This is a genomic window from Kaistia adipata DSM 17808 (assembly GCF_000423225.1).
Lineage (GTDB): Bacteria > Pseudomonadota > Alphaproteobacteria > Rhizobiales > Kaistiaceae > Kaistia > Kaistia adipata.
Genome location: NZ_KE383991.1, coordinates 815,602 through 1,271,325 on the forward strand (window position 1 = coordinate 815,602; position 455,724 = coordinate 1,271,325).

Sequence of the window (455,724 nt, forward strand, 5' to 3'; positions counted from 1 at the left end):
CCGGTTTTCGACGATCGGGGCGACGAAATCCTGTTCTTCGTCGCGAGCCGCGGCCACCACGCCGATGTCGGCGGCACGGCGCCCGGCTCGATGACGCCGCGCGCCACGACGGTCGACGAGGAAGGCGTGCTGATCGACAATTTCAAGCTCGTCGACCAGGGCCGTTTTCGCGAAGCCGAGCTGGTCGAGCTCCTGACCGACCACCCATACCCCGTCCGCAACCTCGCCCAGAACATCGCCGACCTGAAGGCGCAGATCGCCGCCAACGAGAAGGGCGTGCAGGAACTCCGCAAGATGGTCGAGCATTTCGGGCTCGGCGTCGTCACCGCCTATATGGGCCACGTGCAGGACAACGCCGCCGAGAGCGTCCGCCGCGTGCTCGGCCGGCTCCGCGACAGCGACTTCGCGGTCGAGACCGACCAGGGCGCGGTCATCCGGGTGAAGATCACCGTCGACCGCGACAGGCGCGAGGCCGTCGTCGACTTCACCGGAACCTCGCCGCAGCAGCCGACCAATTTCAACGCGCCGGAACCCGTCACCCGCGCGGCCGTGCTCTACGCCTTCCGCGTCATGGTCGAGGGCGACATCCCGATGAATGCCGGCTGCCTGCGACCGATCCGCATCGTCATTCCCGAGGGCTCGATGCTGGCGCCGCGCTATCCGGCCGCCGTCGTCGCCGGCAATGTCGAGACCAGCCAACAGGTGACCAACGCGCTGTTCGGCGTCTTCGGCGCGCTCGCCGCGTCTGAGGGCACGATGAACAACCTGACCTTCGGCAACCAGACCTACCAGTATTACGAGACGCTCTGCTCCGGCGCGCCGGCCGGCATCCTCAATGACGGCACCGGCTTCGACGGCGCCGACGGCGTGCATGTGCACATGACCAATTCGCGCCTGACCGATCCGGAAGTGCTGGAGTTCCGCTTCCCCGTGCTGCTGGAGGATTTCCACATCCGCCAAGGATCGGGCGGGCGTGGAAAATGGTCGGCCGGCGGCGGCACCAAGCGGACGATCCGGTTTCTCGAAGCGATGGAATGCGCCATCCTCGCCTCGCATCGAAGCATCGCGCCGCACGGCCTCGACGGCGGCGAGCCCGGCCAGCTCGGCCGGACCGAGGTGCGCCGCAACGACGGCACGATCGAGACGCTAAGGGGCTGCGACCAGACCGTGCTCGCCGCCGGCGAGGCCGTGATCGTCACGACACCCACCGGCGGCGGATTCGGGAGGGCGGGCTGAGACCTTCACCTCTCCCATCGGGAGAGGTCGACGGCCGAAGGCCGGCGGGTGAGGGGTTCAGGCCTCACTGGAGAGATCCCATCCCCTCACCCGGAGCTTCGCTCCGACCTCTCCCTCTGGGAGAGGTGAAGGAGTGCCCCCCCTACCAGCCCTCGACCACCGTCTTGCCGATCGAGCGGCCGCTTTCGACGAGCTGATGCACGTCGCGCAGCGTCGCCGCGTTGATCGGCCTGACGCGGTTGGTCAGCGTCGTGCGGATCTTGCCCGCCTCGACGAGCCCCGCCACCTCGTTCAGCAGCTTGTGCTGCTCGATCATGTCGGCCGTCTGGTGCACGGGCCGGGTGAACATCGATTCCCAATGGATGCCGACGGCCTTGCCCTTGAACGGCACGATGTCGAGCGCCGGCATGTCGTCGATGACGCCGACACGGCCCTGCGGCGCGACCAGCTTCTGGATCGCCGGCCAGTGGTGAATGGTCTGGGTCAGCGCCAGCACGATGTCGACGGCCGGGACGCCGATCCGCGCCACCTCCTCGGCGAGCGGCTTCCTGTGGTCGACGACGTGATGCGCGCCGAGGCCCTTCACCCAGTCGACCGTCTCCGGCCGCGAGGCGGTGGCGATGACCGTCAGGTCGGTCAGGGCGCGGGCGAGCTGGATCGCCATCGAACCGACGCCGCCGGCGCCGCCGACGACGAGCAGCGAGCGCTGGTCCGCGCCCTTGCCCTTCCGCACGCCGATCCGGTCGAACAGCAGCTCGTAGGCCGTGATGGTGGTGAGCGGCAGCGCGGCTGCCTCGGCGAAATCGAGCGTCGCCGGCATGCGGCCGACGATGCGCTCGTCGACCAGATGGTATTCGGCATTGGTGCCGGGCCGGTCGATGGTGCCGGCGTAGTAGACGCGGTCACCCGGCTTGAACAGGGTCACCGCCGTGCCGACGGCGTCGACGATGCCGGCGGCGTCGTAGCCGAGCACGCGCGGCGTGTCGGATCCGGCTCGGGCGCGGACCTTGGTATCGACCGGATTGACCGACACCGCCTCGACGCGGACGCGCAGGTCGCGCGGCCCGGGCTCCGGCAGGGGTAGCGTCAGGTCGACGAGCGCATTGGGGTCGGTGGCGGGAAGCGAGGCGGTGAAGGCGATGGCGCGCATGGCGGGCTCCGTTTTCTGGACCCGCGCGTGGCGGGCTGAAACATCGCATTTCGGCCATATTGACGCCCGGCGCAAGAATGCACAATTTGGGCCCATAGTGACCGTTTGGATACTATTGGAGAGAGCCATGAGCCCGGAGACGCCGGCGGACTACGAGAAATGCGCCGTCGAGACGACGCTGGAGCTGATCGACGGCAAGTGGAAGGGCGTGGTGCTGTTCCATCTGCTCGACGCCACGCTGCGCTTCAACGAGCTGCGCCGTCGCGCGCCCGGCGCCACCCAGCGCGTGCTGACCAAGCAATTGCGCGAGCTCGAGGCCGACGGGCTGGTCATCCGCACCGTCTATGCCGAGGTGCCGCCGCGCGTGGAATATCGCCTGTCGCCGCTCGGCGAGACGCTCCGGCCGATCATCGTGGCGCTGAAGAGCTGGGGCACCGCCTACAAGGAGCGCCAGCTCGGCGAGCGCGCGGCGGCCTGAGCCGCCGCGACGTCTTCCCACGCGCCGGTTCTCGACGCGCGCCAGGAGTTCGGCCCCCCTCACCGCCCAACATCCTGAGGAGGCTTTCGAAGAAAGCCGTCTCGAAGGACGCACGGCGTGAGGGCCGCTGACCGGCGCCCCTCTGCGTGCTTCGAGACGGCCCTCCGGGCCTCCTCAGCATGTTGAGGATCGTGGTGGCGCCGAGCCTCCTCGGAGGGTTCGACGCCTTTCAGCCCCGCCCTACGCCGCGACGGCGAGCGCGCGCTCGAGGGCCTGCCAGTCGGCGGGCGTCAGCACGGGCTTGACGCCCATGTCGACGATCGCCGCGAACACCGGCACCGGCATCGCCGCCTTCATGCCGCCGAGCATGCCGAGGCGCTCGGCCGGGTTCATCGCCGGGATCATGATGCGGATGAATTCCATCATCATGTCGGGCTCGACCGAGCCGACGATGTTGCCCTCGATGGTGGCGAGCTCGGCATCGCTGAACAGGCGGTGCAGCAGCGACAGCGTCTCCGTCTCCTCCTCGATCATGTGCTCGAAATCATGCGCCAGGAAGGCCGTGTAGCGCAGATAGAGCGCGCGCAGCAGCGGTGAGCGCGCGGCCGGCGCGGTCGCCTCGATCCGGGCGAGCATCGCCTCGATCGCCTGGAACTCGCGCTCGTGCTCGTCATGGTCATCCGCCAGGCGGGACGACGAGCCGACGCTGCGCTTCTCGATCTCGGTGTGGATGTAGGTGTTCTCGTGGGCGAGGTGCTTGCGGCCCATCGAGATCATCAGCCGCAGGTCCTTGATCAGCTGCGCGACATCCTCGGCGCTCAGTGGATCGATGGCGCCGAGCCGGGTCATCAATTGCCCCTGCGCGCGCCGCAGTCCCTTGTGAATGGATGCATAGAGATTGTAGCGCGTCTCATCGACGTAAACGGCTGTGTGGGCAGTCATCATTGTCTCCTCGAAACCCCAAGAGGGACGGCGGATACAACATGACGTTAGCGGAAGCTGTGACGCAAGTCATAGGCACGGGTCCGCGCCGTCGCGACTAGGGCGCGTAGGAAAGCGGAATGCTGGCCGGCGGCGTATAGGGCCCGGAAGGCGGCACGGCCGGCACTTGGCCGGAGAGGACCGGGTCGCCCGGCTGCGTGCCCATGCCATCGGGTTGGCCGGCATTCTCGTCCAGGCGATAGGTGAAGGTCCGCGGCTCCAGGCTTTCCGGCCCGGGTGCCTGGGGCGCCTGCGGCAGCGAGGCCATCGGCATGTTGGCATAGGGATCGAGCGGCGTCGGCGCCGGCATGTCGAGCTTCGGCCGGCAGTAATGCGAGCCGCCCTTCTTGCCGTGTCGGGCGAGGTCGATGTGGATGTGGTCCTCGTGCTGGCGGTTCGCGCCCGGCCCCAGCACAGTGGTGAAATAGGTGCAGGCGGTGATCAGCGTCTCGCGCAGGAAGGCCTGCGCCGCCGGATCACCACGGCGCCAGTCGCTCTTCACGCGGATCGTGCGGCCATCCGCGAGCCGAAAGCCGGCGACGTCGAAGGCGTTCGCATAGGCGTGTTCGGACATCTTGGCACGATGCTGGTTGTTGCGGGTCCGGCAGGCATAGGTGCCCATGGTCAGGACCTCGGTGACCGGCATGCCGAAGCGCGCCTGGGCGGCCGGCTGCACGCCCTCGCGCATCCAGCGTTCCATCGCCTGGGTCATCATGCAGCCGAGCAGAACGTCGCCGCCCGTCACCGCCACGATGCCCTGCGCGAAGGCGTTGACCTTCAGAGGCTTCTCGATGCCGCAGGTTCCCTTTCCTTCCACTTCCCTAGCCGGGCGCTGGAAATAGGAGGGAACGACGAGCTTTTGCGCAAGACAGGCTCGCTCCGTCGCATCTCGCCAGGTCTCCCTTTCCTCCCCAAGGAAGTTCAGGGCGCACCCGGCGAGCGAGACGAGAGCGAGCACAGACGCGGTACGCAACGCTACGCAACAGAACATGCCGCGAGCATGCGCCCGAAGCTCTTAAGGAAAGGTCAACCATGATTTCGCGGGGACGTTGCACGCATCCGCTGCAGCGCAGCTCCGGTTGCCGAAAGCCGGTAGCCGGTCGCCAGGCTCTCCGTCAGCCCCATCGCCTTCAGTCGACGAACCCGCGCCTTGAAGTCCAGCGTCTCGAAGCCCGCCAGCCCGGCGAGGTCCGCCGCCCGCCTTCCGGGCTGCTCGCCGATCAGTTCCAGGAAACGCCAGGCCCACGGCGCGCTCCTGGCCGCCGCATCCATGGCGTCCAGGCGACCGCCGAGGCGCTGGAGGCCGTCCTCGGCAAGCGACGCCGGATCGCGCAGGGCCAGACGCTCGTCCTCGCCGGCGAAGCGCAGATCGATCCGATAGAGCGTTCCGTCCGGCGCGAGATCCGCGACAAGTGCCGCGCGCGACGAGAAGCCGGCGGCGGCGGCATCGGCGTCGCCAATATCCGCCTCCTCGACCGGAGTGACCGAGAGGATGCTGACGACGCCGGCGGCCGTATGCAGCGATCCGCCCGCCTTGACCGTCGGGCGACGCCAGCGCCGGAACGCCACGGAGACACGCCCTTCGGCGATCCCGGCCAGGAACGGCGCGCGAAACAGCATCGCCTATTCTCCCATCGTCTCGACGGTGGCGAAGCCCTCGACCGGCCCGGCCGCCTCGAAGGGCGTCGTCACCTCGACGAAGGTGTCCGGATAGAAGCCGTTGAAATGGGTGCGTAGCGACAGCGAATAGGCGCCGATATGGCCGATCTCGATCCAGTCGCCGACGCCGATATTCTCCGGCAGGTAGAACGGTCGCGACAGGATGTCGACGGAATCGCAGGTCGCGCCGCAGACCCGGAACGGCACCACCGCGTCGCCATTGACGCCGCGCCGGCGCCGCGCCGGATCCGGCAGGTGACGCGCCGGCAGCGTGATCTTGCCTGTCCAGGAGTCGGAGAGCGACGACCAGATGCCGTCATTGATGTAGAGCCGCCTTCCCTTCTTCAGGAGCACACGGACGACGACCGACAGGCAGCGCGCGACGATCACCCGGCCGGGCTCCGCCACCAGCGGCAGGTCGCCGAAACCCCATTCCTCGGCATCGCGGACGATGTCGGCAACCAGCGCCGCAGTTTCCGGGCGCACGATAGGCTTGCGCTTGGGATCGCCGCCATAGGGCGCGGGAAAGCCGCCGCCGATGTCGAGCGCCGCCAGCTCCGCATTGGCGCGCGACCGCACCCAGGCCGCCGAGGCGAGCGCGCGCTCATAGGTGCCCGTGTCCTCGACCTGGCTGCCGACATGGAAACAGAGCCCGACCTTGAAGCCGAGCGCGGCGATCCGCTCCACCAGCTCCACGGCATGGCCGGGCGCCGCGCCGAACTTCTTGGAGAGCTCGTAGGCGGCATGGCCGCGCGTGGCGAGGCGGACGAACAGCGTGATCTCTTCGGGATCGAGATCCAGCGCCCGCACGATGCGGACGATCTTGGCGATCTCGTCCTCGTGGTCCACGGCGATGACGCGGATGCCGTAGGTCTCGAGCGCAAGGCGGATGTCGGACTGCGCCTTGACCGGGTGCATGTAGAGCAGCTCGGCATCGGGCGCGACGGCGCGGGCGGCGGCGAACTCGGCCGGCGAGGCGACGTCGAAGCAGTCGACGCCGGCCTCGGCGAGGGTCCTGAGCACCAGCGGCTCGCCATTCGTCTTCACGGCATAGGCCATGCGGCCGGGAAAGGCCTCTTTGAACGCCAGCGCGTCGGCCCGGAGCACCTCGGGCCGGAAGCAGTAGAGCGGCTGGTCCGGACGGAGCTTGTAGGCTGCGTCGCGGGCGGTCTCGAAGCGATCCATCGTCCTGACCCGTCTGACCGTGGCAAGGCGAGGCTATCAGCGCCGCGCCATCGCGAAAACCCCGCCGACCCAATGCGAGCGGAGCCGGCCGGTTGCAGACGTCAGCCGGTCGGTTCCTGCGACACGGGGAGGTTGGCGAGGAAGGCGGCGCCGTGCCGGGCGCGCAGGAAGCGCAGCGTGCGGGCGACGTCCTCGGCCGTCAGCGCCTCATAGGCCCGCACCAGCGTCTCGACCGTCTCGCTCCCCTGCCCGTGCCGGCGGCCACGGATGGCGGCGATGGCGGCGAAGGTCTCGACCGAGACACCGGCCGCCTTGCAGAGCACCGCGAGCGGCATGGTGTCGGGCTTGGCGATCATCCGGCGGACCATGTCGACCGGCAGGCCGGCGAAGGCGGCGAGCAGGCCCGCGACCTCGAGCATGCGATCGCCCGAGGCGACGGTGGCGATGACGGTGGCGACCGGGCTGGCGCCGGCGGCGGCGGCGTCCGGCTCCTGCGGCGGGCATGTGGCTGCCGGCAGCGGAATGATGGCGCCGGCGCCCGCCGACGCCGCCAGCGCGCGGCGGGCCGCGCCGCGCGTCGCCTGCGCCGGGAAGGCGATGATCTGCCCGCGCACGCCGTCATCGGCGCCGGTCCGGGCCTCCGCCCGGCGCTGGGCCAGCATCTGCTCCGCCTCGCTGACGAGGATGGCGAGGCCGTGCTGCGAGAAGCGGGCACCGGGATTGTGGGCAAGCAGGCGGAGCACGGCGCGGTCGCCACGATCGAGCAGCGCGTCGGACACCGATTCCGAAACCCAGGCCCGGCCGGCCATGGCGCAGAGACGGTCATGCGGCAGCGTCGCCGCGAGCGCGACGAGGCTCCCGTCGTCGAAGGCGACCGAGTGGCGCAGCACCGGCTCGGCCGTGTCACTCGAATGGGTCGCGAAATGACGGAGGATCGCCGCCGGCGCGTTGGGCAAAAGCGCGACCCGGTCGGCGAGCGCCGCCTGCTCGCTCCCGGTCAGCGCGTCAAAAACGCCGAGCACGATCTCGCTGTAGAGCGCGGCGGTCTGCGGCGTCACGGCATGGCCGGCATGGCCGTAGAGATCGGTGATCGACGCGAGCAGCGCGGCGCGTCGTCCCGACGGCACCGCGACATCGGTTCCGATCCGGTGGTCATCCATGCGCGTCGTCCGGCGTGGTTGTCATCCGGGAACGGTCGCAGCCAAACCATAAGAAACGATTGAGGCGCGGGGTTTCCGGAACGTTACCACGAGGGTAACAAACCGACCGTTCGGCGGCGGAATCATGGTGAACGCGCGTTGACGATTGCGGCAGCGGGCGCGCGGAATAATGACGCTGCGATGGCGGATTTTCACAGGAGGATTTGGGAGATTATTCCACGGCTTACCGAAAAAACGGCGCGATTCCGCGCTCCATGCGACCGAACCGGCAATTTCTCCCCTTGCCGCCGGCGCCGATCCCGTTAGTATTTGCGGTGGAAGTTGGGCGTGAAGAGAGACCCGGGAGATGTCCATGAGCCTCGCTAAACCGTTCCATCTGCTGGCCGTCAGTGCCGCTTTTGTGTTCGTCGCGGCAATCGTATTCGGAGCGATCTGATTCCTCCGCCGGCCTTTTAGGAGCACGCGTTCCCGACAGCGTATCTGGCAGACCCGACCGGATTTTTCCGGCGGGAGTAGTCTTCGCAGGCAGCTCCGGACGGACGAGCCAGGCGAGGCCTGGACTGCAAGATCAGGCTGCGGCCGGCCAAGGGCCGGGATCGCCTCTCACATACCCACGCCGGCGCGCCAGGCCGCCACCACCGCCATGCCAGCGAAAGCCGCCACAATGTCGTTGCGCCGCCAGTAATAGACGGCGATCGTCGCCGCGAACCCCGCAAATTCGGCCAGCCCGCCATGCGCCACGATCGGCCCCAGGATCGCGCCCATGATGGCGAGCGGCAGCGCCTTCAGCCAGGTCTCGACGCGCGGCGTCACCGCGACGAAGCGCATCAGGAAGAAGCCGGCGATCCGCGTCAGATAGGCCGCCACCGTCATGACGGCGATGACGATCGCGAAGCCGGCCGTCGTGTTGGGATCAATACCCATCGCGCGCGCCTCCGTCCGCGGAAGCCGTCGCGCGCGGCATGAAGGCGGCCGTCAGGCTGCCGGCGAGCCCGCCCGCGAGCACATGCATCGAGCCGCCGACATAGCGCTCGAACACGATCGCCACGCCGCCGCCGATGACCAGCGGCAGCACGTCCGCCCTGCCCTTCCAGAAGCCGCAGGCGAGCGATAGGAAGAAGGCCGGCAGGAAGAAATCGAGGCCGAAGCGGCGCGTGTCGCCCAGCATCTGGCCGAAGCCGGCGCCGGCGATGGTGCCGGCGACCCAGCCGACCATGCAGCCGAGCCCCATGCCGACGAAGACACCGACGTCGCGCCGGCCCTGGTCGCGCTCCTGCATCGCCGTCGCCCAGTTGGCGTCGACGAGGACATACATGGACGCATAGGCGATCCAGGGCGGCAGACCGCGCATCCAGGGCTGCATCGCGGCGCCGAACAGCACGTAGCGGGCATTCATCGCCACAACGGCGACGAAGACGGCGAAGAGCAGATCGGGCGCGTTCCAGGCATGCAGCGCCAGCAGCTGCGCCGTGCCGGCATAGACGATGACGCTCATCGCGGTGGCGCCGAGGACCGAGATACCGACCTGCGCCGCCAGCACGCCGAACACCATGCCGAACGCGATCATGCCGGGCAGAAGCGCCAGGCCTTCGAGAAAGCCCCGACGAAATCCGGCGGCGGTGAATGAAGCCGACATGTGGGGCTTTTCTGACGTAATCGGGGGACCTGTGAAACTTCGCTGTCCCTAGCGGATTCCGCTTCGGCCTGCCAGAGCCAATCGGCCGGAGCCGCCTCCTGCCACACAAGGGCGGCAGGAGGCGCGCAAAATCACTCCGCCGCTTCGACGCGGATCGGGTCGTAGTTCAGGACCGGCGCCAGCCAGCGCTCGGCCTCCTGCACCGTCCAGCCCTTGCGGGCGGCATAGTCCGCGACCTGGTCGGCCTCGATCCGGCCGACGCCGAAATAGTAGCTCTCGGGATGGCCGATATAGAGGCCCGACACCGACGAACCAGGCCACATGGCGAAGCTTTCGGTCAGCTTGATGCCGGCCTGATCCTCGGCGTCGAGCAGATCGAACAGCGTCCGCTTCTCGGTGTGGTCGGGCTGGGCCGGATAGCCGGGCGCCGGGCGGATGCCGGCATAGGTCTCGCGGATCAGCTCCTCGTTCGAGAGCGTCTCGTCGGCGGCGTAGCCCCAGAACTCCTGACGAACGCGCTGGTGCATGCGCTCGGCAAAGGCTTCCGCCAGGCGATCGGTCAGCGCCTGGCTCAGGATCTTCGAATAGTCGTCATTGGCGCGGTTGAAGCGCTCGGCAACCGCCTCTTCGCCGATGCCGGCCGTCACGGCGAAGCCACCGACATAGTCGCCGACCCCGGTCTCCCTCGGCGCGACGAAATCGGAGAGCGCGACATGGCGGCGCTTGTCGGTCGAGCGGGCGATCTGCTGGCGCAGCGTAAAGAACGTCGCCTTTTCCGTATCGCGCGCCTCGTCCTCGTAGAGCGCGATGTCGTCGCCGACGGCGTTGGCCGGCCAGAAGCCGATCACGGCATTGGCCGAGATCCACTTCTCCTCGACCATCTGCTTCAGCATCGCCTGCGCATCGTTGAAGAGCGAGCGGGCGGCGGCGCCGACCTTCTCGTCCTCGAACAGCAGCGGATAGGTGCCCTTGATCTCCCAGGTCGCGAAGAACGGCGTCCAGTCGATATAGGGAACCAGCTCGGCGATCGGATAGTCGCGGAACACCTTGGTGCCGAGGAAGCTCGGCTTGACCGGCCGATAGCTCGACCAGTCGAGCTTCAGCCCGTCGGCGCGCGCATCGGCCAGCGTGATGCGGCGCTTGTTTTCCTGCGCGCGGGCATGCGCGTCGGCGATCTTCACATAGTCCGCCTGGACGTCGGCGACGTAGTTCGCCTTGTCGCGGCCGAGCAAGCTCGACGCGACACCGACCGCGCGGCTGGCGTCGAGCACGTAAACGGCCTGTCCCTTGGCATAGTTCGGGTGGATCTTGACGGCAGTGTGCACCTTCGACGTCGTCGCGCCGCCGATCAAGAGCGGCACGTTGAAGTCCTCACGCTCCATCTCCGCCGCGACATGGCACATCTCGTCGAGCGACGGCGTGATCAGGCCGGAGAGCCCGATGATGTCGACATTCTCGGCCTTGGCGGTGGCCAGGATCTTCGAGGCCGGCACCATGACGCCGAGGTCGATCACCTCGAAATTATTGCACTGGAGCACGACGCCGACGATGTTCTTGCCGATGTCGTGCACGTCGCCCTTGACGGTCGCGAGCAGGATCTTGCCGGCCGAGGACGAGCCCGTCGTGCCGAGCAGGCGCTTCTCCTCCTCCATGAACGGCATCAGATAGGCGACCGCCTGCTTCATGACGCGGGCGGACTTCACCACCTGCGGCAGGAACATCTTGCCGGCGCCGAACAGGTCGCCGACGACGTTCATGCCGGCCATCAGCGGCCCCTCGATCACGTCGAGGGGGCGCGTGGCCTTGGCGCGCGCCTCTTCGGTGTCGAGTTCGATGAAATCGGTCAGTCCGGAGACAAGCGCATGCTCGAGCCGCTTCTCGACCGGCCACTCGCGCCAGGTGAGGTCGGCTTCCTTCTTGGTGCTGACGCCGCCCTTGAACCGCTCGGCGATCTCGAGCAGGCGCTCGGTACCGTCCTCGACACGGTTGAGGATCACGTCCTCGCAGAGGTCGCGCAGTTCCGGGTCGATGTCGTCATAGACCGGCAGGGCGCCGGCATTGACGATGCCCATGTCCATGCCGGCGGCGATCGCGTGGTAGAGGAACACGGAGTGCATCGCCGCGCGCACCGTCTCGTTGCCGCGGAACGAGAAGGACAGGTTCGAGATGCCGCCGGAGACATGCGCATGCGGCAGGTTCTGGCGGATCCAGCGCGTCGCCTCGATGAAGTCGACGCCGTAATTGTTGTGCTCCTCGATGCCGGTCGCGATCGCGAAGACGTTCGGGTCGAAGATGATGTCTTCCGGCGGATAGCCGATCTCGTCGACGAGGATCCTGTAGGCACGCGCGCAGATCTCGGTCTTGCGCTCGAAGGTGTCCGCCTGGCCCTTCTCGTCGAAGGCCATGACGACGACGGCGGCGCCATAGCGGCGCAGCTTGCGGGCGTGGTCGCGGAACTGATCCTCGCCCTCCTTCATCGAGATCGAGTTGACGATCGGCTTGCCCTGGACGCACTTCAGGCCCGCCTCGATCACCGACCACTTCGAACTGTCGATCATCACCGGCACGCGGGCGATGTCGGGCTCCGCCGCCATCAGGTTCAGGAACGTAACCATCGCCGCTTCGGAATCGAGCAGGCCCTCGTCCATGTTGACGTCGAGCACCTGCGCGCCGTTGGCGACCTGCTCGCGCGCGACGTCGAGCGCCGCCGAATAGTCGCCGGCGGTGATCAGCTTGCGGAATTTGGCGGAGCCGGTGACGTTGGTCCGCTCACCGATGTTGACGAAAATGGCGGTGGCGTTGGTCATGAGGCGATTTCAAACGGTTCGAGGCCGGAAAGGCGCATTTTCGGAGCGATGGCAGGCAGGGCGCGCGGAGTAACGCCCTCGACCACCTCGGCGATGGCACGGATGTGGTCCGGCGTGGTGCCGCAGCAGCCGCCGACGACGTTGACGAGGCCGGACTTGGCGAATTCGCCGACCAGCACGGCCATCGCCTCGGGGCTCTCGTCATACTCGCCGAATTCGTTCGGCAGGCCGGCGTTCGGATAGGCGCAGACAAGCGTATCGGCGATGCGGGAGATCTCGTCGATATGGGCGCGCATCTCGCGGGCGCCGAGCGCGCAGTTCAGTCCGATCGAGAATGGCTGCGCATGGCGCAGCGAATACCAGAACGCCGTCGGCGTCTGGCCGGAGAGCGTCCGGCCCGAGAGATCGGTAATCGTGCCGGAGATCATCACCGGTAGCGTGACGCCCTTCTCGTCGAACACATCCTCGACGGCAGCGACCGCCGCCTTGGCGTTCAGCGTGTCGAAGATCGTCTCGATCAGGATGATGTCCGAACCGCCGTCGATCAGGCCACGCGTGGCATCCGCGTAGGCGTCGCGCAGCTCGTCGAAGGTGACGGCGCGAAAACCCGGATTGTTGACATCAGGCGAGATCGAGGCGGTGCGGTTGGTCGGTCCGATGGCGCCGGCGACGAAACGCGGCCGGCCCGTCGCGGCGGCGACCGTGTCCGCCGCCCGCTTGGCCACGCGCGCGCCTTCGAGGTTGAGCTCGTAAGCAAGCGCTTCCATGCCGTAATCAGCCTGGGCGATGGTCGTCGAGGAGAATGTGTTGGTCTCGACGATGTCGGCGCCGGCCTCGAAATACTGGCGGTGGATCGCCTCGATCGCATCCGGCTTCGTGATGACGAGCAGGTCGTTGTTGCCCTTGAGGTCGCGATGCCAGTCTTTGAAGCGCTCGCCGCGGAAATCCGCTTCGGAGAGTTTCAGGCGCTGGATCATCGTGCCCATGGCGCCGTCGAGCACGAGGATGCGCTGCGCCGCGGCGCGCTTCAGATCGGTGGTGGAGGCTGAGATCGTCATGATGTGCTCTTTCGCCATTCGATTCCGATGAGCAAGGCCCTCACCCGACCTTCTCCCCGAGGGAGAGCGCTTCCGTCGTCGCGGCCTGCGCCGGCCGCATGCCGAGCAGGTGGCAGATCGCATAGACCAGATCGGCGCGGTTCATCGTGTAGAAATGGAACTCGTTGACGCCCCGGTCGACCAGGTCGAACACCTGTTCGGCGCAGACGGCGGCGGCGACCAGCTGCCGCGTCGTCGCGTCTTCCTCAAGGCCCTCGAAGCGGGCCGCGAACCAGGATGGAATGCTGGCGCCGGCCTTTTCGGCGAACTTCGCCGTCTGCGTGAAATTCTGTACCGGCACGATGCCGGGCACGATCGGGATGTCGATGCCCGCCGCGGCGACGCGGTCGAGGAAGGCCGAATAGAGATCGTTGTCGAAGAAGAACTGGGTGATCGCCCGCGTCGCGCCGGCATCGACCTTGCGCTTCAGATTGTCCAGCTCGGTCTGCCAATCGCGGCTTTCGGGATGGCGCTCGGCATAGGCCGACACGGAGACCTCGATCTCCGGGTGACGGCTGCGGATGGCGCTGACGAGATCGGACGCCTGCGCATAACCCTCCGGATGCGGCCGGTAGACCGCGCCGATGCCTTCGACCGGATCGCCCCGCAAGCCGACGATGTGGCGCACGCCGAGCTCCGCGTAGCCGTCGACCACGGCGTCGATCTCCGCCTTGCTGGCGCCGACACAGGTCAGGTGCGCCGCCGGCTTCAGCGCCGTTTCGGTCAGGATGCGCGACACAGTGGCGTGGGTGCGCTCGCGGGTGGATCCGCCCGCGCCATAGGTGACCGACACGAAGGACGGCGCGAGCGGCGCCAGCCGCTCGATCGAGGCCCAGAGCGTCTCCTCCATCGCGGGTGTCTTCGGCGGGAAGAACTCGAACGACACCTTCAGTGCCGAAGCCCCTGCCCCGTTGCGGCTCGCCCGATCGATCGTCTCACGCATCACGCGGTCTCCAACCCCTTCGCAGCCCCGGCGACGATGAAGCGCGGATCCCGCGCCAGCCAGAGCGTGACTGTCAATTGTTCCGTGGCGGACGCGGCCGCCAGATCGATCGCCTCGTCCAGCACGAGGCCGGCCTGGTCGATCCAGGCCCGCATCGTCTCGTGCGAGAAGCCGAGCCGGCGATGCGCATGGCGCTCGCGCAGGAATTCGAGGCCATGCGGCGCGAAATCCACCACCAGCAGCCGGCCGTCCGGCCGCAGCACGCGCGCGGCCTCCGCCAGCGCTACCGCCGGATCGTCGAGATAGTGCAGCACCTGATGGATGGCCACGAGATCGAAACTGTCGCGCGGCATCGGCAACTTCATGATGTCGCCGTGCCGGACCTGCGCATGCGCGATGCCGGCCTTGTCGAGATTGGCGCGCGCCACCGCCAGCATGGCCGTCGAGGCGTCGATGCCGACCGCCTTCTGGTAGAGCGGCGCGAACAGCTCCAGCATCCGGCCGGTGCCGGTGCCGATATCGAGGAAGGCGCCGATCGGCCGCGTGCCGACGATCTTGAGCATCGCGGCCTCGACGGCGGCGTCGGGCACGTGCAGCGAACGAATGGTGTCCCACTCGGCGGCGTTTTCCGTGAAATAGCGCGCCGCGACCTGCGCATGCTCGCGCTTGACGCCGGCGAGCCATTCGCGGTCCCGCGCCAGCGTCGCGTCGTCGGTGGCGGCGAGCCCGACCAGGTCCTGGACGAGGCGTCGCTCGGCGGCCGATTCGGAGAGCCGGTAGTAGACCCACGCCCCTTCCGGATAGCGCTCGATCAGCCCCGCCTCGGTGAGCAGCTTCAGATGGCGCGAGATGCGCGGCTGCGACTGGCCGAGGATCGAGGTCAGGTCCTTGACCGACAGCTCGCCGGCCGCGAGCAGCGCCAGAATGCGGTAGCGCGTCGCCTCGCCGGCCGCCTTGAGCGCCGCGATGATCGCATCCGTCGAAAGAGCTGCCTGACCCGCCATCGTGAAACTCCAGCCTCGCGGCGCGCCATCGACGCCTTCGAGTTCGGAGTAGATATAAAGATATCTTTATATCTGTAAAGAGCCTTCAGGCGATGGTCACAACCGGCGCGGCGCTGCTGGCAACAGCGACCCGGGCGCTGCCGCCCGTGAAGCGCTCGATCAGCTGCAGCAGATCGGCGATCGCGGCGTCGAGGTCCCCCACGCCATTCGCCTGCAGCGTGACGATCGCGCGGCGGCTCTCCGGCGTCACCAGCGAGCGCCCGTCCTGACGCCAGTTCCAGCGCCGGCACAGCACCTTCTCATCATCCGCATAGACGACCTCGCCGTCCTTCGGCGGGTCTTCGGCCGGACCGGCCGAACCGTCCTCACCACTGGCCATGTCGAAGAAGCTGTCGCCCGGCCGCGCATAGCGGAAGGCGAGATCGCCGGAAACGCGGTCGAGATCGTCGGCGCCGAGCGGCAGCACATGCGTCAGCGAAACGGAGTTGTAGGCGTCGACAAAGCTGTTGATGACGGGCAGCGGCCGGTCGGCGAGCACGTTCCTCACCAGCCGCTCGACGGAGGAGCGGTAGCTCGTCTTCCTGATACCGAAGGCGCGATAGGCCTTCCGCCAGGCGGCGACACCCGGAATCTCCGAAAGCTCGGTGCCGTTCCAGACCCGTCGCGTCTCCGCCTCGCGGGCCTCGATCAGCGCGGCAAGCTCGTCCGGGCGCTCCGGCCGGACCGCAAGGCCCTCAACGACGACGGCGGCGACGCGAAAATCGGGAAAGGCGGCGGCGAGTTCGGAAATGTCGAGGCGCATCGGATGGTCCTGCGGATGTCGGTTCTCTCTGCCCGATGCCGGCTGAGCCTGGAAGGCATCGACTTGCGCGATCGGGACCGGAATCGAAAAGGCGGCGCCCGGGGCGCCGCCTTTCTGTCTGTCTCCAGGCCTTACTCCGCCGCGGCGGCGAGGCCCTCGGTCGGCAGGCCGAGCTTGGTGGCGACGCCGATGCCGTATTGCGGATCGGCGCGGTAGAAGTGCACCAGCTGGCGGTTGATGATCTCGACCGGCACGCCCTGCATGGCGGCGGCGAGGTTGCTGAACAGGCGATCCTTCTGCTCGGCGTTGAACAGGCGGAACAGATTGCCGGCCTGGGTGTAGTCGTCATTGCCGAGGCGATGATCGTAGCGGTCGGCGTCGCCCTTGATCTTCAGCGGCGGCTCCTTGACCGACGGATCCTGCTTCGGGCCGTTGAAGGAGTTCGGCTCGTAATAGGCGTCGTTGTTGGTCGCCGGCGGGAAGAAGCGCATGGCTCCGTCCTTGTGATAGTTGTGCACCGGCACCTTCGGCGCGTTGACCGGCAGCGCCTCGTAATGCGTGCCGAGACGGTAACGATGCGCGTCGGCATAGGAGAAGATGCGCGCCTGCAGCATCTTGTCCGGCGAAAAGCCGATGCCGGGGACGATGTTCGACGGCGAGAAGGCGACCTGCTCGATCTCGGCGAAATAGTTCTCCGGATTGCGGTTCAGTTCGAGGATGCCGACGTCGATCGGCGGATACTCGGCATGCGGCCACACCTTGGTCAGGTCGAACGGGTTGTACGACGTCTTGTCGGCGTCCGTCTCCGGCATGACCTGGACCTGCACCTTCCACTTCGGGAACTCGTTGCGCTCAATGGCGCCGAACAGGTCTTCCTGCGTCGACTCACGCGTCTTGCCGACGACGTCGGCGGCTTCCGCGTTGGTCCAGTGCTCGTGGCCCTGCAGAGTCTTGAAGTGGAACTTGACCCAGAAACGCTCGTTCGCGGCGTTGATGAACGAGTAGGTGTGCGAGCCGTAGCCGTTCATCTTGCGCACCGACGTCGGCAGGCCGCGGTCGGAGAACAGGATCGTGACCTGGTGCAGGCTTTCCGGCGACAGCGACCAGAAATCCCACATCGCCGTCGGCGAGCGAAGATTGGTCTTCGGATGGCGCTTCTGCGTATGGATGAAGTCCGGGAACTTCAGCGGATCGCGGACGAAGAACACCGGCGTGTTGTTGCCGACGAGATCCCAGTTGCCGTCTTCCGTGTAGAACTTCAGCGCGAAGCCGCGCACGTCGCGCTCGGCATCGGCCGCGCCGAGTTCGCCGGCGACCGTCGAGAAGCGGGCGATCATCGGCGTCTTGGCGCCGGGCTGCAGCGCCTTGGCCTTGGTGTATTTCGAGATGTCGCCGGTAACCGTCAGCGTGCCGTAGGCGCCCCAGCCCTTGGCGTGGACGACGCGCTCCGGAATGCGCTCGCGATTCTGATGGGCGAGCTTCTCGACAAGCTGCCAGTCCTGCAGCAGGACGGGGCCGCGCTCGCCGGCGGTCTGGGAGTTCTGGTTGTCGGCGACCGGCGCGCCGGCCGTCGTCGTGAGTTTGTCTGTCATGGCGCCCTCCATGTTGTTGCGTGGCGACATGCGAGCCGCCCTTCGACATGGCGCTAAGATGCCACGCGTTTAGATCAGTTCCAATCATATTGATTACGACGTTCGATAAGAATAACTTATCGACCATGATCCAGACCCGTTCCAAACGGCAAACGCCGTGATCACGCTCCGCCAGCTCCGCTATTTCGAGGCCGTGACGCGGCACCTGCATTTTGGTCGCGCCGCCGACGAATGCGCCGTGACGCAGCCGGCGCTCTCGCAGCAGATCCAGGATCTCGAGGCGACGCTCGGCGTCGCGCTGCTGGAGCGCGGCACACGCAAAATCACGGTGACGCCGAAGGGCGAGGAGATCGCCCGCCGCGCCGTGCGCATTCTGGGCGAGGTGCGCGACCTGACCGACTATGCGCTGCATGGCGGCGACACGCTGACCGGCCCGTTGCGCCTCGGCGTGATTCCCTCGATCGCGCCCTACCTGCTGCCGAAGGCCCTGCCGCTGGTGCAGAGCACCTATCCCCGCCTCGAGCTCAACCTGCGCGAGACGCAGACCAACGCGCTCGTCGACGAACTCGCCCAGGGCAAGCTCGATGTCGTGCTGATGGCGCTGCCGATGCGCGACCCGAATTTCGACAGCATGCCGCTGTTCGTCGACCGCTTCCTGCTGGCGACCAAGGCCGGCGCCGGTGCCGAGGCTCCCGCCTTCGCCAGCCCCGAGATGATCCCGCCGGACCGACTGCTGCTGCTGGAGGAAGGCCACTGCCTGCGCGACCAGGCGCTGACCTATTGCCGGATCCCGCGCTCGGAGAAGATGAGCGGCTTCGGCGCGGCCAGCCTCTCCACCATCATGCAGATGGTGGCGAACGGCTATGGCGTGACGCTGCTGCCGGAAATGTGCGTGTCGATCGAGGCGCGCGACGAGCGCATCGCGCTGTCGCGCTTCAGCGCGCCGGAGCCGGAGCGCGAGATCGGTCTGGTCTGGCGCCGCTCGTCGCCACGCCGCGCCGATTTCGAGGCGCTCGGCCACCTGCTGCTGACGGCGTCAACTGAGACGCCGGTCGCGCAACCGCAGCCGGCCTGATCAAGACGGAACCCGTCCGGGACATCCTGCGTCGCGTCAGGCCTTGACCGCGACGAGGAAGAGCCGCGGGAAGCGGAGCAGCACGCGCCCATCGGCGAGCGGCGGATAGAGCGCGGTGATCCGCTCGAGATAGGCCTCGAGGAAGGCTTCGCGAAGCTCCGGATCGATCACTTCGAGATAGCGCCGGAGCCCGGTCCCCTTCACCCATTCGACGATCGCCGCCGCATCGGCCAAGGGGTGATTGTAGATCGTGTGCCAGACGTCCAGGCGGGCCGATTTCGGGCCGAGCGTCTCGAAATAGGTCGTCGGCTCCGGCAAGAGCTGCCGCCGGGTGTTGCGGTTGGCGAAGGCGGACGCCCAGGGGCCGGCATGGGCCACCTCTTCCATCAGCATATGCGTCGGCTCGCCCAGATTGTCGGGCATCTGCACGGCCAGCACGCCGCCCGGCCGCAGGCAGTCCATCAGCCGCGCGAGCACGGCGAGATGATCCGGGATCCACTGGAAGAGCGCGTTGGCGAACAAAAGATCGACGGGCTCCGCCGGCGCCCAGCTGGCGACGTCGGCCTCGATGAAGGTCAGGTTCGGCAGGCGCTTGCGAGCGGCGACCAGCATGTCCGGCGCCGTATCGATACCGAGGATCTCGGCCTTCGGATAGCGCTCCGCCAGCAGCTCGGTCGAATTGCCGGGCCCGCAACCGAGATCGATGATGCTGCGGGCCTCCGCCAGCGGCACCTGCGCCAGCAGATCGCGGGCCGGCCGCGTGCGCTCGTCCTCGAACTTCACATATTGGCTCGCCGACCACGCCAGCTGATCCATCTGCCCCTCATTCTGCTTGCGATCCCTCTTCCCACCGCCGCTGAGGAGATAGGTTCGCCTGCCTCCCAGCATAGACCCGACCGCCGACATTTCGATGACCGCGACGAACGCGCTGGGCACCCTGACCGTGTGATCCCCTTCACAGACACTTGCCGCCCCGCATGGCATCGTCAACCCAAGTCAGGCAGCCCAATCGACCGGCAGCCAAGAGCAAGGGCCAGCCAAGGGAGGAGATGGCCATGACCAGCGAGCCTCCATCGAACTTCCGGCACGGCCCGCGCGAGGCAATCCATCGCGCGCCGCCACGCGGACGCGTCGCCAACCGCATCCCGAGACCCTCGTCCCTTCGGGGTTGAGGAAGGGCGAGTGGTCCTGCCCCTGCCCCCCAAGACCCAGGCAGGGCCGCTCGCCGAATATTCGCCCGGTCATCGCGGATCGGGTCAATCGCCAAACCGGCGGGGCCGGTGGGGCGGCGGACGGTTCCAGCTCGCTGCGCCGCAGAGCGCGGGCTGGACCGTCCGTTGTTGTCTGGCGTGACCGTTGAATGCGCCTGGCATGGCCGGCGCGATTCATTTGATCGACTTTCCCGCCAGACTTGCTACGACCGTAGCGATGAGCGCACGAATCCAGCCCCTGCCGCCGGTCCTGGTCGACTATCTCGACGCCGTCGAGCCGGGTCGGACGACGCTGTTCCAGCATGACGGGCTCGACGGATCGCCCTTCGCAAGCTGCTCGGCCTATCCTGCCGCCAAGATCGCCTATTATCAGGATCCGGACACGTCCGTCCTCTACGAGATCCATTTCGACCAGCAATCCAGCTCGACCGTGCGGATCGACCTCAACCATTTCGAGGTTCACAAGAAGCTCGGCCGCTTCAGCGAGCATGGCATCGAGGCGCGCGAAATCCGCTGGCTCGGGGCGATGGAGAGCTCGAGGCTCGTGCCGCGCCTGCTCGGCCACACGCCGGGCCTGCTGCGCATGAACTATGTCGGCGAGCCGACGCGGCACTACAATCTGCCGGCCGACTGGCGCGACCAGGCGGAAGCCATCCTCGCCGCGCTGGCGGTCGTCGGCTGCTGCCACAACGACATCAAGTGCGACAATCTGATGGTGCGCGACGGCAGGATCACGCTGGTCGATTTCGGCTGGGCGACGGCCAGGGGCGACGCGATTCCGACTCACTGGCCGCAGGGAATCGGCCGCCAGCACCGGCTCGGCATCCACCGATTCGACGATCGCCACGCCATCCACGCGGCCCTCGCCTCGGCCGAGCGCGACGAGGTCGACCGCTCGATCATCCTGCCGGCGTGAAGGACGCTCAATCGGCGCGGAGCGCCCGCTCGACCGCCGCCTCGGCATGGATCGTCGTCGTGTCGTAGAGCGGCACCGCGCTGTCCTCGGGGCGGACCAGCAGCATGATCTCGGTGCAGCCCAGGATGATCGCCTCGGCGCCGCGCTCGACGAGCCGCGCCATCACGCCCCGATAGATCTCGCGCGACGACGGCTCGACACGGCCCTGCACCAGCTCGTCATAGATGATCCGGTGCACGTCGGCGCGGTCGGCGTCGTCCGGCACGAGGACCTCGAGGCCGTGCTCGCGCGCGAGCCGGCCCTTGTAGAAATCCTGTTCCATGGTGAAGGCGGTGCCGAGCAGGCCGACGCGGGTGACGCCCGCCGCCTTGATCCGCTCCGCCGTCGGGTCGGCGATGTGGACGAGCTGGATGCCGGTCGCCGCCTGCACGTCTTCGGCCATCCGGTGCATGGTGTTCGAGCCGATGAGGATGAAATCGGCGCCGCCGCGCTCGAGCCGTCGCGCCGCGTCGATCATGAGCTCCGTCGCCTCGTCCCAGCGGCCGCTCGCCTGCAGCGCCTCGATCTCGGCGAAGTCGAACGACCACATCAGCACGCGCGCCGAGGCGAGCCCGCCGAGCCGGGCGCGGACCGCCTCGTTGAGGATCCGATAATATTCGGCCGAGCTTTCCCAGCTCAGCCCGCCGATCAGCCCGATCACCTTCTGCGTCATGCAGCCCCTCCGCATTCTCCAGCCCCAAACGAAACGGGCGGACCCGCCTCCCATCAAGGGAAAGCTGGTCCGCCCGCGCAAGCCTGAAGGCGAGACGCTTAGCGCATCAGCTTCTTGTACTTGATCCGGTGCGGCATCACCGCGTCCGGGCCGAGGCGACGCTTCTTGTCTTCCTCGTAGTCGGCGAAGTTGCCCTCGAACCACTCGACATGGCTGTCACCCTCGAAGGCGAGGATGTGCGTCGCGAGACGATCGAGGAACATGCGGTCGTGGCTGATGATCACGGCGCAGCCGGCGAAATCCTCCAGCGCCTCTTCGAGCGCCGCCAGCGTCTCGGTGTCGAGGTCGTTGGTCGGCTCGTCGAGAAGGATGACGTTGTTGGCATCCTTCAGCAGCTTGGCGAGGTGCACGCGGTTGCGCTGGCCGCCCGAGAGCGAGCCGACCTTCTGCTGCTGGTCGCCGCCCTTGAAGTTGAAGGCGCCGACATAGGCCCGCGTGTTGACCTCCTTCTTGCCGAGATAGAACACCTCGGCGCCGCCGGAGATTTCCTCCCAGACGGTCTTGTTCGAGCCGAGATCGTCGCGGCCCTGGTTGACGTAGCCGAGCTTCACCGTCTCGCCGAGCGTGACCGTGCCCGAATCCGGCTTCTCCTCGCCGGTGATCATCTTGAACAGCGTCGACTTGCCGGCGCCGTTCGGGCCGATGACGCCGACGATGCCGCCCGGCGGCAGCTTGAACGAGAGATTGTCGATCAGCAGGCGGTCGCCATAGCTCTTCGACAGACCCTCGACCTCGATGACCTTGTCGCCAAGACGCTCGCCGACCGGGATGACGATCTGCGCCGTCTGCAGCGTCTTGCCCTCGGCGCGCTCGACCAGTTCGTCATAGGCCTTGATACGGGCCTTCGACTTGGACTGACGGGCCTTCGGCGACTGGGCCATCCACTGGCGCTCGCGCTCGATCGCCTTCATGTGGGTCATCTCCTCGCGACCCTCCTGCTCCATGCGCTTGGCCTTCTTCTCCAGATAGGCGGAGTAGTTGCCTTCGTACGGGATGGAGCGGCCGCGATCGAGCTCAAGGATCCAGCCCGTCACGTTGTCGAGGAAGTAGCGATCGTGGGTGACGATCAGGATGGCGCCCGGATAGTCGCGCAGATGGCCTTCGAGCCAGTTGATCGATTCGGCGTCGAGATGGTTGGTCGGCTCGTCGAGGAGCAGCAGGTCGGGCTGCTCGAGCAGCAGGCGGCAGAGCGCGATGCGGCGCTTCTCACCGCCGGAGAGGTTGACCACCGAGGCGTCGCTCGGCGGGCAGCGCAGCGCGTCCATCGCCATCTCGACCTGGCTCTCCAGGTCCCAGAGGTTCTGGCTGTCGATGATGTCCTGGAGCTTGGCGCCCTCCTCCGCCGTCTCGTCGGAGTAGTTCATCATCAGTTCGTTGTAGCGGTCGAGGATCGCCTTCTTCTTGGCGACGCCCTCCATCACGTTCTCGAACACGTTCTTGTCGGGATCGAGCTGCGGCTCCTGCGGCAGGTAGCCGACGGTCGCGCCCTGCGCGACCCAGGCCTCGCCGGTGAAGTCCTTGTCGAGGCCGGCCATGATCTTGAGCAACGTCGACTTACCCGAACCGTTCGGGCCGAGAACGCCGATCTTGGCGTCGGGGTAGAAGGAGAGATGGACGTTCTCCAGCACCTTCTTGCCGCCGACATAGGTCTTGGTCAGACCCTGCATGAAGTAGATGAATTGCCGCGCCATGAATTCGCTCCGAAAGCCCTCTTCGTCGAAAGGGCTGGATGATGGGAATTGGGTTGCCGCTCTTCTAGTCGAAGCATCGGCCAGGGGCAACGCGGCGCGACGGCGCCGGGCGGAGACGGCGGGTTCCCCGCCCCGAAAGCCGGCGCCGCGATGCGCCGGCCAGCTTGACCGGAACTGCCCGACCGGGACTCAGCCCGCCCGCAGGTGGATTTCGGCACCGCCGGACGCAGCTGCGCCGCCGCGCTGGCCGGTCGGCGTCGATTGGGCACCATTCGCGACGGGCGCGCCGGATGACGCCTGCATCAGGCTCAGCAGTCGGGTGGCGAAGGCCATTTCGGACGTCGGGCGATAGCGGGCGGCGATCGTCGCGCGCAGGAGGGCAAGCCACGCGTCGTCGGTCGACGCGCGCTCGACGGCGGCACACCAGCCGTCGAAATCGTCGGCCGGGGTCACCGGCATCAGGCGCTGCGTCGCCTCGGCCAGCGCCTCGGCGTCCGAGATCAGCACCGGCAGGCCGAAATCAAGGCATTCGGCGGCGCCGAGCCCCCAGCCCTCGACATGCGACGGAAACACCCCGAAGCGCGCATTGCCATAGAGCCAGGCAAGCTGCGCATCGCTGATCCCGGTCAGGAACACCACCTTCTGGCCGATCTCGGGATGCGCCGCGAGGAACTGCCGGACCTCGCCAACCTTCCAGCCCCAGCGGCCGCACAGGACCAGCATGGGCAACCGGCCGCCGAGGATCGGCATCAGTTTTTGCCAGACCCGCAGCAGCATAATGTGGTTCTTGCGGGCCTCGATGGTCGAGCAATAGACCGCGAACGGCTTGTCAACGAGACCGTCGAGCGGCTCGTCGCCCTGCTCCGCGATGCCCTCGCGCAGGAAGGAACCGAGCGGATTGACACAGATCGTCGCCTGGTTGTCGATCTCCGCAGCGTCGATATAGGCCCGCGCACGACACGCCGTCCACTCCGAGACGCCAACGACTTTGCGGCAGTTCAAGAACATCCAATCGAGATCGCGCCTGAACTTGTCGACATGACTGGCCTCGAAATAGTCGGGCTGATCGACGGGAATGATGTCGTGCAGGATCGCCGTAACCGAGGCGGCAATGGCATCGGATCGATTCGCCGCGATCCGATGCATGCTGAGTTTCGACAGGAAACAATAGACGTCGGGATCGCTGAGCGGGTCCGCCGATACTGGGGCGCGGCCGCGCGCTCCCCACGAGGTCAACCTCGCCGCGCGAACGAGAGCCTTGGTCAACTCGAAGCGCGTACCGTTCCGCTCGGATCTTGCGACATAGGCCGCCACGGCGCGATCGAACTCGCGACCCGACATATGCCCTCCAGACCGGATGACGTTCAACACCCGAGCGAGTCTCCGCCAATAGCTCGCCTCGCCATCCCCCTCAATGATCGGCAGACGGTTCTCGAGCATGTCGCTCAAGTAACGACGCTCGCTGGAGCTCAGCAGTCGCCCCCGGCCGCTGCGTTCAACCAGGAATAGCGTAACCGGAACCTGGTCCTGACGCATCGCCTGCCGAACTATTGCGTTCTCCACCCTTGGAATACCAACGGGCGGCAGCGGACCCCACTGTAGTGGCTGCGTAACGTCAACGTAGATTGCGGTCATTCAGCACGCACACCTGGGGGATGGTACGAGTTTCAAAGTAGAATTCAGCATGACCGACCAAGTGGGCAAAAATTAGGCTGGCGTAGACTGGATCCAATTGGAATACGACTCACGCCTTGCATGCCTGTAGGATCGCGAAATACACAACCTAGAATCCAAAAATCGGATAGCGTCCGACAACGACAAATCGCGGCGCCCCCTGCGGAATGAGCGCTGGACAGTTCGCATCCAATGCATATATGTATCTGCATACATTGTACGGAGCGACCGATATGGTAACCCACGACAATCGCCCAAAGACGTTTCTGGGACGCCTGTCTCAGGTGAGCCGTGCCGTCCGCACCCATTTCGACGCCGAACTGAAGCAGGTCGACCTGACGCTGGCGCGCGGCCGGCTGATGCTGCATCTGATCCGCGCCGAGCACACCGTCACCCAGGCAGAGCTCTCCGACGTGCTCGAGGTAGAACACCCGACGGTCGTCCGCCTGCTCGACGGCCTCGAACAGTCGAACCATGTCGAGCGCCAGCCCCTGCCCGGCGACCGGCGGGCCAAGGCGGTGGTGCTGACCGAGGAGGGACGCGTCATCGGCCGGCGCGTGCTGCGCCTCACGGACACGATCAGCAACACGCTGCTTCAAGGCGTCAACCCGGACGACCTGGCCGTCACCGAGCGCGTGCTGCAGACGCTTTCGGACAATCTGTGCCGCCTGGCGGCCGAACGCGCGGAACAAGCGTCGACATCATGAGCACGGCTCTCGCCCTTACCAAGGAGCCCGACGCGCCAGCACCGGATGCGGCGGCGACCGCCCCGGCCCCGGTCGTCGCCGCCCCGCCCGCCCCTGCCGTGCCGACGCCCCCGGCCTTCGTGCCCATGCCACCATTGCGCGCCGCGATCTATGCAGGATCTTCGTTGCTGCTCGGCCTGACCCAGGGCCTCGGCCTCAATCTGGTCTCCGCCAACCTGACCGGCCTGCAGGGCGCGCTGCACGCGACCCAGATCGAGATCAACTGGCTGACCGCCGCCTATATGGCGACCAACATCACCGGCACGCTCTTCCTCTACAAGGTGCGCACCCAGTTCGGCCTGCGCCGCTTCGCCGAAATCGGCCTCGTCATCTATGCGCTGGTCACGCTGGCCCATCTCTTCAGCAACGATCTGCGCTCGGCCATCGCCGTCCGCGCCGTGATGGGCATCGCTGCCGCCCCGCTGTCGACGCTCGCCTTCTACTACATGCTCGAATGGCTGCCGCCGGCCCGAAGGCTGACGATCGGCATCGCCTTCGGCGTGCTCGGCGCCCAGCTGGCCTCCCCCCTCGCCCGAGTGATCTCGCCCGACCTGCTGCAGATCGGCGACTGGCACGGCCTCTACTGGCTGGAAGCCGGGCTGGCGATGCTGAGCCTCGCCGTCATCTTCGTCCTGCCGATCACCCATCCGCCGCGCGTCAAGATCTTCGACCTCGAGGACTTCATCAGCTTCCCGCTGATCGCGGTCGGCTTCGGGTCGATCGCCATCGTTCTTTCCGTCGGGCGGCTCTACTGGTGGCTCGATACCGACTGGATCGGCTGGCTCACCGTCGTCGGCATCGCGGCGATCACGCTGCTCGTGGTCATCGAGCTGCATCGCAGCCATCCGATCATCAACCTGCGCTGGTTCCTGTCCTATGACATGCTCACCATCACCGGTTCGCTGCTCCTGTTCCGCTTCCTGCTTTCCGAGCAGACCCTCAGCGTCGGCCTCTTCAATGTGCTCGGCCTGCAGAACGACCAAATGATCCCGCTCTTCACGGTCATCCTGGTCGCCACCCTGCTCGGCTACATCTTCACCGCGTCGGTGATGACGATGGAAAACGGCGCCAAGCTGCATCTCGCCGCGCTGGTCCTGATCGCGGCCGGCGCCTGGATGGATTCGCGCGTCACCAATCTGACGCGGCCCGAGCAGTTCTTTGTCAGCCAGGCCATGATCGCCTTTGCCGGCGCCATGTTCCTGCCGCCCGCGCTCGCCTCCGGCTTCCTGAAGGCGATCAAGGGCGGACCGTCCTTCATCTTGAGCTTCCTCGTCGTCTTCCTCGGGACGCAGAGCATGGGCGGCGTTCTGGCATCGGCGATCCTGGGAACCTTCCAGACCATCCGGGAGAAGTTCCATTCCAGTTTGCTGACGGAACACCTGTCGCTGCTCGACCCGCTCGTCGCGCAGCGCGTCAAGGCCTACGGCGCCGCCTACGCCAAGGTCCTGCCGGACGGAGCGCTGCAGAACGCCGAGGGTGTCGTCACGCTCGGCAGGCTCGCCACGCAGGAAGCCAATGTTCTCGCCTACCAGGACACGTTCCTGGTCATTTTCTACACCGCCCTCGCCGCCCTCGTCCTGCTCGGGCTGCACACCCTCTATGTCCGCGCGCGCGCCGCCCGACCGGCGATCGCCGCCGCGGCCTGAACAGTACCTTTGATCCGAGACGCGCCATCATGCAGATCAGACAGCACCTCAAATCCGGCATCACGCTCACCGCGCTCGCGGTCGGCATTGCCGGTATCTTCGTCGTCCTCTACGCGTGGCAGCTGCCGCCGTTCCGCACCTCGGTCGAAACGACCAACAACGCCTATGTGAAAGGCCAGGTCACGCTGCTCAGCCCGCAGATTCCCGGCTATGTCGTTGCCGTCCCGGTGCAGGACTACATGACCGTCAAGAAGGGCGACCTGCTCGTCCAGATCGACGATCGCATCTATCGCCAGCAATTGGCTCAGGCGCAGGCGACGCTGCAGCAGCAGCAATCGACGCTGTCGAACTTCGCCGAGAACCGTCTCGCCAAGCAGGCGAGCCTCGATCTCGCCAAGGCGCAGCTGTCGAGCGCCGAGGCGGGCCTCGAAAAGGCCGAGCTCGACGACAAGCGCACGGGCACCCTGGTCGATCGTGGCTTCTCGACCCAGTCCTCGGGCGACCAGACCCGCATCGCGCTCGAACAGGCGCGGTCGACCGTCGCGCAGGGCGAGGCGAATGTGACGATCGCCGAACAGAACCTTGCCCTGGTCGACGCCGGCAAGCCCGCGCTCGAGGCTGCGGTCGCCAGCGCCGAGGCCTCGGTCAAGCTCGCCGAGATCAATCTCGACAACACCCGCATCGTCGCGCCGGTCGACGGCCGGCTCGGCGAGGTGGCGGCCCATGTCGGTCAGTATGCGGCGGCCGGCACGCAACTGACCTCGATCACGCCCGCGACCGTCTGGGTCATCGCCAACTTCAAGGAGACGCAGCTTACCCACGTCAGGGCCGGCCTGCCTGTCACCTTCCGGGTCGACGGCCTCGGCGACGTCGAACTGACCGGCCGGGTCAGCCGCATTTCGCCGGCCGCGGGTTCGGAGTTCAGCGTGCTGAAGCCCGACAATGCGACCGGCAACTTCACCAAGATCGCGCAGCGCATCCCGCTCCGGATCGAGATCGATCCCGGCCAGCCCGAGGCGACGGAACTGCGGCCCGGCATGTCGGTGGTCGTGCGGATCGATACGGCCGACAGGCCGGCGCCGGCCGTCGCGGCGCTCTAGGGGCGCGATCGTCCTCAGCACACGGTGACCGGGACCACCTGCACCATGTTGTTGCCGACGCCGATCCAGTTCCAGTTCTGCTCGAGCGGCTGGGCCTGGCCGCTGGCGTCGGTCGCGCGACAGGAGAGGATGTGCTCGCCCGGCTTCGCCTCCCAGCCGCAGGACCAGCGCCGCCAGGCATAAGGCCCCTGCGGCGAATCGAGATCGGCCTCGATCCAGTCGCCATCCACGCCGAGCACAACGCGCTCGATCGGCGCCTCGCCGGACCAGGCCCGTCCCTCGATCCGGCAGGGTCCGGCAGGGACACTCCGCTTCCGCGTCAGGAAATCGGGGAAGCCCGGCGGCACCATCAGGGCGCGCGGACGGATGCGGCGGACCGGTTGGCCCGGATCATCCGGCCCGGAGCGGTAGTGATAATTGCCAAGCTGGTAGTAGCCGTCGAAGGGTTTCGTCACGGCCTCGATCCGCGTCAGCCATTTGACGCTCGCCATGCCGTACCAGCCCGGCACCAGCAGGCGCAGCGGATGGCCATGCTGCGGCAATAGCGGCTGGCCGTTCATCTCATAGGCGAGCAGCACCTCCTCCCGGCGCGCGTCGGCGATCGACAGGCTGCGCGCATAATCTAGCTCCAGCCCCTTCTCCAGACCGTGGTCCGCCCCGGTGAAGACGATCTCGACGGCATCCGGATCGAGCCCCGCCTCGTCGAGCAGCCCGACCAGCGGCGTCCCGGTCCAGAGCCCGGTGCCGACCGCTTCCGTCACCCAGGGTTGGCTGACAGGCCGAGGAAAGAGCCGCGAGCGACCGTTGCCGGCGCATTCGAGCGTAACCGGCATGGTCACGCGCGGCCGAGCGCGGATCGCCTCCAGCGTCAGCTCACGCGGGCGTGCGACGTCGCCGCCGATCGCAAGCCGCCAGTCGACGGTCTCGATCATCGGAATATCGAAATGGATCAGCAGATAATGCAGGCCGAGCGGCGTGACGTCGTAGCGCAGCGCCTCGAGCGGCATCGAATGGTTGCGGGCCGAGAGCTGCAACTCCTCGGGTGTGAGCGGCCCTTCGGTCGGCCCGCGCAGGGGCAGTTTGCCGGCCGGCGGCGCGGCGGTCCTTCTCGATACCTCGATCTCGGACATGCGGAACCCCATGCGTCGGAACGAAGCGCCTGGACAAGGCCCAAGGCACAAAGCCTAGCATGGAAGCGGCGCGGCGTCAGGCGCCGCGCCTTCGGAAACGCCAGTCTCAGCCGGCGGCGGTGAGGAGCTTCTTCAGGTCCGCGCCCTCATCCGCGACCACCGCCTTGTCCGGCGAGATCCCCATGCCGAGCAGCCGGCGGCCGAGCATGTGGTCGGCGGCGCGGTTGACCGAGTCGATCGCCACCAGCTGATCGCCGCGATAGTGGAACACGGAGAAGGAGCCATCCTCCGGCCGGCCGCGCAGCACGCTCGAATCGGCGTCGTTGGAGAGGCCGACCATCTGCAGCTTGGCGTCGCCCTGGTCCGACCAGAACCACGGCACGGCGCGATAGGGCTCGACCTTGCCGAGCAGGGTCGCGACGCCGGTCTTGGCCTGGTCGACGGCGTTCTGCACGCTTTCGAGCCGCACGGGACGGCCGAGCGCCCAATGGTGGAACGACACGGCGTCGCCGGCCGCGACGATGTTGGGATCCGACGTCCGCATCGCCTCGTCGACGACGATGCCGTTCGAGATGGCGAGCCCGGCGGCCTCGGCGAGCTCGACATTCGGAACCACGCCGACCCCGATGATCACCGTGTCGGCAGGGATCCGCTCGCCCGAGAGCGTCTCGACCGCGACGGCGCGGCCGTTCTCCCCGAGGATGCCCTGCACCGGCGTCTCCAGCCGCACGGTCGTGCCCATGGCGCGGTGCAGGTCGAGGAAATGGCTCGAGATCGCCGGTGCGACGACACGGCCCATCAGCCGCGGCGCGGCTTCGAGCACGGTGACGGTCTTGCCGAGAACCCGCGCAGTCGCGGCGAGTTCGAGGCCGATGAAGCCACCACCGACGACGACGACGTCCCTGGCGAGCGCAAAGCGCTGCTTCAGCCGGCGCGCATCCTGGGCGGTGCGCAGCAGGAAGACGTTTTCGAGATCGACGCCCGGAACGGGCGGCACGCGGACGCGGGCTCCAGTCGCCAGGATCAGCCCGTCATAGGGCAGCGAATCTCCGCCGATCCGGATCCGCGACGCGTCACGATCGATGGCCGTCACCTCGGCGCCGAGCACCAGTTCGACGGCGTTCTTCTCGTAGAAGGCGGCCGGGCGCAGTTCCTGCAGCTCGTCGAGTTCGGCCTTGATGAAGCCCTTCGACAGCGGCGGCCGGTGATAGGGAATCTCGCGTTCGGCCGAGACGAGCGTGACCTTGCCGTCGAAGCCGTCCGAGCGCAGGCTCGCCGCTGCCTGCGCGCCGGCGTGGCCGCCACCGATAATGATGATGTTCTTGCTCATGTCGCCCGCCTGTCCAAATGCGGCGCGACACTCGCACCCGCGACGGGCCTCATGCAAGGGCCGATCGAGCCCAAGTCAGGACGATCAGATCGCCCGGCCGTCCGCGTCGAAACGATGGATGTGCTGGACGTCGGCCTCGAGGCCCACCGTCGAGCCGACCTCGAAATCCGCCTGCCCGACGATGCGCACGGTGATCGGCTCGGCCCCCTCCATCGCGACATAGACGAAGGTGTCGGAGCCGAGCTGCTCCAGATGGCTGATCTTGCCCTGCCACTCCCCGACGGCCGGCACGACACGGATATGCTCCGGCCGGATGCCGATTGTCGTCGCGCCCAGCTTCTCCGCGGACGCGCCCTTGAGGAAGTTCATCTTGGGCGAGCCGATGAAGCCGGCGACGAAGAGATTGGCGGGCTTGTTGTAGAGGTCGATCGGCCGCCCGACCTGCTCGATCTTTCCGGCGCTCAGCACCACGATCTTGTCGGCGAGCGTCATCGCCTCGACCTGGTCGTGCGTGACGTAGATCATCGTCGCGCCGAGCACGCGGTGCAGGTTGGCGATCTCGATGCGCGTGTTGACGCGCAGCGCCGCGTCGAGGTTGGAGAGCGGCTCGTCGAACAGGAAGAGCTTGGGCTGGCGCACGATGGCGCGGCCGATGGCAACGCGCTGGCGCTGGCCGCCGGAGAGCTCGGACGGCCGCCGCTCCAGCAGCGCTTCCAGATGCAGCATCTTGGCCGCCGCCGCGATGCGCCGCTCGATCTCGCCCTTGTCGACGCCCTCCTGCTTCAGCGCCAGCCCCATGTTCCCCTTCACCGTCAGATGCGGGTAGAGCGCATAGGATTGGAACACCATGGCGATGCCGCGCTTCGCCGGCGGCGTCACGTCGACATTCCGCCCCGCGATCGTCACATGGCCGGAAGTCTGGTCCTCGAGCCCGGCAATGATCCTGAGCAGCGTCGACTTTCCGCAGCCGGACGGTCCGACGAAGACGACGAACTCGCCCTCGGCCACGTCGAGATCGACCCCGCGGATCACGTCCGTCGAGCCGAAGCGCTTGGTGATGTTCTGAAGGGTCAGTGCGCTCACGGGCTTTATCCTTCGTGATCTTGGGGAGGCGTCTTCCCGGGCGAGGCGAAGCGGAACCCCGGGATGACGGCTGAGCGTTGGCCCAGGAGGATGGTGGCGGAACGAGCGGTCAAAGCTTCACCACCCTGCCCTCGCGCATGCTCGTCTCGGCGGCGAGCGCGATCTCGAGGGAGGTGATGGCGTCCTGCATGTGGCGCGTGAGGTCGACATCCTCGCGGATCGCCTTCAGCAGATAGGCCTGCTCGCGATCGCAGAGCGCCTGGTGGCCCGGCTCGTCCTCGGTCGAGAACCAGCTGTCGGCCTTGGCGAAGCTGCCATCGGCCTTGAGCGCGGCATGGTGGACGCGAATGCGCGCCGTCTTGGTGTGGGTGTCGACGTCGTCGGACTTCGCGGCCTCGTCCATGACGATCGAGACGGCGCCGTTCGGGCTCATCACGTCCTTCACGAAGAAGGCGGCCTCGGAGATCATCGGTCCCCAGCCGGCCTCGTACCAGCCGACCGAGCCGTCCTCGAAAATCACCTGCAGATGGCCGTAATTGACCTGGGTCGGCGCGATCTCGTCGGAAAGCCGCACGCCCATGCCGCGCACCTCGACCGGCCTGGCGTCGGTGATCTGGCACATGACGTCGACATAGTGGACGCCGCAATCGACCAGCGGCGAGGTCGTCTGCATCAACTGCTTGTGGATGTTCCAGCTCGCGCCGGACGACTGCTGATTGAGGTTCATCCGCATGACGAAGGGCGGGCCCAGCTCGCGCGCCTTGGCGATGAACTCGATCCAGGACGGGTGGTGGCGCAGGATGTAGCCGATGACGAGCTTCCTACTCGTGCGCTTCGCCGCCTCGACCACCGAGCGTGCGTCCGCGGCATTGGCGGCGAGCGGCTTCTCGACGAAGACATGCGCGCCCGCCTCCATCGCCGCGATGGCGAAGGGCGCGTGGCTGTCGGTGTAGGTGTTGATCGAGACGACGTCCGGCTTCAGCGCCAGCCCCGCCTCGAAGCTGTCGACGCGCGGATAGGCCTTCAGCTCGTCCGGCAGGTCGACCTCGGAGCGGTTGAACAGGCCGACGATCTCGAAGCCGGGATTGGCGTGATAGGCGAGCGCATGGCTGCGCCCCATCTGGCCAAGGCCGGCGACGAAGACACGGAGGGGACTAGTCATGGATCAGCAACCTGCAATCGTAGATGACGGACCGGGCTTCGGCGCGAAAATCACTTCACCGCGCCCGCGGTGATGCCGCGGATCAGCTGGCGCGAGAAGATCAGGTAGAGGACGAGCACCGGCATGATCGCCAGCGACAGGGTCGAGAGCACGGCGTTCCAGTTGGTGACGTACTGGCCGATGAACATCTGCGCGCCCAGCGTCACCGTCTTGGTCGCCTCGCCCGGCGCCAGGATCAGCGGGAACCAGAGGTCGTTCCAGATCGGGATCATGGTGAAGACCGCGACCGTCGCCATCGCCGGCCGGACGAGCGGCAGCACCAGGCGGAAGAAGATCGTGTATTCCGACAGCCCGTCGACGCGGCCGGCATTCTTCAGATCGTCCGAGACCTGCCGCATGAACTCCGACAGGATGAAGACCGCGAGCGGCAGCCCCTGCGCCGTATAGACGAGGATCAGCGCCATCAGCGTGTTGACGAGGCCGGTCGCCACCATGCCCTGCAGGATCGCCACGGTGCCGAGGCGGATCGGGATCATGATGCCGAGCGCCAGGTAGAGCGCCATCATCGTGTTGCCGCGGAAGCGATATTCGGAGAGCGCGAAGGCCGCCATGGCGCCGAACAGCAGCACGAAGAAGATCGACGCGACGGTGACGATCAGGCTGTTCTGGAAATAGACGAGGAAATCGCCCTGCTTCAACACCGTCTCGTAGCCGATCAGGCTGAACGTCTTGGCGCTGGGAAGCTGGAGCGGCGTCGAGAAGATGCCGGCGCGTGTCTTGAACGAATTGACCAGCACCAGGAAGATCGGGAACAGCGCCAGCAGCGTATAGGCGCCGAGCGCCAGATGGACGAGGCCGGTGCGGGCGACGGACGAGCGTGCTTTCGACATGGCCTGCCTCAGAACTGGTAGCGGCGGATGCGCCGCTGGATGACGAAGAGATAGAGGCAGACGCCGGCGAGGATGATGAAGAACATCGCCGTCGCGATCGCCGCGCCCATATTGGGATCTCCGAGCTGCAGCTGGAAACCGAAGAAGGTGCGGTAGAGCAGCGTGCCCAGGATGTCGGTCGAGTAGTTGGGCCCGGCGATGGCGCCCTGCATGGTGTAGATCAGGTCGAAGGCGTTGAAATTGCCGACGAAAGTCAGGATCGACACGATGCCGATCGTCGGCAGGATCAGCGGCAGCTTGATCTTGAAGAACTGGCTCCAGCCGGTGACGCCGTCGCATTCGGCCGCCTCGAGCACCTCGTCCGGAATGGAGAGCAGCGCGGCATAGATCAGCATCATCGGGATGCCGATGTTCTGCCAGACCGAGACCAGCGAAACCGTGATCAGCGCGCTGCCGGGCCGGCCGAGCCAGGGCGCGAAGAACGCCTTCATGCCGACGATGTCGAGCAGGAAGGGCGCGATGCCCCAGATCGGCGACAGGATCAGCTTCCAGACGAAGCCGACGATGACGAAGGACAGGATGGTCGGCAGGAAGATCGCCGTCCGGTAGAAGCTGCGGAACCGCAGCACCGGCAGCGACAGCAGCGCCGCGAGCGCGATGCCGATCGGGTTCTGCACGACCATGTGGATCAGGAAGAAAACGAGGTTGTTGCGCAGCGCGTTCCAGAAGCTGGCCGCCCAGAGCGGGTCGCCGAACACGGTGCGGAAATTGTCGAGCCCGACGAACACCGACTGGCCGTCGACGATGCGGAACAGCGACAGCCGCAGCGTATCGAACAGCGGGATGATCATCACCGCCGTGTAGACCAGAACCGCCGGCAGCAGGAAGATGGCGATGTGCCAGCGGATGGGCCGCTTCGCGACGACGTCCCGTTCAGCAGTGTCGAGCGTGGTCATCCGGAACCTGTCTTCGTCGTTGAAAGAGCGCCACGATCATCCGTGCCGCCACGCGAGATCCTAGCTTGCCCGGGACCATGGCCGCGGGCGGAGAATGCCGCCGTCACCCGGGAACCGAGCCCTCCGGACTGAAGGACCGTCTCCTGGGCGGAACGAAGACCTCTCCCCGCGAGGGGAGAGGCTTTTTCGTCATCGGCTACTGCGCGGCCGGCTTGTACCAGCTGTCGAGGCCCTTCTGCAGGCGCTCGCCGGCCTGCTGCGGGGTTTCAGTGCCGTTGATCACGTTGGCCGAGGAGATCCAGGTTTCCGTGTCGAGGTTCGGCGTGCCGCGCGACAGGATCTGGTTGTTCGAGCGGATCGTCGACTTGCACTTGGCTCGCCAGCTCAGGAACTCCTGGGCGACCGGATCCTGCAGGGTGATCGGCGCGGAAGACAGGCTGAAGAAGCCCGGCAGCGCGTTCGAGTAGAGATCCGCGAACTCCGGCGAGGCGACCCATTCGAGGAACTTCTTGGTCTCCTCGGGATGCTTCGACTTGGCGTTGGCGCCGAGGCCGATATCCGTGTGGTCGGAGATGAAGCACTCATCACCGGCCTTGCGGACCGGCGGCGGGAACGCGCCCATCTCGAAGGTCGCCTGCGCGCGGAACGGCGCGATTTCCCACGAGCCGGCCGGGTAGATGGCGGCGCGGCCGAGCGTGAACAGGTTCTGGCTGTCGGGGTAGGTCTGCGCCTCGAAGCCGTCACCCATATAAGGGCCCCACTTGGCGAGCGTCGCGAACGGCTCGACCCACTCCGGATCGGTCAGCTTCTGCTTGCCGGCGATCAGCGCCAGGCGGCCCTCTTCGCCCCTCCAGTAGGTTGGACCGATGTTCTGGTAGCCCATGGTCGAGGCTTCCCACTGGTCCTTCGTGCCCATGGCGAGCGGAACATAGGTGCCGTCGGCCTTGATCTTCTCGAGCGCCGCGAAGAACTCGTCCTCGGTCGTCGGGACGGCGATGCCGAGCTTCTCGAAGGCTTCCTTGTTGTAGATGAAGCCGTGGATCACCGAGGCCATCGGCACGCAGAAGGTCGTCTTGCCGTCGTCGGTCTGCCAGGCCGACTTGGCGACCGGGCTGAAGTTCTCCATGCCGGCGAGGCCGTCGACCGCGGTCAGCTGGCCCTTCTGGTACATGGCGAGCGAGAGGTCGAATGGACGGCAGGTGATGAGGTCACCGGCCGAGCCCGCGTCGAGCTTGGCGTTGATCGCGGCGTTATACTCGGTCGGCGCCAGCGGCGAGAACACGACCTTGATGCCGGGATTCTTCGCTTCGAAGGCCGGGATCAGCTTCTCCTGCCAGATCGACAGGTCGTCGTTGCGCCAGCTCTCGATGGTGAGCGTCACGTCCTCGGCGAATGCCGGGGCAATTCCAGACGAGAGTGCAGCGACGGCCGTCGCCAGCATCATCCGCTTCATGGTGGTGTTCATGTCAGGCTCCTCTCTGAACCGTGCGACCGCACCGCCGCGGCCGCATCGGCATTATCGAACGCCGGCCCCGGCGATCGCCGCCAGCGCCTTGCGCACGTTCCCATTGTTCTGGTTGAGCATTTCGCCCGCCGCGGCCAGGTCCTTCGCCCCGGCTGCGATCAGGATCGCGGGCTTCACGTGACCGCCCGCCGTTTCGAGCGCCGTCCGGGCGCTGGCCTCGTCGACGCCGGCGACATTGGCGATGATGCGGGCGGCCCGCGCGCGCAGCTTGCCGTTATCGGCCCGGACGTTGACCATCAGCCCGTCATAGACGTGGCCGAGATGGATCGCCGTCATCGTCGAGAGCATGTTGAGCGCGGCCTTCTGCGCGGTGCCGGCGCCCATCCGCGTCGATCCGGCGATGACTTCCGGCCCGGAATCGAGATGAACGGTCACGTCGGCGCCCTCGAAGAGCGGCGCGTTGGCGTTGCTGGCGATGGCGACGCTGGCGGCGCCGGCGGCGATCGCTGCCTGCAACCCAGCCACCGTAAAGGGCGTCGAGCCGCTCGCCGAGATCGCGACGACGCAATCCTGCGGTCCAACGCCGTAGGCCGCGACGTCGAGGCGCGCCTGCACGGGATCATCTTCCTGCAGGCCCGAGAAATTGTGGATCAGGTCGAGCCCGCCGGCCAGGATGGTGACGATGCGATCATCGGGAACGCCATAGGTCTGCGGGATCTCGAGCGCGTCGCTGAGCGCGAGCAGCGCCGGGCTGCCCGAGGCGAGATAGACGAGGCGGCCACCCGCCGCGAGCTTGTCAGCCGCGAGCCGAGCCGCCTTCGCCAGCGCGGGGATCGCCGCCTCGACCGAGGCGACGGCGCGCGCATGGCCGGCCTGCAGCGCGGAGAGGACATCCTCGTCGCGCCAGGTATCGAGCCCGCGATAGCGCGGATCGGCGATTTCGGTCGACGGCGAAGACTTGGTCACGGTCATGCTCTCTTCTCGATGTCTGCGGCCTCGCCGGCGAGCGTCGCGGCAAGGGTTGCGGCCGTTTGCACGAGCCGTTCGGCCGAGCCGGGCGCGAAGGCCCCGGGCATGCCGTAGTAGCGATGCGCCTCGTCGACCTCGTAGCCGCCGAAGCGGTATTCCTCGGCCGGCGGGATATAGCCCGGCACGCCGTCGGCGAAGCAGAAGACGAAGGAGCGGCCGCCGACGGGCATGCCGTCGATGGCCTGGCGGATCTGCCGCGCCGTCGCGGCGAAGATCTCGCCCGGCAGCGCCACGAGGCGAACCCCGCCCCAGTCGAACACCGTGACGCGAAGCGGACATGGCGCGAGCGGTTCGCGCGCGGCGGTGTCGGCCCAATCGGCCCAGCTTTCATAGAGCGCCGCCCAGGCCGGCGCGGCGGTCTGGCTGTCCACGCGCCATTGCGCGCCAAGCGCGTCGAGCTGGTCCTGCTCCGGCCGCACCAGATCCAGTGCGATCGGCGCCGACGCGGCCCGGAAATCGCCGGAAATGGACGCCTGCGGAGCGGCGAGCGCGGCCGCGGCGATGCGCTGGCCGAGGCGCTCGGCATTGGCGAAGCTGCGAAAATCGGAAGGGGCCGTGCTGATCGAGCCATGCGGCGTGTCGCCGATGCCGGCGTCGCCGGCACAGCCGGTCAGGAACAGGGCGACCGCGCCGGGGTGAACCGCCTCGATCGCCGAACGGACGGCGCCGGGATAGTCGGCCGTCCAGAGCGTGTTGTCCGCGCCGAGCACGACCGGGTGGCAGGCATAGGACAGCACCACGGCGATCCAGCCGCCCTCCTCGCCGCGAATACGCAGTACCGGCAATTGCGGATCGGTGACGCCGCCTTCGTGACGACGGTTCCGCGCCACTTCCGGATCGGCGCCGTTGCCGAACGTGATCCGCGCGGGCCGCCGATTGGCGAGCGCGGCCTCGATCGCCGCGACGCAGGCGTCTTCGAGACGGGCCAGATAGCCGGCGTCCGGCGCACCGCCGACGCGGCCCGGCACGGCGCGCGGACCGCCATGCGTATGCAGCGCGGTGATGACGACATGATCGTCGGCGAGCGGAACCCGGGCGCGGATCCGCCGGCAGGTATCCTCATGCAAGCCGATGACGTCGACGGAGACCAGGACCGTATCGCCGACGACGACGGCGCGGACGGTCAGGGGATCATGCGTACCGGTCGCAGGCGAAAGACGCGCAGCGTAACCCGCCATCGCCAGGCCGGACGGCGGCGTGATGTCGACAATGGCAGCCCCGGCGAGGACGACAGCGCCCGCACCCACTCCGCCCGGCTCTCCCGCCCTTGCGTCAATGCTGGTTTCCGGCATCGAGCAACTCTTCCCTGCTTGATTGGGAAGGACGATACCAACGAAATACCAGTCCGTCCAGACACCTAAATCAGAGGATCGAAAATATACCGGCCGCCTTGGGGACAAGACCCCATAACTGTTTTAGATCAGCACCTTAATGAAGCAGATCTCACAAAAGACTACGAGCCAAGACCGAACAGGCCGCGCTCGCCGCATATTTCCTTCCCAATTGGATTTCGTTTGGTATTATCCCCTCACAGATTGCCGGCGGCACCCGATCCGGCCATCCAGCAATACGGCAGACGGTGAAGGACGACATGACGGGCAGCTCTGATGGTCTTCGGACGCATGCGCGGGACATCATCCTGGTCGGGATCGACGGTGGCGGCACACGCTGCCGGGCCCGCGCCCGCTACGCGGATGGTAGCCCGATCGGCGAATGCATCACGGGCACCGCCAACATCCTCGCCGGCATCCCCGAGGCGCGCGACAACATCGTCGCCGCCGTCGAGGGCGCACTGGTCGCCGGCGGCCTGACGACGGCCGATCTCGGCCGCTGCCATATCGGCCTCGGCCTTGCCGGCGCCAACATCCCGGATCTCGCCGAGCGCTTCCTCGCCTCCGGCCTCCCCTTCGCCAGGATCGCGCTGGAGATGGATGCCTGGATCGCCTGCCGCGGCGCCCATCCCGAAGGCAATGGCGCGATCGCGATCCTCGGCACCGGCACCGCCTATGTCGTGCAGGCGGGCGGCGGCTTCACGACCGTCGGCGGCTGGGGCTTCCTGCTCGGCGACCAGGGCAGCGGCGCGTGGCTCGGGCATCAGGCGATGCGGCGCTCCGTGCTGGCCCATGACGGCATCCTGCCCGCCACGACCTTCTCGCGCGCGATAATGGCGCGCTTCGACGACAAGCCGGACCAGATGGTCACCTTCTGCAAGACGGCGCTGCCGCGCGACTACGGCGAACTGGCGCCGCTCGTCTTCGACGCGGCCGCCGCCGGCGACCCGCTCGCCGAAGCCATCCTGGCCGAGGCGACCGCCGACATCGAGGCGGCGCTCGGCCGCCTCGTCGAACTCGGCGCCGAACGGATCAGCCTGCTCGGCGGCCTGGCGCCGCTCTATCAGGCGCGCCTGGCGCCCGCCATCGCCGCCCGCATCGTGACGCCGGCCGGCGATCCGCTCGAGGGCGCGCTGGCGCTGGCCGCCACGCTCGCCCCGGCCGAGTTCGCGCGATGACCGAGCTTTTCCTGACGCCGGAGCGGCTGACGGACGAGGAAGGCGGACCGCTCTATGTCCGCCTCCAGGGCCTGATCCGCGACGCCATCGGCGACGGCCGGCTGCGCCCGAATGACGCCCTCCCCGCCGAGCGCGAAATGGCGGCTTCCCTCGGCGTCTCGCGCGTCACCGTTCGCAAGGCGATCCAGGGCCTCGTCGCCGAAGGCGTGCTGCGCCAGCGCCATGGCTCCGGCACGTTCGTGTCGCGCGGCGGCGGACGCGTCGAGCAGCCGCTGTCCCGGCTGACCTCCTTCACCGAGGACATGCGCAGTCGCGGCCTGGTGCCGACGGCGAACTGGATCGAACGTTCGGTTGGCATGCCGACCTCGGCCGAGGCGATGATCCTCGGGCTTTCGCCGACCGATCGCGTTTCCCGCCTGCATCGCCTGCGGCTCGCCAACAACGAGCCGATGGCAATCGAGCGCGCGGTCGTGCCGGCCCGCATCCTGCCCGATCCGTCGATCGTCGACGTTTCGCTCTACGACGCGCTGACCGCGATCGGCATGCGACCGGTGCGCGCCGTGCAACGGCTGAATGCCGAGAATGTCAGCAGCGCCGACGCCGCCCTGCTCGGCATCGCGCCCGGCTCCGCCGCGCTCGCCATCGAGCGCATCTCCTATTTGCCGGATGGCCGCGTCGTCGAGTTCACGCGCTCGCACTATCGCGGCGATGCCTATGATTTCGTTGCTGAATTGAACCTGACGGAAGCGTCTCCCCGCTAGAGCGTTTTCGAGCGAAGTGGATACCGGTTCGCGTGAAGAAACGCGATCAAACAAAGAGCTGGAGCGCTTCATCGCCTCGCGGGAACGATGAAACGCTTCGGCGTCGGAATGGAGGATTGAGACCATGACCACCACGTTGATGCGCGCCGAGATCGACGAAGCGCCGGCCGCCGTCCGTCGCCTGCTCGACCAGTCGCGCGACGCCATCACCGAGGCTGGCGCACGGCTGCGCGCCGTCGATCCGAATGTGATCGTGACGGTCGCGCGCGGCTCGTCCGACCATGCCAGCGCCTTCTTCAAATATGCCTGCGAGATCACGACCGGCGTCCCTGTCGCCTCGCTCGGCCCTTCGATCGCCTCCATCTTCGGCGCGCCGCTGCATCTTCGCGGCGCCGCCGCGCTCGCTATCTCGCAGTCGGGCAAGAGCCCCGACCTGCTCGCCATGATCGAGGCCGCCAAGAAGGGCGGTGCCGCCACCCTGGCGCTCGTCAATGTCGAGGATGCGCCGCTCGCCGGTCTCGCCGACGTCTTCGTGCCGCTGCGCGCGGGCCCGGAGAAGAGCGTCGCCTCGACCAAGTCCTACATCACCTCCGTCGTCGCCGGCCTCGCCATCATCGCCGCGTGGCGGGAGGACAAGGCGCTTCAGGCGGCGATCGCCGCCCTGCCGGACAAGCTCGACGCTGCGCTCGAATGCGACTGGAGCGAGGCACGCGACACCGTCGTCGGCGCCGCCTCGCTCTACACGCTCGGCCGAGGCCCCGGCTTCGCCATCGCCCAGGAAGCGGCGCTGAAGCTCAAGGAAACCTCGATCCTGCACGCCGAAGCCTATTCGGGCGCGGAGCTGCAGCACGGCCCGGTCTCGCTGGTCGACGAGCACTTCCCGCTGCTCGCCTTCATCCCCAACGACGCGGCGGCGCCGAGCATGGTCGCGACCGTCTCGGCGCTGCATGCGCGCGGCGCCAAAGTCTTCACCGCGACGGCGGCGGACATTCCCGGCCCCCGCCTGCCCGTCGCCCCGACGGGCCACGCCCTGACGGATCCGATCTCGATCGCGCTCTCCTTCTACCGCTTCGCCGAAGCGGTCGCGGTCGCGCGCGGCTACAATCCCGACAAGCCGCGCGGCCTCAACAAGGTGACGCAGACCGTCTAGTCGCGTTTCTGTGCTTCGCCTCTCCGCGGGAGAGGACAAGCCTTTCAAGCCTGGCGCGGGCCCATCGGAAGCGCTCGCGCCAGGCCACAGCCACTCCGTTCCAGGGATGAGCCCCTATGTCGAAGCTGACAGCCTATCTGGTCGCCGACCTGTTCGACGGCGCCACGCGCCGCCGCGATGTCGCCGTTCTGGTCGATGGCGACACCATTCGCGGCGTGGTCGAGCCCGGCGGCCTGCCCGAGGGCGTCGCGACCATCGAGCTAGCGACCGGGCTGCTCGCACCGGGCTTCATCGACCTCCAGGTGAACGGCGGCGGTGGCGCGCTGCTGAACAGCGCCGCCACGCTCGACGGCATCCGTGCCATCTGCACGGCGCATGCCCGCTATGGCACGACGGCTCTGCTGCCGACGCTGATCACCGACACGCCGGAGGTCACGACGGCGGCGATCACGGCCGTCCGTGACGCCATCGCGGCCGGCGTCCCCGGCTGCCTCGGCATCCATATCGAGGGTCCGCACCTGTCGGTCGCCCGCAAGGGCGCGCACAATCCCGGCTACATCCGGCCGATGGACGAAGCCGACTTCCAGCGCCTTGTCTCGACCGGCATCGACCACGTGATCACGACCGTCGCCGCCGAGACGGTGCCGCCGGAGCAGATCGCGCGTCTCACCGCCGCCGGCGTCACGGTTGCGATCGGCCACTCCGATGCGCCCTACGAGATGGCGATGGCGGCGTTCAACGCCGGCGCGCGCGGCGTCACCCATCTCTTCAACGCGATGAGCCAGCTCGGCCATCGCAGCCCCGGTGTCGTCGGCGCAGCGCTCGACAGCCCCGACGCCTGGTGCGGCATCATCCCAGACGGCCTGCACGTCCACCCCGCCGCGATCGCCAACGCGCTGCGCGCCAAGCGCGCGCCGGGGCGCATCTACATCGTGACCGATGCCATGTCGACGATCGGCACGACGATGACAGAGTTCGAGCTGAACGGCCGCGTCATCCAGCGCGCCGGCGGCAAGCTCACCCTCGACGACGGAACGCTGGCCGGCTCCGACCTCGACATGATCGGCGCAGTCCGCTTCATGACAGGGACGGTCGGCATCGGGCTCGAGGAAACGCTGCGCATGGCCTCGCTGTATCCGGCGCAATTCCTGGGCATCGACCGCACGCATGGCCGCATCGCGCCGGGCGCCCGCGCCGACTTCGTGCATCTTTCCGACGCGCTCGACGTCGAAGGCGTCTATATCGGCGGCGAGCGCCAGCATTTCGCGCCGCTCGGCTGAACGGACAAACGACCATGGCGACGCCCGGAACGGCGGCCTTCGACATCGGCGGCTCGAAGATGGAGTTCGCCCGCGTGGCGCGCGACGGCACGGTGACCAACCGCGCCACCCTGCCGACGCCGCACACGAACTGGGATGACTTCATCACGGCGCTCGGCCGCCTGGTCGAGACCGATGGCGGCGCGACGCGCATCGGCATCTCGATCGCCGGCACCACCGACCGCGCCACCGGCATAGCCCTAGCCGCCAACGTCCCGGTCGTCACCGGCCACCGCATCGAGAGTGAAATCGCCGAAGCACTCGGCATCCCCGTCCGGGTCGGCAACGACGCGGACTGCTTCGCCTTGGCCGAGGCGATGGTTGGAGCCGGCAAGGGCCAGCCGATCGTCTTCGGCGCCATTCTCGGCACCGGCGTCGGCGGCGGGCTGGTGATCGATGGCCGCATGGTGCGCGGCGCCAACGGCGTGACCGGCGAATGGGGCCACGGCCCCCTCCTCGCCGAAGCCGTCGCGGCGCGCGGCATCCCTGTGGTGCGCTGCGGATGCGGCCAGGTCGGTTGCCTCGACAGCTACGGTTCGGCGCGCGGGCTGGAACGCATCCATACGGCCCTCTCCAGCGAGGCGCGGACGAGCCAGGCGATCACCGCCGCCTGGCATGCCGGCGACGAGACGGCAACGCGCAGCATCGAGACCTTCGTCGAGCTGATCGCCGGGCCGCTCTCGATGATCGTCAACACGATCGGTCCCTCGGTCATCCCGGTCGGCGGCGGACTGTCCGCCGATGCGGCGCTCCTGGCGCAAATCGACCGAGCCGTGCGCGGCCGCGTGCTCGGCCGCTACGAGGCGCCGCTGGTCGTGCCGGGCCTGACGCGCGGCGCGAGTGGCCTGATCGGCGCAGCCATGCTGGCGGAACAGGCGCCGGCGTGATCATACTGCGCCCATGAACCAGCGCACGCCCGGCCGAATCAAGCTTGAGATCTGCGTCGACACCGCCGACGGGCTGGAGGCGGCGATCCGCGGCGGCGCCGACCGCATCGAGCTCTGCAGCGCCCTCTCCCTCGGCGGGCTGACGCCGACCTTTGGTCTGATGAAGCTCGCAGCGAAGACGGGCGTGCCGATCTACGCCATGATCCGGCCGCGCGAGGGCGACTTCGTCTTCACGCCGGGCGAGCTCGACCAGATGCGCCGCGACATCGACGCCGCCCGGTCCGCCGGCCTCGCCGGGGTCGTGCTCGGCGCTTCCGAGCCGCGCGGCAGGCTCGACGCGGAGGCGCTCTTCCGCCTGCGCGGCCATGCCGGCCCCTTGGGCGCCGCGCTGCACCGCGCCTTCGACCTCGTGCCCGACCGCGCCGACGCGCTGGAGACGGCGATCGCGCTCGGCTTCGAGCGCATCCTGACCTCCGGCGGCGCCAAGCACGCCGTCGACGGGCTGGACGCGCTCGCCGCCCTGGTGACGCGCGCCGGCGACCGCATCGCCGTGATGCCCGGTTCCGGCATCCGTCCCGACAACGCCCCCGCGATCCTCGCTGCCACCGGCGCGCAGGAGATCCACGCGTCCTGCCGCAGCGGCCGGCAGACCGTGGCGCCGGAGGCCGTGGCGCTCGGCTTCGCGTCGGATTCGCTGCGCGACGTCACCTCCGCCGAGACCGTCGCGGAGCTCGTCCGCGCGATCCGCGTCTTCGAGGACCCAACCGCCTGAGGCCGTCCGGACAGCGAGCAGAAACCGCGCCGAAACGGTTGAATTTCCAGCCATCTTCCGCTTTGACAGCCGCTCCCTGGGCATGGCACGCTGCAGTGTTCCAACGAGGAAATGGCCATGGCCGAAATCGTCTTTGAGCGGGTGACGAAACGCTACGATGATGGCCACCTGGCCGTCGACGCACTCGATCTCCGGATCGAGGATGGCGAGTTCCTGGTGCTGGTCGGCCCCTCGGGCTGCGGCAAGTCGACGGCGCTGCGGATGATCGCCGGACTGGAGGAAATCTCGGACGGCGCGCTCGTCATCGACGGCTCGGTGGCGAACGACCTGTCGCCGCGCGATCGCAACATCGCCATGGTGTTCCAGTCCTACGCGCTCTACCCCCATCTCTCCGTCGCCGACAACATCGGCTTCGGCCTCAAGGTGCGCGGCTCCGACAAGGCCGCGATCCGCGCCAAGGTCGAGGAGACGGCGCGGCTGCTGGAACTCTCCGAGCTGCTCGACCGCAAGCCGGGTCGCCTCTCCGGCGGCCAGCGCCAGCGCGTCGCCATGGGGCGCGCCCTGGTGCGCTCGCCCAAGGCCTTCCTGATGGACGAACCGCTCTCCAATCTCGACGCGCGGCTGCGCGGGCAGATGCGCGCCGAAATCGCGCATCTGCAAAAGATGACGGGCGTCACCACCGTCTATGTGACGCATGACCAGGTCGAGGCGATGACCATGGGCGACCGCGTCGCGGTGATGAACAAGGGCGTGCTGCAGCAGCTCGACGCGCCGCGCATGCTCTATGACGCGCCGGCCAATCTCTTCGTCGCCGGCTTCATCGGCTCGCCGCCGATGAACCTCCTCACGGGTACCGTCACCGGCGTGGGCGAGAGCTTGGCGCTCCAGCTCGGCGCGCTCTCCATCCCACTCGATGCGGCCGCGCTCGACGCTCGCCCCGGCGTGGCCCGCTATGTCGGCAAGGAGATCATCGCCGGCATCCGGCCCGAGGCGCTCGTCCTGGCGCCGAATGCCACCCCTGCCCCTGGCCGGCTCGACGGCAAGGTCGCCTTCGTCGAGGATCTCGGCGCCAATCTGCTCGTGCATGTCGACCTTGCCGGCGCGGCGGTCGTCGCGGCCGGCGTGTCCGAGGATGGCGAGGAGCTGCAATCAGCGCGGACGCGGTTGCGCGCCGTGCTCGACGGCACACTGCCGGTCCGGAAGAGCGATCCAATCTGCCTGACCGTCGACCCGGCCCGCATCCATCTGTTCGATGCTCGCACCGAGCAGGCCGTCCTGGCCTGATCAAGCGGCCGCGCATCATCGGCATCCTGTTTGATCCGGATCAAGGCGGCGGCTGCGGATTCGCCGGAAAGTGGGCTCGTCAGCAAACGGAGTCCATCATGTCCGCCGCCGCCGTCATCGCCATCACCGCCATCGTTGCTGCCTTCGCGCTGTTCATGCTCAGCCTTGCCTATGCCGAGCGCCAGACGCGCAACCTGACGCCGCAGGCCGCGCCGGTTCGTGCCGCCGTGCGCGCCGCCCGGCCATAGGGCTTCAGAGACAGAGGCGATTGCGCCCCGACGAAAACGGCGGGGCGCCCTTTCCATCAGAACAAGGCGCGGCGGGTGGTGCCCTTTCGGGGGAGAGCGCGCCGAACGACCTCCACCGGCATCCCGCTGGAATGCCCGTGTCCGAGGTGACCCGTCGCGTCTTGCCCACCTGCCGACGTCCCGGCGATCGCTACTGCACGCCCCGCGTCAAGCCCTGGACGAAATAGCGGTTCAGGAACAGCGCCATCAGCACGATCGGCACGGTCGAGAAATGCGCCAGCGCGCCGAGCGTGCCCCAGGTGATGTCCTTGGTGCCGAAGGCCGCCAGCAGCGCCACGGAGAGCGGCTTGGTGTCCGGCCCTGTCAGGAACATCGGCGTCAGGAAGTCGTTCCACGAGAACATGATGCAGAACAGCGCGCTGGCGATGATGCCGGGAACGACCATGGGCAACGCCACGCGATAGAACGCGCCCCAGAGCGTGCAGCCGTCGGTCAGCGCCGCCTCCTCCATGTCGCGCGGCAGGGCGCGGAAATAGGAGAACATCATCCAGGTGACGAAGGCGCAGTTCAACGTCGTGTTGATCAGCACGACGGCCCACCAGGTGCCGAGCAGGCCGATATCGCGCATCATCAGGTAGAACGGGATCAGCGTCGCGATGATCGGCACGGTGCGGATCGCCAGGAAGAAATAGGCGACCGCGATGGCATAGCGCCATTTCGCCCGCGCCAGCGCATAGCCGGCCGGCACGCCGAACAGGAGCGACAGCACCGTCGTGCCAAGGCTGATGATGAGGCTCGACTTCAGCAGCGCCCAGACGTCGAACATCTCGAAGATGCGCTGGAAATTGAACAGCGTCGGCGTGAAGGCGAAGGTCGGCGGCGAGGAGAAGATCTCGCGCGGCGGCTTGTAGGCCGTCGTCACCAGCCACAGCACCGGCAGCAGCCAGACGACGAGGATGGCGAGGAGCGCCGTGCGCTCGAGGGTGACCTGGCGGGGACGGGCTCTCATCGTTCGTTGGCCCTCACATCGGCCCGGCGGATCAGCAGCGTGAACACGGCGCACATCAGCGCGATGCAGAGGATGGCGAGATTACCGATCGCCGACGCGAAGCCGATGTTGAAGAATTCGAGGCCCTGCTTCACGCCGTAGAGCATCAGAGATGTCGTCGCGTCGGCCGGGCCGCCTCCCGTCGTCACGAAAATGATGTCGAAGACGCGGAACGCGTCCATCACGCGCAGCACCAGCGCCAGGAACACGGTCGGCAGCAGGAGCGGCAGCACCACCATGCGGAAGCGCTGCCAGGCCGTTGCGCCGTCGGCGGCGGCCGCCTCCAGAATGTCGGTCGGCAGCGACTTCAGGCCGGCGAGCAGGATCAACGCCACCAGCGGCGTCCATTCCCAGACGTCGATCAGGATGATGACGGGAAGCGCGGTCGACGTGTTGGCGAGAAAACCGCGCGGGCCGGAGATCCCCCATTCGGCGAGAAAGTAGCCGAGGAAGCCATAGTCGACAGCGAGCAGCGCGCGGAAGATCAGGCCGACGACGATCGGCGTAATGGTGACGGGGATGAGCAGGAAGGCGAGGCAGATGCGGTTGAAGCGGCCGTCGCGCCAGAGCAGCAATGCCAGGCCCAGGCCGACCAGGAACTCCAGCGCCACCGCGGCGAAGGTGAAGATGAACGTGTTGACCACCGCACGCCGCGCCGTCGCGTCGGTCCATAGTGCGACGTAGTTGTCGAATCCGGCGAAGGTCCGCCGCCCGCCGCCACGCAGCAGGTTGTAGTCGAAGAACGAGTACCAGATGCCCTGCGCCAGCGGCCACACGGCGACCAGCACGACATAGACGATGGCCGGCAGGGCGAGGCAGAGCAGGAAGAGCTTGCGTCGGTCCGAGAAACGGAGGGACGACGACTGGCGGCGAGGCGACGCGATCGAACCGGCGGAGGTGATGGTCAAGAACATGTCCTCGATCGAGGCGGATGGCCCGCGGGGGCATCGGCCTGTCCCCTCCCCACACAGGGAGGGCCAGGGAGGGGCAGCGGCTGGATCTTATCCGGAATCGGACAGCAGCCCAACGCCAACCTCCCGGCGTCCGCGCTGACACCCCCTCCCCAACCCTCCCCGCAAGGGGGAGGGAGAAGAGCGGGTGCCATTGTCGGCTATCGGCTCAGAACAGCTTCTCGGCCTTGGTCTGGACTTCGTCGAGCGCTGCCTTCGGGTCGACGTCGCCGACCAGCACGGCGTTGACCGCGGTGCCGAGCAGATCCTGGATTTCCGGATACTGCGGAATGCGCGGGCGATAATCACCATCGGCATTCTCGAACGACTTGGCGAGCACCGGCAGGTAGGGGAACTTCTTGTTCAGGTCCGGATCGGCCACCGTCGACTTGCGGATATAGCTACCGGCACCCTCGAGGTTCATCTCCTTCTGGATCTCGGGGCTGGTCAGCCACTTGATGAACTGCCAGGCGGCCTCCTGCTGGGCCGGGTCGATGTCGGCATTGATGCCCATGCCCCAGCCGCCGAGGCCATACTTGACCGGCAGGCCCTTGGCGACCGGCGTCGTCGTGATGGCGACGCCGTCGACGATCTTCGACATGGACGGGTCGTAGTAGCCCGGTGCACCGACCGACCAGGTCTCCATCATGGCGACCAGACCCTGGCGGAAGCTCTCCTCGCGGCCGCCCCAGTCATAGTCGACAGCGCCCGGAGGGGCCGCCTTGTCGAAGAGCTGCTTGTAGATCTTCAGGCTGTTGACGTTGGCGTCCGAGTTGATGGCGGGCTTGCCGTCCGGCCCGAGCACCGAACCGCCGAGCTGGGCGTTGTACTGCAGCCAGTCCTGCGCCACGGCAGGTCCCTTCTGGCCGTTGGCGACGAAGCCATAGGTCTTCTTGTCGGGATTGGTCAGCTTGATCGCCGTCTCGACGAACTCCTCGGCCGTCTCGGGCGCCTTCAGGCCGGCCGCATCGAGCAGATCCTTGCGATAGGCAAGCACCGCCGCATAGCCGGCGAACGGAAAGGCGACCTGCTTACCGTCATACTGGCCGATATATTGGATCATCGCCGGATAGATGTCGTCGAGCTGGATCTCGGCCGCGTCGCGCTTGATCCAGTCGGTCAGATCGACCGTGTATTTGTTGTCGGCGTATTGGCCGGCCCAGACGATGTCCATCGTCACGAGGTCGTAGCTCTTGGTGTCGCCGACGAAATCGGCCTGGGTCTTGGTCAGCAGCGAGCCGTAGTCGAGGATGTCGACCTTGACCTTGGCGCCCGTCGCCTCCTCGAACTTGGGCGCGAGCTTGGCGATCACCGGCGCGAACTGGTCGTTCTGCGAGGCGACCGTCAGCGTGATGCCGTCGAGCGGCTTGCCGGCGGCAAACGCGGCAGCCGCGAGGCTCACATAGACCAGCCCGGCCGCGCCGAGCTTCCAGAAAGACGTCTTAATCATCGTTAGGACTCTCTTCCGTTGTGATAAATGCGCGAACTAGAGTATATCTCAAACAACATGACACTCAATAAGCTCGCATTCCTTCGCGGTACGTACAAATAACCCGAAGAAGCGAGCACCGAATGGAACAGCATTGGCCGAAAACGGCCGATTTCGAAGACTTCGCATGTTAAACGCGTGACACCAACTATGTTCGATTGCGCAAAACCGGCTCAGATCCCCACGACTGAAGGGCACGACGGCGCGCCGACCCTTCGTCGGCATGATGACAGAGCCGCCGGTGATTGGGGAGCGTGCAATTGCGGCAGACTGGGTGAAAACGCGCCGGTGGCAGTCGGGATGCGGGCCCATGCCGTGGCACCGCCGATGCGCCGTCGCCATATTGAAGAGGACCGCATCTCCGTTCGAGGGCGGCGGGCCTTTCCATCGATGATGCGGATCTGCACTATGCGGGATGGATCCGTACTGGCACGCTTGAGATCGCACTAGCGGAGGAACGTCATGGCCCTTGCGCCACGGACAGAGCCGGATACCGTCGACGAGTTGCTCGTCGAAGGACGGCTCTACAGCGCCGAGTTTCCAGTCCTGCTCGCCAACCACCTGCCGATGATGATGGTCGCGCTCGACCAACTCGGCGCGTCGAGCGAGCGGCTGCGTCAGTACTTCGACAATTATCGTACCACGAGCGGCCTGGTTCCGACGCCACCGCCCGTGGCGCCGATCCAGCGCGAGCACTGGACCGATGCCCTCGGCGACCGCTCGCGGGAATATGATTATCGTGCCTTCTTCGAGGGCGAGGTCCGTCGGCTTGGCATCGATGCGACGGTGCAGACCTACCTGCCCACCCTGATTCCCGGCATCGGCGCCAGCGCGCTGCACGGCATGATGCGGACGGCCTATGGCCTCCTGCGCATGGATCCGGCCGAGGTCGGCACCGCGATCGGCTACTGGGCCGCCACCTATCTGCCGATGCCGCCATCGACCGGCGCCGCGCCGATCACCGAGGATCCCGGCGAGGTCCTGGCCCGCGCCTGCGCCCTCCCCGGGCTGCACGGACTCGTCCCCGAGACCGACCTGCTCTGGCACAACATCCGCGTGGCCGGGGCGGCGCCGGATTTCGCGCCGGTCGTCGACTGGCTCGCCATCGGCCCCGATACCGGCCGCCGCATCGCGGCGACGTCGCTCGCCCTCTTCGCCGCGACGATGGATTTCTCCTCGCTGCACGCGCTGACCGGATCGCACTGGATCCGGCTGATCGGGCCGCATCTCGCCGAGGCCGACCGGCCGGCGCTGCAACGCCATTTCTGGCAGATCATCGCCTCGCTGGTGCCGAAGATCGGCTTCCCCGAATTGCCAAGCGCCGAGACGCTCGATGCCTGGCGCCATCTGCCGGCGCCGGGCTGGCCGGAGATCGCGGCGGCGGCGGTGCAGTCCGAGGACGAGCACGACATCAGTCTCGTCTTCTCGGCCCGCGAGGAGGAGAAGATCTATGGCGACCGGCTCTACCGCGTCGTCGCGGCGCGCCGCATGGCCCTGATGGACTAACGGAGCCACACGTGACGGAAGACATGCAGCCGAGCCTCGTCGTCGCCGGCGCCAGGACGGCGGGAGGCCATACGGTCGACATCGTCATCGCCGGCGAGACGATCGCCGCCATCCTGCCGGCCGGCGAAGGCCCGGACGATTGCGACCGCATCGATGCGACCGACCGGATCGTCGCGCCCTCCTTCGTCGAGGGTCACATCCATCTCGACAAGACGCTGCTGGGCCTACCCTTCATCCCGCATTTGCCGGGCGACACGGTGGCGCTTCGGATCGAGGCCGAGAAGGCACTGCGCCGAACCTTAGCGCTGCCCATCGAGGAGCGCGGCGGCCGGCTGATCGAGCAGGTCGCGGCCTTCGGCACCGGCAGCCTCCGGAGCCATGTCGACATCGACACGGAAGTCGGCCTCGACGGGCTGCACGCCCTGCTCCGCCTCAAGGAGCGCTACTGGGACCTGGTCGACATCCAGTTCGTCGCCTTCCCGCAGAGCGGCGTCATCACCGATCCCGGCACGGCGGACCTGCTCGACGCGGCGATCCGCGAGGGGGCCGACCTCGTCGGCGGGCTCGACCCGGCCGGCATCGACCAGGACGTCACCGGCCATCTCGACACGATCTTCGCCATCGCCGAGCGGCACGGCGTCGGCCTCGATATCCATCTGCATGATTCCGGCCCGCTCGGCGCGTTCGAACTGCGCCAGATCGCCGCCCGGACCATCGCGCTCGGCCTCGAGGGCAAGGTCGCCGTCAGCCACGCCTTCGCGCTCGGCCAGGTCGACGCGTTCGAGTTCGGCCGCACGGCCGAGGCGCTCGCCAGCGCGCGCGTCGCCATCATGACCAACGGCCCCGGCCCGGTCGCCATGCCGCCGGTGCGCCGGCTGAGCGAGGCCGGCGTCACCGTCTTCGCCGGCTCGGACAACATCCGCGACGCCTGGTCGCCCTATGGCGATGGCGACCTGCTGCGGCGCGCCATGATCATCGGCTACCGGCAGGATTTCCTCGCCGACGCCGACCTCGCCCATGCCTTCGCGATGGTGACCGAGATCCCGGCCGCGGTGCTCGGCATCGACCATTACGGCCTGGCGCCGGGCAAGCGGGCGGACCTCGTCCTGCTCGCCGCCGACTCGCTGCCGGAGGCGGTCGCCGGCGCGCCGCAGGACCGCACGGTGCTGAAGCGGGGCCGGCTGGTGGCGCGCAGCGGCGTGCTGACGCCGCGCGACTGACGATCGGCGGGGCTCGCCGGCGCGCATGATGGAGAGGGGCGCTCGCGGCCGGCGGTTGGCTTTGTCGCCGAAAGCGGGCATGTGTGCCGCCCCTCCCCCTTCGCCGCCGATCGGCCCGTGTGCTTCATGCGACCTCCTCATTCCAAGGGTAACGGCCCGGCGCCGCTGCCCGTGACCATCACCACGCCGCTGACGATCCTGATGGCCGCCGCCTGCGGCGCGATCGCCGCGAACCTCTATTACGCCCAGCCCCTGATCGCGCTGATCGGCCCGGATATCGGCCTGTCGCCCACGCTCGCCAGCCTGGTCGTCACCCTGACGCAGCTCGGCTACGGCCTCGGCCTGATCCTGCTGGTGCCGCTCGCCGACATTCTCGAGAACCGCATGCTCGTGCTGGCCGCCGTCGCGGTCACCGCCTTCGCGCTGCTTCTGGCGGCGATCGCGCCGAGCGCGCTGCCATTCCTCGGTGCGGTGCTGTTCGTCGGCGCCTGCGCCAGCGTCGCGCAGATCCTGGTGCCGATGGCGGCCCACATGGCCGACGACGCCACGCGTGGCCGCACCGTCGGCAATGTGATGGGCGGCCTGATGATCGGCATCATGTTCTCCCGCCCGCTCGCCGGCCTGCTGGCCGATCTGTTCGGCTGGCGCGGCGTCTTCATCGCCTCGTCGGGGCTGATGCTGGCGCTGACGCTGCTTCTGGCGCGCTTCCTGCCGCGCCGGACGCCGAATTCCGGCTATTCCTACGGCGCGGTGCTCGCCTCGCTCTGGCCGATCCTGCGCGATACGCCGGAGCTGCAGCGGCGCGCATTCTACCAATTCTGCCTGTTCGCCTGCTTCAGCCTGTTCTGGACCAGCGTGCCGCTGGAGCTCGCCGGCGCGCCGTTTCACCTGTCGCAGTCGCAGATCGCGCTGTTCGCCGTCGTCGGCGCGGCCGGCGCGCTGTCTGCGCCGCTCGCGGGACGCCTCGCCGACCGGGGCTATGTGCGGGTGGGAACCGGCGTGGTGATCGTCGGCACGTTCCTGGCCTTCGCCCTGTCGGGCCTGGCGGCGATCGGCTCGATCGCGGCGCTGCTGATCGCGGCGATCACGATCGATTTCTTCGTGCAGGGCAACACGGTGTTCGGGCAGCGCGTGCTCTACATGCTGGCGCCGGCGATCCGCGGCCGGCTGAGCGGCCTCTATGTCGCGATCTTCTTCATGGGCGGCGCGTTCGGCTCCGCCATCGCCAGCCCGCTCTACGAGAATTTCGGCTGGAACGGCGTGCTGGTGGCGGGGCTCACCTTCCCGCTGCTGGCCTTCTGCGCCTATGTGACGGAATTCACCGCGCCCGGCCGGCCGCGGTGAATTCGACTTTCTTCCATCCGGACCGGTCCCGGATCGCGTGACGCTCGCGCGATCCGGCGCCGGCATCAGTCCATGCGGACGCCGCCGGTGACGTTGATGCCCTGACCGGTCATGAAGCGCGCCGCCTCGGAGGCGAGGAACACCACGACGTCGGCGACATCCTCCGGCTCCTCGATGCGGCCGAGCGGCGTCAGCGAGACATATTCGGCGCGGACCGCCTCGGGGGTCATGCCGCGCAGTTCGGCCTCCCACAGGATCTCGCGCTCCTGCATCGACGTCTTGACGAAGCCCGGGCAGACGCAGTTGACGCGGATGCCCTTCGGCGCCATCTCGCGCGCCAGCGCCTGGGTCCAGCCGAACACGGCGAACTTCGAGGCGGAATAGTGCGCGAGCAGCGGCGCGCCGACCTTGGCGGCGAGCGAGGCCGTGTTGACGATCACGCCCTTGGTGTCCGAGGCCAGGAAGCGCCGGCAGGCGATCTGGTTGGCGAGGAAGACGCCGCGCGCGTTGACGTCGAAGTTGAAGTCCCACTCCTCGTCGGTGATGTCGACCGCCGGCCGCATGGTCGAGACGCCGGCATTGGCGCAGAGCAGGTCGAAGCCGCCGATGCTCTCGGTCGCCTTGTCGATCGCCCGCTCGACCGAATCGCGCTTGGTCACATCGACCTCGACCGCGAAACCGCCATTCTCCAGTCCCGCCACGACGGCCTGCGCGGCCATCACGTCGAGATCGGCGATCGCGACCGTCGCGCCGGCCTTGTCGAGGGCCCGCGCGATTGCCGCGCCGATGCCCTTCGAGCCACCGGTGACGATCGCCTTGCGTCCGGAAAGGTCGAAAATGCCCGCCATTCGTTTGTCCTCAGTTGTTTGATACCCGCCACCAAATCGCAAAACCGAACACTTTACAACGTCGACCAGCCGGATAATGTTTGGTTATGTTCGAAATTCTCGTTGCCGCGTCCGGAAGGAGCCTGTGATGCCAGCCGACCAGATGCCGGTCCACGAATTCGCTCCCCCGTCGCCGGACCCTTCCGAATGGAATGGCCGCGATTTCGCCCGCATGCCGGCCGGCGCGCGGCAGGCGCTGATTCTCGACGTCATCGCCACCAACGGCTTCGTCTCCGTCTCGAAATTCGCGGGCGATCTCGGCGTCTCCGAAATGACGATCCGGCGTGATCTGGTCATGCTGTCGGATCGCGGCCTGCTCGCCCGGACCCATGGCGGCGCCGTCTCCTCCGCCATCGATCCGCGCGAGATCTTCGTCGCCGAGGAGCCTGCCTTCAAGAGCCGGCGCCATCGCAACGCCCGCGAGAAATCGGCGATCGCCATCACCGCGGCGACGCTGATCGGCCCCGGCGAGACGATCGGCATCGACGTCGGCACCTCGACGCTGACGCTTGCGGAAGCCGTCGTCGAGCGTTCGGATCTCCGCGTCTTCACCAACAGCCTGCGCGCCGCCATGACGCTGTCGGCCTCGAAGAGCCCCGTCTATGTGCTCGGCGGCGAAGTGCGCAATCCCGAACAATCGGTGGTCGGCTCCCGCGCCGTCGGTGAACTGCAGAACTACAATATCGACCGGGTATTCATCGGCGTCTCCGGCCTGATCGAGGCCGGCTTCTTCGACTATTCGGTCGAGGACACGGAGGTGAAGCGCGCCTTCATCGCCCGCGCCGACCAGGTCGTCATCCTCTGCGATTCCTCCAAGTTCGATCATCGCTCGCTGGCGCGTGTCTGCGAGCTCTCCGGGGCCGATATCCTCGTCACCGACGCCCCGCCACCTCCGCATCTCGCCCGCGCGCTCGCCGCCGCCGAGATCGAAGTCGTCATCGCCGGCCGGGAAAGCGACCGCAGCCTCGAGTAGGCGACGCCGCTGCCACCGTCCCTCCCGCCCTTCCAACAAGCTGGAACATCCTGGATGCCTGCCCCCAAGACGACCGCGCCGAAGACGACCGTCATCGGCCTCGATATCGGCACGACGTCGACCATCGCCATCGCCGTGCGCGTTCCCGACGAGATCCTGCACATGGCCTCGCGGCCCGTCGCCCTCTCGTCGCCGAAGCCGGGCTGGGCGGAAGAGGATCCGGCCGAATGGTGGGCCAACACCTGCGCCGTCCTGCGCGAGACGATTGCGGCGCTGCCGGACGGGCTGGACTCCCTCGCCGGCATCTGTGTGACCGGCATGCTGCCGGCCATCGTGCTGCTCGACGCCGAGGGTACGGTACTACGCCCCAGCATCCAGCAGAGCGACGGCCGCTGCGGCGCCGAGGTCGAAGGGCTGAAGCGCGAGCTCGACGAGGCCGCCTTCCTGAAGCGCACCGGCAATGGCGTGAACCAGCAGCTGGTCGCCGCCAAGCTGCGCTGGATCGCGAAGCACGAGCCGGACGTCTTCGGCCGCATCGCCACCGTGTTCGGATCCTACGATTATGTGAACTGGCGCCTGACGGGCCGGCGCGCCGTGGAGCAGAACTGGGCGCTGGAAGCCGGCTTCACCGAAGTCGCGACCGACCGGATCGCCGACGACCTGGTGGCACTCGCCGGAATCCCTCGAAGCGCCGTGCCGGACCGCACCGTCACGCATGAGGAAATGGGCCGCGTTTCGGCCGAGGCGGCTGCCGCGACCGGTCTCCCCGAGGGCCTGCCGGTCTTCGGCGGCGCGGCCGACCACATCGCCTCGGCGCTCGCCGCCGGCATCGCCTCATCCGGCGACGTGCTGCTCAAGTTCGGCGGCGCCGGCGATATCGTCGTGGCAGCCGACCGCGCCATGCCGGATGCGCGCCTCTATCTCGACTATCACCTCGTGCCCGGGCTCTACGCGCCGAACGGCTGCATGGCGGCGTCGGGGTCCGCGCTCAACTGGCTGGCCGGGCTGCTCGGCGACGCAAACGGCGAGGAAAGGCCGCATGTCGCGCTCGACAGGCTGGCGGGTTCCGTCGCCGCCGGCAGCGACGGCGTGCTGTGCCTGCCCTATTTCCTCGGCGAGAAGACCCCGATCCACGATCCGCTGGCGCGCGGCACCTTCATCGGCCTCACCCTCGGCAACGGCAAGGGTCACATCTGGCGCGCGCTGCTCGAGGGCATCGCCTACGGCTTCCGCCACCATATCGACGTGCTCGCCGACATGGGCCATGCCCCGAGCCGCTTCTTCGCCTCGGACGGCGGCACCAAGAGCCGGGTCTGGATGCAGATCATGGCCGACGTGATCGGAGCGCCGGTGCAGCTGCTCGACAATCCCTACGGCTCGTCGGTCGGCGCCGCCTGGGTGGCGGCGATCGGCACCGGCCTCGCCTCCGACTGGAACGGCATTTCGAGCCTCGCGACCCGCGGCGCGTTGATCGAGCCGAACCCGGAGAACCGCACCGTCTACGACAATGGCTATGCGCGATATCGCGCCACCTACGAGGCGCTGAAGCCCGTCTTCGCCATGCCGGTGTAGGGGAGCCGATACCCGAAAAATGCCCCCGCGACACAGATCGCGGGGGCCAGATAGCGCGCTTGTCGCGCCCGGGAGGTCTCTGAATGGGACCACGTCCGAACCGGTGCGCCATCCCGGACGGAGATCAAGCCCCGACCGCTAGTGGACCCGCTTGGCCTTCTCCTTCGCGAGCTGCGAGGGAGACAATTGCGACGGCCGGACCTCGGCGCCGGTGATGCCGGAACCCGGCTGAACCATGCCCGGCGGATCGCTGGTCGGGAATGTTTCCTTCAGTTCCTTGTCGAGGCGCTTGTTCGCCTCCTTGCGGGCATGCCGCGCGGCATGGCCCGGCACCATCGATCTCAGCAGCTCCTTGACAGCCATGGATACCCTCCTGCCATCCGTCTACTCCGAATAGACAAGGCACGACGGCTGTTTTCGTTCCTGACGGCGTTCTAGACTTGCGCGGGACGGAGGGTCGTCTCCGCAACGTGTCGCGACGCCCGCCTCGAGCGGAACCGCCGCGGGAAAGGCAGGATGACGTGATGGCCTATGATCTGAGCCGCATGCCCGTCCTCAGGCGCTGGCGACCGGAGCTTCTGTCGCTGCTGCGCATCGTCACGGCGCTCGTCTATCTCCAGTACGGCACGGCGAAGCTGCTCGGTTTCCCCCATTCCGAGGCGCTTTCTTCCCTGCCGCCCTTCTCGATCTTCTGGATTGCCGGCTGGTTCGAGCTGATCGGCGCGCCGCTGCTGCTGATCGGCTTTCTCACCGGCCCCGTCGCCTTCCTGCTCTCCGGCGAGATGGCGATCGCCTATTTCTGGATCCACCTGCCGGAGAATTTCTTCCCGCTGCTGAACGGCGGCATCGAGGCGATCCTGTTCTGCTTCATCTTCCTCTACATCGCCGCCGCCGGCCCGGGCGCATGGAGCGTCGATGGCTGGCTGGCGCGCCGACGCCAGCCCGTCCCGACAAAGCCTGGTTAGGAGAAGGCGAGAAGCGCGACGCAGACGCTGCGCGGCGGCAACCGAAGTTGCCCCGCATGGCTCGGCGGGCCGCCACGCTCGGCGCTATTCGCCGTCGCTCGTCAGCGCCATCACGCCGATGAACCTGCCCTTCGCATCGAACTGGCATTCGAAGGCCTTGATACCCTCGCTGCCCTTGTCGACGGTGCCCCGGATCGTCGTGCTGCCGTCCTTGGCCCGCTTCGGCTTCGCCGTCTTCACATACATCGGCTTGGTACCGTACTGGCCGGAAACCTCGCCACGGCAATAGGCCGGCATGTTGCCACGACTCACCGCCATGACGTCGAGCGGCAGCATCAGCATGCAACTGGCGGACAGAGAGAGAATTGCAGAAGACAGAAGACCGGACTTCATGATGAAGGATCCCTGCTCATCCGAGGCCGAGACACCTGCGTCCCAGCCCCGGAATTAGAGCATATCGGCGACACCATGGCTATTCGGGCCAGCAGGGCCGCGAAGAGCGACACGGGCTCCATGAACGGCGAACCGGCCGGGCGACCGGTTCAAGCCGCTCCCGGTCTCAGGCCTGGACGCTCGGATAGCCGGCTTCGTCCAGCGCCGCGACGATCGCCGCATTGTCCACCGAGCCGTCGACATGGACGGTCTTCGCCGCCAGGTTGATCTCGATCCGCGCGCCGGCGTCGACGTCCTTCACGGTCTTCTCGATCGTCGCCGCGCAATGGCCGCAGGACATGTCCTTCACCTTCAGAACCAGCATTTCGCTTTCTCCTTCAAGAGGTTGATCGGAACGATGAGCCCCGCCCCACGGCGGCAGTCTCATGCGATGAAGCGAATATGGAGTTTCCAATCATGGTAAGGTCAAGGCCCAGAATGCCCCTTGACCTTCCAATGATTGGAAGCTTTACCTATATCGTCATCACGCCGAACGAAGGGCTTTTTCGATGACCAGCATGCCATCCCCTCAGACCATCGCGCCGGACCGCGAACTCGACCTCGCGATCGAGGGCATGACCTGCGCGTCGTGCGTCTCGCGAGTCGAGAAGGCGCTGAAGAAGGTGCCGGGCGTCTCGAATGCCAGCGTCAACCTCGCCACCGAGCGAGCGACCATCTGGGCGCCGGCCGGCCTCGTGCCGGCAGAGGCGCTGGAAGCCGCCGTGCGCACCGCCGGCTATGAAGCGCACACCGTCACGGCGACCGACGAGACCGAGGACATTTCCGAGAAGCGTGACGCCGAGGCGAGCGCGCTGGCGCGCTCGCTCGCCATCGCGGCGCTACTGACGCTGCCGGTCTTCGCGCTCGAGATGGGCTCGCACCTGATCCCGGCGCTGCATCACTGGGTGCAGATGACACTGGGCCCCTGGAACGCCTATCTCCAGTTCGCGCTGACGTCGCTGGTGCTGCTCGGCCCGGGTCTCGTCTTCTTCCGCAAGGGACTGCCGGCCCTGTTCCGCCTTGCGCCCGACATGAACGCGCTCGTCGCGATCGGCGCCGGCGCGGCCTATCTCTATTCCACGGTCGCCACCTTCCTGCCCGGCCTGCTGCCGGCAGGCACCGGCTTCGTCTATTTCGAGGCGGCGGCGGTGATCGTCACCCTCGTGCTGTTCGGTCGCATGCTGGAGGCCCGCGCCAAGGGCCGTACCGGCGCGGCCATCCGCAAGCTGGTCAAGCTTCGCCCCAAGACCGCGCGCATCCTGCGTGACGGTCAGCCCGTCGAGGTCGAACTCGACACGGTCAAGGTCGGTGACATCCTGCTCGTCCGCCCCGGCGACCAGATCGCCGTCGACGGCGTCGTCACCGAAGGCGCCTCCTTTGTCGACGAGGCGATGATCACCGGCGAGCCGGTGCCGGTCGAAAAGGGCGTCGGCGCCGCCGTCGTCGGCGGCACCATCAACAAGACCGGCAGCTTCTCCTTCCGGGCCGAGAAGGTCGGCGCCGACACGGTGCTGGCCCAGATCATCCGCATGGTCGAGAGCGCCCAGGGCGCCAAGCTGCCGATCCAGGCGCTCGTCGACAAGGTGACCGCCTGGTTCGTGCCGGCGGTGATGCTGGCGGCCGCCGCCACCTTCCTCGTCTGGCTGATCTTTGGCCCCGAGCCCGCCCTCTCCTTCGCGCTCGTCAACGCCGTTGCGGTGCTGATCATCGCCTGCCCGTGTGCCATGGGCCTCGCCACGCCGACCTCGATCATGGTGGCGACCGGCCGCGCCGCCGAGTTCGGCGTGCTGTTCCGCAAGGGCGACGCGCTGCAGACGCTCCGCGACGCCAGCGTCGTCGCCTTCGACAAGACCGGGACGCTAACAGAAGGGCGTCCGACGTTAACGGACCTCGTCGCTGTTAACCCCGCCGAACGCGACACCGTCCTGCGCCTCGCCGCCGCCGTCGAGAGCCGCTCCGAGCATCCGATCGGCCTCGCCCTCGCCACCGCCGCGCGCGAAGCCGGCCTCGACCTTCCTGCCATCACCGGCTTCGAGGCGGTCCCCGGCCACGGCGTCCGCGCCACGGCCGACGGCCATGCGATCGCGGTCGGCGCCGCGCGCTTCATGACGAAGCTCGGCATCGACATCGCCCGCTTCGCCGACGAGGCCGCCCGCCTCGGTGCCGAAGGCCGCTCGCCGCTCTATGTGGCGATCGACGGCGAACTCGCCGCCATTCTCGCCGTCGCCGATCCCGTCAAGCCGGGCTCGGCCGCCGCGATCGCGGCGCTGCGCAAGCTCGGGCGCCGGGTCGTCATGGTGACGGGCGACAACCGCGCGACCGCCGAGGCGATCGCCGCCAAGCTCGGCATCGACGAGGTCCGCGCCGAAGTCCTGCCCGACGGCAAGGTCGCGGTCGTGGAAGCGCTCCGGCGGGACGGCGCCAAGACCGCCTTCGTCGGCGACGGCATCAACGACGCGCCGGCGCTCGCCGCCGCCGATGTCGGCATCGCCATCGGCACGGGCACCGACGTCGCGATCGAGAGCGCCGACGTGGTGCTGATGTCCGGCGATGTCGGCGGCGTGGTCAAGGCGATCGGCCTGTCCGAGGCGACGATCCGCAACATCAAGGAAAACCTGTTCTGGGCGTTCGCCTACAACACGGCCCTGATCCCGATCGCCGCCGGCGCGCTCTATCCGGCCTTCGGCCTGCTGCTCTCGCCGATGCTGGCGGCCGGCGCGATGGCGATGTCCAGTGTCTTCGTTATCGGCAATGCGCTTCGGCTGAAGCGCTACCGGCCCGCCGCGTGAAGGAGGTCAGTATGAACATCGGAGAAGCTTCCACCGCGTCCGGCGTCTCGTCCAAGATGATCCGCTACTACGAGCAGATCGGCCTGATCCGCGCCGCGGCCCGGACCGAGTCGGGCTATCGGGTCTATTCGCCGACGGATGTCGAGACGCTCCGCTTCATCCGCCGCGCCCGCGACCTCGGCTTCTCGGTCGAGGAGATGGGCACGCTGCTGGCGCTCTGGCAGGACAAGGGCCGCGAGAGCGCCGACGTGAAGCGCGTCGCCCTCCAGCATGTCGCCGAGATCGAGAAGCGGATCCACGAGCTGGAAGGGATGGCGCGCACACTGCGCCACCTCGCCGGCCATTGCCACGGCGACGACCGGCCGGACTGCCCCATCCTAGACGATCTCGCGGCGGTTCCGGAGCCGAGCGCCAAAAAGCGCCCCGCCCGGCGCCCGGCCCTGCAGAACGGGCCCTGACCGCTCAGCGACAGACGCCGAGCAAGCCGTTGAGCTGGTAAGCGATCCGCTCGATGACGTGCTCGGCGCCCAGCTCGAAACCATGGAATATGGCGATCAGGACGACCGGTCCCGCGAACAGCCAGATCCAGCGCAGCCGGACCGGCCCGACGAACAGGTCCCGCCGGCTCAGCAGGACGAGCGGCGCGATCAGGCCGATGAGCGTGCCGAGGATCGTCTCCGGCACGGTGTGGGCGCCGATCACCACGCGGGTCACCGCGATCGCCAGTGCCAGCAGAACCCCGGAACCGACCACCAGCAGGCGCAGAGGCGGGCTCGCGGCCAATCGCGCCATCAGGACACCCAATCCACCATAGACTGCCATCGCCGCGCCGGCGTGGCCGCTCGGGCTGCGCAGGCCGGACACGGGCAGGTAATCGCCACAGGGAATGAAGGCGATCTTGGCGACGAGCAGGAGCCCCAGCACCAGCGCCACGGAGAACGCCCACCAGAACGCCGCCCGCCTCTGCCCGGCGACAAGCAGCGTCAGGGTCACCAGCACGAGGATCGGCAGGATCACGGCCTGGCCGCCGAAGCTCGTGACGAGGATCGTGAAGGGGCGAAGCGACATCAAGGTTCCGGTCCAATGAAGGGGGCGCCCGCCTCCGGAGAAACGACGCAGCGCGACGAGCCGATTCGTCGCCGCCCGCACGCGCACGCCACCATGAAGGCCCAGATACGGCCTGTCCATGCGCGGGCCGGGCCCTGTCTTGCACGGGACCTCGCCTGCCGCCAAGGTGCCGCCGAACTCCAACCGGAATCACTTCTTCGCATGACCGACATCCAGCGTTTCGCCATAGACGGCCTCGCCCTCCTCCGCCCGAAGGTGCATGGCGACGATCGCGGCTATTTCTTCGAGGCCTTCCGGCAGGACGTCTTCGAACGCGAAGTCGCCCCCGGCGTCGTCTTCGTGCAGGACAACCAGTCGCTCTCGCGCCAGGTCGGCACGGTGCGCGGCCTGCATTTCCAGCTCGCCCCGCGCGCCCAGGCCAAGCTGGTGCGCGTGCTGCGCGGCGCCATCCTCGACGTCGCCGTCGACATCCGTCCCGACTCGCCCAGCTTCGGCCAGCACATCGCAGTCCGACTCTCGGCCGAGGACAAGAATCAGCTCTACGTGCCCGCCGGCTTCGCGCACGGCTTCTGCACGCTCGAGCCGGACAGCGAGATCCACTACAAGACCTCGGACTTCTACAGCCCCGAGCATGACCGCGGCCTCGCCTGGGACGATCCGGCGCTCGGCATCGAATGGGGGGTCTCGCCGGCCGATGCGATCCTGTCGGAACGCGACCGCCGGCATCCTCGCCTCACGGACCTGTCGCTCTGACCCTCAGCGCTCCGCCATCACCACCTCGAGCAGGTAGCGGCCATAGCCGCTCCTGCCGAGCGCGGCGCCGAGCCGCTCGAGCTCTGCGGCGTCGATGAACCCCATCAGATAGGCGATCTCTTCCGGACAGCAGATCTTCAGGCCCTGCCGCTTCTCGAAGGTGCGCACGAACTCCGACGCCTCGATCAGGCTGTCAGGCGTACCGGTGTCGAGCCAAGCATAGCCGCGCCCCATCTTCTCGACATGAAGCGCGCCGCGCTCGAGATAGACGCTGTTGACGTCGGTGATCTCCAGTTCGCCCCGCGCCGAGGGCTTGAGGTCGGCCGCGATATCGACCACCGCCTCGTCGTAGAAATAGAGGCCGGTCACCGCCCAGTTCGAGCGCGGCGCCTTCGGCTTCTCCTCGATGGAGACGGCGCGGCGATCGCCGTCGAAGGCGACGACGCCGTAGCGCTCCGGATCCTGCACGTGATAGGCGAATACGGTCGCGCCCTCGGTCCGAGCCCGAGCCTCGGCGAGCAGCGCCGTCAGGCCGTGACCGAAGAAGATGTTATCACCGAGGATCAGCGCCGAGCGCTGGCCGGCGACGAAATCGGCGCCGATGCGATAGGCCTGCGCCAATCCCTCGGGCTTCGGCTGCTCGGCATAGGAGAGCGCGATGCCCCATTGCGAGCCGTCGCCGAGCAGGGCCTGGAACTGCAGCAGGTCCTGCGGCGTCGAGATGACAAGGATGTCGCGGATCCCCGCCAGCATCAGCGTCGACAGCGGATAGTAGATCATCGGCTTGTCGTAGACCGGCAGCAGCTGCTTGCTCGTCACGAGCGTCATCGGATGCAGCCGCGTGCCGGCGCCGCCGGCAAGCACGATGCCCTTCATCGGGTAGTCTCCTGCTGTTCCAGAATGGCGGAAACGGCGACACCGGCGCTCGCGCGCCACCCCGGCAGTCGCACGCCAAAGGTCTGTGCCGCCAGCGAGCAATCGAGCCGGGAATCGCGCGGCCGCGCGGCGGCCGCGACATAGGCGTCGCCCGAGATCGGCGAAAGCTCCGGCACGCGGCGCCCCGCTGCGGCGAGGCTCCCCATCACGCCGCCGGCGAGATCGTGCCACGAGGCCTCTTCCGAGCCAGCGAGATGGAAGATGCCACCACCGCGATGCTCCGCCGCCTGCCTTGCGATCGCCAGCAGGCCATCGGCGAGATCGGCGGCATGGGTCGGGTTGCCGAAGCGGTCGGCGACGATGTCGAGCCGGTCACGCTCCGCCGCGAGCTCGACCATGGTGCGGACGAAGTTGCGGCCGTCGGCGCCATAGACCCAGCCCGTCCGGAACACGAGCGCGTCGGGATGGGCCGCAAGCACCGCCGCCTCGCCTTCCCGCTTCGAGCGGCCATAGACGCCGAGCGGCGCGGTGGCGTCGGCTTCCACGTAGGGCGCGCCCTTCCCGCCATCGAAGACGTAGTCGGTCGAGACATGCAGGAGCGGCAGGCCAAGGCGCCGCACGGCCGCCGCCAGGCGCGCCGCGCCGTCCCGGTTCACGGCAAAGGCTTGCTCCGGCTCGGCCTCGGCTTTGTCGACCGCCGTATAGGCGGCGGCGTTGATCACGATATCGGCGGCGAAGCCGGCGATCGCCGGCGCGGGATCGGCGGAAGACGCCAGGTCGAGCGCGGGACGGCCGAAGGTCTCGGCCACATGACCCGCCGCCCCCGCGCGCGCCTTCAGCGCGCGCGCCAGCTGGCCGCTGGCGCCAGCAACGAAGATCCGCATCAGGAGGCGCCCGCGACGAGGCCGAGGCGCTGGCCGCGATAGACGCCTCGACGGATCGGCTCCCACCAGTCGCGACGATCCAGATACCAGCGAACCGTCTTCTCGATGCCGCTGTCGAAATCTTCCGCCGCGCGCCAGCCGAGATCGGCCTCCGCCTTGGTCGGGTCGATGGCGTAGCGGTGGTCATGGCCCGGTCGATCGGTCACGAAGCGGATCAGCCGCTCATGCGGTCCGGCGTCGGCGCGATGGCCGTCGAGGATGCCGCAGATGCGCCGGACGACGTCGAGATTGGTGCGCTCGTTGCGGCCGCCGATATTGTATTTCTCGCCGGGACGGCCGCGCGTCAGCGCCAGGAACAGCGCGCGGGCATGGTCCTCGACATAGAGCCAGTCGCGCACGTTGCGGCCGTCGCCATAGACGTCGATCGGCGCGCTTTCCAGCGCGTTCAGGATGGTGAGCGGGATCAGCTTCTCGGGGAAGTGATAGGGCCCGTAATTGTTCGAGCAGTTGGAGATCAGCGCCGGCACGCCATAGGTGCGGTGCCAGGCACGGACCAGATGGTCGGACGCCGCCTTGCTGGCCGAATAGGGCGAGGACGGATCATAGGCGGTCTCCTCGTCGAACAAGCCGTCATCACCAAGCGCGCCATAGACCTCGTCGGTCGAGACATGCAGGAAGCGGAACGCCTCCCGCGTCGCCGCCGAGGCCCGGTCGAGATAGGCCCGGCACGCCTCGAGCAGCACGGCGGTGCCCATGATGTTGGTCTGCAGGAACTCGCCCGGGCTGCCGATCGAGCGGTCGACATGGCTCTCGGCGGCGAGATGAATGACGCCGTCCGGCTCGTAGCGACGGAAGACATCCGCCATCGCCGCCACGTCGCAGACATCCGCCTCGACGAAAGCATAGAGCGGGTTGTCGGCGATCGGTGCCAGCGAGGCCAGATTCGCCGCATAGGTCAGCTTGTCGACATTGACGACCCCAACCCCGAGATCCCCGACCAGATGCCGGCAGAGAGCCGACCCGATAAAGCCGGCACCGCCGGTAACAAGAATTCGCATAGGAGATGGCTCAGCGGATTTCATTCGGCGAACCTAGCGCCCAGACCCAGCATAGCAAGCGCGTCGAAGGATACGGAAGGAGAAATCCGACCACCATTTACAGTTATCTCACAAGTAATTAACCGAAATTTCGTTCGCCAGCCTTGCAAATCATGCGAGAACCAGTTCAACACAAGCGAAATTCTAGAAGGGTAGGGTCCGAGCCGCCTCGCAATCAGCCCCGCCGACCGTAGCGCCCGGCAGCGACCACAACCAGCCCCACTCGAACGAGCGGTCCAGCGAACGATTGATCTGCCAGGCATTAGCATGTCCCGCTCCATCAGCGCCGTCACGGTGACCTACAACAGCGCGGGAATCGTTCGCGAGGCATTGGCATGCTTGCCCGACGGCCCAGAAATCATCTGTGTTGACAATGCCAGCACGGATGACCTCGGCAGTGTTCTGCAGGGGCTACCAGTCCGTCGGATCGACAATGGCCGCAATCTCGGCTTCGGCTGCGCGTGCAATATTGGCGCGGCTGCAGCTTCCGGCGAATTCATACTTTTCATCAATCCAGACGTGCGCGTCACACCTCGGTCAATCGATGCCCTCCTCGAGGCCGTCGAACGCTATCCTGACTGCAACGTTTTCTCACCGCGCACAACAACACCGAAAGGGCGACTCTGGTTTCGCGACCAAACAGAGGTCGACCGGCTGTCCGGCACTCCTCCTCCAATGCGCGTTCGCGAGATCGCGGGCGATTGCTGCGTCCGCTTCGTAGACGGCGGCATATTCCTGATAAGACGATCGCTGTTTCTGGAGATGGGTGGATTCGATGAGGGGATATTCCTCTACTTCGAGGATGACGATCTGTCGCACCGCTTGAGGCAGCGAAACGAACAGATGATACTCGTCAGTGACGCGCACGCTATCCATGACGTTGGCAATTCCGTCGAACGCAGCGCCCTGGCGCGGATACATCGTCATCGTGCGAAGGCGCAATCGGAAGTATACCTCCGCCGCAAGTACAAGATTCCGTTCAAGCCCGGACGAGCCTTCGTACAATCCTTAGCCAAGGCCAGCTTCTATTGCCTGACGCTCAACCGCGACCGGCTTCTGAACACGCTCGGCCGCTTGCTCGGCCTTTCCGAGGCGATCCGCAATCCGACCGCCTCCGGCTACGCACTCAAGTCGGACAGGGATCGCCCCGTCCGATGATCAAGCCTCGCCCTATCCAGACCGCGACACCGACGCCCAAAGTGCGTTTCTCGAGCCTCACACGAGAACCGAATTGCCAGCAGCACCACCGGCTTCTGCTCATATGACTCTATTCACCGTCAGGAAGGACACCGGCCGGCCCGAAATCCTGATCCACGCGCCGGGTCGCTACATCATCGAACTCCAGCGCCGGGACCGCGCCATACCGTTCGTCAGACTGGCCGTCCAACTACGCCCCCATCCGGATCGCGTGATCTATCTGCCTGCGACCGAGCAGACCCGCTACCTGCTCGAGACAACGGAGAGCGGCCTGGTCCTGCAATTCGATGATCATTCGGTCGTCGCCTGCAGCGTTCGCCTCCTCAGCATCCGCGACCTCGGCTCGCTGCTCCGGCAACGACGGCGCCAGAAGCGATGGATGCAGCCCCTCATCCATCTTCCGATGGGCGGCGAAGTCGTGCTTCGCCCCCTCCTCCACGCCGGCGGCCCGAAGGAGCGCGAACTGGCCCTTGCCCTCAGAGGGCTCTCAGGCTGGGGTCTAGGACCGGCCACCGCCAGTCTTCAGCAGGTGCTCGCACGCCACTTCGAAGGACCGCCTCCAGCCGAGGCCGCGCGCCCGCCGCTTGCACCTTTGAGGGTCGGCATCGTCATCCATCTCTACTACCAGGAGCTTTGGTCGGAGTTCGAGGCGCTGCTCAGCCGCCTGGAGAGGCCGTTTCGCCTCATCCTCACGCTAACAGGGCCCGCCCGGGACCTACACGGCCACATCAGGCGGACATATCCCGATGCCGAGACGATCATCTACGAAAACCGTGGGCGCGACATCGGACCGTTCATCCAGCTGCTAATGGACGGCCGCCTCGACGACTTCGACCTGATCTGCAAGCTGCACGGCAAGAAGTCCGCGCTGGACGGCCCCCGCGCGGCGCTGGGGGAGATCTGGAGACTGGCGAGCCTCTACGACCTGATCGGCAACCGCGATGCGGTCGATCGAATTATCGATGTCTTTGCGCGGTCACCCGGCGTCGGGATGATTGGATCCGACCGCTTCAGACTTCCCAATGAATGGAAGGGCGAGAAGGCCGCATGGGGCACTAACGAGACCAAGACCCGCGATCTGCTCACGATGATGGGCATCACTCCCATCCCCCCGATCGACTTCTTCGCCGGCACGATGTTCTGGGTTCGCCGAGAAGCGCTGGAACCCTTGAAGAAACTCGACCTCGCCCTTGATTCATTTCCCGACGAGGCCGGCCAAGAAGACGGAACGCTCCAGCATGCACTCGAACGCGCTATGGCGATGATGATCCCAAACAAGATCGGGGTTTGAGGTCCGGCCCCACTCCATTTTGGCTGGCTCTACGAAATCTCCACAGCCACCGCCCGCTTCTCCTTGACCGATCGCAGCGCGGCGTCGGCCAGGATCAAGGCTTTCAGGCCGTCGTCGCCGGAGGGCGTCGGCGGCTCGCCGTTTTCGAGCGCGGTGATGAAGGCCGCGATCTCGTTGCGATAGGCCTCGGTGTAGCGGGTCATGAAGAAGTTCAGGAGCGGCTCGCGGCGGTAGCCGTCGCCATTCGCCACCTCGACATTGGTGGCGCGCAGGTTCTCGGCGCTGACCAGACCCTTCGAGCCGTGCACCTCCATGCGCTGGTCATAGCCGTAGCTGGCGCGGCGCGAATTGGAGATCTGCGCGATGCGGCCGGATTTCGTCGTGAGCACGATCGAGGCGCTGTCGAAATCGCCGAGCTTGCCGATCTCGGGATCGACGAGGACGGACGCGGAGGCGAAGACGCTGACCGGCTCCTCGCCGAGCAGGAAGCGCGCCATGTCGAAATCATGGATGGTCATGTCGCGGAACAGCCCGCCGGAGCGGCGGATGTAGTCGGCCGGCGGCGGGCCGGGATCGCGCGAGGTGATCGACACCATCTCGACCTTGCCGATGGCGCCCGCGTCGATCTGGCGGCGGACTTCCATGAAATTTGGATCGAAGCGGCGGTTGAAGCCGACCATCAGCGGCGCCCCGGTCTCGGCGACGACCGCGAGGCACGCCCTGACCCGCTCGACGTCGAGATCGACCGGCTTCTCGCAGAAGATCGCCTTGCCGGCCCGCGCCGCCTGCTCGATCATCGTCGCGTGCAGGTCCGTCGGCGTCGTGATCAGCACGGCGTCGATGTCGGCCGCGTTCATGATGGCGTCGGCGTCGCGCACTTCCGAGCCCGTCGTCTCGGCCAGCGCCCGCGCCGCGTCCGGAAACGCATCGGCGACGGCCACCAGCCTCGCGCCCTTGTTCGCGGCGATCGCGCCGGCATGCACCTTGCCGATCCGCCCGGCGCCCAGAAGTCCCAGTCTCACTGTCATGTTCATGCCTCAAGCAGAGTGTCACCGGCGGCCGTCGCGGCCGTTGTCAGTCGTCGATGTCGGTCCAGCCGCCCGTCTCGAAGGCCCGCGCCATGGCGTGCACGGTGCGTTCGATCCGGAAGCCGGTCTCGAATTCGATCAGATGCGCGGGCTCGCCACCGATCCGGCGGATCAGTTCGCGCGCCTCGATCACCTTCAGATCGTTGAAGCCGAGCCCGTGCCCGGGCGCCGGGATGAAGCGCTCATAAGGCGGATGCGCAGTGCCGGTCAGGATGGTGCGAAAGCCCTGCTCCGCCGCCGATCCCTTCGCCTGATAGAGCTGCAATTCGTTCATCCGTTCCTGGTCGTAGACCAGCGCACCCTCGGAGCCGAAGATCTGGAGCGCGATGCGGCCCTTGCGTCCCCAGGCCGAGCGGTTGACGAGCAGGCTGCCAGAGGCGCCACTTGCAAGGCGGAACAGCACATTGGCGATGTCATGCGTCTCGACATCACGGCTGCCGCCATCCGCCAGCGGGCGCGTGGCAAAGGGTTTCGCCATGTCGGTGACGACGCGCGCCGGCGGGCCGACCAGCACGGCGAGCAGCGATAGCGGATGGACCGCGAAATCGTCGAGCGCGCCATAGCCCGATCCGGCATCGCTCTTCCAGCCGAACGGCGCCGCCCCGTCCGCCATGAAGTCCTCGTCCATCTCGACGCGGACATGGTTGACCGCGCCGATTGCCCCCTCCTCCAGCAGCCGCTTCAGATGGCGGATGGCAGGGTTCTGGATGTAGTTGTAGCCGAGCACGGCGACCTTGCCGGACGCACGCGCCGCTTCCAGCATGGCGGCCGCGTCCGCCTCGGACGTCGCCATCGGCTTCTCGCACCAGACATGCTTGCCGGCCTCGAGCGCCGCGATCGCCATCTCGGCGTGGAACTGGTTGGGCGTCGCGACCGAGACGACGTCGACCTCGGGATCGGCGACGACGGCCCGCCAGTCGCCCGATCCGCGCGCGAAGCCGAGCTCGGCCGCCTTGGCCCGCGCGAGCGTCTCGTTCGTCTCGCCGAGATGAACGAGACGCGGCCGCGCCACGTCGCCGAAGGTTGGCGCCACCGCGTTCCAGGCAAGCGCATGGCACTTGCCCATATAGCCCGTGCCGATGAGCCCGATGCCGAGAGGTTTCATTGCCCTGACATTCCTGATTGGAGAGTTTCAGACCGTACCGCCAAGCTCGGCCGAGAGATCGGCGAGCTCCTTGCCGCCGGCCATGAGGTTCTGCAGTTCGTCCGCGCTGATCTCGCCGCGCGCCGCCGTGCCGAGCGTGCGGCCGCGGTTCAGCACCGTGAAACGGTCGCCGACGGCCATCGCGTGGCGGACATTGTGGGTGATGAAGACGACGCCGAGCCCGCGCTTGCGCACCATGTCGATATATTTGAGCACCATCGAGGTCTGGCGAACGCCGAGCGCCGAGGTCGGTTCGTCGAGGATCAGCACCTTGGCGCCGAAATAGACGGCGCGCGAAATCGCCACGCATTGCCGCTCGCCGCCCGACAGCGTGCCGACCGCCTGGCCGGGATCGCGCACGTCGATGCCGATGCGCTGCATCTCCTCGCGGGTGACGCGATCGCAGAAACCCATGTCCATGAAGCGGAGCGGCCAGATCCCCTTCACCGGCTCGCGGCCCATGAAGAAGTTTCGCGTCACCGACATCAGCGGGATCATGGCGAGATCCTGATAGACGGTCGCGATGCCGGCATCGAGCGCCTGGCGCGGACTGGTGAAATGCACGGGCTGGCCGTTCAGGAACATCTGCCCCTTGGTCAGCCTGTGCACGCCCGCCATGGTCTTGATGAAGGTGGACTTTCCGGCACCATTGTCGCCGAGCAGGCAATGCACCTCGCCGGCATGGATCTCGATCGAGACGCCGGCCAGCGCGACGACGGAGCCGAAATGCTTCTCGATGTCCCGCATCTCCAGGATTGGCGTCGCCATCACCGCTCTCCCGTCACGCGCTTGCGGATGATGTTGTTGAAGAACACCGCCATCAGCAGCATGCCGCCGAGGAAGACCAGGTACCAGTCCTGGTCGATGGTCGTGTAGGTGAGCCCGATCAGCACCATGCCGAAGATGACGGCGCCGACCGCCGCGCCGACGACCGAGCCATAGCCGCCGGTGAGCAAGCAGCCGCCGATCACCGCGGCGATGATCGCCTCGAACTCCTTCTGGAAGCCGCGTCGCGCATCGGTCGAGCCGGCGTCGAGCACGGTGAGCACCGCGACCAGCGCCGCGCAGCAGGCCGTCAGCACGAAGAGCGAGGTCTTCACCCGACGCGTCGGCACGCCGGAATTGCGCGCGGCGTTCGGGTCGCCACCGGCGGCGAAGATCCAGTTGCCGTAGCGGGTGCGCGCCAGCAGGATCGCGCCGACAATGGCAAGCCCGACGAACCAGACGATCTCGACCGGCACACCCGTTACCTTGGGCAGGCCGTTCGGGAACTTGGCGATCCAGTCATGCGCCGCGAGCCAGGCGAACAGGCCTTCGAAGGCATCACCGGCGAAGAGCTTGTAGAAGAAGGCGTCGAGCGGCGTATCGGTCGCCGCCTCGCGCACTCCGCGCAGCTGCGTCGCCCCGCCGGTCGCCCATTTGAGCCCGACCAGAGAGAGGCCGCGCAGCACGAACAGGAAGGCGAGCGTGACGATGAAGCTCGGCAAGCCGGTATGGATGACGAGCTGGCCGTTCAGGAAACCGATCGCGGCGGCGCAGGCGAAAGCGACCAGGATCGCCACCGGCAGCGGCATGTTGAAGGTGACGACGCAGGCGGCGAAGATCAGGCCGGCGAAGGCTACCATCGAGCCGACCGAGAGATCGAACTCCCCGCCGACCATCAAGAGCGAGGCGCCGATCGCCAGGATGCCGAGCTGCGCCGCCGGCGCCATGAAGTTCATGATGCCGGAGAGCTCGAACATCACCGGGTTGGCGATGGCGAGGAAGAAGCTCGTGACGATGACGAGGCCGAGAATGGCGCCGAGTTCCGGCCGGCGCAGGAGCCGCGTCAGGGTCGAGGCGTGCTTCAGCCGCTCGTCGGCCGCCTCGTGGATCAGCTTGCTGTTGTCGGTCATCATTCCACCAGTTGCCCGCGCGGACCGGCCGGCCGCGGCGCGCCACCAAGATGGTCTGGATGCCTTCCAAACCATCGTCATCAGGAAAGATGCGCGCGCGGCGCATCGCGGCCGCGCGCGCCGATTGGCAGGCGCCTAGCGGATGCCCTTGGCCGACAGCTCGACGACCTTGGAGGCCGCGTCCTTGGTCACCAGGTTGGGACCGGACGGCACATCGCCGCCGGGCATCAGGCCGTATTTGCTGTGCAGCGCCAGGAAGGCGACCGGCAGATAGCCCTGCAGGAACTGCTGCTGGTCGATGGCGAAGGCGGCCTTGCCGTCCGCGACTGCCTGCAGGAAACCAGCCGAGAGATCGAAGGTCGCGACGTTGACCTTGCCGTCCTTGCCCGATTCCGAGACGGCGGCGATCGACGGCTCGCCGGCGAGCGACGCGTTCAGCGTCAGGACGGAATCGATCGCCGCGTCCGAGGCCAGCGCCGCGTTGACCTTGGCCTTGACGTCGGCCGGATCGGCCGAGGTCGGCAGCACGGTCACGGCACCGAAGCCGTCGCCAAAGCCCTTGCAACGCAGGTCGAGCGCGACGTTGCCGACTTCCTGGTTGACGCAGAGCCCCTTCTTGCCGCCCATCTCCTTCAGCTTCTCGCCCGCCGCCTTGCCGGCGTCATATTCGCTCTGGCCGACATGCAGGCGCGCGCCGAGCTTCTTCGAGACGTCGGAGCCGGAGTTCATCGAGATGACCGGAATGCCGGCGGCGACCGCCTTCTGGATCGAGGGCCCGAGCGCGTCGCCATCGGGGATCGAGACGACGATACCCTCGGGCTTCTGGTTGACGGCGGCGTCGATCAGCTGCGCCATCGCGACCATGTCGAAGGTTTCGGGCGCGCGGTAGTCGACTTTTACGCCGAGGTCCTTGCCGGCTTCGGCGACGCCGTTCTTGACGACGGACCAGAACGGGTCCGAGGCCTGACCATGGGTGACGACGATGATGTCGGCATGCGCGGCAGCCGCCGAGACGGCGAGAGCCGTCGCCGCGAGCATTGCCCTGAGCTTCCACTTCATGACATTCCTCCCAGAATGAACGATTGGTGCGAGATCCGGCGTGTTTTTGTTCCGTAAGCTTACGTTTTCGGGATCTGGACGCATCAAAACACGGAACAAAACGAATTCTGAAACAGATGCCGGAACATTCATTCCACCGTGACCCAATTGCGTCAAGTGTTGATTTTCCGCCCGGACTGGGAGAAAGCTGCGCGAAATGCGCAGGAAAGGCCCGCGATGATGACCCTTGACGACAACGACGCCTTGCCGCCCCGCGACTTCTGGAGCCTGCGCAACCTGATGGTGAGCCGCAAGGACACGCTGCCGAAGCGCCTGGCGCAGGTGGCGATCTACGCCGTCGCCAATCCGGACGATGTCGCCTTCGGCACGGCGGCCAGCATCGCCGAAAAGGCGGAAGTCCAGCCTTCGACCCTCGTTCGCTTCGCGCAAGCCTTTGGCTACCAAGGTTTTTCCGACCTGCAGGCGGTCTTCCAGGACCGCCTCAGGGATCGCACCTCGAACTATTCGGAGCGACTGTCGTCGCTGCGCTCGCATGTCGCCGGCGACAGCAAGTCGGCAACCCTGTTCGCCGGCTTCTGCAAGGCGGCCGAGCGCTCGGTCGGCTCGCTGCGCGAGCGCGTGCAGGTGGCCCAGATCGACGAGGCGGCCGAACTCCTCGCCAAGGCCGAGACGATCTACCTGATCGGCCAGCGCCGTTCCTACCCCGTCACGTCCTATATGAGCTATGCCTTCGGCAAGCTCGGCGTGAAGTCGGTCCTGGTCGGCTCGGCGCAGGGCAACGACCCGGAGACACTCTCCTTCGCCACCTCGCGCGACGCCGCCATCGCCATCTCCTTCACCCCCTACGCCTCGGCGACGCTCAATTATGCGCGCCAGATCAACGAGGGCGGCACGCCGCTGGTCGTCATCACCGACAGCCCGTTCAGCCCGCTGATCCCCAAGCTCGGCGTCTGGTTCGAGGTGGTCGAGGCCGATTACGAGGGCTTCCGCTCGCTCTCGGCCTCCATGGCGCTCGCCATGACGCTGACCGTCGCGGTGGCCGAAGCGCGCCGTGGATAATGATCCACATATTCCATATTGACGAAATCGCAGAATTTTTGTTTCACTCAGGCCTGAGGACGATGGCGCCGCCGCGCGTTAGCGGCCCGTCACCCCTTCGTTAACCTGAGACGGAGCATGCGATGACCGAAGTCCCGCGCGCCGGCACTGCGGCCCGGACGCTCGACGTGATCACCATCGGACGGTCATCCGTCGACCTCTACGGCCAGCAGATTTTTTCCCGGCTCGAGGACATCACCTCCTTCGCCAAGTCGGTCGGCGGCTGCCCCTCCAACATCGCCATCGGAACGGCGCGGCTCGGCCTGAAATCGGCCGTGATCACCCGCGTCGGCGACGAGCAGATGGGCCGCTTCATCCGCGAGCAGATGCAGCGCGAGGGCGTCGACACGCGAGGCATCGCCACCGACCCCGACCGGCTGACCGCGCTGGTCCTGCTGGCGGTCGAGGACGAGGGCGTCTCGCCGATGATCTTCTACCGCACCGACTGCGCCGACATGGCGCTGTCGGAAGCCGACATCGACGAGGACTTCATCGCCTCGGCGGCGTCGATCGTCGTCACCGGCACGCATTTCTCGCGCGAGAACAGCGACGCGGCGCAGCGCAAGGCGATCCGCCTCGCCAAGGCGGCCGGCGGCAAGGTCGTGTTCGACATCGACTATCGCCCCAACCTCTGGGGCCTCGCCGGCCATGGCGACGGCTTCGCCCGTTATGTGAAGTCGGACCACGTCTCGGAGCGGCTGAAATCCATCCTTGGAGATTGCGACCTGATCGTCGGCACCGAGGAGGAAATCCGGATCGCATCCGGCGCCGACGACGTGCTCGGCGCGCTGAAGGCGATCCGCGCGGTTTCCGCCGCCACCATCGTGCTGAAGCGCGGCGCCATGGGCTGCATCGTCTATGACGGTGCGATCTCTAGCGATCTCGAGGCCGGCATCGTCGGCGAGGGCTTCCCGATCGAGATCTACAATGTGCTCGGCGCCGGCGACGCCTTCATGTCCGGCTTCCTGCGCGGCTGGCTCAAGGGCGAGCCGCTCGCCACCTGCGCCACCTGGGCGAACGCCTGCGGCGCCTTCGCCGTCTCCCGCCTGCTCTGCGCGCCGGAATATCCGAGCTGGACCGAGCTTTCCTGGTTCCTCGCGCATGGCAGCCCGCACAAGGCACTGCGCAAGGACGCGGCGCTCAACCATCTGCACTGGGCGACGACGCGCCGGGCCCAGCCGGCGCAGCTGATGGCGCTGGCGATCGACCATCGCGCCCAGCTCGAGGCGGTTGCCGACAAGCTCCAGGCGCCGCGTGAAAAGATCGCTAGCCTGAAGGCGCTTGCCGTCGAAGCCGCCGCCCGCGTCGCGAAGGGGCGGCCCGGCTTCGGCATGCTGCTCGACACGACCTATGGCCAGAAGGCGTTCCCGCGCGCCGCCGAGCAGGGTTTCTGGATCGGCCGGCCGGTCGAGAAGCCGGGCTCGCGCCCGCTCGATTTCGACCATCTGCCCGATCTCGGCAGCCATCTCGCCGAATGGCCGATCGGCCATACCGTCAAGTGCCTCTGCTTCTACCACCCCGACGACAGCGACGAGCTGAAGGCGCGGCAGGAGCGCGAGCTGCTCCGCGTCGCCGATGCGGCGCGCACGGCCGGCCGCGAATTGCTGATCGAGATCATCGCCGGCAAGCACGGCCCGCTCGCCGACGACACGGTCGCCTCGATCCTCGCCCGCCTCTACGCCCTCGGCATCAAGCCCGACTGGTGGAAGCTGGAGCCGCAGACGAGCGTCGCCGCCTGGCGCGCCATAGAAAAGGTGATCACGGAGAACGACCCGCTCTGCCGCGGCATCGTGCTGCTCGGCCTCGAGGCGCCGGAGGCGGAACTCGTCACCGCTTTCCGTGCCGCCGCCGCGACGCCACTGGTCAAGGGTTTTGCCGTTGGCCGCACCATCTTCGCGGACGCCGCGGAGAACTGGCTCGCGGGCCGGATCGACGACGAGGCGGCGGTGACCGACATGGCGAACCGCTTCGCCGCCCTCGTCGCCGCCTGGGAGACGGCGCGGCGCACGGAGGCGGCGTGAGATTCTTGGGTACGCGGTTGCTGCGACAGGCGCGGCCGTCCTTCCGGCGAAAGCAGGGATCCATCCATCCGCGCCACGGAACGTTCAGAGCGAGGACCAACCCGCTGACATGGATCCCTGCTTTCGCAGGGATGACGGCGAGGGTTGAATGACGAGGGGAATTTTCCGGTGAGGCCGTAAACCCTCACCCGGACCTTCGGTCCGACCTCTCCCTCAGGGAGAGGTGAAGAAAGAAACCACGGAGCCACACCCTCCGCCGTCATCCCGGCGAAAGCCGGGATCCATCCATCCGCCTGCCGCCGGCGGCTGCATGGACGGAGGATCACCTCTCCCCACGGGAAAGGTGAAGCACAAGCCCCCTCCTCCTGGGAGGGATGAAGGGTTAGCCTCCCACATCGGGGGCGCGAACAGGGAGGCTTCCCGGCCCATGGCCGAGGAAGGGGGAGCGAGACAATGACCGAGGGAACGCCGCGATGACCACCATCCGTCTCACCATGGCGCAGGCGCTGGCGCGTTTCCTGGCCAGTCAAAAGACGATCGTCGGCGGCCAGACCGTGCCGATCTTCGGCGGCGTATGGGCGATCTTCGGCCATGGCAACGTCGCCGGAATCGGCGAGGCGCTCTACCAGCACCGCGACGAGCTGCCGACCTTCCGCGCCCATAACGAGCAGGGCATGGGCCACGCGGCAGTCGCCTATGCCAAGGCGAGCTTCCGCCGCCGCATGATGGCGGTGACCAGCTCGATCGGCCCCGGCGCCACCAACATGGTGACGGCCTGCGCGCTGGCGCATGTGAACCGACTGCCGGTGCTGTTCCTGCCCGGCGACGTCTTCGCCAACCGGCGGCCCGATCCCGTCCTGCAGCAGGTCGAGGATTTTGGCGACGGCACGGTCTCGGCCAATGACGTGTTCCGGCCTGTCTCGCGCTATTTCGACCGCATCACCCGCCCCGAGCAGATCATCCCTGCGCTGCAGCGCGCGATGGCGGTGCTGACCGACCCGGCCGATTGCGGCCCGGTGACGCTGTCGCTCTGCCAGGACGTGCAGGCCGAGGCCTATGACTATCCGGAGGCCTTCTTCGACGAGACGATCTGGACACCGCGCCGCGTCCGCCCGTCCGAGGACGAGCTGAAGGTCGCGCTTGCCGCGCTGTCCGACGCCAAGAAGCCGCTGATCATCGCCGGCGGCGGCGTGCTCTATTCCGGCGCGACCGAGACGCTGCGCGCGCTTGCCGAGGCGCACCGCATCCCCGTCGCCGAGACGCAGGCCGGCAAGTCGTCCCTCCCCGCCAGCCACCCGCTCAACATGGGCTCGATTGGCGTCACCGGTACCTCGGCCGCCAACCAGCTCGCCGAGGAGGCCGACGTGATCCTCGCCGTCGGCACGCGGCTGCAGGACTTCACCACCGGCTCGTGGGCGCTGTTCCAGAACGACCGCAAGACCATCATCGGCCTCAACACGCAGGTCTTCGACGCCACCAAGCACCGCGCCCTGCCGCTCGTTGCCGATGCGCTCGCCGGGCTAAAGGAAATCGCGCTCGAACTCGGCGCTCATGCCGCGCCGGCGGCCTGGCTGAAGAAGGCCGAGGACGGCCGAAAGGCCTGGTTCACCGCCGCCGACAAGGCGACAGCAGCCACCAACGCCGCCCTGCCCTCGGACGGACAGGTGATCGGCGCCGTGCAGCGCGCGCTTGGCGAACACGCCACAGTGGTCTGCGCCGCCGGCGGCCTGCCGGGCGAGTTGCACAAGCTCTGGCAGGCGGGCGCCCCCGGCTCCTACCATCTCGAATATGGCTATTCGACCATGGGGTACGAGATCGCCGGCGGCGTCGGCGTCAAGATGGCGAAGCCGGCAGAGGAAGTCGTCGTCATGGTCGGCGACGGCTCCTATCTGATGATGAATTCGGAGATCGTCACCTCGGTGATGCTCGGGCTCCGCCTCACCATCGTCGTGCTCGACAATGCCGGCTATGGCTGCATCAACCGGCTGCAGATGGCGACCGGTGGCGCCAACTTCAACAATCTGCTCAAGGACGCCAAGCACGCCGTGCTGCCGGCGATCGACTTCGCCGCCCACGCGGCGAGCCTCGGCGCGATCGCGACCAAGGTGGCCTCGATCGCCGAGCTCGAGGCTGGCCTCGCGGCCGCCGTGAAGAACGACCGCACGACGGTCCTCGTCATCGACACCGACCCGCTCGTCACCACGGAAGCCGGCGGCCACTGGTGGGACGTCGCCGTGCCGGAGGTGAGCCCACGGCCGCAGGTCAACGCCGCGCGCAAGGCATACGAGAAGGCGATCCAGGCACAGCGAGTGCTGGATTGAGGATGGCGAGGCGGCAGGCCTCCTTCACCTCTCCCTGAGGGAGAGGTCGACAGCCGAAGGCTGGCGGGTGAGGGTTTAGGGAACCCTCCGGTGAGGCCGTAAACCCTCGCCCGGAGCTTCGCTCCGACCTCTCCCTCAGGGAGAGGTGAAGTGGCAGCCTTGCGGGATGAACCGAGACCATGCGCCGATGTTGCAGGAACAACGAACAAACACCCTCTACCGTCATCCCGGCGAAAGCCGGGATCCATCCCGCCACCTGCCGCCGACGGCTGAATGGATCCCGGGTCGCGCTTCGCTTGCCCGGGATGACGGCGAGCGAGACCAACCAAGAACAGGCCAATCCAGTCACATAACGAGGAACCATTCATGATCCGCATCGGCGCCAATCCGATCTGCTGGTCCAATGACGATAAGCAGGAGATCGGCGGCGACATCCCGCTCGAGCAATGCCTGTCGGAAGCGAAGGCGATCGGCATCGAGGGCATGGAGCTCGGCCACAAGTTCCCGCGCGACGCCGAGAGCCTGCGCCCGATCCTCGACGCGCACGGGCTCGATCTCGTCGCCGGCTGGTATTCGACCTTCCTGCTCGAGCGCGACGCCGAGCACGAGTTCAAGGCGGCGCGCGCCCATATCGACCTCTTGAAGGCGTTCGGATCGAAGGTGTTCATCGTCGCCGAATGCACCCGCACCGTGCACGGCACCGAGGGCATGCCCTTGTCGAAGCGGCCGGTGATGGACGAGGTCGAATGGGGCCGTTTCGCCAGCGGCCTGACGCGCTTCGCCGACTACCTCGACCGCGAGGGGCTGGAACTCGCCTATCACCACCATATGGGCACGGTGATCCAGACCGAGGACGAGGTCGACCGCATGATGGCGACCACCGGCGCGGCCGTGAGCCTCCTGCTCGACACCGGCCACATCACCTGGGCCGGCGGCGACCCGGCCCGACTGGCGCGGAAACATCGCGACCGCATCGTGCATGTGCACACCAAGGACGTGCGCCCCGACGTGGCGAAGCAGGCGGAGGCCGGCGACTGGTCGTTCCTCGAAAGCGTGCTGGCCGGCGTCTACACGGTGCCGGGCGACGGCGCGATCGACTATGTCTCGGTCTTCCGCGAGATCCCGGATTATTCCGGCTGGATCGTCATCGAGGCGGAGCAGGACCCGGTCAAGGCGCCGCCGGCGCGCTATGTGAAGATGGGCTTCGACAATCTCAACCGCTTCATCGACGAAGCCGGGCTGAAGCGCTGAGGAAGGCTACCGCGCCCGAACGGTCAGGGCTCGGCGCCCCCACCTCTCCCACAGGGAGAGGTGAAGAAAACGCAAGGCAGGCGCGGCCTGCAGTTGGGAGACCTTGATGGCAGATCTTCTCGTCAAGCCGGATGCGGGGCATGGCCGCGTCATCCACGTCACGCCGCAATCCGCCGGCTGGACCCATGTCGGCTTCGATCTCCACCATCTGAAGCCGGGCCAGGCGGCCGAGGGCAATACGGGTGATCGCGAGGTCTGCCTGGTGCTCGTCTCCGGCAAGGCCCGCGTCCGCGGCGAGGAAGTCGATTTCGACGTGATCGGCGAGCGCATGTCGCCGTTCGAGGGCAAGCCCTATTCCGTCTACCTGCCGGCCGACCACGACTGGAGCGTCACGGCGACGACCGAGGTGACGCTCGCCGTCTGTTCGGCGCCGTCCTCCGGCGGCGGCCTGCCGCCCCGCCTGATCGGGCCGGACCATGTCAGCCAGGAAACGCGCGGCACCGGCACCAATCAGCGCCACGTCACCAACATCCTGCCCGAGGGCGACCCGGCGGATTCGCTGCTGGTGGTCGAGGTGATCACGCCCGGCGGCCACACTTCGAGCTATCCGCCACACAAGCACGACACCGACAACCTGCCGGCGGAATCGCAGCTCGAGGAGACCTATTACCACCGCCTCAACCCGCCGCAGGGCTTCGCCTTCCAGCGCGTCTATACCGACGACCGCTCGCTCGACGAGACCATGCTGATCGAGGACGGCGTGGTGACCCTGGTGCCAAGGGGCTACCACCCCTGCGCCACATCGCACGGCTACGACCTCTATTACCTCAACGTCATGGCCGGGCCGAAGCGGACCTGGAAGTTCCACAACGATCCCGAGCATGAGTGGCTGCTGAAGCGCTGAGGCATGCGCCTTGCCGTCACCGGCTCGTCGCCCCAGCGGTGGAACGGCCCAACGGCCGGCCGCCATCCCGTCATCGGCGCCACGTCCCCATGCCGTTGCCGTCGAGATAGCCGACGGTGAAGGATACTGCCTTGCCGTCCTTCACCGTGAACTTGACGGAGGACAGCGAACCAAAGGGCTGGTTCTCGCCCCGCGGGGCAACGGAGAATTCGTCGTCCGTCCGGTGGGAGAGCTTCAATCTGGCGGCCTTCGGCCCGGCCGAGAAGTAAAGATCCTGTCCGTCGAGATCGATGCTTGCCGGGCCGAAATAGTCATTGCGATACGTGCCCACATAGGCGGTGGGCGCGCTGGCGGGGATGGGGTCGGTCGGGGGCTTGGCGTCGACGAGATCGCCGGCCGGCTCGTAATAATTCAGCAGCAGCGGGTGATACAGCTTGAACCAGTCGCGCGTCGAGGCGCCATACTGGGCGAAATCCATGAACTGGGTGGCGACGGTCTCCGCGGCCCCGACCGGGCCGGCATTGGTCAGCACGACGATGGCGACACCGGCCGAGGGGATCATCTGCATGTTGGTGGCTCCCCCCAACACGAAGGCCCCGGAATGGCTCATCCTCGGCCGCCCATCGGCATCGACGCCGACGTTGAAGCCATAGCCGTAGAAGCCCGATCGGGCGTCCGGCGCCGGCGCCGGCGCGCTGAAGGCCTGGGCGCGCAGCATTGGCGCCAGGGCTTCGGGGCTGATCCGCGCGCCGCGGAACTCTCCGCCGGAGAGCAGGAGCTTCAGCCATTCGGCGAGGTCGACCACATTCGACGAGACACCGCCGGCCGGAGACTGGGCATCGGCATTTCGGTCATAGAGCGGCTGAAAGCGCCCGTTCTCGAGCGCGTGGAGCACGGTGCGGTTCTTGCGACCGAGGAAATCCGCATGCCGCGAACTGGTGGACGCCATCCCCAGCGGCACGAACAGCGCCGTGGCGGCGAGATCTTCCCATGCCAGGCCGGAGGCGGCGGCAACCGCCTCGGCGCCGAGGGTGATGCCGAAATTGGTATAGTGATACGAAATGCGGAACCGATCGAGCGGCAGCAGGCGCAGCCGCTCCAGGATGGTCTTGCGGTCGAAGCCGAGATCCTCCAGGTCATCGCCGGCCGCGAGCGGCAGGCCCGAACGATGCGCATAGAAATCGCCGATCGTGGCATTCGCGGTGAGATAGGGCTCGGCGAGCGCAAAGGAGGGCAGGAAGCGCGCCACCTTGTCGTCCCAGCTGACCGTGCCGCGCGTGACCGCTATGGCGGCGACGGTTCCGGCGATCGGCTTGGACAGCGAAGCGATCTGGAACACGGTCTGCGGATCGACAAGGGCGTCCTTGCCGAGTTCCCGCACGCCGAAGCCCTGCGCAAACACCGTCTTGCCGCCATGCACGACGGCGACCGCCATGCCGGGGACGCCACTGCGCTTCATCGTGTCCCCGACGATCGCGGGAAGCGCGGCAATCCCCTTCTCGATGCCGTCGGGCGCCAGCGCGATCATGTCCTTGGGCGGGATGGCGCCGAGCTCGAGCGGGATCGCCAGGGGAGCGGGCGCGGTCTCCGCATCGACCGGCGAGGTCGCGGCGATGGCGACGCAGCCGACGAACAGCGCACGAACGAGGGGGCCGTGAAAGCTGGCGGCGCCATCGCCTCGCGACACCGCCAAGACCGTCCTTTCCATCTTCATGCCGCCCCTCCCCTTGCACAGGCGCCGATGTCCGGCGCGGCGTTTCAACCGGATGTTATGCGCCGGCTTGACGTAGCGCCAGCATGGCAAGTCTGGGGGATCTTGCATCGGCTGGCCACCGATACGACACGGTGCGTCAGACGTTCTCGGCCACGTAGAGGTGGAAGGGCAGCAGAACGCGTGCCTCGCCCTCGCCCGCCGCCGGCGTGACGGCGCGCGTCATGATCGCGACGGCCTGTTCGGCGAGCGCCACAACCGGCGTCGAGATGACCGCGTCGACGACGCCGTCGACCAGCGCGGCGCGGGTCTCCGGCACCAGTTCGTTGCAGACGGCGATAACGCGGCGATCGGGGTCGGCCTCGCGCAGCGCCGAGACCAGCCCGGCCATGCCGCCGCCGGCGACATAGATGCCGACGAGGTCCGGATTGCGCTTCAGAAGCTCCAGCGTGCCCTCATGCGCAAGATGCGGATCCTCGAGATTGGCGAGCGGCTCGAGCAGCCGGAATTCCGGCGCATGCTCGCGGAAATAGGCGCGAAAGCTCATTTCGGAGAGTTCGTGCCCGACATAGCGGTGGCTGCCGACGAAGATGCCGACGCTGCCCGGCCGCTTCGCCAGTCGCGCAATCGCCCAGGCAGCGGTGCGGCCCGCCTTGCGGTGCTCGATGCCGACATGACCGATCGACGGCGCCGAGAGCTCGGACAGCAGCGTCAGCACGCCGACGCCGCGCGCCCGCAGCGTCTCGACCGCCTCCGTCACCTTCGGATGGTCGGCCGCGACCACCGCCAGCGCATCGACGCGGGCGCCGAGCGCCAGCAGCTTGTCCGCGACGGTGGCGGCCGAGATGTCCTCGACGAACTCGACGACCGGCCGCCCGCGCACGGCCTTGACGGCCCGGGTGGCGCCGGCGAGCGCCGCCGCCATCTCCTGGTAGAACGCATCGGCGCGGCGCTGCAGCAGGAAGCCGAACGTCTTCGGAACCGCCGTCTCCTCGAGCCGCCGCTTCAACAGGCCGGTGCCGTGATAGCCGATCGCCTCGGCCGCGGCGAGCACGCGCTCGGCCGTCTCGCGCCGGACCGGGGCGCGCTGGTTGAGCACGCGGTCGACCGTGGCGACACCGACCTTCGCCGCCGCCGCGAGGTCGCGGATCGTCGGCCGGTTCACGCCATCCATGCCCTATCCTCCATGATAGAAACTATCATCAGCGCCCGCAGCATCGTTGAGTTAGCTCGATAGATTCTATCATGCCTCGATTGAGCCGGGAACGGGGCCAGACTAGACTCGCTCCAAACATGAAAAGCGCCGCCTTCCTGCCCGGATGGCCGAGGCGCACCGGCTCCGGAGGAACACATGACGGTCGGGTTCACCCCGCGCGACTATTCGCTGATCGGACGCGACACGCGGCTCGCCGAGGAGAACGGCCTGGCGGCGGCGCAATGGTACCAGTGCCCGATCCCGCGCAAGGAGCTGAAGGAGCTGATGAAGCGCTCCGACGGCCCGGCGCTGCGCGACACGGCGATCTGGTTCGCGGCCCTCTTCCTGTCCGGCCTCGGCGGTTACTACTTTTGGGGCAGCTGGTGGGCCGTCCCCTTCTTCGCCGTCTACGGCATCCTCTACGGCTCGGCCTCGGATTCGCGCTGGCATGAATGCGGCCACGGCACCGCCTTCAAGACGCGCTGGATGAACGATTTCGTCTACCAGATCGCCTGCTTCATGATCCTGCGCGAGCCAACCGTCTGGCGCTGGAGCCACACCCGCCACCACACCGACACGATCATCGTCGGCCGCGATCCCGAGATCGCCGCGCCGCGGCCGCCCGACATCCTCGGCATCCTGCTGAACCTGTTCGCGCTGAAGAGCAGCTACCTCACGATGAAGAAGCTCTTCATCCACGCGGCGGGCCGGCTGACCGAGGAGGAAAAGACCTACATTCCGGAGATGGAGCGCAACAAGGTCTACTGGATCGCCCGCGCCTATCTCGCCATCTTCGCCGCCGTCGCCCTCTGGTGCGTCGCCATCGGCTCGATCCTGCCGGCGATGTTCATCGGCCTGCCGACGCTCTACGGCGCGCCCTTTGTCGTCATCTTCGGCCTGACGCAGCATGCCGGCCTCGACGAGGACGTGCTCGACCACCGGCTCAACAGCCGCACGGTCTACATGAACCCGCTGTATCGCTTCCTCTACATGAACATGAACTACCACGTGGAGCACCACATGTTCCCGATGGTGCCCTATCACGCGCTGCCGAAGCTGCATGCGGCGATCAAGGCGGACTGCCCCACGCCCTATGACGGCCTCTGGGAAGCCTATGCCGAAATCATCCCGACGCTGCTGCGCCAGGTCCGCGAGCCCACCTATTTCGTCCAGCGGCAGCTGCCGAACCCGGACAAGGCGGTGCCGTACAACCACGGCACGCAGTTCGTCCAGGCCGCCCCGGCCGAGTGAGGAACGCCCTCGCGCGCTGGCACGGAAACGAAATGCCGGCAGCCGCATCCAACAGGCCGAGGCGCACGACGCCTCCGCCATGCGCAGCGTTGCGCGATCCGACCCAAGAAGAACGCAGAGCGAGGAAACCATGACCACCACGACCGCCACGCAATGGATCGAGGCCTGCGACGCCGACGACGTCGACGCGGAAGATGTCATCCGCTTCGACCATGGCGGCCAGACCTATGCCATCTACCGCTCGCCGGACGACGAGTATTTCGCGACGGACGGGCTCTGCACGCATGAGCAGATCCACCTCGCCGACGGCCTCGTCATGGATCACATCATCGAATGCCCGAAGCACAATGGCCGCTTCGACTATCGCACCGGCCAAGCGAAGGGCGCGCCGGTCTGCGTCAATCTGAAGACCTATCCGGTCCGGATCGACGGCGGCAAGATCCTGATCGGTCTGGCCTGAGGCCATGGCCACGCGGGACAGCTTCATCGTCATCGGCGCCGGCGAGGCCGGCGCGCGCGCCGCGACGGCGCTGCGCGAAGAGGGCTTCACCGGCGCGGTGACGATCATCGGCGACGAGCCGCACGCACCCTATGAGCGACCGCCCCTCTCCAAGACGGCGCTCACCGACGACGCCGAGCCGCAGGCGGCGACGATCCTGTCGCCGGAGCGCCGCGCCGAGCACGGCATCACGCTGCGCACGGATACCCGCGTGCTTTCGATCGATCGCGGCGCGCACCGGATCGCGCTCTCCGGCGGCGAGGAGCTCGCCTATGACCGCCTGCTGCTCGCGACCGGCGCCCGGGCGCGACAGGTCTCGGTCGACGGCCTCGCGCGCGACGCCGTGCTGACGCTCAGGACCTTCGACGAGGCCCGCGCGTTGCGATCACGGCTGCGCCCCGGCCTCCGCCTCGCCATCCTCGGCGGCGGCTTCATCGGCCTGGAGCTGGCCGCGGCGGCACGCGCCCGCGGTGCCGAGGTGACCGTGATCGAGCTGGCGCCGCGCCTGCTCGCGCGCGCCGTGCCGGCCGATCTCGCCGCGATCGTCGCCGCGCGGCATGCGGCCGAGGGCGTCACGCTGCGGACCGGAACCGGCATCGACCGGATCGAGACCGCCGAAGGCGGCCGCACCCTCGTTCTCTCGAACGGCGAGCGGATTGCCTGCGACGCGATCGTCGCCGGCATCGGCGCCCTGCCCGAGACGGATCTCGCGGCGCGCGCCGGCCTCGCGCTCGACAATGGCGTCGCCGTCGACGCCCACCTCGCCACGACCGATCCCGACATCTTCGCCGCCGGCGACTGCTGCTCGTTTCCGCACGCGCTCTATGACGGCCGACGCCTGCGGCTCGAAGCCTGGCGCAACGCGCAGGACCAGGGCAGCGCGGCGGCGCGCGGCATGCTCGGCGCGCGCGAGCCCTATGCCGCCGTGCCGTGGTTCTGGTCGGACCAGTACGACATCACGCTGCAGATCGCCGGCCTGCCGGACGAAGGCGCCGAGACGATCACGCGCGACCTCGGCGACGGCGCGCGGCTCGACTTCCACCTGGCGGAGGACGGCCGGCTGGTCGCGGCGAGCGCGGTCGGCCCCAACGGCAGGATCGCCCGGGACGTCCGCCTCGGCGAAATGCTGATCGCCAAACGCGCCCACCCCGACCGCGCGGCGCTCGCCGACCCGGCCGTAAAGCTGAAGGGGTTGCTGGCGGGGTGATCTTGATCCACGTCGAAGGGTGCCGCCGCTATCGGACTTCCAAAGCCGTCATTCCTGCGAAAGCAGGAATCCATAGAGCCGAAGCCCCGACGTCCGGGTAGGCCTCCGAAGCCTCCCGATGCTACGGCTGAATGGATCCCGGCTCGGGGGCCGGGATGACGGCGAGCTTGGAGTGACGGCCGGCGTCCCGCGAAAAGACGCCAAGGCCCCCCTTCCGCCGTCCTTCCTGCGAAAGCAGGAATCGGCACCGACATCCGCCCAGAGCGAGAAGCCATCCGACGCGCCATGGAGCGCGGCCCTGTCATCCCCCATCGACCGCCGGCGCGGCCGGCGCTAAAACCGGCGCACCATCTCAAGGAACAGCCCATGCAACGTCTGCTCGTCTTTCAATCGCTCTGGGGTATGCAGCGCCTGAAGGGGCGCACCGCCGATGCCGCGCTGCCCGACATGGTGGCGGAAGCCGCCGCCGCCGGCTTCGACGGCGTGACGAACCTGTTCTTCACCAAGGAGCTCGCCAAGCCGCTGGCCGATGCCGCCGGCGCCAACGGCATCGAGATCGAGGGCCAGTGCTTCCCGACGACGGTCGAGGAACTGAAGCCGGCGCTGGAGCTCGCCAACCACTATGGCATCCACCACCTGACCATCCAGCCGGACGTCCGCCCGCGCGCGCTCGCCGAGAGCCTGCGCATCCTCGAGGGCTGGAACCGCATGGCCGAGGAGTCGGACGTGCCGGTCTATGTCGAGACGCATCGCGGCCGCATCACCAACGACCTCCTGGTGACGCTCGATATTCTCGACGCCATGCCGGAACTGAAGCTGCTCGCCGATCTCTCGCATTTCATGGTCGGGCGCGAATTTCCCGAGCCGCCGGTGCCGAAGGAGATGGACGACCAGATCCGGCAGATCCTCGACCGCTCCTGGGCGGCGCATGGCCGCGTCGCCAGCCCCGAGCAGGTGCAGGTCGAGATCTCGTTCCCGCACAACAAGCCCTATCTCGACCAGTTCCTCGGCTGGTGGGGCTATCTGTTCGAAAGCTGGCGCCACCGCGCCGGCGCGAACGCCACGCTCTCCTTCACCTGCGAGCTCGGCCCGAAGCCCTATGCGATCAGCGGCCCGGACGGCTTCGACCAGTCCGATCGCTGGCAGGAGGCGCTGATGCTGAAGGACCTCGTCCGCGAGCTCTGGGAAAAGAACCCGGCCCGGCGCTGAACCGGGCGGGGCTCAGCCGGCGCGGATGGTGTCGCTCTCGGCGCCACGACGATTCCGCCGCAAGTCCACGTGCCGGCAGCGGTCGCGATCGTCGTGGCGCGAGACGACTGCCGGCGCGAACTCCGGGATTGCGTTTCCCGATCGAGGCCAGCCCGGAGAAACGGGCGCGGCATCGAGAATGTGTGCTAGTTTCGTTTCGCGCTTCGACCGAACCATCCGAAAGCCGACCCCGATGCCTCCGACGCGACAGACCGCCATCCTCGAGATCGCCAAGCAGCGCGGCCGCGTTCTGGTCGATGAGCTCGCCGCCCAGTTCGGCGTGACGCCGCAGACGATCCGCAAGGACCTGAACGATCTCTGCGACCGCAAGCTGATGGCCCGCACGCATGGCGGCGCCATCCTCGCCTCCGGCGTCGAGAATGTCGGCTACGAGGCGCGCTCGCAGATCGCCGCGCGCGAAAAGGCGGCGATCGGCCAGGCGGTGGCGGCGATCGTGCCGAACGAGGCGTCGCTGTTCATCAACATCGGCACCACCACCGAGGCGGTGGCGCAGGCGCTGCTGCAGCATCAGGGCCTGATGGTGATCACCAACAACATCAACGTCGCCCACATCATGCGGCCCTATCCGCAGATCGAGGTGGTGATCGTCGGCGGCGTCGTGCGCAGCTCCGATGGCGGCATCGTCGGCGAGGCGGCGATCGACTTCATCCGCCAGTTCAAGGTTGACTACGCCATCGTCGGCACCTCGGCGATCGACGAGGACGGCTCGCTGCTCGACTACGACTTCCGCGAGGTGAAGGTGGCGCAGGCGATCATCGCCAATGCCCGCCACGTCATCCTCGCCTCGGACTCGACCAAGTTCGACCGCACCGCCCCCGTCCGCATCGGCAGCCTGAAGCAGATCCGCACCTTCGTCACCGACCATTGCCCGAGCGAGCGGATCCGCGCCATCTGCGCCGAAAACGACGTCGAGCTGGTCGAGGCGCAGCCGCAGATGGCGCGCCAGGGCGACTGACCACCCCATCCTCGCTGCGGCGCACGCGCCCGCCCCGAACCCTGCCCTGCCGTCGCCGCCCGCCCCGCGCCACCGGACGGTGGCGCGCGCCGCCATGCCGATCGCGCGATATCGCTGACATTGCAACGGCCTGGATGATGGCCGGGCGCGCGCCCGGCGCCGCCGCCCACTTTCGCTTGACGCGCGTTCAGCTTCGTTTATTCTCGGTTTCGAGTTTCGGAATGAACCATTTATGCTGCGCCGCACAGGAGAGCGCCGCGTCGTGACCATGTTCGACATCTTCATCATCGGCGGAGGCGTGAATGGCTGCGGGATCGCGCGCGACGCGATCGGCCGCGGCTATTCGGTCGGCCTCGCCGAGATGGACGATCTCGCCAGCGGCACCTCCTCCCGCTCGACCAAGCTGGTGCATGGCGGGCTGCGCTATCTCGAGCATTACGAGTTCCGCCTGGTGCGCGAGGCGCTGATGGAGCGCGAGGTGCTGTGGTCGAACGCGCCGCACATCATCTGGCCGCTGCGCTTCGTGCTACCGCACCACAAGGGCCTGCGCCCGGCCTGGCTGCTGCGCCTCGGCCTGTTCCTCTACGACCATCTCGGCGGCCGCAAGCTGCTGCCGGCGACGAAGGCGCTTGACCTGACGAAGGACGCCACCGGCGCGCCGCTCAAGGGCGATTTCCGGCTCGGCTTCGAATATTCCGACTGCTGGGTCGACGACGCCCGCCTGGTCGTGCTGAACGCCCGCGACGCGCTCGACCGCGGCGCCGAAATCCTGACCCGCACCCGCGTCGTGAAGGCGGAGCGGATCGGCGACCACTGGCGGATCACCCTCGCCGACACGGTGAGCGGCGAGACGCGGCAGGTCGAGGCGCGCCTGCTGATCAACGCCGCCGGCCCCTGGGCCGACCGCGTGCTGCGAGAGCTGCCCGGCGCCGATGCCGGCCATCATGTGCGCCTGGTCCAGGGCAGCCACATCGTCGTGCCGAGGATGTTCGACCACGACCGCTGCTACATCTTCCAGAACGCCGACGGCCGCATCATCTTCGCCATTCCCTACGAGGATGATTTCACCCTCATCGGCACCACCGACCGCGACTACCAGGGCGAGCTGAAGGACATCGCGATCTCGTCGGAGGAGACGGATTATCTCTGCGCGGCGGCGAGCGAGTATTTCAAGAAGCCGGTGCGGCGCGAGGACATCGTCTGGAGCTATTCCGGCGTCCGCCCGCTCTATGACGACGGCGCCACCAGCGCCCAGGAGGCGACGCGCGAATATGTGCTGAAGGTCGACGGCGCCGCCAGCGCGCCGAAGATCATCAACGTGTTCGGCGGCAAGATCACCACCTCGCGGCGGCTGGCCGAGCATGTGATGCAGCATGTCGAGACCGTGCTCGGCAAGCGCGGCGACGCCTGGACGATGAAGGCGCCGCTGCCCGGCGGCGATTTCCCCGTCCAGGGTTTCGACGCGCTCGTCGCCGGCCTCGCCGCCGACTATCCCGCGCTCGATCGCGCCCTCGTCCAGCGGCTCGCCCGCCATTACGGCACGCGCGCCCGGCACATCCTCGGCCCGGCCAGGACGGAGGCCGATCTCGGCCATGCGTTCGGCGCCGGGCTCACGGAAGCGGAAGTTCACTATCTCATCGACCAGGAATGGGCGCGGAGCGCCGCCGACATCGTCTGGCGGCGCACCAAGCTCGGTCTTCGGATGACGGCGACGGAGATCGCCGCGCTCGACGACTTCATGCGCAATGCCATGCAGGAGAGACTACCGACAGCGGCCCAATAGAGAGCGCCGTATCGGGCACGGGAGGAGCCATGCTCGAACTGAGGCAAGTGACCAAGAAGGTCGGAGCGGCAACGCATATCGAGGACGTCTCGCTCGTCCTCGAAAGCGGCTCGCTCAACGTGCTGCTGGGCCCGACGCTCTCCGGCAAGACGACGCTGATGCGGCTGATGGCCGGGCTCGACACGCCGACCAGCGGCGATGTGTTCATGAACGGCGCCAAGGTGACCGGCGTGCCGGTCCAGAAGCGCAACATCGCCATGGTCTACCAGCAGTTCATCAACTACCCGACGCTGACCGTCTACGAGAACATCGCCTCGCCGCTCCGCGTCGCCGGCGTAAACCACGCCGAGATCGACCGGCGCGTGCGCCAGGCGGCGGAGCTGATGCGGCTGACGCCGATGCTGGAACGCACGCCGCTGGAGCTTTCCGGCGGCCAGCAGCAGCGCACCGCGCTCGCCCGCGCCGTGGTCAAGCGTGCCGATCTCGTCCTGCTCGACGAGCCGCTCGCCAATCTCGACTACAAGCTGCGCGAGGAACTGCGCGCCGAGCTGCCGCGCCTCTTCGCCGAGACCGGCGCCATCTTCGTCTACGCCACCACCGAGCCGACCGAGGCGCTGCTTCTCGGCGGCAACACGGCGACGCTCTCCAAGGGCCGTGTCACCCAGTTCGGACCGACGACCGAGGTCTATCGCCGCCCGGCCGATCTGATCACCGCGACCACCTTCTCCGACCCGCCGATGAACACGCTGCGCGCGACGAAATCGGGCGGCGCCATCGCGCTCGCCGACGGCGCCACGCTGCCGGCGACCGGCCGCCTCGCCCGCCTCGGCGACGGCGCCTACCTCTTCGGCTTCCGTCCGCACGACCTGCATCTCGAGCCGGGCGCGGGCGACACCATCGCCGTGCCGGCGACGGTCGCGATCACCGAGATCACCGGGTCGGAAAGCTTCGTCCATCTCGACGCGCCGGATGGCCGCTGGGTCGGACTGATGCACGGCATCAAGCCGATCGAGATCGGCGCCCGCGTCGAGGTCCGGCTCGATCCGGAACGCTTCTTCGTGTTTTCCGCCGACAGCGGCCGCGCCGTCGTGACGCCACCGGCGGCCGCCGCCTGAAGGGAGGATGAGATGGCCAGGATCGATCTTCGCAATCTCGCCCACGCCTACGGACCGAACCCGAGGGAGCCGCGCGCCTATGCGCTGAAGCCGCTCAACCACACCTGGGAAGATGGCGGCGCCTATGCGCTGCTGGGGCCGTCCGGCTGCGGCAAGACCACGCTCTTGAACATCATTTCCGGCCTGATCACGCCGAGCCAGGGCCAGGTGCTGTTCGACGGCGTCGACGTCACGGCCATGCCGACCGAGGCGCGCAACATCGCGCAGGTGTTCCAGTTCCCGGTCATCTACGACACGATGACGGTCTACGACAATCTCGCCTTCCCGCTCAGAAACCGCCGCGTTCCGGCGCCGGCCGTCGATGCGCGGGTGCGCGAGATCGCCGCCATGCTGGAAATGACGGACGTGCTCCGGAAGCGAGCCCGCGGGCTGACCGCCGACGCGAAGCAGAAGATCTCGCTCGGCCGCGGCCTCGTCCGCTCCGATGTCGCCGCCATCCTGTTCGACGAGCCGCTGACCGTCATCGACCCGCTGCTCAAATGGCAGCTCCGCTCGCAGTTGAAGCAGCTGCACAAGAAGTCCGGCTACACCATGGTCTATGTCACGCATGACCAGACCGAGGCGCTGACCTTCGCCGACAAGGTGGTGGTGATGTTCGACGGCGAGGTGGTGCAGATGGGCACGCCGGCGGAACTGTTCGAGCGGCCGGCGCACACCTTTGTCGGCTATTTCATCGGCTCGCCCGGCATGAACGTGCTCGCCGCCGAGGTCGACGGCACGGTCGCGACCGTCGACGGCCGGGAGATCCGCCTGCCGCGCGCCTATGGCAAGTCGACGCCCGACCGCAAAGTCGAGCTCGGCATCCGGCCGGAATTCGTGCGGGTCGCCCGCGGCCAGGGCCTGCCGGTGACGATCCGCAAGGTCGAGGATGTCGGCAGCTACAAGATCGCCCGCCTGGCGCTCGGCCAGCGCGAGATCGCCGCGGTCGCGCCGGAGGGAACCGAGTTCCCCGCCGACGACGTCGGCGCCGTGTTTGATCCCGCGCATCTGAACGTCTATGTCGACGGCCACCTCGTCGACGGCACGCCGGTCCGGGGAGCCTGAGCATGGACAGACCCACCAACCAGAAGGCCTGGTTCCTCGTCCTGCCGGTGCTGCTGCTGGTCGCCTTCTCGGCGGTCATCCCGCTGATGACGGTAGTGAACTATTCGGTCCAGGACACCTTCGGCAACAACGAGTTCTTCTGGGCCGGAACGGCCTGGTTCGAGGAGATCCTGCATTCCCAACGCTTCCACGAGGCCTTAGCGCGCAACCTGATTTTCTCTGCCATCATCCTCGCCATCCAGATCCCGCTCGGCATCGTCGTCGCGCTCTCGATGCCGAGAAAGGGCATCGGCGTCTCGATCTGTCTGGTGCTGATGGCGCTGCCGCTGCTCATTCCGTGGAACGTCGTCGGCACGATCTGGCAGGTGTTCGGCCGCGTCGACATCGGCCTGCTCGGCCACACGCTGGAAGCGATCGGCATCGACTACAATTATGTCCGCGACCCGCTCGACGCCTGGTTCACCATCATCCTGATGGATGTCTGGCACTGGACCAGCCTGGTGGCGCTGCTCTGCTATGCCGGCCTCGTCTCGATCCCCGAGGCCTATTACCAGGCCGCCCGCATCGACGGCGCGTCGCGCTGGGCCGTCTTCCGCTACATCCAGCTGCCGAAGATGAACCGCGTACTGCTGATCGCCGTGCTGCTGCGCTTCATGGACAGCTTCATGATCTACACCGAGCCCTTCGTCGTCACCGGCGGCGGCCCCGGCAACTCGACCACCTTCCTGTCGATCGACCTGGTCAAGATGGCGGTCGGCCAGTTCGACCTCGGCCCGGCGGCCGCGATGTCGATCGTCTACTTCCTGGTCGTGCTGCTGTTCTCGTGGATCTTCTACACCGTCATGACGAACTTCGAGCGGGGTGGACAGTGAGCACCGGCGCGACCAAGAGCATCGACACGGGCCGCCAGCCCGGCACGCCCACGGCCGCCAGCGCCAAGGCGCGCGGCTTCGTCGCCCCGCCGAAGCTGCGCCGGCCGCGCCATCTCGGCTGGCTGGTGATGACGCTCTACCTGATCTTCCTGCTGCTGCCGATCTACTGGCTCGTCAACATGAGCTTCAAGACCAATGTCGAGATCACCAACACGTTCTCGCTCTGGCCGAACGATCCGACGCTGCGCAACTACCGCGTCATCTTCACCGACCCGTCCTGGTATGGCGGCTACATCAACTCGATCACCTATGTGGTGATGAACACGGTGATCTCGATCGCCGTGGCGCTGCCGGCGGCCTACGCCTTCTCGCGCTACCGCTTCCTCGGCGACAAGCACCTGTTCTTCTGGCTGCTGACCAACCGCATGGCGCCGCCGGCCGTGTTCGCCCTGCCCTTCTTCCAGCTCTATTCGGCCTTCGGGCTGATCGACACCCACATCGCCGTGGCGCTGGCGCACTGCCTGTTCAACGTGCCGCTGGCGGTGTGGATCCTGGAAGGCTTCATGTCCGGCGTGCCGCGCGAGATCGACGAGACCGCCTATATCGACGGCTATTCCTTCCCGCGCTTCTTCGTGAAGATCTTCATGCCGCTGATCGCGTCAGGCATCGGCGTCACCGCCTTCTTCTGCTTCATGTTCTCCTGGGTCGAGCTGCTGCTCGCCCGCACGCTGACGACGACGGCGGCCAAACCGATCGCGGCGATCATGACCCGCACCGTCTCGGCCTCCGGGCTCGACTGGGGCGTGCTGGCGGCGGCCGGCGTGCTCACCATCATCCCCGGCGCGCTCGTGATCTGGTTCGTCCGCAACTACATCGCCAAGGGCTTCGCCCTGGGGAGGGTCTGATGAACTTCGCCTGGATGGCCTGGACGGCGCCGACCGCGATCTTCTTCGCGACGATCTTCCTGATCCTCGTCGGCATGGGCGTCTGGGAATATGCCCGCCCCGGCGGCGCGCCCCGTGTCGGCATCCTGCGCTTCGAGACGACGCGCGGCGACCGGCTGTTCGTTTCGCTGCTCGGCAGCGCCTTCATCTGCCTCGCCTGGCTCGGGCTGGTCGGCCCGAACCTGTGGTGGGCGCTCGGTCTCTCTCTCGTCTATGCGGTCCTGGTGTTCCGCTGGGTGTGAGAAGGAAGGATGGCGCGGCCATTTCGTAGATGGCCGCGCCGTGTCGCTAGAAAACCCTTGGGAGGATTCCACATGCGACGCAGTCTCTTAGCATCCACGGCGACCGTGGTCGTCATGACATTCGCCTCGCCTGCCTTCGCGGACATGGACGCCGCGAAGAAGTTCCTCGACGCCGAGATCGGCGACCTGTCGTCGCTGTCGCGCGCCGAGCAGGAAGCCGAGATGCAGTGGTTCATCGATGCCGCCAAGCCCTTCGCCGGCATGGACATCAAGGTCGTCTCGGAGACGATCACCACGCACGAATATGAATCGAAGACGCTCGCCAAGGCGTTCTCCGACATCACCGGCATCAAGATCACGCACGACCTGATCGGCGAAGGCGACGTGATCGAGAAGCTGCAGACGCAGATGCAGTCGGGCGAGAACATCTACGACGCCTATGTCAACGACAGCGACCTGATCGGCACGCATTGGCGCTATCAGCAGGCGCGCAGCCTGACCGACTGGATGGCGAACGAGGGCAAGGCCGTCACCAATCCGAACCTCGACCTCGCCGACTTCATCGGCACGTCCTTCACCACCGCCCCGGACGGCAAGCTCTACCAGCTGCCCGACCAGCAGTTCGCCAACGTCTACTGGTTCCGCTACGACTGGTTCAACGATCCGAAGAACAAGGAGGACTTCAAGGCCAAGTACGGCTACGACCTCGGCGTTCCCGTCAACTGGTCGGCCTATGAGGACATCGCCGAATTCTTCACCGGCCGCGAGATCGACGGGAAGAAGGTCTATGGCCACATGGACTACGGCAAGAAGGACCCGTCGCTCGGCTGGCGCTTCACCGACGCCTGGCTCTCCATGGCCGGCAACGGCGACCGGGGCATTCCGAACGGCAAGCCGGTCGACGAATGGGGCATCAAGGTCGACGAGAACTCGCGCCCCGTCGGTTCCTGCGTCGCGCGCGGCGGCGATACCAACGGCCCGGCCTCGGTCTATTCGATCGAGAAATACCTCGAGTGGCTGAAGGCCTACGCGCCGGCCGCCGCCCAGGGCATGACCTTCTCCGAATCCGGCCCGGTCCCCGGCCAGGGCGAGGTCGCCCAGCAGATCTTTACCTACACGGCCTTTACCGCCGACTTCGTGAAGCCGGGCCTGCCCGTCGTCAACGAGGACGGCACGCCGAAATGGCGCTTCGCCCCGTCGCCGCACGGCGTCTACTGGAAGGACGGGATGAAGCTCGGCTACCAGGACGTGGGTTCCTGGACGATCCTGAAGTCGACGCCGGAGGACCGCGCCAAGGCGGCCTGGCTCTATGCCCAGTTCGTCACCTCCAAGACGGTCGACGTCAAGAAGAGCCATGTCGGCCTGACGCTGATCCGCGAAAGCTCGATCCGCCATCCGAGCTTCACCGAACGCGCGCCGAAGCTCGGCGGCCTGATCGAGTTCTACCGTTCGCCGGCCCGCGTGCAGTGGTCGCCGACCGGCACGAACATCCCGGACTATCCGAAGCTGGCGCAGCTCTGGTGGCAGGCGATCGGTGACGCCTCCTCCGGCGCCAAGACGGCGCAGGAAGCGATGGACTCGCTCTGCGCCGAGCAGGAGAAGGTGCTGCAGCGTCTCGAGCGGGCCGGTGTCCAGGGCGACATCGGGCCGAAGCTCGCCGAGGAGCATGACCTTGCCTACTGGAACGCCGACGCGGTCAAGAAGGGCAATCTCGCGCCGCAGCTGAAGATCGAGAACGAGAAGGAAAAGCCGATCACCGTCAATTACGACGAGCTGGTGAAGAGCTGGGCCGACGCCAAGCCGAACTAGCCTCGCCTCCTCTCCGTCATCGGGCCGGACCGCGCGAGCGGCCCGGCCTTTTGCCGGCGAAACGCCATGCTGGCACTCTAAAAAACGCAACCATGGGAGGAGAAACCATGCGCAGGACCTATGAAAGGCCGAGCCTCGCCAAGGCCACGCAGCTGCAGAAGATCGTCGCCGTGTCATCCCCGGCCGGCGGCGGCGGCCGCGGCTAGCCATCGGCGGTGCCCTTCGGGGCACCGCTTCCCAAGCCGGCATCGCGACCCGCGCGACCAGCGCCACGCTGGGCGCCGACGCGTTCTTGCGGTCCTGGCTGGCGTCCGGGGCTCAGCCCTGCAACGCCGCATCGATCATGGCTGAAAAGACCCGTCCCGGCTTCTTCCCGTCCAGAGGCGCATCGCCGACGAGACCGCCCCGGAAGATCATTTCCTCGCTCGGTTGTCGCATGGCTGCGATCGCCGCGCGGGCATGTGGCTCGAAAGCTCGCCAGCCCCGCATCTCGTCGGGCGCGGGGCGGGCCGGATCGTCACGCTCGGCCTCATAGATCGCCATGGCGACGCGCTGGACCATTTGATTGCTCATGACGGGCTCCTTTCTGCCCTTATGAGATGGCGAGCCGGGCCAGCAAAGACAATCGGCTGGCTGATCAAATCCGTCCGAAAAGCGCGGGCCGGCCGCCCGCGCGGGCGATCCCGCCGCCTCGCCGCCGCGGCTCCGGCGATCCCGCGCCGGCCCTCTCGCGTCGCGGCGCGGATCAACCCTCCCGCGCGGCCCGCATCATCGCTTCTTCCTATTGACGTAACGACAAGCCCGTACCACGTTCCTCTCGCAACACGAACTCGCAAACACCTACGCCGAGTGCACGTTGCGGCCCGCCGGTGCCTGCCAAGATCACCGGCGGGCACCCATCACGGCCCTGCCGCGACCGAGACACGCGCGCGGCGATTTCTCCACTCCGACCTGACGCAGCGTTCCGACCGAACCGGGCCGATTCGATAGGGCATACATGCCAACAGGGATCGGATTGCCGTAGGGCAAGCCCTGTCGAACCGACGGAATCGCGATTTTGCAACCTGTTGCAATCAAGTCACACGCCGAATTGACGGGCCATATGGACAACCGGGATTCCAAAAAATCGAAATAAGTCAGAAGGATTCTGCAGAATCGATAAGGTGTCCAGAATTGACATTCGCGAACCAATTGAAAACGCTACGTCACCTGAATGCAGCCTGATGCAACCGCGCCACAGCCAGAAGGCAGCCGATCGATTAAGTCTCGAGACATAGACGAGGCGGACGCAACGTCAGCCTGAATGGCTCAAGGGGCTCAACATGAAGTTTCTGGTACGCAGCATCACCGCCGCTTCGGTTCTCGCGCTCGGCATCGGCGCCGCCCAGGCCGCGGACCTGACCTACGAACCGGCGCCCGTCGCCGCGCCGGAAGTGTTCAACTGGACCGGCTTCTATATCGGCGTGCATGGCGGCGTCGCCGCCGGCGACTTCAAGTATCCGTTCAGCGCCAACTTCTTCGATGATTTCGGCTTCAACGGTGAACTTGAGCAGGACGCCAGCGGCGGCTTCGGCGGCGCACAGATCGGCTACAACTGGCAGTTCAACACCAACTGGGTGATCGGCGTCGAGGCCGACATCGCCGCCTCGTCCTACGAGGGCAAGGTCTCCGGCAACGTCAATTCCGGTGGCGACTTCATCAACGCCGAAGCTGGCTCGGAAGTCGAGTGGTTCGGCACGGTCCGCGGCCGCCTCGGCTACGCGATCGACAATTTGCTGCTCTACGGCACGGGCGGTCTCGCCTATGGCGACGTCAAGTCGTCGATCGACGTCAGCAGCTCCGAGTTCGCGCCCTTCGGCGCCTCCGTCTCGGATACCGAGTACGGCTGGACGATCGGCGCCGGCTTCGAATACGGCATCACCAAGAACATCACGCTCAAGACCGAATATCTCTATGTCGATCTCGGTAGCCAGGATCTGTTCAACTACAACGACGAAGGCATCAACGTGAACCTCGAATCCGAGACGAAGTTCCACACGCTCAAGGCCGGCCTGAACTACAAGTTCTGATCGCAGCCAGAGACTGCCATCGCAGGGCGGCCCACGGGCCGCCCTCATTTTTTTGGTGCGCGTCCCGGACGCCGGCCGGGCGGCGGCGCCCGGCCCGATTCGGTTGAGGAGGGGCCCCGGCGCGGGCGGTCTTGACCGCCGGACCGGGCCTCGCCCTCAGGCGGCGCCTCGCCTGCGACGCGCCGGCGCGCTTCCCCCGTTTGACAATGCCGGCCATTTGGCCGAGATAACGGGGATGCTCACGATTTCCTTTGCGCGCTTCAAGATTTGCAAGGGCAGCCTGCAAACAGGCTGACGACCTGGTGCTGCGACCTGCGAAGGCAAGCGCGGCGCCAGGACAATCGAACTCACGATCTCAACATCGACATCAAGGCGGACCGGCCGGGCGTTTTGCTGCGCATATTTTGCGCGCCGCGCGGTCTGGATGCCGCTTGCCTTGGAAAGACGCACATGACCTTCCGCTATACCTGCACGCTCCCGATCAGCGGCTCGAACAAGCTGCCCCGCTTCCGCCAGTGGGCGATGGAAAACGCCGCCGACATCCCCGTCAGCCTGCCGCCGCAGGTGCCGGCCAAGACCGAGACGCTGACGATCCGCCTGAAGTCCCTCGACGACCGCCAGACGCTGCTCGGCCGCTTCGAAGGCGTCCAGCTGTAAGGCTCCGGCTGCCGGCTTCGTCCGCCGGATCCGGGCGACGGCTTGGCCGCAAGGCATCCGTCGCCCGTGGTCGGGCGCAGCCTCCGCCCAGGCCGCGCCCGACCGAACCGGCAAGCGGGCCCAACCGCCGGTGATGACCACGCTTCTGTGCTTGCCGATCGCCGCCGATCGTCTATACGAGGGGACGGCATGGCCGGCTGCCATGCGACGGGCCTATAGCTCAATGGTTAGAGCCGACCGCTCATAACGGTCTGGTTCCAGGTTCGAGTCCTGGTGGGCCCACCAATCTTCTCAACGGCTTGACCGACTTCTTCCGGGGTCTCCCTGGGCATTCGAACCGGGAGGCGGCGAAGGGCCGAGCCGGATCCGCGATCCGCCGCCCTCGGCCCAGACTCCTTGGCCTCACGCGTCGAGCAGCAGGGCGGCCCGAAGACCGCCCTGTCCGTGCTTATTTGAAGACGGCCTCTACGGCGCTGGCCAGCGTGGCGTCGGCGTTGCTCTTGCAATAGCCGGCGATCTTCTCGGCATTGGCGTGGGCCTTCTCGCTGTCCACCATGGTATTGCCAGCCTTGCCATGGATATAGCCGCTCATCCACATGGCGACGCCGACAATCTTGGCGGGCGACATCGCCTCGACTTGCTTGCAGGTCAGCTTCGAGACGTCGACTTCCTTGGCCATTGCTGGGCCGGCCAATACAACACACAAAACTGCAAATGTACTTAGAAGATAGCGTGTCATGATCAGAGCACCCTTTCCTGGGAGCCCCCCGCCGGCCAAAATAGAGCGGCCGCGGTTCACGGTCCGATAACAAAATCGATGGTCACGCCAAATTTACCCATCACGCGGACGGAACTATATCTTAGAAATTATACCATAGAAACAATACCGCACGTAACGCATTGACTTCCCGGATCTGCGCACGCCGGCCCGATCGAGGCTTCGGTGGAAAGCCCTCCCCGCCCGGGCGGCGCCATCCGGTCGCCGCAGTGCCGTCGCATTGCCTGCCTAAGCAGGACGCGTCCGACACGCCATGCGAGCAGAGAACGGAGACTTCAATGATCCGCGCGCAGTTCATCCGCACGACCATCCTCGCCTCGACGATGATCGCAGCCCTCGCCGCGCCGGCGCTGGCGCAGCAGGCGCCGCAGCCGCCGACCCTCACCGTGTTCGGCGACGGCATCGCGACCGCCGCGCCCGACATCGCCGTCGTCACGCTCGGCGTCGTCTCGGAGGCGGCCTCCGCCAAGGAGGCGCTCGCCGCCAACGCCACCGACATGACCGCCGTCATCGCCGCGATCACCGATGCCGGCATCGCCAACAAGGACATCGCCACCAGCGGCCTCTCGGTCAATCCGGTCTATTCCGATCCCTCGAAGGACCCGAACGGCCGCTCGCAGGTCACCGGCTACCGGGTGCAGAACCAGGTGACGGTCAAGATCCGCGATCTCGCCCAGTCCGGCCCGCTGCTCGACAAGGTCGTCACCGCCGGCGCCAACCGCGTCACCGGCATTGATTTCGACATCGACAAGGCCAGCGCCCTGCGCGACGAGGCGATGAAGGCGGCGATCGCCGAGGCCCGCCGCAAGGCCGAGCTGATGGCGGAGGCCGCCGGCGTCAAGCTCGGACCGATCCAGTCGGTGCAGACCAGCGAAGGCGGCGGCGTGCCGATCTTCCGCACCCAGATGGCGATGAAGGCCGACATGGCCACGCCGGTGATGGGCGGCGAGCAGCAGATCACCGCCAACGCGACGCTCGTCTACATCATCGAGCCGCTCAAGAAGTAAGCGGCTCCGGCGCGGGGCCGCCCGGCCCCGCCGCCATCTCCCCTGCCCTCCTCCCGGCGCCGATCGCCGGCGCGAGGACGGAAAGCGCCGCCGGCAGGCTTTCGAGCACCAGCGGCGTCGGCAATCGCGACAACTCGCCATCGACCGACAGCCAGAGGCGCGGCCGATGGCTGGTGATCGTGGCGCGCGTCACCGCGAGCGACTCGATTTCCGGGTTGTCGCGCCAGCGCCCGGCCAGGAGGTCGAGCCCGGCCTGCATGCGGCTGGCGAGCGCCGCCCCTTCCGCGAAATGGATCTCGATCACCCCCTCGTCGAGGCGTGGCCGCTCCAGCCCGCTCGGCGACAGGCGATTGTTGCTGGCGAGCAGCGCATAGGCCTCGATCTCGCGCCGGCCACCTTCCGTCTCCAGCGTCAGCTGCAGCACGCCGGCGCGGCTGAAGGCGCGCAGCGACGAGCGCGCCACCGCGATGAAGCGCCCGAAGGGCAGGCCGCCGCCGCGATATTGCGCCCGGCCGCGCGCGACTTCCGCGAAATAGCCGAGCCCGGCCAGCGTATGGAAGACGCGCCCATTGACACTGGCGAGATCGATCCGGCGGGGCGTCGCGGCGGCGAGCGCGGCCAGCGCCGCGTCGAGCTCGGCCGGCATGCCGAGCGACTTGGCGAAGAGGTTCATCGTGCCGAGCGGCAGCACGCCGAGGGTTCGCTCCGAGCGGCCGCGCGCCTCGACCAGCTTGCGGATCGCGTGGCCGACCGAGCCGTCGCCACCGCCGACCACGACCGTTTGCGGCCCGGATTGGGCGGCGCGGTCGATCGCCTGCAGGAAGGCGTTGCCCTCGGCGAGGATCACCTCGGCCGAGTGCCCCCGGTCGCTGAAGGCGCGCTCGACGGTCGCGCGGATCTCGGCCGGGTCGCGATCCTGGATCGTCCCGGCATGTTCGTTGAGGATGACGACGGTATCGGCCACGATCTTTCCCCGGCTGCGCCGCCTCCTAGGTGGCGCCCGCTCCCCGCCAACGCAAGCGCCGGCGCTTCGATCCACGCACGCTCGCGCAAAAGAAAATCCCGCCCGTTTGACGGGGCGGGATTCTCAGAATTCAGGGATCGAAGCGATCAGGCGGCGGCCTCGGGAGCCGGCTGCTCCGGCAGCGGCGCCTGGCCCTTGCGGGCGCGCATCAGATTGATGAAGCGCGTGAACAGGTAGTGGCTGTCCTCGGGGCCGGGCGAGGCCTCGGGATGGTACTGCACCGAGAAGATCGGCTTGTCCTTGACGCGCAGGCCGCAGTTCGAGCCATCGAACAGCGAGACATGCGTCTCCTCGACGGTGTCGGGCAGCGTGGCGGAATCGACGGCGAAGCCGTGATTCATCGAGGTGATCTCGACCTTGCCGGTGGTGCGGTCCTGCACCGGATGATTGGCGCCGTGATGGCCCTGGTGCATCTTCTTGGTCTCGCCGCCGAGCGCGATGCCAAGCATCTGGTGGCCGAGGCAGATACCAAACAGCGGCACGTCGGCAGCGATCACTTCCTTGATCGCCGGCACGGCATATTCGCCGGTCGCGGCCGGATCGCCGGGGCCGTTCGACAGGAAGACGCCGTCGGGCTTGTACGCGAGGATGTCGGCGCCGGTCGCGCTCGCCGGCAACACGGTCACGTCGCAGCCGGCGTCGGCCAGCAGGCGCAGGATGTTGCGCTTGATGCCGTAGTCGACGGCGACGACCTTGTGCATCGGGCTTTCCTGGCGGCCATAGCCCTTGTTCCAGACCCAGCTGGTCTCGTCCCAGCGGAAGGTCTGGCCGGCGGTCACTTCCTTGGCGAGGTCCATGCCCTCGAGGCCCGGCCAGGCGGCGGCCTCCTTGGCGAGCGCGGCCCGATCGAAGGCACCGTCCGGCGCATGGGCGATCACCGCGTTCGGCATGCCCTTGGCGCGGATCAGCGCCGTCAGGGCGCGCGTGTCGACGCCGGCGATGCCGATGATGCCGCGCGCCTTCAGCCAGGCGTCGAAATCCTTCAGCGCCCGGTAATTGGACGGGTCGGTGATGTCGGTCTTCAGCACGCAGCCGCGCACGCCCGAGGCGGCGGCGGCGTTGACCGTCTCGCTGTCCTCGTCATTGGCGCCGACATTGCCGATATGCGGGAAGGTGAAGGTGATGATCTGCCCGGCATAGGACGGATCGGTCAGGATTTCCTGGTAGCCCGTCATCGCCGTGTTGAAGCAGACTTCGCCGGTCGCCTGACCGACGGCGCCGATGCCTCGGCCCTCGATCACGGTTCCATCGGCGAGGATCAGAAGCGCGGTCGGCTTCGGCTCCGCCCAGACAGTGTCATCCGTGATTGCGTCGGTCAGCATTGTGTCGGCCATGGTCAATCCGCTGGTCTCGATGGTGGTCGGGCGCCGTGCTCATGCCACACAAAAACGCAGCGGACCTCCAAGATCCACCGCCACGCGCCCATTTGGCGGGAAACTAGGTCAAGCAAGCGCCCCCGTCAACCCGCCAGTCGAAATGCAAAAGTTATATATTTCAATGCGTTAGAGTTGGTGCGCTTGAAGGCCGCGCCGAGTTTCTCTATGGTGCAACCCCTTCAAGGAGAATGACGATGCGCGACACGATCAATGCAGCCCTCAAAGCAGCGACGCTCGCCAAGGACAAGGGCCGTACCGGAACGCTGCGCCTGATCGCCGCCGCGATCAAGGATCGCGACATCGCGGCCCGTGGCGCGGGCACCGGCGAGGCGACCGATTCCGAACTGATCGACCTGCTCGCCAAGATGGTGAAACAGCGCCTCGAGTCGGCGAAGATCTACGACGACAACGGCCGCCCCGAGCTCGCCGCGCAGGAGCGCGCCGAGATCGCCGTCATCGAGGAATACCTGCCGAAGCAGCTCGGCGAGTCGGAAGCCAAGGCCGCGATCGAGAAGATCATCGCCGAGACCGGCGCCTCCGGCATCCGCGACATGGGCAAGGTGATGGCCGAGCTGAAGGCCCGCCACGCCGGCCAGATGGACTTCTCCAAGGCGAGTGCCGCCGTCAAGGCAGCGCTCGCCGGCTAGGACGCGACCATGGAACTGCCGCCGGCGCTTCGCGATGCCGTCGATGCCGCGCTCGAAGGATCCTCGGTGGCGGCGCTGGCGGAAGCGTCGGCGCGGCTCACCGAGCGCTATCGCGGCGAGGTCCGCGACGGTCGCTTCCACGTCTCCGAGGACGACGCGGCGCGCGCCTATCTGGCGGCGCGGCTGCCGGCGACCTTCGCCGCCGTGCGCGCGGCGATGGCCGCCGTCGAGGAACGGATGCCGGACTTCGCGCCGAGAAGCCTGCTCGACCTCGGCGCCGGCCCCGGCACGGCGCTGTGGGCGGCGCACGACACCTGGGCGAGCCTCGACGACGCGCTGATGATCGAGGGCAGCGCCGCCATGCGGCGCTGGGGCGAACGCCTCGCGGCGGCGGCGCCGCCTTTCGCCCGTGCCTGGCGCGACCTCGATTTCGCCCGCGGGCTCGGCGCACAGGACAAGCGCGACCTCGTCACCATCGCCTATGTGCTGGACGAACTGGAGGATGCCGCCCGCGCCGCGCTCGTCGAGACGGCATGGGCCGCGACCGGATCGCTGCTCCTGATCGTCGAGCCGGGAACGCCGGCCGGCTGGCAACGCATCCTCGACGCCAGGGCCCGGCTCCTCGACGCCGGCGCGCATGTGATCGCGCCCTGCGCGCACGAAGCCCCCTGCCCGATCGTCCCGCCCGACTGGTGCCATTTCTCCCGCCGCGTGGCGCGCACGAAGATCCATCTGCGCAGCAAGGGAGCCGTGGTGCCGTTCGAGGACGAGAAGTTCATCTATCTCGCCGCCGCGCGCGAGCCCGCCCCCCGTGCAGCCCGCGTGCTGGCGCCGCCCAGGGCCTCCAGCGGCAAGGTCGGCCTGAAACTCTGCCTGCCCTCGGGCGCGGTCGAGAACCGGCTCGTCACCAAGCGCGAGGGGGAACTTTTCAAGACGGCCCGCCGCCTCGACTGGGGCGACGCGCTGGAACTCTGACGAAAGCTGCCTGCGCCAACAGGCCGCCCTGCATAGCGGGCATAAATCCCTCTCCGCCTTTGCCCTTCGACCTGGCGGGCCCTACATTGGTGGGTCAGCATCACACCGGGGTCCAATGCGCTTCTCGCCTTCCTTTCTCGACGAAATCCGCGCCAGGCTGCCGATCTCCTCGATCGTCGGCCGGCGTGTGACGTGGGATCGGCGCAAGTCGCAGCCGCAAAAGGGTGATTTCTGGGCCTGCTGCCCGTTCCATGGCGAGAAATCGCCCTCGTTCCACGCCGAGGACCGCAAGGGCCGCTACCACTGCTTCGGCTGCGGCGAGTCCGGCGACCACTTCACCTTCCTGACCAAGCTGGAAGGGCTCTCCTTCCCGGAAGCCGTCGAGCGCCTGGCGATCGAGGCCGGCGTGCCGATGCCGGCGCGCGACGTCCGCGCCGAGGAGGAGGAGCGCAAGCGCGCCTCGCTGCACGAGGTGATGGAGCTCGCCTGCCGCTTCTTCCAGGACGGGCTGCAATCGCGCGACGGCGCCGGGGCGCGCGGCTACCTGAACGGGCGCGCGCTCGGCCCCGACATCCAGCAGCGCTTCCGCCTCGGCTATGCCCGGCAGAGCCGCAACGCGCTGAAGGAATTCCTCGCCTCGAAGGGGGTGCCGCACGAGGACATGGTCGCCACCGGCCTGCTGATCGCGGGCGACGACATCCCCGTCTCCTATGATCGCTTCCGCGACCGCGTGATGTTCCCGATCACCGATTTCCGCGGCCGCATCGTCGCCTTCGGCGGCCGCGCGCTCTCGCCCGACGCGCAGGCGAAATATCTGAACTCGCCGGAGACGGTGCTCTTCCGCAAGGGCGACCTGCTCTACAACGGCTTCGAGGCGCGCAAGGCCGCGCAGAGCGCCGGCACGCTGATCACCGTCGAGGGCTATGTCGACGTCATCGCCATGGCGACGGCGGGCTTTGGCCATACGGTGGCGCCGCTCGGCACGGCGCTGACGGAGCGACAGCTCGAGCTGCTCTGGCGCATGACGCCGGAGCCGATCCTCTGCTTCGACGGCGACAAGGCCGGCCTGCGCGCCGCCTATCGCGCCGCCGACCTGGCGCTCGCCGCGCTGAAGCCCGGCAAGACGGTGCGCTTCGCCCTGCTACCGGAGGGCCAGGACCCGGACGACCTGATCCGCTCGGCCGGGCGCGAGGCCATGATGCAGGTGCTCGCTTCCGCCCGGCCGCTCTTCGACATGGTCTGGACGCGCGAGACCAGCGGCGGCGATTTCGAGACGCCGGAGCGACGCGCGGCGCTGGAGGCGCGGCTGCGCGAGATCGCCAAGACCGTCACCGACGAGAGCATTCGCCATCACTACGAGCAGGCCTTCGCCGAGCGGGCGCGCGATTTCTTCGGCTATGGCCAGAAGGGCGGCGGTCGCCAGCCGCGCGGCGGCGGTCAGCGTCGCGAGGGCGGACGCGGCGGCATGGGCGCGGGAGCCGGGGCTGGACGGCCGGTCCGGCAGCCGCCGCCGGTCATTTCCGAGAGCCTGAAGCGCGCGACGACCCTGGCCGGGCGGGTGCAGCCGCCGCTGCGCGAGGTGGTGCTGGTGATGACCATGGCCAACCATCCGAACCTGGTGCCGGACCACCTGGAGGAATTCGCGCAGATCGAGTTGACGAATCGCGAACTTGACTCTCTTCGCACGCAAATCCTAGAGATTGCCGCCGATGATCCGCATGTCGACAGCGGGGGGCTGCGCGGCCGCCTGATGTCGACGCGGTTCGGCGACCTGATCGAAAAGCTCGACCTGCAGCTCGAGCGTTGCGGCAATTGGCAGGCAAAGGCGGATGCGGCGGAGCGTGACGCAGCGGATGGTTGGATGCAGGCGCTAACCTTGCACAGGAAGGCGCGAACGTTACATAAGGAACTCAGGGATGCCGAGGCAGCGCTAGCGACCGATCCCAGCGACGCCAACTTGGCGAAGATGATCGACATCCAGAACCAGATGGCCAACAGCGATGGAACCGAGGCTCTGATCGAAGGCTTCGGACTGAGTTCGGGCCGACGGATGCAATCGATGTAGGAACCGCTCACCCTGTGGGCGGCGTAAGGTTAAGCGGGCCTTAAGACTAGAAAGCCTATGAGTCGGACGACCGACGGCGCGAGAAAAATCTCCTGCTGTCTCTAGGATTTACCGGCAAAGGCCAGCGCGACGGACGTGCACCGTCTGGCGCGAGGCGTTTGCCAAGACGGAGAACAGAATGGCGACCAAGGTTCAGGAAAACGAAGAGGCCCAGGACGCTCAGGCCGAGCCGCAGGACGGTCCGCTTCTGGACCTCTCCGATGCCGCCGTCAAGCGGATGATCAAGGTCGCGAAAAAGCGCGGCTTCGTCACCTATGAAGAGCTGAATTCGGTCCTTCCTTCCGAGCAGGTCGGTTCCGAGCAGATCGAGGACATCCTCTCGATGCTCTCGGAAATGGGCATCAACGTCATCGAGGCCGACGAGGTCGAGGAGGCCGAGGAGCCGGGCTCCGACGACGAGGAAGCGGGCGAGCTCGCCGAATCGACCGGCACCGCCGTCGCCCGCTCGACGACGACCAAGGAGCCGACCGACCGCACCGACGACCCCGTCCGCATGTATCTGCGCGAGATGGGCTCGGTCGAACTGCTGTCGCGCGAGGGCGAAATCGCCATCGCCAAGCGTATCGAGGCCGGCCGCGAGACCATGATCGCCGGGCTCTGCGAGAGCCCCCTCACCTTCCAGGCCATCATCATCTGGAAGGACGAGCTCGCCGAAGGCAAGATCCTGCTGCGCGACATCATCGACCTCGAGGCGACCTATGCCGGTCCCGAGGCGAAGAATGCGCCGATGGCGGGCCCGGGCGGCGTGCCGTTCGAGGAAGGCGCCGAGGACGAGGAAGCCGAGGCTCCGATGCCGCCGCAGCCCGACGGCGACGCCGACGACGAAGACGACATGGAAAACAACATGTCGCTCGCCGCCATGGAGGCCGAGCTGAAGCCGAAGGTCGTCGAGACCTTCGAGAACGTCGCCGAGAACTACAAGAAGCTGCGCCGCCTGCAGGACCAGCTGGTCGAGGGCCGTCTCAAGAACGAGACGCTGTCGCCCTCGCAGGAGCGCCGCTACAAGAAGCTGAAGGACGACCTGATCCTCGAGGTCAAGTCGCTCTCGCTGAACCAGAACCGCATCGATTCGCTGGTCGAGCAGCTCTACGCCATCAACAAGAGCCTCGTCAGCTCCGAGGGCAAGCTGCTGCGCCTGGCCGAGAGCTATCGCGTCAGCCGCGAAGAGTTCCTGCGCGAGTACCAGGGCTCCGAGCTCGATCCGAACTGGCTGCGTCGCGTCGCCAATCTCGGCGGTCGCGGCTGGAAGGACTTCGTCACCAACGGCAAGGACCGGATCCGCGAGCTGCGCGGCGAAATCCAGAGCCTCGCCACCGAGACGGGCCTGGAGATCACCGAATATCGCCGCATCGTGCACATGGTGCAGAAGGGCGAGAAGGAAGCCCGCCAGGCCAAGAAGGAAATGGTCGAGGCGAACCTCCGCCTCGTCATCTCGATCGCCAAGAAGTATACGAACCGCGGCCTGCAGTTCCTCGACCTGATCCAGGAAGGCAATATCGGCCTGATGAAGGCGGTCGATAAGTTCGAATACCGCCGCGGCTACAAGTTCTCGACCTACGCCACCTGGTGGATCCGCCAGGCGATCACCCGTTCGATCGCCGACCAGGCCCGCACGATCCGCATCCCGGTGCACATGATCGAGACGATCAACAAGATCGTCCGCACCTCGCGCCAGATGCTACACGAGATCGGCCGCGAGCCGACCCCGGAAGAGCTGGCCGAGAAGCTGGCCATGCCGCTGGAAAAGGTGCGCAAGGTCCTGAAGATTGCCAAGGAGCCGATCTCGCTCGAGACGCCGATCGGCGACGAGGAGGATTCGCATCTCGGCGATTTCATCGAGGACAAGATGGCGATCCTGCCGATCGACGCCGCGATCCAGAGCAATCTTCGCGAAACAACGACGCGCGTTCTCGCGTCGTTGACCCCGCGCGAGGAAAGAGTGCTGCGCATGCGCTTCGGCATCGGCATGAACACCGACCACACGCTGGAAGAAGTCGGCCAGCAGTTCTCGGTGACGCGCGAGCGCATCCGCCAGATCGAGGCGAAGGCGCTCCGCAAGCTCAAGCACCCGAGCCGCTCGCGCAAGCTGCGCTCGTTCCTCGACAACTGATCGTCCGAGACCGGACTTCCGCTCATCCAAAGGGGCCGCTCGCGAGAGCGGCCCTTTTATCTTAGGATGCCGACATGAACGTGCGCGCGATCCTCGAAAACGCCGATCTCCCCCGCCGTGGCTTCACGGTGAAGGAGGTCGAGCGCATGAGCGAGGTCGGCCTGCTCCGCGCGGAAGAACGGGTCGAGCTGATCGGGGGGGAGCTCATTCCGATGAATCCCAAGGGCAGCCGGCACGAGGTGCTGAAGGCGCGACTGCTCCGGCAGTGGTATCGCGTGGCACCCGACTCGATCGAACTCATTCCCGAGACAACGTTCCGTCTCGCGATCGACACCTATCTCGAGCCCGATGTCGTGATCTTCGACCGCGCCGTCGGGATCCAGCGGCTCGACGGCGGCAACGCCCTGCTGGCGGTCGAACTATCGGACTCGTCGCTCGGCTTCGATCTCGGCCCGAAAGCCCTCGTCTACGCCCATTTCGGCATTCGCGAGCTCTGGGTGATCGACGCGGTCGCCAACGTCATCCACGTCCATCGCGATCCCGCCGACGGACGCTATCAATCGATCACGCCCTGGAGCGCCGACGATCTCGTCGTGCCGGCCTTCGCGCCCACCGCCTTCGCGCTGCGGCTCGCCGACCTCGACCTCGGCGAGGGATCGCGCTAAGCCTCGGTCAAGGACATCAGCAAGAAGGTCAAGCCATGTCGTTCCTGAAGAAGCTGTTTGGCGGTGGCGGCGGCTCCAGCGCCGCCGAGGCCAAGAGCGAGGCGACCGAGTACAAGGGCTACAACATCCGCCCCGCGCCCTTCTCCGAGGGCGGCCAGTACAAGACCGCCGGCTTCATCGAGAAGACGATCGACGGCGTGGAGAAGTCCTACCGCTTCGTGCGCGTCGATTCGCACACGAGCCGCGACGCCGCCGCCGACTTCGCCATCGTCAAGGGCAAGCAGATCATCGACGAGCAGGGCGACCGGATCTTCGACGCCAACTGAGGCATCGATGCCGGCGGAACGGGTCGCCGGCCTCCCCATACGCGACCATCATCCTGAGTGTCTGGCCCGAAATGCGGGGGACACTCTACTTTCACCTCTCCCTGAGGGAGAGGTGAAGGGAAGGCGGCGTGGCGGGCCTTGTCCAATTACGGGCCAGACACTGAGGTGCCAGGCACAGCCGGGCCTCGAAGGAGGGTCCAGGTAATACCCTGATCGGGCGGCCTCCGCGGGGCGTCCGAACCTTCTTTTCAGCCCGCCACTCCGCTGGATCCTCCTTCGAGGCTTCGCTCGCGCGAAGCACCTCAGGATGATGGCGGAGCGGAAGGAGTGAGCCGCCCCAAAGACGCCTCCATGAAAAAAGCCGGCCGCGAGATCGCGGCCGGCTTTTCTGTCATTTCGCCCCTTACTGGGCGCAGCTTCCGTCCGGCTGCTGGGCGCCGTCCGGGCAATCCGGACCACCACGCTCCTGGCGCTGGCGCCGCTCGGGGCGGCCCTGCTCCGGCTGCTCCGGCTCGCCGCGCTGCATTTCCTGCGGCTGCTCCCCACGCTGTTCCTGGCGCTGCCGGCGCTGCGGCTGCGCTTCCTCGCGCGGCTGCTGCTCCTCGGCCTGGGGCGCCCGCTCGCGCCGCTGGCGCGGGCGCTCCTCCTGCTGCTGCGGCTGTTCCTGCTGCATCTCCTGCGCATTGTCGCGCTGGCGCTCGGGCCGCTGGCGGCGCGGCTGCGCTTCCTCGGCCGGGGCCGGCTCGGCAGGCTGTTCGGCCTGCGGACGGCGACGACGCGGCGGCTCGGGCTCCGCCGGCTGATCGGGACGGGCCTCGGGCCGCGGCTCGGCCTGCGGCTGCTCCTGACGCGGGGCCGGCGCTTCCTCGGCGGGACGGGCTGGACGCTCCCGACGCGGCCGCTCCGGCTTGGCCTCGGGCTCCGTGGCCTCGGGCTGAGGCTTGGCCTCGGGCTCCGGCTTGGCTTCCGGCGCGGGCTTGGCCTCCGGCGCCGGCTGCTCGGCGGCCGGTGCCTCCTCGGCCGGCTGGGCCGGACGCTCGCGGCGCGGCTTCTCGGGCTTGGCGGGCTGTTCCGGCTTCGGCTCGGCAGGCTTCGCCTCCGGAGCCGGCTCGGCGGGCTTCGGCTCAGGCTTGGACTCCGGCTCGGGCCGCGGCACGGCCGGTGTCTCGACAGCCGGCGCTTCACCGGCAGGCGTCTCGGCAGCAGGCGTTTCGGCGGCAGGCTTGGCCGGCCGCTCACGACGCGGCCGCTCGCCCTGCTGGCCGTCCGGCTGCTGGCCGGAGGCATCGGGACGCTGCGGACGCGCGGGACGCTCGCCACCCTGGTCGGGCGCGGGCTGCTGGTCGGCCGGCGGCACGGCTTCCGCCGGCGCCGGATTGCCCGGCGCCGGCTGCTGCGGCTCGGCCGGCTGCGGATTGGCCTCGACCTTCTTCAGCACCTCGTCGGCCCTGGCGGCGCGCTCCTGGCGGATGCGCTCCTGCTCGGCCTGGCGCTCGGCCGCCGCCTTCTTGTTGGCGGCGTCGATCTCGGCGGCGCGGGCCTCGGCCTGCTTGCGCCGTTCCTCGACCAGCGCGGCCTTCTCGGCCTTCAGCTTGTCGATCTCCGCCTGCATTCGCTCGCGCTGCTGCGGCTGCTCGCGGTCGCGATCACGGCGCAGATCCCGCCGCTCGCCGGGATCGAGCACGGAGAGCAGCGCCGCCGAGACAACGCCGGCGATCGCCGCATTGGGATCGGGCTCGACATACTGGTCGATCATCGTGCGGTCGCCGCGCGGCACGTCACGGTCGAAGCGGTCCGGCCGGCGGTCGAAGCGCTGGTCCTCGATGCGCGGGCGGAACACGCCGATGCGGCCGCCGCGATCATCGTCGAAGATGTCGCTCTGGTCGTCGACATAGACGATCTCGCGGCCGGGGCGGTCGCGACGGCGGATCGGCTCGTTGTAGAAGCGGCCATCCTCGTAGCGCGGCCGGCGCACGTCGCGCGCCTCGCCGAGATAGCGGCCGACATCGCGCACCGGCGCGGCACGGCGACCGATGTCGTCATCATCGAAATAACGCTCGTCGACGAACACCCAGCTCTCGGAAACCGGCGGGTCGTAGCGGCGCGGCGCGCCATACTGGTAGCCGGAGCGGTCCGGCGCGATCGGCGCCCAGCCGACGCGGCCACCGCCGACGCGGAACGTCGCCCAGGCCGGCGACCAGGTGTCGCCGGGAACCCAGTACCAGCCATAGTCGGGATCATAGTCCCAGCGGCCATAGTGATAGGTCGCCCAGCCGAACGGCTCGCTCGACTCCCAGTACCAGCCGTAATCGTCGGTCCAGGTCCAGCGCCCCTCCTGGAACGGCCGCCAGCCGGCGCCGCGGCGCTTCGGCACGAAGACATAGCCGTAATCGTCGTTCTCGACCCAGCGGCCATAGGGCGCAAGCTCGTCGAAGAAATAGTCGACATTGCCGGAAGGCCGGCTGGCGCGCGGGCGGTTCGAGACCGGCTGCGGCCGGGGCTTCGACGTGGACTGCGCCGTGTAGACGGGGCGCGAGCGCGGCAGCGGCGGCAGCGCCTCCGCGACGGGCTCGGGCGCCACGGCCTCGCCGGCGTCGCTCCCGCCCTGCTCGGCAGCCTGGTCGTATTCGTCCATGTCGGTGGAATCGGCGGGCGGCGCGACGCCCTCGTCGACGACGGCCGGCGCCTTCGGGCGCAGCTCGAGCGTATAGGGCATCTCGACGACGCCGGTCACGGCGGCCGCGCCGGCGACCACCACGCCGCCGGCAAGAGCCGCTCCGATCAGTCCCAGATACTTCATTTCGTCCTTCCCGTCGTTTCCGGCCCCTCGTGGCCGGCCGAACCGAATCATGCGAAGCGCGCTTCGCCTACCCCGCATATCCACGCCGAAAGCGGCATGGGCGAGGCTCAATCAAGGCACTGGGCGGACCCGGCCTGCCCCATTTTCCTCCCTTCAATCGATCCGGCCGCCTGAACGTTCCCTGAATGCGGTCCGGCGCGGATTGGCGGCACGGCGCGAAGATGCCATCCTGCCGCCGCATCAGGACGGGAGACGCAAGGCGCATGACGGGACGAGCTGCGAGCCGTGACGAGAACAGCAAGGGGCCCGCGCGCGGCCGGATCCTCGGCGCCCTCGCCGCGGCGCTCCTGCTGCCGGCGCTGCTGGTCGCCGGGCCGGCCAACGCCGCCGGACCGCAGCTCGCTCCCTACAAGGACGATTTGTTCCGCTACGGCACCATCCTGGAGACAAAGGCCGATGGCGCCTTCCGCGTCGTCGACTATGACGAGATGCGCGACATCAACGGCCGCGACGAGGTGCCGGAGCGCAAGGCGCAGCGCAAATATGTCTCGCTGAAGACGAAGCGGAGCGAGGACCACCTGACCTACAAGGCGGGCGGACGGACGCTCAAATATGTCGGCGCCGGAGCCACCAAGGGCCGCGCCAGCCTGATCGTCATCTATCTGCACGGCCAGAACGGCACCCGCTTCCAGGGCGCCGACGACTGGACCTTCGGCGGCAATTTCAACCGCGTGAAGAACCTGACCGTCGCCGCCGGCGGCGCCTATCTGTCGCCCGACTTCTCGGATTTCGAGGCGACCGGCACGGCCGAGATCAAGGCGTTGATGCAGGACTATGCCGCGCGCTCGCCCGGCGCGCCGATCGTCGTCGCCTGCGGCTCCTATGGCGGCAAGCTCTGCTGGTCGCTGGCGCGCGACCACGAGGCGGCCTCGATGATCTCCGGCCTGATCCTGCTCGGCTCGCTGAACGATCCCGGCTTCCTGAAGACGGCGGCGCTGAAGAAGGGCGGCCGACAGATCCCGATCTTCATCGGCCATGGCAGCCGAGACCCGATCATCGACTGGAAGACGCAGCAGGCCTTCTTCGATTCCGTCCGCAAGAAGTCGCCCGGCTACCCGATCCAGTTCGTGCTGTTCCAGAACGGCAATCACGGCACGCCGATCCGCATGACCGACTGGCGCGAAACGCTGAACTGGATCCTGGCGAACGGCGGCTGAGGCCGCCGCCTCAACCGAGCAATTCGCCCCCTCATGCCTGCCTGGGGGCGTTGCGCAGCGTCGACCGTCTCCGCCGTCATCCCGGCGGAAGCCGGGATCCATACGCGCCGATCTGTGGCCAGAAGGCTGGAGCCCTGACTTCTTGGCCCGTGTTTATGGGCCCCGGCCTCCGCCGGGGCGACGCGCTCCTGCCAGCGCACCATAGACTGCGTGGCCGCCCTGCGTGATTGGACGGCCCTTCGGACCTCCTCAGCATCTTGCGGGCGGTGCGTCGCACGGACGAATTGTCAGGCAGGAACAAACCCGGACAGGCGCGGGCCCCTACCCCTTCAGCTCGCCCTGCCGCTCGGCCTCGTCGCGCGCCATGTGGTCGGCCAGCAGGATCTCGATCCGCTCGAGGATGATGCGCAGTTCGCCATTGCGCATCAGCTCGACCTTGTCGTGCAGCGCCGTGATCTCGATCTCGGCCTTCAGGTTGACCTCATAGTCATGCTGCGCCGCCAGCCGGTCCTTATCGGCCTGGCGGTTCTGCGACATCATGATGACGGGCGCCTGCAGGGCGGCGACCATCGAGAGAACGAGGTTGAGGAAGACATAGGGATAGGGATCGAAGCCAGCGCCGCCCCAGCGGGTCAGGACGAAGGTGTTCAGCCCGGTCCAGCCGAGGATCACGATCGCGAAGGCGATGATGAAGGCCCAGGACCCGCCGATCGCGGCGACCCGGTCGGCCAGGCGCTCGCCGAAGGAGAGCTGCCGATCGAACTCGACATTGATGTCGCGCGCGACATGCGTGCGGGTCGCGACCTTCTCCAGCAGCCGGCGATCCCCCGCCGACAGCACCGAGGGGCCGTCGGCAAGGAGACGTTCACACAGCTCGCGGATCGCCGCGTCCGACATCGGGTCAGATCGCACCCTGGAAGGTATTGCACTGGTTCAGGTCGCCGGTCTTGTAGCCGCGATCGAACCAGGTCCGGCGCTGCGCCGAGGTGCCGTGCGTGAAGCTCTCGGGCACGACTACGCCCTGGGTCCGCTTCTGGATGGCGTCGTCGCCGATCTGCGTCGCGGCGTTCAGCGCCTCCTCGATGTCGCCGGCCTCGAGCATGCCCTTCTGGTCGGTGCGGTTGGCCCAGACGCCGGCATAGCAGTCGGCCTGCAGCTCGACGCGCACCGACATCGCGTTGGCCTCCTCGCGGCTCATCGAGCGCCGCATCTCGTTGAACTTCGGCAGGACGCCGGTCAGGTCCTGGATGTGATGGCCGACCTCGTGCGCGATCACATAGGCCTGGGCCATGTCGCCCGGCGCGCCGAAGCGGCGCTTCAGCTCGTCATAGAAGGCGAGGTCGATATAGACCTTCTTGTCGAGCGGGCAATAGAACGGGCCGGAGGCGGAGCTGGCGCTGCCGCAGGCCGAGCGCGTCATGCCGGTGAACAGCACCAGCGGCGTCGGCTGGTAGGTCTCGCCCGCCGACTTGAAGATGTCGTCCCAGACGTCCTCGGTGCTGCCGAGCACCTTGGCGACGAAGGCCTTGCCCTCGTCGTCGATGCCGCCGCCCCTCTGCTGCGGCGCGGATTGCTGGTAGCTGGTATCGTAGCCGCCGCCACCGCCCGTCACCATCGAGAGCATCTGTAGCGGGTTGATGCCGAACACCAGCCAGCCGATGCCGACGATGACGGCGACGGTGACGAGGGAGCCGCCCTTGAGCGGAATGCCGCGCCCGCCCATGCCGGCCGGCCGGAAGCCGCCATCGAGGCCTCCGGAACTGCCGCGTCGATCCTCGACATTGTTGCTTTCGCGCTGATCACCGAGCCGCATCCAACCTACTCCATGACCGCCCGGCTTGCTGACGCCCGGCGCATTGCTGTGAAACTAGTCCCGGCGCGGTCCGCCCGCCAGTGACTGTAGAACCCTCGGTGACCGGCAGGGGTTCCCCCGTCCGGCCTTTTCCCCTATAAGCCCGCTCTAGCCTTACAACGAGCCTTACACGCCCCCTGCTTGACGGCCCGCGCGGACTGCCGCGCCGGGCTTTTTGCTACGCGCGAGACGAAATTGCCGAAACGTACAGATATCCAATCGATCCTCATCATCGGCGCCGGCCCCATCATCATCGGCCAGGCCTGCGAGTTCGACTATTCCGGCACCCAGGCCTGCAAGGCCCTGAAGGACGAAGGGTATCGAATCATCCTCGTGAACTCCAATCCGGCGACGATCATGACCGATCCGGATCTGGCCCACGCGACCTACATCGAGCCGATCACGCCGGAGATCGTCGCCAAGATCATCGAGAAGGAGCGCCCCGACGCGCTGCTCCCGACGATGGGCGGCCAGACGGCGCTGAACTGCGCGCTGTCGCTGAAGAAGATGGGCGTGCTCGACAAGTTCAACGTCGAGATGATCGGCGCCACGGCGGAAGCGATCGACAAGGCCGAGGACCGCGAGCTGTTCCGCGACGCGATGACGAAGATCGGGCTGGAGACGCCACGTTCGCGGCTCGCCCATTCGCTCGCCGAGGCCCTGCCCGCGCTGGAAGAGATCGGCCTGCCCGTCATCATCCGCCCGTCCTTCACGCTGGGCGGCACCGGCGGCGGCATCGCCTACACCCGCGAGGAATTCATCGAGATCGTCGAAAGCGGTGTCGACGCCTCTCCGACCGATGAAGTGCTGATCGAGGAATCGGTGCTCGGCTGGAAGGAGTATGAGATGGAGGTTGTCCGCGACAAGAAGGACAACTGCATCATCATCTGCTCGATCGAGAACATCGATCCGATGGGCGTCCACACGGGCGATTCGATTACCGTCGCGCCGGCGCTGACGCTGACCGACAAGGAATACCAGATCATGCGCGACGCCTCGCTGGCGGTGCTGCGCGAGATCGGCGTCGAGACGGGCGGCTCGAACGTGCAGTTCGCCGTCAACCCGGCCGACGGCCGGCTGATCGTCATCGAGATGAACCCGCGCGTGTCGCGCTCATCCGCCCTGGCATCGAAGGCGACCGGCTTCCCGATCGCCAAGGTCGCGGCCAAGCTCGCCGTCGGCTACACGCTCGACGAGCTCGAGAACGACATCACCGGCGGCGCCACCCCGGCTTCGTTCGAGCCGACGATCGACTATGTCGTCACCAAGATCCCGCGCTTCGCCTTCGAGAAGTTCCCGGGCGCCTCGCCGGTGCTGACCACCGCGATGAAGTCGGTCGGCGAGGTCATGGCGATCGGCCGCACCTTCCAGGAATCGCTGCAGAAGGCGCTGCGCGGCCTGGAGACCGGCCTGTCCGGCCTCGACGAGATCGAGATCCCCGGCCTCGGTCAGGGCGACGACGCGAACGCCATCCGCGCCGCGATCGGCACGCCCACGCCGGACCGCCTGCTCAAGGCCGCCCAGGCGCTGCGCCTCGGCATCTCCGTCGAGCAGGTGCATGAGACCTGCAAGATCGACCCGTGGTTCCTCAAGGAAATCAAGGGCATCATCGACACCGAGCTGAAGATCCGGACGCATGGCCTGCCGAAGACGGCCGGCGCCCTGCGCCGCCTGAAGGCGATGGGCTTCTCCGACCAGCGGCTCGCCAACCTCGCCGGCAAGAGCGACACCGAGGTGAAGGCGCTGCGCCTCGAGCTCGGCGTGCACCCGGTCTACAAGCGCATCGATACCTGCGCGGCCGAGTTCGCCTCGCCGACGCCCTACATGTACTCGACCTACGAGGCGCCGTTCAGCGGCGCGCCGGTCAGCGAGGCCGAGCCTTCCGACGCCAAGAAGGTGATCATCCTCGGCGGCGGACCGAACCGCATCGGCCAGGGCATCGAGTTCGACTATTGCTGCTGCCATGCCGCCTTCGCGCTGAAGGATGCCGGCTATGAAGCGATCATGATCAACTGCAACCCGGAGACGGTGTCGACCGACTACGACACCTCGGACCGGCTCTATTTCGAGCCGCTGACCGCCGAGGACGTGCTGGAGATCATCCGCGTCGAGCAGTCGAACGGCACGCTGCACGGCGTCATCGTCCAGTTCGGCGGCCAGACGCCGCTGAAGCTCGCCGCGGCGCTCGAGGAGGCCGGCGTGCCGATCCTCGGCACCTCGCCCGACGCGATCGACCTCGCAGAGGACCGCGACCGCTTCTCCAAGCTCCTGAACAAGATCGGCATCCGCCAGCCCAAGAACGGCATCGCCTATTCGGTCGAGCAGGCGCGTCTGGTCGTGGCCGATCTCGGCTACCCGCTCGTGGTGCGCCCGTCCTACGTGCTCGGCGGCCGCGCCATGCAGATCATCCGCGACGACGACACGCTGTCCGACTACCTGCTCGGCACGCTGCCGGAGCTGGTGCCGTCCGAGGTCAAGGCGCGCTACCCGAACGACAAGACAGGCCAGATCAACACGCTGCTCGGCAAGAACCCGCTGCTGTTCGACCGCTATCTCTCGGACGCGACCGAGGTCGACGTCGACGCGCTGTCGGACGGCAAGACCGTGTTCATCGCGGGCATCATGGAGCACATCGAGGAGGCGGGCATCCATTCGGGCGACAGCGCCTGCTCGCTGCCGCCGCATTCGCTCTCGGCCGAGACTATCGCGACGCTCGAGGAGCACACGCGCAAGCTGGCGCTGGCGCTCGAAGTCGGCGGCCTGATGAACGTGCAGTACGCGATCAAGGACGGCGACATCTACGTGCTCGAAGTGAACCCGCGCGCCTCGCGCACGGTGCCCTTCGTCGCCAAGACGATCGGCAAGCCAATCGCCAAGATCGCTGCCCGCGTCATGGCCGGCGAGAAGCTCGAGGGCTTCGATCTTACCGCGGCGCGCCGCGATCACATCGCCGTCAAGGAAGCCGTGTTCCCGTTCGCCCGCTTCCCCGGCGTCGACACGCTGCTCGGCCCGGAGATGCGCTCGACCGGCGAGGTCATGGGCCTCGACTTCGACTATGCGATCGCCTTCGCCAAGGCGCAGCTCGGCGCCGGCAGCGCACTGCCGACCGGTGGCACCGTGTTCGTCTCGATGCGCGACGCCGACAAGGCGGGGATCGTCGAATCGATGCGCCGCCTCGAGGCGCTCGGATTCAAGATCATCGCCACCACCGGCACCCAGCGCTTCCTGGCGGAACAGGGCATCGCCTGCGCCAAGATCAACAAGGTCGCGGAAGGCCGGCCGCACATCGTCGACGCGATCAAGAACGGCGAAGTGCAGCTCGTGTTCAACACGACCGAGGGCGCCCGCGCGCTCGGCGACAGCCGTTCGATGCGCCGCGCCGCGCTTCTCCAGAAGGTGCCCTACTACACGACGCTCGCCGGCGCCGTGGCCGCCTCGCTCGGCATCGAGGCCTACAAGACCGGCACACTGGAAGTGCGGCCGCTGCAGGCCTATTTTGAGCCGGCCTGATCTCGTTTGTGATCCCTTGCGGGCCGATTTTCAGGCCCGCAAGCGTCCCTCTTGCGCTCGCCGCATTCGTGGACGACACTTGAAGGCTCATTTTGCCGGATAAGGCATGCGGACGGGGCCGACGGCCGATATGACGGCCGGCGCCCCACCGGAACTGGAAATCAGGAGCTGGTGCTTTCGGGCGCCGGCGCCTGAATTATTGTGCCCCGCCGGTTTCGGATCGGGGTCAAGAAGGAAGAAAAGGCCAGAAAGACCATGGAAAAGGTTCCGATGACCGTGGCCGGTCATGCCGCTCTCGAAGTGGAGCTGAAGCGTCTGACCTCGGAAGAGCGCCCGCGCATCATCGCGGCGATCTCGGAAGCGCGCGCGCATGGCGATCTCTCGGAGAACGCCGAATATCATTCGGCCAAGGAAGCGCAGAGCCACAATGAGGGCCGCATCGCGGAACTCGAGGACAAGCTGTCGCGCGCCGAGATCATCGACGTCACCAAGCTTTCCGGCGACACGATCAAGTTCGGCGCCACGGTGAAGCTGGTCGACGAGGACACCGAGGAAGAGCGGATCTACCAGATCGTCGGCGATCTCGAGGCGGATGTGCGCTCCGGTCGCATCTCGATCTCGTCGCCGATCGCGCGCGCCCTGATCGGCAAGGGCCCCGGCGACACCGTCGCCGTCACCGCCCCCGGCGGCGAGCGCTCCTACGAAGTGCTCGAGGTCGCCTTCCGCTGAGCTCGAGGCCGCGGCGGAGCCGCGCCATTCGACAATCTCCGAGCACCGGCGCGCAAGCACCGGTGCTCTTTTGCTTTTAACGCCGATAGCAGGCGGGCCAGCGCAAGCGGCTTCTGCCAATCTGTCGAAGGATTTCTGCAGGCGATGTCGCGCCAGGGGCCTTCAGTGCCCCTACTCGATCGGGACCAGCGGTTCGTCCTTGACGCGGCGGATGGTGAGCGTGGTGCGGACGCTGGCGACGTTGGCGGCGGCGGTCAGCTCCTCGACGAAGGCCTGGAACGCCTTCAGCGTCGGGGCGACGCATTTCAGGATGAAATCCGCCTCGCCCGACAGCATGTAGCATTCGCGCACGATCGACCAGTTGCGGACCCGGGCGCCGAAGGCGGCGAGGTCGGCCTCGGCCTGGCTCGAAAGGCCGATCATCGCGAAGGCGGTCACGTCGTAGCCGAGCGCCCCCTCGTCGACGAGGGCGCGGTAGCCCTGGATGATGCCGGCCTCCTCCAGCGCACGCATGCGCCGCAGGCAGGGCGGTGCCGAGATGCCGGCCCGACGCGCCAGCTCCACATTGGTGATGCGACCGTCGGCCTGCAGTTCCTTCAGGATCTTCCAGTCGATCGCGTCTAGACGGGCTTTCACTCGGGCCTCGCGGTTGGGTCTGAACTTCAATGTGAACCAGGGCAGCGCCGGTTGGGAACCGGATCAGATCCTCTAACACGAAAGAAAGCCGGGGACGCCGGTCGGCAATCGGATATAGGAGTCTGGCCGATATGCCATGATTCGGAAACAATTGTTGGCGAGAACGCACAGGACCGCATAGCTCCGATGATTGCATGCGCTCCGCTCATCCCTCCAGAGTCGCAGCCCTTCAAAAGCATGCGCCTCGACCTTATGTCTGGTGCCACCATGCAGCACGCCAAGCTCATCATCGTCGGATCCGGCCCCGCCGGCTACACCGCCGCCATCTATGCCGCGCGCGCCATGCTCGAGCCGATGCTGATCGCCGGCGTCCAGCCGGGCGGCCAGCTCACCATCACCACCGATGTCGAGAACTATCCGGGCTTCGCCGACGTCATTCAGGGCCCCTGGCTGATGGAGCAGATGCGCGCCCAAGCCGAGCATGTCGGCACCAAGATGGTCTCCGACCACATCGTCGAGGCCGACCTGTCGCAGCGCCCCTTCATCCTGAAGGGCGATTCCGGCGAGGTCTACGCGACCGACGCGCTGGTGATCGCCACCGGCGCGCAGGCGAAGTGGCTCGGCATCGACAGCGAACAGAAATTCAAGGGCTTTGGCGTCTCCGCCTGCGCCACCTGCGACGGCTTCTTCTATCGCGACAAGGACGTCGTGGTGGTCGGCGGCGGCAACACGGCGGTCGAGGAAGCGCTCTATCTGGCGCATATCGCCAAGAAGGTGACGCTCGTCCATCGCCGCGACCATTTCCGCGCCGAGCGCATCCTGCAGAACCGCCTGATGAACATGGACAATGTCGAGGTGGTCTGGGACACGGTCGTCGACGAGGTGCTCGGCAAGACCGGCTTCCCACCTTCCGTGACCGGCGTGCGGCTGCGCAACGTCGTCACCGGCGAGGTCAGCGAGCGCGAGACGCATGGCGTGTTCGTGGCGATCGGCCACGCGCCGGCCGTCGAGATCGTCAAGGGCCAGCTCGACCTGAAGCCCTCGGGCTATATCTGGACGGCGCCGGATTCGACGGCGACGAGCGTGCCGGGCGTCTTCGCCGCCGGCGACGTCACCGACGAGACCTTCCGGCAGGCCGTGACCGCGGCCGGCCAGGGCTGCATGGCAGCGCTCGAGGCCGAGCGCTGGCTGGCGATCAACCCGGTTGCTGTGGCCGAGACCGCGGCCGCCGCCGAATAATCCTCAGGCTGGTGGTGCGGAAGGGGCCGTCCGACGATGGACTGGGACAAGCTGAGAATCTTTCATGCCGCCGCGCAGGCGGGCTCCTTCACCCATGCCGGCGAGGCGCTGGGGATGAGCCAGTCGGCCGTCAGCCGCCAGGTCGGCGCGCTGGAACATGACCTCGGCGTTCCCCTCTTCCACCGCCATGCGCGCGGCCTGATCCTCTCCGAACAGGGCGAACTGCTCTACCGCACGTCGCAGGACGTGATGCAGAAGCTCGAGGGCGTGCGCATCCGCCTGACGGATTCGCGCGAGAAGCCGACCGGCACGCTGCGGATCACGACGACGGTGGCGCTCGGCTCGACCTGGCTGACCCAGCGCATCAACGAGTTCGTCGACCTGCATCCGGATCTGAACCTGCATCTGATCCTCGACGACCAGGAACTCGACCTGACCATGCGCCAGGCCGACGTGGCGATCCGCCTGCGCCAGCCGGTGCAGCCGGACCTGATCCAGCGCCGCCTGTTCACCGCGCACTATCACGTCTACGCGGCGCCCTCCTATGTCGAGCGCTTTGGCAAGCCCGAGACGCTGGACGACCTCGACAACCACCGCATCGTCACCTTCGGCGTGCCCGTGCCCCCGAACATCCGCGACGTCAACTGGCTCGAGATCGCCGGCCGCTCGACCGACAATCCGCGCGAGCCGATCGTCCGCATCAACAACATCTACGCCATCAAGGCGGCGGTCGAGCGCGGCACCGGCATCGCCATCCTGCCGGACTACATGCTGGAAGAAGGCTCGACGCTGGTGAAGCTGATGCCGGAAGCCCAGGTGCCGAGCTTCCCGACCTATTTCTGCTATCCGTCCGAGCTCAAGAATTCGGCCCGCGTGACCGCGTTCCGCGATTTCATGCTCGCCAAGGCGCAGAACTGGCAATTCTGACCGGGGCCTGCCGCAACGAAAGGCACAGGATTGTGACAAGGCGCGATCCGAGGCGGCGGCCCGTCCGCTCCCGATCGGCCTCCATTCCTGATTTACCCAATAGCGCGGAATTTCATTCCGAATCGCCTGCAAATTCACCCGAATTTGCAGGCGATTTTGAATCACACGATATCAAAATTGCGTCATTACAAAATTGCATAGCAGAAATGCACCTCTGCCGGTTGATTAGGCAGCCTGACCAATCCATATAGGTAATCAGTTGATGCGTTGGGCCTCTCGCTCCCTCCTCCCTGCGACGGGTTCGACCTCAGCTGTTCCCCTCTGGAAGGTGTTTGCTGCGCATTTCCCTGCCGCAGCAACAAAGACTTAGCCGGGCCTCGCAAGAGTGCCCGGCCTTTTCTTTTGTAAAGCATTTTACCGACGGCCGGCCGCCGACCTGCTCAATAGGCAGTCATGCCTACATGAAGAGCGGCTCGCTCTCCATGCCCTTGTAGAGCCCAGCCACGAACTCGCCATAGCCATTGTAGATCCGAGTCGGAATGCGCTCGTTGCTGCCGATCACGGTCTCCGACGCCTGGCTCCAGCGCGGATGCGGCACGTCGGGGTTCACGTTCGCCCAGAAGCCGTATTCCGACGATTGCAGCTGCTGCCAGAAATTGACCGGGCGCTCCTCGACGAAGCTCACCTTGACGATCGATTTGACCGACTTGAAGCCGTATTTCCACGGCGTGTGCAGGCGGATCGGCGCGCCCATCTGCTTCAACAGCGGCTTGCCGTAGACGCCGGTCACCATGAAGGCGAGCTCGTTGTTCGCTTCCGCCATGGAGAGGCCCTCGACATAGGGCCACGGATAGAAGGGCTGGTTCTGGCCGGGCGCCATCGCCGGATCCAGGAACGTCTCCATGCGGATGTATTTCGCGCCGGAGAGCGGCTTCGCATAGGCGACGAGATCGGCGAGCGGAAAGCCGGTCCAGGGCACGGTCATCGACCAGGCCTCCACGCAGCGATGGCGATAGACGCGCTCCTCGAGCTTCATCCCCTTCAGGAGGTCGTCGATGTCGACGGACTTCTCCTTCTCGACCAGGCCGCCGAACTGGATCGTCCACGGCCGGATCTTCAGCGCCTGGGCCGCGTCGGCGAGATCCTTGTCGGTGCTGTATTCGTAGAAGTTGTTGTAGTGCGCGTTGATCTTTTCCGGCGTGACGTCGCGCTCGATCGTGTAGCGGGGATTGCGCCTGGCCGGATAGAGCCCGGCGCTTGGATCGGCGTCGCCGGCAGCGCGCGCGAGCCCAGGCAGGGCGGCGGCGGCGAGGCCGAAGCCGCCGGCGGCGAGAATCTCGCGACGATTGAGAAAGATGGATTCGGGGGTGGCGCGGCTTTCGGGAATTTCCCAGCCCCGTGTGCGGCGAATGAGCATGTTCGACTCCAATCCGGTAGGCGGCCTGCGCGCAAGATACGTAAGCAGGCGCCGAAAAGGCTTCAAATCAATTCGCCGCGCCTGCCATTGCCGCCGGGAACGGGTCGCCGATCGATCGGGACGCTTGCCATCATGCGCCTCGCGGACTAGGTTCCGCGCCGCATAAATCCCTTATGTTTTCCACTCTCGGAGCCCCAAATGGCCTTCCTCGCCGATAGCCTCGCCCGCATCAAGCCGTCCGCGACCATCGCGGTCACGAACAAAGCGCGCGAGCTGAAAGCGGCGGGCCGGGACGTGATCGGCCTCGGCGCCGGCGAGCCCGACTTCGACACGCCGGAAAACATCAAGGAAGCCGCGATCCAGGCGATCCGCGAGGGCAAGACCAAGTACACCGCCGTCGACGGCATTCCCGAGCTGAAGGCCGCCATCGCCGCCAAGTTCAAGCGCGAGAACAACCTGACCTACGCCCCGAACCAGATCACGGTCGGCACGGGCGGCAAGCAGGTGCTCTACAACGCGCTGATGGCGACGCTGAACCCCGGCGACGAAGTCATCATCCCGGCCCCCTACTGGGTGTCCTATCCGGAGATGGTGGCGCTCGGCGGCGGCACGCCGGTCGAGATCGTCGGCCCGCAGTCGCAGGGCTTCAAGATCGGCCCCGAGGCGCTGGAAGCCGCGATCACGCCGAAGACCAAGTGGCTGCTGCTGAACTCGCCGTCGAACCCGTCCGGCGCCGGCTACACCCGCGCCGAGCTCCGCGCGCTCGCCGACGTGCTGCTCAAGCACCCCCATGTCTGGATCATGACCGACGACATGTACGAGCACCTCGTCTTCGACGACTTCGAATTCGCGACAATCGCCGAGGTCGAGCCGAAGCTCTACGACCGCACGCTGACCGTGAACGGCGTCTCCAAGGCCTATGCCATGACCGGCTGGCGCATCGGCTATGCCGGCGGCCCGGTCGAGCTGATCAAGGCCATGGGCACGATCCAGTCGCAGTCGACCTCGAACCCCTCCTCCATCTCGCAGTGGGCGGCGGTCGAGGCGCTGAACGGCACGCAGGACTACATCCCGAAGAATGCCGAGATCTTCAAGAAGCGCCGCGACCTCGTCGTCTCGATGCTGAACCAGGCGAAGGGCATCGTCTGCCCGAACCCGGAAGGCGCGTTCTACGTGTTCCCGTCCTGCGCCGGCACGCTCGGCAAGACGACGGCCGGCGGCAAGCTGCTGAAGACCGACGAGGACTTCGTCACCGCGCTGCTGGAAGAGGAAGGCGTCGCCGTGGTCCAGGGCTCGGCCTTCGGCCTGGCGCCCTATTTCCGCATCTCCTACGCGACCTCGACCGAGGCGCTGGAAGAGGCCTGCAAGCGCATCCAGCGCTTCTGCGGCAACCTGCGCTGAGTTCGACGCGGCGCGATCGCGCCGCGTTGCCATGATCGGCGGCCGCTTCCGGGCGGCCGCCGCCTGCACATATCGCCGCCCCCTCCTGCTGCTGGGATGATGCCATGCTGTCGCTCGACCATGTCTCGATCGTCGTGACCGATCTCGATCGCTCGACCCGCTTCTACGAGGAGATGTTCGGGCTCGAGCGCGTGCCGCGTCCGGCCTTCAGCATTCCCGGCACATGGCTCGCCTGCGGGCCGCTGCAGATCCATCTGGTGCTGAACGCCGAGGGCACCTTCCGCACCCGCCCCGGCATCGACAATGGCGATGTCCATTTCGCCTTCCGCACCGACGACTTCGACGGCGTGCTGGCGCGGCTGACCGGGCGCGGCTTCGACGAGCACGCCCCGGCCGACGCCGCCAACCACCTCTACGTGCTGCGCAACGGCCGCGCCGGCTTCCCGCAGCTCTATCTGCTCGATCCCGACCGCAACATCATCGAGATCAACGGCGCCCCGCGCCGCGCCTGAACCGGCGCAGCTTTGATCCACGTCTGACTTCGTCTATGCACGAGGGGGAAACGCGGACGGGGCAATGACGACCAACAGCCTGGCACTTCTCTTCTCGCTGCTGCACATCGCGCTTGCGGGCGCGGTCACGGTGCATGCCCTGCTGACGCGCCTCAATCCGCAATCGACCATCGCCTGGATCGGCCTGGCCTGGCTGTCGCCCTATATCGGGCCGCTGCTCTACGTCATGCTCGGCGTCAACCGCGTGCGCCGCAAGGCGATCAAGCTGTCGGACCCGGGCGACGATGTCGACGCGCCCTCCTCCCGTTTCGCGCTGGCGCCCGAGGACGTCGCGCATGGCGCCGACGAGCATCTGGAACCGCTGGCGAAATTCGGGCTCCGGATCACCGGCCGGCCGCTGCTCGCCGGCAACACCATCACGCCGCTCGTCGACGGCGACGCCGCCTATCCCGAGATGATCCGCGCCATCGACGCCGCCGAACGGAGCGTCGGCATATCCGGATACATCTTCCATGACGACCGCGGCGGCGCGCCAATCATCGACGCGCTGATCGCGGCGCATGGGCGTGGCATCGCGGTGCGCGTGCTGCTCGACGGCATCGGCGGCGGCTATCTCAAGAACCCGGCCTATGAGCGGCTGCTCGCCGCCGGCGTCCCGGTCGCGCGCTTCCTGCACGAGGTTGCGCCCTGGAAGATGTCCTTCATCAATCTCCGGAACCACAAGAAGGTCATGGTGACCGATGGTCGCTATGGCTTCACCGGCGGCATGAACATCAGCGCCGGCAACCTGTTCCGGATCATCGACATTCCGGCCCTGCACGCCGTGCAGGACGTGCATTTCCGGGTCGAGGGCCCGGTCGTCGCCCATCTGATGGAGACCTTCGCCGAGGATTGGGCGTTCACGGTCGACGAGATCCTCGACGGGCCGCCATGGTTCCCCGAGCTCGGCGCAATCGGCTCGATCCCGGCGCGCGGCATCGCCAGCGGCCCGGACGAGGACAACGAGAAGCTGATGTGGACCATGGCCGCCGCGATCGCGCGCGCCGAACGCCGCATCCGCATCGTGACGCCCTATTTCCTGCCCGACGAGCGGATCAACTCGCAGCTGGCGCTCGCGGCGCTGCGCGGCGTCTCGGTTGAGCTCCTCATCCCCGGCCGATCGGACCAGCGCTACATGGACTGGGCGATGAACGGCTCGCTGTCGCCGCTGATCCGCGCCGGCGTGCTCGTCAGCCGGGCCAATCCGCCCTTCGACCACTCCAAGCTGATGACGGTCGACGGCGCCTGGGCGCTGTTCGGCAGCGCCAACTGGGATGCGCGCAGCCTGCGGCTCAATTTCGAGTTCAACGTCGAGGCCTATGACGTGCATTTCGCCGACAAGATCGACGCGCTGATCGATTCGAAGCTCGCGCGGTCGACGCCCGTTACCATCGGGGCCCTGCGCAAGCGCCGCATTCTGGTGCGCCTGCGCGACGCCGCCACCCGCCTGCTGACGCCCTATCTCTGAGCCGGGATCGGGCCTCAGAGCCAGCCGCGCCGCCTGAAATAGAGGAAGGGCACGATCGCCGAGACCACCATGATCAGCAGCGCCAGCGGATAGCCATAGCCCCAGCCGAGCTCCGGCATGTCCTTGAAGTTCATGCCGTAGATCGTGCCGATCAGCGTCGGCGGCATCAGGATGGTGGAAGCGACGGTCAGCACGCTGACCACCTGGTTCTGCTGGTTGGCGACGAGGCCGAGCGTCGCGTCGAGCAGGAAGGTGATCTTGTTCAGGACGAAGTTGACATGGTCCTCGAGCGAGCGCACGTCGCGCAGCGCCAGCTTGAGCCGGGCGCTGTTGCCGTTCTTCAGGGCCTGGTCCGGCAGCATCGCGGCGGCGTATTGGGCGAGGCGCTCCAGCGAGGACAGGCTCTCTCGCGCCTTCGAGGCAAGATCGCCCTGGGTGCCGATGGCGCCGATCAGAACCGCCAGGCGCTTGGCGCGCAGCCTTTCACTGGGCTTGCGCGTGAAGATCTCGCTGTTGATGCGATCGACGGATTGCGCGACGCGCTCCAGCACGTCGGCGGTGCGACCAATGAACGCCTCCAGCAGCCCGTTGAAGATGCCGACCGGCGTGCCGCAGCCGCTGTCCGGCTTCGGCGCCACGGCGAGGAACTGGCGGAACGCCTTCATGTCGTCATAGCGCAGCGTGACGATCTTCGACGCGCCCACGGCGAAGGTGAAGGGCGTCAGCACGGGATGGCCGGCATCCAGTCCCGCCAGCACGCTCGCCGTCATGAAAACCGTGCCATTCTCGACGTAGAAACGGCTGGAGAACTCGATTTCCTGCGTTTCCTCCCGCGTCGGCACCAGCGCTCCGAGAAACGCCTCGGCGGCGTGCTCCTCGGCCTGGCTGGGCGAATGGAGGTCGAGCCAGTGCGCCGCCTCGAGCGACTGCCCCTCCTGGAGCGGCTCCGGACCCGCGGCGGAAATCGAATAGGCAGTCAGCATGTCAAGCTCCAGGCGTTAACCGAATCTCAAGACAGCTCGCTGCTGTCCCTTGCGCCGCCTCGCATCCTTTGCGATGACGGGCTTCAGAAGCGCTTCGATGGATCGAATGTCCGGTCGAGTCGTTATCATGGCCGATACCGGGTCGCCAAAGACTTGGCCGCAGGGTCGGTCTATGCCACGCCCGGCGGCGGTGACGGTGCTGGGGCGTAACACGAAAGGAACTATTCATTATGGCCAAGTTTATTTCCCTTAAGTCCGTCGCGACCGCGGTTGCCATGACCGTCGCCGGCCTCGGCGTCGCCAAGGCTGCCGATCTCACCGCCCCGGTCTTCGAGGATGGCCGCAACGGCATCCGCATCGGCATGCTCACCTGCGACGTCAATTCCGGCCTCGGCTACGTCATCGCCTCGGCCAAGGAAGTCGCCTGCACCTTCAAGCCGAATGGCGGCGCCGCGGAAGATTACGTCGGCAACATCAAGAAGCTCGGCGTCGACCTCGGCTACACCAGCCAGGGCCGCCTGATCTGGGCCGTGTTCGCCCCGACCGCCGGCTACCACCGCGGCTCGCTCGGCGGCCTGTATCTCGGCGCGGGCGCCGAGGCGACGGTCGGCGCCGGCATCGGCACCAACATTCTCTTCGGCGGCACGCGCGGCTCGATCGCCCTCCAGCCGATCAGCGCCACCGGCCAGATCGGCCTGAACGTCGCCGCCGGCGGCGCCGCGCTGGTGCTCGACCCCGTCAACTAAGGCCGTTCCGGTCGGCCGGCGCCACGCCGGCCACCGACGCACGCCAGGCTTGCAAGGCCCGCGCCGTCACCCGCGCGGGCCTTTTCTTTTCCGCGCCTCTCCTTGCCACGTCCGGCTTTCCCTGAGACGATCCCCGGGCGGGCCGGATCTCTGGCTCCGGTTCACGCATCCAAGACATGAGAATGACCCTAGAACATTTCATGAACGGAGGAAGCGATGACGGACAGGAACGGAGGTGGCGTCGGCAGAAGTGCCGGCCCCAAGGCAATTGCCCTGATCGGCCCGTTCGGCAGCGGCAAGACCACGCTGATGGAGGCGATCCTGGCCCGCACCGGCGCCATCGCCAAGCCGGGTTCCGTCAGCGACGGCACGTCGATCGGCGACCATGCCCCCGAGGCCCGCGCCCATGCCATGAGCGTCGAGCTCAACGTCGCCGAGACCAGCTTCATGGACGAGCGCATCACCCTGCTCGACTGTCCCGGCTCGGTCGAGTTCGGGCATGAATCCGAAGCCGTCCTCGACGCCGTCGATTGCGCGATCGTCGTCGCCGAGCCGGACGAGCGGAAGGTGAGCGCGCTGCAGCTCATCCTGAAGCGGCTGGAAGAGCGCGGCATCCCGCGCATCCTGTTCCTGAACAAGATCGACAAGAGCGACCAGAACGTCCGCGAGACGCTGGCCCTGCTGCAGACGGCAAGCACCACGCCGCTGCTGCTCCGCCACATCCCGATCCGCCAGCATGACGTCGTCACCGGCTTCGTCGACCTCGCCCTGGAGCGCGCCTTCGTCTATCGCGAATATGCCCCGAGCGAGCTGATCGACATGACCGACGAGGTCCGCGTCGCCGAGGCGCGCGAACGCTACGCGCTGCTCGAGAAGCTCGCCGACTATGACGACGCGCTGATGGAGGAACTGCTCGAGGACGTCGAGCCGTCGCGCGAACGCGTGCTGGCCGACCTCGTCGCCGACATGCGCGCCGGGCTCGTCTGCCCGGTCCTGATCGGCTCCGCCCTGCACGGACACGGCGTCGGCCGCCTCCTGAAGGCGATCCGGCACGAGGTGCCCGACATTGCCGCGACGACGGCGCGCCTCGGCCTTGCCGATGGCAACGAGACGGTGCTGCAGGTGATGAAGACGCTGCAGACCGGCCATGCCGGCAAGCTGTCGATCGCCCGCGTTCTGCGCGGCTCCATCGCCGACGGAACGGAGCTGGTCGGCCCCTTGGGCCCGGTCGGCCGCGTCTCCGGCCTGCTGCGCGTGCTCGGCCAGCAGACCGCCAAGCGCGAGCCGGCGACGGCCGGCGAGGTCGTCGGCCTCGGCAAGCTCGATGGCGCGGCGACGGGGATGACGCTGGCGACTGGCAAGACGCCGCCGCCGCAGCTCGCGCCGCTCGCGGTCCCCGATCCGGTGATCGCCCTCGCCATCGCGCCGGGCGAACGCAAGGACGAGGCCAAGCTCGCCACCGCGCTCGGCCGGCTCGCCGAGGAGAGCCCCTCCCTGGTCATCGCCCAGGACGAGGAGACGGGCGAGATCCGCCTTGGCGGCCAAGGCGAGATGCATCTGCGCGTCGCCATCGAGCGCCTCGCCGCGCGCTACGGGCTGAAGGCGGAGACGCGCCCCCCCTCGGTGCCCTACCGCGAAACCATCCGCGGCTCGGCTACGGTGCGCGGCCGGCACAAGAAGCAGTCCGGCGGCCACGGCCAGTTCGGCGATTGCGTGCTCGAGGTGCGGCCGCAGCGGCGCGGCGAAGGCTTCCTGTTCGAGGATGCGATCACCGGCGGCGTCGTGCCGCGCAACTACATTCCGGCGATCGAGGCCGGCGTGCAGGACGTTCTGAAGCGCGGCCCCCTCGGCTTCCCGGTCGTCGACGTCGCCGTCAAGCTCGTCGACGGCTCCTATCACAGCGTCGACTCCTCCGATCAGGCATTCCGCACCGCGGCGCAGATCGGCATGCGCGAGGCCCTAGAGGCCTGCACGCCCGTCCTGCTCGAGCCGATCCTGCGTGTGTCCGTCTCGGTCCCCTCCGAGGCGAGCTCGCGCGTCAACATGATGGTCACGCAGAGGCGCGGCCAGCTGCTCGGCTTCGACGCCAAGCGCGACTGGCCCGGATGGGACGTCGTCGAGGCGGAGATCCCGGAATCGGAAATGCCGGGCCTGATCGTCGAGCTGCGCTCGGCGACGGCCGGGGTCGGCACCTATGAGAGCCGCTTCGACCATCTTTCGGAGTTGAGCGGGCGCCTCGCCGAGCAGGTCTCGATCCGGAAGGGACCGCGCGCGGCCTGACGGACGGGCGTCGCCGGGTGCCACTCCGAGCCCCGGCGACGCCATTCCGGCCGGCCCGGGCGCCTCGCGGTCGCGGGCGTCGGCAGAAACCGAATTTTTTGTCTCTTCTTCAATACATTCCTGCAATAAGGTTCGGCAGACGAACTGAAATTCAGGCCAGAGCGCGTGCTTCGACTTCCCCTTCCGCTCGTCTCGTTTCTCTCCGGCGGACTGATCTATGCCGTGGCGGGAGCGATCGGCCTTTGGATGATGGGCATCGCCGAAGGCGTGCCGGCCTTCTGGCCGGCGAACGGCCTGCTGGTGGCGGCGGTCCTCACCTTCGGCATCCGCCAGATCGCCTGGGTCCTGGCCGGAGCCCTGGTCGGCAGCTTCTTCATCCAGCTCGCCATCGATGCCGGCGCGATGGGCGTGGCCATCACCCTTTCCGATCTCGCCGAGGTCGCGCTCGTCGCCTATGCGGCGCATCGCCTGCGCGTTGCCGGTTCGGGGCTGGAGAGCATCTTCAGCGTCGTGGCTCTGGTCGCGGTGATCTCGTTCGGCGCCGCGCTGAGCGCGACGGGAGCGGCCGTCGCGCTCAACGTCTTCCGCGACATCCCGCTCGGCAACTCGCTGTCCATGCTCTGGCGTCTCAACGCCACCAGCGCGCTCATCATTCTCGCGCCCTATTTCGCGATCGTGAAGCCGGGCCGCATGACGCAGTTGCGCGACCTTGGCCGACGGGGCGAGCGTGGCGGCGGCCGGGACCTCGAGTTCGCGGCGCTGCTGCTCCTCGTCGTCATCGCCATCCTGCTGATGCAGTGGACCGGCATCTCGATGATCGCCTTCTTCACCGCCCCGCTTCTGTGGTGCGCGATCCGCTTCGGCCCCGCGCCGACGGCGCTCATCGGCTCCCTGCTGTCGCTCGCCATCATCCTGCTGATCGTCAACGGCGCCTGGCCAACCACCTATGCGAACACGTCGATCGCCTGGCAGTTGCAGCGAACCGAACTGGGGCTGAGCTTCAACACGCTGCCGCCGCTCTTCGTCGCCGCCGCCATGGCGCATATCCAGGCTTCGGCCCGCGCGCTGAAGCTGAGCCAGGAGCGGCTGCGCTATGCACTCGCCGGCTCGGGCGAAGGCGTCTGGGACTGGAACATCCGGACCAACGAGACCTATTTCAGCGACAGCTGGTACGCGATCCTGGGCTATGAGCGCGGCGAGCTGCCGGAGACGACCGAGACATGGGAACAGCTCCGCCATCCCGATGACCGGACGGAGAACCGCCGTCGCATCGGCGACCACCTCGAAGGGCGGACGCCGCGCTACAGCATCGAGCAGCGCTTCCGCCACAAGGACGGGCGCTGGATCTGGGTTCTCGACCGAGGCAGCATCGTCGAACGCGATGCCGACGGTTCGCCATTGCGGGCGGTCGGCACGCTGCTCGACATTTCCCGCCGGCGCGCACGACAGGATGAGCTCAACCGCCGCGCCCACCACGATTCCCTGACCGGCCTCGCCAATCGCGTCGCGCTGCGCGAATCCTTCCAGGCCTGGTGCGAGGCCCGGCGGTCGTTCTGCTTCGTCCTGATCGACCTCGACGGCTTCAAGCCGATCAACGACCAGTTCGGCCACCAGTTCGGAGACCACGCGCTGGTCGCCATCGCCGACCGCATCCGCGCCTGCCTCGGGCCGGACGACGTCGCGGCCCGGATCGGCGGCGACGAATTCGCGCTGCTGGTCGAGCTGTCCGGGGACGAGGCCGAGGCGATGGCGCAGCGCCTGGTGGAGCGCATCTCCGAACCCATCGGCTTCGCCGAAGCCGTCGTCTCCACCGGCGCCAGCATCGGCATCGCGACCGTCGAGGACGGCGGGCTGGATTTCCAGACCGCCTACCGCAACGCCGACATCGCGCTCTATGACGCCAAGGCCATCGGCGGCTCGACCTTCCGGCGAGGTGGCGCCAACAACCCTGCCAGGAACGGCGAGGAACAGCCGACACCGGCTGTGCGCCGGAACCTAGGCACGCTCGCCCTCGCCGGTAGTGAACCAGCCGACGATCCCGCCGAGGATCGCCAGGACACCACAGACGAGCGCCACGGCTGAGAAGCCGGCGATCGTCGCGCGTTCCCAGAGCCCCTGCGCCGCCGCGGCGACCGCGCCATCGGTGACGCCGAGCTCCCCGCCGAACCCTGCCGCGCGCACCAGAGCGGCGGCATCGGGCGGCGCCCCCGCCAGGACGCGCTCGAAGCCATGGCCGACGGCGACGCCGAGGCTCGCCACCGCCAGCAGCCCCGCCACCCGCGCCACGGCGTTGTTGATGCCGGAGGCGGCGCCGCCGCGCCTGTCCGGCGCCGCGTTCATCACGGCGGTCGAGAGCGGCGCGACGGTGATGCCCATGCCGAGCCCCATCAGCAGCATGGTCGGCACCAGCGCCGGCCAGAAGCCGCCATGGACGACCGCCGGCGATAGCAGGAGGAAGCTCACGCCGGTCAGGATCGGCCCGACCGTCAGGCAGGGCCGGACACCGAAGCGGTCCGCCAGTCCGCCACCGAAGCGCGACAGGCCCGCCATCACGACGACGAAGGGCAGGAACACCGATCCGGCCAGCGCGGCGCGGTAGTGATGCCCCTGGATCAGCGCCGTCGGCAGGAAGAACAAGGCGCCGGACAGCGCGAAATAGAGCAGCAGGGTCAGGACGTTCACACCGGAAAAGGTGCGGCTGGCGAAGAGATCGAGCGGCATCATCGGCGCCGGCCTCCGCGCCTCGAAGACGACGAAGCCGGCGAGAACCAGCGCCCCGGCGATCGCCAGCAGAACGGCCAGGCCTTCGGGATCCGCGCCGCCCGAGCCGAGCACCGTCAGCCCATAGGCCAGGAGGCCGAGCCCGAGCACGGCCAGCGCGCCGCCGGTCCAGTCCATCGCCACCGACTTCCCGACCGCATCGGCCGGGACGCGCACGCGGCAGAGCCACCAGGCGGCGACGGCGAGCGGCAGGTTCATCCAGAACAGGAAGCGCCACGAGCCGAGATCGATCAGGGCGCCGCCGAGGATCGGCCCGATCGCCGGCGCGATCGACGATGCGGCGGCCCAGGCGCCGATCGCCCGCCCCCGGATCGCCGCCGGATAGTGGGCGGAGATCAGGGCCAGCGACCCCGGCACCATCATGGCGCCGCCGATGCCCTGCGCGGCGCGGGCGACGATCAGGCTCTCCGGCGACCAGGCGAGGCCGCAAGCCGCCGAGGCCAGGCCGAACAGCGCTATGCCGAGCATGAACACCCGGCGCAGGCCATAGGCATCTCCCGCCGCCCCGCCCAGCAGCGTGGAGGCGGCCAGCGTCAGCGTATAGGCGTTCGAGGTCCATTGCGCCTCGGCCAGGCTGGCGCCGAGACCGGCCCGGATCGCCGGCAGGCCGACCGTGATGATCGAGCCATCCATGAACGCCATGCCGGACGCGAGAATGGTCGCGGCAAGAATGTAGCCACGCGGATCGGCAACGTCGCTGTCCCGTCCGGTCCTGCCCGGCTCGCCCAAAGTCGCCTCCCTGGAGATCGGCGGCTCACTCTAGCCGACAATCGGCCGCGCGACGCGCGTCACCGACGGGTGTCGTCAATTTGAACTCCGGCCACGCCACTTTGGCGCGAGGCGACTTGCGATGGCTCCCGGCCGCCCTAGCCTCCCTCCGGGAGCTGGCTCGCCATCGGAGATGAACCATGCATGTTCGCCCCCTTCTTGCCGGCATTCTTCTGTCCGTCCTGGGTACGGGTCTCGCTCAGGGAAAGGACCTTCCCGTCGACCTGGAGCTTGTTCTCGCCGTCGATGGCTCGCGATCCATGGATGCCGACGAGCAGTTGCTGCAGCGCCAGGGCTATATCGCGGCGCTGCGCCATCCGGAGGTCATCGCCGCGATCCGGTCGGGCCCGCTCGGCCGGATCGCGATCACCTATTTCGAATGGTCCGGCGTCAACTCGCAGCGGATCGTCGTCCCCTGGAGCCTGATCGAGGACGCGGAAAGCGCCGACGCGGTGGCCGCTCAGATCCGCCCCGGCGAGATGTATGGCCGTTACGGCACCTCGATCTCGAGCAGCCTCGCCTTCGGGGCGGCGTTGTTCGACAACAATGGCTATACCAGCGACCGGCGCGCCATCGACGTCTCCGGCGACGGGCCGAACAACATGGGACCGCCCGTCGCGCCGGTGCGCGATGCGGTCATTGCCCGCGGCATCGTCATCAACGGGCTGGCGATCACGCTGCGCGATCCGCACCAGGACGCCGGCACGGGATATTTCGACATCGACAATCTCGACGCCTATTACCGCGACTGCGTCGTCGGCGGCGTCGGCGCCTTCACCATCGCCGTCACCGCGGTCGAGCAGTTCGAATCCGCCATCCGGCGCAAGCTGGTGACGGAGATCGCGGCCAGCCGGCCACGCGTCATCCCCGTCGTCGAGCGCGACGTCCTGCCCAAGTCCGATTGCATGATCGGCGAAACGGGAACGGGCCGGCGCCTGCCTCGCTAGGACCACACTTCGCGGTACATTGGGCGGACGCGCATCGGTTGCGCGAAGCGGGATGCTTCGCCAAGCTGCGCCGGTTCATCCCATTGGCGAGGCAAGCGTGCGCATCCTGTTCAGTCTCCTCCTGCTCATCGTCGCGACCCTGCCCGCGGCGGCGCAAAGCGCGGCGCAAGCCAAGGTCGAAAAGCAGTTCCAGACCTGGCTCGCGACCACGGTCCGCGCCGACGCCGCGGCGCGCGGCGTCTCGGCGCGCACCCTCGACGCCGCCTTTTCCGGGCTGACGCTCGACTGGTCGCTGCCCGACCTCGCCCCGCCCGGCTTCCCGAAGAAGCGCGACGAGCCGCAGCGGCAGACGGAGTTCTCCGGTCCCGCCCGCTATTTTCGCGAGCCCAACCTCGCGACGCTGACCAATGGCGGCCGGGCCCGCATGGGCCAATGGTCGAAGACGCTGGCCCAGATCGAGAAGACCTATGGCGTGCCGGGCTCGATCCTCGTGGCGATCTGGGGCCGCGAATCCGGCTATGGCGCCGCCAAGCTGCCCTACCCGGCCATTCGGGCGCTCGCGACCGAGGCCTTCATGGGCGCTCGCAAGGCGAACTTCTATCCCGAGTTCATCGCGGCGCTGCAGATCCTCGAGGGCGACCACATCCCGCTTTCCGAAATGAAGAGCTCCTGGGCAGGCGCCCTCGGCCAGCCGCAGTTCCTGCCGTCGAAATACCTGGCGCTCGCGGTCGATTTCGACCGCGACGGCAAGCGCGACATCTGGGAATCCGTGCCCGACACGCTCGCCTCGATCGCCAATTATCTGCGCCAGAACGGCTGGCAGCCGGGCGTCGGCTGGGGTGTCGAGGTGATCGTCCCCGACAGCGTCTCCTGCATCCTCGAGGGGCCCGAGCAGGGCAAGACGCTGGCGACCTGGCAGAAGATGGGCATCAAGCCGATCGGCGGCGGCAAGCTCGCCGGGCGAACACCCGAGCGCATCGGCCATTTGCTGATGCCGGCCGGCCGGCACGGCCCCGCCTTCATCGTCTCGTCGAACTTCTACGTGCTGAAGAGCTACAACGAATCCGACCTCTACGCGCTGTTCATCGGCCATCTCGCCGACCGGATGCGCGGCGCCGGCACGCTCAGCGCGGCCTGGGGCGATGTCGGCGGCTTCAAGCGCTCCGACGTGCGCGCCATGCAGGAGCGCCTGGTGAGGCAGGGCGCCGATGTCGGCAAGGTCGACGGCCTGGTCGGCTTCAAGACGCGGATCTCGATCGGCGCCTGGGAGGAAGCCAATGGCCGGCAGGCCACCTGCTTCCCCGATGCCGGCCTCTTGAAGGCGATCCGCTGACGCCGCCGCCGGCCGAGCGCGCCGCTACGGAATGTTTCGCCGACATCTACCGAATCAGCGCGAATTGCCCTAGGTTAGAGGGGTCATCAACAATCGAAAGGAGGTGGTCTAGTGTCTCATTGTCGTTCGCCGCGTGTGTCGGTTGCAATGGTCCGGATCTCTGCCTTCGTAGAGGTTTGCGCCGCGTGACCGGTCTTTCTCCGGTCCCATGCCGGAGCGCGGTCTGACAATGGAAGGGTCGCCCGGACGGGCGGCCCTTCTTGCTTTTGGAATAGGAATGTCCCGCCCCATCGAAATCTATGTCGACGCCGACGCCTGCCCGGTGAAGGCCGAGATCTACAAGGTCGCCGAGCGCCACCGCCTCAAGGTCCATGTCGTCGCCAACGCGCCGCTCGCGGTGCCGCGCGATCCGCTGGTCGAGCGCGTGATCGTGACGAGCGGCCCCGACGTCGCCGACAACTGGATCGCCGAGCGCGTCGGCCGCGGCGACATCGTCGTCACGGCGGACATCCCGCTCGCCGATCGCTGCATCAAGGCCGGCGCCGACGTCATCGGCTCGAATGGCAAGCCCTTCACCGAGGCCTCGATCGGCAACGTGCTGGCGACGCGCAACCTGATGGAGGAGCTGCGTTCGGCCGGCGCCGTCACCGGTGGCCCGCGGCCCTTCTCGCCGAAGGACCGTTCCGCCTTCCTGTCGGCGCTCGACCTCGCCATCGTAAGGCTGAAGCGGGCCGGATTCGGTCCATCCACGTAGATTCAGCGGGATTGCGGCCGCTGTGACGACGATCACGCCGCGCCAAGACTTCAACCGCCACGTAACCATCGCTATCGTAGACTATTCACGCGCGAGCCCGCGGGCTGGCGATGCCCCCGGCCGTTCGTTCCAGACAAAGGCTTACTATGAAGATCTCGATGCTCCGCCTGCCGGCTCTCGCCCTCACCGCCGCGCTCGTCGCCGGTCTGGGGCAGGCCGAAGCTGCCACCTGCGGCAAGGATCCGGCGCAGTTCGGTGCCTGGCTGCAGGATTTCAAGGCCGAGGCCGTGGCCTCCGGCATTTCGCGCTCGGTGGTCGAGCAGTCGCTCGGCGGCGTCACCTATGACCCGCGCGTCATCAAGCTCGACCGCAACCAGAAGCATTTCAGCCAGCCCTTCGAGGTCTATGCGAAGCGCGTCGTCTCGCCCGGCCGCGTCGCCAAGGGCAAGAAGCTGATGCAGCAGTACAAGAACGTCCTCGACCGGATCGAGAAGCAGTACGGCGTGCCCGCGCCGATCCTGATCGCGATCTGGGGCATGGAGACCGACTTCGGCGCCGGCAGCGGCAACATGTCGACCATGCGCTCGCTCGCCACCCTCGCCTTCGACTGCCGCCGCACCGACTTCTTCCAGGATCAGCTGATGGCGGCGCTGAAGATCGTCCAGCGCGGCGACCTGTCGCCGGCGCAGATGAAGGGCGCCTGGGCGGGCGAGCTCGGCCAGACCCAGTTCCTGCCGACCTCCTATCTCCGCTTCGCCGTCGACTTCGACCGCAACGGCCACGCGGATCTCCGCAACAGCCCGATCGACGTGCTCGCCTCGACCGCCAACTACCTGAAGGGTTACGGCTGGCAGCGCGGCGGCGGCTGGGAGGAAGGCTCGCACAATTTCGCCGTGCTGCGCGAATGGAACAAGGCCGGCGTCTACGCCAAGAGCGCCGCGCTCTTCGCCGACAAGCTGGTCGGCAAGCGCTAACAGCGCTTTCGCGCCAGGGCTTGCGATCGCCGCGGTTTCGACCGACAAACCGCGGCGATGTCCGAAGCACCCCCTCCCCTCCGCCGTTCCGTGGCGATCGTCGGCGCCGGCCCTGCCGGGCTGATCGCCGCCGAGACGCTTGCCGCCGCCGGCCTCGCCGTCACCGTGCATGACCGCATGCCCTCGGTCGGCCGCAAGTTCCTGATGGCCGGCCGCGGCGGTCTCAACCTCACCCATAGCGAGCCGCTCGAGGCTTTTCTCGCGCGCTATGGCGCGGCGACGAGCCGGCTGGCGCCGCTGGTCGAGGCGTTTCCGCCTTCCGCGCTGCGCGACTGGGCCGAGGGCCTGGACGCCCCGACCTTCGTCGGGTCCAGCGGCCGCGTCTTCCCGACCGCGCTCAAGGCCTCGCCGCTCCTGCGCGCGTGGCTGCGCCGCCTCGACGGGCTCGGCGTCCGATTCGCGCTCCGCAGCGCGTGGACGGGCTTCGACGCGGCCGGCGATCTTCGTTTCGACAGGGCGGACGGATCGTCCGAAACGGTCCGGGCCGATGCGACGCTGCTGGCGCTCGGCGGCGCCAGCTGGCCGCGCCTCGGCGCCCACGGCGACTGGATCGACGCGCTCGCCGCGCGCGGCGTTCCGATCGCGCCCCTCCGGCCGGCCAATAGCGGTTTTCAGACCCCCTGGTCGGAACAGTTCCGCGATCGCTTCGCCGGCACGCCGCTGAAGACGATCGCCATCAGCGTCGATGGCACCACGCGGCGTGGTGAAGCCATGGTGACCGCCTACGGTCTCGAGGGCGGGCTGATCTACGCGCTCTCGGCAGAGCTGCGCGACCGGATCGCGCGCGACGGCTCCGTCCTCCTCTCGATCGATCTCGCCCCCGGCCGCGACGCCGCCGCCCTGGCGGCCCGGATCGCCGCGCAGAAGAGCGGCCAGTCACTGTCGAACCTACTGCGCAAGGCCGCCCATCTGCCGCCGGTCGCGATCAACCTGATGCGCGAGGGCGCCGGCGGACCGCTGCCGCGCGAGCCCGAGCGGCTCGCGGCGCTGATCAAGGCGGTGCCGATCCGGCTCGACGGCGTCGAGGGCATGGAGCGCGCCATCTCGACGGCGGGCGGCGTCCTGTGGGACGGGATCGACGACGCCATGATGCTGAAGGCGCTGCCGGGCGTGTTCGTGGCCGGCGAGATGATCGACTGGGAGGCGCCGACCGGCGGCTATCTGCTGCAGGCCTGCTTCGCCACCGGCATCGCCGCCGCGCAGGGCATCCTCGCCCGGCTGGAGCGGACCGGCTAGGGTTCGCCGTCCGTCCGCATCAGGCCACGAAGTTCCGCCACGCCGGCGGCGATGACGGCGTTCGCCTCCGCCTCCATGGCGCGATAGCGCGCCAGGACGACATGGCCGGCCTCGCTCAGCCTGGCGCTGCCGCCGCCGCCCGTCCCGCCCTTCTCGGTCTCGACGAGGGGATCGCGAAAGGCGGTGTTCATCTCGCGCACCAGGCCCCAGACCCGCTTCGGGCTCATGCCGAGCCGCGCGCCGGCCGCCGCCAGCGAGCCGGTTTCGGCAATCGCCTCGAGCAGGTCGGCCTTGCCGGGGCCGAGCGCGAAGCCGGGCTTCAGGACGAGGCGGAAGCGGAGGCCTTCGGTCTGGTTGGGTCGTTTCATGCGCGCCGGAATCGCTTGCAGGGGATGGAAGCGGGCATTGTCGCGCCGGACCGGCGCCCCGTCGAGGGCGGGATCCGACGCTCCGCGCCGCGGCGCCGGAGCCGCCCCTGCGACGCCAGCGCGCGCGTGCATCGGCGGGGCGAACCGTCTATATCCGACCGGGGACTGGTGACGATACGGAGGATACCCAAACGATGCGCCGCACGATCCTGGCACTCTCGCTGCTTCTGACCGCGACCCCCGCCTTCGCCTGCACCGAGGAAGAACTGCAGGCCAAGGCGATCCAGCTGGCCGATCTGGTCAAGGGCATCACGACCCAGGATCCCTCCAAGGCGCAGGCCTGGCGGAAGAAGCAGTTCGACACCGACCGCGTCGCCGAGCGCACCACCGACTTCAACGAGATCTGCGCCGCCTATGACAAGGCGATCGCCGAGGCCGAAGCCGAGAAATAGCCGCCTCGACGAAGCGCCGGGAACACCCCGCCTTCCGCGAAGCCTTGATCCGGTGCATTCTGGAGGGGTTGTCCCCGCCGATCCGCCGGATCCGGCCGGGCGACCTGGCGCGCGATCCTGCGCGGGCAGCGCAGGCCTGTGCGCCCCGCAAGGGAGCTCGTCATGCCCCATTATCTCCTTCAGGTCTCCTACACCCCCGTCGCCGTCAAGGCGATGGTCGCCAAGCCGCAGAACCGCGAGGACGCGGCCCGCAAGGCGATCGATTCGCTCGGCGGCTCGCTCAAGGCGTTCTACTTCGCCCTCGGCGAGTACGATGTCGTGCTGACCGCCGAATTCCCGGACAACAAGGCGGCCGGGGCGCTGTCGCTGGCGATCGGCTCCTCCGGCAGCCTGTCGAAGATCCGGACCACGGCGCTGATGACAACGGCGGAAGGCATGGAATCCATGCAGAGGGCCAAGGCGGCCAGCTATTCGCCGCCGGGCTGAGCGGCGCGGTGCGGATCAGAACGGAATGGTATCGGGAGGACGGAGACTAGACGCGGCGACGCTGCGCCCACGCGATATCGCGGGCCGCATCAGGCCTTCGGATCGGTCAGCGCAGCGCCGGCGCCGCATGCGCGAGCGGCGGGCCGGCCGCGAAGCAGGCCACGGGCTCGGCGACGCCGGAAACCCCGACAGCCCCCGCCTTGTTGGCAAGCAAGAAGCCTGCAACCACGACGAGCGCGACAGCTAGTCCAAACTGGAGATTCATCGATACCCCCGTTTTGCACGCTGATTCTAGCATAACTGTTGCCAGATTGCGACAATCCAGCAAAACATGCCAGAGCCATGCTATGGCTGAGACGAGAAAACAGCAGGAAACGGCGCGCAGAACTGCCCGATGATCCAGATTACTGACGACATCGTCCTCGACGACAGCGAGATCGAGGAAAGCTTCATCCGCGCCTCGGGCCCCGGCGGGCAGAACGTCAACAAGGTCTCGAGCGCCGTGCAGCTGCGTTTCGACGCGCGTCGCTCGCGCGCGCTCTCGGATGCCGTGGCGGTGCGGCTGATGCGGCTCGCCGGCTCCAAACTGACCCAGGACGGCGTGATCGTCATCACGGCGCAGCGCTTCCGCGACCAGGCGAGAAACCGCGCCGACGCGCAGGAACGGCTCGCCGCCCTGATCCGCGAGGCGCTGGTGCCGCCGACGCCGCGCCGCGCCACCCGACCGACGCTCGCCTCGAAGAAGCGCCGCCTGGAGGGCAAGGCGAAGCGCTCCAACGTCAAGACCATGCGCGGCAGCGTCAAGCTCGAATAGCTCTCGCCAAATCAGGCGAAGGCGTGCAACATTTTGACGCGGCCCGCACATGGACCGGCTGGATCACGGGGAGCACGCCTCATGGGCATCATCTGGACCATCATCATCGGCTTCGTCGCCGGCGTCATCGCCAAGTTCATCACGCCCGGCAGCAACGAGCCGAGCGGGTTCATCCTGACGGTCATCCTCGGCATCGCCGGCGCCTTCCTCGCCACCTATCTCGGCCAGGCGGTCGGCTGGTACGGCCCGAACGACCAGGCCGGCTTCATCGGCGCCATCGTCGGCGCGGTGATCGTGCTCCTGATCTGGGGCGCAATCGTGCGCAAGCGCGCCTGAGAAGCGCGCCCGTCAACACCAACCCCAGGGGATGGCCGGGTTCAGCGACCGCGGCCGTCCGAATGGTGGCAATGATCGCGGACCGCCTCCGTGATCGGGCAATGTCCGGTCGCGCCACGATAGGCGAGGTAGGACCCCGTCCCCAGCGCCAGCAGCGACAAGAGCCGGTTGGGCCTTGGCTTCAGCGCCGCGGCGGCCAATATCAGACCGGCGACCACGGACACCACGCGCCCCTCGGTCGAGATTTCCGGAACGACTACGGGTGGTTTGGCCCGAAACATCATCGTTTCTCCCATTGCTGACCAAGGTGAACGCGCGAGTGGCGTTCGCGTTCCCAATCGGAACGAGCAGACAGGAGCCTGAGCCATGATCCGTGTCGGCATCGGCGGATGGACCTTCGAACCCTGGCGCGACAGCTTCTATCCGCCGGGCCTCGCCCAGAAGCGCGAGCTCGAGTATGCGAGCTCGAAACTGACCTCGATCGAGATCAACGGCACCTATTACGGCTCGCAGAAGCCCGAGAGCTTCCGCAAATGGGCCGAGGAGACGCCGGACGACTTCGTCTTCGCGCTGAAGGGGCCACGCTTCGCCACCAACCGCCGCGTGCTCGGCGAGGCGGGCGAGTCGATCGGACGCTTCTTCGACAGCGGCGTGACCGAGCTGGGCCCGAAGCTCGGGCCGATCAACTGGCAGTTCATGGCGACGAAGAAGTTCGACGCCGAGGATTTCGAAGCCTTCCTCAAGCTGCTGCCGAAATCCGTCGGCGGCCTCGCCATCCGCCACGTCGTCGAGGTCCGCCATCCGAGTTTCGAGACGCCCGATTTCATCGCGCTGGCGCGCCGGCATGGCGTCGCGGTGGTGGTGGCCGACTCGGACGACTATCCACAGATTGCCGATCCGTCCGCCGATTTCGTCTATGCGCGGCTGCAAAACGCGTCCGAGGAAGAAAAAAACGGCTATCCGGAATCGGCCCTCGACGCTTGGCGCCGCCGCGCCGAGGCCTGGGCATCCGGCGGCGTGCCCGAGGATCTGAAGCATGTCGCGGCGACGCCGGACAAGGCGCCGGCGCGCGACGTATTCCTCTACATGATCAACGGCTTCAAGCCGAAGGCGCCCTTCGCCGCCATGGCCCTGATCGAGCGCCTCGGCGGCCGGTGATCCGCGTCCGACGATCGAATCGATCGCGCCGTCCGGACGCGATTGCATTCGGTTGCGCTGTTTTTGTGAACAATCGCACGCCCAAATCTCGCCCTTTTCCACTGTTGGATAAACAGCCAGCGAAACTTGTTTCCGTTTTGGGTGCAAACCGCGTCGGCGAACGCGACAACGAAGAGATCTAGCGTGCAGGTTCAATTGCGTATCGCGGCCGTCACGGCCGCCCTGGTTGCCGCGGGTGCGGCCCTCTCCTTCGGAGCCCAGCCGGCCGAAGCCGGCACCCAGTGCGGGCGGGCCTCGTGGTATCAGCTGGGCGGAAAGACCGCGAGCGGCGAGCGCAACAATCCCAACGCCATGACGGCGGCCCACCGCCGCCTGCCCTTCGGCACCCGCGTCCGGGTCGAAAACCTCTCCAACGGCAAGTTCGTCGTCGTCCGCATCAATGACCGCGGCCCCTTCACCGGCGGCCGCGTGATCGACGTCTCCCGCGCCGCGGCCAAGCAGCTCGGCATGATCAATTCCGGCACCGCCAAGGTGCGCCTGGTCGTCGATGGCGCCGCCATGAAGGGCGCCTGCCCGGCCTGAGGCCGGCCAAACCAGCCTCCCTGCCTTTGATCGGTGACGGCGGGACTAGGTCCCGTCCAGCGCCACGGCCTTGACCAACGCGGTGACGGCGACGCCGGGGGCGAGCTCCAGCTCGCGCACCGCATCGCGCGTCACCCTGGCCAGCATCGGGCTGCCGCCCGCATCGAGCCGGACGCCGACCTCGGCGCCCTCCCCTTCGGCCATCGCGACCACGCGGGCCGCAAGCCGGTTGCGCACCGAAAGGCGGCCCGGCTCGCCGACCGCGAGCACCACGTCCCGCGCGCGGACACGAACGCGCGCGCGCCCCCCGACGGCGATGTCGAGATGCGGCACGGTCAGGGGGCCGGCCGGATGCTCCAGCCGCGTCACGCCGGCCGCCCGGTCCTGCGCCACGACGATCGCCTCCAGCACGGCGCCATCCTCCCAGTCACTCACCGCCTCGAGATGGGCGAACACCTCGCTGACGGGCCCGAGCGCCGCGACCCGGCCATTATCGATCAGCGCCACCGCATCAGCGAGCCGCGCCACTTCCTCGACCGAATGGCTGACATAGACGATCGGCAGGCGCTTCGCGTCGCGCAGCCGCTCGATATAGGGCAGGATCTCCGCCTTGCGGGCGCGGTCGAGCGCCGCCAGCGGCTCGTCCATCAGCAGGCAGTCGGGGCTGGCCAGCAGCGCCCGGCCGATCGCCACGCGCTGCTTCTCGCCGCCGGAGAGGTCGCGCGGCCTTCGGCCGAGCAGCGGGCCGATGCCGAGCAGGTCGACGACCTCGTCGAGCGTGCCCCAGCGGCGCGCCTTCGGCGTCAGCCAGCGGCCATACAGCAGGTTGGAGCGCACGGAGAGATGCGGGAACAGCCGCCCCTCCTGGAAGACATAGCCGATGCGCCGCCGCCCGGCCGGAACGAAGACGCCGTTCGCCGTGTCGACCAGCGTGCGGCCGTCGAGCACGATGCGGCCGCTGTCGGGCCGGGCGAGGCCGGCGATCAGGTTTACGAGCGAGGTCTTGCCGGATCCGGAGCGACCGAACAGCGCCGTCACGCCCGCTCCCGTCTCGAGCGCGACATCGAGGGTGAAGCCGCCGAGCTTCTTCTGGACCGCGATCGAGAGCGTCACGTCACGCCGCCCCGCGCCATGCGGCGCGCGATCAGCTCGGAGAGGATGAGGGCCGCGAACGAGATCGCGACCGAGATCAGCGTCAGGCGGAGCGCGGCGGCGTCGCCGTCCGGCGTCTGGATCAGCGCGTAGATCGCGGACGGCATGGTCTGCGTCTCGCCGGGGATGTTGGAGACGAAGGTGATGGTGGCGCCGAATTCGCCGAGCGCGCGGGCGAAGCAGAGCACGATGCCGGCGAGGATGCCCGGCAGCGCCAGCGGCAGCGTCACGCTCAGGAAGACGATGGCGCGGCCCGCGCCGAGGGTAGCGGCCGCCTGCTCCAGCTTGCGGTCGATGCTCTCGATCGAGAGCCGGATCGCTCGCACCATCAGCGGAAAGCCCATCACGCCGCAGGCGAGCGCCGCACCGGTCCAGCGAAAGGCGAAGACAAGGCCGAAGGTCTGTTCGAAAAACGCGCCGAGCGGTCCCTTGCGGCCGAAGGCGAGCAGCAGCAGGAAGCCGGTGACGACCGGCGGCATCACCAGCGGCAGGTGCACGAGGCCGTCGAGCAGGGTGCGGCCGGGAAAGCGCCCCCGCGCCAGCAGGAGCGCGACGGCGATGCCGAACGGCAACGCGACCAGCGTTGCCACCGTCGACACCTTGAGGCTGAGCCAGATCGCGGTCAGCTCTTCGGGCGAGAGATAGTCAGACATCGACGAACCCGGCGGGCCGGGGCTGCATGGGCCGGGCCCGGCGCGCCTGAACCGGCGCGGCACGGCAAGGGTGGCGGTTCATTTCACCTCGATACGAACGACGTCGCGAACGTTGCGGCCGCCATGCGCGTCGCCGGGAACGATCAGGCGCAGCGAACCGGCGGACGACGGCGGCTGGCCGCCCTGATAGGCGAGGATGACCACCTTGCCGGCATAATGCGGATCGATCTCACCCAGCGCCAGCGCCACGGAATAACCATCCCGCCCCGTCACCAACAGCGTGCGGCGCAGATCGCCGTTCTTGCCCGCGCCGGCCTGCAGACCGGCCATCTGGACGAGATCCCAGAGCAGGGCGCCGACATAGGCGCCCTGCTCGCGCCCCTTGCCCGTCGCGACGTCGACGACGACGGCGATCCGGGGCAGCGACTGGAAGGTCGCGGCGTCGAGGGCGAGCGTCTGGCGCACGGCCCCGTCGAGCCGTGCGGCATCCTCGGCGGAGGCAGGAAAGGCCGCGCCGGCGAGAAGCGCCAGCGCGAAAAGGACGGGAGCGGCCCGATGGAGGGGGCCGGCCGGCAGTCGGCATGCATCGGGCCGCTCCACGTCAGGCGCCGGTCACTTGCCGATCATGACGTCGGACGCTTTGATCACGGCCGCCGCCTTGTCGCCGACCTTGAGGGCGAGATCGTCGACCGCCTCGTTGGTGATCGACGAGGTGATCACCAGGCCGTGGCCGATGTCGATTTTGACCCGGGCTGTCGTCTGGCCCTTTTCGACCGCGACGATGGTGCCGTCGAGCTGGTTGCGCGCGCTGAGCTTCATGGCGCCTACCCCTGACCGCCGAGAACCGTGAAACCCTGTCCCTCGAAGTTCGGCTTCGCTTCCGGCGTCACCAGCCAGTCGAGGAATGCCTTCGCGTCGGCGTTGCTCGAGGCGGCGACCCGCGCGACCGGATAGACGATCGCCGGATGGGTGTTCTCCGGGAAGGTCCCGACCACCTTCACGTCCGGCTCGGCATGCGCGTCGGTGCCGTAGACGATGCCGAACGGCGCCTCGCCCTTGGCGACGAAGGCGAGCGCGGCGCGGACATTGTCGGCCTGGGCGACATGCGGCTGGACGGAGTCCCAGACGCCGAGCGCCGCCAGCGCCGCCTTGCCATACTTGCCGGCCGGCACGGAATCGATGCTGGCCATGGCGAGCTTGCCGTCGGCGCCGAGCGCATCGGCCAGCGGGAGGTCCTTGGCGATCTCGAGCGTCGCGGTCGAATCCTTCGGCGCGACCAGGACCAGCGTGTTGCCGAGCAGCGTGACGCGGGTCGCCGGGTCGATCAGGTCCTTCTTCGCCAGATAGTCCATCCAGTCGAGATCGGCGGAGAAGAAGATGTCGGCCGGGGCGCCCGCCTCGATCTGCTTGGCGAGCTGCGACGAGCCGGCATAGCTGATCGTCAACGACTTGCCGGTCTTCTCCTTGTAGGCCGCGGCTGCGCTGTCGAGCGCGTTCTTCAGGCTGGCGGCGGCGAAGATGGTGACGTCGGCGGCCTGCGCGGTCGCGGCGGCGAAGGGCGCAACCAGCGGCGCTGCGAGGAAGGCAAGGCTACCGAGCAGAACGAGCCCGCGCCGAAAGCGATTGATCGACATAGTTCTCTCCCATTGATCCTCGATATTTCTGCACGGAAATGTCGCTCAATCAACGGCCCGCCGATCGCTTTCGGTGATCGATGCCGCACGAATTGGAATTGGACGTCGCCGCGCCGACCCGGCTAGCCTGCCGGCGACGCTCGGGGAAAGAACCATGGCCGGCACCTACACGCTCTATTCGATGCAGTTCTCGGGCAATTGCTACAAGGCGCGCCTCGCCATGCACGAACTCGCCATCCCGTTCCGCATCGTCGATTTCAAGAAGGGCGACGGCCAGACCACCAGCCCGGACTTCCTGGCGCTGAACCCGAACGCCCAGGTGCCGCTGCTCGTCCTGCCCGATGGCCGGCCGCTGGCGGAATCGAACGCCATGCTGCTGCACCTCGCCGAAGGCACCGCCCTGCTCCCCGCCGATTCCTACGACCGCGCGCTCTGCTACCAGTGGCTGTTCTTCGAGCAGTACAGCCACGAGCCGGTGATCGCGGTGGCGCGCAACTGGCTCCGCTACATCCCCGGCGGCCGCGAGACCATGGCGCACCGGATCGAGGAGTGGCAGCAGAAGGGCAACCGCGTGCTGACGGTCATGGACGACTGGCTGAAGGCGCACGCCTTCTTTGCCGGCGAACATTTCTCGGTCGCCGACATCGCGCTCTACGCCTACACCCATGTCGCCGAGGAAGCGGATTACGACCTCGGCCGCTATCCGGCGATCCGGGACTGGCTGGCGCGCGTGGCAGCACGGCCGCGCCATGTCGGGCTCGACTGGCGCCCCTGACCCTGCGCCATCCGTCAGTGACCGTCGTCACAGACGCGGTGCCGATCCGGGCCTAGCAAGCCCGGATTCAGGCATTTTTAACACTGATTCCGACTTCTCATTTTGGCCACCACAAATGCCGCGCATGGCCACAATCCATCCGGACCGCTGCCGTAGTCCGGGCCCTGAATAGGGGCGTGGGACGGGCGACTCTGGATAGACCGACGAGACATGATGATGAGCACGAACGACACAACCAGCCATGGACGCCCGCGCCGCGAGACCGCCGCGCGCGGCGCCTTCTACGTCTGGATCGCCGCCTACGCGGCCGTGACCATCGCCATCGCCACGATCCATGGTTTCGGCGGCACGCCGTCGCGCGCCGGCGAAGTCCAGGCGCGCCAGGATGCCGCCGCCCATCCGCTCGACCCGACGCCGGTCGGCTCGATCCATCCCGTCATCCGCGCCGGAACGGGGAGCTGATCCCATGCGACACCGCCTGCCCCATCCGCCGCAGCGCGTCGCGATCCGCCGGTCGCCGGCCGCGGGCGAGCGTCGCCGCCATCACGACGACGGCTTCGAGATCGAGCAGTTCTGGCTGGCCGCGCCGCTCAGAATTTGTGAAAGATGAAGGCGGCGCCGCCGGCGATCATCGCGAAGCCGACGAGATGGTTCCAGCCGAGCGGCTCCTTCAGGTAGAGCCACGAGAACAGCGCGAAGACGACGAGGGTGATCACTTCCTGCATCGTCTTCAGCTGCGCCGCCGAATAGACGCCGTGGCCGATGCGATTGGCCGGCACGGCCAGGCAGTATTCGAACAGCGCGATGAACCAGCTGATCAGGATCACCTTGACCAGCAGCGTGTTCGGGAACTTCAGGTGCCAGTACCACGCCGACGTCATGAAGACGTTGGAGATGACGAGCAGGACGATCGGCGCGATCGCCGGCGAAAGCAGGTTCGGCATGGTGGGGCCCTGAATGAGGAGGATGGCGGCGCGCACTCTGCCCGCGCCGTCACCGCCGTCAAGATGTCTTCGCTCGCGGGAACGCGGCCACCGCCCGGCGACGAGCCGGCTTCCTTTTCCGCCGCGTTCGGCTAGGGTCGCCGGCGACCATGAAGGGACTTGGCCATGCCGTTGACGACCGAAGAGAAGATGCTGATCGAGATGCGCGTGGCGAATGAGAGCCCGAGCACGGCGACGGCCTATCTGCTCTGGATCTTTCTGTGGTTCGTCTCGGCGCACCGCTTCTATCTCGGCCGCCCCGGCAGCGCGATCCTGCAGATCCTCTGCTTCTTCATCGTCATCGGTTTCGTCTGGGTGCTGATCGACGCCTTCCTGATTCCCGGCATGATCCGCGACAAGCAGGACGAGATCCGCCGCCGGCTGGAACGCGCCGCGATTCCGTAGGGGCGCGTCGCGTCTGGACAAGCCGGGCTCGCGCATCCTAGCCTCGCGCTTCCCGCCATCCAGCCCGGACGCCACGCCATGACCCATCCCGCGCTCGCCGAAAACCATGTCGCCGTAATCACCGGCGGCGCCTCCGGCATCGGCCTCGCCGCGGCACGGAAATTCGAGGCGATGGGGCTCAAGGTGGCGATCGCCGACTATCGCCAGGAAGCGCTCGACGCGGCCGTCGCGATGCTCGGCCCGGACGCGCTCGCGCTCCGCACCAATGTCGCCAGCCGCGACGACGTCGAGAAGCTTAGGGACGCCGTCTATGAGCGCTTCGGCAAGGTCAACGTGCTGATGAACAATGCCGGCACCGACGGCGCCGGCCCAGTGCTCGGCTCGCTCGACAACTGGCAGCGCGTCATCAACACCAACCTGTTCGGCGTCGTCAACGGCATGCAGGTCTTCGTGCCGGAGATGCTGAACGGCACCGAGCCCGGCCTCGTCATCAACACCGGCTCGAAGCAGGGCATCACCACGCCGCCGGGCGACGCCGGCTACAACGTGTCGAAGGCCGGCGTGAAGGTGGCGACCGAGGCGCTGGCGCACGAGCTGCGCAACATCGCGGACGTCAGGATCACAGCCCATCTGCTGATCCCCGGCTTCGTCTGGACGCATCTGACCAAGGCCGGGCGCACCGAGAAGCCGGCCGGCGCCTGGACGCCCGAACAGACGGTCGACTTCATGCTCGCCTCGCTCGATCGCGGTGATTTCTACATCCTCTGCCCCGACAACGAGGTCGACCGCGCCACCGACGAGAAGCGCATCCTCTGGGCCGCCGGCGACGTCGTCGAGAACCGGCCGCCGCTGTCGCGCTGGCACAAGGATTTCGCCGACAAGTTCAAGGCCTATCTGAAGGGCTGACGAGCCGAGCCCGGCGAGAACCACGATCTCCGGACGACGCCTGCACGGCAAAGTGATGCTCAATTCAACCCTGCCATTGGCAATCCGCCCTAAGATGACGCGCCGCCGCGAAATGACGGCGTCAAGACAGGCAGGAGGTCATGATGCGCAGATGGTCCATGGTCATGGCGGTCGCCGGCTTCGCAACCGTCGCCGCCTTCCCCGCCTTCGCCGACATGATGAAGAAGGGCGAAGTGCTGATGGTGATGCCCGACGGGCGCACGATGGATACCGAGCGGATGAAGACGGAGGAGATGATCAAGAGCGCCAAGCCGATGGATAGCTGCGTCATCATGATGATGGGGACCGACGGCAAGATGTACATGGCGAACGACATGAAGATGGCGGACGGCAGGATGGTCTGCGAGACCGCCATGATGCGGAAGAAGAAATAGCCGCTGGTTCCGCCCATCAGGCTTGAGACAGACGCTCGACCAGAAAATCGGCCCGCGCCGCGACCATCGCCTTCGGGATCTCGACGATCGCGTAGCCGAGATCGGCATAGGCGCGAAGCAGCGATCGATATTCTGCGACGGCCGCCTCGTAGCCGTGGCGACGCTCCGCGTCGGCAACGAAGATCTCCGGCCAGGGCGGCGTCATGAACACGGTATCCGCATAACGGACCCGGCGCACCGCGTCCTCGAGATGGGCGGGCACGGCAAGCCCTTCCCGTTTGAAATAGGCATAGGCGTCGACGAGGCCGCGATCGAAGATCGTGGTCCCTCCCCTGCGCGCCGCCGCACCGGCCTGGTCGAGCGCGAGCGCGACCACCCGTTCGATGAACTGGCGCATGTCGACCCAGGGCAAGGCGGGACCGTCGATTTGCATCTGCTCGCGCACGACCTGGCGGCCCGGCTCGGGGCAGGTCGCGAAGCCACGGGCTTCCAGCGCCTCAAGCAGGGTGGATTTGCCGCCACCGGAGCAGCCGGACAGCATCACGAGCCGGGCAGCGTTGTCGATAGGCCGCGGGGAGCGGCCCTTGTCTTCGGACATGGTTTGGGTTCCTCGAACGAACGAGCAAGATGGAACGCCCAAGGGCGCCAATTGCGATTTCCGGGAGAAAGGGCGCGCGGGAGCCAACTCGACCGCGTGTCGCCAGGGCCAATCAAACATCCGTGCGATCGGCTGTCAATCGCGCGGACCATCTCGCGCCCGGCGCGGGAAACCGGCATGATCCAAATCGGCGGGGACGTGCCGGAGACTGTCGCGATGCAGGCCTCAAAACTCCGTATTGCATTGATCTTGCTGGGCTTCTGGTGCGGAGCGGCGACAGCCGAAACGCTGCCGCTGCCCAACAACCTGATCGGTTCGGCGACAAACGAAGGCGAGGCGCTCCTCGTCGGCGCCGAGGCGCGCGAGGCCTATTTCCCGCTCGCCGACCAGTTCGTCACCCAGAAGACCCAGTCCTATTGCGGCATCGCCTCCATGGTCATGGTGCTGAACGCGGCCGGCGTGCCGGCTCCGGCCGTACCGGACTACGAGCCGTTCCACACCTTCACGCAGGACAATCTGCTCAACGAACGCACCGACGCGATCGTGCCGCGCGAGACGATCCTGAAGCAGGGCATGACGCTCGACCAGCTCGCCGGCGTTCTGGCGACCCGGCCGCTCGCCGTCACCGTCAAGCATGCCGGCGACACCAGCCTCGACGCGTTTCGCGAGGCCGCGCGCGACTATCTCGCGAAATCAGGGCATTTCGTCGTCGTCAACTATCTGCGCAAGGCTATGCGCCAGGAGGTCGGCGGCCACATCTCGCCGCTCGCCGCCTATGACGCCGACAGCGACCGCTTCCTGATCCTCGACGTCGCCCGCTACAAATATCCGCCCGTCTGGGTCACCGCCGCCGACCTGTTCGCGGCGATGAACACGCCCGACGACGCCAATGGCGGCCGCTCGCGCGGCTTCGTCCTGGTGGCGCGCCGCGATCCCGGCTAGCCGGAACGGGAAATGCCGTCATACACGCCTGGCGCGAGGCGGCTAGACTGCACGCTGATTCGTCCCATCCGCTGCCAGGGTCAGACGTGCGCTTCATCGAAACCTTCCAGTTCTGGCCCTTCCTCGACACCGTCGTCAGCCTGACCGCCGCCTTCATCTTCGGCACGCTGGTCGGCGCCGAGCGGCAATATCGCCAGCGCACGGCCGGCCTGCGCACCAATGTGCTGGTCGCGGTCGGCGCCGCCGCCTTCGTCGACCTCGCCATGGCGATCACCGGCCCGGTCGAGGCGACGCGCGTCATCTCCTATGTCGTGTCGGGCGTCGGCTTCCTCGGGGCGGGCGCGATCATGCGCGAGGGCATGAACGTGCGCGGCCTCAACACGGCGGCGACGCTCTGGTGCGCGGCGGCGATCGGCGCCTGCGCCGGCGCCGACATGATCGCCCATGCGGCGCTGGTCACCGTCTTCGTCATCGCCGGCAACACGCTGCTCCGGCCGCTCGTCAACGCCATAAACCGCATCCCGCTCGACGAGGAAGCCTCCGAGGCGACCTATGAGGTGACGGTGACCGCGCAGGAAGCGGAACTGCCGAGGCTCCGCACCGTGGTGGCCGATCTGCTGGAGAAGGCGCATTACCCGGCCGGCGACATCGAGGTGGTCGAGCGTGGCGAGAACCTCGCCGAGATCGTGCTGACCCTCGTCAGCACGGCGGTGAAGGCGAGCGAGATGGACGCGGTCGCCCGCCGCATCGAGCGGCTCGCCGGCGTCACCCACGCCTCTTGGGCACTCAGCACCAAGGATTGAGGGACGGACCATCGAAGAGCGCGGCCGCCCGGGAGCGGAACCGCACCGGCATGGCGCCCCCGCCCCGAAAACGCGAACGGCGTTTTCGACCCTCCTCAAGGGGGGGGTCTAGAAAGCGGAAGCCAGCCCTGCTTCCATCCTCGCCAGCGGAGACCTCTGCGAAACACCACACCATGCTGAGGAGGCCCGCAGGGCCGTCTCGAAGCACGCAGAGCGGTCGTGCAATCGACAAGCTGCTGCGACCGTGCGTCCTTCGAGGCCCGAGCTATGCTCGGGCACCTCAGGATGATGGAGATCGAGCGCGGCATGACGGCCGGATTGGGTTCCTCCGAGGGCGAGGGAGCCGCCGCAGCTAATGCCGCTTCGGGCCCTTTCGGCCTGCCGAACTGCCCGGCCTTCCGCCGACCGAGCGCGGTCGATGGTTGGATGTCATCGGATCCGGCCGCTGCGGCCGCTCGCCCTCGTCGGTCGCGACCGAGGTCAGGTTCGAACTGACGCCCATCTCGTCGAGCTCCGGCTTGCGCGCCCTCGTCGCGAGCGGCACCTCGGTGCGCTTCACCGTCATCTCGTCGAGATCGTTCTTGCGCGCCCGCGTCGCCGGCTCCGGCGGCAGGTTAGCCGCGTTGCCGTATTTGCGCTCACCGCGATAGCCGCCGGTTCGGTCGTCGATCGCCGACTGCCGCGCCAGCGGATCGTCGGCGATGGCGAGCTCGGTCTCCTTGAGCCGCTTGATCTCGTCGCGCAGCCGCGCCGCCGTCTCGAATTCGAGGTTCATCGCCGCGTCGCGCATCTTCTTCTCGAGCGCCTCGAGATGCGCCTTCAGATTGTTGCCTACCAGCGCCGTGTCGGCGAGGCCGGCATCGACCGTGACGTGGTCCTGCTCGTAGACCGAGGAAAGGATGTCGCCGATCTGCTTCTTGACCGATTCCGGCGTGATGCCGTGCTCGGCGTTGTAGGCCATCTGCTTCTCGCGGCGGCGGTTGGTTTCCGCCATCGCCCGCTCCATCGAGCCGGTGATGTGATCGGCATAGAGCACGACCTTGCCGTCGACGTTACGCGCGGCACGGCCGATGGTCTGGATCAGCGACGTCTCGGAGCGCAGGAAGCCTTCCTTGTCGGCGTCGAGGATCGCGACCAGGCCGCATTCCGGAATGTCGAGGCCCTCGCGCAGCAGATTGATGCCGATCAGCACGTCGAAGGCACCGAGCCGCAGGTCGCGGATGATCTCGATGCGCTCCAGCGTCTCGACGTCGGAATGCATGTAGCGGACTCGGACGCCGTTCTCGTGCAGATATTCGGTCAGGTCCTCGGCCATCCGCTTGGTCAGCGTCGTGACCAGCGTGCGGTAGCCCTTGGCCGCCGTCTCGCGCACCTCGCCGAGCAGATCGTCGACCTGGCTCTTGGCCGGACGGATCTCGACCGGCGGATCGATCAGGCCGGTCGGCCGGATGACCTGCTCGGTGAACACGCCGCCGGTCGCCTCCATCTCCCAGGAACCGGGCGTCGCCGAGACGTGCACCGTCTGCGGCCGCATCGCGTCCCATTCCTCGAAGCGGAGCGGCCGGTTGTCCATGCAGGACGGCAGGCGGAAGCCATATTCGGCCAGCGTCGCCTTGCGCCGGAAGTCGCCGCGATACATGCCGCCGATCTGCGGGATTGTGACATGGCTCTCGTCGGTGAAGACGAGCGCGTTATCCGGCAGATACTCGAACAGGGTCGGCGGCGGTTCGCCCGGCAGTCGGCCGGTCAGGTAGCGCGAATAGTTCTCGATGCCGGCGCAGGCGCCGGTCGCCTCCATCATCTCGATATCGAAGCGGCAGCGCTGCTCCAGCCTTTGCGCCTCCAGCAGGCGGCCCGACGCCTCCAGCTCGGTGAGGCGGTGGCGGAGCTCATGCTTGATCGAGGCGATCGCCTGGTTGAGCGTCGGCTTCGGCGTCACATAGTGCGAGTTGGCGTAGACCTTGACGAATTTGAGCTCGTTCGTCTTCGTCCCCGTCAGCGGGTCGAACTCGGTGATGCTCTCGACCTCGTCGCCGAACAGCGACAGCCGCCAGGCGCGATCCTCCAGGTGGGCCGGGAAGATTTCGACGGTATCGCCGCGCACCCGGAAGGTGCCGCGCACGAAATTGGCGTCGGAGCGCTTGTACTGCAGCGCCACCAGGTCGGCGAGCAGCTGCCTCTGGTCGAGCCTCTCGCCGAGCTCGATGCCGAAGGTCATCGCCGTATAGGTCTCGACCGAGCCGATACCGTAGATGCAGGAGACCGAGGCGACGATGATGACGTCGTCGCGCTCGAGCAGCGAGCGGGTCGCCGAATGGCGCATCCGGTCGATCTGCTCGTTCACCGAGGATTCCTTCTCGATATAGGTGTCGGTCCGCGGCACATAGGCCTCGGGCTGGTAGTAGTCGTAGTAGGAGACGAAGTACTCGACGGCGTTGTCCGGGAAGAACGCCTTGAACTCGCCATAGAGCTGGGCCGCCAGCGTCTTGTTCGGCGCCAGGATCAGCGCCGGGCGCTGCGTGCTCTCGATCACCTTGGCCATGGTGAAGGTCTTGCCGGAGCCGGTGACGCCGAGCAGAACCTGGTCGCGCTCCTGTTCGGCGACGCCCTCGACCAGCTCGCGGATGGCGTTTGGCTGGTCGCCGCGCGGCTCGAAGGGCGAGACGATCTGGAACGGCTTGCCGCCTTCCGACTTCTCCGGCCGAGGCGGACGATGCGGCACCCAGGTCTTGTCGCGGATCTCCGGCCTGCCGTTCTCGATCAGCGCCGACAGCGCGGCGACCGTCGCCGTCACAGAGGACGACGCCATGGATTCCGCTTCTTCGAGGCTGATCTCGAGGCCCGAGACCGGGTTCAGGCCGCTCGCCGCGCGCTCGCGTGCGTTGGCGGCGACGCCGATCGAGGTGCCGCGCCCGGATTTGTGCGTGTCGGTGGCGGCCTTCTTCGCGCCACCCTTGCCACCCTTCGCCTTGCGCTCGGCGTCAACCGGCAGGTCGACGAGCTGCATCCGCTCGGGCCGGGCGCGTGGCGCCCGCTTCGGCTTCGGTGCCAGCGGCTCGGCATCCGCCGCGCGCGCGATTTCATCCATCCAGTCGGCGATACCGCCCGACAGGGGAGTTCCTTCGAGCGGAGCTTGCGGGGCTTCGCCGAAGCCTTGGGTCTTGGAACGCTTGGCCATGGGTACGAAAGTAGAACATGCCCCGCCGGATTTGAAGGGGGCGCGTGCGCGGATCGAGCGTGAAAACGCGCTCGACCCGACGTCTCGAACTCCCCTCTACGCCCGCGGCAGCGCCTGGATCTGATCGTAGAGGTGTCGCGGGATGCTGACGCCGTGCACGAGGCTGCGGGCGCGCGCCTCGTAGCGCCGCGAGGAAGGCAGCCTTGCACCTTGCCCGGCGATCTCCGCGAAAAGGCGCTCGCTGCTCGCCTGGTTGTCGCGCGTGCCGCCGCCCAGCACCGCCGGATCGAAGGCGATCAGGATCTCGCCATGCGCCGGCGCCGCCTTGACGCCGTCGTCGAACTCCATCGATTCGAGGCTCGTCATGTCGGCGATCAGCGGCCCCGCCAGCAGCTCGACCATGGTCGACAGCGCCGAGCCCTTGTGGCCGCCGAAGGTCAGCATGGCGCCTTCGAGCCCCGCCGCCGCGTCGGTGGTCGGATTGCCCCCGGCGTCGATCGCCCAGCCTTCCTGCAGCGGCTTGCCGGCCATCTTGTGCAGGGACATGTCCCCGCGCGCGATCGCGCTGGTGGCGAAGTCGAACACATAGGGATCACGCGGGCTGCCGTCGGCGTTGCGGCGTGGCCAGCCGAAGGCGATCGGATTGGTGCCGAGCGCGCCCCGCTTGCCGCCGGCCGGCGCCACCCAGCTATGGCTCGGCGTCATCGCGATCGCGGAGAGCCCCTTGGCCGTCAGCATCTCGATCTCGGGCCAGAGCGCCGAGAAATGGAAGCAGTTGTTGATCGCCAGCACCGAGATGCCGACCGCCCGCGCCTTCTCGACGAAAAGCGGCATCGCCGCCTCCAGCGCCGGCAGCGAATAGCCGAACTGCGCATCGACCTTCGTCACCGCGGCGGTCGTGTCCTCGACCACGGGAATGGCGGCGCGGTTGAAGCGCGGGTGGTTGATCGTCTGGACGCAACCGGGCAACCGGAACAGGCCATGCGAATGGCATTCGTCGCGCTGCCCCTCGGTGATCACGCGCGCGACCGGGACCGCTTGCCGCTCCGGCAGCCCCGCCGCCGCGAGCACCGACCGCGCGAGCGCGAAGACCTCTTCGAGGCCGAGTGTGACGCGATCCCCGGAATGTTCCATGCCCAAGATGCCCCTTTCTGTATGCAATCAGTCGACACTGTCTAGCAGCGCCCCGCCGGGCGGACAACGCCGCCCCGCCGGCCCGCCCTTCCGGCGCCGCCCGCGATCTCGCGCCGATCGCGAAAAAATGTCCGGCAGCCTGTCGATTCCGCGTTCCGCCGCTCGTCGTGTTGTCAGAGCACGGAAAACTCGTGCCGCCCCGCCGCGCTGCCGGCGCAAAACGACCCGGAAGGAGCGAACCCATGCGGTTCATGATCATCGTCAAGGCCAACAAGGACACCGAGGCCGGCGTCATGCCGGAGGAAAAGCTGATCGCCGACATGACGGCCTATCACGAGGATCTCGCCAATGCCGGCGTGCTGCTCGACGCCTCCGGCCTGAAGCCGACCTCGAAGGGCTTCCGCATCCGCTTCACCGACAACCAGCGCTCGATCGTCGACGGCCCCTTCGCCGAGGCCAAGGAACTAATCGCCGGCTACACCCTGATCGAGGTCAAGTCGCGCGACGAGGCCATCGCCTGGGCGAAGCGGATGCCCAACCCGGCCGGCGACGGCAAGCCGGGCGAGATCGAGGTCCGCCAGCTCTACGAACTCGAGGATTTCGCGCCGAGCGAGTCGATCGACCGCCTGCGCCAGATCGAGGTCGGGCCCAAGGGCTGAACCCGCTTTCTCCCTTTCAACGACAGGACAAGACCATGCGCTTCATGATGCTGATGATCCCGAAGGGATACGAGACCGCCGCCCCCGGCACCGCGCCCGATGCGAAGGCCGTCGCCGCGATGATGAAATACAACGAGGCACTGCAGAAGGCCGGCATCCTGATCGCCCTCGACGGCCTGCACCCGCCCTCCATGGGCGCCCGGGTCTCCTTCCCCGGCGGCCAGCCGGTGGTGAGCGACGGCCCGTTCGCGGAGGTGAAGGAAGTGCTCGGCGGCTACTGGATGATCAACGTGAAATCGCGCGCCGAGGCGATCGAATGGGCCAAGAAGTGCCCGGCCGGGCCGAACGAGGTGATCGAGATCCGCCAGGTCCAGGAGATGGAGGATTTCCCGGAAGACGTGCAGGAAGCCGCCGCCGGCTTCGCCGAGATGCAGAGGCACCCGAGCGGCGCCTAACGCCCGCCGTCGCGCCCCATCACCAGGGATACAACCATGCTGAAGTTCCTTCTCATCGCCGCCGCCCTGCTGGTGGTCGTCGTGGCCGGCGTCGTCGCCTATGCGGCGACCCGGCCCGACCGGATGCATGTCGCGCGGCAGGCGCGTATCCAGGCACCGGCGGAGCGCATCCTCCCGCTCATCGCCGACTTCCACGACTGGCGGCGATGGTCGCCCTACGAGACGCTCGATCCGGCCATGCAGCGGCGCTTCTCGGGTGCCGAGAAGGGCCAGGGCGCCATCTATGAGTGGAGCGGCACCGGCAAGGCCGGCGCCGGCCGGATGGAGATCACCGAAGCGACACCGTCGCGGGTCCGGATCGCGCTCGACTTCACCAGGCCGATGCAGACCCGCAATGTGGCCGAGTTCACGCTGGTGCCGGACGGCGACGCCACGCGGGTCGAATGGTCGATGGACGGTCCCGCCCCGCTCGTCGCCCGCGTGATGGGCCTGTTCCTCGACATGGACAAGCTGATCGGCGGCGACTTCGAGACCGGGCTCGCCAACCTGAAGGCTGCGACCGAGCCAGGTTGAAAGCCCGAGATCCGCCTCTCCTCGACCGCCGACTTGCGCCTGCCGTCAGGACATGGCCTGATCCGCAGCCGTGAGCACCGAAACCCATCAGGCCATCAATGCCGTCTGGCGCATCGAGCAGGCGAAACTCGTCGCCGGTCTCGCGCGGATGGTGCGCGACATCGGCGTCGCGGAGGAACTGGCGCAGGACGCCCTGGTGGTGGCGCTGGAACGCTGGCCGGAGACCGGCATTCCCGACAATCCCGGCGCCTGGCTGATGGCGACGGCCAAGCGCCGCGCCATAGACCGGCTGCGCCATCTCAAGATGCAGGACCGCAAGCATGCCGAGATCGGCTACGGGCTCGATCTCGAGCAGGAGGACGCGGTCGACGAGATCGCGGCGCGCCTCGACGACGACATCGGCGACGACCTGCTGAAGCTCGTCTTCACCGCCTGCCATCCGGTGCTGTCGCGCGAGGCCCGCGTGGCCCTGACGCTTCGGCTGATCGGCGGGCTGTCGACCGCGGAGATCGCCCGCGCCTATTTCGTGCCCGAGCCGACGATCGCCCAGCGCATCGTCCGCGCCAAGCGCACGCTGGCCGAATCCGAGATCGCCTACGAGGTGCCGCGCGGCGAGGCGCTCGCCCCGCGCCTCGCCTCGGTCTGCGAGGTCATCTACCTGATCTTCAACGAAGGCTATGCCGCGACCGCCGGCGAGGACTGGATCCGGCCGCAGCTGGCGCAGGAGGCCGTGCGGCTCGGCCGCATCCTCGCCGGCCTGGCGCCTGCCGAGCCGGAGGTGTTCGGCCTCGTCGCGCTGATGGAGATCCAGTCGTCGCGCTTCGCGGCGCGTGTCGGGCCGGATGGCGAGCCGGTCCTGCTGCTCGACCAGAACCGCGCGCGCTGGGACCATCTGCTGATCCGGCGCGGCCTGGCGGCGCTCGCCCGCGCCGAGGGCCTCGGCCCGCGCGGGCCCTACACGCTGCAGGCGGCGATCGCCGCCTGTCATGCCCGTGCCGCCACGGCCGACCAGACCGACTGGCGCCGCATCGCCGATCTCTATGCCGAGCTGGCGGCGCTCGCCCCCTCGCCCATCGTCGAACTGAACCGCGCCGTCGCCGTCTCGATGGCCGATGGCGCCACGGCCGGCCTCGCCATCGTCGAGACGCTCGCCAACGCCCCCGTCTTCGCCACGTCGCATCTCCTGCCCGGCGTCCGGGCCGATTTCCTGATGAAGCTCGGCCGGCTTGCCGAGGCGAAGGCCGATTTCGAGCAGGCGGCGGAATTGACCCGAAACGCGCGCGAGCGCGACCTGCTGCTGGCCCGCGCCGCTGAATGCGGGGTGAGCTTGAGGGACCAGGCCGCGACCCGGCGTGCATCGTCGGGCGGCACCGTCTAGCGCGCGTCATGCGGAGCAATGCGGGTTCGCGTGTAGAAACTGCGACCGGAACAAGGAGTTAGGCCATTTCTCCGTTTCCATGGAGCGAAGAAATGGTCTAGGCAGCAGCCATTCGCCGTTCCGACGTCCAGGAGGACCTGATGGCCGACACCGAGGCCCTGATGGGCCGCATCGACGCGCTCGAGATCCGCATCGCCTATCAGGACGAGACGATCGAGGACCTGAACCAGGCCGTCACCGACCAGTGGAAGCAGATCGATTTTCTGACGCGCAAGATCGCGCAATTGACCGATCAGCTGCAGGAGACGGTGGAGCAGATCGGCCGGCCGAACCTGCCCGAGCCGCCGCCGCCGCACTACTGAGGCGAGTGAATTCAGAGCAGAATCCATCTGCTTTGAAACGCCGGCCGATCACCTCTCCCTGAGGGAGAGGTGATCGGCCGCAGGCCGGCGGGTGAGGGGTTACGCCCTCTCCGGATGGTTCCCTACCCCCTCACCCGGCTCTTCGAGCCGACCTCTCCCCATGGGAGAGGTGAGGCGATATTCGTCCTCGAAGTGTATTGCTCAGCCGATCGAGGTGACGATCCAGATCGCGCCGACAATGGCGACCGCATCCTCCAGCAATGCGATCGGCAGGTCCCAGCCGCCCGTCGCGGCGACCAGACGCTTGCGCGCCTCATAGCCGCCGAGCGTGCCGATGACCGCGCCGATGGCGCCGGCGATCAGCCCACCGATCCAGGCGCCGCCGGCGAAGCAGAGCGCCGCGCCGCAGACCGCGCCCATGAAGACGCGGGTGGCGAACTGCACCGGCACCTTGCGGCTCGGCGTGCTCGGCAGCTGGTCGGTGACCAGTTCGGCGATCGCGAGCAGGGTCAGCACCCAGGGCGCGATCCAGTGACCGAGAAAGGCCAGCCAGCTGCCGTCGAGGTTGATCCAGCCGAGATAGGCCGCCCAGCTGATCGCGGCCGGCGCCGTCATGGCGCGCAACCCCGCGACGACGCCGATCAGAAGCGCCAGGATGTACAGCGACATGCTCGTCTTCCCTCCGTTGCCCCACAACCGGAGCGTGGCGGATTTCCGCATCGGGAGACCAGTGGAATATGCAGTCGTCGCAAAGAAAAACTCCCGCATCGGCCTGCGACGCGGGAGCTGAGCAAAAACTTACCTTACGGAAGGTGATTGCGAAAACCGGAGACGAAAAAAGCCGGCAATGATGCCGGCTTTCGAGGGCTTCAGGCCGCCTTTTCGGAGCGGCTGCGTACCGGATTCGGCAGCTCGATCTCGACTTCCAGCGTCGATACCGCCTCGGCGCGCTGCATCTTCACCTGCACCTTGTCGGCCGGGATGTCGACGTGGCGGGCGATGACGCCGAGGATCTCCTCGCGGAGCTTGGCGATCAGATCGCTGGCGCCGGCCGAGACGCGCTCGTGCTGCAGCAGGATCTGCAGCCGGTCGCGCGCGACGGGCGCGGAGCGCGCCGGCTTGAAGAAGTTGAAGATCGTCATGCAGCCCTCCGACCGAAAAGCTTGCTGATGAGACCGCCGCGCCGCTCGGACGGGACGACCATCGGGATGTTCTCGCCCTCGAGACGCCGCGCGGCGTCGAGATAGGCGCGCGCCGGGGCGCTGTCGCTGTCGACCAGCGTGACGGGGCAGCCGACGTTCGAGGCGTTCAGGACGGCTTCGCTCTCGGGGATGATGCCGAGCAGCGGGATCGACAGGATCTCGAGCACGTCCTCGACCTTGAGCATCTGGCCGCGCTCGGCGCGCGTGGCGTCGTAGCGGGTGAGCAGGAGATGCTTCTCCATGTACTCGCCCTTCTCGGCCTTCAGCGTCTTGGAATCGAGCATGCCGATGATGCGGTCGGAGTCGCGCACCGACGAGACTTCCGGGTTGGTGACGACGATGGCGACGTCGGCATGGCGCATGGCGAGCATGGCACCGCGCTCGATGCCGGCCGGGCTGTCGCAGACGACCCAGTCGAAATGGCTGCGCAGCTCTTCCATGACGCGGGCGACGCCCTCTTCCGTCAGCGCGTCCTTGTCGCGGGTCTGCGAGGCCGGCAGCACGTAGAGCGTGTCGAGGCGCTTGTCGCGGATCAGCGCCTGCTGCAGCTTGGCTTCGCCCTGCACGACGTTGATCAGGTCGTAGACGACCCGGCGCTCGGCGCCCATGACGAGGTCGAGATTGCGCAGGCCGACATCGAAGTCGACGACGGCCACGCGCTGGCCCGACATGGCCAGCGCGGCGCCGATGGCGGCCGTGGACGTCGTCTTGCCCACGCCGCCCTTGCCGGATGTCACAACGAGAACCTGAGACATTGCTTGTGCTCCTTGCTGGCTCAGGCCAGCGCCGCCATGTTCATCTTGTCATTTTCGAGCCACGCCTGAATCGGCCGGCCGCGCAGGCTGGCATCCAGGTCGTCGGCAGTCTGGTAGAGGCCGTCGATCGCGATGAGCTCGGCCTCGAACTTCTGGCAGAAGATCCGCGCGGCGGCGTTGCCGGTGGATCCCGCGATCGCCCGCCCGCGCAGCGTGCCGTAGATGTGGATCGAGTTGCCGGCGATGATCTCCGCACCGGACGCGACCGAGCCCACCACCGTGACGTCGCCCTGCGGGAAGATGATCGACTGCCCGGAACGGACCGGCGTCTCGATCAGCAGCGAGGGGATCGCCCGGTCGGCGAAGCTCTGCTGCGGCTTGGGTGGCTCGGCGGACGGCTTGTGCAGGATTTCGGTCTGCTTGCCGCCGCTCACGGAAGGCGGCATGCCGAAGCCGAGCCAGGACGGATCGGCGCCCTCGACCCCCATCACCTTGATCTCGCGCTCGTAGAGCATGGCGATCAGCTCTGCGAAGTCGCGCTTGGTGATGGCGAGGCCGGTGACGTCGAGAATGACGGGGCGACTGGCGAAGTAGCCCTCGGAACGCTTGGACAGCTTGTCGAGCTCGGCCAGCCAGTCGGCCAGCGGAAGCTCGGGCGCGAGCACGGTGGCGAGGAAGGACCGTCCCCGGAACCGGATTGGAGCGCGTTGTTTTGAAGCGGGAGTAGCCACGATCGCAATTTGCCTTCTGTTAAGCAATCTGTGCGACACGCCGGTTAACGAGTGGTTAACCACGCCGGGGCCGTTAACCCTTTCAGCGCCGAAAGTTGAGGAATTCCTTGCGGCGGAGGGCCGTTAAAAAAATCTGGGTTGCAGGCCGAACCCGCATCAACAGAGGCGAGAAAGCGGCAGTTTCGCTGACCTTTGTCAGCGCATCGGCGCCCATCCGGCGGGCGGCGCGACACGGATCAACGAATCGCTTCGCCGCCGCCCCGAGGCCCGCCGTTAACGCTTCTTGCCCAATCGTTAGCGTCCGCCAAGCGCCTTGCGCACCTCGGGCACGACCTTCGTCCCGAACAGTTCGATCGACTTCATCGTCTTGTCGTGCGGCAGCGTGCCGACGCTGAACTGGATCAGGAAGCGATCGTGGTCGAAGAGCTCGTGCTGGTAGAGGATCTTCTCCGCGACCTCGGACGGGCTGCCGACGAAGAGCGCGCCGTTCAGCCGGCGCTGCGCCTCGAACTGGCCGCGCGTCGTCGGCGGCCAACCGCGCTCCTGGCCGAGCTTGGTCATGACCGCAGCGAAGGGCGGAAACGCGATGTCGGCGGCGTCCTGCGAATTCTCGGCGATGAAGCCGTGCGAATTGATCCCGACCCGCAGGCCGGCGGGATCGACGCCCGCCTCCTTGCCGGCGCGGTGATAGAGCTCGACCAGCGGCTGGAAATGGGCCGGATTGCCGCCGATGATCGCGATCGCCAGCGGCAGGCCGAGCATGCCGGCGCGCACCACCGATTGCGGCGTGCCGCCCACCGCGATCCAGACCGGAAGCGGCTGCTGGACGGGGCGCGGATAGACGCCGAGATCCTGGATGGCGGCGCGATGGCCGCCGGCCCAGCGAACGCGCTCGGAATCGCGGATGCGCAGCAGAAGCTCCAGGTTTTCCGCAAACAGCGCGTCGTAGTCGGCGAGGTCGAAGCCGAAGAGCGGGAAGGATTCGATGAACGAGCCGCGGCCCGCCATGATCTCGGCACGCCCGTTCGAGATCAGGTCGAGCGTCGAGAAGCGCTGGAAGACGCGCACCGGATCGTCCGAGGAGAGCACGGTGACGGCGCTCGTCAGGCGGATCGACTTCGTCCGCGCCGCGCCGGCGGCCAGCACCACATCCGGAGCAGAAACCAGATAATCGGGTCTGTGATGCTCGCCGAGCCCGAACACGTCGAGGCCAACCTGGTCGGCAAGCTCGATCTCTTCCAGCAGATTGCGGACGCGCTCGGCCGGATCGAGCCGGACGCCGGTCGCCGGATCCGGCGTATTGTCGCCGAACGTATAGATGCCAAATTCCATCGCCATAGCTCCTGCCGGCGCGCGATTCCGAGACCACCAACCCTGAGACGTATGACGCGACGGCGACAGCCTGTCAGTATCGCCCGACGGCGACAGACTGTGCACCGCCGCGACACCGGAGGCCGCGACGCCCTGCGGCGCCGGCGCGGTTGCCCCAGGGTCGCGCATCGCCTAAATGACAGGCTCCCCAATCGGCTGAAAGTCGCATGATGGCTGAAATCGAGAAGACCGCCGAGAAGAAGAAGCCGTCCAAGGACGGTCTCGGCGGCACCATCCGCGTCTTCGCCGAGGCGCTGATCATCGCCCTGATCGTCCGCACCTTCCTGTTCCAGCCCTTCGAGATCCCGTCGGGATCGCTGATCCCGACGCTGGAGATCGGCGACTACCTGTTCGTCTCGAAATATTCCTACGGCTATTCGCGCTATTCGTTCCCCTATGGCCTCGGCCCGTTCGACGGCCGGATCTGGGGCCAGATGCCGGACCAGGGCGACATCGCCGTGTTCAAGGGGCCGAAGGACAATTCTACCGACTACATCAAGCGCGTGATCGGCCTCCCCGGCGACACGGTGCAACTCCGCGAAGGCCGCCTCTACATCAACGACCAGTTGGTCGAGCGCACGCCGCTTCCGCCGCATGAGACCAAGGATTTCTTCGGCAATCCGATCCAGGCCCAGCGCTACGAGGAGACGCTGCCGAACGGCGTCAAGCACGAGATCATCGAGATCGAGGGCGACAACGGCTCCTACGACAACACGCCGAAGTTCGAGGTTCCGCCCGGCCATCTCTTCATGATGGGCGACAACCGGGATAACTCGGCCGATTCCCGCGACATGCAGTCGATGGGCTACGTGCCCTACGAGAATCTCGAGGGCAAGGCGCGCTGGATCTTCTTCTCAATCGCCGACGGCGCCCGCGTCTGGGAATTCTGGAAATGGCCGTGGTCGATCCGCTTCAACCGGATGTTCACCTCGATCACCTGAGGCCGCGCCGGCCCACTCGCATTGCAAAATGCAATGAGACGGGATTTGTGCATTGCGAAATGCACAAATCCCGTGGCATGCTCTGACCGGGCGCTCGCGCCCGCATCCCCCCTCCCTGCCGGACTTCCCCCATGCCGATCGCGTTGTTCGCCCTGGCCATTGCCTCGTTCGGCATCGGCACGACGGAATTCGTCATCATGGGCCTCTTGCCCGAAGTGGCGGCGGATCTCGGCGTCTCGATCCCCAGCGCCGGCCTGCTGATCACTGGCTACGCGCTCGGCGTCGTGGTCGGCGGCCCGATCATCGTCGTCGCGACGGCCAGGCTGCCGCGCAAGATGACGCTGGTGGGCCTCGCGGCGATGTTCGTCGTCGGCAATCTGTTCTGCGCCATCGCCCCGAACTACGGACTGCTGATGGCGGCGCGCGTCTTCACCGCCTTCGGCCACGGCGCCTTCTTCGGCATCAGCGCCGTCGTCGCGGGAACCCTCGTTCCCCGCAACCAGCGCGCCCAGGCGATGGCGCTGGTCTTCGCCGGCCTGACGCTGGCGAACATCCTCGGCGTCCCCGGCGGCACGGCGCTCGGCCAGGTCGCCGGCTGGCGCGCCACCTTCTGGGCGGTCGTGGCGATCGGCCTCCTCTCGGTCGCGGCGATCGTGGCGTGGGTGCCGTCCGACCGCGGCGCCACCGCGCCGCCGAGCCTCGTCCGGGAATTCGCCGTCTTCAAGCGCCTGCAGGTCTGGCTCGCCATGGCGATCAGCGTTCTGTCCGCCGGCGCGACCTTCGCCTGCTTCACCTATATCGCGCCGATCCTGCAGCAGGTGACCGGCATGGCGCCGCATCAGGTCACCTGGGTGCTGCTGCTGTTCGGCGTCGGCATCACGATCGGCAATCTGATCGGTGGCCGCCTCGCCGACTGGAGACTGATGCCGACCATCATCGGCGCGCTCGCGGCGCTGATCCTGGTGCTCGGACAGTTCGCCTGGTCGAGCCACGGCGTCGTCGGCGCCTGCATCAGCGTCTTCGCCTGGGGCTGCGTGATGTTCATCCTGATCGCGCCGCTGCAGATGCGGGTGATCGAATGCGCCGGCGACGCGCCGAACCTCGCCTCGACGCTCAACCAGGGCGCCTTCAATGTCGGCAATGCCGGCGGCGCCTGGATCGGCGGCGCGGCGATCACGCTCGGCGCGAGCTATGACTTTCTGCCCATCGTCGGCGCAGCCCTGGCCGCGCTGGCACTGGCCATCGCCCTGATCTCGATGCGGTTGGCGAAACGACAGGTGCCGGCGGCGCGGCCCGCCTGAATCTCAGGCGTTGCGGCCCGAAGCCGGCCCCGGTTGGACGCCGTCGAGAGCCAGGGCCTCCATCGCCAGACATTGCTCGACCGAAGGACCGACGGGCGCCGGGTTCCCTCCAAAGGCGGCGCTGGGCAGCATGATCGCCACCCAGACGGCCGCGGCCGCCAGCAAATTATCTGCAGTCAGTCCAGACATGACCCAACACTCCGCCTGCCCCGCGCCTCTCCCAATGCGCCGATCGGCAAAGGGTTCCGCCTCGACCCGGCTTTCCCGTCCGGGGCGACGCAACGGCACTTCGCAGGACATATGCAGCGTTCGTGCCAGTTCAATGACTAGCTGCCGAAGGAACCGGCACGGCATCGGCGGCGGGCCAGTCGTCTCCTCGTTATTGCGATCAGACTTATATTAAGGCGAACTGCGCGAAGTGCATCCCGCGCGGCCAAACATCATCGAAGAAATCCGCAACCTTCCCCGACGTAAGCAAGGGCATTGATTTCCTGTCGATGCTGAAGCATAGTTTTGTCCGCACGGGCGAAGGACCCGACGGAGACTGGACAAACGCGCGTCGGATGCTACGGCATCCGTGGGGCGGCTAGCGCGAGCACCGCACGATACCGAGAAGACGCAGAGACCTTTCCCCGACACCTGAGTGCCTGGAGTGCGCCGGCCGAGCGGAACGGCCGGTGAAGAACAGAGGAATGGGAAAGGAACAGCAATGCGACAGTCAGGAACTGTCAAGTTCTTCAACGCTTCGAAGGGCTTCGGCTTCATTACGCCGGACGACGGCGGCAAGGACGTGTTCGTGCATGTCACGGCCGTCGAGCGTTCCGGCTTGACGAACCTCAATGACGGCATGCGCATCACGTTCGAGACCGAACCGGACAAGCGCGGCAAGGGACCCAAGGCGGTCGACCTGCAGCCGGGCTAGGCTGGGCCATCTCACTGAAGAATAAGAAAGAAAGCCGCCGGCCATGCCCGGCGGCTTTTGCTTTCCGACGCCACCGACTAGTGAGCCGCATAACCAGTGTCCACAATTCCGACACTTGCGTTAGCGAAAAGTCATCGCGCAATTCTACAGGCTGCCTATATACTGATTCACAATGAAGATTCGCGCTGCTCCTTCATGCGCCAGTGTTGAGCGTGACATGCGGACCGATGTTTCCGCCGGCGGCGGAGCCGATGTTGCTCAACACGCGCCTGGGACCCGGAGATCTGCTTTCGGCAGTCGTTTAGTTGCGTTGCGTATCCACCCGATCAAGCGCGAGGGTCGGCCATGAGCCTCATCGACTTCGAAACCGAAGACCGCCAGTCTAATCCAGTCGACATGATCGAACATATCGCCGGGCTCAATGACTGGAGCTTCGAGCGTTCGGCCGACGACGAGATCACGATCTCGATCGCCGGCGGCTGGTGCGACTATCACGTCTCCTTCTCCTGGATGGAGGACATGGAGGCCGTGCACCTCGCCTGCGCCTTCGACCTCAAGGTGACGGAACCGCGCAAGACCGAGGTGATGCGCCTGCTCTCGCTCGTCAACGAGCAGCTCTGGATTGGCCATTTCGACCTCTGGAGCAAGGAAGGCGTCGTCATGTACCGGCAGACGCTGCTGCTCGCCGGCGGCGCCGAACCGAACAGCCGCCAGGTCGAGGGCCTGCTCGAGAACGCCATCGAGAGCTGCGAGCGCTACTACCAGGCCTTCCAGTTCGTCGTCTGGGCCGGCAAGTCCGCGTCCGAGGCGCTCGAGACGGTGCTGTTCGAGACCGTCGGCGAAGCCTGACGCAACGGCCGGCGCGGCATCGCGGCGCCGGTCCACCCCCTCCGATCCGAGGCGCCTTCCGCCCGCCCGGCGTCTTTCGTTCCGCCGCCGACACGCGTAGAGAGGAGCCTTCCACTCCTCGAGAACGAGTTCGGCCGCATGTCCCTTTCCGTCCTGTCGCCCTCCGCTCCCATCGTCCTCATCGGCGCCGGCAAGATGGGCGGCGCCCTGCTGACGGGCTGGCTGGCCGGCGGCCTCGATCCGAAGGCGGTGGTCGTCGTCGACCCGAACCCGCCGGCCGAGACGCTGGACCTGCTGGCCAAGCACGGCATTGCCCACGCCGCCAGCGCTCCCGGCGGCGTCACGGCGCGCGTCCTGCTGCTCGCCGTCAAGCCGCAGATGATGGGCGCGGCGCTGCCGGCCGTGCGCGACCTGATCGGACCCGGCACCGTGACCGTGTCGATCGCCGCCGGTACGACGATCGCGACGCTCGAAACGGCGCTCGGCGGCGCGATCGTTCGTACCATGCCGAACACGCCCGCCCAGGTCGGCCGCGGCATGACCGGCGCCTTCGCCAACCCCGCCGTGACCGAAGCTGACCGCGCGCTCGTCGGCGCGCTGCTGGCCGCGGTGGGCGAGGTCGGCTGGGTCGAGAACGAAGGCCTGATCGACACGGTGACGGCGGTGTCCGGTTCCGGGCCGGCCTATGTCTTCCTGCTCGTCGAAACGCTCGCCGCCGCCGGCGTTGCCGCTGGCTTCACGCCGGAACTCGCCGCCCGCTTCGCCCGCCAGACCATCGTCGGCGCCGGCGAGCTTCTGAACCAGTCGCCGCTCCCCGCCGACACGCTGCGCAAGAACGTCACCTCGCCGGCCGGCACGACCGCGGCCGCGCTCGACGTGCTGATGGCGGCGGACGGGCTGGAGCCGCTGATGGTCCGCGCCGTCGCCGCCGCCAAGCGCCGGGCGGAGGAACTGGCCGGCTGATCGGTCGCGGGCCGCGGGCTTCTCGCCTCGGCATCCACTCCCTAGATGAACAGTCTGAGAAGGAGATCCGACCATGGCCAAAGCAGCCCGCACGCCCGACCCGGCCGATCGCATCACGGATGCGTTCCTCGCGCTTCTGGCCGAAAAGCCCTTTGCCGAGATCGGCCTCGGCGAGATCGCGACCCGCGCCGGCGTCTCGCTTGGCGACCTACGCGCGGCCTTCGACGGCAAGATCGACATTCTGGCCGCCTTCGTCCGCCGCATCGACCGCGCCGTGCTCGACGCGGCGGAAGCGCCCTCGCCCGAGGAGACGGCGCGCGACCGGCTGTTCGATCTCATCATGACGCGGCTGGACACGCTCGCACCCTACCGGATGGCGGTCGGTCACATCGCCGATTCCGCCCGCCGCGATCCCGGTCTCGCGCTCTGCCTGAACCGGCTGGCGCTCGACAGCGCCCGCTTCATGCTCGCGGCAGCGGACATATCGACCGGCGGCCTGCGCGGCGCGGCCAGGGCGCAGGGCTTCGTCGTGATGCTGTCACGCATCCTGCCCGTCTGGCGCACCGACGAGGACCCCGATCTCTCGCGCACCATGGCGGCCGTCGACCGGGCGCTCGAGAGAGCCGAGCACTGGTCACGACGCGGCGACCGCGCCGTCGATCTACTCTGCAAGGTCGGCCGCAAGTTCGACCGCCGGCGCTCGAAGCCTTCGACACGTCGCCACGGGCGCCACGGCGCCGAGCCGGAAGGCGCCGCCCCGACGGCCTGACGCCCGACTTGACGCCGTACCGTGCCGTGCTACCCGTTCGGGTCCACGAATGGAGAGACCGCATGCACGCGCCCGCACCGAAGACGATCAGCTTCGACGATTTTCTCAAGGTCGACATCCGGGTCGGCACGATCGTCGAGGCGGCTCCCTTTCCCGAGGCGCGCAAGCCGGCGATCAAGCTGGTGATCGATTTCGGGCCGGAGATCGGCCGCAAGAAGTCGTCGGCGCAGATCACCAAATACTATCAGCCGGAAGAACTGATCGGACGACAGGTGATGGCGGTCGTGAACTTCCCGCCGCGGCAGATCGGCCCGTTCATGTCCGAGGTGCTGACGCTCGGCATGCCCGATGCGGACGGCGACGTCGTGCTGACGGCGGTCGAGCGCGCCGTGCCGGATGGCGGCCGGCTGTTCTGAGCACGGTGTGTTCACCCCGCCGCGACTGTCGGCAAACGGGACGGGCGACTAGATAACGGTATCAACCAGAGGTCATGACGCCATGAGCAGCCCTGATACCGAGACGACCAGCCCGACCGGCCTCCCCTTCGCGCTCACCCGCCCGATCCATGTCGCCGAAGTGGGCCTCAAGGCGCACGACGTCGAGAAGGTCGCCGACTACTACCGCGCCATCCTCGGCCTCGAGACCCTGGCCGGCCCGGCGGGCAGCGTCGTGCTCGGCGCCGGCGGCGTGCCGCTGCTCAACATCGACCCCGCGCCGCGCGGCGCGCTGCCAGACGATACGCGCCAGGCCGGGCTGTTCCACACCGCCTTCCTGATGCCGACCCGCGCCGATCTCGGCCGCTGGATCCTCCATGCGAGCGAGAGCCGCCTGCCGGTCGACGGCATGGCCGACCACCTGGTCAGCGAGGCCTTCTACCTGACCGACCCGGAAGGCAACGGCGTCGAGATCTACTCCGACCGCCCGGCCGACAGCTGGGACTGGGACGGCGACAGTGTGCGCATGGCAACCGATCCGCTCGACGTCAACGCCATCGTCGCGGCGCTCGACGATCCGGCAGCGCGCTGGAACGGCGCGCCGGAACTCCTGCGCATCGGGCACGTGCATCTGCGCGTGGGCGACGCCCGCGCCGCGTCGGACTGGTGGCAGTCCGAAGTGGGATTGCAGCAGGTGACGGCGATGCCGAGCGCGGCCTTCCTGTCGTCCGGCCGCTACCACCACCATGTCGGCGCCAACAATTGGCAGAGCCGCGGCGCCGGTCCGCGCGACCCGAACCGGAGCGGCCTCAGCTATGTGACGCTGGCCGGCAGCGGCATCGCTTCCGAGCGCGAGATCGACGATCCCTGGGGCACGCGAATCCGGCTCCGGCCCGGCGCCTGAACGAACTTCAGGCGGGAATGCGGACGGTGGCCCTGAGGCCGCCGCCCGGCGCCTCCGACAAGGTGACGTCACCACCATGGAAGCGGGCGATGTCGCGGGCGATCGGCAGGCCGAGACCCGTGCCGCTCTCGTCGAGATTGCGCGCCTCGTCGAGCCGGTAGAACGGCCGGAACACCGCCTCGCGCTCCGCCTCGTCGATGCCCGGCCCGTTGTCGTCGACATGGACGACCAGCCAGCCATGCGCGTGGACGCCGTGGATCGCGATCTTGTCGCCGTGGCGACAGGCGTTCATCACCAGGTTGGAAATGCAGCGCTTGAAGTCGTTCGGGCGCAGGCTGACGATCGGGTCGCCCAGGAAATCCTGCGTCACGTCATGGCCGACACGGCGCGCGTTCTCCGCCACCTCGGCGAGCAGCGTGCCGATATTGGTCGCCGCCGTCGGTTCGTTCGCGTCGTCGCGCGCGAAGGCCAGATAGCCCTCCAGCATGCGCTGCATGTCGTCGACGTCGCGCCGCATGGCGCGGACATCGGGCGTCTCCTTGAGCAGCGCCAGCTGCAGGCGGAAGCGCGTCAGTACGGTGCGGAGATCATGGCTGACACCGGCGAGCATCGTCGTGCGCTGCTCCATCTGGCGCTCGATGCGGTGGCGCATCTCCATGAAGGCGGCGCTGGCGCGACGCACCTCGCGGGCGCCACGCGGGCTGAAATCGGCGGTCTCGCGGCCCATGCCGAAATCCTCGGCCGCGTCGGCGAGCTGCTGGATCGGCCGGATCTGGTTGCGAAGGAAGGCGATCGCGATGGCCAACAGCACCAGGCTGGTGCCGACCATCCAGAAGATGAAGATCTCCGAATTCGACGCATAGGTCTGGCTGCGCCGCGCCAGCACGCGCAGTACCTTGTCGCCGAGCTGGATACGGATCTCGACCAGGTTGGAGCGGCCGACGGTATCGATCCAGAACGGCTTGCTGATCTGGCGACCGATCTCGCGCGAAAGTGCACTGTCGAGCAGCGAGAAGAACGGCTTCGGCGCGGCGGGCGGCAGTTGCTCGTTCGGTGCGACCGAGACGATCAAGCCGAGCCTGTCCTGCGCGATGCGGATGATCTGGGTGTAGTTCGGATCGGCCGGATAAGTGTCGATCAGGTCGACGATCGCCGCGATGTCGCGCACGGTCGCCGCGGACAGGCGCTGCGTGACCGTCTGCCAGTGCCGCTCCATGAAGACGAAGGCGACGACGGACTGCAGGATGACGATCGGCGTGATGATGATGATCAGAGCGCGCGCATAGAGGCCCTTCGGCATTGCCGCGCCGAGGCGCTTGCCGACGAAGCGGTAGGGCACCATCAGCACGTCGAACACGGGCTGGGCGCGCCGCGCCACCCGGCGCAGTGCATTGACGGCGGGCGAGCGCGCCAGGCGCCGCAGCCCCACCACGGCCGGCCACTCGTTCCACCCGCCCGTGCCGCGGCTGCGCTGGAAGGAATGCGGAGGCTTGTCCATCAGCGCGCCCTCGCGCCGGCGAGGCGGCCGTCGACGCGTGTCACGCTTCGGTCACCAGGCGGTAGCCGATGCCGCGCACCGTCTGCAGGAAGAGCGGATTGGCGGGATCGACCTCGATCTTGCGGCGCAGCCGGTTGATCTGGACATCGATGGTGCGCTCGCCGGCCGGTTCGTCCTCGGCCAGCAGCGACAGGCGCGGCACCGTCTCGTTCGGCGTCTCGGCGAAGACGGCCATGATCTGCCGCTCGCGATCCGTCAGCCGGATCGTCTCCTGCCCGCGCCGGAGCTCGCGCCGCGCGATATGGAAGGTAAACGGCCCGAACCGGACTTGCTCGATCAGCGGCGCCGCCGGCGCGGTGCCACGCTTCAGGATGGCGTTGATGCGAAGCAGCAACTCGCGCGGCTCGAACGGCTTGCCGAGATAGTCGTCGGCGCCGAGCTCCAGCCCCTTGATGCGGCTGTCGATCTCCGCCCGCGCCGTCAGCATCAGGATCGGCACATCCATGGTCTCGCGCAGGCTGCGCAGCAGGTCGAGCCCGTTCTCGCCCGGCATCATCACGTCGACGACCAGGAGGTCGAACGCCAGCCCGCCCAGCAGCGTCCGCGCCTCGGCCGCGTTGGCCGCGACATCGACGCGAAAGCCGTTGTCGTTCAGATAACGCGACAGAAGCGAGCGGATACGGGCGTCATCGTCGATGACCAGAAGATGCGGCGCATCATCGGCCAGGGCGTCCGTCACGACATCGCTCATCTTGCATACTCCACGCGCATCACTGCTCGATCATCTGCGCGACCTTATCGCGTTCCGTCGGATCGATCATCAGCCGCAGGAAGCGCTCGGCCGCGATCCGGCCTTCCGGCCCGAGCGGCGCCAGCGCGGCGCGGATGCGCTCCACCTGCGGCTCGGTCAGCCGCTGGTCGAGCGCCCTGCCCTTCGCGGTGGCATAGAGCAGACGCTGGCGCCGGTCGACGGGCCCCGGCACCTGCTCGATATAGCCGGTGTCGATCAGCTGCTTCAGGACACGCCCGAGGCTCTGCTTGGTGATCTTCAGGATGTCGAGCAGGTCCGCCACCCGCATGCCGGGATGGCGGTTGACGAAGTGCACGACGCGGTGATGGGCGCGGCCGAACTGGAACTTCGCCAGCACGACATCGGGATCGGAGACGAAGTCGCGATACGCATAGAAGAGAAGTTCGATCAGGACGAGCTCGGGCTGCTGCTGAATCGATAGCGGCGTTGTCACGGTCTCATCGCGCTGCACGGATACAAGTCCCTTCGAATCGGTCGCGAAATTTATGTCAGCCATATTGACATATTTCGGTTCGATTGTTACCTCTAGAACGGTCGCGGCGAAATGATCGAACGCGCCCGTCGTTTCCCACCCCGCTGGCTCTGCATGCAGGATGGTTTGCGACCGGCACATTACCGACTGTTTCGAGGCCGCGCAAAAAACCGTCGCCAGATCCGACTTTACTTTGCCCGTCTGGCGCGAGAAGTAAGCACGATAATCAACGCCAACAGGGCGCGACCGCAGAGTGCGGCCGTTTTGGAGTGAGGAATATGAGCGCGGTTCCCTTCGACCAGAAAGATGGCTGGATCTGGATGAACGGATCCTTCGTCCCCTGGAAGGACGCGAAGATTCACGTACTCACCCATGGCCTGCACTATGCCAGCGCGGTGTTCGAAGGCGAGCGCGCCTATGGCGGCGAGATCTTCAAGCTGCGCGAGCACACCGAGCGCCTGTTCCACTCGGCCGAAATCCTCGACTTCAAGATCCCGTACACGCTGGACGAGATCGACGAGGCCTGCAAGGCGACGCTGACCAAGAACGGGCTGGTCGACGGCTATCTGCGCCCGATCGCCTGGCGCGGCAGCGACGCGCTCGGCGTCTCGGCCCAGAAGAACAAGATCAACGTCGCCATCGCCGCCTGGGAATGGCCGTCCTACTTCACCCCCGCCGAGCGCCTGAAGGGCATCCGTCTCGACTGGGCGAAGTATCGCCGCCCCGACCCGAAGACGGCGCCGTCGCTCGCCAAGGCGTCGGGCCTCTACATGATCTGCACGATCTCGAAGCATGCCGCCGAGAGCCGCGGCTATGCCGACGCGCTGATGCTCGACTGGGAAGGCAACGTTGCCGAGGCGACCGGCGCCAACGTCTTCTTCGTCAAGGACGGCGTCATCCATACGCCGCTGGCCGACCGCTTCCTGAATGGCATCACCCGCCAGACCGTGATCGGCCTCGCCAAGGCCAAGGGGATCGAGGTGGTCGAGCGCCGCATCGCTCCGGAAGAACTGTCGACCTTCACCGAATGCTGGCTGTGCGGCACCGCCGCCGAAGTCACCCCGGTCTCGGAGATCGGCGAGTACAAGTTCACGCCCGGCAAGATCAGCGCCGACCTGATGCAGGCCTATACGGACCTGGTCCAGCCGGCCAAGGTCTCGGCCTGAACGAGATCCCTGGATCCAACGATCCAAGGCAGAACACGAAAACGGCCGGAGCTCGCTCCGGCCGTTTTTCTTTGTCCAGAGTTCAGACGGATTGCGCCGAGAGCTCCGTTCGCCAGTGCAGGCAGCGTTCCTTCAGCAGCGCGTCGCGGATATAGGGCAGCTCTTCCGGCTCCAGCCGTTCCAGCACGTCCAGCCGGAAGGCCGCGGCGCCATGCCGGTCCCATTCCAGCTGCAGGCTCTTCACCGTGCAGCTGCCCAGTCCGAGCGTGAACCAGAGCCGGTTCTCGATCGCATCGAGATTGAGGGACTTGCCGACCCAGACCGTACCGGTCGCGGCGTTGCGGACGGCGTAGATTCCGACCGCCTCTTCCCGCTTCTTGTAGGCGGAAACCGCCGCCTTCCGCGCGTCGCGCTGCATCTGTCCGCTCCATCGCCGTTCCATACGGCACGCACCGCGATTTCGCGGCGCCGGAGCGTTTTACCCGGGCAATATAGGGCCGTCAATATTACCCGGATATAATAAAGCGATCAGCGCTCTTCCGGCGACGGCGCGGCGACGACGTGGCCCTGGGTCAGCACGGCGAGCTTGGCCTCGAGTTCCGCCACCCGCGCCGCGAGCGCCTCGTTCTCGGCGCGCGACTTCTGCGCCATTTCGCGCACGACGTCGAACTCATCGCGCTTGACGAAATCCATGTCGGCGAAGAGGCGCTCGGCCTGGTGCTTCATTACCGTTTCCGCTTCGCGCTTGACGCCCTGCGCCATGCCCGCGGCATCGGTCATCAGCTTGGCGAATTCGTCGAACAGCCGGTTCGGGGTCGTGTTCATGGGCAGCCTCCGGGAAACGAAATACTTGTCTCTAGTATGGTTGTGGCCGATGCGGCGGACAAGGTGTCGACGGGTCGCGCACCCACGGACTTGACCCTTCCCCCCGGATCAGCGCACCAATGCCGCCCGACCGAATGCCGGAGCGCCCCATGCTGTTCGTCCTCCCCTTCCCGGCCATCGATCCGACCCTGATCGAGATCGGGCCGTTCGCGATCCGCTGGTACGCGCTCGCCTATATCGTCGGCATCCTGATTGGCTGGTGGTACGCCAAGCGCCTGATTTCCAATCCCGCGCTCTGGGGCCCAGCCGGCGCGCCGATGAAGCCCATCGACATCGACGATTTCGTCGTCTGGGCGACGCTCGGCATCATCGTCGGCGGAAGGCTGGGCTACGTCCTGTTCTATGATTTCGGCGTGTTCCTCGCCGAGCCCTGGCAGATCCTGCAGGTTTGGAATGGCGGCATGTCGTTCCATGGCGGCTTCCTCGGCACGGTCATCGCGATGATCCTGTTCGCCCGCTCGCGCAAGATCCCGACCTGGTCGCTGATCGACGTCGTGGCGCCGTCCGTCACCTTCGGCCTGCTCTTCGGGCGCATCGCCAATTTCATCAATGGCGAGCTCTGGGGCCGGCCGACCGATGTCGCCTGGGCCATCATCTTCCCGCATGCCGACGGCCAGCCGCGCCATCCGAGCCAGCTCTACGAGGCCCTGCTGGAGGGGCTGGTTCTGTTCCTGGTGCTGCGCTTCTTCACCCACAAGCAGCTGCGCCTGCGTCAGCCGGGCTTCATCTCGGCGATCTTCGCCATCGGCTACGGCCTGGCGCGAATCTTCTCCGAGTTCTTCCGCGAGCCCGACATCCAGATCGGCTATTTCTCCGGCGGCCTGACCATGGGCATGCTGCTGTCGCTGCCGCTGGTGCTCGCCGGCATCATCCTGCTCGTCGTCGCCACGAGGCGGCCGGTTCCGGCCGCATGACGCCGCTCGGCGAAAAGCTGATCCGGCAGATCGAGGCCTTCGGCCCGATCACCGTCGCCGACTACATGGCCGCCTGCCTCGGCGACCCCGAGCACGGCTATTACATGACGCGCGAACCCTTTGGCGCCGCCGGGGATTTCATCACCGCGCCCGAGATCAGCCAGATGTTCGGCGAGCTGATCGGGCTCTGGGCCGTCGAATGCTGGCAGCGCATGGGCAGCCCCGCTCGCTTCGCGCTGGTCGAGATCGGTCCGGGGCGCGGCACACTGATGGCGGACGCGCTGCGGGCGGCGCGGATCGCTCCCGGCTTCGTCGAGGCGGCCGGGATCACGCTGATCGAAACCAGCCAGCGCCTGCGCGCGATCCAGCGCGCGACGCTGGCGAAGCATGACGTGACCTGGCTCGACCGCGTCGACGACCTTCCCGAAATACCCGCCATCGTCATCGCCAACGAATTCTTCGACGCGTTGCCCCTCCGTCAGTTCCAGCGCACCGGCGACGGCTGGGCGGAGCGCATGGTCGGCGTCGAGAACGGAACCCTTGCCTTCGGCCTCCGCCCCGGTGCGATCATCGAAGGCATTGCCGCCAACGCGCCCGCGGGCGCGATCGTCGAAGTCGCCGCGATTTCCGCCGCCATCATGGCGACCCTCGCGACGCATCTGCAGCACTTCGGCGGCGCGATGCTGGCGATCGACTACGGGCACGCCGAGAGCGGCCATGGCGACACGCTGCAGGCGATGCGCCAGCACGGCTTCGACGATCCGCTCGCCCATCCCGGCGAGGCCGATCTCACCGTGCATGTCGATTTCGCGGCCCTCGCTGCGACCGCGCGGGCACAGGGCGCGCGCGCCAGCCGCGTCTGGACGCAGGGCGATTTCCTGCTGGCGCTCGGGCTACTGGAACGCGCCGGCCGCCTCGGCGCCGGCAAGGATGCGGCCACGCAGGACGCGATCCGCGCCGCCGTCGAGAGGCTGGCCGGACCGAACGCCATGGGAACCCTGTTCAAGGTTCTCTGCGTCACCGGCGGCGACCTCGTCGTTCCCCCCTTCGGATGAATCCACGGAGAACTCCATGAAGATCACGGCTGAAGCGCTCTCCGCCCTCCCCGGCATCCGGCATGGCTTCTTCACCCGCCAGGGCGGCGTCTCGAACGGCATCTATGCGAGCCTCAATTGCGGTGTCGGCTCGGCCGACGAGCGCAGCCATGTGAGCGAGAACCGCGCGCGCGTCACCGCCGAGCTCGGTGTCGCGGCGGACCAGCTCGCGACGCCCTATCAGGTCCATAGCCCCGACGTCGCCATCGTCGACGCGGTCTGGCCGACCGGCGAAGGCCCCAAGGCCGACGCCGTCGTGACCCGCCGGAAAGGCATCGCCATCGGTGTCGGCACGGCCGATTGCGGCCCGGTGCTGTTCGCCGACGGCGAAGCCGGCGTCATCGGCGCCGCGCATGCCGGCTGGAAGGGCGCGTTCACGGGCGTGCTGGAGGCGACGATCACCGCCATGGAAAGCCTCGGCGCGTCGCGCGGCCGCATCGTCGCCGTGCTCGGGCCGACCATCTCGAAATCGGCCTATGAGGTCGGGCCGGAGTTTCGCGCCCGCTTCCTCGACGCGGCCGAGGTCAATGCACGCTATTTCACCCTGTCGACGCGCGCCGACCACCACCATTTCGACCTGCCGGCCTATATCGGCAGCCGCCTTCGCTCCGCCGGGCTCGGCCATGTCGGCGACCTGGCACTCTGCACCTATGCCGACCCCGAGCGCTTCTTCTCCTATCGGCGGACGACCCATGCCGGCGAGCCCGACTATGGCCGGCTGCTGCATGCCATCAGCCTGACCGGATGAGCGAGCCGACCACGATCCCCCGTGTCGAAAAGCGGTTCTGGACCGCGGCCGGAATTGACGATAGACAGAAATTTGGGGGTCCTGACGACCGCGCCGAAAGGACGACGATCGCCATGATGGTGAAAGGAAATCGGTATCTGGCCTGCGCCGCCATCCTGGCGGCGACGCTCGTTCTGGCGGCCTGCAACAACACGCTGAGCACGAGCCAGCCCGCCGCTCCGGCACCGACCGACACGACCCAGCCAACCCTGCCCGCCGTGCCCTTCGCAACGGCGAAATTCTCCTTCGCACCCGTCACGGGTGCGCCGGCCCACATCCTGTCGAACCTGTCGAACCAGCTTGCCAAGGAAGCGGTGGCGCAAAACGTCGCGCTTGTCCCGTCTGGCGACACCCAGGCGAACTACGTCATCAAGGGATACCTGTCGGCCGTCGGCGACTCGTCGGGCACCATCCTCGTCTATGTCTGGGACGTGTTCGACGCCAGCGGACGTCGCGTCCATCGCATTTCCGGCCAGGAGACCTCGGCCAATGGCTCGCAGGATCCGTGGCTCGGCATAGACAATTCGTCGATCTCCAATGTCGCGCGGCGCACCGTTTCCGCCCTCGTCGCCTGGGGAACCGGAGCCTGAGCGAGCCCGGCTCGGCGGACAAGGCTTGCCGGCCATGCGCGAATCGCGTTTGCAGTGCGGCGGCGCAGTTGGTACAACGCCGCCGCCTGAACAAGCGGCTCTTCGCGGGGCCGAACCTCCCTGTATTTCATCACGTCGGGACACGAGACCTTGAAGCTGGTTGCCGGAAACTCCAACCGCGTGCTCGCCGAGGCGATCGCCACCTATCTCGAAATCCCGCTCGCGAAGTGCTCCGTCCGGCGGTTTGCCGACGAGGAAATCTTCGTCGAGATCCAGGAAAACGTGCGCGGCGAGGACGTGTTCGTCGTCCAGTCGACCAGTTTCCCGGCCAACGACCACCTGATGGAACTCCTGATCATCATCGACGCGCTGCGCCGCTCCTCGGCGCGCCGCATCACGGCGGTGATCCCCTATTTCGGCTATGCCCGCCAGGACCGCAAGGCCGGCCCGCGCACGCCGATCTCGGCCAAGCTGGTGGCCAATCTGATCACCAATGCCGGCGCCGATCGCGTCCTCACCCTCGACCTGCACGCCGGCCAGATCCAGGGCTTCTTCGACATCCCGACCGACAACCTCTTCGCCGTTCCGGTGATCACCCGCGACATCAAGGAGCACTACGAGCTCGAGAATGTCATGGTCGTGTCGCCGGACGTCGGCGGCGTGGTTCGCGCCCGCGCGCTGGCCAAGCGCATCGACGCGCCGCTCGCCATCGTCGACAAGCGCCGCGAGCGTCCGGGCGAGTCGGAAGTCATGAACATCATCGGCAACGTCGCCGGGCGCGACTGCATCCTGTTCGACGACATCGTCGACTCCGGCGGCACGCTCTGCAACGCGGCCGAAGCCCTGCTGGCGCAGGGCGCCAAATCGGTCGTCGCCTACATCACCCATGGCGTGCTCTCGGGCGGCGCCGTCGCCCGCATCAGCAACTCGGTGCTCAAGGAACTGGTCATCACCGACTCGATCCAGCCGACCGAGGCCGTCCGCCTGGCGCCGAACATCCGCGTCACCTCGATCTCGACCCTGCTCGGCGAGGCGATCAACCGCACCGCCAGCGAAAAGTCGGTCTCGAGCCTGTTCATCTGAGCAGACCCAAATCCGAAAATGACAAGGCCCGGATGCCGATCGGCATCCGGGCCTTTTTTTTGTTTCACGAATGGGCGAACTGACTAGCGGCCACCGTCCAGGCCGACGAGCGCGACCTTGGAATAGCCGGCCTCGCGGAGCCTGTTCATGACCTCCATGACGTCGCCATAGGGCACCTTGCGATCGGCGCGGAGATAGAGGCGCTCCTCGCGATTGCCTCCCGTCGCCGCGTCCAGCGCGCTGCCCAGCCCCTCGGCCGAAACGGGATCATTGCCGAGCACCAGCGACAGATCGGCCTTCAACGACAGGAACAACGGCTTGTCGGCGCGCGGCGCCGCCTTGGCGTTGGAACGGGGCAGGTCGACCGGCGCATCGACGGTCGCCAGCGGCGCCGCCACCATGAAGACGATCAGCAGCACCAGGATCACGTCGATGAACGGCGTGACGTTGATCTCGCTGTTCTCGACGAGATCCTCGTCGTGATGGGTAAGCTTGGTGGCCATGGCGCCCTACTCCGCCGCGACGAGGCGGGACGCGCCGCGCGCCTGCGCCCGGTCGAGATCGCGCGAAACGAGGCGCATGGTCTCGGCCGCCGCATCGGCGATCACCGCCTTGTTGCCGGCGATGACGCGGACGAAGACGTTGTAGAACAGCACAGCCGGAATGGCGGCGACTAGGCCGAGCGCGGTCGCGAACAGCGCCTCGGCGATGCCCGGCGCCACGACGGCGAGGTTGGTCGTGTTCGCCTGGCTGATGCCGATGAACGAGTTCATGATGCCCCAGACGGTGCCGAACAGGCCAATGAAGGGCGAGAGCGAGCCGACGGTGGCCAGGATGGCGGTGCCCCGCACCATCTCGCGACCCGACGCGGATTCGATCCGCTCGAAGCGCGAGGCGACGCGCTCCTTGATGCCGTCCGCCGACAGGCCGGCCGAGATGGCCACCTCGTCGGCCGCCGCCTGCACCAGCCGCGCCGCCGCGTTCTTGCGCCGCGCCACCTGCGTCTCGGCCTCGGCCAGCGTGCGGGCATGAGCGATCCGCTCGGCGAGCGAGCGCGTGCGGTGGCGGATACCGAAGAGCTCCAGCGACTTCGACAGGAAGATCGCCCAGGTGAGGATCGAGGCGACCGCCAGGATGATCATCACGGCCTTCACGACGATGTCGGCCTGCGCGTACATGCCCATCGGCGAGAGATCATGCGGCAAGGTGCTGCGATCCACGCCGCTTCCCTGAGGCGATACCTGGGCGATCTCGTCGATCGGCAACGCCCGCTCGATGGCCGGCCCGCCCGGCGTCGACGCCTCCGACTGGGCCAGAGCCGCGACGGACCCCAAAGGCAGTGCGAGCCCGACGATCGCGACGAGAAGCATCGCACCGCGGTTGAGGTTTGCAAGCATGACAGACGTACCCGTCTAAAAGATGAGTTTCACACTCCGAATAACGCACCACCCCCGTCGACGCAACCCGCCCTCCCCGACGTGACCTTGAAGCGGCGCCGCGCTTCCCCATCTCCGAGACGCGCGACAACGGTGCCACGGAAGCAGCCGGCGCCTTGTTCCCACGGCACGCCTCGTCTATAAGGACGCCGGCCGCGCCGACACCCCTGGAGGCACCGCGGCCTTTTTCTGTTCCACACCAAGGAGAACACCGATGAGCAACACCTACGAGCTCACGGCTTCCGTCCGCAACCGCGTGGGCAAGGGGGCCGCCCGGGCGTCGCGTCGCGAAGGCAAGATTCCCGCCGTCATTTACGGCAACAAGCAGCCCCCGCTGGCCATCGAGCTGGACCACAAGACCATCTTCATGAAGCTCCATGGCGGCGGCTTCCTGACCACGGTCGCCACGATCGACGTCAACGGCGAGAAGATCAACGTGATCCCGCGCGACTACGCGCTCGATCCGGTCACCGATCAGCCGATCCACGTCGACTTCCTGCGCGTCACCGCCGGCGCGACCCTGCACGTCCAGATCCCCGTGCAGTTCATCAACGAAGAGAAGTCGCCCGGCCTCAAGCGCGGTGGCGTGCTGAACGTCGTCCGTCATGACATCGAAGCCACGGTTCCGGCCGATGCGATCCCCGATCACATCGTCGTCGACCTGACCGGCCTCGAGATCAACGACTCCGTCCACATCTCGGCCGTCAAGCTCCCGGCTGGCGTCAAGCCGGTCATCGCCGAGCGCGACTTCACGATCGCCACGATCGCCGCTCCGGCTGGCCTGAAGAGCGAAGAAGGCGAAGCTGCGGCCGCTGAGGCTGCTCCCGCCGCCAAGGCGTAAGCTTCGGTCCCTTCTCCGGTTCAGCGTGGGGGAAGCACGATGCTCCTCATCGTCGGTCTCGGTAACCCGGGCAGCCAGTACGCGCTCAACCGGCACAATATCGGCTTCATGGCGGCGGATGCGATCCACCGCCGCCATGGCTTCAGCCCTTGGCGCTCCAAGTTCCAGGCGCTGGTCTCCGAGGGCACGCTCGCGGGGCGCAAGACGCTCCTGATGAAGCCCCAGACCTACATGAACGAAAGCGGCCGCGCCGTCAGTGAGGCCGCCCGCTTCCACAAGATCCCGAATGCCGACATCGTCGTCATGCACGACGAGCTCGATCTGCCGGCCGCGAAGATCCGGATGAAGACCGGCGGCGGCCATGGCGGCCACAACGGCCTGCGCTCGATCAGCGCCCATGTCGGCGAGGATTACCGGCGGCTGCGCCTCGGCATCGGCCATCCGGGCTCCAAGGAGCTCGTGCACGGCTATGTCCTGCATGACTTCGCCAAGGTCGACGGCGAGTGGATCAACCCGCTGCTCGACGCCATCGCCGACAACGCGGCGCTGCTCGCCGACGGCAAGGACAGTACCTTCGGCAACCGGCTGCACCGCAGCCTGGAGCCTGAGAAGCCGGCGAAGCCCGCCAAGGCCAAGGCGGAAGCCAGCGCCAATGCGCAGGCCAAGCCATCCGCGGGTGACCGCGCGGTCGCCGCATCGATTTCACCAGCTTCGCCGCCGGCCGGCGGGCCGTTCGCGGCGGGGCTGAAGCGCCTCTTCGGCGTCAAGGACGAGTAAGGAACACCCAATGGGCTTCAAATGCGGGATCGTCGGCCTGCCGAATGTCGGCAAGTCGACCCTCTTCAACGCGCTGACCAAGACGGCGGCGGCGCAGGCGGCGAACTATCCGTTCTGCACGATCGAGCCGAACACCGGCGAGGTCGCGGTTCCGGATCCGCGCCTCGACAAGCTGGCCGAAGTCGGCAAGTCGCAGCAGATCGTGCCGACACGCCTCACCTTCGTCGACATCGCCGGCCTCGTGCGCGGCGCCTCGAAGGGTGAAGGCCTCGGCAACCAGTTCCTCGCCAACATCCGCGAAGTCGACGCCATCGCCCATGTGCTGCGCTGCTTCGAGGACGGCGACATCACCCATGTCGAAGGCCGCATCGACCCGGTCGCCGACGCCGAGACGGTGGAGACCGAGCTGATGCTCGCCGATCTCGACAGCCTCGAGCGCCGCGTCACACCGCTGCGCAAGCGCGCCGCCACCGACAAGGAGGCGAAAGCCCAGGTCGTCCTGATGGACGCCGTGCTGGAGCTGCTGCGCGAAGGCAAGCCGGCGCGCCTGCTCGACGTCTCGGCCGAGGATCGCCCCGCCTTCAACGCGCTGAACCTCCTGACCTCCAAGCCCGTCCTCTATGTCTGCAATGTCGAGGAAGCCGCCGCCGCCACCGGCAACGCCCAGTCCGCGCGCGTCGAGGAGATGGCGAAGGCACAGGGCGCCGGCTGCGTGACGATTTCGGCCGCCATCGAGGCCGAGATCGCCCAGCTCGACTCGGCCGAGCAGGCCGAGTTCCTGGAGACGCTGGGTCTCGAGGAGCCGGGCCTCGACCGCCTGATCCGCGCCGGCTACGACCTCCTCGGCCTGATCACCTATTTCACGGTCGGCCCGAAGGAAGCCCGCGCCTGGACGATCACCAAGGGCACGAAAGCCCCGCAGGCCGCCGGCGTGATCCATTCGGATTTCGAGCGCGGCTTCATCCGCGCCCAGACGATCGCCTTCGACGACTACACCCGCCTCGGCGGCGAGGCCGGCGCCAAGGATGCCGGCCGAGCCCGCGACGAAGGTAAGGAATATGTCGTGGCGGACGGCGACGTCCTGCTGTTCCGCTTCAACACCTGAGGCGAACGTTTCAAACAAAAAGGCCCGGCGAACGCCTGTTCACCAGGCTTTTTTTGTCAGGGATCGAAGGGCGAGGCGCCTTAGCCGGCCTTCGGCTTCTCGACCTCGCGCGCCAGAGCCTTGGTGATCTCGTCCTCGAGCGTGTCGGCGACCGGGGCGGGCTCGACGGGCGCGGCGGCGGCATCCTTGCCCGCCGCCTTCTTCTCGTCCGGCCGCTTGGTCTCTTCCGTTCTCCGGGCGTCGTCGGGTTTCTTGCTCTCGGCTCGCTTGGCTTCGGCCGCGGGTCGAGCTGTCGGCTTGACCTCCGGCGCGAATCCAGCGGCAGCGGTCGCCGGGTCGGCCGCCACGACCGGCTCCGCCAGACCGCCCCGACCGCCGGTGGACGGCGACTTTTCAGGGTGCGAGACAGGCGCGGGCGATGGCGCGCGCGCCGACGCGGCCGCCCCGCCCTCGCGACGGGCGCGGATCTCGGCGAGACGCGCCTCGAGCGAACTCGTCTCCGGAGACTTCGGCTCCACCGGCTTCGGTTCCACCGGCCCGGGCTCCGGCGCGAGCGGCTCCTGCCAGTCGAGATCGAACGACTGCGGCGGCATCGCGGACACGGGCTCCGGTTCGGCGAGCGCCAGCTCGAGCACATCGGCAAAGGACCGCGCCGGCTCCACCGGCTCGACCGGCGGGACGGCGGCGTGCGGCGCCGGAGCGTGCCGCTCAGCCGCCGGGGCGAGGCCATCCCGGATATCCATCAGGTTCTCGTTGACACGGAACAGCATGATGACGGCTTCGCAGAGCGTGCGCGCCATCACGATGCCGGCGAAGCCGCCGAGGATGCTCAATGCGATGGCGAGGAGGCCTCCGGCCGGATCAGCGGCGACCTGCACCACGCCGCCGACCACGCCGGCGACGCCAAGCAGCACCGCGATAGCCGTCAACAGCCAGAACAGCAGCTCGATGAACGACGTCGCGACGAACCGATCCCATTTGAAGAGATCGAGGAAAGAAATCATGCCGTCACTCCAAGCACCACGCGCGCAACCGGCCGCGTCACATTCTCACAACTCGCGCCGCGCCGCATCTTCCCACGCCCTGAACCCGGCATCCGCGAGCATTGTGGCGACATATTCGCCGGCGATGTCGGACATCTTCGGCTCATAGGTGCGGATTCGGCTGACGACCGGCGCGAACATCGCATCCGCGATGGTGTACCGACCGAAGAGATAGGGCCCGCCGGTCCCGAAGGCGGCGCGGCAATCCCGGAAGATCGCGTCGATCCGCGCGATGTCGGCGGCAACCCCGGGTTCATCCAGCCCGACACCCGGCAGATGCGCGAAGAGATCCATCGCCAGCGCCATACGGAGCGGCCGGAAGCCCGAATGCATCTCGGCCGAGATCGAGCGGGCGGTGGCGCGGGCGACGCGATCGGCCGGCCACAGACCAGCTTGCGGATAGCACTCCGCCAGATATTCGCAGATGGCGAGCGAATCCCAGACCTTGACCGGCTCGTCGCCGCGACGGTCGATCAGCAGCGGCACCATGCCCGTCGGGCCTAGTGCCACCGCCTCCGCCTTGCCGGCGGGTGTCCGGTGCGCCAGCACCACTTCCTCGAACGGCGCGCCGGTCTGGCACAGCGCCAACCAGGGCCGCATCGACCAGCTCGACCAGTGGCGGGAGCCGATAACGATGGTGAAATCCGGCATCTCAGTGGCCTTCGAAGGAAACCAGCGTGCGGACCGGAACGTCGAGGGCGCGCAGCCGCTCGGCGCCGCCGAGTTCAGGCAGGTCGATGACGAAGCAGGCCGCCTCGACGATGGCGCCGCGCTTGCGCAGCAGCTTGACGGCGCCCTCGGCCGTGCCGCCGGTCGCGATCAGGTCGTCGACGAGAATGACCCGGTCGCCCTCGCCGACGGCATCGACATGCATCTCGATCTCGTCCGTGCCGTATTCGAGCGTGTAGGACATGTTGACGGTCTTGTAGGGCAGCTTGCCCTTCTTGCGGATCGGCACGAAGCCGGCCGAGAGCTGGTGCGCCACCGCGCCGCCGATGATGAAGCCGCGCGCCTCGATGCCCGCCACCTGGTCGATCTTGGCGCCCGCCCAGGGCTGAACCAGTTCGTCGATGGTGCGCCGGAAGGCGCGCGCGTCGCCGAGCAACGTCGTGATGTCGCGGAACTGAATGCCCGGCTTCGGATAATCCACGATGGTGCGGATCGAGGCGGCGATTTCGTTCAGTGCAGAGGTCATGATGGCTTTCGAGGTTCGGCGGCGCTGCCGCTAGGCTTGCCCCAGCTTTGCCTCCGCGTCCAGTTGCAGGGCGTTGAAAAGCCGGACGCGGACAAGATGTTCGCCGTGGCGAGGGAGCGTCCGGAACGCCTCAGCGCGCCAGAACGCGGCCGGCAACGGCGTCGAGCTTCGCCAGCCGCGAGGGATCGCGGGCCTGCGGCGCCGTCATGATCGCGTGATCCAATGCCCGGTCGGACCCGATCGGACAGGCTTCATGCTCGGCCGGAAAGTCGCGGGCGAGCCGGGCGACGAGACGCTGCGCCTTGTCGCGGTTCTCGCCCAGCACCTTGATCACGGCGTCGACCGTGACCGCCGCATGGCCCGGATGCCAGCAATCATAGTCCGTGACCATGGCAATGGTCGCATAGGAGATCTCCGCCTCGCGCGCGAGCTTCGCCTCCGGCATGTTGGTCATGCCGATCACATCCGCGCCCCAGCTTCGATGCAGATGCGATTCGGCCGCGGACGAGAATTGCGGCCCCTCCATGCAGACATAGGTGCCGCCGACATGATGGTCGATCGCCTCCGCCTCGGCGGCGCGGCGGATCTGCTCCGCCAGCTTCGGCGCGACCGGGTGCGCCATCGAGACATGCGCGACGCAGCCATTGCCGAAGAAGCTCGACGGCCGCGCCACGGTCTTGTCGATGAACTGGTCGACGAGCACGAAATCGCCGGGGAACAGTTCCTGCTTCAGCGACCCGACGGCCGAGACGGAGACGAGGTCCGTCACGCCGGCGCGCTTCAGCGCGTCGATATTCGCACGGTAGTCGATGCCGGACGGCGATAGCCTGTGCCCCCGGCCGTGCCGCGGCAGGAAGACGATCTCCGTTTCGCCGATACGGCCAAAACGGAGCTGGTCGGACGGCTGGCCCCAGGGACTGTCGACCGTCCGCCACTCCGCATCCTCAAGTCCGGGAAGGTCGTAGAGACCCGATCCGCCGACAATGCCGAGAACCGCCTTGGTCATGGATAGCTACCTGCCTTGTCCGTGAAGAACAGAGGATCGCAAAGCGCCCGGCCAAGCTCAAGCGAGTTCATCGCCACGGATTGGCTGGACCACTGCGCCCTTCGACCAACCGGCGGGCCCGGTAGATGGTTGGATCCCGGCTCGGAGGCCGGGATGACGGCGAGCGTGGAGCGACGGCCGGCGATCTCTCGCAAGAAGCAAAGCGTCTACGGCCACTTCACCACGGGCGGCATCGACGACAGGATCGAATCGATGTTGCCGCCGGTTTTCAGGCCGAAGATCGTGCCGCGATCGTAGAGCAGATTGAACTCGACATAGCGGCCGCGCCGGATCAGCTGCTCCTCGCGGTCCGCCTCGGTCCAGGGTTGGTCCATGTTGGCGCGGACCGCCGCGTCATAGGCGGTCAGGAAGCTCGTGCCGACATCCCTAGTGAAGGCGAAGTCGGCGTCCCAGTCGTCGGAATTATGGCCGTCATAGAAGATGCCGCCAATGCCGCGCGGCTCGTTGCGGTGCTTCAGGAAGAAGTACTCGTCGCACCACTTCTTGTAGCGCTCGTAGTCGGCGACCGGATGGCGGTCGCAGGCGCCCTGCATGGCGGCGTGGAAGGCGATGGTGTCGGGATCTTCCTGCGTGCGCCGGCGGTCGAGCACGGGCGTCAGGTCGGCGCCGCCGCCGAACCACTGGCGCGTCGTCACGACCATGCGGGTGTTCATGTGCACGGCGGGCACGTTCGGATTGGTCATATGGGCGATCAGCGAGATGCCCGACGCCCAGAAGCGCGGATCCTCGGCGGCGCCCGGGATCTCCTTGGCGAATTCCGGCGCGAAGGTGCCGTGCACGGTCGAGACGTGGACGCCCACCTTCTCGAACAGGCGGCCATGCATCAGCGCCATGGTGCCACCGCCGCCATCGGCGCCGGTATGATCGGTGCGCTTCCACGGCTTGCGCTCGAACCGGCCGACCTTGTCGCCATAGAGCGCGGGCGACGCCGCGTCCTCCAGCGCCTCGAAGCCGGCGATGATCCGGCCCTGCAGTTCCGCGAACCAGGCGCTCGCGCGGGCCTTCTTGTCGTCGATTGCGTCAGGCAATGCCATGTTTGTCATCCTCAACAGCGTGGGCGTCCGGCAGAAAGCCGGTCTGCCTCAGCGCCTCGCCTGTTACCATGGCCACCGTCATGGCGAGATTGATCGAGCGCAAACCGGGCCGCATCGGGACGATCAGTCGCGCCTCGGCCCGCTGGTGGACCGATTCGGGCACGCCGGCGCTCTCGCGGCCGAACAGCAGGACGTCGTCGGGGCGGAAATCAAAGTCGACATAGGACTGCGCCGCCTTGGTCGAAAGCAGCACCAGCCGCGCACCCGCCCCGGCGCGCCAGGCCTCGAACGTCTCGAACGAGGCATGGCGCCGGAGCGCGGCACGCTCCACATAGTCCATTCCGGCTCGCTTCAGCCCGCGGTCGGAGAGATCGAACCCCGCCGGCTCGATGATGTCCACGCCCACGCCGACACAGGCGGCGAAGCGCAGGATCGCGCCGGTGTTGTGCGGGATGTCGGGCTGGTAGAGCGCAATGCGGGGCATATCGCCTTCTCGGCTGGCGGTTGGCACGGCGGCGGTGCCGCAAAGGTGATACAGGATTCGGCATGCTCCGCTACTTCGAACATCTCATCGACCCGTTCACGCCGGAGGAAAGCGAGCCGCCCACGGGGCTCCTCGCCTTCTATCGCCATTTCCTGATGCCGGTCTGGCCCTATGTCCTGGCGCTGATGGCGGCCGGGTTGCTGGTGTCGCTCGCCGAGGTGGCGATCTATTCCTATGTCGGTCGGCTCGTCGACCTGATGACGAAGGGCGATCCGGCGAGTTTCCTCGCGGATCATGGCTGGCAACTGGCCGGGATGGCGATCGTCGTGGTCATCCTGAGACCGCTGGTCAACGCGATCCAGACCATCCTGTCGAACCAGACCCTGCCGCCGGCACTGACGGCGCGCGTACGCTGGCTGAACCATCTGCACGTCCTCGGCCAATCCTACACCTTCTTCCAGAATGACTTTTCCGGCCGCATCGTCACCAAGATCGTCCAGACCGGCTCGGCGCTGACGCAGTCGATCACCCAGCTCATCGACGCGCTCTGGGTCATCTCGGTCTTCGTCGTCTCCGCCTTCGTCATTTTCGCCGATGTCAGCCTGCTGATGGCGGTGCCGCTGGCGCTCTGGGTGCTGGCGCTCGCGGCGCTCGCCTATGTCTTCGTGCCGAAGGTCCGCAAGCGCGCGGCGGCGGCGTCGGAGGCCCGCTCGCTGCTGACCGGCCGCCTCGCCGATATCTATGGCAATATCCAGACGGTGAAGCTGTTCGCCCGCGATGGCCGCGAGGAGGACACGGCGCGCAGCGCCATCGCCGAACAGACCGGCCGGCTGCTCGACCAGAACCGGCTGCTGACGACGCTGTCGATCCTGATGCAGGTGACGAATGCGCTCCTGATCGGCGCGACCGGCGCGGCCGCCGTGGCGCTCTGGATGCGGGGCGCGATCAGCGCCGGCGAGACGGCCGTGGCGCTCGGCCTCGTGATGCGCCTCACCGTGATGTCGGGCCGCGTGATGATGACGTTGACCGGCCTCTTCGACAATGTCGGCACGGTCGAGGACGGCATGCGGACGATTGCCCGGCCGCACGGTCTCACCGACCAGCCGGACGCGCCGGAACTCGTCGTGTCGAAGGGCGAGATCACCTTCGACAAGGTCGTGTTCGGCTATGGCGGCAAGGCGCCGGTGCTGCGCGGCGTCGATCTCGTCATCCGTCCCGGCGAACGCATCGGACTGGTCGGGCGTTCCGGCGCCGGCAAGACGACGATGGTCAACCTGCTGCTCCGCCTCTACGACCTCGAGAACGGCGCGATCCGCATCGACGGCCAGGCCATCTCGACCGTGACCCAGGCGTCGTTGCGCGCGGCAATCGGCGTCGTCACGCAGGATACGGCGCTGCTGAACCGCTCGGTGCGCGACAACATCCGCTACGGACGACCGGATGCCAGCGACGCGGCGGTGCGCGCGGCGGCGCGCCAGGCCGCGGCCGACGCGTTCATCGAGGGCCTTTCCGATCCGCGCGGCCGCACCGGCTACGACGCCCATGTCGGCGAGCGCGGCGTGAAGCTCTCCGGCGGCCAGCGGCAGCGCATCGCCATCGCCCGCGTGCTGCTCAAGGATGCGCCGATCCTGGTCCTCGACGAGGCTACCTCGGCGCTCGATTCGGAGATCGAGGCGGTGATCCAGGAACAGCTGGAAACACTGATGGCCGACAAGACCGTGATCGCCATCGCGCACCGTCTCTCGACCATCGCGGCGATGGATCGGCTCGTCGTCATGGACGAGGGCCGGATCGTCGAGACCGGCACGCATCGGGAGCTACTTGCGGCGCAGGGTCTCTACGCCGCGCTCTGGGCGCGCCAGTCGGGCGGTTTCATCGGCGGTCTGGCGCCGAGCGAGCTCGTGACGGGCTGACGCCCTGTCACTCTTCGGCAACAAGCCGCCCGCAAAAGCCCGCGCACGTCACAAAGGGGAAGATCCGGGCCGCAAATCGGTCTAGGAAGGACAAATTGTCCCAGTTGCAGCGTCGCCGCGCCCGCAACGCAGATCCAGGAGGGTTGGATGGAAAATATCCTGTCGAACATCCGGCCCGCGATCTGCCTCTTCCAGATGGCCCATCCCGCCGTCTGACCCGAGACCTCCCGACCGACTGAACCCCACGAAGCCGCGCCCCGCGGCGGGTTCACCGCTCCCAAGGCACATCGCCACGCCGGATGCAGGCCGTCTCCTCCCGGAGATTCGCGCCGCGCCCCGATCCTTTCGCCGCGCCGCGTGGCGCGGTCCAGCCCAGCATGAAACCCCTAGACATATCCATGTTCCGCTATTTCGAATCCCTGATCGATCCGTTCCGGTCGCATGACGAAAGCATGCCACCGGCAACGTTGCTCGCGTTCTACTGGCGTTACTGCCGGCAGATCTGGCCGTTCCTTTTGATCCTGATGGCGATCGGCCTGATCGTCTCGCTGATCGAGATCGCGATGCTTCGCTATATCGGTTCGATCGTCGACCTGCTGAAGTCGACGACGCCGAGCGAAATCTGGGCCGACTACGGCCCGACCTTCCTCTGGATGGGTTTCGTCATCGTCATCGCGCGGCCGCTGGCGGCGCTGGCGCACGATCTTCTGAACCAGCAGGCGATCGCCCCCAACTTCACCAACCTGATCCGCTGGCAGACGCATCACTACGTCATGCGCCAGTCGATCACCTTCTTCGCCAACGACTTCGCCGGCCGCATCGCCTCGAAGATCGTGCAGACCGGTCCGGCGCTGCGCGAATCGGTCGTGCAGGTGATCGACGCGCTGTGGTTCGTGACGATCTTCGCCGGCTCGGCGCTGGTGATCTTCTGGAGCGCCGACTGGCGGCTGGCCATGCCGCTGCTGCTTTGGATCCTCGCCTATATCGCGACGCTCTCCTGGTTCGTGCCGCGCATCCGCGATCGCTCGACCATCATGTCGGAGATGCGCTCGCAGCTGACCGGCCGCATCGTCGACAGCTACACCAACGTCCAGACGGTGAAGCTGTTCGCCCATCCCGAGCGCGAGGACGACTACGCCAAGGAGGCGCTCGTCGAGCACACGGCCGCCTTCAAGGACGAGACCCGGCTGATCACCGCGATGAACGCCACAGTGTCGGCCCTGAACGGCCTGCTTGTCATGGCGACCGGCGCGCTCGCCGTCTGGCTCTGGTCGCTCGACGCGCTGACGCTCGGCGCGATCGCCGTCGCCGCCGGCCTCGCCATCCGCATCACCAACATGTCCGGCTGGATCATGTGGGTGGCGGTCGGCATCTTCGAGCAGATGGGCACGGTGCAGGAGGGGCTGGAGACGATCGCGCGTCCCTACGCCCTGCGGGACAAGCCAGACGCCAAGCCTCTGGTGGCAAGCCACGGCGAGATCCGCTTCGAGGATGTCCGCTTCCACTATGGCAAGGCGGGCGGCGTCATCGAGCACCTCAACTTCACGATCAAGCCGGGCGAGAAGGTCGGCCTGGTCGGCCGCTCCGGCGCGGGCAAGTCGACGCTGGTCAACCTGCTGCTGCGATTCTACGACGTCGAGAGCGGCCGCGTGCTGATCGACGGCCAGAACGTCGCCGACGTGACGCAGGACAGCCTCCGCCAGCAGATCGGCCTGGTCACCCAGGATACCTCGCTGCTGCATCGGTCGGTGCGCGACAACATCCTCTATGGCCGGCCCGACGCGCCGGAAGAAGCAGTGGTCGCGGCGGCCCGCCAGGCGCACGCCGAGGAGTTCATCGCCGGCCTGTCGGATCCGAAGGGGCGCACCGGCCTCGACGCCCATGTCGGCGAGCGCGGCGTCAAGCTCTCGGGCGGCCAGCGGCAGCGCATCGCCATCGCGCGCGTGCTGCTCAAGGACGCGCCGATCCTCGTCCTCGACGAGGCGACCTCCGCGCTTGATTCGGAGGTCGAGGCGGCGATCCAGGAGAGCTTCTCGCGCCTGATGGCCGGCAAGACGGTGATCGCGATCGCCCACCGCCTGTCGACGATCGCGGCGATGGACCGCCTGATCGTGCTCGACCAGGGGCGCATCGTCGAGACGGGAAGCCACGAGGAACTGCTGCGCCATGGCGGCCTCTATGCCGGACTCTGGCGCCGGCAGTCCGGCGGCTTCCTCGATCTGGACGGCCATTGAGCTGGGATTCCGGGGGAGGACGGCCATCGCCCTCCCCCGCCTGGTGCGGCGCAGCAATGTCGGGCGCAGGGATTTCGAGGGTTTTGGCGCACAGGCCGGACGCCGTTTCATCCCCCCGCGCAGGCCGCCCGAGCCGATGCGGCCATCCCGCGACAATGTGCGCATCCGATGTCCACTCTCTGGACATTCTTCGTCGTCGGTGGCTAAACAGCTTCTAATCTGGCAGATGGGAGACCGGGCGGTTTTCCCATCATTTTCGGCCGACTGCATTTCGTACGCATGGAAACGCGGTGCAATTGGCCGATGACGACGGCAGCTCCCGCTTCCGAGGATTGAGAGGGGACCATTTTGGCTGAAACCGCTACGGCACTACCCACCCGCCGCGACTTTCTATTTATTGCGACCGGTGCCGTGGGCGCCGTCGGTGTCGCGGCGGCCGTCTGGCCCTTCATCAATCAGATGAATCCTGACGCATCGGCGCTCGCACTGGCGTCCACCGAAGTCGACATTTCCGCGCTGCAGCCCGGCGACACGCTGACCGTGAAGTGGCGCGGCAAGCCGGTTGTCGTGCGCAACCGCACCGAGGCCGAAATCGACGCCGCCAGGAACGTTCCGCTGACCGATCTGAAGGATCCGGTCGCGCGCAACGCCAACCTGCAGCTCGACGCCCCGGCCACCGACGCCAATCGCGCCGCGCCCGGCAAGGAAAACTGGTTCGTGATGGTCAACGTCTGCACCCATCTGGGCTGCATTCCGCTTGGCCAGCAGGGCGAGTTCGGCGGCTGGTTCTGCCCGTGCCATGGCTCGCACTACGACACGGCCGGCCGCATCCGCGGTGGTCCGGCTCCGGAGAACATGGCCGTTCCGGTCTATTCGTTCCTGAGTGACACCAAGATCAAGATCGGCTGACCGGGAGAAAATCGACATCATGTCCGGCCCATCGACCTATCAGCCGCAAAACGGTTTCCTGAAGTGGTTTGAGTCGCGCCTTCCGCTCGGCGGCCTCATCCATTCCTCGTTCATCGTGTTCCCGAACCCGCGGAACCTGAACTACTGGTGGACCTTCGGCGGCATCCTCGCCTTCATGCTGGTGGCCCAGATCGTCACCGGCGTCGTGCTGGTGATGCACTACACGCCGCACACCTCGCTCGCCTTCACCTCGGTCGAAGGCATCATGCGCGACGTCAACTACGGCTGGCTGCTGCGCTACCTGCACGCCAACGGCGCGTCGATGTTCTTCATCGCCGTCTACGTCCACATCTTCCGCGGCCTGTACTACGGTTCCTACAAGGCCCCGCGCGAAGTGCTGTGGGTGCTCGGCATGATCATCTTCCTGCTGATGATGGCCACCGGCTTCATGGGCTACGTGCTGCCGTGGGGACAGATGTCCTTCTGGGGCGCCACCGTGATCACGAACCTCTTCTCGGCGATCCCGATCGTCGGCGAGACCATCGTGACCTGGCTCTGGGGTGGCTTCGCCGTCGACAACCCGACGCTGAACCGCTTCTTCTCGCTGCACTACCTGCTGCCGTTCGTCATCGCCGGCGTCGTCGTCCTGCACATCTGGGCGCTGCACGTTCCGGGCTCGAACAACCCGACCGGCGTTTCCGTCAAGTCCGAGCAGGACACCCTGCCCTTCCATCCCTACTTCACCGTCAAGGATGCGCTCGGCCTGGTCGTCTTCCTGATCGTCTTCATGTGGTTCACCTTCTACCTGCCGAACTACATGGGCCATCCGGACAACTACACCCCGGCCAATCCGCTCGTGACCCCGGCGCACATCGTCCCCGAATGGTACTTCCTGCCGTTCTACGCGATCCTGCGTTCGGTTCCCGACAAGCTCGGCGGCGTCATCGCCATGTTCGGCGCCATCGCCGTGCTGTTCGCGGTGCCGTGGCTCGACACCTCGAAGGTCCGCTCGGCGAACTTCCGCCCGCTCTATCGCCAGTTCTTCTGGATCCTGGTGATCGTCTCGATCGGCCTCGGCTATCTCGGCTCGCGTCCGGCGGAAGGTGGATACGTCATCGCCTCGCGCATCCTGACGATCTACTACTTCTTCCACTTCCTGGTGATCCTGCCGCTGCTCGGCCTGTTCGAGAAGCCGAAGCCGCTGCCCGCCTCGATCACCGAGTCGGTTCTCGGCAAGGGTGCGGCCAACGTCACCGCCGGTGCGCCCGCCGCGCCGCAGACCAAGTAAGCCGCGAGAGGATCACGGATCGATCATGATGAAGACCCTTTCCGAGAAAATCGCGCGGTTTGGTCTGGCCATCTCCCTCAGCGTCGCCGCGGCGACGCTGGCGGTCGGCCCGGTCAACGCCGCCGAAGAAGGCGCGGCCGCCGCGCCGCACTACCCGCTCGTCAAGCCGCCGCAGGAGCCCTGGAGCTTCGCCGGCGTCTTCGGCCGGTTCGACACGGCGCAGCTGCAGCGCGGCTACCAGGTCTACAAGGAAGTCTGCGCGGCCTGTCACTCGATGGACCTGATGAGCTTCCGCAACCTGGCGCAGCCGGGCGGCCCGCACTTCACCGAAGCGCAGGCCAAGGCGGTCGCCGAGAGCTTCCAGGTCCAGGACGGCCCGAACGACGAAGGCGACATGTTCGAGCGCCCGGCGCGTCTGTCGGACCGCTTCCCGGCGCCGTTCCCGAACCATCAGGCCGCCGCCGCCGCTAACAACGGCAAGGCGCCGCCGGACCTGTCGCTGATGGGCAAGGCCCGCGCCGTCGAGCGTGGTTTCCCCTGGTTCATCCTCGATATCTTCACGCAGTACCAGGAAGGCGGCCCGGACTACATCCACGGCCTGCTGACCGGCTACAAGGAGCCCCCGGCGGGCACCGAGGTCGGCCCCGGCCTGCACTACAATGTCGGCTTCGCCAGCGGTTCGGCGATCGCCATGGCGCCGCCCCTCTCCGACGGTCAGGTGACCTATTCGGACGGCTCGCCCGAGACGGTCGACCAGTACTCGCGCGACGTCTCGGCCTTCCTGATGTGGACCGCCGAGCCGCATCTCGACGCCCGCAAGCGCATCGGCTTTCAGGTCATCATCTTCCTGATCGTCTTCGCCGGCCTGCTCTACTTCACCAAGAAGAAGATCTGGTCGCGGATCGCCCACTGAGGCGCGCCGGACACGAAATGAAAAGGGCCCCGTCGGGGCCCTTTTTTATTGCTGCTGCTGTTGTTGCTGATGGTGCCGCAGGAATGCCCGCAACCGCTCCCGCAGCGCCGTGGCATCTTCCCGGAACCCGCCGGCGATCCACTCGCGCTCGGCATGCTTGAGCAGCAGCCCGACCAGCGGGCCGCGATCGACGCCAAGCTCGACGACATCGCGACCCGAGAGCGGGAAGACGGGGATGGCCCAGTCCCGCGCCATGCCGCCGCGCGACCGGAAAGCCGCCTCCGACACGAAGCCCTTCGCGGCGGCGAAGGCGAGCCCGTCCAGGAACGCCCCCTGCCCCATCCGGTAGAGCGTGGCCGGATCGCTTTCCGGCCGTGTGGTCGCGATCTCCTCGCCCGCTTCCAGCGCCCGGCGCATCCGGTTTCGCTCGGCGTTGGAGAGACGGAAGCGCACCGCGATGCGATCGACATCCTCCTGCACCCGCCCGAACAGCACGGCGAAGCGCAGTGCCGCCACCGGACCATCCGGCTCGAAGCGCGGCAGGCGGGCCAGGGCGACGAGATCGCCGACGCCAGCGGCGACCAGGGGCAGGATGCCGCTCTCCTGCATCGTCGCGAGCGTGACGGCGGCCGCCGGCGCGATCGCCAGCTTGCGCATTTCCTGGCCGATCCGCTCGGCCGAAAGCGAGGCCAGATCGTGCCGCGCGCGGATTGTCGCCGCGAGGCCGTCCGCGTCGAGCGGACCGACACCATAGGCGGCGTGGAAGCGGAAGAAGCGCAGCGCCCGCAGCCGATCCTCGGCGATCCTCCGGTCGGCCGAACCGATGAAGCGCACACGCCGCGCGGCGATGTCGGCGAGGCCGCCGACCGGATCATGGATCCGCCCGGCGAGATCGACCGACAGCGCGTTGATGGTGAAATCCCGCCTGGCCGCGTCGGCCAGCCAGTCATGCCCGAACCGGACCACGGCGCGGCGGCCATCCGTCTCGATGTCCTCGCGCAGTGTCGTCACCTCGACGACGTGGCGATGGCCGATCACCGTGACCGTGCCGTGCTCGATCCCGGTCGGCGCCGTCTTGAGGCCTGCCGCCTCGGTCCGAGTGATCACCGTCTCGGGCGTGGCGGTCGTGGCGATGTCGACATCCGCCACGGGGAGGCCCATCAGCGTGTTGCGCACCGCGCCGCCGATGACGCGGGCTTCCTCGCCATCGCGGGAAAGCAGGGTCAGGACCTCGCGGACCAGAGGATCGGCGAGAAACGCCGCGTCGCGGCAGTCCTCCATGGCCTTCAATCGAAGCCTCCCGGCACCAGCACGCCGTCGCGGAATGCGGCGGGATGATAGGTCGTGCCGGCCTGCCCCCCGGAGAAGGATACCAGCGCCAGGATAGCGACCAGGACCAGCGCCATGCCGATCGCCGACAGGCGCGAGAGCACGCTATACGACCATGCGTTCCCCTCCGCGCCACGGGTCGCGAGTTGTCGCCAGCCCGCATAGACGATGAACGGGATCAGGAAGCAGACGATGGAAACGGCAATAAATCTCAGCATCTATTCGTAGAGCCGTTCATAGAGACCACGGATGATTCCGGCGGTCACCCCCCAGATATGGTGTTGATCATAGGGCATTTCGTAGAGCAAATGCCTCACGCCATCAAACTCGCGCGTGATCGTCTGATGGTTGCGCGGGCTCATCAGGAAGGACAGCGGAACTTCGAACGCGGCGTCGACCTCATCCGGGTTGAGGACGAGCCGATGCTCCGGCGCGACCCGCGCCACGATGGCGGTGATTCGATAGCCCGTGCCGGCGATATAGGGGTCGAGCCGGCCGATCGGCTCGACGAGCCCCGGATCGAGCCCGATCTCCTCCTGCGCCTCGCGCAGCGCGGCCGCGGCCGCGCTGGCGTCGGTCGGGTCGATCTTACCGCCGGGGAAGGCGATCTGGCCCGGATGCTTGCGCAGTTGCATCGTGCGTCGCGTCATCAGCACGGTCGCGTTGTCGCGCTCGACGACGGGAATGAGCACCGCCGCCTCGCGCGAGACGAAGCCGCGCGGCGGCACATATTCGGGATTGATGACGAGGGTCTCGTCGCCGGCATCGCGACCGGCGTCGAGCGGGCGCAGCCGGTCGCGGGCGCGCTCGAAGAAATGGTCGGGCGTGAACGGGCTGGCCCGATCGATCGCGGCCGTCATGGCACCGCCTCCAGGGGCGAACCGGCGGGCCCGGCGCGTCCGATCACGAAGAAATCACCGCGCGAGACCACGCCGATCTCGCCGCCGCGTTCCTCAAAATGCCCCGCGAGCTCATGCACCACCGACCGTGTCAGGCGCGCGTCGAGCCCGCCGCGCACCCGCACATAGGGAACCAGGCCGCCATCCGCGTCGGACGCCACCCGGAGCGGATGCTCGGCATCGACGGTCACCACATCGCCGACATTGGTGCGAAGCACGATCGCCTGGGCGCCACTTGCGTCGCCGTCTTCTGGCGCGACGACGAGCTCGACCGCCAGGAAAGGCACGTCATCGACCCGGATGGTGAGCTTTTCGGCCGGCGTCACAAGCACATAGCTGCCATCGGGCTCGCGCCGCAGCACCGTCGCGAAGAGCTTGACCAGCGCCTCCCGCCGGATCGGCAGGCCTTCGTGATGCCACACGCCGGCACGATCGATACGAATGTCGATCGTGCCGCAATGCGCGGGGTTCCAGAGATGCACCGGCGCCGGCCCGCGGAACTGTCCCGCCCTGTCGATGAGCGCGGAGAGGGCAGAACCGTCCGCCGCTGCCGGCTCGGCCTTGGTTTCGCCCCGCTTTGTAACTGACATGCTAAGATCATCCTGCCGTGCATGGCTGACGTCGCCATGCCGGTCGTGCGAAGATTGAGGGGTGATCGAGTCATTCGATCTCGTCACGACCGCAACCGAAACTATATGGGCCGATATGAGCGCGTTCAATCAGACCTCCATCGCCGACGCCGATCCCGCCCGCACGGTTGCCGAGGCGGATGCCGCCGTCGCGACGATCCAGGCCGCGCGCGATGCGATCGGCAAGGTCATCTACGGCCAGGAAACCGTGATCGAGCGCGTGCTGATCACGCTGCTTTCCGGCGGCCACGGCCTGCTCGTCGGCGTCCCCGGCCTCGCCAAGACCAAGCTCGTCGAGGCGCTCGGCGTCGTGCTCGGGCTCGACGAACGACGCGTGCAGTTCACGCCCGACCTGATGCCGTCCGACATTCTCGGCTCCGAGGTCATGGACCAGGACGATGAGGGCCACCGGTCATTCCGCTTCCTGAAGGGCCCGATCTTCGGCCAGCTCCTGATGGCGGACGAAATCAACCGCGCCAGTCCGCGCACGCAATCCGCCCTGCTGCAGGCGATGCAGGAATACCATGTCACCGTCGCCGGCCAACGCTACGACCTGCCGAGCCCGTTCCATGTGCTCGCCACGCAGAACCCGCTCGAGCAGGAGGGAACCTATCCCCTGCCCGAGGCGCAGCTCGACCGCTTCCTGCTGCAGATCGACGTGCTCTATCCCGATCGCGACGCCGAGCGGCGAATGCTGTTCGAGACGACCGGCGCCACCGACGCGGTTGCGGAGCGCGTCACCGACGCCGCCGCGCTGAAGACGATCCAGGGGCTCGTCCGCCGCCTGCCGATCGGCGAGAGCGTGGTCGAGGCGATCCTGAACCTCGTGCGCTCGGCCCGGCCCGGCGAGATTTCCGACAGCAAGCTCGCCGGCGTGATCGCCTGGGGTCCCGGTCCCCGCGCCAGCCAGGCGCTGATGCTGGCGGTCCGCGCTCGAGCCCTGATCGACGGGCGCTATGCCCCCTCCGTCGACGACGTGCTGGCGCTGGCGGAACCGGTCTTGCAGCACCGCATGAGCCTGAGTTTCGCCGCCCGGGCCGACGGGCTTTCGGTGCGGGATGTCATCGGGACCCTCAAGTCACGTATCGGGTGAAGTCTTGAGCGAACCGCGCGCCTCCGTGCCGACAGTCCGTGAGGTCGGAACGACTCTGGCCGAGGCGAAGAGCCTTGCCCGCAGCCTCCCCGACCTACTGGTCGAGGCGCGACGGGTCGCGACCACCGTACTGGCCGGCTGGCATGGCCGCCGGCGCGCCGGGCCCGGCGAAACCTTCTGGCAATTCCGCCCCTTCGTCGCCGGCGAGGCACCTGGCCGGATCGACTGGCGCCGTTCGGCGCGCGACGAGCACCTCTATATCCGCGAGCGCGAATGGGAGGCGGCCCACACGGTCTGGCTCTCGGCCGACCTGTCCCCCTCGATGGATTTTCGCTCCAAGCTGGCGGTCGCCTCGAAGCGCGATCGCGCGCTGGTCATCCTGCTCGCGCTCGGCGACATGCTCGCCGCCGCCGGCGAGCGCATCGGCCTGCTCGGCCTCGGCGATCCCGTGCTGTCGCGCAACGCCGCCGAGCGCCTCGCCGAGACGCTGGCCCACGCGAACGACGGCCAGCCGGCCCTCCCCTCCGCGATCCGCCTCGGCCGCTTCGCCGACCTCGTGCTGATCAGCGACTTCCTCGATCCGATCGACGAGATCGAGGCCCGCCTCGCTGACTATGCCCGGCAGGGCGCGACGGCGCATCTGGTCGAAATCCGGGATCCGGTCGAGGAGATCTTTCCCTATGCCGGGCGTACCGAGTTCCGCGATCCCGAAAGCGGGTTCCTCTACACGATCGGTCGCGCCGAACAGATTGGCGAGGACTATCGCCGCCGTTTGGTCGCGCGCCGAGAGACGCTCGCCGCCACCTGCCGCCGGCTCGGTTGGAGCTACTTGACCCACCGTACCGACCACCCGACGACGGAGCCGCTGCTCGCGCTCCATGCCCGGCTTTCGGCGCGCGTCGCCGGCGGAGCACGGCCATGATGGGGCTGCCGCTCGCCTTCGGCGCCCCGCTCGTGCTGGCGGCGCTCGTGCTCCTGCCGGCCATTTGGTGGCTGCTCAAGCTGACGCCGCCGCGGCCGCGGCTGGAGCACTTCCCGCCGACCCGCATCCTCGAGGAAATCGCCAAGCGCGACGAGCAGCCGGCGCGCAGCCCGTGGTGGCTGACGGCGCTTCGCCTGCTGCTGGCCGGGCTCGTCATCCTCGCGCTGGCGGCGCCGATCTGGCGCCCGACCGGCGAGACAGCGCCCGGCGACGGCCCGCTGCTCCTCGTCATCGACAATGACTGGGCGGCAGCGCGCGACTGGAAGACCCGTGTTGATACCGCCCAGCGCATTGTCCAGATCGCCGAAAGCGCCGGACGGCCGATCGGCCTGATCGCGACGGCCGAGCCGCCGAACCAGGAGGCAGCACCGACGGATGCCGCTACCATCCGGACCCGGCTCGACGCGCTGGCGCCACGGCCCTATCCGACCGACCGCGCCGCCATCGCCGCGGCGCTCGGGACGTCGGCGCCGGCGGCGGGCTTCGGTGGCGTCGCCTGGCTGTCGAACGATCTGGGCGGCCCGGATGCCGAGGTTTTCTCGCGCTTCCTGACCGAAACCATCAAGGCGCCGGTCACCGTCTACGGCCGGGACGGCAAGGCCCTGCTCGGGCTTGCTGCGCCGGTCGCCACCGCGGATTCGCTGACGCTGTCGATCCTCCGCAGCGAAGGCGCGGCAAGCGCCGGCCGGCTGGTCGCCCGCGACATGCGCGGCCGCTCGATCGGCGAGGCGCCGTTCGCCTTCGAGGCCGGCGCGCTCAAGGCCGAGGCGTCGTTCGACCTGCCGGCCGAGTTGCGCAACGAGATCGTCCGCGTCGAGATCGCCGGCAACGAGACGGCTGGGGCCGTACAGCTGCTCGACGACCGCTTCAAGCGGCGCCGCATCGGCCTGATTTCCGGCGGATCGAGCGACAACGCCCAGCCGCTGCTCTCGCCGCTCTACTACATCACCCGCGCCGTGCAGCCCTTCGCCGACGTGATCGAGCCGCGCGACGCCAACGCGGCCAAGGCCGTGCCGCAGATGATCGAGGCCGGCGCTGCCGTGATCGCCATGGCCGACATCGGCACACTGACACCGGACGTCGAGACGCGGCTCGCCGACTGGGTCGAGGCCGGCGGCACGCTGCTGCGCTTTGCCGGGCCGCGCCTCGCCGCCGCCAGCGGCAATACGGATACACTGATCCCGGTGCGCCTGCGCGAGGGCGGCCGCGTGCTCGGCGGCAGCCTGTCCTGGTCGACGCCGCAGCCGCTCGCCTCCTTCTCGCCCACGAGCCCGTTCGCGGGGCTGACGATCGCGCCCGACATCGAGGTGCGCCGCCAGGTTCTGGCCGAGCCGGACGGCAATCTGCCGTCGCGCACCTGGGCAGCGCTCGGCGACGGCACGCCGCTCGTTACCGCCGCGCCGCTCGGCAAGGGCTGGCTCATCCTCGTCCACGTCACCGCCGACGCGAGCTGGTCGAACCTGCCGCTTTCCGGAACCTTCGTCGAAATGCTGCGCCGCATCGCCGCCTTTGCCTCCGTCCCGCAGATCGAGGCGGGCAAAACCCTGGAGGGCGCTGCATCCGGGGCGACGCTTGCCCCCTACCGGCTGCTCGACGGTTTCGGCCACTTCGTCACCAGCGACCCTCTGGCACGGCCGGTCACGGCGACCGGGGCGCTGCCGCCGCCGAGCCGCGAGCATCCGCCCGGCCTCTATGGCGCCGATGACGGCTTCCGCGCCATCAACGTGCTGGCGCCCGACGCGACCCTGCCGCCCTTCGACCCGGCGACCCTCGAGGGCGCCGAGATCCGGCCGTATCCGACGACGGCGCCGCTCGACCTTTCGCCCTATCTACTGCTCGCCGCGCTTGCCTGCCTGATCGCCGATGCGCTCGCCGTGCTGTGGCTGAATGGCGGACTGCGGATGCGCGCCCGCGCCGCCGCGCTTGTTATCCTTTCGTTAACCCTGCCGCATGCGTTCGGCCCCGTTCCGGCGCGCGCCGACGCGGCGAGCGACCAATTCGCGATCGACGCGGTCAACACCTCGCGGCTCGCCTATGTGACGACGGGAAATCGCGAGATCGACGACATGAGCGAAGCCGGGCTCGCCGGCCTGTCGCGGGCGCTCGCCGCCCGCACTGCGCTGGAGCCGAGCGAACCGCTCGGCGTCGACGTCGCCAAGGACGAGCTGAGCTTCTTCCCGCTGCTCTACTGGCCGATCGATCCTGGCGCGCCGATGCCGGACTCCAGCACGCTCGCCAAGATCGACGCCTACATGAAGCAGGGCGGCTCGATCCTGTTCGACACCCGCGACGAGCTCGACCGCGCGCCGGGCACGACCGGCTTCGGCGGCACACCGGCGGCCGAGCGGCTGCGCGCCATGCTGTCCGGGCTCGATATCCCACCGCTCGAGCCGGTGCCGTCCAACCACGTGCTGACCAAGGCGTTCTACCTGCTCGAGGACTTCCCCGGCCGCTACAGCGGTGGCCCGCTCTGGGTCGAGGCTTCGCCGCCCGAGGACGACGCGGCCGCGGCCGAGCGCCCGGCCCGGCCGGGTGACGGCGTCTCGTCGATCCTGATCACCGAGAACGACCTCGCCGCCGCCTGGGCGACCGATCCGGACGGGCGCTACCTGGTGCCGACCGTGCCGCCCGACCCGCGCCAGCGCGAACTCGCCTACCGAACCGGCATCAACATCGTCATGTACACGCTGACCGGCAACTACAAGGCCGACCAGGTGCACGTGCCGGCCCTGCTCGAGAGGCTTGGACAGTGAAGAGGGCTCGACAGTGAACTGGTCGCTGACCTTCGCACCGCTGATCCCGCTCGCCTGGCTGGCAGGCCTGGCGGTCGTCGGCCTGCTCGCCATCGCGCCGCTCGTCTTCCGGCGGGTTCGCGGCGCGTGGCTGCGGCTCGCCGCGCTGGCGGCGCTGATCGCCGCCCTCGCCGGGCCCGTGCTGCTGGCCGAGGACCGCCAGCCGCTGCCGACCATCGTCGCCGTCGTCGTCGACAAGAGCGCCAGCCAGGACCTCGACGGCCGCGCCGCCACCACGGAAGCCGCGCGCGACGCGCTGCAGAAGCGACTGGGCGACCTGCGCAACATCGAGATCCGCACGATCGAGGCCGGCGGCAAGACCGGCTCGGTCCCCGTCGACGGCACGGAGCTGTTCACCGCGTTGAGCACAGCCCTCGCCGACGTCGCGCCGGAGCGTCTCGGCGCCGTCGTGATGCTGACCGACGGCGAGGTGCACGACGTGCCGCAGGCCGCCGGCTCGCCCTTCGGCGGCGCGCCGCTGCATGCGCTGATCTCCGGCCGCGACGACGAGCGCGACCGGCAGATGGTGATCCGCAGCGCTCCCCGGTTCGGCATTGTCGGCGAGCGCCAGACCATCGAATTCGAGGTGCTCGACCAGGGCGCGCCCTCGAACGAGCCGGTCCGCGTCACCATCAGCCGCGACGGCGAGCCGCTCGCCGTCGAAACGGTGACGCCGGGCGCGATCAACCGCTTCACGCTCGAGATCGGCCATGCCGGGCAGAACATCATCGAGTTCGAGGCGGCACCGCTCGACGGCGAGCTCACCACCGTCAACAACCGCGCCGCCGCGATCATCGACGGCATCCGCGAGAACCTCCGCGTCCTGCTGGTCTCGGGCGAGCCGCATGCCGGCGAGCGGATCTGGCGCAACCTCTTGAAGTCCGACGCCTCGGTCGACCTCGTGCATTTCACCATCCTGCGGCCGCCGGAGAAGCAGGACGGTACGCCGATCAACGAATTGTCGCTGATCGCCTTCCCGACGCGCGAGCTGTTTTCCGTCAAGATCGACCAGTTCGACCTGATCATCTTCGACCGCTATGCCCAGCGCGGCGTGCTGCCGACCGTCTATTTCGACAACATCGCCCGCTATGTCCGCGAGGGCGGCGCGCTGCTCGTCGCCTCGGGCCCGGACTACGCCTCCGACGACAGCCTCTACCTGACGCCGCTCGCCGACGTGCTGCCCGCCGCGCCGACCGGGCGGATGATCGAGCGTCCCTTCAGCCCGCGCATCACCGACCTCGGCAAGCGCCATCCCGTCACCCGCGGCCTCGCAGGCGCCGACGCCGAGCCGCCGCACTGGAGCCGCTGGTTCCGCCAGGTCGAGGTCGACAAGCCCGACGGCGAGATCATCATGAAGGGCGTCGATGACGATCCGCTGCTGGTGCTGCAGCGCGAGGGCGAAGGCCGCGTCGCGCTGCTCCTGTCGGACCAGGTCTGGCTCTGGGCCCGCGGCTACGAGGGCGGCGGCCCGCATGTCGATCTGCTGCGACGGCTGGCGCACTGGCTGATGAAGGAGCCCGACCTCGAGGAGGAGGCGCTGCGCGCGACCGCCCGCGGCGCCACGCTCGAGATCCAGCGCCAGACCATGCAGGAGCGGATCGACCCGGTCACGGTGATCGCCCCCTCCGGCGCCCGTCGCACGCTGACGCTTGCCCCGGACGGCCCCGGCCGCTTCGGCGCCAGCCTGCCGGCCGACGAGGTCGGCCTGTGGCGCGTCGAGGACGGCGAGCGCCGCGCCTTCGCCCATGTCGGCCCGGCCAATCCGCGCGAGTTCACCGACGTGCTGTCCAGCTTCGACAAGCTCGCCCCCGTCGTCGAGGCAACCGGCGGCCACATCGCCCGCATGGCCTCGGCCGATGGCGATCTCGAAACGCCGCGCGTCATCCCGATGCGGGCCGGCCGCGCCATGTCGGGCGGCGACTGGATGGGCGTGCGCATGACGGAAGCGTCGGTGCTGAAGGGCATCGACCGCTGGCCGCTCTTCTCCGGCTTCCTCGGCCTCGCCGCCCTGCTCGGCCTGATGGCCGCGACCTGGTACCGCGAGGGGCGGTAGGGCGTTCCTGTCAGGAACGGCGCGACTGTCGCACCACCCTCCCCGTCATCCCGGCCCCCGAGCCGGGATCCATGCAGTCGAGACATCGGGAAGCTCGCTCGGCTTCACGACCCCTGTCGATCCCTGCTTTCGCAGGGATGACGGAAGCGCTAGACGCGTCTCGCTGGCGAACGTGGGCCGAAGCCTTCCCTACGCCGCCCGTTCCGCCGCGCCGGCGAGGCCGTCGAGCGCGCCGTCGACGAGCGGGCAGACGAGGATGCGGGCCGGATCGGCCGGCGCCGGCAGGGTGATCTGGTAGGGCGCGGTCCGGACGAAGCCGAACGGGCCGTAATAGGGCTCGTCGCCGACCAGCAGGATCACCGCGTGGCCGGCTTCCCGCGCCGCGGCGATCGCCGTGCGCATCAGCGATTTGCCCGCGCCCCTGCCCTTCCAGTCCGGCTCGACGACGAGCGGCCCGAGCAGGATCGCCGGCCGGCCGCCGATGCGGATCGGCGTCAGCCGCACCGAGCCGATCAGCCGCTCGCCGGATTTCGCGACGAAGGACAGCGCGGGATCCTGCGGAACGCCTTCCCGCAGCAGCGAGGCGGCGCGCGCAAACCGGCCGGGCCCGAACGAAACCTCGTGCAGCGCTTCGATGGCCGCGTCGTCGGCGGGGTGTTCAACCAGGACGGTGAAGGAGTCGATTTTCATGAAAGCTGCGTCTCGTCGGAAGAGCATGTCACTGTCCGACGGACACGGCCGTCAGGTGCGGCGCATCCGGGACACAGGCGAACGAACGGCATCGCGTGACGTGAAGTCACGGCCGTCGGTTCGTCGTCGCAGGAGAAGGCTCGAAGTCATGCCCGGTTCCAAGTCGCAGTCCAAGGCGCAATAGCATGGGTGACCGGCATGGGCAATCACCAAAGCGGCGCCGCCGGGACGTCGTCGAGAATCTCGCCGATCCGGCGCCGCGTCGCCGGCGATGTCGCCTCCGGCAGCGCGCGGGGATCGAAGAAGCCGGCCTCGGCGATCTCGCGGTTGGGATAGGCGGGCGGGCTCGGACGATCGAAGGCGTGCGCGACGAAGACGATGACATGGTCGCGCCGCCGCTTCGGGTTCATGTAGACGCCGAAAAGCCGGGCCGGAGCCGCCAGCTCGATGCCGCCCTCCTCGCGCAGTTCACGCGCCAGCGCCTCGGCCGCGCTCTCGCCCCGCTCCACCCCGCCGCCCGGCAGGTACCACCCCTTGATGTAGGAATGGCGCACCAGGAAGACGCGACCGTCGCCGTCGAAGCAGGCGCCGCGCACGCCGAGCGTCATGCCGCGCAGGACGGGCGCCGCCAGGCCGCCGAGACGAGCAAGAAGTGAAAGCATGATCATTCCGTTCCGAACGCGCCGAGCATAGGAAGGCGGAAGCCGGTGGCAAGCCCGGCCTCGCCTGCCATGCAGCGGAAACATGGCAGGGTCGCGTCGCGATCCCTGGCAGAGCCGCCCCACACGCCCCATATCCAGTTCAGATGTGGCGGATACCCGTGGCCAACGGTCCGCCCGGCGGCGCCCCATGTTGGCGCCGTTTGCTTTTCCAGGCACACCCGCGCGCGTCATCACCGGCATCGCAACTGGACGGTGGCGCGCCGCTTCGCTAATGCGATGACGATGTTCGTTCTCGCGCACCTCTCCGATCCGCATCTCGGCCCCTTGCCGCGCCCGCGCACGCTGGAGCTCGCCTCCAAGCGGGTGATCGGCTACGTCAACTGGAAACGCAACCGCGTCCGCGCGCTCGGCGGCGAGGTGCTGGCCGGGCTGATCGAGGACATGCTCGCCCGCCAGCCGGACCACATCGCCGTCACCGGCGACCTCGTCAACATCGCGCTTCCCGCCGAGATCGTCGCCGCCGGCGACTGGCTGCAGGCCGTCGGCCCGCCCGACCAGGTCTCCTTCGTGCCCGGCAACCACGACGCCTATGTGCCGGGGGCGCTCGCCAAGGCGCTCGCCCTCTGGGGCCCCTATGCCACCGGCGACGAGGGCATGCCGCTCGGGCGCGTCACCTTCCCCTATTTCCGACGACGCGGCCCCTGCGCGATCATCGGCGTCTCCAGCGCCCGCGCCTCGGCGCCGTTCATGGCGACCGGCCATGTCGACGCCGCCGCGCTGCCGCTCTTGCGCGACATGCTGATCCGCGCCCGCGACGAGGGCCTCTACCGCGTCGTGCTGATCCACCATCCGCCGTTCAAGAAGGCGACGCCCTGGCACAAGCGCCTGGTCGGCGCCGGGCGCATCCGCGCCCTGATCAAGGAAGCCGGCGCGGAACTGATCCTGCACGGCCATACCCACATCGACAGCTTCGAGAGCATCGAGGGGCCGGACGGGCCCGTTCCCGTCATCGGCGTGCCATCGGCCGCCAACGCGCCGGGCGGCCGCAAGCCGGCCGGGCGCTACAACCTGTTCAGCATCGAGGGCGAGCCGGGAAACTGGCGCTGCTCGCTGCTCGAGCGCGGCTACGGCGCCCCCGGCACTGGCATCGAGGTGATCCGCGAGCGGACGGTCGGGTAGGCTTGGCTCGCTCCGCAAGGACGCCTCGGCCGCCCTGTTTCCCAGGCTGAATGCCCAAAACTCGTCCATCATCCTGAGTGTCTGGCCCGTAGTGCGGGGACGCTCTTCTTTCACCTCTCCCTGAGGGAGAGGTCGACGGCCGCAGGCCGGCGGGTGAGGGTTTACAGCCTCCCCGGATGGTTCCCTAAACCCTCACCCGGAGCTTCGCTCCGACCTCTCCCTCAGGGAGAGGTGAAGGGCGAGGCGGGCCGAACCGCGAGATGAGATTCGCCTTGCGGGCCGGGCAGCTCAGGATGATGGTCGAGTTGGTCGATCAGCCTGGGAGCGACGCAGGGGAGCCCTACCCGCCGACATGCACCCAGGCATAGGCGAGCAGGCCGACGATGCCGATCAGCAGGCCGGCCAGGAAGGCAGCGGCGACCCAGCCGAGATGCGACGCGCGGGGCGGCGCGACGGGGGCTGCCGGCTCGGGCCGGGCCAGCCGGCGCGCGGAGCGGCGGTGGTCGCGCGGCGCGTCCTGCTGCGCGGCGCGGCGGATCAGCCAGTCTCCCTCCAGCGCCCGCTCGCGCTCGATGACGCGTTCGGCCACATAGTGCATGACGCAGTCGGCCATGGCCTCGAGGTCGGTCGTCTCGAGGATCACCGTGCGGCCGAGCCGCGTGTCCTTCAGGAAGCGATAGGTGCGCCGGTCGCGATCCATGGCGACGAAGGCGGTCATGTCGATCCAGAAGCGCGGCTGGCTGCCGGTATCGATCGCCGCCACGAACTGGTCGTCGCCCTCGGGAACCTCGGCGAAGACGTCGGCAAGCGCATCGGCCAGCATGTCGAGCCGGGCCCGCTCCGCATCGCGCAGGTCGGCGACCACGTCGGCGCGCTCGACTTCCGCCAGGCGGACCTTGCGGATGGCATCGGCGAGATTGCGGACGTTCGACGCAGACCCGCGTTCCGGGGGGCGCCCGCCGCTTGCATCGTTCATCCGTTGACTCCGAACCAGGGCGACGATCTTCTGGACCTTCTAGCAAATCCGGCGCGACGGCGCACCAACCGATCGCCCGAAGGGTAAACCATAGCCTGAGAGGCAGGACATGACCGAGCTTCCCGCCCCCGTCCTCCGCGTCGCCGACGCGGCCAAGGCGTTCGGCCTCGAGATCGCGCTCCGCGTCATGCCCGCCTCGACCCGCACGGCCGAGGAAGCGGCGGCGGCCTGCGAATGCTCGGTCGGCGAGATCGTGAAGTCGCTGGTCTTCCGCGGCGTCGCGAGCGGCCAGGCGATCCTGCTGCTCGTCTCCGGCGCCAACCGGGTCGACGAGAAGAAGGTCGCGGAAACGATCGGCGAGCCGATCGAGCGGCCCGACGCCGCCTTCGTCCGCGCCGCCACCGGCTTCGCCATCGGCGGCATTCCGCCCTTCGCCCACCAGACGCGGCTCGCCTGCTGGATCGACCGCGACCTGATGCGTTTCGAGCGCGTCTTTGCGGCGGCCGGCACGCCCAACGCCATCTTCGCCGTCAGCCCGGCGGCCCTGCGCGACGCCATCGCCGCGCCTGTCATCACCATGGCGTGATCCGGAAAACGCGCCAACGGCTTGAGATCGCCGGAATTTTGACGATTATCCGCGCCGGGTCGGGACGGTTACGGAGAAATTGGAATGCGATTCGCCTGGATCGCCGGCGTGATGCTCGCGGCCACCGCCGCCTCGTCCGCCAGCGCCGACGTCATCTATCCGCGCGGCCTGGTCCGGGCGCCGGAAACCCTCGATCCGCAGAAGGCCGCCACCTTCAACGAGACGCCGCTGCTCTATGACCTGTTCGAGGGTCTGGTCGGGCTCGACGCCGCGGGCAATCCCGTGCCGGGCGCGGCCGAAAGCTGGACCATCTCGCCGGACGGCCTCGTCTACACCTTCGCCCTGCGCCCCGGTGCGCGCTGGTCGAACGGCGACGTCGTCAAGGCGTCCGATTTCGTCGCCTCGTTCCGCCGCCTGTTCGCGCCGGCGACGGGTGCCACCGAGAACGGCCCGCTGCTGGTGATCAAGAACGCCGCGGCGATCCAGCAGGGCACCGCCGAGGCGGACGCGCTCGGCGTCGCCGCCCCCGACGCGGACACGCTCGAGATCACGCTGGAGCGGCCGGTGCCGACCTTCCTGCGCCGGCTGACGCTGCCGGTGGCGCTGCCCGTCAACGTCGCGACGATCAAGAAGCTCGGCGCCGATTTCGGCACCACCGGCAAGATCGTCTCGAACGGCGCCTATCGCCTCGCCGCGATCGACAAGAAGGATGGCTACATCCTGGTCAAGAACGCGCGTTTCCGCGATGCCAAGGCGATGCCGATCGACAGCGTCGTCTACAAGACCTTCGAGAGCCCGGCCGACTGCGTCGAGGCGTTCCGCGCCAAGACCGTACTCTCCTGCCCCGACGTGCCGACCGACCAGCTCGCGGCGCTGCGCGAGGAGTTCGGCCCGGCGCTCCATTTCGCGCCCTATCCCGGCACCTACTACTACGCGCTCAACACGACCAAGAAGCCGTTCGACAACATCGTCGTCCGCCGCGCGCTGGCGATGGCGATCGACCGCGAGGCGCTCGCGGCGTCGGTCTGGTCCGGCGGCATGGTCCCGACCGACACGCTGGTGCCGCCGGCGCTGTCCGGCCTGCCGGCGGCGACGCCGGCCCCGATCGCCGCACGCCGCGCCGATGCGATCAAGCTGCTCGCCGCCGCGGGCTTCGCCCCGGCGGCCGAGAAGCCGGAGCCGGCGAAGGAAGAGCCGGCAGCGCAGAAGGCGGCGCCCGACACCACCAACTCGATCACGCCGGCCGCGACCGGCACGCCTGAAAAGGCGACCGCGACGACGCCTGCCCCGGCGACGTCAGGCGATGCAAAGCCGACGACGATGCCGGACGCTCCCGCCGCGCCAACGGCTGGCGAGAGCGCGAAGGGCGCGGACGCCAAGCCCGCGGCGAAAATGGCCGAGGCGACGGGTCCACAGCCGCTGCGCCTGACCATCCGCGTCGGCACCGGCATGGGGCACGAGGAGACGGCGCGGGCGATCGCCGCGCAGTGGAAGACGATCGGCGTCGAGACGACGATCCTCACCGAGCCAAACCAGGCGCATTTCGCGCGGCTGCGCGATGGCGGCGATTTCGACGTGGCGCGGACGGGCTGGATCGCCGACGAGCTCGACCCGATCAACATGCTGACGGTACTGCGGAGCGACAATGTCCGCTTCAACTATCCGCGCTATCGCAACGCCACCTTCGACGGGCTGCTCGACAAGGCGGCGACCGAAATGGACATGGACAAGCGCCGGCAGGACCTAGCGGCCGCCGCCACGCTGATCGGCGCCGACGCCCCGGTGATCCCGCTGCTCGGCTATGTCTCGCTGTCGCTGATCTCGCCCAGCCTCGCCGGCTGGGCCGACAACCCGCAAAACGTGCACCAGACCCGCTTCCTGGCGTTGGACTGAGCGCGGCGACAGGCCCCGCCCCACCGCCTCACGCAGGCGATGGGGCTCCCTGTTGCCATTGCTTCGTCAGCACCGGCTCGCGAGAGCCTAGCGGCAGGCCACATAGTGGCGGCGGCCATATTCGTCGCGCCAGTAGCAGCGGCCGGTCGTCGCGTCGGCGATGATCGCGCCGGTGACCGCGCCGACGCCCGCGCCGATCAGCGCGCCGCCGGCCTTGCCAGTCGCCAAACCGCCGATCGCCGCGCCCGTCGCGCCGCCGAGAAGGGCCGCGTCACCCGTACGCGAGCCGGTCGTGCAACCGGCCAGTATGGCGCCCGTAAGGGCGAAAGCGATCACGAGCGGGGCTTTTTTCATCTCGACCTCCTGTGACGCGGAGCGAGGGCCGGACCCATCGGTCCGGGCGTCGCATCCGGCTGCACCATGCGGTGAGCTAATGCGGGAGGGCTCGGGTCAGTTCCGCCGCGCCGTTTCGGCGTGATCGGTCCGGGCAAAGAAAAACGGCCGGGAGATCCCTCCCGGCCGTCTTCAACAAATCAAGAAAGCAAGTTAGCGGCAGGACGTGTAGTGACGACGGCCGCGGTTGTCCTTCCAGTAGCAACGGCCGGTGGCGTCGGCGATGATCGCGCCCGAGACGGCACCGATACCGGCACCGATCGCAGCCGCGCCGACGCTGCCGCCGGCGGCGCCACCGATGGCCGCACCGGCGAGACCGCCGAGGACGGCGCCGTCACCCGCGCGCGAGCCGGTGGTGCAGCCTGCAGCCACGGCGCCGAGGGCAACGAGCATAACGAGCGTAGAAGCCTTCTTCATCAATCTCTCCTGTCAGATGAACCCCCGAAGGCGACCGCCACGGACGAAGAGACCTGGCGGCTTCCCTCACAACGGCGCTCGACCATCACCGACCATGATCCTAGGGATCACAGACGGTCAGGGTCGCGGCCATGCACCCGCCCCCCTTGAAGGGTCAGTCAGGCTCGAAGTCAAGCTAGCTGCTCCGGAGGGCACAGAGAAGAGGCAACCCGGCTCTGGACCGGGCCGCCTGCTCCAATTGTCGCGAGCGATGCAAAAAGGTCAGACGATCCCGCTGGAACTGCCGCCCGTGGACGGCCGTTCGGCGGTCACCTTGGCCCGGTAGCCGGCGGCGCGATAGACGCCGATCGGGTCGATGGCACCGCCCTTGGCCAGCCGCGCCTTGGCCAGGATCGGCCCGACATCGGTGGTGAAGGCGCGCTTCAGCGCCTGATTCGCCATCGTCACGTCGTTCGCCTGCTGGTATTCGCCGAGCGCAGCGCGGTCGACGAGGAGCGCCTGCGCATAGGCGCGCAGGATCTCGACGGCGCTCGCCATCAGGCTCTCGATCGGGTCGGTGACGTTGTGCGACTGGTCGATCATGTAGGCCGGGTCGAACGCCTTGGCCTTGCGGTACTCGGCATCGACCAGCTCGTTGAAGACGAGGAAGAGCTGGAACGGGTTGATCGAGCCGGCGTCGAGGTCGTCGTCGCCATATTTCGAATCGTTGAAGTGGAAGCCGGCGAGCTTTCCGAACTGGATCAGCCGCGCGACGATCATCTCGATGTTGGTGTTCGGCGCATGGTGGCCGAGGTCGACGAGGCAGAACGCCTTCGGGCCCAGCTCCTGAGCGATCAGGTAGTTGGTGCCCCAGTCCTGCACGATCGTCGAATAGAAAGCCGGCTCATAGAGCTTGTGCTCGGTGAAGACGCGCCAGTCGTCCGGCAGCGCCTTGTAGACCGCCTTCATCGCCTCGAGATAGCGCTCGAACGCGCCGGTGAAGTTCGACTGGCCGGGGAAGTTCGAGCCGTCGCCGATCCAGACCGTCAGTGCCTTCGAGCCCAGCACCTTGCCGATCTCGATCGTCTCGATGTTGTGCTCGATCGCCTGCTGGCGGACGGCGGCGTCGGTGTGCGACAGCGAGCCGAACTTGTAGGAGTGCTTCTGGCCCTTGGCGTCCGAGAAGGTGTTCGAATTCATCGCGTCGAAGCCGAGGCCGAGCGCGTCGGCATGCGCCTTCAGCGCCTTCGGATCCGCCTGGTCCCACGGATTATGCAGCGAGACGTTTGGGGTGGCGCGGGTCAGCTGGTTGATGACGGCGCAATCGTCGAGCTTCTCGAAGATGCCGCGCGGCTCGCCCGGTCCGGGGAAGCGGGCGAAGCGCGTGCCCCCCGTACCAACGCCCCAGGAGGGCACGGCGACGGTGAAGGCCGCGACCTTGCGGGTGATCGCGTCAATGTCGATGCCGCGGCGATCGAGCTGCTCGCCGAGCGAGGAATAGTCATTGGCGAGCGCGGCGTCCTCGGCCTTGTTCTTCTCGGCGAGAAGATCGGACGAAATCGGAAGATCGGTCATGTGGCGGGTCCTCCCCCCAAAACGGTTGTCTCTCGGAAAGGCCCGCCCCTCGGGACGGGCCGAAATCCAGCTAGCTCCGTCATCCCGGGTCAAGCCCGGGATGACGGCGAGGTTGGGTCCTTACCTCGTGAACGAGATCGCGTTACCGGCATCGACGTTGATGATGTTGCCGGTCGACTTGTTCGACAGATCCGCGGCGAGGAAGTAGGCGGCCTCGGCGATGTCCTCCGGGAACACGCTGCGCTTCAGCAGCGAGCGGTTGCGGTAGAACTCCTCGAGATCGTCCTCGCCGATCTTGTTCGACTCGGCGCGCTGCTGGCGCCACTCGCCCTGCCAGATCTTCGAGCCGCGCAGCACCGCGTCCGGGTTGATCGTGTTGACGCGGATGCCGAACGGCGCGCCCTCGAGCGCCAGGCAGCGGGCGAGATGGATTTCGGCCGCCTTGGCGGTGCAGTAGGCCGAGGCGCCGGCCGAAGCCGCGAGGCCGTTCTTCGAGGCGATGAAGACGATCGAACCGCCGAGCTTCTGGGTCTTCATGATGCGGTAGGCGGCGCGCGAGACGAGGAAATAGCCGGTCGCGAGGATCGCGATGTTCTTGTCCCAGGTCTCGAGCGTCGTCTCCTCGAACGGCGCGGCGGAGGAGATGCCGGCGTTGGAGACGAGGATGTCGATGCCGCCGAACTCGATCAGCGTGTCGTGGAACGCCTTGTCGACCGCGCCTTCGCTGGTGACGTTGGCGATGACGCCGCGGATGTTGTCCTTGCCGTACTTGGCGCCGAGGCCGGCGACGGTCGAATCCAGCGCCGCCTGGTCGATGTCGGCGATCATGACGACCGCGCCTTCCTGCAGGTAGCGGACGGCGGTGGCCGAGCCGATGCCGCCGGCGCCGCCGGTGATGAAGGCGATGCGGCCGGCGAGCGACTTCGGCTTCGGCATGCGCTGCAGCTTGGCTTCCTCGAGCAGCCAGTACTCGATGTCGAAGGCTTCCTGCTCGTTCAGGCCGACATAGGTCGAGACCGTCGAGGCGCCGCGCATCACGTTGACGGCGTTGACGTAGAACTCGCCGGCGATGCGGGCGGTGGCCTTGTCGCGGGCAAACGTGATCATGCCGACGCCGGGCACCAGATAGACGACGGCGTTCGGGTCGCGCATCGCCGGGCTGTTGTCATGCTTGCAGCGATCGTAATAGGCGGCGTAGTCGGCGCGGTAGGCGTCGAGCGAACCGTCGAGACCTTCGAGCACCGCGTCCAGATTGTCCTTGGCCGGATCATAGTCGACGACCAGCGGACGGATCTTGGTGCGCAGGAAGTGATCGGGGCAGGACGTGCCGAGCGCCGCCAATGAGCGAAGCTGAGCGGAATTGACGAACTCCAGCACGGCCGGCTGGTCGTCGAAATGACCGATCTTGGATTCCGTCTTGCCGATGCGGCCGCGGATCTGCGGCATGAGCGCGGCGGCGACGGCGCGGCGCTTGTCGGCATCGAGCGACTGCGCGACGGCGCCGCCGAAGATCGGCTTGCCGGCGGTTTCCTTGGCGAACCAGGCGATCGCCTTGTTGATGATCTCGAGCGTCAGCTCATAGGCTTCCTTGGAGGTGTCGGCCCAGGTGAACAGGCCGTGGCTCTCCAGCACGACGCCCTTGGCGCTCGGGTTCTCCTTGGCGAACTTCGACAGCCACAGGCCGAGCTCGAAGCCCGGGCGCTTCCAGGGCAGCCAGCCGATGGCGTCGCCATAGATCTGCTGCGTCAGTTCCTTCGAGTTCTTCGAGGCGGCGATGGCGATGACCGCGTCGGGATGCATGTGGTCGACATGCTTGTAGGGCACATAGGCGTGCAGCGGAGTGTCGATCGACGCCGCGCGGGGATTGAGGTTGAAGGTGCAGTGCGGCAGGTAGCCGACCATCTCGTCCTCGAACTCGAGGCCGCGATAGATGCCCTTCAGCGCTTCCAGCTTGTCCTGGTAGAGGGTGGCGAAGCCATCGAGCTTCATCGAGCCGACGTCGCCGCCAGAGCCCTTGACCCAGAGCACGGTCGCATCCTGGCCCGTCAGCGGATCCTTCTCCGTCACCTTGGCCGAGGTGTTGCCACCGCCGAAATTGGTGATGCGCTTGTCCGAGCCGAGCAGGTTCGAGCGATAGAGCAGCAGTTCCGGCTCGCTGAGGCCGGCGGCCTTGGCGTCGTCCCAGCGATTGTCGAGGAGGTGCGAGGAAGCGGGTTCGGTCATGATCGGTGCTCTTGATCGGTCGCCGCTTCGCTGGCGCGAGCGCATCGGATCGGCGAACCATCCACGGGGACGCCGCCGGACCGCTTCACACGGCCGGCGACCACGCAATTGCCGATGATGATCTGTCAGCCGCGGCCTGGTTTGTCAATCAAAACCGATCAGATCAAAGCACGAACCGCTCGATATTGCGCCGCATTATGACGCCTATTGATCATTCTGCGTCGCAGCATTATCGAGAATGATCGTTTCTGATTGACAATCATCGGAAAGCTTGGACAATCCCGCTCGTTCGGAGGGACGCATGCACGAAATCGAGCGCCACAGGATCATCCTCGGCGAGGTGGCCGAGCGTCCCGTCGTCACGGTGGCGCAGCTCGTCGGGCTGACCGGCGCGTCCGAGGCGACGATCCGGCGCGACATCACGGCGCTGAGCGACGAGGGCCAGCTGCGCAAGGTGCGCGGCGGCGCCGAGCGCCTGCATGGCGACAGCAACGGCATCTCGAGCCTGATGACGCCCGCCTTCGAGGAAACCCGGCTGCAGAACCTGCCCGCCAAGCGCGCCATCGCGCGGGCGGCGGCGGAGCTGTGCTCGGACGGGGAATCGATCATCGTCAATGGCGGCACCACGACCTACTGCCTCGGGCCGCACATCGCCACGCGCAAGCTGCGCGTGCTCACCAATTCGCTCGATCTTGCTCTCTACCTGGTCGGCAATGGCGACTGCCAGGTCGTGCTGCCGGGCGGCGACATCCATCGCGAACAGCGCATGGTCGTCAGCCCCTACACCAACGACACGGTGATCGAGCATTTCTACGCCGCCAAATACTTCCTCGGCGCGCACGCCATCCGCCGCCAGGGCCTGATCGAGGGCGACCCCATCCTGATCAAGGCCGAACAGAAGATGCTGAAGCAGGCCGAGCAGGTGATCGCGCTCGTCGACGGCTCGAAGTTCCAGCCGCGCGGCAGCCTGATCCTGTGTCCCTTGACCCAGCTCGACCGGGTGATCACCGACAGTTCCGCCCCGAAGGAAGCCTGCGACATGCTGCGCGACGCCGGCGTCATCGTCGACGTCGTCGAAGTCGAACCGGAGAGCTGATGCCCTAGAAGACGCGCCAATCCCGGCCAACAAGAAAACCGGCACCAAGCCGGACGTTCAAGGGAAACGCCAAGCCATGCAGCCGATCCTCGCCCTGGAGGGGGTGTCGAAATCGTTCGCCGGCGTGAAGGCCCTGAAGGACGTCTCCTTCGACGTCCGGCCGGGCGAGGTGCACGCGCTGATGGGCGAGAACGGCGCCGGCAAGTCGACGCTGATCAAGGTCATGGCCGGCGTGCACGCGCCCGACACGGGCGAGATCCGCGTCAACGGCGCGGTCGTTCGCTTCGCCTCGCCGCGCGAGGCCCGCGCCGCCGGCATCGCCACCGTCTACCAGGAGCTGCTGCTCTTCCCGGAGCTTTCGGTTGCCGAGAACATCTTCCTCGGCCACGCGCCGCGCACGACGATGAACGCGCTCGACTGGACGAAGATGCGCGACGAGGCGCGCCGCCTGCTCGACGAGCTCGACAGCCACGACCTCGATGTCGATGCCCGCGTCGGCAGCCTTTCCGTCGCCAACCGCCAGCGCGTCGAGATCGCCAAGGCGCTGTCGCAGGACGCCCGCGTTCTGATCATGGACGAGCCGACGGCGGCGCTCTCCGACACCGACGCGCGCCGGCTGATGGACGTCGTCCGGCGGCTGCGCGACCGCGGCGTCGCCATCGTCTATGTCTCGCACCGCATGCCCGAGATCTTCGCGCTCGCCACCCGCGTCACGGTGCTGCGCGACGGCGCCTATGTCGGCACGCACGACATCGGCGCGATCACCGAGGGCGAGCTGGTGTCAATGATGGTCGGCCGCCCGGTCGACCAGCTCTTCCCCAAGGTCGACACCGAGATCGGCGCGCCGATCCTCGAATTGCGCAACGTCTCCTATCGCGACGAGGTCGAGGACATCTCGCTGACGCTGCGCGCCGGCGAGATCGTCGGCATTGCCGGGCTGATCGGCTCCGGCCGTACCGAGCTCGCGCTCACCATCTTCGGCATCACGCCGGCGACCTCGGGCGAGATCCTGCTCGACGGCAGGCCGGTGACGATCACCGATCCGAAGCAGGCGCGCGACCTCGGCATCGCCTATGTGCCGGAGGATCGCGGCCTGCAGGGCCTGATCAAGCCGCAGACCATCCGCGAGAACCTGTCGCTCGCCCTGCTCGACCGCATCTCGACCGCGACCATCGTCGACCGGGCCAAGGAAACGAGCCTGGCCAAGGAGCTGATCAAGCGCTTCGGCATCCGCGCCCGCGGACCCGAGCAGCGCGTCCGGCAATTGTCCGGCGGTAACCAGCAGAAGGTCGTGCTGGCGAAATGGGTGGCGACGGAGCCCCGCGTGCTGATCATGGACGAGCCGACGCGCGGCATCGACGTCGGCGCCAAAGCGGAGATCCACGCCCTGATGAGCCGCCTCGCCGGCCAGGGCCTCGCCGTGCTGATGATCTCGAGCGAGCTGCCCGAGGTGCTCGGCATGAGCGACCGCGTGCTGGTCATGAACAATGGCCGCATCGTCGCCGAGTTCGACCGCGACGCCGCGACGCCCGACAGCGTCGGCACCGCCATGATGCAGACCAGCGCCAATGATGCCGGCGCCGCCAAGGCGGAGGTCGCCTGATGTCGGCATCGAACCCCACCGTCGCGCGCCCCGCGCCGGCCATGCATCCGATGAAGCGCGTCGCCGCCTATGGCCAGGAATTCATCCTGCTCGGCGCCATCATCCTGCTCATCCTGGTGGTCAGCTTCGTCAATCCGCGCTTCCTCGGCGCCAACAACATCACCAACATCTTCGCCGGCAACGCCTATATCGCGGTGGCCGCGATCGGCATGTCGCTGGTCATCATCTCCGGCCATATCGACGTCGCGGTCGGCTCGCTGATCGGCGTGCTGGCGACGATCTCCGGTACGCTCGCCGTCAACGGCTACCCGATCTGGCTCGCCTGGCTCGCGCCGGTCGCGATCGGCATCCTCGTCAATGCCGGCGTCGGCGCGCTGATCGCCTATCTGCGCATCCCGTCGATCGTCGTCACGCTCGGCATGCTGTCGATCCTGAAGGGCGGCCTGATCAGCGTCACCGGCGGCGCGTGGATCAGCAACCTTCCTGCCGATTACCTGATCGCCCAGTTCCGCCTGTTCGGCATCCCCTCGCCGGTCTGGTTCATGGTGATCCTGACCGCGCTGGTGGCGTTCTGGATGCGCTATTCCGGCTTCGGCCGGACGATCTACGCCATCGGCGGCAATGTCGAAGCGGCCCGCGTCGCCGGTATCCAGGTCGAGCGCTCGACGGTGATCGTCTTCGCCATCCACGGTGCCTTTGCCGGCATCGCCGCGGTGCTGTTCGCCACCCAGCTGCAGGTCATCCAGTCGACCGTGCCGCCCAATCTGGAGCTGACCGTGATCACCGCCTCGGTCGTCGGCGGCGTCTCGATCCTCGGCGGCACCGGCACGGTGATCGGCTCGACGCTGGCGGCCATACTGTTCGCCGCGATCGCCTCCTCGCTCATCTTCCTCAACGTCTCCGCCTATTGGCTGCGCGCGGTGCAGGGTCTGCTGATCCTCGTCACCGTGCTCGCCGACATGGCGCGGCGACACAGGCTCCGGTGACGACACGATGACCGCAACGCTCCGCTCCCTGCTGCGCCACGAGACGATCCTCGCGATCCTGCTCGTCCTCGTACTCTTCGCGCTCGCAAGCCAGTCCGACCGCTTCTTCACCACCGCCAACCTGCTGAACCAGGGCCGGCTGATGGCCGAGGTCGGGCTGGTGGCGCTCGCCATGACCTTCGTCATCGTCACCGGCGGCATCGACCTCTCGGTCGGCTCCATCCTCGGCCTGACGGCGATCCTGCTCGGCGTGTTCTGGCACAATCTCGGCATTCCGCTGCCGGTCGCCATGGTGCTGGCGGTCTTCGCCGCCGGCATCGGCGGGCTGGTCAACGGGCTGATCATCACCCGCTTCGGCGTGCCGCCGCTGATCGCGACGCTGGCGACGCTGGCACTCTATCGTGGCCTCGCCGAAGGCATCAGCCAGGCCCGCTCGGTACGCGGCTATCCCGACTGGTTCTTCGTGCTCGGCCAGGGCGAGGTCTGGGGCGTGCCGACGCAGCTCTGGATCCTCGGCGCCCTGGTGGTCATCGCCGCCGTCATCCTCGGGCTGACGACCTTCGGCCGCGCCACCTACGCGACCGGCGCCAACGAGATCGGCGCCCGCTTCTCGGGCATCGGCGTCGATCGCACCAAGCTGCTGATCTACACCGCCTCCGGCCTCGTCGCCGGGCTCGCCGGCGTCATCTTCGTCTCGCGCGTCTCGACCACGCGCTCCGACATGGGCACCGGCCTCGAGCTCGACGTCATCACGGCCGTGGTGCTCGGCGGGACGTCGATCTTCGGCGGCCGCGGCACGATCATCGGCACCGTGCTCGGCCTGATCCTGATGCAGGCGCTGAAGAACGGCCTCGCGCTGTCCGGCGTCAAGGGCGACGGCACCATCGTCGTCATCGGCGTGGTGCTCATCCTCGCGATCGTCGCGAGCAATCTCTTCAGCCGCGAAGGCGACGGCTGATCAAGCAGGGGACGAGGGGGGCTCGCCGCAACAACAATGGCCCCGGCGTCATTTTTGGAGGAGACGTGCAGATGTTGAAGAGAACCATTCTACTGGCTCTTGGACTGAGCCTCGGCGCCAGCGGCGCCGCCCTCGCAGGGTCCTGGACCGGCGGCGACGACCTGCCGACCAACCCGCTCGCCTGCGACGGAACCCCGGGCAAGGCCGAGGCCAAGCCCTATGACGGCGGCGTTCCGACCAACGCGCCGGATCGCAAGGGCAAGCCGATCAAGGTGGTCGACGTGCCGAAGCTGATCGGCATCGGCTATTTCAACGCCACCTCGAAGGGCATCGCCGACGCCGCCAAGGAACTCGGCAATGTCGACGCCAAGACCGACGGCCCGACCCAGGCGAACATCGACCAGCAGATCTCGTTCATCGACAACTACATCACCTCGGGTGTCGACGGCATCCTGTTCGCCGCCAACGATCCGGTCGCCATCGCCCCGGTCCTGAAGAAGGCGCTCGCCGCCGGCATCAACGTCGTCGGCTATGACGCCAACTCCGAGCCGGACGCCCGCCAGTGGTTCGTCAACCAGGCCGAGTTCAACGGCATCGCCAAGGCGCTGGTCGACAACATGGCCAAGGAGGTCGGCGAGGACGCCTCGTTCGCCATCGTCACCTCGACCTTCACCACGCCGAACCAGGCCCGCTGGATCGCCGAGATGGAGGCCTATCAGGCCAAGTGCCATCCCAACATGAAGTGGCTGGAGACCGTCGAGGCGCAGGAAGACAACGTCCTCTCCTTCAACCAGGCGACGACGCTGATCAACAAGCATGGCGATGATTTGAAGGGCATCTTCGGCATGACCTCGGTCGCGACGCCCGCCTCGGCCGAGGCCGTCACCCAGGCTGGCAAGTGCGGCAAGATCTCGGTCGTCGGCCTCGCCACGCCGAACGCCATGAAGCCCTATGTCGAGAAGGACTGCGTCAAGTCGGTCGTGCTCTGGAACCCCGTCGATCTCGGCTATGCCGCGATGCAGGTCCTGCGCGCCACCGCCGATGGCGACCTGAAGCCGGGCGCGACCTCGGTCAAGGCCGGCAAGCTCGGCGAGTTGCAGGTGATCAACGGCTCCGAGATCCTGCTCGGCGCCCCGTTCACCTTCACCAAGGAGAACATCGGCCAGTTCGACTTCTGATTGCGATCCGATCCCCGCGCGAGGCATGGTCCGCCATGCCTCGCGTTCCATTTGATTTCCTGCAAGACAGTCGCGCGCCGAAGGAGCCGGCCCTGTCTTCACCTCTCCCTGAGGGAGAGGTCGACGCACGAAGTGCGGCGGGTGAGGGTTTACGGCCTCATCCGGAAAGTTCCCTAAACCCTCACCCGGAGCTTTGCTCCGACCTCTCCCTCAGGGAGAGGTGAAGGGCCGGCGTCCGACAATGACGGATCATCCCCTGGCCCTCGTCCATTGCATGCCTACCGGAGCCGGATATTGACTCTTTCGACCAACGACCCCGAATTCGCCGCCCTCAAGACGCTGTCCGCGGCGCTCGGACGCGACCCGCGCCGCACCCAGGCCGCCGGCGGCAATACCTCGCTGAAGCGCGACGGCGTGCTCTGGGTCAAGGCCTCCGGCACCTGGCTCGCCGAGGCGGAGGCGCGAGAGATCTTCCTGCCCGTCCAGCTGGAGCCACTGCTCGCTGCCATCGCCGTCAATGACGAACGCGCCGCCAAGGCGACGGACTTCGTCATCGCCGAGGCCAATCCGCTCAACCTTCGCCCTTCGGTCGAGACCTCGGTCCACGCCGTCCTGCCGCAGGCCGCCGTGCTGCACATCCACTGCGTCGAGACGGGCGCGCTGGTCGGCCGCACCGACGCCGAGGCTGAGATCGCGGCGCGCCTCGATGGTCTCGCCGGCGTCACCTGGTCCTATGTGCCCTATGTGAAGCCGGGCCTGCCCTTGGCGCGCGCGATCGACGCGGTGTCGAAGCCGGGCACCAATGTCGTCGTGCTCGGCAATCACGGCCTGATCGTCGCCGCCGATACGGTCGCCGAGGCGGGGCAGCTGGTCGAGCGCGTCTCTTCGGCCCTCGCCTCGCCTGTCCGGCCCGCGCCGGCGGCCGATCTCGCGGCGCTCGAAGCGCTGGCCGAGGGCTCGCCCTACCGCCTGCCGGAAGATCCCATCGCGCATGCGACGGCGACCGATCCGGCCCGCCTCGCCATCGCCCGCCAGGGCACGCTCTATCCCGACCATGTCGTCTTCCTCGGCAGTGGCATCGCCGTGCTCGACGACGGCGACACGCCGGCGGCACTGGCCGAACGCGCCGCGCTCGCGCCGATGCTCGTCGCCGTGCCCGGCAAGGGCGTGCTGATCCACAAGGACGTGCTGCGCGGCGGCGACGCGCTCGCCCGCGCGCTCGCCGACGTCACCGGCCGCATCCCCGCCGACGCGCCGCTCCACTTCCTCACCGTCGAGCAGGAGCAGGAACTCGTCACCTGGGACGCCGAGATCTACCGCCGCGCGCTCGCCAGCGCCGCCAAGCGCTGAACGAAACGCAATCGCATGACCCAGCCTATCGCGACCCGCGCCATCGCCGTCCTCGACATCGGCAAGTCGAACGCCAAGCTCGCCCTGCTCGATCTCGAAACCCGCGCCGTGCTCGACATCAAGACGCGGAAGAACGCCGTCCTGCCCGGACCGCCCTACCCGCATTTCGACGTCGACGGCACCTTCGAATGGTTCCTCGACGGACTGGCGGACTTCGCCGGGAAGGCCGAGATCACGGTCATCGCCACGACGACGCATGGCGCGGCGATCGCCCTGCTCGGCCGCGACGGCCTGGTGCTGCCGGTAATGGATTATGAATTCGCGGGGCCCGACGAGGTCGCGGACGAGTATCGCAAGGCGCGCGGCGATTTCGCCGAGATCCTCTCGCCCGACCTGCCCGGCGGCCTCAATGCCGGGCGACAGCTCTACTGGATGGCGCGCCGCTTCCCGGCGGAGTTCGCCGGCGCCGAGGCCGTCGTGCCCTATCCGCAATACTGGGTCTGGCGGCTGACCGGCCGCCGCGTCGCCGAGGCGACCTCGTTCGGCGCCCATAGCGACCTCTGGAACGGCCGCGCCGGCACCTATTCGAGCCTCGTCGAGAAACAGGGCTGGACCAGGCTGTTTCCGCCGCGCGCGGCGCCCTGGGACACGGCCGGCCCGGTCCTGCCAGAGATCGCCGCCCGCACCGGCCTCTCGCCCGATTGCCGCGTCGTCGCCGGCATCCACGACTCGAACGCCAGCCTGCTGCCGCACATCCTGGCCCGGCCGCTGCCCTTCACCGTGATCTCGACCGGCACCTGGATGATCACCTTTGCCGCCGGCGGCAGTCTCGACCATCTCGACGCCGAGCGCGGCGGCCTCGCCTATGCCGACGCCTTCGCGCGGCCGGTGCCGTCTGCGATGTCGATGGCGGGGCGCGAGTTCGAGATCCTGACCGGGGGCCAGGCGGCCGCGCCGAGCGAGGCGGACGTTGCCTCGGTGATCGAACGGCGCGTCATGGCGCTGCCGGGCTTCGTCGCCGGCAACGGCCCGTTCGGCCACAGGAAGGGCAGCTGGAGCGTCGATCCCGCCACGCTCTCGCCCGAAGAGCGCACGGCGGCGGCGAGCCTCTATGTCGCGCTGGTGGCGGAAACCTGCCTCAGCCTGACCGGCTCGGAAGGGCCGGTGCTGGTCGAGGGCCCGTTCGCCCGCAACGCGCTGTTCCTGTCGGCGCTCGCCGCGCTGGTCGACCGGCCGGTGATCGGCCGTCCCGATGCGACCGGCACGACCGAGGGCGCCGCCCTCCTCGCCGACGGGCCGGACAAGGCGCATCCCGCCAGCCCCGACCCCGAGCCGTCCACGCCGCTCGGCGGCGATTTTGCCGCCTATGCCGCGATGTGGCGACAGGCGGCCACGTCCTGACGTTGCGGCCGCGACCGCGACGCCCCTTGTCGTCGCCCCCCGTTCCATGACCACTATGGACCCGCGTTCCAAGGAGGATCCGGTGCAGAAATACGCCTTCAAGATGCAGCTTCATCCGGGCCAGGAAGCCGAATACAAGCGCCGCCACGACGAGATCTGGCCGGAGCTCTCGGCGCTCCTGAAGGAGGCCGGCGTCTCCGACTATTCGATCCACCTCGACCGTGACACGGGAACCCTGTTCGCCGTGCTCTGGCGCACCGACGACCACCGCATGGACGATCTTCCCGCGCATCCCGTGATGCAGCGCTGGTGGGCGCACATGGCCGACATCATGGCCTCGCACCCGAACAACGAGCCGGTGGCGACGCCGCTCGAGACCGTCTTCCACATGCCGTGACCGGACCGATGCCCGAGACCCAGCCTGCCCCCGAAGGCCAGACCATGCCCCAAGCCACCGTCGTCCTCGACATCGGCAAGACCAACGCCAAGCTCGCGCTCGTCGACGCCGGGACGCGCGCGATCCTTGCGATCCGCACGACCAACAACGCAGTCCTCACCGAAGGGCTCTTCCCGCACTACGACGTCGCGCGGTTGTGGAAGTGGATCCTGGAGGGGCTGAAGGAGTTCGCGCCCCAGGCCGAGATCACCTGCATCGCGACGACGACGCACGGCGCCGCCGTGGCGCTGATCGACGGCCACGACCTGGTGATGCCGATCCTCGACTATGAGTACAAGGGACCGGATTCCGTCGCCGAGGCCTACCGCCCGCAGCGCGGCGCCTTCTGGGAGACGCTGTCGCCGGACCTGCCGGCCGGCCTCAACATCGGCCGCCAGCTCTACTGGCAGCAGGAGACCTATCCGTCCGCCTTCAGCCGCGCCACGACGATCCTGTTCTATCCGCAATACTGGGTCTGGCGGCTTTCTGGCGCGACGGTCAGCGAGCCGACCATGATCGGCTGCCACACCGATCTCTGGAACCCCGAGGCCGGAACCTTCTCGCGCCTCGCCGACGACCGCGGCTGGTCCGAGATGGTGCCGCCGCGCGTCCATCCCTGGGACACGGCCGGAACGATCCGTCCCGAGCTCGCAGAAAAGACGGGGCTGCCGGCCGATTGCCGCGTCGTCGCCGGCATCCATGATTCGAACGCCAGCCTGCTGCCGCACATCCTGCGCCGCCGGCCGCCCTTCTCGGTGATCTCGACCGGCACCTGGATGATCTTCTTCGCCGTCGGCGGCTCGATCGCCGATCTCGACCCGGCGCGCGACTGCCTCGCCAATGTCGACGCCTTCGGCCGCGCCGTGCCCTCGGCCCGCTTCATGGCGGGGCGCGAATTCGCGCTGCTGACCGAGGATTCGAAGGTGGAACCGAGCGAGGCCGAGCTCGCCCGCGTCCTCGACGAAAAGATCATGGCGCTGCCGTCCTTCGCGCCGGGCACCGGCCCCTACGCCTTCCAGGAGGGCCATTGGAGCCATGATCCGGCGACGCTGACGCCGGGCGAGAAGGTCGCCGCCGCCAGCCTCTATTGCGCGCTGGTCGCCGACACCTGCCTGCAGCTGACCGGCGCCGCCGGCCCGATCATCGTCGAGGGGCCGATCTCCCGCAACGCGCTGTTCCTGTCGGCGCTGACCAGCGTCGTCGGCCGGCCGGTCATCGCCCGCGCCGACGCGACGGGCACCACCGAGGGTGCCGCCCTGCTGGCGACCGGCCCCGAGGGCGCCGGCCCCGGCCAGCCCGATCCCGAGCCAGCGAAGCCGCTGACACGGGACGTCGCGGCCTATGTGGCGGCCTGGCGCGACGCGCTCGAATAGGCGCCAGCTGACGCAGCGGCGCGGCCGATTGACCGCCGTGCCGGCTGCTGGCACCTTCGCTGGATCCGCGCCGCGGGGGAGACGCCGCCACCCGGCGGACGACCGGCGCGATCGGGACCAGCGAGCATGTATCACTGCATGGCTGCCGGAATGCCCCGGGCGCACCTGCGCCCGCTGAGCTGCGATTTCCCTGCCGCGTGCGGGGGATGAGCATGACCGGCAAGCTGACGCTGGCCGCGCTCGAGGCAGAGATCGAGGCCGGCACCATCGACACGGTGATCGTCGCCTTCCCCGACATGCAGGGCCGCCTCGCGGGCAAGCGCTTCACCGGGCGCTTCTTCCTCGAAGGCGCGCTCCACGAAACCCATGCCTGCAACTATCTGCTCGCCGCCGACATCGACATGGAGCCGGTGCCCGGCTATCGGGCGGCGAGCTGGGAAAAGGGCTATGGCGACTTCGTCCTGAAGCCGGATCTCGCGACATTGCGACGGATCCCCTGGCTCGAGGGTACGGCGCTGGTGCTCGCCGATGTCTGCGACCATCACGGCGACGACCTTCCGCATGCGCCGCGCTCGATCCTGAAGGCCCAGCTGAAGCGGCTGGCGGCGCGGGACAGGACGGCCTTCTTCGCCTCCGAACTCGAATTCTACGTCTTCGACGAAACGCCCGAGAGCGCGCGGGCGAAGCACTGGCAGGGCCTCGCCACCACCGGCGAGACGATCCAGGACTACCAGATCCTGCAGACGACGCGGACCGAGCCGCTGATGCGGGCGATCCGCAACGGGCTTTCCGGCGCCGGCATCCCGGTCGAGAATTCGAAGGGCGAATGGGGCCCGGGCCAGGAAGAGATCAACGTGCGCTATGCCGAGGCGCTGGAGATGGCCGACTGGCACGTCATCCTGAAGAACGGCATCAAGGAGATCGCCCGCCTGCAGGGCCGCGCCGTCACCTTCATGGCCAAGTGGCGCTATGACCTCGCCGGATCCTCGGCGCACATCCATTCCTCGCTCCGCGACGGTTCCGGCAAGACGGCGCTGTTCGCCGATGCCGGCGACCCGCTCGGCATGTCGGCGACGATGAAATCCTGGCTCGCCGGCCATCTGGCGCATGCCGGCGAGATGACGTTGCTCCTCGCGCCCTACATCAATTCCTACAAGCGCTTCCAGGCCGGCACCTTCGCGCCGACCAAGGCGGTCTGGTCGGTCGACAACCGCACCACCGGCTTCCGCGTCGTCGGCGAGGGCAAGTCGATCCGCACCGAATGCCGGATCGGCGGCGCCGATCTGAACCCCTATCTCGCCTTCGCCGCCCTGATCGCGACCGGCCTGCACGGCATCGAGGAAAAGCTCGACCTGCCGCCCGCTTTCGCCGGCGACGCCTATGCCGCGGCGAGCCTGCCCGACATTCCGAAGACCCTGCGTGCAGCGATCGACGCGCTCGACAAGTCGGGCGTCCTGCGCGCCGCCCTCGGCGACGAGGTCGTCGAGCACTATCTTCATGCCGCGCGCTGGGAGCAGCTCGAACAGGACCGCCGCATCACCGACTGGGAGCTGCAACGCGGCTTCGAGCGTTCTTGAAGCGACGACGCCCGCAGGAATAAAGCCATGACCCCCCCCCTCCTCCGGATCATCACCCCCGTCGACGGCTCGGTCTATGCCGAGCGGCCGCTCGCGACCGACGCCGAGGTGCTCGCGACTCTGAAGCGGGCGAAGGCAGCGCAGCGCGACTGGCGCGAGACCGGCGTCGCCGACCGCGCCGCGATCGCCACCCGCTTCGTCGACGCCATGGTGGCGGAGAAGGACAAGGTGGCCGAGTTGCTCGCCTGGCAGATGGGCCGGCCGATCCGCTTCGGCCATGGCGAAATGCGCGGCTTCGAAGAGCGCGCCCGCTACATGATCGCGATCGCGGAAGAATCGCTCGCCGATATCGACGCTGGCCCAAAGGAAGGCTTCCGCCGCTATATCCGGCGCGAACCGCTCGGCGTCTGCCTGAACCTGCCGGCCTGGAACTTCCCCTACATGACGGCGCTCAACGCCGTGCTGCCGGCGCTCCTCGCCGGCAATGCGGTCGTCATGAAGCATTCGAGCCAGACGGCGCTGGTCGCCGAGCACTTCGCATCGGCCTTCGCGAAGGCGGCGCTGCCGAAGGACGTGTTCCAGTTTGTGAACATGTCGCACGAGACGACCGACCGGGCGATCCGCTCCGGCCTCGTCGACCAGGTCGGCTTCACCGGCTCGACATCTGGCGGCCGCAAGATCATGGCCTCGGTCGCCGGCGCGCCGAATTTTCCGGCGACGACACTCGAACTCGGCGGCAAGGATCCGGCCTATGTCCGGCCCGACGTCAACCTCGCCTTCGCGGTCGAGAACATCGTCGATGGCGGCTTCTTCAATTCCGGCCAGTCCTGCTGCGCGATGGAGCGCGTCTATGTACACGAGGCGGTCTATGACCGCTTCGTCGAGGGCGTCGTCGCGACGGTCAACGCCTACAAGCTCGGCAGCCCGACCGATCCGGCGACGACGCTCGGCCCGGTCGTCCGCACCGCCGCCGCCGACTTCATCCGCGACCAGGTCGACGAGGCGGTGCGCGCCGGCGCGAAGCCGCTGATCGATCCCAGGCATTTCCCCGAGGCGAAGGCCGGCACGCCCTATCTGGCGCCGCAGGTTCTGACCGATGTCGACCATTCGATGCGCTTCATGAAGGAAGAAACCTTCGGCCCCGCCATCGGGATCATGAAGGTCAGATCAGACGACGAGGCGATCCGGCTGATGAACGATTCCGAATTCGGCCTGACTGCCGCCATCTGGACGGAGGACCAGGAGGCGGCGGAGGCGATCGGCGACCGCATCGACACCGGCACCGTGTTCATGAACCGCTGCGACTATGTCGATCCGGCGCTCGCCTGGACCGGCGTCAAGGCGACCGGACGCGGCGCCAGCCTCTCTGTCGTCGGCTACGAGCAGCTGACGCGACCGAAGAGTTTTCATCTCCGCACCCGGACCGATTGACACCCCCGCCACCGATCCGACTGAACCGGCGTGCCGCAACGCCGCCCCTAGAAAGCAGTTGCCAAGGAACGATCCATGATCGACGGCTATGCCTCGCTGAATGCCAACTGGTCCTATCCGACCGCGATCCGCTTCGGCGCCGGCCGCATCGCCGAACTGCCGGCGGCGCTCGCCACCGCCGGCATCGCGCGGCCGCTCTTCGTCACCGATCCCGGCCTCGTGGCGCTGCCGATCGTGGCGCGCACGCTCGCCATTCTCGACGCGGCGAAAGTCCCGTACGCGGTGTTCTCGAAGGTCGACGGCAATCCGACGCTCGCCAATCTCGACGACGGGCTCGCCGCCTACCGCGCCGGCGGCCATGACGGTGTGATCGCCTTCGGCGGCGGCTCGGCCATGGATATCGGCAAGACCATCGCCTTCATGAGCGGCCAGACGCGCCCCGTCTTCGACTTCGAGGACCGGGCCGACTGGTGGACCCGGGCCGACGCCGCCGGCATCGCGCCTGTTGTCGCCGTGCCGACCACGGCCGGCACCGGTTCCGAGGTCGGCCGCGCCGGCGTCATCACCGACCCGTCCGACCACACCAAGAAGATCATCTTCCACCCGCTGATGCTGCCGAAGGTCGTGATCGCCGATCCCGAGCTGACGGTCGACCTGCCGGCGAAGATCACGGCCTGGACCGGCATGGACGCGCTGTCGCATTCGCTGGAGGCGTGGTGCAGCCCGTTCTTCCATCCGATGTCGGCCGGCATCGCGCTGGAAGGCATCCGCCTCGTCAAGGACTGGCTGCCCAAAGCATTCGCCGACGGCCACGACATCGCGGCACGCTCGCAGATGCTGATCGCCTCGTCGATGGGCGCGGTCGCCTTCCAGAAGGGGCTCGGCGCCATGCATGCGATGAGCCATCCGAGTTCCAGCCTGCGCGGCACGCATCACGGCCTCACCAATGCGGTCGTCATGCCCTATGTGCTCGCCTTCAACCGCCCGGCGATCGACGACAGGCTGGCGGCCTTGGCGCGCTATCTCGACCTGCCGGGACAGAGCGCCGACGCGGTGCTCGACTGGGTCCTGGCGCTCCGCCGCGAGCTCGGAATTCCGCACACGCTGAGGGAAATCGGCGTCGACGAATCGGTTCTGCCCGAGGCCGCCGCCATGGCCGAGCACGATCCCTCCAACGACGGCAATCCGAAGCGTCTCGACGCCACCGAATACGACCGCCTGTTTCGAAATGCGATCAACGGGTTGCTTTGAACGCGCGATCACCCGCCACGCGGTCTTGCACCACCGCGCCCGACCAGCCATGAAGGACGCCATTCGCGTCCGGAGAACCATTCATGCCCACGCCTGCCGCCACGAGCCCCGACATCGTCTGCATCGGCGAGCCGCTGTTCGAACTCAACCAGGCCAAGGGCGACGTGGTTTTCCGGCCGGGCCATGGCGGCGACACCTCGAACTGCGCCATCGCGGCGGCGCGCCAGGGCGCCTCGGTCGGCTATGTCACGGCGATCGGCACCGACAATTTCGGCCAGTCCTTCCTCGACCTCTGGAAGCAGGAAGGCGTCGACACCCGCGCGGTCAAGCATGACGGCACCGCGCCGACCGGCATCTATTTCGTCACGCACGGGCCGCAGGGCCACGTCTTCTCCTATCGCCGCGCCGGCTCCGCCGCGAGCCGCATGACGCCTGAGGAACTGCCGGCCGACTACATCCGCGGTGCCAAGGTCGTGCATACTTCCGGCATCAGCCAGGCGATCTCCTCGCAGGCGGCCGACTTCGTCTTCGCGGCGCTGCGCGCGGCGAGGGAGGCGGGCGTGCTGGTCTCCTACGACACCAATCTGCGTCTCCGCCTCTGGCCGATCGACCGCGCCCGCGCCGTCATCCACGCGGCGGCGGCGCTTTCCGACATCCTGAAGACGAGCTCGGACGACGCCGAGGCGCTGACCGGCGAGACCGATCCGAACAAGATCGCTGATTTCTATCTCGGCCTCGGCCCGAAGATCGTCATCGTCACCATGGGCGCCGAGGGCGCGCTGGTCGCGACACCGGAGAAGCGGCTGCTGATCCCGGCGATCTCCGTGAAGCCGGTCGACGCGACCGGCGCCGGCGACACGTTCGACGGCGCCTTCCTGACCGAATATCTCCGCTCGAACGATCCATTCTCCGCCGCCCGCTACGCCAATGCCGCGGCGGGCCTCGCCACGGAAGGCTATGGCGCCGTCGCGCCGATGCCGACCCGAAGCGCCGTCGAAGCGGCGCTCGCCGGGCGCCGATGACAGCAGGCGACCCGGACAGAACCGCTGGCGTCGCGGGCGCAGACACGGCCGCGCGGCCGCTGCGCCGCTGCGTGCTCTATCTCGGCGGCTATGATCCGGTGACGCCGGAAAAATTCTTCCGCCGCCAGGCGCGCGAGCTCGGTCATTTTCGCGACACCTGGAGCGTCGACGCGACCGTCTCGACTCCCGAACGCGCGCCGGATGGCGCCGTCTGGCGGACGGAAATCGCCGCCGAGGGCGACGACTGGGCGAGCCGAACCGATTTCCGCCTGCTCGCCTGGGACGACCTGGTGAAGGACGACTTCGCGCGGCCGCTCTGGCAGCGCGTGCCGCTTTCGCTCGGCGTTCTCGCGGATTTCGTCGTCTCGGGCACGGTGTTCCGCTATTTCTTCGCGGCCTGGCGCTTCGCGCTCTATTTTCTGTTTCCCTTCGTCCTGTCGCTCGTCTTCGTCATCGTCGCCGCCTTCGTCGCCAGCCTGGTGCTGCGCTTCGACCATTGGAGCGCGGCGATCCTCGCGCCGCTCGCAGGCCTCGCCGTCTATGCCGGCCTGATGCGCTGGCCGGGCGGACGCTGGTTCGTCAGCCACCTTCTCGACGCCCGCACCTTCATGGGCGAATACATGCGCGGCCTGCGCGCCGACATGACAGCGCGGGTCGATCGCTTCGCCGACGAGATCGTCGTGGCGACGCGATCGGGCGAATTCGACGAGATCGTCGTGATCGGCCACAGCCAGGGCAGCGTCTTCGCGCTCGAGGCGGTCGAACGGGCGCTGGCGCGCGATCCCGACCTCGCCCGACACGGCGCGCCGCTCTCGATCATCACCGTGGGCTCCTGCGTGCTGCAGCTCGGCCTGCATCCGGCGGCCAAGCAGCTGCGCGAGCGGATCGGCCGCGTCCAGGCTGCCGGCGGCATCGACTGGCTGGAATTCCAGGCGCTGACCGACGTGGTCAATTTCTACAAGACCGACCCGGCCAAGCTGATGCGGCTACCGAAGGCGCCGGGCCGGCCCTTCCCCGCCGTCCTCAACGTGCGCATCCGCGAGATGCTGGCGCCGGAGGACTACAGCCGCATCCGCAACAGCCTTTTCCGTGTGCATTATCAGTTCGTCATGGGCAATACGCGCCGCTACTTCTATGACTTCTTCTCGATATGCTGCGGTCCGGTGCGGCTTCGCGACCGCTTCCCGCCGCAGGAAGGCGCGCAGGCCAAAGGCGGCAGACCCCAGGGACTTGAGAGGACGACATGACGCAATTTGCCGCCACGATCTGCTGGGTTGCCGCGCTGGTGATCTGGTACATCATCCGCTACCCGCACCAGCGCCGCGCGCGGAAGCACAAGATCGTGGATTCGCGCGATCGCTCGAGCCAGCAAACGCTGGTGGCGATCTCGGTGGTCGGCGTCGGCCTGATCCCGGCGATCTGGGCGCTGACCGGCATGGGCTTCCCGAAGAGCGCCAACTTGCCCTTCTCGCCGGTCGCCGCCTGGCTCGGCGTCGTCGCGGCGATCGCCTATCTCTGGTTCTTCTATAGGAGCCACAAGGATCTCGGCCACAACTGGTCGGCGACGCTGGAGATCCGCGCCAAGCACACGCTGGTGACGAGCGGCGTCTACCACTATGTGCGCCACCCGATGTACGTCTCGTTCTGGCTGATGGCGATCGCGCAGGCGCTGCTGCTGCAGAACTGGTTCGTCGGCCTCGCCGGCCTGGTCGGCATCGGCATCCTCTACTTCTTCCGCGTGAAGAAGGAAGAGAAGCTGATGCTCGACACCTTCGGCGCCACCTATCGCGACTATTCCCGCAAGACGGCGCGGCTGATCCCGTTCGTGTATTGAGGACGCTTGGCGGACCGCGCTCTTCTCTTTTACACCTCCCCCTGAGGGGGAGGTCGGACCGCAGGTCCGGGGGAGGGTTTAGGGAACCCTCCGGTGAGGCCGTAACCCCTCACCCGCCGGCCTGTGGCCGTCGACCTCTCCCTCAGGGAGAGGTGAAAGAAGGTGCCCTGTCCTACTCCTTCATCGCGGCGAGCAGGTCCGCGCCGTTGTTCTCGAACATCCTGAGATAGGTCGGCGCCGGACCGTCCGGCGGCGACAGCGCGTCGGAATAGAGCGCGCCGCCGATCTTCGCGCCCGTTTCGCGGGCGATCTGGTTCAGAAGGCGCGGATCGGTGATGTTCTCGGCGAACAGCGCCGTGATGTTCTCCGCCTTGATCTGGCGGATGATCTTGGCGACATCGGCGGCCGAAGCCTCGCTCTCGGTGCTCACGCCCTCGGGCGCCACGAACTGGATGCCATAGGCCTTGGCGAAATAGCCGAAGGCGTCGTGGCTGGTGACGATCTTGCGCCGCGCCTCGGGCACCGCGGCGAACTCGGCCTTCAGCCGCGCGTCGACCGCCGCGAGCTCGGCCGAAAGCGTCTCGCCACGCGCCTTGTAGTCGGCGGCATGGGCGGGATCCGCCGCGCTCAGCCCGGCGACGATGTTGTTCACATAGACGATGCCGTTCTTCGGATCCTGCCAGGCATGCGGGTCGACATCGTGCGAATGGCCGGCATGCGCGCCGTGATCGTGGCCGTCATCGCCCTCGTCGCCATGGGCCTTCTCGGCGTGGTCGTGCCCCTCATGCGCGTCATGGCCCTCATGGGCGTCATGGCCCTCCTCGCCGCCCTTCCAGGCGAGCGGCTGGATACCCTTCGACGCCTCGACCCGCTCGCCCTTGAAGCCCGAGACGGTGACGAGACGGCCGATCCAGCCCTCCAGCCCCATGCCGTTCTCGACCAGCACGGCCGCCGCGCCCAACGCCTTGGCATCGGACGGGCTGGGTTCGAAGGTGTGCGCGTCGCCGTCGGGCCCGACCAGCGTGCGGACCTCGACGTGATCGCCGCCGACCTCCGAGACGATATCGCCGAGGATCGAGAAGCTGGCGACGACCTTGAGCTTTTCAGCCGCATCTGCGGGCAGCGCGACGGCAAAGGCAAGCGCCGCCGCGATGAGCCATGGGGATGACTTCATTGGGTCGAACTCCTGGGAGTGAGGGGCGCTTCAGCCGCGCAAGTGCCGCGCGTGAAGGGCCTGGTGGACAAAGCTTCCGTGCCGCCCGGCGAGGATCGACACGGCATGGATCGCGCCGGCGACCAGGATGATGGCCGGCGAGGTGGGCAGTTCACCGTGGTAGGAGATGAGGAGGCCAGCGGCGGACGAGACGATGCCGATCAAGGCCGCCGCGCCGATCTGGCCCGGCACGGTTTCGCTCCAGAACCGCGCCGAGGCGGCCGGCAGCACGATCAGGCCGACCACCATCAGCGTGCCGAGGGCGTTGAAGCCGCCGACGAGGTTGAGCACGACCAGCGCCAGGAACAGGAAATGCGCCAGCCCGCCGGCGCCGCCGACGCTCTTCAGGAAGCCGGGATCGAAGCATTCCGCCACCAGCAGCCGGTAGATCAGCGCCAGCGCCAGCAGCGTCACGGTGGCGATGCCGCCGATCAGGAACAGCGAGGGATCGTCGAGCGCCAGCACATTGCCGAACAGCACGTGCAGGAGATCGATGTTCGAGCCGCGGATCGAGACGATCATCACGCCGAGGCCGAGCGAGACCAGATAGAACGCGGCGAAGCTCGCATCCTCGCGCAACGGCGTGGTGCGGGCGATCGCGCCGGCGCCGAGCGCCACCAGCAGGCCGGCGATCACGCCGCCCGCCGTCATCGCGAACAGCGAGAAGCCGGAGAGCAGGAAGCCGATCGCCGCGCCGGGCAGGATGGCGTGTGCCATCACGTCGCCCATCAGGCTCATCCGGCGCAGCACGAGGAACACGCCGATCGGCGCGCCCGAGATCGAGAGCGCGATGCAGCCCATCAGGGCGCGGCGCATGAAGCCGAACTCGGCGAACGGCCCGAACAGCAGGTCATAAAAACTCATCACGCGGGCATCTCGCAAAGCTCGGCATCGTCCTCGAACGCCTCGTGCAGATGCCGGGCGCGGGCGAGGTTCTCGTCGGTGAGCACTTCCGTCGTCGGCCCCCATGCCACCTTCTCGCGGGCGAGCAGCAGCGTCTCGGGGATGTGTTCGCGCACCAGCTCGAGGTCGTGCAGCACGGTGACGACGGTGCGGCCCTCGGCATGCCAGCGCGCGATCAGCGCCAGGAGATCGTCGCAGGTGCGCGCGTCGATCGCCGTGAACGGTTCGTCGAGCAGGATCAGCCGCGCATCCTGCAGCAAGAGCCGCGCGAACAAGGCGCGCTGGAACTGGCCGCCGGACAATGTGCCGATCAGGCGGTCCTCGAAGCCGGTGAGCCCGACCGCGGCCAGCGCCGCCTCGACATGGTCGAGCGACTTGCGGCCGATCGCGCGGAAGATGCCGGCCTTGCGCCACAGCCCCATGGCGGCGACGTCGAGGACGCGCATCGGGAAGGAACGGTCGAGCGCGCTCTGCTGCGGCAGGTAACCGATATCGTGGCGCGCGACGCCGTCGAGCAAGACGCGGCCGCTGTCCGGCTTGATCAGGCCGACGATGCCCTTGAGCAAGGTCGACTTGCCGGCGCCGTTCGGGCCGAAGATCGCCGTGAACGAGCCGGGGCTGAACTCGCCGGAGACATGGTGGACGGCGGGATGGCGCCGATAGGAAAGGGTCAGATTGTCGACACGGACGGCAGGCGCGGAGGACTTCAGCATGATGTCACGCGATCGCCCAGAGGATGCCGGCCCAGATCAGCCCGATCAGGAGCGCCGCGATGACCAGCCGCTCCAGCGCGGAGGCGAGGAACATCGAATGGCGAACGCGCGGCCGGGCGGCGGCAAATGCGCCCGACGCGGCGGCGCCATGGCCACGCGCGGCATGGCCGTGGTCATGATCGTGACTGCCGGCATGGGGATGGGCATGGTCGTGTTGTTGGCCGTGACCATGGAGATCATGGCCCCGGTGCCCGGGCGCCCCCTGCCCGTCCGTCCTGCCGACGCTGTCGCGCAACTCCGTCATTCCATTTCGTCCTGCGGTCGATGCAAACGTTATGTTATATCATTTCATCAAACGCAAGCCCCGACACGCGACTTCTGCACCGCCGACAGCGACGCCGGAAACGGGCGTACGGATGCCCCCGCAACCATGACGAGACCAACCGCCACAGCGTCAGCTGGCCATTCCTGGTCTCTATCCAAGATCGGCTATAGCAGCGCCAAGAATTCGCGCCGGAAATGCTTCCCAATACTGGAATTAGAATAATTTCAGACTGTTACATATTCTTGACTTGATCTCGCAACAGGTTCAAACCTCGGCCGATCGCGCCGCCCGGGCGCGCTTCTTACGCCCTTTGACGGCCGCGCATTCGCCGCCGATTGGAGTGGACGATGGTCCCGAGGTTCAGATCCGCGATGGCGAAGACAGCGCTCGGCCCCGCCCGCAACCGGAGCGCCGGCTGATGGCGACCCGGATTCCGATCGATGCGTCCGGCGCCGTGACCGCCCGCTATCTGGAACGTCCCCCGGAAAAACTCGTCGTCGAAGGCTTTCGCCGCTGGATGCAGGGCTGCGAGCGCGGCTCCTTCACCTGCTGGGAGCGCGCCGCCAATCTCTACGCCGAGGAACTCGGCAGCGTCGAGGGGGCGCGGGTACTCGCCTCGCTGGCGCACTGGGTCGATACGCTGCGGAGCTGGATGGACCGGCCCGCCGGGCTGTCGCCATCCGAGTGTCCCCGCCTCTGCCGGGACGAATGCTTCGCGGTGACGATGATCGCCGCCTGCCAGAACCATGACGACGACAGCCTCGACCATGCGCTCCGCCGCCTGGTGCCGCCGGAGGGACGGGCGGAGGTCGCGCGCGCGACCCGCGCCTTCGCCGACACGCTCGCCGAGACCGGCCAGATCCTCATTCCCGTGCCGGGGGCCGTGATCCGCGAGATCGGCACCCGCCCCTGCCGCCGGCAGTTCCACTGAATTCACCGCACGATTTCACACACCGGAGACGATTGTGAAAATGAAGAAGATCCTTCTCGCCGCCACCGCGGCGCTGGCGCTTTCGACCGCCCTGCCGGCGTTTGCGGCCGACGCCCCGACCGCCAGCGCCGTGCTGAAGAACTATGGCGACATCGCCCAGGCCAAGTACGAGGACGCGCTGACCGGCGCCAAGGCGCTGAACGTCGCCGTCGACGCGCTGATCGCCAACCCGACCGACGAGACGCTGGCCGCCGCCCGCGCCGCCTGGAAGGCCGCGCGCCCGGCCTACCAGCAGACCGAGGTCTACCGCTTCGGCAACGCCATCGTCGATGACTGGGAAGGCCGCGTGAACGCCTGGCCGCTCGACGAGGGCCTGATCGACTATGTCGACACCAAGAGCTACGGCGACAGCTCGGATTCGAACCCGCTCTACACGGCGAACGTCATCGCCAACAAGGAGCTGCAGATCGGCCCGGACAAGGTCGACGCGACGGTGATCAACGCCGAGCTGCTCGGCAAGCTGCAGGAAGCCGGCGACGTCGAGGCGAATGTCGCCACCGGCTACCACGCCATCGAGTTCCTGCTCTGGGGCCAGGACCTGAACGGCACCGACGCCGGCGCCGGCAACCGCCCCGCCAGCGACTTCGACACCAAGAACTGCACCAACGGCAATTGCGACCGTCGCGCCACCTATCTCAAGGTCGCGACCGATCTGCTGATCGCCGATCTCGAGGAGATGGTCGGCAACTGGCAGGCCGACGGCGCAGCCCGCAAGCAGCTGGCCGACAAGGGCGACGAGGGCGGCCTCGCCACCATCCTGACCGGCATCGGCTCGCTCTCCTATGGCGAGCTGGCCGGCGAGCGCATGAAGCTCGGCCTGATCCTGCACGATCCCGAGGAAGAGCATGACTGCTTCTCGGACAACACGGCCGACAGCCACTACTACGACCAAGCCGGCATGGTCGCCGCCTGGCAGGGCAAGTACACCCGCGCCGACGGCAGCGTCGTCGAGGGCCCGAGCATCCGCGACTTCACGGCCGCGAAGAACGCCGACGCCGCCAAGCGCGTCGACGAGGCACTCGCCAACACGACCGCCAAGATGCAGGTACTCAAGGACACGTCCGACAAGGGCGAGGCCTATGACCAGATGATCGGCGCCGGCAACGAGAAGGGCAACGCGATCGTGCAGGAAGCGATCGACGGCCTGGTCGCGCAGACCCGCGCGGTCGAGGCGGCCGTCGCGGCGCTCGGCCTGAAGATCGAGGTCGAGGGCTCGGACAGCCTCGACAATCCCTCGGCCGTCTCGGCCGAGTAACGACTGGCATCGCGATCGCGATGCCACTACATCCGGCGCGGTCGCCTCGTGCGGCCGCGCCATCAGAGTAGAGCCCATGCTTACCCGCCGCAGCGTTCTCGTCGGCTCCGCCGCCCTCGCGGGCGCGAGCCTTTTCGGCCGCCCGGATCCCGCGCCCGCCTTCACGCGCGCCATCCCGCCCGCCGCCGTGCCCGACACCGAGACAGTCGTCCCGCTTGAACTGAACGCGGCCGAACGCAGGCTGACGCTGCCCTGCTTCGACGGCCATGCGCTGCCGCTCTGGACCTTCACCGACCGCGCCAAGCCGCCGGTCGTGCGCATGCGGCTCGGCCAGCGGCTGAACACGCACCTCGTCAACGGCCTGACCCGGCCGGGCGAGCATGTCTCGATCCACTGGCACGGCATCCGCCTGCCGAACGACCAGGACGGCGTGCCCTATCTGGTGCAGCCGCCGGTCGAGCCGGGCGAGAGCTACGACTATTCCTTCGTGCCGCCCGACACCGGCACCTTCTTCTTCCACACGCACTGCAATTCGGCCGAGCACATCGGCCGTGGCCTGATCGGCGTCCTGATCGTCGAGGGCGACGCGCCCGAGCCCTATGACGCCGACGAAGTGCTGACGCTGCGCGACTGGCGGATCAGCGAGGACGGCACCAGCTTCCTGCCCTTCCTGACGATGGCGGGCGCCGGCAAGGCTGGCACCTTCGGCACGGTGCGCAGCTGCAACGGCATGTCGAATCCCGAGATCGTGCTGCCGGCCTCGGCCGATGTGCGGCTGCGCGTGATGAACGTCGACCCGACGCGGCTCTCCGAGATCGGCATCGAGGGCGCGGACGCCGCCGTCGTCGCGATCGACGGCATCGCCTGCCAGCCCTTCCCGCTGCGCTCCTGGCGCATGGGCCCGGCGATGCGCGCCGACCTGATCGTGCGGACGCCCGCCGATGGCAGCGTCGCGACGCTCGTCGACTATTTCGCGCCGAAGCCGGTGCCGCTCGCCCGCCTCGTCGCGCGAGGGTCCGCCCGCCGTCAGGGTCCGTTCGACCCGGCGCCGCTCGCCGCTGGCCGGATCGCTGTACCCGACATCGCCAACGCCATCCGCATGCCCATCACCTTCTCGGCGACGGCGACCGGCGCCGCCGTGCAGGAGATCGCCGATGCCGGCGCGCCGCTCGGCCCCCTCTGCCTGTCGGAGGGAAATCTCTGGGCGATCAACAAGGGGTCCTGGCCGAGCGACATGCACGAGATCCCGCCGCCGATGGCAAAGCTGGAGCGCGGCAAGACCTATCTGTTCGAGCTGCGCAACGTCACGCCGCACATGCACCCGATCCATATCCATGGCCACAGCTTCACGGTGCTGAACTCGAACCGCCGCAGCCTGCCGCCGCATCACGCCGACACCGTGCTGCTGCAGCCGAAGGAGCGGATGGAGGTCGCCTTCGTCGCCGACAACCCCGGCAAGTGGATGTTCCATTGCCACATCATCGAGCACCAGGAGACGGGCATGATGGCGTGGTTCGAGGTGGCATGATCGCCGCCCGCGCCCGTCGGCTTGTCACAGCCGGCGCCCTCCTCCTCGCCGCCGCCCTGCCCGCGGCCCATGCCGACGGGCTCGACCGCGCGGTCGGCAAGGCGCTGTTCGACCGCATCTGGGTGCAGGCGCCCTCCTCGACGCTCGCCAATGATGGGCTCGGCCCGCTCTTCAACGAGAAGAGCTGCGCCAGCTGCCATTCCGGCAAGGCGCTCTCGGCCAAGATCACCGCGCAGCCGGACGGCACGCTGGTCCAGCGCGGCATCGTCACCCGGCTCGGCGACGCGAAGGGCAAGGGCGATCCGGTCTATGGCCGGCAGATCCAGCCGCGCGCCGTCTCGGGCCTGACGAGCGAGGGCACGGTCGACTATGCCGTGCCGGCGACGCCGGGCGGGCCGCTCGCTGTCACCTTCGCGCCGAGCCGCGGCGATCTGGCCGACGCGACCCGGCTCGGCCCGCGCCAGGCGCCATCGCTGCGTGGCATCGGGCTGATCGAGAAGGTCGACGAGGCGGCGATCCTGGCGCAGGCGGCCGAACCCAAGCCGGACGGCGTCGCCGGCCGCGCCCGGATGATCGAGACAGACGGCAAGCGCCGCGTCGGCCGCTATGGCTGGAAGGCCGCGGCCCCGACCCTCGATCAGATGACATCGGACGCCTTCATGCTCGACATCGGCATGTCGAGCCCGCTCAGCCCGCATCCCTACGGCGACTGCACGGCGGCGCAGCCGGACTGCCTCGCCGCGCCGCATGGCCAGAGCCCGACCTTCGACAACGAGGAAATCTCGGCCGAGATGGTGCGGCTCCTCAACGCCTATCTCGCCAACCTCGCCGCGCCCGCGCCGGTCGAGCCGGCCCCGCCCGGCGCCGCGCAGTTCGCGTCCATCGGCTGCGCCGCCTGCCATGTGCCGAGCCTCGCCGGCCGCGACGGCAAACCGGTCACGCTCTACAGCGACCTCCTGCTGCACGACATGGGACCCGGCCTCGACGACGGCGTCGGCGAGCCCGGCGTCGCCTCGTCGGAATGGCGGACGCCGCCGCTCGTCTCGCTCGCCTTCCGCACCGGCGATAACAGCCGCTTCCTGCATGACGGCCGCGCCGGCACGCTCGACGAGGCGATCCGCGCGCATGGCGGCGAAGCCATGGCGGCGAAACTGCGCTATGAAGCACTGGCCGCGGCCGACAAGGCCGCGCTCATCGCCTATCTGGAAACGCTATGATCGCGATCACGAAACGCCTGCTGCTGCTCTCGCCGCTCCTGATCGCGGCCAAGCGCGCCTTCGCGCAGTCCACCGACGCGCCGGTGAAGCCGGGGCCGAGCGCCGAGGCGCTGGCGCTCGTCGCCGACAAGGCAATCTCGGGCTATTTCATTCCGGCCTACGAACAGCTGCAGAAGGCGACCGCCGCGCTCGTTGCCGCGATGACCGAGAGCTGCAAGAACCCCGGCGCGACGCCGGACCCGGCCGTCCGCGCCGCCTTCGAAAAGCTGCTGCAGGCCTGGGCGCGCGCCGATTTCCTGCGCTTCGGCCCGATGGCCGAGAAGGCGCGGCTCGAGCGCTTCTCCTTCCTGCCCGATCCGCACGGCACCGGCACCAGGCAATTGCGCCAGATCCTCGCCAAGCCCGATCCGGCGCTGCTGGAGCCGGGCGCCATCGCCAAGCGCAGCGCCGCCGTGCAGGGCCTGCCCGCCTTCGAGGCGCTCGTTTTCGGCACATCCGATGACGCCGAGACCGCCGCCTATCGCTGCCAGCTGGCGCTCCGCATCGCCGAGAACCTAAACACCATCGCCGGCGAGGCCGTCACCGAATGGACGAAGCCGGGCGGCTGGCGCGAGCTGATGCTGAAGCCGGGCGGCGCCAACATCGTCTATCGCGACGCGACCGAGCCGCTGGTCGAGGTCCTGAAGGCGATCGTGACGGGACTGCAGCAGATGCGCGACCAGCGCCTGCTGCCGGCGCTCGGCAAATCCTTCGACAAGGCCAAGCCGAACCGCGGCGCCTTCGTCCGCTCGGGCGAGAGCTTCGCCTATCTGAACGCCTCGATCGACGCGATCGACGAACTGGTCGAGCGCTCCGACGTGTTCAGCCTGACGCCGAACGACGCCGCCACGCTTCTGGCCGCGACCGAGGCGACCTCGAACGAGTTCCGCCAGGCGCTCAATGTCGGCAAGCCATGGAACGGGGCCTTCGCCGACCAGGCCTCCTATGACAGCCTGAAGCGCGCCTTCGACGTGCTGAAGACGCTGGAGGACATCTTCAACTTCCGTTTCGCGGAGGCGGCGGGGATCTCGCCGGGATTCAATGCGCTCGACGGCGACTGAACGTTTCCCCTTCGGCGCGCTGGCCGATGCGCTGCGCGCCATCCTGCCCTTCGCCCGCCCGCTGGGCGGCGCGGAAGAGCGCCCCGTCTTCGTCTCCTCGGTCCGCGTCGGCCCGCGCCAGCACATGCTGATGCTGATCGACGAGCGCGGCGGCGTCGTTGGCCGCATGCCGCTCGCCGGTCGCGGCCATGATATCGCGGTCGATCCGGCCCGCCGGCGCGTCGCCGTCTTCGCCCGCCGGCCCGGCTATTTCGCCGTCATCGTCGACGTTGCCTCGATGACGCCGCTCGCGACGATCACGCCGCCCGAAGGACATCACTTCTTCGGCCACGGCATCTTCTCGACCGATGGCCGCCTGCTCTACGCGACTGAGAACAATTTCGACGGCGAGCGCTCGCGCGGCGTCATCGGCGTCTATGACGCGTCGGGCACCGACTATCAGCGGATCGGCGAATTCGAGACGCATGGCGTCGACGCGCACGAGATCCTGCTCGCCCCCGACGGCCGCACGCTGGTCATCGCCAATGGCGGCATCGAGACCCACCCCGACTATGGCCGCCAGAAGCTCAACCTCGCCGAGATGCGCCCCTCCATCGTGCGCATCGACAGCGAGACCGGCGACCTTCTGGAAGAGACCGTGCTCGACCCGGCGCTGAACCGGCTCTCCATGCGCCACATGACCTTCGACGGCGCCGGCAATGTCTGGTTCGGCTGCCAGTGGGAGGGCGCGCGCAGCGAGCGGCCGCCGCTGGTCGGCCGCATCGGCCGCGACGGCGCCGCCCGGCTGATGAGTTTTCCGGACGCGATCGCTCCCCTCGCCCGCAACTATATCGGCTCGGTGGTAGCGAGCCGCGACGGCTCGACCATCGCCACCTCCTCGCCGATCGGCGGGCAGGTGTTCTTCTGGGACGCGGCGAGCGGCGATTTCCGCGATGCGCTGGCGCTGCCGGACGGATGCGGCGTGGCGCCGACCGAAGACGCCGCCTTCCTCGCCACCGCTGGCGACGGCCGCGTCATGCGCGCCGGCGACGGCCGCCTCGATCCGGTCGCCCGACGCCACGAGCAGTTCGACAACCACCTGCGCCGGATCGACTAGGCCCGTTCCGCCGCCGGTTCGCGGCCGGCCAGCGCGCGCTCGTCGTCGACGATGTAGTCGCGGATGACCGGCACGTCGTCGCGCTTGGACGAGACCAAGAGCTGGTAGACCATGTTGGAGCCGTGCAGGAAGCCGAGCTCGACGGCGACCAGGTAGAACTCCCACATCCGCGCGAAGCGCTCGCCCTGCATGGCGACGACCTCGTCGCGGACCGCCAGAAAGCGTTCGCGCCAGGCCTTGATCGTCCAGTAGTAGTGAAGCCGCCAGATCTCGCAGTCATCGACCCAGAGCCCGGATTGCTCGGTGGCGGCGAAGACTTCCGAAAGCGCCGGCACATAGCCGCCGGGGAAGATGTATTTGCGGATGAAGGGCGCGGTCGAGCCCGGCGGCGACATGCGGCCGATGGCGTGGATCATGGCGAAGCCGCCCGGCTTCAGCAGCTTCCGCACCGTGCCGAAATAATCCTCGAAATGCGCGACGCCGACATGCTCCATCATGCCGACCGAGACGACGCGGTCGAACTGGCCCTCGAGCTTGCGGTAGTCGATCTCGACGAAGGTGACCTTGTCGGCGACGCCCGCCTCCTCGACCCGCCGTCGCGCGGTCGCGAGCTGGTCGGTCGAGACGTTGATGGCGGTGACCCTGGCGCCGCAATGGACCGCGAGATAGATCGCGAGCGAGCCCCAGCCCGAGCCAATCTCGGCGACCGTCATGCCGGGCTCCAGCTTCAGCTTGGCGGCGATGTGGCGGAGCTTGTTGATCTGCGCGCTCTCCAGATCCTCGTCGGGATGGCTGAAATAGGCGCAGGAATAGTTCATGCCCTTGTCGAGCCAGAGCCGGTAGAAGGCCTCCGGCAGGTCGTAATGCGAGCGCGCATTGTCGGCGGCGACGCCGACGATATTCGCCTGGTGCCGCCGCTTCAGCATCTTCCACGCCTTGCGCAATGATCTCTGGATCGGATGCGCGGCGAGCCCGGTGCGGTTGACCGAGAAGAGCAGCAGCAGGTCATAGATCGAGCCGCCATGCTCGACCAGAAGCCGCCCATCCATATAGGCCTCGGCGGACTTCAACTCGGGATTGAGGAAGATCTCCCGCTCGACCGCCTTGTCGGTAAAGCGGATCGTCACGTCCGGCCCGTCCTGTCCCGAGCCGAAGACGTGGCGCGTCCCGGCATGGTCGAGAACGGTCAGCCGCCCGTTCCGGACGAACCGCTTCAAAAGATGAGACAGCAAGCGCATGCGTGTTCCCCCGTCCAGCCCGACGATGAAAGCGGCTGGAGCGGGATTGTGCAACCGGAAAGGCAAGAGGAACCGCACCGATTACGGGGCGTGGATCCTCGAACAACGGTTTTGATTGCCGTATCAAACGTTTAACCAGGCGACGTCATCATCTGGAGTCTGCCCCCAGCAACTGCGACACGGTCGAACCGCGCCGATCGGCGTGCTTCAGGCGGCCGTCCCAGATGGCCCGACATGCTCTGGCGGCGACACGGCCCCAGAGCGGAAAACGCCGCGCGTTGCCGTATTGGCCAGGCCGCCCATGCGGAGACCGGAACAATGCAACTCATCCAGCCGTCAGCATGGTTGTTCTGTCACTGTTGACGGAGCCGGCTTGAACCCTACCTTGCGCCTCAGGCCCAGCCCTGCGAACGCGTCATCCCGGATCAGACAACGGGAAACAACGGAGCGTCGGCGCCAGAGGAGGAACGCAGTTGATCGGCAATCTCGCGAAACGTCTCGGTCTGGCCGCCATGTTGTTGTTCTGTGCCGCGGGCGCATCGGCGCGGGAGACGGCTGAAACCATCTATATCGACGGTGACATACTGACGATGAAGGGCGATGCCCCGGCCTATGTCGAGGCGCTTGCAGTCAAGGACGGGAGGATCCTCTTCGCCGGCTCCCGCGACGAGGCTATGGCGATGGCCGACGGCACCACCCGACTCGTCGATCTGGCCGGAAAGACCTTGATGCCGTCATTCATCGACGGCCATAGTCACTACATCAACTCGCTGCTTGTCGCCAATCAGGCCCAAGTCTATGCCCCGCCGTCAGGCAACGGCAAGGATGTTCCCAGTATCATCGCCGAGATTAGGCGCTTCGCGACAGAACGGAACATCCCGAAGGGCAAGTTGATCATGGCCTATGGCTATGACGATTCGGTCATGCCCGATGGCCGCCTGCTGACCCGCGACGACCTCGACGCGGCCTTCCCCGACAATCCGGTCCGCGTCGACCACGTCTCGATGCACGGCGCGGTCATGAACAGCCTGGCGTTGGCGAAATACGGCATCAGCGCTGCGACGCCGACGCCGCCGGGCGGCGTGATCGTCCGCAAGCCGGGAACCGAGGAGCCCTGGGGGCTGATCATGGAGACGGCGTTCCTTCCGGTGATGGAGCGGGCGGAGCCGATGACCGCGGAGCAGGAGATCGAATGGAGCCGAGCCGGGCAGATGCTCTACGCCCAGGCCGGCATCACAACCGCACATGAGGGCGCGTCGCACCTTCCCCAGTTCGAGACCATGCGCCGTGCCAGCGAGGCTGGCGCCAATATCATCGATATCGTCGCGTTCCCCTTCATCACGGACGTGGACAAGGTGCTGGCCGAGTTCCCGATCTCCGAATGGGGCAGCTATCACAATCGCTTCAAGGTCGGCGGCGTCAAGATCACGCTCGACGGTTCACCCCAAGGCAGAACCGCTTTCTTCACCACGCCCTATCTTCAAGGCGGTCCGGCGGGCGAGAAGGACTGGTATGGCGAGCCGACGTTTCCGCAGGATCTGGCCAACAAGATGGTCAAGAAGGTCCACGATCTGGGCGTGCCGCTGATCATCCACACCAACGGCGACGCGGCGATTGACGCGTTCCTCGAAGCTTACAAACTTGCCCGCGCCGGTGACGATGGCAGGCCCTGGAATGTGACGACCATTCACACGCAGTTCCTTCGCAAAGACCAAATTCCGGCCTTTGTCCAAAACAATATCCGTCCTTCCTTCTACACGCTGCACACCTTCTACTTTGCCGACACCCACATCGCCAACCGCGGCGAGGCGCAAGGCAGCTATATCAGCCCGATGCGCGATGCGATCGACGCCGGGCTCCGACCGACGAACCACACCGATTTCGTCGTCGCGCCGCTTGACCAGATGATGATGCTCTGGTCCGCAGTGAACCGGGAATCGCGAGCGGGACGCGAGGTCGGTCCCGACCAGCGCGTGACCGCGTTCGAAGGCCTCAAGACGATGACCGAGTGGGCAGCTGAGCAATATGGGGAGGAAGCCACCAAGGGAACGCTAGAGGCCGGCAAACTCGCCGATCTCGTCATCCTCGACGCCAATCCGCTGAAGGTGGATCCGAAGGCGATCCGTAACATCCACGTCGTCGAGACGATCAAGGAAGGCAGCACGATCTTCCCCGTGCCCGAGAGTGGGTTTCCGGCACCCAAGGCCCCATCGAACGCGGCAGCGACCTACGCTTGGTCGATAGAGGCCTGCGACTTCGCCGATGTGAACGCGGCCGCGAACAAGACCTGGACATTGACCGCACTGGCAGGCAGCGCCATCCAGGCGGCGGAGCCGCCGACAATGCGGTTCAGCCGCGGCAAGCTCTCGGTCTTCGGGGGCGTCAACCAGATCAGCGGCTCCTATGCCTTGGTGGACGATGCGGTCGTGATGGGTGAACTGGTCACGACAAGGAAAGCCGGCCCGGCGGAACTGATGAAACTCGAGGATCGCTTCACCAAGACGCTTGCCGCGGTGAACGGCTTCACTGTCGCCGGCGAAAAGCTCACACTCCTGACGGATGGCAAGGAAGTCGCCGATTTCCGATCGTCGGAGTGACCCCTTCGCTTGTCGTTTCGATTGGGCAAGCCATCCCGTGCGATCTGGCGAGATGCCAGCAATCCGGGCCCGGCTGCTTGGCTTGAGGCTCTCGTCCGTCCAACCTGTCGAACGACGGCCCCGGGTCATTCTTCCGCCGCCCGCTCGCGGTCCATTCTGAACGCGCCCCATCGCGAAGGATGGCTTGGGAATGCTCTCCCCCTGCGCAGTCCATGTTTCGGACAGGCGGGAGAAACTGGCCTTGCCTGAACATGACGGGCCTATCGAATATCAACCTGAACGTATCCGACCCGAGTTCCCGCGCCCTCACGACGAGCCGCACGTTGAGAACCGCCGTTTGATCAGCGGGGCCATTCGCGTCATTCGCAACGGCCCGAGATGGCGGGATGCACCTGGATGTGTGGAGCACAAGACGCTCTGCAACCGCTTCATCCGCATCCTACCGTTTCGGAAGTAGAAGAGACGACCTGACCTCCAAGCTGCATGCGCTGTGCGAGGACAAGGGAAGACCGTTGTTCTGTATTGAACAAAGACAAGCTGTCTGATCATGTGGGAGCCAAGTTGATCTATGCGGCAATGCCGGATGCCAAGGCGCGGATCGGCGACACAGGCCATGACAGCGACGGGCTCCGCGCTGCGCCAAAAGCCAGCAAGGTCAGAGCCGGCGTCTCCTCCCTACCAAGCCGATCCACGCCGGGCAACTACTCCAAGACCTTGTATGGGCAGCGACAAAGGATCGAGAGCATGTTCGTGACATTGATGAGCTGGCGACGCTTCGCGACCAGATAGGGCCAGCTTGCATATACTTCATATCCGCGATCTGCATCGCTGCCGTTATCATCCTTGGATTGATCAGTGAGTTCTGATTCAGGCCGTGTGCAACGGCTCGCCGCTGCCGGAGAATGACCAGAGATGGCCAAACCCAACCTACACACCGTCGCGGCCCATGCCGGCGTCTCGATCGCCACGGTGTCGAAGGTCGTCAACGGCGTTCGCTACGGCATCGCGGAAGCGACGCTGCAGCGGGTCCTCGCCTCGATCAGCGAGCTCGGCTACCGGCCCAACCGCTCCGGCCGCGGCCTGCGCATGCTGCGCCGCTCGATCATCGGCATGGCGATCGTCGACCCCTCGCCGACTTTCCTGGCCGATCCGTTCACCACCCATCTGGTGGCCGGCCTCTCCAATTATCTGAGCGATCGCGGCTTCGGCCTGCTGCTGCACGGCATCAAGCCGAAGCAGGTGGAAGCCTCCTTCCTGGTCAAGGAAAACGTCGTCGACGGGCTCTGCCTGATGCTGTCGGGGTCGGCCCAGCTGCGCCGGCAGAACACCAAGCTCTTCAGTACGCTGAGCCACCCAATGGTGGTGTTCCAGGACCGCGCCATCGACGGCATTCCCGACACCTGCTTCGTCAACCAGGACGATGCGGGCGGCGCCGGCGCGCTGGCGGAGCTGGTGCTCGACAGGAAGCCGAGATCGGCCCTGATCGTCATTCCGGACATCTTCTGGCCGGCGATCGAGCTGCGCCTCGAGGCCTTCTGGCAGGCGATGAAGCAGGCCGGCGTCGCGGCCAAGATCATCCGCTGCGACGAAAGCAATCCGGCCTCGATCGCCCATGCGCTCGAGGACCAGTTCGAGAAGGCGGGCCTGCCGCAGGTGATCATCGGCGCCAACGACAAGATCGCGGTCGTCGCCCTGCACATCCTGGCAGAGCGTGGCGCGCGGGTTCCCGACGACGTCGCCGTCACCGGCTTCAACGCCTTCGCCTCGAACGACTATGCCGGCCTCGACCTGACCACGGCCCGTTCGCCTGCCTACGAGATGGGGGAACTCGGCGGCAAGCTGCTGCTCGAGCGGCTCGAGAACGGCCGCTTCGAGAAGCGGGAATACACGCTGCCCGTCAGCGTCGTGCCGGGCGCGACGGTCTAACGGCGCGCGAATGGTCGGAGCCGGCGCCGTGTGCCGGATCGTGGCAAGGATCAAAGCGGCAAGAGCCGCCCTGCGGCGGGCCGGATCGCTATCGGACCGGCTCCGACGCCATGCAGGCGTTTCTCGCCGATCCGGCAGGGCATTCGTCGCGACGCCGGTGGCGCCGTCAGCGGGCCCGGTTCAGAGCACGCCGTACTTGGCGTAGACCTCGCCCAGCAGCAGCCCGTTCTCGAGTTCCTCGCGGGTCTTGTTCTCGCTGGTGACCTTCTTCAGCGCCGCCTCGATGACCTGAGGCGCGATCTTCTGCGGCACCACGACGACGCCATCGACGTCACCGAAGATCAGGTCGCCGGAGGCGACGGAGACGCCGCCGCACTCGATCGGCAGGTCGCGCGCCATCATCTTGCCGCGACCGCGCGAGTCGAGCGGGCCGATGCCGCCGTGGAAGACCGGGAATTCGAGATTGCGGATGTGGCGCACGTCGCGGACGAGACCATCCGTGACGCAGCCGACGGCGCCGCGCTTGCGCGAGGCGGTGGTCAGCAGCTCGCCCCAGGGCGCGATCCGCGTCGTCGGGCCGTCGCAGCCGAGCACCGCGATGTCGTTCGGCTTCAGATCGTCGATCAGCGCGATCTCGATCTCGTAGGGGTTCTCGTCCTCGCGCACCGAATAGGTGTTCATGAACAGCCCGGTGCGGGCGTAGCCGATCATCGTCAGACTGTCGTCGAGCGGCCGCACGAAGGGCAGCATCGCCTGGTGCGTCAGGCCGAAATCGTCGAGGACGTCGGACAGGACGGCCGAGTACAGGACCTTCTTCAGGGCATCCAAATCGAACTGGGCAGCGGACAACAAGCTTCTCCAACCTTGGTGTTAAACGTTTAACAAAACCGTAGAAGCGTTTTTTGCGGCCGTCAATAGAGCTTCGAATGGAAACGTGAGACGCCCGCCGGGCCCTCCCCTTCCGAGGCGTAAGCCAACGCGCCACGCCCCTCCTGCCCCCAGATCCCGTCGTTACGCTCGACCGGCCGCGACGCGCGCGCCAAGGCGAGCCCTGGCCAGGCATGCGACCATGGAACGGATCGCCTCCGACTGCTTTGTGCTGGACAAGTCGTTTCAATCGGCCCAGACCAAAAGCCCGTTTCCGCTGAGGCCCCTCCCCCGATGGATTTCGTTGCTGCCGAACTCGTTGCGCTGGCGACCGTCGTTCTCATCGACCTGGTGCTGGCGGGCGACAATGCCATCGTCGTCGGCATGGCGGCGGCCGGCCTGCCCAAGGATATCCGCAGCAAGGCGATCCTGGTCGGCATCGGCGCGGCGGCGGTGCTGCGCATCATCTTCGCCTTCTTCGCCACCAAGCTGCTCACCATCATCGGCCTGACGCTCGCCGGCGGCATCCTGCTGCTCTGGGTCTGCTGGAAGCTCTGGCGCGAGATCCGCTCCGACCGCGAGGCCGAGGGTGAGGCCGCCGCCGAGGCATTCGAGAACGCCGGCCAGCCCGGCGGCAAGACGTTCAAGCAGGCGATCCTCCAGATCATCATCGCCGACGTCTCGATGTCGCTCGACAACGTGCTCGCCGTCGCCGGCACGGCGCGCGAGCACACCTGGGTGCTGGTCGTCGGGCTGGTGCTGTCGGTGGCGCTGATGGGCGTCGCCGCCAATGTCGTCGCCCGCATCCTGAAGCGGATGCCGTGGATCGCCTATGTCGGCCTCGCCGTCATCGCCTATGTCGCCTTCAAGATGATCTGGGACGGCGGGCTCGAAGTGTTCCACTTCGCCGCCGTGGCGGCCAAGAGTTGAGCGCCGCGGCGCGCCGCATCGCTCCCCGCGCGCTCGCCGCCCTTCTCCTTGCCGCCCTTCTTTGGGGCATCGCCGAGGCGATCTATTTCTTCGTCGTCGCCGATGTGCTGCTGACCTTCATCACCGTCGCCTACGGGCTGCGAACCGGCCTCTACGCCGGCCTCGCCGCCGCCCTCGGCGCGACCTGCGGCGGCGTTCTGATGGCGCATCTCGCCGCGACCGATCCGGACCAGGCGATGGCGCTGCTGCGCAGCGTGCCCTTCGTCTCGGAGGCGATGATCGGCAAGGGTTTGGCCGGCATCGCCGGAGGCGACTGGCCGCTCGCCATGCTCCGCGGCTCGCTCACCGGCATTCCCTACAAGGTCTATGCGGTCGGCGCCGGTCGCGAGGGCATCGACGCGCTCGCCTTCGCCGCCGTTTCGGTCCCGGTTCGCCTGTCCCGCTTCGTCATCGCCACGAGCTTGGTGGCCGGACTGAACGCATGGCTGCGGCCGCGCCTTGCCCTGCGCGGCCGCATGATGCTGATGGCGACGTTCTGGCTGGTCTTCTACGGCGAGTTCTGGCTGCGCTGGTCGAGCTGACGCTACGCCGCCAGCGCCGGACCCTTCAGTGGATTTCCGGCTCGGGCAACTTCTCCGTGCCTTCCAGGAAGTCGAAATCGCAGCCGAGATGGGCCTGGCGGATATGCGCGGCGAACAGCTTGTTGTAGCCGCGCGGATACTTGCGCGGCGGCGGCGTGAAGCTCGCGAGCCGGCGCGCGATCTCGACATCGTCGACATGCAGGTGGATCGTGCGCGCCTCGACGTCGACCGAGATCAGGTCGCCGGTCTGGACGGCCCCGAGCGGGCCGCCGATATGCGATTCCGGCGAGACATGCAGGATGCAGGCGCCATAGCTGGTGCCGCTCATGCGCGCATCGGAAATGCGCAACATGTCGCGCACGCCTTCCTTGAGCAGCTTCTTCGGGATCGGCAGCATGCCCCATTCCGGCATGCCCGGCCCGCCGACGGGTCCGGCGTTCTGCAGCACCAGCACGGTATCGGCGGTGACGTCGAGATCGTCTCGCTCGATCATCGCCGACATCTCGTTGTAATCGCGGAACACCAGCGCCGGGCCGGTATGCTTCAGGAGGCGCGGCTCGGCCGCCGACGGCTTCATCACGCAGCCATCCGGCGCGAGGTTGCCGGTCAGGATCGCCGTGCCGACCTCGGCGGAAACCGGGTTGTCGAACGGGCGAATGACGTCGGTGTTGTAGTTGCGCGCCGTTTCGACGGCGTCGGCGAGCGTGCCGCGCACGGTGCGCGCGCTGAGATCCAGATGGTCGCGAAGTTCCGACCAGAGCGCCGGCAGGCCGCCGGCATAGAAGAAGTCCTCCATCAGCCACGCGCCGGTCGGGCGCAGATTGGCGAGGACGGGGATCGACCGGGCGACGCGGTCGAAATCGTCGAGCACGAGTGGGATGCCGGCGCGGCCGGCCATCGCGATCAGGTGCACCATGGCGTTGGTCGAGCCGGCCAGCGCCATGTGCACGACGAGCGCGTTCTCGAACGAAGAAGCGGTCAGGATGTCGCTCGGCTTCAGATCCTCGAAGATCATCTCGACGATGTGCCGTCCGCATTCCGCCGCCATGCGCGAATGGGCGGAATCGGGCGCCGGGATCGACGAGGCGCCCGGCAGCGACAGGCCAAGCGTCTCGGCGAGCGAGGTCATGGTCGAGGCGGTGCCCATCGTCATGCAGGTGCCGAAGGAGCGCGCGATGCCGGACTCCATGGCGCGCCACTCGTCGTCGCCGATATGGCCCGCCTCCTTCTCCGCCCAGTATTTCCAGACGTCGGAGCCGGAGCCGAGCACCTTGCCGGCGTAGTTGCCGCGCAGCATCGCGCCGGCCGGTAGGAAGATCGTCGGCAGGTCCATCGAGATGGCGCCCATGATCGTCGCCGGCGTGGTCTTGTCGCAGCCGCCGAGCAGCACGACGCCGTCGACCGGATGCGAGCGGATCAGCTCCTCCACCTCCATGGCGAGGAAGTTGCGGTAGAGCATGGTCGTCGGCTTGACGAAGTTCTCGGCCAGCGACATCGCCGGCAGCTCGATCGGGAAGCCGCCCGCCTGCCAGACGCCGCGCTTCACTTCCTCGACGCGATGGCGGAAATGCGCGTGGCAGGGGTTGATGTCGGACCAGGTGTTGATGATGCCGACGACCGGCTTGCCCATGAACTCCTCATAGGCGTAGCCCATCTGCAGGGTGCGCGAGCGATGGCCGAAGGAGCGCAGATCCGTGACACCGAACCAGCGCTGGCTGCGCAGCGAGGCGATCGAACGCCGGGACGATTTGGGGGCGGACGACGTCATCGGAACAGGTCCTTGGTCGGGGGCATTCGGAAATCCGGCCCCTTGAGGTTACGCTTGGAAGAATTGAGTCGGGCAAGGAAGATAGCGAGAGGCGCATGGTCGATCTGCAACTGAAGCCGGCGCGCCGCGAAAAGCTCTCCGACATCCTCTACGGCCAGATCCTCGAGCAGATCGTCTCCGGCATTTTCGCGCCCGGCGACCGCCTGCCCTCCGAGAACGACATCTGCAAGGCGTTCGAGGTCTCGCGCCCCGTCGTGCGCGAGGCGCTGCAGCGGCTGCAGGTCGACGGCCTCGTCATCGCGCGCCAGGGCGCCGGCACCTTCGTCTCGCACAAGCCGCCGGGCGGCCTGCTGGAGACGACGCCGCCGCAGCAGGTCGCGAGCGTGCTGCGCGTCACCGAGGTCCGCATCGCCATCGAGACGGAATGCGCCCATCTCGCCGCGACGCGCCGCTCCGCCGGCCAGCTCGCCGAGATCGAGGCCCGGCAGGAGGCGTTCGAGGCCGCGCTGAACTCCGGCGCTGCCGGCCTCGAGGAGGATTTCGCCTTCCACCTCGCCATCGCCGAGGCGACCGGCAACGAGGTGTTCCCGGCCGTGCTCGAAAGCCTGAAGGGACGGATCGAGGACTGGATGCGCAGCGCCCTCAGCATGACGCGCGTCGGCTCCGAGGAGCGGCGCCGCGCCCTGTTCTCGGAGCATCGCAACATCGTCGACGCGATCGCCCGCCAGCAACCCGACCAGGCCGCGCTCTACATGAAGTTCCATCTCGTCGAAGCCCGGCGCCGCCTCACCGATGCGCGCCGGGATCGGTGAGGAACTTGTAAACTTAAAATACAAGATATCGCCTCCCCGACCCGCCCGTCAAACGCGCCGCGCGGGAACGGGCCGTTCAGACCTTCAGCATGCCGTCGATCGCCAGCTGGTCGATCGCCGCCAGCTCGTCGGCGGTGAAAGTCGCCTTCGCCAGGCTCGCCACGGCATCCTCGACCTGCGCCACCTTGGAGGCGCCGATCAGCGCCGAGGTCATGCGCGGATCGCGCAGCACCCAGGAAAGCGCCATCTGCGCCAGCGTCTGGCCACGCGCCCTGGCGATCTCGTTCAGGCCGCGCACGCGATCCAGGTTCTCGGCCGAGAGCGCGCTCTTGCGCAGCGCCTGCGAATGGGTGACGCGGCTGTCGGCCGGGATGCCGTCGAGATAGCGGTCCGACAGCACGCCCTGCTCCAGCGGCGAGAACATGATGCAGCCCATCCCCTCGGTCTCCAGCGTGTCGAGCAGCTTGTCCTTCTCGGTCCAGCGATCGAGCATGGAATAGCGCGGCTGGTGGATGACGAGCGGCGTGCCGAGCGCGCGGGCGATCGCCGCCGCCTCGGCCGTCTTGGCCGACGAGTAGCTGGAAATGCCGACATAGAGCGCCTTGCCCTGGCGCACGATGGAATCGAGCGCGCCGATCGTCTCCTCCAGCGGTGTCTCCGGATCGAAGCGGTGCGAATAGAAGATGTCGACATAGTCGAGCTTCGTCCGCTTCAGGCTCTGCTCGAGGCTGGCGATCAGATATTTGCGGCTGCCCCATTCGCCATAGGGCCCCGGCCACATCAGATAGCCGGCCTTGGACGAGATGATCATCTCGTCGCGATAGGGCTTGAAATCGCCCGTCGTCATCGTGCCGAAGAATTCTTCCGCCGCGCCGGGCGGCGGGCCGTAATTGTTGGCGAGGTCGAAATGGGTGATGCCGAGGTCGAAGGCGCGATGGCACATCGCCCGCATCGTCTCGACCTTGCCGTCATATCCGAAATTGTGCCAAAGGCCGAGCGAGATGGCCGGCAGCTTCAGGCCCGTGCGGCCGACACGGTTGTACTTCATCGCGTCATAGCGATCGGTGGCGGCGACATAGACCATGGCGGTTCCTGGCTGCTTGGGGCGACGGGAGTCCGGACCGGGGATAGGGCCGCGTCGAACCCGAAAAATCGTCAAATGATGTGACAATTCTGAGCCCATGCGGCATGCTCGTCAAGCGCGGGCGCCGGCATTCGCAGCGAGCGCACCGGCCTGCCCGCCTGCCCCTTCATCCGAGCTTCGCCTTGCGCCTTCGTTGGGGCGCCGCGAGGTTCGCGAACCAACACTGCCGGCGGATGCTCCGCCGATCGGGAGGAAACCATGAGCACCAAGCTCTTCGACCTGACGGGCCGTGTCGCCCTCGTCACCGGCTCCAGCCGCGGCATCGGCCTCGCCATCGCGCGCGGGCTCGCCGAGGCCGGCGCGACCGTCGTGCTGAACGGCCGCGACGCCGGCACGCTGGAAACCGCCGTGTCCGGATTGCGCGCCGACGGCCTCAACGCGTCGGCTTCCGCGTTCGACGTCTGCGACGTCGAGGCGGTGGCGAAGGCGGTCGACGCGATCGAGCGCGACATCGGCCCGGTCGACATCCTGGTCAACAATGCCGGCACGCAGAAGCGCCTGCCGCTGGAGGAGTTCACGCTCGAGCAGTGGCGCGAGGTGCTGGCGACCAATGTCGACGCCGCCTTCGTCGTCGGCCAGGCCGTCGCGCGACACATGATCCCCCGCAAGCGCGGCAAGATCATCAACATCTGCTCGGTGACCAGCGAGCTCGGCCGCGCGACGATCACGCCCTATTCGACCTCGAAGGGTGCGATCAAGATGATGACCAAGAGCATGTGCGCCGAATGGGCGAAGCACGGCCTGAACATCAACGGCATCGGTCCCGGCTGGTTCAAGACCGAGCTCAACAAGGCGCTGGTCGAGAACCCCGACTTCCACGTCTGGCTGGCGCAGCGCGCGCCGATGGGCCGCTGGGGCGACACGCCGGAACTTGCCGGCGCCGCGATCTTCCTCGCCTCCGACGCGTCGAGCTACGTCAACGGCCACATCCTCTATGTCGACGGCGGCGTGACCGCGGTCGTCTGAGGCGATCTTCGCTGCCCACGACCTTACGACGGAACCCTCACGGAGCGCTTCACGACGATCGTCATGCAGCGCTCCGTGCCCAACCTCCTGAGTGTCTGGCCCGTAATTGGACAAGGCCCGCCACGCCGCCTTCCCTTCACCTCTCCCTGAGGGAGAGGTCGGAGCGAAGCTCCGGTGAGGGTTTAGGAAACCATCCGGTGAGGCCGTAAACCCTCACCCGCCGGCCTTCGGCCGTCGACCTCTCCCTCAGGGAGAGGTGAAAGTAGAGTGTCCCCTGCATTTCGGGCCAGACACTGAGGAGGCTTGCGCGAGCCAAGCCGTCTCGAAGGACGCACCGCTTCTGGGCTGCAGCCGGGGACCGCTCTGCGTGCTTCGAGACGGCCCTTCGGGCCTCCTCAGCATGTTGAGGACACGTCGTCCAGCGGCACCGGCAGGATCTCAGTGCCCCTACCGTCCGGCGCCGACCTCACCCCTCGTAGCGGGCCTCCATCAGGTCGAGCTCCCGCACCAGCTTGCGCGCCGTCTCGCTGCCGATCTTGCGACCGCGCAGGAGCTTGAAGATGGTGATCCGCTCCGCCTTGAGCGCCGCGATCACCATGCGGGATTCGATCGCCTCGACCTGACGGGCCAGGGCGACTTCCTCGTCAGCGCGGGAACCGACGTCGATGCGCGTGCGATAATGGTCCATCACCCTCGCCGCGGCGGCGACGTAGATGTCGGCGTCCGGCCGCCCCTCGGCGAGATCGTGCTGGACCCGCTCGATCTCGGCGATGGCGGCTTCGGCGGCGGCGATCCGGGCCCGGTCCTCCTCGGCCTGGTGCGACGGCTCGGGCGGCACGCCAAGCCCGTTCAACAGCAGCGGCAGGCCGATGCTGGCGGCAACGAGCGACAGGATGATCACCCCCATGGCGAGGAAGATCGCGAGGTCGCGCGCCGGGAACGGCGTGCCGTCGGCGAGGAAGAGCGGCAAGGTCAGCACGCCGGCGAGCGTGATGGCGCCGCGCACGCCGGCGAGCGACATCGCCGCCAGCATCCGCCAGCTCGGCCGAGAGATCGAGACGCCCCGCCGTCGCGCCCGGAACAGGCTGAGATCGAGCGCGATCCAGACCCAGGCGAAACGCACCGCGGCGAGCGCGAAATTGATGGCGAGCACGTAGATCAGCAGCCAGCCCGGCTCATGATGGCCGGTCATGCGCACCGTCTCGACGGCGCTGCGCAGGATACCGGGCAGCTGCTCGCCGAGCAGCACGAAGATGGTGCCGTTGGCCGCGAACTGGATCATGTCCCAGACATTGTTGCGGCGGACGCGCGTCGTCGCCAGCGCCTGGCCGGATGCCTCGCCGAAGCTCATGGTCACGCCGGCCGCGACGGCGGCGAGAATGCCCGAACACTCCAGATGCTCGGCCAGCAGATAGGCCGCGAAGGGGGTCAGGACGCTGATCAGGATCTGTGAGGCGCTCTCCTCGCCATAGTGGCGGGCGATCCAGTTCTTGGCCGTGTTGATGCTCCAGGTGACGACGAAGCCGACGCCCAGGCCGCCGGCCGCCACCCAGACGAAATCGAGCATCGCCTCGGAGAGCGAGAACGTCCCGGTCAGCGCGGCGGCAACCGCGAAGCGCAGGCAGACGAGGCCGGAAGCGTCATTGAGCAGCGCCTCGCCCTCGAGGATGTGCATCATCCGCTTCGGGATCGGCACGCGCGCGGCAATGGCGGAGACGGCGATCGGATCGGTCGGCGAGACCACCGCGGCGAGCGCGAAGGCGACGGCGAGCGGCATGGCCGGGATCAGCAGGTTGATGAAGAGCCCGACGCCGAGCACGGTGATGACGACGAGGCCGAGCGCCAGCGCGAGAATCGTCTTCCGGTCCCGCATCAGCCCCTCTTTCGGGATCCGCCAGCCATCGAGGAACAGGAGCGGCGGCAGGAAGAGCAGGAAGAATATCTCGGGATTGAGCGTCACGCGGAAATCCGCGATCAGACCGATCGCCCCGCCGATGGCGATCTGCAGCAGCGGGCGCGGAATCGGCAGCGGCAGCATGCGGGAGAGGAAGCTGCTCAGCACGACGGCGAGCAGGAGGATGAGAACGATGGCAATCGTGTCCACTTGCCGGGAATCCTGTACGGGCTTGTGGCGGACCAGTGGTGGCCGAGGGAGGCGCTTAGAAGACTGAGGCAGTTCGACTTTTTCGCGACGATCCCGGCGTCTCCGGCGAAGCGCAGCGAATTATTTCGCCCGCGGCGCCAATTTTTTGCGGCGGACGCCCTGACGCAGGGGCATAGTCGGCCGCTTCGAAGCAAGGAGGCTTCCATGCTCTATGCGATCATCTGCTACCACGACGAGAAGGTCGTCGGCAGCTGGACGAAGGAGGAGGACGACGCCGTCATGGCGCGCCTGCACAAGGTGCATGATCGGCTCGCCCGCAACGGACAGCTCGGCCCCACGGCGCGCCTGAGCCCGACCCGGACCGCCACGACCTACCTGAAGGACCAGGGCCGGGTCATCGACGGCCCCTATGCCGAGATCAAGGAACAGCTGCTCGGCTTCTACACCGTCGACGTCGCCGATCGCGACGAAGCGCTGCAGATCGCGCGTGACCTGACCGAGGCCAATCCCGGCGGCGCCTATGAACTGCGGCCGATCTCGCTGTTCCTGCCGGGGGACCTCGCGCCCGCCACGGCTGAGACGGCCTGACCGCCCGCCCCCCGGAACGGAGCCACCCGATGACGACCGACTGGAACCAGATCCGCGCCATGATGAACGCGGCGATCGACGCCTGCGAGCGGATCGAGGCGACCGGCTTCGCGCCGGCCGATCGCGACGCGGCCATCACCGTGAACGGCCAGCCGGTCAGCGCCGGCGACATCCTGGCGAGCGCCTGGACCTATCCGGAGAACCTGCGCTACGCGATCCTCCGCGCCCGGCACGACGCCGGCGCGGACCTCGCCTACCGGCCGGAGACGGCGCGCATCCTGATCGCCATGGCGGAGGCCGCCGCCGAGCTGATCGGCGCGGGCGCGTCGCGCCCGGCCGAGCAGGAAGTCGACGGCATGATCGACTGGTTCCGCGACCATGCCGCGCCCGGCTTCGAGCGCGCGATTGCCGCCCGGCGCGAGGCCTAGAGCGTTTTCAAGCGAAGTGGATGCCGGTTCGCGCGAAGAAAACGCGACAAAGCAAGGAAGCCTAGTTCTTCAGGCGATAGCCCGTCCTGAAGATCCAGGTGACGATGGCAAGGCAGATGAAGAGAAACACCAGCGTCATCGACAGGCTGATGCCGATGTTCACATCCGCCGTGCCGAAAAAGCTCCAGCGGAAGCCGCTGACCAGGTAGACGACCGGGTTGAACAGCGCGACCGTCTGCCAGACCGGCGGCAGCATGTTGATCGAGTAGAAGCTGCCGCCCAGGAAGGTCAGCGGCGTCACGATCAACAGTGGCACCAGCTGCAGCTTCTCGAAGCCGTCGGCCCAGATCCCGATGATGAAGCCGAACAGGCTGAAGGTGACGGCGGTCAGCACGAGGAAGAGCAGCATCCAGACCGGATGCTGGATCTCGATCTCGACGAACAACCCGGCGGTCGCCAGGATGATCAGCGCCAGGATGATCGACTTGGTCGCCGCCGCGCCGACATAGCCGGTGACGATCTCGACGGGCGAGACCGGCGCCGACAGCACCTCGTAGATCGTGCCGGTGAATTTCGGGAAATAGATCGCGAAGGAAGCGTTCGAGATGCTCTGCGTCAGGAGCGTCAGCATGATCAGGCCCGGCACGATGAACGAGCCGTAGCTGACGCCGTCGATCTCCTGCATGCGCGAGCCGATCGCCGCGCCGAAGACGATGAAATAGAGCGAGGTGGACAGGACCGGCGCGACGATGCTCTGCAGCAGCGTGCGGCCGGTGCGCGCCATCTCGAAGAGATAGATCGCGCGGATGGCGTGGATGTTCATGTCCGCTCACTCACCAGGCTGACGAAGATCTCCTCGAGCGAGCGCTGGCTCGTCTGCAGATCCTTGTAGTGGATGCCGGCCGCGCCGAGGGCCTTGAGCAGGTCGGCGATGCCCTTCTGCTCGGCGTCGGCGTCATAGCTGTAGACGAGCTCGTCGCCCGCCCCGTCCAGCTTCAGCCCATAGGACTCGAGCCCGGCGGGGAGCGCGTCGATCGGCTCCTGCAATTGCAGGGTCAGCTGCTTCTTGCCGAGCTTGCGCATCAGCTCGGCCTTTTCCTCGACCAGGATGATCTGGCCGCGATGGATGACGCCGATCCGGTCGGCCATCTCCTCGGCTTCCTCGATGTAGTGCGTCGTCAGGATGATGGTGACGCCGCTCTGCCGCAGCTGCCGCACCACCTCCCACATGTCGCGCCGGAGCTCGACGTCGACGCCGGCGGTCGGCTCGTCGAGGAACAGGATGTCCGGCTCGTGCGACAACGCCTTGGCGATCATGACGCGCCGCTTCATGCCGCCCGAAAGCGTGCGCAGCTTCGAGTCCTTCTTGTCCCAGAGCGACAGCTCGCGCAGGATCTTCTCGATATGGGCCGGATTGGCCGGCTTGCCGAACAGGCCGCGGCTGAACGTGACCGTCGCCCAGACGGTCTCGAACGCATCGGTCGTCAGCTCCTGCGGCACCAGGCCGATCCGCGACCGGGCCGCCTTGTATTCGGCCACGACGTCGTGGCCGTCGGCGAGCACGCGCCCCCGCGACGGATTGACGAGGCCGCAGATGATGCTGATCAGCGTGGTCTTGCCGGCGCCGTTCGGGCCCAGCAGCGCAAAGATCTCGCCCCGGCGGATATCGAGGCTGACGTCCTTCAGCGCCTCGAAGCCCGACGCATAGACCTTCGAGAGATTCGCGACGGAAATGATGTTTTGCATGATCCCGACAATAGCCGAGCCGGATGGCGTTTCGGGCGGGATTTATGCAACAGCGCGGCCGAATTGTCAGCGGCCGCCGGTTTCCTTCGCCGCTTCGGCGTTCGGCGGGCGCTTCGGATATTCGAACCGCGGCGGCAGCCAGTGATGCAACGAGGCGACGCCGACCAGCCCGATGCTGCCGCCGATCACGACGCCGAGCAGCGTGCCGCCCTGGATCGTCGAGGTCGCCGCGAGAATGGGAATCGCGCCGGCCGGCGGATGGGTGATGCGCAGCATCGACATCAGCGCAATGGCGAGGCCAACGCCGATGGCGGCCGCGACCCAGGCGCCGGGAAACAGCATCAGGAGCAGCAGAGTCACGATCGTCGCGACGAAATAGCCGCCGACGACATTGACCGGCTGGGCCAGCGGGCTGGCCGGATGGCCGAACAGCAGCACGGCCGAGGCGCCAAACGGCGCGATCAGGAAGGGCTGGTGCGTCGTCACCGCGAGCGCGCCGACCGCCCCGATGCCGACGGCGCCGCCGAGGCCCGACTTCAGATGCGATACGAGATCGCCGCTGGCGGCTTCATGGCGGGTGACGAAATGCTTGAGGCGACGGGGCATTCTGCTGCTGGAACCGCTGGCTACGGGCACCCCGTTGCGATGGGGCCCGATCTTCTACGCGAGGCCGCGCCGAAAAACGAGCAATCCCAATCCAGAAATCGGCGAAACGGCAGAAAAACCCAACCGACCGTGTCCGGAACGCACCTGTCCGGACGCGCCGAAGGGGCTCCGGCCCAGGGGAAAGACTCTGGAAAGCTTGAACGGGTAGTCTCGCTGCCCGGCGGAGCGGAGCTTCGGCCACTCCCGCGCCGGACGGGGTTCTGACGATGGGTTATACCGGGCGATCATGCGCTGGCGCGTTCTGCGAATTCTCTTTCTGATCTACGTGGCCTGGGGCGTCTTCGCACTGCTCCTGGTGCCGCTCTCCGCGCTCGGAATCATCGCCACGAACCCGCTCGCCGCCGTCCTGGCGCTCGTGCTCGGCCTGCCCTGGAGCGTGCTGCTGACCTGGTGGATCGACACCTCGATCGGCTTCTTCAATTTCCTGCTGCTGATCGTGGCAATCGCGATCAACGCCGCCATCCTGCGCTTCATCGCCCGCCGTCCCCGCCCCGTCCCCGAGCCGGAAGAGGACGACGAAGAGGCCTTCGAAGACGACGAGGATGCCGACGCCCCGCACGCCATCCCTCCGCACGACGACGACGTGACGGACGAGGACGACGAAGGCTGGGACTACTGGCACGAGCAGAACGGCGGCGAGCCGCCGCCGCAAAACGACAGGCGCCGCCGCTAGGGCATATCGGGTCGGCTGCCCAGCCTCAGAACGCCAGCTGCACCTTCATCGCGCGCTTGCGATCGCCGGCCGTCTCGAACGCCTCGACGGCGTCGGCGATGCCGTAACTGCCGGTCAGAAGCGGCCGCAGATCGACCTTGCGCTGGTCGATCAGCCTGACCGCGAGCGGGAACTCCTCGTGGAAGCGGAACGAGCCAGTGAGCGCGATCTCCTTGGCGACGACGACGTTCTGCGGCAGGGACATCTCGCCGCCGAGGCCGACCTGGACGATGGTGCCGCGCGGCCGCACCACTTCGAGGCCGGAGCGCAGCGCGCGCTCGTTGCCGGAGCATTCGAACATCACGCCTACCGTGCCCTTGTCGACGCCGAGCGCCGCCAGCGCCTCGGGCTCGTTGGCCGTGTTGATGGTGCGGTCGGCGCCGAGCTCGCGCGCATAGGCGAGCGGCTCGTCGACCACATCGGTGACGATGATCTCGGCCGCGCCGTGGAAGCGGGCCGCCGCGACGGTCAGCGCGCCGATCGGGCCGCAGCCGGTGATCAGCACGCGCTTGCCGAGCAGCGACGGCGCGCGCGACAGCGCATGCAGCGTCACGGCGAAGGGCTCGGCCATGGCGAGCTCCGCGACCGAGGCCGTCCCGGCCTTCTCGCACTGCACCGCGTCACAGACGAGCATCTCGCGGAAGGCGCCCTGGATGTGCGGCATCGGCATGGCGCTGCCGTAGAAGCGCATGTTCAGGCACTGGTTCGGCAGGCCTTCCAGGCAATAGCGGCAGGCGCGGCAGGGGCGCGACGGGTTGACGGCGACGCGGTCGCCCGGCTTCAGACCCGTGACGTCAGAACCGACTGCGGCGATCGTGCCGGCGACCTCGTGGCCGAGGATCATCGGCTCGCGCAGCCGCACCGTGCCGAAGCCGCCATGATGGTAGTAATGCAGGTCGGAGCCGCAGATGCCGCCGGCCTCGATCCGGACCGTGACCTCGCCCGGCCCCATCGCGCCAGGCTCGCGCTCCTCGATCCTGAGATCATGGGCGGCATGGATGACGACAGCGCGCATGGACGTTTCTCCCGGATTTTTGTTATCGATATCACGATGTGGACGCAAGGCAAGGCGGGCCGCCCCGCCCACGCCGGAAATCACGTCGTCTCATCCGCCTCCGGCTCGACCGCTCCGGTATCGAGATGCCACCAGCCCGGCCGGCGATCGACGAAGGAATGCGCCCTCGGCCGCAGCGCCGCCTGATCCGGCTGGTCGAATCCACCGATCAGCAACTCGATCGTCGGCGCGTCATCGATGGCCCCGATCGAACTTCCGCATCTGGGGCAGAACGCCCGGCTGGTGATGTCAGACGAGCGGAAGGTCGCGGGCGCGCCGCCCGGCCCATTCCAGCGCACCCTGTCGCGCGGAAACGCCGCCCAGACCGTCGTCGGGGCGCCGGTGTGCCGCTGGCACTGCCGGCAGGAACAGGTATGCGGGTTGTCGGCCGGGCCGATCGCCTCATAACGGATCCAGCCGCAGAGGCATCCGCCACCATAGATCGTTTCTGTCACGCCTTCTCCCAGCTTGCTGTAGCCATGCGGGTCGCCGCCCTCTCCATGGCGCGCCCGCGTCCGGTTCGGACGTCGCCCTTGTACAGCCGGCGGCGTCGAACGCCAGCGCAACGCGGCCGCAGGCGCCCGCTTGACACCCTGATGTTATCGATACCCAATCCGCCTACCCATCACCAACAGCATGATTTCAGGGAGTGAGCGCGTGAACCTGTTCGATCTCAGCGGGCGACTGGCCCTCGTCACCGGCGCCAGCAAGGGCATCGGCTACGCGATCGCGGACGCGCTCGCCTCGGCCGGCGCCCGCATCGTGCTCAACGCCCGCGACGAGGCCCGGCTCGAGGAGGCGCGCGCGACCCTCGCCGCCAAGGGCTACGACGTCCACACCGCCGCCTTCGACGTGACCGACCCCGATGCGGTGACCGCTGGCGTCGAGAAGATCGAAGCCGAGATCGGACCGATCGACATCCTCGTCAACAATGCCGGCATGCAGCACCGCACGCCGCTGCAGGATTTCCCGCTCGAGGCCTGGCGCAAGATCACCGCAACCAACATCGACAGCGTCTATCTGGTCGGCCAGGCGGTCGGCCGGCGGATGATCCCGCGCGGGCGCGGCAAGATCATCAATGTCGGCTCCGTGCAGAGCGAGATGGCGCGGCCCGGCATCGCCCCCTACACGGCGACCAAGGGCGCGGTGAAGATGCTGACCAAGGGCATGGCGACCGACTGGGCCCGCTACGGCATCCAGGTCAACGGCATCGGTCCCGGCTATTTCAGGACCGAGCTGAACGCCGCGCTGGTCGCCGACGAGACGTTTTCGGCCTGGCTCGCCAACCGCACGCCGGCCGGCCGCTGGGGCGACGTCCAGGAACTGGCGGGCGCCGCGATCTTCCTCGCCTCCGATGCGTCGAGCTTCGTCAACGGCCACATCCTCTATGTCGACGGCGGCATCACCGCCAGCCTCTGACGCCAGGGCCGGCGCGGCCTCGCCGCGCCGGCTCCCACACCGCTCCTCATGCGCCCCCAGAGGCGGCCCCACTTGCCGGCCCACTTGCCGCGACGCCATCCCGGCTTGACTTAACGTCATCTGTTATCGATAACAATATCAACCGGACAAAGAGCCGGATCGGGAACGAAACGCGGTGCCGTCCGCATCCGGGAGGATGAAAATGGCAGACGGGGGAACCCTGCGCTTCGACGATGTCGCCAAGGCTTTCGGCGGCACGCGGGCGCTGAAGGGCGTGAGCTTCGAGGTGGCGCGCGGCGAGGTCGTGGCGCTGCTCGGCGAGAACGGCGCCGGCAAGTCGACGCTGATCAAGATCCTCGGCGGCATTTTCCGCGCCGACAGCGGCCACGTCACCATCGGCGGCGAGCCCTATCGCCACCGGGCGCAGGCGCGCGGCGAGCGCCAGAAGGTCGCCTTCATCCATCAGGATCTCGGCCTTGTCGAATGGATGACGGTCGCCGAGAACATGGGCCTTGCGCAGGGCTTCTCCGGACGCGGCCTGATCGACTGGCGCTCGACCGAGCAGCGCGCCGCGACGGCGCTGGAGTTGGTCGGCTGCGACATCGACCCGACGACGCGCGTGCACAGCCTGAGTCGCACGGAGAAATCACTGGTCGCGATCGCCCGCGCACTCGTCGTCGATTGCGATTTCCTCGTGCTGGACGAGCCGACGGCGAGCCTTCCCGCCGACGAGGTCGAGCGCCTGTTCGAGGCGATCCGCCGGCTACGCGCCCGCGGCGTCGGCATGATCTATGTCTCGCACCGGCTCGACGAGATCTTCCGCATCGCCGACCGCGTCGTCGTCATGCGCGACGGCAACAAGGTCGGCGAGAAGCCCGTCTCCGAGACCACGCCCGACGAACTGGTCAGCCTGATCGTCGGCTCGACGACGCTCGAACTGTTCAAGAAGGCCGAACTCGGCTCCGGCAAGATGCGCGTCGCGGTCAAGGGGCTGGAGACGTCGTCGGCCGGCCCCGTCACCTTCAACATCCGCCAGGGCGAACTGCTCGGGCTCGTCGGCCTGCGCGGCGCCGGCCAGGAGGAGATCGGCCGCGCCCTGTTCGGCGCCCTGCCCCATCGCGGCAGCGTCCTCATCGACGGCGCGGCGCCCGATCTTTCGAACCCGCGCTCAGCGCTCCGTTCCGGCATCGGGCTGATGGCGCGCGACCGCACCGAGGAATCCGTCGCCTTCTCGCTCAGCGTCCGCGAGAACGCCTTCCTCAATCCCGCCGCGATCGGGCGCGGCCTGCTCTCCTATCTGTCGCCACGCGCCGAGGCCCGCATGGCCGAGGAACTCGGCGCCTCGGTCGGCCTCCGGCCGAACGATCCCGACCTGCCGATCGAAGGCCTTTCCGGCGGCAACCAGCAGAAGGTCGTGGTCGGCCGCTGGCTCGCCACCAATCGCCGCCTGCTGATCGCCGAGGACCCGACCGCCGGCGTCGACGTCGGCGCCAAGGCGGAGATCTACCGCCTGATCGCCCAGGCGCTCGAACACGGCCTCGCCGTGCTCGTCGTCTCCACCGACTTCGAGGAGATCGCCCATATCTGCCACCGGGCGCTCGTCTTCAACCGCGGCCGGATCCTCACCGAACTCTCGGGATCCGCCCTCACCACCGAATCCGTGATCACCGCGGCCTCCGCGTCGGAAGCAGCCTAGGAACAGCGCCCATGTCCATGAACTCCGTCCGTTCCGACGCGCTCGAGCCGACCCGCGGCGAGCTGAAGAACGCCTCGCTCGGCGAACGCATCCGCCGCCGCATTCCCGTCTACGGCCTGCCGATCCTGATGGTGCTCCTGATCATCATCTTCTCGGTCGCGCTGCCGCAGACCTTCCCGACCATGCTGAACCTGCGCTCGATCATCTCCGACAAGGCGATCATCGCGCTGCTCTCGCTCGCCGCGATGATCCCGATGGCGGCCGGCAAGATCGACCTGACGGTCGGCTACGGCATCGTGCTCTGGCACATCCTGGCGATCAGCCTGCAGACCATCCTCGGCATCCCGTGGCCGCTCGCCGTTCTGATCGTCATCATCCTCGGCGCCGGCGTCGGCCTGCTGAACGGCCTGCTGGTCGAGGTGGCGCGCATCGACAGTTTCATCGCGACGCTCGGCACCGGCACCGTGCTCTACGCCATCGCGCTCTGGCACACGGGCGGCCGCCAGGTGGTGGCGCAGCTGCCGCAGGGCTTCCTGGCGCTGAACGGGACGATGGTCTTCGGCCTGCCGATCACCGGCTACTACGTGATCGCGCTCGCCATCGTCATGTGGCTGATCCTCGAGCACCTGCCGGTCGGCCGCTATCTCTACGCGATCGGCGCCAACCCGAAGGCGGCGGCGCTGAACGGCATTCCCGTGCAGCGCTACACCATGGGCGCCTTCATCGCCTCTGGCGCGCTCACCGCCGTCGCCGGCGTGCTGCTCGCCTCGAAGCTCCGCATCGGCCAGGCCAGCGTCGGCCTCGAATATCTGCTCCCCGCCCTCGTCGGCGCCTTCCTCGGCTCGACGACGATCAAGCCCGGCCGCGTCAATGTCTGGGGCACGCTCGCCGGCGTCGCCATCCTCGCCGTCGGTATCGCCGGCATCCAGCAGTTCGGCGGCTCGTTCTGGGTCGAGCCGATGTTCAACGGCGTCACCCTGCTGATCGCGATCGGCATCGCCGGCTACGCACAGCGCCGCCGCGGCGCCAGCAACAAGACATTCAAGAAGGCGGGCCCCTGAGAGACCTGCCGCAACACGGAGGGACGACCATGAAGTCACGCAATCTGCTGCTGGCGGCCGCCAGCGCCGTCACGCTGATGGCCATGCCGGCCATCGCCCAGGCCGACGCCTTTGTCGACGAGGCCAAGGCGATCGTCGCCAAGGCATCGAACCGGGCCGACAAATGGGACGGCCCGACCACCGGCCCGAAGGCGGCCGGCAAGAAGACCATCGTCTATGTCGCCGGCGACATGCGCAATGGCGGCATTCTCGGCGTCGCGCAGGGCGCCAAGGAAGCGGCCGAGGCGATCGGCTGGACCTATCGCGAGATCGACGGCCAGGGCACCGTCTCCGGCCAGTCGGCCGCGCTCAGCCAGGCGATCGCGCTGAAGCCGGACGCCATCATTGTCGGCGGCAGCGACGCGGTCGAGCAGAAGGCCGGCCTCGAGGGCGCCGCCAAGGAAGGCATCCTCATGGTCGGCTGGCATTCCGGCCCCGTCCCCGGCCCGCTCGAAGGCACGCCGATCTTCGCCAACGTCACCACCGACGCGATGGAAGTCGCCAAGGTCGCGGCGATGAAGGCGGTCGCCGATTCCGACGGCAAGGCCGGCGTGGTCGTCTTCGCGGATTCGACCTATGCCATCGCCATCGCCAAGGGCCGCGCGATGGAGGAATGGATCAAGAAGTGCGCCGGCTGCACGGTCGTGTCGTTCCAGGACACGCCGCTCGCCGACGTTTCCACCCGCATCCCGCAGCTGACGACGACGCTCTTGCAGCAGAACGGCGCCAAGTGGACCCATTCGCTGGCGATCAACGATCTCTACTACGACTTCATGCCGCCGGCGCTGCAGGCGGCCGGCATCGCCGGTGACGGCGACCCGCAGAACATCTCGGCCGGCGACGGCTCGGAATCGGCCTTCCAGCGCATCCGCGCCAAGGACCATCAGGCCGCGACCGTTCCCGAGCCGCTCGCCATGCAGGGCTGGCAGCTGATCGACGAGCTGAACCGCGCCTTCGCCGGCGAGAAGTGGTCGGGCTACGTGCCGGGCGTCCACCTGGTGACGCCTGATAACATCGCCTTTGACGGCGGCCCGAAGAACATCTTCGACCCCGACAACGGCTATCGCGACGCCTACAAGAAGATCTGGGGCGTCAACTGAGCCTCTGAACATCGGATCGATGGCGGCCACTCGGCCGCCATCCTTCACCGGGCCGCCCCGCGGCTCTGGCACTCCGGGCCCGGCTGCGCTAGAGCGTCTCATCATTTCATGGAAACGATGAAACGCTCTAACCCCTTGTTTGATCGCATTTTCTTCACGCGAACCGGTATCCACTTCGCTCGAGAATGCTCTAGCGACGCCGCTCCGGCCCGAACTCGCATGATGACGACTGGCCTCTTTTCACTTCCACCGGAGACGCGCGCCGCGCGTCCAGGCAACAGGTAGAGAGAATGGCGACCGTCCCCCCCGGACGTCCGGACAAGAGCCCGATTTCAAGAAGCCAGCCGACCATGGCTGACGTGGCGGAGCGCGCCGGCGTTTCCACCATGACCGTGTCGCGGGCCCTGAAGAAGGGCAGCCCGATCTCCGAGGAGACGCGGCAGCGGATCCTGCAGGCGATCGATGAGCTCGGCTATGTGCTCGACCAGTCGGCCGGCGCGCTCTCCTCCAAGCGCTCGGGCTTCGTGGCCACCCTCATCCCCTCGGTCAACAACTCGAATTTCTCCGACACGGTGCGCGGCATCACCGAGGCGCTCGAGGGCAGCGACCTGCAATTGCTGCTCGGCCACACCGACTATCTCGTCGAAAAGGAAGAGACGCTGCTCGAATCGATGCTGACGCGCCGGCCGGAGGGGATCATCGTCACCGGCGGCTCGCACAGCCCGCGCGCGCGCCGCCTGCTCGAGGCCGTCGGCATTCCGGTGATCGAGACCTGGGACCTGCCCGCCAATCCGATCGAGCACGTCGTCGGCTTCTCGAACGCGGCGGCGATCCACGCGCTGGTGCACGACCTGCATGCGCGCGGCTATCGCAACATCGGCTTCATCGGCGGCACCAGCAACCGCGACACGCGCGGCGCCGACCGCAAGCTCGGCTATGCGCAGGCGATCGCCGAGCTCGGCCTGCAACAGCCGCGCGTGATCTCCTTCGGCAGCCCGCCCATCTCGATGTCGCAGGGCGCGGAAGCGATCGTCCAGCTGGTCACGCAATGGCCGGAAGTGGACGCCGCGATCTGCGTCTCCGACCTCTCCGCCTTCGGCGCGCTGATGGAATGCCATCGCCGTGGCTGGGCCGTTCCGGGCCGCATCGCGATCGCCGGCTTCGGCGATTTCGAGGTGGCGCGCTGCGCCCATCCCCGGATCACGACCGTCTCCGTCGATGCGCAGGAGATCGGACGCGCGGCGGGCAAGCTGCTGCTGCGCGCCATCGCCGCCCGGCGCGACGACTGGGCTATCCCGCGCGAGACGATGATCATGCCGTTCAAGGTGATCCAGCGCGAAAGCACGTGACCGGGCCGAGGCCCGGTCACGCAATCGAGATCCGGGACGCATCGCAGGCGCTCCCCTGGCGATGCGCCGTCCGGCCTCAATCCATATGGAAGACTTCCTCGAGCGGGATCATCACCGGCGTGCCGTCGGGGTTCGTGTCCATGATGTCGCCCATATGGGCGAACCACTTCTGCATCAGCGGCTGGGCGTTCAGCTCGTCGGCGCGGGCGCCTTCCGCGATGTGATTGATCGCGAACAGGATGTTCGTCTCCTCGTCGAGGAAGATCGAGTAGTCGCGCGCGCCGTGCACGGCGAGAAGCTCGCGCAGCTCCGGCCAGATCTCGTCATGGCGCTTCTTGTACTCGGCGCCACAGCCGGGCTTCATGCGCATCTTGAAACCGATCCGCTTCATTCCTGTCTCCCTTCGATGGCGGCCACGCCGGGCCGCTTTGTCGGATGGGTCGCGATCAATCGAAGATCGCGCCGGGGTTCATCAGGTTGGCCGGGTCGAAGCCCGTCTTGAGGGTACGAAGCAGATCGAGCTGCGTTGCCGAAATCCGCGCGGCGAAGGCGTGGTGCTTGCGGCGGCCGATGCCATGCTCGGCGCTGATCGAGCCGTCGAAACGGTCGACCACCGCGAACAGCGCCGCCTCGCTCGCCTTGATCATCTCCTGGCGCGCGTCGCCCTGGAGATCGTCGGGCGGCACCACGACGAAATGCAGATTGCCGTCGCCGATATGGCCGTAGGTCAGCACGATGCCGCCCGCCGCCGTGACCGCGAGTTCCGCCTCGACCGCTTCGATGAAGGCCGCGACCGCCGAGATCGGCACCGAGACATCGCTGCGCAGATGACTGCCATGGCGGACCTGCGCCTCGACCACCGCCTCGCGGATCGCCCAGATCTTCTGCGCCTGGGTGGCGCTGGAGGCACGCACGCCGTCGAGGATTATCTCCGCCTCGAAGGCGGTCTCGACGAAGCCGCCGACCAGCGCCTCGAGATCGAGCGGCCCGCTCGACGCCGCCTCGAGCAGCACGTAGTGCGGCGCCGCCGTGTCGAGCGGGTTGACGATGTCGGGCATGGTCATCGCCATGGCGACGCTCTTGTCCGAGATCAGCTCGAAGGCGGACAGGAGATCGGCGAGCTCGCGCCGCGCTGCGGCGAACAGGCGGATCGCGGCCTCTGCGGATTCGACCGCCAGGAACAGCGTCTCGACACGGCTCGGCTTGGGGAAGAGCTTCAGCGTTGCCGCCGTGACGATGCCGAGCGTGCCTTCCGAGCCGATAAACAGCTGCTTCAGGTCGTAGCCGGTATTGTCCTTGCGCAGCTTCTTCAGCCCGTTCCAGACGCGGCCGTCCGGCAGCACCACCTCGAGCCCGAGCACGAGGTCGCGCATCATGCCGTAGCGCAGCACGTTGATGCCGCCGGCATTGGTCGCGACATTGCCGCCGATCTGGCAGCTGCCCTTGGCGCCGAGCGACAGCGGGAACAGGAGATCCTCCGCCGCGACGGCCTCGTGCAGCGCTTCCAGCACGCAGCCGGCCTCGACGACGACGCTGAAGTTCAGCGGATCGATCTCGCGGATGGCGTTCATCCGCTCCAGGCTGACGATGGCGTGCGGCCCGTCGGTGCGCGCCGCAGCGCCCTCGACGAGACCGGTATGGCCCCCTTGCGGGACCATCGCGATGCCGTTCGCCGCGCAATGACGGACCAGCGCGACGACCTCGTCGACGGTCCGCGGCCGCGCGATGAAGGACGGGTTGCCGTCGGCCTCGCCCGACCAGTCGCGGATGTAGTGTGATCCGCGATCGATGTCGCGGATGAGGATGGCTTCATCCAGCTCGGCCTCGGCCTTGCCCATTTCATGCATTCCTTCGGGAGGGGAGCCCGCCCAATTTCAGAGGAAGGACCGGCCCTCGCAGGCGTCCTCGAAGCGTGTGGCGAGGTTTTCCGCCGCCCGGTAGCGGCGCATCGTGCAGGTCGGATTGACGGTCACTCGCCCGAATAGTGATATCTCAGATATTTTAAAATTGACGGTGTGGCAATCCCTCACTAGGAGGAAAGGGCACGCACCGATGATGGTCGCACAATCGTCGTGGCGTCAGTCGCCACGGCGATCGTGGTGGCGCGCCTGCAAGAATGGTCGATCCGGCCAGCGCGGCGCGCGGACAGCGATACATGGTCATGACGGGACGACGATGCGATTGAGGATAAGCGGCACTCGGGCGCCCGGCGCGGTGCCACCGGGCTTCCGGGACGCGCGGGCTTGTGCCATGCCATGGACGGTTCGTTGGAAAATGACCGATCCGCCGATCGCCCGGCTTGGCTCGGACCCGAGCCGCCGCCCAGGAGGGGAGCAGCCGTTTCATGACCGCACAGCTTGACCGTCCGAAATCCCTGACCGCGATGGCCTTCGAGCGCCTGCTCGAGAGCATCACCCATGGCGAGATCGCCTATGGCACGATGTTGAGCGAGAAGGCCGTCGCCGAGACCTTCGGCACCAGCAAGACGCCGATCCGCGAGGCGTTCTTCCAGCTGCAGTCGCTCGGCCTCGTCGAGATCCGCCCGCAGAAGGGCTGCTTCGTCCCCTATCCCACCATCGAGCAGGTACGCGAGCTCTGCGAACTGCGCATCGAGCTCGAATCCTACGCGCTGCGGCTCTCGATGGAGCGCGGCGCCAAGAAGCTCCTCAAGGCCGTGACCCGGACGCTCGGCCAGATGGAGGAGATGCGCGACCAGTATCGGTTCGAGACCTATCACCGCCTCGATCAGGATTTTCACAAGGCGTTCTTCATCGCCTGCGGCAATGCCCTGCTCGAAGAAGTCTATGGCGCGATCGACCCGCGCATCCAGGCGCTGCGCGCCAATTTCTCGTCCCCGAACGAGACCTTGTTCGACGTCTCCAAATCCGAGCACCAGGCGATCGTCGACGCCATCGCCCGCGAGGACCTGGCGAGCGCGACGCAGACGATCCGCGACCACATCAGCCGCGTCCGCGACATCTATTCGGAAGGCATCACCAAGCTGAAGCAATCGGACCCGACGCTGGCGGCGCACTAGGCGATGCCTTCCTCGAGTTCGACACCGAAGGGTCGCCGAGACCGAGGCCCGGGGGGCGTCCGGTCAGCTCGAATGTTCCAGATGGATCAGCGGATACGGCCGGCCCTGTCCGTCGATCGGCGAGCGGCCGGTGCGGCGGAATCCCATTCGTTCATAGAAGCGAACGGCCTGATCGTTCTGCTCGTTGACGTCGGTCGTCATTCCCGGATGAAGCGCGAGGCCGTGGCGCACGAGCGCTGCCCCGACGCCGGTTCCGCGCTGCGCGGGATCGACGAAAAGCGCCTCCATATGGCCGCCGTCGATCAGCATGAAGCCGAGCGGATCGTCATCGGCGTCGACCGCCAGCCAGAGCGGGGCCTGGGGAAGGAAGCCGCACACCAACGCGTCGATGGCGATGCGATCCTCAGGCGTCAGAAAATCGTGCGTGGCGTCGACGGCGCCTCGCCAGATTTCGATGATGCGGTCGCCCTCGCCCGGGCGGGACATTCGGATCCTGGTCATGGCGTCCGCATACAGTGATTTGGCGCGGTGGGTAAGACCGTCGCGGCAAGGGCGTGGCCACGGCCGACGCGGCCCCGGGCCTGTCATGAGCCGACAGGTTCGGACCGACGTCGGTTTCGCGGGGCCGTCTCCTTGGGATGCCCATTCGACGGCGCGCCTTGAAGCCGGCCGGCCGGGCACATCCCGTTCCGGTAGGTCCTGCGCCCGAAGCGTGCTATGGCGTCGCGGTTCAGACCAAACGGGCCCTGATGACTGCGGAATCGAAGAACCCAGCCGACAACCGCCTTTCGCGACTGCGACGGCGGCTCCACTTCCTGTATCACAGCCGGGCGCGGCCGGCCCGGATCTTCCAGGCCTGCGTCATCGTCGTCGACCTCGCCATCATCGCCTTCTTCGTCGCGACGCCGGTGCTGCGCGACGCGGCCGCCTTTCTCTGGCTGGACTATGCCGTCGCCATCATCCTGGCGGCCGACATCGTCGCCCGCGCGCTGTCGGAGCCGAGGATCCTGGCCTGGCTGAAACAGCCGACCGTCATCGTCGACATCTTCATCCTGGCGACGCTGCTCTTTCCCCATTCGCTGGCCAATCTCGGCTTCCTGCGCATCCTCAGGCTCTGGTCGCTGTCGCGCAGCGGGCAGCTCTGGCGGCCGATCCGCTCCAACCGCTTCGCGCGCTGGGAGCAGCCGCTCGGCGCCGTGCTCAACCTCGTCACCTTCCTGCTCGTCGCCACCGGCTTCATCTACACCTTCTTCTTCCGCCACAATCCCGGCATCGACGGCTACATCGACGCCCTCTACTTCACCGTGGCGACGGTGACGACGACCGGCTTCGGCGACATCACGCTGGCCGGCCCCTGGGGCAAACTGACGTCGATCGTGACGATGATCTGCGGCATCTCGCTGTTCGTCCGCCTCGCCCAGGCCATCGTCCGCCCCAGCAAGGTCTACCACCCCTGCCCGCGCTGCGCGCTGCAATGGCACGACCAGGACGCCGTGCACTGCAAGGCCTGCGGCCAGATCCTGGCCATTCCCGACGAGGGCACATGAGCCCGGCGGAGCCGCTGGCGACGTTCCCGTTTTGTGCTAACATTCGGGCATGAGCACACAAGGCCTCGCCCTGTTCGACACGCCGATCGGCCGCTGCGGCATCAGCTGGAGCGCGCGCGGTATCACCGGGCTGCAGTTTCCGGGCGACAACGCCGAGGCGACGCGTTCGGAGCTGGCGCGCCGCTTTCCGGAAGCGCGCGACATCGAGCCGCCGGCCTTCGTCACGACGGCGATCGCGGCCATCATCGCCCTGCTCGAAGGCGCCGACGACGACCTGACCAGCATCCCGCTCGATCCCGACCACATCCCGCCGTTCAACCAGCGCGTCTATGACGTAACGCGCGCCATCCCGCCCGGCGAGACGCTGACCTATGGCGAGGTGGCGGCGGCGATCGGCGAGCCGGGCGCGGCGCGCGCCGTTGGCCGCGCGCTCGGCGAGAACCCCTATCCCATCCTCATCCCCTGCCACCGCGTGCTGGCGGCGGGCGGCAAGATGGGCGGTTTCTCCGGCACAGGCGGCATCGCCACCAAGCGCCGGATCCTGGCCATCGAAAGCCGCGCCAAGCTCGACGCGCTGCCGCTTTTCAAGGCCGGCGGCTGACGCGCTTCAGCGCCAGCCGAACTGCGGCTTGTAGCCGAGCACGCGCTTCGCCTTCTCGATCGACAGCAGCGTCTCGTGCGGCGCAAGCGGATGCTTGCGCGCGATGCCCGGAAACGCCTCGTCGAGCAGCGAGTCGTTCGAGCGGCTCATCACGCCGTCCTCGTTGGCGATGACGAACACCTCGGCGCCCTTCAGCGGCGATTCGAGCGCGAGGCGGCACGACTGCGCCGCGTCCCGCACGTCGATATAGGCCCAGAGGTTCCACTTGCGGGCGTTGATGTCGGCATCGAAGGCCGGGAACTCGCCATAGCGCTCCGGCGCGATCACGTTGGAGAAGCGCAGGCCGAAGATCTTCATCTCCGGATCCCAGCGGCAGAACTCCTTCGCCATCTCCTCGCCGAGGAATTTTGACAGCGAATAGGCCGTCTCAGGACGGCCGCGATATTCCTCGTCGACCGGGACGTAGGGCGGCGGCGTGTCGAACGGCAAGCCGAGGACGGTCTCGCTGGATGCCCAGACGACGTTGCGGATGCCGAGCACCCTCGCCGCCTCGAACACGTTGTAGGTCGAGACCATGTTGGTTTCGAAGATCACGTGGTTCGGCGCGAGCCCCGGCGCGGGAATGGCGGCGAGATGGACGATGCCGGTGACCTTGCGGATGCGGTCGTCGACGCTGGAGAAAGCGGCCAGCGCCTGGCCGTGATCGGTCAGGTCGACCTTGCTGAACGGCACGCCCTGGCCGGCCGGCGGCGGCGCCATGTCGATCGAGGCGACCTCGTAGCCATGTTCGACGAGATCCTTCACCACCGCGCGGCCCGCGAGCCCGCTTCCCCCCGTGACGATGATCATGATTTCCTCCCGGCCATGTCGTTGAAGCGCCGGCCCCCTGTGGCCAGACCGCCATGCTAGCGCTAGCATAGCAGCCGGCAAGGGCGTGACAATGGCGGGAACGACGGGCCGCGCGGCACGTCTTCCGGCGGGATGGGCGCATTTGCCACGAGGCCAGTCCGGCCCGAAACAGACTATCCAGACGGCTGCCCGCCTCGCCATGCGAGTGGATCCTTCGATCCGCACGCGGCATGAAGCGGCGGCATCGTGGCTCAATGCGCCGGCCGACCCGGCCCCCGACAGGAGAAGAACTCGATGAACGGTCAGCGCGCCCTCCTCGTCGTCGCGGGACTTGCCGGCATGCTCGGCGTGGCGATGGCCGCCGCCGGCGCCCATGTGCCGGGCGGCGAGCGGCTCGGCACCGCCGGCAACATGGCGATGGCGCAGGCCCCCGCTTTGCTGGCGCTCGGCTTCTTCGTGCCGGCGACGGCCATCCTTATGACGATCTCGGCCTGGGCGATCGCGCTCGGCCTCGTCGGCTTCGCCGGCGCGCTCGCCTTCCACACGCTGACCGGCAATCCCGCCCTCTCCTTCATCGCGCCGATCGGCGGCACGACGATGATGATCGGCTGGCTCGGCGTCGCCGTCTCCGCCCTGGTGCAGAAGCGCCGCTAGCCCGCCAGCAAACGCTCCGGGGCGCTCGGGGCTGGCCTTTCCGCGCCGTCTCGTCTATCGATGCGGCCGCTCCGAAATTTGTGAAAAGACTGCTCATGGACGCCCTTACCGGACCCGTCGACCGCCGGCGGACCTTCGCCATCATCTCGCACCCCGACGCGGGCAAGACGACGCTGACCGAGAAGCTGCTGCTGATGGGCGGCGCGATCCAGCTCGCCGGCGAGGTCAAGGGCAAGCGCGACCGCCGCCAGACGCGATCCGACTGGATGGGCATCGAGCGCGAGCGCGGCATCTCCGTCGTCACCTCGGTGATGACGTTCGAATATGGCGACACCATCTTCAACCTGCTCGACACGCCGGGCCACGAGGACTTCTCGGAAGACACCTACCGCACGCTGACCGCGGTCGATTCGGCCGTCATGGTGATCGACGCCGCCAAGGGCATCGAGGATCGCACGCGAAAGCTGTTCGAGGTCTGCCGCCTGCGCGACATCCCGATCGTCACCTTCATCAACAAGCTCGACCGCGAGACGCGCGATCCGTTCGACCTGCTCGACGAGATCGAGAAGACGCTGGCCCTCGACACCGTGCCGATGACCTGGCCGATCGGCCGAGGCCGCGAGTTCGCCGGCACCTACGACATCGTCGCGCGCACCATCCGCCGCATCGACACCGACAACTCGGTCATCCCCGTCACCGGCCCCCGGGATCCGAAGATCGACGCCCTGACGACCGCAAGCGCCGTCGCCGATTTCCGCGACGAGCTGGAGCTGGTCGAAGGCGCCGGCAACGGCTTCGACATGGACAGCTTCCGCCAGGGCCACCTGACGCCGGTCTATTTCGGCTCGGCGCTGCGCAATTTCGGCGTGCACGACCTGATCGACGCCATGGCCGCCTTCGCCCCGTCGCCGCGGCCGCAGCAGGCCGAGAGCCGCATGGTCGAGCCGACCGAGCCGAAAATGTCCGGTTTCGTCTTCAAGATCCAGGCGAACATGGACCCGAACCACCGCGACCGCATCGCCTTCCTGCGCGTCTGCTCGGGCAAACTGCAGCGCGGCATGAAGGCCAAGCTGGTCCGCACCGGCAAGCCGATCCCGCTGTCGAGCCCGCAGTTCTTCTTTGCCCAGGATCGCCTGATCGCCGACGAGGCCTATGCCGGCGACGTGGTCGGCATCCCGAACCACGGCACGCTCCGCATCGGCGACACGCTGACCGAGGGCGAGAACCTCGTCTTCCACGGCGTGCCGAGCTTCGCCCCGGAAATCATGCGCCGCATCCGCCTGCAGGATCCGATGAAGGCGAAGAAGCTGAAGGAAGCCTTGCAGCAGATGGCCGAGGAAGGCGTCGTGCAGGTCTTCGTGCCGCATGACGGCTCGCCGGCGATCATCGGCGTCGTCGGCGCGCTGCAGCTCGACGTGCTGAAGGAGCGCATGCAGGTCGAATACGGCCTGCCGATCGACTTCGAGCATTCGCGCTTCCAGGTCTGCCGCTGGGTGACCTCGACCGACAAGGTCGCGCTCGAGACCTTCGTCGACCGCCACCGCTCGTCGATGGCGTCCGATCTCGACGGCGCCCCCGTGTTCATGGCGCCGTCCGCCTTCGAGCTGCGCTACGACCTCGAGCGCTCGCCCGAGATCGTCGCCAGCGAGATCAAGGACTACCAGCGCGAGAAGGCGGCTTAGATCCCCTCTCCCTGAGGGGACCTTAGCGCCGCTTCAAACGGCCTTCATGCAGCGCTCTGTCAGCAACATCCTGAGGAGGCTTGCGAAGCAAGCCGTCTCGAAGGACGCACGGATTGGGGGCAGCTCATCGATTGCATGGCCATTCCGCGTGCTTCGAGACGCCCTTTCAGGGCTCCTCAGCATGTTGAGAACGGTGTTGTGCAAGGTCTCCCCGGGGCGCGGCGAGAAGCAGGTTCCGCATCGGTATATTGGCCTGAGCCGGGACTGGACGACGGCTCCGGCCTGACCGAGACTGTCTCAGACGGGCCGAGACGGAGCGATCCATGCCGGTGGACTGGCCGACCCTGAAGTCGATCTTCCTCGCGCTCCCCGAGGTGCGCGAGGGGATCACGCACGGAACGCCCTCCTTCTATCTCGGCAAGACCTTCTTCGGCCGGTTGCAGGAAGACGGCGTCACCTTCGCGCTGAAGATGGATCGCGACGACCGCGACATGCTGATCGCCGTCGAGCCGGAGGTGTTCTTCACCAACGACCATTTCCGCGGCTACGCCTATGTGCTGGTGCGGCTTCCGGCCACCGACGCCGACAGGCTGGCGCCGCTCGTCGAAAAATCCTGGCGGCAGACGGCGCCGAAGCGGCTGGTCCAGCGGTTCGAGCCGGCGGCACGCTGAGCGGAAAGCCGCATTTCGTCATGGAATCGACGGATTGAGCCGGGCATAGTCGCCGCAATCGATTCCGCGCCGTCCCATCGGCCGCATTGTTACAACACGGGCCGCATCGGCCACTCCCCCTGGAGGCTTCCATGCGAAAAGCTGGCTTGCAGCTCGCAACCGTCCTCGCGCTCACCGTCACGGCGCTCCCTGCCTTTGCTGCGTCCTGCAAGGATGCCTCCGGCTTCCCGGCCTGGCTCGAAGGCTTCAAGCAGGAGGCCGCGCAGAAGGGGCATTCGCCGCAGGCGATCGCCGCCCTCGACGGCCTCTCCTATGCGCCCGACGTCGTCGCCAAGGATCGCGCCCAGAACGTCTTCTCGCAGAGCTTCCTGGAATTCTCCGACCGCATGGTCGCGAAGTACCGGATGCAGAAGGGCCAGCAGCTGATCAAGCAGAACGCCAAGCTGTTCGACCGGATCCAGAAGGATTACGGCGTGCCGGCGGCGGTACTGGTCGGCTTCTGGGGCCTGGAGACGGATTTCGGCGCCAATCTCGGCGACATGCCGACGCTCCGCTCGCTGGCGACGCTCGCCTATGACTGCCGCCGCCCGCAGCTCTTCCACGACCAGCTGATGGCGGCGCTCACCGTCATCGACCGCGGCGACCTGACCGCCGCGCAGATGAAGGGCCCCTGGGCCGGCGAGCTCGGCCAGGTGCAGTTCCTCGCCACGCATTACCGCGATTTCGCCGTCGACTATGACGGCGATGGCCGCCGCGACCTGATCAAGAGCACGCCGGACGTGCTGGCCTCCGCCGCCAACCTGCTGGTGCACGAAGGCTGGCAGGCGAACCAGCCCTGGCTGACCGAAGTCCGCGTGCCGGCGAACCTCGACTGGTCGCAGGCCGACCTGCAGATCCAGCATCCGGTCTCGACCTGGCAGAAGATGGGCGTGACCGTCGCGCCGGGCTCGAAGCTTCCGGATCAGAACCTGAAGGCCTCGCTGCTGCTGCCGATGGGGCGCAACGGCCCCGCCTTCCTCGCCTACCAGAATTTCCGCGTCTATCTCGAGTGGAACCAGTCCTTCATCTACGCCACCACCGCCGCCTACTACGCAACGCGGCTGGCGGGCGCGCCGCCGGTCGGGCCCGGCACGGTCGGCAAGCAGCTCCCCTACAAGGACGTCGTCGAACTGCAGAAGCTGCTCGCCAAGCGCGGCCATGACGTCGGCAAGGCGGACGGCATGATCGGCGCCGGCACCCGCGCCGCCGTCAAGGCGATGCAGATCGAGCTCGGCCTGCCGGCCGATTCCTATCCGGACATGGCGCTGCTGCAGCGCCTGCGCGGCGGCTCCTGACGAATCCCGGACGCGGCCTGTCGGAGGACGGGCCGCCTCCGCGTCGCGGGATCGCGGCACGGCCGCGCGACGGATGCGTGGAACGAAAATCCGGCTCCGGCGAAAAGCTTGGAGCCTCGTTCCTTCGGACGAAACCGACGCTGATCTATTCTGGCTGCATGTACGCCCCCCGCGACAGAGCAGCGACCATGTCCCGATTGATCATTCCCGGCTGGCAAGGATCCGGCGCCGGCCATTGGCAGCGCCGCTGGCTCGACGTCGACGCGGATGCCCGCGTCGTCGAGCAGGATAACTGGCACGAACCCAACCTCGAATCTTGGTTGGCGCGCCTCGACGCCGCCGTCCGGCAGACCCGCCCCTCGACGCTGATCGCCCACAGCCTCGGCGTGGTCCTCGTCGCGCACTATGCGCGTCGCTATCCGCGGTCGCCGATCACCGGCGCGTTGCTGGTCGCGCCCGCCGATATCGAGAGCCTTCCGGCGGATCATCCGATCGCCGGCTTCGGCCCGGTGCCGCTGACGCGTCTCCCCTTCCCGACGATCCTCGCTCTGAGCCGCAACGATCCCTATGTCTCGGTCGAACGGGGCCGGCTGTTCGCCAGGCGCTGGGGTTCGGAGCTCGTCGATCTCGGCCATGCCGGCCACGTCAATGCCGAGAGCGGCCACGGCCGCTGGGCCGACGGCTTCCGTCTCGCCGCGCAGCTCGGCAAGGGCGGGATCCGGGCGGCCGCCTGACCGTCCCCGCGCCGTCCATCCGCAACCAGGATCGTCCGGCGGGTTGTACTGCGAAACCACGAGGCCTAGCTTACGGTCAGACTCCTGTTGAGTCGTCGCGCCGCCCGGCGCGAACGCGTGGTCGGTCCCAAGCGGACACAATCGCAGATCGGCGCCGGTCGCCCCCCATTCCGGTGCCTCATACCGAGGTAGAACAATGGCCAATCCGAGAACTCCGCTGGGCATAGGCGGGTGGTTGCTCGTCCTGTTCGGAATCGTCGTCGCGCTCATCGGCCTGCTGTTCGCGGTGAAGGGCGTCGAGCTGATCCTGCTCGGCGGCTCCTGGTATTACGCGATTGCCGGCATCGGCCTGGTCATCGTCGGCCTGCTCTACATCCTGCGCCGTCGGGTCGGCGTCTGGCTCTATGTCCTCATCCTGCTGGCGACCATCGCCTGGGCGGTCTGGGAGGTCGGGCTCGACTTCTGGCCGCTGGTGCCGCGCCTGGTCGCGCCGGCCGTCCTCGCCATCATCGCGTTGATCCTGGTGCCGGCCTTCCCGGCGCGGGACGGCGTGCGCCGCTCCTCGATGCCGGCCATCCTGCTGGCGCTGATCCTGTTCATCGCGCTCGGCGCCGGTATCTACTACGCCTTCCAGCCGCATGGCGTCATCCGCAACCAGGTGGCCGAAACCCCGGCCAAGCCCATCGTCCCGGCCGCGGCCGAGGGCGCGACCGACTGGCGCCACTATGGCCGCACGCCCTATGGCACGCGCTATGCGCCGATCGACCAGATCAACCGCGACAACGTCAAGAACCTGGAAGTCGCCTGGACCTTCCAGACCGGCGATCCGGCCGTCTCCGGCGCCGAGGACCAGAATACGCCGCTGCAGGTGGGCGACACCGTCTACACCTGCTCGCCGCACAACATCGTGCATGCGCTGAACGCCGAAACCGGCGCCGTGCGCTGGAAGTTCGACCCGGAGGCGAAGTCGCCGCTCTGGCAGCGTTGCCGCGGCGTCAGCTACTACGCGCCGGTCGTCGTCCCGGCGGCAGAGCCCGCCGCCGAGGCGACCCCGGCCACGCCGGAGGCCGGCACGCCGCCGGCCGGGACGGAGGCAACCACTGCCGAGACGCCGGCCGCTCCTGCCCCAACGCCGGTCGCCGACAATTGCGGCCCGCGCATCGTCATGACGACGATCGACGCCCGCCTGATCCAGATCGACGCCAAGACCGGCGAGCTCTGCACCGGCTTCGGCAACAACGGCACGGTCGACCTCAAGAACGGCATGGGCGAGGTCAAGCCGGGCTTCTACTTCCAGACCTCGGCGCCCACCGTCATGCGCGACCTGATCCTGGTCGGCGGCTGGGTCTGGGACAATGTCGAGACCGGCGAGCCCTCGGGCGCCGTCCGCGCCTTCAACGCCAGGACCGGCGAGTTGGTCTGGGCCTGGGACCTTGGCAACCCCGCCATCACCAAGCTGCCGCCGGAGGGCGAGAGCTATACGCGTGGCACGCCGAATGTCTGGTCGACGCCGAGCTATGACGAGGCGCTCGGCCTCGTCTACCTGCCGACCGGCAACGCGACGCCGGACTTCTTCGGCGCGCATCGCTCCAAGGAAGCCGAGGAATACTCCGCCTCGGTCGTGGCGCTCGACATCGAGACGGGTCGCGAGCGCTGGAAGTTCCAGACCGTGCACCACGACATCTGGGACTATGATGTTCCCGCGCAGCCGGCGCTCTACGACGTGCCGGATGGCAAGGGCGGCACGATTCCGGCCCTGATCCAGGTCACCAAGCGCGGCCAGATCTTCATGCTCGACCGCCGCGACGGCAAGCCGATCGCCGAGGTGCAGGAGAAGCCGGTGCCGCAGACCGGCGGCGTGAAGGAGGACTTCCTGTCGCCGACCCAGCCCTATTCGGTCGGCATGCCCTCGATCGGCACCGAGCCCTTCACCGAGGCCCGGATGTGGGGCGCCACGCCGATCGACCAGCTCTTCTGCCGCATCGCCTTCAAGAAGATGCGTTACGAGGGCGAGTTCACCCCGCCCGGCACGACGCGCTCGCTGATCTTCCCGGGCTATTACGGCGGCATGAACTGGGGCAGCGCCTCGATCGACGAGGCGAACGGTCTGCTCGTCGTCAACGACATCCGCATGCCGCAGTTCGTCGAGTTGCTGCCGCGCGAGGTCGCCGACAACTACGGCCCGTCGGCCGCGCATGACGGGCTCGGCACGCAGAAGGGCACGCCCTATGGCGCTCTCAAGAATGGCTTCATGTCAATCATCGGCGTGCCCTGCCACCAGCCGCCCTACGGCACGATCACCGGCATCGACCTGAACTCGCGCCAGATCGCCTGGCAAGTTCCGGCCGGAACGTTGAAGGACACCGGCCCGCTCGGCCTGAAGAGCGGCATGCCGCTCCCGGTCGGCATGCCATCGCTCGGCGGCCCGACGACGACTGCCGGCGGCCTCGTCTTCTATGCCGGCACGCAGGACTATTACCTGCGCGCGCTCGACAGCAAGACCGGCGAGGAGCTCTGGAAGGCCCGCCTGCCGGTCGGCGCCCAGGCGACGCCGATGACCTATGTGTCGCCGGAGAGCGGCCGCCAGTTCGTCGTGATCTCGGCCGGTGGCGCCCGGCAGTCGCCGGACCGCGGCGACTACATCGTCGCCTATGCGCTGCCGAAGGCCAACTGACCCGCCCCACTGGCGAAGCCATCGAGGGAGGACGCGCAAGCGCCCTCCCTTTTCCTTTGCGCGTCTCGCTTGGCCCGGCCCCACGGCGACGCAGTCCTCTCCCCATCGGGGCCGCGCGATCGCCAGCTCGAAAAATCGCGCAACGAACGACCTTCCCCTCGGTCAAATTTAAAAACGACTTCCTTTATCGTCTTAGTGGTTCTTCTAGGCTGGAAGCACGGTCGGATGATCGACCGCCGCGGCGATTTCAGGATCGGCTTGCCCCGCGCCAACAACGGCTAAGCCCCATAGGGAGCACGTCCATGACCCCACGGCTCTGTTGACGCCCAGCTGACGGCGACGCCGCCCCGACGCGGCATCCTCCATCCATTGTCATTCTCCCTGCGCGCCTCCCTCCGAGCGAACGGGATCGCACGCGCAAAATCCGGATCAAATCCATGTCCAGACTGACCCGCCGCACCTTCGTGGCCACTGCCGCCGCCATCGGGCTGACGCTTGCCGCCGGCGCCACCGCCCGAGCCGACGAAACGAAGCTGACGATCGGCTACCAGACCGTCGTCGAACCCTCCAAGGTGCCCCAGGCCGACGGCCTCTACGAGAAGGCGAGCCACGCCACGATCGACTGGAAGAAGTTCGATTCCGGCGCCGACGTGATCGCCGCGATCGCCTCCGGCGCCATCGACATCGGCTATGTCGGCTCCAGCCCGCTGGCCGCCGCGGCCAGCCGCGAACTGCCGATCGAGACCATCTTCGTCGTCGGCCTGATCGGTGAATCCGAAGCCCTCGTCGTCCGCGACGGCGCCGGCATCGCCGAGCCGAAGGACCTTGCCGGCAAGAAGATCGCCGTGCCCTTCGTCTCGACCACGCATTACAGCCTGCTCGCGGCGCTGAAGCACTGGAACATCGATCCGAAGACGGTCGAGATCCTCAACTTGCGACCGCCCGAGATCGCCGCCGCCTGGGAGCGCGGCGACATCGACGGGGCCTATGTCTGGGATCCGGCGCTCGGCAAGATCAAGGAAAACGGCAAGGTCCTGACCGACTCCGCGAAGGTCGCGACCTTCGGCGCGCCGACCTTCGATGCCTGGATCGTCCGCACCGACTACGCCAAGGAGCATCCCGACGTGGTGAAGGCCTTCGTCAAGACGACCGGCCAGGCCTATGCCGATTTCCGCGCCAAGCCGGAGAGCTGGGACGCCAAGTCGGATCAGGCCGCCAAGATCGCGCGCCTCACCGGCGCCAAGATCGAGGAAGTGCCGGCGCTCCTGAAGGGCTACCACTTCCCGCTCCTCGACGAGCAGGCTTCGGCCGCACTTCTCGGCGGCGGCACCGCCAAGGCGATCGCCGACGCCTCCGCCTTCCTCAAGGAGCAGGGCAAGATCCCGGCCGTGCTGCCCGACTATAGCGGCGCCGTCACGACCAAGTTCGTGACCGAGGCGCTCGCCTCCAACTGATCGCGTCGCGGCGGGGGCACACGCCGCGATCCAGGCCCGTTCCGCGATCCCTCGCGGAACGGGCCCTTCGATTTTCCGGTCCGGAGGTCTGTCCATGCCGCATCTCGCCATCGAAACCGTCACGCTCCGCTATGACGGCGGCGCGCCGGTGCTGACCAATCTCTCGCTCGACATACGCTCGGGCGAATTCGTCGTGGTGGTCGGGCGATCCGGTTGCGGCAAGACCTCGTTGCTGAACCTCGCCGCCGGCTTCCTGAAGCCTGCCTCCGGTTCCGTCTCGGTCGACGGCCGCAAGGTCGAAGGCCCGGGCGCCGACCGCGCCGTCGTCTTCCAGAACGACGCGCTCTTTCCCTGGCTCTCCACCGCCGAGAACGTCAGCTTCGCCGCGCGGCTCGCCGGCGTCGCTCCCGCGGAAAGAGGCGCAGAGGCCGAACGGCTGCTCGAGATCGTCGGCCTCGCCGGCCTCGGCGACCGGCCGATCTGGCAATTGTCCGGCGGCCAGCGCCAGCGCGTCGGGCTGGCGCGGGCGCTCGCCGCCAACCCGGCCTTTCTGCTGATGGACGAGCCGCTCGGCGCGCTCGATGCGATGACGCGCGAAAGCATGCAGGACCTGCTCTTGAACGCATGGGACCGCAGCGGCGCCGGCACGCTGCTGATCACGCATGGCGTCGAGGAGGCGCTCTATCTCGCCACCCGCATCGTCGTGATGGCGCCGGCCCCCGGCCGCGTCATCCGCCGGCTCGACGTCGATTTCGGCCGCCGCCGGCTTGCCGGCGAGAGCGCGCGTTCGATCAAGGCGAGCCCGGAATTCGTCGCGGCGCGCGAGGACCTGCTCGACAGCATCTTCGAAAGGGAAGCCGCATGAGCCTCGACCTCGCCGACGCCACACTCGCGCCGTCGCGGACGACGGAGCGCCCGGACGCCACGCCAGCCAGGGAGAGGAAGACGCCCGTCGTCGCCATCACGGCCGGCGTGACGATCGCGAGCCTGATCGCCGCCTGGGCGATCTCCGCGCATTTCCGGCTCCTGCCGGCGCTGTTCCTGCCCTCGCCCGTCGAGGTCGGCCGCGCCTTCGTGATGGTGGCGCGCGACGGCTTCGTCGACGCGACGCTCTGGCAGCATCTCGGCGCCAGCCTCGGCCGCGTCTTCGCCGCGCTCGTCGGGGCGACGCTCGTCGCCGTACCGATCGGCTTCGCCATCGGCGCGAGCCGGATCGGACGCGGCATCTTCGATCCGATCATCGAGTTCCTGCGACCGATCCCGCCGCTCGCCTACCTGCCGCTCATGATCATCTGGTTCGGCATCGGCGAGCCGTCCAAGATCCTGATCATTGCAATCGCCATGCTGGCACCGATCGTCATCTCGACGGCGGCGGGCGTTAAGAGTGTCGATCCGGACCGGGTGAACGCCGCCCGTTCGCTGGGCGCCACGCGGGGGCAATTGCTGCGACACGTCGTGCTGCCGAGCACACTGCCCTCGATCCTGACCGGCATCCGCATCGCGCTCGGCGCCGGCTGGTCGACGCTGGTCGCGGCCGAACTGGTCGCCGCCTCGCGCGGGCTCGGCTTCATGATCCAGTCGGCAGCGCAGTTCCTCGTCACCGACGTCGTGCTGATGGGCATCCTGGTGATCGCCGCCGTCGCCTTCGCGCTGGAAGCGTCGTTGCGCTGGCTCGAGCGCCGGCTGGTGCCCTGGGCCGGCAGGAACTGACGCCGAACGGATTCAAGCTGAATTAAGCCCTTGTTCCTATGGTCCGTTCCAAGATCCCGGCTGGAGGGGATGGACACTTGGGAATTGCCTTCAAGAGCGCGCTGAAAATCCTCGCTTTCACGGCGGCCTCGCTGGCAGCCGGCTGCACGCTGAGCGACACGACGCCGATCAACGACACAAGCCAATGGAGCGGCGGCGCTTCGCCGGCCTCGCTGCCCGAGCCCGGAGACGACGGCACCACCGTCGTGGCGCTCGCCTTCTCAGGCGGCGGCACGCGGGCCGCGGCCTTCGCCTATGGCGCGCTGACCGAGCTCGACACGCTGATCATCGACGAACACCCGCGCCAGCGCAGCCTCGTCGACGACGTCCGCTCCGTCGCCGGCACGTCGGGCGGGGCGATCATGGCCGCCTATCTCGGCTACAAGGGCAAGGACGGCTTCGTCGACTTCCGCGACCGCTTCCTCGTGAAGGACGCGGAAGCGACGATGCGAACCTCGTTGTCGCCGGGCAACGTCATCCGCACGACGCTGAGCGGCGGCGCCAACGACCGGTCCAGCTTCGGCCGCTGGCTCGACGAGCATGTCTTCGATGGTTCCACCTATGCCGCCTTCGAGAAGCCCGACCGCCCGATCGTCTGGATCACGGCCTCCGACATCTACAACAACACGCCGTTCGTCTTCACCCAGGACACGATGTCGGCGCTCTGCAGCGACCTCGACAAGGTGAAGATCGCCGACGCCGTCGCCGCCTCGGCGGCATTCCCGGTCGCCTTCTCGCCGGTGATCCTGCTCACGCCCCAGAAGGGCGACTGCGACTACCGCCGGCCCGACTGGCTGGAGAAGGCCCTGAACTCGCGCGACCCCTCCGTCCGACTGCAGGCCTATGCGCGGGCGCTCGATTCCTACCAGTTCAACGACAAGCTCAAATATGTCCGCCTGCTCGACGGCGGCCTGACCGACAATCTCGGCATCTCGGGCCTGACGCTCGAGCGGGCGCGGGCATCGACGCCCTATTCGCCGCTTTCGCTCCAGGAGGCGGTCCGCATCCGCAACTTCCTCTTCATCGTCACCAATGCGGGCGTCGAGCGGCAATATGGATGGGGCGGCTCGAAACCCAATCCGCATATCGGCCACATCCTGGCCTCGGTCGCCGACACGGCGATATCGGCCTCGACGCGCAACGGCTTCGACGCCGTCGATCTCGCGCTCGCTCAATGGCAGCAGGAGCTGATCACCTATCGCTGCGGCCTCTCGCAGGCCCAGGTGCTCCGCCATCGCGGCACGCTGGCCGGTTGGAACTGCCGCGACGTGCGCGTCACCACCGAGCATCTGACCTTCCGCGACGCCGACCCGAGACTGTACGAAGCCCTCAACGCGGTCCCCACCCGGCTCAAGCTGACGGAAAAGCAGGTCGAACTGGTGATCGCCGCGGGCCGGGAAGCGGTGCGCCGCAACGCCAACATCCAGAAGATCGCCCGCGAAACCTATGAACGGTCGCGCCTCTTCGACCATATCGGCGTCACGCGGACAGCGACGAACTGAACGCGCCGGCGCCGGACAACCGGAGATTTGTCAAGCGCGCGGCGACGAGGCAAGGTCAGCTCGACTGGCCGGCCCGATTCCGCTCATGCATCATCGACGGCGCCCCTGACAGGAAAACGAAATGACAACCTGGATTGTCCTGGCCCTGATCGTGGCCGCCGCACTCTATGCGGTCAGCCTCTACAACAACCTCGTCGCCAAGCGGAACCTCGCGCATGAGGGCTGGAGCGGCATCGACGTGCAATTGAAGCGCCGCGCCGACCTGATCCCCAACCTCGTCGAGACGGTGAAGGGCTACGCGGCGCATGAGAAGGCGATCTTCGAGGACGTCGCGGCGAAGCGCGCCGCCAGCATGAACGCCGGCGACGTCAAGAGCCAGGCGGCGGCGGACCAGGCCCTTTCCGGCGCGCTCGGCCGGCTGATCGCGATCTCCGAGGCCTATCCGGAGCTGAAGGCCGACGCGAATTTCCGCGAGTTGCAGGGCCAGCTCGCCACGATCGAGGACGAGATGCAGATGGCGCGCCGCTACTACAACGGCACCGTGCGCGACCTGAACACGGCGATCCAGACCTTCCCGAGCGTGCTCGTCGCCAACATGTTCGGCTTCCGCCCGGAGGCGTTCTACGAGATCGAAGACCGCGCCGCGGCGCAGATCCCGCCCAAGGTCTCGTTCTGAGGCCGGCATGCGCGCGCGCCTGATCCAATCGCTCGTCGCCGGTCTGCTGCTGGCGCTCGCGCCACTCGCAACGGCGAAGGCCGAGGAACGCATCCTCCGCTTCGTCTCCGACGTCGACGTCCAGAGGAACGGCGATCTCCTCGTCACCGAGACGATCCGCGTCCAGGCCGAGGGCGACGAGATCCGGCGCGGCATCCTGCGCGACTTTCCGACCACCTATCGCGACGAACGCGGCGCCTCCGTCGTCGTCGGTTTCGACGTGGAATCGGTGACACGCGACGGGAAGGACGAGCCCTTCGCGATTGAATCGCTCGCGAACGGCAAGCGCGTCCGCATCGGTTCGGGCGACACGTTGCTGGACTACGGCCCGCACGACTACGTCATCCGCTACCGGACGACGCGGCAGATCGGCTTTTTCGACGATTTCGACGAACTCTACTGGAACGCGACCGGCACCGGCTGGACCTTTCCGATCGACGTCGCCGAGACGCGCATCACCCTGCCCGAGGCCGTGCCGTTCGGCCAGACCGCGATCTATACCGGCCGGCAGGGCGAACGCGGCCAGGACGCCCGCGTCGTCTCGAAGGAGCCGGGCCGCATCGTCTTCCGCACGACGGCGCCGCTGCCCGCCAATGCCGGCCTGACGGTCGCCGCCGCCTGGCTGAAGGGTGTCGTCGCGCCGCCGAGCGCCGGGCGGCAGGCGGCCTGGTGGCTTCGGGACAATATCGGCGCGCTGTTCGCCCTGTTCGGCGCCGTCGGCGGCCTGCTCTACCTTTTCCAGGCCTGGCGCAAGGCCGGACGCGATCCCGAGCCCGGCACGGTCATTCCGCTGTTCACGCCGCCGGAGGGGATTTCCGCCGCCGCGGCGCGCTACGTCTCGGAAATGGGCTTCGACGACCGCGCCTTCACGGCGGCCATCCTCGAACTCGGCGTCAAGGGCCAGCTCAAGATCGCCGACAGCGGCAAGGCGCTCGCCCTGACGCGCACGCCGGGCGGCCACCCGGTTCCGCCGGCCGAGCGCGCCGCCGCCGACGCGCTGTTCCGTTCGAGCGCCGAGGTGCGCCTCGTCCAGTCCAATCACGCGGTGCTTTCAAGCGCCAAGTCGACGCTGGCGCGCGGGCTCGCCAAGGCCTATTCCGGCACCGTCTTCAACATGAACAGCGGCTGGCTCACCGGTGGCGTGCTGATCACGCTCGGCGCCTACATCCTGGCGGCGACCGGGCTGGTCATCGCCATGGGCGAGAACGGGCTCGTCGCGGCGTTCAGCCTGATCTTCCTGTCGGTCCCGTCCATCGTTGTCGGGCTCACCTTGAAGTCCCTGCGCGGCAGCCCCTGGTACAAGCGGATCTTCGTGCTGCTCTTCACCGGCGTCTTCGCGCTCGCCTTTGGCGGTGCCGGTCTCGGCGTGTTCCTGAGCGCGGCCCGCGGTCCGCTCGATCTCGCCGTCTTGGTGCTGCCCTTCGCGCTGCTGCCGGTGCTCGCCTCCGCCTTCTCCTGGATGCGGTCGCCGACGCCGGAGGGCCAGAAGCTCCGCGACGCGATCGCCGGCTTCCGGCAATATCTCGGCATCGCCGAGGAACACCGGCTCGACATGCTGCATCCGCCGGAGAAGACGCCGGAGCTGTTCGAGCGCTACCTGCCCTATGCCGTGGCGCTCGACGTCGAGAACGCCTGGGCCAGGAAATTCGCAGACGTGCTGGCGGCGGCCGGGGCGACGGCGGCGGTATCGAGCTGGTATCTGGCGAGCGGCAATGGTAGCCGCAGCCCGACCGATCTCGTCGGCCGACTCGGCTCGGGCCTGTCGCAGACGGTCGCCTCGGCCTCGACGGCGCCCGGCTCGCGCGGCGGCTCCGGCTTCAGCAGCGGCTCGTCCGGCGGTGGTTCGTCGGGTGGCGGCGGCGGTGGCGGCGGCGGATCCGGCTGGTAGGCCGCAAACGATCGTGGGGCGATGTCGAAATCGTCGTCGCCCGATCGTCGTGACAGGAACAATGTCTCTCAGGAGAGTTTCGTCATGAGCAGAACTGCAGCCATTCTCGTCGCCAGACTGATCTTCGCCGGCGTCTTCATCATGGCCGCAGCCTTCAAGTTCGCCGACATGGGAGCGACGGCCGGCTACATCGCCTCGGCCGGCTTCCCGTTCCCGCTGTTCCTCGCCTGGGTCGCCGCCCTCTTCGAGCTGGCGCTCGCGGCGGCGATGCTGACCGGGGCGTTCTTCAGCGAGGCGGCCCTGCTCGCCGCCGCCTACATCCTGTTCCTCGCCTTCGCCTTCCACGGCCCGTCGCACTGGAGCGGCAACCAGGTCGAGTTCGGCTTCTTCGTCGACCACTTTACCTTCATCGCCGGCCTGCTCTTCGCCGCCGTGCACGGACCGGGCGAGCGGCTGGCGCTCCAGGCGTCGCTCCTCAACCGATCGAGCGTCTCGGCATGAAGCGGGCCCGGATACCGAAGCGGGCGAACAGGACGACTTGCCCTCGGGTAGGCCAATCCTGCTAGAAATCAACGGCTGGGATCGCGAGGAGGTGGACCATGGTGGCGGCGCTCGATCTGGATCCGATCCTCACCGAGCTCGGTCTGCCGAAGGCGCTGTCGATCACACCGCTCCAGGGCGGCTCTAACGAAGTCTTCCGTATCGATCTGCGCGGGGGCGCGGCAGTCGTTCTCAAGGCATTTGAGCGGCAAGACATGTTTCCCATGCGCGACGCCCATGCCGCCGCACTCCTCACGTCCCTTGATGTCCCCGTGACGCGATATCTGCTCGTCGACGAAAGCAGAAGCCGCCTGCCCTTTCGCTTCGCCCTCACGAGCCATCTACCCGGTTCTGCCGCGATCGAATGGGCCGACGATCCGAACTATCGCGACATCTTCGAGCAGATCGGGAGGCTCGCACGAAAGCTGCATAATATCGAACTGCCTGCTTTCGGCGCGTTTCCCGAGCCGAAACATCGTCGGAATACCGATTATGTCCGCGAGTTCGCAGATCAAGCGTTTGCGCGCTTCCTTCACTACGGGGCCGATCCGGCGCTGACGGAAAGGCTGCGACGAACGTTCGAGAGGGACTTCGAGGCCGTCGTGCCGGCAACGCGACAGGCAGTCTTCGCGCATGATGACCAGCATCCGGGCAACGTTCTGGTTGTCGCGACGGGGACACGGCTATCGATCAGCGGTCTCCTGGATCTCGGCAACGCGCGGGCAAGCTCCGCGGTCATGGACCTCGCGAAAACGCTGTTCATTTGCGAGCACATGGCCCCGGGCAGCAGCGGCCCGATACGCGCGGGCTACGGCCCGGTCGATCATCCGGAGCCGCAAACCGCGCTTGCGTTCTACACGATGCTCCATCGCGTCGTGATGTGGTGGTGGCTGCGCCATATCGGCGCCCTCGCCACCCCGGACGCTGACAGCGACCTCATCAAGGCTCTGAGAGCCACCGCGGGCTAGGATGAACTCCGTGGACGACCCGTGGTCGTGCGGAGAGGAACCGTTGGCTCCCAGGCCTATTTTTGCGCCTGCGGGTGTCCCTCGCCGGCCGTGCGGCGCTTGAAGCCGTCGAGGATCTTGGCCGCCAGCGCGTCATAGTCGCCGTCGAAATGATGGCCGCCGGCGGTCTTGATCATCTCGACCCCGCTGCCCTCCAGCTTCGGACAGGCGGAATCGCCCTCGTCCTCGCCATAGACGCACTGGATCACGCCGGGCTTGATCCGCTTCAGGTCCGGCAAGGTCTCGCCCGCGCTCGCCCCGGTGCCGAGGAACTCGCCGACCGAGATCTCGTAGTCGACCTGCTCGGACAGCCCGAGCAGCGACATCTCCGCCACGCTGTCCCGGACATCGGCCGGCAGACGGTTATAGGCATTGGGCAGCACGTCCGCTCCGAAGGAATAGCCGATCAGGATGACGTGCTCGACATTCCATCGCTCCAGATAGGCCTCGATGATGCGGGCGAGATCGGCCGAAGTCTGCTCCGGCGACTTCTCCGACCAGAAATAGCGCAGCGAATCCAGCCCCACCGTCGGCACGCCCTCCTTCTGCAGCGCCTCGGCGACCGACTTGTCGAGATCGCGCCAACCGCCATCGCCCGAATAGACGATCGCCAGCGTGTCCAGTTTGGGTGTCGTGGGAAGCTCGATCAGCTGCAGGTCGGCGAGCGGATCGTCGCTGGCGGATTTCGGCACCAGCACATGCAGCAGCCGGGCCTCCAGCGCGGCGCGTGCGTCGCCGTCGGCGGCGCGGTCCTTGATCTTGAAGCCCTGCTTCTGGAGGTCCTCGACATGGGCCTTGCCATCGGCCGGCGCGGCGGCGGTGTAGAGCACGTCGACCGGATTGGTCAGATCGCCCTGCGCCAGGCCGTAGACGGTGCCACCGGACGCGGCGACGCGCGGCGCATCGGTGCACAGCGGCTTCACGAGCGGCAGAACCTTGTCGGGATCGACGACGACCGTCCGGCCGATCGTCGCGTCGGGGGTCTGGGCGGCAATGGCTAGGCCCAGCGCTCCGGCGGCGCCGACGCCGGCGACCACAGGCGAATGATACATGCCGGTGCCGAGCGAGCGCTGGATCTGGTGGCTCAGATCCTCGATGTCGGCGACGAGGTAGACGCACTCGTCCGCCTTGTCGATCTCGAGGCCGGCCAGATATTTCGCCGTGTCGACGCCGACGACGATGGCGCCCGCCTTCTGCAGCGTCTCGGCCGTCTGCTGGTCGGCATCGGTCCAGCCGCCCTTGTCGGAGAACAGGAAGATGGCGCCGCTGACCTCACCGGTCGGCAACAGGATCTCCGGTTTGCCGAGAAGGCCGGCCTTGAAGGCTGGCGCGGGATCATTGGCCGCCAGCGCCGGCAGCGTCATGCCCGCGAGAAACGCGGCGAAGAGGCAATTGCGAATCATTTGCCGACCACTCCCTTGAGTCCACCGCTGATCAATACCGTGACATCGGCCAGCGCCAGCGCCGGCGACATGCCGCCCGACACGGCCATGTAGCGCGGCTGCCATTCGGGCTGGAACTTCGCCTTGAAGGCGCGAAGGCCGTGAAAATTGTAGAAGCGCTCGCCATGCTCGAACACGGCCCGGCCCATGCGGTGCCAGATCGGCGCCGCCGGGCTCTCGGAAAGGCCGGCGAGCGGCGCCATACCGAGATCGAACCATCGATAGCCCTGGTCGCGAAGGTTGAGCATCAGGCTGGAAAAGAGAAACTCCATCGTCCCCGCCGGCACGCCGGGATCGAAGCGCATGAGATCGGCGGTGACCGCCTCCTTCCGTCCCGTCGTCATGACGGTGGCGAAGGCGACGATGCGGTCTCGGCAACGCACGATGGCGGCGCGCTGGGTCATGACATAGGCCCGCTCGAACGCGCCGAGCGAGAAGCGCTTCTCGCGGGCGCGGTGCTCGGCAAGCCAGCGGTTCGAGATCGCCTCCAGGTCCTCGATCACGCCGGCGACCTGATCGGGTTCGAGAAACTCGAAGCTCAGCCCCTCGCGCAGGCTGCGATTGTAGGCATGCCGCAGGCTCGCCCGCTTGGCGCCCTTGAGGTCGAAGGCGGCGAGATCGACCTGCGCGGCCTCGCCGAGCTTGAAGGCCCGCATTCCCGCATCGGCGTAGAGCGCCAGGTTCTCCGGCATGACCTGATAGAACACGGCCCTTCCACCGGCCGCCCGCGCCATCTCGACGAACTGCCAGATCAGCCCCGGCCAGGCGTCGCGCGGCCCGATCGGATCGAACAGCGCCACCCAGGAATGGGCCTGGCGGCCGAACATGATGAAGGCGCGGCGATCCTCGGAGAAGAGAAGGGTCTTGTCGCCCATGCGCACGAGATTGGCGTCCGGATAGGGCTGAGTGTCGAGGATCCGTACCGCCTCGGCGACCTCGGCCGCGTCGGGGAGAGCGGTCTTTCCCTTGGAAGGGCGGAACAACGACCAGGTGGCGAGCGAGCCGGCGGCGATGACGACGCCCAGCAGCGCGCGCAGGCTGCGCGGCGCCTCTTCCGAAAACTCGAACTGCCACCAGAGCTCGTTCGAATATTCGACATCGGCATAGACGAACAGCATGATGGCGGCGGCGGTGACGATCACCGTGGTCATCGCCAGGAACCAGCCAGGCGTCAGGCGCTGATGCAGGACCGAGGCGGGCCGGTTGAACTCGCGCCGCGTCGCCAGCAGGGCGATGAAGAGCAGCGCCAAGGCGATCGATTCACTGATCGCGATCGCCTTCAGGAGCGACAGCAGAACGGCGGTTCCGGCCGCGACCAGCGCGGCCCACCAGGCGCCGTCGAGCCGATGCGCCAGCCCGCGCGCCACGACGATCAGGCCGAGGCCGAGCACGCTTTCCAGGAAATGCGCGCCCTCGAGGATGGGCAGCGGCAACAGCCCGGAGAGAAGGTCGAGCCGCTGGTCGGCCGCCGGCGTGACACCCGAGAAGACCAGCACGGCGCCGAGCGCGAAGGTGAGCGTGGCGAGCACGCGCGGCGACAATTGCGCGCCGGCGCGCAGCACGCGCGAGGCCTGCGCGCCCGAGGCGACTCGCCGGAGCTCGAGCCCCGTCACCAGCCCGGAGGCGACGATCAGCGGCACGCCGTAATAGATCACGCGGTAGAGGATCAGCGCGGACAGCACCGCGTCGACCGAGGCGCTGCGGCCGACGACGGCGAGGATCACCGCCTCGAACACGCCGAGGCCGGCGGGAACATGGCTGGCGACGCCGAGGCCGATCGCGACAGCATAGACCGCGACGAAGGCCGGCAGTCCAATATCGGAATTCGGCAGCAGCACCCAGAGCACCGCGGCGGCGGCCGAGACGTCGACGATGGTGGCGCCGAACTGCGCCAGCATGAGACCGGGCCGCGGCAACGCGACCGAAATCCGCCGCCATCCGATCCGTCCGTCGCCCCGCGCGGCCAGGACGAACAGGAGGCCGAGCGCGACGAGGACCGCTCCGCCGACCAGCCGGAGCAGCATGGGTGGCAGCGCCAGCGGCATGGCGAGATCAGCCGCCGCGAAGGTCAGGCCGAGCCCGGTGACGCCGGCGAGGCCGAGGCCGAAGGCGATGGTCACGAAGGCGACGACCTTGGCAACGTCGCCCGGCTCGACGCCGAGCCGCGAATAGAAGCGATAGCGGATGGCGCCGCCCGTCAGGGGACCGAAGCCGGCCGTGTTGCCGACGGCATATGCGCAGAAGGCGGTGAGCGCGACGATCGGATAGGGCAGCGCCAGACCGAGATAGCGAAGCGCCGACAGGTCGTAGATGCTGAGCGCGAGAAAGCTGAGCGCGGTCAGCCCCAGCGCGGCGGCGACCGAGGAGAGCGGCGTCGCGTGCAGCGTATCGAGAACGTCGTTGTAGTTGACCTCCGCGATCAGGCGCGAGATCGCGAGCCAGACAAGGATGACGACGACGACACCGACGAGCGCGGTGATGGCCGGCCGCCAGGGCGCCAGCCGACTTCGCAGCCGCTCGTAGCGGCCGGGCATGGCGCCCTCGATCGCCGCTGCCGCCGGCTCCCGCTCTCCAGCTACCATGACTTCACGCCGTCCTCCCGCGCGGTCAGGCGCCGGCTGCGGAAACATCGTAACGCTGTCGCTCATCATGACGTCGCGGCCTCGCCCCGACAATCGACTTGCGTCGAAAGGGCTGCGCCTCTCCTTGCATCGATCTACGGTTCAAGAGCCTCAATTCTGGCTGGATTGAGGCCGCCGCCATGCGGGGCTGACGCTCGCGGAATGTTGACATATGATTTGGTGCCATACTACATGGCGCCTTATGAATAATCTCGAACCCAAGCACAGCGCCCTGCTCGACGAGGCTAGGGCGCGCGGCCAGTCCGACACCAGCGGCATCCGCCTCTGCTTCGAGCTGCTCTCGCTCGCCGCCGCCATCGATCGCGATTGCGCCGCGCGCCTGGCGCCGCACCGGCTCTCCGAGGGCAAGTTCGTGCTGCTGTTCCTGCTGCGCGGCCATCCGGACGGCCTTTCGCCGCACGAACTGGCGACACGCGCCGGCGTGACACGCGCCACGATCACCGGCCTTCTCGACGGGCTGGAACGCGACGGCTTCCTCTTCCGTGAAGGCGGCATGGCAGATCGCCGCAGGATCATGATCCGTCTGACCCAGCATGGCAGGGCAACCGCCGAGGCGATGTTCCAGGAGCACACGAACTGGATCGCGACGCTCTTCTCGGACCTCAACCAGGCGGAACGCGAGGGCCTGAGCGCGTTGCTCGGACGCATCTGGGCGAAGACGGACAGTGGCCGGCGCGCCGCGTCGGAGCCGGGCTCGGCATCATGAAGCCCACCCGCACGGGACGCACCGTCGCCGACATCGACCCCGCCCGCCGCGCCGCGCTCGATGCCGGGACGATCGAGGCCGCGACGCTCACCGAATGCCTGGCCGTCGACTTCGGCGCGCTGATGCGCGCGGCGATACCCCGGCTCGACATGTCGGCGTTCGAGGCGATGGATCGCGCCAACGGCCTCGGCATCTCGAAGCGCATGGCGCTGGCGGGTGAGCTGCTGCGCGGCGGGCTGGCCGCCGAAGCCGCCAGCGAGCTCCGCCACCACACCTCCGACACGGTCAGGGGCTGGGCCGGCTTTCTCGTCGGCCAGGCGCCGGACATGGCCCTCCCCGACCGCCTCGCGGCGATCCGCCCCTTTGCCGACGACCCGCATTTCGGCGTTCGGGAATGGGCCTGGATGGCGGTCCGCCCGCATCTCGCCACCGAGCTGGATCGGGCTATCGCCCTGCTGGCGGCCTGGACATTCGAACCGTCGGAGCGCCTGCGCCGCTTCGCCAGCGAGGCGACGCGGCCGCGCGGCGTCTGGTGCGCGCATATCGACGAACTGAAGCGAGAGCCGGAAGGCGCCCTCGCCATCCTCGCGCCTCTCCGCGCCGACCCCTCGCCCTATGTGCAGGATTCCGTCGGCAACTGGCTGAACGACGCGGCCAAGACCCGGCCCGACTGGGTTCGCGCCCTCTGCCGCGACTGGAGGGAACGAAGCCCCGTGCCGGCGACGGCCCGCATCTGCAAGCGCGCGCTGCGCTCGATCGGGGCCGCCTGAACCACCCCGCCCGACAAGGATACGAAATGCACTATCTCGCCGAACTCTACACGCCACGCCCGGCCTGGCTCGCCCTCGACCAGTCAGGCCGCGCAGCATTCTTCAACACGATTGGCGCCGGCATGACGCCGCTCGCCGCGCACGGCATCGAGATGCTGGCCTTCGGCGAGACCGACCGCTCGAAACCACACGCCGCGACCGAGCCCTTTTTCGCGATCTGGCGGTTTCCGGACGAAGCGGCGCTCGACGCGCTCCTCGCCGGCATCGCCGCCACCGGCTGGCACGACTATTTCGAGACTCGCAACGCCGCCGGCAGCGCTACCGACCTGGAAAGCCATCTGGCGGCCATGGCCGCCGCCAGCTGAAGGAAAGTGGCCGGGTCTCCCGGCCGCTCGTCATCGGGCGCTGGGCCGCTCAGGCCCACTCGCCCCGGCGCATGATCGGCTCGACACGGCCATCGGCGGCAATGCCGTCGATGTCGATATGGCTCGAGCCGATCATCCAGTCGATATGGATCAGGCTCTTGTTGGCGCCCTTCGCCGCGAGCTGCTCGGGGCTCATCGTGTCGCCGCCGCGGATGCACTTGGCGTAGGCTTGGCCGAGCGCGATGTGGCAGGCGGCGTTCTCGTCATAAAGCGTGTTGTAGAAGAGCAGGCCGCTCGCCGAGATCGGCGAGGAATGCGGCACCAGCGCCACCTCGCCGAGCCGGCGCGCGCCGGCGTCGGTATCGAGCACCTTGGCCAGCACCTCCGCGCCGGTCCGCGCCGTCGACTCGACGATGCGGCCATCCTCGAAGCGCACCGCGATGTCCTCGATCAGCGTGCCCTGGTAGGAGAGCGGCTTGGTGCTCGTCACATGTCCCGAGACGCGATCCTTGTGCGGGGTCGTGAACACCTCTTCCGACGGGATGTTCGGGTTGCAGACGATGCCGTTCTTGGCCATCGACGCGCCGCCCTCCCAGGCATGGTCGTCGGCGAGGCCGACCGTCAGGTCGGTGCCCGGCCCGACGAAGCGCAGCGCCGAATAGCGCTTGTCGTTGAGAAGCTTGGTGCGGGCGTGCAGCGCCTTGTTGTGCTCGGCCCAGGCCGCGACCGGATCAACCAGGTCGACGCGCGACGCCGCGAAGATCGCATCCCAGAGCTTCGCGACCGCGACCTCCTCCGGCTCGTTCGGGAACACCGCCCGCGCCCAGGCCGGCGAGGCGTAGGACGCGATCGTCCAGTTGATGTCGAAGCCGGCGATCAGCTCGAGCGCCGGGGTATAGGCGGCCGAACGGGCGCGATTGGCGCGCGACACCTTGTCGGGATCCTGGCCGGCGAGCAGCGAGGGGTTCTCGCCGGCGATGGCGAGGCGCGCGGCGCCGTTCTTGAAGGCAGAGGCCATGCCGTCATAGAGCCAGCCGGAAGCGACATCGAAGGAGCCGTCGCGGGCATGGCGGAAGCGCATCAGCGTCGCCTCCTCGTCGGAGAACAGCGTCGTCACCAGCGAGGCGCCGGCCTTGTAGGCATGCTCGGTGATCCGCCGCACCAGCGGCAGCGCGTCGAGCGAAGCCGTCATCACCAACTCCTGCCCTTCCTGAAGGCCGAGACCGACGCGAACGGCCACTTCGCCCAGCCGGTCGAGCTTCTGCGCATGGGTGAGCGAGGGATCGCGGGTCAGTTTCGTCATGTCGGGCACTCCACTTGGGTCGAATTCAAAGGCGGTCAGGGCCCTGCCGAGGCAGGCTTGCCGCGCGGGCGATGCTGGCTGACCGCGGTTCCGGCGTCGCGCGGCAGCGGGAAGGAATCGTAGAGGCCGATCAGGCCGACGACGCCGATGATCAGGAAGGCGAAATGGAAATCGGCAAGGGTCAGCCCTTCGACATCCGGCGTCAGCCAGGCGTCGGCCAGGCGCAGCGCGATGGCGCCGAGCGCGATGCCGAGGCCGAAGGTGATCTGCTGCACCAGGCTGAACAGCGTATTGGCGCCGGCCATGCGCGGCTGCGGTACGTCGACGAAGGCGAGCGTGTTGATCGCGGTGAACTGCATCGAGCGCGAGGCGCCGCTCAGGAACAAGACCACCATGATGACCGGCCAGGGCGTCGCCGGGCTGAGCATGGCACAGCCGAGCAGCGTCGCGACGAAGAACAGGCCATTGCCGATCAGCGTCGTGCGGAAGCCGAAGGTGCGAAGCACCAGGCTGGTGAACGGCTTCATCGCCAGATTGCCGGCGAAGAGCGCCAGCACGTAGAGGCCGGCCTGGAACGGATCGAGACCGAAGCCGAGCTGGAACATCAGCGGCAGCAGGAACGGCACGGCGCTGACGGCGGTGCGGAACAGCGAGCCGCCCTTCATCGTGACGGCGAAGGTGCGGATGGCCAGGCCGTAGAGATCGGGCAGCGGATGCGGATGGCGGCCGGAATGGCGGAGCGCGATCCAGAAGAACAGCGCGCTCGCCGCCAGGATGCCGGCCCCGATCACCCAGTCGACATGGCTCTGGCCGACGAGATCGAGCCCGTACATCAGCCCGGCGCAGGCGATACTGGTCAGGATAAAGCCGACCCAGTCGAAGCCCTGCCGCTCGGCGATCCGCTCGTTCGGGATCAGCCAGAAGGCGAGCGCGAAGGTGACGATGCCGATCGGCACGTTGAGGATGAAGATCCAGTGCCAGGAGGCATAGGTAGTGATGAAGCCGCCGAGCGGCGGGCCGAGGATCGGCGCCGACAGCGCCGGCCAGGTCAGCACCGCGATCGCCCGCATCAACTCGCTCTTCGAGGCGTTGCGCAGCACGACCAGCCGCCCGACCGGAACCATCATGGCGCCGCCCGCGCCCTGCAGGATGCGCGCGAGCACGAAGGTCAGCACGCTGTCGCTGAGCGCGCAGAACACCGAGGCGATGGTGAACACGGCGACCGCCCAGGCGAAGACCGTCCGCGCGCCGAAGCGATCCGCCATCCAGCCGCTCGCCGGGATGAAGATCGCCAGCGTCAGCATGTAGACCGACATGCCGATATTGAGATCGACCGGCGCCACGCCGAACGATTCCGCCATCTGCGGCAGCGAGGTGGCGATCACCGTGCCGTCGAGGTTCTCCATGAAGAAGGCGACCGCGACGAGCAGGGCGATCCAGGTCGATTTCTGCGGGGATGGGAGGGTCATTGCCGGCCGACGGCGTGGAAAACGAAGGGCGGGACGACGCGAGGCCTCTGGCGACGCGCCGGTTTCCGATTCATCGCGCGTTCGGCCGGCCGGCACAAGCGGAATGCGCCGGCAGGCCCGCCGGCCTGATCAGCCGTGCGGATTCTCGACCCGCGGCCAGATATCCCGGTTGAGCTTGCGATAGGCCGTCACACGGGGATTGGAGGGATAGGGCGCGCCGGCGTCGATATAGACGATCTCCGCCGCGATCGGCAGGAAGCCGGCGTGGAAATGGTTGGTCGATTTCACCAGCAGGATGTCCTTCGACATCGGGTCGAGGCCGAGATTGGAGTAGACGTCCGGCTCGAAGGTCTGCGTGCGGTTGGTGTTCAGGATGATCTCGGTCTTGGTGCCGAGGATCCGCACCAGCGCCGTCGGGCCAAGCGTGACGCGGCTCTTGCCGAAGCTCTGCCAGCTCTCCGGCACCGCCCGCACCACCTCGACCCTGGCGTCGATCGGCGCGCCGCCATCCGGCCCCGCCTTGCCGCCGAAGCGCAGCTGGATCTCGGCCCCCTCGCCCGCGGCCAGGCAGAAGGTGACGGCGAGCGGATCCCAGATCGTCGCCACCGCGACATTGTCGATGCCGCGCTCGATCATGCGGCGCAGGATCAGCGTGCCGTCGCCGGCGACGCCGCCGCCCGGATTGTCCCAGGTGTCGGCGAGGACGACCGGCTTGCCCGGCTTGCCGGCGATCAGCGCGAGCGCGTGATCCAGGCCGCCATCGATGCTGTATTGCGGCATCATCGTCTTGCCGCGCAGCGCGAAGATCTCCATGCCGAGCTTCTTGGCCAGCGCATCGCCCTCGGCCTTGCGGTCGTCGGTCACGACCAGCATGCGCGTGCCCATCTCCGGCACGTCGCCGGCCATGAAGCCGTGGATCAGCGACACCGACAGGATGCCGTCCTTGCCGTGCATCGCCTTCATCCGGTCGACGAAGGAACGCATCGGCTCGCGGCTGGTCGGAAAGACGTCGATCATGCGGCAGTCGAAGGTCGAGATGACGGGCTTGATCTCGCCGCGCAGCGCGCGGATGGCGAGATCGACGACATGCTCGCCGCGCTCGTAGAAATCGGTGTGCGGGAACTCGAGGAACGCCGCCAGGATGTCGGAGTTGGCGACGCGCTTCGGCGTCAGATGGCTGTGCGGGTCGAGCTCGGCGGCGATCAGCACGTCGGGCCCGACCATGGCGCGGATGCGCTCCAGGAGGTCGCCTTCCGGATCGTCATAGCCCTGCGCCACCATGGCACCATGCAGGCCGAGCACGACGCCGTCGACCGGCAGCGCCGCGCGGAGCTGATCGAGGATTTCGTCGCGCAGGCCCTCATAGGTGGCGCGCTGCAGCAGTCCGCCCGGCTCCGCCCAGGTCGCCGTGCCCTCCACCAGGTCGATGCCGTCCGCCTCGGCGCGCTTTCGGAGCGCGACGATCGGCGACGAGCAGAGCGTCGGCGTCTCGGGATGCTGGCCGGGGCCGGCATAGAACGCCATCTCGAAGCTCGCGCGATCGGTCGGTACCGGCGCGAAGGTGTTGGTCTCGGTGGCAAGCGAGGCAGCAAAAATGCGCATGGCGCGATCGGTCCTGGGAAGAGGACCACCGGCCCCGGCAGCAGGTTGCCGGCCCGGCGGTCGCATGAAGACGGAGAGCCCCGGCCTCGCCGGGGCGGAATCTCGCTAGCCCTGCGGGGCGTAGGCGATCGCCTCGATCTCGACCTTGATGTCGATCATCAGGCGGGCCTCGACGGTGGTGCGCGCCGGCGGATCCTTCTGGAAGAAGGTCGCATAGGTCTTGTTGAAGCCGCCGAAATCGCGGGCGTCCTCCAGGATCACGAAGGTCTTCACCACCTGGTCCATCGTGCAGCCGGCCAGCGCCAGCGCCGCCTTGACGTTCTCGAGCGTCTGCCGGGTCTGCGCCTCGATGCCGCCGGCGACGACCGTGCCGGTTGCGTCGGTCGGCACCTGACCCGAGACATAGACGAAATCGCCAGCGCGGACGGCGGGCGAAAGCGGCACATGCGAGGCGCCATAGACGGTCTTCAGCTTGCTCATCGAAGGTCCCTTGGAATCTTTTTGAACGACACGCCGGGAAGACGGCGGGCCACCATTGCGGGGCGGCGGCGAGGCTAGAGCAAAACACCTTCCTTTTCGACAAGAAAGCGGCGAATTGGCGCGCGCCACCGGTTGCTTTGTCCGTCGATCCGGCGGAGCCTTGCCGCGGACGGAGGGAAGAGAATGTTCGGACTGAACGACAAGCATGTGGTGATCAGCGGCGCGGGCGGCGGCATCGGCCGTTCGATCGTGGCCGCCTTCCAGGCGGCGGGCGCCCGAGTGACGGCCTGCGACCGCGACGCGGCGCTTCTCGATGCGCTCGACGGCGTGACCAAATCGGTCTTCGAGCTGACCGACGCCGACGCGACCGAGCAGGCGGTCGCCGCGATCGTGGCGGAACAGGGGGCGCCCGACGTCCTCGTGAGCAATGCCGGCTTCAGCCGGGCCGAGACGATGGCCGGCGTCAACCAGCAAAGCTGGAACCAGGAAGTCGACATCAACCTGACGGGCAGCTTCAACCTGATCGACCCGATGCTGAAGGCGATGATCGCCAATGGCGGTGGCGCCGTGGTGATGACGTCGACCGTCAACGCGCTCGGTCACTACGGCAATCCCGCCTACGCGGCGGCGAAGGCCGGCCTCGTCGCCTATATGCGCGCCATCGCCGTCGAGCTCGGCCAAGACAACATCCGCGCCAACTGCATCTGCCCCGGCTCGGTGCGCACGCCCGCCTGGGACCACCGCGTCGCGAAGGATCCGGATCTGCTCGCCAAGGTCGTGGCCCACTACCCGCTCGGCAAGCTCGCGACCCCGGCCGACGTCGCCAACGCGGCCGTCTTCCTGGCCTCGCCGCTCGCCGGCGCCATCACCGGCGTCGCGCTGCCGGTCGATGCCGGCCTGACGGCCGGCAATCTGCGTTTCATCCGCGAAGTCCTCTGACGCGCGGCTCCACCCATCAAACCCGTTCGCCGGATGGCGACATGGTGAGGACATCATGCCGAGACATATCGATACGCTGCAGACGCCCTGCGTCCTAATCGACCTCGACCGCGCCGAGGCCAATCTGAAGCGCGCACAGGACTATGCCGACGCGCACGGCGTTCGCCTGCGCCCGCACATCAAGACCCACAAGCTCCCCCTCTTCGCCAAGCGCCAGCTCGAGCTCGGCGCCATCGGCATCACGTGCCAGAAGCTGGGCGAGGCCGAGGTGATGGCCGACGCGGGCATCGAGGACATCTTCCTGCCCTACAACCTGATGGCCCCGGAGAAGCTCTATCGGCTGAAGCAGCTGGCGCAGCGCGTCACCCTCGCCGTCACGGCCGACAGCACCTATGTCGTCGACGGCTATGCCGACACCTTCGCCGATTCCACCGACGCGCCGCTCCGCGTGCTGGTCGAATGCGACACCGGCGCGGGACGCTGCGGCGTGCAGACGCCGGACGACGCCGTGGCGCTCGCTCGCTACATCGCCGACAAGCCGGGCCTCGTCTTCGGCGGCCTGATGACCTATCCGCCGGCGGGCGACGCCGCTGGCGCGCGCAAGTGGCTGGAGGAAGCCGCCGGAAAGCTCGAGGCGGCCGGCCTGCCGGCCGAGACGATCTCGACCGGCGGCACGCCTGACATCTGGCGCGCCCACGAGACGCCACTCGCCACCGAATACCGGCCCGGAACCTACATCTACTATGACCGCTCGCTGGTCTCGCGCGGCGTCGCCGCGGTCGAGGACTGCGCCCTGACCGTGCTGGCGACCGTCGTCAGCCGGCCGACCGAGAACCGCGCGATCATCGACGCCGGCTCCAAGGCGCTGACCAGCGACCTGCTCGGCCAGAACGGCTACGGCATTGTGCTCGGCTATCCCGACGCCGTGATCTACGGCCAGAGCGAGGAGCACGCGAACATCGACTTCTCGGCCTCAGCCAAGAAGCCGGTCGTCGGCGAGCGCATCCGCATCCTGCCGAACCACGCCTGCCCGGTCTCGAACCTGTTCGACCACGTCAACCTGATCTCCGGCGACCACGTCGTCGAGACGGTCGAGGTGGCGGCGCGCGGCCGCGTCGACTGAGAATCGAGCGGGCGCTGCGGCCATGCCGCGGCGCCCGCGCCGGCTCGCGCCTACTCGCCGTCGGCGGCGTAGTCCTGCAGGCGCTTCGATTCCGCCGCGGTGCGCTGGCGCAGATCATTGAGGAAGGCGAGGTTGTTGCGGATCTCGATCAGGCGCACGTCGCCGCGCACCAGCAGCCGCTCGGCGTCGTTCAACATGGCGGCCGCGCCGGCCGTGTCGGGGTTCTCGCCCTCGATCATGTCGCCATAGAGAAAGGCCGCGCGGTTGCGAGCCTCCTCGATGCGCGCGGAAAGGCCGGCCAGTTCCTGCTCGACATCCTCGATCACGCGCACGATCACGTTTTCGACCGATGCCAGCCGCTCGACATCGCTGCGGACATCGCGCTGCTTGGAGCGGAAACGAGGAAACAGCACGTCAGGTCTCTCCCGGTGGATTGATCAACCGCTCGGCCAGCCGCCGAATCGCCACATTTGGATAATGCCGCATCACTTTCTGCTGGGCGATAGCCAAACAGCCCGCATCGCCTGGTTGTACAAGGCGGCGCGCCGTTGCCGAGGCACGGGGGCTGGGGTATTCGAGGGCTGGACGCACACCACGGCGCCCCCCACCGTGACGTCCGGCCCGGCCCCTCGGGGACGGGACTGACAGACGAAAGCTAGGACATATGACCCGCATCACTGGACTCCGCGTCTTCGATCTCCGCTTCCCGACCTCGCAATCGCTTGACGGTTCGGACGCGATGAATCCCGATCCGGACTATTCCGCCGCCTATGTCATCCTCGACACCGACAATCCCGAGCTCGCCGGCCATGGCCTGACCTTCACCATCGGCCGCGGCAACGAGATCTGCTGCGCCGCGATCAAGGCGCTCGACCATCTCGTCATCGGCCTCGAGCTCGACTGGATCAAGGAAGATCCCGGCCGCTTCTGGCGCCACATCACCGGCGACAGCCAGCTGCGCTGGATCGGCCCCGACAAGGGCGCTATCCATCTCGCCACCGGCGCCGTGGTCAACGCCGCCTGGGACCTCTGGGCCAAGGAAGCGAAGAAGCCGGTCTGGCAGCTCGTCGCCGAGATGACGCCGGAAGAGATCGTCAAGATCATCGACTTCCGCTACCTGACCGACGGCCTCACCCCGGGCGAGGCGCTGGCGATCCTGAAGCAGGCCGAGATCGGCAAGGCCGAGCGCATCGCCAAGCTCAAGGCAGAGGGCTATCCCTGCTACACCACCTCGGCCGGCTGGCTCGGCTACAGCGACGAGAAGCTGCGCCGGCTCTGCGAGGAGGCCGTCGACCAGGGCTTCAACCACATCAAGATGAAGGTCGGCCGCGATCTCGAGGACGACATCCGCCGCCTGAAGGCGGCCCGCGAGGTCATGGGTCCCGACCGCTTCCTGATGATCGACGCCAATCAGGTCTGGGAAGTCGACGCGGCGATCGACTGGGTCAAGCAACTCGCCTTCGCCAAGCCCTACTTCATCGAGGAGCCGACCAGCCCCGACGACGTCGAGGGCCACCGCAAGATCCGCGAGGGCGTCGCGCCGATCAAGGTCGCGACCGGCGAGATGTGCCAGAACCGCATCATGTTCAAGCAGTTCATCATGCGCAACGCGATCGACATCGTGCAGATCGACGCCTGTCGCATCGGCGGCCTGAACGAGGTCCTCGCGGTGCTGCTGATGGCCGCCAAGTACGGCAAGCCGGTCTGGCCGCATGCCGGCGGCGTCGGCCTCTGCGAATATGTGCAGCACCTCTCGATGATCGACTATCTCGTCGTCTCCGGCACCAAGGACGGCCGCGTGATCGAGTATGTCGACCACCTGCACGAGCACTTCATCGAGCCCTGCGACATCCAGAACGCGGCCTACATGCCGCCGAAGCTGCCGGGCTTCTCGATCGAGATGAAGCCGGAGTCGATTGCCGCGCACACCTTCGCCGGATAAATCATGGAGGGAGAGGCCGCTGGCCTCTCCCTGAAGCCCGCACGCTGGCGTTGCGCCGGCGCTCTTGGCCGCTTCGGGACGAAGCGACCAGGACAATGCGATGCGTCGGATTTTCCTTGCACTCGCGAGCCTCGTGCTCCTCCTCGGTGACCGGCCGGCCCATGCCCAGGAGCCGAGCTCCGCGCAGACCTCCCCGCCCGCCGCCAAACGCGAGCTGGTGATCGGCACCAAGCAGGCGCCACCCTTCGCCATCAAGGATGCCAACGGCACCTGGACCGGCATCAGCATCGATCTCTGGCAGCGCATCGCCGAGAAGGAGGGCCTCCCCTACCGCCTGGTCGAGGAACCGACCGTCGACGCGCTGATCGACGGCACCGCCACCGGGCGCTATGACGCCGCCGTCGCCGCCCTGACCATCACCGGTCCGCGCGCGGAAGTCATCGATTTCAGCCAGCCCTTCTACCGCACCGGCCTCGGCATCGCTGTGTCGCTGACCGGGGCGTCGCGCTGGATGCTCATCGTCAACACCATCCTGTCGTTCGGCTTCCTGCAGGCGGTCGGCGCCCTGATCGGCCTCGCCCTCCTCGTCGGCGTCCTCATCTGGATCTTCGAGCGGCGGCGCAACGAGCATTTTGGTGGCGGCGCGCGCGGCATCGGCGCCTCGATCTGGTGGTCGGCCGAAGCGATGACGCAGGCAAGCACGGGCTTCCACGCGCCGATCACGCTGGCGGGCCGCACGCTCGCCGTGCTCTGGATGGCCGTCTCGATCATCGCCATCGCCGTGTTCACGGCCGGCGTCACCTCGGCCCTGACGACCAGGACGCTGCAGGGCCTGGTCAACTCACCGGACGATCTGGCGTCGGTCCGGGTCGGCGCGGTCGTCGATTCCTCGACCATCGACTACCTGGTCCACCAGCGTATCAACTATCGAGGCTTCGCGACGCCCGACGCGGGACTCAAGGCGCTGAAGGCGGGCGAGATCGACGCCTTCGTCTATGACAAGCCGCTGCTCGCCTGGGTCGTGATGCAGAACTATTCATCGTCCATCGAGGTGCTGGACATGGTCTTCGATCCGCAGAACTACGGCATCGCCCTGCCCCTCGGCAGCCCCCTGCGCAAGGAGATCGACGTCTCCCTGCTGGAAGCCGTGCAGAGCGACTGGTGGAAGCAGACCCTGTTCCGCTATCTCGGCGAGCGATGAGACGCCCGTCGCCGTCCCGCCCCCGCATGCCCCCGAGGTCAGGCCTTGCTGCCGCCGACGTCCTCCAGCATGTGCTCGACGGCCATGATCGCGTTCTCCAGGTCGGAGATCTTCCGAAGCGCGCCATCCGTCGGCAGGCCGCCCGCATCGACAGCCTGGGTGATCAGCTTCTGCTGCGCCTCGACCAGTCGGGCGCGGAGCGCCGTCAGCTTCTTGTTCATCGGCATGACCCTTGATTTCTCCATCGCTTTTACATGTCCGTCATGAGGCACCCGCACGAAAATCCGTCAATCACTGCTGCATTGCAACCAGCAACATCCTGTGGATGAGGCAGGATGGCCAACGCAGGCCCAGACGCGGCGCTTGACCGAATCTCGCCTGGAGCAGAGTCTTCCGGTTGGTTCATCTCGACAGGGCGGTCGAATTATGTCGCGACGAATTTTCCTGACGACGGCGCTCGACCGTTTGGTCGATGAAGGTCAGATCTCCCGCCGCTCCAACGCGCATCGCATCATCAAGCTCGTGATCGAGAACGGCGTCACCGTGCTCGATGACGATCAGCGCACCCTCTACGACAACGAACTCATTCCGAAGATCGAGGACGTCCAGATCCTTCGCGGCGCGACCGCGCGATCGGCCTGACGACAAGACAGGAAAAGACGCCGGCAGGCGACCCTGCCGACGCCGCGACGACGCTTACTTGGCCGCGAAGCAATAGATCAGGCCGGCGCCGCCCGTCCCCTGCAGCGCGGTCTGCGAACAGCCGCCGCGCGACAGGTGGGACGAATTCCACGATTTCGCCGCGTCGGACTCGTCGAGCCCCTTCCGGTCGTGATGGCCGACCATCGCCGCGCCTTCCTCGCCGCTCTTCGTCCAGTTGCCGCAGGTCTTGTCGTCGCCCGCCGGGAAGGCCGTGCCGTCCGGCTGGCTGCCGGTCAGGATGTCGTGTGTGTTCGGCTTGTCGCCGCGACCGTTGACCATGGCGCCCGTCTCGGTCAGGGCGGTCTCCTTGGTCAGATGGTTGCCGGCGCTGTGCAGTTCCGCCACGTCCTTGGCGACGACGACGCCCTTGGCGTTCTGCCACGGCCCTGGGCCGATGCGGTCGCGCGCATTGACGGCGGCGACGCCGCCCGCCTCCTGCGTCGAGAGATAGGCCCGCCAGGTCTTGCCGCCGGCGCCGGCCTTCTCGGCCAGCGTCAGGCACAGCTTGTCGGCGCCCTCCAGCCCGCCGAGATCGGCGCCCTTGCCCGGCCCGGCGCTGGCGACGAAGAAGGTCATGGCACTTTCCTGGGCGCTCGCGGCGCCCCCGAGGCTCATCAACACGACCGACACGGCAAACGCTGTCGCTCCCACGATCCTCATCGTCACTCTCCCTCTGGCCAACCCCACGGAACACAATTCTTTCGCGCAACGCGCCGGATGCATTCCCGTTCCGATATAGGCGCCCAAAGGTCGCCGGCGAGGTGTCTCAGCCCGCACCGTTGCCGGAGAACTCGATCGCGACGCGCTTCCGGCGCGTGTAGCGGTCGAACGACAGAAGGTCGGCTCCCGCTGCGGCGTCGGCCGGCAAATCCCGGAAATTGATCCAGCACGCGGCCGCGCGCAGGTGACGGCTCAACCGCTCGGCGCGCCCGAGGTCGGGCGTGAACAGGAAGACGGTGCCAGCGCCCGCCGCCAAGTCGACCCGACGGAGCGCCTCCGCCTCGTCGGCGAAACCGGCCAGCAGGACGACGCCCGGACAGTCCGCCTCGAACCACGCCGTCCCGCCGGCGTCCTGCTCCAGGATCGTCGGCGCCAGGAACGCTCCAGACGGCAAGGCCGCCACGCGGCTGCCCCCCGCCAGCAGGCGAGCGCCGCCGGCAAGGGCCGCATCGACGGCGGCAAGGGCCACTTCCGGATGCTGCGCCGCCCCCATCGCGCCGTGCTCGGTACGCGCATCGAGCGGGTCGCCCGTCACCAGTCGCCCGGTCGCCGCCAGCAATCGTTCGACGAAGGCCGCCTTCGCGCCCTGCTGCACGAGCACCCGGCACGGCCCGCCAAACCGGGCTGCCCCGGCGCGGAACGCCACTTCGAGCGTCATCGCCACGGCGATGTCGGGATCGGCGCCGTCGAACACGACCAGCGTGGCGCCGCCCTCCCCGTTACAGCCTGCCGCCATCTGGTCGATGCCCGGATGCTCGGCCAGAGCACGGCCGAGCTCTTCCGCGCCATGCAGGTGATTGACGGCGCCGGCCGGCAGCCCGGCTCCCTCGAGGATGGCGGCGAGCCTTGCCAGCACGAGCGGCGCATCCCCTGACGACTGCAGGATCAGCGCATTGCCCGCCGCAAGCGCCGGCGCGGCCCGAAGCGCGGCGGCGTAGAGCGGCCGGGATCCCGCACCGAGCATCGCGACAATGCCGGCCGGCTCGCGCCGGATCGTTCCCAGTCGACCTAGGCCCAGTTCGAGCGCGTCGTCGGCACGCGGGACCTCCGCGAGCGCGGCACAACGGGCAAAGCAGTCCGCCGCGATGGCGACGTCGGCCAGCGTGTAGCGGATCGGCCGCCCCGTCTCGGCGGCTTCAAGATGCGCGATCGCCTGGTCCTGCGCGCGCAGTTGGTCCGCCACGCGACGGAGCACGCGGCCGCGCTCTGCGCCGTCCAGAGCGGCCCATGCGGCCTGTCCGCGCCGGGCGGCGGCGATTGCCGCCTCGAGATCGTCCGGCGTCGCCAGCTCGATCTCCGCCAGCACCTCTCCGGTCGCCGGATTGTTCGCCCGGATCCGTACGCGTCCGCCGCCGAGGACGGCGCGGCCGGCAATGTGCTGCCCGGAGACTTTGTCGCCGCCGTCCGGCCTGGCCCTGCCATCCTCAGGCGCCCGAGCCCGGATGACGGCCAGTTCGGCATCGACCAGCGCCGTGGCGATGGCGCGGGCGCCGGAGCCCTCCTGCTCGCCCTCGGCGACGAGGGTCGCGCGCAGCCAGAGACCATCGATGATGGACGCGATCGTCACCGCCAGATGTTCCGCGTCGCGCGCCGGCACCATCTGCCGCAAGGCGTGGCGCAGGTTCGACAGCATGCGCTTCTGGTAGACGTTCTGCACCCGGCGGAACCGGGCCGAATGGATCACCTGCCCCCAGAAGGCCAGCCAGACGCTCGCCGTGCGCCGGTCGAACTCCTCCGGCGCCAGGTTGGCGTCGATGACCGCCTGGACACGGGCGCGCGGCGAATGGGCCTCGACGAGCCGCTGCGAGACGAGCCGGCTGATGCGCCCCGCCATATGGCGCAAAGTCGCCTCGAGCAGGCCCTCCTTGTCGCCGAAATAATGCGCCACCAGGCCGGGCGACACGCCAGCGCGCCGGCCGATATCCATGAGCGTGCAGGCGGCGAAGCCGACATCGGCGAGCGATTCGATCGTCGCTTCGATCAGTTGGAGCCGACGCGCATCCTCGCCGTCCCCACGGACGGAGCCCGTCCCAGCCATGAAATCCCCTTCCGCCTCAAGCCCGTCTCGTCATGTACCGCGATTGAACGGTCGTTCAAAGCCCGAGGCGTCTGCATCATTATCGCATCCCGCAGCCGTCTCATCCTGATCAATTCATCATAAAAATCGCATGTTTCGGCCATTCAAAAGCATTGAACAGTCATTCAATTGAATTCAGACAGCACTCATCGCCACTCCGGGGACATCGATAAAATCAAGTGCGATGGACACATCGCCACGGGGACTATCCTTCGACGAGCGTTTAGGACGCTTCATCGCCGCCATCCCTGCGCTATGCTTGCGCAATTCGACGATCGCCTGGCCACGCCGCCTTTTGGAGAAGTACAGAATGCTCAGTTCGATGTTTGCGAAGTCCCTGGCGACTGCGACCTGCCTGCTCGCGCTGGCCGGGACAGCATCGGCGGCCGAGCCCGCCGCCTGCAAGACCGTTCGCTTCTCCGACGTCGGCTGGACCGACATCTCGGCGACGACCGGCCTCACCTCGCGCATCCTGACCGGCCTCGGCTACGAGCCGAAGCTGCAGGTGCTGTCGGTGCCGGTCACCTACGCCTCGCTGAAGAACAAGGACATCGACGTCTTCCTCGGCAACTGGCTGCCCTCGATGGCCGCCGACCTGCAGCCCTACCAGGACGACGGCTCGGTCGAAGTGGTCGGCGTCAATCTCGAAGGCGCGAAATATACGCTCGCCGTGCCGAGCTATCTGTTCGACGAGGGCCTGAAGACCTTCGCCGACATCGCCAAGTTCAAGGACAAGCTCGACGGCAAACTCTACGGCATCGAGCCCGGCAATGACGGCAACCGGCTGATCCTCGACATGATCAAGGCCGACAAGTTCGGCCTCGGCTCGTTCGAGCTGGTCGAGTCGAGCGAGCAGGGCATGCTGGCCCAGGTCGATCGCGCCGGCCGCAAGAAGGACGCGATCGTCTTCCTCGGCTGGGCGCCGCACCCGATGAACGAGAAGTTCGCCATGCAGTATCTCGACGGCGGCGACGAGGTGTTCGGCCCCAATTTCGGTGGCGCGACGGTTTCGACCAGCGTTCGCAAGGGTTATCTCGAGGAGTGCCCGAATGTCGGCGCGCTGCTCAAGAACATGAAGTTCACCCTGCCGATCGAGGGCCAGGTGATGGCGAGCATCCTCGACGACGGCAAGGAGCCGGTCGCCGCTGCCGAGGCCTGGCTGAAGGCCAACCCCGACCAGGTCGACACCTGGCTCGCCGGCGTCACCACGATCGACGGCCAGCCGGGCGCTGCCGCCGTGAAGCAGAGCCTCGGCCTGTGATCCACAGGGGGCGGCGCCAGCCGCCGTCCCATCCGACGACGATCGGGGCGGCCTGCGTCGCCCCGGCGGCCCCGGTAGAGGGCCCATGGAGACAACCGCGATGACGGCCGCACGCCATGTATGACTGGCTGACCGAGCACAAGATCCCGCTCGGACCCTGGATCAAGAGCTTCGTCGACTTCCTGAACCAGCACCTGCAGTGGCTGTTCGACGGAATCTCGCTCGTCCTCGGCACGCTCATCGAGGGGCTGACCGGCCTTCTGCTTGCCACGCCGCCGCTGCTCCTGACCGCGCTGTTCGCCGCCCTCGCCTACTTCCTGCACCGATCGGTCAAGCTGGCGGCCTTCACCTTCGTCGCCTTCCTGGTCGTCATCAATCTCGGCTACTGGCAGCCGACCATCGAGACGCTGTCGCTGGTGATCTGGGCGACGCTGGTCTGCGTCGCGGTCGGCGTGCCGCTCGGCATCGCCGCGGCGCATCGGCCCTGGCTCTATGCCGGCATTCGGCCGATCCTCGACCTGATGCAGACCATCCCGACCTTCGTCTACCTGATCCCGACCCTTGTGCTGTTCGGCCTCGGCGTCGTGCCGGGCCTGATCTCGACCGTCATCTTCGCGCTGCCCGCGCCGATCCGCCTGACCCATCTCGGCATCACCTCGGTGCCGACGCAGCTGCGCGAGGCGGGCGAGGCCTTCGGCGCGACGAAGCGGCAGCTGCTCTACAAAGTGGAGCTGCCGCATGCGATGCCGACCATCATGGCCGGCATCACCCAGTGCATCATGCTGTCGCTGTCGATGGTGGTGATCGCGGCGCTGGTCGGCGCCGACGGGCTGGGCAAGCCGGTCGTCCGGGCGCTGAACTCGGTCAATATCGGCATGGGCTTCGAGGCCGGCGCGGCAATCGTGCTGCTCGCCATCGTGCTCGACCGGGTGTGCAAGCGCCCCGAACGCAAGGCCGGAGGACGCTGAGCATGGTCGCCATCCAGTTCGACAAGGTCGACATCGTCTTCGGCGAGCGCCGCAAGCAGGCGCTCGCGCTGCTCGACCAGGGCAAGACCCGCGACGAGATCCTGGCCGAGACCGGCGCGGTGATCGGCGCCGCCGGCATCGATCTCGCCGTCGAGCGCGGTGAGATCTGCGTGCTGATGGGCCTTTCGGGCTCCGGCAAGTCGACGGTGCTGCGCGCCGTCAACGGCCTCAACCCGGTCGCCCGTGGCGGCGTTTCGGTCCGCCACGATGGCGCGCCGGTCGAGGTCACGGACTGCGACGCCGACCGATTGCGCGAAATCCGGATGCGTACGGTCTCGATGGTGTTCCAGCAGTTCGGCCTGCTGCCCTGGCGCACGGTGCGCGAGAATGTCGGCTTCGGGCTCGAGATCCGCGGCATGAAGGCGGCCGAGCGCAGGCGCATCGTCGACGAGAAGCTCGCCATGGTCGGGCTGGCGCAATGGGCCGACAAGCATGCGCACGAGCTTTCCGGCGGCATGCAGCAGCGCGTCGGGCTGGCGCGGGCGTTCGCGACCGACGCCGACATCCTGCTGATGGACGAGCCGTTCTCGGCGCTCGATCCCCTGATCCGCGACAAGATGCAGGACGAGCTCCTGGAGCTGCAGCGGCGGATCCAGAAGACCATCCTCTTCGTCAGCCACGATCTCGACGAGGCGATGAAGATCGGCAACAAGATCGCCATCATGGAGGCCGGCCGCATCGTCCAGTGCGGTACGGCGGAAGACATCCTGCTCCGCCCGGCGACGCCCTATGTGGCGGAATTCGTCAAGCACACCAATCCCTTGAACGTGCTGCGCGGCCATTCCGTGATGACGCCCGCCTGTTCGGTCCGGCGCGACGACGGCACGGTGCTGCTCGATCGCGACGGGCTGGTGCGCATGCGCGTCGACGCCGGCGACCGCCCGGTCGGCGTCGAAGTGAACGGCCGCGAGGGCAGCCTCGGCCGCGTCAACGGCAATGCCGGCGCCTTCGACACGCCCTGCGATATCATCGTGGCCCCGGTCGAGCTGAAGCTCGCCACCACGATCGCACTGAAGCGGAAGACCGACCATCCGATCATCTTCGTCGATGCGGAGGGCAAGCTGGCCGGCCTCTGCGGCGACGACGAGATCTATGGCAGCCTGCTCCGTCGCAGCGCCTAAGCCCTAGATCAACCTGACGATTTCGTCCTGGATCGGCGTCATCACGCTGGGTCCGGCGACGGGATCAAGGAAGACGTTGATCTCCAGCCGGACGCCGAATTCGGGCAGGTAGATCGCCGGCTCGATGGAAAAACCGGTGCGCGGCAGGATGCGGCGAGTGTCGTGCGTCTCGAGATTGTCGAGGTTGACGCCGAGCCCGTGCAGCCACTTGCCAGGCCCCATGCTGTGGCCGGTGCGATGGTGGAAATTCTCGCCATAGCCGGCCACCGAAATGATGCCACGGGCAACGTCGTCGACCTGCCAGCCCTCCAGCACCACGCCCGATTGCCAAGCCTTTTCAATTGCTTCGAGCGCACCGTCGCGGGCGCGGCGGACGATGTCGAACACGGATTGCAGCTTCGGCGGCACAACGGCACCGGCATAGGCGCCCCAGGCGATGTCGGAATAGACGTTGCGCTCGCCCGGATAGCGCGCCCAGAAATCGATCAACAGCCAGTCGCCGGCGCCGATCGGGGCGGATCCCTCCGGCTGGGGCTCGTAGGAGACGATGCCGGAATGGTGGTTCACCTGCACGACCGGCGCTCCCTCCGTCTCCAGGCCGAGGCGCTCGAACTCGGAAAAGATGAAGCGCTGCAGCGCGTATTCCGTTAGCGGTTCGTTAACCCTGATGGCCGTTTTCACGCGCTCGAAGGCGGCGTCCTTGATGCCGGCAACGACGACGCAGGCGCGCTTGTGGGATTGAATCGCAAAATCGTCCCAGGCGGCGGCCGAGACCTGGAACAGGTCGGCCGAGGTGATGATGGCGTGGCCCCAGCTCCGGATCAGTTCGACCGTGCCGGCATCGGCGAAGGCGACGGCAGGGACGCCGCCCTCTTCCGAATATTCCATCGCCAGCCTCCGTGCCGGCCCGAGCAGTTCCCGAAGCATCGCCCGCATCTCGACCCAACCGCGATAGATCCGCTTCTCGAGGTCGACATCGTGGAAGAAGAACTGGTCCACGGTGTGGATCAGGAGCACTGGCACGCCGTCCCGCGGCACGACCAGGAAGGCGCGCCGGGTCGGCTGCCGGACGACGCCGAGGATGTGCCAGAGCAGCGGATTGCTGCCGCGATAGTCGACCAGCAGCCAGGCGTCGATGCCCTCTTCCTGCATGAAGCGCTGGGCGGTGTCGAGATCGAACATCGGCTGACTTTCCATAGACGGATGGGCTCTTCACCTCTCCCATAGGGAGAGGTCGACGCACAACGTGCGGCGGATGAGGGGATCAACCTTGTACGATGAGGTCACAACCCCTCACCCGGCCCTGCGGGCCGACCTCTCCCCATGGGAGAGGTAACGAAGCCCCCTACCCCCGCCGGTACTTCCGGCCGGGGTGGTCGTCGCGCAACTGCCTCTGCCCCGCGCCATAGAGGCTCTCGCGAAACGTTGAGCCCGCATAGGCCGGGCGCATCAGGCCGCGCCGGCGCAATTCCGGCACGACGTATTTCACCGTGTCGGCGAAGGTGCCGGGGCGGATCGCGTAGGTGATGTTGAAGCCGTCGAGATCGGCGATTTCGACCCAGCGCTGCATCTCGTCAGCGATGGTCGCGCCGGAGCCGACGAATTTCGGGCCCATGCCGCCGACGCCCATGTAGTGGGCGATGTCGCGCAGGGTCCAGACGACGTCCGGATCGGCCCCGGCGAAGAGGTGACGGGTGAAATGCGCCGCGTTCGGGTTGATGTCGGTCAGCGGCCGGTCGGGATCGAGCTTCGAGACGTCGAGGCCGAGCGGCCCGGCGAACTGCACCATCGCGCCCTCGTAGTCGGCGTAGGAGAGCAGTTCGGCATATTTCTCGTCCGCCTCGCCGTCCGTCGCGCCAGCGACGATGGTGGTGACGGCGAAGATCTTGAGGCTGAGAGGATCCCGCCCCTGCGCCGCCGCGCTGGCGCGGATGTTGGCGACAACCGGCGCGATCACCTCCGGCCGCGTGCCGTGCACGAACACGCCCTCGGCATGGGTGGCGGCGAAGCTCTGGCCGCGCGCCGAAGAACCCGCCTGGAACAGCACCGGGGTGCGCTGCGGCGACGGCTCGGCGATGAAGGCGTCGGGCACGTCGAAATAGCGGCCGTGATGCGCGATCGGATGCACCCTGGCCGGATCGACATAGATGCCCTTCGCCTTGTCAATGACGACGGCGTCGTCCTCCCAGGAGCCTTCCCAGAGCTTGTAGAGCACCTCCATGAACTCGTCGCCGCGATCATAGCGCTCGTCATGCGAGAGCTGTTCGCCACGGCCGAGATTGCGGGCGGCGCTGTCGAGATAGGAAGTGACGATGTTCCAGCCGACGCGGCCATTGCTCGCATGATCGAGGCTCGTCATCTTGCGGGCGAAGGCATAGGGCTGCTCGTAGGTCAGCGACACCGTCGCCGCGAAGCCGAGATGTTTCGTCACCGCCGCCATGGCCGGGATGATGGTGAGCGGATCGTTGATCGGCACCTGAATCGCATTGCGCAGCGCCGCGTCCGGCTTGCCCTCATAGACGTCGAGCATGCCCAGCACGTCCGCGAGGAAGATCGAGTCGAACCCCGCTTCCTCCAGCATCACCGCGAGCTCGGTCCAGTAGGAGAGATCCTTGTAGCGGTGCGACTGGTCTTCCGGATGACGCCAGAGGCCGGCGGAAATGTTGACCGGCGAGCAGTTCTCGAAGGCGTTCAGATGGATGGTGCGGGCGGTCATGGGGACATCCGGACTGTTTGGAAGCGGGCGACGGGCATGATCTGACTTCTCACAACACCATCCTCAACATGCTGAGGAGGCCCGAAGGGCCGTCTCGAAGCACGCAGGGCGATCGTGCCGATTGATACCTGCCCTCAGCTCGTGCGTCCTTCGAGACGGCTTGCTCCGCAAGCCTCCTCAGGATGTTGGGAGCCGTGGGCTGCATGACTGCCATTGAACCTATGTCGACCCCGCCGGTTCGGCATCGGCATAGGTCGTCGCCACCGCCTCGATCGCAGCGTCGAGGTCGACGGGCTGGCCCAGCGCTGCGAGCGCCTGGCCATAGGCGACGACATTGGCCAGCACCGGCCGGTAGGCGGCGCGGGCGGCGGTGTGGTTCAACCGGACCAGCAGCGCCTCGACGCCGCCGACGCCGGGGCTGATCGCGGTCCCCTCACCCGCGCTTGCCGCCGCGACCAGCGCGTCGACATCGATGCCGCTAGGCACCGGCACGGCGGTGACGAGCGCCGAGGCGGCCGCGTCATCCTCGATCCACAGCGCGACACCGAGCGCCCGCAGGCCGGCGCGGGTGGCGCGCATGGCGAGCTGGTGGCGCTCGATCACGGTTTCGACGCCCTCTTCCTCCGCCTCGATCCGGTCGAGCGCCGCATCGAGCGCCCAGAATTCCAACGGCGCCGGCGTGCCGGGCAGCGCATCGGCGCCGCGATCCAGCCAGTTCTCCTTGAGGTCGAGCAGCGACAGGGTCGAAAGCCGCAGGGCGGGCGCCTCGGCAATCCTGGCCCAGGCGGCCTCGCTGACCGAGATGGCGGAAAGGCCGGCCGGCCCGGCCAGCGCCTTCTGCGGGCCGATGATCGCGATGTCGATGCCGAGCGTCTGAACCTCGAACGGATGCGCGCCGATCGAAGCGACGGCATCGACGACCAGCAGCGCGCCGCGCGCCTTGGCGGCTGCGGCGATCGCCGGCAGCGGGTTCAGGGATCCGTTCGCCGCCTCGCCATGCACCAGCACGACGACATCGACCCGTTCCATGCCGTCGAGCGCCGCCTGGAACGCCGCCAGCTCGACCGGCTTCCCGAGCTCGGCCACGACATTTTCGACATCAGCGCCACCCCGGCGCAGCCAGGTCGCGAAATACTCGCCATAGGGGCTGGTGACGACGTTGAGGACGCGAAGGCCCGGCTTGGCGAGGCTGGCCGCGACCGCCTCCAGCGCCACGACCGCCTCGGCCTGGACGAAGACGACATCGTCGAAGCTCCGCATCAGCGCGCCGATCCGGTCGGCGAGCACGGCATAGCCGACGCTGGGATAGGCGGGCGGATCGAGCAGGTCTTCGGCAGCGAACTCAGTCATCGATTATCGTCTCTTGCTGGAACCAGGTCCGGGGAACCTGGCTTTTCAAGCTTTGCTGGGAGAATACCGTCCTCAACATCCTGAGGAGGCCCGGAGGACCGTCTCGAAGGACGCAGGTGCTGGTGCGCGCTCAAGGGGAACTGGCAGACGCGTCGTGCGTCCTTCGAGACGGCTTTCTGCGAAAGCCTCCTCAGTGTCTGGCCCGTAATTGGACAAGGCCCGCCACGCCGCCTTCCCTTCACCTCTCCCTGAGGGAGAGGTCGGAGCGAAGCTCCGGGTGAGGGGATAGGGAACCATCCGGATAGGGCGTAACCCCTCACCCGCCGGCCTTCGGCCGTCGACCTCTCCCTCAGGGAGAGGTGAAAGAAGAGTGCCCCCTGCGTTGCGGGCCCAGACACTCAGGATGTCGGGGAATGGGGACTGCAATCTCTCCGCCTCCATCGTCTAGCCAGCCCCAGCCCGCCCTGGCTTCCGGCTCAGCTGGAAGCAGAGCGCGGCCAGCCCGAGCAGGGTCACCGTGAACAGGAAGACCACGGTCGCCGCCGCGTAGACGGAAGGCGCCGGGCCATATTGCAGGCTGCCATAGAGATAGACCGGCAGCGTGTTGACGGTCGGCGTGGTCAGGAACGCCGCGACGACGAGGTTGTCGAAGCAGAAGGCGTAGGACATCAGCCCGCCGGCGAGGATCGCCGGCAGGAGCTGCGGCAGGATGATGAACCAGAGCGTCTTCAGGCGCGTGCTGCCGAGATCGGCCGCGGCCTCCTCCAGCCTCGGATCGAGCGTCAGAGCGCGGGCCCGGACAATGAGCGCCGTGACGGCGATCGCCGCCGGCGTGATGCCGGCGATCAGCGTCGCGGCGCCGAGCGGCACGCCGGTGACGGCATAGAACAGCAGCAGCGACACGCCGATGACCACTTCCGGCACAATCAGCAGGATGTAGGTCAGCCCCGACAGCCACCAGCGCACCCGGGCGCTGGGATGGCGCACCAGCGCGTAGCCGAGCGAGGTCCCCATGGCGAGCGCGATCAGCGCCGCCCAGAAGGCGACATAGAGGCTGGTCTGGACGGAGCGCCGCAGCGCCAGGTCGTTCCAGGCGGCCGGATACCAGTCGAGCGTCCAGCCGGTGAACTGCGCCGTCTGCTTGCCGACGATGCCGGCATTGAACGAATAGAGGATCGAGACGGCGATCGGCGCGAACAGGAACAGGATCGCGAGCGCGAACCAGAGCGCCAGCCCGGCATCGGTGGCGCGGACGGCGCCCTGCCCCTTCGTGCTGACGGCGCGCGCGGTCATGCCGGCACCGTGGCGAAGCCCTTGGTCAGGCGCGCCAGCGCCGCGACGAGGATGGCGACCGCGATCAGCACCAGCACGGCCATGGCCGAGCCGAGCGCATAGTTCTGCGACTGCATGTATTGCGACTGGATCGCCTGCCCCATCAGCACGCCGCGGCTGCCGCCGAGCAGGCGCGGGATCACCATCTCGCCCAGCATCGGCACGGCGGTGAGCAGCACGGCGGTGGCGATGCCCGGCCGCGCGAGCGGCAGCGTCACCGCGTAGAAGGTTTGCCAACGACTGGCGCCGAGGTCGCGGCTCGCCTCCAGCAGCGCCGGCGGAATGCGGTCGAGCACGACGAAGAGCGGCACGATGGCAATCGGCAGGTAGGCATAGACCATGCCGATGAAGACCGCCGTCTTGGTATCGAGCAGGTCAAGCGGCCCGGAATGCAGATGAAGCGCGTTGAGCACGGTCTCCAAGACACCGCCGCGCGCCAGGAGGATCTGCCAGGACATGACGCGGACGAGGAACGACGAGAAATAGGGAACGAGGATCAGCACCAGCGCCAGCGTGCGGAAGCGGCCGGCCTTGCGGGCGATGAAATAGGCGACCGGGAAGGCGACCGCGAGACAGAGCGCCGAGGCCGTCACCGCGAACTGCACCGTGCGCAGGAAGGTCGTCAGGTAGAAGCCGGAAAGCGCGGTCTGGTAGTTCTTCAGCGTGAAGCCGAGCTCGACCGCGCCGAACAGCGAGTTGCCGAAGGAATAGACGACGGTGAAGCAAAGCGGCGCCAGGAAGAACACCGCCAGCCAGAGCGTCGGGATCGCGGCGAAGCCATGATCGGCCCACCGCACCGGCGCGGCAAGCCGGGCGTTGGCGCGATCAGGTTGCTTCACGAAGGTCATTGGTCCTCTGGATGCCAGCTCATCTCATCCTGCGCATCGTCCCTTGCACAACGCAGCTCGTGATCCTGCTCCGCCATCATCCTGAGGTGCTTCGCGTGAGCGAAGCCTCGAAGGAGCGTCCAGCCAGATGCTCTCGTGTTCAGACACAGCGTAGAACTGCGATGAAATCCGTCCGCGATCGGCATCAGGGCGTTCCCTGGACCCTCCTTCGAGGCCCGGCTTCGCCGGGCACCTCAGGATGATGGTCGAGATATGTGAAGGCGTTCCTTGGATAAAACGCGCTCGCTCCTCAGCCGCCCGCCGCGGCCTGGATCTCGGTCTGCACCTCGAGATAGACGCCGATCGTCGCCGGATCGACGACGAAGGAGGTCAGCTTGTCGAAGTCGAGGTCCTTGCCGCCGAAGATCAGGTCGACGTTCTTGGTGTCGGCCGGGAGCTTGTCGCGCAGGCCGGCGAGCGCGGCCGGGAAGCCGATATACTGCGTCTCCGAGATCTGCACCGCCGGCTCCAGCTGGTAGGCCAGGAAGTCGTAGACCTGGTCGAGGTTGGGCGCCTTGGCGGGAATGGCGTAGTTGTCGACCCAGAGCTCGCTCATCGGGCCGGGTACGACGAATTTCAGCTTCGGATTGAGCGCGATCGCCGCGCGCGCCGTGCCCTGGTTGGTCTGGGCCAGCACGATGGAGCCGTTGGCGAGCTGGTTCGGATCGAGGCCGGCGAAGGTCTTCACATGCTTGGCGAAGGCCTTGATCTCCTCGCCGGCGGCGCGGATCTCGGCCTCGGTCGCCTTGTTCCAGTCCTTGCCGTGGGTCCAGAGCGACATGCCGATGGTCTCCCAGCCGGAATCCGACAGGCGGACCTTGCCGCTGACGCCGGGCCTGGCGCCGGCGTCGAGGAAGTCCTGCCAGGTCTTGATCTCGCCGCCGACGGCTTCCGGATCGTAGACGACGCCGAGCACGCCCCAGTCCTTCGGGATCGAGTACTTGTTGCCGGGGTCGTAGTCGCGATCAAGCAGCGACTGGTCGAGCGAGGCGAGGTTCAGGCGGCTGTGGTCGATCTCCTGCAGCAGGCCGCGATCGGCCATCTGCTTGATCCAGCTCGAGCTCGGAATGACGAGGTCGAAATCCGCGCCGGCCGGGCTGTTGAGCTTGGCGAACAGCGTCTCGTTCGAATCGTAGGAGGTGATGCTCGGCGTCACGCCCGACTTGCGGGCATATTCGGCGAGGCTCTCGTTGGAGAAATAGTTCGGCCAGCTGAACACGTTGAGCGCGCCGCCGCTGGCGGTCTCGTCGGCGAACGCCTGGCCGGGGAAGGCCGACGGCAGCGCCAGCGCGGCGGGCGCCGCGCCGATCAGGCCGAGCATGAAGCGCCGGCTCAGCCCCGCGCGCTGGGCGGATCCCGGAAGAAGAGGCAGACGACGGCTCATGGCGTTTCCTTTCACGAGGACGAACGAAGGGGAAGCGGCTCGGTCCCGGCGCGATAGGCGCGCGCGGAAGAGGCCGCGAAGGTCACGGTGATCGCGTCGCCGGCATGCAGGCCGGCGCCATCCTGGCCGTCGCCGCGCGGCTCGATCGATTCGAACTCGACGCCGCCGGCGGTGACGGCGCGCAGCCGCAGCGAGGCCCCGAGCGCGACGACGTCGGCGATGCGCGCCGGGATGGCGTTGGGGCCGGCGGCGGCGGCGCGAGAAAAGCGGGTCTGCTCTGGGCGGACGACGACCAGCGCGGGATCGCCGGCCGCCAGGTCGGCCGCGACATGGCCGGCCAGGAGCGGGCCGAGGTCGGAGGTGAGCGCCTCGCCCTCGCCCAGCGTCGCGCGGATGCGGTTGGCGCTGCCCAGAAACAGCGCGACCCAGGCATCGACCGGCTGGTCGTAGAGCGTCGCCGGGTCGCCGATCTGGGCGAAGCGGCCGTCGCGCATCACGGCGAGGCGGTCGGCCATGCCGAACGCCTCCTCCTGGTCATGCGTGATGTAGATGAAGGTGGCGGCGAGCTCCGACTGGATGCGGCGGAGCTCGCGCTGCATCTCTTCACGCAGCTTCCGGTCCAGGGCGCCGAGCGGCTCGTCGAGCAGCAGCACGGCCGGCTCGTTGGCGAGCGCGCGGGCGAGCGCGACGCGCTGCTGCATGCCGCCCGACAGCTGGGCCGGCTTGCGGTCGGCGACGCCGGAGAGGCGGACGAGATCGAGCAGTTCGCCCGCCCGACGGCGGCGTTCGGCGCGTCCCACGCCGCGCATGCGCGGGCCGTAGGCGACATTGTCGAGGACGGAGAGATGCGGGAACAGCGCGTAGCTCTGGAACACGGTGTTGACGTCGCGCTGCTCGGGCGGCAGCGCCGTGACGTCGCGCCCGGCGATGAAGACCGAGCCCTCGTCGGGCGTCTCGAAGCCGCCGATGGTCCGCATCGCCGTCGTCTTGCCGCTGCCGCTCGGGCCGACGATCGCCAGGAACTCGCCGCGCGGCACGGCGAGCGACAGCCCGTCCAGCACCGTCTGCGCGCCGAAGCGCTTGACGACGCCCTTCAGGGCAACGGCGGTCTGGTCAGGGCTGATCGGCATGGCAGGCGACCGGGACGGACATTGCGGGCATGGCGGGCGGAGGCCGCGCCGGAAACGAACGGGCCTGCAACGAGTACGGTGGAGTGCGCGAAGAAGCGAGCGGCATTGTTCCGAAGTTTCGCGCCGGCGTGGTTTCCTGTTCTCCCGCGCCGTTGCCCTCGTCAGCGAGCGGCGAGTTCGGCGGCGGCGCGGCGCACGATCTCGACCACCGGGACATCAACGGCGACGGGCAGCACATCAGCCTCGCCATTCGGCCGCTCCAGCGTTGCATATTGGCTTGTGAGCAGGCTCGGCGGCATGAAATGGCCCTTGCGGGCGCCGAGCCGCTCCTGCACCAGCACCTGCGGCGCGTCGAGGAAGACGAAGCGGATCGGCTGGCCGGCGGCGGCGCGGATGCGGTCGCGGTAGATCTTGCGGAGCGCCGAGCAGGCGACGACGATGCCGGCCGGATGGGCGGTGCGGTCGCCCAGCGTGGCGCCGATCTTGTCGAGCCAGGGCCAGCGGTCGTCGTCGACGAGCGGAATGCCGCTCGCCATCTTGGCCACGTTCTCGGGGCTGTGCAGGCCGTCACCGTCGACGAAATCGATGCCGAGCGCCGATGCGAGGCCCTCGCCGACGCTCGACTTGCCGGAGCCCGAGACACCCATCACCACCACGGCCAGCCGGCTCGCCCCGGCCTCACCCAATTCCGTCCCCATGAACCGCCGTCGCTCCCCCACTGGCATTCCGATCGGCCAGCATTATCGCGGAGATATCGCCCGCGTCCACAGCATCGAGACCTCGAATGGCCGATATCAGCCCTCCATCGAGCGCAGCAGCGCGTCGATGCGCATGGTGGCGAAGCTGGAGGCGGTGTCGGACAGCGCATAGGGCAGGATGATGTGGTCGCCATGCCGCATCGCCCCGCAGGTATAGACGACGTTCGGCACGTAGCCCTCGCGCTCGGACGGCTCGGGGCGGACGATCGGCTCGCTGGAGCGGGCCAGGATCTTCGACGGATCCTTCTTGTCGAGCAGCGCCGCGCCGATCGAATATTTCCGCACCGGGCCGACGCCGTGCGTCAGGAGCAGCCAGCCCTCGTCGAGCTCGATCGGCGAGCCGCAATTGCCGATCTGGACGAACTCCCAGGGAAAGCGCGGCCGCATGAACGGCACGCCGCCGTCCCAGGCGTAGAGGTCGTCGGAATAGATCAGATAGAGGTTCTCATTGTCCTGCCGGCCGATCATCGCGTAGCGCCCCTCGACCTTGCGCGGGAACAGCGCCATGCCCTTGTTGCGCGCGGCGCTGCCATAGAGCGGCGACATGCGAAAGCGGATGAAATCATCCGTCTGCAGCAGTTCCGAGCGGATCGCGCTGCCGCTATAGGCGGTGTAGGTCGCGTAGAAGGTACAGCGCCCCTCGTCCTCGAAGCGCACGAAGCGGGCATCCTCGATGCCGTTCGACTGCGAGGCGGTGACCGGGAAGATCAGCCTTTCGCTGATGTCCTCCTCCTCGGGAAAGCTCAGATCCACGACCTCGCCATCCGGCACGGCGACGCGGTTGTCGACGCTCGGCACCGAGGCGAGCCGCACGGTCGGGTCGACGGTGATGCCGCCCTCGGCCGAGATCGCGCCGGAGCGGAAGTTCAGCGACGAGATGTGCCCCTCGCCCACCGCCCTCAGGCTCAGCACATAGCGGCACCCCCCTTCCGGCGCGCCCATCTGGTCGGGATGCAGCACGATGCTCGGATTGAACAGCGCCGAGGATTCGAAGGAATATTCGAGCAGGAAATAGGCGCCGATCAGCTGCCGCTGGATGCGGCTGAACGCCTGATGCGCCGCGAACGCGTCCTCCATCTCGTCGGCCCGGCGCTCGAAGGTCTTCAGGAGGTTGCGGTGGCGACCGTCGAAGTTCTCGAGCACGTCGATCAGCTGGCTGGCGGCCGCCTCGGCGTCGAGCGCGAGCACGCGGTCGACGATGTGGTTCGCCCGGGTCTTCTCGGTCGGGTGCAGGTCGCGCGGCTCGGTGGCCGGCTTGAACCGCCGCACCACCACCCGCGACGGATCGGGCCGCAGGAACAGCGCCTGCCTGGCCAGGAATGACTGTTGAGACAAGATGTCCTCGACAGGTTGAATGGATCTCGGCACGGCCCCTACGCGCGCACGGCCCTGAGCTCGCGGCGCAGCTGATCACCGCTGGCGCGGGCGAGCTCGCGCATCTCGGCAAGGCTGAGCAGATAGGACACCACCGATTCACCTCCTCGGTTCTCGTTGGCCCGGTCGGGATGCAGCCCGTCGCGGCAGCTTCCCGTCTCGGGATCGACCAGGGAAATCCCGAGATCGTTGTCGCCCAGGAACCAGGCGAAGGCGCGTCTGGCCTCGCCAATCCAGCTGCGCCCGCCATCCACGCGCCAGGCGGCGAGGCAGGCCGAGATCGTCGCCGTCGCCTCCAGCGGCTGCTGGTCGAAGGCGAGCGGCGGCTGGCGCTGGTCGCCGAAGCTGGCGCTGCCGACCGGCCGGAAGCAGCCGGACGGCGCCGTCTGCACGGAGACGAGCCAGCGCAGCGCGTCGAGGCCTGCGGCGACATGGAACGAATGCCCGCTCGCCATGCCGGAGACGATCAGCGCCTCGGGCAGACGCGCATTGTCGTAGGCGAGCCCATCCTCGAACCAGACCCAGTCGGACGTCGCCGTCTTCGAGAAGATCGACATGAGCCGCTCCGCCAGGAGATCGCGATGACGCCTGGCGAGACGATCCCGTGGAAAGGCGGCGCAATAGGGAGCGAGCCCGAGAAGCGCGAAGGCCCAGGCCCGCGGCGAGCGGAACGTCTCGACGGCCGGCAGGGCGGCGATGAACAGCGACGCCGCCCAGCTGCGCCGCGACGAACTGGGATCGTTCACCGACGCCTCGCCCAGCGCCCAGAGCGTGCGGCCATGGCTGTCCTCGGAACCGCGCGCCTCGAGCCAGCGCCGGTCGAAGCTCATGAAGTTGCGGAACCTCAGGTTGTCCGGGTTCCAGGCGTGCTGGATGAAGGCGGCGAAGCGGGCCGTGAGCGCGTCCGGCAGGCGCTGCTCGCCGCTCTTCGCCAGCGCGCAGGCGACGAGGAGCGCCCGCGCATTGTCGTCGATGCAATAGCCGTGATGGCGATCCGGCACCGAATGGACGGCATGCTGGAACAGGCCGGTGTCGTCGCACATGGCGTAGAGATGGGCGAGCTGCACGGCCGGCGGCGCGGCATGGGCGACCGGGCGCGGTTCCTCGCCACGCGGCCCGACCAGGGCGATCCGATCCTGCCGGCGCACCGCGTCGAAGACCGCCCGGTAGCGCGCCGCCGTGCTCGGCCATGTCATCGCGCGGCTGCTCGCATAGGCGCGCTTGCGCATGTCCGTGCGGCGCGGCTCGTCGGTCAGCAGGTCGCGGATCGCCGCGCCGGTCGCGGCGGCGTCGCCGAACGGCACCAGCACGCCGCGGCCATCCGCCAGAAGCTCGTTCGCATGCCAGTAGGGTGTCGACACGACCGCCTTCCCGAGCCCGAAACTGTATGCCAGCGTTCCCGAGGTCATCTGTGCCTCGTTGAGATAGGGCGTCACGTAGAGATCGCACATGGCGATGTAGTCGAGCAGCGTGTCGCGATCGACGAACTGGTCCTGGAAGACGACGTGGTCCTCGATGCCCAGGCTGGCGGCGCGCGCCTTCAACCCGTCGCGATAGGTCTCGCCCTGCTCGCGGACCAGGTTCGGATGCGTCGCGCCGAGCACGACATAGACGGCGTCGGGCTTCTCCTTCAGGATCTCCGGCATCGCGTCGATCATCACCTCGATGCCCTTGTTCGGCGAGAGCAGGCCGAAGGTGAGGATGACGGTGCGGCCGGCGAAGCCGAGCTTCTGCTTTACCGGCTCCGGATCGACGAAGTCGAAATCGGGAATGCCGTGCGGGATGACGTCGATCTTGTCGGCCGGCACGCGATAGAGGGTGCGCAGCAATTCGCGCCCCTTCTCGGCCATGACGACGAGGCGGGCGGAAAGGTCGATGATGCGGTCGAGCACCCGGCGCTGCGCCTCCGTCGGCTTGGCCAGCACCGTATGCAGCGTCGTCACCACCGGCATGTCGAGCCGCGCCAGCAGCGCCAGGACATGGCTGCCCGCCTCGCCGCCGAAGATTCCGAACTCGTGCTGCAGCGATACGACCTCGAAGCCGGACCGGTTGAGGTGGTCGGCGGCGCGGACATAGGCGTCGAGCGAGGCATCGTCGATCTCGAAGGCGACGGCAGGCGGATAGTCGTAGCGGTGGCCCGGATCGGTCATGGCGACGACCGCTGTCTCGACAGCGCCGGTATCGGCGATCGCCTGCCGCAGATCCGTGGTGAAGGTGGCGATGCCGCAACGCCGCGGGAGGGAATTTCCGATGAAGGCGACCCGCAGCTTCGAGGTCCGGCGCTCCGTTGTCATGGGCTGGTCTCCGCGATCGAGGTGAGGCTTGTCCTAGTGATGATGGACCGAGGCGCCGAAACGGGAGCGCGGCCGGTCGAGATGGCTCTGGTCTGGGGTCTGGAACAGGTCGCGACAGGGCTCGGGACCGGGATAGGCGACGAGCGCCCTGAGGCCGCTGCTGCCGGAATGGATCGTGCAGCGCTCGCGGTCGAGGAAGGCCACCTCGCCGATCGCCACGCCGGTCGGGCCGACCGAGCCGTCGCCCGCCAGGCCGAGAATCCAGGTTTCCCGAGACGCATTCAGAATGCGGGTGGTGTCGGGACCGAGTTCGACGCGTTCCAGCACGAAATAGGGACTGGCGACGAGCAGGGTGCGCGCATCGCCGAGCTTGCGCGGCGCCGGCGGCGGCGGCGCGGGACCGGCATCGGCGACCGCGACGCCCTCCTCGACATGCAGCTCGCGCGCGCGGCCATAGTCGAACAGGCGGAACGTCGTGTCGCTGCGCTGCTGGATCTCGGCCAGCACGAGGCCGGGGCCGATCGCGTGGATGGTGCCGGCCGGGATGAAGACGGCGTCGCCGGCATGGACGGCATGCCATTGCACCAGGCCGGCGATCGAGCCGTCCTCGATGGCGGCGCGCAGCTCCCGCGGCGCCAGCGCGCGCTTCAGCCCGGCGGCGACGGCGGCGTCGGGTTCGGCCGAGAGCACGTACCAGGCCTCGGTCTTGCCATGCGGCAGGCCCATCGCCTGGGCATGGGCATCGTCGGGATGAACCTGGATCGACAGCGGCGCCGAGGTGAACAGCAGCTTGAGCAGCAGTCGCGGCTCGGCGGCGTCGGACGTCGCCCGCTGGAACCAGAGCTCGCCGATCGGACCGGCATCGTCGTGAGCCGCGCTCCAGGGCGCGAGGTCGCGCCGGCCCCAGGGCTTTCGCACGGCGCGGACGCGGGCATGTTCGATTGCCATCAGACCGCTCCTGGTTTTGTTTTCAGACAGTCCGTCGTGCCGTGCAGCGCGGGCGGAGCCGGCTTCGGCGCGGCCGAGGACAGGGACTAAACGTCGGTCGCCCCGCTCCGTTCCCAAGAAAGGCCGGCTTCGGCCCGCGCGGCGGCAGAAAGGCGTGGCGCGTCAAGGCGTAACGGGCGAAAGAGCAACCGCAGCGCGCAGCCGGTGCCCCCGAAAAATTGAATGACAGCGCCGTCATTGCCGACTTGACAGCGGTCGGGCGCGCCTGTTTAACAAACTGGTCTGCTGGTCCGATCAGTCCAATAGTGGTGCCATGTCGTCGCCGACGAAAAACCTCGATCCCGCGCTGATCGCCGAGCTCCCGAGCTTTCGGGAGGCGATCGTCAAGCGCCCGATCACATCGGTGATCAGCGACAAGATCGCGGCGCTGATCGCGTCCGGCATCCTGCAGGTCGGCGACGCGCTGCCGAGCGAGCGGCATCTCGCCGCCGCGCTCAATGTCAGCCGCGACGCGGTGCGCGGCGGCATCCAGATGCTGGCCGCCCGCGGCATCCTCGAGATCTCGCACGGCGCCCGGACGAGGGTGCGCAGCAACGACGTCGGCCCCGTCGGGGTCGGTTTCGCCGCCGTCCGCGCCGTCAATTCCTACGACATCGAATCCGTGCACGCGGCGCGCATGCTGATCGACCCGCAGGTCGTCGCCGACGCGGCGCGCAACATCGACGCCGCCGGCATCGCGCGGCTGGAAGCCCTGCTCGAAACCCAGACCGAGGCGCTCGACGACCCGGTCCAGTTCCTGATCTCCGACCGCGAGTTCCACGTCGCCCTCTACCAGGCGTCGGGCAATCCGCTGCTCGCCGACATCAGCACCGACCTCTACGCCTACATGATGGAGTACCGCCGCGAGGCGCTCACCGACCCGGGCGCGATCGCCACCAGCTACGCCGACCACGTCGCCATCGTCGACGCGGTCCGCGCCCGCGATCCGGAGGCCGCGGCGGCCGCCTTCATCATGCATACGGGCCGCATCTACGCGACGACGCAACCCTTCCTGAAGGGGGGCGGCTGACCGTTCGGCGCGCGGGAACGGGGGTTCTGAACGCGCGCCGGCACTTGGAATGACTGCAACGCAGCCGCATCGGCTGATCCACTGGGAGGAACTCTATGGAACGTCGTTCATTTCTGAAGCTCGCCGCCGGCACGACGCTGCTCGCCGGAACCGGCCTCGCCGGCCTCTCGGCCGCCGCGGCCGCCGGCAAGGAGATCGTCTACCTGACGCCGGGTCTCGACCTGCCGTTCTGGCGCTACCTGTCGAAGGGCATCGAAGCCACCGTCAAGGCGAAGGGCTTCAACTTCCAGGCCCTCGACAGCCACAACAGCGCCGAGACGCAGCTGCGCAACGCGCAGGACTCGATCGCCCGCGGCGTCGCCGGCATCGTCATCTCGCCGACCGATTCCTCGACCGCGCCGAGCGTGCTGGCGCTGGCCCAGAAGGCCAACATCCCCGTCGTCATCGGCGACATCGGCACCAATAGCGGCGACTACGCCTCCTTCATCATCTCAGACAACTACGAGGGCGCGCACGACGTCGGCGTGGCGCTCGCCGAGGCGCTGAAGGCGAAGGGCTGGGAAGGCGGCTCGGTCGGCATCGTCGCCATCTCGCAGGCGCGCAAGAACGGCCAGGCCCGCACCAAGGGCTTCCTCGACGGCCTGAAGAAGGGCGGCTTCACCGGCAAGGAAGCCGGCCTGCAGCAGATGCAGAGCTACACCGCCGACGAGACCTTCAAGTTCACCCAGGACATGCTGACCGCCAATCCGGACATGCGCGGCCTGTTCATCCAGACCGACCAGCCGGCGATCGGCGCGCTGCGCGCGATCAAGGCGGCGCGCCGCGACGGCGAAGTCCTCGTCGCCGCCTTCGACGGCATTCCGGAATTCGTCGACCTGCTGAAGTCGGGCGAACTCGTCGTCTCCGGCATGCAGCAGCCCTACCTGATGGGCGTGAAGTCGGGCGAGGCGCTGCTCGAGGTGCTCGACGGCAAGACGCCGGCGAAGGAAATCACGGTTCCGATCGTCGCCATCACCAGCACGAACATCGAGCAGGAACTGCCGACGATCCGCCAGACCGTCTTCGCCAACGAAGTCTGATCCCGGCTCTGGCCGCGCGGCGCGACCCGCCGCGCGGCCCCCATGCCTTTCCACCTTCCGCGCGCCCCCGCGTGGCATGCCAGGAGCATGATCCGTTGCAGCCCATGACGGCCCCCCTTGCGGACAGGACTGCCTCCCTCGCGGAGACGGGCCACTCCCCCCTTCTCACCGCCCGGGACATCACCAAGACCTTCGACCGCACGCGGGCCCTGCAGGGTGCGAACTTCGAACTGCGCGAAGGCGAGGTGCACGGCCTGCTCGGCGCGAACGGCGCCGGCAAATCGACGCTCTCCAAGGTCATTTCCGGCCACTACACGCTCGATTCCGGCGAGCTGACCTATCGCGGCCAGGAGATCCGCCTGCGTTCGACGCGCGACGCGCTCCGCATCGGCATCGCCATCGTGATGCAGGAGACGAGCCTCGTCCCCGACCTGACGGTGCTCGAGAACATCTTCCTGCCCGAACTCGGCCGCCCCGGCCGGCTCGACTACGGCCAGTTGCGCAAGCGCGGCCAGGAAATCCTCAATGATCTCGGCCAGGGCGACAGCCTGCCCTTCGACTGGGAAGTGCGCCGCCTCTCCTCGGCCCAGAAGCAGCTGGTCGAGATCGCCAAGGCGCTCGGCGTGCGCGCCAAGCTTTTGATCTTCGACGAGCCGACCGCATCGCTCAGCCCCGGTGAGGCGGAGCGCCTGTTCGACATCATGGCGCGGCTGCGCGACACCGGGCACGGCCTGGTCTTCGTCTCGCACCGCCTGGAAGAAGTCTTCGCCATCACCGACCGCGTCAGCGTCATGCGCGAGGGCCGCACGGTGATGAACGCGCACCCGACCGCGACACTGTCGCAGGCGGACCTGATCCGCGCCATGGTCGGCGCCGAGCTCGGCGCGATCTACGAACGCGGCGAGACGCATCACGTCGCCGAGCTCGACGCGCCGGTGGCGCTCGAGGTGCGCAACCTCGCCTCGGCGCCGGCCGTGCGCGACGTCTCCTTCACCGTCCGCAAGGGCGAGATCCTCGGCCTCGGCGGCCTCGTCGGCGCCGGCCGCTCGGAGACGGTCGAGGCCATCTTCGGCCTGAGGCCGCGCAGCGGCGGCACCGTGACGCTCGCCGGCAAGCCGCTCAAGGGCGACCGCCCGCAGACGGCGATCCGCGCCGGCCTCGGCTTCGTCGCCGAAGACCGCCGCACGCAGAACATCGTCCCCGACCTGTCGGTGAAGGAGAACCTGCTCCTCGCCCATCTCGGCGCCCATCGCGGCTTCTTCTGCAGCTACGGCCAGCGCGAGAAGAAGATGAAGGAGCTGCTCGCCAAGCTCGGTATGCCCGAGGACCGGGTGGCGGACAGTTCGATGCTGAACTTCTCCGGCGGCATGCAGCAGAAGATCATCATCGCCCGCTGGCTGCTGCTGGAGCCCTCGGTGCTGATCCTCGACGAGCCGACCAAGGGCGTCGACATCGGCACCCGCGCCTCGATCTACGCCATGCTGCGCGACATCGCCGCCGAGGGCGTCGCCCTCGTCGTCGTCTCGTCCGACTTCGAGGAACTGCTCGGCCTGTCCGACCGCGTCGTGGTGATCAGCGATGGCCGCACCATCGCCGACCTGCCGAGCGCCATGCTCGACGAGGAGAGCCTGACGCTGCTCGCCGCGCCGCGCACCTCGATGGTGCGCAACACCGAGATGCTGAACGACCTCGCCCGCGAGCATGGCGGCTCCGGCTTCTGGGCGCTGATCGAGGGCGAAAGGCTGATCTGCCTGAACGCCGTCGTCAGCAATCCGGCGCTCGATCCCGGCTTCAAGGCCGGCCAGGCGCGCGAACTCGGCGCCACGCGGATCCCCGAGGCACTGCGCCGGCGCGAGCCGATCTTTGTGCCCGAGGCCGACCGCGCCCGCACCACGCTGGTGGTGCCGATGACGAGCCCGCGCGGCCACGACCTCGGCTGGGTCGGCCTGTCGCTGCCGGCCGACCGGCCGCTGCCGGCGCCCGACACGATCAAATCCCGCATCGACACCATGGCGGCAACGCTGTGACCAAGGAACTCTCGCCCATGGCCAACTCCGAAGCCCTCGACCGGCGCATCCCCGCCTCGCCGCTCAAGCAGTTCGCGCAGCGCCTCGAAGTCCGCATGCTGCTGCTTGCCCTGCTGATCGCGGTCTGCCTCTCCTTCCTGTCGCCCTTCTTCCTGACCAAGTCCAACATCTTCAATCTTCTGGACCAGTCGGTGGTGATCGGCATCGTCGCGGTCGGCATGACCTTCGTCATCCTGACCGGCGGCATCGACCTGTCCGTCGGCTCGGTCGCGGGGCTCACCGGCATCATCCTCGGCCTGTCGCTGCAGCATGTGCCGATCGTGCCGGCGATCGGCATCGCGGTCGTCGCCGGCGGCTTCATCGGCCTGATCTCGGGCACGCTGATCACCGTGTTCGGGCTGGCGCCCTTCGTGGTGACGCTCGGCGTCATGGCGATCGGCCGCAGCCTCGCCTACATCTTCTCCGGCCAGACGGCGATCTCCAACATCCCGATGGGCATGCAGGACATCGTCTACACCAACGTGCTCGGCATCCCGTCCAACGTGCTGTTTCTGATCGTGCTCTATCTCGCCGCCTGGGCCTACCTGACCTATACCAAGGGCGGCCGCACCGTCTATGCCGTCGGCTCCAACAAGGAAGCCGCCCGCGCCGCCGGCCTCAACACCACCTTCTATTCGATCCTGCCCTATGTGCTGTCCGGCGCCTTCGCGGCGGTCGCCATCACCTTCTCGATCAGCCAGTTGCTCTCGGCCGACCCGCTGATGGGCAACGGGATGGAATTGGACGCGATCGCCGCCGTCGTCATCGGCGGCGCCAGCCTTTTCGGCGGCCGCGGCTCGATGTTCGGCACGCTGATCGGCGTCTTCATCATGGTGATGATCCGCAACGGGCTGAACCTGATGGGCGTCTCGCCCTTCTGGCAGGGCACGGCGATCGGCACCGTCATCATCCTGGCGCTGCTGGTCGAGCGCCTGGTCAGCGCGAGGATCAGCCGATGAGCAATGCTCCCTCCCTCGCCATCCGCCTGTTCGGCACCGAAGAGCCCGTCACGCCGCTGCGCATCCTGAAGGCGGGGGCGCTGACCGCCGAGCTCGACACCGGCAATCTCCGGCATATCCGCTATGCCGGCGTCGAGGTCATCCGCGCCGTCTCCTTCATCGTCCGCGACAAAAACTGGGGCACCTACAACCCCGCGATCGAAAACCTCGTCGTCGACGAGCGCGCCGACGGGTTCACCGTCACCTATGACGCGATCGCGCTCGACGGCACGCAGGCCTTCCGCTACGCGGCCCGCATCGAAGGCTCGGCGGACGGCAGCCTCGACTTCTCGGCCGAGGGCTATGCCGAGACGCCGTTCCTGACCAACCGCACCGGCTTCGTCGTGCTGCATCCGATCGCCGGCGTTTCCGGCCGCCCGGTGACGATCGAGCATGTCGACGGCACGATCGTCGAAAGCCGCTTCCCGGAAATCATCGATCCCGTCCAGCCGATGATGAACCTGCGCGCCCTCACCCACGAGGCGTCGCCGGGGCTCAGGGTCACCTGCCGGATGGAGGGCGACACCTACGAGATGGAGGACCAGCGCAACTGGACCGACGCCTCGTACAAGACCTATGTCCGCCCGCTCGCCCTGCCCTGGCCCTACACGCTTCAGAAGGACGAGCACATCCAGCAGGCGGTGCGCGTCACGATCGAGGGATCGCTCGCGGAACAGGGCGACGGCGCCGGCGCCGGCACGATCGCGCTCGGCGAGCGCATCGGCACCGTGCCGCCGCTCGGCCTCGGCCTCGATCCCTCGGAAATCGTCGAGACGATCGCCGAGGCCGAGACGCTCTCCCGCGTCGGCGCCCGGGTGCTGGTCGGCTACTACGATCCGTCGCTCGGCCATGACGCCGCGACGCTTATCGGCATCGTCGAGGCGGCCCGCGCGATCGGCGCCGAGCCCTGGCTCGAGGCCGTGGTCCAGTCGGTGGACGGTTTCGAGGCCGAGATCGCCACGCTCGGCTGGACCGTCGCCGACATGGGGTCGCCCTTCCCCACCGTGCTGCTCTCGCCGCTGCCGGACCTCAAATGCACGCTGCCCGGCAGCGTCTGGCCGCCGGCGCCGCCGCCGCGCGCCCTCTTCGAGGCGGCGCGAAAGGCCTTCCCGAGGGCCCGGATCGGCGGCGGCATGTTCAGCCTGTTCACCGAGATGAACCGCAAGCGGCCGCCGGTCGACCTCCTCGACCTCGTCTCGTTCACGACGACGGCCATGCTGCATGCCGGCGACGACCACTCGATCACCGAGGGGCTGGAGACGCTGCCGGCGATCGCCCTCAGCGCTTCGGCCATCGCCGGCGACAAGCCCTATGCCGTCGGCCCGAGCGCCATCGGCATGCGCATGAACCCCTATGGCGAGGCGCCGCTGAAGAACCCCGGCAACATCCGCCAGGCGATGAACTTCAACGACCCGCGCCATCGCGGCCTGCTCGGCGCCGCCTGGGCGCTCGGCTTCTTCGCCCGCTTCGCGGCGGGCGGCGCGACGACGATCACGCTCGGCGGCACCACCGGCGCCTTCGGCCTCGTCTCCGTCCGGCACGACTGGCCGCAGCCCTATTTCGACGAGGCCGGCGGCGTCTTTCCGATGTTCCATGTGCTGCGCGGCATGGCACGGCTCGCCGGCAAGCCGCTGCGCGCCGTCACGGCGCCTGACACGATCGAGGCGATCGCCGCCGAGACCGGGGATGGCGTCGAACTCTGGCTTGCCAACCGCACGGGCACGGAACAGTCTGTTGTCCTGCCCGGCGCGCCGCGCAGCCTCTTCCTGCTCGACGCCGACAGCTTCGTCGCGGCGGCGGGGGATCGCGACGCGCTCGACCACCTGAACCAGCCCTTCAGCGGGACCACGCTCACGCTCGCCCCCTACGCCGTGGCCCGTCTCATCCTCTCCTGATTGTCCTGTCGAGGTTTTTCCCAATGCATATCCTCATCATCGGCGCGGCCGGCATGGTCGGTCGCAAGCTCACCGACCGGCTCGTCGCCGACGGCCATCTCGGCGGCAAGGAGGTCAGCCGGCTGACGCTCGCCGATGTCGTCGCCCCCGCCGCGCCGCAGGGCTTTGGCGGCCCGGTCGAGACGCTGACGATCGACCTCTCGGCGCCCGAATCCGCCGCGACGATGATCGCCGGCCGCCCCGACGTGATCTTCCACCTCGCGGCGATCGTCTCCGGCGAGGCCGAGGCCGATTTCGACAAGGGCTACCGCATCAACCTCGACGGCACGCGCTACCTGTTCGACGCGATCCGGCTCGAGAACGGCAGGTCGGGCTACAAGCCGCGCGTCGTCTTCACCTCGTCGATCGCCGTGTTCGGCGCTCCCTTCCCCGAGAAGATCGGCGACGAGTTCTTCACCACGCCGCTCACCAGCTACGGCACGCAGAAGGCGATCGGCGAACTGCTGCTCGCCGACTATTCGCGCCGCGGCTTCTTCGACGGCATCGGCATCCGCCTGCCGACGATCTGCATCCGTCCCGGCAAGCCGAACAAGGCCGCCTCGGGCTTCTTCTCCAACATCCTGCGCGAGCCGCTGGTCGGCATCGAGGCCGTGCTGCCGGTCTCGCCGGACGTGCGCCACTGGTTTGCAAGCCCGCGCGCCGCGGTCGGCTTCCTGATGCATGCCGGCACCATCGACCTCGACAAGGTCGGCCCGCGCCGCACGCTGAACATGCCGGGCCTGTCGGCCACCGTCGGCGAGGAGATCGAGGCGCTGCGCCGCGTCGCGGGTGACGCCGCCGTCAAGCTGATCCGCCACGAGAAGGACGAGACCATCGACCGGATCGTCGCCGGCTGGGCGCGCGATTTCGACACCAAGCGCGCCGAGGGCCTCGGCTTCCAGGCCGAGACCTCGTTCGACCAGATCATCCGCGCCCATGTCGAGGACGAGCTCGGCGGCAAGATCGGCGGCTGAGTTTCAAAGGAGCCTTTCTTCACCTCTCCCTGAGGGAGAGGTCGGAGCGAAGCTCCGGGTGAGGGTTTAGGGAACTCTCCGGACAGACCGTAAACCCTCACCCGCCGGCCCTTGGCCGTCGACCTCCCCCTCAGGGGGAGGTGAGAAACGAGCCTCCAGCGAGATCACGCCTCGCATCAGACGGATCCAACACGAAACCGGAAACAGCTCCGATGGCGACCGACTTCTTCTCCCTCTCCGGCCGCGTCGCCGCGGTGACCGGCGGCGGTTCCGGCATCGGCCTCGCCGGCGCGCAGGCGCTGGCGAAGGCCGGCGCCCGCGTCGTCCTGCTCGACCGCAACCCGGTCGCGGCGGATGTGCTCGCAACGCTCGGCACGACGGCGGAGCATTTTTCCGTCGTCGCCGACGTCGCCGACGAGGCGAGCCTGGAAGCCGCCTTCCGGGCGGTCATCGACCGCGCCGGCGGGATCGACATCCTCGTCAACAGCGCCGGCACGGCGATCCGCCGTCCGGCCGTCGAGCTCTCCGTCGCCGACTGGGACACGGTGGTGAACGTCAACATGACGGGCACCTTCCTCGCCGCCCGCATCGCGGCGCGCCACATGATCGCGGCCGGCACCAGGGGCGCGATCGTCAACGTGTCGTCGATCATGGGGTTTTCCGGCGGCGGGCTCTACCCGAACATCTCCTACCAGACGACCAAGGGCGCGATCGTCAACATGACGCGCGCGCTCGCGGTCGAATGGGCGCCGAACGGCATCCGCGTCAACGCCGTGGCGCCGACCTATGTCCGCACGCCCTTCATCGCCGGCCTGATGGCCGATCCCGAGCTGATCGCCCGGATCGAGGCGATGACGCCGCTGCGCCGCCTCGCCGATCCCGAGGAGGTAGCTAGCGCGATCCTCTTCCTGGCCAGCCCCGGCGCCGCGATGGTCACGGGCCACACGCTGCCGGTCGACGGCGGCTTCCTCGCGCAATAACGAACAGATCCCGGAAGGAAACTCCATGTCCAACAACGGCAAGATCGCGCTCGTCACCGGCGCCGGCACCGGCATCGGCCGGGCCGTCGCGCTGGCGCTCGCCGCCGCCGGCTACCAGCTCGTCGTCACCGGCCGCCGCGCCGAACCGCTCGAGGAAGTAGTCAAGGAGGCCGGCAACGGCGCCATCGCCATCCCCGCCGACATCACCGACGAAGCCTCGGTCGCCGCCCTCTTCGGCGAGATCAAGAACCGCTTCGGCCGCCTCGACGTGCTGTTCAACAATGCCGGCGTCAACGCGCCGCCGGTCAACATCGAGGACCTTGACGTCGCCAAGTGGAAGGCCGTCATCGACACCAACGTCACTGGCGTCTTCCTCTGCACCCAGGCCGCCTTCCGCATCATGAAGGACCAGAAGCCGATGGGCGGCCGCATCATCAACAACGGCTCGATCTCGTCGGTGATGCCGCGCCCGAACTCGGCGCCCTACACCGCTTCCAAGCACGCCGTGCTCGGCCTGACCCGCTCGACCGCGCTCGACGGCCGCAAGTACGACATCGCCTGCGGCCAGATCGACATCGGCAACACCGAGACGCCGATGGCGGCGAAGATGAAGAGTGGCGTGCTGCAGCCGGATCTCTCGATCAAGGTCGAACCGACCTTCGACGTCGAGCATGTCGCCAACGCGGTCGTGCACATGGCCGGCCTGCCGCTCGACACCAACATCCTGCAGATGACGATCATGGCAACCAAGATGCCGCTCGTCGGCCGCGGCTGAGGCTAAGCCCGCCCGCAATACGACGGTCCCGGCTTAGTGGCCGGGATCGTCCCGAGCCCTACCGCAACGCCAGTTCGGCGACGTGGTCGGCGAGCGCCAGCGAGGCGGTGAGGCCGGGGGATTCGATGCCGAAGAGGTTGATCAGGCCGGCGACGCCGTGCACGGCCTGGCCCTGGACGACGAAATCCTGTCCGGGCGCGCCCTTCGGCACGATCTTCGGGCGGATGCCGGCATAGCCGGGCTGCAGGCGCCCGGCGTCGATCTCCGGCCAGTAGCGCTTCACCGCCTCGACGAAGAGCGGCAGCCGCGCCGTGTCGACCTCGTAGTCGATCGCGTCGATCCATTCGACGTCAGGGCCGAAGCGCGCCTGGCCGCCCATGTCGAGGGTGAGATGCGTGCCGAGCCCGCCCGGCACCGGCACGGGATAGATCAGCCGCGAGAACGGCGACCGTCCCGACAGGGTGAAGTAGTTGCCCTTGGCGTAGTAGGCGGTCGGCACGTGCGCCGGATCGAGCCCGGCGATCGTGCCGGCGACGGCCGGCGCGAACAGGCCGGCGGAATTGACCAGCAGGCGCGTGCGCAAGTGCATCGGCTCGGCGCCGCCGATCGACAGCACCAAGCCGTCGCCATCCGGCGTCGCGCCCGCGAGCGGGCTGGAAAACACCACCATGCCGCCTGCGGCCTCGAGGTCGCCCTGCAGCGCCAGCATGTAGGCGTGGCTGTCGATGATGCCGGTCGAGGGCGACAGCAGCGCGCCGGCGCAGCGGAGCGCCGGCTCCAGCGCCACCGCCTCGGCCTCCGACAACTCGACGAGATCGCCGACGCCGTTCGCCGCGGCCCGCGCGATGATCGCGCCGAGCTTCTCCCGCTCGGCCGTGTCGGCGGCGACGATCAGCTTGCCACAGCGGCTGTGCGGCACGCCGCGCTCGGCGCAGTATTCGTAGAGCGCCTGCTTGCCGGCGACGCAGAAGCGCGCCATCAGGCTGCCGGCCGGGTAGTAGATGCCGGCGTGGATGACCTCGCTGTTGCGCGAGGAGGTCTGCGTGCCGATCGCGTCCTCGGCCTCGATCACCAGCACTTCGCGGCCGCGATTGGCGAGCGCCCGCGCCACGGCGAGACCCACGACCCCCGCGCCGACGATGACGCACTCGATTTCATCCATGTGGGCACTCACTTCCACGGAACCGCATCAGCGCGCGCCGCCGGAATCGGGGCGCAAGCCGGTCTATAGAGCAAGACCCGTTTGCGTGAAAACCAGCCCGCCGCCCTCCCCCCGCACAACCATCATCCTGAGGTGCCCGGCGCAGCCGGGCCTCGAAGGAGGGTTCAGGAGGCTCCCTGCCGCGAACCGGCAGGGAGTTTATGAGCGCCGTTGGCCCCTCCTTCGAGGCTTCGCTTCGCGAAGCACCTCAGGATGAAGGTTGAGCCAGGCTTCGCCTATGCCCGCTTGCGCGCGTCGACCCGGAGGCCGCCATGCTCGACGATGTAGTCGATGACGGCGTCGAGCCCCTTGCCGCGCGAAAGGTCGGTGAAGCCGAACGGCCGGGCGCCGCGCATCCGCGCCGCGTCCTTCTCCATCACGTCGAGATCGACGTTCACGTAGGGCGCGAGATCGCTCTTGTTGATGACGAGGAAGTCGGAGCGGGTGATGCCCGGGCCGCCCTTGCGCGGGATTTCCTCGCCCTGGCAGACCGAGATCACATAGATCGTCAGGTCGGCGAGATCGGGCGAGAAGGTCGCGGCCAGATTGTCGCCGCCGGATTCGATGAAGACGATGTCGAGATCCGGAATGCGGCGGCGCAGTTCCGCGATCGCCTGCAGGTTGATCGAGGCATCCTCGCGGATCGCCGTGTGCGGGCAGCCGCCCGTCTCGACGCCCATGATGCGGTCCTCGGACAGCGCCTGCCGGCGCACGAGGATCATCGCGTCCTCCTGGGTGTAGATGTCGTTGGTGACGACGCCGACCGAGAATTCCTCGCGCAGTGCCTTGCAGAGCTTTTCCGTCAGCGTCGTCTTGCCGGAACCGACGGGTCCGCCGATGCCGACGCGCAGGGGGCCATTCTTCGATGTCATGGGCGGATGCCTCGCTTCGCTGTCTGTTCGGCTGTTTGTTCGGCGACCGGACCGGCGGTCCTAGTCGTGGCGATGACCGCCGTGACCGTGCCCATGATGATGATGGTCATGGTCGTGGTGGTCGCCGTGATCGTGATGATGATCATGGCCATGGTGATGATCGTGATCATGGTGGTCGTGGCCATGCGCAGGGCCGCCATGGCCGGAATAGGCGCCGCGCACCGGATTGAACTGGGCGACGATGTCCTTGACCCGCGCGCCCAGCCCTTCGAGCATTGCCTTGATGACGTGATCGCGCAGGATGAGAATGCGGGTCGGCTCGATCGCCGCCGCGAGATGGCGGTTGCCGATATGCCAGGCGAGTTCGGAGAGGTGCACCGGATCGCGCCCGAGCACCTCGTAAAGCGGCTCGTAGGCGGCGGCGACGACGATCTCGCCGCCCGCCTCGATCACCAGCCGGTCATCCGCCTCGAGCACGACCGGCTCGGCGAGGTCGACGAGAACCTTGCGGCCATCGACGAGCTCCACGGTGCGGCGGCGCAGGTGCCGTTCGTCATGCGGCAGCACGGCGCGGCCGAGCGGCTGCCCCTGGTCGTCGCCCTCGAATTCCGATGCGCGCCTGACGGCGACTGCCCTCAACATTCCGTTTCCCCGCTCTGACGATGCTTCGGCCGAAGCCGCGTCCACTATAGCAGCGCCCCGTCCGACCGCGCGAACGAAGCTCGCCGCAATCTGCTCATTTCGGAGGCGGAAGAAAAGCGCCGCCGCGCAAATCGGGACGAGATGGCAAGCTCCGGGATGGTGCGCCCAGACGATGACAATTTAGGCCCACGCTACGGAATTTTGGGATTGTCGCGAGCAATCGAGCGTGTGATAGGCTGAACTCACAACCGCCCTGCCACCGGCCAATTGGCCCTTCGGTCCGGAGCCCAAGACGTGAAGCCGCTGCTGATCGCCGATGCCGCCATGCCCGACGCGACGGTGATTTCGCGCGCGCATTATGACGCATCGCCCAGCCGCTGGCTGGCCGAGCTCGAGCTCTGGTTCGCGCCCGCCGCCGGCAAGACGCGGCTGATGCGCCGCCGCCATCTCGGTCCGCTCGTCGTGCAGAAGCCCTTCCATCCCGAAAAGGACGGCACCTGCCACATCTACCTGCTGCATCCGCCGGGCGGTGTCGCGGGTGGTGACGAGCTCGACCTCAGCTTCCACGTCGCGCCCGCCTCGCGCGCGCTGCTGACGACGCCGGGCGCCACCAAGTTCTATCGCGCCGAGCATGGCCTGAGCACGCAGCGCACAACGATCGACGTCGCCGAGGGCTCGGTCTGCGAATACCTGCCGCAGGAGACGATCCTGTTCGACGGCGCCAATGCCGCGGTCGACACGCGGGTCAGCCTTGCCGGCGACGCGACCTATGTCGGCTGGGACTTCTTCTGCCTCGGGCGCCCGGCCGCCGACGAACGCTTCGAGAACGGCCGCCTCCGGCAGCGGATCGAGATCACGCGCGACGGAAGGCCGATCTGGTTCGAGGCCATGCAGCTTCCCGGCGGCGCGCCCGTGATGGCGGCGACGCACGCGCTCGCCGGGCAGCCGACCTTCGGCACACTGGTCTATGCCGGACCGCTTGCCGAGGACGCGGCCGCGCGCGTCCGCGCCGCGATCGGCGAGGATGGCGACGGCGTCTTCTCCGTCAGCCAGCTCGAGCACGTCGTCGTCTGCCGATATCTCGGCCCGCGCGTTTCCGCCGGAAAGGCGCTCTTCGCCAGGGCCTGGGGCGCGCTTCGGATTTCATGCCAGGGCAAGGCGGCCAGTCCGCCGCGCATCTGGGCCACGTAACACCGATCCAAAGGGGGACCGCGATGGAACTTCTGCCACGCGAGAAAGACAAGCTTCTGCTCTTCACCGCAGCCTTGCTGGCCGAGCGCCGCCTGGCCCGCGGCGTCAAGCTCAACTACCCCGAAGTCATCGCCTATATCTCGGCGGCCATCCTCGAAGGCGCGCGCGACGGCAGGACCGTCGCCGACCTGATGTCCTACGGCGCCACGCTGCTCACGCGGGACCAGGTCATGGATGGCGTGCCGGAGATGATCCACGACATCCAGGTCGAAGCCACCTTCCCCGACGGGACCAAGCTGGTCACCGTCCACAACCCGATTCCGTAGGGGCGTGTCATGATTCCAGGCGAATTCATCCTCGAGGACGGCAACATCGAGCTCAATGTCGACCGCGAGAAGCGGTCCATCGATGTCGCCAATTCCGGCGACCGCCCGATCCAGGTCGGCTCGCACTACCATTTCTACGAGACCAACACGGCCCTTCACTTCGATCGCGACAAGGCCAGGGGCTTCCGCCTGAACATTCCGGCCGGCACCGCCGTCCGCTTCGAGCCGGGCCAGGCGCGCACCGTCGAGCTGGTGGCGCTGGCAGGCGACCGCACCGTCTATGGCTTCAACGCCAAGGTCATGGGAAAGCTGGAGAGCTGAGATGGCGAGCATCACGCGTGAAAACTACGCCTCCCTCTACGGCCCGACCAAGGGCGACAGGGTCCGGCTGGCCGATACCGACCTGATCATCGAGATCGAGGAAGACCGCACCGTCTATGGCGACGAAGTCACCTTCGGCGGCGGCAAGGTCATCCGCGACGGCATGGGCCAGAGCCAGCGCAACGCCGCCGAGGTCGCCGATCTCGTGATCACCAACGTGATCATCCTCGACCACTGGGGCATCATCAAAGCCGATGTCGGCGTCAAGGACGGCCGGATTTCCGGCATCGGCAAGTCGGGCAACCCCGACATCCAGCCGGGCGTCGACATCATCATCGGCCCGGGCACCGACGTCATCGCCGGCGAGGGCAAGATCCTCACCGCCGGCGGCATCGACACGCATATCCACTTCATCGCGCCGCAGCAGGCCGAGGAAGCGCTGACCAGCGGCACCACGACATTGGTCGGCGGCGGCACCGGCCCCTCGGTCGGCACGCTCGCCACCACCGTGACGCCCGGCCCCTGGTACATCCACCGCATGCTGGAGGCGACCGAGGCGCTGCCGATCAATGTCGGCCTGCTCGGCAAGGGCAACGCTTCGCTGCCCGAGCCGCTGCGCGAACAGATCCGCGCCGGCGTCATCGGCCTGAAGCTGCACGAGGACTGGGGCACCACGCCTGCGGCGATCGACAACTGCCTCTCCGTCGCCGACGAGATGGACGTCCAGGTCGCGCTGCACTCGGACACGCTGAACGAGAGCGGCTTCGTCGCCGACACCTTCGCCGCGATGAAGGGCCGCGCCATCCACTCCTTCCACACGGAAGGCGCGGGCGGCGGCCACGCCCCCGACATCATCACCGCGGCCGGCCAGGAGAACATCCTGCCGTCCTCGACCAATCCGACGCGGCCCTACACGATCAACACCATCGACGAGCATCTCGACATGCTGATGGTGTGCCATCACCTGAGCCCGCAGATCCCCGAGGACGTCGCCTTCGCGGAATCCCGCATCCGCAAGGAGACGATCGCGGCCGAGGACATCCTGCACGATCTCGGCGCCTTCTCGATGATGTCGTCGGACTCGCAGGCCATGGGCCGCATCGGCGAGACGACGCTGCGCTGCTGGCAGACCGCGCACAAGATGAAGGTGCAGCGCGGGCCGCTGCCGGAAGACAGCGACCGCAACGACAATTTCCGCTGCAAGCGCTATGTCGCCAAGTACACGATCAACCCGGCCATCACGCACGGCTTCGCGCATGAGATCGGTTCGATCGAAGTCGGCAAGCGCGCCGACCTCGTGCTCTGGAAGACGTCGTTCTTCGGCGTGAAGCCGTCGCTCGTCCTGCTCGGCGGCATGATCGCCACGGCGCCGATGGGCGACCCGAACGCCTCGATCTCGACGCCGCAGCCGGTGCACTACCGGCCGATGTACGGCGTGCTCGGCCGCGCCCGCGGCAAGACCGGCGTCACCTTCGTGTCGCAGGCGGCCCTCGACGACAATATTGGCGAGAAGCTGTCGCTGCAGAAGCAGCTGGTCGCGGTCAAGGGCACGCGCGGCGTGCGCAAGAAGGACATGATCCACAACACGCTGACGCCGAAGATCGAGGTCGACCCGCAGAACTACCAGGTGCGGATCGACGGCGAGCTGATCACCTGCGAGCCGGCGGAAAGCCTGCCGATGGCGCAGCGCTACTTCCTGTTCTGACGGGATCCGCCGCGACCAACACGAACCCCACCGGGCCGGACACGTCTGGTGGGGTTTTTCTTTCGGGGGGCCAGGTGAAACGGGCTTCTCACCTCTCCCTGAGGGAGAGGTCGACGGCCGCAGGCCGGCGGGTGAGGGTTTACGGCCTCACCGGAGAATTCCCTAAACCCTCACCCGGCTCTTCGAGCCGACCTCTCCCTCAGGGAGAGGTGAAGAACCAGGCAGATTGATCTTGCTCCAGGGGGAGAGAGAGACGTGACCCAGACAGATTTTCCGTTCCAGGACCGGTTTCGCGACCATCCGACGCTCGGCTTCGTCGACTGGTCGCTGCGCGGCGTCGGCCAGGTGGTGTTCCAGAACAACCCGCTCACCGGGCTGATCATCCTGCTGGCGCTCTATTTCAACTCGACCGTCTACGGCACGATCTGCATCCTCGGCGTCGTCGTGGCGACGGCGACGGCGATGCTGCTCAAGGCCGACAAGGGGCTGATCCGCGACGGCCTGTTCGGCTTCAACGGCGCGCTGGTCGGCCTGTCGCTCGTCGCCTTCACCAGCGCCGACTTCCGCACCGGCGCCGTCCCCTCCGCCGCCATGACGGTCTACATCATCTTCGCCGCCGCGATGACGACCATCGTGTTCTCGTCGCTGGCGACGCTGCTCGGCCCACACAAGGTGGCGGCGCTCACCGCGCCTTTCGTGCTGACCGGCTGGCTGTTCCTGTTCGCGGTGCTGAAATTCGCCAATATCGAGGCCGGGCCGCTCGCGAAGCCCGTCTCGCCCGACCAGTACGACGCGGCGATCGCCTATGCGCTGCCCACCTGGTACATGGGCATCGGCAACGGCATCGGGCAGATCTTCTTCCAGGACAACTGGATCAGCGGCTACCTGATCGTCGTCGGCATCGCCGTCAATTCGCGCATCTCGGCCGGCATGGCGCTGATCGGCGCGGCCGGCGCGGCGCTGGTCGCGGTGATCTTCGGCGGCCCGGAAGGCGCGATCCGCGACGGACTGTTCGGCTATAACGCCGCGCTGACGGCGATCGCGCTCGGCGGCTTCTTCCTCGTCCTGACCTGGCGCAGCTTCCTCTACACGCTGTTCGGCATCGTCGTGACCACCTGGCTCTGGGCCTCGATCGCCATCTTCCTGAAGCCGATCGGCATGCCGGTGCTGACCTCGACCTTCGTGCTCGTCACCTGGCTGATGCTGATCGGCCAATACGGCTTCAAGGCGCTCGTTCCGGTGCCGCCGGCCGAGGCGACGACGCCGGAGGACAACCGCGCCCGGTACCTGGCGGGTGGCGGCGAGTAGCCGCCCCGCCACGCGGCCGGGCGCCGGGCAGACCGAATGATTGTTGCGGATTGCGCAGCACAACCGTAAGCATCGAGAGGGTTGATTCGACGCAGCGACAGGGGAGCCCCATGACCGGATCATTCGTTCTTTCGCGCCGCGGACTTCTACTCGGCACCGCCACCCTGCTCGCGACGCCGGGCCATGGCCCCGTCTTCGCCGACACGGTCGAGACGGTCGCGGCGATGAAGCCGGGCGAATTCACCTGGCACCCGGATCGCTCGCCTTCCGGCCCCGTCGCCGTCGTCGTCTCGCTGCCCGACCAGCGCGTCTATGTCTACCGCAACGGCATCCGCATCGGCGTCTCCACCTGCTCGACCGGCAAGCCCGGCCACGAGACGCCGACCGGCGTGTTCACGATCCTGCAGAAGGACAAGAACCACCATTCGTCGACCTATAACGATGCGCCGATGCCGAACATGAACCGGCTGACCTGGTCGGGCATCGCGCTGCATGCCGGCAAGCTGCCGGGCTTTCCGGCCTCGCATGGCTGCGTCCGCCTGCCGATGGCGTTCTCGGCGGACCTGTTCGGCATCACCCATGTCGGCACGCCTGTGATCATCGCCGATACGACCACCTTCCCGCCGAACGTCGTGCATCCCGGCATGGTGCTCTCGGAAACGGCCGAGCAGGATTTCGACCACGCGGTGGCGAACCTGAAAGACAAGAAGATCCCGACCTCGGCCGAGCATCCTTACCAGCCGCCGGCGACGGCGATCATGGTGTCGAGCGCCGACAAGAAGATCGTCGTGCTCGACGATGGCGAGGTGGTCGCCGAAGGGCCGGTGACGCTCGTGGATCCCTCGAAGCCGCTCGGCAGCCACGTCTTCATCCTGTCGCACCTCAACACCGACCAGGGCGCGCTGCACTGGCAGCCGATCGGCTTCAGCACCGATCCGAGCCAGGCGGCGATGAACGCCGACCAGGCGACGCTGACCCGCATCCGCGCCGACCGTGCCGTCAACGATGCGATCCGGAGCCGGATGAAGCCCGGCATCGTGCTGGTGACGGTCGACCTGCCGCTCTCGGCCGACAGCCGCTCGGGCAAGGACTTCGTCATCATGAACGACCAGCACACGGTCTGAGACGGTTTCAGGCCAGGCTCCGACTGCCACGCGGAGGCTCCGTCATCCCCGCGAAGGCGGGGATCCATGCATCCGCGGCATCGGGAGGTTCGCGCGACGAGCAACCCGGCTGAAATGGATCCCGGCTCGGAGGCCGGGATGACGGCGAGCGTGTGGCTCGCGGCGGAGTGTCGTCGGCGGAAGGTCGCCTGCGGCGGAGGGGGCGGTTCGCCGCCCCAAACCTCGGCCATCATCCTGAGGTGCCCGGTGAAGCCGGGCCTCGAAGGAGGGTCCAGGGATCGCCCGCAAGCGGATTAGCTTTGGCCTACGACCCGACGTGCCTCGCTGGATCCTCCTTCGAGGCTTCGCTGAAGCACCTCAGGATGAGGGCGGAGCGGTTCCGACCGGACGCCCCCGCCCCTACGACCGGAACAGCCGCGAATACTGCGTCTCGTGCCAGGCGCTGGCCATCGCCATCGCGACCGAGACGTTGCCGATTTCGTCGTCGTCGAGCGTCCGCGCCGTCGCGACGCCGCGCTCGATGACCGGCGTCGCCGCGATCAGGATGCGCTGGCCGGCCGTGTGGCCGAGGCGGACGAGCCGCATCGCCGCCGCCACCTGGCCCTCGACAATGGTCCACATCAGGCCCTTCAGCGCCGCGGCGGGCGCGACCTGCCAGTGATGCGCGGCGATGGCGAAGGCGGCGGGATAGGTGAGCTGCTCACCCCGCAAGCGGAGCGCGCCGGGCACGTCGAGATCGGCGAGCAGCGTCAAGAGCGCCTCGCCCATGCGGCGGTCTTCCAGCTGCAATTCGCGGCTCTCGCGGCCGGCGGCGAGCCAGGCGTCGAGGCGCAGGAATTCGTCATGATCCGACGCGGCCAATGCCGCCATCATCCGCCAGAACAGCGCACCGTCGAGCCGGGCGAAGCTTTCCTCCAGCGTGCCGAGGATCCAGTCTTGCGCGGATGCCTCGTCCGTGACCCAGCCGGCCTCGGCGGCGTATTCAAGCCCGCGCGAATAGGAGAAGGCGCCGACCGGCAGGCTCGGGCTGACCAGCCGCAACAGGTGAAGCGGAATGGCGTCTTGGTGATCCGTCATCGTCAACCTCCGATCCAGAACCCAGCCGGTCCCAGGCTCGCGGCATAGAGCGCGAGGAAATAGATGAGAACATAGAGCGCGTAGGTCTGGCCGTTGCCGGTATAGAGCTGCCGGACGGTCGCGGCCGTCGCCAGCGTGAAGCCGGTGACGCCGTTCCAGAACTCGGTCGCGACCGGCGGCAGCATGCGCTCGATCACCGAGCGATAGTAGCCGTAGAAGCGCGCGAGATTGCCCGTCCTGCGGCCGGCGCCGCTCCGGTAGACGAGCCAGGCGATGACGCCGAGGATCGCCGCCACCGCCACGGCGCCGATCATCCACGGCGTCGGGTTCCAGGTGCCATAGATCGTGTAGAGCGACATGCCCTCCCAGACGAGCGTCGCCGCGAACTGCGGATCGATCGCCGCCGAGACGGGGTCCATCAGGAGCTTCGGATAGAGCGACAGCACCAGGATGCCGATGACGAGCAGGGCCTGCGGCACGATCAGCGCGAGCGGCACCTCGCGGATATCCGCCTGCCCGGCCGGACGCGGCCCGAAGAACAGGCCGGCGACGAGGCGGATCATGTAGAGGAAGCCGAGGAAGGTGGCGACGAGACCCACCACCGCCAGCCAGATCCAGCCCTTCTCCGTCATCGCCGACAGAAGCAGCCACTTGCCGCCAAAACCCATCAGCGGCGGCAGGCCGGACATCGACAGAATGGCGATGGCGACCAGGCCGAAGGTGACGGGCATGGCGCGGGCGAGCCCGCCCGTGCCGGCGAAGTCGCGCGTGCCGGTGCGCAAGATGATGCCGGCGACGGCGAGGAACAGGATGCCCTTCACCATCAGATGGTTGGCGACGAGATAGAGCGCCGTCACCCAGCCGAGATGGCTCATCAGCGCGATCGCGGTGACGATGTAGCCGAGCTGGCTCATGCTCGAATAAGCGAGCAGGCGCTTGAAGTCGGTCTGGCGCAGCGCCAGCAGCGCGCCGGCGATCGTCGTCAGCATGCCGACCCAGGCCATGCCATGCGCGATCTCGATCGAGACCTCCGAGCGGATAGCGAGATAGGTGCCGATCAGGAGACCGAACATCGCCACCTTGCTGACGACAGCGGAGAGCATGGCGGTGAAGTCGTCGTCGGCTTCCGCATAAGCGCCCGGCAGCCAGACATGCACGCCGACCGCGCCGGCCTTGATCAGGAAGCCGATGGCGAGCAGCACGAAGGCGATCGTCGCGTCCGGCCCGCTGGTGACCAGCGCCGTCAGGCTGGTGGTGCCGGAGAGCGCGGCGATGCCGGCGAAGCCCGCGAGCAGGAAGAAGGCCGAGACCAGCGAGAACAGCAGGAATGTCAGGACATGCGGCCCCGCGCCCCTGCCCTTGGCGATCAGGAAGCAGGAAGCGAGCGTGATGATTTCCCAGTGGTAGAAGAATTCGAGGCTGGTCGCGGAGCGAAGCAGCGCCGGTATCGAGATCAGCAGCACCGCCAGCATCGGGTAGTAGCCGGGGCGGCGGTCGTCACGATAGAGGCCGCCGGCGGCGATCACGACGCTCCCGGCGAGCAGCAGCGCGGCGAAGAGCCAGGCGATCCCCTCCGCGCTTTCGGCGAGCCAGCCGCCGACGAGCGCGACCGCGATCAGCATCAGCACGGCCTTGAGCCGGCCGGGCAGCCGGTCGAACGCGTAGAGGATGACGCCGACCACGAGCGGCGCGAACAGCCAGAGCGCGCCGGCGCCGGAAACGCGTGCCGCCACATAACCCGCACCGACGAGGAGCAGCGCGACGCCATAGACCGGCAGCAGCGCGACCAGATCCGGCCCGGCGCCTGCCCGCGCCTCGGCGGGGCGGAGCGCGCGGACGAACCAGTTGAACATGTAGGCCGCCTCGAGCAGCGAGCCCGCGAGGATCAGCGCCACCCAGGGCAGCCGGCCGAGGCTCGTCAGCTGCATCACCAGCTCCCACTTGGCCCAGAAGCCGGGGAAAGGCGGCAGGCCGGCGATCGCCACCATGAAGAGCGCGAGCAGGCCGAGCAGCAGCGGCCGCCCCGACAGGCTGGTGCGCGCGTCGACATCGTCCTGCTTCAGCACGCCGGCAAGCCAGAACAGCCCTGCCTTGGCGAGCAGGTGGTTGATGAACAGCCCGCCGACGACGAGCGGGATCGAGGCGGTCGCGCCGATCTCGGTCAGGAGCGCCAGCGCCAGCGCCATCAGGCCCATCTGGCTGATCGAGGAATAGCCGAGCAGGCGCTGCACCTTGGTCTGCTTCAACCCGACCAGGTTGGAGAACAGGAAGGTGATGCCGCCCGAAACCGCGATCAGGCCTAGCTGGCCCTCGAACAGCGGCAGCAGCTTCCAGAGCGCGAAGAACACGCCGGCCGAGACGCCGACCGACACCATCGAGGCGACGCCGCTCGGCGCCGTCTCGTAGACGTCGAGCCCCCAGCCATTGGCCGGGAACGGCTTCAATTCGAGGATCAGGCAGGCGAGCACCATCAGGAGCGCCGTGGCGCCGATCGGGCCAGTGATGTGCTCACGCTCGGCGATCAGCGTGTCGATGTTGAGCGTGCCGGTGACGTAGTAGAGCAGCACCGTGCCGAGCAGGAAGAAGGTCGAGGCGATCACCGTCGCCATGATGAACTTGAAGGCCGCGCCGATCGCCGCCGGCGTCCGCTCGAGCGCCAAGAGGCCATAGGTGGCGATCGAGACGATCTCGAGGAAGACGAAGAGATTGAAGAGATCCCGCGTCATCACCATGCCGTCTATGCCCATCACCAGGATGAGATAGAGGAGCAGCGCGCCGTAATTGCCCTTGAGGCGATCCCAGAGATGCAGCGCCCCCAGGAGCGAGACGAGGCCGACCGAAAAGGCAAAGAAGCCTTCCTGCAGGCCGAAGCGCAGGTTGATCGAGAGCGGCGGCGCGAAGCCAGCCGTCAGCACCTCGATCGGCGTGCCGGACTGGTACACCTCGAAAAGCGAGACGCCGCTGACAGCGACGATGCCGGCGAGGGCCAGCCAGAAGCCGGCATGCAGCCACGGCTTGCCGAGCCTATAGAGCAGCGGGATGACGAAGCCGCCGCCGAGCCCGAGCAGGAAGATGTTCAGCGGGTGGAACAGGGACGCTACCATTTCGACTCCGTGAACGCGTCGATCGAGAGCGTCTTCTTGGCGGCATAGAGGCGGATGGCGAAGCCGAGCATGACGGCCGTCACCGCGAAGCCGATGACGATCGCCGTCACGACCAGCGCCGAGGGGATCGGGTCGATGGCGCGGCTCGCCGCCTCCGCCGTTGTGAGCGCGCGGTCGATGATCGGCGCGGTGCCGGCGGTGATGTAGCCCGTCGCGACCATCACCAGCCGCAGGCCGGTATCGAACACGGTGAAGCAGATGATGATCCGCATGATGTTGCGGTGGGTCAGCATGCCCCAGAGCCCGATCAGCGCAAGCAGGAAGCCCGTGACCAGAAGGATGGTGGAAACCGGAAGGCCCGTCATTGCCCCTCTCAGCTCCTGAACCGGTCGATGATGACGGAGAGCTCGGCGCCGACCTTGATGCCGAGCAGGGCCGAGATCAGCGGGATCGCGCCGGCGCTGACGAAGGCGCCGAGCTCGCCCCTGGGCAGGAAGCGCGGATCGAGGAATCCGGCCGCGAAGATCAGGCCGACGATGCCGAGCGAGACGTAGAGCACGCCGGCGAAGGATTCGATCACGCTCAAGAGCGCCACGTTGAGGCGCGAACCCGGCCGGGCCAGCAGCATCAGCATGGCGCCGGAGGCGACGATGGCGCCGCCCTGGAAGCCGCCGCCGGCCGAGAGATGGCCATTGACGATGACATAGGCGCCGAAGGTGAAGATCAGCGGCAAGAGCACGTCTGTGCCGGTGCGCACGATCTCGCTCGGCTCGCCGGCCTGTGCCTCGGCCGAGTCGGCCTCCGACGCGGCGGCGCCGGCCAACGCCGTGCCGGCCGATGCAGGGGTCGCCGACGCGGCGCGGTTCGCCGCCACCGACGCGGCCCGCGCGGCGGCGGCCTTGGCGGCGGGCGTGTTGGCCGCCGCGCGCCGCGCGCCGGTCGCCTTCGCCGCCAGGGTCGGGGCGTTCGTCGACTTCGTCTCGTCCTTCTTGAGCAGAAGGCCGATGCTCGCCGCCACCATGAACAGCACCGCGACCTCGCCGAGCGTGTCGAAGCCGCGATAGGTGATCAGGATGCCGGTGATGATGTTGGGCGTGCCGAGGTCGCGCGGCGCCTCGATGACGTATTGAGTCGCGAGCGGGCGGAGCGCCGAGAGTTCGACATAGGAGCCGATCAGGCGGGCAAAGATCAGGCCGAACAGGACCACGACGAGCGCGACGACGATGTGGCGCATCATGACCGCTTCCTCCCGGGCTTGCGAGGCTTGGGCGGCGCGCCCTCGTCGCCGGCCTCGTCCTCGGCCAGCGCGTCGACCATGGTGGTTCCGGTCATCGGCGTGCGGATGCGGTAGGCCGCGCGCGACAGCGCATGCGACGAGACCGGGTTGGTCATCAGCACGAAATAGATCACCAGGATCAGCTTGAAGATCCAGCCCGGGTGATAGAAGGCGAGCCCGGTCAGCACGAGCATGTTGCCGAGTGTCGTCGCCTTGGTGCCGGCCTGGATGCGGGTATAGGCGTCGGGCATGCGCAGCAGCCCGAGCCCGGCCGAGAACAGGAAGACGGCGCCGGCGAGGATGAAGAGACTGCCGATCAGCTCGATCATGCGCCGCCCCTCGCCTTGCCGGCCGAGACCCGCCTGCCGCCGGTTGCCTTCGGCTCAGGCTTCTCGGCCTCGTCCTTGCCGTTGCCGGTCTTGCGGATGGCGTAGAGGAAGATGAAAGTCGCGAGCCCCGATCCGATCGCCGCCTCGGCCATCGCCACGTCGGGGGCGGCGAGCAGCAGGAACGACACCGCCGCGAACAGGCTGGCGAGACCGGCGGCGACCATCGCCGCCAGCAGGTTCTTGAGGCAGACGGCGAGGACGCCGGCGGCGAGGATGCTGGCGCAGACCAGCAGGAGCAGGAACTCGAGCACGGCTAGAGCCCCTTTTCCAGGAAACGCGCGATCGCCAGCACGGCCAGGAAGCTGAGCAGGCCGTAAACCAGCGCCACGTCGAGATAGGCGAAGCGGCCGGAGACATGCGCGTAGAGCGCGATCAGCGACAGCGAGATGACGGTCAACGCGTCGATCGCGACGATGCGGTCGACCAGCGTCCGGCCGAGGATGAGGCGGATCACGGCGAACAGGATCGCGAAGAAGATCAGGACCGCGGCGATCTGGATGATGATCTCAGCCAAAAACCTTCTCCAGGTGATCCTCGAAGGGGCCGGCCATCGCCGCGCTCGCGACCTCAGTATCGGTCGACTGGACGTCGAGCCAGTGGATGTAGAGGAGTTCGTCCTTCACATCGAGGACGAGCGAGCCCGGTGTCAGCGCGATCGTGTTGGCGAGCGCCAGCCGGCCGATCGGCGACTTGAGCTTCGTCCGCACCCGGACGACGCCCGGCTTGATGTCGATGCGCGGCGAATAGACGATCTTCATCATCGCCACATTCGCCTTCACCAGTTCGACCAGGAACGTCCCGGTATAGGCGAGGAAATGATAGAAGCCGGAGGGCGTCCAGCGGATCCGCCGCCAGGCGTCGCTCGACGTCGTGAAGGCGTAGGCGAGCGCGAAGGTGAGCACAGCGCCGAGCAGCGCCACCTCGACGGCGAGCGTCGAATTGGCGGCCATCCAGACGACGAACAGCACGACCCAAAGGCTCAGCAGCCCCTGCGGCGCGACGGCCTTCCGACGTTTCGTATCCAAGATTTCCGCCCCCGACGACTGGTCAAAACTCTAGATTGCGGTGCCGCTCAAATCAACCGACGACCCACGCGGCAGGCGATTTCCCGCCTGCTTTATGATAACAGTCGCAATCATTTAGGGAGGGCCGGCCATGCAGCGCGTGACGATGACGATCGACGATGACCTGCTTGAGGAGATCGATGCGCTGAGCCAGCGCAAGGGATACCAGAGCCGGTCGGAGGCGCTGCGCGACATCGTCCGCTCCGAGCTGTCGCGCGCCAGCGCCGTGGCGGCGGCCGTGCCCGGCGACGACGAGATCTGCCACGCCACGCTGACCTATGTCTACAATCACGAGACCCGCGCGCTGGCGAGCCGGCTGACCACCAATCATCACCATCATTCCGACATGTCGATCTCGACGACCCACGTGCATCTCGACCACGACAACTGCCTCGAGGTCTCGATCCTGCGCGGCCCGGTTCGCAAGCTGCAGGCTTTCGCCGACAGCGTCATCAGCCAGCGCGGCGTCCGCCATGGCGCGCTGCACATCATGCCGCCCGAGCCCGCCGCGCCGGCCCGGCCGCATACACACCGGCACCACGACCATGATCACGACGGCCATCCTGATCCGGACCACGGCCATCACCACCATCATGACGACGAGCCGCACGGACACTGAGCCGGCTCACAGCTTCTCCTCCGGGTGGTCGGCCTTGCGCCACTGGATCGCCGTGATCACCGGCGCCAGCACCGAGGCGACGATGCCGGCGGCAAAGCCGTTGTTGTAGAGGTTGAGCCCGCCATGCAGCACGCCGACGGATTGGGCGGCGGAGGAATGCACGAAGCCGGCGACGATGCCCCAGTGCCAGCCGAAACGGCCGGCGATCGGCGCCAGCGTGGTGCCAAACAGGGCGGCGAGCACGATCGACGGATCGGCCGCGCCCCACGGCTTCGCCAGCGAACCGAGGAACACGCCGGCCATGATCGGCACGACGTTCTTGGGATGCTTGCCGTAGGCGGCGAAGCCGACGATTGTGAAGATCGCGCCGATGACCGGGCCGTTCAGATCGCCGCCGACCAGGAGCACATAGATCATCCCGATCGCGCCCGTGAGGCCCATGTTCACCAGCGTCGGGCCGATGCCGACCTTCTCGATGAAATCGGACGGCGCCTGTCCCGTCAGCGCCACGATATCCTTCATCTTGCCGAGCGCGGCGCGATCGAGCCACAGGCCGCCGACGATCAGCCCGAGGAAAAGCACAGTCAGGAACGAGCCGAGCAGGAGATTGTTGCCGGTCGTCCAGATGAAGACGGGGTCCGGCACGAAGCCGTAGGACTTGTAGATCGCGACGACCAGCGTGCCGACGATGCCGGCGGTGAAGCCCATGTTGTAGAGGCTGAAGCCCATATGGGCCTTGAACAGCTGCGCCGCCGCGGCCGGCAGCATGAAGCCCATCAGCAGGCCCGTCAGCAGGCCGAGTGGCAGGCCGGCGACGAAGGGCAAGGTCGTCGAGAACAGGATTTCCGAAAAGACCGGCGCCAGCGCGCAGCCGAAGAAGGCCGTGTTGATATGCGCCGAGAACGGCTCCTGCTTGTAGACGGCGTAGAGATAGACGCCGGCGACGATCGGCCAGATGTTCAGGAGGTTCTTGCCGAACAGGCCGAAGCCGAGCACCAGCATCAGGCAGGCGATCGCGCCGCCGCCGATCTTGGTGCCGGCGGCGCGATAGATCGCTGATGTCACCAGCGTCAGGAGCCCGGCATTGACGAAGGCGGCGCCCATGCCGCCGACGCCGATATAGTCGGTGATCAGCGTGTCGCGGGCGAGCAGGATCTTGACGAGGCCGGGACCGATCTCGCCGAGCGGCTGGACGAACAGGCCGAAGACGATGAAGGCGGTAGCGACGGCGGCGACGAGCCAAAGCAGGCCATCATTCGACAGTTCCGGCGCGGCGTCTTTCCCTGTCGCAATCCCAGCCTTCATGAAGCCCCCGTCCCACGATCCCGCCATGGCAACGCGGCGGCCAGCGGCTGGCCGATAGCATGACCGAAACGCCGCGAAAATGGAAACCTGCCCAGGGGGACGAAACTGGGACACTGCGCATAGCGCGGAGACGGGGGATCATCGCGAGGGCGCCGTCCGGACGACCGACGCGTCCGACCCGACCGCCGCCGGCCGGACACCACCGTCCAGGACGCCGTGAAGGCCCGACCACGCCCCTCCGTCCGCGCCGGCAAGACGCCACGCAGCGCCACCGCGCCGCCGGAGCGCGCCGCACGGAACAATGCGGCGACCGATACGTTGACCGGTTGCGAAGCGCGGTCCTGTCGGGGATGGTGCGGATTCTGGGGGTATGGGTGCGGGGCAAGTTCCGATGCATGACAAGAACGCTTCCCCTGTCGTTCTCATCGTGGAGGACGAGGGGCTCGTCCGGATGGCGACATCCGACGATCTGATCGACGCCGGTTTTTCGGTGCTGGAGGCCGCCGACGCGGACGAAGCGATCCGGCTGCTGGAAACGCATCCGGAAATCGTCATCCTGCTCACCGACATCGACCTGCCGGGCTCGATGGACGGTATCCGGCTGGCCCATGCCGTGCGCGAACGCTGGCCGCCCGTGAAGCTGGTCCTGGTTTCCGGCCACCAATCGCCCGCCGCCGGCGCCCTGCCGTCGGACAGCGCCTTCTTCGCCAAGCCCTACGACATCGCGACGGTTTCCCAGGCCTTGTGGCAGATGAGCGCCTGACCTTGGAGCGTCTGACCGGCCGGGTTCGAAAAATCGCGCGGCCGGCCGGGCTGGAGACCAACCCCACCGACCGCGCTGCCTCCCCCGGGGATTGCGCTTCGCCGAGATCACCGCCTACTCGGCATATTTGAACTCGGCCGCCGCGTTCAGCATGTCCTTGCTGGCGCCCTTCAGGATCGTCTTGCCCTTCTGGGTCGTGTCGAGATCGAGATAGGAGACGGCGACGAGCTTGGAGCCGATGCCGAGGAAGCCACCGACCGAGAGGATGGCGAACGGCACCTGCTGATCGGCCGTCAGGATCAGGTCGTCCACCGTGCCGATCGTCTCGCCATGTTCGTTCTCGACCGTCGAGCCGATGATCTTCGAGGCGCGCCAGCCGATGGCGATCGTGGCCGGATCGACCTTGACGACGCCGACGGTTTCCTGCGGCGCCGGCTGGGCGTCCTGCGCCAGCGCCGGGCCCGCCAGCAGAGCGGCGGCCACGGCAAGGGCGGGAAAATGTCTGTTCATGTCGAGTTCCTTCCTGATTGCCCCTGGACAATGCCGGCGCGCCGCCGGGGCTCCACGACATCGGCCCGGACATCGGCTGCAAGATTTGGCTAACGCCAGATATCGCGCCATGGAGAAACGAAATCGCGCGCGACTTCGCCGCGGAATCATGGAACCAGAAGAAGACGCCTCCGTTCTCCATCGCACTCTCGAACAGGAGTCCTTCATGGGACGCGGCATTTTGCTATGGCTTCTAGGGGTTCCGATCCCCATCATCATTCTGCTCATCATTTTCTTCCGGTGAGGACTGGCGATGGCGATCATAGAAGTCGAATCTAACTATGTCGGGCCGAGCCGGGACGACGAGACAGCAGCGCTCCGATCCTGATCCGAACCGGAGGGCTGCCGTCGCCACGCGGCTCGTGGCGGCGGCTGTCCCCGGTGGCCGCCGGCGAGGCCAACCTTCCGCCTCGGCGGGCTTCAGGAACGGATAGGCCGCCTTACCATCCGCAAGGGCAAATCATTTCCTCCCCGCCCGGAATAGAGCAATCGCGCCGTTGCCCAGTCCGGCCGAACCCCTAGACTGTGTCAGGATCGGGTGGGTCAATCGCATTGACGAACAGTCATTTTAAATCCATGTTTGAATTCGGTTCGAACCTACCTGCAGGCTTGGATGGACCGCGCGACCGGACAAGCACCGCCGCGGCGTCTTTCGGAGAGACATCAGAATGAGCAAAATGCGAATTGAAGGGTCGTTCGTCGCCCTGATCACCCCGTTCAACGCCGACGGCACCATCGACTACAAGGCGTTCGAGGATCTCCTGAAATTCCAGGAAGACAACGGCACCGCGGCCGTGCTGATCCTGGGCTCGACCGGCGAGATCTCGATGCTCAGCATGGACGAGCGCCGCGAGATCATCGCCAAGACCGCCAAGATGAAGACCGGCGGCATGAAGCTCTTCTATGGCTGCACCGGCGGCGACACCCGCGCCTCGATCGACCTGGTCCGCTATGCCAAGGCCGAGGGCGCCGACGGCGCCATCCTGGCCGCCCCGCCCTATATCTGCGCCTCCGAGGACGACATCGAGCAGTATTTCCTCGATATCGCCGAGGCGGTCGAGCTGCCGATGGGCATCTACAACAACCCGCCGCGCGTGAAGACCGATCTCGGCCACGAGGCGCTGCTGCGGCTGTTCAAGCATCCGAACTTCGTGGTGCACAAGGAATCGACCGGCCGCGTCGGCCAGGTCGGCCAGGTCATCGCCGGCAATCCGGACGTCGCCATCATGTGCTGCGACTCGCCCAATCTCGGCCTCGTCGTGCCGACCATGGCGCTCGGCGGCCATGGCACCGCCAACATGACCGGCAATCTGGCGCCGGCCGAGATGGCGGCGCTGTCGAAGCCTTGGACAGCCGACACCGACGGCTTCGCCTTCCGCGAGAACTACCTCAACCTGCTGCCGCTGCTGCACTACACCTATTCGGCGATCAACCCGGTCGCGGTGAAGTCGCTGATGAAGGCCGTCGGCCTTCCGGCCGGCGACCTGCGCCGCCCGCTGACCGGCCTCAAGGGCCCGGCGCTCGAGAAGGGCGTCGAGATCATGCGCAAGCTCGGCCTGCTCGAGCAGTACGGCCTCAGCGCGACGAAGATCGCCGCCGAGTAACTCCCCTCCTCCCTGAGGCTCGGGGCGGTGACGCAGGTCGCCGCCCCTCTTTTTTGGCGCGACGGCCGCTTTGCGTCTCGACATCGTCCGCGAATGCGGGCATCAATTTCTTGTTTCAAATGAACGTTTGATCAAGGAACGACGGTCGGTCGTGTTCGCGGCGTCGGGATACAGAACGGGTCGGTTCGTCCTGGAGGATGCCGCATGAGCGCGCCGGCGATCGTCATCGGTGGCGGCATCGTCGGCCTGTCGCTCGCGGTGGGCATGGCCGAAGCGGGCCTGGCCGTCATCGTGCTCGACGGCGACGACGCCGAGCCCCGCGCCTCTTACGGCAATGCCGGCCTGATCTGGGTGCAGGGCAAGGGCCTCAACCACCCGCCCTATGCGCACTGGACCCGCCGTTCGGCGGCGCTCTGGCCGGATTTCGCGGCCGACCTTCTCGCTTCGACCGGCGTCGACGTCGAATATGACCGGCGCGGCGGATTCAATCTCTGCCTGTCCGATGCGGAGCTCGCGGCGCGCGCCGCCATGGTCGAGCAGTCGGCCGCCCGCCCCGGCATGCCCGACGACGTCGCGATCGTCGATCCCGCCTTCATCCGCGAGCGGCTGCCGGACGTGGGGCCCGACGTGATCGGCGCCAGCTGGTGCCCGACCGACGGCCACGTCAATCCGCTCTTCCTGTCGCAGGCGCTCTCGATCCGCGCCCGCGCCCTCGGCGTCGAGATCCGGCGCGGCGAGAAGGCCGAGGCGATTGCCATGACCGGCTCGCAGCTGACCGTGCGGACGGCGAGCGACCTCTACCGCGCCGCCCGCGTCGTCGTCGCCGCCGGCCTCGCCACCGAGCGCATCGCGGCGACCGCCGGCATGACCGTGAAACTGAAGCCGGTGCGCGGCCAGATCGTCGTCACCGAGCGGCTGCCGCCGCGCATCGCGCATCCGACGCCGACCACGCGCCAGGCGCGCGCCGGCAGCATCATGTTCGGCAACAGCCACGAAGACGGCGTCACGGCGCCGGGCACGACATTGCCGATCCTCGCCGGCCACGCCCAGCGCGCCATCCGGGAATTCCCGTTCCTTGCCGAGACGCGCGTGCTCAGGAGCTGGGGCGCCATCCGCGTCATGCCGACCGACGGCATGCCGATCTACGCCCGTTCGGAGACCTGCCCCGGCGCCTATGCCGTCGCCTGCCATTCCGGCATCACGCTCGCGGCCGCGCATGCCCGTCTCGTCGGACCGGCGATCGCGGCGGACGGCCTGCCGGACGATGTCGCCACCCTGTCCTCCAGGCGCTTCGATGCTGCGTACGCTTGATCCCGACCAGCCCGTCGTCACCATCACGGTCGATGGCGCCCCCGTCGGAGCCTTCGCCGGCGAAACGGTCGCCGCCTGCCTGATGCGGCACGGCCTGGTACCCACCCGCGTGACGCCAAGCGGCCGTCCGCGCGCGCCCTATTGCCTGATGGGCGCCTGTTTCGAATGCACCGTCGAGCTCGACGGGCGGACCCATGTGCAGGCCTGCCTGACGCCGGTCCGCGATGGAATGGTGATATGCCGCAACCTGCCAGAATAGAGCCCGCCGCCGACCTCGTGGTGATCGGCGCCGGACCGGCCGGCATGGCGGCCGCCGTCGAGGCGCGCCGGCACGGCCTCGCGGTAACGGTGCTGGACGACCAGCCGGCGGCCGGCGGCCAGATCCTGCGCGGCATCGCGCGCCGTCACCACATCCGCTACGAGCCCTGGGGCCAGCCGCTCGCCGACGCCTTCGCCACCAGCGGCGCGCGACACGTCGCCGGCGCCGCCGTCTGGGCGCGCGACGGCGACGCGATCCTCTTCGGCCAGGAAGGCCGCACCTGCCGCATCCGTGCCAGGGCGACACTCGTCGCCACCGGCTCGATGGAGCGCCCCGTCGTCGTCCCCGGCAACACGCTGCCGGGCGTCGTCACGGTCGGCGCGCTGCAATCGTTCCTGAAGGGCAGCGGCGCAGTTCCCGACGGCCCGTTCGTACTCGCCGGTTGCGGACCGCTGCTCCTGCTGACCGCGCTGCAGCTCGCCACGGCCGGCGCGCCGCCCACGGCGATCGTCGACACGATGCCGCGCGGCCGCTGGCGCGCGGCGATGGCCGGCGCTGCCGGCCTGCTCGGCGATATGCCGCTGGCGCTGAAGGGCATCAGCCTGATCGCCCGCGTCCGGCTCGCCGGCATCCCCGTGCACCGCCACGCGACCGAACTGCGCGTCCTCGGCACGGACCGCGCCGAGGGCCTCGCCTTCCGCGCCGATGGCGAGAACCGGACGATCGCGGCCGGGCTCGTCGCGCTGCATGACGGCGTCGTGCCGCATGACCAGCTGGCCGTCTCGCTCGGCTGCGAAAGCCGTTTCGATCCGGCGCTCGGGAGCTATCGCATGGTGACCGACGCCGACGGGCGGTCGAGCCTGCCGGATGTCTGGATCGCCGGCGACGGCGCAGCGATCGCCGGCGGCTATCTGGCGACGCTCTCCGGCAGCCTGGCGGCGCTGGACGTCGCACGGAGCGCCGGCAGGATCGACGCCGCCGAGCATGCCCGCCTCGCGACGCCGCTTGCCGCCGAGCGGCGGCGGCGCCTCCGGGCGCGCGCCTTCGTCGACGCGCTCTACGCGCCGACGCTTTCGGCCGCCGCAGCGCCGGACGCGGCGCTGCTCTGCCGCTGCGAGGAAGTTACCGTTGGCCAGGCCCGCGCCGCCATCGCGGCCGGCGCGCGCGGCACGCGGCAATTGAAGGCGGCGACGCGTTGCGGCATGGGCCCGTGCCAGGGCCGCCAATGCACGCTCTCGGTGGTGAACCTGCTCGCCCGCGAGCTCGGCGACGGCGCCGACCTCGTCCGCCCGAGCCTGCGCACGCCCGGCCGCCCGGTCACGGTCGCCGAACTCGCCGCCAGCCACGAAGGCCACGGCCACACCGGCTCGGACGCTTAAGCGGTTGCCCTCACCTCTCCCTCAGGGAGAGGTCGACGGCCAAAGGCCGGCGGGTGAGGGTTTACGGCCTCACCGGATGGTTCCCTAAACCCTCACCCGGAGCTTCGCTCCGACCTCTCCCTCAGGGAGAGGTAAAGGCGAGGCACGCGTCGCTCACGCCGCCGCATCAATCGCCGGCTGCGCCAGAACGGTGACGGGCGACGCGGCCGCCTCGTGGCGGACAACCTCGACCAGGCAGGTCTGGGCGCTCGGGCCCTGGCCGAGGCGCGACGTGCCGATGTCCTTGGTCAGCGCGTTCGGATTGCCGTGGTTCTCGATCAGGCCGCCCTTGCCGTCCGGGATCGGATCGAAGGTGGCGCCGGTCGGCAGGCAGACGACGCCCGGCATGATCTTGTCCGAGACGCGGAGGCCCGCCAGCGAGACGCCTCGATCGTTGAAGACACGGACGATGTCGCCATCGGCGAGGCCGCGCGCGGCTGCGTCGGCCGGGTTCATGATCAGCCCGGCCCGCTCGCGCACCTTGTTGCGCCGGCTATGGCCGCTCGCGTCCATCTGGCCATGCAGCTTGTCTTCCGGCTGATTGGAAATCATGTGCAGCGGATAGCGCGCCGCGAGTTCGGAACCGAGCCATTCCGACGGCGCGCGCCAGACCGGCAGGCCGGGGCATTCGTCATAGCCGAAGCCGGCGACCGTCTCGGAATAGATCTCGACCTTGCCGGACGGCGTGCCGAGCGGATGGGCTGCCGGATCCTCGCGGAAATCGCGGTAGAGCGTATGGGTGCCCACGGGGTCGGGAATGCGGACATGGCCCGCCTCCCAGAAGGTGTCGAAATCGGGCGGGTTGAAGCCGCGCTCCGCCATGGCCGCGCTGAAGCGGCCATAGATCACGCGCAGCCACTCCGCCTCGCTGCGGTTCTCGTGGAACGCCGCGCCGGCGCCCATGCGATCCGCCAGCGCGCCAAAGATCTCGAAATCGCCGCGCGCCTCGCCGACCGGCTCGATCGCCTTGTGCATGGCGAAGAGATAGGGATCGCGCGAGGAGCCGCCGATATCGTTGCGCTCGAGCGGGGTCGTCGCCGGCAGCACGATGTCGGCATGGCGGGCGGTCGCGGTCCACCACGGCTCATGCACGATGATGGTGTCCGGACGCTGGAACGCTTCGCGCAGGCGGAACAGGTCCTGGTGATGGTGGAACGGGTTGCCGCCGGCCCAGTAGACCAGCTTGATGTCGGGATAGGGGAAGACACGGCCGTCGAACTCGCAGGGCTCGCCCGGCATCAGGAGCAGATCGGCGATGCGGGCGACCGGGATCTTCAGTTCGCCCGGCACCTTGGGCACCGCGAGGCCGGCGATCGGCAGCTCGTAGAGCGGGTTGCCCATGCCGTTCATCGAGCCGTAGCCGAAGGCGACGCCGCCGCCCGGTAGGCCGATCTGGCCGAGCATCGCGGCGAGCGCCACGAGGCCCCAATAGGGCTGCTCGCCATGCTCGGCACGCTGCAGCGACCACGCCGCCGTCAGCATGACGCGGCGGTCGAACAGGCTCTCGGCGAAGGCCGTGATCGCCTCGACGGAGAGGCCGGTGATATCAGACGCCCAGGCCGGATCCTTGACGACGCCGTCGTCGGCGCCCTGGAGATAGGCGAGGAAGCGGTCGAAGCCGACGCAGTAGCGGTCGACGAAATCCATGTCCGTCTTGCCGCGCGCATGCACGAGCCAGGCGGTGGCGAGGATCAGCGCCATGTCGGTGCCGGGGCGGATCTGGATCCATTCGGCGTCGAGCACGTCGGCCGTGTCGGAGCGGAGCGGCGAGACGTTGACGAAGCTGACGCCGCTCGCCGCGGCCTGCTTCATCCATTCACCATAGGGATGGAGGCCGGCGCCGCCGGACTGGATCTGCCAGTTCTTGCCGGCGATGCCGCCGATGGCGACGAACCGCTCGCAATTCTCGAGGATCGCCGGCCAGTCGGTGACGGGACCGGCCACCGCCGCCATGTCGCCCAGCACATGCGGCAAGAGCCGCATCGCCGCGCCATAGCTGTAATTGGTGACCTGGCCGGTGCAGCCGCCGATCGACGCCAGGAAGCGATGGATCAGGGTCCGGGCATGATGCAGGCGGCCGGCGCTCGACCAGCCATAGGAGCCGCCGAAGATCGAGGGATTGCCGTGCTCGCGGCGCACGCGCTCCAGCTCGCGCTGCACATGGCCAAGCGCCTCGTCCCAGGAAACCTCGACGAAGGTGTCGTCGCCCCGGCCGTGCCCCGGATGCGGCAGTCCGCGCCCGACCGTCTCGAGCCAGCCGCGCCGGATCGACGGCTTGCGGATGCGGTTCTCGGCATAGACCATTTCCGGCCATGCCTCGATCAGCGGGCTCGGCTGCGGATCCTCGGCGAAGGGCGAGACGCCGACGAGCCGGCCGTCCTCGACATGGGCGGTGAACGCGCCCCAGTGGGCCAGGGACTGGAATGCGCGACGGGTTGTCATGGCTTCACCTTTCCACGGATCGGTCTTCAGGCCGCGCCCGACATCGCCTGCGGCGCCCATTCCGACGCGCGATGGCAGGCGACGCGGTGGCCGTTGCCGAAATCCTCAAGCGAGGGAACATCGCGGGAGCAGCGATCGATGGCAAGAGGGCATCGTGTCCGGAAACGACAGCCGCTCGGCGGATTGAGCGGATTGGGCAATTCGCTGGCGAGCTTCACCACCGGCCCCGTCGCCGCGACCCGTTCGGCGTCGCCCGCCGTCTGCATCAGCGCGCGCGTATAGGGATGCAGCGGCAGCGACCAGATGCCCTCGGCCGGCCCGATCTCGACGATGACGCCGAGATACATGACGGCGATCCGGTGCGACACGTACCGAACCACCTCGAGGTCGTGCGAGATGAACAGGAAGGTCAGGTCCTGCTCGCGCTGCAGGTCGAGCAGCAGGTTCAGAACCTGCGCCTGCACCGAGACGTCGAGCGCCGAGACGGGCTCGTCGCAGATGATGATCTTCGGCTCGAGCGCGATGGCGCGGGCAATGCCGACGCGCTGGCGCTGGCCGCCGGAAAGCTGGTGCGGCAGCCGGTCGTGCATGGCAAGCGGGATGCCGACGCGCTCAAGCAGTTCCTTCGCGCGGGCCCGGCGCTCGGCCTTGCTGCCGAGGCGGTGGACCGAGAGCGGCTCCTCGACCAGCTCGCGCACGCTCGAACGCGGGTTGAGCGAGCCATAGGGATCCTGGAACACCATCTGGATCTGCCGCGCCTGTGCGCCGCGCCGGCGGGTGTCGGTCGGCTGGCCGTCGATGCGGATCGAACCGGATTTCGGCGTGTTCAGCCCGACGATGGCGCGCGCCAGCGAGGACTTGCCGCAGCCGGATTCGCCGACCAGCCCGAGCGTCTCGCCGGCGGCGAGATCGAGGCTGACGCCGGCCACCGCATGGACGATGCCGCCGCGGCTGCGGTGCTCGACGACCATGTCGTCGATGGCGAGACGTTTTGCTGTCCGCTCGGTCATGCGACGCGCTCCTGGAGCGGATGGAAGCAGGCGAACGCCCTGCCCTCGTCATTGTCGGGCACGAGCGGCGGCACCTGAGCCCGGCAATCGGCCTCGGCCCGGGCGCAGCGCGGTTCGAAGGCGCAGCCCGACGGCCGCGCCGCCGGCACCGGCACCGTGCCGTTGATCTCGCGCAGGCGATGGCCGTCGACGGCGAAGCTGCCATGCGGCCGCGCCTGGATCAGCCCCTCGGTATAGGGGTGGCGCGGCGTCGCGAACACCTCGTCGACCGTGCCGGTCTCGACGATGCGGCCGGAATACATGACGGCGACACGATGCGCGACCGTGCGCACGACATGCAGATCATGCGTGATGAACAGCATGCCGAGGCCGAGATCGCGCTGCAGCTCCATCAGGAGATCGATGATCTGGCCCGAGATCGTCACGTCGAGCGCCGTCGTCGGCTCGTCGGCGAGGATCAGCTTCGGCCGCCCGGCGAGCGCCATGGCGATCATGACGCGCTGGCGCATGCCGCCCGAGAGCCGGTGCGGATATTCCGCGAGCCGCGTCGCGGCGGCGGGAATGCGCACCATCTCGAGCAGTTCCAGTGCACGGCGGCGGGCGTCCGCCTTCGAGATCGGCTCGTGCAGGCGGATTGCCTCGACCAGCTGCCGCTCGACCGTCAGCACAGGGTTCAGCGACGACAGCGGGTCCTGGAAGATCATCGCCATCACCGAGCCGCGGATGGCGCGGATCTCGTTGTCGGAGGGCGCGGTCAGGTCGCGGCCGTCGAGCGTGATCCGCTTCGCGGCGACGCCGAGCGTCTTCGGCAGCAGCCGCATCAGAGCCAGCGCCGTCAGCGACTTGCCGGCGCCGCTCTCGCCGACCAGCGCCAGCGTCTCGCCGGGCGCGACGGAGAAGCTGACATCGTCGACGGCCGCCACGTCGGGACGCTTCTTCTCCTTCAGGAGGATCGAGAGCCCCTCGACATCGAGCAGCGGCGCGGGGGAAGCGGAGATCATCGACGCCATGCCCTATCGCTTCCGGAAGTGAGGATTGAGGGCATCGTTGATCGCATCACCGAGCAGGTTCAGCGCCAATACGGTGAGGATCACGAACAGCCCCGGCAACACCGCGATGAACCAGGTGCTGCGGATCGAGGGGCGGCCGACATTGATCAGCGTGCCCCAGCTCATGACGTTCGGATCGCCGAGACCGAGGAAGGACAGGCCCGCCTCGGTGATGATCGCGGTGGCGACGAGCACGGCGGCCACGACGATCACCGGCGACAGGCTGTTCGGCAGCACCTGGGTCAGGATGATGCGCGGCGTCGACATGCCGATGATCTTGCAGGACTGCACATATTCCGTCTCGCGCACGCGCAGCACTTCGGCGCGGGTCAGGCGCGCCACCGGCGGCCAGGACACCATGGCGATGGCGATGACGATGTTCTGCACCGAGGGCGACAGGATCGAGACCAGCACGATGGCGAACAGGAAGCCCGGAATGGTCTGGAACGCGTCGGTAATGCGCATCAGCACCGCATCGAAGCCGCGGCCGAAATAGCCGGCGACCGCGCCGACGGTGATGCCGATCGCGAGCGCGCAGACGGTGGCGACGAAGCCGACGAGGAGCGAGACTCGGGCGCCGTAGAAGATCGCCGCCAGAATATCGCGGCCGAGCGAATCCGTGCCGAACAGCAGCCCCGGCCGCTGGCCCGGCCACATATAGGGCCGCGCCACCAGCGCCCAGGGCCCCTTCGGGAAGACATAGCCGGCCGACAGCGCCATGCCGACGATGACCAGCAGGAGCAGCAGGCCGATCAGGCCGGAGGGAGAAAGCAGGATGCGGCGGAGCATGGTCGATCCTTGCGCTCAGCGACTGACTTCGACGCGCGGATCGAGCAGCGTGTAGACGAAATCGATGATCAGGTTGACGAGGATGATCACGAACGAGCAGACCAGCAGCACGCCGAGGATCAGCGGGTAGTCGCGCTCGAACACGGCGTCATAGGCGAGACGTCCGACGCCCGGCAGGCTGAAGATGGTCTCCGTCAGCACCGCGCCGCCGAACAGTTCGGCGATCTGCAGGCCGACCATGGTGACGACAGGCAGCAGCGCGTTGCGCAGCGCATGGCCGATGATGACGTGGGTGGTGCCGAGGCCCTTGGCATAGGCGGTCCGGATATAGTCCTGGCTCAGCACCTGCAGCATCGAGGCGCGGGCGAGGCGGGCATAGATCGCGATGTAGAAGAGCGACAGCGACAGCACCGGCAAGACCATGTGCTTGGCGACATTGGCGACGAGCTGCAGCGTCGTCATGTCGACGCCGGGCGTGAACAGGCCGCCAACGGGCAGGAGCTTCAACTTGACGCTAAAGACGATGACGAGGCCGAGGCCGGTCATGAAGACGGGCGTGGCGTAGAAGACCAGCACGACCATCGAGATGATGACGTCGATCGGCCGGTGCACGTGGCGCGCGGCGATGACGCCGGCCATGGTGCCGAGGAAGACGGCGACGATGACGGAGCAGACGACCAGCAGGATCGTCGCCGGCAGGCGCTGCAGGATCAGCGACAGCACATCGGTCTGGTTGCGGTAGGAATAGCCGAGATCGCCCTGCAGAACCCCGGTGACATAGTGGAAGAGCTGCACCAGCATCGGCTGGTCGAGGCCGTAGCGGGCCCTAAGGATCGCCATCAGCTCGGCATCCATGTCGCCGCGCTGGCCGCCGAGAATGTCGACCATGTCGCCGGGCACCAGGTGCAGCAGCATGAAGCTGCCGACGATGACGATCGCGATCACCACCAGCGACTGCAACAGTCGCCACCCGAGATAGCGCAGCACGTGCCTGTTCAATGCGGGGCTTCCCTCACGGTGGCAAGACGGAACGACCGGCCGCGTCGTCCGCGGCCGGCCGGAGATGCAGCCTTACTCGGCCGGCGTCAGATAGACGTTGGCGAAGTTGCTATAGGTGCCGTTCGCGTCGATCGTATGGTTCTTCAGGCGCTTGCTGGCGATCGTCACGCTCTCCACCGCGACCAGCGGGAAGACCGGCAGGTCCTCCATGGCGAGCTTCTGGAAGTCGTGATACTCGGCCTTGCGCTTGGCGACGTCCATTTCCGACGCGGCGGTCTCGAGCAGCTTGTCCATCGCCGGGTTCACATAGTGCGAGCCGTTGGAGAAGCCCACGCCCGGCTTGAAGCTCTGCGACCAGAAGGTGCGCTGCGTGCCGATGGTCGGATCCGAGCCGCCCGTCAGGAGGTTGACGGTGAACTGGAAGTCGCGGTCGGTGTAGACGCGCTTGACGAAGCCGGCGAAATCCTGCGCGCGGACGGTCAGGTCGATGCCGACCTCGCGGAAGGCTTCGCGCATATAGGCGGCGATGCTGGCCTGGTGCTCGCCATAGGGCAGCGGATCGACGGTGAGCTTCAGGCGGATGCCGTTGGCATCCGGCTTGTAGCCGGCCTCGTCGAGCAGCGCCTTGGCCTTCTCGGGGTCAAAGGCGTATTGCGGCACGTCGGTCGCATCGAACAGCTCGGTCAGCTGCTGGTGTAGCGGCGTCTCGGCCGACTTGCCGTAACCGAAGAAGATGTTCTCGACGATCCAGTCGCGGTCGATCGCGTGGGCGATCGCCTGGCGGACGCGCTTGTCCTTCATGACGGGATCATCGAGGTTGAACTCGATCATCTCCATCTCGTTCTGGAACTCGTAGCCCTTGGTGGTGATGTCGAACTCGCCGGTGGCGCCGAGGCGCTCGAGATCGGCCATCGGGACGAGGTTCTGCGGCGCGATCTGGGCCTCGCCGGACTCGATCGCCGAGGCGCGGGTGGCCGCGTCCGGGATGAAGCGGAAAATCAGCTTGTCGAGATAGGGCTTGCCATTGTCCCAGTAGTCGGGATTGCGCTCGAGCACGAGATTGTCGCCGGGCGCGAAGGAGACGAACTTGAACGGGCCCGTGCCGATCGGCTTCAGATTGGCCGGATTGGTGGCGATGTCGGTGCCCTTGTAGAGATGCGCCGGCAGGATCTGAGCCTGCTGGGCGGCGAGGCTCTTCAGCATGCCGGGCGACGGCTTGGAGAGCACGAAGATGGCCGTGTACGGATCCGGCGTCTCGACGGCGGTGACGTTGCCGAAGATGGTGCGGCCGCGGCCGTGCAGGACCTTCCAGACTTCCATCGTCGTGAAGGCGACGTCCTCGGAGGTGAACTCCTTGCCGTCATGCCACTTCACGCCCTTGCGCAGGTTGATGGTGACGCGCAGGCCGTCGTCGCTGACCGTGTAGCCCTCGGCCAGCAGCGGCTTCGGATTGAGGTCGTAGTCATAGGTGAACAGGCTGTCGGAGATCTTCGACGACACCACCTGCTCCGCGCCCGCCGTGGTAATGGCGGAGGTCAGGATCTGCGGCGCCGGCGACATGATGAAGGTCGCGCTGCCGCCGCGAACCGGCTCCTCGGCCTGCGCCAGCGCCGTCATGGCGAGAAGCGCGGTGCCGATACCCGCTAGCAGTTTGCTTGGACGCATCTATTCAACTCCCTTGATCCAAAACGCATGGAACCCCGATGCGCGACCTGCGACGCGCCTGCAGTCCGATGCCCGCCATGGCGGGCACGCAGTCCCCGGCCGGTTCGATTGCTGACGGCGAGGCTCCCATTCCCCGCAATCTAGCAAGGGCATTCCCCTTTCCCGAGGCATGCCCGACCAACTCCGCTCTAGTATGAAAAAATATGTTTCATACTCTCATTTCAAACGGATGTTTTCTTTCTGGTCAAGCGGATTCGGTAGGCAGGTTTTGCGCGGATATCGCAGGAAAAAGGCAGTCGATGACCGCGCCTTGGGCGACATGCGCGCCCGTTCGGCGATCATCATGCAGCCCCGCCGGCGACGCGGACGAGGACGGGCGCGTCGGCGCGATCGCGACACGCGCGAACGGGCGACAGACACGCTCGTCAGGGCTGAAGGCGGATGGCGGCTACTCGGTGCGGACAGGCAGCAGCGCCGGCGCGGTGAATCCGGCCGAGATGAAGGCGACGAGCAGGCGCACGATGCTCTCGTTGTCGAGGCCCGAATGCTTGATGCCGAGATCCGGCAGGTCGCGCGCGGCCGGATCGAGATCGCCGAGGATCTGCATGATCGCGCCACGCGCGAAATCGTAGCGCAGGCCGATCTCGGATCGGCTCAGTCCCGGCAGCGCCCTGGTCAGCGCCTCGAGGAAAGTGCGGTGGATGCGGTCGAACTGGTTGGCGAGGATGGTGTTGGTCATCGGCTGCGGCAGCGCCCTCACCTGCAGGATGAGCCGCACCGTCGAGCGCCCGCCATATTCGTCGATGCTGTTCACCACCATCGGCCGCACCAGCGCTTCGATGATGTCGTCGAGCGGGATGGCGCCCTCGCCATGGCGGGCGACCAGCTCGTCGAGCTGACGCAGGCGGTTCTCGTTGATCGGGCGCAGGCAGGTCTCGAGCACGGTGCGGGTCAGCTCCTCCTTCGAGCGGAAGTAGTAATTGACCGCGGCGACATTGGCGCCGGCCTCCTCGGTGATCTCGCGCAGGGTCGCGGAGGCGATGCCGCGATCGGCGAAGACGCGCAGCGCGGCCTTGATCAGCCGCTCGCGGGTATCCGCTTCCTTGCCGGCGGTCATGCTTTCCGAAACTGCCAAGGTAACCAGTCCTCCATCCAGCTCCGGCCGCGCGACATCGTCGCTGAACCGTGGCGGTCCATCACGACCCGAGCCGACAGGTTAGCCCCGGCCGCGCCCGCTTGGCCATGTCCGACACGCCCCCCGACCGGCCGATCGGATGCCCCAGACCAAGGTTGTCACCATCCTTTTTTCGCCTTCCCGACCGGATGGAGGCGACCAGCGGAGTCAAGACCGCCCTTGCCACCCCTATTCGGCGGCGACTTGTGACGTGGCGACGGCGGGCGTGGTGAGCGCGCGAACCGCCTCCATCTGGCTGAGGAACACCCGTCCCGTCAGCTTCGACAGGAAGTCGGACCGCTGCAGGCGGTCCATCACCGGCCCCTTCACCTCGGAAAGATGCAGGCTGACGCCGGCCTCGCCGAGCCGGCGGTTGATCTCGTCGAGCGTCTCCAGTGCGCTCGAATCGATCGAGTTGACCGCCGGGCACATCAGCACGAGGTGGCGCACGGCCGGGCGTTCCGCCACCATCCTGAGGATCGTGTCCTCGAGATAGTGGCAATTGCCGAAATAGAGGCTCTCGTCGATGCGCAGCCCCAGCACGCTCGCGTCGGTGATCACCTGGTGGCGGGCCACGTTGCGGAAATGCTCGGTGCCCGGCATCTGGCCGACGATCGCCATGTGCGGCCGGCTGGTGCGCTGGAGATGCAGCGCGAGCGAGACGACGACACCGGCGACGACGCCGATCTCGACGCCCCAGATCCACGTCACCAGGATGGTGGCGCAGATGGCGATGAAGTCGGGCCGCGAATAGGCGTAGACGCGGCGGATCGCGGCGATGTCGACCAGCGACAGCACGGCGATGATGATCGTGGCGGCGAGCGTCGCCTGCGGCAGATGCGCGAGAAAAGGCGTCAGGAACAGCGTCACCAGCGCGATGCCGATCGCCGTGTAGAAGCCGGCGGCGGGCGTCTCGGCGCCGGCGTCGAAATTCACCACCGAGCGGGCGAAGCCGCCCGTGACGGGATAGCCGGAGGAGAGCCCCGAGGCGAGGTTGGCGACGCCGAGGCCGATCAGCTCCTGGTTCGGCACGATCCGCTGCCGGCGCTTGGCGGCGAGCGTCTGGGCGATCGAGATGGATTCGACGAAGCCGACGACGCTCAGAAGCAGCGCCGGGCCGGCAAGCGTCGTCAGCGTGGCGAGCGACAGGTCGGGCAGCGCCAGCGGCGGCAGGCCCTGCGGGATGGCGCCGACGAGCGGCACGCCGCGCGCGCCGAGATCGAAGACGACAGCGACGACAATGGTGACGACGATCGCCGCGATCGGGCCGAGCCGGACGAGAAGCTCCGCCAGCGACCGGCCGAGACCGAGCCGGAGCAACAGACCCTTGAGGCGCGACCGCACGAACAGCAGGAAGGCGACCGTACCGACGCCGACGGCGAGCGCATACGGATTGACGCCATGGCGCGCGTGATAGAGGCCCGCGAGCATATCCGGCAGCGTGTTGCCGCCGGCCTGGACGCCGAGAATATGCTTCAGCTGGCTGACCGCGATCAGGATGCCGGACGCGGTGATGAAGCCGGAGATCACCGGCCGGCTCAGCAGGCCGGCGAGGAAGCCGAGGCGGAACACGCCCATCAGCACCAGCATCAGCCCGGAGAGGAAGGCGAGCGCCGCCGCCATCGCGACGAATTCGGGCGAGCCGGGCTCCGCGATCTGGCTGATCGCCGCCGCCGTCATCAGCGAGATGACGGCGACCGGCCCGACCGCGAGCGTGCGGCTGGTGCCGAACAGCATGTAGGCGACGAGCGGCAGCATCGACGCGTAGAGGCCGATCTGCGGCGGCAGGCCGGCGAGCATCGCATAGGCAAGCGACTGCGGCACCAGCATGACGGTGACGATCACTGCCGCGATCAGGTCGTTGGTCAGCGTGGCGCGGTCATAGCGGCGCCCCCATTCGAGAATGGGGAGAGTGCGTCGGAGGAGACTCACCGGATGGGGCTCTGCTGGCTGGAGGGTTCAGTCAAACGCACGTGCACATTCAAGGACAGGCCGTCACCACGCGACGCCGTCGAAGGCGTCGATCGGGATCTTCAGGTAGCGCCGCCCGTTGGCCTCCGGCTCGGGCAGCCGCCCGCCATTGGTGTTGATCTGCAGCGCATGCAGGATCAGCTTCGGCATCGGCAAGGTCGCGTCGCGCGCCTGCCGCAGCGCCACGAACTCCGCCTCGCTGCGGCCGCTGCCGACATGCGTGTTTCTGGCCTTCTGCTCGGCCACCGTACTCTCATAGGCGAGCGGCCGACCGCCGGGCTGGTAGTCGTGGCCGGTGAAGAGCCGGGTCTCGTCCGGCAATGCCAGGATCGCCTGGATCGAACGCCAGAGATCGGCAGCCGAGCCGCCGGGAAAATCCGCCCGCGCCGTGCCGCTGTCGGGCATGAACAGCGTATCGTGCACGAAGGCCGCGTCGCCGATCACATAGGTGATCGAGGCCAGCGTGTGGCCGGGCGAAAACATCACCCGCGCCTCGAGCTCGCCGATCCGAAAGCGATCGCCATCGGCGAATAGCCGGTCCCAGGGACGCCCGTCGGCGGGACGGTCGGGCCAGTTGTAGATGCCGTTCCAGAGCTTCTGGACGCCACGCACCTTCTCGCCGATCGCGGTCGGCGCACCGGTCTTCGCCTTCAGATAGGCGGCGGCGGAGAAATGGTCGGCATGCGGATGGGTGTCGAGGATCCAGTCGAGCGTCAGGCGCTCGGCGGCGATGAAGGCGAGCAGTTGGTCGGCATGCGTCGTCGCCACCGAGCCCGACTTCTCGTCATAGTCGAGCACCGGGTCGATGATGGCGCAGCGCCGCGTCGCCGGATCGGCGACGACATACTGGATCGAGAAGGTGCGCGGATCGAAGAAACCGGTCACGACCGGCTTCCGGATGGCGGCGGTCTCCGCTCGCGGTTCCGACAAGGTGTCCCGAGACATGGGCAGCCCCCTTCCCGCTCAGGCCGCGCGACCGGCGGCGGGGCGGAATTTCGCCGTCGCCACATCCGCCTGATAGGCCGAGGCCGCCGAGGGATCGCGGGCCAGCGCATCGACGGCCCGGATCAGGAAATCCGCCTTCGCATCGTCCATCAGGAAGCTGAAGTTGAGCCGGACCCAGCCGGGCTTCTCGATCTCCTGGCCGGCGCCGAGGCTGGCGCGGATCGCGTTGGAGGCGTCCTCGTCGATGCCGAGCAGCCGGTGCGCATAGGGCCCGGCGCAGGCGCAGCCGCCGCGGGCCTGGACGCCGAAGCAATCGCTCAGCATGCGGGTGAAGAGCTGGTGATGCACGTATCCACCCTCGCCATTGAGGATCCGCATCGAGAATATCGGCAGCCGCGGCCCCTTGTCGACGCCGAGCAGCATCAGGCGTGGATTGTCGCGCCAGACCGCGAGCGCCCGGGCATTGAGCTCGTCATGACGACGATCGATGAAGTCCTGCCCGACGGCTTCCTTGACCAGGAAGGCGAGCGCCGCGCGGATGTCGCCGACGACGTTCGGCGTGCCGCCCTCCTCGCGCGCGGCGAGGTCCTTCGAATAGTCGTGCCCCCAGGGCGAGACGAAGGAGACGGTGCCGCCGCCCGGCCAGCTCGGCGCGGTCCGCGCCACGGCGGCCTTGCGCACGACCAGCAGGCCCGAGGCGCCGGGGCCGCCAGCGAACTTGTGCGGCGAGAGGACGATCGCGTCCTTCGCCATCGCCGTGCCGGACTGCATGTCCATGGCGAGATAGGGGCCGCCGCCGGCATAGTCCCAGACGGCGAGCGCGCCGTGGCGCTTCAGGATCGCGGTGACGGCGTCGGTGTCGGTGGTGATGCCGGTGACGTTGGAGGCGGCCGAGAAGGCGCCGACCCGGAGCGTCCTGCCGGCCGTCCGCGCCAGCACGTCTTCCAGCTCGACCAGGTCGGGACCGCCCTCGGCGGCCTCGCCGATCTCGATCACCTCGGCGCCGCTCTCGCGCCAGGGCAGGATGTTCGAATGATGCTCATAGGGGCCAACGAGGACGAGCGGGGTCTCGCCGCGCTGCGCCGCCTCGGCAACGCCGAGCAGCGACACCAGCCGGTTGATGCCGGCAGTGGCGCCCGAGCCGGTGAAGATCACCGCGCAGTCGTCGCCGGCGCCGACGAGCCGGCCGATGATGGCGCGCGCCTCGCGGCGCATCCGCGTCATCGCCGAGCCGCAATAGGACGCCTCGGTGTGGCTGTTGGCGTAGAAGGGCAGGATCTCATCCATGACGAAATCCTCGACCTGGCGCAGCGCCCGGCCCGAGGCGACGTAATCGGCATAGAGCAGCGGCTTCGGCCCGAACGGCCCCTCGATCGGCTTGCCCTCGCCGATCAGGCCGGCGCGGAGTTCCCGCACGATGTCGGGTCCGCCCAGGCTGGCGCGAAAACGCTGCAGCGGCGTGACGTTGACGGTTTCGATCGTGTCGCGGACGGCATCCATGCCCATGCGCCTCTCAACGGGATTGTCGCGCCCATCGATGGTTCGTCCGGGCGGTCATGATGCCGGGCATCCTTCCACCTTCAAATCGCGAAAATCATACCAATCTCATTGACGCAGGAGTCCATATCGGTTCATTTGATCCAATCATGGCGCCAAAATTCGATCATATGGACTTGCGCATCCTGCGCGCCCTGCAGAACGATTCCTCGCTTTCCCAGCGCGAGCTGGCGGAGACGGTCAACCTGTCGCAGAACGCCTGCTGGCGGCGGCTGCAGGCGATCCGCGAGAGCGGCGTCATCAAGGGCTATTCGATCCGGCTGAACCGCGCCGTGATCGACATGAACGTCGTCGTCTTCGTGATGATCCGCACCCGCCACCATTCCAAGGCCTGGCTGGAAACCTTCCGCCAGCATGTGCAGGCGATGCCCGAAGTGGTGGATTTCTACCGGATCGGCGGCGACTACGACTACATGCTGAAGATCGTCACGCATGACCTCGCCAGCTATGACCGCTTCTACCAGCGGCTGATCGAGAAGGTGGAGCTCGACACCGTCACCTCCTATTTTGCCATGGAGGCGATCGCCGAGCAGCGGCCCTACCCCCTGCGCGACGGCGGCGGATAACGATCGCGTTGACGATCTCCTATAGTGGAATTAAGACCGAGAGAGTTGATTTCCCCCACTCGATCTCGGAAGCGCGATGTTCTTCGACCATATCATCGTCGGCGGTGGCTCCGCCGGTTGCGTGCTCGCCAACCGGCTTTCCGCCGATCCGAAGCGTCGCGTCCTGCTGATCGAAGCCGGGCCGGACACGCCGCCGGAGGCGGTGCCGCAGGCCATCTATGGCGACGCGTTCCTGCCGGACTATTTCCAGCCCAACCGCTACTGGACCGAGCTCACCGCCTATACCGACCCGATCGGCAACCGTTCGCCGAAGGAGCTGAAGGCGGAGACGACGGCGCGCCGCTACGAGCAGGCCCGCGTCATGGGCGGCGGCTCCTCGGTCAACGGCCAGGTCTACATCCGAGGTCTCGCCGCCGATTATGACGAATGGCAGCAGATGGGCGCCGCCGGCTGGTCCTGGCAGGACTGCCTGCCCTATTTCAAGAAGATCGAGAAGGACCTCGATTTCCAGACGCCGCTGAGCGGCACGGACGGCCGCATCCCGATCCGCCGTACCTTCCCGGAATTCTGGAGCCCGTTCGCGCACGCCTTCCGCGACGCCGTCGGCGAGGTCGGCATTCCCTATATCGACGACAGCCACCAGCAGACCGGCGACGCCTGCTTCCCGTTCGGCCGCAACAACGCCTACAACCACCGCGTCTCGTCGGCGGCCGGCTATCTCGACCAGTCGACCCGCCGCCGCCCGAACCTCGAGATCCGGGGCGATACGGTCCTGCAGGGCCTCACCTTCGCCGGCAAGCGCGTCACCGGCGTGACCGTCCGGCGCGGCGGCAAGACCGAGACGATCGAGGGCGGCGAGATCATCATCTCGACTGGCGCGCTGCATTCGCCGGCAGTGCTGATGCGCGCCGGCATCGGCCGCGGCGAGCACCTGGCCGAGCACGGCATCGCGGTTGTCGCCGACCGCCGCGGCGTCGGCGAGAACCTGCTCGACCACCCGCTGATCGGCTTCGGCGTGCACCTGAAGCCGGAAGGCCAGCTGTCGCGGCAGACCAAGAACGGCTTCCTGATGCACATGCGCTGGAGCTCCGGCCATCCGCAGTCATCGCCGGTCGACATGAAGCTGACCGTCTCCGGCCGCTTCTCCGCCACCCGCCTCGGCGAGCGCCTCGGCACCGTCAATTTCGGGCCCAACAAGGCCTATTCGAAGGGCATCATCCGCCTGAACGACGCGGCGGCCGAATCCGAGCCCTTCGTCGCCTTCAACTACCTCTCCGACAGCCGCGACCTCGAGCGCTTCGTCTCCACGGCGCGGCAGGTGGCCGGCTTCCTGTCGCGCGCGCCGGTCTCCAACTATGTCAACGCGTTCTGGCCGGGCATCTACGCCGCCTCGCTGCGCAACCTCTCGGCGCCGACCGCGCTCAACAAGGTCATCACCAACCTCGCCGCCGGCCTGCTCGACCTCGGCGGCCCGGCCCGCCAGCTGGTGCTCGGCGCCGCCGTCGACAAGCGTTTTCCCCTCGACAAGACGCTCGCCGACGACAAGGTGATGGAAGAATGGATCCGCGCCGGCGTGCAGGGCGACTGGCACCCCTGCGGCACCAACAAGATGGGCCGCGCCGACGACCCGCTGGCCGTCGTGGACGCGCATGGCTCGGTCTATGGCGTGGAAGGACTGCGCGTCGTCGACGCCTCGATCATGCCGTCGATCCCGTCCGCCAACATCAACGCGACGGCGATGATGATCGGCGAGAAGATCGCCGACGACATCCTCGCCGGCCGCTAGATCAAAATCCATCTGCCTTGAAGCTGGGCTTCCCTCATCTCTCCCGCCGGGAGAGGTGAGAGGTAGCTTCCGCCAATATGGATCCTGCTGAGACGACAGCGCCGGACGGTCTCCGTCCGGCGCGTTTCGATCATCCGAGATAGATCGCGATCACCCGCTCGTCGCGGGCGAGCGCCGGACCGGCGCCGTCGAGCACGATCTCGCCATGCTCCATGACATAGGCGTGGTCGGCGATCTCCAGCGCCATCAGCGCGTTCTGCTCAACCAGCAGCACGGTCGTGCCGGCCGCGTTGATCGACTGGATGGTCTCGAACACCTGCTCGACCACCAGCGGCGCCAGTCCCATCGACGGCTCGTCCATCAGAAGCACGCGCGGACGGGCCATCAGGCCGCGCGCCGTCGCCACCATCTGCTGCTCGCCGCCCGAGAGCGTGCCGGCGACCTGCCGCCGCCGCTCCTTCAGGCGCGGGAAGAGCTCGAACATGCGATCGCGGTCCTCGGCGATCGCCGCATGATCCTTCCGCGAGAACGCGCCCATCAGGAGGTTTTCCTCGACCGACAGGCGGCCGAAGATGCGCCGGCCCTCGGGCACCTGGACGATGCCGCGCCGGGTGATCTCGTGCGGCTTGAGCCGGCCGATCGACTGCCCTTCGAAACGGATCGCGCCGCCGCTGATCGGCAGCAACCCGCTGATCGCGTTCAGCGTCGAGCTCTTGCCGGCGCCGTTGGCGCCGACCAGGGCGACGAGGCTGCCCTCCGGAATCGCGATCGAAACGCCGCGCACGGCGGTGATGTTGCCATAGGCGAGCGTCATGCCCTCGACTTCAAGAAGCATGCGCCCCACTCCCCTCACCCTGCGCCAGCTCCCGCTCGATCGTCTGCGCTGCCTGCTCGCTGCGCGCGCCGGAGCCGAGATAGGCCTTGATCACGGCCGGATCGCGCTGGACGTCGGCCGGCACGCCGTCGGCGATCTTGACGCCGTGGTCGAGCACGACGACCTGATCGGACAGTCCCATCACCATCTTGATCTGGTGCTCGATGAGCAGGATCGTGATGCCGAGCTCGTCCCTGAGCCGGCGAATGAAATCCGCCATCTCGGTCGTCTCGCTCGGATTCATGCCGGCGACCGGCTCGTCCAGCAGCAGCAGCCTGGGTCGTGTCGCGAGCGCGCGCGCCACTTCCAGCCGACGCTGCGCGCCATAGGACAGGTGGTCCGCGACCATCTCGCCCTGGCCGCCCAGCCCGACGAAGGCGAGCAGCCGTTTCGCCTCGGCGATCGCCTCGCGCTCGCTGTCGCGCGTCGTGCGCGTGTTGAGGATCGAGCCCCACCAGCTCGACCGCTTCAGATGCATGTGCATGCCGACCAGCACGTTCTCGCGCGCCGTCATCTTCTTGAACAGGCGGATGGTCTGGTAGGTGCGGCTGATGCCGGAAGCCGCCACCATGTCCGGCAGCAGGCCGTCGATGCGCTCGCCGGCGAAATAGACGGCGCCCGAGCTCGGCGTGATCAGCTGTGTCAGGCAATTGAAGGCCGTCGTCTTGCCGGCGCCGTTCGGCCCAATGACGCTGCAGATCGTGTTGGCCCGAACCTCGAGGTCGAGTGACTTGATCGCCACCAGGCCGCCGAAGCGCTTGCCCATGCCGTCGGCGCGGAGAAGGATGTCGCCGCTCATGCCCGGTTGGCTCCGAGCGCGGTGCCCTCGCCTTCCGGCTCGACGAGCACCGGCGCGCGCCGACTGCGGCGGGCGGGCCATAGACCGTCCGGCATCAGCCGCATCGTCAGGATCAGCGCCACTCCGTAGAACAGATAGCGGAACTCGCCGAACTCGCGCAGCGCCTCCGGCAGGCCGATCAGCACCAGCGCGCCGAGCGCCACGCCGGGCAGGCTGCCGAGGCCGCCGACGACGATCAGCGCGAGAACGTTGATCGACATCAGGAGCTGGAAGCTCGACGGGAAGACCGAGTTGACCATCACGGCGAAGATCGAGCCGGCGAGCCCGGCGAAGGCCGCGCCAAAGGCGTAGGCGAGCAGCTTGCACTGGACGAGATTGATGCCCATCGCCTGCGCGACGTCCTCGTCTTCGCGCAGCGCGATCCAGGCGCGCCCGAGCCGCGAGCGCTCCAGCCGCCAGGCGCAATAGGCGGCGAAGCCGGCCGCGACCAGCGTCAGGTAGAACAGCGAGACCGGGCCGCTGAACTCGAAGCCGCCGAGCGTCGGCTTCGGGATCTGCAGGATGCCCTGCGCGCCGCCGAGTACCGGCGCGGCGGCATCCGACAGCACAACGATGCGCACGATCTCGCCGAGGCCGAGGGTCGCGACCGCGAGATAGTCGCCGCGCACGCCCAGCACCGGCACGCCGAACAGGATGCCGACGGCGACCGCCGCCAGCACGGCGAGCGGCATGGCCGCCCAGAAGGAGAGCGACGGGATCATCGTGTAGCTGGCGAGCGCCAGCGGGCTGTCGGCGGTCAAGAGCGCCGTCACATAGGCGCCGGTGGCGAAGAAGGCGACGAAGCCGAGGTCGAGCAGGCCGGCGAGGCCAAGCTCGAGATTGAGCCCCATGCCCATCAACACATAGAGGCCGACAAGCAGGAAGACCTGCGCGACATAGGGGCCACCCGCGAGCGGCACCAGGATGAGGGCGACGAGGAGGACGAGCGCCGGCGCGAACCGCGCGACGCCGGTACGCGGCGCGGCGGCCCTGCCGCGCGCGACACGCGGAATGGCGGCGAGGACCAGCGCGATCGCGAAGACCGTCAGCGCGCCGCGCGGGCTGAGCCCGTCCCAGCCATAGAACCAGGACGCGACGCTGCGGAACACCGGGTTGCTCTGCAGGATGACCTTGATGAAGTCCTGGAAGACGCCGGCGACCAGCACCGTCGTCACGGCCGGCAGGATCAGCCGCCGCAAGCTGCGCGGCGCCCGCTGCAGCAGGCCGCCAGCCAGCGCCAGCACCATCGCAGCGGCGACGAACAGGCCCGCGCCGCCGAGCGATTTCACCTGGCCGAAGGAGATCAGCCGCGCCAGCGGCGGCGTCAGCGCGATGAAGATCGAGCGCAGATTGACGGCGAGGATCAAATTGGCGAAGGCGAGCACCACGAGCGCCGCGACCAATCCGGCGAGCGGGCTCGTCCAGAGCGCCGGCTGCGCGCCATGACGCGCCCGGCGCTGCGCCAGCACGCCGGCCACCAGGGCAATACCACCCAGCGCGACCTGCGCCAGCGTCACCATGCCGGCGACGACGGGTCGGTCGTTCATCATCAGCAGCAGGCCGACCGCGCCGAGATAGGCGGCGACCAGCGCGCCGCCAAGCCCGGCGCCGACGCCGCGACGGAAGTCCGAAGTCCAGGACGCGACGGTCTCGCCCGCCGCGCTGCGCTCCACCAGCGTGCTCATGCGCGCCTCTTCGCCATGGCTTCGCCGAACAGGCCCTGCGGCCGGAAGATCAGCACCATCAGCAGCACCAGGAAACCGATCACGTCGCGCAGCTGGTACGGCGCCGGAATGCCGAGCCCGTCGAGGAACAGCGCCGGCCCCATCGCCTCGATCAGCCCGAGGAACATGCCGCCGATCATCGCGCCGGGGATGCTGCCGATGCCGCCCAGCACCGCCGCGCCGAACGCCTTGATGCCCGGCGCAAAGCCCATGAAGAAATGCACCTGCTGGTAGATCAGCGCGTAGCAGACGCTGGCGACGCCGGCCATCGCGCCGCCGAGCGTGAAGGCGAAGACGATGACCCGGTCGACGTCGACGCCCATCAGCGAGGCGGCGTTCTTGTCTTCCGACACCGCGCGCATCGCCATGCCCATGCGGGTGCGGTGGACGATCCAATAGAGGCCGACCATGGCGACGATGGCGCAGCCCATGACGAAAAGGTTCACCACCGGCACGCGGACGCCGCCAAATTCGAGCACGACGTCGTGCCAGGAGAGCGTCGGATAGGACTTCACGCCGGAACCGAACATGCCGCGCACGGTCTGCTGCAGCACGAAGGAGACGCCGATGGCGCAGATCAGCGGCGCCTGGCCGAGGCTGTGGCGGAACGGCCGGTAGGCGTAGCGCTCGGTCAATAGCGCGATGGTGATGCAGGCCAGCATCGCGACAGCGAAGACGGCCAGCATGGCAAAGCCGGGATGGCTTTCGAAATAGCCGTTCCGCGCCATGGACGAGGCCATGAAATAGCCGGCGAAGGCGCCGGTCATGGTGATGTCGCCATGCGCGAAATTGATCATGCGCAGGACGCCGTAGACCATGGTGTAGCCGAGCGCGATCAGGGCGTAGACGCTGCCGAGCGTCAGTCCGAACATCGCGAAATCGAACCATTGCGACAGCGAATAGCGCCCGGTGAACAGCGTCGCCACCACGCCGATCAGGGCGATTGCCGCGACGATGACGCGGAGCCCCCACATGAACACGTCGATGCCATTGACGCGTCTGCGGGCGCGCGGCATTGGTCGCCCCGCCGAAAGTCCAGTTTCGCTCATTCGATGTCCAACGGCTCAGAGCGAGGGCGACTGAAGGCGCCGCCCCCGCATCCCTGGATCAGGGATAGATCTTCTTCGGGTTCGTGCCGATTGCGAAGCTGGCACGGTCGGCGTTCTCGTAGCGATAGATCGCCGGCTTGAAGTTCGAGCACTGGCCATTCGCGTCGCAGGCGATCGGACCGCTCATGCCGTCGAACTGGACCGCGAACAGCGCATCGCGCAGCGCCGCCTTGTCGATGACGAGCGCGCCATCCGGCTCCTGCTTGGCCGCCTTCTCCAGCGCCAGCTTCAGCATGGTCATCCCGTCATAGGCGTTGGCGACGAAGCCGGAGGTCGGCGCCTCGCCATATTCGTCCTGATAGGCCTGGAGCAGGCGCGGATAGTCCTGGCCCTGCGCTTCCGGCGTCACGTCCGGGAAGGCGCCGTAGAAACCGACCACCGCGTCGCCGGCCGCATCCATGATGTCGGGCGTCATGATGCCGCCGCCGCCGATGAAGGGCACGTTCTCCAGGCCCTGCGTCTGCTTGGCCTGCTTCAGGATCTGCGCCGTCGCCGGCACGAAGATCGGCACATAGACCGCATCGGGCTTCTCGCTGGCGATCTTGGCGAGCACCGGGCGCATGTCGACGTCGGTCGGCGCGACGGCCTCCTGCGACGCGACCTTGCCGCCGAGACCGGTGAAGGTCTTCGCCATCTCGCTGGTCAGCTGCTGCGTGTAGGGGCTGCCGTCGTGAATGGTGACGATGTTCTTGGCCTTCAGCGCCTCGAACACCCATTTGGCATCGGCCGGTCCCTGGTCGGCATCGCTGAACACGACGCGCAGGAAGCCGTCATAGTCCGGCTTGCGATCAGCCGCGGTCAGCGACGGCGAGGTCGCGGAGGTGCCGATCGAGACGAGGCCCGACTTCCAGAGGATGGGCGCGGCGGCGGTGGCCTCGCTCGAACAGGACGGGCCGAGCACGGCGACGATCGCCGGATTGGCCGCGAGCTTGGTCGCCGCGGTCTGGCCGCCTTCGGCGCTGCACTGGCTGTCTTCGGCGAGGAAGCGGATCGGATGGCCGAGGATCTCGCCGCCGAAATCCTTGATGGCGAGCTCGACGCCACGCCTCTGGTCATTGCCGAGCGCCGCGTCGCCGCCCGAGAGCACCCAGTAGCCGCCGACGACGATCGGCGCGCCGGGCTCGACCCGGATTTCATTGGATTGCGCGACGGCTGCACCCGTGCTCAGGAGCCCCGACAACACGGCTCCCAAGGCAGCATTTCGCGCCCGAACAGACACATCCATGACAAAACCTCCCCGCGCCGGGACGCGCCGCTCCCGGATACAGACCAAAAATCGAATTTTCGCGTTAAATGCCTGCGACAGCCGACGATCTGGATTGAATAATACTTCGTCACGTCCGAATGAAACGGACGATCTGTACTATTTCATTGCCCAGCGAATTTTTTCGGCTATGATATCGATAGACATTATTCCCCTATATTTTGGGAAACCGTATTCCACGATAGGAGAAACGTCAATCGCATTTTGTCGCGAATGACACAGCGGCTTGCAATTGCCCCGCTCGCCGACGAAGCAAGGGAAGGTTGCAGCCGCCAATTCACGCAGGGCCCATGAACCAGACCAGCCAGGCAATTCCGGACACTACCTCCGGCACCGAGCCGTCCCGCGTCCTCGCCGCCCGCATCCGCGCGCTCCGCGACGAGCGCGGCTGGACCCTCGACGTCACCAGCGAGCATACCGGCCTGTCGCGCTCGGCGCTGTCGAAGATCGAGCGGCACGAGATGTCACCGACCTTCAACGCGCTGAACAAGCTGGCCGCCGGCTTCGGCATCAGCATGATCCAGCTGATGGAAGGATCGGCGCCGGAGAAGTCCGACGACATCCTGTTCACGCCGCGCGGCGAAGGCGCGATCTACTCCACCTCGCTCTACGACATCCGCTTCCTGAAGGCGGCGCTCTATCCGAACTCGCCGCTGGTGGTGACCGAGTTCACGGTCGAGGCGGACGACATCAAGATGCTCGAGCGATGGGACCGGCACGAGGACGAGAATTTCGTCTACGTGCTCGACGGCCCCATGCTGTTCCACAGCGAGACCCGCGACGGCCCGATGCGGCTCGAGACCGGCGACAGCATCTGCTTCGACGCCCGCACCGGCCATGCCTTCACTTCCCCCTCCGGCCGCCCGGCACGCGCACTATCCGTCACGGTCCGCAACTGACGAAGCGCCGCCCGCAGGCTTAGAGGAAGCGGCGCGCGTCGAAGGGCGCGATCGGCAGGGTCTGCGGCTCGTTGCAGATCAGCCGCGCGACGATCTCGCCCGTCACCGGCCCGGTCGAAAGGCCGATATGGCCGTGACCGAAGGCGAAGACGACACGGTCGTGGCGCGGCGCGACGCCGATCACCGGCAGGCTGTCCGGCGTCGACGGCCGGTTGCCGAACCAGTTCTCGCCGACCTGCTCGCCGAGCGGCAGCATGCGCCGCGCGTTTTCGACGGCGAGCGCCAGCTGGCGGAAATCCGGCGCATCGTCGGGGTCGCAGAGCTCGACCCCGGTCAGCACGCGCACCGTGTCACCCATCGGCGCGACGACGACGCCGGCGCCGGTGTCGTTGACCGCACGGCCGAGCACCGCACCATCCCGGAGGCGGAAATGCGCGTGATGGCCCCGCTCCGAGGCGAGCGGAATGGCATAGCCGAGCGCCCGCGCCAGCTTGCCGCTCCAGGCGCCGGCGCTCAGCACCGCATGGCCGGCGCGGACCGTCCGTCCGCCGACCTGCAAAGCGACACCGCCCTCTTCCTGCCGCAGCCCCTGTGCCGTGCCGACGATCGCTACGCCGCCCCGGGCGCGGAACGCCGCCTCGAAACGGTTCACCACCTCGCCCGGCGTGATCACCGAGCCGGTCTGCGGGAACATCAGCCCATGCGGGAACATCCTGGAGAGCGATGGCTCGAGGTCATAGACCGCCTCACCGCTCAGGAGATCGGCCTTCACGCCATGCTCGGCGAGCAGCGCCCGCTCGAGCGCCGCGCCGGCGAGGCTCGCGTCGCTGCGATAGAGACGAAACCAGCCGTCGCGGCGGATCAGCGGCAGCGTGCCGGCGATGGCGCCGAGCGCCAGATGGCGATCGATCGAGGCGGCGACGAGCGGGTTGAGCGCCGCCGCCGCGTTCCGCACGCCGGCCTCGTTGGCGCGGCCGAGGAAGCGGCGATACCAGCCGATGAGGGTCGGGATCGAGGCATGGCGCAGGCGGACGCCGGGATCGGCGCCGCGCGCGTAGCGGACGAGGTTCATCCAGAGGCCCGGCCCCGCGATCGGCAGGATCGAACCACGGCTCAGGACGCCGGCATTACCATAGGACGCTCGCCTTAGCGGATCGCCGGGATCGACGATCGCGACGCTGCGACCGCGCGACTGCAGCTCAAGACCGGCCGAAAGGCCGACGATGCCGCCACCGATGATGACGACGTCGGCGTCCCGCCCGCCAGCGTCAGCCGGCGACATGGACGAACTTCTTGACCAGGTAGGGCTCCAGCCCTTCGGCGCCGCCCTCATGACCGACGCCGCTCTCCTTGATGCCGCCGAACGGCGTCTCGGGGAAGCTGACCGTGAAGGTGTTGACGCCGACGAGGCCGGCCTGGATGCCGTCGATCATGCGGCGCTGGCGCCGCGCGCTCTCGGTGAAGACGAAGGACGACAGGCCGACATTGCTGTCATTGGCGCGGGCGATCGCCTCTTCCTCGCTGTCGACCGGCGCGACGAGCGCCAACGGCCCGAATGGCTCGATGTGATAGGCGGCGGCCGCCGGATCGAGGTCGTGCAGGATCGTCGGCTGGAAGAAATTGCCGATATTGCCGATCCGCTCGCCGCCGACGATGCCGCCGCCGCGCTTGCGGGCATCGGCGACGAAGCCCTCCATCGCCGTGACCCGGCGGTCGTTCGCGAGCGGCCCCATCTGGGTGCCGTCGACGCGGCCGTCGCCGACGACCACCCGACCCGCCTTCTCCGAGAAGGCGCCGAGGAAGCGGTCATAGATGCCGCGCTGGACATAGAAGCGCGTCGCGCCGTTGCAGACCTGGCCGGCATTGCGGAACTTGCCGGCGGCCGCCAGCGTCGCGACCTGGTCGACGTCGATGTCGTCGAGGATGATGACCGGGGCGTGACCGCCGAGCTCCATCGTCGCGCGCTTGCCATGCCGGCCGGCGAGCGCCGCCAGCGACTGGCCGACCGAAACGGAGCCGGTGAACGAGACCTTGCGGATTTCCGGCGCCTGGATCAGCGCGTCCGAGATCTGCGCCGGCTCGCCATAGAGCACGTTGACGACGCCGGCCGGCAGGCCGGCCTCGCGCAGGCAGTCGATCGCGATCATCGTCGCGCCCGGCGTCTCCTCGGCCGGCTTCAGCACCACCGTGCAACCGGCGGCGAGCGCCGGCGCGACCTTGCGCAGGCCGTTGATGAGCGGGAAATTCCACGGCGCGAAGGCGGCCACCGGGCCGACCGGCTCGATCTCGACCAGCTGGCGATGGCCGGCGAAGCGCGAGGGGATGATGCGGCCATAGGCGCGGCGCGCCTCGTCGGCGAACCATTCGAGCGTCTCGGCCGAGGCGTCGACCTCGCCGCGCGCTTCGGCGAGCGGCTTGCCCTGCTCGGTGGTGATCGTCCAGGCGGCTTCCTCGCGCCGCTCGCGCAGCCTGGCAGCGGCGGCGCGCAGGATCGCCTGGCGCTGATGGCTCGAGGTCTTGCGCCAATCCGGATAGGCGGCGGCCGCCGCCTCGGCGGCGGCGCGGATATCGGCGTCGGTGGCGATCGGCAGCTCGGCGATCACCTTGCCCGCGGCGGGGTCGATGACGGATCGGGTCTTGCGCGCGTCGGCGCCGATGCGCGCTTCACCGATGACGAGGCAGAGCTCAGGATATACGTACGCCATGAAACCCTCTGGGATTGGACCGACCGCGGATGACACCGATAGGCGATTCTCCTATAGTGGATTCCTTCTTTTGAGGCGAGCCTCATTTTTCCGAGACACCGGGCAGGCATAAGGGAGTATTGGCGTGGGAATCTATCGTGTTCGTCCGGACGCCCAAAGCTATGGTCATGAAATCGGCATCCTACTGATCGCCTGCTCCAATCCATTTCCGCCCGGCGACGTCGGCAATGCCTGGAGCTACAACTATCCGGTCCTGTACGAGACGATCTATGACGTTACGATCGACAGCCTGATCAACGAGGGCGATCGCTCGATGGCGCCTTCCGTGGTCGCGGCGGCGAAAAAGCTCGAGGCGATGGGCGTCAAGGCGATCACCAGCGATTGCGGCTACATGCTCTACTTCCAGCAGGAAGTCGCCGCCGCGCTCAGCATCCCGGTGATGCTGTCGAGCCTGCTGCAGCTGCCCTTCATCGCGTCGACGCTGGCGCCGGATGCCTCGATCGGCGTCATCTGCGCCAACAAGGACAGGCTGACCCCGGAGCTGCTCTCCTTCGCCTATCCGAATCCGACCCGCGCGCTGCATGTCGCCGGCCTGCAGGACGCTCCGGCCTTCCGCTATGCGATCCTCGACGAGAAGGGCGCGCTCGATACCGAGGCGGTCGAGAAGGAGGTGGTCGACCGCGCCGTGCAGCTCGTCACCGAGCATCCGGAAATCGGTGCGATCCTGCTGGAATGCTCCAACCTTCCCCTCTACGCTCATGCCGTGCAAAAGGCGACGGGACGGCACGTGTTCGACTTCCTGACCATGATCGATTTCGTGCAGGGAGCGGGCCGGCGCCGGACCTATCAGGGAGGCTACTGACGCATGGGGATTCCCGGGGCCGGGCCAAAATCGCCGGGCGACGCGGCCAAGGAGGCGGCGCCGCTCGACGCGACCGATCGCAAGCTGGTCGCGTTGCTGCAGGAAAACGCCCGCGCCTCCGTCGCCGAACTGGCACGCAAGCTGAAGCTCGGCCGGACGACGGTGCATGACCGCATCGCCCGGCTCGAACGGAACGGCGTGATCCTCGGCTACACGCCGATCCTCGCCCGCACCCTGCGCAGCCAGGCCAGCCGGGCGATCGTCATGCTGAGCCTGGTCCAGCGCATGCAGCCGGCGGTGATGGACCGTCTCCGGATGCTGCCCGAGGTCCTCACCTGCCACACGGTGAGCGGCGATTTCGATCTCGCGCTGATGGTGGAGGCGCCACAGATGGACGATCTCGACGCCGTGCTCGACGAGATCATCAACATGCCCGGCGTCGAACGCTGCCGCAGCTCGATCATCATGACGACGAACTTCCACAAGGGTTGAGGCCGACGAAGCGTCGACGCGGCCCGACGATTCGTCGGAATGATGCCGGGGCGGCAGCGTTTCATCGCTGGCGACCGGCGAGTCCGGACAGGACAATCCCCTTGAACAAGGGGCACCCTGTCATGAAACAGATCACCGTCGTCGGAGCCGGCAAGATCGGCAGCACCATCGCCGCGATGCTGGCGGCAACCGGAGACTACACGGTCAGCCTGGTCGACCGCAGCGAGACGATCCTGAACGCCCTGCCGAAGCGGGCCGGCGTCACGCCCCGCAAGGCGGAGATTGGCGCCGACGGCGCCCTCGCCCCCCTGATCGCCGACAGCTTCGCGGTGCTGAGCGCGGTCCCCTTCCACATGACGACCTCCGTCGCGTCGGCCGCGGTGGCGAATGGGGTGCATTATCTCGACCTGACCGAGGATGTCGCCAGCACCCGCTTCGTCAAGAGCATGGCGGCGACGGCGCGCGCCGCGCTGATCCCGCAATGCGGGCTGGCGCCCGGCTTCATCTCGATCGTCGCGAACGACATCGCCAGCCAGTTCGACAGCCTCGACAGCATCCGCATGCGCGTCGGCGCGCTGCCGCAGTTTCCCTCGAACGGGCTTAACTACAGCCTGACCTGGAGCACGGACGGCGTCATCAACGAATATTGCGAGCCCTGCGAGGCGATCTCCGACGGCCAGCTCGTCTCCGTACCGCCGCTGGAGGAACGCGAGGAGTTCTCGCTCGACGGCGTGCTCTACGAAGCGTTCAACACGTCGGGCGGCCTCGGCACCCTTTGCGAGACACTCGCCGACAAGGTGCGGCGCCTGAACTACAAGACCGTGCGCTATCCCGGCCATGCGGCGATCATGAAACTTCTGCTGCATGACCTGCGCCTTCGCGCCCGGCGCGACCTCCTGAAGGACATTCTGGAGCAGGCCCTGCCGGTCACGCGCCAGGACGTCGTCGTCATCTTCGTCACCGTCAGCGGCATGAAGGGCGGGCGGCTGGTCGAGGAGATCTACGCCAAGAAGATCTACAACCGCACGGCGGATGGCATTGATTGCAGCGCCATCCAGCTCACCACGGCCTCGGCCGCCTGCGCCGTGCTCGATCTTCTCGCCGAGGGCCAACTGCCGCAGCAGGGGCTCATCAAGCAGGAAGCGATCCCGCTCGCGACCTTCCTGGAAAACCGCTTCGGGGCCGTGTACCGGCCCGCATGACCGCCGCACCAGGGGAGCAGGGACAGACGGCACAAGCCGCGGCCCTGCAGGACGCGCCCGCCGCCCCTCGCGGGGCGGCGGGGCCTCCCGGAGCGCTTTCGAGCGAAGCGGATACCGGTTCGCGTGAAGAAACCGCGATCGAACAAAGAGCCGGAACCGAGACGGCGCTCGCGGGTTGCCTTCCCGATGCAGCGCGCGTCAACCGGACGTGGCGGTATGGGGAACAGGGTGGTTTTTCCGGTTTCCCGCCCTGGCCAACGCAAGGGCAGACGAGCCCCTCCCCCGCCCGCGCCGCATCATGTGCGCTTCATGCGGTGCGCGCCGAAGCAAGCACCCGACAATGCTCGGCATTCGCCGCCAGCGTCATCGCCGTACGGCGGATCTCCCGGAGATGGACCGGCCAGTCCGCCGCCGCGACGGCCTCGCCGCCGGCGGTGACAAAGGCGCGCTGGCCCGGCAACGACCGGCGGAGGGCGAGATAGCGCGCAGCCGCCGCGCCGAGCGCCTCGGATTCGCCCGCCTGACGCTCGAGATCCGCGATCGACCAATCGGCCGCCAGTATTGCCACCGGCTTCGAGAGCGCTGCGAGCACGGCATGCTGGCGGGCCAGGAAGGCCTTTTCCAGAAAGGTCTGCCGGAGATCGTCCAGCTCGGCCTCGGCCTTCTGCGGAAACGCCGCGACGAAGGAGAGATCCTGCCCGACCGCCTCGTTGATGCGGCGGGCGGCGAAATGCTCCAGAAGCACGATCTCGACCGATGCGACCCAGGGCAGCGCTGCGACGGCCGCCTTCATGTCGACCGCCATGAGATAGGCGAAATTGGCCGCGCACCACGCCGTCGGCAGTTGGAACATCACGCGGACGTCGTCTCCGGCGATCTCGATCGCCTGGATGAAGCCCATGGCGGTCACGGGCTCGTCGAGCTCGGGATCGCGGATCTGGTCGAGCCGGGCCCGCACATCGCCGATCCGGGCCGCCTTCGTCGCCGCGGCGATCCCGCCGCCCGCCGCTGCGGGGTCGGTCATACCCCGTCCGACCGGCTCACTCGGCCGCATCGCGCGCCTGCCCTGCCGGCACAGTCACCGGCGGGAGCGCGAGAAGCGCGTCGACGTCGAGGCCATAGAGCTTCGCCGCGTTCAGGCCGAGGATCTTGCGCTTCGCCGCGAGATCGAGCGCATGGCCGGCCTCGGTCGTTTCCGCTTCGTCCAGCTCGAACGCCATGAAGGCCTCGACGATCCAGTCCGGGCTGGTGATCGCATAGTCCGACCCGAAGATCAGCCGATCCGGCCCGACACCCCAGAGAAGGTCGATGAGCATCTGCTTGAAATGGCGCGGCCGGGCGCGGATGAACGAGGTGACCAGCGCCAGCCCGCCATAGACGTTCGGCTCCTGGCCGGCGACAGCGCAGAAATCGTCAATGCGCGGCATGCCGCAATGATCGATGACGAATTTCAAATCCGGGAAGCTGGTCGCCACCTGATCGACGTCGCGGACATCGAAGGCGTCGTAGTCGAGCGGATGCGTCGTCGGCCCCTTGTGGACATGGAGGATGCCGATGCCGAGCTCGCGGCATTTCTCGAGATAGGGCCGGACGAAATCGTCCGAGAGGCGGTAGCCACGCGAATTGCCGTTCCACTCACCGGTGTAGAGCTTGACGCCCTTGAAGCGGAAACGGTCGTGATCCCGCTCGAGCCGGGCGAGGCCGCGCGCGCCCTCGCGCGGATCGATGCGCCCGTTCAGAACGACGCGGTCCGGGCAGAGCGCCTTCAGCGCGCTGCACTGCTCGGTGGTATTGAAGCCCTCGTTGTAGAACTCGCGCAGATCGACCGGCAACATGATAGCGGCGTCGCAATAGCCGTCGACGAACAGGTCGCGCGCCGATTTCTCGACGCCGTAGTAGCGGAAATTGTCCTGGTTCCAGCGCTTGTCGGGCGGCGTGAAGCCGACATGGCCGCTCCAGAACGTATCGATGAAGGTCCGGCCGTAATCGTTGCGCCAGTTCGTCGGACGCCCGTCCCAAAGATGGGTGTGGCCGTCGACGATCAGCACGCGTTCGCCCTCGGGCGTCACGAACATGCAATCCTCCCCTCTCTCCCCGGATCGAGACTACGCCACGGCCTGCCGTTCCGCACAACTCCGTCTCGCCAGGCCGGCGCCCCGCGCACCTTTTGGTCTTCTGCGGGGCAAGGATAGCCGGAAGGCGGCGCCGCCAGGCTGCCGCCTTCCTGAATGGTCAGGCGCCGCGGCGAACCGCGACGCCGGTGGTCAGCTGAAATAGCGGACGCGGATCGCGTCGATCGCGACCGCGACGAAGATCATGAAGCCGCCGATCATGCCGACATAGAAGGACGGCACCGAGATGATGGCGAGACCGACCTGGATGACGGTAAGGAGCAGCACGCCGCCCAGCACGCCGATCACATTGCCACGGCCGCCGAACACGCTGACGCCGCCGATGATCGGCGCGGCAATGGCGTAGAGCAGATAGCTCGAGCCCTGGTTCGAGGTGATCGCCATCTGCCAGGAGGCCAGCAGGAAGCCGGCGATGCCCGCCAGGAAGCCGGCCAGCGTGTAGGTCAGGATCTTGACGGTATCGACGCGGATGCCGGCCGAGTTGGAGGCGACCGGATTGCCGCCGACGGCGTAGACGCGGCGTCCGAACACGGTCCGCGTCAGCAGGATGCCGACCCCGACCAGTGCGACGACGAAGATGAACGGCATGATCGGCCAGCCGCCGATGGTCGCCTGCCCGATCCAGATATAGCCGTCCGACAGATTGGTGATGGTCCGGCCCTGGGTCAGCGCCAGCAGCGCGCCCTGCAGGATGATCATCATCGACAGCGTCTGGATCAGCGACACCATCCGGAGCTTGGTGATGCAGAGGCCGTTGAAGAAGCCGATGAAGGTGGCGACGCCGACGCCGATCAGCATGCCGGGGAACCACGGCACGCCCCAGTCGGAATAGGCCATGGCGCCGATCGCCGACGAGAAGCCGAGATTGGCCGGCAGCGACAGATCGATCTCGGCGACCAAAAGCGGCAGCGCCACCGCCAGGCCCAGCATGCCGAGCACGGTGGCCTGCACCATGATGTTCTGCATGTTGTTGACGGTGAAGAAGAACTGGTTGAACAGGCCGAAGATCACGACGAGCGCGATCAGCCAGATCCAGACGACATTGTGCAGGACCCAGCCGAGCACCGAGCGGTCGCCCGCCTTCTGGCTCGCCGGGGACGTAGTCTTGGCGGCAACGGTCATCGTGCGGCTCATCATTTCCTCGCTCTCAACAGGGCATCCATGGCCGCCGGCCGGGGGACCGCAATCCGGTCCCTAGCTCGACGGGAGGCCACGGAGCCTGTCATTGGTTATTGCGTCGCCCGTCAGTTCGCGGGCGATCGTGCCATTCTCGAAAATGCAGACCCGGTCGACGGCGCGGGTGATCTCGTCCGTATCCGTCGACACGATGATCACCGCCACGCCGGTCCGGCTCAGTTCGTCGACGATGCGCAGCACGTCCTGCTTGACGCCGACATCGATGCCGCGCGTCGGCTCGTCGAGGATCAGCAGTCGCGGCTTGGTCGCCAGAACGCGGCCGAGGCAGACCTTCTGCTGGTTGCCGCCGGAGAGCGTGTCGACCGCGACGGCGGGTGACGGCGCCTTGATGCCCATGGCGGCGAAATAGCGTTCCGAAAGCGCCAGTTCGGCGTCCTTGCTCAGGAAGCCGGAACGGGCGACGGCATCGAGCGACGAGAGCGAGATGTTGGCGCCGATCGACATCTGGCCGATCGCGCCATCGCGGCGGCGATCGTCGGAGAGGAAGGCGATGCCCGAGGCGAACGCGTCGCGCGGCGAGGCCGGCAGCGCCTGCGGCGCGGCGCCGTCGGCGAAGCGGATGGTCCCGGATTCGACCGGCACCAGCCCGAAGATGCAGCGCGCCAGTTCCTTGGCGCCGGCGCCGGGCAGGCCGGTGAAGCCGACCACCTCGCCGGGCCGGAGGTCGAGCGCCGGCACGCGCACGCCGGAGCCGGCGATGTCGCGCAGCTCGACGGCGGGCGCATCGGCCGGGAAGCTCCGCCGCTCGCGCTGGAACAGCACGAGCCCGCGCCCCAGCACCAGTTCGGACAATTGCGCCGAACTCAGGCTGCCGACATCCTCCGAGCCGCCAGCGAGCGCGCCGTCGCGCAGCACCGAGACGGCGTCGCAGATGTCGAGGATCTCGTCATTGTAGTGCGAGATGAAGATGAAGGTGACGCCGTCGGCCTTCAGCCGGCGCATGAAATCGAAGAGCTGGACGCGGTCCTCGACGGTCAGCGCGGCCGTCGGCTCGTCGAGGATGATGACCTTGCCGCCGCTGAACATGGCGCGCAGGATATTGAGCTTGCGCCGCGCAACAGCGTCGAGCGCGCCGGCGCGCATCGCGCCATCGATGCCGGTACCTTCCAGCATGCGGGCGGCGTCGGCCTTGAGCTTGCGCCAGTTCACGAAGCCGAAGCGGCGGGGCCAGATGCCCAGCATCAGGTTCTCGGCCGCGCTCAGGTGATCGATGATCATCGGCTCCTGGGTGACCAGGAAGACCCCCGCCTCCTCCATCTTCTGGACGTCGGAATGGGCAAGCGGCTCGCCGTTCAGATAGATCGTGCCCGAGCTCGGCTGGCGCTGCCCGGAAATCAGGCCGACCAGCGTGCTCTTGCCGGCGCCGTTCTCGCCGAGCAGGCCATGGATGGTTCCGCGCCGGATGGCGAGGCTGACATCACGCAGCGCGATCGCGCCGCCATAGACCTTGCCGAGATTCTCCACCCGGAGGACGTAGTCGTCCGCGGCCTGCGATCCGGCTGTCATCGGCACCGTCACGCGCGTCTCCTGTCTTGATCGGATCCTCCGCGCCTCGGCGCGGCGCGGCATCGGGCGGCGTCGCACCCGGAAGGGCGCGACGCCAGCTTTGCCTAGGTGTAGGGGATCTTCCAGTCGATTTCCGCGATCGCGCCCCAATGGCGCGGATCGGCGGCGTTGGACTGGTCAATCACGAAGGGCGGAATGATGAGCGTCGGACCGGTCTTGCCGGCGACGATCTCGCCCTTTTCCCAGAAGTACTTCTTGTTCTCGTAGGGGCCGATCGGCACCGGCTGGCCCTTCATCGCGTAGGTGCCGAGCATCTCGACCGCGATCTGGCCATAGGCGATCGGATCCTGCGAGACGCAGGCGTCCATGTAGCCGTCCTGGATCCACTTCAGCGCGACCGGCTCGCCGTCGATGTTGACGAAGATGACGTGGCCTTCCTCGCCGACCTTCTTCCAGCGGCCCTTCTGCTGCAGCGCCGTGACGATGCCGCGCGAGGGCGAGTCGGACGGGGCGTGAACGGCGTCGAGATCGGGGAATTCCGACAGGGTCGACAGCGTCACCGCCAGCATCTGGTCGAGCGCGCCCTCGGTCGGGCGGGCCAGGTACTTGATCTCCGGATACTTGGCGAACTCGGCGTCCATGCCTTCCTTGCGCAGGCGCCAGGCGACGCTCTGCAGCGCGCCGAAGCAGTTCAGCACCGTACCCTTCGGGCTGCCATACTTGGCGGTCAGGCGCTTGATGATCTCCTGCGCCGCCATCTGGCCGCCGATGTAGTTGTCGAAGGAAACGGTGATGGCGACGTCGCCGCCATCGGCCGGCGTGTCGATGATGCCGACCGGAATGCCCTTCTGGTTGTAGCGGCGGATCGCGCTGACGATCGCCTGGCTGTCGATCGGGTCGCTGATGATTGCGGAGGGGTCGGAGAGCATCAGGCTCTGCCACTGCTCCAGCTGGCGCGTATTGTCGAAATTGGCGTTGGTTGCCTGGAACTCCCAGGAATTCGCCTGTACAGCGCGCTTCACTGCTTCTTCCTGGATGACGAAGAAGTAGTAATCGAGGCTCTTGTTACTGTAGGGCACGAAGACGCGGTCGGCCGCCATGGCGGCGCCGCCGCCCAACATCGTGCCGACACCGAGCGCCGCGCCGGCCTTGAGCAGGCCGCGGCGGCTGAGATTGTTCACACTGGTCACTTGATCCTCCCAATTCCCATTCGGCTCCCGTGTCCCTGCCGATTGGAATGCAATCTAGTTTCACTACATCGGCATCGACTGTCAATGCCACGCCGCCGGTCATTCCTGGCCCGACTGCTCGTAAAACACACAGAATTCATGAATAGCCGACGTTCGAACCAAGAATTAATTCAAATATCGGCAGCTCCCGCCCCGCTCGCGGCGGGACGGATGAAACGGCACGGCGATACCTCCCGCCGGCCGGAATGTTTGTTTTACTACATCACCGCATGGCGACATAGGCGGTGCCGTCGAAGCAGCCCACCACCATGCCCTGCGACTCGCGCGTGAACAGGCCGTTCTCGACCACGCCCGGGATGCGATTGAGCTCGATCTCGAGCGATTCCGGAGCGGGAATGGCAACGCAGCGGCAATCGAGGATGAAGTTGCCGGAATCGGTGACGATCGGCTGGCCGTCATGCATCCGGCGAGTGATCACCGCACCCTCGATGCCCTGCTCTACGAGCAGGCCGGCGACCATCCGCTCGGTCTGCTTCCAGGCGAACTGCACCACTTCGATCGGCAGCGGAAAGCCGCCGAGCTGATCGACGATCTTGGTCTCGTCGCAGACGGTGATCATCCGCTTCGAAGCATGGGCGACGATCTTCTCCCAGAGCAGGCAGGCGCCGCCGCCCTTGATCATGCGGAACTGGCGGTCGATCTCGTCCGGACCGTCGACGGTCAGGTCGATCTCGCCGATCTCGTTCGGATCGGTGATCTTGATGCCGACCTCGCGGGCGACGTCGTTGGTGGCGCGCGACGTCGTCGTGCAGGTGACGCGCAGCCCCTCTGCGACATGCTTGCCAAGCTCGCGCACGAAGAAGTGGGAGGTGGTGCCGGAGCCGAGGCCGAGCTTCATGCCGTCGCGCACGAACTCCTCGATCACGCGGCGGCCGGCAAGCTTCTTGGCTTCATTCTGGGCGGTCATTGCATGTCCTCGAAACGCGGGAAAAAGGGCATCAGATCTTGTCGGTCTGCCAGGAATCGAGCGCCGGCAGCTGGTCCGGGAACTCGCTGCCGCTGGTGACGGCGATCGAGGTCACCAGCATGTTGATCACCAGATGGTGGTTGAGGCGCGAGGCGAGCGGCGTCAGCAGTTCGGTGCGGTCATAAGGCGTCACGGCGATCAGCACGTCGGAGACGCGGGCGAGCGGGCTGTCGGCGGCGGTGATCGAGACGACGCGGGCGCCGCCCGAGCGGGCGGCGATGGCGAGCTCGATCATCTGCTTGGTGTGGCCAGACTGCGAGAAGATCAGCGCCACCTCGTTGGGGCGCGAGGCCTCCGCGTGCAGCCATTGCTTCTTGCGGCCGATGACTGCCGCGCAGCGCATGCCGAGGCGCTGGAACTTGTGCTCGGCGTCGATCGCCGTCACCTCGGAAATGCCGGTCGCGTAGATGCCGATCCAGCTCGCCTCCTGCAGCAGCTTGGCGCCCTCCTCGATCTGCTGCGGCAGCAGATCCTCGAGCGCCCGCTGGATGGCGTTCAGCGAGTTGCGCGCCGTCTTGCGGACGATGCTCTCGATCGAGTCGCCCGGCACGATCTGCTCATAGGCAAAGGGCGCCGAGGGAACGAGGCTCTGCGCCAGATTGAGCTTGAAGTCCTGGTAGCCCTCGAAGCCGAAGCGCCGGCAGAAGCGCATCACGGTGGGGTCGCTGACATCGCACTCCTGCGACAGCCGCGCCATGCTCATGTGGATGACCTTGCCGGGATGGGCCTTGACGAAGTCGCCGAGCCGCTGCTCGGCCGGCCCCATCCGGTCATGTTCCTGGAGAATGCGCTGCAGCAGGCTGTTGGTCGACATGTCAGCTTTCCTGGTGGATCCGCCGATATGCCAGCAGGTCGGCGAGCCGGGTCAAGCGCTGTTCGGGCGCCGCCGGCACCAACGAGCCGCCGCCCCAGGGCACGACGAAGAACGGCGCCCCGGCGCCGACCGCTGTCGCCTGATCGACCGTCGTGTCGCCGACATAGGCCCAGTCGCCTTCGGCGAGCCCCATTTGCCGCGCGACGGCCAGGAGATGCCCCGGATCGGGCTTGCAGGCCGGCACGGCGTCGGCGCCGAGCACGGCGTCGAACAGCGGCGCGATGCCGAGAAGGCCGAGAATCCGGAGCGTCAGCTCATGCGGCTTGTTGGTGCAGATGCCGAGCCGGAAGCCGGCGTCGCGGAGCGCCGCCAGATCCTCGCGGACATGAGGATAGAATTTCGTCAGCCTTGCCGGCGCCTCGGCGTAGTTGGCGAGATAGGCGGCATGGGCCGCCGTCACCGTCGCGTCGTCGCTGGGCAGGCCGAGTTCGACGAACATGTCGAGCAGCAGCCGGCGCGGGCCATTGCCGATGAAGCGCTCGACGAAGGCGGTCTCCTGCGTCGGCCAGCCCTGCGCCGCGAGATAGGCGTTCACGGCGGCGGCGATGTCGGGCGCGCTGTCGATCAGCGTGCCGTCGAGATCGAAGATGAGCGCCCTGTAGACGGGCGGCGAATTCGTCATGTCGGCCTCTTTGCCGCTGTCACCGATCGAGCGCCGCATCCGAGATCGCCGCGAAGCTCTGCGACAATGCCGGATAGAGGCCCTCGAAGATTGCAAATGCCTGGCGGAGCGTTTCGCCGGCGGCGGCATCCGGCGCCTGCCGGGTCAACGGCTTGCAGACCAGCGCCGCCGACCGCGCATCCGGCCAAACACCGATGCCGACGCCGGCGACCAGCGCCGCGCCGAACGCGCCGCCCTCGGCCGCACCCTCGGTCGTCACCACCTCGCAGTCGAACAGGTCGGCCTGCATCTGACGCCAGAGCGCCGAGCGCGCGCCACCGCCCGATGCCTTGATCACGCTGTGCCGCAGGCCGGCCTTCTGCATCAGGCCGTGAATGTCGCGCAGCGCATGGGTGACGCCCTCCATGACGCCGCGCGCCATGTCGCCGGGATCGTGCCGGGCGGTCAGGCCGACGAAAGCGCCGCGCGCCAAGGGATCGGGATGCGGGCAGCGTTCGCCATAGAGGTACGGCACGAAAAACAGCCCCTTCGCCCCGGCCGGGCTCCGCTCCGCCCGCGCCACGATCTCGTCGAAGGAGAGCGCGCCGGCATCGCGCGAAAAACCGGCCACGAGATCGCGGAACCACGACATCGCGCCGCCGGCATTGAGCGAGACGCCCATGCAGTGCCAGCTCTCCGGCGCCACGTTGCAGAACACCTGCAGCCGACCGTCCGGATTGTCCATCGGCGTTTCGAGCGCGCTGGCGACGATGCCGGCGGTGCCGATCGTCGTCTGCAGCTCGCCAGGCCGCATCACGCCGGAGCCGAGCGTCTGGATCACGCTGTCGCCACCGCCGCCGACGACGGGCACGCCCTCCGGCAGGCCGAAGAGTTCCGCGCCCACGCGGCTGATCCGGCCGGTGACGACCTGCGATTCATTGCAGTCGGGCAAGAGCGCCGGATCGATGTCGAGCCGCTCGAGCAGCGGCGCCGACCAGGCCCGCTTGCGGACATCGAACAGGCCGGTGCCGGACGCATCCGAGACCTCGGTGGCGAGCTCGCCCGTCAGCACCAGGCGCAGATAGTCCTTCGGGTTGAGGATATGGCGGACGCGGCCGTAGAGGTCCGGCTCGTGATTGCGCATCCAGAGGATCTTGCCGCCGGTATAGCCGACCAGCATGCGGTTGTTGGTGAGCCGCAGCAGCCCCTCCAGCCCGCCGGCCCGCTCGGTGATCTCGGCGCATTCGGCGCCGTTGCGCTGATCGTTCCAGAGCAGCGCCGGCCGCAGCACGCGATGCGCCTCGTCGAGCGGCGTCAGGCCGTGCATCTGGCCGGAGAGGCCGATCGCCGCCAGCTCGACATCCGGCCGTGCGGCCAGGACGCCGGCGACGGCCTGCCGCGCGCCCTCGATCCAGAGCGCCGGATCCTGCTCGGTCCAGCCGGGCCGCGGCTGCGCCAGGCCATAGGTCGCGGTGTGGCTGGCCAGCACGGCGCCGGCCGCGTCGATCAGCAGCGCCTTGCAGCCGGAGGTGCCGATATCGATCCCGAGAAGGGCGAGTGCCATGGCCTAGCGCCCCTTGGGATCGTCGGTGCGGACGCGGATATGCTTGAAGTTCATGTACTCCAGCATGCCCTCGCGGCCGTGCTCGTAGCCGACGCCGCTCTGCTTGCGGCCGCCATAGGGCGCGTTCATCACGCCGGCATCGACATTGTTGACGGCGACATTGCCGTAGTCGAGGCGCGTCGTCAGGTAGCGCACCTCGTCCATGTCCTTGGCGTAGACATAGGAGGCGAGACCATAGGGCGTGTCGTTGGCGTGGGTGATCGCCTCGTCGAGCCCGTCGAACGGCATCACGCCGATCAGTGGCCCGAACGTCTCCTCGGTCATCACCTTCATGGCATGCGTGCAATCCGCGACCACCGTCGGCCGGAAGAAATGGCCGCGCGCGAACGCCTCGCCTTCCGGCGCCGCGCCGCCGGCCACCAGCCTGGCGCCCTTGGCGAGCGCATCGGCGAGATGCTCGCGCGTCTTGGCGAGCGGAGCGGCCGACGCCATGGCGCCGAGATCGGCGTCCGGCTTGTCGATGCCGTTGCCGATGGTCAGCGCCTCGGCCGCGACCTTCAGCTTGGCGAGGAAGGCGTCGTAGAGCGGACGGGCGACATAGACGCGGTTAATGGCGATGCAGATCTGGCCCATGTTGCGGAAGGAGCGCCGCGCCGCGCCCTTCACCGCCGCGTCGAGATCGGCCGAGGCGGTGACGATCAGCGGGCAGTTGCCGCCGAGCTCAAGCGACATGCGCTTCACCGTGGTGGCCGATTGCTGGATCTGCAGGCCGACCTTGCTGGAGCCGGTAAAGGCGATCTTGTCGACGCCGGGGTGCTCGACCAGCGCCTGGCCGACGACCGAGCCGGGGCCGGTGACGACATTGACGACGCCGGCCGGAATGCCGGCCTCCTCGACCTTCTGGGCGGTCGCCAGCGCCGTGAACGGCGTCAGATCGGCCGGCTTGATGACGATGGTGCAGCCGGCGGCGATCGAGGCGCACAGCTTCCAGCCGACCAGTTCGGCCGGATAGTTCCACGGCGTGATGGCGCCGACGACGCCGATCGGCTCGCGGATCACCAGGCTCTGATGATCGTTGGTGTCGTTCGGGATGATCTCGCCATGCACGCGGACCGCTTCTTCCGCGTAGAAATGACAGGCCTCGCCGAGCTTCAGGATCTCGCCACGCGCCTCATTGAGCGGCTTGCCCTGCTCGAGCGTCATGATCCGCGCCATGCGGTCGGCATCGGCCGCGATCAGCGTGCCGAGGCGCTTCAGCGCCGCCGCCCGCTGGCGCGGCGCGAGGTCGGCCCAGCCCCGGAACGCCTTGCGGGCCGCGGCGACGGCGGCATTGACCTCGGCGGCGGTCGACGACGCGATATGGCCGACCACCTCGCCGGTCGCCGGGTTCTCGACCGGGATCCGCGCGCCCGCGCCATCCAGCCAGGCGCCGTCGATGAACAGCCTACCGCTCAATTCCGAGATCATTCCATCCATCCCTGCAGCCCGGCGACGTCGCAACACCCCGCCGGGTCCCTCGAAAGCTCGAACTGACGGGCAGGATATAGCATTACTACACAACCGCAAGAGAGCGTCCGACCGACCGCCTCCGGCCCCGAGGCTCGATGGATGTCGATCGATATCTCGCTGTATTCCCTTCGGAATCAGCACAAAGCCTACATCCATCGCGACGCGCATCCGATGCGCCCGCGATGGCGTCACAGCCGGAAACTCGACGGGATTTTCAACAGAAAAGTAGTTTTACTATTTCCCGATCACGGCCGCTCCACAGCGACCCCCGGTGCACCGCCGATTGACAGGAAAAAGGGTGCGTGCATAGCTATGCACGGCCAATAAACACAGCAGGTCGCTGCGGAAGGTCCGGAAACGGAACCGCCAGCTTGTTTCCGGCCGGACAGCGCGCCAACGCCGTCACGCCGGGGCGGATTTCAACAGGTGAGCACAGGGAAGACGGACGGACGGACGGCGACGACCTCGAGAACAGGCGCACCTCGGCCCGGGCGCTAAACAGGGAGGAGTGGTCAATGGCGAATAAGTTCATCTCCAGTCCGCTTGGCGTTCAGATCAAGCGGCGCGATCTCCTGAAGGGCGCCGGCGTCCTCGGCGCGGCGAGCGTCTTTCCCGCCATCATCACCCGGCGCGCCTTCGCCGCCGACAAGCCGACCGTCGTCAACTCGATCCGGTCGCTCTCGAACCCCTATCACGCCACCTGGAACAAGGGCGGCGCGGCCTTCGCCAAGTCGGTCGGCGCCGACTATGTGACGCTGGTGACCGAGGGCAACAGCGAGAAGGGCATCGCCGACATCAAGGCGATCCTCGCCAAGACCGGCGGCAATTGCGTCATCAACGTCGACCCGAACGACAGCCCCGACGCGCGCCCGATCGTCGAGGCGGCCAAGGCGGCAGGCGCCTATGTCGTAACGCAGTGGAACAAGCCGGCCGACCTGCATCCCTGGGATTTCGATCCCAACTATGTCGCGCACATCTCGTTCAGCGGCGTGCCCTACGGCAAGGCGATGGCCGAGACGCTGATCAAGAAGATCGGCGGCAAGGGCGGCATCGTCGCGCTCGGCGGCATCGAATCCAACGTGCCCGCCATCGAGCGCAAGAAGGGCCTCGAGGAGGCGCTCGCCGCCAATCCGGACGTCAAGCTGCTCGACTACCAGGTCGCCAACTGGTCGGCGACCGAGGCGCTTGAGAAGACCAACGCCTGGCTCACCCAGTTCGGCGACCAGATCAACGCGATCTGGGCGGCGAATGACGACATGGCGCTCGCCGCCGTCGAGGCGCTACGCGCCGATGGCCGCGCCGGCAAGGTGGCGGTGACTGGCATCGACGGCATCCAGCTCGCCGTCGAGGCGATCCAGAAGGGCGAGCTCGCCGGCACCGTCGCCTGGGATCCGTACTGGCAGGGCGGCATGGGCCTTTCCATCGGCTACCAGGCGAAGACGGGCGGCTTCGATCCGTCGAAGGAGCCGAAGGACCATCGCGAGTTCTACGGCAAGGGCGTCATCATCACCGCCGACAACGCCAACGCCTTCTACGAGGAGAACATCGCCTCGGAGCCCAAGATGGACTGGAACGACATCTGGGGCCGGGTGACCGGGCAGATCCAGTACTGACCTGATCCGGAGGGGCACGCCGCCCCTCCGCCGGCGCCGCGACCCGGCGCCGGCGATCCACGCGATGCCGGGAGGCCGCAGCCGCCGCCTCCCGGACGCTTCCGATCGAACCGCATGAGGCGATCAGGCCAATGACTTCAGACGCATCCATCAATCCCGGACCGGTCGCCATGCCGGCGGCCCGGCGCCGGTGGCGCATCGCCTCCTGGGCGCCGCTGATCGTGCTGGTGCTGCTCTGCGGCATCATCACGCTGATCAATCCGAACTTCCTGACCTTCGGCAATCTGGTACGCATCAGCCAGGCGGCGATGATCCCGCTGGTGCTGGGCATGGGCGCGACCTTCATCATCCTGATGGGTTCGATCGACCTGTCGGTCGAGGGCGGACTGACGCTCTCCGCCGTCATCCTGTCGATGCTGGTGATCAACGGCGCCAACGAGAACGCCTTCGGCCTCTTCGGCGTGCTGATCGTTCTCCTCGTCGGCGCCGGCGTCGGCTTCACCAACGGCGTCATCCATGTGCGGCTGAAGATCCCCTCCTTCATGGTGACGCTCGGCATGTGGTTCGTCGGCGTCGGCGCGGCCAACGCGCTGCTCGGCGGCATGGCGATCCGCATCAACGATCCGATGATCCGCGGCCTCGCGATCGAGCGCTTCCTCGGCTTTCCCTGGGGTGTCTGGGTGGCGCTCGGCTGCCTGCTGGTCGCGCTCGTGATCCAGAACTACACGCGGCTCGGCCGCTACATCTACGCGCTCGGCGGCGGCGAGGAGCTGGCGGCGCTCTCCGGCATCCCGGTCGGCCGCGTCCGCATCCTCGCCTTCACGCTGGCCGGTGTCTTCTACGCCGTCGGTGGCGTGCTCGCCGCCGCCCAGCTCGGCCTCGGCAACGCCCAGATCGGCACGGGCCGGCTGTTCACCACCATCACGGCCGTGGTGGTCGGCGGCACGGCGCTCTCCGGCGGCCAGGGCAGCGTGCTGCAGACGCTGGTCGGCGTGCTGATCGTCGTGGTGCTGGCGAACGGCATGGTGCTGATGGGCGTGCCGCCCAGCGTGCAGATCGGCGTGCAGGGCCTGATGATCATCGCGGCGGTCGCGCTGTCGATCGACCGCAAGCGCATGCGGATCGTCAAATGAGCGCGCCCCTCACCCCTGCCCCCTCCGCCACCGCGACCGCCACCGCCGCATCGCCGCCCGCCCTCGCCCTCGTGCATGTCGACAAGCGCTTCCCCGGCGTGCACGCGCTGAAGGACGTCTCGATCGAGATCCGCCCCGGCGAAGTGGTCGGCCTCGTCGGCGAGAACGGCGCCGGCAAGTCGACGCTGATGAAGATCCTGAGCGGCGTCTACCAGCCCGATTCCGGCGACATCCTGCTCGATGGCCGCAAGACCCGCTTCGTCAGCGCCTCCGACGCCATGAGCCAGGGCATCGGCATGGTGTTCCAGGAACAGTCGCTGCTGACCAACCTGACGGTGGGCGAGAACATCTATCTCGGCAACGAGAAGCAGTTCACCCGCTTCGGCATCGTCGACTGGCGCGCGCTCTATGCCGCCGCGAGCCGCCAGCTCGCCAAGGTGCAGATCGACGCCGACCCGCGCACCCGCGCCGACGACCTCGACTTCGCCGCGCGCCAGATGGTCGAGCTCGCCAAGGCGCTGACGCTGGAGGAGAACGCGCCCGGTCATCTCGTCATCCTGCTCGACGAGCCGACCTCGGTGCTGGAACGGGCCGAGATCGACATCCTGTTCGCCCGCGTCCGGGCGCTGCGCGCGCGTGCCTCCTTCATCTTCGTCTCGCACCGGCTCGACGAGGTGCTCGAGCTCTCCGACCGCATCTATGTGATGAAGGATGGCGCCGTCGTCGCGGAACTCGCGGCGGCCGAGGCCGACGTCACGCAGCTGCATCATCTGATGGTCGGGCGCAGCCTGCAGGCGGAATATTACCGCGAGCCGCTACAGCAGTCCTATCGCGACGAGGTCGTGCTGGAACTGGACGGGCTCCGCCTCGGCGGTGCCTATCGCGACATCTCGTTCAAGCTGCATGCCGGCGAGATCCTCGGCATTGCCGGCGTGGTCGGCTCGGGCCGCGAGGAACTGACCCGCACGCTCGCCGGATTCGCGCCGCATGACGGCGGCCGGCTGCTGGCGCACGGGCACGAGGTCCGGCTGCGCACGCCGGCCGAGGCGGTCGATGTCGGCGTCGGCTACGTGCCGCGCGAACGGCGCGTCGAGGGGCTGGTGCTGTTCCTCCCCGTCGCCGCCAACATCACGCTCGCCGATCTCGGCGGCCTCACCCGCGCCGGACTAATCGACACCCGCGAGGAAAGGCGGCTCGCCGAGGACTGGGTCAAGCGCCTCAAGGTGCGCACGCCCGGCATCAACACGCTCTGCCTCAACCTCTCGGGCGGCAACCAGCAGAAGGTGGTGCTGGCGAAATGGCTGAACGCCCAGTCTCGGATCCTGATCCTCGACCATCCGACGCGCGGCCTCGACGTCGGCGCCAAGGAGGAGGTCTACGAGCTGATCCGCGCCGTCACCGCCGAGGGCGTCGCCGTCATCCTCACCTCCGACACGCTCGAGGAGACGATCGGCCTCAGCCACACCGTGCTGGTGATGCGCGACGGCGCGATCACCCACCGGACCGACGCCAGCCCCGGCCACAAGCCGAAGCAGGTCGACCTCATTGGACACATGGTCTAGCGCGATGAACACGATGCTCGACACGCTCCGCTCCGACGGCGTCCGCCAGTGGCTGCCGCTCGTGACGCTGGTCATCCTCGTGATCCTGGTCGGCACGTTCCAGCCGGCCTTCCTCGACGTGAACACGCTGCTGCAGCTCGCGAGCGACACCGCCGTGCTGTTCATCCTCGCGACCGGCGTCACCTTCGTCATCATGCTGGGCGGCATCGATCTGTCGATCCAGTCGATGGCCTCGCTTTCCAGCGTCGTGGTGGCGCTGACGCTCGCCCGCTACGGCTATGCCGCCTTCGTCTTCGCCTTCGGGCTCGGTGTGCTGGCGGGCCTGCTCTCCGGCATCGCGCATGTCCGCCTGCGCATCCCCTCCTTTATCGCGACTCTGGCGATGGGCGGCGTGCTCTACAGCGCCGCGCTCGTCACCTCGCGCGAGCGCTCGATCACGCTCGGCGAAAGCGAGCGCGCCTATCTCGGCTGGATCACCGGCACCCTCTTCGGCATCCCGAACGTCGTCATCATCGCGCTCATCGTGCTCGCCATCGCGCATGTGCTGCAGAGCCGCACGCCGTTCGGCCGCTACAGCGCCGCGATCGGCGCCGGCGAGCCGGCCGCCTACGCCTCCGGCGTCAAGGTCGACCGGCAGAAGATCTTCGCCTTCGTGCTCTCCGCGAGCTGCGCGGCGCTGGCCGGCATCGTGCTGGTCGGCCGCCTTGCCAGCGGCTCGCCGACGCTCGCCAGCGAGCTGCTGCTGCCCTCGATCGCCGCGGTCGTCGTCGGCGGCACCTCGATCACCGGCGGCGTCGGCTCGATCTGGCGGACTCTGGTCGGCGCGCTGATCATCTCGGTCGTACGCATCGGCATGACCTTCCTTGGCGTCAACATCTTCGCCCAGAACATCGTCTTCGGCGTCGTGCTGGTCGCGGCCGTCGCCATCACCATCGACCGATCGAAGATCCCGATCGTCAAATAACCTTCACCATCACCTCTGCCTGAAGAACAAGGAGCAAAAGCATGGATCTCGGATTGCGCGACAAGGTCGCCGTCATCACCGGGGGCAGCATCGGCATCGGCCTCGCCGTCGCGAAAGGCTTCGCGGCCGAGGGTACCCATGTCGTCCTCGCGGCCCGCAACGCGGAGCGGCTCGAGGCGGCGCGCGCCGAGATCGTCGCCGCGCATCCGGTCACCGTCCTCGCCGTCGATTGCGACGTCTCGACCGCGGTCGGCTGCGACCGGGTGATCGCCGCGACGGAGGAAGCGTTCGGCGGCGCCGACATTCTCGTCAACAATGCCGGCACCGGCAGCAACGAGACGATCATGGAGGCGCCGGACGACAAGTGGCAGTTCTACTGGGACCTGCACGTAATGGCGGCGATCCGGCTGGCGCGTGGGCTGGTGCCCTCGATGAAGCGGCGCGGCGGCGGCGTCATCCTCAACAACGCCTCGATCTGCGCCTCGCAGCCGCTCTGGTACGAGCCGATCTACAACGTCACCAAGGCGGCGCTCGTCATGGCGTCGAAGACGATGTCGACCGAGTTCATCAAGGACAATATCCGCGTCAACGCCGTCAATCCGGGCTTCGTGCTGACGCCCGACTGGATCAAGACGGCGACGCAGCTGACCGCCGACAAGGGCGGCGACTGGAAGGGCTATCTCGACGACCTCGCCCGCGCCAACGCGCCGATCGGCCGCTTCGCCTCGCCCGAGGAGGTCGCCGACTTCTTCGTCTTCCTCTGCTCCGAGCGGGCGAGCTATTCGGTCGGCTCGACCTACTTCATCGACGGCGGCATGCTGAAGACGATCTGATCCCGCCGCCCAGGATCGTTTCGATTGAACCGAGGGCCGGCGGGCGCTAGGCAGGCGCCCGTCGGTTCCTCCCACGGTCACCCATCATGAAAGCGTCGCGCAGATATCCGTCGTCAACCGACGTGGCCCGGCTTGCCGGCGTCTCGCAGTCGGCCGTCTCGCGCGCCTTCAACAAGGGCACCAGCGTCTCGGAAGAGACCAGCCGCAAGGTGTTCGAGGCGGCGAAGCAGCTCGGCTACAGCCCGAACTTCCTGCCGCGCATGCTGCGCAAGCATCGCTCCGACCTCGTCGCCATCGTCATCAGCGACACGGCCAACGCCTTCTATGCGGCATCGGTCGACGCCTTCTCGAAGGCGCTGCAGGAGACCGGCCACCAGGTGCTGCTGTTCAGCGTCGGCGGCGGCAATGCGCTCGACGGCGTGCTGCCGCGCCTCGCCAGCTACCGTGTCGACGCCATCGTCAGCGCGCTCCCCGTCGTCACCAAGGAAGCGGCCGAGGCCTTTGCCCGCATCCGCATCCCGACCGTCTCCTTCAACACCCCGGCGCGCAACCAGTGGGTCTCCTCCGTCTGCTCCGACAATGCCGGCGGCGGCGCGCTGGTCGCCGATCTCTTCGTCCGGCGCGGCGCCCGCTCGTTCGGCTTCATCGGCGGCATGCGCGGCGATTATGCCAGCGACGAGCGCCTGCGCGGCTTTCGTGAGCGGCTGGCCGCGCATGGCTTCGACGAGGTGCAGACGGCGCGCGGCGACTATCTCTATGAGGGCGGCCTCGCCGCCGCGCAGGCCATGACCGAGCAGCGCATGGTCCCCGACGCGCTGTTCTGCGCCAACGACATGATGGCCTTCGGCGCCCTCGACGCGCTGCGACGCGCGGGATGGCGGGTGCCGGACGACGTGCTGGTCGCCGGCTATGACGATGTTCCGGCCGCCACCTGGGGCTCGTTCGACCTCACGACCGTCGTGCATGGCCACCAGGCCATGGTCGCCGCCGCGATCGCCATCCTGCACGCGCGCATGGCCGATGCCGGCCCGGAACCCGCCGACGGCGTCACCACCATGGTGCCGGTCCGCCTAGCGGAGCGGGCGACGACAAGGCGCTGAGGCGCCGGGAGGGCTCGCCTTGACATGGCGGGCTCATCACCTCTCCCTGAGGAAGAGGTCGACGGCCGCAGGCCGGCGGGTGAGGGGTTCCGGCCTCACCTGATGGTTCCCTATCCCCTCACCCGGCTCTTCGAGCCGACCTCTCCCCATGGGAGAGGTGAAGGTATGCCGGTTCACACCGCCGCCACCTCGTCGCGCTCCTGCTGCCGCGCGCCGGCCCGATTGCCTCGCACCAGATCCGACGCCCTCTCGCCGATCATCACCGTCGGCGCATTCGTGTTGGAGGAAACGAGGCGCGGCATGATCGAGCTGTCGCAGACGCGCAATCCGTCGATGCCGTGCACGCGGAGTTCCGGATCGACGACCGCGTCCTCGCCATGCCCCATCCGGCAGGTACCGGCCGGATGATACGCGGTGCGCGCCGCCTGTCGGGCGAAGTCCTGGTATTCGGCGAGCGAGCGCACGCCGGGGCCGGGAATATGCTCACGGCGGATGAAGCGGCGCATGGCGTCCTGCGCCATGATCTCCTGGCTGATCTTCACCCCGTCGACGGCGCGCGCCAGGTCATAGGGCTCGGCGAAGACATTGGGATCGATCCGCGGCGCGTCGTTCGGATCGGCCGAGCGCAGCGTGACCGAGCCGCGCGAGCGCGGCCGCAGATGGTAGGAGTTCAGCGTGCAGCCATTGCCGCCGGGCACGCTGCCGACGCCCTTCTCGACACCGGCGCCGGGCAGGAAATGGAACTGCAGGTCGGGCGTCTTCTCCGACCGGTCACCCCACCAGAACGCGCCGCCCTCGACGAGGTTGGAAGCCACGGGCCCCTTGCCGAAGGCGAGATATTCGAGGCCGGCGAGCAGCTTCCAGTGCGGCTTCTTGTACTTGTCGTAGCTGTAGGGGCCCGTCAGCTCGAAGACGACGTCGATATTGGTGTGGTCCTGCAGGTTCTGCCCGACCCCCGGCAGGTCATGGATGACGGCTATGCCGTGCTCGGCGAGGTGCGCCGCCGGGCCGATGCCGGAGAGCATCAGGAGCTTCGGCGAGCCGATCGCGCCGGCGCAGACCAGCACTTCGCGCTCGGCCCGCACCACCTCGCCTGCTCCGTCCCCGGACACGATCTCGACGCCGACCGCGCGGCCGTTTTCGATCACGATACGCCGCGTCATCACGCCGGTGCGCACCGTGAGGTTGGGCCGGCCGAGCACCGGCTTCAGGTATCCGACCGCCGTGCTGCAGCGCCGGCCGCCGCGCGTCGTCGTCTGGTAGTAGCCGGTGCCGGCCTGGCGCAAGCCGTTGAAATCGGGCGTGAACGGCAGCCCCGCCTCCTGCGCCGCCTGCACGAAGGCGCGTGTCAGCGGATGCGGCGTGCCGCTCGAAACGCCGAGCGGGCCGCCATGGCCGTGAAAGGGCCCGGCGAAGGTGTCGTTGTCCTCGGAACGGATGAAGAGCGGCAGGATCTCGCGGAACGACCAGCCGGAGCAGCCCTCCTCCTCGGCCCAGGCGTCGTAGTCTTCCGGGCAGCCGCGGGTGAAGACCTGCGCGTTGATCGAACTGCCGCCGCCGAGAACGCGGCCCTGCGGATAGGGAATGCTGTGCCCGGTGACGCGGCCGGGCTCCGTCTCGTAGCCCCAGGACAGCGGACCGGCCGAGATCTTGAAGAAGCCGACCGGCATGTGGATGTAGCGGTCGGTGTCGCGCGGACCCGCCTCGAGCAGCAGCACAGAGACATCCGGGTCCTCGGTCAGCCGGGCGGCCAGGACACAGCCGGCCGATCCCGCGCCGACGATGATGTAGTCGGGCATCCGTCCCCTCCCCTTGGCGACATGCGCCACGGAAGGTCGCTGCCCTCCGCGTCGCGGATCGCTGGCCGCACCTCCATACGACCGACGAACCGGGCCAGATGCTAGCGCATGACAAGCCCCCTCGCGCGCATCAAAGCATGGCAATGACCGTAAAAATCAGCCGGCCTTCGGCGGTTCGCCCGCCGCGGCTCCGGTCGCCTCGCCCGCATCCTTCGGCTTGCGCGAGAACCAGGCCAGGACCTCCTCGACGATCGCGAACAGGTTCGGGATGATGAACAGGCCGATGGTCGACGCGGCCAGCATGCCGCCGACGATGGTCACGCCGACCGCCTGGCGCGCGCCGGCGCCGGCGCCCGTCGAAATGGCCAGCGGCAGGACGCCGAAGATGAAGGCGAGCGCCGTCATCAGCACGGCGCGGAAGCGCTGCTCCGCCCCCATCCGCGCCGCATCGGCGATGCTGTGCCCGGCCTCGTGCTGCTCCTTGGCGAACTCGACGATCAGGATGGCGTTCTTGGATGCCAGGCCGATCAGAAGCACGATCGCGACCTGCGTGTAGAGGCTGTTCTGGATGCCGACGAGCGTGAGCGCCGCGGTGGCGCCGAAGGCCGCCGCGCCGAGCGACAGGATGATGGAGATCGGCAGCGTCCAGCTCTCGTACTGGGCGACCAGGAAGAGATAGGCGAACAGCAGCGCCAGCCCGAAGACGATCGGCGCCTGGCCGCTGCTCTGCGTCTCCTGATACGACAGGCCGGACCATTCGAAGCCATAGCCGGCCGGCAGCGTTTCGGCGGCGACCCGCTCGACCGCCGCGATCGCCTCGCCGGAACTGCTGCCGGGCGCCGCCGCGCCATTGATCTGCGCCGCCGGCAGCAGGTTGTAGCGCGAGATGACATAGGGCCCGAGGATGGTTGTGAGCGACACCACGGTGCGCAGCGGAACCATGTCGCCACTGGCATTGCGGACATAGATGTTCAGCACGTCGTCCGGATTGGCCCGGAACGAGGCGTCGGCCTGCATGTTGACCTGGTAGACGCGGCCCTGATGCGTGAAGTCGTTGACGTAGAGCGAGCCGAAATTGGCGCCGAGCGTCGCATAGATGGCGTCGACGCTGAGGCCGAGCGCCTCGGCCCGCGTCCGGTCGACGTTGATGTAGATCTGCGGCACGTCGGGATTGAAGGTGGTCGAGAGTCCGCCGATCGCCGGCTCCTTGTTCGCCGCGCTGATCAGCGAGCGCGCCACCTGCGCGATCTCGATCGGCGGCTGCCCGCGCAGCGCCTGCAGGCGGAGGTCGAGGCCGCCGACCGTGCCGATGCCGGGAATGGGCGGCGGCGCGAAGATCGCGACATTGGCGCCGGGGATGGTCGTGAACCGTGCGCGCAGCTTGGCGAGCAGCGCATTGATCTGCAGGGCTGGCGTCTCGCGCTCGCTCCAGGGCTCGAGCGAGGCGAGCGCGAAGCCGCCATTCGGCAGGTTCGCCCCTTGCAGGATACTGAAGCCGGCGACCGACAGAACGTTCGCGACGCCCTCCGTCCCCTTCAGGATGCCCTCGACCTCCGCCATGATCTGGCGGGTCCGGTCGAGCGAGGCCGCGTTCGGAAGCTGGATGTCGAGGAACAGCGCGCCCTGGTCCTCGTCCGGCAGGAAGGTCGACGGCAGCTTGACGAACAGGGTCGCCGCGCCGGCGAAGAGCGCGACCAGGACGACAATCACGATCAGCGCGCGATGGACGAAATAGGCCACCAGATGGCCATAGGCCGCGCGGGTCGCGTCGAGGAAGCGGGCGAACCAGCCGAGCGGGCCGCGTCGGTAGCCGGAGTGTCCCCGCTTGAGCAGGACGACGCTGAGCGCCGGGCTGAGGGTGAGCGCGACGATGGCCGATACGACGAGCGCCGACGAGATCGTCACGGCGAACTGGCGATAGAGCTGTCCGTCGATTCCCGGCAGGAACCCCGTCGGCGCGACGACTGCGAGCAGCACGAAGGTCGTCGCGATGATCGGCCCGGTGATCTGGCCCATCGCCATCCGCGTCGCCTCCGCCGTATCGAGGTCGGGATGCTGCTCCATCACGTGCTGGACGTTCTCGACCACCAGAATGGCGTCGTCGACGACGAGGCCGATCGCCAGGATCAGGGCCAGCAGCGAGATGGTGTTGGCCGAATAGCCAAAGGCATAGAGCGCCGCCAGCGCGCCCAGCAGCGAGACGGGGATCGCCAATGCCGAGATGACGGTCGCGCGCCACTCCTGCAGGAAGACGTAGGTGATGACGAGGACGATGACGAAGGCCTCGATCAGGATCTCCACGATCGAGGCGATGCTGGCGCGCACGAACTGGGTGGCGTCATAGACGATCTTGTAGTCGAGCCCGGGCGGGAAGGTCGGCCGCAGCCGCTCCAGTTCGGCCTCGACGGCGTCTGCCGTGTTGATCGCGTTGGCGCCGGGCGATTGCGAGATTGTCAGCATCGCGGTCGGCGAACTGTTGAGCTGCGAGCTCGTCGAGTAGCTCTGCGCCCCGAGCTCGATGCGGGCGACGTCGCGCAGGCGGACGATCGCGCCATCGGCGCCGGTGCGCAGCACGATGTTGCCGAACTCCTCCGCCGTCTGGAGCCGGCCCTGCGCCACGAGCGTATATTCGATTTCCGTCCCCGGCGGCGCCGGCTGGCCGCCCGTCTGGCCGAGCGAGGCCTGGATGTTCTGGGCCTTGATCGCCGCCGCGATGTCCTGCGGCGTCAGGCTGAGCGCCAGCATGCGCGTCGGGTTGGTCCAGATGCGGATCGAATACTCCGTCGAGCCGATCACCGAGGCCTCGCCGACACCGTTCACGCGCACCAGCGCGTCGACGACGGAGGTCGTGACGAAATTATTGATCTCCAGCGGCGGGACCGAGTTGTCGGGCGAATAGAAGCCGAGCGCGAGCACGAAATCGGGCGAACGCGAGGAAACGCTGACGCCCTGCGCCTGCACCTCGGACGGCAGCTTGGCGATCGCGAGCTGCGCGCGGTTCTGCACATTGACCTGCGCGATATCGGGGTTCGTGCCGATGTTGAAGGTGATGGACAGCGAGTACTGGCCCGAGTTCGAGCTGGTCGACGACATGTACATCATGTCGTCGACGCCGTTGATCGCCTCCTCCAGCGGCCCGCCCACGACGTCGGCGATCACGTCGGCGCTCGCGCCGGGATAGAAGGCCGAGAGATTGACGGTCGGCGGCGAGATCTCGGGATATTGCTGCACCGGCAGCAAGCGGATCGAGATCAGTCCCGCGATCGCGATGATGATCGAGATCACCATGGCGAAGCGCGGACGGCTGATGAAGAGGCTCGAGATCATGGAGTGTCACCGGCCGGCACGGCTTCCGTCGGCTGGACCTTGATCCCCTCTCGCAACCGCTGCACGCCCTGCACGACGACCTGGTCGCCGGCGCTCAGCCCCTTCTTGACCGCCCAACCCGTGGAGATCCGCGTGCCCAGATCGATCCGTCGCATCGAGACCGTGTCATCGGCGCCGAGCAGGTAGACATAGGGGCCGTCCTTGTCCCGGAGCACGGCGATCTGCGGCACCACCGGCAGGCGTGGCGCTTCCTGCTCCCTGGCGATCAGCGTGACGAACTGGCCGGGCACGAGCACATGATCGGGATTGTCGAAGATCGCCCGCACGGTCACCGTGCCGGTCTGCGGGTTGACCTCGCTGTCGACATATTCGATACGGCCGGTGCCCTTGAAGATCGTGCCGTTGGCGAGCCGCAGCGCCAGGTCCAGCTTGGGCGGCATCTCGAAGCGCTGTTCCTGGCGGAAGGTGATCAGCGTGCCCTCGGCCAGCGAAAACGCGACGCGCAGCGGATCGAGGCTGACGATCCGCGTCAGAGGACCGGAACTGGGATTGATCAGGCTGCCGACTGAAAAATTGGACTTGCTGATAACGCCCGCGATCGGCGCCTTGATGCGGGTATAGGAAACATTGAGTTCGGCCAGGCTGACCGTCGCCTTCGCCGCGGTGACATTGGCGGAGGCGATGTCGAAGTCCTCGGTCGCCTTGTCCATCGCCGCCTGCGAGATGGTCCGGGTTCCGAACAGCTCCTTGGTCCGCTGCAGCGCCTGCGACGCCGTCGTCAGGGTCGCCTCCGCGCGGGCGAGCTCCGCCTGGGCCGAGGCCAACTGCGCCTGGAACTGGTTCGGTTCGATCGTGAACAAGAGGTCATTGGCCTTGACCTGCTGCCCGGGCTGGAAATCGATGGACTGGAGGAAACCCTCGACGCGCGCCCGGATATCGACGGAATCGATCGCCTCGACCCGGGCCGTGAAGTCCTCCGGTCTGGCGATCTCCTCGACCTGGATCCGCTCGACCACGACCGCCGGCGCGGGCTGCTGGGCCGGCGCCTGCGCGAAGGCAGCCGGGCTGAGCAGCAGGAAGACGGCGATGGCCTTCGTTCGCAGGTAGACGGAGCCTCTGGCCATGCCGCATTCCCTGTGTGCAAGCACATGCGAATGCGAGTACAACCCCGGTTCGCGGGCCGGTCAAGGGCTATGTCGCGCGCTCCGCCCTCAGGCCGAGCGCGCCGCCGGCCGCAATCCGGCGCGCCGCAGGATCAACCCGCCATCCGCACCGACAGCGGCGTCGAGGCCGGCATAGTCGTCGACGCCCGGGTTCGGGCCCTCCAGCGGCGCCGTATGGGTCGCGCGGATGACAAGGACCTCCGCGCCGGCCCGCTCGGCGGCCAGGATGCCGGCCGGCGCATCCTCGAAGATCAGGCAATCCGTAGCCGCAACGCCGAGCCAGCTCGCCGCGAGCAGGTAGCAATCCGGCGCGGGCTTGCCGATCGCGACGTCGTCGGCGGTGACGAAGACGGCAGGCGCCGTGAGGCCGGCGGCCTCGAGCCTCGCCAGCGCCAGAACGCGCGGCGCGGAGGTGACGATCGCCCAGCGATCCGGCGGCAGGCTGGCAAGGAACGCTCCGGCGCCGCCGATTTCGCGCACGCCCTCGACATCGGCGATCTCGGCTTCGGTGACCCTGTCCGCCTCGGCGACGGGATCAACGCCCGGAAGGCCGAGCTGCCGGATCGTGTCGACGGCGCGCTTGCCGTGCAGGGTCGGCAGGAAGGCGGCAACGTCGAGCCCGTGTCCCGCCGCCCAGAGCGACCAGACTCGCTCGGCCGCCTCGATCGAGGTCAGCAGCGTTCCGTCCATGTCGAACAGGAAGGCGGCGAAGGCGCGCCCGCCGAACTCCACGTCAATCGTCATCAAAACCCCTTCAGGCCTGCGCCGGAATCCGCATCGGCCAGACCCCATAGACCCATGCGGCGCGCCTGTCAGCCCCGGACTTGGCGGCCGGGACGCGGCATCCGCCTTTGCCACCCACCCGCCGGACGGAGTATGGTCGCGCCGTTCGCGCCGGCGCCTGCGCCGGAGCGATCCCGTTATTTCCATCCAGGATCGATCCAATGTTCGAAAAGCGCCCCGTCGGGCACACCTCGCTGGCCGTCGGCAGCCTGTCCTTCGGCTGTGCCTCCATCGGCAATCTCGGCTCCGCCATCAGCGACGCCCAGGCCACCGAGGTGCTCAACCGAGCCTGGGATACCGGCATCCGCTATTTCGACACGGCGCCGCACTACGGCCGCGGCCGGTCGGAGCAGCGCCTCGGCCGCTTCCTGGCCGGCAAGCCGCGCGGCGAACACGCCATCTCGACCAAGGTCGGACGGGTGCTGCGCCCGGGTGAACAGCTCACCGAGGCCGACGGCTTCGCCGATCCGCTGCCCAACGCCGTGCACTACGACTACACCGAGGCCGGCTTCGCCGAGAGCCTGGAGAGCAGCCGCGCACGGCTCGGCGTCGATTATATCGACATCGTCTTCGTGCACGACATCGGCCCCTACACGCACGGCCCAGCCGGCGAGCACCATGTCGAGGACCTGCTGTCGAGCGGCCTGCCCTACCTCGCCCGCCTGAAGGCCGAGGGCAAGATCGGCGCTTACGGCCTCGGCGTGAACGAGACCGAGATCTGCCTGCGCGTGCTGCGCCAGCATCCGCTCGACGTCATCCTGATGGCCGGCCGCTGGACGCTGCTCGACCGCGACGCGGAGGCCGAGCTGGCGCCGCTCTGCCGCGAGCGCGGCACCAGCTTCGTGCTGGGCGGAATCTTCAATTCCGGCATCCTCGCAACCGGCGCCAAGCCCGGCGCCTGGTTCAACTACGAACCGGCGAGCGAGGAAATCCTCGGCAAGGTGCGCGATCTCGAGACGCGCTGCGCCGCGCATGGCGTGACGCTGCCGCATGCGGCGCTGCAGTTCGCGCTGACGCGCCCGGGCGTCGCCAGCGTGCTGCTCGGCACCAGCAAGACCAGCTCGCTCGACCGCAACCTGGCGATGGCAGCCGAGCCGCTGTCGCCCGAGGCAGCCGCCGCGCTGTTCGACTGAGGGTCCTACCCGGCCGCCGCGACGCGGCGGCCGGTTCTCAGGGCGCTGCGCCGCGCGCGTTGACCCGACAGAGATAGACGGACGTGGTCGCCGTCATCATCAGCACATCACGTTCCGCTCCGCCGAACGTCAGATTGGCCGCCCGCTCCGGCAGCAGCACCTGGCCGATCCGCGTGCCGTCCGGCAGGTAGCAATGGACGCCGTCCTCGGCGCCCATCCAGAGCCGGCCTTCCGTATCCACCCGCAGCCCGTCGAACTGTTTCGCCGGATTGTCGGCCAGCACCTCCCCGCCCGTGAGATCGCCATCCGGCCCGACCCGGAAGCGACGGACATGGTTGGGCCCGTCCGGCGCGTGGGTGCTGCCGGTGTCGACGATGTAGAGCAGGCTTTCGTCCGGCGAGAAGGCGAGCCCGTTCGGCATGACGAAATCCTCGGTCATCTGGCGGACACTGCCAGTCGCCGGATCGAAGCGATAGACATGACAGCCTTCGACATCGGGTCCGTCCGGCCGGTCCGCCGCGCGGCCATAGGTCGGGTCGGTGAACCACACCGTGCCATCCGATTTCACCACGACGTCGTTGGGCGAATGGAAACGCCGGCCGCCGATGCCGTCGACCAGCGCCGTCAGGCTGCCATCCGGCTCCTGGCGCACGATCCGGTGCGTCGTCTGCTCGCAGGTCACGAGCCGGCCGGCGCGATCGACCGTGCTGCCGTTCGGGCTGTTCGCAGGATGGCGGAAGGTCGCGACCATGCCGGTTGCCGGCGCGTAGCTCAACATGCGGTCGCCGGGAATGTCCGACCACACGAGCAGGCCTCTCTCGGGCAGCCAGGCGGGTCCCTCGACCCAGCGCCCGCCCGTCCAGACGCGCTCTACCTGCGCGTCCGGCACCACGCAGGCAACGAAACGGGGATCGAGGACCGCGAAGGCGGGAACGCCGAGCGGGCCGAGCCCCGCCGCTACCAATTCGTCACCGATCCGTCGCGGCGCTTCAGATGCGGCGCTTCCCAGAACTTGAAGCTCTGCTTCTTGATCAGTTCCTCGTTGACCTCGACGCCCAGGCCCGGCGTATCGAGAACCGGATAATGCGCCTTGTCGATGCGCGGCTGGACGGGGAAGAACTCGGAATTGTCGAAGCCGAGCTGCTCGGCCGTCGAGGTGCGCGTCTCGAGCCAGGAGAAGTTCGGCACGGCCGCCGCGAAGTGCACCGTCGCCGCCGTGCAGACCGGCCCGAGCGGATTGTGCGGCATCATGTCGACATAGTGCGCCTCGCTCCAGCCGGCGACCTTCATCGACTCGGTCAAACCGCCGACATTGCAGACGTCGATGCGGTTGAACTGGTGGATGTCGCGCTCGATGTAGGGCAGGAACTGCCATTTCGAGGCGAATTCCTCGCCGATGGCGAAGGGCACATCGACCATCCGCCTAAGCGCCTCATAGGCTTCCGGCGTCTCGTCGCGGATCGGCTCCTCGAGGAAGTCGAGCGTGCCGGACGGCATCTTCTGGCAGAAGCTCGCGGCTTCGGCGACCGAGAGGCGGTGATGGTAGTCGATGCCGAGCACCACTTCCTCGCCCAGCGCCTCGCGCGCCTTGACGCACCATTTCGCCGTTGCCGCGATGTGCTCGCGCGGTTCGTAGATCGTGCTGTCGCCATGTCCCGAGGGCGACAGGCGCATCGCCGTCCAGCCAGCCTCGATCAGCGCCCTCGCCTGCTCGATCATCTTCTCGCCGGGCGGCGCCGAGGTGGTGGCGAAGGTCGGGATGCGGTCGCGCTGCTTGCCGCCGAGCAGCTGGTAGACCGGCACGCCGAGCGCCTTGCCGAGAATGTCGTAGAGCGCGATGTCGATCGCCGAGATCGCCGCCTGCAGCACGCGGCCGCCCTCGAAATACTGGCTACGATACATCTCCTGCCAGAGCGCGCCGATCTGGCGGGGATCGCGGCCGATCAGGAATTCCCGGTAGTGGTCGATCGCGCCGACGACGGCCTTCTCGCGGCCGGAGAGGCCGCTTTCGCCCCATCCATAGATGCCTTCGTCCGTCTCGACCTTGACGAGCAGCTGGTTGCGGATGCCGACCCAGACCGGATAGGCGAGAATGGCGGTGATCTTCATGATGGGAATATCCGGGCTCTGATCTGACTTTCACCTCTCGCCTCAAGGGAGAGGTCGGAGCGAAGCTCCGGGTGAGGGTTTAGGGAACTATCCGGGTGAGGCAGTAAACCCTCACCCGCCGGCCTTCGGCCGTCGACCTCTCCCTCAGGGAGAGGTGAAGATCGGCGGCTCACCAGTGCCAGAGCGTGCCGTCCTCGAGCCGGTTCACCGGCAGGTAAGCGCGCTCATAGGGGTATTTGGCGGCCAGCGCCTCGTCGATGTCGACGCCGTGCCCGGGCGCCTCGCCCGGATGCAGATAGCCGCCGTCCTGGCGCCAGGCATGCGGGAAGACCTCGTGCATCAGCGGCGTGTAGCCGGAGAATTCCTGGATGCCGAAATTGGGCACCCAGAGGTCGATATGCACGTTGGCGCCCATCGCCACCGGCGACACGTCCATCGGCCCGTGGGAGGCGGTGCGCACATGGTAGATCGAGGCGAAGTCGAAGATCCGCCGGAGCCCCGTCACGCCGCCGGCATGCACCGAGGTGGTGCGGATGTAGTCGATCAGCTGTTCCTCGATCAGAAGCCGCGCGTCCCAGATCGTGTTGAAGATCTCGCCAAGCGCGATCGGCGTCGTCGTGTGCTGGCGGATCAGGCGGTAGCCCTCCTGCAGCTCGGCCGGCACCGGATCCTCCAGCCAGAACAGGCGGAAGGGCTCGAGGTCCTTGCCGAGGCGCGCCGCCTCGATCGGGGTCAGGCGGTGATGCGTGTCGTGCAGCAGGTGCAGGTCGTCGCCATAGGTGTCGCGCAGCTTCGAGAACAGCTTCGGGATGTGCGTCATGTATTTGGAGGTCGACCAGACCTCCTCGTGCGGCAGCGCCTCGACCATGCCTCCGGTCGCCTGGTTCGAGCCCTTGCCGGTGCCGTAGATGGCGGGCAGGCCGGGAATGCCGACCTGGGCGCGGATCGCGACATAGCCCTGCTCACGCTTCTCGCCGACCGCCTCGACCGCTTCCTCGATCGTCAGGCCTTGCGCGTGCGAATAGACCATCACCTTCTCGCGCGAGGCGCCGCCGAGCAGCTGGTAGAGCGGCATGTTCGCCGCCTTGGCTTTGATATCCCAGAGCGCCATGTCGACGGCCGAGATCGCCGCCATGGTGATCGGGCCGCGCCGCCAATAGGCGCCGCGATAGAGATACTGCCAGATGTCCTCGATCTGCCCGGCGTCGCGGCCGATCAGGAGCGGCGCCACGTGATCCTGCAGATAGCTGACGACCGAGAGCTCGCGCCCGTTCACCGTCGCGTCGCCGATGCCGTAAAGGCCCTGGTCGGTGACGATCTTGACCGTGACGAAGTTCCGTCCGGGCGAGCAGACGATGACCTTGACGTCGGTGATTTTCATGGGGTGTTGCCTTGGATGACCTGAAGCTTGGCGAGGGGAGTGGATGCGGCGCGATCAGTTCGGGCCGTGTCGCCAGCCGAGCAGCCGCTCGGCCTTGGCGGAGGAGAAGAAGCTCTTGTTGCCGTCGAGCGGGGTGCGGAACGGCACGTCCGGATAGAAGCGCGCCGCGAGTTCCGCCGTCGGGATCTCCATCACCGAGTCCGGCTCGATGATGTAGAACACCTCGTGGCCGAACCAGGGGGCCTCGAGCGCCAGCAGGCAGGCGCGCGCCGCCGCGTCATAGAGCGTGTAGGCCCAAAGATGCTTCGACCGGTCCACATCGGCGACGCCATAAGCCTCGGCCGCCTTCCGCCGGTCGTCGACGACGAGATGGAAGCGCATGCTGGCGATGCGCAGATTCTCGTGGCGGCGGGCGAAGCAGTCGGCCTGCTGCTCGCAGATCCATTTCGACAGGCTGTACGGTTCTTCGCTGTAGTTCGGGTGTTCCTCATCGACCGGGAAATAGTCGAAATGGCCCTTGCGGCTGAACGAGAGGCCGATGGCGTTGACGCTCGACGCCTGCACGATCCGCGTGATGCCGACTTCGACCGCCGCGCGGAGCGCGTTGTAGCTGCCGACGACATTGTTGTTGTGCACGACGTGGTCGGCATACCCGATCGGTGCCGGGATCGCCGCCATGTGGATGAGCGCGTCGCAGCCGGAAAACGCCGCGACCAGCGCGTCATAGTCGCCGATGTCGGCCTCGACGAAGCGGATGTTCGGCCTTGTGTCCGGTTCGGCCGGCGCCACGCGGTCGATGCTGACGACCTCGTGGCCTTGGCGCAGCGCCTCGGTGGCGATGGCGCGACCGATCCGCCCGGTTCCGCCGGTAAGGGCAATCTTCATGGCAGCTGTCCTGTCTCGCGGTCACGCCTTCGAGCGACGCGGATCCCGGTCGCTCGAAGGCGCAGCAACACAAAGGGTTAGGCGTAGACGGCCTGGTGCAGGCCGCGGATGTAGCCGATGGCGTAGAGGCGTCCGAAGGCCGAGTAGCCGGCGTTCTCGTTGCTGTCGCCTTCGACCGTCGGCACATGGTCCGGGCGCAGAACGCCGTCGAAGCCGATGTCGCGATAGGCCTTCATGCATTCGAGCATGTTGGTCTTGCCGGCGTCGTGCCACGCTTCCTCGAAATGCGTCGGCGTACCGATCACGTCGCGGAAATGCACGAAGGAGATCTTCTTGCCGAACTTGCGGATGGCGGCCGGCAGGTCGTCGGTCATCAGCGTGAAATTGCCCTGGCAGAGCGTGATCGTGCTCATCGGGCTGTCGACCAGCTCGATCAGGCGCTGGTAGTTGTCGATCGAGCGCATGATGCGGCCGACACCCCGGATCGGCGACAGTGGCGGATCGTCGGGATGCATCGAGATCTTGACGCCAGCCTTCTCGGCGACGGGCAGGACCTTCTTCAGGAAGTAATCGAGGTTGGTCCAGAGCGCTTCCTCGTCGATCGGCGGATTGCTGGTCAGGTCGGCCGGCACGTCGTTGACGTCGAAGCTCGTCACGACCGAACCGCCGCGCGACGGCTTGGCGAGGTTGGTGCGCACCCAGTTGAAGTCGGTCATCCACTCGTAGCACCAGACCGGGATGCCGAGCTTGCCCATGTTCTCGAGCAGCGTGCAGACGGTGGCGATCTCCTCGTCGCGGCCCGGCAGCCCGCGCTTCGCCTTGTTGAGCGGCGGCCGCGCCTCGATCACCCGCAGCTCGAAGCCGCCGGCCTCGTAGTTCTCCTTCATGCGCTTCAGCGGCGCGTAGTCCCAGGGTGCCTCGCCGGCCCGGAGGTCGTCGGACGGCAGGCCGCCGACCGCCAGGTCGACGCCCGCCTGCTTGGCGAGTCGCCAGACCGGCGTCACGTTGGGGCTGATGAATTCGGCAATCTCGAGCATCGTTGCAAAGTTCCTGTATTTCCAACCGGTCGCGCGACCGGCCTCTTCGAACGGGTGGACGTTGGGGGGAGGAAGAGCTTCAGGCGGGCAGAAGCTCCGACAGGTTCTCCCGCGCGACCAGCGGCTGCCGGTCGTAGCGGAAGCAGGAGGCGGTGTGGCTGTCGCCGAGCCGGTAGAGCGGCGGGTCGGTGGCGCAGATGTCCATCGCGACCGGGCAACGCGAGCGGAAGCGGCAACCTTCGCCGCCACCGCCGGCCTCGCGCACCTTGATCGGCTGCGCGCCCCAGCGCTGGTCGAGATTGGGCCAGGGGATCGAGTCGACCAAAAGCTGCGTATAGGGATGCTGCGGATCCTTGATCACCGCGTCGACGTCGCCCGCTTCCATCACCGCGCCGCGATAGAGCACGACGATCGATTTCGCGATGTGATAGGCGGTGGTCAGGTCGTGCGTGATGTAGATGATCGAGACCCCATGGTCGCGCTGCAGGTTGCGCAGCGTCTCCAGGATCGTTGCGCGCAGCGACGCATCCACCATCGACACCGGCTCGTCGGCGATCAGCAGGCGCGGCTTCAGGAGCAGCGCGCGGGCAACGTTGATGCGCTGACGCTGGCCTCCGGAAAGCTGGTGCGGGAAGCGGCCGAGGATATCCTCCGGCCGGAGGCCCACCGCCGTCAGCGCCCCCTCCATCTTGTCGCGGGCGTCGGCCTTCGACTTCGCCAGCTTGAAGTTCTTGATCGGCACCGAGAGCAGGTGGTCGACCGTGTAGAACGGGTTGAAGACGGCGAACGGATCCTGGAACACCGCCTGCACCTCGCGGCGATAGGCGAGCCGCTCCTTGCCCTGCAGGCTGGCGACGTTCTTGCCGCGATAGATGATCTGGCCGGCCGACGGCGAGATGAAGCCGAGCAGCAGCATGGCGAGCGTGGTCTTGCCGCTGCCGCTCTCGCCGGCGACGGTCAGGATGGTCGGCTCATCCTCCTTCAGCGTCATCGAGAAGTTGCGCAGCGCGATGGTCGAACGCCCGCCGGTGAGGCCGCCCGTATAGGCCTTGGAGACGTTTTCGAGGCGCAGAAGATCGGCCATGTCAGCCCTCTCCGTCATAGAGGTGGCAGGTCACGCTGCGGCCGCCCGCCAGCACGCGCGGTTCCGGGCGCACGGAGCGGCAGCTGTCCATGATGCTGGCGCAGCGCGGATGGAACGCGCAGCCGGACGGCAGGCGCAGCAGCGAGGGCGCGAGGCCCGGAATGCCCTGGAAGACGCCCTTGTTGTCGAGATTGGGCAGGCTGTCGATCAGCGCCCGCGCATAGGGGTGCCTAGGGTCGGTGAACATCTCGCGCACCGTGCTGAACTCGACCAGCCGGCCGGCATACATCACCGCGACCTTGTCGACGAACTGGGCCATCAGGCCCATGTCGTGGCCGATCAGGATGACGGCGGCGTTGATCGCGTTCTTGACGTTGTCGATCGTCTCCATCACCTGGCGCTGGGTGACCACGTCGAGCGCGCTGGTCGGCTCGTCGGCGATGATCACCTGCGGATCGAGCAGGATGCCGATCGCGATGCAGACGCGCTGCTTCATGCCGCCGGAGAGCTCGTGCGGATGCATGCGGAACACGCCGGGATCGAGATCGACGGATTGCAGCGCCCGCTTGCAGCGCGCCTCGATCGCGGCGCGCGACTCGCGCGGCAGGTGCGACTTCACCGCGTCCATCATCTGGGCGCCGATCCGCATCACCGGGTTGAGCGAGTTCATCGCGCCTTGCGGGATGTAGGCGATCTTGCTCAGGCGCGCCTTGCGCATCCCCTCCGCGTCGAGCGACATCAGGTCGGTATCGCCGACGACGACCGAGCCGCCCTCGATCCGTCCCGGCGCCTTGATCATGCGCATCATGGCGAGCGCCATGGTGCTCTTGCCGGAGCCGGATTCGCCGACCATGCCGAGCTTCTCGCCGGGATTGAGCGTGAAGGTGACATTGTCGAGCGCCTTCGCGCGGCCGGCGTCCGTGTAGTAGGTCACTTCCAGCCCGCTGACGCGCAGGACCGGTTCGACCTTGGCCGCGAGCGGCGGCATGGCGGCGCGCGCGGTGGGCGCGACCGAGAGGTTCGAATAGTTCATGGCGGTCACTCCGTCCTCCGGACGCGGGGATTGGCGAGTTCGTCGAGCCCCATGTTGATGAGGGCGAGCGACCCCAGGATCAGGATCATCGCGACCGAGGGGATGATCGGCCACCACCACCAGCCGTTGAAGAAGGCGCCCTGCGACTGCGCCGCCCAGATCAAATTGCCGAGCAGCGGCTCGCGCAGCGGTCCGAGGCCGAGCACGGCGAGATAGAACGAGGCGAACACCGCCGCGAACACCTGCGCCACGAAGGCGGCCGCGATGAACGGCAGCAGACAGGGCATGATCTCCTTGAAGATGATGCCGAGGTCGCTGACGCCGGAAAGCTTGGCGACGGCGACGAACTGCCTCTCCTTCATCGTCAGCACCTGGGAGCGGATCACCAGCGTCGGCCCCATCCAGGCGAGCAGGACGACGATCATCGCCATCGTCAGGATGGTGACGTCGCGCTTGTCGAGCGAGCCGGCGATGACGACCTGGATCATCAGCACCGGGATCGGCGTCAGGATCTGGCAGACGGTGCGGATCGAGGCGTCGATCTTGCCGCTGAAATAGGCCGAGATGAAGCCGAAGATGACGCCGACAAGGGTACCGATGCCGCCGGCGAGCAGGCCGATCACGGCCGTCTGCCACATGCCCACCACCATGGCGGCATAGAGGTCGCGGCCGAAGAAGTCGGTGCCGAACGGATAGCGCCAGCTCGGCGGCTTCTTGAGCGCGGCCGAGAGCGGATAGGCGTGTTTCGGATTGATCGTCATCAGGCCGATGACGGTGAAGGCCGTCAGTCCGAACAGGATCAGGATGCCGATCGCCAGGCCCTTGTTGCGGCGCATATAGCGCATCACGCGGACGGCGCGTCCCGGCTGTTCGATGCGGGTGGTCTCGGCTGGCGGCAGCGCGATGGTCGACATGCTGGCGCTCCTACGAGTTCTTGATACGGGGATCGAGCAGCGGATAGATGAACTCCACCAGGGTCATCAGCAGCGCGACCGCGATCGTGATGAAGAGCACGATGCCGTAGATGGTCGGGAAGTCGTTGGCGCGGATGGCGAGGTTCAGCATGTTGCCGATCCCCGGCAGGCCGAACAGGCCCTCGACGATGATGGCGGAGCCGATCACCGTGCCGAGCGCCAGCGCCAGGCCGGTGATCTGCGGCAGCAGAGCGTTGCGGAGATAGTAGTCGCGGAAGATGCGGCCGCCGGTCAGCCCCTTGTGCTCCGCGAAGTTCACATAGTCCTCGCCCTGGATGGTGATGCCCATGCCGCGCATCGACAGAACCCAGCCGCCGACCGAGCCGAAGATCAGCGCCAGCGCCGGCAGGATCTGGTGCTTCAGCATGTCGAGCGCGAAGCTCCACGACCAGGTCGGCACGATGCCGACCGAATAGGCGCCGCCGAGCGGCAGCCATTTCAGGCGGAAGCCGATGAAGAAGATCAGAAGGATGGCCATGATCACCGGCGGCACGCCGGTCAGCAGGATGAAGGGCGTGGCGGTCAGGCGCAGCCAGCGCGGGGCGCGCGGCCAGGCGGCGACGGCGCCGAGCAGATTGCCGATGATGAAGCTCAGGATCGTGGTGACCAGCAGCAGGCCGATCGTCCAGGGCAATGACTGCGCGATCAGCTCCGACACGGTCGAAGGATAGCGGTAGAGCGAATAGCCGAAGTCCATCCGCACGATGTTGCCCAGATAGGTCCAGTATTGATGCAGCAACGGCTGGTCGAGGCCGAATTGCTGCTGCATCGAGGCGATGATCTTTTCGAGATCCTGCGGCGAGAAACCGCCGGTACGGGCCAGTTCGCCGAAGCGCTCGCGGAGCGCGTTGCGGTTCGACAGGCGCGGAATGAAGAAGACGATGGTCGACGCGGCCCAGATAACCAGGACGAGGAAGAGCAGGCGTCGGATTGCAAGCTTGAGGGTCACTGGTACGTTCCTGGGGTCTCTTGCCAGCGGGGGGACGCGCGCCCGAGGGGACGCGCGCCCTTGTGTTGCAAGCGGTTACTTCGCGCCAGTCGGCTGAAGCCCCGTGATCACCAGAAGGCCGGTGTGCGCCCAGAACGCGCCGTTGGTACCGTCGGCGATGTTGGTCGAGCTCGGCCAGTTCGTCCAATAGTGGTTGTTGTAGGGAATACGGTGCAGCCACTGGATGACCGGAACGTCGATCGTGTCGCGCCAGTAGATGCCGAGAGCCTTCGCGGCGCCTTCCTGGAACTTCGGATCGTCGGAATCGAGCGGCGAGATCTCGTCGAGGATCTTGTCGTATTCCTCGTTCTTGTAGCGCGAGAAGCGGTTGTTGCCGGCAGCGGAACCGATGGTGCTGCTGTACTTGCCGTGGAATAGGTTCAGAGCCTCGAACGGGTCGTACAGGCTGGCGCCGTGGCCGAACAGGTAGAAGCCCGGCTTGCCGTCGACCATGTTCTGGAAGGCGTCGGTACCGAAGTTGACGTTGGAATCGAAGCCCGCCTGCCGCAGCATCTCGGCCAGAACCGGCGCGAGGTCGCCATGGATGGTATCGAAGGCCTGGATGGTGGCGTCGAACGTCTTGCCGTCCTTCTCCCAGAGCTCGTCGGAGTTCCTGGTGAAGCCCGCCTCTTCCATGAGCTTGGCGCTCGCCTCGGGATCGAACTTGCCGGGCTCGTACTTCGCCTCCTCCGCCTTCACCGCTTCCGAATCCGCGAATTTCTGCAGGTTCGGATAGAGCGGGAACGGATAGATCGTCGCGATCTTGGCGCCGTCATAGAGCACCTCGTTGATGAGATCGCGGTTGATGGCGAGGCTGACGGCCTTGCGGACGCGCGGGTCGTCATAGCCGGGCAGCTGCGTGTTCATCCAGAGCGAGTTGGGCCACCAGTCGAGATAGCCATAGGGCGACTCGGTGCCGGTCCAGGACTTGATGTCCTTGTTCTGCTCGAGGATGTTGCCGATCACCTGGGCGCGCATGTCGACCGAGGAGTCGAACTCGTTGTTCACCAGGCGCTGGGCGACGGTGTCGATCGGCTGGTTCAGGATGTTGGCGACGATGACGCGCTTGACCGCCGGCTCCGCCTTGACGCGGCCGGCCTTGACCGCCCACCAGTCCGGACGCAGGTCGAGGATCTTCTGGGTGGCGTTCCAGGCGACGATCCGGTACGGGCCGGAGCTCGGCATCTCGTCGAGGCCGACGGCGGCGACCGGATCGGGCTGAGCCGACATCCATTCCGCCGGCACGATCGGCAGACCGGTGTCGAACTTCTCCGTCAGCACCTCGAACTTGAAGCGCGGCGCGGGCTGCTTGAACTTCATCTCGACGGTGAGATCATCCTTGGCCGTCACGCTCTCGACGAACTGCTGGAAGTGGGCGTGATACGGCAGCGACGGCCGCTGCATCTGGCCTTCGAACGTATAGACGACGTCCTTGGAAGTAACCGGCTTGCCGTCACTCCACTTCGCGTCCTTGTTGAGCTTGATCTCTAGCGAGGTGAAGTCCGGGCTGGTATATTCCATGCTGTCGGCCAGCCACGGAATGAACTCGCTCTTGAAGATGCCATAATACATCAGCGGCTCGAACAGGAGGTTGTTGCCCTCCTGGTGCGTATAGCCGGGCAGCACCCACGGATTGGTGGTGCCGACCGACGTGCCGCCGGACACGCCCCAGCCGAGAACCAGCGACTGGTTGCGCGGCACTTCCGGCAGCGGGCTCTTGGGCTTGATCTCCTGCGCCGCGGGCAGGCCCGCATTCTGCGCGAAGGACGCGGCTGGCACCAGCAGTGCCGCCGCTGCCAGCATGGCGCCGGCAAGTCTCTTCAGATTGACCATATGACAGAACTCCTCCCTTTACTGTCGAATGGAGTAGAGGTCTTCACTTAAACCTGAACGGCACTTTCCAATGCCGAACGTCATTCCTTTCGGAATTGCTTCCGAAGCTACGAGATTCCGATACGGGCGGCGGCATTGCTTTGTCTTCTCGCCGCGTGAACCGAAATCCGTTCCTCCTGCGGGGCCGACGCCGGCATGTGCCGATGGCCCTCGAAATCGACCGCGCAGGGCCGACCGGAAACACGTAGTTCTTCTGGCGCCACCCTAGGTGACGGAATTTCAGGCAAGCATAGTCACGTCGATCCGGATCGATCGACCAGTCAAACGTGCCGATTCACAGAATCATGATTCGGACTTGTAAACGAATGCATCATCTCCCCCTCGTGATTCTGCTTATCCGAATAGCAGATCACGCTTATATATTGCCATTCTTAGCATTAGGTCATTTTTCAGACCTGTCAATCACGAAGACGACTCAAGCGACCCGAATTAATGCTTTCCCTCCGCTGCGGCAACCGAGAACGCGGACAGGCACCATCCCACGCCGACCACCGCGGGAGCGGCAACTCGGCATTATCGGAGGGGCCGGAACCGCGCCGCGACAGCCGCACCGGTCAGGAATCCGTCTGAGTCGCGATCGTCATGGTTCCTCCCCTTGTACCGCCGACGGTGGTTAGGCCACCTTGTTCGGATCGTTGTTGCGGCGCATCGCGCGCATCTGTTCGATGATGTGGCGGCCCGAGCCCTCGACATGGCGGGCGATCGTCGCCGCGGCCCTGTCGGCATCCTGAGCCTTGATCGCGTCGAGCGCTTCCTGGTGTTCGCGCATCACGGCGGCCTGCCGCCCGACCGAGATCGGCAGGCGGCGGCTGATGGCGCGCAGGATCTCGCGATGCTTCCACCAAAGATCGACCGCGTGGCGGTTGTAGTGGCGCGCGTACATGGTGTGGTGGAACTGCGTATCGAGCAGGCCATGCCGCGCCAGATCGGTGTAGTTGATGCGCTGCATCTCGGCATGCAGCGCCTCCAGCGCCGCGATGTCGACACCGCTGGCGATGCCGACGAACCAGCGCGTCAGCGCCGGCTCGATCAGCACCTCGATCTCGTAGATGTCGCGGATGAACTCCTCGTCGATCGGCCGGACGCGGGCGCCGCGGTTCGGCGCCATGACGACGAAGCCCTCGCCGCGCAGTTGCTGCAGCGCCTCGCGGATCGGATTGGTCGAGGTACCGTGCCGTTCGGCGAGTTCGGCGACGACGAGGCGGGCATTGGCCGGAAGCCGGCCGGAGATGATGTCCTCGCGGATCGCCTCATAGACGGGCCCGCCGCGATGAGGCGCCTCCAGTTCCGCTATGTCGAGGGTCGAAACGATGTTCATCGCGCCCGCCACACCATCCGTCCTCATGCCCATCGAGACCGGATCGCGGGTCCGTAATGCGCAATCTTCCGAAAATCGTGTACGATCCTGTCGCAATTAAACAGCGCTGTCCAGCCCGTCCTACCGCGATCGTCGCGGCAGTCGCCCACGCAGAGGCAACCCATCCTCATCGCCGCCCGGAACAAGACCGCCATAGCGCGCGGGCGAACAGCGCCAGCGACCCGGGCACGGCAGAATCCGTCCACGCCCCGGAACCCACTCGACGCCCCGCCGCCGCAATGGCAGACTGGAATCCCTAGAGTAAGGAGGGCTGAGAATGAAGAAGACTTACGAGAAGCCGGCGCTCGAGAAGCGCGCGCTGGTGCAGGCCATTGCGGCCGCCCCCGGCAGTGGTGGCAACGAGACCTAGTCGACCGAGCATCACCGCTGGCAGGACCTCCTGCCGGCGGTTTCGTTTGAAGCCGCGAGGGCCTCCCTCCGCCCGCCCGGCGTTTCCCGGCAGAGGCGCTAGCCGCCCTCCTCCGCGCTGGCTCCGCGTGCGGCCAAGAGGCACCGGACAGGTCGCCCCCCCGGATTGCCAACCGATCTCCGCCTGGGCCTTCGCGCCGGCCCGTAGGGACAGCGAGCAGCGGACCCTATTCGCGCCCAGCCGGCCTCGCGGCTGCCCCCTGCGGCAGACACCGGCCCGCCCCCCTCCTGACGCCCCCGGAACACCGACTCCGTCCTCTCTCGACGCCGAATGGGTGGCGCGGAATCCATTTGACTCCGAAAGCGAGCCACTTATACGTATAAATAATACGTATAAGGAAACGACGCGTGTCGAGCAGACCGACCCAAAAGGATGTTGCCATCCGCGCTGGCGTCTCGCAGGCGACGGTATCGATGGTGCTGGGTGGCGCCAGCACGGCGTCCGTCTCCGCCGAGACCGTGCAGCGCATCCGCGCCGTCGCCGAGGAACTCGGCTATGTGCCGAACCGCTTCGCCCAGGCGCTGAAGACGCGGCGGACGATGACGATCGCCTGCATCGTTCCCGACATCACCAACCCGTTCTATCCGGGCCTGATCCGCGGCGTTCAGAAGATCGCCCAGGAGCGCGACTACGACGTCATCGCCGTCAATACCGACGGCATCCCGGCGCGCGAGCGACACTTCCTCGACTGGGCACGGCAGGGGCGCGTCGACGGCGTCGTCGGCGTGTTCTTCACCGTGCGCGTGCAGGACTTCGTGCCGCTGCTCAATGCGGGCGTCCCGGTGGTTCGGATCGAATCCGCCAAGAAGCGGGGCGGCGAGCTGGCGATCGACGACATCTTCGTCGATAGCCGAGCCGCGGCGATCGCCGTCACCGAGCACCTGATCGCCAAGGGGCATCGCCGCATCGCCATGGTGGCCGGCAGCGGCGGTCCGCAGGGCGTCCGCGTCGAGGGCTATCGCGAGGCGCTCGGCCACGCCGGCATCGAGCCGCTCGTCGTGGTCGAGAGCGCCTTCAGCGAGGCCGGCGGCTTTCGCGCCGCCGAGACGATCCTCGCCACCGGCTACGAGCCGACGGCGATCTTCGCCGCCAACGACCTGATGGCGATCGGCGTCATGCAGGCGCTGCGCGAGCGCGGCATCGACATCCCCGGCCAGATCGCCGTCTTCGGCTTCGACGACATCTCGGCCGCGCGGCTCGTCACGCCGCCGCTCAGCACGGTCGCGCAGTTTCAGGACCGGATGGGGGAGAAGGCCGCCGAAATCCTGATCGACCGCCTGAGCGGATCCCGCTCGGGCGCAGGCACCACCGAGGAAATGCCGTTCCAGCTGATCGAGCGCGGCACGGTCTAGACGTCCATAGATCTCAGGAGGAAACCATGAAGAGACGCACATTCATCGCCGGGTCCCTCGGGCTTCTGGCCAGCACCGCGCTGATCGGCCACGCGCTCGCGGCCGGCAAGACCATCACCTGGTGGTATGAGAGCGCCGATCCGAAGCAGCAAGGCTACATCAAGTCCGGCATCATCGAGCCGTTCAACGCCGCCAATCCGGACTTCAACCTGACCATCGATTATCGCGGCACCGAGCTCGACAAGCAGATGCGCGTGGCGCTCTTGTCCGGCAACGGCCCCGACATCGTCTATACCGCCGGCCCGACCTATGTCGCGCCGATGGCGCGCGCCGGCCAGTTGCTGGCGCTCGACGACTATGTGACCCGCTTCGGCTGGGCCGACCGGATCCTCCCGGTCTTCCTCGAGATGGGCAAGTATGACGGCAAGCTCTACGCGCTGCCGAAGACCTACGAGACGCTCGGCCTCTTCTACAACAAGACCCTGTTCGAGAAGCATGGCTGGAAGGCCCCGACGACGATCGCCGAGGTCGAGGCGCTGGCCGACGCGATGCTGGCCGAGAAGATCGTGCCGTTCGCCTCGGGCAACGCCAACTGGCGCCCGGCCAACGAGCACTATGTCTCGATCGCGCTCAACGCGATCGCCGGCCCGGAAAACGTCTACAAGGCGCTGAAGGGCGAGATCCCCTGGACCGCCGAGCCCTTCGTCAAGGCGATCGACACGCTGAACAGCTGGTGGCAGAAGGGCTATTTCGGCCCCAACTACTTCTCGCTCAGCGACGAGCAGGCCTTCGCCCAGATGGCGACCGGCCAGGCCGGCATGATGCCGTCCGGAACCTGGCAGTTCCAGCGCGTCAACAACTACTTCCCGCCCAACAACGCCGAGGCCGGCTTCGTCGGTTTCCCGAGCGCCGAAGGCATCAAGGGCCCGGTCTATCCGCTTGGCGTCGGCTCGACCTTCTCGATCGCGGCCACCTCCAAGAACGCCGACGGCGCCGCCGCGGCGATCGACTACATCTTCTCCGACAAGGCCTATAGCGCCATGAACTCGGTCTGGCCGGGCGAATGGAACACGCCGCTGGCGGACCTCTCCAAGGTGCAGGTCGACAACGGGCTGCCGCTCTACACCGAGGCGATGAAGACGCTCGCCGAGGCTGTCGGCGACAACCAGTACGGCTACACCACCTGGACCTTCCTGCCGCCGGCGACCAATTCCTACCTGGTCAGCGGCATCGAGGAAGTCTGGCTCGGCCGCAGCACCACCGCGCAGTTCCTGGAGCAGCTGAACGCGACGTTCCTGCAGGAAAAGGCTGACGGCAAGGTGCCCGCCATCCCCGCCCGGTAACCCCACGCAAGACGGAGCAGCGGCGGCCCAAGGCGCCGCTGCTCCTTCCCGCGGAGACCCCAGCATGCATCGGCTCTATCTCGTCCCGACATTGCTCATCAATGTCGTCATCATCTTCATTCCGGCTGTCCTGACCGTTGCACTGGCCTTCTTCCGCTGGGACGGCATCACGATGCCCGTCTTCGTCGGACTGCAGAACTTCCAGGCGCTCTGGAACGACCGCATCTTCTGGACGGCCCTCACCAACAACCTGATCTGGACCGGCATCTTCCTGACCATCCCGATCTTCATGGGATTGCTGGCGGCGACGCTGCTGCTCATCGCGCGGCGCGGCAGCATGTTCTTCCAGGTCATCTATTTCCTGCCGATGATCATCGCGACCGCCATCCTGGCGCGCGTCTGGCAGGGCATGATCTACAGCCCGGTCTCGGGCGTGAACGGCATGCTCCAGCGCATGGGCTTCCCGACGATCGACCCGCTGACGCAGCCCTCGACGGCGCTGCTCGGCATCGCCACCGTCGACCTCTGGCACTGGTGGGGCTTTCTCTGCGTGATCTTCTTCGCAGCCCTCCGCCAGGTGCCGCAGGAACAGATCGAATTCGCCCGCCTCGAGGGCGTCAGCTTCTGGAACACGCTGCGCTACGTGCTGATTCCGGCGATCCGGCCGACCATCACGCTGATGATGATCATGACCGTGATCTGGTCGTTCCTCGTCTTCGACTTCGTCTACATCCTGACCCAGGGCGGCCCCGCCTTCTCCAGCGAGGTGCTCTCCACCCTCGCCTATCGCAGCGCCTTCTACGACCTCGCCGTCGGCAAGGCCGCGGCCGTCGCCGTCGTCATCAGCCTGTTCGGCCTGGCGGCGACCGCCTTCTACATCCGGGCGCAGGCCAAGGAGTTCCAGTCGTGAAGCGCGAAGTGACACTCATCGAGAGCCGGACGACGCTCCTGCTCACCTATGGCGTGCTTGGCATCGCGCTTGTTATCACGCTGTTCCCGATCGCGCTGCTGGTACTGAATTCGATGAAGCCGGCGACGCAGATCGTGCAGAACCCGCTCGCATGGCCGGAGACGTTCCGCTGGGACAATTTCACCCGCGCCTGGGAGGACGCCCGCTTCTCCACCACGATGCTGAACTCGGCCATCCTGACGGCGACGACCATCGTGCTGGTCTGCTCGACCGCGTCGCTGACGGCCTATGTCCTGGCCCGGCGCAAGATCGAGAGCTGGAAGATCGTCACCTTCTACCTGCTCGGCACCACGACGGCGCCGATCCAGCTCTTCCTGTTCCCGCTCTATTTCGGCTTCGCCAAGCTCGGGCTGATCAACAACCCCTTCGCCGTCGCGCTGATCTACACGGCGATCTTCTCGCCCTTCGCCGTGATGCTGCTGCGGACCTATTTCCTCGCCATCCCGCGCGAGCTGGAAGAGGCGGCGCAGATCGACGGCGCCAATCACTGGCAGATCTTCACCCGCGTGATGCTGCCGATCGTCTCGCCGGGCATCCTGACCGTGGCGCTGATCATCGGGCTCTATTCCTGGAACGAGTTCCTGATCGCCACGACCTTCCTGCAGGGCGCCGACAACATGACGGCCATCGTCTCCTTCTTCCTCTTGAGCGGCCAGTACAGCTCCGACTGGGGTGAGATCATGGCCGCCGCCCTCATCATCGTCCTTCCCGTCGTCATCCTCTTCGTCCTGCTGCAGCGCCGCTTCATCGAAGGCATGGCCGGCGGCTCGGTGAAGGGCTGAGAACAAGTTCTTCATGGAGGCAACCTTGACCCTACCGAACGACTATCTCGAGCGCGTCTACGCCGGCGTTCTCGGCAAGCTGATCGGCGTCTATCTCGGCCGCCCCTTCGAGGGCTGGACCTACCAGCGCATCATGCAGGAGCTCGGGCCGATCGACTATTACGTCCATGATCGCCTCGACCAGCCGCTCGTCGTCACCGACGACGACGTCGCCGGCACCTTCACCTTCGTCCGCGCGCTCGAGGACTACGGCATTTCGCCGGACCTCAAGGCCGAGGACATCGGCAAGGCCTGGCTCAACTACATCGTCGAGGAGCGTTCGATCCTGTGGTGGGGCGGCGTCGGCAACTCGACCGAGCACACCGCCTGGATCAACCTGAAGAAGGGCATCCCCGCGCCCGCTTCCGGCTCGATGGAAGTCAATGGCCAGCCGGTCGCCGAGCAGATCGGCGCGCAGATCTTCATCGACGGCTGGGCGCTCGTCGCGCCGAACCAGCCGAAGCTGGCGGCAAAGCTCGCCGAGCAGGCCGGCAAGGTCAGCCATGACGGCGAATCCGTCTATGCGGCCATGCTCTGGGCGGCGATGGAGGCGGAAGCCTTCAAGAGCCGCGACATCGACCACCTGCTCGACGTCGGCCTCTCGGTCATCCCGGCCGACAGCCTGATCGCCAAGCTGATCGCCGACGTCCGCCGCTGGCACAAGGAGAACGCCGACTGGCGCGTCGCCCGCCAGCTGATCCAGGACCATTACGGCTACGACAAATATCCCGGCAACTGCCACGTCGTGCCGAACCACGCGCTGATGATCATGTCGGTGCTCTACGCGCCGGACGATTTCCAGAAGGCGCAGATGATCGTCAACACCTCGGGCTGGGACACCGACTGCAACGCCGGCAATGTCGGCTGCCTGATGGGCATCATGCTCGGCCTCGACGGCATCGAGGCAGGCCCCGACTGGCGCGGCCCGATCGCCGACCGGCTGCTGATCTCGTCCGCCGATGGCGGCAATTCGATCAACGATGCCGTCCGCGTTTCCTATTACCTCGCCAATCTCGGCCGTCAGCTCGCCGGCGAGGGCAAGCTCGGCAAGCCGAAGGACGGGGCGCAGTTCCACTTCTCGCTGCCGGGCAGCCAGCAGGGCTTCCGCCCGCAGGGCGGCTTCACCGAGAACGCGTATCTGCGCGTCGGCAACGAGGAGTTCGGCCCGTCGCGCGCGCTGACGATCGGCTACGAGGCGCTCGGCCCCGGCCAGGAAGCGGCGGCGATCAGCCCGACCTTCTCGCCGCCCGAGCTGCTCAACATGCGCACCTACGACCTGATGGCGACGCCGCTGGTCTATCCGGGCCAGGTGGTGACGGCACGCCTCGTGGCGCCGGCCGCCAACAAGGGCGCGGTCGAGGCTCGCCTGCGTCTGCGCGTCTATGACGGCGCCGACAAGCTGCGCGATGTCGACGGCGAGGCGGTGACGCTCGCACCGGGCGCCGACACCGTGCTCCGCTGGACGCTGCCGGAGCTCGACGGCCAGCCGATCGCCGAGATCGGCGTCGTGCTGACCGCCGCCGGTCCGCGCGCCGACGGCAAGATCCTGGTCGACTATCTGCGCTGGGACGGCGCGCCGGAAGTGACGCTGAAGCGTCCGACCGGCGACGGCGATTTCTGGCGCATGGCCTGGGTCAACGGCGTCAGCTTCTTCTCGAAGCGCTTCCCGCCGAGCTTCCGCATCTCGCAGTCGCTCGGTGACGGCGTCGTCTCGCACGGCACGCGCGAATGGACCGACTACGCGCTCGACGCGGACATCATGATCCATCTCGCCGTGCATGGCGGCGTGGCGCTGCGCGTCCAGGGCCTGCGGCGCTACTACGACCTGCGCATCACCAAGGGCGGCGAGCTGCAGATCGTGCGCGTCCGCGACGACAAGGAAGTGGTGCTGGCGTCGAAGCCGTTCGACTTCGTGCTGGAGAAGGCGATTCCCGTCCGCGCCAAGGTCGTCGGCTCGACGATCTCGGCCACCGTCGGCGGCGTCGCCATCCAGGCGACGGACGACAGCGCCGAGGCGTTCCGGGACGGTGGCATCGGCCTCACCGTCCGCGAAGGCGCCCTCTCGACCGACGCGGTCAAGATCTCGGCCGCGTAATCAAGTGATCGCGCAGAGGGGTTACCCCCCTCTGCGCGTATCGCGCCGGCTTCAGTTCGGGCAGACGGGACGCCCCGCACGATCTCCGACCCGCAAGCCCCGCTTCATCACGAAAATGGGCGCGGCCAGATCGGCAAGGTTCGCAAGACCGCCGGCGACCGCGACCAGGTCGGCGGCCTTGCCGGCGACGAGGCTGCCGGTCTCATCCGAAATACCGAGGGCGCGCGCGCCGACGATCGTGCCGGCCCGCAGCGCCGCCTCCGGCGCCATGCCCCATTCGACGGCGAGCTCGAACTCCTTCACGGCGCGGGCGAGCGGATGGGTCGGCTTGCCGATCAGGTCGGTACCGAGCGCGAAGCGGATCCCCGCCTCAAGACCCAGCTCGAAATCGCGACGCATCGCCTGCCAGTGGCGCTCATAGACGTCGCGCTCCCACTGCGGATAGCCGAATGTGTCATAGGCGGCGCGGTGGAAATGGAGCTGCGAGATCGTGGTGACGACGATCTTGTCCGCATCGACCAGACGGGCGCGGGTGGCGTCGTCGATCGCATAGCCGTGCTCGATGATGTCGACGCCCCCGTCGAGGGCGAGATTGACGGCCGCCGTGCCGATCGCATGCGCGCTGACCAGCATGCGGTTGCGATGCGCCTCGTCGACCGCGGCGCGCACTTCCGCGACGCTGTAGGTCGTGACCTGGCCGTAGGGATCGTCGCCCCAGGCGTGGTAGCGATCCCTGGTGCCGCCCTTCGACAGGCCGAGCTTGACGAAATCGGCGCCGGCGCGGGCCCGCTCGCGCACGGCGCGGACGATTTCATCGACGCCGTCGGCGACGGCCGTCGTGGCGCGGCCCCAGGAAGAGGGCAGCGGCGGCGCGTCCCAGGTGCCGCCGGTCGACGAGATGAACTCACCGGCGACGACCAGCCTCGGCCCCTCGACATGACCCTCCTCGATCGCCCGGCGGAGATCCGGCCCGACCGAGGAACCGAGGCAGCGCGCCGAGGTGAAGCCGGCCTGCAGCAGCTCGCGCAATTCGCCCGCCGCCCGCAGCGCGCGATAGGGCTCGCGCTCGGTGTTGAGCGCCGCCAGCCCGGTGCTCGGCATGCCGAACGTGTGCATGTGCGCGTCGATCAGGCCGGGCAGCAGCGTCGCCGCGCCGAGATCGATCGCGATTGAATCGTCCGGCCTTGGCACCGAGGCATCCGGGCCAGCCGCGGCGATGCGGCCGTCACGGACGAGAATTGCACCGTCCTGACAAGGCTCGAGCGCGTCGCCGAGCAGGACCTTACCCGCGGAAATTCGATAGCTGGACATCGGATGCCAATTTCTTCGATTTTGGACGAATTACATTGTTGATTTGACCGATATTGACAAAACTATCGTGGTTATGCCACTGCCATTTTCAGGGAGGACGAATGGTCAAGGCTCGCTCACAGCATCGGCTTCGCGCGGCGGTTCTGGCCGCGCTCGAGGACGCACCCCGATCGCGCGCCGAGATCGCGCGCCTGCTGTCCGTTTCGCCCTCCACCGCGTCGAGCGCGATCGCCGAGCTGATCGAGGAAGGCGTCGCCGAGACCGTCGACGATCCCGTCCCGACCTCGCGCAAGGCGGCCGGACGGCCCGGCGAGCTGGTCGCGCTCAAGGAGCGGCACGCCTATCTGATCGGCATTGATTTCGGCCGGCTGAGCTTCAAGGCGGCGATCTCCGACCTGAACTATCGTCTGATCGACGAACTCGACTGCGCCTTCGACACCGACATTTCTGCCGAGGCGGCGCTGGCGCTCGCGGTCGAGCATGTCGAATTGCTGATCAGCCGCAACGACATCAACCGGCGTCTGGTCAAGGCGGTCGGCATCGGCGTGCCCGGCCCGGTCGAGACGGCGACCGGCATGCTGCATCCGGGCTCGATCCTGGCGAGCTGGGTCGGCGCCGACATCCCGCGCCGCCTGTCGCAGAAGCTCGACCTGCCCGTCTACATGGACAACGACGCCAATCTCGGCGCGCTGGCGGAAAGCCGCCTCGGCGGCGCCGTCGGCTCGAAGATGATGCTCTATGTTTTGCTGTCGGTCGGCGTCGGCCTCGGCATCTCGATCGAGGGCGAGATCTTCCGCGGCGCCTATGGCATGGCCGGCCAGCTCGCCCATGTCGTCACCGACGAGAACGGCCCGCTCTGCCATTGCGGCAGCCGCGGCTGCCTCGAAGCCCAGATTTCCGTCAATGCGTTGAGCCGCTCGCTCGAGCCGACCCATCGCGACATCGCCCCGGCCGAGATGCTCCGCCTCGCCGCCGAGGGCAGCCCGGGCCCAGCTCGCGTCGTCGCAGATGCGGGCGCGATGGCCGGCCGCGCGCTCGGCGCGCTCTGCAATTATTTCAACCCCGACCTGATCCTCGTCGGCGGCGAGCTGACCCGCGCCGGCCCCGTCCTGCTCAACGCGATGAAGGAAGCGATGCGCCGCACCGCCATCTCGCGCGCCGTCGAGCATGTCGACATCCGCCCCGGCGCGCTTGGCGACCGGGCGGAATTGTTCGGGACCCTGCTGCTTGCCCATGAACGGGCGCGCGCCGAGCTGCACGCCCGGCCAGCCCTTGCCGCGAAATCCGGCGTTTCGACCGAAGGAGCCGCCCCATGACCTCAACCCGTGCCGATTCCGGTCGCGGCCGGTTCGCCCTGCCGGCCGGCGTGGCCTGGTCGAACTACGCCCTGCTCGCCATCTTCGTCGTGCTGGTCGTCGTGTTCTGCCTGACCGTGCCGCATTTCGCCACCTGGGCGAACTTCGCCAACGTGCTGCAGCGCAATTCGATCATCGGCATCGTCGCCTGCGGCATGCTGCTGATGATCATCCTCGGCGGCTTCGACCTTTCGGTCGGCGCGGTCGGCGCGGCCTCCTCGGTCGTCGCCGCGGCGCTGATCGTCCATGTCTCGATGCCGTTCGGCATCATCGCCGCACTCCTGCTCGGCCTCGGCGTCGGCATCGTCAACGGCTTCTTCATCGCCAAGATCGGCATCAACCCGTTCGTCACCACGCTGGCGACGCAGGTGCTGGTCACCGGCATCATGTTCGTCGGCACGGCGGCGCAGCCGGTCTATGGCGTGCCGGAATCCTTCACTTGGCTCGGCCTCGGCCGCATCGGCCCGATCCCGGTGCCGACGATCATCTTCGCCGCCGTCGCCATCCTGACCTGGGCGATCCTGCGCTTCACCACCTTCGGCCACCACGTCTACATCGTCGGCGGCAACAAGCTCGCCGCCCGCCTCGCCGGCATCAATGTCGACCGCGTCACCATCCTGACCTACGGCCTTGGCGGCCTGTTCGCCGGCATCGCCGGCGTGGTGCTGCTCGGCCAGACCAATATCGGCCAGCCCGCCAGCGCGGCCGACTGGCCGCTGACGGCGATCGCCGCCGTGGTCGTCGGCGGCGTGCCGCTCAGCGGCGGCGTCGGCAAGGTCGGCGGCGCCGTCCTCGGCACGCTGCTGCTCGGCATCATCGCCAACGCCCTCAATCTGCTCGGTGTCTCACCCTTCTGGCAGCCCGCCGTCACCGGCGCGGTCATCCTCGTCGCCGTGGGCATCGACAGCTACCAGCGCCGCCGGCTCGAGCGGCGCTGACCCAGGACTTCAAGAGGAGGAGAATGACATGACGACTTCCATCACCAGACGCCTCATGCTCGGCCTTGCCGGCGCGACCATGCTCGCCTTCGGCGGCACGGCCGCGCAGGCCGCCGACGCGCCCCGCATCGGCTTCATGATCTGGAACACCTCGGTTCCGTTCTATTCGAACCTGATCAAGACGGCCGAGCAGACCGCCAAGGATCTCGGCGTCGAGCTCAACATCCAGAGCGGCAATGGCGACCTCGCGACCCAGATCTCGGTCGTGCAGCAGTTCATCGCCCAGGACGTCGACATGATCCTGATCGCCCCGAGCGATCCGCAGGGCATCGTGCCGGTGATCCGCCAGGCGACCGCCGCCGAGATCCCGGTCATGGCCGTCAACACCACGGCCGACACCACGACCGGCGCCAAGCTCGTCACCTATGTCGGCGTCGACGACTTCGTCTTCGGCCAGCGCCAGGGCGAACTGCTCGCCCAGGCCGTCGGCGAGAAGGCCAAGGTCGCCTACATCCTCGGCAAGCTCGGCACCTCGGCCCAGCTCGCCCGCGAGGCCGGCCTGATGGACACGCTGAAGAAGCATCCCGGCATCGAGATCATCGAGAAGCAGGCCGCCGACTGGGACAATTCGAAGGCGCTCGCCATCACCCAGGACTTCCTGAGCAAGTACCCGAAGGGCGAGCTCGACGCGATCGTCGACCAGGGTCCGGAAGGCGTCAACGGCGCGCAGTTCGCCGCCGAAAACGGCCGCACCGACGTCAAGTTCATCATGGGCGACTACCCGGCTGACGTCCGCAACGCGATCATCAAGGGCACTGTCCTCGGCACGGTGAACCAGGATCCGGCGCCGCAGGGCAAGTTCGCCATCGAGGATGCCGTCAAGTACCTCGCCGGCAAGGCTTCCGAAGTGCCCTCGCCGAACCACTATCTCGACCTGCCGATCATCACGAAGGAAAATGTCGAGCAGCATCCGGCGGCCTGGGGCGGCTGATCACCATGTCTGAAGGGACCCGCACGATGCTACTGGACATGCAGCAGATCCGGAAAAGCTTTGCAGCCGGACCGGTCCTGCACGGCGTGAACTTCCAGCTCGCGCGGGGCCAGATCCATGCTCTTGTCGGCCACAACGGGGCCGGCAAGAGTACCCTGATGAAGACGCTCGGCGGCAATTTCGCCGATTATTCCGGCAAGATCCTCCTCGACGGCGAGGAAGTCGCGCTTCACACGCCGAAGCAGGCGCTCGAAAAGGGCGTCGCGATGATCTACCAGGATTTCTCGCTGATCCCGGACCTTTCCGTCGCCGACAATATCGGCCTCGGCCGCGACCCGCGCGGCGCCCTGCCCGGCCTGATCTCGCATTCGGCGCTGCGCAGACGCTCGGCCGAAGAAGCCGAGGCGGTCGGCATCCGCCTGCCGATGGATACGCCGGTCCGTCAGCTCGGCGTCGCCGAGCAGCAGCTGACCGAGATCGTGCGCGCCTGCTCGCAGAACGCCCGCATCCTCGTCATGGACGAGCCGACGGCCCGCCTGGCGCCGGCCGAGCGCCAGCACCTGTTCGACGTCATGCGCAACATGGCTAGGAACCGCGGCGTCGGCATCATCTATATCAGCCATTTCCTCGAGGAGATCCGCGAGGTCTGCGACGTCGTCACCGTCATGCGCGACGGCCGGATCGTCGAGACCGGAGCGGCCTCAGCCTATTCGGTGCAGGACCTCGCCCGCCTGCTCGTCGGCCACGACGAGATTGCCACCATCGCGTCGACCTCGCCGCCGCGCGGCAAGACGGGCGCGCCCCTGCTCGAGATCGAAGGCCTCGCGGTCGCCGGCCGCCCGCCCGTCGATCTCGCGATTGGCGCCGGCGAGATCATCGGCATCGCCGGCCTGATCGGCTCGGGCCGGACCCGCCTGGCGCGCGCCATCATCGGCGACGTCGCCGCCGCCGGCCGGGTCCGCCTCGCCGGACGCGACCTTGCGCGCCGGACCCCGCAGCGCTCGGCCGACGCGGGGCTCGTCATGGTGCCGGAGGATCGCAAGGTCAGCGGCCTGGCGCTCGCTTCGGATATCGAGGAAAACATGGCGGCGACGGCGCTTGCCCCTCGCCTCTCCCGCTTCGGCATCATCCGCGCCCGCGAGAAGCGCGCGCTGGTCGAGAGCCTGATCGCGAAATTCGGCATCCGCCCGCCCGACCGCAAGCGCGCCGTCGGCACGCTTTCCGGCGGCAACGCCCAGAAGGTTCTGGTCGCCCGCGCGGTCGCGGCGCGTCCGAAGGCGATGATCCTCGACCAGCCGACCGCCGGCGTCGATGTCGGCGCCAAGGGCGAGCTGCACAAGCTGGTGGAGCTGAGCGCCGCCGAGGGTGCGGCGATCCTGCTGATCTCCGACGATCTCGACGAGATCCTCGCGCTCAGCCACCGCGTCGCCGTCATGGTCGGCGGCCGGATCAAGGAAGTGCTGCCGCGCGAAGGCCTCGACCGCGCGAGCCTGCTCGCCGCGATCAGCCAGGGCGCGCCGGCGGCCTGATCTCGCGCCCTCGGGGAGCTTTCCGACATGATCCCGAAAGCAAGAAAGCCCCGAAGCCTGCGCTTCGGGGCCTTTTCGCAAGCCTCAGCGCCGGAAATGGCTCAGGCGATCGAGGATCCCGTCGCCTTCGGACGTTCCCTTCATCGAGATCAGGTCGTTCAGCGTGAAGACGCAGAGCCCCTCGACCGGGCTCTTCGCCACCGCGTCGATCATGCGACCGAACTCCGCCGCCTCGATCACCGGCGAGCGGCCCCGGCCCGCATGCATGCCTTCCAGATAGAGCGCCTTGGCCTGCACGGTGCAGATCGCCGCCGCGCCGCTACGGGCGCGGATGTCGGTCGCGACATTGGCCGGCCATTCCGCCTCGCGGCCCATGATCTGGTGGTAGGCCATGACCTCGAAGATATCGACGACCTCGGCCAACAGGCGCGGGTCCTGGCCGAACACGTCGGTGACGCAATGGTCGAAATCATCGGCGAAGAACGGCAGCGTGTTGATCGAGATCTCGACGTCGCCCTTGACCGCGCGGACCGCATCGCGGATGCGGCGGATGGCGCCGACCGTCGTCGCGCATTTGTACGCCGTCCATTCCTCGCGATGGTGCCTCGCGATCGTCGCCGCCGCCGCGACCGGGTCGGAGGTGTCGAGCGTCAGGCCGGTCGCCTTGGCGAAGCGGTCGAGCGTCTGCGGCGCATAGCAATATTCCGGCTTGTCGGCGCGCCGGTCGCCCGGCAGCCAGGTTTCCCAGAAGCCGGGCCAGCGGATGAAGCCGAGATGCACGACGTCGGGCGTCAGCGCCGCGACGCCCTTTTCCAGCAGGTCGATCTTGTGGGCGAGATTGGCCTCGCGATCCGGCGGCACGCCGATGTACCAGTCCTGCTTCTCCTCGACCTTGCCGAACTGGTCGATCGGCAGCTGCTCGGGATGGGCGGCGATGTAGTCCGGGTCGAAGCAGATGTTGAGACAGGAGAAATAGCCGATCCCGCGCGCCGCCAGCGCCTTGCGGACGGCCACGTCGTCGAGCGTCGCATAACGGGCGACATCCGCCGGCGTCACCCGGCTCGGAACCGCGGAGTCCTGCATCGGTAGGTATCGGCTTTGTGCAATGACGTAAGTTATATTCCAGCTGGCGAGCATGTCCGCCAGTTGATCTGGCTCCATGCCTTGCTTTATGTACCAATCATTGTCATAAATCTTGACGCCGCTGCGCAGGTTTATGCTTCTTTTTTTCGAATCCGACATACGATCTCCCCGTATTGAACGGATATATTTTGCATATTATTCTCTTATCATCAATGTTTACTTGCTATGCGGCCAGGCCTGCCCGGCTGATTTCCCGGCTCTGACGAACATGCAATGGCCGCAGCGGCAGGATCACAGGTGGATGGTGGCCTTGGCGGCGAACGCCGCCCCGGAGCGCGTCACACATGTCCGGCCGAAAGAATCGCCAGGCTGCCGCGCGAAAAGCGCGACTCCCCCCCCCCGCAAGCAACCGAACCCAGTCGATATCGCGCGGCCATTCGGGCGATCGCGCCCAATCTCCGACGGCCGCCATCAGGCGGAACCGGCTATTTCGCCGCGACGCCCAAACCGAGACTGTCGGCGAACGTCGCTTCGATCACGTCACCTGGGCGCACCTCGGCGTCCTCGTCGACGGAGAGGGTCACGGATGAACCGCCCTCGCGGCGGATGATGCTCACCTTCACCCCGGCGGCCCCGGTCGGGGATGGCGTCGGGCGGCTGCCGCCCAGAAGGTGCAGCTTCTCGCTGGCCGCGCGCAGCTTGATGGCGAGATCCGCCAGCCGGACATTGGCCTCGGCCAGGTCCTGCAGCAGGGTGGTCCGCCTCTGGCTGACGCTGCGCTCCAGCTGGCGCGCATAATCGCCCTGCTGGTATCGGGTCCGCATCAGTTCGACGGTCGTCTCCAGCCTGCGGCTCGAGGACAGCAGGAGCGCCCGCCGCATGTCGGCCATCCGGGTGTTGGTGAGATTGCCGGCCTCGTAGACCTGCTTCACCTTGGCCACCTCGTCCTCGTCGGCCTTCAAGGATGCCGCCTCGTCGCGCTCGCGCTTCAGCAGGACCTCGATCTGGTCGCCGGCGGCCTTCTGCGCCTGTTCGAGATAGACGCGCTCCCGCTCGGCGTCGTCGCGCGCCGTGTTCATGAGGTCGGTCTCGTTCCGGGCGATCGCCGCGACGACGTCGGGCGGCAGCGTGCATCCGGCCGGGGCGCTCGTGTCGAAGCCCGGCTTGCCCTGCAGTTCGGCCTCCACGCGCTGCTTGCGGAAATATTCCCGCACATAATCCGTCCAGAGCGAATCGAAGGCACCCTGTAGGTCGATCGGATCCTGCACCGACTGGGTCATCCGCGACCGCATCAGGCTGTAGCCGCCGGCGACGGCGACGGCCTGCCGGACCGTCATCAGCGGGCGATAGGGTTGCTGGCCGGGCGTCAGCACATCGCCCTTGATGTAGATGGGACGGTAGTCGACGATCGCCGCCGTCACGTCGCTGGGCTTGAGGAGGATGGCCTGTTCCCGTCCATCCGCGAGGCGGATTCGGAAGATGGTCGCGGGCAGGGTCCGTTCCAGGCGCGACTGCAGCTCGGCCAGGGTCAGGCCGGCCACGGGGATCATGCCGATCTGGGGAAGCGCGACCGTTCCGTCGAGCTGCACCGTCGCCTGATGCGACCCGTCCGGGACGGTGGCGATGTTGATCTGTACGGTGTCGCCGGGGGAGATCCGGTATTCGGCGGCGACATCCGCGGCGATGGCGAGGTTCGACGCCACGGAAGCGGCGAGCGCGGCCAGCATGACGAGTCCGACGCGTGTCATCTTCGAGCTTCTCCCACGGGACCGACGCCCGTTTCCGCCGGCCATTCGAGCCGCGACACGAACTCCAGGACCGGCCCGCCGGGATTGCCCCAGTTGCTGGACCAGATGACCTGGGACGCGTCCGGAGACGGCGACGCATGCGTCTCGCTCCAGTAATCGAACGGCACGTTATGGGTCTGGGCAATGCGGCGCACCTCGCCGCTGCCATCGAGCCGCAGCGCGATCACCTCCCTGGCGTATGGCGCCCAGCCGGGATGCCGGAACACGACGGCCGGATCGCCGGCATAGCTGACGATGATCCAGCCGGGACGCCGGATCGCCCGCAGCGACACATGCTGCCCCTCGCCATAGGGCATCAGCGACGTCACCCTCCCGTCGGACAGGCGCCGCTTGATGATCTGGTACTGGTCGGGATCCGACTTGCTGATGCCGACATAGACCTCGCTACCATCGCTATCGACGGTCAAATCGCCATGCCCCGGCCGATGATGCTCGGTCCAGCGCTGCGTCAGGGCGCCGTCGACCGTGAAGACATAGGCCTGGTCGATGCCGCCCTCCGTGCTCTGCAGGCACAGGATGTTGCCGCCGAGCGGCGAGATCGTGCAGGCATTGTTGGTGCCAGGCAGCTGGGACAGGTCGATGTCGGGGAACTTCTTCCGCGTCGCGAGGTCGAAGGCAAAGACGACCAGAGCGCCATCCTTGCGCTTCGCGCGCACGGCGATGCGATGGCCGTCCAGGCTCGGATTGCCCTTGTAGGGGCCGAACTGGAGCTTCAGATAGTCGGTCGAATAGAACAGCGGCTCTTCCCGATTGGCGCGCGGCGCCCAGGTGGAGACCGATTGCCCGCCGACGCAGATCATCAGGTCGGGGTCGACCGGATGCCATTCGCATTCCGTCGCCCGGGCGCGGCGAAACAGGGGCTCGTAGGTCTGCCCGTCCAGAAAGCAGAGGCCGTTGCAGCCATTGGCGAGGACGAGAAGACTCGCATCCGCGTTCCAGGCCTGGGAGCTCGAATAGCGATGGCTGCAATAGGCCTCCCGGCACACGATCCCGCCGCCAAGCGGCCCCGGCCGGGTGATGCGCGTGAACTCGGTTCCGGAGGCCGGATCCCGCGCTGCCGCCAGATAGGCGGGAAGCTCCATCGCCGCCGGCACGTCCTGGCTGGATGACGAGGCGCCCGCGCCGAGGCCGATCGCCTGCGCCGCCAGGGGGATGGCGACACCGACCAGGACCGGCACGATCCGAGCGCGACGCAACATCACGTCATGTAGCCCTTCTCGCGCCGCACGCGGCCCTTCTGGAGCCGATCGCGCCACCAGGCGATCGTCTTCTCGACGCCATCGCGCAGGCTGGTGCGGGCGTACCAGCCTGTCTCGCGCTCGAACAGCGAGGAATCGGCGAGGAGCGCGCGGACCTCGGAATTCTCCGGCCGCAGGCGGCTCTTGTCATGCTGCACAGCCTTCTTGCAGCCGCTGAGCTCGAGGACCAGCGCCAGGAGATCCGCGATGGTCACGGCTCTCTGGCTCCCAGCATTGTAGGCGCGTCCGAACTCGATGCTCTCGGACGCTCCCGCCGCGAGGAAGGCGGCGGCGGTATCCTCCACGAAGGTCAGGTCGCGCACCGGGCTGGTATCGCCGACCAGGATCGCCTCGCATTCGGGATCCAGCGCCTGGCGGATGATCGTCGGCAGGATGGCGCGTTCGCTCTGCCGCGGGCCGAAGCTGTTGAAGGGCCGCAGGATGGCGACGGGGATGCCGTAGCAGCGGGCATAGGACTCGGCCATCATGTCGGCGCCGATCTTGGAGGCCGAATAGGGCGACTGCGCCTGAAGCGGGTGGCTCTCCGGAATCGGCATGGTGAGCGCGGTGCCATAGACCTCGCTGGTCGAGGCCTGGATGACCCGCTCCAGCTCCCATTGGCGCGCCGCCTCCAGAATGTTGAGCGTGCCGATGATGTTGGTTTCGACGTAGGAATGCGCGGCCGTGTAGGAATAGGGGATCGCGATCAGCGCCGCCAAATGGAAGACCACCGCCTGATCGCGCAGGATGCGATTGACATAGGCACCGTCGCGAACGTCGCCACGGATGAGATGCAGCTCCCTGCGGACCGGATCCGGCACGTCATCGAGCCAGCCGTGACTGTCGAACGAGTTGTACTGCGCCAGCGCCGTCACCTGGGCGCCCTCGCGGACCAGCGCTTCCACGACATGGGAGCCGATGAAGCCGTCGGCTCCGGTAACCAGGACCTTCTTTCCCCGATATCTCATCGTCTTGTGCTCCGTGGCGGCAACAACCAGTGTTCGGTCCTCTGGCGCCGGCCTCAGCCATGGCGGCGCGGGGCATCCAGTTTCGGCGGGGCGGGAACCCACCCCAGGATCGCGATCGCCCCGCGCGCGATCCACGCGACGTCGGAGGCGATCGTGCGATGCGGGAAATAGGCGAGGTCGAGCCTGGCCTTCGCCGGGAACAGCGCTCGCCGATAATAGGCAGTCGGCTCCTCGCTCGACGGATAGAGGCTCGCTTCGTCGCGAAAGCAGACCTGGCTGGGCCCGAGCAGCCCCGGCTTGTAGCGAAGGACGTTCTCATAGCCGCCGCGAAAGCAATCGGCGAAGGCGAGGCTCTCCGGACGCGGCCCAACAATGGCCATGTCGCCGCAAAGGACATTCCAGAGCTGCGGCAGCTCATCCAGCTTCGTCGCGGCGAGAACGCGCCCCACCGGCGTCATCCGACTGTCGCCGACAACCGTCAGCGGGCAGCCGCTGGAGTCGCAGCTGACATGGAACTTTCGGAACTTGTACATCCGGAAGGGGCGGCCGCCGGCGCCAAACCGGGTCTGCGCGAACAGGATCGGCCGTCCGCCCTCGAAATACAGCGCCAGCGCGATGATGCCGAACAACGGGGCCAGCAGGGTCAGCGCCGTGGCGGCGCCCCCCACGTCGAGCGCGCGCCGCCCCCAGCCATGGGGGGCGTCCGGGACCGCCGGAAGCCCGAGACCCGCCTGCCGGACGCTCACTTGGCCATCCCCATCTGCGAGACCCCGACGGCGTCGGCCAGCGCCGCGACGACGCCCTCGACCGTCTTGGTGGTGATGTCCGGATGCAGGGGAATGGTGAGCTCGCGCTGGGCGAAGGCTTCGGTCTTCGGCAGATGCACGCCGGGGCATCGCTCCCTGTACAGCGTCATCTTGTGCACGGGCGGATAGTGGATCGTGGTCTGGATGCCTTGCGATCGCAATCGATCGATGACGTCCTGCCGCTGCGCCGCATCCGGCAGGAGGATCGGCATGATGTGATACGCCGACAGGCGCGGGGCGCTGAACGGAATGGCCACCGCCGGACATTGCTGCGCGATCAGGCGCCGGTACTGCATCACGAGGATCTGCCGGATCTCGTTCCAGCCCGGCAGCCCGCGCAGCTGGACGATGCCGATGGCCGCCCGCAGCTCGTCCAGGCGATAGTTGAAGCCGAGCATCGTTACGTCATAGGTCGGCGTGCGGCTATTCAGCCTCTGATGCGTCCCGCTCGACATCCCGTGGCCGCGCGCCAGGCGGATCCGGTCGCGCAGCGCGCGATCCCGGGCGATCACGGCGCCGCCCTCGGCGGTGGTCATGTTCTTGTTGCCATAGAAGCTGAACGCCGCCGCGACGCCATAGGTGCCGACTTCCTTCAGCCCGGGCGCATGCGCGGCATCCTCGATCAGCAGCAGGCCGCGACGCGCGGCAAACGCCTGCCAGGCTTCGCGGTCCGGCAGATAGCCGGCAAAATGGACCAGGATCACCGCCTTGGTGCGCGGCGTGCAGAGAGCCTCCGCCTCGGCGATCGACATCAGCGGCACGTCCATCGATTCAATGTCGACGAAGACGGGGGTCGCGTTGACATACAGAACCGCGTTGGCGGTCGCGACGAAGGTCAGCGCGGGAACCAGGACCTCGTCGCCGGGGCCGATGCCGAGCGCGTGCAGGATCAAATGAAGCGCCGCGGTGCAGGAGCTGACGGCGACGCTGTCCTCGGCGCCGTGCAGATTGGCGAAGGCCTCCTCGAACTCCTGCACCCGATCGCCCATCGTCAGCCACCCGCTGTCGATCACCTCGAACAGTGCCGCCTTCTCCGGAATCCCAACAATGGGTGCGCTGACCATGAGCATGATCGTTTCCTCGGCCGTTGCCGTTATGACGCGTCTGCAGGTTTCAGGTCGGGATCAGGCCGCGGTGGCCGAGGCC

Annotated in this window: 423 protein-coding genes, 1 tRNA gene and 1 pseudogene (2 of these 425 cut by a window edge); 224 read left to right on the plus strand and 201 right to left on the minus strand. The window is 67.6% G+C overall.

Annotated elements, in window-relative coordinates:
* On the plus strand, positions 1–1,236 hold the final stretch of the coding sequence (locus G539_RS0116700) for a hydantoinase B/oxoprolinase family protein (protein ID WP_051231551.1). Its footprint begins 2,556 nt before the window's first position; 1,236 of the gene's 3,792 nt are visible here — the last part of the coding sequence; its start codon lies beyond the left edge, outside the window; the stop codon is at positions 1,234–1,236.
* Between the two features lie 142 nt (positions 1,237–1,378).
* Here G539_RS0116700 and G539_RS0116705 read toward each other — a convergent pair whose 3' ends face one another.
* Positions 1,379–2,386, minus strand: coding sequence for a zinc-binding alcohol dehydrogenase family protein (locus G539_RS0116705; protein WP_029076212.1), 1,008 nt, complete (start codon positions 2,384–2,386; stop codon positions 1,379–1,381).
* Positions 2,387–2,513: 127 nt separating this feature from the next.
* On the opposite strand from G539_RS0116705, the gene G539_RS25190 reads away from it, so the two are divergent.
* The gene (locus G539_RS25190; protein WP_035831493.1) at positions 2,514–2,864 is read left to right on the plus strand and encodes a winged helix-turn-helix transcriptional regulator; all 351 of its coding nucleotides are present in this window, start codon (positions 2,514–2,516) and stop codon (positions 2,862–2,864) included.
* 240 nt (positions 2,865–3,104) lie between these two features.
* Here G539_RS25190 and G539_RS0116715 read toward each other — a convergent pair whose 3' ends face one another.
* The 12 genes and pseudogenes from G539_RS0116715 to G539_RS0116770 all read right to left on the minus strand — a co-directional run bounded on the left by G539_RS0116715 (position 3,105) and on the right by G539_RS0116770 (position 17,730).
* Positions 3,105–3,806, minus strand: a complete 702-nt coding sequence (locus tag G539_RS0116715; RefSeq protein ID WP_029076213.1) for a hemerythrin domain-containing protein — start codon at positions 3,804–3,806, stop codon at positions 3,105–3,107.
* 97 nt (positions 3,807–3,903) lie between these two features.
* Entirely contained in the window at positions 3,904–4,836 is a 933-nt protein-coding gene (locus tag G539_RS25195; protein ID WP_084640047.1) for an extensin-like domain-containing protein, read from the minus strand.
* Positions 4,837–4,871: 35 nt separating this feature from the next.
* The gene (locus G539_RS0116725; RefSeq protein WP_029076214.1) at positions 4,872–5,465 is read right to left on the minus strand and encodes a hypothetical protein; all 594 of its coding nucleotides are present in this window, start codon (positions 5,463–5,465) and stop codon (positions 4,872–4,874) included.
* Between the two features lie 3 nt (positions 5,466–5,468).
* Entirely contained in the window at positions 5,469–6,689 is a 1,221-nt protein-coding gene (locus tag G539_RS0116730) for an alanine racemase (RefSeq protein ID WP_029076215.1), read from the minus strand.
* Between the two features lie 101 nt (positions 6,690–6,790).
* On the minus strand, positions 6,791–7,849 hold the full coding sequence (locus G539_RS0116735; RefSeq protein ID WP_029076216.1) for a DUF2336 domain-containing protein: 1,059 nt from the start codon (positions 7,847–7,849) through the stop codon (positions 6,791–6,793).
* Positions 7,850–8,452: 603 nt separating this feature from the next.
* Complete coding sequence (locus G539_RS0116740; RefSeq protein WP_051231556.1) at positions 8,453–8,773, minus strand: AzlD family protein; 321 nt, start codon at positions 8,771–8,773, stop codon at positions 8,453–8,455.
* Positions 8,763–9,485: an AzlC family ABC transporter permease gene (locus tag G539_RS25200; protein WP_051231558.1), complete on the minus strand. Its 723-nt coding sequence runs from the start codon at positions 9,483–9,485 to the stop codon at positions 8,763–8,765. The genes G539_RS0116740 and G539_RS25200 overlap by 11 nt, the downstream gene beginning before the upstream one ends.
* A gap of 131 nt (positions 9,486–9,616) precedes the next feature.
* Positions 9,617–13,350, minus strand: a pseudogene (gene metH / locus G539_RS25205) (methionine synthase).
* Positions 13,351–13,390: 40 nt separating this feature from the next.
* Positions 13,391–14,332, minus strand: coding sequence for a methylenetetrahydrofolate reductase [NAD(P)H] (metF, locus tag G539_RS0116755; protein WP_029076218.1), 942 nt, complete (start codon positions 14,330–14,332; stop codon positions 13,391–13,393).
* Complete coding sequence (locus tag G539_RS0116760; RefSeq protein WP_029076219.1) at positions 14,332–15,336, minus strand: ArsR/SmtB family transcription factor; 1,005 nt, start codon at positions 15,334–15,336, stop codon at positions 14,332–14,334. The genes metF and G539_RS0116760 overlap by 1 nt, the downstream gene beginning before the upstream one ends.
* Before the next feature lie 85 nt (positions 15,337–15,421).
* Complete coding sequence (locus tag G539_RS0116765) at positions 15,422–16,138, minus strand: B3/B4 domain-containing protein (RefSeq protein WP_029076220.1); 717 nt, start codon at positions 16,136–16,138, stop codon at positions 15,422–15,424.
* Positions 16,139–16,269: 131 nt separating this feature from the next.
* Complete coding sequence (locus G539_RS0116770) at positions 16,270–17,730, minus strand: catalase (RefSeq protein ID WP_029076221.1); 1,461 nt, start codon at positions 17,728–17,730, stop codon at positions 16,270–16,272.
* A 157-nt stretch (positions 17,731–17,887) separates the two neighbouring features.
* Here G539_RS0116770 and G539_RS0116775 point away from each other — a divergent pair, with 157 nt between their 5' ends.
* On the plus strand, positions 17,888–18,805 hold the full coding sequence (locus G539_RS0116775) for a hydrogen peroxide-inducible genes activator (protein WP_029076222.1): 918 nt from the start codon (positions 17,888–17,890) through the stop codon (positions 18,803–18,805).
* Between the two features lie 36 nt (positions 18,806–18,841).
* Here the strand turns inward: G539_RS0116775 and tam are convergent, their stop codons facing one another.
* Positions 18,842–19,612, minus strand: a complete 771-nt coding sequence (tam, locus tag G539_RS0116780; RefSeq protein ID WP_029076223.1) for a trans-aconitate 2-methyltransferase — start codon at positions 19,610–19,612, stop codon at positions 18,842–18,844.
* Positions 19,613–20,233: 621 nt separating this feature from the next.
* Between tam and G539_RS0116785 the strand changes: the two genes are divergently transcribed.
* Positions 20,234–20,932 carry a phosphotransferase gene (locus tag G539_RS0116785; protein WP_029076224.1) on the plus strand — a complete coding sequence of 233 codons (699 nt, stop codon included), beginning with the start codon at positions 20,234–20,236 and terminating at the stop codon, positions 20,930–20,932.
* A gap of 7 nt (positions 20,933–20,939) precedes the next feature.
* Here G539_RS0116785 and G539_RS0116790 read toward each other — a convergent pair whose 3' ends face one another.
* The 3 genes from G539_RS0116790 to G539_RS0116800 all read right to left on the minus strand — a co-directional run bounded on the left by G539_RS0116790 (position 20,940) and on the right by G539_RS0116800 (position 25,030).
* Entirely contained in the window at positions 20,940–21,644 is a 705-nt protein-coding gene (locus G539_RS0116790) for an aspartate/glutamate racemase family protein (protein ID WP_035831495.1), read from the minus strand.
* A gap of 98 nt (positions 21,645–21,742) precedes the next feature.
* The gene (ettA, locus tag G539_RS0116795; RefSeq protein WP_029076226.1) at positions 21,743–23,395 is read right to left on the minus strand and encodes an energy-dependent translational throttle protein EttA; all 1,653 of its coding nucleotides are present in this window, start codon (positions 23,393–23,395) and stop codon (positions 21,743–21,745) included.
* 189 nt (positions 23,396–23,584) lie between these two features.
* A complete protein-coding gene (locus G539_RS0116800; RefSeq protein ID WP_084640048.1) occupies positions 23,585–25,030 on the minus strand; it encodes a glycosyltransferase in 1,446 nt (481 codons plus the stop codon).
* A 323-nt stretch (positions 25,031–25,353) separates the two neighbouring features.
* Here G539_RS0116800 and G539_RS25210 point away from each other — a divergent pair, with 323 nt between their 5' ends.
* The 3 genes from G539_RS25210 to G539_RS0116815 are packed head-to-tail and all read left to right on the plus strand — an operon-like array spanning position 25,354 to position 28,561.
* Complete coding sequence (locus tag G539_RS25210; protein WP_051231560.1) at positions 25,354–25,776, plus strand: MarR family winged helix-turn-helix transcriptional regulator; 423 nt, start codon at positions 25,354–25,356, stop codon at positions 25,774–25,776.
* Positions 25,773–27,461 carry an MFS transporter gene (locus tag G539_RS0116810; RefSeq protein ID WP_029076228.1) on the plus strand — a complete coding sequence of 563 codons (1,689 nt, stop codon included), beginning with the start codon at positions 25,773–25,775 and terminating at the stop codon, positions 27,459–27,461. Before G539_RS25210 ends, G539_RS0116810 begins: the two co-directional genes overlap by 4 nt.
* Before the next feature lie 29 nt (positions 27,462–27,490).
* A complete protein-coding gene (locus tag G539_RS0116815) occupies positions 27,491–28,561 on the plus strand; it encodes an HlyD family secretion protein (protein WP_084640050.1) in 1,071 nt (356 codons plus the stop codon).
* 14 nt (positions 28,562–28,575) lie between these two features.
* On the opposite strand, the gene G539_RS0116820 is transcribed toward G539_RS0116815, so the two are convergent.
* The 9 genes from G539_RS0116820 to G539_RS0116860 all read right to left on the minus strand — a co-directional run bounded on the left by G539_RS0116820 (position 28,576) and on the right by G539_RS0116860 (position 38,853).
* Positions 28,576–29,691 carry a sulfite oxidase gene (locus G539_RS0116820; protein WP_029076230.1) on the minus strand — a complete coding sequence of 372 codons (1,116 nt, stop codon included), beginning with the start codon at positions 29,689–29,691 and terminating at the stop codon, positions 28,576–28,578.
* 106 nt (positions 29,692–29,797) lie between these two features.
* Positions 29,798–31,021, minus strand: coding sequence for an NAD(P)/FAD-dependent oxidoreductase (locus G539_RS0116825; protein ID WP_029076231.1), 1,224 nt, complete (start codon positions 31,019–31,021; stop codon positions 29,798–29,800).
* Positions 31,022–31,105: 84 nt separating this feature from the next.
* Positions 31,106–32,104, minus strand: a complete 999-nt coding sequence (locus tag G539_RS0116830) for an ABC transporter ATP-binding protein (RefSeq protein ID WP_029076232.1) — start codon at positions 32,102–32,104, stop codon at positions 31,106–31,108.
* 109 nt (positions 32,105–32,213) lie between these two features.
* Positions 32,214–33,266 (minus strand): Gfo/Idh/MocA family protein, encoded by a 1,053-nt coding sequence (locus G539_RS0116835; protein WP_029076233.1) that lies wholly within the window; start codon positions 33,264–33,266, stop codon positions 32,214–32,216.
* A 50-nt stretch (positions 33,267–33,316) separates the two neighbouring features.
* Complete coding sequence (locus G539_RS0116840) at positions 33,317–34,156, minus strand: carbohydrate ABC transporter permease (protein ID WP_029076234.1); 840 nt, start codon at positions 34,154–34,156, stop codon at positions 33,317–33,319.
* An 8-nt stretch (positions 34,157–34,164) separates the two neighbouring features.
* The gene (locus G539_RS0116845; RefSeq protein ID WP_029076235.1) at positions 34,165–35,112 is read right to left on the minus strand and encodes a carbohydrate ABC transporter permease; all 948 of its coding nucleotides are present in this window, start codon (positions 35,110–35,112) and stop codon (positions 34,165–34,167) included.
* A 196-nt stretch (positions 35,113–35,308) separates the two neighbouring features.
* The gene (locus G539_RS0116850; protein ID WP_029076236.1) at positions 35,309–36,577 is read right to left on the minus strand and encodes an ABC transporter substrate-binding protein; all 1,269 of its coding nucleotides are present in this window, start codon (positions 36,575–36,577) and stop codon (positions 35,309–35,311) included.
* 51 nt (positions 36,578–36,628) lie between these two features.
* Positions 36,629–37,549 carry an N-acetylmuramic acid 6-phosphate etherase gene (locus G539_RS0116855; RefSeq protein WP_051231562.1) on the minus strand — a complete coding sequence of 307 codons (921 nt, stop codon included), beginning with the start codon at positions 37,547–37,549 and terminating at the stop codon, positions 36,629–36,631.
* The gene (locus G539_RS0116860; RefSeq protein WP_035831497.1) at positions 37,546–38,853 is read right to left on the minus strand and encodes a neutral/alkaline non-lysosomal ceramidase N-terminal domain-containing protein; all 1,308 of its coding nucleotides are present in this window, start codon (positions 38,851–38,853) and stop codon (positions 37,546–37,548) included. Before G539_RS0116860 ends, G539_RS0116855 begins: the two co-directional genes overlap by 4 nt.
* A gap of 344 nt (positions 38,854–39,197) precedes the next feature.
* On the opposite strand from G539_RS0116860, the gene G539_RS0116865 reads away from it, so the two are divergent.
* From G539_RS0116865 to G539_RS27145, 8 genes are all read left to right on the plus strand, one after another.
* Entirely contained in the window at positions 39,198–40,115 is a 918-nt protein-coding gene (locus G539_RS0116865) for a glucosamine kinase nucleotide-binding domain-containing protein (RefSeq protein WP_156912010.1), read from the plus strand.
* Positions 40,112–40,876, plus strand: a complete 765-nt coding sequence (locus G539_RS0116870) for a GntR family transcriptional regulator (protein WP_029076240.1) — start codon at positions 40,112–40,114, stop codon at positions 40,874–40,876. The genes G539_RS0116865 and G539_RS0116870 overlap by 4 nt, the downstream gene beginning before the upstream one ends.
* Before the next feature lie 124 nt (positions 40,877–41,000).
* Positions 41,001–42,026, plus strand: a complete 1,026-nt coding sequence (locus G539_RS0116875; protein WP_029076241.1) for an SIS domain-containing protein — start codon at positions 41,001–41,003, stop codon at positions 42,024–42,026.
* 116 nt (positions 42,027–42,142) lie between these two features.
* Positions 42,143–43,306 carry an N-acetylglucosamine-6-phosphate deacetylase gene (nagA, locus tag G539_RS0116880; RefSeq protein ID WP_051231565.1) on the plus strand — a complete coding sequence of 388 codons (1,164 nt, stop codon included), beginning with the start codon at positions 42,143–42,145 and terminating at the stop codon, positions 43,304–43,306.
* Positions 43,307–43,320: 14 nt separating this feature from the next.
* A complete protein-coding gene (locus G539_RS0116885; RefSeq protein ID WP_029076243.1) occupies positions 43,321–44,232 on the plus strand; it encodes an ROK family protein in 912 nt (303 codons plus the stop codon).
* Positions 44,233–44,245: 13 nt separating this feature from the next.
* Entirely contained in the window at positions 44,246–45,004 is a 759-nt protein-coding gene (locus G539_RS0116890) for a copper homeostasis protein CutC (protein WP_029076244.1), read from the plus strand.
* 117 nt (positions 45,005–45,121) lie between these two features.
* On the plus strand, positions 45,122–46,288 hold the full coding sequence (locus G539_RS0116895; RefSeq protein WP_029076245.1) for an ABC transporter ATP-binding protein: 1,167 nt from the start codon (positions 45,122–45,124) through the stop codon (positions 46,286–46,288).
* Between the two features lie 98 nt (positions 46,289–46,386).
* On the plus strand, positions 46,387–46,536 hold the full coding sequence (locus G539_RS27145; RefSeq protein ID WP_156912011.1) for a hypothetical protein: 150 nt from the start codon (positions 46,387–46,389) through the stop codon (positions 46,534–46,536).
* Positions 46,537–46,726: 190 nt separating this feature from the next.
* Here the strand turns inward: G539_RS27145 and G539_RS0116905 are convergent, their stop codons facing one another.
* The 3 genes from G539_RS0116905 to G539_RS0116915 form a co-directional block, all read right to left on the minus strand.
* Positions 46,727–47,545, minus strand: a complete 819-nt coding sequence (locus G539_RS0116905; protein ID WP_029076246.1) for a carbohydrate ABC transporter permease — start codon at positions 47,543–47,545, stop codon at positions 46,727–46,729.
* Complete coding sequence (locus G539_RS0116910) at positions 47,542–48,498, minus strand: carbohydrate ABC transporter permease (protein WP_029076247.1); 957 nt, start codon at positions 48,496–48,498, stop codon at positions 47,542–47,544. Before G539_RS0116910 ends, G539_RS0116905 begins: the two co-directional genes overlap by 4 nt.
* Positions 48,499–48,703: 205 nt before the next feature.
* Complete coding sequence (locus G539_RS0116915; protein ID WP_029076248.1) at positions 48,704–49,984, minus strand: extracellular solute-binding protein; 1,281 nt, start codon at positions 49,982–49,984, stop codon at positions 48,704–48,706.
* 501 nt (positions 49,985–50,485) lie between these two features.
* Here G539_RS0116915 and G539_RS0116920 point away from each other — a divergent pair.
* From G539_RS0116920 to G539_RS0116930, 3 genes are all read left to right on the plus strand, one after another.
* Positions 50,486–51,529: a questin oxidase family protein gene (locus tag G539_RS0116920; RefSeq protein WP_029076249.1), complete on the plus strand. Its 1,044-nt coding sequence runs from the start codon at positions 50,486–50,488 to the stop codon at positions 51,527–51,529.
* A 23-nt stretch (positions 51,530–51,552) separates the two neighbouring features.
* Positions 51,553–52,749: an amidohydrolase family protein gene (locus G539_RS0116925; RefSeq protein WP_029076250.1), complete on the plus strand. Its 1,197-nt coding sequence runs from the start codon at positions 51,553–51,555 to the stop codon at positions 52,747–52,749.
* A gap of 171 nt (positions 52,750–52,920) precedes the next feature.
* The gene (locus G539_RS0116930) at positions 52,921–54,093 is read left to right on the plus strand and encodes an MFS transporter (RefSeq protein WP_029076251.1); all 1,173 of its coding nucleotides are present in this window, start codon (positions 52,921–52,923) and stop codon (positions 54,091–54,093) included.
* 65 nt (positions 54,094–54,158) lie between these two features.
* Here the strand turns inward: G539_RS0116930 and G539_RS0116935 are convergent, their stop codons facing one another.
* Positions 54,159–54,941 carry an SDR family NAD(P)-dependent oxidoreductase gene (locus G539_RS0116935; RefSeq protein WP_029076252.1) on the minus strand — a complete coding sequence of 261 codons (783 nt, stop codon included), beginning with the start codon at positions 54,939–54,941 and terminating at the stop codon, positions 54,159–54,161.
* A gap of 127 nt (positions 54,942–55,068) precedes the next feature.
* On the opposite strand from G539_RS0116935, the gene G539_RS0116940 reads away from it, so the two are divergent.
* Together G539_RS0116940 and G539_RS0116945 are read left to right on the plus strand one after the other, a co-directional pair.
* Positions 55,069–55,953, plus strand: coding sequence for a DeoR/GlpR family DNA-binding transcription regulator (locus tag G539_RS0116940; RefSeq protein WP_029076253.1), 885 nt, complete (start codon positions 55,069–55,071; stop codon positions 55,951–55,953).
* Positions 55,954–56,007: 54 nt separating this feature from the next.
* On the plus strand, positions 56,008–57,525 hold the full coding sequence (locus G539_RS0116945) for an FGGY-family carbohydrate kinase (RefSeq protein WP_035831500.1): 1,518 nt from the start codon (positions 56,008–56,010) through the stop codon (positions 57,523–57,525).
* Between the two features lie 138 nt (positions 57,526–57,663).
* Here G539_RS0116945 and G539_RS0116950 read toward each other — a convergent pair whose 3' ends face one another.
* Positions 57,664–57,888 carry a hypothetical protein gene (locus G539_RS0116950; protein WP_029076255.1) on the minus strand — a complete coding sequence of 75 codons (225 nt, stop codon included), beginning with the start codon at positions 57,886–57,888 and terminating at the stop codon, positions 57,664–57,666.
* Positions 57,889–58,049: 161 nt separating this feature from the next.
* On the opposite strand from G539_RS0116950, the gene G539_RS25215 reads away from it, so the two are divergent.
* Positions 58,050–58,490 carry a DoxX family protein gene (locus G539_RS25215; RefSeq protein ID WP_084640051.1) on the plus strand — a complete coding sequence of 147 codons (441 nt, stop codon included), beginning with the start codon at positions 58,050–58,052 and terminating at the stop codon, positions 58,488–58,490.
* Between the two features lie 84 nt (positions 58,491–58,574).
* On the opposite strand, the gene G539_RS0116960 is transcribed toward G539_RS25215, so the two are convergent.
* Positions 58,575–58,883, minus strand: coding sequence for a hypothetical protein (locus G539_RS0116960; protein WP_156912012.1), 309 nt, complete (start codon positions 58,881–58,883; stop codon positions 58,575–58,577).
* 166 nt (positions 58,884–59,049) lie between these two features.
* Complete coding sequence (locus G539_RS0116965) at positions 59,050–59,247, minus strand: heavy-metal-associated domain-containing protein (protein WP_029076257.1); 198 nt, start codon at positions 59,245–59,247, stop codon at positions 59,050–59,052.
* 184 nt (positions 59,248–59,431) lie between these two features.
* Here G539_RS0116965 and G539_RS25220 point away from each other — a divergent pair, with 184 nt between their 5' ends.
* Both G539_RS25220 and cueR read left to right on the plus strand, forming a co-directional pair.
* Entirely contained in the window at positions 59,432–61,711 is a 2,280-nt protein-coding gene (locus tag G539_RS25220; protein ID WP_051231569.1) for a heavy metal translocating P-type ATPase, read from the plus strand.
* Positions 61,712–61,722: 11 nt separating this feature from the next.
* Positions 61,723–62,169: a Cu(I)-responsive transcriptional regulator gene (cueR, locus tag G539_RS25225; RefSeq protein ID WP_035831912.1), complete on the plus strand. Its 447-nt coding sequence runs from the start codon at positions 61,723–61,725 to the stop codon at positions 62,167–62,169.
* Positions 62,170–62,173: 4 nt separating this feature from the next.
* Here the strand turns inward: cueR and G539_RS0116980 are convergent, their stop codons facing one another.
* Positions 62,174–62,779, minus strand: a complete 606-nt coding sequence (locus tag G539_RS0116980; RefSeq protein WP_029076258.1) for a phosphatase PAP2 family protein — start codon at positions 62,777–62,779, stop codon at positions 62,174–62,176.
* Between the two features lie 201 nt (positions 62,780–62,980).
* Here G539_RS0116980 and rfbC point away from each other — a divergent pair, with 201 nt between their 5' ends.
* On the plus strand, positions 62,981–63,532 hold the full coding sequence (gene rfbC, locus G539_RS0116985) for a dTDP-4-dehydrorhamnose 3,5-epimerase (protein WP_029076259.1): 552 nt from the start codon (positions 62,981–62,983) through the stop codon (positions 63,530–63,532).
* Positions 63,533–63,535: 3 nt separating this feature from the next.
* Here rfbC and rfbA read toward each other — a convergent pair whose 3' ends face one another.
* From rfbA to rfbB, 3 genes are read right to left on the minus strand one after another with little or no spacing between them, the layout of a single operon-like run.
* A complete protein-coding gene (rfbA, locus tag G539_RS0116990; RefSeq protein ID WP_029076260.1) occupies positions 63,536–64,408 on the minus strand; it encodes a glucose-1-phosphate thymidylyltransferase RfbA in 873 nt (290 codons plus the stop codon).
* Positions 64,405–65,292 carry a dTDP-4-dehydrorhamnose reductase gene (rfbD, locus tag G539_RS0116995; RefSeq protein WP_029076261.1) on the minus strand — a complete coding sequence of 296 codons (888 nt, stop codon included), beginning with the start codon at positions 65,290–65,292 and terminating at the stop codon, positions 64,405–64,407. Before rfbD ends, rfbA begins: the two co-directional genes overlap by 4 nt.
* On the minus strand, positions 65,292–66,350 hold the full coding sequence (rfbB, locus tag G539_RS0117000) for a dTDP-glucose 4,6-dehydratase (RefSeq protein ID WP_029076262.1): 1,059 nt from the start codon (positions 66,348–66,350) through the stop codon (positions 65,292–65,294). The genes rfbD and rfbB overlap by 1 nt, the downstream gene beginning before the upstream one ends.
* Before the next feature lie 306 nt (positions 66,351–66,656).
* Here rfbB and G539_RS25230 point away from each other — a divergent pair, with 306 nt between their 5' ends.
* Positions 66,657–67,547 carry a glycosyltransferase family 2 protein gene (locus G539_RS25230; protein ID WP_084640053.1) on the plus strand — a complete coding sequence of 297 codons (891 nt, stop codon included), beginning with the start codon at positions 66,657–66,659 and terminating at the stop codon, positions 67,545–67,547.
* Between the two features lie 103 nt (positions 67,548–67,650).
* A complete protein-coding gene (locus tag G539_RS26345; RefSeq protein ID WP_051231571.1) occupies positions 67,651–68,877 on the plus strand; it encodes a rhamnan synthesis F family protein in 1,227 nt (408 codons plus the stop codon).
* Positions 68,878–68,906: 29 nt separating this feature from the next.
* Here the strand turns inward: G539_RS26345 and iolG are convergent, their stop codons facing one another.
* From iolG to G539_RS0117035, 5 genes are all read right to left on the minus strand, one after another.
* Complete coding sequence (gene iolG, locus G539_RS0117015; RefSeq protein WP_029076263.1) at positions 68,907–69,905, minus strand: inositol 2-dehydrogenase; 999 nt, start codon at positions 69,903–69,905, stop codon at positions 68,907–68,909.
* 46 nt (positions 69,906–69,951) lie between these two features.
* Complete coding sequence (locus tag G539_RS0117020; protein WP_029076264.1) at positions 69,952–71,070, minus strand: Gfo/Idh/MocA family protein; 1,119 nt, start codon at positions 71,068–71,070, stop codon at positions 69,952–69,954.
* Positions 71,071–71,097: 27 nt separating this feature from the next.
* Positions 71,098–71,877, minus strand: a complete 780-nt coding sequence (locus tag G539_RS0117025; RefSeq protein WP_029076265.1) for an ATP-binding cassette domain-containing protein — start codon at positions 71,875–71,877, stop codon at positions 71,098–71,100.
* Complete coding sequence (locus G539_RS0117030; RefSeq protein ID WP_029076266.1) at positions 71,877–73,007, minus strand: ABC transporter permease; 1,131 nt, start codon at positions 73,005–73,007, stop codon at positions 71,877–71,879. Before G539_RS0117030 ends, G539_RS0117025 begins: the two co-directional genes overlap by 1 nt.
* A gap of 132 nt (positions 73,008–73,139) precedes the next feature.
* Positions 73,140–74,063, minus strand: a complete 924-nt coding sequence (locus G539_RS0117035) for a sugar ABC transporter substrate-binding protein (RefSeq protein ID WP_029076267.1) — start codon at positions 74,061–74,063, stop codon at positions 73,140–73,142.
* 216 nt (positions 74,064–74,279) lie between these two features.
* Here G539_RS0117035 and G539_RS0117040 point away from each other — a divergent pair, with 216 nt between their 5' ends.
* From G539_RS0117040 to iolB, 5 genes are all read left to right on the plus strand, one after another.
* A complete protein-coding gene (locus G539_RS0117040; protein WP_084640054.1) occupies positions 74,280–75,122 on the plus strand; it encodes a MurR/RpiR family transcriptional regulator in 843 nt (280 codons plus the stop codon).
* Between the two features lie 122 nt (positions 75,123–75,244).
* Positions 75,245–77,182 carry a bifunctional 5-dehydro-2-deoxygluconokinase/5-dehydro-2-deoxyphosphogluconate aldolase gene (locus tag G539_RS0117045; protein WP_029076269.1) on the plus strand — a complete coding sequence of 646 codons (1,938 nt, stop codon included), beginning with the start codon at positions 75,245–75,247 and terminating at the stop codon, positions 77,180–77,182.
* Positions 77,183–77,655: 473 nt separating this feature from the next.
* Entirely contained in the window at positions 77,656–79,503 is a 1,848-nt protein-coding gene (gene iolD / locus G539_RS0117050; RefSeq protein ID WP_029076270.1) for a 3D-(3,5/4)-trihydroxycyclohexane-1,2-dione acylhydrolase (decyclizing), read from the plus strand.
* Between the two features lie 366 nt (positions 79,504–79,869).
* Entirely contained in the window at positions 79,870–80,754 is an 885-nt protein-coding gene (iolE, locus tag G539_RS0117055; RefSeq protein WP_029076271.1) for a myo-inosose-2 dehydratase, read from the plus strand.
* Between the two features lie 106 nt (positions 80,755–80,860).
* Positions 80,861–81,658 (plus strand): 5-deoxy-glucuronate isomerase, encoded by a 798-nt coding sequence (gene iolB, locus G539_RS0117060; RefSeq protein WP_029076272.1) that lies wholly within the window; start codon positions 80,861–80,863, stop codon positions 81,656–81,658.
* A 70-nt stretch (positions 81,659–81,728) separates the two neighbouring features.
* On the opposite strand, the gene G539_RS0117065 is transcribed toward iolB, so the two are convergent.
* Complete coding sequence (locus G539_RS0117065; protein WP_169516663.1) at positions 81,729–83,372, minus strand: serine hydrolase; 1,644 nt, start codon at positions 83,370–83,372, stop codon at positions 81,729–81,731.
* A 136-nt stretch (positions 83,373–83,508) separates the two neighbouring features.
* Positions 83,509–84,543 (minus strand): LacI family DNA-binding transcriptional regulator, encoded by a 1,035-nt coding sequence (locus G539_RS0117070; protein ID WP_029076274.1) that lies wholly within the window; start codon positions 84,541–84,543, stop codon positions 83,509–83,511.
* Between the two features lie 177 nt (positions 84,544–84,720).
* Here G539_RS0117070 and G539_RS25240 point away from each other — a divergent pair, with 177 nt between their 5' ends.
* From G539_RS25240 to G539_RS0117130, 12 genes are all read left to right on the plus strand, one after another.
* Positions 84,721–85,815: a fatty acid desaturase family protein gene (locus G539_RS25240; RefSeq protein WP_035831505.1), complete on the plus strand. Its 1,095-nt coding sequence runs from the start codon at positions 84,721–84,723 to the stop codon at positions 85,813–85,815.
* A gap of 130 nt (positions 85,816–85,945) precedes the next feature.
* A complete protein-coding gene (locus G539_RS0117080) occupies positions 85,946–86,275 on the plus strand; it encodes a MocE family 2Fe-2S type ferredoxin (protein WP_029076275.1) in 330 nt (109 codons plus the stop codon).
* Between the two features lie 4 nt (positions 86,276–86,279).
* Positions 86,280–87,521, plus strand: a complete 1,242-nt coding sequence (locus G539_RS0117085; RefSeq protein ID WP_029076276.1) for an NAD(P)/FAD-dependent oxidoreductase — start codon at positions 86,280–86,282, stop codon at positions 87,519–87,521.
* A gap of 366 nt (positions 87,522–87,887) precedes the next feature.
* Complete coding sequence (locus G539_RS0117090; RefSeq protein WP_029076277.1) at positions 87,888–88,730, plus strand: sugar phosphate isomerase/epimerase family protein; 843 nt, start codon at positions 87,888–87,890, stop codon at positions 88,728–88,730.
* A gap of 232 nt (positions 88,731–88,962) precedes the next feature.
* Complete coding sequence (locus tag G539_RS0117095; RefSeq protein ID WP_029076278.1) at positions 88,963–89,745, plus strand: DeoR/GlpR family DNA-binding transcription regulator; 783 nt, start codon at positions 88,963–88,965, stop codon at positions 89,743–89,745.
* A gap of 232 nt (positions 89,746–89,977) precedes the next feature.
* Positions 89,978–91,528, plus strand: a complete 1,551-nt coding sequence (glpD, locus tag G539_RS0117100) for a glycerol-3-phosphate dehydrogenase (protein ID WP_051231573.1) — start codon at positions 89,978–89,980, stop codon at positions 91,526–91,528.
* 29 nt (positions 91,529–91,557) lie between these two features.
* The gene (locus G539_RS0117105; RefSeq protein WP_029076280.1) at positions 91,558–92,643 is read left to right on the plus strand and encodes an ABC transporter ATP-binding protein; all 1,086 of its coding nucleotides are present in this window, start codon (positions 91,558–91,560) and stop codon (positions 92,641–92,643) included.
* A 12-nt stretch (positions 92,644–92,655) separates the two neighbouring features.
* Entirely contained in the window at positions 92,656–93,747 is a 1,092-nt protein-coding gene (locus tag G539_RS25245) for an ABC transporter ATP-binding protein (RefSeq protein WP_035831508.1), read from the plus strand.
* 2 nt (positions 93,748–93,749) lie between these two features.
* Complete coding sequence (locus G539_RS0117115; RefSeq protein ID WP_029076281.1) at positions 93,750–94,619, plus strand: carbohydrate ABC transporter permease; 870 nt, start codon at positions 93,750–93,752, stop codon at positions 94,617–94,619.
* A 128-nt stretch (positions 94,620–94,747) separates the two neighbouring features.
* Entirely contained in the window at positions 94,748–95,524 is a 777-nt protein-coding gene (locus tag G539_RS0117120; protein ID WP_051231791.1) for a carbohydrate ABC transporter permease, read from the plus strand.
* Positions 95,524–95,805 carry a DUF2160 domain-containing protein gene (locus G539_RS0117125; protein WP_029076283.1) on the plus strand — a complete coding sequence of 94 codons (282 nt, stop codon included), beginning with the start codon at positions 95,524–95,526 and terminating at the stop codon, positions 95,803–95,805. Before G539_RS0117120 ends, G539_RS0117125 begins: the two co-directional genes overlap by 1 nt.
* A 72-nt stretch (positions 95,806–95,877) precedes the next feature.
* A complete protein-coding gene (locus G539_RS0117130; RefSeq protein ID WP_029076284.1) occupies positions 95,878–97,614 on the plus strand; it encodes an ABC transporter substrate-binding protein in 1,737 nt (578 codons plus the stop codon).
* A gap of 318 nt (positions 97,615–97,932) precedes the next feature.
* On the opposite strand, the gene G539_RS0117140 is transcribed toward G539_RS0117130, so the two are convergent.
* On the minus strand, positions 97,933–98,175 hold the full coding sequence (locus tag G539_RS0117140; RefSeq protein ID WP_156912015.1) for a hypothetical protein: 243 nt from the start codon (positions 98,173–98,175) through the stop codon (positions 97,933–97,935).
* 761 nt (positions 98,176–98,936) lie between these two features.
* On the opposite strand from G539_RS0117140, the gene G539_RS0117145 reads away from it, so the two are divergent.
* Positions 98,937–99,683, plus strand: coding sequence for an outer membrane protein (locus G539_RS0117145; protein ID WP_029076286.1), 747 nt, complete (start codon positions 98,937–98,939; stop codon positions 99,681–99,683).
* A gap of 156 nt (positions 99,684–99,839) precedes the next feature.
* Here the strand turns inward: G539_RS0117145 and G539_RS27150 are convergent, their stop codons facing one another.
* The gene (locus G539_RS27150; RefSeq protein ID WP_156912016.1) at positions 99,840–100,133 is read right to left on the minus strand and encodes a hypothetical protein; all 294 of its coding nucleotides are present in this window, start codon (positions 100,131–100,133) and stop codon (positions 99,840–99,842) included.
* Here G539_RS27150 and G539_RS0117150 point away from each other — a divergent pair, their 5' ends adjacent.
* The gene (locus G539_RS0117150; RefSeq protein WP_029076287.1) at positions 100,134–100,340 is read left to right on the plus strand and encodes a hypothetical protein; all 207 of its coding nucleotides are present in this window, start codon (positions 100,134–100,136) and stop codon (positions 100,338–100,340) included.
* A gap of 209 nt (positions 100,341–100,549) precedes the next feature.
* Positions 100,550–100,625 (plus strand) — tRNA-Ile (locus G539_RS0117155).
* 163 nt (positions 100,626–100,788) lie between these two features.
* Here G539_RS0117155 and G539_RS0117160 read toward each other — a convergent pair.
* A complete protein-coding gene (locus G539_RS0117160; RefSeq protein ID WP_029076288.1) occupies positions 100,789–101,079 on the minus strand; it encodes an HdeA/HdeB family chaperone in 291 nt (96 codons plus the stop codon).
* Positions 101,080–101,396: 317 nt separating this feature from the next.
* On the opposite strand from G539_RS0117160, the gene G539_RS0117165 reads away from it, so the two are divergent.
* The gene (locus G539_RS0117165; protein ID WP_035831510.1) at positions 101,397–102,125 is read left to right on the plus strand and encodes an SIMPL domain-containing protein; all 729 of its coding nucleotides are present in this window, start codon (positions 101,397–101,399) and stop codon (positions 102,123–102,125) included.
* On the opposite strand, the gene G539_RS25250 is transcribed toward G539_RS0117165, so the two are convergent.
* On the minus strand, positions 102,115–103,089 hold the full coding sequence (locus tag G539_RS25250) for a diacylglycerol/lipid kinase family protein (protein ID WP_051231575.1): 975 nt from the start codon (positions 103,087–103,089) through the stop codon (positions 102,115–102,117). The two genes, G539_RS0117165 and G539_RS25250, sit on opposite strands and share 11 nt — an antisense overlap.
* 146 nt (positions 103,090–103,235) lie before the next feature.
* Complete coding sequence (gene carA, locus G539_RS0117175) at positions 103,236–104,483, minus strand: glutamine-hydrolyzing carbamoyl-phosphate synthase small subunit (RefSeq protein ID WP_029076290.1); 1,248 nt, start codon at positions 104,481–104,483, stop codon at positions 103,236–103,238.
* Between the two features lie 236 nt (positions 104,484–104,719).
* On the opposite strand from carA, the gene G539_RS0117180 reads away from it, so the two are divergent.
* From G539_RS0117180 to G539_RS0117205, 6 genes are all read left to right on the plus strand, one after another.
* Positions 104,720–105,172, plus strand: coding sequence for a GatB/YqeY domain-containing protein (locus G539_RS0117180; RefSeq protein WP_029076291.1), 453 nt, complete (start codon positions 104,720–104,722; stop codon positions 105,170–105,172).
* Positions 105,173–105,181: 9 nt separating this feature from the next.
* Entirely contained in the window at positions 105,182–106,147 is a 966-nt protein-coding gene (locus tag G539_RS0117185; RefSeq protein WP_029076292.1) for a small ribosomal subunit Rsm22 family protein, read from the plus strand.
* Positions 106,148–106,262: 115 nt separating this feature from the next.
* Positions 106,263–108,212 carry a DNA primase gene (gene dnaG, locus G539_RS0117190; protein ID WP_029076293.1) on the plus strand — a complete coding sequence of 650 codons (1,950 nt, stop codon included), beginning with the start codon at positions 106,263–106,265 and terminating at the stop codon, positions 108,210–108,212.
* Positions 108,213–108,390: 178 nt separating this feature from the next.
* The gene (rpoD, locus tag G539_RS0117195) at positions 108,391–110,382 is read left to right on the plus strand and encodes an RNA polymerase sigma factor RpoD (protein ID WP_029076294.1); all 1,992 of its coding nucleotides are present in this window, start codon (positions 108,391–108,393) and stop codon (positions 110,380–110,382) included.
* A gap of 74 nt (positions 110,383–110,456) precedes the next feature.
* On the plus strand, positions 110,457–111,047 hold the full coding sequence (locus G539_RS25255; protein WP_035831514.1) for a Uma2 family endonuclease: 591 nt from the start codon (positions 110,457–110,459) through the stop codon (positions 111,045–111,047).
* Positions 111,048–111,082: 35 nt separating this feature from the next.
* Positions 111,083–111,373, plus strand: coding sequence for an HlyU family transcriptional regulator (locus G539_RS0117205; protein WP_029076295.1), 291 nt, complete (start codon positions 111,083–111,085; stop codon positions 111,371–111,373).
* Positions 111,374–111,776: 403 nt separating this feature from the next.
* On the opposite strand, the gene G539_RS26350 is transcribed toward G539_RS0117205, so the two are convergent.
* Positions 111,777–114,173, minus strand: coding sequence for a DUF6600 domain-containing protein (locus G539_RS26350; RefSeq protein ID WP_029076296.1), 2,397 nt, complete (start codon positions 114,171–114,173; stop codon positions 111,777–111,779).
* Between the two features lie 263 nt (positions 114,174–114,436).
* On the opposite strand from G539_RS26350, the gene G539_RS0117215 reads away from it, so the two are divergent.
* Complete coding sequence (locus G539_RS0117215; RefSeq protein WP_029076297.1) at positions 114,437–115,390, plus strand: alpha/beta hydrolase; 954 nt, start codon at positions 114,437–114,439, stop codon at positions 115,388–115,390.
* 321 nt (positions 115,391–115,711) lie between these two features.
* On the opposite strand, the gene G539_RS0117220 is transcribed toward G539_RS0117215, so the two are convergent.
* Positions 115,712–116,287: a DUF1003 domain-containing protein gene (locus G539_RS0117220; protein WP_029076298.1), complete on the minus strand. Its 576-nt coding sequence runs from the start codon at positions 116,285–116,287 to the stop codon at positions 115,712–115,714.
* Between the two features lie 4 nt (positions 116,288–116,291).
* Complete coding sequence (ypfJ, locus tag G539_RS0117225; protein WP_029076299.1) at positions 116,292–117,203, minus strand: KPN_02809 family neutral zinc metallopeptidase; 912 nt, start codon at positions 117,201–117,203, stop codon at positions 116,292–116,294.
* Positions 117,204–117,437: 234 nt separating this feature from the next.
* On the opposite strand from ypfJ, the gene carB reads away from it, so the two are divergent.
* Both carB and greA read left to right on the plus strand, forming a co-directional pair.
* Positions 117,438–120,752: a carbamoyl-phosphate synthase large subunit gene (gene carB, locus G539_RS0117230; protein ID WP_029076300.1), complete on the plus strand. Its 3,315-nt coding sequence runs from the start codon at positions 117,438–117,440 to the stop codon at positions 120,750–120,752.
* Between the two features lie 255 nt (positions 120,753–121,007).
* Positions 121,008–121,481, plus strand: a complete 474-nt coding sequence (greA, locus tag G539_RS0117235) for a transcription elongation factor GreA (RefSeq protein WP_029076301.1) — start codon at positions 121,008–121,010, stop codon at positions 121,479–121,481.
* Between the two features lie 171 nt (positions 121,482–121,652).
* On the opposite strand, the gene G539_RS0117240 is transcribed toward greA, so the two are convergent.
* Entirely contained in the window at positions 121,653–122,117 is a 465-nt protein-coding gene (locus G539_RS0117240) for an Lrp/AsnC family transcriptional regulator (protein ID WP_029076302.1), read from the minus strand.
* A 252-nt stretch (positions 122,118–122,369) separates the two neighbouring features.
* Here G539_RS0117240 and trxB point away from each other — a divergent pair, with 252 nt between their 5' ends.
* Together trxB and G539_RS0117250 are read left to right on the plus strand one after the other, a co-directional pair.
* Entirely contained in the window at positions 122,370–123,356 is a 987-nt protein-coding gene (gene trxB / locus G539_RS25265; protein ID WP_035831516.1) for a thioredoxin-disulfide reductase, read from the plus strand.
* Positions 123,357–123,392: 36 nt separating this feature from the next.
* Positions 123,393–124,283: a LysR family transcriptional regulator gene (locus tag G539_RS0117250; protein ID WP_029076303.1), complete on the plus strand. Its 891-nt coding sequence runs from the start codon at positions 123,393–123,395 to the stop codon at positions 124,281–124,283.
* A gap of 457 nt (positions 124,284–124,740) precedes the next feature.
* Here the strand turns inward: G539_RS0117250 and msrP are convergent, their stop codons facing one another.
* A complete protein-coding gene (gene msrP / locus G539_RS0117255; RefSeq protein WP_029076304.1) occupies positions 124,741–125,700 on the minus strand; it encodes a protein-methionine-sulfoxide reductase catalytic subunit MsrP in 960 nt (319 codons plus the stop codon).
* 198 nt (positions 125,701–125,898) lie between these two features.
* On the opposite strand from msrP, the gene G539_RS0117260 reads away from it, so the two are divergent.
* The 3 genes from G539_RS0117260 (at position 125,899) to G539_RS0117270 (ending at position 129,120) form a co-directional block, all read left to right on the plus strand.
* Positions 125,899–127,101, plus strand: coding sequence for a pyridoxal phosphate-dependent aminotransferase (locus G539_RS0117260; RefSeq protein WP_029076305.1), 1,203 nt, complete (start codon positions 125,899–125,901; stop codon positions 127,099–127,101).
* Positions 127,102–127,205: 104 nt separating this feature from the next.
* Positions 127,206–127,613, plus strand: a complete 408-nt coding sequence (locus G539_RS0117265) for a VOC family protein (RefSeq protein ID WP_210162826.1) — start codon at positions 127,206–127,208, stop codon at positions 127,611–127,613.
* Between the two features lie 64 nt (positions 127,614–127,677).
* Positions 127,678–129,120 carry a phospholipase D-like domain-containing protein gene (locus G539_RS0117270; protein ID WP_029076307.1) on the plus strand — a complete coding sequence of 481 codons (1,443 nt, stop codon included), beginning with the start codon at positions 127,678–127,680 and terminating at the stop codon, positions 129,118–129,120.
* A gap of 14 nt (positions 129,121–129,134) precedes the next feature.
* Here the strand turns inward: G539_RS0117270 and G539_RS0117275 are convergent, their stop codons facing one another.
* On the minus strand, positions 129,135–130,103 hold the full coding sequence (locus G539_RS0117275) for a magnesium transporter CorA family protein (protein ID WP_029076308.1): 969 nt from the start codon (positions 130,101–130,103) through the stop codon (positions 129,135–129,137).
* Positions 130,104–130,333: 230 nt separating this feature from the next.
* On the opposite strand from G539_RS0117275, the gene G539_RS0117280 reads away from it, so the two are divergent.
* From G539_RS0117280 to G539_RS26355, 3 genes are all read left to right on the plus strand, one after another.
* Positions 130,334–130,849, plus strand: a complete 516-nt coding sequence (locus G539_RS0117280) for a DUF992 domain-containing protein (protein ID WP_029076309.1) — start codon at positions 130,334–130,336, stop codon at positions 130,847–130,849.
* A 216-nt stretch (positions 130,850–131,065) separates the two neighbouring features.
* Positions 131,066–133,129, plus strand: coding sequence for an elongation factor G (locus G539_RS0117285; RefSeq protein WP_029076310.1), 2,064 nt, complete (start codon positions 131,066–131,068; stop codon positions 133,127–133,129).
* A 165-nt stretch (positions 133,130–133,294) separates the two neighbouring features.
* Positions 133,295–135,211 (plus strand): diguanylate cyclase domain-containing protein, encoded by a 1,917-nt coding sequence (locus G539_RS26355; RefSeq protein ID WP_051231577.1) that lies wholly within the window; start codon positions 133,295–133,297, stop codon positions 135,209–135,211.
* Here the strand turns inward: G539_RS26355 and G539_RS26785 are convergent.
* Positions 135,125–136,639, minus strand: a complete 1,515-nt coding sequence (locus G539_RS26785) for an MFS transporter (protein WP_245576897.1) — start codon at positions 136,637–136,639, stop codon at positions 135,125–135,127. The genes G539_RS26355 and G539_RS26785 overlap by 87 nt on opposite strands.
* A gap of 179 nt (positions 136,640–136,818) precedes the next feature.
* Here G539_RS26785 and G539_RS0117300 point away from each other — a divergent pair, with 179 nt between their 5' ends.
* The 5 genes from G539_RS0117300 to G539_RS0117320 all read left to right on the plus strand — a co-directional run bounded on the left by G539_RS0117300 (position 136,819) and on the right by G539_RS0117320 (position 141,982).
* Complete coding sequence (locus G539_RS0117300) at positions 136,819–137,625, plus strand: DUF1194 domain-containing protein (RefSeq protein WP_029076312.1); 807 nt, start codon at positions 136,819–136,821, stop codon at positions 137,623–137,625.
* Positions 137,626–137,722: 97 nt separating this feature from the next.
* A complete protein-coding gene (locus G539_RS0117305; protein ID WP_029076313.1) occupies positions 137,723–138,958 on the plus strand; it encodes a lytic murein transglycosylase in 1,236 nt (411 codons plus the stop codon).
* 277 nt (positions 138,959–139,235) lie between these two features.
* Positions 139,236–139,712, plus strand: a complete 477-nt coding sequence (locus tag G539_RS0117310; RefSeq protein WP_029076314.1) for a YaiI/YqxD family protein — start codon at positions 139,236–139,238, stop codon at positions 139,710–139,712.
* A 146-nt stretch (positions 139,713–139,858) separates the two neighbouring features.
* Positions 139,859–140,686: a lytic murein transglycosylase gene (locus G539_RS0117315; RefSeq protein WP_029076315.1), complete on the plus strand. Its 828-nt coding sequence runs from the start codon at positions 139,859–139,861 to the stop codon at positions 140,684–140,686.
* Between the two features lie 57 nt (positions 140,687–140,743).
* Positions 140,744–141,982, plus strand: coding sequence for a BaiN/RdsA family NAD(P)/FAD-dependent oxidoreductase (locus G539_RS0117320; RefSeq protein ID WP_029076316.1), 1,239 nt, complete (start codon positions 140,744–140,746; stop codon positions 141,980–141,982).
* Here G539_RS0117320 and G539_RS0117325 read toward each other — a convergent pair.
* Positions 141,979–142,350 (minus strand): winged helix-turn-helix domain-containing protein, encoded by a 372-nt coding sequence (locus G539_RS0117325; RefSeq protein WP_029076317.1) that lies wholly within the window; start codon positions 142,348–142,350, stop codon positions 141,979–141,981. The genes G539_RS0117320 and G539_RS0117325 overlap by 4 nt on opposite strands.
* Positions 142,351–142,544: 194 nt before the next feature.
* Between G539_RS0117325 and G539_RS25275 the strand changes: the two genes are divergently transcribed.
* Entirely contained in the window at positions 142,545–142,802 is a 258-nt protein-coding gene (locus tag G539_RS25275; protein WP_035831521.1) for a hypothetical protein, read from the plus strand.
* 162 nt (positions 142,803–142,964) lie between these two features.
* Positions 142,965–143,288, plus strand: a complete 324-nt coding sequence (locus G539_RS0117335; protein ID WP_029076318.1) for a GYD domain-containing protein — start codon at positions 142,965–142,967, stop codon at positions 143,286–143,288.
* 106 nt (positions 143,289–143,394) lie between these two features.
* Here G539_RS0117335 and G539_RS27155 read toward each other — a convergent pair whose 3' ends face one another.
* Positions 143,395–143,553 (minus strand): hypothetical protein, encoded by a 159-nt coding sequence (locus tag G539_RS27155; protein WP_156912018.1) that lies wholly within the window; start codon positions 143,551–143,553, stop codon positions 143,395–143,397.
* Positions 143,554–143,682: 129 nt separating this feature from the next.
* Between G539_RS27155 and arfB the strand changes: the two genes are divergently transcribed.
* Both arfB and G539_RS0117350 read left to right on the plus strand, forming a co-directional pair.
* Positions 143,683–144,102, plus strand: a complete 420-nt coding sequence (arfB, locus tag G539_RS0117345) for an alternative ribosome rescue aminoacyl-tRNA hydrolase ArfB (RefSeq protein WP_029076319.1) — start codon at positions 143,683–143,685, stop codon at positions 144,100–144,102.
* Positions 144,103–144,183: 81 nt separating this feature from the next.
* Positions 144,184–144,438, plus strand: coding sequence for a GlsB/YeaQ/YmgE family stress response membrane protein (locus G539_RS0117350; RefSeq protein ID WP_029076320.1), 255 nt, complete (start codon positions 144,184–144,186; stop codon positions 144,436–144,438).
* 41 nt (positions 144,439–144,479) lie between these two features.
* On the opposite strand, the gene G539_RS0117355 is transcribed toward G539_RS0117350, so the two are convergent.
* Positions 144,480–144,722, minus strand: a complete 243-nt coding sequence (locus G539_RS0117355; protein ID WP_029076321.1) for a YgaP-like transmembrane domain — start codon at positions 144,720–144,722, stop codon at positions 144,480–144,482.
* A gap of 82 nt (positions 144,723–144,804) precedes the next feature.
* On the opposite strand from G539_RS0117355, the gene G539_RS0117360 reads away from it, so the two are divergent.
* Positions 144,805–145,596 (plus strand): DUF72 domain-containing protein, encoded by a 792-nt coding sequence (locus G539_RS0117360; RefSeq protein ID WP_029076322.1) that lies wholly within the window; start codon positions 144,805–144,807, stop codon positions 145,594–145,596.
* Positions 145,597–145,779: 183 nt separating this feature from the next.
* A complete protein-coding gene (locus tag G539_RS25280) occupies positions 145,780–146,178 on the plus strand; it encodes a septal ring lytic transglycosylase RlpA family protein (RefSeq protein ID WP_425402361.1) in 399 nt (132 codons plus the stop codon).
* A gap of 45 nt (positions 146,179–146,223) precedes the next feature.
* Here the strand turns inward: G539_RS25280 and modC are convergent, their stop codons facing one another.
* The 5 genes from modC to modA form a co-directional block, all read right to left on the minus strand.
* Entirely contained in the window at positions 146,224–147,291 is a 1,068-nt protein-coding gene (gene modC / locus G539_RS0117370) for a molybdenum ABC transporter ATP-binding protein (protein WP_029076323.1), read from the minus strand.
* The gene (gene modB / locus G539_RS0117375; RefSeq protein WP_029076324.1) at positions 147,288–147,983 is read right to left on the minus strand and encodes a molybdate ABC transporter permease subunit; all 696 of its coding nucleotides are present in this window, start codon (positions 147,981–147,983) and stop codon (positions 147,288–147,290) included. Before modB ends, modC begins: the two co-directional genes overlap by 4 nt.
* Positions 147,984–148,061: 78 nt before the next feature.
* Positions 148,062–148,448: a molybdopterin-binding protein gene (locus G539_RS0117380; RefSeq protein ID WP_156912019.1), complete on the minus strand. Its 387-nt coding sequence runs from the start codon at positions 148,446–148,448 to the stop codon at positions 148,062–148,064.
* Between the two features lie 147 nt (positions 148,449–148,595).
* Positions 148,596–148,802, minus strand: coding sequence for a TOBE domain-containing protein (locus G539_RS0117385; protein ID WP_029076326.1), 207 nt, complete (start codon positions 148,800–148,802; stop codon positions 148,596–148,598).
* Between the two features lie 5 nt (positions 148,803–148,807).
* Positions 148,808–149,617, minus strand: coding sequence for a molybdate ABC transporter substrate-binding protein (gene modA, locus G539_RS0117390; protein WP_029076327.1), 810 nt, complete (start codon positions 149,615–149,617; stop codon positions 148,808–148,810).
* Between the two features lie 154 nt (positions 149,618–149,771).
* Here modA and G539_RS0117395 point away from each other — a divergent pair, with 154 nt between their 5' ends.
* The 3 genes from G539_RS0117395 to G539_RS27160 all read left to right on the plus strand — a co-directional run bounded on the left by G539_RS0117395 (position 149,772) and on the right by G539_RS27160 (position 151,002).
* On the plus strand, positions 149,772–150,392 hold the full coding sequence (locus G539_RS0117395; RefSeq protein ID WP_029076328.1) for a glutathione S-transferase family protein: 621 nt from the start codon (positions 149,772–149,774) through the stop codon (positions 150,390–150,392).
* A 216-nt stretch (positions 150,393–150,608) separates the two neighbouring features.
* Positions 150,609–150,854, plus strand: coding sequence for a hypothetical protein (locus G539_RS0117400; protein ID WP_156912020.1), 246 nt, complete (start codon positions 150,609–150,611; stop codon positions 150,852–150,854).
* Positions 150,855–150,858: 4 nt separating this feature from the next.
* Entirely contained in the window at positions 150,859–151,002 is a 144-nt protein-coding gene (locus G539_RS27160; protein WP_156912021.1) for a hypothetical protein, read from the plus strand.
* Here G539_RS27160 and G539_RS0117405 read toward each other — a convergent pair.
* Entirely contained in the window at positions 150,983–151,336 is a 354-nt protein-coding gene (locus tag G539_RS0117405) for a DMT family protein (RefSeq protein WP_029076330.1), read from the minus strand. The two genes, G539_RS27160 and G539_RS0117405, sit on opposite strands and share 20 nt — an antisense overlap.
* A 165-nt stretch (positions 151,337–151,501) precedes the next feature.
* Here G539_RS0117405 and G539_RS0117410 point away from each other — a divergent pair, with 165 nt between their 5' ends.
* The 3 genes from G539_RS0117410 to G539_RS27165 all read left to right on the plus strand — a co-directional run bounded on the left by G539_RS0117410 (position 151,502) and on the right by G539_RS27165 (position 153,120).
* Positions 151,502–151,780 carry a TM2 domain-containing protein gene (locus G539_RS0117410; protein ID WP_029076331.1) on the plus strand — a complete coding sequence of 93 codons (279 nt, stop codon included), beginning with the start codon at positions 151,502–151,504 and terminating at the stop codon, positions 151,778–151,780.
* A 78-nt stretch (positions 151,781–151,858) separates the two neighbouring features.
* Positions 151,859–152,686 (plus strand): SDR family NAD(P)-dependent oxidoreductase, encoded by an 828-nt coding sequence (locus G539_RS0117415; protein ID WP_029076332.1) that lies wholly within the window; start codon positions 151,859–151,861, stop codon positions 152,684–152,686.
* A gap of 143 nt (positions 152,687–152,829) precedes the next feature.
* Positions 152,830–153,120 (plus strand): hypothetical protein, encoded by a 291-nt coding sequence (locus G539_RS27165; RefSeq protein WP_156912022.1) that lies wholly within the window; start codon positions 152,830–152,832, stop codon positions 153,118–153,120.
* Positions 153,121–153,136: 16 nt separating this feature from the next.
* Here the strand turns inward: G539_RS27165 and G539_RS27170 are convergent, their stop codons facing one another.
* On the minus strand, positions 153,137–153,769 hold the full coding sequence (locus tag G539_RS27170; RefSeq protein ID WP_245576898.1) for an AAA family ATPase: 633 nt from the start codon (positions 153,767–153,769) through the stop codon (positions 153,137–153,139).
* A gap of 126 nt (positions 153,770–153,895) precedes the next feature.
* Here G539_RS27170 and G539_RS0117430 point away from each other — a divergent pair, with 126 nt between their 5' ends.
* Positions 153,896–154,660: a phytochelatin synthase family protein gene (locus G539_RS0117430; RefSeq protein ID WP_245576899.1), complete on the plus strand. Its 765-nt coding sequence runs from the start codon at positions 153,896–153,898 to the stop codon at positions 154,658–154,660.
* Between the two features lie 86 nt (positions 154,661–154,746).
* Positions 154,747–155,463, plus strand: a complete 717-nt coding sequence (locus G539_RS0117435; protein ID WP_029076336.1) for an MgtC/SapB family protein — start codon at positions 154,747–154,749, stop codon at positions 155,461–155,463.
* A 352-nt stretch (positions 155,464–155,815) separates the two neighbouring features.
* Here G539_RS0117435 and uvrB read toward each other — a convergent pair whose 3' ends face one another.
* Together uvrB and G539_RS0117445 are read right to left on the minus strand one after the other, a co-directional pair.
* Complete coding sequence (gene uvrB, locus G539_RS0117440) at positions 155,816–158,641, minus strand: excinuclease ABC subunit UvrB (RefSeq protein ID WP_029076337.1); 2,826 nt, start codon at positions 158,639–158,641, stop codon at positions 155,816–155,818.
* 96 nt (positions 158,642–158,737) lie between these two features.
* Positions 158,738–159,775: an Ldh family oxidoreductase gene (locus tag G539_RS0117445; protein ID WP_035831531.1), complete on the minus strand. Its 1,038-nt coding sequence runs from the start codon at positions 159,773–159,775 to the stop codon at positions 158,738–158,740.
* A 242-nt stretch (positions 159,776–160,017) separates the two neighbouring features.
* Here G539_RS0117445 and G539_RS0117450 point away from each other — a divergent pair, with 242 nt between their 5' ends.
* The 5 genes from G539_RS0117450 to G539_RS0117470 all read left to right on the plus strand — a co-directional run bounded on the left by G539_RS0117450 (position 160,018) and on the right by G539_RS0117470 (position 163,202).
* Positions 160,018–160,434 carry a YciI family protein gene (locus G539_RS0117450; RefSeq protein ID WP_029076339.1) on the plus strand — a complete coding sequence of 139 codons (417 nt, stop codon included), beginning with the start codon at positions 160,018–160,020 and terminating at the stop codon, positions 160,432–160,434.
* Positions 160,435–160,469: 35 nt separating this feature from the next.
* Positions 160,470–160,889, plus strand: coding sequence for a YciI family protein (locus G539_RS0117455; protein WP_029076340.1), 420 nt, complete (start codon positions 160,470–160,472; stop codon positions 160,887–160,889).
* Between the two features lie 36 nt (positions 160,890–160,925).
* Positions 160,926–161,462: an SRPBCC family protein gene (locus G539_RS0117460; RefSeq protein WP_029076341.1), complete on the plus strand. Its 537-nt coding sequence runs from the start codon at positions 160,926–160,928 to the stop codon at positions 161,460–161,462.
* A gap of 70 nt (positions 161,463–161,532) precedes the next feature.
* Entirely contained in the window at positions 161,533–162,840 is a 1,308-nt protein-coding gene (locus G539_RS25285; protein WP_035831533.1) for an RNA polymerase sigma factor, read from the plus strand.
* Positions 162,841–162,980: 140 nt separating this feature from the next.
* Positions 162,981–163,202, plus strand: a complete 222-nt coding sequence (locus G539_RS0117470; protein ID WP_029076342.1) for a SlyX family protein — start codon at positions 162,981–162,983, stop codon at positions 163,200–163,202.
* A 201-nt stretch (positions 163,203–163,403) separates the two neighbouring features.
* Here G539_RS0117470 and G539_RS0117475 read toward each other — a convergent pair whose 3' ends face one another.
* The 5 genes from G539_RS0117475 to G539_RS0117495 all read right to left on the minus strand — a co-directional run bounded on the left by G539_RS0117475 (position 163,404) and on the right by G539_RS0117495 (position 167,222).
* Positions 163,404–163,871: a DUF4126 family protein gene (locus G539_RS0117475; protein WP_029076343.1), complete on the minus strand. Its 468-nt coding sequence runs from the start codon at positions 163,869–163,871 to the stop codon at positions 163,404–163,406.
* A gap of 200 nt (positions 163,872–164,071) precedes the next feature.
* On the minus strand, positions 164,072–164,344 hold the full coding sequence (minE, locus tag G539_RS0117480; RefSeq protein WP_029076344.1) for a cell division topological specificity factor MinE: 273 nt from the start codon (positions 164,342–164,344) through the stop codon (positions 164,072–164,074).
* Positions 164,341–165,159 carry a septum site-determining protein MinD gene (gene minD, locus G539_RS0117485; RefSeq protein ID WP_029076345.1) on the minus strand — a complete coding sequence of 273 codons (819 nt, stop codon included), beginning with the start codon at positions 165,157–165,159 and terminating at the stop codon, positions 164,341–164,343. Before minD ends, minE begins: the two co-directional genes overlap by 4 nt.
* 20 nt (positions 165,160–165,179) lie before the next feature.
* A complete protein-coding gene (gene minC, locus G539_RS0117490; protein WP_425402372.1) occupies positions 165,180–165,893 on the minus strand; it encodes a septum site-determining protein MinC in 714 nt (237 codons plus the stop codon).
* A 291-nt stretch (positions 165,894–166,184) separates the two neighbouring features.
* The gene (locus G539_RS0117495) at positions 166,185–167,222 is read right to left on the minus strand and encodes an LLM class flavin-dependent oxidoreductase (RefSeq protein WP_029076347.1); all 1,038 of its coding nucleotides are present in this window, start codon (positions 167,220–167,222) and stop codon (positions 166,185–166,187) included.
* A gap of 209 nt (positions 167,223–167,431) precedes the next feature.
* Between G539_RS0117495 and lepB the strand changes: the two genes are divergently transcribed.
* Positions 167,432–168,202: a signal peptidase I gene (gene lepB, locus G539_RS0117500; protein ID WP_029076348.1), complete on the plus strand. Its 771-nt coding sequence runs from the start codon at positions 167,432–167,434 to the stop codon at positions 168,200–168,202.
* A gap of 131 nt (positions 168,203–168,333) precedes the next feature.
* Positions 168,334–169,503: an MFS transporter gene (locus G539_RS0117505; RefSeq protein WP_029076349.1), complete on the plus strand. Its 1,170-nt coding sequence runs from the start codon at positions 168,334–168,336 to the stop codon at positions 169,501–169,503.
* A 3-nt stretch (positions 169,504–169,506) separates the two neighbouring features.
* On the opposite strand, the gene G539_RS27175 is transcribed toward G539_RS0117505, so the two are convergent.
* Entirely contained in the window at positions 169,507–169,692 is a 186-nt protein-coding gene (locus G539_RS27175; RefSeq protein WP_156912023.1) for a hypothetical protein, read from the minus strand.
* A 520-nt stretch (positions 169,693–170,212) separates the two neighbouring features.
* On the opposite strand from G539_RS27175, the gene G539_RS0117520 reads away from it, so the two are divergent.
* From G539_RS0117520 to G539_RS0117545, 6 genes are all read left to right on the plus strand, one after another.
* Positions 170,213–170,425, plus strand: coding sequence for a cold-shock protein (locus tag G539_RS0117520; RefSeq protein WP_029076351.1), 213 nt, complete (start codon positions 170,213–170,215; stop codon positions 170,423–170,425).
* Between the two features lie 345 nt (positions 170,426–170,770).
* Entirely contained in the window at positions 170,771–171,274 is a 504-nt protein-coding gene (locus G539_RS0117525; RefSeq protein ID WP_029076352.1) for a type III secretion system chaperone family protein, read from the plus strand.
* Between the two features lie 138 nt (positions 171,275–171,412).
* Positions 171,413–172,237 (plus strand): pyrroline-5-carboxylate reductase, encoded by an 825-nt coding sequence (gene proC, locus G539_RS0117530; protein WP_029076353.1) that lies wholly within the window; start codon positions 171,413–171,415, stop codon positions 172,235–172,237.
* Positions 172,238–172,310: 73 nt separating this feature from the next.
* Positions 172,311–173,006 carry a TetR/AcrR family transcriptional regulator gene (locus G539_RS25290; RefSeq protein WP_051231587.1) on the plus strand — a complete coding sequence of 232 codons (696 nt, stop codon included), beginning with the start codon at positions 172,311–172,313 and terminating at the stop codon, positions 173,004–173,006.
* Between the two features lie 62 nt (positions 173,007–173,068).
* The gene (locus G539_RS0117540; protein ID WP_029076354.1) at positions 173,069–173,422 is read left to right on the plus strand and encodes a tRNA-binding protein; all 354 of its coding nucleotides are present in this window, start codon (positions 173,069–173,071) and stop codon (positions 173,420–173,422) included.
* A gap of 82 nt (positions 173,423–173,504) precedes the next feature.
* The gene (locus G539_RS0117545) at positions 173,505–174,344 is read left to right on the plus strand and encodes a VOC family protein (RefSeq protein ID WP_029076355.1); all 840 of its coding nucleotides are present in this window, start codon (positions 173,505–173,507) and stop codon (positions 174,342–174,344) included.
* Positions 174,345–174,351: 7 nt separating this feature from the next.
* Here G539_RS0117545 and G539_RS0117550 read toward each other — a convergent pair whose 3' ends face one another.
* The 3 genes from G539_RS0117550 to G539_RS0117560 form a co-directional block, all read right to left on the minus strand.
* Positions 174,352–175,686 carry an ATP-binding protein gene (locus tag G539_RS0117550; protein ID WP_051231794.1) on the minus strand — a complete coding sequence of 445 codons (1,335 nt, stop codon included), beginning with the start codon at positions 175,684–175,686 and terminating at the stop codon, positions 174,352–174,354.
* Between the two features lie 196 nt (positions 175,687–175,882).
* Positions 175,883–176,593 carry a response regulator gene (locus G539_RS0117555; protein WP_029076357.1) on the minus strand — a complete coding sequence of 237 codons (711 nt, stop codon included), beginning with the start codon at positions 176,591–176,593 and terminating at the stop codon, positions 175,883–175,885.
* A 19-nt stretch (positions 176,594–176,612) separates the two neighbouring features.
* Positions 176,613–177,149 carry a MarR family winged helix-turn-helix transcriptional regulator gene (locus tag G539_RS0117560; RefSeq protein ID WP_051231589.1) on the minus strand — a complete coding sequence of 179 codons (537 nt, stop codon included), beginning with the start codon at positions 177,147–177,149 and terminating at the stop codon, positions 176,613–176,615.
* Between the two features lie 254 nt (positions 177,150–177,403).
* On the opposite strand from G539_RS0117560, the gene G539_RS0117565 reads away from it, so the two are divergent.
* The gene (locus G539_RS0117565; RefSeq protein WP_029076359.1) at positions 177,404–178,291 is read left to right on the plus strand and encodes a branched-chain amino acid aminotransferase; all 888 of its coding nucleotides are present in this window, start codon (positions 177,404–177,406) and stop codon (positions 178,289–178,291) included.
* Positions 178,292–178,373: 82 nt separating this feature from the next.
* Here the strand turns inward: G539_RS0117565 and G539_RS0117570 are convergent, their stop codons facing one another.
* Both G539_RS0117570 and G539_RS0117575 read right to left on the minus strand, forming a co-directional pair.
* On the minus strand, positions 178,374–178,709 hold the full coding sequence (locus G539_RS0117570; RefSeq protein WP_029076360.1) for a GIY-YIG nuclease family protein: 336 nt from the start codon (positions 178,707–178,709) through the stop codon (positions 178,374–178,376).
* A 110-nt stretch (positions 178,710–178,819) separates the two neighbouring features.
* Complete coding sequence (locus G539_RS0117575; protein WP_029076361.1) at positions 178,820–179,116, minus strand: accessory factor UbiK family protein; 297 nt, start codon at positions 179,114–179,116, stop codon at positions 178,820–178,822.
* A gap of 149 nt (positions 179,117–179,265) precedes the next feature.
* On the opposite strand from G539_RS0117575, the gene lgt reads away from it, so the two are divergent.
* The 5 genes from lgt (at position 179,266) to G539_RS0117600 (ending at position 183,644) form a co-directional block, all read left to right on the plus strand.
* Positions 179,266–180,090, plus strand: a complete 825-nt coding sequence (gene lgt, locus G539_RS0117580) for a prolipoprotein diacylglyceryl transferase (RefSeq protein ID WP_035831944.1) — start codon at positions 179,266–179,268, stop codon at positions 180,088–180,090.
* Positions 180,087–181,145: a class I SAM-dependent methyltransferase gene (locus tag G539_RS0117585; RefSeq protein ID WP_029076363.1), complete on the plus strand. Its 1,059-nt coding sequence runs from the start codon at positions 180,087–180,089 to the stop codon at positions 181,143–181,145. Before lgt ends, G539_RS0117585 begins: the two co-directional genes overlap by 4 nt.
* A 16-nt stretch (positions 181,146–181,161) precedes the next feature.
* Positions 181,162–181,932: a peptidoglycan editing factor PgeF gene (gene pgeF, locus G539_RS0117590; RefSeq protein ID WP_029076364.1), complete on the plus strand. Its 771-nt coding sequence runs from the start codon at positions 181,162–181,164 to the stop codon at positions 181,930–181,932.
* A 113-nt stretch (positions 181,933–182,045) separates the two neighbouring features.
* Positions 182,046–182,561: a hypothetical protein gene (locus G539_RS0117595; protein WP_029076365.1), complete on the plus strand. Its 516-nt coding sequence runs from the start codon at positions 182,046–182,048 to the stop codon at positions 182,559–182,561.
* 150 nt (positions 182,562–182,711) lie between these two features.
* Positions 182,712–183,644 carry a ribose-phosphate pyrophosphokinase gene (locus tag G539_RS0117600; protein WP_029076366.1) on the plus strand — a complete coding sequence of 311 codons (933 nt, stop codon included), beginning with the start codon at positions 182,712–182,714 and terminating at the stop codon, positions 183,642–183,644.
* An 83-nt stretch (positions 183,645–183,727) separates the two neighbouring features.
* Here G539_RS0117600 and exbD read toward each other — a convergent pair whose 3' ends face one another.
* Together exbD and exbB are read right to left on the minus strand one after the other, a co-directional pair.
* Positions 183,728–184,147, minus strand: a complete 420-nt coding sequence (gene exbD, locus G539_RS0117605) for a TonB system transport protein ExbD (RefSeq protein ID WP_029076367.1) — start codon at positions 184,145–184,147, stop codon at positions 183,728–183,730.
* A gap of 6 nt (positions 184,148–184,153) precedes the next feature.
* Positions 184,154–185,041, minus strand: coding sequence for a tonB-system energizer ExbB (exbB, locus tag G539_RS25295; RefSeq protein WP_084640057.1), 888 nt, complete (start codon positions 185,039–185,041; stop codon positions 184,154–184,156).
* 253 nt (positions 185,042–185,294) lie between these two features.
* On the opposite strand from exbB, the gene G539_RS0117615 reads away from it, so the two are divergent.
* Genes G539_RS0117615 through ychF form a run of 3 tightly spaced genes read left to right on the plus strand, consistent with a single transcriptional unit; the run spans position 185,295 to position 187,803 of the window.
* The gene (locus G539_RS0117615; protein ID WP_029076368.1) at positions 185,295–185,921 is read left to right on the plus strand and encodes a 50S ribosomal protein L25/general stress protein Ctc; all 627 of its coding nucleotides are present in this window, start codon (positions 185,295–185,297) and stop codon (positions 185,919–185,921) included.
* Between the two features lie 39 nt (positions 185,922–185,960).
* Entirely contained in the window at positions 185,961–186,698 is a 738-nt protein-coding gene (gene pth, locus G539_RS0117620; RefSeq protein WP_029076369.1) for an aminoacyl-tRNA hydrolase, read from the plus strand.
* Positions 186,699–186,708: 10 nt separating this feature from the next.
* Positions 186,709–187,803, plus strand: coding sequence for a redox-regulated ATPase YchF (ychF, locus tag G539_RS0117625; protein ID WP_029076370.1), 1,095 nt, complete (start codon positions 186,709–186,711; stop codon positions 187,801–187,803).
* 80 nt (positions 187,804–187,883) lie between these two features.
* Here the strand turns inward: ychF and G539_RS26360 are convergent, their stop codons facing one another.
* The 6 genes from G539_RS26360 to G539_RS0117655 all read right to left on the minus strand — a co-directional run bounded on the left by G539_RS26360 (position 187,884) and on the right by G539_RS0117655 (position 192,625).
* Positions 187,884–188,807: a DUF4282 domain-containing protein gene (locus G539_RS26360; RefSeq protein WP_051231591.1), complete on the minus strand. Its 924-nt coding sequence runs from the start codon at positions 188,805–188,807 to the stop codon at positions 187,884–187,886.
* 45 nt (positions 188,808–188,852) lie between these two features.
* Positions 188,853–189,497 (minus strand): glutathione S-transferase family protein, encoded by a 645-nt coding sequence (locus G539_RS0117635; protein ID WP_029076371.1) that lies wholly within the window; start codon positions 189,495–189,497, stop codon positions 188,853–188,855.
* A gap of 1 nt (position 189,498) precedes the next feature.
* A complete protein-coding gene (locus G539_RS0117640; RefSeq protein WP_029076372.1) occupies positions 189,499–190,041 on the minus strand; it encodes an adenine phosphoribosyltransferase in 543 nt (180 codons plus the stop codon).
* Between the two features lie 130 nt (positions 190,042–190,171).
* A complete protein-coding gene (locus G539_RS0117645) occupies positions 190,172–191,047 on the minus strand; it encodes an S-methyl-5'-thioadenosine phosphorylase (RefSeq protein ID WP_029076373.1) in 876 nt (291 codons plus the stop codon).
* A gap of 206 nt (positions 191,048–191,253) precedes the next feature.
* A complete protein-coding gene (gene hemF / locus G539_RS0117650) occupies positions 191,254–192,150 on the minus strand; it encodes an oxygen-dependent coproporphyrinogen oxidase (RefSeq protein ID WP_425402362.1) in 897 nt (298 codons plus the stop codon).
* A complete protein-coding gene (locus G539_RS0117655; protein WP_029076375.1) occupies positions 192,128–192,625 on the minus strand; it encodes a tRNA (cytidine(34)-2'-O)-methyltransferase in 498 nt (165 codons plus the stop codon). The genes hemF and G539_RS0117655 overlap by 23 nt, the downstream gene beginning before the upstream one ends.
* A gap of 62 nt (positions 192,626–192,687) precedes the next feature.
* On the opposite strand from G539_RS0117655, the gene G539_RS0117660 reads away from it, so the two are divergent.
* The 5 genes from G539_RS0117660 to G539_RS0117680 all read left to right on the plus strand — a co-directional run bounded on the left by G539_RS0117660 (position 192,688) and on the right by G539_RS0117680 (position 199,882).
* Positions 192,688–194,538, plus strand: a complete 1,851-nt coding sequence (locus G539_RS0117660; RefSeq protein WP_029076376.1) for an ABC transporter ATP-binding protein — start codon at positions 192,688–192,690, stop codon at positions 194,536–194,538.
* Between the two features lie 398 nt (positions 194,539–194,936).
* The gene (locus G539_RS0117665) at positions 194,937–196,772 is read left to right on the plus strand and encodes an ABC transporter ATP-binding protein (protein ID WP_029076377.1); all 1,836 of its coding nucleotides are present in this window, start codon (positions 194,937–194,939) and stop codon (positions 196,770–196,772) included.
* 348 nt (positions 196,773–197,120) lie between these two features.
* A complete protein-coding gene (gene petA, locus G539_RS0117670) occupies positions 197,121–197,681 on the plus strand; it encodes a ubiquinol-cytochrome c reductase iron-sulfur subunit (protein WP_029076378.1) in 561 nt (186 codons plus the stop codon).
* A gap of 19 nt (positions 197,682–197,700) precedes the next feature.
* On the plus strand, positions 197,701–198,969 hold the full coding sequence (locus G539_RS0117675) for a cytochrome b (protein WP_029076379.1): 1,269 nt from the start codon (positions 197,701–197,703) through the stop codon (positions 198,967–198,969).
* 28 nt (positions 198,970–198,997) lie between these two features.
* Entirely contained in the window at positions 198,998–199,882 is an 885-nt protein-coding gene (locus tag G539_RS0117680; protein ID WP_029076380.1) for a cytochrome c1, read from the plus strand.
* Positions 199,883–199,927: 45 nt separating this feature from the next.
* On the opposite strand, the gene G539_RS25305 is transcribed toward G539_RS0117680, so the two are convergent.
* The 4 genes from G539_RS25305 to G539_RS25310 are packed head-to-tail and all read right to left on the minus strand — an operon-like array spanning position 199,928 to position 202,829.
* Positions 199,928–201,163 carry a CCA tRNA nucleotidyltransferase gene (locus tag G539_RS25305; RefSeq protein ID WP_035831539.1) on the minus strand — a complete coding sequence of 412 codons (1,236 nt, stop codon included), beginning with the start codon at positions 201,161–201,163 and terminating at the stop codon, positions 199,928–199,930.
* Positions 201,164–201,168: 5 nt separating this feature from the next.
* Positions 201,169–201,429, minus strand: coding sequence for a DUF6111 family protein (locus G539_RS0117690; RefSeq protein WP_029076381.1), 261 nt, complete (start codon positions 201,427–201,429; stop codon positions 201,169–201,171).
* Positions 201,430–202,071 carry a CoA pyrophosphatase gene (locus tag G539_RS0117695; protein WP_029076382.1) on the minus strand — a complete coding sequence of 214 codons (642 nt, stop codon included), beginning with the start codon at positions 202,069–202,071 and terminating at the stop codon, positions 201,430–201,432.
* The gene (locus G539_RS25310; protein ID WP_245576900.1) at positions 202,068–202,829 is read right to left on the minus strand and encodes a DUF1285 domain-containing protein; all 762 of its coding nucleotides are present in this window, start codon (positions 202,827–202,829) and stop codon (positions 202,068–202,070) included. Before G539_RS25310 ends, G539_RS0117695 begins: the two co-directional genes overlap by 4 nt.
* On the opposite strand from G539_RS25310, the gene G539_RS0117705 reads away from it, so the two are divergent.
* Genes G539_RS0117705 through G539_RS0117720 form a run of 4 tightly spaced genes read left to right on the plus strand, consistent with a single transcriptional unit; the run spans position 202,816 to position 209,659 of the window.
* A complete protein-coding gene (locus G539_RS0117705) occupies positions 202,816–203,832 on the plus strand; it encodes an AAA family ATPase (RefSeq protein ID WP_029076383.1) in 1,017 nt (338 codons plus the stop codon). The genes G539_RS25310 and G539_RS0117705 overlap by 14 nt on opposite strands.
* A 4-nt stretch (positions 203,833–203,836) precedes the next feature.
* Positions 203,837–204,754, plus strand: a complete 918-nt coding sequence (locus G539_RS0117710) for a DUF58 domain-containing protein (RefSeq protein ID WP_029076384.1) — start codon at positions 203,837–203,839, stop codon at positions 204,752–204,754.
* Positions 204,751–207,567, plus strand: a complete 2,817-nt coding sequence (locus G539_RS0117715) for a DUF4159 domain-containing protein (protein ID WP_029076385.1) — start codon at positions 204,751–204,753, stop codon at positions 207,565–207,567. The genes G539_RS0117710 and G539_RS0117715 overlap by 4 nt, the downstream gene beginning before the upstream one ends.
* Before the next feature lie 13 nt (positions 207,568–207,580).
* The gene (locus G539_RS0117720) at positions 207,581–209,659 is read left to right on the plus strand and encodes a membrane protein (RefSeq protein WP_029076386.1); all 2,079 of its coding nucleotides are present in this window, start codon (positions 207,581–207,583) and stop codon (positions 209,657–209,659) included.
* 189 nt (positions 209,660–209,848) lie between these two features.
* On the opposite strand, the gene G539_RS0117725 is transcribed toward G539_RS0117720, so the two are convergent.
* Both G539_RS0117725 and G539_RS0117730 read right to left on the minus strand, forming a co-directional pair.
* Positions 209,849–210,349 (minus strand): GNAT family N-acetyltransferase, encoded by a 501-nt coding sequence (locus tag G539_RS0117725; RefSeq protein WP_029076387.1) that lies wholly within the window; start codon positions 210,347–210,349, stop codon positions 209,849–209,851.
* A 206-nt stretch (positions 210,350–210,555) separates the two neighbouring features.
* On the minus strand, positions 210,556–211,011 hold the full coding sequence (locus G539_RS0117730) for an NUDIX domain-containing protein (protein WP_029076388.1): 456 nt from the start codon (positions 211,009–211,011) through the stop codon (positions 210,556–210,558).
* Between the two features lie 282 nt (positions 211,012–211,293).
* Between G539_RS0117730 and G539_RS25315 the strand changes: the two genes are divergently transcribed.
* Positions 211,294–212,190 (plus strand): metallophosphoesterase family protein, encoded by an 897-nt coding sequence (locus tag G539_RS25315; protein WP_035831955.1) that lies wholly within the window; start codon positions 211,294–211,296, stop codon positions 212,188–212,190.
* 340 nt (positions 212,191–212,530) lie between these two features.
* Here G539_RS25315 and G539_RS0117740 read toward each other — a convergent pair whose 3' ends face one another.
* Positions 212,531–213,166: a hypothetical protein gene (locus G539_RS0117740; RefSeq protein ID WP_029076389.1), complete on the minus strand. Its 636-nt coding sequence runs from the start codon at positions 213,164–213,166 to the stop codon at positions 212,531–212,533.
* 109 nt (positions 213,167–213,275) lie between these two features.
* On the opposite strand from G539_RS0117740, the gene G539_RS0117745 reads away from it, so the two are divergent.
* Together G539_RS0117745 and G539_RS26365 are read left to right on the plus strand one after the other, a co-directional pair.
* A complete protein-coding gene (locus G539_RS0117745) occupies positions 213,276–213,752 on the plus strand; it encodes a YbaK/EbsC family protein (RefSeq protein ID WP_029076390.1) in 477 nt (158 codons plus the stop codon).
* Between the two features lie 84 nt (positions 213,753–213,836).
* Positions 213,837–215,645 carry a peptide ABC transporter substrate-binding protein gene (locus G539_RS26365; protein WP_029076391.1) on the plus strand — a complete coding sequence of 603 codons (1,809 nt, stop codon included), beginning with the start codon at positions 213,837–213,839 and terminating at the stop codon, positions 215,643–215,645.
* Between the two features lie 87 nt (positions 215,646–215,732).
* Here G539_RS26365 and G539_RS0117755 read toward each other — a convergent pair whose 3' ends face one another.
* From G539_RS0117755 to G539_RS0117770, 4 genes are all read right to left on the minus strand, one after another.
* Complete coding sequence (locus G539_RS0117755) at positions 215,733–215,999, minus strand: glycine zipper domain-containing protein (RefSeq protein ID WP_029076392.1); 267 nt, start codon at positions 215,997–215,999, stop codon at positions 215,733–215,735.
* 192 nt (positions 216,000–216,191) lie between these two features.
* On the minus strand, positions 216,192–216,455 hold the full coding sequence (locus G539_RS0117760) for a hypothetical protein (RefSeq protein WP_029076393.1): 264 nt from the start codon (positions 216,453–216,455) through the stop codon (positions 216,192–216,194).
* Between the two features lie 261 nt (positions 216,456–216,716).
* Positions 216,717–218,009 (minus strand): L-rhamnose catabolism isomerase, encoded by a 1,293-nt coding sequence (gene rhaI, locus G539_RS0117765; RefSeq protein ID WP_029076394.1) that lies wholly within the window; start codon positions 218,007–218,009, stop codon positions 216,717–216,719.
* 120 nt (positions 218,010–218,129) lie between these two features.
* Positions 218,130–220,232, minus strand: a complete 2,103-nt coding sequence (locus tag G539_RS0117770) for a bifunctional rhamnulose-1-phosphate aldolase/short-chain dehydrogenase (protein ID WP_029076395.1) — start codon at positions 220,230–220,232, stop codon at positions 218,130–218,132.
* Positions 220,233–220,533: 301 nt separating this feature from the next.
* On the opposite strand from G539_RS0117770, the gene G539_RS0117775 reads away from it, so the two are divergent.
* From G539_RS0117775 to G539_RS0117845, 15 genes are all read left to right on the plus strand, one after another.
* Entirely contained in the window at positions 220,534–221,328 is a 795-nt protein-coding gene (locus tag G539_RS0117775; protein ID WP_029076396.1) for a DeoR/GlpR family DNA-binding transcription regulator, read from the plus strand.
* Positions 221,329–221,404: 76 nt separating this feature from the next.
* A complete protein-coding gene (locus G539_RS25325) occupies positions 221,405–222,931 on the plus strand; it encodes a sugar ABC transporter ATP-binding protein (RefSeq protein ID WP_051231595.1) in 1,527 nt (508 codons plus the stop codon).
* On the plus strand, positions 222,931–223,917 hold the full coding sequence (locus G539_RS0117785; protein ID WP_035831544.1) for an ABC transporter permease: 987 nt from the start codon (positions 222,931–222,933) through the stop codon (positions 223,915–223,917). The genes G539_RS25325 and G539_RS0117785 overlap by 1 nt, the downstream gene beginning before the upstream one ends.
* A 7-nt stretch (positions 223,918–223,924) precedes the next feature.
* A complete protein-coding gene (locus G539_RS0117790; RefSeq protein WP_029076398.1) occupies positions 223,925–224,875 on the plus strand; it encodes an ABC transporter permease in 951 nt (316 codons plus the stop codon).
* A gap of 71 nt (positions 224,876–224,946) precedes the next feature.
* On the plus strand, positions 224,947–226,053 hold the full coding sequence (locus tag G539_RS0117795; RefSeq protein ID WP_029076399.1) for an autoinducer 2 ABC transporter substrate-binding protein: 1,107 nt from the start codon (positions 224,947–224,949) through the stop codon (positions 226,051–226,053).
* 294 nt (positions 226,054–226,347) lie between these two features.
* Positions 226,348–227,403 carry a class II aldolase/adducin family protein gene (locus G539_RS0117800; protein ID WP_029076400.1) on the plus strand — a complete coding sequence of 352 codons (1,056 nt, stop codon included), beginning with the start codon at positions 226,348–226,350 and terminating at the stop codon, positions 227,401–227,403.
* 15 nt (positions 227,404–227,418) lie between these two features.
* The gene (locus tag G539_RS25330) at positions 227,419–228,804 is read left to right on the plus strand and encodes an FGGY-family carbohydrate kinase (RefSeq protein WP_035831546.1); all 1,386 of its coding nucleotides are present in this window, start codon (positions 227,419–227,421) and stop codon (positions 228,802–228,804) included.
* Positions 228,805–228,886: 82 nt separating this feature from the next.
* Positions 228,887–229,201, plus strand: coding sequence for an L-rhamnose mutarotase (rhaM, locus tag G539_RS0117810; RefSeq protein ID WP_029076401.1), 315 nt, complete (start codon positions 228,887–228,889; stop codon positions 229,199–229,201).
* Between the two features lie 44 nt (positions 229,202–229,245).
* The gene (locus G539_RS0117815) at positions 229,246–230,613 is read left to right on the plus strand and encodes an FGGY-family carbohydrate kinase (RefSeq protein WP_029076402.1); all 1,368 of its coding nucleotides are present in this window, start codon (positions 229,246–229,248) and stop codon (positions 230,611–230,613) included.
* A gap of 212 nt (positions 230,614–230,825) precedes the next feature.
* Positions 230,826–232,190, plus strand: a complete 1,365-nt coding sequence (locus G539_RS0117820) for a glutamine synthetase family protein (protein WP_029076403.1) — start codon at positions 230,826–230,828, stop codon at positions 232,188–232,190.
* A 27-nt stretch (positions 232,191–232,217) separates the two neighbouring features.
* On the plus strand, positions 232,218–233,621 hold the full coding sequence (locus G539_RS0117825; RefSeq protein WP_029076404.1) for an aldehyde dehydrogenase family protein: 1,404 nt from the start codon (positions 232,218–232,220) through the stop codon (positions 233,619–233,621).
* Positions 233,622–233,696: 75 nt separating this feature from the next.
* Positions 233,697–234,872: an iron-containing alcohol dehydrogenase gene (locus G539_RS0117830; protein WP_029076405.1), complete on the plus strand. Its 1,176-nt coding sequence runs from the start codon at positions 233,697–233,699 to the stop codon at positions 234,870–234,872.
* A gap of 83 nt (positions 234,873–234,955) precedes the next feature.
* Positions 234,956–235,894, plus strand: a complete 939-nt coding sequence (locus G539_RS0117835; protein WP_029076406.1) for a sugar kinase — start codon at positions 234,956–234,958, stop codon at positions 235,892–235,894.
* Positions 235,891–237,141: an alpha/beta hydrolase gene (locus G539_RS25335; protein ID WP_051231599.1), complete on the plus strand. Its 1,251-nt coding sequence runs from the start codon at positions 235,891–235,893 to the stop codon at positions 237,139–237,141. The genes G539_RS0117835 and G539_RS25335 overlap by 4 nt, the downstream gene beginning before the upstream one ends.
* Positions 237,138–237,728: a protein-S-isoprenylcysteine O-methyltransferase gene (locus G539_RS0117845; RefSeq protein ID WP_029076407.1), complete on the plus strand. Its 591-nt coding sequence runs from the start codon at positions 237,138–237,140 to the stop codon at positions 237,726–237,728. The genes G539_RS25335 and G539_RS0117845 overlap by 4 nt, the downstream gene beginning before the upstream one ends.
* Before the next feature lie 172 nt (positions 237,729–237,900).
* On the opposite strand, the gene G539_RS0117850 is transcribed toward G539_RS0117845, so the two are convergent.
* From G539_RS0117850 to G539_RS27180, 4 genes are read right to left on the minus strand one after another with little or no spacing between them, the layout of a single operon-like run.
* The gene (locus tag G539_RS0117850; RefSeq protein ID WP_029076408.1) at positions 237,901–238,902 is read right to left on the minus strand and encodes a metal ABC transporter substrate-binding protein; all 1,002 of its coding nucleotides are present in this window, start codon (positions 238,900–238,902) and stop codon (positions 237,901–237,903) included.
* Between the two features lie 30 nt (positions 238,903–238,932).
* The gene (locus tag G539_RS0117855; protein WP_029076409.1) at positions 238,933–239,805 is read right to left on the minus strand and encodes a metal ABC transporter permease; all 873 of its coding nucleotides are present in this window, start codon (positions 239,803–239,805) and stop codon (positions 238,933–238,935) included.
* Positions 239,805–240,557, minus strand: coding sequence for a zinc ABC transporter ATP-binding protein AztA (gene aztA, locus G539_RS0117860; RefSeq protein ID WP_029076410.1), 753 nt, complete (start codon positions 240,555–240,557; stop codon positions 239,805–239,807). Before aztA ends, G539_RS0117855 begins: the two co-directional genes overlap by 1 nt.
* A gap of 4 nt (positions 240,558–240,561) precedes the next feature.
* Positions 240,562–240,861: a hypothetical protein gene (locus G539_RS27180; RefSeq protein WP_156912025.1), complete on the minus strand. Its 300-nt coding sequence runs from the start codon at positions 240,859–240,861 to the stop codon at positions 240,562–240,564.
* A gap of 439 nt (positions 240,862–241,300) precedes the next feature.
* Here G539_RS27180 and G539_RS25340 point away from each other — a divergent pair, with 439 nt between their 5' ends.
* From G539_RS25340 to G539_RS0117895, 6 genes are all read left to right on the plus strand, one after another.
* On the plus strand, positions 241,301–241,813 hold the full coding sequence (locus G539_RS25340; RefSeq protein WP_156912026.1) for a hypothetical protein: 513 nt from the start codon (positions 241,301–241,303) through the stop codon (positions 241,811–241,813).
* Between the two features lie 40 nt (positions 241,814–241,853).
* Entirely contained in the window at positions 241,854–243,128 is a 1,275-nt protein-coding gene (locus G539_RS0117875) for an imelysin family protein (protein ID WP_029076411.1), read from the plus strand.
* A gap of 76 nt (positions 243,129–243,204) precedes the next feature.
* Positions 243,205–244,656, plus strand: a complete 1,452-nt coding sequence (locus tag G539_RS0117880) for a multicopper oxidase family protein (RefSeq protein ID WP_029076412.1) — start codon at positions 243,205–243,207, stop codon at positions 244,654–244,656.
* The gene (locus tag G539_RS0117885; RefSeq protein ID WP_051231603.1) at positions 244,653–245,873 is read left to right on the plus strand and encodes a di-heme oxidoredictase family protein; all 1,221 of its coding nucleotides are present in this window, start codon (positions 244,653–244,655) and stop codon (positions 245,871–245,873) included. Before G539_RS0117880 ends, G539_RS0117885 begins: the two co-directional genes overlap by 4 nt.
* Positions 245,870–246,973, plus strand: coding sequence for an imelysin family protein (locus G539_RS0117890; protein ID WP_029076414.1), 1,104 nt, complete (start codon positions 245,870–245,872; stop codon positions 246,971–246,973). The genes G539_RS0117885 and G539_RS0117890 overlap by 4 nt, the downstream gene beginning before the upstream one ends.
* Positions 246,954–248,069 (plus strand): DUF1513 domain-containing protein, encoded by a 1,116-nt coding sequence (locus tag G539_RS0117895; RefSeq protein ID WP_029076415.1) that lies wholly within the window; start codon positions 246,954–246,956, stop codon positions 248,067–248,069. The genes G539_RS0117890 and G539_RS0117895 overlap by 20 nt, the downstream gene beginning before the upstream one ends.
* Here the strand turns inward: G539_RS0117895 and G539_RS0117900 are convergent.
* On the minus strand, positions 248,066–249,307 hold the full coding sequence (locus tag G539_RS0117900) for an SAM-dependent methyltransferase (RefSeq protein ID WP_029076416.1): 1,242 nt from the start codon (positions 249,305–249,307) through the stop codon (positions 248,066–248,068). The genes G539_RS0117895 and G539_RS0117900 overlap by 4 nt on opposite strands.
* 473 nt (positions 249,308–249,780) lie before the next feature.
* On the opposite strand from G539_RS0117900, the gene G539_RS25345 reads away from it, so the two are divergent.
* The 3 genes from G539_RS25345 (at position 249,781) to G539_RS0117910 (ending at position 253,830) form a co-directional block, all read left to right on the plus strand.
* Entirely contained in the window at positions 249,781–251,904 is a 2,124-nt protein-coding gene (locus G539_RS25345; RefSeq protein WP_169516664.1) for an amidohydrolase family protein, read from the plus strand.
* Between the two features lie 522 nt (positions 251,905–252,426).
* On the plus strand, positions 252,427–252,693 hold the full coding sequence (locus tag G539_RS27190; protein WP_156912028.1) for a hypothetical protein: 267 nt from the start codon (positions 252,427–252,429) through the stop codon (positions 252,691–252,693).
* 123 nt (positions 252,694–252,816) lie between these two features.
* A complete protein-coding gene (locus G539_RS0117910) occupies positions 252,817–253,830 on the plus strand; it encodes a LacI family DNA-binding transcriptional regulator (protein WP_029076417.1) in 1,014 nt (337 codons plus the stop codon).
* 180 nt (positions 253,831–254,010) lie between these two features.
* Here G539_RS0117910 and G539_RS0117915 read toward each other — a convergent pair whose 3' ends face one another.
* The gene (locus tag G539_RS0117915; protein ID WP_035831550.1) at positions 254,011–254,679 is read right to left on the minus strand and encodes an RraA family protein; all 669 of its coding nucleotides are present in this window, start codon (positions 254,677–254,679) and stop codon (positions 254,011–254,013) included.
* A gap of 312 nt (positions 254,680–254,991) precedes the next feature.
* On the opposite strand from G539_RS0117915, the gene G539_RS0117920 reads away from it, so the two are divergent.
* Both G539_RS0117920 and G539_RS25350 read left to right on the plus strand, forming a co-directional pair.
* Entirely contained in the window at positions 254,992–255,627 is a 636-nt protein-coding gene (locus tag G539_RS0117920) for a YjbE family putative metal transport protein (RefSeq protein ID WP_029076419.1), read from the plus strand.
* Entirely contained in the window at positions 255,624–256,208 is a 585-nt protein-coding gene (locus tag G539_RS25350; RefSeq protein WP_051231605.1) for a hypothetical protein, read from the plus strand. The genes G539_RS0117920 and G539_RS25350 overlap by 4 nt, the downstream gene beginning before the upstream one ends.
* 25 nt (positions 256,209–256,233) lie before the next feature.
* On the opposite strand, the gene araD is transcribed toward G539_RS25350, so the two are convergent.
* On the minus strand, positions 256,234–257,976 hold the full coding sequence (gene araD / locus G539_RS0117930) for an L-arabinonate dehydratase (RefSeq protein ID WP_035831552.1): 1,743 nt from the start codon (positions 257,974–257,976) through the stop codon (positions 256,234–256,236).
* A gap of 95 nt (positions 257,977–258,071) precedes the next feature.
* On the opposite strand from araD, the gene G539_RS0117935 reads away from it, so the two are divergent.
* Complete coding sequence (locus G539_RS0117935) at positions 258,072–258,788, plus strand: FadR/GntR family transcriptional regulator (RefSeq protein ID WP_029076421.1); 717 nt, start codon at positions 258,072–258,074, stop codon at positions 258,786–258,788.
* Between the two features lie 76 nt (positions 258,789–258,864).
* Here G539_RS0117935 and mgrA read toward each other — a convergent pair whose 3' ends face one another.
* Positions 258,865–259,872: an L-glyceraldehyde 3-phosphate reductase gene (gene mgrA, locus G539_RS0117940; protein ID WP_029076422.1), complete on the minus strand. Its 1,008-nt coding sequence runs from the start codon at positions 259,870–259,872 to the stop codon at positions 258,865–258,867.
* Between the two features lie 258 nt (positions 259,873–260,130).
* Between mgrA and G539_RS0117945 the strand changes: the two genes are divergently transcribed.
* Positions 260,131–260,898, plus strand: coding sequence for a glucose 1-dehydrogenase (locus tag G539_RS0117945; protein WP_029076423.1), 768 nt, complete (start codon positions 260,131–260,133; stop codon positions 260,896–260,898).
* Positions 260,899–261,364: 466 nt separating this feature from the next.
* On the opposite strand, the gene G539_RS0117950 is transcribed toward G539_RS0117945, so the two are convergent.
* The gene (locus G539_RS0117950) at positions 261,365–263,002 is read right to left on the minus strand and encodes a Na+/H+ antiporter (RefSeq protein WP_029076424.1); all 1,638 of its coding nucleotides are present in this window, start codon (positions 263,000–263,002) and stop codon (positions 261,365–261,367) included.
* Positions 263,003–263,206: 204 nt separating this feature from the next.
* Between G539_RS0117950 and G539_RS0117955 the strand changes: the two genes are divergently transcribed.
* Positions 263,207–263,590, plus strand: coding sequence for a YciI family protein (locus tag G539_RS0117955; RefSeq protein ID WP_029076425.1), 384 nt, complete (start codon positions 263,207–263,209; stop codon positions 263,588–263,590).
* A 29-nt stretch (positions 263,591–263,619) separates the two neighbouring features.
* Positions 263,620–264,018: a hypothetical protein gene (locus tag G539_RS0117960; protein WP_029076426.1), complete on the plus strand. Its 399-nt coding sequence runs from the start codon at positions 263,620–263,622 to the stop codon at positions 264,016–264,018.
* 61 nt (positions 264,019–264,079) lie between these two features.
* Here G539_RS0117960 and G539_RS0117965 read toward each other — a convergent pair whose 3' ends face one another.
* The 3 genes from G539_RS0117965 to G539_RS0117975 form a co-directional block, all read right to left on the minus strand.
* The gene (locus G539_RS0117965; protein ID WP_029076427.1) at positions 264,080–264,841 is read right to left on the minus strand and encodes an ABC transporter permease; all 762 of its coding nucleotides are present in this window, start codon (positions 264,839–264,841) and stop codon (positions 264,080–264,082) included.
* Positions 264,838–265,764, minus strand: coding sequence for an ABC transporter ATP-binding protein (locus tag G539_RS0117970; RefSeq protein ID WP_029076428.1), 927 nt, complete (start codon positions 265,762–265,764; stop codon positions 264,838–264,840). The genes G539_RS0117965 and G539_RS0117970 overlap by 4 nt, the downstream gene beginning before the upstream one ends.
* A 66-nt stretch (positions 265,765–265,830) precedes the next feature.
* Entirely contained in the window at positions 265,831–266,370 is a 540-nt protein-coding gene (locus tag G539_RS0117975; protein ID WP_029076429.1) for an HPP family protein, read from the minus strand.
* A gap of 286 nt (positions 266,371–266,656) precedes the next feature.
* Between G539_RS0117975 and G539_RS0117980 the strand changes: the two genes are divergently transcribed.
* The gene (locus G539_RS0117980; protein WP_029076430.1) at positions 266,657–267,103 is read left to right on the plus strand and encodes a hypothetical protein; all 447 of its coding nucleotides are present in this window, start codon (positions 266,657–266,659) and stop codon (positions 267,101–267,103) included.
* Between the two features lie 25 nt (positions 267,104–267,128).
* Here G539_RS0117980 and G539_RS0117985 read toward each other — a convergent pair whose 3' ends face one another.
* Positions 267,129–268,157: an L-idonate 5-dehydrogenase gene (locus tag G539_RS0117985; RefSeq protein WP_029076431.1), complete on the minus strand. Its 1,029-nt coding sequence runs from the start codon at positions 268,155–268,157 to the stop codon at positions 267,129–267,131.
* An 80-nt stretch (positions 268,158–268,237) separates the two neighbouring features.
* Complete coding sequence (locus tag G539_RS0117990) at positions 268,238–268,651, minus strand: GFA family protein (RefSeq protein ID WP_029076432.1); 414 nt, start codon at positions 268,649–268,651, stop codon at positions 268,238–268,240.
* A gap of 181 nt (positions 268,652–268,832) precedes the next feature.
* Between G539_RS0117990 and G539_RS0117995 the strand changes: the two genes are divergently transcribed.
* The 5 genes from G539_RS0117995 (at position 268,833) to G539_RS0118015 (ending at position 274,860) form a co-directional block, all read left to right on the plus strand.
* Positions 268,833–269,615 (plus strand): SDR family oxidoreductase, encoded by a 783-nt coding sequence (locus G539_RS0117995; protein ID WP_210162827.1) that lies wholly within the window; start codon positions 268,833–268,835, stop codon positions 269,613–269,615.
* 202 nt (positions 269,616–269,817) lie between these two features.
* A complete protein-coding gene (locus G539_RS0118000) occupies positions 269,818–271,311 on the plus strand; it encodes a sugar ABC transporter ATP-binding protein (RefSeq protein ID WP_029076434.1) in 1,494 nt (497 codons plus the stop codon).
* A gap of 11 nt (positions 271,312–271,322) precedes the next feature.
* The gene (locus tag G539_RS0118005) at positions 271,323–272,372 is read left to right on the plus strand and encodes an ABC transporter permease (RefSeq protein ID WP_029076435.1); all 1,050 of its coding nucleotides are present in this window, start codon (positions 271,323–271,325) and stop codon (positions 272,370–272,372) included.
* A gap of 29 nt (positions 272,373–272,401) precedes the next feature.
* Entirely contained in the window at positions 272,402–273,511 is a 1,110-nt protein-coding gene (locus tag G539_RS0118010; protein ID WP_029076436.1) for a substrate-binding domain-containing protein, read from the plus strand.
* A 350-nt stretch (positions 273,512–273,861) separates the two neighbouring features.
* Positions 273,862–274,860 carry a LacI family DNA-binding transcriptional regulator gene (locus G539_RS0118015; protein WP_029076437.1) on the plus strand — a complete coding sequence of 333 codons (999 nt, stop codon included), beginning with the start codon at positions 273,862–273,864 and terminating at the stop codon, positions 274,858–274,860.
* Positions 274,861–274,936: 76 nt separating this feature from the next.
* Here the strand turns inward: G539_RS0118015 and rhaM (G539_RS0118020) are convergent, their stop codons facing one another.
* Entirely contained in the window at positions 274,937–275,251 is a 315-nt protein-coding gene (gene rhaM, locus G539_RS0118020; RefSeq protein WP_029076438.1) for an L-rhamnose mutarotase, read from the minus strand.
* 55 nt (positions 275,252–275,306) lie between these two features.
* Entirely contained in the window at positions 275,307–276,698 is a 1,392-nt protein-coding gene (locus tag G539_RS0118025; protein ID WP_029076439.1) for an FAD-binding oxidoreductase, read from the minus strand.
* A gap of 506 nt (positions 276,699–277,204) precedes the next feature.
* Between G539_RS0118025 and G539_RS25355 the strand changes: the two genes are divergently transcribed.
* Positions 277,205–277,897 carry a GntR family transcriptional regulator gene (locus tag G539_RS25355; protein WP_084640058.1) on the plus strand — a complete coding sequence of 231 codons (693 nt, stop codon included), beginning with the start codon at positions 277,205–277,207 and terminating at the stop codon, positions 277,895–277,897.
* 63 nt (positions 277,898–277,960) lie between these two features.
* On the opposite strand, the gene G539_RS0118040 is transcribed toward G539_RS25355, so the two are convergent.
* Positions 277,961–278,398 carry an acetyltransferase gene (locus tag G539_RS0118040; RefSeq protein WP_029076440.1) on the minus strand — a complete coding sequence of 146 codons (438 nt, stop codon included), beginning with the start codon at positions 278,396–278,398 and terminating at the stop codon, positions 277,961–277,963.
* Positions 278,399–278,646: 248 nt separating this feature from the next.
* Between G539_RS0118040 and G539_RS0118045 the strand changes: the two genes are divergently transcribed.
* Together G539_RS0118045 and G539_RS0118050 are read left to right on the plus strand one after the other, a co-directional pair.
* Positions 278,647–279,444 (plus strand): potassium channel family protein, encoded by a 798-nt coding sequence (locus G539_RS0118045; RefSeq protein WP_029076441.1) that lies wholly within the window; start codon positions 278,647–278,649, stop codon positions 279,442–279,444.
* Positions 279,445–279,493: 49 nt separating this feature from the next.
* Positions 279,494–280,045 (plus strand): methylated-DNA--[protein]-cysteine S-methyltransferase, encoded by a 552-nt coding sequence (locus tag G539_RS0118050; RefSeq protein ID WP_029076442.1) that lies wholly within the window; start codon positions 279,494–279,496, stop codon positions 280,043–280,045.
* Positions 280,046–280,051: 6 nt separating this feature from the next.
* Here the strand turns inward: G539_RS0118050 and G539_RS0118055 are convergent, their stop codons facing one another.
* Complete coding sequence (locus G539_RS0118055) at positions 280,052–280,894, minus strand: NAD-dependent epimerase/dehydratase family protein (RefSeq protein ID WP_029076443.1); 843 nt, start codon at positions 280,892–280,894, stop codon at positions 280,052–280,054.
* Positions 280,895–281,188: 294 nt separating this feature from the next.
* Between G539_RS0118055 and G539_RS0118060 the strand changes: the two genes are divergently transcribed.
* From G539_RS0118060 to G539_RS25360, 14 genes are all read left to right on the plus strand, one after another.
* Positions 281,189–281,548, plus strand: a complete 360-nt coding sequence (locus G539_RS0118060) for a DUF423 domain-containing protein (protein WP_029076444.1) — start codon at positions 281,189–281,191, stop codon at positions 281,546–281,548.
* A gap of 95 nt (positions 281,549–281,643) precedes the next feature.
* Positions 281,644–283,230, plus strand: coding sequence for a peptide chain release factor 3 (locus G539_RS0118065; RefSeq protein WP_029076445.1), 1,587 nt, complete (start codon positions 281,644–281,646; stop codon positions 283,228–283,230).
* Between the two features lie 323 nt (positions 283,231–283,553).
* On the plus strand, positions 283,554–283,901 hold the full coding sequence (locus G539_RS0118075) for an MmcQ/YjbR family DNA-binding protein (protein WP_029076447.1): 348 nt from the start codon (positions 283,554–283,556) through the stop codon (positions 283,899–283,901).
* Between the two features lie 131 nt (positions 283,902–284,032).
* The gene (locus tag G539_RS0118080) at positions 284,033–285,235 is read left to right on the plus strand and encodes a lytic murein transglycosylase (RefSeq protein WP_035831556.1); all 1,203 of its coding nucleotides are present in this window, start codon (positions 284,033–284,035) and stop codon (positions 285,233–285,235) included.
* A gap of 188 nt (positions 285,236–285,423) precedes the next feature.
* The gene (locus tag G539_RS0118085; protein ID WP_035831558.1) at positions 285,424–285,969 is read left to right on the plus strand and encodes an RBBP9/YdeN family alpha/beta hydrolase; all 546 of its coding nucleotides are present in this window, start codon (positions 285,424–285,426) and stop codon (positions 285,967–285,969) included.
* Positions 285,970–286,165: 196 nt separating this feature from the next.
* Positions 286,166–288,643 (plus strand): membrane-bound PQQ-dependent dehydrogenase, glucose/quinate/shikimate family, encoded by a 2,478-nt coding sequence (locus G539_RS0118090; protein WP_051231609.1) that lies wholly within the window; start codon positions 286,166–286,168, stop codon positions 288,641–288,643.
* Positions 288,644–289,080: 437 nt separating this feature from the next.
* Complete coding sequence (gene tauA / locus G539_RS0118095) at positions 289,081–290,097, plus strand: taurine ABC transporter substrate-binding protein (protein ID WP_029076451.1); 1,017 nt, start codon at positions 289,081–289,083, stop codon at positions 290,095–290,097.
* A gap of 94 nt (positions 290,098–290,191) precedes the next feature.
* Entirely contained in the window at positions 290,192–290,962 is a 771-nt protein-coding gene (locus G539_RS0118100) for a taurine ABC transporter ATP-binding protein (RefSeq protein WP_029076452.1), read from the plus strand.
* Positions 290,959–291,807: an ABC transporter permease subunit gene (locus G539_RS0118105; RefSeq protein ID WP_029076453.1), complete on the plus strand. Its 849-nt coding sequence runs from the start codon at positions 290,959–290,961 to the stop codon at positions 291,805–291,807. The genes G539_RS0118100 and G539_RS0118105 overlap by 4 nt, the downstream gene beginning before the upstream one ends.
* A 77-nt stretch (positions 291,808–291,884) precedes the next feature.
* Entirely contained in the window at positions 291,885–293,348 is a 1,464-nt protein-coding gene (locus G539_RS0118110; protein ID WP_156912029.1) for a patatin-like phospholipase family protein, read from the plus strand.
* A 121-nt stretch (positions 293,349–293,469) separates the two neighbouring features.
* The gene (locus G539_RS0118115) at positions 293,470–294,024 is read left to right on the plus strand and encodes a LemA family protein (RefSeq protein WP_029076455.1); all 555 of its coding nucleotides are present in this window, start codon (positions 293,470–293,472) and stop codon (positions 294,022–294,024) included.
* Between the two features lie 7 nt (positions 294,025–294,031).
* Positions 294,032–295,951 (plus strand): DUF2207 domain-containing protein, encoded by a 1,920-nt coding sequence (locus G539_RS0118120; protein WP_029076456.1) that lies wholly within the window; start codon positions 294,032–294,034, stop codon positions 295,949–295,951.
* An 84-nt stretch (positions 295,952–296,035) separates the two neighbouring features.
* On the plus strand, positions 296,036–296,452 hold the full coding sequence (locus G539_RS0118125; RefSeq protein ID WP_029076457.1) for a DoxX family protein: 417 nt from the start codon (positions 296,036–296,038) through the stop codon (positions 296,450–296,452).
* Positions 296,453–296,550: 98 nt separating this feature from the next.
* Positions 296,551–297,459, plus strand: a complete 909-nt coding sequence (locus G539_RS25360) for a phosphotransferase family protein (protein WP_051231613.1) — start codon at positions 296,551–296,553, stop codon at positions 297,457–297,459.
* Positions 297,460–297,515: 56 nt separating this feature from the next.
* On the opposite strand, the gene G539_RS0118135 is transcribed toward G539_RS25360, so the two are convergent.
* Together G539_RS0118135 and mprF are read right to left on the minus strand one after the other, a co-directional pair.
* Positions 297,516–298,901 carry an AcvB/VirJ family lysyl-phosphatidylglycerol hydrolase gene (locus G539_RS0118135; RefSeq protein WP_029076458.1) on the minus strand — a complete coding sequence of 462 codons (1,386 nt, stop codon included), beginning with the start codon at positions 298,899–298,901 and terminating at the stop codon, positions 297,516–297,518.
* The gene (gene mprF, locus G539_RS0118140) at positions 298,898–301,522 is read right to left on the minus strand and encodes a bifunctional lysylphosphatidylglycerol flippase/synthetase MprF (RefSeq protein WP_156912030.1); all 2,625 of its coding nucleotides are present in this window, start codon (positions 301,520–301,522) and stop codon (positions 298,898–298,900) included. Before mprF ends, G539_RS0118135 begins: the two co-directional genes overlap by 4 nt.
* Positions 301,523–301,763: 241 nt before the next feature.
* Between mprF and G539_RS0118145 the strand changes: the two genes are divergently transcribed.
* From G539_RS0118145 to G539_RS0118155, 3 genes are read left to right on the plus strand one after another with little or no spacing between them, the layout of a single operon-like run.
* Positions 301,764–302,288 (plus strand): MarR family winged helix-turn-helix transcriptional regulator, encoded by a 525-nt coding sequence (locus tag G539_RS0118145; RefSeq protein ID WP_029076460.1) that lies wholly within the window; start codon positions 301,764–301,766, stop codon positions 302,286–302,288.
* Complete coding sequence (locus G539_RS0118150) at positions 302,285–303,058, plus strand: DNA alkylation repair protein (RefSeq protein ID WP_035831562.1); 774 nt, start codon at positions 302,285–302,287, stop codon at positions 303,056–303,058. Before G539_RS0118145 ends, G539_RS0118150 begins: the two co-directional genes overlap by 4 nt.
* A 26-nt stretch (positions 303,059–303,084) precedes the next feature.
* Entirely contained in the window at positions 303,085–303,423 is a 339-nt protein-coding gene (locus G539_RS0118155) for a DUF6616 family protein (protein ID WP_029076462.1), read from the plus strand.
* Positions 303,424–303,472: 49 nt separating this feature from the next.
* Here the strand turns inward: G539_RS0118155 and G539_RS0118160 are convergent, their stop codons facing one another.
* The 4 genes from G539_RS0118160 to G539_RS0118175 form a co-directional block, all read right to left on the minus strand.
* On the minus strand, positions 303,473–304,726 hold the full coding sequence (locus tag G539_RS0118160; RefSeq protein ID WP_029076463.1) for an aminopeptidase: 1,254 nt from the start codon (positions 304,724–304,726) through the stop codon (positions 303,473–303,475).
* A 35-nt stretch (positions 304,727–304,761) separates the two neighbouring features.
* Positions 304,762–306,195 carry an MFS transporter gene (locus G539_RS0118165; protein WP_029076464.1) on the minus strand — a complete coding sequence of 478 codons (1,434 nt, stop codon included), beginning with the start codon at positions 306,193–306,195 and terminating at the stop codon, positions 304,762–304,764.
* Between the two features lie 129 nt (positions 306,196–306,324).
* Positions 306,325–307,797, minus strand: coding sequence for a M81 family metallopeptidase (locus G539_RS0118170; RefSeq protein WP_029076465.1), 1,473 nt, complete (start codon positions 307,795–307,797; stop codon positions 306,325–306,327).
* 105 nt (positions 307,798–307,902) lie between these two features.
* A complete protein-coding gene (locus G539_RS0118175; RefSeq protein WP_029076466.1) occupies positions 307,903–308,277 on the minus strand; it encodes a RidA family protein in 375 nt (124 codons plus the stop codon).
* 183 nt (positions 308,278–308,460) lie between these two features.
* On the opposite strand from G539_RS0118175, the gene G539_RS0118180 reads away from it, so the two are divergent.
* Together G539_RS0118180 and G539_RS0118185 are read left to right on the plus strand one after the other, a co-directional pair.
* Positions 308,461–309,216, plus strand: a complete 756-nt coding sequence (locus G539_RS0118180) for an SDR family oxidoreductase (RefSeq protein ID WP_029076467.1) — start codon at positions 308,461–308,463, stop codon at positions 309,214–309,216.
* Between the two features lie 55 nt (positions 309,217–309,271).
* Positions 309,272–310,339, plus strand: coding sequence for a D-TA family PLP-dependent enzyme (locus G539_RS0118185; protein ID WP_029076468.1), 1,068 nt, complete (start codon positions 309,272–309,274; stop codon positions 310,337–310,339).
* A gap of 50 nt (positions 310,340–310,389) precedes the next feature.
* On the opposite strand, the gene G539_RS0118190 is transcribed toward G539_RS0118185, so the two are convergent.
* Positions 310,390–310,752: a hypothetical protein gene (locus G539_RS0118190; RefSeq protein ID WP_029076469.1), complete on the minus strand. Its 363-nt coding sequence runs from the start codon at positions 310,750–310,752 to the stop codon at positions 310,390–310,392.
* A gap of 251 nt (positions 310,753–311,003) precedes the next feature.
* On the opposite strand from G539_RS0118190, the gene G539_RS0118195 reads away from it, so the two are divergent.
* Complete coding sequence (locus G539_RS0118195; RefSeq protein WP_029076470.1) at positions 311,004–312,281, plus strand: L-fuconate dehydratase; 1,278 nt, start codon at positions 311,004–311,006, stop codon at positions 312,279–312,281.
* 100 nt (positions 312,282–312,381) lie between these two features.
* Positions 312,382–313,482 carry a transporter substrate-binding domain-containing protein gene (locus G539_RS0118200; protein WP_051231615.1) on the plus strand — a complete coding sequence of 367 codons (1,101 nt, stop codon included), beginning with the start codon at positions 312,382–312,384 and terminating at the stop codon, positions 313,480–313,482.
* A gap of 38 nt (positions 313,483–313,520) precedes the next feature.
* Here G539_RS0118200 and G539_RS0118205 read toward each other — a convergent pair whose 3' ends face one another.
* Positions 313,521–313,703 carry a hypothetical protein gene (locus tag G539_RS0118205; RefSeq protein ID WP_029076472.1) on the minus strand — a complete coding sequence of 61 codons (183 nt, stop codon included), beginning with the start codon at positions 313,701–313,703 and terminating at the stop codon, positions 313,521–313,523.
* A 205-nt stretch (positions 313,704–313,908) separates the two neighbouring features.
* Between G539_RS0118205 and G539_RS0118210 the strand changes: the two genes are divergently transcribed.
* A complete protein-coding gene (locus G539_RS0118210) occupies positions 313,909–314,124 on the plus strand; it encodes a hypothetical protein (RefSeq protein ID WP_029076473.1) in 216 nt (71 codons plus the stop codon).
* A gap of 54 nt (positions 314,125–314,178) precedes the next feature.
* Here the strand turns inward: G539_RS0118210 and G539_RS0118215 are convergent, their stop codons facing one another.
* Together G539_RS0118215 and betI are read right to left on the minus strand one after the other, a co-directional pair.
* Positions 314,179–314,799, minus strand: coding sequence for a hypothetical protein (locus tag G539_RS0118215; protein ID WP_245576919.1), 621 nt, complete (start codon positions 314,797–314,799; stop codon positions 314,179–314,181).
* A 151-nt stretch (positions 314,800–314,950) separates the two neighbouring features.
* Positions 314,951–316,942 (minus strand): transcriptional regulator BetI, encoded by a 1,992-nt coding sequence (gene betI, locus G539_RS0118220; RefSeq protein WP_029076475.1) that lies wholly within the window; start codon positions 316,940–316,942, stop codon positions 314,951–314,953.
* Between the two features lie 349 nt (positions 316,943–317,291).
* Between betI and G539_RS0118225 the strand changes: the two genes are divergently transcribed.
* From G539_RS0118225 to choV, 3 genes are all read left to right on the plus strand, one after another.
* Positions 317,292–318,242: a choline ABC transporter substrate-binding protein gene (locus tag G539_RS0118225; RefSeq protein ID WP_029076476.1), complete on the plus strand. Its 951-nt coding sequence runs from the start codon at positions 317,292–317,294 to the stop codon at positions 318,240–318,242.
* 116 nt (positions 318,243–318,358) lie between these two features.
* Positions 318,359–319,210 carry a choline ABC transporter permease subunit gene (gene choW / locus G539_RS0118230; RefSeq protein WP_029076477.1) on the plus strand — a complete coding sequence of 284 codons (852 nt, stop codon included), beginning with the start codon at positions 318,359–318,361 and terminating at the stop codon, positions 319,208–319,210.
* A gap of 2 nt (positions 319,211–319,212) precedes the next feature.
* Entirely contained in the window at positions 319,213–320,391 is a 1,179-nt protein-coding gene (gene choV, locus G539_RS0118235; protein WP_029076478.1) for a choline ABC transporter ATP-binding protein, read from the plus strand.
* 3 nt (positions 320,392–320,394) lie between these two features.
* Here choV and G539_RS0118240 read toward each other — a convergent pair whose 3' ends face one another.
* The 11 genes from G539_RS0118240 to G539_RS25375 all read right to left on the minus strand — a co-directional run bounded on the left by G539_RS0118240 (position 320,395) and on the right by G539_RS25375 (position 334,564).
* Entirely contained in the window at positions 320,395–321,573 is a 1,179-nt protein-coding gene (locus tag G539_RS0118240; protein ID WP_029076479.1) for a M24 family metallopeptidase, read from the minus strand.
* Positions 321,574–321,736: 163 nt separating this feature from the next.
* Positions 321,737–323,107, minus strand: coding sequence for an LLM class flavin-dependent oxidoreductase (locus G539_RS0118245; RefSeq protein ID WP_029076480.1), 1,371 nt, complete (start codon positions 323,105–323,107; stop codon positions 321,737–321,739).
* Between the two features lie 219 nt (positions 323,108–323,326).
* Positions 323,327–324,457, minus strand: a complete 1,131-nt coding sequence (locus G539_RS0118250; RefSeq protein WP_029076481.1) for a pyridoxal-phosphate-dependent aminotransferase family protein — start codon at positions 324,455–324,457, stop codon at positions 323,327–323,329.
* A 444-nt stretch (positions 324,458–324,901) separates the two neighbouring features.
* On the minus strand, positions 324,902–325,750 hold the full coding sequence (locus G539_RS0118255) for an ABC transporter permease (RefSeq protein ID WP_029076482.1): 849 nt from the start codon (positions 325,748–325,750) through the stop codon (positions 324,902–324,904).
* Positions 325,747–326,628, minus strand: a complete 882-nt coding sequence (locus tag G539_RS25365; protein WP_169516665.1) for an ABC transporter permease — start codon at positions 326,626–326,628, stop codon at positions 325,747–325,749. The genes G539_RS0118255 and G539_RS25365 overlap by 4 nt, the downstream gene beginning before the upstream one ends.
* 298 nt (positions 326,629–326,926) lie before the next feature.
* Positions 326,927–328,060, minus strand: a complete 1,134-nt coding sequence (locus G539_RS0118270; protein WP_084640060.1) for a polyamine ABC transporter substrate-binding protein — start codon at positions 328,058–328,060, stop codon at positions 326,927–326,929.
* An 11-nt stretch (positions 328,061–328,071) separates the two neighbouring features.
* The gene (locus G539_RS25370) at positions 328,072–329,190 is read right to left on the minus strand and encodes an ABC transporter ATP-binding protein (RefSeq protein WP_051231619.1); all 1,119 of its coding nucleotides are present in this window, start codon (positions 329,188–329,190) and stop codon (positions 328,072–328,074) included.
* A gap of 161 nt (positions 329,191–329,351) precedes the next feature.
* Positions 329,352–329,888, minus strand: coding sequence for a gluconokinase (locus G539_RS0118280; RefSeq protein WP_051231621.1), 537 nt, complete (start codon positions 329,886–329,888; stop codon positions 329,352–329,354).
* A 96-nt stretch (positions 329,889–329,984) separates the two neighbouring features.
* Positions 329,985–331,283, minus strand: a complete 1,299-nt coding sequence (locus G539_RS0118285; protein ID WP_029076485.1) for a glycoside hydrolase family 130 protein — start codon at positions 331,281–331,283, stop codon at positions 329,985–329,987.
* A gap of 38 nt (positions 331,284–331,321) precedes the next feature.
* A complete protein-coding gene (locus G539_RS0118290) occupies positions 331,322–333,616 on the minus strand; it encodes a glycosyltransferase family 4 protein (RefSeq protein ID WP_029076486.1) in 2,295 nt (764 codons plus the stop codon).
* Between the two features lie 33 nt (positions 333,617–333,649).
* Complete coding sequence (locus tag G539_RS25375; protein ID WP_084640061.1) at positions 333,650–334,564, minus strand: class I mannose-6-phosphate isomerase; 915 nt, start codon at positions 334,562–334,564, stop codon at positions 333,650–333,652.
* Between the two features lie 313 nt (positions 334,565–334,877).
* On the opposite strand from G539_RS25375, the gene G539_RS0118300 reads away from it, so the two are divergent.
* The 8 genes from G539_RS0118300 to G539_RS0118335 all read left to right on the plus strand — a co-directional run bounded on the left by G539_RS0118300 (position 334,878) and on the right by G539_RS0118335 (position 344,439).
* Positions 334,878–335,633, plus strand: a complete 756-nt coding sequence (locus G539_RS0118300; protein WP_029076487.1) for a FadR/GntR family transcriptional regulator — start codon at positions 334,878–334,880, stop codon at positions 335,631–335,633.
* A gap of 95 nt (positions 335,634–335,728) precedes the next feature.
* Positions 335,729–336,712 (plus strand): substrate-binding domain-containing protein, encoded by a 984-nt coding sequence (locus tag G539_RS0118305; RefSeq protein WP_029076488.1) that lies wholly within the window; start codon positions 335,729–335,731, stop codon positions 336,710–336,712.
* A gap of 104 nt (positions 336,713–336,816) precedes the next feature.
* Complete coding sequence (locus tag G539_RS0118310; protein ID WP_156912031.1) at positions 336,817–338,739, plus strand: sugar ABC transporter ATP-binding protein; 1,923 nt, start codon at positions 336,817–336,819, stop codon at positions 338,737–338,739.
* A 17-nt stretch (positions 338,740–338,756) separates the two neighbouring features.
* Positions 338,757–339,737, plus strand: a complete 981-nt coding sequence (locus tag G539_RS0118315; protein WP_035831994.1) for an ABC transporter permease — start codon at positions 338,757–338,759, stop codon at positions 339,735–339,737.
* On the plus strand, positions 339,734–341,671 hold the full coding sequence (locus G539_RS25380; protein ID WP_035831565.1) for a D-apionate lactonase family protein: 1,938 nt from the start codon (positions 339,734–339,736) through the stop codon (positions 341,669–341,671). Before G539_RS0118315 ends, G539_RS25380 begins: the two co-directional genes overlap by 4 nt.
* Before the next feature lie 23 nt (positions 341,672–341,694).
* Complete coding sequence (gene denD, locus G539_RS0118325; RefSeq protein WP_029076491.1) at positions 341,695–342,684, plus strand: D-erythronate dehydrogenase; 990 nt, start codon at positions 341,695–341,697, stop codon at positions 342,682–342,684.
* Positions 342,685–342,896: 212 nt separating this feature from the next.
* A complete protein-coding gene (locus G539_RS0118330) occupies positions 342,897–343,664 on the plus strand; it encodes an SDR family NAD(P)-dependent oxidoreductase (RefSeq protein ID WP_029076492.1) in 768 nt (255 codons plus the stop codon).
* A gap of 25 nt (positions 343,665–343,689) precedes the next feature.
* Entirely contained in the window at positions 343,690–344,439 is a 750-nt protein-coding gene (locus tag G539_RS0118335) for an SDR family oxidoreductase (RefSeq protein WP_029076493.1), read from the plus strand.
* Positions 344,440–344,497: 58 nt separating this feature from the next.
* Here the strand turns inward: G539_RS0118335 and G539_RS0118340 are convergent, their stop codons facing one another.
* The 3 genes from G539_RS0118340 to G539_RS0118350 form a co-directional block, all read right to left on the minus strand.
* Complete coding sequence (locus G539_RS0118340) at positions 344,498–345,601, minus strand: NAD(P)/FAD-dependent oxidoreductase (protein ID WP_029076494.1); 1,104 nt, start codon at positions 345,599–345,601, stop codon at positions 344,498–344,500.
* A 275-nt stretch (positions 345,602–345,876) separates the two neighbouring features.
* A complete protein-coding gene (ureG, locus tag G539_RS0118345) occupies positions 345,877–346,512 on the minus strand; it encodes an urease accessory protein UreG (protein ID WP_029076495.1) in 636 nt (211 codons plus the stop codon).
* Positions 346,513–346,572: 60 nt separating this feature from the next.
* Complete coding sequence (locus G539_RS0118350; RefSeq protein WP_029076496.1) at positions 346,573–347,154, minus strand: urease accessory protein UreE; 582 nt, start codon at positions 347,152–347,154, stop codon at positions 346,573–346,575.
* A 324-nt stretch (positions 347,155–347,478) separates the two neighbouring features.
* On the opposite strand from G539_RS0118350, the gene G539_RS0118355 reads away from it, so the two are divergent.
* The 6 genes from G539_RS0118355 to G539_RS0118380 all read left to right on the plus strand — a co-directional run bounded on the left by G539_RS0118355 (position 347,479) and on the right by G539_RS0118380 (position 353,129).
* Positions 347,479–348,345 (plus strand): urease accessory protein UreD, encoded by an 867-nt coding sequence (locus G539_RS0118355; protein ID WP_051231801.1) that lies wholly within the window; start codon positions 347,479–347,481, stop codon positions 348,343–348,345.
* A gap of 23 nt (positions 348,346–348,368) precedes the next feature.
* The gene (gene ureA, locus G539_RS0118360; protein ID WP_029076498.1) at positions 348,369–348,671 is read left to right on the plus strand and encodes an urease subunit gamma; all 303 of its coding nucleotides are present in this window, start codon (positions 348,369–348,371) and stop codon (positions 348,669–348,671) included.
* 9 nt (positions 348,672–348,680) lie between these two features.
* Entirely contained in the window at positions 348,681–348,992 is a 312-nt protein-coding gene (locus G539_RS0118365) for an urease subunit beta (RefSeq protein WP_029076499.1), read from the plus strand.
* Position 348,993: 1 nt separating this feature from the next.
* Positions 348,994–350,697, plus strand: coding sequence for an urease subunit alpha (gene ureC / locus G539_RS0118370; protein ID WP_029076500.1), 1,704 nt, complete (start codon positions 348,994–348,996; stop codon positions 350,695–350,697).
* Positions 350,698–350,952: 255 nt separating this feature from the next.
* Positions 350,953–352,005: an urea transporter gene (locus tag G539_RS0118375; RefSeq protein WP_029076501.1), complete on the plus strand. Its 1,053-nt coding sequence runs from the start codon at positions 350,953–350,955 to the stop codon at positions 352,003–352,005.
* A gap of 110 nt (positions 352,006–352,115) precedes the next feature.
* A complete protein-coding gene (locus tag G539_RS0118380; protein WP_035831566.1) occupies positions 352,116–353,129 on the plus strand; it encodes a L,D-transpeptidase in 1,014 nt (337 codons plus the stop codon).
* Between the two features lie 399 nt (positions 353,130–353,528).
* Here the strand turns inward: G539_RS0118380 and G539_RS0118385 are convergent, their stop codons facing one another.
* Genes G539_RS0118385 through G539_RS0118420 form a run of 8 tightly spaced genes read right to left on the minus strand, consistent with a single transcriptional unit; the run spans position 353,529 to position 360,000 of the window.
* Entirely contained in the window at positions 353,529–354,206 is a 678-nt protein-coding gene (locus G539_RS0118385; RefSeq protein WP_029076503.1) for an urease accessory protein UreF, read from the minus strand.
* 2 nt (positions 354,207–354,208) lie between these two features.
* Positions 354,209–357,310 (minus strand): proton-conducting transporter transmembrane domain-containing protein, encoded by a 3,102-nt coding sequence (locus G539_RS0118390; RefSeq protein WP_029076504.1) that lies wholly within the window; start codon positions 357,308–357,310, stop codon positions 354,209–354,211.
* Entirely contained in the window at positions 357,304–357,675 is a 372-nt protein-coding gene (locus tag G539_RS0118395; RefSeq protein WP_035831567.1) for a sodium:proton antiporter, read from the minus strand. The genes G539_RS0118390 and G539_RS0118395 overlap by 7 nt, the downstream gene beginning before the upstream one ends.
* A gap of 8 nt (positions 357,676–357,683) precedes the next feature.
* Positions 357,684–358,547, minus strand: coding sequence for a hydrogen gas-evolving membrane-bound hydrogenase subunit E (gene mbhE, locus G539_RS0118400; RefSeq protein ID WP_029076506.1), 864 nt, complete (start codon positions 358,545–358,547; stop codon positions 357,684–357,686).
* Positions 358,544–358,915, minus strand: a complete 372-nt coding sequence (gene mnhG, locus G539_RS0118405) for a monovalent cation/H(+) antiporter subunit G (protein ID WP_029076507.1) — start codon at positions 358,913–358,915, stop codon at positions 358,544–358,546. Before mnhG ends, mbhE begins: the two co-directional genes overlap by 4 nt.
* Complete coding sequence (locus G539_RS25385) at positions 358,912–359,226, minus strand: Na(+)/H(+) antiporter subunit B (RefSeq protein WP_245576901.1); 315 nt, start codon at positions 359,224–359,226, stop codon at positions 358,912–358,914. The genes mnhG and G539_RS25385 overlap by 4 nt, the downstream gene beginning before the upstream one ends.
* 2 nt (positions 359,227–359,228) lie before the next feature.
* Entirely contained in the window at positions 359,229–359,489 is a 261-nt protein-coding gene (locus G539_RS0118415; protein ID WP_029076508.1) for an MrpF/PhaF family protein, read from the minus strand.
* On the minus strand, positions 359,482–360,000 hold the full coding sequence (locus G539_RS0118420; protein WP_035831568.1) for a Na+/H+ antiporter subunit E: 519 nt from the start codon (positions 359,998–360,000) through the stop codon (positions 359,482–359,484). Before G539_RS0118420 ends, G539_RS0118415 begins: the two co-directional genes overlap by 8 nt.
* Positions 360,001–360,130: 130 nt before the next feature.
* Between G539_RS0118420 and nikR the strand changes: the two genes are divergently transcribed.
* A complete protein-coding gene (gene nikR / locus G539_RS25390) occupies positions 360,131–360,658 on the plus strand; it encodes a nickel-responsive transcriptional regulator NikR (protein WP_084640062.1) in 528 nt (175 codons plus the stop codon).
* Positions 360,659–360,664: 6 nt separating this feature from the next.
* Here the strand turns inward: nikR and G539_RS0118430 are convergent, their stop codons facing one another.
* Positions 360,665–361,963, minus strand: coding sequence for a DUF1576 domain-containing protein (locus tag G539_RS0118430; protein WP_029076510.1), 1,299 nt, complete (start codon positions 361,961–361,963; stop codon positions 360,665–360,667).
* Positions 361,964–362,354: 391 nt separating this feature from the next.
* On the opposite strand from G539_RS0118430, the gene G539_RS0118435 reads away from it, so the two are divergent.
* A complete protein-coding gene (locus G539_RS0118435) occupies positions 362,355–362,726 on the plus strand; it encodes a response regulator (protein WP_029076511.1) in 372 nt (123 codons plus the stop codon).
* A 114-nt stretch (positions 362,727–362,840) separates the two neighbouring features.
* On the opposite strand, the gene G539_RS0118440 is transcribed toward G539_RS0118435, so the two are convergent.
* Positions 362,841–363,236, minus strand: coding sequence for a PRC-barrel domain-containing protein (locus G539_RS0118440; RefSeq protein ID WP_029076512.1), 396 nt, complete (start codon positions 363,234–363,236; stop codon positions 362,841–362,843).
* Between the two features lie 707 nt (positions 363,237–363,943).
* Here G539_RS0118440 and G539_RS0118450 point away from each other — a divergent pair.
* The 4 genes from G539_RS0118450 (at position 363,944) to G539_RS25395 (ending at position 367,828) form a co-directional block, all read left to right on the plus strand.
* Positions 363,944–364,879 (plus strand): 4-hydroxy-tetrahydrodipicolinate synthase family protein, encoded by a 936-nt coding sequence (locus tag G539_RS0118450; RefSeq protein WP_029076513.1) that lies wholly within the window; start codon positions 363,944–363,946, stop codon positions 364,877–364,879.
* Positions 364,880–365,083: 204 nt separating this feature from the next.
* Positions 365,084–366,190 (plus strand): NAD(P)/FAD-dependent oxidoreductase, encoded by a 1,107-nt coding sequence (locus G539_RS0118455; protein ID WP_029076514.1) that lies wholly within the window; start codon positions 365,084–365,086, stop codon positions 366,188–366,190.
* Positions 366,174–366,449 carry a (2Fe-2S)-binding protein gene (locus tag G539_RS0118460; protein WP_029076515.1) on the plus strand — a complete coding sequence of 92 codons (276 nt, stop codon included), beginning with the start codon at positions 366,174–366,176 and terminating at the stop codon, positions 366,447–366,449. The genes G539_RS0118455 and G539_RS0118460 overlap by 17 nt, the downstream gene beginning before the upstream one ends.
* Complete coding sequence (locus G539_RS25395; RefSeq protein ID WP_035831570.1) at positions 366,428–367,828, plus strand: (2Fe-2S)-binding protein; 1,401 nt, start codon at positions 366,428–366,430, stop codon at positions 367,826–367,828. Before G539_RS0118460 ends, G539_RS25395 begins: the two co-directional genes overlap by 22 nt.
* Positions 367,829–367,981: 153 nt before the next feature.
* On the opposite strand, the gene G539_RS0118470 is transcribed toward G539_RS25395, so the two are convergent.
* The 11 genes from G539_RS0118470 to G539_RS0118515 all read right to left on the minus strand — a co-directional run bounded on the left by G539_RS0118470 (position 367,982) and on the right by G539_RS0118515 (position 381,411).
* Positions 367,982–370,309: a molybdopterin-dependent oxidoreductase gene (locus tag G539_RS0118470; RefSeq protein WP_029076516.1), complete on the minus strand. Its 2,328-nt coding sequence runs from the start codon at positions 370,307–370,309 to the stop codon at positions 367,982–367,984.
* Between the two features lie 26 nt (positions 370,310–370,335).
* Positions 370,336–371,319 carry an ABC transporter ATP-binding protein gene (locus tag G539_RS0118475; RefSeq protein ID WP_029076517.1) on the minus strand — a complete coding sequence of 328 codons (984 nt, stop codon included), beginning with the start codon at positions 371,317–371,319 and terminating at the stop codon, positions 370,336–370,338.
* A complete protein-coding gene (locus G539_RS0118480; protein WP_029076518.1) occupies positions 371,316–372,329 on the minus strand; it encodes an ABC transporter ATP-binding protein in 1,014 nt (337 codons plus the stop codon). Before G539_RS0118480 ends, G539_RS0118475 begins: the two co-directional genes overlap by 4 nt.
* A gap of 3 nt (positions 372,330–372,332) precedes the next feature.
* On the minus strand, positions 372,333–373,157 hold the full coding sequence (locus tag G539_RS0118485) for an ABC transporter permease (protein ID WP_035831572.1): 825 nt from the start codon (positions 373,155–373,157) through the stop codon (positions 372,333–372,335).
* A 15-nt stretch (positions 373,158–373,172) separates the two neighbouring features.
* Positions 373,173–374,156 (minus strand): ABC transporter permease, encoded by a 984-nt coding sequence (locus G539_RS0118490; protein ID WP_029076520.1) that lies wholly within the window; start codon positions 374,154–374,156, stop codon positions 373,173–373,175.
* Positions 374,157–374,228: 72 nt separating this feature from the next.
* Positions 374,229–375,821, minus strand: coding sequence for an ABC transporter substrate-binding protein (locus tag G539_RS0118495; protein ID WP_029076521.1), 1,593 nt, complete (start codon positions 375,819–375,821; stop codon positions 374,229–374,231).
* A 216-nt stretch (positions 375,822–376,037) separates the two neighbouring features.
* On the minus strand, positions 376,038–376,166 hold the full coding sequence (locus tag G539_RS27690; protein WP_281173906.1) for a hypothetical protein: 129 nt from the start codon (positions 376,164–376,166) through the stop codon (positions 376,038–376,040).
* Positions 376,167–376,269: 103 nt separating this feature from the next.
* Positions 376,270–376,956: a TetR/AcrR family transcriptional regulator gene (locus G539_RS0118500; protein ID WP_029076522.1), complete on the minus strand. Its 687-nt coding sequence runs from the start codon at positions 376,954–376,956 to the stop codon at positions 376,270–376,272.
* A 228-nt stretch (positions 376,957–377,184) separates the two neighbouring features.
* A complete protein-coding gene (locus G539_RS0118505; RefSeq protein ID WP_029076523.1) occupies positions 377,185–378,927 on the minus strand; it encodes a SulP family inorganic anion transporter in 1,743 nt (580 codons plus the stop codon).
* A 63-nt stretch (positions 378,928–378,990) separates the two neighbouring features.
* Positions 378,991–379,911, minus strand: a complete 921-nt coding sequence (locus G539_RS0118510; protein WP_035831579.1) for an MBL fold metallo-hydrolase — start codon at positions 379,909–379,911, stop codon at positions 378,991–378,993.
* A gap of 18 nt (positions 379,912–379,929) precedes the next feature.
* Positions 379,930–381,411, minus strand: a complete 1,482-nt coding sequence (locus tag G539_RS0118515) for an aminotransferase class V-fold PLP-dependent enzyme (protein WP_029076525.1) — start codon at positions 381,409–381,411, stop codon at positions 379,930–379,932.
* 146 nt (positions 381,412–381,557) lie between these two features.
* Between G539_RS0118515 and G539_RS0118520 the strand changes: the two genes are divergently transcribed.
* Both G539_RS0118520 and G539_RS0118525 read left to right on the plus strand, forming a co-directional pair.
* The gene (locus G539_RS0118520) at positions 381,558–382,034 is read left to right on the plus strand and encodes an Lrp/AsnC family transcriptional regulator (protein ID WP_029076526.1); all 477 of its coding nucleotides are present in this window, start codon (positions 381,558–381,560) and stop codon (positions 382,032–382,034) included.
* 76 nt (positions 382,035–382,110) lie between these two features.
* The gene (locus tag G539_RS0118525; protein WP_029076527.1) at positions 382,111–383,820 is read left to right on the plus strand and encodes a GMC family oxidoreductase; all 1,710 of its coding nucleotides are present in this window, start codon (positions 382,111–382,113) and stop codon (positions 383,818–383,820) included.
* Positions 383,821–383,950: 130 nt separating this feature from the next.
* On the opposite strand, the gene G539_RS0118530 is transcribed toward G539_RS0118525, so the two are convergent.
* The 5 genes from G539_RS0118530 to G539_RS25410 all read right to left on the minus strand — a co-directional run bounded on the left by G539_RS0118530 (position 383,951) and on the right by G539_RS25410 (position 389,545).
* Positions 383,951–384,655, minus strand: a complete 705-nt coding sequence (locus G539_RS0118530; protein ID WP_029076528.1) for an ABC transporter ATP-binding protein — start codon at positions 384,653–384,655, stop codon at positions 383,951–383,953.
* A complete protein-coding gene (locus tag G539_RS25400) occupies positions 384,645–385,493 on the minus strand; it encodes an ABC transporter ATP-binding protein (protein ID WP_156912034.1) in 849 nt (282 codons plus the stop codon). Before G539_RS25400 ends, G539_RS0118530 begins: the two co-directional genes overlap by 11 nt.
* The gene (locus G539_RS26370; RefSeq protein ID WP_051231629.1) at positions 385,490–387,217 is read right to left on the minus strand and encodes a branched-chain amino acid ABC transporter permease; all 1,728 of its coding nucleotides are present in this window, start codon (positions 387,215–387,217) and stop codon (positions 385,490–385,492) included. Before G539_RS26370 ends, G539_RS25400 begins: the two co-directional genes overlap by 4 nt.
* Complete coding sequence (locus G539_RS0118545) at positions 387,214–388,272, minus strand: branched-chain amino acid ABC transporter permease (RefSeq protein WP_051231631.1); 1,059 nt, start codon at positions 388,270–388,272, stop codon at positions 387,214–387,216. Before G539_RS0118545 ends, G539_RS26370 begins: the two co-directional genes overlap by 4 nt.
* A 91-nt stretch (positions 388,273–388,363) precedes the next feature.
* Positions 388,364–389,545, minus strand: coding sequence for a branched-chain amino acid ABC transporter substrate-binding protein (locus G539_RS25410; protein WP_051231633.1), 1,182 nt, complete (start codon positions 389,543–389,545; stop codon positions 388,364–388,366).
* Positions 389,546–389,919: 374 nt separating this feature from the next.
* On the opposite strand from G539_RS25410, the gene G539_RS25415 reads away from it, so the two are divergent.
* The gene (locus G539_RS25415; protein ID WP_051231635.1) at positions 389,920–390,528 is read left to right on the plus strand and encodes a helix-turn-helix domain-containing protein; all 609 of its coding nucleotides are present in this window, start codon (positions 389,920–389,922) and stop codon (positions 390,526–390,528) included.
* Positions 390,529–390,547: 19 nt separating this feature from the next.
* Here the strand turns inward: G539_RS25415 and G539_RS0118560 are convergent, their stop codons facing one another.
* Complete coding sequence (locus tag G539_RS0118560; protein ID WP_029076530.1) at positions 390,548–391,810, minus strand: NAD(P)/FAD-dependent oxidoreductase; 1,263 nt, start codon at positions 391,808–391,810, stop codon at positions 390,548–390,550.
* Positions 391,797–393,233, minus strand: coding sequence for an NAD-dependent succinate-semialdehyde dehydrogenase (locus tag G539_RS0118565; RefSeq protein ID WP_029076531.1), 1,437 nt, complete (start codon positions 393,231–393,233; stop codon positions 391,797–391,799). The genes G539_RS0118560 and G539_RS0118565 overlap by 14 nt, the downstream gene beginning before the upstream one ends.
* A gap of 124 nt (positions 393,234–393,357) precedes the next feature.
* Here G539_RS0118565 and G539_RS0118570 point away from each other — a divergent pair, with 124 nt between their 5' ends.
* From G539_RS0118570 to G539_RS0118580, 3 genes are all read left to right on the plus strand, one after another.
* Entirely contained in the window at positions 393,358–394,095 is a 738-nt protein-coding gene (locus G539_RS0118570; protein WP_029076532.1) for an aspartate/glutamate racemase family protein, read from the plus strand.
* A gap of 3 nt (positions 394,096–394,098) precedes the next feature.
* Positions 394,099–394,587 (plus strand): Lrp/AsnC family transcriptional regulator, encoded by a 489-nt coding sequence (locus tag G539_RS0118575; protein WP_084640067.1) that lies wholly within the window; start codon positions 394,099–394,101, stop codon positions 394,585–394,587.
* Between the two features lie 122 nt (positions 394,588–394,709).
* Complete coding sequence (locus G539_RS0118580) at positions 394,710–395,789, plus strand: saccharopine dehydrogenase family protein (RefSeq protein WP_029076534.1); 1,080 nt, start codon at positions 394,710–394,712, stop codon at positions 395,787–395,789.
* 307 nt (positions 395,790–396,096) lie between these two features.
* Here the strand turns inward: G539_RS0118580 and G539_RS25420 are convergent, their stop codons facing one another.
* From G539_RS25420 to G539_RS0118630, 10 genes are all read right to left on the minus strand, one after another.
* Positions 396,097–396,813 (minus strand): iron-sulfur cluster assembly protein, encoded by a 717-nt coding sequence (locus G539_RS25420; RefSeq protein WP_051231637.1) that lies wholly within the window; start codon positions 396,811–396,813, stop codon positions 396,097–396,099.
* 16 nt (positions 396,814–396,829) lie between these two features.
* A complete protein-coding gene (locus tag G539_RS0118590) occupies positions 396,830–397,864 on the minus strand; it encodes an amidohydrolase family protein (RefSeq protein WP_029076535.1) in 1,035 nt (344 codons plus the stop codon).
* A 189-nt stretch (positions 397,865–398,053) separates the two neighbouring features.
* Positions 398,054–399,055, minus strand: coding sequence for an ABC transporter permease (locus tag G539_RS0118595; protein ID WP_210162828.1), 1,002 nt, complete (start codon positions 399,053–399,055; stop codon positions 398,054–398,056).
* Between the two features lie 60 nt (positions 399,056–399,115).
* The gene (locus G539_RS0118600; RefSeq protein ID WP_245576902.1) at positions 399,116–400,636 is read right to left on the minus strand and encodes a sugar ABC transporter ATP-binding protein; all 1,521 of its coding nucleotides are present in this window, start codon (positions 400,634–400,636) and stop codon (positions 399,116–399,118) included.
* Positions 400,637–400,728: 92 nt separating this feature from the next.
* Positions 400,729–401,814, minus strand: coding sequence for a substrate-binding domain-containing protein (locus tag G539_RS0118605; protein WP_029076538.1), 1,086 nt, complete (start codon positions 401,812–401,814; stop codon positions 400,729–400,731).
* A gap of 262 nt (positions 401,815–402,076) precedes the next feature.
* Positions 402,077–402,781: a ribose 5-phosphate isomerase A gene (gene rpiA, locus G539_RS0118610; RefSeq protein WP_029076539.1), complete on the minus strand. Its 705-nt coding sequence runs from the start codon at positions 402,779–402,781 to the stop codon at positions 402,077–402,079.
* Positions 402,782–402,812: 31 nt separating this feature from the next.
* Entirely contained in the window at positions 402,813–403,655 is an 843-nt protein-coding gene (locus G539_RS0118615; RefSeq protein WP_029076540.1) for a MurR/RpiR family transcriptional regulator, read from the minus strand.
* Between the two features lies 1 nt (position 403,656).
* Positions 403,657–404,337 (minus strand): HAD family hydrolase, encoded by a 681-nt coding sequence (locus G539_RS0118620; protein ID WP_029076541.1) that lies wholly within the window; start codon positions 404,335–404,337, stop codon positions 403,657–403,659.
* 19 nt (positions 404,338–404,356) lie between these two features.
* The gene (xylB, locus tag G539_RS0118625; RefSeq protein WP_029076542.1) at positions 404,357–405,880 is read right to left on the minus strand and encodes a xylulokinase; all 1,524 of its coding nucleotides are present in this window, start codon (positions 405,878–405,880) and stop codon (positions 404,357–404,359) included.
* Between the two features lie 3 nt (positions 405,881–405,883).
* On the minus strand, positions 405,884–407,347 hold the full coding sequence (locus G539_RS0118630) for an aldehyde dehydrogenase family protein (RefSeq protein WP_156912035.1): 1,464 nt from the start codon (positions 407,345–407,347) through the stop codon (positions 405,884–405,886).
* Between the two features lie 557 nt (positions 407,348–407,904).
* Between G539_RS0118630 and G539_RS0118635 the strand changes: the two genes are divergently transcribed.
* The 6 genes from G539_RS0118635 to G539_RS0118660 all read left to right on the plus strand — a co-directional run bounded on the left by G539_RS0118635 (position 407,905) and on the right by G539_RS0118660 (position 414,594).
* On the plus strand, positions 407,905–409,002 hold the full coding sequence (locus G539_RS0118635; protein ID WP_029076544.1) for a sugar ABC transporter substrate-binding protein: 1,098 nt from the start codon (positions 407,905–407,907) through the stop codon (positions 409,000–409,002).
* A gap of 131 nt (positions 409,003–409,133) precedes the next feature.
* Positions 409,134–410,135, plus strand: a complete 1,002-nt coding sequence (locus tag G539_RS0118640) for an ABC transporter permease (RefSeq protein ID WP_035831583.1) — start codon at positions 409,134–409,136, stop codon at positions 410,133–410,135.
* Positions 410,132–411,697 (plus strand): sugar ABC transporter ATP-binding protein, encoded by a 1,566-nt coding sequence (locus tag G539_RS0118645; RefSeq protein ID WP_084640069.1) that lies wholly within the window; start codon positions 410,132–410,134, stop codon positions 411,695–411,697. The genes G539_RS0118640 and G539_RS0118645 overlap by 4 nt, the downstream gene beginning before the upstream one ends.
* A gap of 4 nt (positions 411,698–411,701) precedes the next feature.
* Entirely contained in the window at positions 411,702–412,661 is a 960-nt protein-coding gene (locus G539_RS0118650; RefSeq protein WP_029076547.1) for an ABC transporter permease, read from the plus strand.
* Between the two features lie 41 nt (positions 412,662–412,702).
* On the plus strand, positions 412,703–413,494 hold the full coding sequence (locus G539_RS0118655) for an SDR family NAD(P)-dependent oxidoreductase (RefSeq protein WP_029076548.1): 792 nt from the start codon (positions 412,703–412,705) through the stop codon (positions 413,492–413,494).
* Positions 413,495–413,616: 122 nt separating this feature from the next.
* The gene (locus G539_RS0118660) at positions 413,617–414,594 is read left to right on the plus strand and encodes a LacI family DNA-binding transcriptional regulator (RefSeq protein WP_169516666.1); all 978 of its coding nucleotides are present in this window, start codon (positions 413,617–413,619) and stop codon (positions 414,592–414,594) included.
* Between the two features lie 173 nt (positions 414,595–414,767).
* Here G539_RS0118660 and G539_RS0118665 read toward each other — a convergent pair whose 3' ends face one another.
* The 4 genes from G539_RS0118665 to G539_RS0118680 all read right to left on the minus strand — a co-directional run bounded on the left by G539_RS0118665 (position 414,768) and on the right by G539_RS0118680 (position 421,627).
* Complete coding sequence (locus tag G539_RS0118665; protein WP_029076550.1) at positions 414,768–416,393, minus strand: GMC family oxidoreductase; 1,626 nt, start codon at positions 416,391–416,393, stop codon at positions 414,768–414,770.
* Positions 416,394–416,549: 156 nt separating this feature from the next.
* Entirely contained in the window at positions 416,550–419,720 is a 3,171-nt protein-coding gene (locus G539_RS0118670; protein WP_029076551.1) for an efflux RND transporter permease subunit, read from the minus strand.
* Positions 419,717–420,844 (minus strand): efflux RND transporter periplasmic adaptor subunit, encoded by a 1,128-nt coding sequence (locus tag G539_RS0118675; RefSeq protein ID WP_035831585.1) that lies wholly within the window; start codon positions 420,842–420,844, stop codon positions 419,717–419,719. The genes G539_RS0118670 and G539_RS0118675 overlap by 4 nt, the downstream gene beginning before the upstream one ends.
* Positions 420,845–420,931: 87 nt before the next feature.
* Entirely contained in the window at positions 420,932–421,627 is a 696-nt protein-coding gene (locus tag G539_RS0118680; RefSeq protein WP_029076553.1) for an HAD-IA family hydrolase, read from the minus strand.
* A gap of 200 nt (positions 421,628–421,827) precedes the next feature.
* Here G539_RS0118680 and G539_RS0118685 point away from each other — a divergent pair, with 200 nt between their 5' ends.
* A complete protein-coding gene (locus tag G539_RS0118685) occupies positions 421,828–422,799 on the plus strand; it encodes an aldo/keto reductase (protein WP_029076554.1) in 972 nt (323 codons plus the stop codon).
* 37 nt (positions 422,800–422,836) lie between these two features.
* Here the strand turns inward: G539_RS0118685 and G539_RS25425 are convergent, their stop codons facing one another.
* The 11 genes from G539_RS25425 to G539_RS0118740 all read right to left on the minus strand — a co-directional run bounded on the left by G539_RS25425 (position 422,837) and on the right by G539_RS0118740 (position 435,501).
* The gene (locus G539_RS25425) at positions 422,837–423,763 is read right to left on the minus strand and encodes an SMP-30/gluconolactonase/LRE family protein (protein WP_051231639.1); all 927 of its coding nucleotides are present in this window, start codon (positions 423,761–423,763) and stop codon (positions 422,837–422,839) included.
* Complete coding sequence (locus G539_RS0118695; RefSeq protein ID WP_029076555.1) at positions 423,757–424,908, minus strand: mandelate racemase/muconate lactonizing enzyme family protein; 1,152 nt, start codon at positions 424,906–424,908, stop codon at positions 423,757–423,759. Before G539_RS0118695 ends, G539_RS25425 begins: the two co-directional genes overlap by 7 nt.
* Positions 424,909–425,077: 169 nt before the next feature.
* Positions 425,078–426,289, minus strand: a complete 1,212-nt coding sequence (gene manD, locus G539_RS0118700; protein ID WP_029076556.1) for a D-mannonate dehydratase ManD — start codon at positions 426,287–426,289, stop codon at positions 425,078–425,080.
* Positions 426,290–426,343: 54 nt separating this feature from the next.
* The gene (locus G539_RS0118705) at positions 426,344–427,174 is read right to left on the minus strand and encodes an NAD-dependent epimerase/dehydratase family protein (protein ID WP_029076557.1); all 831 of its coding nucleotides are present in this window, start codon (positions 427,172–427,174) and stop codon (positions 426,344–426,346) included.
* A 77-nt stretch (positions 427,175–427,251) separates the two neighbouring features.
* Positions 427,252–428,211, minus strand: a complete 960-nt coding sequence (locus G539_RS0118710; RefSeq protein WP_029076558.1) for a mannonate dehydratase — start codon at positions 428,209–428,211, stop codon at positions 427,252–427,254.
* A 79-nt stretch (positions 428,212–428,290) separates the two neighbouring features.
* Complete coding sequence (locus G539_RS0118715; protein WP_029076559.1) at positions 428,291–429,295, minus strand: ABC transporter ATP-binding protein; 1,005 nt, start codon at positions 429,293–429,295, stop codon at positions 428,291–428,293.
* Between the two features lies 1 nt (position 429,296).
* On the minus strand, positions 429,297–430,328 hold the full coding sequence (locus G539_RS0118720; RefSeq protein ID WP_029076560.1) for an ABC transporter ATP-binding protein: 1,032 nt from the start codon (positions 430,326–430,328) through the stop codon (positions 429,297–429,299).
* 5 nt (positions 430,329–430,333) lie between these two features.
* Entirely contained in the window at positions 430,334–431,242 is a 909-nt protein-coding gene (locus G539_RS0118725) for an ABC transporter permease (RefSeq protein WP_029076561.1), read from the minus strand.
* Positions 431,243–431,252: 10 nt separating this feature from the next.
* On the minus strand, positions 431,253–432,251 hold the full coding sequence (locus G539_RS0118730; RefSeq protein WP_029076562.1) for an ABC transporter permease: 999 nt from the start codon (positions 432,249–432,251) through the stop codon (positions 431,253–431,255).
* A gap of 75 nt (positions 432,252–432,326) precedes the next feature.
* Positions 432,327–434,123: an ABC transporter substrate-binding protein gene (locus G539_RS0118735; RefSeq protein ID WP_029076563.1), complete on the minus strand. Its 1,797-nt coding sequence runs from the start codon at positions 434,121–434,123 to the stop codon at positions 432,327–432,329.
* Positions 434,124–434,796: 673 nt separating this feature from the next.
* Positions 434,797–435,501 carry a GntR family transcriptional regulator gene (locus G539_RS0118740; RefSeq protein WP_051231806.1) on the minus strand — a complete coding sequence of 235 codons (705 nt, stop codon included), beginning with the start codon at positions 435,499–435,501 and terminating at the stop codon, positions 434,797–434,799.
* A gap of 316 nt (positions 435,502–435,817) precedes the next feature.
* Between G539_RS0118740 and G539_RS27200 the strand changes: the two genes are divergently transcribed.
* The 6 genes from G539_RS27200 to G539_RS0118770 all read left to right on the plus strand — a co-directional run bounded on the left by G539_RS27200 (position 435,818) and on the right by G539_RS0118770 (position 442,551).
* On the plus strand, positions 435,818–435,910 hold the full coding sequence (locus G539_RS27200; RefSeq protein ID WP_156912036.1) for a putative RiPP precursor: 93 nt from the start codon (positions 435,818–435,820) through the stop codon (positions 435,908–435,910).
* Positions 435,911–436,317: 407 nt separating this feature from the next.
* Positions 436,318–437,322 carry a LacI family DNA-binding transcriptional regulator gene (locus tag G539_RS0118750; protein ID WP_029076565.1) on the plus strand — a complete coding sequence of 335 codons (1,005 nt, stop codon included), beginning with the start codon at positions 436,318–436,320 and terminating at the stop codon, positions 437,320–437,322.
* 26 nt (positions 437,323–437,348) lie between these two features.
* Positions 437,349–438,665 (plus strand): ABC transporter substrate-binding protein, encoded by a 1,317-nt coding sequence (locus tag G539_RS0118755; protein WP_029076566.1) that lies wholly within the window; start codon positions 437,349–437,351, stop codon positions 438,663–438,665.
* A 64-nt stretch (positions 438,666–438,729) separates the two neighbouring features.
* Positions 438,730–439,575: a carbohydrate ABC transporter permease gene (locus G539_RS0118760; protein WP_029076567.1), complete on the plus strand. Its 846-nt coding sequence runs from the start codon at positions 438,730–438,732 to the stop codon at positions 439,573–439,575.
* Positions 439,572–440,417, plus strand: a complete 846-nt coding sequence (locus G539_RS0118765) for a carbohydrate ABC transporter permease (protein WP_245576903.1) — start codon at positions 439,572–439,574, stop codon at positions 440,415–440,417. The genes G539_RS0118760 and G539_RS0118765 overlap by 4 nt, the downstream gene beginning before the upstream one ends.
* A 25-nt stretch (positions 440,418–440,442) precedes the next feature.
* Entirely contained in the window at positions 440,443–442,551 is a 2,109-nt protein-coding gene (locus G539_RS0118770) for an ADP-ribosylglycohydrolase family protein (protein ID WP_029076569.1), read from the plus strand.
* Positions 442,552–442,602: 51 nt separating this feature from the next.
* Here G539_RS0118770 and G539_RS0118775 read toward each other — a convergent pair whose 3' ends face one another.
* Positions 442,603–443,862, minus strand: a complete 1,260-nt coding sequence (locus G539_RS0118775; protein WP_029076570.1) for a metal-dependent hydrolase family protein — start codon at positions 443,860–443,862, stop codon at positions 442,603–442,605.
* Positions 443,863–443,963: 101 nt separating this feature from the next.
* On the opposite strand from G539_RS0118775, the gene G539_RS25430 reads away from it, so the two are divergent.
* Genes G539_RS25430 through G539_RS0118795 form a run of 4 tightly spaced genes read left to right on the plus strand, consistent with a single transcriptional unit; the run spans position 443,964 to position 448,675 of the window.
* Positions 443,964–445,178, plus strand: a complete 1,215-nt coding sequence (locus G539_RS25430; RefSeq protein ID WP_051231641.1) for an ROK family protein — start codon at positions 443,964–443,966, stop codon at positions 445,176–445,178.
* Positions 445,175–446,155 carry an ABC transporter permease gene (locus G539_RS25435; protein ID WP_051231643.1) on the plus strand — a complete coding sequence of 327 codons (981 nt, stop codon included), beginning with the start codon at positions 445,175–445,177 and terminating at the stop codon, positions 446,153–446,155. The genes G539_RS25430 and G539_RS25435 overlap by 4 nt, the downstream gene beginning before the upstream one ends.
* A gap of 28 nt (positions 446,156–446,183) precedes the next feature.
* Complete coding sequence (locus tag G539_RS0118790) at positions 446,184–447,146, plus strand: sugar ABC transporter substrate-binding protein (protein WP_084640070.1); 963 nt, start codon at positions 446,184–446,186, stop codon at positions 447,144–447,146.
* A 26-nt stretch (positions 447,147–447,172) separates the two neighbouring features.
* Positions 447,173–448,675, plus strand: coding sequence for a sugar ABC transporter ATP-binding protein (locus G539_RS0118795; RefSeq protein ID WP_051231645.1), 1,503 nt, complete (start codon positions 447,173–447,175; stop codon positions 448,673–448,675).
* A gap of 84 nt (positions 448,676–448,759) precedes the next feature.
* Here the strand turns inward: G539_RS0118795 and G539_RS0118800 are convergent, their stop codons facing one another.
* The 7 genes from G539_RS0118800 to G539_RS0118830 all read right to left on the minus strand — a co-directional run.
* Positions 448,760–449,758, minus strand: coding sequence for a hypothetical protein (locus tag G539_RS0118800; protein WP_029076573.1), 999 nt, complete (start codon positions 449,756–449,758; stop codon positions 448,760–448,762).
* 485 nt (positions 449,759–450,243) lie between these two features.
* Positions 450,244–451,506: a polysaccharide biosynthesis/export family protein gene (locus tag G539_RS0118805; protein ID WP_029076574.1), complete on the minus strand. Its 1,263-nt coding sequence runs from the start codon at positions 451,504–451,506 to the stop codon at positions 450,244–450,246.
* Positions 451,503–452,765 (minus strand): hypothetical protein, encoded by a 1,263-nt coding sequence (locus tag G539_RS25440; protein ID WP_051231647.1) that lies wholly within the window; start codon positions 452,763–452,765, stop codon positions 451,503–451,505. The genes G539_RS0118805 and G539_RS25440 overlap by 4 nt, the downstream gene beginning before the upstream one ends.
* A complete protein-coding gene (locus tag G539_RS0118815) occupies positions 452,765–453,772 on the minus strand; it encodes an SDR family NAD(P)-dependent oxidoreductase (RefSeq protein WP_029076575.1) in 1,008 nt (335 codons plus the stop codon). The genes G539_RS25440 and G539_RS0118815 overlap by 1 nt, the downstream gene beginning before the upstream one ends.
* Before the next feature lie 53 nt (positions 453,773–453,825).
* Positions 453,826–454,518, minus strand: a complete 693-nt coding sequence (locus tag G539_RS0118820; protein WP_051231649.1) for a sugar transferase — start codon at positions 454,516–454,518, stop codon at positions 453,826–453,828.
* Positions 454,515–455,648, minus strand: coding sequence for a DegT/DnrJ/EryC1/StrS family aminotransferase (locus tag G539_RS0118825; protein WP_029076577.1), 1,134 nt, complete (start codon positions 455,646–455,648; stop codon positions 454,515–454,517). Before G539_RS0118825 ends, G539_RS0118820 begins: the two co-directional genes overlap by 4 nt.
* 54 nt (positions 455,649–455,702) lie before the next feature.
* Positions 455,703–455,724, minus strand: the 3' end of a protein-coding gene (locus G539_RS0118830; protein WP_029076578.1) for a nucleotidyltransferase family protein. It continues 701 nt past the right edge of the window; 22 of the gene's 723 nt are visible here — the last part of the coding sequence; the start codon falls outside the window, past its right edge — the gene reads right to left on this strand; it ends in the stop codon at positions 455,703–455,705.

Coding starts and splice junctions, on each gene's coding strand:
- G539_RS0117615 (WP_029076368.1), top strand. CDS start 185,295: ATGAGCAACACCTACGAGCTCACGGCTTCCGTCCGCAACCGCGTGGGC.
- G539_RS0117705 (WP_029076383.1), top strand. CDS start 202,816: ATGAGCGCGTTCAATCAGACCTCCATCGCCGACGCCGATCCCGCCCGC.
- cueR (WP_035831912.1), top strand. CDS start 61,723: ATGAACATCGGAGAAGCTTCCACCGCGTCCGGCGTCTCGTCCAAGATG.
- G539_RS0117920 (WP_029076419.1), top strand. CDS start 254,992: ATGGATTTCGTTGCTGCCGAACTCGTTGCGCTGGCGACCGTCGTTCTC.
- G539_RS0116765 (WP_029076220.1), bottom strand. CDS start 16,138: ATGCGCCTCGACATTTCCGAACTCGCCGCCGCCTTTCCCGATTTTCGC.
- G539_RS27165 (WP_156912022.1), top strand. CDS start 152,830: ATGCGCAGATGGTCCATGGTCATGGCGGTCGCCGGCTTCGCAACCGTC.
- G539_RS26350 (WP_029076296.1), bottom strand. CDS start 114,173: ATGAAGTATCTGGGACTGATCGGAGCGGCTCTTGCCGGCGGCGTGGTG.
- G539_RS0117900 (WP_029076416.1), bottom strand. CDS start 249,307: ATGCGCTTGCTGTCTCATCTTTTGAAGCGGTTCGTCCGGAACGGGCGG.
- rfbC (WP_029076259.1), top strand. CDS start 62,981: ATGACCGACATCCAGCGTTTCGCCATAGACGGCCTCGCCCTCCTCCGC.
- choV (WP_029076478.1), top strand. CDS start 319,213: ATGGTCGCCATCCAGTTCGACAAGGTCGACATCGTCTTCGGCGAGCGC.
- G539_RS26360 (WP_051231591.1), bottom strand. CDS start 188,807: ATGATTTCTTTCCTCGATCTCTTCAAATGGGATCGGTTCGTCGCGACG.
- G539_RS0117205 (WP_029076295.1), top strand. CDS start 111,083: ATGTCGTTCCTGAAGAAGCTGTTTGGCGGTGGCGGCGGCTCCAGCGCC.
- G539_RS0118335 (WP_029076493.1), top strand. CDS start 343,690: ATGTCCAACAACGGCAAGATCGCGCTCGTCACCGGCGCCGGCACCGGC.
- G539_RS0118760 (WP_029076567.1), top strand. CDS start 438,730: ATGCATCGGCTCTATCTCGTCCCGACATTGCTCATCAATGTCGTCATC.
- G539_RS0116920 (WP_029076249.1), top strand. CDS start 50,486: ATGGCCCTTGCGCCACGGACAGAGCCGGATACCGTCGACGAGTTGCTC.
- G539_RS0117335 (WP_029076318.1), top strand. CDS start 142,965: ATGCCCCATTATCTCCTTCAGGTCTCCTACACCCCCGTCGCCGTCAAG.
- G539_RS0118530 (WP_029076528.1), bottom strand. CDS start 384,655: ATGCTTCTTGAAGTCGAGGGCATGACGCTCGCCTATGGCAACATCACC.
- G539_RS0116940 (WP_029076253.1), top strand. CDS start 55,069: ATGCCAGCCGACCAGATGCCGGTCCACGAATTCGCTCCCCCGTCGCCG.
- G539_RS0117160 (WP_029076288.1), bottom strand. CDS start 101,079: ATGACACGCTATCTTCTAAGTACATTTGCAGTTTTGTGTGTTGTATTG.
- G539_RS0118720 (WP_029076560.1), bottom strand. CDS start 430,328: ATGAACTATTCGAACCTCTCGGTCGCGCCCACCGCGCGCGCCGCCATG.
- xylB (WP_029076542.1), bottom strand. CDS start 405,880: ATGGCACTCGCCCTTCTCGGGATCGATATCGGCACCTCCGGCTGCAAG.
- modB (WP_029076324.1), bottom strand. CDS start 147,983: ATGTCTGACTATCTCTCGCCCGAAGAGCTGACCGCGATCTGGCTCAGC.
- G539_RS0116835 (WP_029076233.1), bottom strand. CDS start 33,266: ATGACTAGTCCCCTCCGTGTCTTCGTCGCCGGCCTTGGCCAGATGGGG.
- nagA (WP_051231565.1), top strand. CDS start 42,143: ATGTCGAAGCTGACAGCCTATCTGGTCGCCGACCTGTTCGACGGCGCC.
- manD (WP_029076556.1), bottom strand. CDS start 426,289: ATGAAAATCACCGACGTCAAGGTCATCGTCTGCTCGCCCGGACGGAAC.
- G539_RS0117895 (WP_029076415.1), top strand. CDS start 246,954: ATGCGCTCGACGGCGACTGAACGTTTCCCCTTCGGCGCGCTGGCCGAT.
- aztA (WP_029076410.1), bottom strand. CDS start 240,557: ATGCTGAAGTCCTCCGCGCCTGCCGTCCGTGTCGACAATCTGACCCTT.
- G539_RS0118520 (WP_029076526.1), top strand. CDS start 381,558: ATGGCGCCAAAATTCGATCATATGGACTTGCGCATCCTGCGCGCCCTG.
- G539_RS0117725 (WP_029076387.1), bottom strand. CDS start 210,349: ATGAAAATCGACTCCTTCACCGTCCTGGTTGAACACCCCGCCGACGAC.
- G539_RS0117855 (WP_029076409.1), bottom strand. CDS start 239,805: ATGAGTTTTTATGACCTGCTGTTCGGGCCGTTCGCCGAGTTCGGCTTC.
- G539_RS0118040 (WP_029076440.1), bottom strand. CDS start 278,398: ATGACCAGGATCCGAATGTCCCGCCCGGGCGAGGGCGACCGCATCATC.
- G539_RS0118455 (WP_029076514.1), top strand. CDS start 365,084: ATGAGCGCGCCGGCGATCGTCATCGGTGGCGGCATCGTCGGCCTGTCG.
- G539_RS25415 (WP_051231635.1), top strand. CDS start 389,920: ATGAACCAGACCAGCCAGGCAATTCCGGACACTACCTCCGGCACCGAG.
- G539_RS0117045 (WP_029076269.1), top strand. CDS start 75,245: ATGACCGAAGTCCCGCGCGCCGGCACTGCGGCCCGGACGCTCGACGTG.
- G539_RS0117265 (WP_210162826.1), top strand. CDS start 127,206: ATGCTGTCGCTCGACCATGTCTCGATCGTCGTGACCGATCTCGATCGC.
- rpiA (WP_029076539.1), bottom strand. CDS start 402,781: ATGACCGCCCAGAATGAAGCCAAGAAGCTTGCCGGCCGCCGCGTGATC.
- G539_RS0117850 (WP_029076408.1), bottom strand. CDS start 238,902: ATGAAGTCATCCCCATGGCTCATCGCGGCGGCGCTTGCCTTTGCCGTC.
- rfbA (WP_029076260.1), bottom strand. CDS start 64,408: ATGAAGGGCATCGTGCTTGCCGGCGGCGCCGGCACGCGGCTGCATCCG.
- G539_RS0118775 (WP_029076570.1), bottom strand. CDS start 443,862: ATGTCCAGCTATCGAATTTCCGCGGGTAAGGTCCTGCTCGGCGACGCG.
- G539_RS0118680 (WP_029076553.1), bottom strand. CDS start 421,627: ATGACGATTGACGTGGAGTTCGGCGGGCGCGCCTTCGCCGCCTTCCTG.
- G539_RS27155 (WP_156912018.1), bottom strand. CDS start 143,553: ATGAATCTCCAGTTTGGACTAGCTGTCGCGCTCGTCGTGGTTGCAGGC.
- G539_RS0118315 (WP_035831994.1), top strand. CDS start 338,757: ATGGCCAACTCCGAAGCCCTCGACCGGCGCATCCCCGCCTCGCCGCTC.
- G539_RS0116855 (WP_051231562.1), bottom strand. CDS start 37,549: ATGACCGTGACCAAGTCTTCGCCGTCGACCGAAATCGCCGATCCGCGC.
- G539_RS0116815 (WP_084640050.1), top strand. CDS start 27,491: ATGCAGATCAGACAGCACCTCAAATCCGGCATCACGCTCACCGCGCTC.
- G539_RS0116965 (WP_029076257.1), bottom strand. CDS start 59,247: ATGCTGGTTCTGAAGGTGAAGGACATGTCCTGCGGCCATTGCGCGGCG.
- ureA (WP_029076498.1), top strand. CDS start 348,369: ATGGAACTTCTGCCACGCGAGAAAGACAAGCTTCTGCTCTTCACCGCA.
- G539_RS0118595 (WP_210162828.1), bottom strand. CDS start 399,055: ATGAGCCGCACGATGACCGTTGCCGCCAAGACTACGTCCCCGGCGAGC.
- G539_RS0117185 (WP_029076292.1), top strand. CDS start 105,182: ATGGAACTGCCGCCGGCGCTTCGCGATGCCGTCGATGCCGCGCTCGAA.
- G539_RS0117355 (WP_029076321.1), bottom strand. CDS start 144,722: ATGATGTTTCGGGCCAAACCACCCGTAGTCGTTCCGGAAATCTCGACC.
- G539_RS0118340 (WP_029076494.1), bottom strand. CDS start 345,601: ATGGATGAAATCGAGTGCGTCATCGTCGGCGCGGGGGTCGTGGGTCTC.
- G539_RS0117640 (WP_029076372.1), bottom strand. CDS start 190,041: ATGACCTCTGCACTGAACGAAATCGCCGCCTCGATCCGCACCATCGTG.
- G539_RS0116760 (WP_029076219.1), bottom strand. CDS start 15,336: ATGGCGGGTCAGGCAGCTCTTTCGACGGATGCGATCATCGCGGCGCTC.
- G539_RS0117315 (WP_029076315.1), top strand. CDS start 139,859: ATGAAGATCTCGATGCTCCGCCTGCCGGCTCTCGCCCTCACCGCCGCG.
- G539_RS0118215 (WP_245576919.1), bottom strand. CDS start 314,799: ATGAGCCTCGGGGGCGCCGCGAGCGCCCAGGAAAGTGCCATGACCTTC.
- pth (WP_029076369.1), top strand. CDS start 185,961: ATGCTCCTCATCGTCGGTCTCGGTAACCCGGGCAGCCAGTACGCGCTC.
- G539_RS0116865 (WP_156912010.1), top strand. CDS start 39,198: ATGACGGGCAGCTCTGATGGTCTTCGGACGCATGCGCGGGACATCATC.
- G539_RS0117745 (WP_029076390.1), top strand. CDS start 213,276: ATGACCGAGCTTCCCGCCCCCGTCCTCCGCGTCGCCGACGCGGCCAAG.
- G539_RS0118380 (WP_035831566.1), top strand. CDS start 352,116: ATGACCGGATCATTCGTTCTTTCGCGCCGCGGACTTCTACTCGGCACC.
- G539_RS0117285 (WP_029076310.1), top strand. CDS start 131,066: ATGACGGACAGGAACGGAGGTGGCGTCGGCAGAAGTGCCGGCCCCAAG.
- G539_RS0117415 (WP_029076332.1), top strand. CDS start 151,859: ATGACCCATCCCGCGCTCGCCGAAAACCATGTCGCCGTAATCACCGGC.
- G539_RS0118115 (WP_029076455.1), top strand. CDS start 293,470: ATGACAACCTGGATTGTCCTGGCCCTGATCGTGGCCGCCGCACTCTAT.
- G539_RS0117945 (WP_029076423.1), top strand. CDS start 260,131: ATGAGCACCAAGCTCTTCGACCTGACGGGCCGTGTCGCCCTCGTCACC.
- G539_RS0118015 (WP_029076437.1), top strand. CDS start 273,862: ATGGCTGACGTGGCGGAGCGCGCCGGCGTTTCCACCATGACCGTGTCG.
- G539_RS0118150 (WP_035831562.1), top strand. CDS start 302,285: ATGAAGCCCACCCGCACGGGACGCACCGTCGCCGACATCGACCCCGCC.
- G539_RS0118565 (WP_029076531.1), bottom strand. CDS start 393,233: ATGGCGTACGTATATCCTGAGCTCTGCCTCGTCATCGGTGAAGCGCGC.
- G539_RS0118245 (WP_029076480.1), bottom strand. CDS start 323,107: ATGACCGCCCGCACCATCCATCTGAACGCCTTCGAGAACTGCTCGCCG.
- G539_RS0116945 (WP_035831500.1), top strand. CDS start 56,008: ATGCCTGCCCCCAAGACGACCGCGCCGAAGACGACCGTCATCGGCCTC.
- G539_RS0118525 (WP_029076527.1), top strand. CDS start 382,111: ATGTTCTTCGACCATATCATCGTCGGCGGTGGCTCCGCCGGTTGCGTG.
- G539_RS25305 (WP_035831539.1), bottom strand. CDS start 201,163: ATGGAGGACTGCCGCGACGCGGCGTTTCTCGCCGATCCTCTGGTCCGC.
- G539_RS0118350 (WP_029076496.1), bottom strand. CDS start 347,154: ATGTTGAGGGCAGTCGCCGTCAGGCGCGCATCGGAATTCGAGGGCGAC.
- G539_RS0117690 (WP_029076381.1), bottom strand. CDS start 201,429: ATGCTGAGATTTATTGCCGTTTCCATCGTCTGCTTCCTGATCCCGTTC.
- G539_RS0117350 (WP_029076320.1), top strand. CDS start 144,184: ATGGGCATCATCTGGACCATCATCATCGGCTTCGTCGCCGGCGTCATC.
- G539_RS0117885 (WP_051231603.1), top strand. CDS start 244,653: ATGATCGCCGCCCGCGCCCGTCGGCTTGTCACAGCCGGCGCCCTCCTC.
- G539_RS0117545 (WP_029076355.1), top strand. CDS start 173,505: ATGAGCAGCCCTGATACCGAGACGACCAGCCCGACCGGCCTCCCCTTC.
- G539_RS25290 (WP_051231587.1), top strand. CDS start 172,311: ATGGCCAAAGCAGCCCGCACGCCCGACCCGGCCGATCGCATCACGGAT.
- G539_RS0117270 (WP_029076307.1), top strand. CDS start 127,678: ATGACGACCAACAGCCTGGCACTTCTCTTCTCGCTGCTGCACATCGCG.
- G539_RS0118695 (WP_029076555.1), bottom strand. CDS start 424,908: ATGAAGATCACCGCCATTCTCGCCTATCCGGTCTGGGTCGGCATCCGC.
- rfbB (WP_029076262.1), bottom strand. CDS start 66,350: ATGCGAATTCTTGTTACCGGCGGTGCCGGCTTTATCGGGTCGGCTCTC.
- uvrB (WP_029076337.1), bottom strand. CDS start 158,641: ATGGCCAAGCGTTCCAAGACCCAAGGCTTCGGCGAAGCCCCGCAAGCT.
- G539_RS0118225 (WP_029076476.1), top strand. CDS start 317,292: ATGCTCAGTTCGATGTTTGCGAAGTCCCTGGCGACTGCGACCTGCCTG.
- G539_RS0117770 (WP_029076395.1), bottom strand. CDS start 220,232: ATGACCGAACCCGCTTCCTCGCACCTCCTCGACAATCGCTGGGACGAC.
- G539_RS0118080 (WP_035831556.1), top strand. CDS start 284,033: ATGCGAAAAGCTGGCTTGCAGCTCGCAACCGTCCTCGCGCTCACCGTC.
- G539_RS0116885 (WP_029076243.1), top strand. CDS start 43,321: ATGGCGACGCCCGGAACGGCGGCCTTCGACATCGGCGGCTCGAAGATG.
- G539_RS0116950 (WP_029076255.1), bottom strand. CDS start 57,888: ATGGCTGTCAAGGAGCTGCTGAGATCGATGGTGCCGGGCCATGCCGCG.
- choW (WP_029076477.1), top strand. CDS start 318,359: ATGTATGACTGGCTGACCGAGCACAAGATCCCGCTCGGACCCTGGATC.
- G539_RS0118065 (WP_029076445.1), top strand. CDS start 281,644: ATGGACGCCCTTACCGGACCCGTCGACCGCCGGCGGACCTTCGCCATC.
- G539_RS0117565 (WP_029076359.1), top strand. CDS start 177,404: ATGAGCGCGGTTCCCTTCGACCAGAAAGATGGCTGGATCTGGATGAAC.
- iolB (WP_029076272.1), top strand. CDS start 80,861: ATGGCAGATCTTCTCGTCAAGCCGGATGCGGGGCATGGCCGCGTCATC.
- G539_RS0117675 (WP_029076379.1), top strand. CDS start 197,701: ATGTCCGGCCCATCGACCTATCAGCCGCAAAACGGTTTCCTGAAGTGG.
- G539_RS0116730 (WP_029076215.1), bottom strand. CDS start 6,689: ATGGATCGCTTCGAGACCGCCCGCGACGCAGCCTACAAGCTCCGTCCG.
- G539_RS0118185 (WP_029076468.1), top strand. CDS start 309,272: ATGCCGAGACATATCGATACGCTGCAGACGCCCTGCGTCCTAATCGAC.
- G539_RS0118355 (WP_051231801.1), top strand. CDS start 347,479: ATGCCCGACGCGACGGTGATTTCGCGCGCGCATTATGACGCATCGCCC.
- rpoD (WP_029076294.1), top strand. CDS start 108,391: ATGGCGACCAAGGTTCAGGAAAACGAAGAGGCCCAGGACGCTCAGGCC.
- G539_RS0117140 (WP_156912015.1), bottom strand. CDS start 98,175: ATGGTCCAGCGCGTCGCCATGGCGATCTATGAGGCCGAGCGTGACGAT.
- rfbD (WP_029076261.1), bottom strand. CDS start 65,292: ATGCGGATCTTCGTTGCTGGCGCCAGCGGCCAGCTGGCGCGCGCGCTG.
- G539_RS0118240 (WP_029076479.1), bottom strand. CDS start 321,573: ATGTTCGATCTCGACACCGCCCAGCGCTTCATGCAGGAAGAGGGCATC.
- G539_RS0117460 (WP_029076341.1), top strand. CDS start 160,926: ATGCTGAAGTTCCTTCTCATCGCCGCCGCCCTGCTGGTGGTCGTCGTG.
- glpD (WP_051231573.1), top strand. CDS start 89,978: ATGCTGCGCCGCACAGGAGAGCGCCGCGTCGTGACCATGTTCGACATC.
- mgrA (WP_029076422.1), bottom strand. CDS start 259,872: ATGGTCTATGTCGCCGCCACCGATCGCTATGACGCGATGAAGTACAAC.
- G539_RS0118670 (WP_029076551.1), bottom strand. CDS start 419,720: ATGATCTCGAGCCTCTTCATCAGCCGTCCGCGCTTCGCCATGGTGATC.
- G539_RS0117890 (WP_029076414.1), top strand. CDS start 245,870: ATGATCGCGATCACGAAACGCCTGCTGCTGCTCTCGCCGCTCCTGATC.
- G539_RS0117775 (WP_029076396.1), top strand. CDS start 220,534: ATGCACGAAATCGAGCGCCACAGGATCATCCTCGGCGAGGTGGCCGAG.
- G539_RS0117020 (WP_029076264.1), bottom strand. CDS start 71,070: ATGAAACCTCTCGGCATCGGGCTCATCGGCACGGGCTATATGGGCAAG.
- G539_RS25190 (WP_035831493.1), top strand. CDS start 2,514: ATGAGCCCGGAGACGCCGGCGGACTACGAGAAATGCGCCGTCGAGACG.
- G539_RS0117575 (WP_029076361.1), bottom strand. CDS start 179,116: ATGAACACGACCCCGAACCGGCTGTTCGACGAATTCGCCAAGCTGATG.
- G539_RS25255 (WP_035831514.1), top strand. CDS start 110,457: ATGAACGTGCGCGCGATCCTCGAAAACGCCGATCTCCCCCGCCGTGGC.
- G539_RS0116875 (WP_029076241.1), top strand. CDS start 41,001: ATGACCACCACGTTGATGCGCGCCGAGATCGACGAAGCGCCGGCCGCC.
- G539_RS0117665 (WP_029076377.1), top strand. CDS start 194,937: ATGTTCCGCTATTTCGAATCCCTGATCGATCCGTTCCGGTCGCATGAC.
- G539_RS0116895 (WP_029076245.1), top strand. CDS start 45,122: ATGGCCGAAATCGTCTTTGAGCGGGTGACGAAACGCTACGATGATGGC.
- G539_RS0117115 (WP_029076281.1), top strand. CDS start 93,750: ATGGACAGACCCACCAACCAGAAGGCCTGGTTCCTCGTCCTGCCGGTG.
- G539_RS25370 (WP_051231619.1), bottom strand. CDS start 329,190: ATGCCGATCAGCCCTGACCAGACCGCCGTTGCCCTGAAGGGCGTCGTC.
- tauA (WP_029076451.1), top strand. CDS start 289,081: ATGTCCAGACTGACCCGCCGCACCTTCGTGGCCACTGCCGCCGCCATC.
- hemF (WP_425402362.1), bottom strand. CDS start 192,150: ATGACAAACATGGCATTGCCTGACGCAATCGACGACAAGAAGGCCCGC.
- G539_RS0118790 (WP_084640070.1), top strand. CDS start 446,184: ATGACGACTTCCATCACCAGACGCCTCATGCTCGGCCTTGCCGGCGCG.
- rhaI (WP_029076394.1), bottom strand. CDS start 218,009: ATGACCGATCTTCCGATTTCGTCCGATCTTCTCGCCGAGAAGAACAAG.
- G539_RS0117360 (WP_029076322.1), top strand. CDS start 144,805: ATGATCCGTGTCGGCATCGGCGGATGGACCTTCGAACCCTGGCGCGAC.
- iolD (WP_029076270.1), top strand. CDS start 77,656: ATGACCACCATCCGTCTCACCATGGCGCAGGCGCTGGCGCGTTTCCTG.
- G539_RS25360 (WP_051231613.1), top strand. CDS start 296,551: ATGGTGGCGGCGCTCGATCTGGATCCGATCCTCACCGAGCTCGGTCTG.
- G539_RS26370 (WP_051231629.1), bottom strand. CDS start 387,217: ATGAGCACGCTGGTGGAGCGCAGCGCGGCGGGCGAGACCGTCGCGTCC.
- G539_RS0117935 (WP_029076421.1), top strand. CDS start 258,072: ATGGTCGATCTGCAACTGAAGCCGGCGCGCCGCGAAAAGCTCTCCGAC.
- G539_RS0118120 (WP_029076456.1), top strand. CDS start 294,032: ATGCGCGCGCGCCTGATCCAATCGCTCGTCGCCGGTCTGCTGCTGGCG.
- G539_RS0118195 (WP_029076470.1), top strand. CDS start 311,004: ATGACCCGCATCACTGGACTCCGCGTCTTCGATCTCCGCTTCCCGACC.
- G539_RS0118300 (WP_029076487.1), top strand. CDS start 334,878: ATGTCGTCGCCGACGAAAAACCTCGATCCCGCGCTGATCGCCGAGCTC.
- G539_RS25380 (WP_035831565.1), top strand. CDS start 339,734: ATGAGCAATGCTCCCTCCCTCGCCATCCGCCTGTTCGGCACCGAAGAG.
- G539_RS25420 (WP_051231637.1), bottom strand. CDS start 396,813: ATGACCGACCCCGCAGCGGCGGGCGGCGGGATCGCCGCGGCGACGAAG.
- mprF (WP_156912030.1), bottom strand. CDS start 301,522: ATGGTAGCTGGAGAGCGGGAGCCGGCGGCAGCGGCGATCGAGGGCGCC.
- G539_RS25430 (WP_051231641.1), top strand. CDS start 443,964: ATGGTCAAGGCTCGCTCACAGCATCGGCTTCGCGCGGCGGTTCTGGCC.
- G539_RS0117540 (WP_029076354.1), top strand. CDS start 173,069: ATGCACGCGCCCGCACCGAAGACGATCAGCTTCGACGATTTTCTCAAG.
- G539_RS0117470 (WP_029076342.1), top strand. CDS start 162,981: ATGGCCGACACCGAGGCCCTGATGGGCCGCATCGACGCGCTCGAGATC.
- G539_RS26365 (WP_029076391.1), top strand. CDS start 213,837: ATGCGATTCGCCTGGATCGCCGGCGTGATGCTCGCGGCCACCGCCGCC.
- G539_RS0118055 (WP_029076443.1), bottom strand. CDS start 280,894: ATGATCATCGTCACGGGGGGAAGCGGGCTCGCGGGCCGCGCGGTGGTG.
- G539_RS0118385 (WP_029076503.1), bottom strand. CDS start 354,206: ATGACGGATCACCAAGACGCCATTCCGCTTCACCTGTTGCGGCTGGTC.
- G539_RS0117040 (WP_084640054.1), top strand. CDS start 74,280: ATGATGACCCTTGACGACAACGACGCCTTGCCGCCCCGCGACTTCTGG.
- G539_RS27160 (WP_156912021.1), top strand. CDS start 150,859: ATGCGACACCGCCTGCCCCATCCGCCGCAGCGCGTCGCGATCCGCCGG.
- G539_RS0116825 (WP_029076231.1), bottom strand. CDS start 31,021: ATGAGCAAGAACATCATCATTATCGGTGGCGGCCACGCCGGCGCGCAG.
- G539_RS0118255 (WP_029076482.1), bottom strand. CDS start 325,750: ATGACCGCGCGCGCCGTCAGCACGAAGGGGCAGGGCGCCGTCCGCGCC.
- G539_RS0117250 (WP_029076303.1), top strand. CDS start 123,393: ATGGACTGGGACAAGCTGAGAATCTTTCATGCCGCCGCGCAGGCGGGC.
- G539_RS25440 (WP_051231647.1), bottom strand. CDS start 452,765: ATGTTGCGTCGCGCTCGGATCGTGCCGGTCCTGGTCGGTGTCGCCATC.
- G539_RS0117125 (WP_029076283.1), top strand. CDS start 95,524: ATGAACTTCGCCTGGATGGCCTGGACGGCGCCGACCGCGATCTTCTTC.
- G539_RS0117405 (WP_029076330.1), bottom strand. CDS start 151,336: ATGCCGAACCTGCTTTCGCCGGCGATCGCGCCGATCGTCCTGCTCGTC.
- G539_RS0116740 (WP_051231556.1), bottom strand. CDS start 8,773: ATGGGTATTGATCCCAACACGACGGCCGGCTTCGCGATCGTCATCGCC.
- G539_RS0116715 (WP_029076213.1), bottom strand. CDS start 3,806: ATGACTGCCCACACAGCCGTTTACGTCGATGAGACGCGCTACAATCTC.
- G539_RS0118710 (WP_029076558.1), bottom strand. CDS start 428,211: ATGCTCGAGATTGCCGAATTCATCAGCCCCAACGTGACGCCGGTCTGG.
- G539_RS0118755 (WP_029076566.1), top strand. CDS start 437,349: ATGAAGAGACGCACATTCATCGCCGGGTCCCTCGGGCTTCTGGCCAGC.
- G539_RS0118310 (WP_156912031.1), top strand. CDS start 336,817: ATGACGGCCCCCCTTGCGGACAGGACTGCCTCCCTCGCGGAGACGGGC.
- G539_RS0117165 (WP_035831510.1), top strand. CDS start 101,397: ATGATCCGCGCGCAGTTCATCCGCACGACCATCCTCGCCTCGACGATG.
- G539_RS0116980 (WP_029076258.1), bottom strand. CDS start 62,779: ATGTCGCTTCGCCCCTTCACGATCCTCGTCACGAGCTTCGGCGGCCAG.
- G539_RS25315 (WP_035831955.1), top strand. CDS start 211,294: ATGTTCGTTCTCGCGCACCTCTCCGATCCGCATCTCGGCCCCTTGCCG.
- G539_RS0116845 (WP_029076235.1), bottom strand. CDS start 35,112: ATGACCACGCTCGACACTGCTGAACGGGACGTCGTCGCGAAGCGGCCC.
- G539_RS0118005 (WP_029076435.1), top strand. CDS start 271,323: ATGTCCATGAACTCCGTCCGTTCCGACGCGCTCGAGCCGACCCGCGGC.
- G539_RS0118440 (WP_029076512.1), bottom strand. CDS start 363,236: ATGAACAGACATTTTCCCGCCCTTGCCGTGGCCGCCGCTCTGCTGGCG.
- G539_RS0117740 (WP_029076389.1), bottom strand. CDS start 213,166: ATGAACGATGCAAGCGGCGGGCGCCCCCCGGAACGCGGGTCTGCGTCG.
- G539_RS25195 (WP_084640047.1), bottom strand. CDS start 4,836: ATGTTCTGTTGCGTAGCGTTGCGTACCGCGTCTGTGCTCGCTCTCGTC.
- G539_RS0118000 (WP_029076434.1), top strand. CDS start 269,818: ATGGCAGACGGGGGAACCCTGCGCTTCGACGATGTCGCCAAGGCTTTC.
- G539_RS0118205 (WP_029076472.1), bottom strand. CDS start 313,703: ATGAACAAGAAGCTGACGGCGCTCCGCGCCCGACTGGTCGAGGCGCAG.
- G539_RS0118800 (WP_029076573.1), bottom strand. CDS start 449,758: ATGCAGGACTCCGCGGTTCCGAGCCGGGTGACGCCGGCGGATGTCGCC.
- G539_RS0118280 (WP_051231621.1), bottom strand. CDS start 329,888: ATGGGGACGGAATTGGGTGAGGCCGGGGCGAGCCGGCTGGCCGTGGTG.
- G539_RS0117695 (WP_029076382.1), bottom strand. CDS start 202,071: ATGACGGCCGCGATCGATCGGGCCAGCCCGTTCACGCCCGACCATTTC.
- G539_RS0116810 (WP_029076228.1), top strand. CDS start 25,773: ATGAGCACGGCTCTCGCCCTTACCAAGGAGCCCGACGCGCCAGCACCG.
- G539_RS0117570 (WP_029076360.1), bottom strand. CDS start 178,709: ATGCAGCGCGACGCGCGGAAGGCGGCGGTTTCCGCCTACAAGAAGCGG.
- minD (WP_029076345.1), bottom strand. CDS start 165,159: ATGTCTCAGGTTCTCGTTGTGACATCCGGCAAGGGCGGCGTGGGCAAG.
- G539_RS0118250 (WP_029076481.1), bottom strand. CDS start 324,457: ATGACTGAGTTCGCTGCCGAAGACCTGCTCGATCCGCCCGCCTATCCC.
- G539_RS0117910 (WP_029076417.1), top strand. CDS start 252,817: ATGGCCAAACCCAACCTACACACCGTCGCGGCCCATGCCGGCGTCTCG.
- G539_RS0117090 (WP_029076277.1), top strand. CDS start 87,888: ATGCAACGTCTGCTCGTCTTTCAATCGCTCTGGGGTATGCAGCGCCTG.
- G539_RS0117715 (WP_029076385.1), top strand. CDS start 204,751: ATGATGGGGCTGCCGCTCGCCTTCGGCGCCCCGCTCGTGCTGGCGGCG.
- G539_RS0117025 (WP_029076265.1), bottom strand. CDS start 71,877: ATGGCGACGCCAATCCTGGAGATGCGGGACATCGAGAAGCATTTCGGC.
- G539_RS0117520 (WP_029076351.1), top strand. CDS start 170,213: ATGCGACAGTCAGGAACTGTCAAGTTCTTCAACGCTTCGAAGGGCTTC.
- G539_RS0117080 (WP_029076275.1), top strand. CDS start 85,946: ATGACCACCACGACCGCCACGCAATGGATCGAGGCCTGCGACGCCGAC.
- G539_RS0117820 (WP_029076403.1), top strand. CDS start 230,826: ATGACCGGCAAGCTGACGCTGGCCGCGCTCGAGGCAGAGATCGAGGCC.
- G539_RS0117475 (WP_029076343.1), bottom strand. CDS start 163,871: ATGTCGCTGTACATCCTGGCGCTTCTGATCGGCGTCGTCGCGGGGTTG.
- G539_RS0116735 (WP_029076216.1), bottom strand. CDS start 7,849: ATGGATGACCACCGGATCGGAACCGATGTCGCGGTGCCGTCGGGACGA.
- G539_RS0117275 (WP_029076308.1), bottom strand. CDS start 130,103: ATGCTGACTGCCTATTCGATTTCCGCCGCGGGTCCGGAGCCGCTCCAG.
- dnaG (WP_029076293.1), top strand. CDS start 106,263: ATGCGCTTCTCGCCTTCCTTTCTCGACGAAATCCGCGCCAGGCTGCCG.
- G539_RS0117985 (WP_029076431.1), bottom strand. CDS start 268,157: ATGCGCGCTGTCGTCATCCATGCCGCCCATGATCTCAGGATCGAGGAG.
- G539_RS0116910 (WP_029076247.1), bottom strand. CDS start 48,498: ATGTTCTTGACCATCACCTCCGCCGGTTCGATCGCGTCGCCTCGCCGC.
- G539_RS25240 (WP_035831505.1), top strand. CDS start 84,721: ATGACGGTCGGGTTCACCCCGCGCGACTATTCGCTGATCGGACGCGAC.
- G539_RS0116850 (WP_029076236.1), bottom strand. CDS start 36,577: ATGAACACCACCATGAAGCGGATGATGCTGGCGACGGCCGTCGCTGCA.
- G539_RS0117150 (WP_029076287.1), top strand. CDS start 100,134: ATGACCTTCCGCTATACCTGCACGCTCCCGATCAGCGGCTCGAACAAG.
- G539_RS0117955 (WP_029076425.1), top strand. CDS start 263,207: ATGCTCTATGCGATCATCTGCTACCACGACGAGAAGGTCGTCGGCAGC.
- G539_RS0118515 (WP_029076525.1), bottom strand. CDS start 381,411: ATGGATGCCGTCCGCGACACGATCGAAACCGTCAACGTCACGCCGCTG.
- G539_RS0118155 (WP_029076462.1), top strand. CDS start 303,085: ATGCACTATCTCGCCGAACTCTACACGCCACGCCCGGCCTGGCTCGCC.
- G539_RS27175 (WP_156912023.1), bottom strand. CDS start 169,692: ATGTCTGGACTGACTGCAGATAATTTGCTGGCGGCCGCGGCCGTCTGG.
- G539_RS0118805 (WP_029076574.1), bottom strand. CDS start 451,506: ATGACACGCGTCGGACTCGTCATGCTGGCCGCGCTCGCCGCTTCCGTG.
- mnhG (WP_029076507.1), bottom strand. CDS start 358,915: ATGATCGAGCTGATCGGCAGTCTCTTCATCCTCGCCGGCGCCGTCTTC.
- araD (WP_035831552.1), bottom strand. CDS start 257,976: ATGACGTCGTCCGCCCCCAAATCGTCCCGGCGTTCGATCGCCTCGCTG.
- G539_RS0118470 (WP_029076516.1), bottom strand. CDS start 370,309: ATGACAACCCGTCGCGCATTCCAGTCCCTGGCCCACTGGGGCGCGTTC.
- G539_RS0116935 (WP_029076252.1), bottom strand. CDS start 54,941: ATGGCGGGCATTTTCGACCTTTCCGGACGCAAGGCGATCGTCACCGGT.
- G539_RS0118510 (WP_035831579.1), bottom strand. CDS start 379,911: ATGTCTCGGGACACCTTGTCGGAACCGCGAGCGGAGACCGCCGCCATC.
- G539_RS0117585 (WP_029076363.1), top strand. CDS start 180,087: ATGACGCCGCTCGGCGAAAAGCTGATCCGGCAGATCGAGGCCTTCGGC.
- G539_RS0118160 (WP_029076463.1), bottom strand. CDS start 304,726: ATGACGAAACTGACCCGCGATCCCTCGCTCACCCATGCGCAGAAGCTC.
- G539_RS25435 (WP_051231643.1), top strand. CDS start 445,175: ATGACCTCAACCCGTGCCGATTCCGGTCGCGGCCGGTTCGCCCTGCCG.
- G539_RS0118655 (WP_029076548.1), top strand. CDS start 412,703: ATGGATCTCGGATTGCGCGACAAGGTCGCCGTCATCACCGGGGGCAGC.
- G539_RS0118290 (WP_029076486.1), bottom strand. CDS start 333,616: ATGACAACGGAGCGCCGGACCTCGAAGCTGCGGGTCGCCTTCATCGGA.
- G539_RS0117975 (WP_029076429.1), bottom strand. CDS start 266,370: ATGCCCCGTCGCCTCAAGCATTTCGTCACCCGCCATGAAGCCGCCAGC.
- G539_RS0118025 (WP_029076439.1), bottom strand. CDS start 276,698: ATGGGCAAGGCCGAGGCCGAGCTGGATGAAGCCATCCTCATCCGCGAC.
- G539_RS0117105 (WP_029076280.1), top strand. CDS start 91,558: ATGCTCGAACTGAGGCAAGTGACCAAGAAGGTCGGAGCGGCAACGCAT.
- G539_RS0117525 (WP_029076352.1), top strand. CDS start 170,771: ATGAGCCTCATCGACTTCGAAACCGAAGACCGCCAGTCTAATCCAGTC.
- G539_RS26345 (WP_051231571.1), top strand. CDS start 67,651: ATGACTCTATTCACCGTCAGGAAGGACACCGGCCGGCCCGAAATCCTG.
- G539_RS0117815 (WP_029076402.1), top strand. CDS start 229,246: ATGCCCCAAGCCACCGTCGTCCTCGACATCGGCAAGACCAACGCCAAG.
- G539_RS0118050 (WP_029076442.1), top strand. CDS start 279,494: ATGAGCACACAAGGCCTCGCCCTGTTCGACACGCCGATCGGCCGCTGC.
- greA (WP_029076301.1), top strand. CDS start 121,008: ATGGAAAAGGTTCCGATGACCGTGGCCGGTCATGCCGCTCTCGAAGTG.
- G539_RS0118495 (WP_029076521.1), bottom strand. CDS start 375,821: ATGCGTCCAAGCAAACTGCTAGCGGGTATCGGCACCGCGCTTCTCGCC.
- G539_RS0118735 (WP_029076563.1), bottom strand. CDS start 434,123: ATGGTCAATCTGAAGAGACTTGCCGGCGCCATGCTGGCAGCGGCGGCA.
- G539_RS0118580 (WP_029076534.1), top strand. CDS start 394,710: ATGAAACAGATCACCGTCGTCGGAGCCGGCAAGATCGGCAGCACCATC.
- G539_RS0118270 (WP_084640060.1), bottom strand. CDS start 328,060: ATGAGCCGTCGTCTGCCTCTTCTTCCGGGATCCGCCCAGCGCGCGGGG.
- G539_RS25325 (WP_051231595.1), top strand. CDS start 221,405: ATGCAGCCGATCCTCGCCCTGGAGGGGGTGTCGAAATCGTTCGCCGGC.
- G539_RS0116925 (WP_029076250.1), top strand. CDS start 51,553: ATGCAGCCGAGCCTCGTCGTCGCCGGCGCCAGGACGGCGGGAGGCCAT.
- minE (WP_029076344.1), bottom strand. CDS start 164,344: ATGACGATCTTCAACTTCTTCAAGCCGGCGCGCTCCGCGCCCGTCGCG.
- G539_RS0118330 (WP_029076492.1), top strand. CDS start 342,897: ATGGCGACCGACTTCTTCTCCCTCTCCGGCCGCGTCGCCGCGGTGACC.
- G539_RS25200 (WP_051231558.1), bottom strand. CDS start 9,485: ATGTCGGCTTCATTCACCGCCGCCGGATTTCGTCGGGGCTTTCTCGAA.
- G539_RS0117400 (WP_156912020.1), top strand. CDS start 150,609: ATGAGCACGAACGACACAACCAGCCATGGACGCCCGCGCCGCGAGACC.
- G539_RS0117325 (WP_029076317.1), bottom strand. CDS start 142,350: ATGAAACGACCCAACCAGACCGAAGGCCTCCGCTTCCGCCTCGTCCTG.
- G539_RS0117455 (WP_029076340.1), top strand. CDS start 160,470: ATGCGCTTCATGATGCTGATGATCCCGAAGGGATACGAGACCGCCGCC.
- G539_RS0117825 (WP_029076404.1), top strand. CDS start 232,218: ATGACCCCCCCCCTCCTCCGGATCATCACCCCCGTCGACGGCTCGGTC.
- ureG (WP_029076495.1), bottom strand. CDS start 346,512: ATGACATCGAAGAATGGCCCCCTGCGCGTCGGCATCGGCGGACCCGTC.
- G539_RS0118045 (WP_029076441.1), top strand. CDS start 278,647: ATGACTGCGGAATCGAAGAACCCAGCCGACAACCGCCTTTCGCGACTG.
- G539_RS27690 (WP_281173906.1), bottom strand. CDS start 376,166: ATGATGATCGCCGAACGGGCGCGCATGTCGCCCAAGGCGCGGTCATCG.
- exbD (WP_029076367.1), bottom strand. CDS start 184,147: ATGGCCACCAAGCTTACCCATCACGACGAGGATCTCGTCGAGAACAGC.
- G539_RS0118715 (WP_029076559.1), bottom strand. CDS start 429,295: ATGGCCGATCTTCTGCGCCTCGAAAACGTCTCCAAGGCCTATACGGGC.
- G539_RS0118620 (WP_029076541.1), bottom strand. CDS start 404,337: ATGACGAATTCGCCGCCCGTCTACAGGGCGCTCATCTTCGATCTCGAC.
- G539_RS0118630 (WP_156912035.1), bottom strand. CDS start 407,347: ATGATCTCGGAATTGAGCGGTAGGCTGTTCATCGACGGCGCCTGGCTG.
- G539_RS0117070 (WP_029076274.1), bottom strand. CDS start 84,543: ATGGATGGCGTGAACCGGCCGACGATCCGCGACCTCGCGGCGGCGGCG.
- G539_RS0118305 (WP_029076488.1), top strand. CDS start 335,729: ATGGAACGTCGTTCATTTCTGAAGCTCGCCGCCGGCACGACGCTGCTC.
- msrP (WP_029076304.1), bottom strand. CDS start 125,700: ATGCTCATTCGCCGCACACGGGGCTGGGAAATTCCCGAAAGCCGCGCC.
- G539_RS0116870 (WP_029076240.1), top strand. CDS start 40,112: ATGACCGAGCTTTTCCTGACGCCGGAGCGGCTGACGGACGAGGAAGGC.
- G539_RS0117875 (WP_029076411.1), top strand. CDS start 241,854: ATGAAGAAGATCCTTCTCGCCGCCACCGCGGCGCTGGCGCTTTCGACC.
- G539_RS25330 (WP_035831546.1), top strand. CDS start 227,419: ATGACCCAGCCTATCGCGACCCGCGCCATCGCCGTCCTCGACATCGGC.
- G539_RS0116725 (WP_029076214.1), bottom strand. CDS start 5,465: ATGCTGTTTCGCGCGCCGTTCCTGGCCGGGATCGCCGAAGGGCGTGTC.
- G539_RS0118795 (WP_051231645.1), top strand. CDS start 447,173: ATGCTACTGGACATGCAGCAGATCCGGAAAAGCTTTGCAGCCGGACCG.
- G539_RS0118100 (WP_029076452.1), top strand. CDS start 290,192: ATGCCGCATCTCGCCATCGAAACCGTCACGCTCCGCTATGACGGCGGC.
- G539_RS0118475 (WP_029076517.1), bottom strand. CDS start 371,319: ATGACCGAGCGGACAGCAAAACGTCTCGCCATCGACGACATGGTCGTC.
- G539_RS0117220 (WP_029076298.1), bottom strand. CDS start 116,287: ATGTCGGACGCGGCGATCCGCGAGCTGTGTGAACGTCTCCTTGCCGAC.
- G539_RS0118145 (WP_029076460.1), top strand. CDS start 301,764: ATGAATAATCTCGAACCCAAGCACAGCGCCCTGCTCGACGAGGCTAGG.
- ychF (WP_029076370.1), top strand. CDS start 186,709: ATGGGCTTCAAATGCGGGATCGTCGGCCTGCCGAATGTCGGCAAGTCG.
- G539_RS0117310 (WP_029076314.1), top strand. CDS start 139,236: ATGTCCCGCCCCATCGAAATCTATGTCGACGCCGACGCCTGCCCGGTG.
- G539_RS0117555 (WP_029076357.1), bottom strand. CDS start 176,593: ATGAGCGATGTCGTGACGGACGCCCTGGCCGATGATGCGCCGCATCTT.
- G539_RS25245 (WP_035831508.1), top strand. CDS start 92,656: ATGGCCAGGATCGATCTTCGCAATCTCGCCCACGCCTACGGACCGAAC.
- lgt (WP_035831944.1), top strand. CDS start 179,266: ATGCTGTTCGTCCTCCCCTTCCCGGCCATCGATCCGACCCTGATCGAG.
- G539_RS0118450 (WP_029076513.1), top strand. CDS start 363,944: ATGAGCAAAATGCGAATTGAAGGGTCGTTCGTCGCCCTGATCACCCCG.
- G539_RS0117835 (WP_029076406.1), top strand. CDS start 234,956: ATGCCCACGCCTGCCGCCACGAGCCCCGACATCGTCTGCATCGGCGAG.
- G539_RS0118180 (WP_029076467.1), top strand. CDS start 308,461: ATGTTCGGACTGAACGACAAGCATGTGGTGATCAGCGGCGCGGGCGGC.
- metF (WP_029076218.1), bottom strand. CDS start 14,332: ATGCGTGAGACGATCGATCGGGCGAGCCGCAACGGGGCAGGGGCTTCG.
- G539_RS0117450 (WP_029076339.1), top strand. CDS start 160,018: ATGCGGTTCATGATCATCGTCAAGGCCAACAAGGACACCGAGGCCGGC.
- G539_RS0116905 (WP_029076246.1), bottom strand. CDS start 47,545: ATGAGAGCCCGTCCCCGCCAGGTCACCCTCGAGCGCACGGCGCTCCTC.
- G539_RS0118460 (WP_029076515.1), top strand. CDS start 366,174: ATGCTGCGTACGCTTGATCCCGACCAGCCCGTCGTCACCATCACGGTC.
- G539_RS0118635 (WP_029076544.1), top strand. CDS start 407,905: ATGGCGAATAAGTTCATCTCCAGTCCGCTTGGCGTTCAGATCAAGCGG.
- G539_RS0118825 (WP_029076577.1), bottom strand. CDS start 455,648: ATGCTCATGGTCAGCGCACCCATTGTTGGGATTCCGGAGAAGGCGGCA.
- G539_RS0117785 (WP_035831544.1), top strand. CDS start 222,931: ATGTCGGCATCGAACCCCACCGTCGCGCGCCCCGCGCCGGCCATGCAT.
- G539_RS0117830 (WP_029076405.1), top strand. CDS start 233,697: ATGATCGACGGCTATGCCTCGCTGAATGCCAACTGGTCCTATCCGACC.
- G539_RS0117410 (WP_029076331.1), top strand. CDS start 151,502: ATGCCGTTGACGACCGAAGAGAAGATGCTGATCGAGATGCGCGTGGCG.
- G539_RS0118575 (WP_084640067.1), top strand. CDS start 394,099: ATGGGGATTCCCGGGGCCGGGCCAAAATCGCCGGGCGACGCGGCCAAG.
- G539_RS0117595 (WP_029076365.1), top strand. CDS start 182,046: ATGATGGTGAAAGGAAATCGGTATCTGGCCTGCGCCGCCATCCTGGCG.
- G539_RS0116770 (WP_029076221.1), bottom strand. CDS start 17,730: ATGACAGACAAACTCACGACGACGGCCGGCGCGCCGGTCGCCGACAAC.
- G539_RS25375 (WP_084640061.1), bottom strand. CDS start 334,564: ATGGCAATCGAACATGCCCGCGTCCGCGCCGTGCGAAAGCCCTGGGGC.
- G539_RS25335 (WP_051231599.1), top strand. CDS start 235,891: ATGACAGCAGGCGACCCGGACAGAACCGCTGGCGTCGCGGGCGCAGAC.
- proC (WP_029076353.1), top strand. CDS start 171,413: ATGTCCCTTTCCGTCCTGTCGCCCTCCGCTCCCATCGTCCTCATCGGC.
- G539_RS0117965 (WP_029076427.1), bottom strand. CDS start 264,841: ATGAACATCCACGCCATCCGCGCGATCTATCTCTTCGAGATGGCGCGC.
- G539_RS0117300 (WP_029076312.1), top strand. CDS start 136,819: ATGCATGTTCGCCCCCTTCTTGCCGGCATTCTTCTGTCCGTCCTGGGT.
- G539_RS0117430 (WP_245576899.1), top strand. CDS start 153,896: ATGATCCAAATCGGCGGGGACGTGCCGGAGACTGTCGCGATGCAGGCC.
- G539_RS0118560 (WP_029076530.1), bottom strand. CDS start 391,810: ATGTCGCCGGCTGACGCTGGCGGGCGGGACGCCGACGTCGTCATCATC.
- G539_RS25400 (WP_156912034.1), bottom strand. CDS start 385,493: ATGAGCGGCGACATCCTTCTCCGCGCCGACGGCATGGGCAAGCGCTTC.
- G539_RS0118705 (WP_029076557.1), bottom strand. CDS start 427,174: ATGAAGATTGCCCTTACCGGCGGAACCGGGCGGATCGGTCGCGCCATC.
- G539_RS0117030 (WP_029076266.1), bottom strand. CDS start 73,007: ATGATGACCGACAACAGCAAGCTGATCCACGAGGCGGCCGACGAGCGG.
- G539_RS0118615 (WP_029076540.1), bottom strand. CDS start 403,655: ATGTCGACCAACAGCCTGCTGCAGCGCATTCTCCAGGAACATGACCGG.
- G539_RS0116820 (WP_029076230.1), bottom strand. CDS start 29,691: ATGTCCGAGATCGAGGTATCGAGAAGGACCGCCGCGCCGCCGGCCGGC.
- G539_RS0117395 (WP_029076328.1), top strand. CDS start 149,772: ATGGCCGGCACCTACACGCTCTATTCGATGCAGTTCTCGGGCAATTGC.
- arfB (WP_029076319.1), top strand. CDS start 143,683: ATGATCCAGATTACTGACGACATCGTCCTCGACGACAGCGAGATCGAG.
- G539_RS0117120 (WP_051231791.1), top strand. CDS start 94,748: ATGACGCTCTACCTGATCTTCCTGCTGCTGCCGATCTACTGGCTCGTC.
- G539_RS0117085 (WP_029076276.1), top strand. CDS start 86,280: ATGGCCACGCGGGACAGCTTCATCGTCATCGGCGCCGGCGAGGCCGGC.
- G539_RS0118645 (WP_084640069.1), top strand. CDS start 410,132: ATGAGCGCGCCCCTCACCCCTGCCCCCTCCGCCACCGCGACCGCCACC.
- G539_RS0118200 (WP_051231615.1), top strand. CDS start 312,382: ATGCGTCGGATTTTCCTTGCACTCGCGAGCCTCGTGCTCCTCCTCGGT.
- G539_RS0118075 (WP_029076447.1), top strand. CDS start 283,554: ATGCCGGTGGACTGGCCGACCCTGAAGTCGATCTTCCTCGCGCTCCCC.
- G539_RS0118480 (WP_029076518.1), bottom strand. CDS start 372,329: ATGGCGTCGATGATCTCCGCTTCCCCCGCGCCGCTGCTCGATGTCGAG.
- G539_RS0118590 (WP_029076535.1), bottom strand. CDS start 397,864: ATGTTCGTGACGCCCGAGGGCGAACGCGTGCTGATCGTCGACGGCCAC.
- G539_RS0117550 (WP_051231794.1), bottom strand. CDS start 175,686: ATGGTGCCCTACCGCTTCGTCGGCAAGCGCCTCGGCGCGGCAATGCCG.
- G539_RS25395 (WP_035831570.1), top strand. CDS start 366,428: ATGCCGCAACCTGCCAGAATAGAGCCCGCCGCCGACCTCGTGGTGATC.
- G539_RS25355 (WP_084640058.1), top strand. CDS start 277,205: ATGACCGCACAGCTTGACCGTCCGAAATCCCTGACCGCGATGGCCTTC.
- G539_RS0117280 (WP_029076309.1), top strand. CDS start 130,334: ATGGCCAAGTTTATTTCCCTTAAGTCCGTCGCGACCGCGGTTGCCATG.
- G539_RS0118430 (WP_029076510.1), bottom strand. CDS start 361,963: ATGAAGGCTGGGATTGCGACAGGGAAAGACGCCGCGCCGGAACTGTCG.
- G539_RS0117970 (WP_029076428.1), bottom strand. CDS start 265,764: ATGCAAAACATCATTTCCGTCGCGAATCTCTCGAAGGTCTATGCGTCG.
- G539_RS25340 (WP_156912026.1), top strand. CDS start 241,301: ATGGCGACCCGGATTCCGATCGATGCGTCCGGCGCCGTGACCGCCCGC.
- G539_RS0118085 (WP_035831558.1), top strand. CDS start 285,424: ATGTCCCGATTGATCATTCCCGGCTGGCAAGGATCCGGCGCCGGCCAT.
- G539_RS0118135 (WP_029076458.1), bottom strand. CDS start 298,901: ATGATTCGCAATTGCCTCTTCGCCGCGTTTCTCGCGGGCATGACGCTG.
- G539_RS0117635 (WP_029076371.1), bottom strand. CDS start 189,497: ATGCCGGATTTCACCATCGTTATCGGCTCCCGCCACTGGTCGAGCTGG.
- G539_RS0118435 (WP_029076511.1), top strand. CDS start 362,355: ATGCATGACAAGAACGCTTCCCCTGTCGTTCTCATCGTGGAGGACGAG.
- rhaM (WP_029076438.1), bottom strand. CDS start 275,251: ATGAAGCGGATCGGTTTCAAGATGCGCATGAAGCCCGGCTGTGGCGCC.
- G539_RS0117095 (WP_029076278.1), top strand. CDS start 88,963: ATGCCTCCGACGCGACAGACCGCCATCCTCGAGATCGCCAAGCAGCGC.
- G539_RS0117130 (WP_029076284.1), top strand. CDS start 95,878: ATGCGACGCAGTCTCTTAGCATCCACGGCGACCGTGGTCGTCATGACA.
- lepB (WP_029076348.1), top strand. CDS start 167,432: ATGGCTGAAATCGAGAAGACCGCCGAGAAGAAGAAGCCGTCCAAGGAC.
- G539_RS0118010 (WP_029076436.1), top strand. CDS start 272,402: ATGAAGTCACGCAATCTGCTGCTGGCGGCCGCCAGCGCCGTCACGCTG.
- G539_RS0117760 (WP_029076393.1), bottom strand. CDS start 216,455: ATGAAGAAGGCTTCTACGCTCGTTATGCTCGTTGCCCTCGGCGCCGTG.
- G539_RS0116785 (WP_029076224.1), top strand. CDS start 20,234: ATGAGCGCACGAATCCAGCCCCTGCCGCCGGTCCTGGTCGACTATCTC.
- G539_RS0117880 (WP_029076412.1), top strand. CDS start 243,205: ATGCTTACCCGCCGCAGCGTTCTCGTCGGCTCCGCCGCCCTCGCGGGC.
- G539_RS25220 (WP_051231569.1), top strand. CDS start 59,432: ATGACCAGCATGCCATCCCCTCAGACCATCGCGCCGGACCGCGAACTC.
- G539_RS0117215 (WP_029076297.1), top strand. CDS start 114,437: ATGACGGGACGAGCTGCGAGCCGTGACGAGAACAGCAAGGGGCCCGCG.
- G539_RS0118125 (WP_029076457.1), top strand. CDS start 296,036: ATGAGCAGAACTGCAGCCATTCTCGTCGCCAGACTGATCTTCGCCGGC.
- G539_RS0118650 (WP_029076547.1), top strand. CDS start 411,702: ATGAACACGATGCTCGACACGCTCCGCTCCGACGGCGTCCGCCAGTGG.
- G539_RS0118640 (WP_035831583.1), top strand. CDS start 409,134: ATGACTTCAGACGCATCCATCAATCCCGGACCGGTCGCCATGCCGGCG.
- G539_RS0116840 (WP_029076234.1), bottom strand. CDS start 34,156: ATGTCGAAAGCACGCTCGTCCGTCGCCCGCACCGGCCTCGTCCATCTG.
- G539_RS0117995 (WP_210162827.1), top strand. CDS start 268,833: ATGATTTCAGGGAGTGAGCGCGTGAACCTGTTCGATCTCAGCGGGCGA.
- G539_RS0118725 (WP_029076561.1), bottom strand. CDS start 431,242: ATGTCGACCATCGCGCTGCCGCCAGCCGAGACCACCCGCATCGAACAG.
- G539_RS0116960 (WP_156912012.1), bottom strand. CDS start 58,883: ATGAAGTCCGGTCTTCTGTCTTCTGCAATTCTCTCTCTGTCCGCCAGT.
- G539_RS0117505 (WP_029076349.1), top strand. CDS start 168,334: ATGCCGATCGCGTTGTTCGCCCTGGCCATTGCCTCGTTCGGCATCGGC.
- G539_RS0118545 (WP_051231631.1), bottom strand. CDS start 388,272: ATGCCGCGCGCCCGCAGACGCGTCAATGGCATCGACGTGTTCATGTGG.
- G539_RS0116890 (WP_029076244.1), top strand. CDS start 44,246: ATGAACCAGCGCACGCCCGGCCGAATCAAGCTTGAGATCTGCGTCGAC.
- G539_RS0117655 (WP_029076375.1), bottom strand. CDS start 192,625: ATGCCCCGCATTGCGCTCTACCAGCCCGACATCCCGCACAACACCGGC.
- G539_RS0116915 (WP_029076248.1), bottom strand. CDS start 49,984: ATGATTAAGACGTCTTTCTGGAAGCTCGGCGCGGCCGGGCTGGTCTAT.
- G539_RS0118685 (WP_029076554.1), top strand. CDS start 421,828: ATGTTCGAAAAGCGCCCCGTCGGGCACACCTCGCTGGCCGTCGGCAGC.
- G539_RS0117730 (WP_029076388.1), bottom strand. CDS start 211,011: ATGCTTTCACTTCTTGCTCGTCTCGGCGGCCTGGCGGCGCCCGTCCTG.
- G539_RS25230 (WP_084640053.1), top strand. CDS start 66,657: ATGTCCCGCTCCATCAGCGCCGTCACGGTGACCTACAACAGCGCGGGA.
- G539_RS0118090 (WP_051231609.1), top strand. CDS start 286,166: ATGGCCAATCCGAGAACTCCGCTGGGCATAGGCGGGTGGTTGCTCGTC.
- mbhE (WP_029076506.1), bottom strand. CDS start 358,547: ATGATGCGCCACATCGTCGTCGCGCTCGTCGTGGTCCTGTTCGGCCTG.
- G539_RS0118210 (WP_029076473.1), top strand. CDS start 313,909: ATGTCGCGACGAATTTTCCTGACGACGGCGCTCGACCGTTTGGTCGAT.
- G539_RS0117560 (WP_051231589.1), bottom strand. CDS start 177,149: ATGGCTGACATAAATTTCGCGACCGATTCGAAGGGACTTGTATCCGTG.
- betI (WP_029076475.1), bottom strand. CDS start 316,942: ATGGCTGGGACGGGCTCCGTCCGTGGGGACGGCGAGGATGCGCGTCGG.
- G539_RS0117845 (WP_029076407.1), top strand. CDS start 237,138: ATGACGCAATTTGCCGCCACGATCTGCTGGGTTGCCGCGCTGGTGATC.
- G539_RS25215 (WP_084640051.1), top strand. CDS start 58,050: ATGGCCTATGATCTGAGCCGCATGCCCGTCCTCAGGCGCTGGCGACCG.
- G539_RS0117980 (WP_029076430.1), top strand. CDS start 266,657: ATGCGCTGGCGCGTTCTGCGAATTCTCTTTCTGATCTACGTGGCCTGG.
- G539_RS0116705 (WP_029076212.1), bottom strand. CDS start 2,386: ATGCGCGCCATCGCCTTCACCGCCTCGCTTCCCGCCACCGACCCCAAT.
- G539_RS0117795 (WP_029076399.1), top strand. CDS start 224,947: ATGTTGAAGAGAACCATTCTACTGGCTCTTGGACTGAGCCTCGGCGCC.
- modA (WP_029076327.1), bottom strand. CDS start 149,617: ATGTCGATCAATCGCTTTCGGCGCGGGCTCGTTCTGCTCGGTAGCCTT.
- G539_RS0117960 (WP_029076426.1), top strand. CDS start 263,620: ATGACGACCGACTGGAACCAGATCCGCGCCATGATGAACGCGGCGATC.
- nikR (WP_084640062.1), top strand. CDS start 360,131: ATGCAGCGCGTGACGATGACGATCGACGATGACCTGCTTGAGGAGATC.
- iolE (WP_029076271.1), top strand. CDS start 79,870: ATGATCCGCATCGGCGCCAATCCGATCTGCTGGTCCAATGACGATAAG.
- pgeF (WP_029076364.1), top strand. CDS start 181,162: ATGAAGATCACGGCTGAAGCGCTCTCCGCCCTCCCCGGCATCCGGCAT.
- G539_RS0118105 (WP_029076453.1), top strand. CDS start 290,959: ATGAGCCTCGACCTCGCCGACGCCACACTCGCGCCGTCGCGGACGACG.
- G539_RS0118665 (WP_029076550.1), bottom strand. CDS start 416,393: ATGCCCGACTACATCATCGTCGGCGCGGGATCGGCCGGCTGTGTCCTG.
- ettA (WP_029076226.1), bottom strand. CDS start 23,395: ATGGCGCGGCAATTCATCTACTTCATGCAGGGTCTGACCAAGACCTAT.
- G539_RS0118170 (WP_029076465.1), bottom strand. CDS start 307,797: ATGCGCATTTTTGCTGCCTCGCTTGCCACCGAGACCAACACCTTCGCG.
- iolG (WP_029076263.1), bottom strand. CDS start 69,905: ATGACAGTGAGACTGGGACTTCTGGGCGCCGGGCGGATCGGCAAGGTG.
- ypfJ (WP_029076299.1), bottom strand. CDS start 117,203: ATGCGGCTCGGTGATCAGCGCGAAAGCAACAATGTCGAGGATCGACGC.
- G539_RS0118165 (WP_029076464.1), bottom strand. CDS start 306,195: ATGACCCTCCCATCCCCGCAGAAATCGACCTGGATCGCCCTGCTCGTC.
- G539_RS0117660 (WP_029076376.1), top strand. CDS start 192,688: ATGCTCCGCTACTTCGAACATCTCATCGACCCGTTCACGCCGGAGGAA.
- G539_RS0118815 (WP_029076575.1), bottom strand. CDS start 453,772: ATGAGATATCGGGGAAAGAAGGTCCTGGTTACCGGAGCCGACGGCTTC.
- G539_RS0117260 (WP_029076305.1), top strand. CDS start 125,899: ATGGCCTTCCTCGCCGATAGCCTCGCCCGCATCAAGCCGTCCGCGACC.
- G539_RS0117035 (WP_029076267.1), bottom strand. CDS start 74,063: ATGAAGTGGAAGCTCAGGGCAATGCTCGCGGCGACGGCTCTCGCCGTC.
- carA (WP_029076290.1), bottom strand. CDS start 104,483: ATGGCCGACACAATGCTGACCGACGCAATCACGGATGACACTGTCTGG.
- G539_RS0117065 (WP_169516663.1), bottom strand. CDS start 83,372: ATGAAGATGGAAAGGACGGTCTTGGCGGTGTCGCGAGGCGATGGCGCC.
- G539_RS27180 (WP_156912025.1), bottom strand. CDS start 240,861: ATGACGGAGTTGCGCGACAGCGTCGGCAGGACGGACGGGCAGGGGGCG.
- G539_RS0118365 (WP_029076499.1), top strand. CDS start 348,681: ATGATTCCAGGCGAATTCATCCTCGAGGACGGCAACATCGAGCTCAAT.
- G539_RS0117180 (WP_029076291.1), top strand. CDS start 104,720: ATGCGCGACACGATCAATGCAGCCCTCAAAGCAGCGACGCTCGCCAAG.
- G539_RS0118175 (WP_029076466.1), bottom strand. CDS start 308,277: ATGAGCAAGCTGAAGACCGTCTATGGCGCCTCGCATGTGCCGCTTTCG.
- G539_RS0117790 (WP_029076398.1), top strand. CDS start 223,925: ATGACCGCAACGCTCCGCTCCCTGCTGCGCCACGAGACGATCCTCGCG.
- ureC (WP_029076500.1), top strand. CDS start 348,994: ATGGCGAGCATCACGCGTGAAAACTACGCCTCCCTCTACGGCCCGACC.
- G539_RS0118675 (WP_035831585.1), bottom strand. CDS start 420,844: ATGGCCAGAGGCTCCGTCTACCTGCGAACGAAGGCCATCGCCGTCTTC.
- G539_RS25275 (WP_035831521.1), top strand. CDS start 142,545: ATGCGCCGCACGATCCTGGCACTCTCGCTGCTTCTGACCGCGACCCCC.
- trxB (WP_035831516.1), top strand. CDS start 122,370: ATGTCTGGTGCCACCATGCAGCACGCCAAGCTCATCATCGTCGGATCC.
- G539_RS0116790 (WP_035831495.1), bottom strand. CDS start 21,644: ATGACGCAGAAGGTGATCGGGCTGATCGGCGGGCTGAGCTGGGAAAGC.
- G539_RS0117445 (WP_035831531.1), bottom strand. CDS start 159,775: ATGGAACATTCCGGGGATCGCGTCACACTCGGCCTCGAAGAGGTCTTC.
- denD (WP_029076491.1), top strand. CDS start 341,695: ATGCATATCCTCATCATCGGCGCGGCCGGCATGGTCGGTCGCAAGCTC.
- G539_RS0118485 (WP_035831572.1), bottom strand. CDS start 373,157: ATGCTCCGCCGCATCCTGCTTTCTCCCTCCGGCCTGATCGGCCTGCTG.
- G539_RS0117755 (WP_029076392.1), bottom strand. CDS start 215,999: ATGAAAAAAGCCCCGCTCGTGATCGCTTTCGCCCTTACGGGCGCCATA.
- G539_RS0117145 (WP_029076286.1), top strand. CDS start 98,937: ATGAAGTTTCTGGTACGCAGCATCACCGCCGCTTCGGTTCTCGCGCTC.
- exbB (WP_084640057.1), bottom strand. CDS start 185,041: ATGCTTGCAAACCTCAACCGCGGTGCGATGCTTCTCGTCGCGATCGTC.
- G539_RS0117680 (WP_029076380.1), top strand. CDS start 198,998: ATGAAGACCCTTTCCGAGAAAATCGCGCGGTTTGGTCTGGCCATCTCC.
- G539_RS27200 (WP_156912036.1), top strand. CDS start 435,818: ATGAAGAAGACTTACGAGAAGCCGGCGCTCGAGAAGCGCGCGCTGGTG.
- G539_RS0118390 (WP_029076504.1), bottom strand. CDS start 357,310: ATGGTAGCGTCCCTGTTCCACCCGCTGAACATCTTCCTGCTCGGGCTC.
- G539_RS0117495 (WP_029076347.1), bottom strand. CDS start 167,222: ATGGAATTTGGCATCTATACGTTCGGCGACAATACGCCGGATCCGGCG.
- G539_RS0117385 (WP_029076326.1), bottom strand. CDS start 148,802: ATGAAGCTCAGCGCGCGCAACCAGCTCGACGGCACCATCGTCGCGGTC.
- G539_RS0118395 (WP_035831567.1), bottom strand. CDS start 357,675: ATGACGGGCCTTCCGGTTTCCACCATCCTTCTGGTCACGGGCTTCCTG.
- G539_RS0118060 (WP_029076444.1), top strand. CDS start 281,189: ATGAACGGTCAGCGCGCCCTCCTCGTCGTCGCGGGACTTGCCGGCATG.
- G539_RS0118740 (WP_051231806.1), bottom strand. CDS start 435,501: ATGAACATCGTTTCGACCCTCGACATAGCGGAACTGGAGGCGCCTCAT.
- G539_RS0117320 (WP_029076316.1), top strand. CDS start 140,744: ATGTCCGAAGCACCCCCTCCCCTCCGCCGTTCCGTGGCGATCGTCGGC.
- G539_RS27145 (WP_156912011.1), top strand. CDS start 46,387: ATGTCCGCCGCCGCCGTCATCGCCATCACCGCCATCGTTGCTGCCTTC.
- G539_RS0116800 (WP_084640048.1), bottom strand. CDS start 25,030: ATGACCGCAATCTACGTTGACGTTACGCAGCCACTACAGTGGGGTCCG.
- G539_RS0117645 (WP_029076373.1), bottom strand. CDS start 191,047: ATGACCAAGGCGGTTCTCGGCATTGTCGGCGGATCGGGTCTCTACGAC.